The following is a 449,692-nucleotide window of genomic DNA, read 5'->3' as shown; positions in this document are numbered from 1 at the left end:
CCATGCTTGCCGCGCTCGGCAGCTTTGTTGGCACTCTGATCGCACTGGGTTTTGTCCTGATGTTTCTGGGTGCGACAGGAGCCCTTCTTGGAGCCGCGGCATCACTGGCCCGTGCCGGGGATTCCGCGCGCTGAAAACCGCAATAAGCAACTTCATCTGACGCTTTAACCGCAGATTCATCTGTTTGCCCCGAAACTGTGTCAAAACACCTGTTCCGGACACACGGGAATCTGCGCCTATGGGAAACAAAAAGCTCACCAATCTTCCCGAAGGGTTGGACACCCCTTTGAATGCAGCAGTGTCAACACGGGATCGTTCGGTGGTTCAGATGGCAACCGATGCTGTGAAGCACAAGCAATGTCGGTTGGCCTTTCAGCCGGTTGTTCAGGCGCACCCGCCGCATGACATCGCGTTTTACGAAGGCTTCATTCGTGTATTGGATGAAACAGGGCGCGTTATCCCCGCGCGCGAGTTCATGCCACAGGTTGAAAACACTCCGATCGGACGTGATCTCGACTGCGTCGCATTGGAACTTGGTCTGCGCACGTTGGTGAAGAACCCCCAGATCCGCCTGTCGATCAACATGTCCGCCCGCTCAATCGGTTACTCCAACTGGTCCGGTGTACTGGACCGGTTTCTGAAACGGGATCCGCAGCTGGGCGAACGTCTGATCCTAGAAATCTCCGAAAGTTCTGCCATGCAGGTGCCGGAATTGGTGGTCGACTTCATGGACCGCCTACAGGATCGCGGCATCGCGTTTGCGCTGGACGACTATGGTGCCAGCAACTTCAGTTTCCGCCACTTTCGCGAGTTTCTGTTCGACGCCGCCAAGATCGATGGTCAGTTTATCAGGGGCATCAGCAACAGCCCCGACAACCAGGCTTTGGTGCGGGCCCTGATTGCCGTAGCGCGTGAGTTTGAAATTCTGGTCACTGCCGAATCGGTCGAAACTCAGAAGGATGCGGCATTTTTGCTTGAAAGTGGCGTGGATTGCATGCAGGGCTTTTTGTTTGGCGCGCCCAGTGTTTCGCCCCCGTGGAAACAGGAAAAAATTTCAAAAACAGCAAGTTGACCCGTGGGTGATCGACATTTTTCCGCCATTTCCCAAGCTGAGACAAGCTGCCCGTTGCTGCAAGTGCAGCATTACGCTATTGCAGAAGTACTTGAGCGGGGGATAACGGGGCGCTCTTGTTTCGAGAGGGAAACTCTCGGCCTGCGCCGTCAGACATTCCGCCAGACAATGACGGTAAAGGACTGATCATATGACCAACGTAGTAATCGCATCCGCCGCACGAACAGGTGTCGGCAGCTTTAGTGGTTCGTTTGCGAACACCCCCGCACATGATCTGGGCGCGGCCGTCCTGGAAGCAGTTGTTGAGCGCGCCGGGATTGAAAAAGGCGAAGTCAGCGAAACCATCTTGGGTCAGGTGCTGACTGCGGCTCAGGGCCAGAACCCGGCTCGGCAGGCGCATATCAACGCCGGTTTGCCGCAGGAAAGTGCCGCCTGGGGAATCAACCAGGTTTGCGGCTCGGGCCTGCGTGCGGTCGCATTGGGCGCTCAGCACATCCAACTCGGCGATGCCGACATCGTCGCCGCTGGTGGCCAAGAGAACATGACCCTGTCGCCCCACGCAGCTGCCCTGCGCGCCGGTCACAAGATGGGTGATATGAAATATATCGACACCATGATCCGCGATGGTCTGTGGGATGCCTTCAACGGCTATCACATGGGCCAAACGGCGGAAAATGTTGCCGAAAAATGGCAGATCAGCCGCGACATGCAGGATGAATTCGCTGTCGCCTCGCAGAACAAGGCTGAGGCGGCGCAAAAAGCTGGCAAGTTTGTCGACGAAATCGTGCCCTTCACCATCAAGACCCGCAAGGGTGACATCGTGATGGACAAGGACGAATACATCCGCCACGGCGCTACAATGGAAGCCATGGCAAAGCTGCGCCCCGCCTTCACCAAGGACGGATCGGTCACAGCTGCAAACGCTTCGGGCCTGAACGACGGCGCGGCCGCAACCCTGCTGATGTCAGCTCAAAACGCAGAGAAGCGCGGAATCGAACCTTTGGCGCGCATCGCGTCCTACGCAACTGCCGGGCTGGACCCGTCGATCATGGGCGTTGGCCCGATCTACGCTTCGCGCAAGGCATTGGAAAAGGCGGGTTGGTCCGTCGACGATCTGGACCTTGTTGAAGCCAACGAAGCCTTTGCCGCGCAGGCCTGCGCAGTGAACAAAGATATGGGCTGGGATCCGTCGATTGTGAACGTGAACGGCGGCGCAATTGCCATCGGCCACCCAATCGGCGCATCAGGTTGCCGCGTTCTGAACACGCTGCTGTTCGAAATGAAGCGCCGCGACGCAAAGAAAGGTCTGGCCACCTTGTGCATCGGCGGCGGCATGGGTGTCGCCCTGTGTGTGGAGCGCGACTAAGTGCGCCAATAACCAAATAGAAAAGGGCGTCCATGGGACGCCCTTTTTTGTTACACTGGGGTCGTACCCCTTAGATGCGACGATATTGCCATCCGAAATAAACACCTTAAAGACGAAACAATATTGCGCACAAACATCTCTCAAAGTAACAGCATTACCAAGGCGACTAAAATTGGAGGAGTCCTAAATGGCACGTACAGCACTCGTTACCGGCGGTTCCCGCGGCATTGGCGCAGCAATTTCCAAGGCGCTCAAAGCCGAAGGATACAACGTTGCGGCCACCTATGCAGGGAATGACGAAGCCGCCGCGAAATTCACCGAAGAAACCGGCATCAAGACCTACAAGTGGAACGTCGCCGATTATGACGAATCCAAAGCGGGCATCGAAAAGGTCGAGGCCGAGGTTGGCCCCATCGACATCGTTGTCGCCAACGCAGGCATCACCCGTGATGCACCTTTCCACAAAATGACACCCGATCAGTGGAAAGACGTGATCGACACCAACCTGACCGGCGTGTTCAACACTGTGCACCCTGTCTGGCCCGGCATGCGCGAGCGCAAATTTGGCCGTGTCATCGTCATCAGCTCGATCAACGGCCAGAAAGGTCAGTTCGCTCAGGTGAACTATGCTGCGACCAAGGCGGGCGATCTGGGCATCGTGAAATCTCTGGCGCAGGAAGGCGCGCGGGCAGGCATCACGGCCAACGCGATCTGCCCCGGTTATATTGCAACCGAGATGGTGATGGCGGTGCCCGAAAAGGTACGCGAATCGATTATTGGACAGATCCCCGCCGGTCGTCTGGGCGAGCCCGAAGAGATTGCACGCTGTGTGACCTTCCTGGCCTCGGACGAATCTCAGTTCATCAACGGCTCGACCATCTCGGCCAATGGTGCCCAGTTCTTCGTCTGATCTGCAATCAGAATTGTGAAAACGGGCCGGTCCATCAGGGCCGGCCCATCCTTATCCCGTAAGATCGCGCGCGCTGCGATCAGCGGGAACCCAATACCCAATTCCACAACTGCCGGACCACCTTGCCACGCTCTTCATGCGCGCGCAGGATCGCCACTTGGGCGGCGGGATTTATTGTCATCTCGATCATGGCAGCCGCCTTTCAATTCAGTTTTGCTTGACCTGATGTGAATATGAAGGTCACCTAGGATCATGACAAACGAAGTTTCCTGAACCTTCAGTTAAGAATTTCTTGACCATGAGTGATTATCTGCCCCCACTTACCGCGCTTCGGGCTTTTGATGCCGCGGCCCGGCACATGTCGTTCGCGAAAGCGGCGGAAGAGCTGCACGTGACGCCAGCGGCCCTGTCCTTTCAGATCAAATCGCTTGAGGAGCATCTGGGTCGCCCTCTGTTCCGCCGTCTGAACCGTGCTGTGGAACTGACTGATGCGGGCCGCGCCCTGGCCCCCGGCGCGGCAGAGGGCTTTGCCACATTGCAAAGCGCGTGGCGTGCTGTACGCAGGCAGGAGGATGACACCGGATTGACCGTCACCGCAGGTCCGGCACTGACTGCAAAGTGGCTCGCACCTCGCCTTTACGAATTCGCCCGTGCACATCCGGAAATCGACCTGAAATTCTCGGCCACATTGCGCAACATGGATCTGGAGCGAGATGATGTGGATGTTGCCATCCGGTTTGGCAATTCCGCCGATGAGGGGCTGTATTCCGTACCTGTAAGAAAAGAGTGGCTGACCCCGGTCATGACCCCGGAGCTAGCGGAGCAATTCACCACGCCAGACAGCCTGCGCGACGCACCGTTGATCCACGACGATTCGATCAATTTTCTGACCCCGCCCTGCGACTGGCCTGCCTGGTTCCGCGCTGTGGGTATCGATTTTATCCCCACTCATGGGGCGCATTTTTCCAACGCAGATCACGCGATTGACGCCGCTGTCGCCGGCGTTGGTGTCGCCCTTGGACGGCGCGCCATGATCCTCAAGGACTTGACCGAGGGTCGGCTGGTTGCCCCCTTCAAGGTCGCGCTGGAAACGCAGGGCCGGTTCCGGTTCCTGTGCCTTCCGGGGGCCGAAAAACGTCCTCAGATCTCAGCATTTCGGGATTGGTTCCTGACCGAGATTGAAAAGACCGCGCATATTTCGGATGAATTCGACATTATTCCGATCGAAGAGGTTTCCGGATCATGACCAAAACGCGCGCAACAGCCATCGGCTTTGGGGCCGTACTATTATGGGCTTTGCTGGCGCTTTTGACCGTCGGCTCTGCACCCACACCGCCATTGCTGTTGAACACGATCTGCTTTTCGATTGGTGGGGCACTTGGGTTGATTTGGACAGCCGCAACCGGTGGGTTTAGCGGGTTGAAACAGGTCCCCTGGACGACCTACCTGTTCGGTTCATTGGGTCTGTTCGGGTATCACGCATTGTATTTTTCAGCCCTGCGTATGGCCCCCGCGGCCGAGGCCGGGTTGATTGCCTATCTCTGGCCCCTTCTTATCGTTCTGTTTTCCGGCCTGCTGCCGGGCGAGCAGCTTCGCACTGGTCACTTGATCGGGGCATGCCTTGGCTTTGTTGGGGCTGCTTTGATCATCACCGGAGGCGGGAGCGCCGGTTTTCAGGCACAACACCTGCCGGGATATGCATTGGCCCTGCTTTGCGCCCTGACATGGTCAGGCTATTCGGTTTTGTCGCGCAAATTGGGGGGTACACCGACCAGTTCGGTTGCGGTCTTTTGTCTGATGGCTGCGATGGCTTCGGGTCTGCTGCATCTGGCCATAGAAGACACCGTGCTGCCCGACACGACACTGGGGTGGTTATCGGTATTGGCACTTGGCCTCGGGCCCGTTGGACTGGCCTTTTATGTATGGGATATCGGGGTAAAGCAGGGTGATATTCAAATGCTCGGGACCTCATCTTATGCGGCCCCGCTTTTGTCGACACTTGCTTTGGTGATGGCCGGGATCGCTGCCCCATCCTGGGGGCTGGCGATCGCGGCCTTTCTGATTACCGGCGGGGCCTTGATCGCGGCCCGTTCCAGTTTGAAATCTTAAGCAGACAGTCGCTCGATCTCTTCCTTCAGCTTGAGCTTCTGTTTCTTCAGCTGGGCTATGTGGAGATCATCGATGCCTGGCGAGCGTTGGGCTTGTTCTACTTCTAGACCGAGAGATTCGTGCTTTTTCTTCAGTTCTGTCAGATGTGCGCTCACGCTCATTGCGATCCTCCTTTTATACGTGTCTGAATGTCACGTAAGAAGTTGATCACATCGTTTCCACCCTGTCACGCTGCAGACGCACAGAATCTGAAACAAATCCGACAAAATCGGCTGGACATTGCCGGTCGTCGTCAAAACCCGGGCAGGGCAGCGGCCTTCCGGAGCACGGCCGAAACTGCATCCGTATAGCTTTCGCCGTCTTTTTCGTGACGTTCACCCGCGTGCACAATCAAAGGTGGGTGGAGGCGAAATGCCGCACGCCCTCCTTTGCGGGCGCGCAGAATGATCAGCTCAGCCTCTCGCCCTGTCCGTGGGCTTAGCGGCAACAACTCTACCGATCCCAGCAACCCCTGGCACGCTGCCAGCATGTCGGGCAGTCGATCGGCTTTCTGGATCATGTGCAGGTACCCTTTTGGCGCAAGGCGTTTGGCAGCCACTGCAATCCAGTCGGCCAACTGGGTGTCTTCGCTCAGGGCCACACTTCGTCCAGCATCCTTTGCAGGGCTATGCGCCCCCGCCCGATAATAGGGCGGATTCGCAATTACGTGATCGAACTGGCGCTGCCGAAACGCCTCGGGCAAAGCGGTCAGATCAGCTTGGACAACTTCCATCTCTATCCGGTTGATTTCCGCATTTCTGCGGGCCAATTCCGCATAGGCAGGCTGTAGCTCGATACCTGTCAGGTGCAGACCGGGCACCCGGGAGGACAAGCAAAGAATGGCAGCCCCTGCGCCGCACCCCAGCTCCAACACGGACTGACCTGCGCTGGCCGGAACGGATGCGGCAAGCAATACCGGGTCGACCCCGGCACGATAACCCGACTGAGGTTGCAGCAATCGAACCCTGCCCCCCAAGAAATCATTGCAGCTGAGTTCACTATCGGAAAACCGGGTCATCGGCCCAGCGGAATTTCATTGTCGCGCATCACACGTTCGGCACGGGTCAGGTCTTCGGCGCGAACCATCAGTCGGCGGGGAAAGATTCCGATCCCACCTTCGAGGATGCTCATATTTACGTCCATCTGAAAGCAGTCTATATCCTCGCCTTCAAGGAGAGCGGATGCAAAGGCCAGGATCGTCGGATCGGTACTGCGCAATAGTTCTTTCATGGGGATGGATGTAAGGGCAAGGCGGGGCGGAAGTCGAGCCTTGTATCAGGAGAATGATGACCGTCGGCATGATCTCAAAACCGCATGAGCGCCTCGCTGATATATTGGCGGGTGAAATGGAGGCTGTGAATACGTTGATCCGCACCCGGATGGCGTCGGACCATGCCCCACGTATCCCCGAAGTGACCCAGCATCTGGTCGAGGCGGGCGGAAAGCGCCTGCGGCCGATGCTGACATTGGCAGCCGCGCGGCTGTTTGGCTATTCGGGCGAGCACCATGTACGCCTTGCTGCCACGGTCGAGTTCATCCATACCGCTACCCTTCTGCACGACGACGTTGTGGATGAGAGCGCGCAGCGGCGCGGACGCCCGACCGCAAATCTACTTTGGGACAATAAATCCAGTGTGCTGGTCGGTGATTACCTGTTTTCTCGCAGCTTCCAATTGATGGTCGAAACGGGTTCGCTGCGGGTTCTGGATATCTTGGCCAATGCCTCAGCAACCATCGCCGAAGGCGAGGTGCTGCAAATGACCGCAGCAACCGACCTGCGGACAGATGAAAGCGTTTACCTACAGGTCGTGCGCGGCAAGACGGCAGCTTTGTTTTCAGCTGCGACCGAGGTGGGCGGCGTGATCGCCGGTGCATCGGAAGAACAGATCAAGGCCCTGTTCGATTATGGTGACGCATTGGGGATCGCATTCCAGATTGCAGACGATCTGCTGGACTATCAAGGGGACAGCAAGACAACCGGCAAAAATGTGGGCGATGATTTCCGTGAACGAAAGCTGACCCTGCCCGTCATCAAGGCTGTTGCACAGGCCACGCCCGAAGAACGCGCTTTCTGGGAGCGTACGATCGAAAAAGGCCGCCAACAGGATGGCGATCTGGATCATGCGCTGGGTTTGATGGACAAATACGCAACGCTGGAAAAAACCCGGCAGGACGCTTTGGGCTGGGCGAACAAGGCAAAGGCATCTTTGGATGTTCTGCCCGATCATGAAATTCGCAGCCTGCTGCGCGAACTGGCCGATTACGTGGTCTCGCGCCTTAGTTAAGCTGCGTCGCGCGGCACCACCAGTCAGGATGCGCCGCACCGATCTCATAGGCCGCGAAATGCGCGTCTTTCATTGTGGGATATAGGGCAAAACAGGTTGATCCTGACCCCGACATGCGCGTCACAAGGGCACTACTGGTCATGTTCAACTCGTCCAAAACCTGTTCGATCTCACGTGCAACGCCCATGGCAGGTACCTGCAAATCATTGCGTTGATCACGCAACCACAGGGCACAGGCTTCAGCGTCTTCAAAATCTGGAACCAGCTCAGGCATCGGCGGATTGTCTCGGGACGCCAGCGCGTTGAAAACGGCTCCTGTCGGCACCGGCACATTCGGGTTGACCAACAGGGCGGGTAGGTTCGGAAAGTTCACCGCCGCCAAACGATCGCCAATGCCTTGCATTCTGATCGCCCGGCTTTCCAGACAAACGGGCACATCTGCCCCCAGTGACAACGGCAGGTCAGGCGGGATGTCACGGCCCAGACCGCCCAGCATATTCAGCGTGGCGGCCGCATCCGATGACCCACCCCCAATACCTGCGCCGTGGGGCAGAGATTTGGTCAGGTCGATATGCCCGGTCCAACCGACACCTTCGGCCGCTTTCCAGACCAGGTTACGGCTGTCCGTGGGCACGCCTTCAGCAAACTCCCCACTCACGTCCATAGTCAGCTCGGGGCCGGGTGTGAATGTCAACTGATCGCCGAGATCAGCAAAAACCACTAACGAATCCAACAGGTGATAACCGTCCTTACGACGTCCGGTCACATGCAGGGTCAGGTTGATCTTGGCGGGCGCAAACGCCTTAATTTCCATTTGCGACTTTCAAAGGTTCCGCACCTTCTTCGGCCAGAACGGCACTTAGTCCGACCTCGATCTTGCGTCGAATGCGATCTGGGTCAGCCTCGCCATCTGTGTCTTCGGGGTCAACAAAGGACAGCGCCCGCTTCCATTGGAACTCGGCCTCGCGCGCACGTCCAACAGCCCAATAGACATCCCCCAGATGATCATTGACGACCGGATCAACAGGCATCAACTCGACCGCGCGCTCCATATGCTCGACCGCTTCTTCGTAACGACCCAGACGGAACAGAACCCAACCCAGACTATCCACGATGTAGCCGCTATCCGGGCGGGCTTCGACCGCGCGTTGGATCATGTCCAGCGCTTCATCCAGCTTTTCTTTCCGTTCTACCAAAGAATAGCCCAAGTAGTTCAGCACCTGCGGCTGATCCGGATTCAACTCCAGCGCCCGGCGGAAATCGGTTTCAGCCTGATCCCACTGCTTCAGCCGCTCGTGGCTTATGCCGCGCGCGTAGTGCAGGAACCAATTCCCACCTGCCTGACTGTCCGTCAGAGCAATCGCAGTGTCATAAGAGGCAACCGCAGCTGCATAGTTTTCCTGACGACGCTGAAGATCTGCCAGAGAAACATGCACGCTGGGCAAATCAGGATTTTGCAACGCCAGATTTTGAAGAACTTCAATGGCTGCATCGGTTTTTCCGGATTTGTCCAGGATTTCGGCCCGCCCAAGTTCTGCGGCATGGTGGTCATTGCTGCTTGCCGGGACCATGCGATAGGCGGCAACGGCCAGATCATACTGTTGCAGCTTGTCCAGCAATTCCGCGCTCAGCAGAATGGCGTCCACGTGGTCAGGGCGCAGAAAGCTCGCCAGTCGTGCGTAAAGCAGGACGTAGTCAGCCGAAGCCTCGCTGTTCAATGCGGCACCAACGGTAAAGAAAATTTCCGCCATTCCATCCAGCGCAGAGCCCGCGTGGGTGAACGGAAGCGTCTCGCCCGCGGTCAATTGGCCGGTGTAGGCTTCAATGGTCGGATCGCTACCGGAAACAAACACATCGTCCAGAAACTGTATGGCGTCTTCGTTGCGATCCAGCTGTGACAGCACCTCTGTACGGGCCAGCGCGGCCCGGCGCGAGAACCGCGCAACCGCGCCGTTGTTATCCGCAAATATCACCTCGGCACCTTCGAAATCGCCGATAGAGGCCAGTGCCATGGCTTTGTGATACAGCGCAAACTCCCTGAGGCCTTCCTGCGTGGCCACGGCATCGAACTGCTCCATGGCCTTTGTCATTTCACCTTGCCCCAGGTGGGCCCATGCAATCATCAGCCCATCAACCAAAGGACCGATCCCCTGCGTTTCAGGGTCACGCGCCAAAAGTTCGTCAAACTTGCCGTCTGCAATCAAATTAGCCGAAATCGCCATACGCGCGGCCTGACTGGGAAGGTTGGCTTCCTCGATCTGCTTTGCAACAGGCAAAGCACGGGCAATTTCCCCCAGCGCAAGGCGGGCGACGACAACGCTTTCCAAGAGCAGCGCGTTTTCCGGATCAAACCTGAGAGCCTGGGCGTAGTATCTTTCCGCCGCAGAATAGTCGCTTTCGTAGATCGCCTGACGCCCGGCCAGATATGAACCGGCACCCGAATCCGAATAGGCCGGAACTGCGACCGACGACATGAGCAGCACGGACAATGCCGCGCGACGAACCAGGGAAACCACCGAAATCCTGCCTTACTATCGTTGACTGACGGTTAAGCTAGGGCTTCGGTCGGCAAGAGGCAATGGCAGAGCCTTCACGACCCTGCCATTGCCGGTTTTTTGCTTACATGTTCGGATAGTTTGGTCCGTCGCCCCCCTGCGGTGTGGTCCAAGTGATATTCTGGCTTGGATCCTTGATGTCGCAGGTTTTGCAGTGAACGCAGTTCTGGAAGTTGATGACGAATCGCGGACCGTTGTCATCCTCGACCATTTCGTACACGCCTGCCGGGCAATAGCGCTGCGCCGGTTCGTCGAACTTGGGCAGGTTGACCTTGACCGGGATATCCGGGTCCGTCAGGCGCAGGTGGCAGGGCTGGCTTTCCTCGTGATTGGTTGCCGCAAAGGACACGTTGGTCAGACGGTCAAAGGACAGCGTGCCATCGGGCTTGGGATAATTGATCGGCTTGTGCTTGCTGGCTTCCTCGGTCGACTGGGCATCGTTCTTGCCATGTCCCAGCGTACCAAAGAGCGAAAAGCCCAATGTGTTGGTCCACATGTCCAGACCACCCAGCACCAGCGAAGGGATCATGCCCCACTTGGACCACATCGGCTTGACGTTGCGCACCTTCTTCAGGTCCTTGCCAATTGCGCCATTGCGGACATCGGCCTCGTAAGCGGTCAGCTCATCGCCTGAACGGTCAGCCTTGATCGCGTCATAAGCAGCCTCAGCCGCGGCCTTGCCCGACAGCATCGCGTTGTGGTTGCCCTTGATGCGCGGCACGTTGACCATGCCCGCAGAACAGCCCAGCAGCGCCACGCCCGGTGCCACCAGCTTGGGCATCGATTGAAGGCCGCCTTCGGTGATCGCACGGGCACCGTAAGCCACGCGCTTGCCGCCTTTCAGCAGCTCGGCCACCATCGGGTGATGCTTGAAGCGCTGGAATTCCATGTAGGGGTACAGGTGCGGGTTTTTGTAGTTCAGGTGAACCACAAAGCCGACATAGACCTGATTGTTTTCAAGATGATAGATGAACGACCCGCCGCCTGCGTTGCCGCCCAGAGGCCAGCCCATTGTGTGCGTGACCGTACCTTCCTTGTGCTTTGCCGGATCGATCTCCCAGATCTCTTTCATGCCGACGCCGTATTTCTGCGGCTCTTTGCCGGCAGACAAGTCGTATTTGGCGATGACTTCCTTGGACAGTGAGCCGCGCACACCTTCCGACAGGAAGACGTATTTGCCGTGCAATTCCATACCCGGCTCGGTGTTGGGGCCATAAGAGCCGTCCGCTTCCAGACCAAAGACACCGGCCACTACGCCTTTGACTTCACCGTTATCGCCGTAAACCAGTTCGGAACAGGCCATGCCGGGGAAGATTTCCACGCCCAGTTCCTCGGCCTGCTCGGCCATCCAGCGGCAAACATTGCCCATCGAAACGATGTAGTTGCCATGGTTGTTCATCAGCGGCGGCATCGGGAAGTTGGGGATGCGGATCTTGCCTGCCTCGCCCAGCATGTAGAAATTGTCTTCATGCACCGGCACGTTCAGCGGAGCACCCTTAGCCTTCCAATCCGGGATCAAAGCATCCAGCCCGCAGGGATCGAGAACTGCGCCAGACAGGATATGAGCGCCCACTTCCGAGCCCTTTTCCAGAACGACAACGTTCAGATCCGCATCCAGCTGTTTCAGACGAATGGCCGCCGACAGGCCCGCAGGACCTGCGCCTACGATCACCACGTCATATTCCATTGCTTCGCGTTCAATCTCGGCCATCGCGGGCTCCCTAGCTTACTTTCCGAATTGGCGCTGTCACTGCAGGATCTGCGCAATTTTGTTTCACGGCTGATTACATGGTCAGTAAGACTTTGGTCAATCGAAACACGGCGTAACAAGGGCGCTATTCGACACATCAGTCCTCTGGTGCATCACCCATCAGGTATCTGGGACCGCTACCATGGGATTTTGCCCTGTCATCGGGGTTATAAAGCTTGCATTTCGGCAAGCTGAGGCACCCACACCCGATGCAGCCGTCCAGATTGTCGCGCAATCGCATCAGGGTATCGATTCGCTGATCCAGATGAGTGCGCAACCGCACGCTTATGGCTTTCCAATCCTGTGGTGTCGGTGTTCGCTTTCCCGGCAAGCCCGACAAGACCTCGCGAATTTCAGGCAAGGTCAGGCCGAACTGCTGTGCGATCATGACAAAGCTCAGCCGCCGGATATCTGCCCGCTGGTAACGTCGCTGCCCACCTGCATTGCGCCAGGGCGCGATCAAACCCTGTGCTTCGTAATACCGGATCGCCGAAACGGCCAACCCCGTACGTCGGGCCAATGCCCCGATTGCCAACCCTTCTGAAACAGCCATGTCGCCCTCGAAGAAATACCTTGACCTAAAGTTAGGTTTAGAAATTACGGTGAGTCGAAACAAGCCAAAAAAGGAGATCCCATGATGGCAACGCTTGAACATACCAATTTCACTGTCAGCGACCCACAGGCCTCGGCCGCCTGGATGCAGCAGGTCTTTGGCTGGAAAACACGGTGGGAAGGACCCGCAATATCAGGCGGATACACGGTGCATGTCGGATCGGCCCACACCTATCTTGCGCTTTACAAACCAGATGCGCCGAAACCATTGGTCGAAAGCAGCTACGATATCGTCGGCGGGCTGAATCATGTTGGTGTTCTGGTCGAAGATATCGATGCAACCGAGGCCAAGGTGCGCAAGGCCGGGTTCGAACCCCATAATCATGCCGATTACGAACCGGGTCGTCGGTTCTATTTCAGGGATGACAACGGCATCGAGTTTGAAGTGGTTCAATATGATTGAGATGCTGTGGCTCTGCACGCCTTCAAAGCGATGGTGCAAGGGTGGGCAACCGGACCATCGCCATAGGCCACACCCGAAACAATCCCGCCGGCGCAATGTTGCAAATTGATCGCTGCACCTGCTGACACCCCTTGCAATTCACGTGGTATTTGGGTCAGGTAATCGTCAACCTAGGACTCGCCCCGACGCTTCTGTGCGGCGGGGCGAGTCAGTTTATGCGTGGACGTAGAGAGTATGGAAAAGATCCCGATGACGCCTGCGGGCAATGCCGCACTCGCAGCTGAGCTGAAGAACCTCAAATCCGTCGAACGCCCTGCGATCATCGAAGCCATCGCATCGGCGCGAGAACTTGGCGACCTGAAAGAAAACGCCGAATATCATTCAGCCCGCGAAAAGCAGGGGTTTATCGAAGGTCGCATCAAGGAACTGGAAGGTATCCTGTCACTGGCGGATGTAATTGACCCTGCAAAACTGTCTGGCGCGATCAAGTTTGGCGCAAAGGTTACATTGGTTGACGAGGATACCGACGAAGAAAAGACGTGGCAGATCGTCGGTGAATATGAAGCCAATATCGAAGCTGGCCTTTTGAATATCAAATCCCCCATCGCCCGCGCCCTGATCGGCAAGGACGAAGGTGACAGTGTCGAGGTGCGCACCCCTGGCGGCGTGCGCTCTTATGAAATTCTGAGTATCAAGTACGCCTGACCGGAGCGCATGTAATGTCGGGGCCCAAACCTGACCCGGAAACTGAAAGACCGACTTCGCTGGGCATCTATGACCGCCCAAAGGCGCCGTCTGTCACCGAGATTGAGATTGCCGCACTGGTGCTCAGCCTGATTTGGCTGGTGGTGTCGGTTGTTTTTCTGGTGTTGCCAGATAAGGCGCAGAGCGGTGGTTTTGTTGTCACCTTTCTGGCCGTTTTCATGCCTGTGGCGATGATCTGGGTCGCGGCCACTGCCATGCGTGCCAGCCGCGTGATGCGCGAGGAAAGCGCGCGGCTGCAAACTGCGATTGATGCGATCCGCCAGGCTTATGTGGCGCAGCAGCAGCGCGCATCCAGCACCTACGAACCTGCGGTAGCAAAGAAACTGGATGAGATCGCAGCCGCGACGCGAAAAACCGAAAGCGCGCTGGCAACATTTTCGACCAAGCGCACAACGCCCCCTTATGCCCCTGCAAAACCACTCGTTGCGGGTGCTCAAACCTCGCTTGAACTGGGCACGTCTGCGGAAGAAATTGCGCCTCCGCTGAGCACCGATATCTTTATCCGCGCCTTGAACTTCCCGGAAACTCAGAATGACACCGAAGGGTTCAACGCCCTGCGCGTGGCGCTGAAAGACCGCAAGACGGCGCAGATCGTGCAAGCCTCGCAGGATGTTCTTACACTGCTCAGCCAGGAAGGCATCTATATGGACGACCTGCGCCCTGACATGGCCCGGCCCGAAATCTGGCGTCAGTTCGCGCAGGGCACGCGGGGTCGCGCCGTTGCCGCGCTGGGGGGTGTACGCGACAGGTCTTCGCTGGCGCTGACAGCTGCGCGGATGAAACAGGATCCCATTTTCCGCGACGCCGCCCACCATTTTCTTCGCCGCTTCGACAAGATGATGGCCGAGTTCGAGCCCACCGCAAGCGATGCAGAACTGAGCGCTTTGGGTGAGACCCGCACCGCGCGGGCGTTCATGTTGCTGGGGCGCGTGGCCGGGACGTTTGATTAATCAGGCAAAACGATCCAAGACATCTTGGTCGCGCTGCTGAAACCAAACAAGTAACTTAAAGGCCCGGTTTTTTCTTCACCCACAGGCCGAAATCCTTCGCGCTTGTATAAAGCGCGGGCGCGGGGATTTGTGTCGATAACGTCAAGCTGAACCACTGACATGTTTTGTTTCCGCGCCTCACGCTTAACGGCATCCAGCAAGGCCGTACCAACGCCTTTTCCACGCGAGCCCGCGGCCACAAATATGCCATCCATCTGAAACACACCGGGTTTCAGTTCGCGTTCCAAAATGCTGAGGATGAGGGCCCGCCAAATGGCCCCAAACCAGCCATAGACCTTTGCTAGGTCTGACATTCTGCCTCCGGCCAATGCACCATCGCGTGTCTTGAAACCTGCAAGCCCCAAAATCCGGTCTTCCTTGTCCCGTGCAACAAGCGCGAAATCCGGGTTCAACGAAGTTTCGAAGAAAGCCAGCCCCTTTTCATCCGGACCCATGACTTTGTTCAGTTTCGCCGAAAATGCCTGCCAGAACAGGGTCGCCACCAGTGGGCGTTCCGCATCAGAAAAACCGCGTGAGACCGTGATTTTCACAACCCAAAACTGCCATACGGGATAAACCGAACCATATCCCCGGGTTGGATATGCCGGGCACCATCTTCTATTTCGACCAGCCCTTCGGCCCAGCTGAGCCCGCTGATCCGGCCTGATCCTTCTGACTTGAAGACTACAACCCGGCCTTCCCGTATGCGCGCGCGCAGGTATTCGCGGCGGCCCGGTTTCTTGCGCTTTTCAAAGGCAGCGGGCACTTCGAACCCTTGCGGCTTGATCCAGCCTTCGCCAGACATCAGGCCCAGCGCCGGTCGCGCAAAGATCAAGGTGCAGACCAAGGCGGCAACGGGATTGCCGGGCAGTCCAAAGACCGGAGTTCCGGACCACAACCCCAAAGCCAGAGGGCGACCGGGTTTCAAGGCGATCCGCCAATGTTGCATCGCCCCCGCCTGGCGCAGCAAGGCAGATACGTGGTCTTCGTCACCAGCAGATGCGCCACCACTCGTCAGTATCACATCTGCCTGTTCCGCAGCCTGGTCCAGCCGTTCCCGCAGGGCATCCCGATCATCTGACACACGCCCCATATCCACAGGTACAAACCCCAATCTCTCGACCAGAGACAGAAGCATCGGGCGGTTGGCGTCGAATATCTGACCCGGTCCGGCGCACTCTCCGGCGTCGACCAGTTCATCACCGGTCGATACCACGGCGACACGCAGCGGTTTGCGCACCTTCACCTCGGCAATGCCCAAAGCGGTGAGCAGCGCAAGATCAGCCGGTGTCAATCGGCGCCCTGTAGGCAGGGCCAGATCGCCCGCGGCCACATCCTCGCCCACTTGCCTGGTATTCGCCCCCTGTTTCAGCGGACCATGGAATGCGATATGCCCGTCTTTTACTGTGACATCCTCTTCCAGAATAACCGTATCCACTCCGTCAGGCAGCGCGGCACCCGTCAGAACGCGCACTGCCTGACCCTCGGGAACATCACCGTCGAACGGGATACCGGCTGCAGCACGCCCATCGACCAGCGGCAGGACCTGTGGCCCATCTGAAACCGGACCAGCGAACCCGAACCCATCCACGGCTGTATTCGGCTGCGGCGGGTTGGAACGTTGGGCTATCACATCCTCTGCCAGAATGCGCCCACTCGCCTTGTTCAGCGCGACCACCTCGACCGAGGTAATCGGATGCAACCTGTCGCGCAAACAGGCCAAGGCGTCATCAACCGGCGTCCACTCCACACCCGCTGGCAGCGCAAAACAGTCGTTGCGCAACGGTGGCGGGGCTATGTTCGGCTTGTTCTGTGTAACACCCAAAATCCAGCCTTCCTCTGCCGCTGAAACATCTAATTGCGCATTCAACTCCTGCTCTGTCAAACGCGACAGAGTCAAGGCGACCTGTTCGACCTGCCAGGCATCCTTGATCCGCCCGTCCGGTGGCGCACCCAAGGTGAGCGACGGCCAGATTTCCACAAAGGCGACGGGTTTATCCAACGGCTCGAACGGCCAGACCGCGACTTGTCCGGCAAAGCGATGGCGGAGCCTGCTCAGAACTGGAAGCCCCATCATCACCTGCCCACCGACCACGCCGGCACCCGCCATCTGCCAGCAGGTGAAACTGCCTTTTGCCAAGGCTTCAACCGCACGTCGGTCGGAAAACGGATTGGAATAGCCCGTTTTGGTTCTCGGCAAACCATCAATGTCACGCCCGAGGCCATTCATCCAAAATGGGCCTCTTCCTCCGAATTGTCGATTGATCCGGCCTGCCAAGTCGAAACGATTGTTCGTTTTCGAACTGTCCTCGACATGCTGTTTGAACCAGTCCCACAAGGTCAAGGGGTCATCCGTACCGGTCATCGCGCGGGCAAAACCCTTCGGGTATCCAAAAGGGAAATCAAACCCCAGAAACAGGCGGCGACCTGCCTTCAGTTCGGTGCAGATCAGGGCATCCAGCCACGCTTCGGCAAGCGCCCGGTTGCGCAGGTATTCGGGTTCCTGTGCCTGCCCTTCACGCACAATACAGACCCAGATCGCGTCTTTGCGCGGCGTTGGTCCTGTGTCATTTCCACCAGACCAGTCCACCATGGCAAAGGTCTGGAACAGGGTCACAAACCGACCTCATCTAATATGAAGTCCGCGATCCTGACTGTGTCGTTCAGGTCGAAAACCGGGCGATCCAGTTCCAGCGCCGTGTCGCTGGCAACGGCTCGAACGGTATCGTTTTCAATCGCGATCAGAGGGTTTCCTGCCTCGGCGCGAAACGCCTCGATCTTTGGGTGGCCTTCCCGTTTGAAGCCTTCAACCAGCACCAGATCAACCGGAGAAAGCCGCGCCAGCAGTTCGCCCAATGGCGGCTCGGGTGCGCCGCGCAGCTCCTGCATCAAAGCGATGCGCTGCCCCGACGCAAGCAACACCTCGCTCGCGCCAGCAACGCGGTGACGATGACTGTCCGTGCCCGGCTGGTCCACATCGACGCCGTGATGCGCGTGTTTGACGGTTGAGACGGTAAAGCCCCGCCCCATGATCTCGGCCACCAGCCGTTCCATCAGCCCTGTTTTGCCTGCGTTTTTCCAGCCAGTGACGCCGTAGACTCTCATACCTGCTCCAACAATGTCCGGGCGCGGTCCAGATCGTCAGGCGTATTTACATTGAAGAACGGATCAAACGGGTCAGCCTGAAACAAAGCCTCGCGCCCGTCATGTTTATCAGTCCACAGCACGACCTTGCGCAACCCGTCCGTCAGAGCCGCCCGCAGATCATCGCGCAACGCCACAGGCCAGAGCCCAAAGGTCGGGTGCCGGTTGACCCGCCTGCCCCCACCGGATTTCAGCGCCTCGTCGCCCGTTCGCGGAGTAGTGGCCAAGACCAGAGGATGCACCTGCCCCGCTGCCGCCTCTTGCAGGCGCGCCACCAGATCACGTGGGAAGAACGGTGTATCTGCGGCAGCCGTTACGATGCTGTCGGCCCCCTGGTCTGCCGCCCAATCGAGCCCCGCCAGAACACCGGCCAAAGGGCCAGCGAAGCCTTCGATCGAGTCAGGCAGAACGGGTAGCGTCAGATCGCTGAAACGCTCGGGGTCGCCATTTGCGTTCAGGGCCAAACCATCGACTTGCGGAGACAGCCGGTCAACGACATGGGACAGCAAGCTCTGCCCACCAATCTGCAATAGACCTTTGTCACCGCCGCCCATCCGGGTGGCCTGCCCGCCTGCGAGGATGACGCCGAGGGGTTTCCTGTTTTCATCACTCATTGGCTGCTCTTCCGCCGGTGTTTCCTGTCTTCGGCCACAACCGTCGACGGGTCCACATCACGAACCAACCGTTCCTCACCAGAAAGACAAACAAAGCGCTGTCCTCGCATCCGACCGATCAGCGTAAGGCCTACCTCACGCGCGATCTCAACACCCCAGGCGGTGAAGCCGGAACGGGACGCCAATACGGGAATGCCCATCATCGCCGTTTTGATCACCATCTCGGATGTCAGGCGACCGGTGGTATAAAGGATTTTGTCCTCTGCCGTCGCCCCCTCGGACAGCATCCAGCCTGCGATCTTGTCGACAGCGTTATGGCGACCCACGTCTTCCATATAAACCAGCGGGCGGTTTTCCCGGCACAAGACAGTCCCATGAATTGCCCCGGCTTCAAGATACAGCGACGGGGTGCGGTTGATCTTGGCCACCAGTTCGTAAAGCCACGAGGTCCGCACCTGCACTTGCGGCAGCTGAACGCCCTCAAGGCCCTCCATCATGTCCCCAAACACCGTTCCGACAGCGCAGCCACTGGTGCGTGTCTTTTTCTTCAACTTGTCTTCGTACGAAGTCGCGCGTGCGGTGCGGACAACTACGGTTTCAAGATCATCATCGTAATCGACACGGGTAATCTCATCACTAGCCAGCAGCATGCCCTGATTTCGCAGAAAACCCAGCGCCAGATATTCGGGATAGTCGCCAATGGTCATCGCCGTCACAATTTCCTGCGCGTTGAGGAAGATCGTCAGTGGGCGCTCTTCAACCACTGAAATCTGACTGACCTCGCCATTCTGGTCCACCCCCTCGACCGCACGGGTCAGGCGGGCCGCGCCCGGATCAGGAGCGATTACATAGTCTGACACGTCGGTTTCGGTGACCAATTGCAACCCCTCCACAAGACCGATACTGCTGCTGGCGTCACCATAGGATTTAGCCATGGCCTCTGCCACATCCAAGTCATACTTCTGGAAAGGTTTTCGCGACGGCACACCGTTTGTCTTCGTGGCTGTGCCTTTTGGTCTGTTGTTCGGTGTCTTCTCGACAGAAGCCGGGTTGAATATCGTGCAGACCATCGCCTTTTCCATCACCGTTTTTGCAGGCGCTGCGCAGTTTACAGCTCTGCAACTTCTGCAGGATGAAACGCCGACAATCATCGTTTTGATCTCAGCCCTGGCAGTGAACCTGCGGGTTGCGATGTATTCCGCATCACTGACGCCGTTTCTGGGTGCCGCGCCCTTGTGGCAGAGAGCATGTGCGGCTTACCTGATCGTTGATCAGTCTTACGCCTGTTCAATCGCGCAGTTCGAAAAAGAGCCTGATCTGACGATCCCCCAGCGAATGGCCTATTTCCTGGGTTCGGTCACTCCGATCACACCGCTGTGGGTTTTGGGAACCTGTCTGGGTGCCGTGCTGGGTGCTCAAATACCGGAAAGTTGGGCGCTGGACTTTGCCCTGCCGATCACCTTTCTGGCGATGATTGGGCCAATGATGCGTACGCTGGCCCATGTCATCGCCGCCCTGGTCGCCATTGTTGTTGCCCTGCTGACCGTGAGTGTGCCGTTCAATCTGGGCCTGCTGATCGCGGGCGCAGCAGGGATGATGGCCGGTGCGCAGGCGGAATTGATGCTAAAGCGGAACACGCTATGAACCAGATCGATCAGACAACAATATGGATCATCATCGCGGGTCTTGCGGTGGGCAGCTATGCTTTGCGCTTTACCTTCATCGGTCTCGTCGGTGATCGCCCGATGCCGCCCTGGTTGTTACGTCACCTTCGATATACAGCCGTGGCCATCCTGCCCGCACTGATCGCGCCGCTGGTGGTTTGGCCTGCAGCCACCGAAGGACAACCGGATATACCCCGTATGTCGGCCGCAGCGGTTGCACTGTCTGTGGGCATTCTAACCAAGAATGTGCTGGCCGCCATCTTTACCGGGGCGGCAACACTTTACATATTGCTGTATTTAGTTGGATGAAGCCGCGTCCAGCTGGTTCAGGCGCGCATTGTTGAACGCCAGTCCCTTTTGCAGGTCCGCGTCGTCGTTTTCACGGTACTCCGCCGTTTGAACGCCTTGCAGCGCTCCAAACTGATCCGACAGTTTGACCGGATAGAATGTGGTCGTGATCTGTTCGAACCCCGGAACCTGCTGCAACAGCTGCGAGGTAGAGTTCGCACAGAATGCACCAGCCACTGGGCCCATCTGCTTGGCCAGTTGCAATGCAATTTCGGCCTGTTGCGGAGTGACCTCGATCGTCTGGATGCGCGCATAATGTGTTTCGCGGGCGTGGCTGCTGCGATACGCACGTTCGACATTCGGGGTAATACCGTACAGCACATCGTTCCTGATCGGTACAACATCCGCCCGGAACGACCCTGCCGGGTCGAAAATAACCCGCTCACTGCCGCTGATCATCAACGACGTATGCGCGCCCGAACCGGTCCGGGTGCTGATCATCGTGTACAAGGTCAGGGTCGATGGCCCCGGATCGCGATAGGAACGGGACGTTATTTCAGTCTGATCCGCTTGCGGGCGCTGTGATGCAGCGCAACCAGCCAGCGTTGCGGCCACAAGGCACGCAGTCAATATCCTGAGCAAAGCCGCCCCCGAATTGCTTACGAGGCGAAAACTGCCAGGAACAGGCACAACAAGGCGATCGCGACCACACACCAGGTGGTGGCTTTGATGAAACCGTTGAAAGTTTTGGTTTGAACGTCGATGTTCATTTCGCCGTGCTTGTATTCAGCCATGAGTCTCAGAATCCCAATTCGCGTGTTTGATTTGTTGGATAATGGAAAACAAAACGCCTGTCACCACGTCATTCGCGCGCAGGGCGCGCTTACTTGAGGACCGAGCATCCGGGATAACCGAACCCCCATCGCCAGGGCAGGCCGCTGCACGGCCCGCCACCGAAACGAACCGCCCCATACATGGCATCCGCGGTGATCGCGTGAATGGTGCGGATCTGGTCAGGTTCCATATCATAGCGATCCGCGTATTCGTCGGCATACAGATCTCCATGCGCCTTAACACAGGCATGCAGGGCATCATCCGCCGCCAAACGCGCGTCATAGCTTTCCTCGGCCGAATCCGCGCCGCCGGCATTGTGATATGCCCGGTCGTGGATCACACAACAGTTTTCCCAAGGCGGATGTTCTTCAAAAAGCTCGCCAACCTGCGGGAACTGCTTTGCCACCCAGCGCCAGCTTGCGGACAACCCACCCGAACACCCGTCTGTTTCGAATGGTTGCAGCTCGGCGCTTTCGCTCTGGTCCATCAAGGCGCGATGGGCAGGCATTTCGAACCGGCGCATCAAGTCCTGTGCCAAGGCGGCGTGCGGAATAACGAGCAACAGCAGCGAAAGATTAAGGGCTTTCATCGCGCATCGCCTTGGTGTCGACCTGCAATCCGAAAGTCGTGGCCAACCACAACATCAGCCGCTCTGCTGGTCCCATTTCGGCACGCACGCGCAGAACCTCATTGGCCATGGCCGGGCGGTCGGTGATCAGACCATCAACGCCCATAGACGCCATTTTGGACATTTGCAGCGGATCGTTCACTGTCCAGACATAGATATCCTTACCGGCATCGTGAACCTTTCGGATCAGGCCCGGAGTTGCCATCCCTGCATTGATTGCGACAAACTCGCCCTCCAACCCCGACAGATCACCAATGGCTGTGGCCGCCAATACACCCGAACGCCAGTCCGGGCGCAGTTTCTTCATCTTTTGGACGGCCGGATATTTCAACGACATGGTGGCGACCTCGTCCTGCATCTCCAACTCTTCCACCAGATTGATCACCCGGTTTTCCAGATCAATATCATGGCCATAGTATTTCAGTTCGATAAGAACCCTGGACTTGCCTTTGGCCGCCTCCAGCACATCACGCAGAGTTGGCGTTCGTTCCGAGGCGTATTCCGGATCAAACCAGCTGCCGATGTCGATATCTGCCACATCCGCCATCGTTGCATCCCAGACCTTCAGGTTAACACCCGCCAGCTTCATGAAATCGCTGTCATGGGCCACGATGATCACATCATCCGCAGATTCCTGAACGTCGATTTCAACCCAATCCGCGCCGTCCTCGATGGCTTTCAGAACCGAGGCCATCGTGTTTTCCGGCCGCAAGGCCGCTGCACCCCGGTGGCCAATGACCTCGGCATGATCCGGGGCCTGCACACGTTCCAGCAGACTTTGACCTGACCAAAGGCCAATAACCAACGCGGCAAGGGATGCGCCCACTGTCACAAATACAGGCGCCCGAATTTTCCGGGGTTCTGGGTGGGCGATCTTTTTTGCGTCAATATCGAAAAACCCGTCCAACAAGACGGCCAACGCGCCCAGCGCCGTTGCCGCCAGAACCAGCCCCGCCAATGACCACAGCCCTGCGACGACAAAACTGAAGGTCAGGGCCAGCTTGAGGTTGCTGCCGTCCTGCACGGGTACGAAAGTAAACAAAAGGCTGGCCACTGCGGCAATCAAAGCGGCGATGACAAGGCGCATCCCCAGCCAAAGGGCAAGTTCGATCTTCAACCGCCCGCGCCTGCCTTCGATCTTCTGCGCACTTTGGGCAAACGCCGTTCGGGGCGCAGTTCGTTCGAAAAGGACCAAATGCAGGGCCAGCGCCCAGGCGGACAGGCGACGGATCAAAAGCCACGCCAGTACAAGAACAACCACTCCGATCAGAAGAACCGCCACCTTGAAGGCGGGGGGGCGGAAGGTCAGGTAATAGTTGATGTCGTATTCAGTCAGCGTCCACCAAGCGATCAAGCCAGCGACAGCCACGAATGGCAGGGCAAGCAACAGGACACGCAGGATGAAACGCACGGCAAATCCGAACAACGCAGGGAAACGGGACAGGATCAATGCGAGCGCCGCACTGCCAGCACGCCAGGGATCTTGTTCGCCCATACGCAGCGACCCGGCCATAACCGAGAACACAAAGACCTCGGCCAGTAGAAACAGGCTCAAAACTACAACTGACGAGATAAATCCGACCGGAGACAGCAGGAACATGGCAATGTCCTGATCGGTCAAGGCCGTCTGGTCAGACAGGGAAACTGCCAGATTGACCGCCAGCGCCACCCCTGGCGCGATCAGCGCAACAAGCAGCAATCGCACAGCGAAATAGATTGGCACAAAAACCCGACGCCGGGCCCAAGCCCCCGCGTAGGCATGTGTTACGGCATGGAAATATCTGCTCACGCGGTCGCCTCCGAACTGATACAGTCATTCAAAGGCGCGCAAACGTGAATTGCAAGTCAGCTGTCTTTCAGGTCCGCAGCCAGGCGGAACCCGATGCGGTTGGCTGGCTTGTCCTCAACCGATTTGGGAAGCGCACGCAACATCACGTTCAACTGGCTGACATGTTGCACCAGTTGCGTGCGGGCTCCGGTCCCATCTGACCCGTAAAAGGTTATCATGTCAGGGTCGAAATAACCCATCCCCTCGATCCGCATCACGCCTGCATCGCCGCCGGTGAACCCCATGGCGACCTCATGATCACCGTCCAGCGTCTGTTCGAAATTCTGGATATACAGGATTAACCGCTCGTAGGCCCATTGTGCAGGGCTTTTGCTGGCCACCGGTTTTTTCAGCGTCTCGGGCAGTTTTTTGCTTCCGGATTCGGCTTTTGGATCGGCGTGCACCTCGTAACACCTTGGCAACGCTGCAGCTTCTGCGGCCTCGGCCGAGGTTTCGATCTGGTCCTGCATTCGTCTACCCTTTGCGCTGATATAACCATGCCCCATCCGCGCGTTGCGTCCGGGTTACTGCACCAATGTGGTAGAGGTGATTTACATGTGCAACCGCCTCAACCAGCGCAAGGCCATACTCACCCTCTTGGATTGTACGTTTGAACAGCGGCATAAAGCAGTCAGCGGCAGATTTGGGCTGATCCAGATGATCCAGCAACCGTTCCAGCGCGCCATGGTGGTTGTCAATCAACTGCTTCATGCGCAACGGCAGACCGGTGAAGGGCAATTTGTGCCCGCCTAAAACCAGATGATCGGGACGGGCGAGTACCTGAAGCCTCTCACAGGCCTCCATCCATCCTGACACCGGATCTGCCATGGGTTCGGTCGCATAGACACCCAGATTGGGACTGATTGAACTGAGGATCTGATCACCGCTGAGTACCAGATTGTCATCGCGGCTCCAGAAGGTGGCGTGTTCCGGCGCATGGCCATTGCCCATATGAACGTCCCAGTCACGTCCACCCATACGGATCACGTCACCCTGCTTGATCCCGGTAAAACCCAGCGGCATGGGATAGACCGTGTCGGCAAAATTAAAGGGCCGGTCCGCCATCCGTTTGTTCAAAACTTCGGATGCCATGCCCGCGCTGCGATAGAAACCCAGCGTTTCTTGCGGCCAGGTTTCCTGCACATCCAGCGTCAGCATCCGCGCAAACAGCCACGAGGTGCGGCTTGTCACCAGCTCGGCGCCGTGTTCCGTCTGAAACCATCCGGCATTGCCAACATGGTCGGGATGGTGGTGAGTCACCACCACCCGCCTGATCGGCTTGCCTGCAAGAGGTCCGGCCATCAACGCTTCCCAGATGCGCCGCGTCTTGTTCGAGGACAGCCCTGTATCGATCACGGTCCAGCTGTCGCCATCGTCCAGTGCATAGATATTTACATGGTCCAGCGCCATAGGCAGGGGCAGGCGCATCCAGAGAACACCTTGGGCAATCTCGGTGGCTTCGCCCTGCGCGGGCGGTTCAGACCACGGATATCTGATCCCCAATACGTGATCCCCGTCCATCAAACTGCAAACTCGTCCGTGCTCAGCGCGAAAAGGTCATCCGCCCCGTTCTGTGCCCGTGCCAAAAGGCCCGTATGTTCGGGCAACAGGGCGTTGATATAATACCGCGCCAGTTTCGCCCGCGGCCCCTCTGGGTCGGCAAGGGCTGCGGTCAGGTGATAGTGTCCGCCCAGCACTCGGGCAAAAGCCTGCAGATAAGCAACTGCGCCTGCAAAGCGGTTATTCATATCGTCCTGTGCCACCAGCCATTCTGTCGCCTCGCGCAGCGTTTCGGTGGCTTCCCAAACAGGACCCGCCAGATCAGGCAGTGTTGCACGGGCGCGTTCAGCCTGGTCTTCAATCTCATCCAGCAGGTTCGAAGCAGCCTCGCCCCCGTCCATCATCTTCCGCGCAACAAGGTCCATCGCCTGAATGCCGTTGGTGCCCTCGTAGATCGCAGTGACACGCGCATCGCGATAGAACTGAGCTGCGCCGGTTTCCTCAATATATCCCATGCCACCATGCACCTGGACCCCGGTTTCAGCCACACGCATCCCGGTCTGAGTACCAAACGCCTTGCTGATCGGCGTCAACAGCGCGGCCCGCGCAGCCCAATCGGCGTCACCAGTGGCCTCTGCCATATCGATCGCAACCGCATTGGCCAACAGGATCGCGCGTGCTGCATAAACATCAGCACGCATATCCAAAAGCATACGGCGCACATCCGCATGATCGATGATCGTCCCGGACGGCGTTTTGCCTTGTTTCCGTTCCAGCGCATAGGCCACCGCGTGCTGATATGCACCTTCGGCCACGCCCACGCCCTGTCCGCCCACGCCGAGGCGCGCATTGTTCATCATGGTAAACATGGCCGCCATACCGCCATGTTCGGCACCCACCAGCCAGCCTTTGGCTTTGTCATATTGCATCACGCAGGTGGGCGACCCGTGCAAGCCCATCTTGTGTTCCAGCGAAACCACTTTCAGATCATTGGCCGCGCCAGGATCACCATTTTCATCAGGCAAGAATTTGGGGACAAGGAATAACGAGATCCCTTTGGTGCCGGGCACCCCATCGGGAAGGCGGGCCAGTACCAGATGGCAGACATTCTCGGTGAAATCGGTATCGCCCCACGAGATGAAGATCTTTTGACCGGTGATCGAATATGTCCCGTCACCGTTCGGCTCAGCCTTCGCAGACAGCGCGCCAACATCCGATCCAGCCTGAGCTTCGGTCAGGTTCATGGTGCCCGACCATTCCCCCGTCATCATCTTAGGCAGATACAGCGCTTTCAATTCGTCGCTGGCGTGATGCTCCAACGCCTCGATCTGGCCCTGAGACATAAGCGGCGCAAGTTGCAGCGACAGGCAGGCGGCACTCATCATCTCGTTGACCGCCGTGGTGATGGTCATAGGCAGCCCCATCCCCCCGTATTCAGGATTACCACTGATCCCGATCCAGCCACCTTCGGCAATTGCCTTCCAGCCGTCTGCATATCCCGGAGAAGTTCGCAGCACTCCATTTTCAAGCCGTGCAGGTTCCAGATCACCGGGGCGCTGCAGAGGGGCCATCACCTCTTCGCACATCTTTCCAGCTTCGGTCAGGATCGCATTGACCACATCCCCGCTGGCATCAGCAAATTTATCCGTCGCAGCGACCTGGTCGAACCCGACCACTTGGTCCAGCAGGAACTGGTAATCTGAAATTGGGGTGCGGTAGGGCATGATCACTCTCGAAGGCTAACAATTCAGAACATATCGGCAGGCTTGGAATTGTGGGCAAGCGCCGGTAAGCGTATGAGCTTGGATCAATTACCTACTGTCCCTTATGTTTCAAGCAACCAAAACGCGGCGTCACCAGTTATGATCTCAACCGGCACTCAGGAATTGACGGCGGATCCCGGCGGTATCGCGCGGGCTGCAGATATGTTGCGACAGGGCCTTCTGGTCGCTTTCCCGACCGAGACGGTCTATGGCCTGGGCGGCGATGCCCGCAACGGGCAGGCGGTGGCATCGATCTACGAGGCCAAGGGGCGGCCCAGCTTCAATCCGCTGATCGCACATGTCGCTTCGGTCGCCGCGGCGCAACGGTATGTGCAATGGTCAGATCAGGCCGAGCATCTGGCGCAGGCCTTTTGGCCCGGTCCGCTTACCTTGGTTTTGCCCTTGCGCGAAGGGCACGGGATTTCATCGCTGGTGACGGCAGGTTTGGATACGTTGGCCGTGCGCGTTCCGGCACATCCGACAGCGCGCGCGCTGCTGGCCGAATTTGATGGCCCGGTTGCAGCGCCTTCGGCAAACCCGTCGGGTCAGATCAGTCCGACCACGGCAAATCATGTCTGGTCGGGTCTTGGCGGCAAGATTGCGGCTGTTCTGGATGACGGGCCGTGCGATGTCGGGCTTGAGTCCACCATCATCGGCCTGGCTGGGGAACCTGCACTTTTGCGTCCAGGTGGCATCGCGCTGGAGCAGGTCGAAGAGACGCTGAAAACGCGACTGCATTTGCATCAATCCGGTGATCTTCTGACCGCCCCCGGCCAGTTGCAATCACACTATGCGCCGGACGCTCCGGTCCGTTTGAATGCCAAAACCCGTCAGGGTGACGAGGTGTTTCTGGGATTTGGGCAGGTAGAGTGCGACCTGAACTTGTCCGCCACTGGCAACTTGACCGAAGCGGCGGCAAATCTGTTTGCGTTTCTGCATCAGCTGAACGAAACCGGGCGACCGATTGCCGTTTCTCCGATCCCTGACACGGGTTTGGGGGCGGCAATCAATGACCGGCTGCGGCGCGCGGCGGCACCCCGTGACAGCTGATCACGCCCGCCCCGCGCTGGCAGAAAGGGTCAGCGGGTCCACGCCCAAAGAAGCCAACGCTGCCTCCCATTTCGCATCATCGGGCACATCGAAAACAAGTTTCGACGTTGCTTCGGTGGTTAGCCAGCCGTTCATGGCAATTTCATCCTCAAGCTGACCGGGCCCCCAGCCGGAATAACCCAGCGCCAGCATCGAGTTCAGCGGCCCAGTGCCTGACGCCAAATCCTCGAGCACATCAAGTGTCGCCGTCATGCTGAAATCCTCGGAAATCTGCATTGAATGCAGGTTGGCCTCGTAATCGGCGCTGTGAAGGACAAAGCCGCGTGACATCTCGACCGGCCCACCGAAATGCACAAGGCGTTCGCCGACAATCGGAACACGGCAGGCGATGTTCAGTTGACCCAGCAAAGTCTTGATCCGCAGGTCCGAGGGCTTGTTCACAATCAAACCCATGGCACCGTCGTCACCATGACTGCACACATACACCACCGAATGGTCGAATCGCGGATCTCCCATACCGGGCATCGCAATCAACAGTTTTCCGGTCAGGTCCATGGGCCGCCATCTCTTTCTCAGAACACCTCAACAATGGCCCCGCAGCATGTCTATTGGCAAGAGAACAACAGGTATTTTAGCGGATTTCATCCCAGTGAACAGAACGTGACTTGGAATCCGGGTCAACGCCGCGCATTTAAGAGGGATGAAGATGTCGATGAAACACACTGCTGTCGCCGCACTCGTTTGCCTGCATCTATCCGCCCCGGTTGCCGCTCAGGGTCTGGACGGCGTGGTTCAGCTGGATGTTCTGGATGGCGGACGGACTGCAAACGGCACTTATCTTACCGCCTTGAAGCTGACGCTTGAGGATGGTTGGAAAACCTACTGGCGCGCGCCTGGAGATGCTGGCATCCCGCCGGAAATCAACTGGAAACGCTCAAGCAATGTCGGGCGTGTTGAAATCACATGGCCTGCCCCCGATGTCTTCGATCAGAACGGGTTGCAGTCGATCGGTTACAAGAACCAACTGGTCCTTCCGATTGAGATTACGCCGCGCAACCCTGCCAAGCCGGTCCGATTGCAGGGCGAAATGGATCTGGGCGTTTGCAAAGACGTTTGTATTCCGGAACGTCTGGGCTTTGACCACACACTCGACGCCAATGCCGGGCGCCATCCCGCGATTGCCGCCGCACTGGCGCAACGCCCTTATTCCGCGCAAGAAGCTCGCGTGTCCAGTGCCACCTGTCGTCTGACGCCGACTAAAGATGGTATGCGTATCGAAGCACGAGTGACCATGCCATCGGCAGGTGGTCATGAAGTGGCTGTGATCGAACCCGGCAATCCCTCCCTCTGGGCGTCGCAGCCGGTTGCGCAACGGCAAGGTGATACGTTGGTGGCCGAGGCCGAGATTATCAATGCATCGGGCACACCCTTTGCACTGGATCGGTCTGAAATCCGGATTACAGTTCTGGGCGCCAATCACGCAGTTGATATTCAGGGCTGCAGCGCAGGCTGAATTCATGACCCAATCACCAAAAATCGGTGCCCTGGCCGTTGTTCTGCATCAGGATCAGGTTCTTCTGGTTCAGCGCAGCAAGCAGCCCGACGCCGGGCTGTGGGGGTTTCCCGGTGGCCATGTCGAATGGGGTGAAACCGTATTGGAAGCGGCACAACGCGAATTGCTGGAAGAAACCTCGGTGATCGCGCAGTCGTCACATTATCTGAAAAATCTGGACCTTGTGCGCCGAACCCCAGATGGGCTGATCGTGTCCCATTACCTGCTGGTCGGGGTCGCCTGCCAGTATCGCTCGGGCACGCCAAAGGCCGGTGACGACGCATTGGATGCCCGGTGGTTTCCCGTCGATCAGATACGCCAGGGCAACCTGCCCATGAGCGCGCGGGTCATTGAGCTTATGGAATATGCCTTGCGTACGGTTTAAGCATCTGCCGATTTCGTGAGGCGACCATAAAGCATGCCTGAGGCAGCAATGCTCAGAATCACAATCGGCACAGCTCCGGCAACAAACGCGCCCAGCCCCATTTTCAATGCGGCAATGCCATCATCACCGGGATAAAGACCTTGTAATATGGCAAGCGGTGCACCGTTGATGGCAGGCCAGATCATCGTCAAGGCAAACCAGACCCCAAGCATCGCGCCGGTTCCGGCCAACGCGCCACGAACAACCTTGTCAGGGGCCCGCGCCGCGCGGCGCATGGCTGTCATCGGACGTGCCACGTCATTGAGAACTCCCAGCAAGGCAGGCACAAGTACCAACACCAGCAACATTCCGAAACCAAGCCCGTAGACCAGTGTGATTACTGTCGGTTTCAGGAACTGCGCCTGTTGAGAGCCTTCATATAGTAAGGGCGCAAGGCCAAGAACCGTGGTCAGCGTGGTCAGCATGACAGGTCGCAACCTGTCCGCCGTGCCATCCAGAATAGACGGAATCAATCCGCGATCCTGCTGGTATGCGTCAATCGTGGTCACCAAAACGATCGAGTCGTTGATGATGATGCCTGTCATGCCCAGCAACCCGACCACCGTGAACATGCTAAGCGGCACCTCCCAGATGTAATGGCCCCAGATTGCCCCTACCAGGCCAAAGGGAATAATCGCCATAACCACAAGGGGCCGTGTCCAGCTGGCAAAAACCCAGGCCAGTACAAGGTAAATACCAGTCAGGCACAGGATCAGACCATTGCGGGCCTCGGACAGGAACTCGTTTTCCTGTTCGCTCAGACCCGACATGCGCCACTCAACCTGCCTTTCGGCCGCGATATTGGGCAGGATCTCGTCCTGCATCACGCGTTCAATTTCGGCGGCCCGTGCCGGATCGTCCTCCGAGATGTCACCTGTTACCGAAACCACCCTCAGGCCGTTTTCACGCCGAACCGTCGAAAACCCGGACTTGCGTTCGACCGAAACGATATCAGCCAGCGGTACATAGACCCCGTCAGGAGAACGCATCAGAGTTCGTTCCAGAAAATCTGCCGTCAGTTCACCTTCGGGCAGTTCGACACGGATCTCGGCACTGCGCGGCCCGTCGGGGAAGGTTGCGGCCTCAATCCCGTTTAAACGGTTGCGCAAAGCCCGCCCCAGCGTTTCGATCCGAAAGCCCAGCGCCTGACCCTGTGCCGTCAGATCAAGAAGAAACTCTTCCTTGTCATATGCCAAAGTGTCCTCAAGCGCCGAGACTTCAGGAAACCTCGACAGCGCGGTATGCAAATCTTCTGATGCGGCTTTCAGGACATTTACGTCCGAGCCATAGAATTGCACGTCGATGGCGTCGCCGCCGGGGCCGGACCGCCAACCGCGGAAGCTGATCACTTCGACCTTGGGGTGGCGCGGTACGAAATCCTGTAGCTCGCCCACAAACTCAAAACTCGAATAGGGGCGCAGATCGGCGTCGATCAATTCAATCGAAATACCACCCAGCACACTGCCGTCCTTGCCGTCAGCCGCAGCAAGCGCACGCCCGGCATTGCCCCCAACTTCGGCCAGGACATAGTCAATTGGATTTCGGCCATGACGCTCTTCGTAGATCCGGCCCAGTTCGTTGGTTGCGTCCTGTAGAATGCGCATCATTTCAAGCGTATCTGACCGGGTCGACCCCTCGCGCATAATAAACCCGCCGCTGACTGAACTGCGTTCAGGTGCGTTGAAGAACCGCCAGTTCACGTCGCCACGAATGAACAATGCGACCTGACTGGCCAGGATGGCGATCATCAGCGCGGCGACCACATAACGCGCCCAGATCACCCAGGCGATCAACGGGCGGAACAAGTGATCCCGAACCCAACGAAAACCACGATTGACGACACGGTTCGGCAGATCGTACCAGTGTTCCTTGGCCGAATGCGCAATTGCGTGCGCCATGTGATTGGGCAGGATCAGGAAGCATTCCACCAGCGATGCAACCAGAACTGCGATCACCGTGAAGGGGATATCGCGGATCAGTTCTCCGAAACGTCCTCCAACCAACGTCAGGCCGAAAAACGCAATCACGGTCGTTACCGTGGCGGCCAGAACCGGCATTGCCATTCGACGGGCGGCACGCTCAGCGGCTTCCACAGGTGTCTCACCCAATCGACGGGCACGAAAATCGGCGTGCTCACCCACGACAATGGCGTCATCTACGACGATCCCCAAGGTGATGATCAGACCGAACAGGGAAACCATGTTCAGCGACAGACCGCCCAGATACATCAGCGCGATCGCCGCCGACATCGCCACCGGGATACCCGCCGCGACCCAAAACGCAATGCGCGCATTCAGAAACAGGAACAACAGGATGACAACCAGCCCCAGCCCCATCAGCCCGTTATCCACGAGGATGTTCAGCCGGTCGGTAATCGCTTGCGCCCGGGTACGGATCAGATCAATTCTCACACCTTCAGGCAGGCTGGCCTGCATCTCGCGGGCTACGTCCTCGACCGTGTGCTGAATGCCTATCGCATCGCCCAGGTTCGACCGGTCCACTCTGATGGACATGGCGGGATTGTCGCCCACATAATAGCTGCGGTGCCGGGTGACGTCTTCGATCCGAAGTGTTGCTATGTCACCAACCTTCAGCTTCGACCCATCTTCGTTCACCCGCAGCGCGATGCCTTCGATCTGTTCGGGCGTGCGTTTCTCAGTCCCTGCCCGGATACGAGCCCCAGCGCCTTCCACATCACCCGCAGGATCCGTGGTGACTTCAGCCCCGATCGCCGCCGCGATTTCCGCCATTGAGATATCATTGGCAATCAATTGCGCTGTGGTGACTTCGACAACAATGCGCGGTGCGGCAATACCTCGGATTGTCGTGCGGGTCACACCAGATGCGAATAAACGATTGATAAGCTCATCCGTCAGCTTCGCCAGTTGAGCAGTATCGGTCGGCCCCGTGATCACTACATCCGTCACCCGATCACGCCACGCCCCGCGTTGAATCTTGGGCTCCTCAGCGTCTTCCGGCAGATCTGTGACAGCGTCTACGGCGGTCCTAACATCCTCGACAGCGCGGGACACATCCCAGTTGGGTTCGAATTCCAGCCTGATCCGGGTCCATTCATGATGCGAGGAAGCCTCGGTGCTGATCACCCCTTCGACGGCCAGCAGCGCAGGTTCCAGCAACTGCACGATTCCGGCGTCCATGTCCTCGGGCCCGGCGCCTTCCCAGGTCACGGATACATCGACGCGTTCCAGAATGACGTCCGGAAAGAACTGCGCCCGCATGTTCGGGATTGCCGCCGCGCCAAGAACCAGCATGACAAGCAACAGCAGGTTGGCAACTGTCCGATGCCGCGTGAAGTAACTGAGAATGCCGCCCGCCGCGCCAGGTATCTCGCGCATCATGGCGTTTATCCCCCAGCCCTGGTTTCAATACTGCGCACCAAAGACGTCGGCACACGAGCTTCGCGCAGCCGGGTTAGAACCTGCGTCTTTTCCTTCGGAGGCATCGCACTGTTCGCCTCGACTTGCGCCACAAGTTCGGCGCGCTTCTCGTCCGTCAGCTCGACCATTCCGGGGTCTGCACCCGCCTCAAACCGCAGGGGCCGCACCCGCACGCCCGACCCAAGCAGGGGGGTTCGCCCGACGACGACCTCTCGCCCTTCCAAACCGTCGCCCCGCAGCAGAACCTCGTCCCCCTGGCGGCGGATGAGTTGAACCGGCAGGCTTTCCAAACGGTCATCAGGGCCAAGCACCAGAACTGTTCCGGATGCATCAAGGGCCGAGGACGGCAACCGGTAAACTCCGACAAGCGGTTGTTCCTGAACTGAAACCGTAACGAAATCCCCGGGTTTAAACCCCGATGCCTCTTGCAGACGGGCATAGATCAACCGCCCGGTCTGGCCTTCACCGGCAGACCCGCTGTCGCGACTAATCTGGCCAATTGCGGTCAGATCGGTCCCTGTCACTTCGAGCGATATGGTGACCGGCGCGTTGATCAGACGATCACCGCCATCCAGAAGCCGCACATATTGCGCAGTTGACACCCGAAATGCCACCTCAAGGTCGTTGGGATCAACCAGTTCCGCCAGCTTTTCATTTGCCGATACCAGCCGCCCTTCCACAAGCGTCACATCCGTTAAAGTACCGCCAAAGCCTGCCCGGATTGTCATGTCGCCCAGATCACGTTCCGCAGCTTCCAGTGCTATCATGGCGCGGGCCAACAGGGTTGATGCCTGATCCACACGGGATTCAGCCTGTGCCAGCGCAATACGCCGCGCCAGTACGGCCTGTTGCGCCGCTGCGGCAGCCAGTTCGGCCTCTTCCACGCTGGCGGCGGCCCCTACGCCCCGTGATTCCAGATCCCGTTGGCGTTGCAACGCCCTTTGCCGCAGTTCCGCCTGAGCCTCGGCCGATTTCAGCTCGTCCTGCGCCAGCAGCAATGAGCGTTCTGCATCGCGCTCTTCAAACTGAGCGTCCAAGAGATCAGACTTGGCCCGATCCAGCGCGGATTGTGCATCTGCCGGATCCAGTTCAACCAGCACTTCGCCTGCCTCAACAATTCCACCATCTTCAAAATCTTCTGCCAGCGCGACAACGCGACCACCAAGCGCCGCGCGCAACTCCAGTCTGCGGCGGCTTTGAACCTCTCCGAAAGCTTCAAGATATGGAGTGACGGTTTCCGCCTCGGCAGGCTGAACCGAAACAGCAAAGATCCTTTCTCGAGCGGGAGGTGTCGCGTTATCGTGCGTCAAAGCCTCCTGAACGGCCCCAACGATCATCTGTGCAGCAACGAACAACAAAGCCAGCGCCAGAAACGCCAGAAAAATACCGACAAGACTATGCCGCAGAAATCGCATCAATCAGTTACCCCGGTTGCACCACGCTGCCGTCCACAACATGTAGCTGGATCAGGAAATATGCCAAGCCACAAGGCGGTTATACGGAATGGAACGTATGACCAGTCTACTTCCGTCGCAGATGTTCGTCCAATCTGGGCATTATTTCCACAAAATTGCACGGGCGATGGCGATAATCGAACTGTTTTTCCAAAATACCGTCCCACGCGTCCTTGCAGGCCCCCGGGCTGCCGGGCAAGGCGAACAGGTATGTCCCCCCCGCAACGCCCCCCGTCGCCCGCGACTGCACCGCCGAAGTTCCGATCTTCTCCATCGAGATGATCGTGAAGACAGTGCCAAAGGCTTCGATCTCTTTTTCATAGACATCGCGATGCGCCTCGACGGTGACATCGCGCCCAGTCAGACCCGTGCCGCCGGTCGAAATCACGACGTCGATCTGTTTGTCCGCCACCCACGCGCGTAACTGCTCTGCGATCTGTTTGCGCTCGTCCCGAATTATTCTCCGATCCGCGACGACATGGCCAGCCTTTTCAATCCGGTCCACCAATGTCTGACCCGAGCGGTCCTCTTCCATCGATCTGGTATCCGAAACAGTCAGTACGGCGATCTTAACCGGGATGAACTCCATGGTTTCGTCAATGCGCGACATGTGGTGTCAGGCCCTTTCCAGAATGGCAAGCCGGACCGCAAGGGCCGCAAAAATGCCCCCTGTAATCCAGCCCAGAATACGTGAGGCGCGCGGATTCGAGACCAGATGGCGCCCCGCGCTTCCGGCGAAAACACCAACCAGCCCGTTCACGACGAACCCACCGATGCCGATGATTGTGCCGAAGATCAAAAACTGCATCAGGACCGACCCCTGCGACGGGTCCACAAATTGCGGGATAAAGGCCAGAACGAACAGAATAACCTTGGGGTTCGTCAGATTGACAAGCATCCCATCCCGAAAGGACAACCGGGCCGGTTTGACGGGGGTCTCGGCCGACACTGCGCCATTTCGAACAGCACCCCAGGCAAGATACAACAGGTATGCAACACCAACCCAGCGAATGACATCGAACAGCCATGGCAAGGCCGCAACCGCCGCGCCGAGGCCCAGCCCAGCCAGAAGGACCTGTATCATTCCACCCGCGGATATCCCGGCACTTGCGGCAATTGCGGCGCGCGGACCTGATCGCAGGCCCTGACCGAAACAGAACATCATATCCGCGCCCGGTGTCAGGTTCAGCGCCAGCGCGGCGGGAATGAAGGCAAGCAGCGTTACCAACTCAATCATACAGCGACCTCGAACCAGTTTACCTTGGGACCAAGGTTGGCGATCCGGGTGCGGCCGATCGAGCCGCGATATCCCCAGCTGTCGTGAATATGGCCGCAAAACGTGAAACGGGGCTGTATCCGCTCGATCGCGTCCCGAACAGCGATCGAGCCCACAGCCATGCCTTGCGAGGTCACATCCCCATGGCCCTTGGGCGGTGAGTGCGAAATCAAGATATCTGCTCCGCTGCAGCGCGCCAGCAGTTCGGCGGCCTCACCCTCGGTCAGATCACAGGACCAATCACCAAACGGTGTGGGTGGAACACCGTAGCCAAGCCCGAACAGGCGCAATCCATCCACCGTCATTCCCGTTCCATGCAGAACATGCACACCCTCGGGCACAGCTTTGCCCAGATCCTCTGCGCTTTCTGCATTCCCGGGTATCAGGACCAGCGGCGCTGAAACGCCCGAAAGCATTTGCATCGCCTCGTCCAGACCCTGCCGCATATTGCAATAATCCCCTGCGCCGATAACCAGGTCGGCATCAGCGCTGGCCGCCACCAGATCAGCAGCGCGGTTGCGCGCCATATGAAGATCGGAAAACGCCAAGATCTTCATGACTCACCTCGCAGCCGGGCTTGTAACTCCAGCAGATCAGCCCAGGCCTGTCGCTTCATTTGCGGCTGGCGCAGCAAATAAGCTGGATGAAACATTGGGATCACAGGCAGGTCCATCGCCTGATCCCATTGGCCGCGCAATCGGGTAATCCCGCGCTTGCCCAGAACGGCCTGACAGCTGATATTGCCCATCACCACCAGAACCTCGGGCCGGGCCAACGCCACGTGACGTTCCAGGAAGGGCTTCATCATCCCGATTTCTTCGGGCTTTGGGTCACGGTTCTGTGGGGGCCGCCATGGCAGCACGTTTGTGATATAGACGTTCTGCCTGCGATCCAGATCAATCGCGGCCAACATGCGATCCAGCAACTGGCCCGCGCGCCCGACAAAGGGCTTGCCCTCGCGGTCTTCGTCGCGGCCCGGCGCCTCACCGATGATCATCACCCGCGCACCGGGCGTTCCATCAGCAAAAACCAACTGCCGCGCCCCGCGCTTCAGCTCGCAGTGATCAAAAGCTTCCATCGCATCGCGCAGCTGATCCAGTGACCCCGCCCCCTTGGCCGCTGCTTGCGCAACCGTTACCGGGTCGGTCTGTCCGGGCTTTGACGGGATGGCTGCCGCAACCTCTGCCTTCTTGGGTTTTGGTGAAGTGTCCGGCACCGAATATCGATCAACCGGAGTATCCCCGATTGCCTCAGTCACGCCCAGTTCGACCTGCCATTCCAGCAGGGCCCGCGCAGAATAATAGTCCAAGCCCGATTCCATATGGATAATTTACCCGCCTGAGGGCTGATGGAAAGCGAATTGGGCTTGATCGGTCGCTCTGTCGCGCCGACCATCAGGGCACGATGCTCAGAACCTTGCGAATCCTCCTGATCGGGCTTGGGCTGGTGCTTACCGGCAATCCGGCATTGGCGACGTTCCACAACGCACAGGGTCAGTGCCGTGCGGGCCAGTTCAAATGCGGCACCACCTGCTGTTCCGGCGGTCAAAGATGCAGCTTTGATGGGCACTGCATACCGCTGGGCGGTACCTATTGCGGTGGCGGGCGCAGCTGCGGCCCGTTTGAACGCTGCGTAGCGGGAGGAGCGCGTTGTGCACCCGCAGGCGTGAACAAATGCACATCGCGTCTGGATTGCCCCGGTGACAGTTTTTGCAATGGGCGCGGCGAATGTGAACGGATCACACCAGATCCGGGTACAGCCCCTCCTACGATATGCGAGGATGGCCGCACTTGTGCGCGCGGCTCGTCCTGTCTGCCGGGTGGGGGGTGTTCCCGTCCGGGATGGTTCCTGTGCGAAGAAACAGACTCGCAGTGCCGTCCGGGATTCAAATGCTCGGACCATCAGGGTTGCGTGCCGATCAAAGCCATCGACTGCGGATACGGCAAATGGTGCAAACCAGGTGAACAATGTCTGCCCGAAGGCGGCTGCGAAAAACTGTCAGAGGGTTCTGATCCTTAGGTTGCTTTGCACCGCGTGGCTTTCTATAAGCGGCCCGATTGTCAGACAGGAGCCCGCCCATGCGTTTCGCCCATCGTCACCTTCTTGGCATCGAGCATCTGTCGCAATCCGATATCACCGAAATTCTCGATCTGGCCGAAACCTATGTCGACATGAACCGCCAGTCGACCAAGCATTCGGATGTGTTGTCGGGGCTCACCCAGATCAACATGTTCTTTGAAAACTCGACCCGAACGCAAGCAAGCTTCGAACTGGCTGGCAAGCGTCTGGGTGCAGATGTGATGAACATGGCGATGCAGGCCAGTTCGATCAAAAAGGGCGAGACGCTGATCGACACTGCGCTGACCCTGAACGCGATGCATCCCGACCTTTTGGTGGTGCGTCACCCGCATTCGGGCGCGGTCGACCTGCTGGCGCAAAAGGTCAACTGCGCTGTTCTGAACGCAGGCGACGGGCGGCATGAACATCCGACACAAGCTTTGCTGGACGCGCTGACGATCCGCCGCGCCAAAGGTCGCCTGCACCGTCTGAACATCGCCATTTGCGGCGATGTCGCGCACTCTCGTGTTGCTCGATCCAATTTGATCCTGCTGGGCAAGATGGAAAACCGCATTCGTCTGATCGGCCCGCCCACACTCGTGCCGTCGCAATTCGCCGAGTTTGGGGCCGAGGTATATGACGACATGAACGAAGGCCTCAAAGACGTCGATGTGGTCATGATGCTGCGCCTTCAGAAAGAACGAATGGATGGGGGCTTCATCCCGTCAGAACGCGAATACTACCACCGTTATGGCCTGAATGTGGAAAAGCTGGCGCTGGCCAAGCCCGATGCCATCGTCATGCACCCCGGCCCGATGAACCGGGGGGTTGAGATCGACGGAACCCTGGCTGATGACATCAATCGATCCGTCATACAGGAGCAGGTGGAGATGGGGGTCGCTGTCCGCATGGCCGCCATGGACCTTCTGGCCCGAAACCTGCGCGAGGTTGCATGAGCAATCTGACCGTCGCCCCTCATGAACGCGGCGTCCTGCGCCTGTTGACGCTGGACATGCGCCCGGAAGAGGCGAAGTTCCTGCGCGAACCGGGGGCTGCCGAACAGGTGCTTGGCGTCGACGGGCTGGACCCCGAGCACATCGACATCTTTCCGGTATCCGACCTCGAAGAACTTGGGCTTTACGGCTATCTGAACGAAGGGTGCGGCGTGTCAGAAGATCAGTTGGACCGTGCCGCGCTGGCGCAGATCGGCGGATGGGTCATGGTTCTGCGCAGCGCGGCGTTCAAGAACCGGGCCACGACCCTTGAACCCGATCCCCGGCTTCACATGATCGGTCTTTTCACGGAAGAGGCGACCAATTGGACCGGCGGAACGATTGAGACCGAAAGCGCCAAGCCTTTCTCGGCCCCGCAAACCGCGCCGGTTGACAACAAACCGCTCCGCATAGGCTCGGCTGTTATGGCATTGGTAGTACTTTTGATCACCGGAGGGATTCTATGGCTGATCCTGTAGTCTTTGCCCCGGACAAGGGCGCGTATATCCGCACCAATGCATGGCTTGCGGCGGCTGCCATGGCCGGTGCAATGGCTGTGTTGTGGTTGACCGGCAACTCTTATGTCTGGACCGGAGCACCTGCCGGCCTCGCCGCAATTGGCATCCGCGCGTGGTATCTGGCATCGGAAGAACTGGCCGCTAACTGGGAGATGACCGAAACTTTGTTGACCGGTCCCGGCCCACGCAAAGTACCGTTGAATCAGGTCGAGGCGGTTAAAACCATGGGCAGTTTCGTACAAGTCGTTACCAAGGGTGGCGATAAACACCTGATCAAGTATCAGGCCGATCCCGCCGCCACGAAGGCCGCCATCGAAAGGGCCGTTGGATGACTGGTGAGTGGTGGCGGGAAAAAATACCAGAGGGTGAGGAGGTATTATGGTATCAGCGCCCGGAGCAAGGGTTTTTCCCTTTGCGATATGGTTGGTTCTACAAGATAGCAGCCGGTCTGATTGCATTGATTTGGCTGGCAAGCCCTTGGATGATTGAGACGGCTGGAGATTTTTTGAAGATTTTTGTCTGTTCGGTTGGATTTGTCTTCTTCGTTTGGGCTGATCGATTCATTCGCGCACAACGTGTCTATGTTGTGACCTCGCAAAAAGCGTGGGAGATAAACAAAGACCTGAAGTCGAAATATCTGAAAATCGACCGATTTCTGAACTTCTCTTGCCACCGACGACGAGTGACTTTTGACCGCCACCCGTTTTTTTCGTTCGATCATCTATCTGACCCGGATGCCGCATTGATGGCGCTGAAGCAAGCCCGAAAGACCGCACAATGACTTCTGTTCTTTTCACCAACGCACGCCTGATCGATCCCGAAGCCGGAACAGAGTCTACTGGCTGGTTGCAGGTGAACGATGGCCGGATTAGCGCCCGAGGCGAAGGAAGCGCGCCGAGTACTGAGGGGCATATCGTAGATTGCAACGGCAAGTGCCTCGCCCCTGGCATCATCGATATTGGCGTCAAAGTCTGTGAACCCGGTGAACGTCATAAGGAAAGCTATCGGTCAGCAGGACTTGCTGCCGCGGCTGGTGGTGTCACGACGATTGTCACCCGACCGGATACTCTGCCAGCAGTCGACACACCGGAAACGCTGGAATTCGCGACACGCCGGGCGCAGGCCGATGCGCCGGTCAATGTTCTGCCGATGGCTGCCCTGACCAAAGGACGCGAAGGGCGCGAGATGACCGAGATCGGGTTTCTGATGGACGCGGGCGCGATCGCCTTCACCGATTGCGATCACGTCATCACCAATACCAAGGTGTTTTCCCGCGCCCTGACCTATGCGAAGTCCTGTGGCGCGCTTGTGATAGCCCACCCGCAAGAACCAGGGCTGAGCGCCGGGGCCGCAGCGACCAGCGGCAAGTTTGCGGCATTGCGCGGCCTGCCCGCAGTATCACCGACGGCAGAGCGGATGGGGCTGGACCGCGACATTGCCCTGCTGGAGATGACCGGCGCCACCTATCACGCCGACCAGATCACGACGGCCCGCGCGCTGCCTGCATTGGAACGCGCCAAGCGCAATGGGCTGGATATAACCGCAGGGACGTCGATCCACCACCTGACGTTGAACGAGCTTGACGTGGCCGACTATCGCACCTTCTTTAAGGTCAAGCCGCCGCTGCGATCAGAAGATGACAGGCAGGCGGTTATCGAAGCCGTTCGCACCGGGCTGATCGATATCATCAGCTCGATGCACACCCCTCAGGACGAAGAAAGCAAACGCCTGCCGTTTGAAGAAGCGGCCTCGGGTGCAGTCGCGCTGGAAACGCTTCTGCCCGCGGCCTTGCGCCTGTACCACGCAGGCCAGCTGGATCTGCCGACGCTGTTTCGGGCCATGGCCCTCAACCCGGCCAAACGGCTTGGCCTGGACACCGGTCGCCTGTCGCAAGGCGCACCAGCGGATCTGGTTCTGTTCGACCCGGATGTGCCTTTTGTGCTTGATCGGTTTGCACTAAAATCAAAATCTCAGAACACTCCATTTGACGGCCAGCGGATGCAAGGTAAGGTCATTTCGACTTATGTGGCAGGTAATGAAGTGTTCCGGAGACCCTGATGCCCCCAATCGACAACTCGACTAGCGAACTGCTCCAATGGGCGGTCGTTGGATACCTGATGGGCTCCATTCCCTTCGGCTTGTTGCTTGCCAAGATCATGGGGCTGGGAAATCTGCGCGAGATCGGGTCCGGGAATATCGGGGCGACAAATGTCCTGCGCACCGGCAACAAGGCCGCTGCGGCACTGACCTTGCTGTTTGACGCAGGCAAGGGGGCGGCGGCCGTTCTGATCGCACGCGCATATGCGGGTGAAGATGCAGCCCAGGTTGCCGCTCTTATGGCGTTTCTAGGCCATTGCTTTCCGGTTTGGCTGAGCTTCAAGGGTGGCAAGGGCGTGGCAACCTTTCTGGGGCTTTGGCTGGCACTGGACTGGCGCATCGGTGTTGCCTGCTGCCTGACCTGGCTGGTCGCGGCGGCAATCTGGCGGATATCCTCGGTTGGCGCATTGGCTGCGGCCGCGCTGTCAACGACTTGGGTGTTGTTGCTGTCAAACGGGACTACATTTATCCTTGGGATAATTCTGACACTTCTTGTCTACTGGCGGCACAGCTCGAACGTCGCGCGGATCAAGGCCGGAACGGAACCCAGAATCGGAAAGCCGTGATCGCGCCAGACGGGTTTCTGTATGCCCTTTTTGCACTGCCCTTGGGCAGTTTCACCGGAACCTCCGGCGGTCGGCGCTATGTTGTTGTGCGTCAACGAATGGCGGGTGGTAAATCCCACAAGCTGGTTGCGCACGAACTGGGCGGAGCCGACTATATCAGCCTGAACCTGTATCAGACCATGGGCAGCGGCGCGTTGCTAAGACCCTGTGAAATGTCCGCATGCAAAGTCATCGCATTTGTCCTGAACCTAAGGCCGGATGCCTGAGGCGAGATCGGCAAAAAAGAACAGTGGCTCTATCACCTGCGCACAATCACAAATCATTGTTTTGAACGTGATCAGCCCGCTTCCCAAATCGCTATCGTGACGGTCAATTACGGGCCGCACAGGACAACAATCTGGGCCTTACGGCGGCAATTTTCGCGGTGTCGAACGGGCTCTTTTCACGAAAGGTGAAGCAATGAACAAGTTTAGATCTCTGATCAGTGGCGTGGCACTGTCTGTCACATTGGCAACCTCCGCGCTGGCGGCTGGCGTTGAAATCAACGCAAGCTCGACCGGTCTGGCCATGCAGGGTTATGACCCGGTGGCGTACTTCACCGCTGGCGAGGCAACCAAAGGCGACTACCGCATCACTGCGTTGCACGATGAGGCACTGTACCGGTTCTCGTCGGAAGAAAACAAAGTAGCCTTTGAAGCCAACCCCGAAGCATACCTGCCCGCATATGGTGGCTATTGTGCCTTCGGCGCGGCCATGGGCTTTAAATTCGACGGCGACCCGAACCACTGGAAGATCGTCGACAACAAACTGTACCTGAACCTGTCCAAAGACATTCAGGAGCGCTGGGAAGGCGACATCCCGGGTTTCATCGAAAGCGCGAGCGCAAACTGGGAAACGATTGCTGAAAAATCTCCCGCAGAGCTGCAATCGCAGTAAAACCTGATTTTTTTCAGGCACAGCGGCGGCGGTTTTTCCGCCGCCGTATGTCATTGAAGACCTCTTGTCCTTCCCATCCGGCGCATCAAGTATCCCAATTCTAAGGGCAATGGCGTTTCGGTACTGCGTTACAGGTCCAGAATTGTGCTGCCGGTCGTTTGCCGCGCCTCAAGCGCGCGATGCGCATCAGCAACCTGATCCAAGGCAAAGCGCTGATCGACATGGATTTTGACCTCACCCCCCTCGACTTTGCCAAACAGGCGACGCGACATTGCCTGACACACCGCATGGTCCGCGATATGTGTAAACAACGTGGGCCGGGTGATCTTGAGCGAACCTTTCTGGCCCAGAATCCCAAGGTTGAACGGTGGAACCGGGCCCGAGGCGTTGCCGAAGGAAATCATCATGCCCAGCGGTTTCAGGCAATCCAGTGATCCTTCGAACGTGTCCGCCCCAACCGAATCCATCACCACGTCTACGCCCTGACCCTTTGTAATCTCAGCCACACGTTCGGCGAAATTCTCGGACCTGTAATTGATGCAATGCGCGGCCCCGTTAAACCGGGCAAGGCTGCATTTTTCGTCACTCCCCGCCGTTCCGATCAAGGTGATGCCTTCGGATTTAGCCCATTGGCATGCAATCAACCCGACCCCGCCAGCTGCCGCATGGAACAGAACCGTATCGCCCCGCTTCAATGGTGTGGTCCGGTGAAACAGGTATTCAACTGTCAGACCTTTCAGCATCATCGCTGCGCCGGCTTCGAATGTGATGCCATCCGGTAGCGGGCAAACCTGCGCTGCGGGCATCACACGCGCCTCGCAATATGCACCGGGCGGGGCTGCGGCGTAAGCGGCCCGCTGCCCCGGCTGAAGATGCGTTACCCCTTCCCCAACCGCTTCAACGGTACCCGCCGCTTCCATGCCTAAAGCATGTGGAAGATCAAGGGGATACAGGCCGGTGCGTTGATATACATCGATGAAGTTCAACCCGCAGGCCTGATGCCGAATACGTATCTCACCCGGACCGGGGTCGCCCACTGGCCTGTCTTCGATCCGCAGAACCTCAGGCCCACCAAATTCATGAATCACAACCGTTTTCGCTGTTTGCTGCATCCTGACCTCCTCTTGCCTGCCATCAAGCTAACATGACTGTGACACAGGGCAATCCGTCCGATGCCGGAGTATTGATCCAGATTTCGTAAATTTATGTTATACTGAGGTATGGCGTTGCCGGTTGGACCGGCCACGGGCAACTGAATGCCGGATCCGTTCCGCGGCGCAAGTCTCGCCAGGGAAGGGTGAAGAAATGGCTAAGACAATCGGAAATCCGATCAGCTGGGCAGCCCAGGCACTGGGCGCCACAAGTGACCACGTCACCGAAAGCGTCTCGCAACTTGGCAGTGCAGATCCAACGCAAGTGCCAATGGTGCAGACCTTGACCCTGCAAGACCTACGGGCCTGCCTGAGGGCGGGGTATCAGGATTTTCTCGAAACCCGGGCGGATGTCGTATTCATTGTCCTGGTTTATCCGATCGCCGGGCTTTTGATGTTCGGCTTTGCCCTGAATGCCAATCTGGTTCCGCTTCTGGCCCCTCTGGTCGCAGGCTTCGCGCTGATCGGGCCTGTTGCGGCCGTGGGCCTCTATGAGATCAGCCGTAAGCGTGAACAGGGCAGCGAGGTTCACTGGCTGGACGCATTTGGTGTATTCCGCTCGCCGTCATTTGGAGCAATTCTGGTTTTGGGGTTTTACCTTGTGATGCTGCTGCTGCTTTGGCTGATGGTCGCGCAAAGCATTCACACCTACACGATGGGCCCCGAGGTTCCTGCGTCGCTCAGCGTATTTGCCACGCAGGTGTTTACGACCTCTGCGGGCTGGACGATGGTCATTGTCGGAACCGCAGTTGGGTTTGTTTTTGCCCTTTGCGCTTTGGCGATTAGCGTCGTCAGTTTTCCCTTGCTGCTGGACCGCAAAGTGGGCCTGCCGGTTGCCGTTGTGACATCATTCAGGGTGCTGCGTCACAACCCCGGAGTCACTCTAACCTGGGGGTTAATTGTAGCGGTGCTTTTGTTTCTGGGGGCTTTGCCACTGCTGCTAGGTCTTATCGTGGTGATGCCCGTTCTGGGTCATGCCACGTGGCATCTGTATCGCCGCGCCGTTGCGTGAACGCGCGGGACACGCCCGCGCATTCTAAACTCAACCCGCAATCTTCAGAACAATCTTGCCAATATGGCCCGAGCTTTCCATGCGCGCGTGGGCTGCGGCGGCCTCGGTCAGATCAAACTCGCTGTCCATCACGGGCGCAACTTTTCCGGCATCCAACAGAGGCCAGACAGCTTCGCGCAGGTCCTGCGCGATTTGCGCCTTGGCCAGATCACTTTGTGGGCGCAAGGTGCTGCCGGTCAGGGTCAGGCGCTTGACCATCATCAGGGCAAAGTTCAGCTCGACCACCGGGCCTTGCAGAAACGCGATTTGCACCAGCCGCCCATCTTCGGCCAGAGCCTTGACGTTGCGGGGGATGTAATCACCGCCAACCATATCAAGGATCAGGTTTGCCCCACCTTCGGCGCGCATGGCTGCTACGAAATCCTCGTTTCGATAGTTGATCGCCTTTTCCGCGCCCAGCTTGACGCAAGCCTCACATTTCTCATCCGACCCAGCCGTGGCAAAAACGCGCGCGCCAAAGGCATTGGCCAGTTGGATTGCCGTCGTACCAATCCCACTGGACCCACCGTGAACCAAAAAGCGTTCACCTGCCTTCAACCCGCCACGCATGAACACGTTGGACCAGACTGTAAAGAATGTCTCGGGCAGACACGCTGCCTCTTTCATTCCCATACCTGCAGGCACTGGCAAACAATGGGCCGCTGGGGTCGAAACGTATTCCGCATATCCTCCGCCCGGCAGCAGTGCGCAGACCCGATCGCCGACAGACAGTCCTTCAACCCCCGCACCAACTGAAACCACTTCGCCCGAAGCCTCAAGCCCCGGCAGGTCGCTGGCACCCGGCGGAGGATCGTAAGCGCCCGCGCGTTGCAAAGCGTCGGGGCGGTTCACCCCGGCATAGGCCACTTTCAATACAACCTGTCCGGCCCCCGGCTTAGGGATATGGCGTTCGGTCAGCTGCAAAACATCGGGACCACCCGGTTGAGTGATCTCAACAGCACGCATCATTTGGGTCATAGGCACCTCCTTTGCCCAATGCCTAACAGGCATCAGAGGCAAGGCCCAGCACCAAGACGCGTTACTTTCTGGGGTTCAACATGCCTGGCAGATCACCCCGCATCTTGGACGGTGCCCTCACCTGACCCGCCAGCCAGTTCGGAACTGCAAGAAAGGGTTTCAACACCGGGTTGTCACGCACCTGAGCCTTGAGCTTTTCGAACTCCATGACATTTGCGATCCGGCGATCCAGAAACTCCCACGTGCGCTGATGGTTCGGGCTGTCATCGCCCAGCCAGAACAGCAAGGTCGAGGAATAGACCCCCGACAAGGTTGCCCGTTTGGTGTACCAGTTCACATCTTCTGACGTATCGCCCAGCGTGTCCCAGATCAGATCGCAGGTCTGCCATAACGCCTTGGCCCCATCGGCCGCATATGCTGGCAGGGAAAACAGCGTCATGCCCCGGCGCACCAGCTCTTTGTCTTCAACAGCCTGCAACCGGAACCTGACCGCAGCGGCAATCTTATCGCGGAATTTTAGACCGCTCATGTCCTCGGACCTGAGGCGGTCCAGCATCACCTGATCGCCGCGCGCATGAAAGGCCAGTGCCAGATCAACCGCCCCGCGCGGGCAAATTGCACGTGCCAAACCGTCATCCAGACCACAATCGGAAACCGAGGCGCGAAAGCTGGTTTCCGACCAGCCGTCGAAAGGAACATGATTCAGCATCGCGTCCAAAAGCTGCCGTTTTGCATCTTCATATGTTGTGGTCATGACGGTTCTCCGGTTGTCAGGTCCAGTACTAGACAAGTTAGGGCGGCTTTGCTATACGGCCAACTCCTGCAATTTCCTTGCAACTCTATCTAGAAAGGTGGTGACAACCACATGCAGGTTAGTGTTCGCGACAATAACGTCGATCAGGCGCTTCGTGCCCTGAAGAAAAAGCTGCAGCGCGAAGGCGTGTTCCGTGAAATGAAGCTCAAGCAACATTTCGAGAAACCGTCCGAGAAGAAAGCGCGCGAGAAAGCTGAAGCGATTCGCCGTGCCCGTAAACTGGCGCGCAAGAAAGCCCAGCGCGAAGGTCTGCTCTGAGATCTTTGATTTCGTCCAGCTTTGGATGACACTATTTGACGACCCCCGAGGCATGGCCCGGGGGTTTGTCGTTTCAGGGCTCGGATACAATCCGCCGACTCGTGGTTCAGGTTGTGCGGCAAGCTGCCATTTCCGTACAGGCAGTGTTTTGCCCGGCGCTTTGCAGCGCAGCGAATCTCGTCTCGGTAGCATCGGGCCGCCAAAACTCGCCTGAATTGCGCCGCCCTCTATCACCCGCGACGTCCCCGCCTCTAAGTGAGCCCGTCCGCAAGGACACAAACACAAACGGAGGCAAATATGTCGACTGCAAGTACAAACGAACGCGAGATGCTGGCGCTGATAAACCAGGAGCGCACGTCCCGCGGTCTCAACCCGCTGCAACTTGAAACGCAGCTGAACGACTCGTCCGAAGATCACAGCACCTGGATGCTGAATACAGACACCTTCAGCCACACCGGTTCAGGCGGTTCCAGCGCAACCCAGCGGATGCAAAACGCGGGGTTCGATCTTGAAGGAAGCTGGCGCACCGGGGAAAACATCGCATGGCAGTCCGAACGCGGCGCGCCGGGTATCAGCGACGATGTCGCCCAGTTGCATCAAAACCTGATGAACAGTCCGGGTCACCGCGCCAATATCCTAAACCCGGATTTCAAATATATCGGGATCGGGATCGAAGCCGGTGACATGCAGGGCTTCGATGCGGTGATGGTTACGCAAAACTTTGCCGCAACCGACGCGGCTGTCATGCTGGACAACGGCAATACAAACGCGCCGCCCGTTCCCCCGACAACACCGGATGAAGTTGCAGAGCCCGAGGAACCGGAAACCGAAACCCCAGATACTGACGTCACCGAGACCGAGGAGCCTGGGACTGAGACCCCCGAAACCGAGGAGCCGACACCCGAGACACCGGACACCGACGTCACAGAGACGGAAGAACCGGACCCCGAAACGCCTGATACCGACGTCACTGAGACCGAAGAACCGGAACCTGAAACCCCCGGTACCGAGGAACCAACACCCGAAACACCGGACACTGACGTAACCGAAGCTGAAGAACCGGAACCTGAAGCGCCCGATACTGACGTAACCGAAACCGGGGAACCGCAACCTGAAACACCCGATACCGAAGTCGTGGATGGCGGTGAGCCGGAAGCCTTCTGCTTTGACATTCAGGCCTTTCTGGATGAAATCGCCAGCTTCCTTGAAAACCTGCAAGCGCAGTTAGACGAGTTTGATTGGGCCGACGACATGAATGACGGCACTGATGTGGCAGATGTCGACGACGTCGATATCATGCCGACCCTAGATACCACCCCGGAGACCGAGATTGAGCCTGTCGACACCGAAACAGCCGAAGACGATGGCTGCGATGTCTTCATGATCAATATCTTCACCCATGACTGCATGATGGATGCAGCCTGATCACTTGAAATTGTGCGAGGTCGGCCCTGCCGGCCTCGCATGCGTTACTCAGTAAATCTTTGGGACGTAAAGCTCGTCTGGCAAAACCCGCCGCTCGTATTCAGGATTGTACCGACGGTCCGGCAAATTGACCTTTTCCTGTGGCACGTCTTCGTAGGGGATTCTGGTCAACAGATGCTCAATACAATTCAGACGTTCGCGTTTCTTGTCATTGCCCTCAACGATATACCACGGCGCTTCGGGTATGTTGGTTCGGAACAACATGTCTTCCTTGGCCTTCGTATACGCCTCCCAGCGAATACGGGATTCAAGATCCATCGGTGACAGTTTCCACTGTTTCATCGGGTCGTGAATACGCATGAGGAACCGCAGTTGCTGCTCTTCATCCGTGATCGAAAACCAGTATTTCAGCAGAATGATCCCTGACCGCACCAGCATCCGTTCAAATTCGGGAACGTCCTGAAAGAACTGTTCGACCTGATCCTCGGACGCAAAGCCCATCACCCGTTCAACCCCCGCCCTGTTGTACCACGAGCGGTCGAACAACACGATTTCACCAGCCGCAGGCAGATGCGGCACGTAGCGTTGAAAGTACCATTGGCTCTGCTCGCGGCGACTGGGGGCAGGCAGAGCGACCACACGGGCGACACGGGGGTTCAGGCGCTGCGTGATCCGTTTGATCACGCCCCCCTTGCCCGCACTATCACGGCCTTCAAACAGGATACAAACCTTGGCGCCAGTGTGCTGAACCCAATCCTGCACCTTGATCAACTCGGCCTGCAACCGCAGCAGGTTTCGGAAATAGACTTTGCGATCCAGCATTTCAGGGTGCTGGTCCCGATAGATTTTGCGGACTTCCATCGACAGCATAGGCTCGCTGAACTCGATTTCGAAATCTTCATCCAGCGTGTCTTCCAATTCGGCCTCAAGCCAGTTCTTGGTGCCCCCATCGTTCTCGTAAGCCAAGATCAGCTCCTTCTCAGTCATCGGGTTCGAACCATATCGGGCCTGTGTAACCGCCTGATGTCATCAGATAAATCGAAGCCGATCCGTTGCAGCAGTCTCTATCGGAAATCAGGGTCTGGACGGGTATATGGTCTTTTACCCGAATGTGTACGTCTGGCCCAAAGGATACAAGCACAAGAATTGACACAAGGCGCCAATCGCGCGCTTTCAGGTTGCTTGCATTGCCTTGTTTTTGTGCGGCATGACTGGGTCCACAATTCAGACGAGAACGCCGTGACGTATTTCTTTTCGACATTGCCGGTCACATGGCCCTGGCTGATCTTGATCACAGCGCAAGTCGCGGCGATGGGGCGACGATCCGGACTTGCGTTTGCCCTGCTGATTCTGTTCGTCAGTGTCGCCTCGGTTACCGGGCTGATGTCACCGACAGCAATCGTGGCGGTGGCGCTTGGTCTGATCGTGGCCTTCTTCCTCCCACGCCAGACAGGTCTGCTGGCTATTGCGGGGCATACGCTGTTGATCCTGTGGTGCCTGGCATTGGGGGCACATCTGTTGCCAGGATTCAACAATTTGAAACTGCTGGATCAGGTGCAGGCAAGTGTCTCCAGCGCAAGCTTCACACTGCATCTGAACTTGGACAAACCCATGGTCTTCTTTGCCGTTCTTCTGGCTTGGCCCGGAATGCTGAACAGCGCAATCCAGACCAGAATAAGACCTTTGCTAACGGGTTTGCTGATTTTACCCGGCCTGTTTCTGCTGGGTCTATCGCTGGGCGCGGTGCGCGTGGACCTCTCAGCCCCTTATTGGTGGTTGGTTTTTTGCCTGTCCAACCTGTTTCTGACTTGTCTTACGGAAGAGGCGTTCTTTCGCGGCTACTTGCAGTCGGCCATTACCTTGCGCCTTGGGGCAACAGGCGGTCTGGTCGCTGCCAGCCTGCTCTTTGGATTGGCGCATATCGGCGGAGGACCCGCGCTTGTGGTATTCGCATCCCTTCTCGGGCTGGGGTGCGGGTTGGGATATTTTGCAACCGGTCGGCTTTGGGTGCCTGTTGCGATGCATTTCGGGTTCAATCTGACCCACCTGCTGCTGTTCACCTATCCCGGCCCGTTATGACGGTCAGACCGGCAAGGCCGTGGTCTTGAACACGGTACGCAGCGCAAATGAACTTTGCATCTGCGCCACCCCAGGCAAGCGCGACAAGTATTGCCGGTGGATACGCGCGAAATCTTCTGTGTTTTCCGCCACGACCTTCAGAATGTAGTCTGCGGTTCCGGCCATCAGATGGCACTCCAGCACATCTGGTATTCGGGCCACCGCCTTTTCGAACACATCCAGAACCTCTTCGGCCTGGCCTTGTAGCGTGATCTCGACAAAGACGGTGGTAGGCACGTTCATTTTCCGCGCATCCAGCAGAGCCACGTAGTTGCGGATATAGCCGTCAACCTCCAACCGTTGAACGCGGCGGTGGCACGCAGACGGAGACAGGTTGACCTGTTCAGACAGTTCCGAATTCGACATCCGGCCATTCTTCTGAAGTGCGGCCAGAATCTTTCGATCAGTCGTGTCTAGGCTCATTCCTGCAATTCCTTTGCGAGTTTTCCGGATAGTACGGGAAATTCTTCCAAAGAAAAGTCCGTTGGCACGTTTTCTTTCACAGAAATTGCGCGGCAAAATGCACATAATTTAAGCAGCTTGTGAACGGAGAGCCCAATGAAAATCGGTTGCCCCAAGGAAATCAAACCTCAGGAATTTCGCGTCGGGATGACGCCCAATGCCGCTCAGGAAGCGGTCGCACGCGGACACCAAGTCCTGATCGAATCCGGTGCAGGCATCGGCGCAGGTTTCGACAACGACGCCTATGTCGCCGCTGGTGCGCAAATTATTGACACCGCGGAAGAGGTGTTTGCCACCGCTGACATGATCGTCAAGGTCAAGGAACCGCAGGCTGTGGAACGCAAGATGCTGCGTGAAGGACAGTTGCTGTTCACCTATCTGCACCTGGCTCCGGACCCGGATCAGACGCATGACCTGCTGGAGTCGGGCTGTACCGCAATCGCCTATGAGACCGTAACGGATGCCAACGGCGGTCTGCCGCTGCTGGCACCTATGTCCGAGGTCGCGGGTCGTCTGGCCCCTCAGGTCGGATCCTGGACCCTGCAGAAGGCCAATGGCGGCCGTGGGGTTCTGATGGGTGGCGTTCCCGGCGTCGGCCCGGCCAAAGTGGTTGTGATTGGCGGCGGTGTCGTAGGGACACACGCGGCCAAGATTGCCGCCGGAATGGGGGCTGATGTCACCGTTCTGGATCGGTCGCTGCCGCGTCTGCGCTACTTGGACGATGTCTTTGGCGGAACTTTCAAGAACCAGTATTCGACAGCAGGTGCGACCGCTGAACTGATCCAGGACGCCGATATGGTCATCGGTGCTGTTCTGATCCCCGGCGCAGCCGCACCAAAACTGGTGTCGCGTGCTCAGCTGTCGACGATGAAACCCGGCGCAGTACTGGTGGATGTCGCCATCGACCAAGGCGGTTGCTTTGAGACGTCAAAAGCCACCACCCATGCCGACCCCATCTACGATGTCGATGGCATCATGCATTACTGCGTTGCCAACATGCCGGGTGCTGTCGCGCGCACTTCGACCATCGCACTGGGCAATGCCACAATGCCGTTCATGTTGTCGTTGGCCGACAAAGGATGGAAACAGGCATGTCAGGACGATCCGCACCTGATGGAAGGTCTGAACGTTCATGCTGGCAAACTGACATACTATGCCGTTGGCAAGGCCCTTGGCATCGATGTTGTTTCGCCAAATGTGGTGGTCAAATCGTAAGTACCTCCACTCCTGAAGTTGCCTGTTGATGGCAATTTTCAAGATGGCGCGGTCGGTATCGAACCGACGGCTTTCACAAAAAAGGGCACCGCGTTTCTGCGCGGTGCCCTTTTCAACACGCGGAAGGGATGAATGCTCGCCCACACAATGAGCGCCAGCTGTCACCCCTGTTTTTGAATTTCGACCGAATGCGGATACGGAATCGAAACACCTTTGGCGTCAAACGCCTCTTTAACCGCCTTCGTAAGCTCGAACTTGACGTCCCAGTAATCGGCTGCCGCACACCATAGCCGCGCAGTCAGATCGACTGAGCTGTCGCCCAGATTCGTGACCCGCACCCAGGGTTCAGGATCGCTGTGAATGCGCTGGTCGGCCTTGGCCACATCCAGAATGATCTGCATGGCGGTATCTGCGCTGTCCCCGTAATCAATTCCAAACACCAGATCGACACGACGTGTGTCGTGGGCTGAATAATTGGTTATGATCGACCCCCATGCCTGACCGTTTGGAACAATGATCTGCACGTTGTCGGGAGTCACAAGCTCGGTCGTGAACAGGCTCAGATCCATAACGGTTCCTGCCGTGCCACCGATATCCACATACTGTCCAAGCTTGTAGGGTCGGAAAACCACCAACATCACACCGGCCGCAAGATCACTCAGTGTACCCTGAAGTGCCAACCCAACAGCCAGTGACGCAGCGCCCAGAATGGCGACGATACTGGTGGCTTCTATCCCGAAGATCCCCAGAACTGCGACCAGAACTATGGCCAGAATTGCCCACTTGATCACACTGGCGGCAAAATTTCCGAGTGTCGGGTCGATCTGCGGCGTTCTGTTGATCCGGCGGCGTACAACACCCGCGATCATTCGGGCGGCGATCCAACCCAGAACAAGAACGATCAGAGCCTTCGCTGCATTCAAGGCAATGGGCAAGTATTGATTGGCCATACCAATCGCCTGCTCAGCCAAGTCGGCGGTTTGTTCCATCTCGAATTTCCTCGTGTTTTCTGTTCGTCAATTCTAATAAAACAGGCTCCGCGATTGGTGCGGAGCCCGATGTCGCAACGAAACGACAGATCTACTTCTTCAAAGCGTCCCGGATTTCCATCAGGATGTCCAGTTCGCTGGGACCTGCGGGTGCCTCTTCAACCGCTTCTTCCTCTGCTTCGGCAGCGTCTTTGACCTTGTTCACCATTTTTACCAACATGAAGACGACCCAGGCGATGATCAGGAAATTGATGATCGCCATAATAAAGGCACCATAGGCAAAGACGGATGCGCCTGCTTCACGTGCCGCTTCAAGGCTGGCACCTTCGGCCACGTCGCCTGCAAGAACGGCGTAATTGTTCGTAAAGTCGATACCCCCTGTGAACAATCCAATAAGCGGATTGATCAGATCGCCCACCAACGAGGTAACAATTGCGGTAAACGCGGCACCGATAATGATACCAACCGCCATGTCCATGACATTGCCCTTGGCAATGAATGTCTTGAATTCTTCCAGCATAGCATCCCTCTTGTTTTCTAAGACCACGCTTCTGTTCACGCATGAGCGCATAGGAATTGTGCGTTAAACGCATGAATAAGGGTATGTTTTTTAGGGGAAAGCCACCCTATTTTTCCCCAAATGGCATTTCTCAGGAGTTACCATGTCTCAACTTGCGCCTTTTTTCGTAACCGACAGATGGCCTGCAAAAGATCCCAAGGTCCTTCAACTCTACTCCTATCCAACGCCAAACGGCGTCAAAGCCTCGATCATGCTTGAGGAAACCGGCCTGCCCTATGAGGCGCATCTGGTGACCCTGGCAGACTCGGATGTCAAAAGTCCCGAGTTCCTGTCGCTGAACCCGAACAACAAGATCCCGGCGATAATCGACCCCAACGGACCCGACGGTGCACCGCTGGCCCTGTTCGAAAGCGGTGCAATCCTGCTGTATCTGGCCGAGAAAACGGGCAAGTTCCTTGGCCAAACCGCAGCAGACAAGCACCGGATCACCCAATGGCTGATGTTTCAGATGGGCGGCATCGGGCCAATGTTTGGCCAGCTCGGGTTTTTCTACAAATTCGCTGGCAGCGCGATAGAAGATCCGCGCCCGCGCGAGCGTTACATCAACGAAGCCAAGCGCCTGCTGAACGTGGTGAATACGCAACTGGAAGGACAAGACTGGATCGCGGGCGAATATTCCATCGCGGATATCGCGCTTGCCCCGTGGCTGAATGCACTGGATTTCTATGGCGCGAAGGATGTGGTTGATTGGGACGGCTATTCCAATGTCGTCGCTTACGTTGATCGTTTCTTCCAACGCCCAGCGGTTCAGCGCGGCAAAGCCATACCGGCACGAGACTGATAACAGTTGAAAGAAAGGGGGCGCCAAACCGGCGCCCCTTTTATCGATCAGCCGGGCAGAGCGCCTGTCAGCACGTAACGCAGAATTTCGACCACCTGAGCGGGTTCTTCCGCCACGGCCAGTGCGGCGGCATCAACTTCTTTCAGCGCGTGCTGGTGATCCGGGCCGTGCAGAACGATGATAGACTTGCCCAGTGCTGCAGCGTAACCCGCGTCAAAGGCAGCGTTCCACTGTTTGTACTTGTCACCAAACCTGACGACGACAACATCCGCATCCGCAATCCCCTTGCGTGTTCGGATCGCATTGACCATCGCTCCCTTGTGGTCGTGCCAATACTTGTTCGGCTCGGCCCCCAGAATGGCCACACCACAATCATCACTGGCCGTGTGATCGGTAACGGGGCTGTTGAAGGTCACGTCCAACCCTTGCGCTCCATCGATGATCTGTTCACGCCAGTCGGTGTGGATTTCTCCGGAAAGATAAACGTTCAGGCCCATGGCAAACTCCGATGTTGTTCCCGCCCAATTTAAGGGTTCCACACCCAAAGCCCAACGCGGATTTCGGAAAAACCTTACATTTTACGAGCCACTAGGAATCGGCGGGCGTCACGTATTGGGAAACTGTCGCTCTCGATGATGCTGAACCCGGCGCGTTCAAGGGCCGCATCAAGATCCGCCTCAGACAGGAATTGCACAAACGGAGCCTTACCAAAGAACTGCATGATCGGAAGCGCGAGACGAATAGCGTAATACTTCAGGCTCGCCGCGCTGGACGGCCGGCAAAAAGTTTTCGAAATAAACAGTCCGCCGGGTTTAAGGACCGAATGTATTTGGCTCAAAGTCAGATCCAGATCTTCGACCAGATGCAAAAGGTTGAATGCCAGCGCCGCATCAAATGAACCCTCAGGCGGTCGATTTGCATCAGCCTCGGCAAAGGTGACGTTTTCGATGCTTTGCGAAGCGGCGTTTCGACGTCCAACGGCCAACATACCGGGGGACACGTCGGTTGCAGTGATAGATCCTACATATCCGGACAGCTTCAGAGCAGTCATGCCTGTGCCGCACCCAAGTTCCAGAACATCATCGGATTTCTTCAGGTAAGACGCTGTCCGTTCCAGCGTGTGCTCGTACGAAGCCATGTCTTTGATGGGCGAGCGGGCATATTTCTCGGCCACTCCATCCCAGAATTTCGCAGTGGTGGTCATTGAGGAGTCTCCTTTCGGCGAGAATTTATTCATGCGCAGACCGAATATAAATTGCCGAAATTTGCAGGTTTACTATACATTTTTGTATGAATGAGTTTGGCGATTTTGATTGGAACCACATCCGGTCCTTTCTGGCGACGGCTGAAACCGGGTCATTTTCCGCAGCGGCACGGCAGCTACGGCAAACCCAGCCTACGCTGAGTCGTCAGATAGCGGCGCTTGAACAGGACTTGGGCGTGATGCTGTTTGAACGGGCTGGCAGAACTCTTGAGATCACTCAGGCCGGATTGGAGCTGCTGGATCATACTCGCAAAATGGGGGACGCCGCCAACCGCATCGCGCTGACGGCGTCCGGACAGGCACAATCCATTGAAGGCCGGGTTCGCATCACCGCCAGTGACGTGATGTCGGCCTATGTCTTGCCCGACCTGCTGCGCGAAATCCGGGCGCAAGCCCCGCGCCTGCGGATTGACGTGATTGCCTCAAACGATATTCAGGATCTTATGCGGCGCGAGGCAGATATCGCGATCCGCCATGTCCGTCCTGATCAACCCGACCTAATCGCGAAGCTGGTACAGGAGGCGTCGGGGCATTTCTATGCAACCACAGAGTATCTCAACCGTGCGGGACGCCCGAAATCAAAGCAGGACCTTTCACGGCATGAGTTCATCAGCTTTGGCGACAACAATCAGATGATCGCCTATCTGAAGCCGCTTGGCATTCACCTGACCAACGAGAATTTCCGGCTTGGGTCTCAGAACGGAATAGTGGCTTGGGAATACGCCAAACAAGGCTTTGGCATAGCGCCCATGTCGCAGACCGTCGGTGATGCGGCACCAGGTATGGAGCGTGTGTGCCCCGGGATGGAGGCTATCACATTTCCGATCTGGTTGACCACGCATCGCGAGTTGCACACCAGCCGCCGCATCCGGCTGGTCTATGACTTACTGACCAAGTTCCTGTCCAAATAAAAAACGCGCCCGAAGGCGCGCTTTCCATTGGAGCCTCAGAGCTCTAACCGCGAAGGACCCCACCCGTCGCCTTGGCAACCTTGGCAATGATCTTCTCGGCCACAGCTTCGATGTCTTTTTCCTTCAGAGTCGCCTCGGTCGGTTGCAGGCGCACTGTAATGGCAAGGGACTTTTTGCCTTCGCCAAGGCTGCCGCCGATGAATTCGTCAAAGACACGCACGCCCTCAATCAGTGCCTTGTCAGCGCCTGCGGCTGCGTTTACCAGCGTCAGCGCTTCGACATCGGCATCGACGACAAAAGCAAAATCACGCTCGACCGCCTGCAAGTCGCGCAGTTCCAGCGCAGCGCGGGTGGCACCGGATTTGCGGGGCAAAGGCACTTCGTCCGGCCAGATGGTGAATGCCATTGCCGGACCTTTTATGTCCATGGCCTGCAAAATGCGTGGGTGCAGCTCTCCGAAGACACCCAGTACTTTTTTCGGGCCCAGACAGATTTTGCCATGACGACCCGGATGCCACCATGGATCGCCGTCGCGCAGAATCTGAACCTTTTCGGGCGCGCCAATGGCGGCCAGAACAGCCTCGACGTCTGCCTTGGCGTCGAACACGTCCACTGGGCGCGCAGCACCGTGCACATCCTTGGGGCCAGAACGTCCTACCAGCAGGCCGGTGATCTGGGTTTTCTGATCACCCGGCTCGCCATTGTGAAAGACCGGACCGACCTCGAACAGGGCGACGTCCGCGAATCCGCGCGCCTGATTGCGGGCGGCAGCCTGCAACAGGCCGGGCAGCAGATCGGGGCGCATATGGCTCATCTCGGATGAGATCGGGTTTTCCAGCATGGTCGTAGTATCGCCACCACCGAACAAAGCCGCCGAAGCCTGATCAATGAACGTATAACTGACGCATTCGTTATAACCCAGCGCCGCGCAGGTACGGCGCGCCATGGACTGACGGCGCTGCGCCGGGGTCATCACCGGTTTCGGTATCCCCTCGGTCACGCGCGGCAACGGCCGGCCTTGCAGCTTGGTCAAGGAAGCAATCCGCGCGACCTCTTCCACCAGATCAGCCTCGCCCAGGATATCCGGGCGCCAGCTGGGGACATGGGCCATCTCGCCTTCCAGACGAAAGCCCAGACGGGTCAGGGTCTGTCGCTGTTCGCTTTCGGGAATATCCATCCCGACCAGAGACTGCACCCTTTCCGCATTCAGCTTGTAGGCGCGCGCATGGTTCGGCGCTTTGCCAGCCTCAACCACGTTGGAGGCTTCTCCGCCGCAGATATCCAGAATCATCTGGGTCGCGTGTTCCAGCCCCTCGCGGGTGTATTCCGGGTCAACACCGCGCTCGAACCGATAGCGCGCGTCGGAATTGATCTTGAGCGCACGGCCTGTGAGCGCGATTTGCACATGATCCCAGAACGCGCTTTCGAGGAAAACGTTTACCGTTTCCTCGGTACATCCGGTTTCCTCACCGCCCATGATGCCCGCAATCGATTCCGGGCCTTTGTCATCCGAAATCACCAACATTCCGGGTTGCAGCGTGTATTCTTTTTCATCCAGCGCGACCAGCGTCTCTCCGCCTTTGGCGCGGTGCACCCGCAGGTTGCCCTGCACCTTGTCGGCGTCGAACACGTGCAACGGGCGGTTGTGATCGTAGGTCATGTAATTGGTGATATCCACCAGCGCCGAGATCGGACGCAGACCTATGGCCTTCAACTGATCCTGCAGCCATTGCGGGCTGGGGCCATTCTTCACGCCACGGATCAGACGACCGGTGAAATGCGGCGCTCCGTCCAGCGTGTCTTCTTCGATTGACACCTTGATCGGACACTCGAAATCACCCGGAACAGGCGTATAATCACGCTGCTTCAACGTGCCAATTCCACGCGCGGCCAGATCGCGCGCAATCCCTTCAACCCCCAGCGCATCCGGACGGTTCGGAGTGATCGCGATTTCGATCATCGGGTCGACTTTGGATGGGTCGTTTTCTGCAAGCCAGTCCACGAATGTATCACCCACTTCGCCCGAGGGCAGTTCGATGATGCCGTCATGTTCATCCGACAGCTCCAGCTCACGCTCGGACGCCATCATGCCAAAGCTCTCGATACCGCGGATCTTGCCGACGCTGATGGTCAGGTCCAGGCCAGGGATGTACATGCCCGGTTTGCAGACCACGACGGTGATCCCTTCACGCGCATTGGGCGCACCGCAGATGATCTGTAGCTCGCCCTCGTCCGTATCGACCTTGCAAACGCGCAGCTTGTCTGCGTCGGGGTGTTTTTCGGCGTGTTTCACATAGCCCAGTGTAAAACCTGCCAGCCGTTCGGCCGGGTTCACGATCTCTTCGACCTCAAGCCCGAGATCGGTCAGCGCCTCGGCGATTTCATCAACCGAAGCATCAGTGTCGAGGTGGTCTTTCAGCCAGGACAGAGTGAATTTCATTGCACGGGGCCTTTTTTGGCAAACATCCAGTCGGCACAGGCAATGGCAAAGAATGCGCCGGGGTGCAAGCTCTGCGCGTCACGGATACGTGGGGGTGCGGCCCAAAAGCTCATCCAGCTGCCATCCGATCCAGCCATGGGGGATGAAATGTCCACCGGGATGCGTGTCCAGCATCACCTGCCCCTGCGTGCAATCGGTCCATTCCACTCGGCTAAGGGTCAGGAACGGTTCCACACTCCAATCACCCCGCGGGGTGGCTGCATCGCAGCCGTATTTCTCACGCCACAGCGCCACCGGATACGTTGTATCGCCACCCGGACCAAACGGGAAATCCATCACCGTGTCATCTGTCCCATGGACATGCCGCACCTCTTGCGGGGCTTGCGGGCAGGTCTCGGTCTGGCGGAGTGTTCCGGCCACACCCAGCAGTGCTGCGATATCATCGCCGGTTTCGCAGACAAAGCGCCACGCCATCGCACTTCCAAAGGAATAGCCTGATACATAGATGCGGGTCGCGTCGATCGGATAGCGCCGGGCGACATCCTCAAGCACCCGGTCGGCAAAAGGCACATCATCCGAGCTTGCGGACCAGAAATCCCAGCTTTTGCCCAGACCGTTCGGGGCCACCAGCAGCACACCCCGACGTTTCGTGGCCCCGGCAATCCGTTCGTGGTTCACCACCACGGTCCCCTGCCGGGACCAGCCATGGAAATGCAGCAGCACCGGCAGAGGTGTTTCACCATCCCAGCCATCAGGTTCTAAAACGTGATACGAGCGGTCACCGAGATCACAGACAATATCGCCGTGGCATTCGGTTTTCCAGGGCCCCATGGCAAAGGCGGGCCCGGTCATCAGCAGAAGAAGGCAGAGCAATCGACAGATCATGCGCCCGACCCTAACGAGGCATTCCGCCCTGTCACTTAACATATCGGTGTGGTCCGAACGTAGGCCGGGCTTCAGCTCGGCACCCACCCATCGCACATGGCGGGCTGAAGCCCGCCCTACGTCAGGTCAAAGCATCAAGCCGCGCTTAGCAGCCAAACCAACTGCTCACCACCACTTCCAAAACCCGCAATTGCGTTTGTAAATGAGGTCCTGAGTTTTTTCTCTCTGAATTCTATCGCGCATCTGAAACACAGCAGGCCGCAAAAACTCGAAACCAGCAATTAGAATTCCGGGCAAGAACAGAAGTGCCGATGCAACAAAAGCAATCAGAACTGCAACCGGCTGGCTTTTCCAAACCCACAGCACAAAAGTTGGCGTCACAAACATCGCGAGGAACAAACACAAACACCAAAGCAGTGGATGCCTAGAAGCCTTTTGCTTCCACCAATCCTTATATGCGGTCAGCCAGTCGTCCGATGTGCTCTCTACCGCGACAAACCACCATGCAGGTTTGGCATATCCAGCGCTGCAAACCCGTAGTGGCGCAGCCAGCGCAGGTCGCTATCAAAGAACGCCCGCAAATCCGGAATGCCGTATTTCAGCATCGCCAGACGGTCGATGCCAATCCCGAACGCAAAACCCTGATAGACCTCGGGGTCGATCCCTCCAGCGGCGATCACCTTGGGGTGAACCATGCCGGAACCCAGAATCTCCATCCAGTCGTCGCCCTCGCCGATCTTCAGCTGGCCGTTATCCCACGAACAGCGGATATCGACCTCGGCCGACGGCTCGGTGAAGGGGAAGTGCGAGGCGCGGAAGCGCAGTTCGACATCATCGACCTCGAAGAATGCTTTCACGAACTCTTCCAGAACCCATTTCAGGTTCGCCATCGAGATGTCCTTGTCGATGGCCAGCCCCTCGACCTGATGGAACATCGGCGTGTGGGTCTGGTCGTAATCGGCGCGGTACACGCCGCCCGGACAGATTACGCGGATCGGTGCACCCTGTTTCTCCATCGAGCGAATCTGGACAGGCGAGGTATGGGTGCGCAGCACATGCGGCGGGCGGTCATCACCCTCGGCGCGGTGCATATAGAACGTGTCCATCTCGGCCCGTGCGGGGTGGTGACCGGGGATGTTCAGCGCGTCGAAATTGTACCAGTCGTCTTCAACACGCGGCCCTTCGGCCACCGAGAAGCCCAGTTCAGCAAAGATCGCGGTCAGTTCCTCGGTCGCCTGGCTGATCGGGTGGATTGACCCCTGACGGCGCGGGCGGGTCGGCAGGGTGACGTCCAGCCATTCGGTCCGCAGGCGCTCATCCAGTGCAACATCGGCCAGCGCGGCTTTCTTGGCGGACAGCGCCGAGTTAATCTCATCCTTCAGGGCATTCAGCGCCGGGCCTGCGACCTGACGTTCCTCGGGCGTCATCTTGCCCAGCTCGCGCATCTTCAGCGCGACCTCGCCTTTTTTGCCAACAGCCGCGACGCGGATCGCCTCAAGCGCGTTTTCGTCGCCTGCTTCGGCGATTTGGCCCAGATACTTTGCCTTAAGATCGTCCATGACGGCCCTCTGAATTTGGTCGAGAACCTGCTATCGGCCCCGCCCCGCGAATGCAAGCGGGACGGTGCGCATCAATAGCTGTATTCGGGATAAATCCGGGTCAGGTCGCCATTCCAGTCGCCATTGTAGTGTTCCAGCAACTCATCTGCCGGAACCTTGCCGGTGTCGATGCTTTCCTTCAACGCGTTCAGGAAATGCGTCTCATCCGGGACCAAACCACCAGCACCAGGGCGCGCACGGGCTTTCAGGCCCGCCTCGGAGATTGCCACAACTTCACGCGCCAGATCATGCATGTTGACGTTGCCAACCTGCGCTTGAAGCCCGTCTTTGGCCGCCGCAACACGCAGCGCCTCGCGCGTTTCAGCATCCCAGCCTTTGACCAGATCCCACGCCGCATCCAGCGCGGTTTGGTCATAGGTCAGCCCGACCCAGAAGGCGGGCAAGGCGCAAAGCCGTCGCCAAGGGCCACCATCCGCGCCGCGCATCTCCATGAACTTCTTGATCCGCGCTTCGGGAAAGGCCGTTGTCAGGTGATCGGCCCAATCCGACAGGGTCGGCGTTTCACCCGGCAATGCAGGCAACTCACCCTTGAGGAAATCTCGGAACGACATGCCCAGCGCATTAATGTACTGCCCGTCGCGGTAGACGAAATACATCGGCACATCGAGCGCGTATTGGACATAGCGTTCGAATCCAAAGCCATCCTCGAACACGAAGGGCAACATGCCCGTGCGCGCATCGTCCAGATGTCGCCAGATATGGCTGCGCCAGCTTTTCTGACCGTTCACTTTACCTTCGAAGAACGGAGAATTGGCAAACAGCGCCGTCGCTACCGGCTGCAATGCCAGCGCCACGCGCAGTTTCTGTACCATGTCGGCTTCGGACCCGAAGTCGATATTAACCTGAACGGTACACGTCCGCCGCATCATGGCGCGGCCCATGGTGCCGACTTTTTCCATATAATCGTTCATCAGCCGATACCGCCCCTTGGGCATCAGCGGCATCTGGTCATGCGTCCAGATCGGCGCCGCGCCCAGACCGATGAATCCCACACCGATCTCATCGGCGATATCCTTCACCTCGCGCAGGTGAGTGTTCACCTCATCGCAGGTTTCATGGATCGTCTCCAGAGGGGCACCCGACAGCTCCAGCGCGCCACCCGGTTCAAGGCTGACATTTGCGCCGTCCTTTTCAAGACCGATCAGATGACCGGATTCACGGACCTCTCCCCAGCCGTGGCGATCCCGCAACCCCTCCAACACGGCGACAATGGATCGCTTTCCTTCAAAAGGCAGAGGTTTCAGCGTGTCCTTGCAATAGCCGAATTTCTCATGCTCGGTGCCGATGCGCCAATCTTGCTTGGGTTTGCAACCCGATTCCAGATATTCGGCCAGTTGTTCATGGCGTTCGATCGGACCGCCGCCGGACTGAGGGATGGACATGAACCGTGCTCCGATCCTGCTGTGTCTGTTTTGAAGGTCAAGTGGTGGTCGTAAATGGCGCCAGTGTCAATGCAACGGCAGATGCGCCGGGCGCGACGGTGTACGTTCCCAGATAACGACCGGATGCTGCGATTTGCCGTTGAGTTCCGATAGCATTTGCTCGGTTTTGAGGCCCGGCAGGTTTGAGAATACGTCGAACAATGCCTCGGCTCCTTCTGCATTCACAGGAATGTGAAGCGCTGGCTGGCCCGGCTGATCCAGAACCCAATGTGCAGGGTCGGAGGTCGGGTCAAGGGCCAGACGCTCAATTTCGCGGGACGCGACGATGCCGCCATCCAAGGGGCCCAGATAAGTGATCTGACCTTCATCAATCGTCACGACACCTTGCCCCCCCACACCTGTTCTGAAGCGCGCGCGCTGTATGCCGATCACAGTCAAAGCCGCTGACATGACAATCAGAAACCAGCCTACCCAAGCCAGCAGCCCACCCGGCCCGCTGATCCAGCTCAGACCAAGGATCAGGACAAAAGCCGCAACCAGAACCTCGCGCCAACGCCAAAGCGCCAGTTTTGCCTCGGGTCGGATGAAACTCATGAGAGCACCCTTTGCGGTTCCTGCAGCAAAGCGACCTTGTACCAACCCACCTGTTGGAACCCAATCGCCTCATAGGCACGGGCGGCAGGTGCGTTGTTCGCAAATAGGATCGCGGCCGCCGCACCCTCGGATTTTGCTTTCTGCATCAATGCGGTCGTAACCCGTCGACCCAGGCCACGATTTCTGTTTTTACGTGGAACAAAAACACCACCGACCTGAACTTGGTCGTGAACCCTGGCATTCACGGATGCCATGGCAACCGGCGCGTCGCCTTCCATCAGGACAATCGCCCTGCCTGCGGTCATTTCCGCCTCGACGCGCTCTGCGGCAAGCTCACGCGCCTCTTCGCCTGCGGCCTGTCCGGTATCCTCGATGTAATCCGCGAACCAAGTGTGCAGTCTTGACCGATCCTCGGCGCGCAAATCGCGATAAGGAACAGGTGCCTCAGTCAGACCTCGCAGGTCACGTCGATAAAGCGGTTCATCGTGATTCAACCGGTACTTCGCCTTCCCCAATCCCAGAGCGCCCAACGTCAGCTCGACCTGAGGTGCATCTCCCGTCATACCCAAAACGGTTTCGCCTTCGATCATCCGCGCGAAACACTCGACAGCTTCGGTTTCGGCGTTGGGCAATTGAACCATCAGATAGCCCTTCTTGCCGAGCCCGAAGACACCCCGGACCTGATCCTCACCCCAGATGAAGTAGCGGCTGGAATATTCATTCGCATTCAACCCCACCCCGTGGGCCGCCAAATTGCTGCGCAAAAACATTGAACTGTCAGGGTAGCGGGACAGAAACCTCTCAAGCGCCGGGGCATCCGATTGAACCGCCTCGCGAATCACGACCAATCCCCCAATGCCTGCTGCCACATGGTCAATGCGGCCACCGCCGCTGTATCCGCCCGCAGAATACGCGGGCCAAGACTGACCACATGCGCATAGGGTAAAGCCGACAGCCGCGCACGCTCAGCGTTGGAAAACCCGCCTTCCGGGCCGATGAGAATGGCCCAGGGGCGCCCTTTTTCATTCGCTGCCAGCCGCAGGGCCGAGCCGACCTCGGCCTCGTTGCAGAACATCAACTGCCGACCTTCAGGCCAGGTCTTCAGCACGCGGTCCAGCCGCTGAAGGTCTGCCACTTCGGGCACGTAGGTTCCACCGCATTGTTCAGCGGCTTCGATTGCATGAGCCTGAAGCCGGTCTTGCCGGATACGGTCTGCGTTGGTGAATTCGGTCTGAACTGGCAGGATGCGAGCCGCGCCCATTTCAGCGGCTTTTTCTACAATGAAGTCGGTGCGCGCCTTTTTGATCGGCGCAAACAGGAACCACAGATCGGGGGGCAGATGCAAAGGTTTGGTCTGCCTGACACAGGTCAGAGCGCCACCGCGTTTTCCGGACTCGGCCACCTCGGCCAGCCACTCTCCATCTTTGCCGTTAAACAGCGCCACTGCTCCGCCAACCGGCAGTCGCATGACGCCAAACAGATAGTGCGCCTGATCGCGCGTCAAAGGAACCGATTGCCCCTGACCCAAGGGCTGCTCTACATACAGTCTGATTTTCGCACTCATGAGACCTACATATGCAAGGCAATGCCCCAACACCAGATGGTCAAGTCGCCGATGCCGTCACCGGCAACTGGGTCGACACATATGCCCCAGCCTTTGCCCGACCGTATCTGCGCCTCAGCCGCGCGGACCGGCCCATCGGCACATGGCTGTTGCTGCTTCCATGTTGGTGGGGGCTGGCGCTGGCCATCCTGCATGACGGTCAACCGCGTTGGGAAGATCTGTGGATTGCCCTAGGCTGCGCATTCGGAGCTTTTTTGATGCGAGGTGCCGGTTGCACGTGGAATGACATTACAGACCGGGAATTCGACGCACAGGTTGAACGCACACGCTCGCGCCCGATACCGTCGGGGCAAGTCAGTGTCCGGCAAGCTGCGGCCTGGATGATACTGCAAAGCCTTCTGGCGCTCGGCGTTCTTCTCAGCTTCAATCAGGCGGCGATTGCCATGGGTGTGTTATCTTTACTGCCGGTGACCGTTTATCCGTTTGCCAAGCGGTTTACCTGGTGGCCTCAGGTTTTTCTGGGGCTGGCCTTCAACTGGGGCGCATTACTGGCCTGGACGGCGCATAGCGGGTCGCTCGGCTGGCCTGCTGGCACGCTGTACCTGTCCGGCATCGCCTGGACCCTGTTCTATGACACGATCTATGCACATCAGGATACCGAGGACGATGAACTGGTCGGCATCAAATCCACCGCGCGCCTGTTTGGCACCGACACGGCGAAATGGCTGAAGTATTTTCTGGTTGCAACGGTATCGCTGATGGGGCTGGCCATTATTGATGCCGGGGTGCCTGACGCGTCAATTCTGGCGTTGGGGGTCGCGCTTTGCGGCCCCTGGGCCATGGGCTGGCACATGATGTGGCAATTGCGCGGGCTTGATACCGAAGACAACGCCAAGCTGCTGCTGCTGTTTCGTGCCAACCGCGATACCGGCTTTATTCCGCTGATCTTCCTTTGCGTCGCCTTGTTGCTCTGATTGCACCCGCTGAACGGGGCCTGTAAAGATCGGCGCAAACGCCTGAGGAGTGCCAAACCCAAACATGCGTCTGCCGTATTTTATCGCTGTTTCCCTGATCTTTCTTGTATCAGCTGGCCTGTCACTTCTGGCGGCCAGCTATGCTGTTACCGAGATCGAAGAATCATCGGAACTCGCTGTACGGCGCTCGCTGGACCTGAAAGGACACGATTGGGCCGAGGTCGAAGCCGATGGTTTGCGGGTGGTCCTGACCGGTACAGCGCCAGATGAAGCGACCCGCTTTAACGCGCTGACCGCTGCGGGAACCGAAGTTGATACATCCCGCGTAATCGACGAAATGGAGGTTATCGCAACTTCCGCCCTCGCAGCACCGCGCTTTTCGGTAGAAATCCTGCGAAATGACAGTGGAATTTCGGTGATAGGTCTGATCCCGGCCAGTGAGAACAGGGACAAGCTGATCCAACGGCTTGGCAATCTGGACAGATCTGTTGCCATTTCGGACCTGATGGAAACAGCAGATTACCCAAAGCCCAAAGGGTGGGATGCCGCAATATCTTACGCGTTGGAGGCCCTGACCCACCTGCCCCGCGCCAAAATTTCCGCCAGCCCGGATCTGGTCAGGATCACGGCAATTGCCAACAGTCAGCAAGAAAAACAAAAACTGGAACGCGACCTGACGCGTACGGCACCGCCCAGCCTGCGGGTTGGGCTGGCAATTTCAGCACCTCGCCCGGTCGTCACTCCATTTACTTTGCGTTACCTGATCGACGAAGAAGGCGGGCATTTTGACGCCTGCTCGGCGCAGGATGAGAAGGCACGTGACCGAATCGTGGCCGCCGCGAAAAACGCCGGGTTAACGGGGCCTTATTCCTGCACCATCGCCTTGGGCGAACCATCGCCACGCTGGCCAGAAGCAGCCGAGAAAAGCATTCAGGCGCTGTTCCGGATAGGCCAGGGTTCGGTCACCATGTCAGACGCGGACATTACCCTGATCGCAGCGGAGGGAACCGATCCTGCGTTGTTCGACCGGGTTGTGGGCGAGCTTGAAACCGAGCTGCCTGCGGTCTTCGCCTTGCACGCCGTATTGCCCGAGCCTGAGACAACGAACCCAAATGGCCCGGTCGAGTTCTCGGCCACCCGCAGCCCTGAAGGGCTGGTGCAATTGCGCGGACGGCTGGGTGATGAAACTCTGCGCGACATGGTCGACAGCTACGCGCGCGCGGCCTTTGGATCCGATCAGGTATATACTGCCACCCGCATCGTTTCGGATCTCCCGACGGACTGGCCTGTACGTGTTCTGGCCGGTCTGGAGGCTTTGGGTCAGCTCCACAACGGCGTATTGACCGTAACACCCGATACGGTCGAACTGATCGGCCTCAGCCACGAAGAAGACGCCAAGGCCCGCATCGCAGGTCAATTGTCCGACAAGTTGGGCGAGGGGCAGGAATACACCCTGACCATCACCTATCAGCCCCCACCGGAACCCGAGGACGCCCTGCCCGACCCGGAAGTCTGCGAGGCCCAAATTGCTGAAATTCAGGCCACCAGCAAAATCGCCTTTGAGCCCGGATCGGCCACGATTGCATCAGACTCGCGCGATGTGGTGAACCAGATTGCGGATATCCTGCGCGACTGCGGTCCGATCCGTATGGAGATTCAGGGCCACACAGACAGTCAGGGCCGTGAAGAGATGAACCAACAACTCAGCCAGGCGCGGGCGCAATCCATTCTGAACGAGCTGCGCGGGCGGCGCATTCCTACCAGCAGCTACACCGCCGTGGGGTATGGGGAAACGCAACCCATCGCTGACAACGACACCGAAGAGGGTCGGGAAGAAAACCGCCGGATCGAGTTCCGTCTGATCCGCCCTGAGCCTGTTGAGGGTAGAGAAACAGGCCTTGAAGCGCTTGAGGCCGAGGCTGCGACTTCCGCAGAGGACCAAACCGACACGACCGCACCAGATGCGGATGCAGGGGACCAGTAAGTTGAACAGAACAGAATTCGTCATTGTAACTGCCATTATCCTGTTCGCCGCCTTCTGCATGGGCTGGTTTGCCAACTGGTTGGCGCACCGCCTGTCCCGAGTAAGTCAAAGCGACGTTGCCGATCTGGATCGGATGAGTCAGGAGTTGCACGAGGCCGAGGAAACCCGCGATCAGGCCATCACCTATTTGCAGCAACGTGAGGCCGAATTGACAAACCAGCTAACCCAGACAGAGGCCGAGCTGGCAGCTGCTATGGATGGCCTGCGGGCCGCGCGTCAGGAGGCCGAAGAACTGCGCGGACGGATCAACAACGCGGATTAAGCATACGACCTTGCGCCGCCGCCCAAGTTTGCAAGAATAAACGGTCGCTAAATCACTACCACCGGGTCAGCGCGTCTTCGTCTTCGTCTTTAGCTGCGACCCATTCCGCACCAGAGTGGGTGATTTCCTTCTTCCAGAAGGGTGCGCGAGACTTCAGATAATCCATCAGATATTCCGCTGCCTCAAACGCATCTTTACGATGCGGTGCAGCGGTCGCCACCATCATGATCCTGTCTCCCGGGGACAGGCGGCCATGACGATGGATCACCAGGACGTCACCCAATGACCACCGCTCCTTGGCTTCCTGGGCAATCTTGCTCAGCGCCCGTTCCGTCATACCCGGATAGTGTTCAATCTCCATCACATCCAGATCACCGCTTGCCAGGTCGCGCACAACGCCAGTGAAGGTGACAATGGCTCCGTTGGCATCATCCCCGGCGGCAAAAGCATTGGCCTCGGCGCCCAGATCGAATGCTTCCTGCTGAACAGTGATCCGCATCACTCAGCCGCCCGTCATTGGTGGAAAAAACGCCACTTCCCGAACGCCCGACAGCGAGGCGTCAAAATCCGACAATTCCTGATCCAGTGCAACGCGCAGGGCGGACAAATCGGCAAATGCCGCGGCATAGCGTTCTTCCCGCGCGCTCAACTCGGCCACCAGATCATTGACAGTGACTGCCTGCGTTTCGACCTTTTCCTTTGGCAAACCGATACGTTCGCGTACCCATGCAAAATACAGCACATCCATCCCTTAGATCTCCTTCAGATGTGGCATGGCTTTACGTAGGTAATCATAGCCGGTGATCAACGTCAGTGTCGCCGCAATCCACAGCAACCACAGCCCGATCTGGCCTGCCCAGAACATACCATGGATGTTCCAGCGCAGGTGATTCACATCTTCAACCTGGCCCGCGATAATCTGTTCTACCAGCGCGGCGTCCATGCCGAAACTCGCCATCACGGCATAGTGTTCAAAGATGCCCTGCGAGAACAGCACGGCGATGGCGATCATCTGCGCTGTAGTTTTCCACTTGGCAAGCTTTGTAACCTTCAGCGTCCCCGCCACATCGCCCAGATATTCGCGCAGGCCCGAGACAAAAACCTCGCGGAACAGGATCACGGTGGCGGGTAGCACCAGCCATGGCGTCCAGTGTTCGGTCGAATAGCCAACCAGAATCATCAGCGCGATCACCACCATTGCCTTGTCGGCAATCGGATCCAGCATCGCGCCCATCTTGGTTTCCTGTTTCCACGCACGGGCCAGATAGCCATCAAACCAATCGGTGATCGCCGCCGACAGGAACAGGATCAAAGCGAACCAGTCCGCATAGGGCCGGGTGAAGTACAAAAACATAACGGCCAGACCGGGCGCAGCCAGCAGGCGTAGAACCGTCAGGATATTGGGCAAATTCCACTTCATGGCTTGGACCCTATATCGCCGGTTCAAGACAGAAAAGACAAACCGGTAAAAAACTACATCACTCACAACAGCTTGGTCAAAGCGCCGCAGGTCCGACCCTTTGGACCTCGTGCACTTGGCGTTTCACGTCTTTGCAGTCAGATTGCCCGTCGACTGCAAAGCGGAACGTACAGGATGACAGCGCATATTCAAACCGACGCCCGGTCGAACATGATCGGCAGCCTGTGGATGGTGGCCGCAATGGCGGGCTTTGCGCTGGAGGATGCGTTGCTGAAAGCAGCATCGACCGCGCTTCCGATCTGGCAGGTACTGGTGCTGTTCGGGACCGGCGGGTCCATAATATTTGCCGCGCTGGCGTCAGCTCGTGGGAAACGCCTGACACACCCGGACGTTCTTTCCCGCCCGATGAAAGTTCGGGTGCTGTTCGAAGTCTTTGGTCGGCTATTCTATGTGCTCGCCATTGCGTTGACGCCCTTGTCCTCGGCCACCGTGATCTTGCAAGCAACGCCTTTGGTTGTGGTCGCAGGCGCGGCATTATTCTTTGGTGAAGCGGTTGGTTGGCGGCGATGGAGCGCGATTTTTGTCGGTATGATCGGAGTCGTCATTATTCTGCAACCGACCGGGGACAGTTTTTCACTGCTGTCGATGCTGGCCGTGCTGGGTATGTTAGGGTTCGCAGGGCGTGATCTGGCCAGCCGCGCGGCCCCTGCGACCCTTGGAACCGAAGTACTGGGGTTTTATGGTTTCCTCAGCATTATCGTCGCGGGCCTTGCCTATCGGGTGTGGGAAGGCGCACCCATGACACCGGTTAGCACGCACACCAGCCTGCATCTGACGGGCGCGGTTCTGATGGGCGTCATGGCCTATGCCGCGCTCATGAACGCAATGCGCACGGGTGAAGTGTCAGCCGTGACCCCGTTCCGCTATACGCGACTGCTGTTCGGTATCGGGTTGGGTATCGCCCTGTTCGGCGAAAGCCTGGACCGTACTATGTGGGTCGGCAGCGCGCTTATTGTGGCCTCGGGCCTCTATATCCTGTGGCGGGGGCGACAGGTCTAACCCTTGTCGTGGAAGAAATCATAGACTTTCTGAGCCAACCCGGCCGAGATTCCCTCGACCGCTTTCAGGTCTGCCAGATTGGCCCGGCTTACCGCTTTGGCGCTGCCGAAGTGAGTCAGCAATGCGCGCTTGCGTGCAGCCCCGACGCCCGGAATTTCATCCAGCGGCGTGGCACCAACGGCCTTGGCGCGTTTCGCGCGATGGGTGCCAATGGCAAAACGGTGCGCCTCGTCCCTTAACCGTTGAATAAAGTACAAGACCGGATTGTTGCGTTTTAGGGCAAAGGGGCGCTGGCCGATCCGGTGAAACTCTTCCTTGCCGTGGTCACGGTCGACCCCTTTGGCAACACCGACCATCGGAATGTCTTCGACCCCGTGGGCCTGCATGATCTCGTGCACGGCGCTGACCTGTCCGGCACCGCCATCGATCAACAGCAGGTCGGGCCAAAGCCCTTTATCCCGATCCGGGTCTTCTTTTTGCAGGCGGGTGAAGCGACGGTTCAGAACCTCTTTCATCATGCCGAAATCATCACCCGGCGTCAGGTCGTCGCCGCGAATGTTGAACTTGCGATAGGCGTTTTTCATGAACCCGTCGGGCCCTGCCACGATCATACCACCCACCGCGTTAGTGCCTTGGATATGAGAGTTATCGTAGACCTCAATCCGTCCCGGTGGACTATCCAGATCAAACGCCTCTGCCACCCCGCGCAGCAACTTGGCCTGCGTGGCGCTTTCCGACATGCGCCTGGCCAGAGACTCTCGCGCATTGCGCAAGGCACCTGCAACCAGTTCCTGTTTCTCACCACGCAGCGGGACAAGGATTTCGACTTTGCGCCCGGCTTTCTCGGACAAAGCCTCCTGCATTAAATCGGCGTTTTCGATCCCGTCCGACAAGATCAACTGCCGTGGTGGTTCCTTGTTGTCGTAGAACTGGCCAAGGAAAGCCTCCATCACTTCGGCATGTGATACATCCGGGCCAACACGCGGATAAAAGTCCTTGTTGCCCCAGTTCTGGTTGGCCCGGATGAAGAATACCTGAACACAGGCTTGCCCGCTGTCCATATAAAGGCCGATCACATCCGCCTCGGTCACGCCACGAGGGTTGATGCCTTGCGCGGTCTGTACCTGCGTCAGCGCCCGGATGCGGTCGCGCAGACCGGCGGCGCGTTCGAACTCCATAGCCTCGGACGCCGCCATCATCTGTTCAGCCAGTTCCTCCTGCACCTTGGTCGAGCGCCCCGACAGGAAACGTTCTGCATCCTTGACGCTTTCACTGTAATCTTGCGCCGAAATCAAACCGACACACGGCCCGGAACACCGTTTGATCTGATAAAGCAGACAGGGCCGCGTGCGGCTGTCGAACATGGAATCCGAACAGTTACGCAGCAGGAATGCCTTTTGCAGCTGGTTCAATGTGCGGTTTACAGCACCCGCGCTGGCAAATGGTCCGAAATAGGCGCCTTTTTCCTTCTTCGCCCCACGGTGTTTTTTGATCTGCGGAAAGTCATGATCCTTGGCGACCAGGATGTTCGGAAAGCTTTTGTCGTCCCGCAGCAGCACATTGTATTTCGGTTTAAGCTGCTTGATCAGGTTCTGCTCCAGCAGCAGCGCTTCGGTTTCCGTTCTTGTGGTTAGAAACATCATCGAAGCGGTCGAGGAAATCATCTTCTCGATCCGGCCCGAGTGACCCGGCCTTGTATAGTTCGACACCCGCGCCTTCAGGTTTCGCGCCTTGCCCACGTATAAAACCCGACTGTCGGCATCCAGCATCCGGTACACCCCGGGTGAGCTGTCCAGCGTCTTTGCGTAGCGCTGAATGCAGGCATAACCGGTCAGGGACGATTCACTGTGGGTAGTCATGGGATTCCGATATGATTCTCTTATACTGGCTGCAATCTTGCGGGCTTCAGATCAAGAGAAAACAAATCCACGATTCCTGTGGATAAGTGTGAAGATAAGTTTTCACAGCCTTAGAATTTCCCTTGTTTCATTACCACTTCATTAACATGCACAAAAAATAGGCACATTATCAAGATGCTGATTTTTAACGATATTTTTTCACACATTTAGCAAGTGTATGAAAAAAAAGACATTTTTGTAACACGCAGGTAACACAAACGTGCGCGGTGCAAAACTTGCAGCGATATTGCTTATTCAACTCCCAGAACGTCCGGTGTTTTCCACCCCAGGTGTTGGCCGCCATCCACGCATATCAGTTGCCCCGTTACTGCGTGTGCATCCAGAAAATATCCCAAGGCGGCGGTGATATCCGACGGATTTGACCCACGTTCCAGAACAGTATTCGTTCGTTGCGCCTGGAAATGCTCAGCGCTTTGACGATGCCCCTGTACCGTCGGTCCGGGTCCGATGGCATTGACCCGGATTGCAGGGGACAGCGCCTGTGCCGAGGTACGGGTCAGCGTCCATAGCCCCATTTTGGCGATGGTGTAAGACATGAACTCGGGTGTCAGCTTGCGTACACGCATGTCCACCATGTTGATGATCAGACCGGTCGCAACTGGTTCGCCATTTTCGTCCGTGTTCGGGGCCAGCCCCTGCCCGGCCATGGCTTGGGTCAAAACGAACGGTGCCCGCAGATTGCTGTCGAGATGGCGGTCCCAGCTTTGGCGGGTCGCGGTGTGAACGCTGTCATACTCAAAGATCGAGGCGTTGTTCACCAGACAGGTGATCGGCCCGCCCAGAGCCTCGGCTGCTTTGGGCAGCAGATCCTGCACCTCTGCCTCATCCAGCAGATCAGCCTGCAATGCCACTGACCGTCGGCCCATAGCCTGTACCTCCGCCACAGTCTCGTGCGCGGGGCGTTCTGAGGACGCATAATGAACGGCGACATCATATCCACGACCCGCCAGATAAAGCGCCATGGCCCGACCCAGACGAATACCGGCACCGGTCACTAAAGCTCGGGTCATGCTTCACCTCGTTTTGTCAGATCACACCAGCAATACAGTGACATAAAGCGCATAAAGGAAGGTCAGCACCAGCCCCCAACCGCGAGAGATATCCTGCTTGAAAACAACAAAGGGAACCAGAAGCAGCGATGCGCCCAGCATGACCCAAAGGTCAAAATGCAGGAAACCGGGATCGACCGGGATACGCCCGAACCAGGTTGCAATCCCGATAATGGCCAGAAGATTGAACATGTTCGAGCCAATCACGTTGCCAAGGGCCACATCGGCCTGTCGGCGCAAAGCGGCCATCACGGTTGTCGCCAGTTCGGGTAAAGACGTTCCAACCGCAATTAGGGTCAGACCGATAACCGTTTCACTGACACCATATGTCCGGGCGATGACCGTCGCATTTTCCACCAGCAGGTGCGCCCCCATAGGAAGGCCCACAAGGCCGAGGATCAGGTAAACCGATACCTTCCAGTAAGGCATGTCAGGATCAGCTTCTTCCAGACCTTCAAGGTCGTCGTCATCGGCACAGGCTTCCCCACAGGCCTTGCGGTGCGCCTTTGCTTCACGAAACGCATTCATCAGAACCAGGCCCAAAGCCGCCAGCAGGATCAGGCCGCTGACGACGGTGAATGTTCCACAAAACGCCAACCCTATGAACAGGGCCGTCGCCATCAGCATGAATGCATAGTTCCTACGGCTGTCGCATTCGCTGGTATGGATCGTTGCCAGCATCGCAGGAAGACCAAGAACCAACAGGATGTTGGCCGTGTTTGATCCGACAACATTGCCCAGCGCAATACCCGGTGCGTGTTCCTTGACGGCACTGATAGCAATCAGCAACTCGGGCGCGGACGTGCCGAAGGCCACAATCGTAAGGCTGACGATCAAGGCCGGAACACCTAAACGCAGGCTCAGGTTCACTGCGCCACGCACCAAGGCATCGCCTGCCAGCAACAGGATCAACAGGCCAAGACCAGACAGCAGCCACGTGGTGATCAAGCCCGGCCTCCTTTTCCACAGGCACAGGGGCCTTTTCCGATGCGATAGCGACCGCATCGCGGACATTTCGCCGAACTTAGCTTCTTTTGCCCAGGAAACCGCAGCTTGCCGAACATTGCCAATACGCCCATTGCGATCAGAAATAGAGTGACAGCCTTTACGATCACGTCACAAACCGAAACGCGCGTAGGCTGCCCGCTCCTCTAACCCTGCGATAGCATCCTGCGCCAGGCTGGCACCAAACCGGGTCCAGATCGGTTTTTTCACGCCATAGCGGCGAAATTTGACCTTGTCACCGAAACGGTCCTGCACCTTTGGCTTCAGATGGGCGATGCCGTCGATAAGCCCCAGTTCCTGCGCGCGACGCGCCAGCCAGACCTCGCCCGTGAACAGGTCAGCTTCCTGATTCAGCTTGTCCCCGCGCCGATCTTTGACGTGCGCAATGAAATTCTCGTGGATATCGCCCAATAACCCTTGCAGGCGGGCTACATCCTCTTTCTTTTCCGGTGAAAACGGGTCGAGCATGGACTTCGATTTCCCGGCGGTATGGACCCGCCGCTCAAATCCCTGCCGCGCCAGAAAGACATGCGCGCCAAATCCAGCCGAGATCACACCGATCGATCCCAGTACGGAACTGTCATCGGCCCAGATCTCATCCGCTGCGGCGGCCAGCCAATACCCACCGGATGCAGCGACGTCTTCGACAAAAGCGATGACCGGCACGTCCAGTTCTTCGGACAAACGCCGAATGCGCGCACCGATCATTGAACTTTGGACAGGGGATCCGCCCGGTGAATTGATCTCAAGCGCCACGGCCGCAGGTTTTCCCTTGCGAAAGGCTTTCTCGAGAACCGGCGCAAGCGTGGCGTCGTTCAAGGACCCGCGCCCGGCCATTCCAATGGCGCCGGACAGGCGGACAACGGCCACACAGGGGTGTTTTTTGACGAACGGCAGGCTGAGCTTCATGGGTGCCGATGTAGAGTGCCACCAACCCGTAAACAAGGGACTCTTCGAACCTTGAACGCGACGTGAACCAGATTCACACACTCGATGGGCAAAAATGCAACGCACCGGCGTGGGTTAGCTGCGAATGCGCCAGCCAGTTTTGAAGATCCAGCCAATGACCGCCAGACACACCCCAGTAAAGGCTATGATGGCCAGCAAACTCATGGCGATGGGCACATCCGCAAGCCCGAAAAACGACCAGCGAAACCCCGAAATCAGATAGACGACCGGATTGAACAACGTGATCGTCTGCCACAGAGGCGGCAGCATCGAGATTGAATAAAACGTACCGCCAAGGAAGATAAGCGGCGTGACCACAAGCTGCGGCACCAATGACATCTGTTCAAAATTACTGGCCCATATCCCGATGATAAAACCCAGCAACGAGAAGCTGAGACATGACAGGATCAAGAACGCCGCCATGGCAAAGGGATGTTCGATCCGTATGTCGACGAAAAAGGTCGACGTGGCCAGAATGACCAACCCCACGAACAGCGCTTTGGTGGCCGCCGCACCGACATACCCAATCACGATTTCGATAAAATTCACCGGCGCCGACAACAGCTCGTAGATGGTGCCCAGAAACTTTGGGAAATAAATTCCGAATGACGCGTTCGAGATCGAAAGCATCACCACAGACAGCATGATCAAGCCCGGGACGATGAACGCGCCGTAGGATACACCCTCGACCTCCTGAATTCGACTGCCGATGGCGGTGCCAAATACCACGAAATACAGCGAAGTGGAAAGAACCGGTGACAGGAAGCTTTGCGCCAGGGTGCGAAAGAAGCGGGCCATTTCGAACCGGTAGATTGCAGCGATTGCGGTCCAGTTCATGCCGCCTCTCCGGATACCAGGTTTACAAATATCTCTTCCAGGCTCGATTGCCGTGTCTGCACATCGCGCAACACCAGCCCGGCCTGCGACACGTCATTCAACAGGGTCGTTATCCCCGTGCGATCCGCATGGGTATCGTAGGTATAGATCAGGCTATCCCCCGCGCCGTTGAGGGTCAGATTGTGGCTGGCCAAATCATCGGGAATCCTGGCGATTGGCTCAGTCAGCATGACGACAATCTGCTTTTTGCCCATCTGCGCCATAAGCGTGTCTTTATCCTGCACCAAAAGCAACTCACCCTTGTCAATAACGCCGACGCGATCCGCGATGGCTTCGGCCTCTTCGATATAGTGGGTGGTCAGAATGATGGTGACACCGTCCCGTTTTAGCTCGGCCACGATTTCCCACATATCCTTGCGCAGCTCGACATCCACACCCGCCGTCGGTTCATCCAGAAACAAAACACGTGGTTCATGCGCCAAGGCCTTGGCGATCAGCACGCGGCGTTTCATGCCACCCGACAACTCCTTGATTGCGTTCTTGCGCTTTTCCCACAGCGAAAGCTTGCGCAGAATGTCCTCGATCCGGGCGTTGTCTTTGCCCAGACCAAACAATCCGCGTGACAGCCGAACTGTGTTCCAGACCTTTTCAAACGGTTCCAGCGCGATTTCTTGCGGGACAAGCCCGATCATTCTGCGCGCTGCGCGATAGTCCGATTGAATGTCGTGCCCGCCGACTGAAACCGTGCCGGATGTTGGCGTGGTTATACCGCAGATCGTCGAGATCAGAGTGGTTTTTCCCGCCCCATTCGGCCCCAGAAGCGCAAGAATTTCGCCTTCTTCAATGTCCAGAGACACACCTTTCAGCGCCTCGAACCCATCGGCGTAGGATTTGCGCAGATTTCTGATGGATAAAATGGTCGTCATATCCGCTCCCCGTTCTGGCCCAGACCCTATCGCCCCGAACACAGGGATAACAGGCCCATTCCGCACCATGTGATGAACAACTGCCAAAAGGAAGACCGCCCGCGCCAGCAATCATCCGGCTTGCAATCCCGACACCAGCCAGCAAACTCTGCCGGAAACGGAGGGCCCTGATGCTGAACGGAATACGTGTTGTCGAACTCGAAGGTCTGGGCCCCGGCCCGTTTAGTGCCATGTTACTGGCAGATCTGGGCGCTGACGTGATTACAATCCACCGCAAAGGGGGCGCCGCAACACCGGGTATGCCGGAACGTTCCCTGTTGGACCGGGGCAAAAGATCCATCGCACTTGATCTGAAGACCGCCAATGATCTGGATACCGCGCTTCGCCTGATCGACACAGCCGATGCGCTGATCGAAGGATTCCGCCCCGGTGTGATGGAAAAACTGGGGCTCGGCCCGGATACCTGCCTGACCCGCAATCCAAAACTGGTCTATGGGCGCATGACGGGCTGGGGGCAGGATAGCCCGCTGGCCGACACGGCTGGGCATGACCTGAATTACATCGCCCTGTCCGGGGCGCTCTGGTATGCATCACGTCCCGGCCAAGAACCGCAGACCCCGCCAACTTTGGTGGGTGATATCGGCGGTGGGGCCATGTATCTTGTGGCAGGCGTTCTGGCAGGGCTCATCAATGCGCAACGCACCGGTGTAGGTACCGTCGTTGACGCGGCAATCTATGACGGCTCGGCCCATATGATGAACCTATTGATGACAATGCGCCAAACCGGCAACCTGTCTGAAACCCGGGGTCAAAGCCTGTTGGACGGTCCCCACTGGAGCAGCACCTACGCCTGCGCCTGCGGTGGTTTTATTTCCGTTCAATGCCTCGAACCAAAATTCTACATGCAATTTCTGAACTTACTGGGCCTCACAAACGATACCGAGTTTCAGCGGCAATACGACCGAGATCTGTGGCCTTCGCTTTCACGCCGTCTAACCGACATCTTCGCCAGTCAACCGCGCGACCATTGGGAGGCCCTGTTTCGCGGAACAGATGCCTGCGTTGCTCCTGTTCTCAGCCCGGACGAAGCCCGCTCACACCCGATGAACACCCATCGCAACTGCTGGCAGGATTTTGACGGCGCATTTCAGGCCGCCGCCGCCCCACGGTTTTCAGGTCATGACTGGACCCCGAAACCCAGTCCCATACGCGGCGAGCATACCAAGGACATCCTCGCAGAGCTCGACAGCCTGAGCTGATCCGCACTTCATCTGGCGCAAAATATCCCGGGGGATGAATTGGCCGCAGGCCAAGAAGGGGGCTGGCCCCCTTTAATCTGACTACCGCCCGCGCACCGTATCGATCATCAACTGAACATTCTCAGGATCGGCATCCGGCGTGATCCCATGACCCAGGTTGAAGATGTGTGGCCCGTTCGAGAACGCCTCGACAATCCGCCGCGTCTCTTCCACCAGAGCCTGTCCACCGGTCACCATATGCGACGAGGCCAGGTTTCCCTGTACACAACCATCAATCTGTACATGTCTGGCGGCCCAATCGGGCGACACCGAGTTGTCCAGCGCGACGCAATCCACGCCAGTCGTCTTGGCAAATCCAATATACCCCTCCCCCGCCTCGCGCGGGAAACCAATCACCGGAATGCCGGGATGACGCTCCTTGATGGCCTGCGTAATCACACGGCATGGTTCCACAGCGTATCTGCGAAACGCCTCACCTTTCAGGGAACCCGCCCAGCTGTCGAAAATCTTGACCACCTCAGCCCCGGCGTCGATCTGAGCCGACAGATACTCGATTGTTGCGGCCGTGATGCGATCCAGCAGCGCCTCGAATAAAACAGTATCGCTTTCTCGCAGAGCGTGAGCTGGTCCCTGATCGGGTGTTCCACGCCCGGCGATCATGTAGGTCGCGACTGTCCAGGGCGCGCCGGCAAACCCGATCAACGCGGTCTCAGACGGCAATTCTCGCGACAGGATCCGAACCGTTTCATAAACGGGCGACAATGTCTCATGAATCGCGTCAACCGGTTTCAGCGCATCAAACTCCGCTTGCCGCGTGATGGTCGATAAACGTGGGCCTTCACCGGTCACGAACCATAAATCCGCACCCAGCGCCTGCGGTACCAGCAGGATATCGGCAAACAGGATCGCAGCATCAAACCCATAGCGCCGGATTGGCTGCAATGTGACTTCGGCGGCCAGTTCCGGGTTATAGCATAATGACAGAAAATCCCCAGCCTGGGCACGGGTAGCCCGGTATTCCGGCAGATACCGACCCGCCTGGCGCATCATCCAGATTGGCGGCACATCCTGTACTTCGCCCGCCAGCGCCCTCAGCAGTTTCTTTGTCTCGGCCATATTCGCCCCCAGTCTTCCGGTTTTGGCAACGGGTCGTCCTTCGGCGGCAATTTGTCAAGCTCAGCCCCCATTGTCAGGGCAATGTGACGCGACTAAAGCTGTGCACATGACTTTGACCCTGCCCACCCCCGCATCGCCCCTCAGAATCGGCACTCGTGGTTCGCCGCTGGCTCTGGCTCAGGCCTATGAAACGCGCCAACGTCTGAGCGATGCCTTCGATCTACCCGAAGCGGCCTTTGAAATCGTCGTGATCAAGACAACTGGCGACAATCGCGCTATGATCGATGCAGATCGTCCCCTGAAGGAAATCGGCAACAAGGGCCTGTTCACCAAGGAAATCGAAGAGGCGATGTTGCGCGCCGAAATCGATATCGCCGTGCATTCAACGAAAGACATGCCTGTTGAGCAGCCCGAAGGGCTGGTTCTGGACACATTCCTTCCGCGCGAGGATGTGCGTGACGCTTTCATCTCGCCGCGCCTTAACTCGATCCACGATCTGCCTGAAGGGGCCGTCGTGGGCACCTCGTCTTTGCGGCGCCGGGCACAGCTGCTGAACCGGCGGCCGGATCTGAAAGTGGTCGAGTTTCGCGGGAACGTGCAGACGCGGCTGAAAAAGCTGGAAGCCAGGGTCGCGGATTGCACTTTTCTGGCCATGGCTGGCATTCGCCGTCTGGGCATGGACGAGATTCCAGCCAGCGCCATTTCTCCGGATGACATGCTGCCCGCGATTGCACAGGGTACCATTGGCATCGAACGGCGTAGCAACGATATACGCGCGGCTGAAATGCTTGAAGCGATTCATCACGCGGAAACAGGATGGCGGCTGGCCGCCGAACGCACCTTGCTGGCCGCGCTGGACGGGTCTTGCGAAACTCCGATCGCTGGCCTGGCGGAACTGGACGGAGACAACTTAAGGCTGCGCGGCGAAGTCCTGCGCCCAGATGGGTCGGACACCGTGAACAGAGAAGTGACCGGTTCTGTCAAAGACGGGCCAGAAATGGCCCGCACGATGGCAGCGGAACTGTTGGAACAGGCGGGTCCAGGTTTTTTTGATTGGAAAAATTCAAATTAATTTAAGGCAGTGTGAACTTGATCACTGTGACCGCCGAGATTCTCGGGCATTAAAGTGACATACCGATGAGGAAGTCGGGTCAGTCTCGAAAGTATCGAAAAGTTTTCAGATTGCCGGTGATTTAATCAGTATTCGAGGGGGCGAGGCTGACCCCCGACTTCCAAAGGTAGCGGGTCGCTGTTGAACTCAACAGCGACCCGTTTACGTTGTATACATCCAACCTTCAGGAAATGGCATCAACCGCGTGACGGACGGCGATGCGTGTCTGTTCCAGATCCGCATCGGTGATCGCCAGCGACGGATAAAGCTTGCCCGGAGACTTGAAGATTCCATGGGCGCGCAGCACCGCATTATAAGTGGCGTTACGCTGTGGATCATCATGGTTTGCGCTGCGATAGTCACGACATTCGGCGTTGGTGAAATAGATGTCAAACAAAGTCTCGTCACCGCATATCCGATGCGCAATACCCGCTTCATTCAAGGCGTCCGTCTGAATCTGCTGCAAGTGTTTTCCAATTGCGCGCAAACGCTCGTACGCGCTATCACGCCGCAGAATCTCCATCGTCTTCAGCCCAGCGGCCGAGGCGACCGGATTCCCTGATAGGGTCCCCAACTGCATCAGCCAACCTTCTTCCCCGACCTTCGATTTATCGAAATGCTTCATGATCTCGACGCTGGCACCGAGCGCAGCCAGAGGGAAGCCACCGCCCGTGATCTTACCCAGAGTGCAGATATCCGGTGTGACCCCGTATCGTTCCTGCGCCCCGCCATAAGCCAGCCGAAATCCGGTGACGATCTCATCAAAGATCAGCAACACACCACGTTGATCACACAGGGTTCGAAGGCCCTGCAAATATCCCGGCATTGGCGGAATGATCCGTTGCAAAGGCTCGACCATAATCGCGGCAACATCGTCATTTTCCTCCAGCAAAGCAGCGACGGCTTCCAGATCGTTAAAGGGCGCGATCAGCATCTGCTCGGCCACGCTGTCGGGGATACCGGCGCTGTCGGGAACAGCCTGCGGGAAATTAACTCTGCGGCTTGGGGCAAGGCTCATCTGCGCCTCGGCGCTCATACCGTGGTAACCGCCTTCAAACTTCAGGATCTTGCTGCGCCCGGTATAAGCCCGCGCCAGGCGAATCGCATACATGTCGGCTTCGCCTCCCGACGCGACAAAGCGCACCTGCTCGCAGCAGGGAACGGCGTCGATGATGGCCTCGGCCAATTCGATGCCCTTGCTGTTGTTTGCAAAAAACGTCATCCCTTTTGGCAACTGTTCCAATACGGCTTCCATCACCTCGGGGTGGCCATGGCCCAGCAGCATCGGACCCGACCCTATCAGGTAATCGACATATTCGTTGCCGTCCTCGTCCCAGACACGGCTGCCTTCACCACGGGCGATGATGATGCCCGGATCGAAGTTGCCGAAACCGCCAGCTGGAAGAACCTCTTTTGCGCGTGCTATCCACTCGGACTGTGTCTGGATCTTCAGCATCTCAATCAATCTCCAAAATCGGGGTGCCAAGAATTTCGAGGTCAGGGGTCACACCTAATCCCGGACCTTCGGGCGGAGCAATCCGGCCGTTTTCACGGTTTGGTGCATCAGGACACAGACGCGGGGCCACGTACGACGACAAGTCACACGTGTTCATCAGGGAGCTCTTCGGCGTCGACGCCGCAAAGTGGAGTGAAGCCGCGGTAATAATATCAGACCCCCATGTGCATTCCGCGCAAATCTCGGCGCCCAGATGCACGGTCAGGTCCCGCGCACGACGCATTGCCGACAATCCGCCGAATTTTGAAAGTTTAAGCGCCACCGCATCCATGCACCCGAGGTCATGCGCACGCATCAGCGAGGCAAGATCAAAGGCACTCTCGTCGATTTTCATCGGAAGACCGGTAGCCTGACGGACAGCGGCACAGTCCTCCAGCGTTTTGCAGGGCTGTTCCAACATCACGTCCAGATGTGCCACCGCACGCCCGGTACGGGTCGCCTGCAATCGCGATGCTCCACAATTCCAGTCACCGTAAACCAATGGCCCGGTTCCCACGGCTTCGCGCACTTTGATCAACCGTTCGGCATCCGCCTGCCAATCGCCCTCGACGCCCAGCTTAACCTGAAACTGGCGGATACCAGTTTGAAAAGCGGATTTAGCAATGCGCGCCATCTCGTCCGGCGCAATGCAAGTGATTGAATGATAGAGCGGCATATCCGCCTGCGCTCGCCCACCCAACACCGCATAAACCGGCATCCCTGCCGCCTGACCGAACAGGTCCCAAAGCGCGATATCGACGATCGATTTCGCGTATTGATGCCCTTGCAGAAACCCGTCCAGCTTGCGCATGGGGGCGTCTGCACCAAATGGGGTAATCCCGAGGATTTCAGGCGCCATCTCAGCAATGGCACCCGGCACCCCATCCGCATAGGCCGGCAGGTAATGCGGGATCGGGCAAACCTCACCCCACCCCCTGTGACCGGTGTCCGTTTCAAGGCTCAGGACATGGGATTTCACAGTGGCGCAGGTCTTACCTTCAGCCATATGGTACGTTTCGTGACTTGTCAGATCAACAGACCAGAGCGTTATCTTGTTGATTTTCATTCATATACCCCCACCGGATCGCCCAGCGCGCTTTCATCTGGGTGCACTCCAAGCCCCGGCATTTCGGGTAAATGCAGGTGACCATCAACATTCCGGGGCCCACGCCCCCCGGCAATATCGACCGTGATCATGTCCTGACAGGCCCATACGGCAAGGCAGTTGTCATCCGGGATGGTCGCGGCCAGATGCAATGCTTCGGTATCGGCCAGAACCGTACCGCCTGTGGCCATTACAAACATGTCTATCCTATGGGCCAGCGCGATATCCCGCATGCGTGCAGCCTTGGTCAGCCCGCCGACGCGGTTCAACTTGATCCCGAAAATCTGAGCCAGACCATCGCGGGCAATACGGGCCGCATCCTGCAAAGTCACGAGGCTTTCGTCCACTGAAACGGGTGACGGGTGAAGCCCCGAGATTGCAGCAATGTCATCCAGCGTCTCACAAGGTTGTTCGAACATGACATTCAGGTCCGCGCAGGTGCTCATCACACGCAACGCTTGCTGACGCGTCCAGCCACGATTGACATCATAAAGAACGATCTCGCCGGGTCGCCGAATACTCTCGACATCGCGAACACGCGCGATGTCCCGTTCAACGTCACCACCGATCTTCACGGAATGGGCGATGTAGCCCCGCTGGCGGTACCGCTCTATGACCGCGCGCGTTTCGTCGACGGATTTCGCCCCGACCGAGGACGCTATCGGGCGCGGTGTCCGCGATCCACCCCCCATCAGATCGGCAATCGGCACACCCGCCGCCTGACCCGCGATATCCCAGCAGGCCATATCAATTGGGCTTTTGGCATAAAGGTGCCCGGGCAAGGCAAGATCCATCACCCGTTCCACATCCAGAACCCGCCGCGGATCCAGGCCCAGAATGAACGGCGCTATCGTTTCAATTCCGGCGCGGATACCCGGACCATGCGCGGGCACATAGGTATGGCCCCATGGGGTCCCTTCACCCCAGCCAACAAACCCCGCATCGGTTTCGATTTTCACGACTGTCGCGTCAAGCGTTTCGAATTTCAGCCGCCCGCCCGACAACCAATATGGATGCTCCAGTGGGAGGTCGACGTGAAATACTGTGATAGATTTGATCTTCATGCGATATCCATCCGGGGCAGATCACCCATGCCTTCACCGCGCCACAGAACATAAGTCAGGATCTGCTGATCTGTGGTGACCATGGCATGACTTTGCCAGCTTGCGTGCAAGCGTGTTTGATTGGCTCCAAGATATGTTTCGTCCCCATCGACCTTGAACAACGCACCTCCGCCAAGAACGAGGTAGAGTTCTTCGGCCTGATGGCTGTGCCAATCGTAATTCAGGCCAGCCCCCCAATATGCGATGTAGCCACGCAGCAGGGTCGAGTGAAAATGTCCGGTAGGACCGAACAGCTCATAATAGCCGTATCGATTCAGGAAATCCGCACCAACTTCGTCTTCGGTGTAGGTATGTTTCCAATGTGCCAGATGCGCCGTCGCTTTGACCGCCGCGATCAAGTCACGGGTTGGCGTGTCTTCAACAAGATCGAAGGCTGCCACCAGCCTCGTTGCGGGAATGGGTGCGGCATCCAACCCCGTCGGGGTCAGATCACCCGGCCAAGGCGCGAACGCAGCAAGGCCCGGATGCGCATGGTGCATTTGCCGGGCAGCTTCGAGAACATCGTCAAGCGTCATGGCATCACCACGATGTTGCCGGTGTGCTCTTTCGCGATGAACGCGGCTTGTGCTTCTCGGAGATCCTCCAGCGCGTATGTCGCGGCAAGCGCTGGCTTGATCTCACCAGCCTCGATGTATGTTACGAGGTTCTTCATGACCTGAGGGTCAATGACGGTCGAACCGGTGAAGGTCAGGTCGCGCAGGTAGAATGTGCGCAGATCAAGTTCGACGATCGGGCCTGCAATTGCGCCCGAACAGGTATAGCGGCCACCCCGTTCCAATATGTCGATCAGGTTCGGCCAGTATGGTCCGCCCACGACATCTGCGACCACACTGATCTTTTCCACGCCCAGCGCCTCGCGCAGGTTCGCAGGAGCGCGTGGCAGAATGACGTTAGGGCCAAGTCTGGCCACGTCCGCGTGTTTGGATTCGGATGCCATCGCGATCACCCGTGCGCCGCGCCGTTTGGCCAGTTGCACAAGCGCGCCGCCCACACCGCCGGAAGCACCTGGAACCAAAACCGTATCCTCGCCGGTCACATTGGCACGGGTCAACATGCCTTCGGCGGTGGAGTAAGAGCAGGAAAAAGTTGCCAGTTCAGCATCCGTCAGGTCCGAGGTGATTGCCACAGCATTCACCGCCAGAGTTGTCGCGTATTCGGCAAAACCGCCATCCCGTTCCGAGCCGAAATAGCCAGTCTTGTCCATATTGTCGGGTTCCACCGGATCGCGCAACCAGCCATCCGTGATGACACGCTCGCCGATACGCCCACGATCAACACCTTCGCCGACGGCAACGATATATCCGCAGATATCGGCCCCTTGAATTCGCGGGAAGGTGATCGGATTACCGCCCCAGGTGGGATCATCTTCACCAACCTGTTCAAACGCGCCACCGGTCGTCGCGGCCGTGACCGTCTTGGAGTACCAACCCGACCGCGTATTGACGTCTGTATTGTTCAGCCCACATGCCGCAACCTTGATCAGCACTTCGCCCTTCGCAGGTTCAGGGCGCGGCCAGTTATCGTGCCGAACTATCTGCTCTAACCCTCCATGGCCCATCGTGACCATGGCTTTCATTGTGGCGGGCAGGCTCATCAGGCGGTCTCCACTAATGCGTCTGTGCGGGGCAGCAGGCTGTCTGGATCGTAGGCGGGCTTATCCAGTACTCGGGCCGAACGCGGCTTGCCGTGAATCACGACCTCCAACTCGGTTCCCGCTTTTGCTGCTTCGGATTTGATGTATGCAAAGGCCAATATCTTACCTACCGTGTGGCCGAATACGACCGAAGCTGTCGAGCCTATGACACGCCCGTCCAGCGTCACCGCCTCGCCTCCATGGCCATCAATTTCGCCATCCGGCTCGACTTGCAGATAGGCACATACCCATGGCAGATCGGTGTTCAACGTCTTGTCCTTGCCCAGGTAGCCCTTGTCCGTACGGGCAAAGCGCAGCACATCAGCTTCTGCCAGCGTGACTTCGTTTGTCAGCTCGCCTGCCCCTTTGAAGCCCTTCTCCATCCGCATCACGTTCATGGCGAAACTGCCATAGTCCGCGATGCCATACACCTCGCCCGCAGCCCATAGCGCATTGTAGACATCAAGGCAGGCAGCGTTAGGCATATGCAGTTCCCAACCCAGTTCGCCCGCATAAGATATGCGAAACGCCCAGAGTTTATGACCGGCAATGGTGACCTCTTGCGCCGACAGCCAGCGGAACCCGGCATTGCTCAGATCGGTATCCGTACAGCGCGCCAGAACTTCGCGTGATCTGGGGCCGTTCAGCGACAAGGCCGACCATTCTGACGACAGCGCGTTGATCTGCACATCTTCACCCTTGCGATGATGCGCCAGATGATCAAGCAAGCGCTGTTCGAAGAACGCTGCACAGACCAGATAGAAGCGGTCTTCGGCCATGCGGACAATCGTTGTCTCCAACTCGATCCGGCCACGGCGGTTCAACATATGGGTCAGCGTGATCGAGCCAACCTTTTGCGGCATCCTGTTAGCAGTCAACCGATCCAGCAGAGTATAAGCATCGGGCCCCGATACTTCGACTTTGGTGAAGGCGGTGACATCCATGATGCCGACACGTTCGCGCACTGCCTTGACCTCGGCCGCAACCATGTCGTCGGCAGGGGTGCGGCGGAAGGAATAGTGATCGCGTTGTTCCACGCCGTCCCGGGCGAACCAGCGGGGGCGTTCGAAGCCATAGACCTCTTCATGTACCGCGCCCTTGGATTTCAGCAATTCGTACAGTGGCGACGGCTTGATCGGACGCCCTGCAAGCCGATTGAAGTGTGGAAACGGGATTTCGTGCCGCAAGCAGTAATCTTCTTCCGCCTTGATCACTTGCCAGTCTTTGGTGGCATAGCTGCCAAAGCGGCGCGGATCGAAATCCCGCATCGAGATATCGGCAGCCCCATGCACCATCCAGCGCGCCAGTTCTCGGGTCAGACCCGGGCCCCAGCCGATCCCGATCTGCGTCCCGCAACAGCACCAGTAATTCCGCACACCCGGCGCAGGACCGATCAGGGGGTTGCCGTCCGGCGGGTGCGAAATCGCCCCATGCACATCGCGTTGAATACCCAGTTCCGCAAAGATCGGCATCCGGTTCAGGCTTTCCTCAAGCCATGGCATTACCCGGTCATAATCCGCGTCGAACAACCAGTTCTCATACTCCCAAGGGCAGTGATCATGCCAGACCGAGTTCGGATTCTCTTTCTCGTATATTCCGATCAGGCCGCGCTGCTGCTCCATCCGGATATAGCCCGAGACTTTGCGGTCATCGCGGATCACCGGCAGTTCCTTGTCCAAGTTCTGGAATTCGGGCACTGGCTCAGTCACGAAATAATGGTGCGTCATTGACGTCATGGGCAGTTGCAGCCCGGACCATTCGCCCATCTGGCGCGCGTAGGTGCCGCCCGCGTTCACCACATGCTCACAGATGATGGTGCCCTGTTCGGTCTCAACAATCCATTCGCCGTTTGCGCCCTGCGTGATGTTCGTCGCCCGGCAGCTGCGGAAGATGCGCACGCCCTTCTGGCGTGCCCCGGCGGCCATCGCCATGGTCACATTGGTCGGGTCCACATGCCCGTCATCCGGTGTATGCAGCGCGCCCAGAACACCTTCGAGGTTATAAAACGGATGCAGTTCAGCCACCTTCTCGGGACCGACAAGTTCGATATTGAAACCCAGCGACCGGCCCACCGACAGGGTATGGCGCAGCCAATCCATCTCATCCTCGGTATATGCGAGACGGAACGAGCCGCAGCCATGCCATGTGACAGGCTGACCTGTCTCGGCCTCAAGCAGGCCGGAATACAAACTGATGTTGTAATCGACGCATTTGCCCAGACCAAAGCTTGAGGTTGAATGCGTAATCTGCCCTGCCGCATGCCATGTACTGCCGCTGGTCAGCTCGGCCTTTTCCAGCAGAACAGTCTCTTCGCCCCAGCCTTCATGGGCCAGATGGTAGGCCAGACCAACGCCCATGACGCCGCCTCCGACGATGACCACGCGTGCGTGTGACGGCAGTTCATTCCCGGACATGATTTTTCCTCTTCCCGAGTCGCTTTTCTGCTCGACAGGCTAATTCCACATTTGTACCATCGTCAATCATGAATGACACAAATGTATCATCAACTGTTCTGGACCGCCTGACCGAAGAGTGGGACGCCCTGACCCCTGAGGCGCAGAAAGCCGCGCGTTACGTTCTGGAGAACCCTACGGATGTAGGGGTCTCAACCGTGCGCGAAATTGCCGAGGCGGCAAAGGTCAAACCCAACACATTCGTGCGCATGGCACGGCAAGTGGGGTTTGAAGGGTACGAAGATTTTCGCGAACCCTTTCGCGACGCGATCCGAAAAGGGCGCGTGTCGTTTCCAGACCGCGCCAGATGGCTTCAGGACATCGGCAAGTCCGGTGAATTGGGCGGGCTGTATGCCGATATGATCGGCGCCGCGATCCGGAATATCGAGGAAACATTTGCAGGGATCGACGCGAACCGCCTGAAATCTGCTGCCGAAGCCATCTGGAATTCTCGCCAGATTTTCACACTCGGCGTAGGCGTCAACAACTCCAACGCACGCAACTTTACCTATCTGGCTTCGACCGGGATGAAGCAGTTTCATGCAATCCCCCGCCCCGGTTCAACCCCAATGGACGATCTGGCCTGGGCCGATGAGCAGGACGTGCTGATTGCGATCACCTGTCATCCCTACCGCACCGAAGTGATCGAGGCGGTCAAACAGGCACGTCAGCAGGGCCTGACTGTCATAGGTATCTCGGACAGTCCGGCCAGCCCTGTAATCCGGAACGCCAATCACGGGTTTGTCGTCGCAGCAGATACCCCACAGTTTTTCCCGTCATCCGTTTCGACCATCGCGCTGCTGGAAACGCTGCTGTCTTTCGTGATCGCGGTATCCAGCGACGAGATCGTCGAACGGGTCGAACGTTTCCATCGTCGTCGCCATCAGCTTGGCATCTATGCGGAGGAACCCGAATGAACGCACCGCTGACCCACTCACTGGACGCGCGATATTATACCGACCCCGCCATTTTCGAGAAGGAGATGCAGGGGCTTTTGGCCCGAACATGGCAGTTCGCAGGCCATGTCGCGCAGGTTCGGGAAACAGGAGATTACTTTGCCTTCGAGATTGCCGGGCAAAGCCTGTTTTGCATTCGCGGGCGCGATGGCGAAATTCGCACTTTCTATAACGTCTGCCAGCACCGTGCGCATGAAATGGTCTCGGGCGCAGGAAACACCCGCGTTGTCGTCTGTCCCTATCACGCGTGGACCTATGAATTGTCAGGTCAGTTGCGCGCGGGTCCAAATATCAAATCCGTCCCCGGATTTGACCGCAGTGCGATCTGCCTGACGGCGGTCCGGACCGAAATCTTCAATGGGTTTATCTTCGTCAATCTCGACGACAAGGCAGCGCCGATGGATGACTGGTATCCCGGAGTACGGCAGGAAATCCGTGCATTCGTCCCGCATATCGACGAACTCGAGCCGCTGGAGTGGGTCGAGATTCCGGAACACTGCAACTGGAAGGTCAGCGTCGAGAATTATTCGGAATGCTATCACTGTCCGAGCAACCACCCGACTTTCGCTGAAGGTGTCGTCAAGCCCGAAACCTACGACATCCAACCCGATGCAGGCGGCGGTTTCGTGCTGCGCCACACGACCGAATGTCAGAGCCTCGACAAGATGACTTACCCAATCGACCTGTCGGTGCCTCATGCGGGCGATTACCAGTCTTGGTTCCTGTGGCCTATGTTTTCGTTCCAGTGCTACCCGGGCAATGTGCTGAACACATATCACTGGCACGCAAGTGACACGGATCACTGCACCGTCTGGCGCGGTTGGTACACTGAAGGTGGTTCGGAAAGCGCGGTGATCCGGCAACTGGCCGTTCAGGACAGGGAAACAACGGTCGAAGAAGACATCCGGCTTGTGGAATCCGTCCATCGCGGCCTCAGATCTCGCGGTTACCGCCCCGGCCCGCTGGTGCTGGATCCGGGTTGCGGTGTGATGTCCGAACACTCAATCGCCAAGTTGCAACAATGGATGCGCGAGGCCGTGGAATGAAACCCGCCCTTGGCAGACATAACCTGTTTGCCCTGCCCTTGAGCGGATAGATCAACCACGCTGATGCTCAAGGAATGGCACCCTTGCGAAATCGACCGGCCCTGGCCTAAAGCCACGCAGGTATAACGACATAGTGGACCAGCCACACCGGTTAAAACAGATGCACCAGTTGATAATTTCGCACTACGATCCTGCATACAAACACCGCCTGACACGCTGACAAACCGGAGACCCACAATGGCCGACTTATTTGACGAAGACCTGTTCCTGAAAGGGTTGGAACAACGGAAGAATACACTGGGCGCGGACTATGTGGAAAAGAACCTTGCAGCAGCAGATGATTTCACCCGCCCGTTTCAGGAAGCCATGACCGCCTGGTGCTGGGGTTTTGGCTGGGGGGATGACGTGATCGACGCAAAAACGCGGTCGATGATGAACCTGTCCATGATCGGAGCACTGGGAAAGATGCATGAATGGGAAATCCACTGCCGGGGTGCCATCACCAACGGGGTGACCAAAGAAGAAATACGCGCCATCATCCACGTGGTCGGGATTTATTGCGGCGTTCCGCAGGCGTTGGAGTGTTTCCGCGTCGCCCGCAAAGTGCTGGACGACAATTAGACGCCATCACAGACCTGCTTCGGCCAACAGTCGTGCACCTTCGTCATAGTATTTTCTGTTTTTGAAACAGCCCGGCCAGGCCCAGCGCTCTGCCGTGAAACCGGGCTGCAATTCCAGGATGCGACGGGCGTGCCGGCGTGCCAGTGACTGGTTGCCAGCGGCGGCGGACAACATGCATAACACAACCCGCGCCCGCACGCTGCCGGGGTCCACTCGCAAGACATTATGCGCGTGCTGCCATGCTGCCTTGTCTCCGGAGAGGGCAAGGGTCATGGACAGGTTCGCCTCGATCCAGATCGGCGGGTGCGGCGTTAACGCGAGGGCCTGCCGATACGTGGCTATTCCGTCCTCAAGCCGGTCATCATACATCAACAAGACACCATAATAGCCCAGCAATTCGGGGCTGCTGTGGAACCTCTCAAGTACCTTGCGCATCAGCTGGCAAGCCTCGGCAGTATGGCCAGCAACACTGTGGGTAAACGCTTCGAGTGCGGCGCAATAAGGATCCGCCGGGTGTTTTTCACGCATGACGGCGCAGTCGGCCTCGACCAGAGCCAGCGTTTTTTCCGGCGAATCTTCCATGCCCAACCGGATCAGATCCAGGCGGCAGAATCCGACAGCGATCCGCGCAGGCAGATAGTCCGGATCGCGCTGCAAACAGACCTCATACTGGCGGATGGCACGAAACAGGCCGTCCTTGGTCGTAAGGCTCTCCTGAATGCGACCATTCTGAAATGCCGTCCAAACTTCGGTGGATGTGGCGCGTGCTGACCAGATGTCGGACCAGTGACCATCCCGCAGCCGTAGTTGAAGCGCTTCGACAACTTTCATTGCGATTTCTTCAACGGCGTCAAACGTATCCTTTTCCCGAAACCGGAAACGTTCGGTCCATAGGCACACCTGATCCACGGTTGATGTTAATTGTGCCGCCACCCGCAGTCCTTCGGCCGCTACCACGCTGCCGCTTAGCATATAGCCGTCGACAGGCCCTTCTTGCCTGCGCGCATCACGCAATTCGATGACATCCGACAACGTACCCAAGAGGAAAAGCAATTCGTCCCGTATCGACGCCGCCGCAACGTTGATATTGTTATCGTCACCAATTACTTCAAACGGCTCGACTACAATTGCAGGTCTCTGATGCCCCCAATGGGATGGAAAGCGCGCGCCAACCGGGACAGGCGCATTTTCATCAAAACCAACGTCCCAATACGCTTGCCGTTCAACTGCCAACCAGTCTTCAAATTCCGGGTCTGCAACATCCAACCCTTCCAGAAGCTCGGCGCGATCCGGTTGAAGCGGTTCATCAAACAAATCAATTTCAAGCGCTTTCAGGTCGATGGAGACATTCTCGCGCCCGATGTCCAAAAACCCCAGACCGAACCCGGCCAGATGCTTGGTCAGGACACTAAGTTCCTTGCGCAACGAGGCCGCACCCTGTGCAGGTGAGCTTTTGCTCCAAAGCTTGTCTTGCAGCCAGGCCCTGCTGCGAACAGCATTCTTAGACAACAACACCAAGGCGAGAAGCGCTTTCGCCTTGGTGCCGCGTGGTGTTGCATCCTGGCCGTCGTTGCAAATCACCTGAAACGGACCGGTCAGGAATATCTTGGTTTTTGCCTTACTCAAATAAACTCCTCAGGCAAGTTCAGATACTGCGATCAGGAACCACAGCCATAAACGACAATGCCACCCATCGCTTCATAGGCCAGCTTGCAGCACCATGACTCGTGATCGGGATTTGGGTCTGGCTCTTTATCGCTCAGATCAGGGATTACGATATGAACCTTGTTCTTGGAATCATAAACAAACTCCACTGCAGGATTACCGACATCAGCAAGGATTTCATGAATCTGTCGCTCAGCCGCGTCGCGACCCTCTTGTGATCCCAGCGCGTTGCTCCGGGCGGCGTTCAGAACTTCACACCCAAGATCCTTAAGTGTGTATTTCGGATTAATAGTCAAACGAGCCATACTAAAAGTCCTTTCTTAACAACCACAACCATTTGTATAACCCGTTACATACCTATCCGGAAACAAAAATGACCGACGCGCTGATTGAACTGGCCGAAAACGCAGGGATTATTTCCGGACCTTCTTTTGCTGAATTTCCCAAAAGTGCTCCGATCCACACCGCCTTTCGCATGATCAATTTGCGAAACGGAACAGTGCCACCCGCTGGCGCAATGAAACATCGCGTGTCCTTTGGCACAGCGCGTAACCGGAACGAAGCCGCGCGGCTTTCGGGATTCGAGGCGATCGAACGTTATGCGCTGCAATACAGCGCGGATTCGCCTGAAACCCGCGAAAGCCTGATTTCATCGGATGGTGCCACGCATGTTCTGCCAAATGATGCCCTTGCTCTGGGTGCGCAGGGCAGCAACGGACAGATCACGTCGAAGGGGGCCGCAGCGGGACCAACGCATGAGGCCGCTGCGCTGTGGGCGGTGCTTGAATGTCTGGAACACGCGCTTGGACCACACGGGTTCGACCAGGTGTTGCCCGAAACAGCGTTGCCGCGCGACGTGACCAGCTGGCTGAACACCTACCTGCGTCATCTGAGCGTTCACGTTCGGATGGTTTCGGGCGTCGGCCTGCTATTGCGTGCGGTCTGCGCCGATGCGGATGGCGGGCGACCAACCTATGGAACGGCTTTTTCCGCCGATCTGACGACAGGTGTCTGGCACGCGGCATGCGAAGCGGTTGTGTCCTGGCGCAACATGGTGACCCTTGACCACACCGGCGTGACAGATGACGCGATGAATGAGGAACAGGCGCGCTTGTTCCGACTGTATCGCGGCGCGCGAACCGATCGCCCGACAACTCCGGCATCCTTTTTCGATGTGGACGCCTGGCAGAGTCCCGACCCGACGCTGATGACTGTATTGACAGCGGCGGCCAACGCTGCCGGTCGCCCGATTGCCATATTCGATATGACCGCGCCGGAAATACCTTTGCCCGTTGTCAAAGCCGTGCCGGTTTGAAACCTTTGTCAGTGACTGAATTGGCGAGTTAGCGCCAGTTTGCCAGAGACCTCGGTTTCAGTCCGGTCCGCAAATTCAGAAATCTGTTTGCATCGTTGGGTTTCCGGCAGTCCACAAACGATGTCGCTTGGATCAACTGGCGGGACTTCAACAAATTCGACCCTTGTGATCGCGCGTGGATTGGCCGCCACTGTTATCAAAGGGCCAACCTCGATCAGGCCGGCAAGCGCATAACCCGACGCAGGCCGTGCGGTCGACCCTGTTCCCATGGTGATATCGTCCAGAAACCGCGGATCATCGTCGCCCGGCCCGAACTCAAGGCGCATGGGCATTCCCGCTTCACCGCGCGGATAACGCACCCAATCTGTCGGCACATTCACCGCATCCACGAAGAGTTCGGACATGTGAAACGCCCGAATATAAAGCCCCAGAGGATTCGCGAACGCCATCGCGCGCCCTGTCGGTGTCGCTGTGCCCCTGGAGAAGGCCAGATCAAGGGCTTCACCCGCCAACCCAGATCCCGCATGGCGACAATACAAATCCTTCCGGTCGGCAAAATGTAACACTTCATCAAGCCGCGCGGGCCTTCTGTTTTCACCATTGCCGACAACATATGGGAATGAGGAAAGATGCATTGTAGCGATCAGGTCGCTCAGGCTGTTCGTTTCTCTGATCATGAACAAAGCATGTTCGATATTCAACGGATGCTCTGGTGGGTGGGCAAAATCTGTTCCCACCAGTCTTTTGTGAAAACGAGCAATGCGTTGAGGCACATCCAATGCGCACCAGTCTGCTCGCGAAACCCCGAACAACTCTTCGCAGGAATATGAACATCTGGATACGGTTTCAACGACCGAAAGGAAGTGATCCAGATCGAACACTGCCATGGTTCTCCACCACTCCATCAGTTCGGTCGTAGCGACAAAGCGCTTCGGCCGCATTTTGCCGTCGGAACCGGGCCGTAAAATCAGCGCATATTCCAGAAATTCATTGTGCAGCTCAGCCCTGCTTGCCCAACCCTGATCCGAAAGACTGGCGGCCAGATCCTCGCCCAGACAATCCCGGGGCTCGCGCGGGTTGGCAGACCATTTGAACCCCGTCGATATCTGACCATCGACGATGTCGTCTGGGTCCATGACCAGGAACGGGCTCACTCCATTGCCATCAAAGAACCCTTCAATTCTCGAGTTCCAGTCCGACAGGGCGGCTTCACTCACCCCCCTATCGGCGCAACCTGGAGATTGAAAAACAGCCATCACCGAACACCGATCTGTATCTGAAACGCAGGGCTGATCTGCCATCAATACTTGCCACGGCAGTTCCAGCCTGGTTCGAGAGATCATCATCGTTGACGGGTACGTAAGCATCATGAAAAATCTCCCTCCGAAAAAATCTGAAACCTCATCCGCCCCAACCTGCCTGCTCTGGCAGGTGGCGGGTCCACCACAATTCAGGCGAACTATTGGCTACGTGGATTTCACTGCCAGAAGACCGTTTTCCCGAGATGCTGAGATGATCGCCGTCAAAAGTCTCCAGCGACACTTTCGATGACGTCGGTGATTTTGCCATATGCTCTGCCAGTATTCCGACCGCGATACGCTCACCCATCCGGATACTGTCGAAATAATCGCTATAGAAATGAACCCCTGCCAGATTGCGCCCAAGTGCAATATTCGCAGCCAGCTTGTTCAGCTCGCCATTCAGCGTCAGGCAGTCTGCACTGTCTTCCGGTCGGGTCGAGTCGATCAGGGTCTTACCCCCCGCAGCTGGCACAAGGACCCGAGGCAGACCAGCCGCAGCCAAAGAAACCCGTAATCCATCCAAAGCGTGCGTTCTGAAGAAAGCCTTGAGCACTGTGACGCATGCCCCGGCAACGGCACCATGAGCCGCCCCATAAGACGGGTGCATTGGCGACCCTTCGGGGTAAGCAACCGGAAGCAGCAAGTTACGGTCATTTCGCGGCAAGCCCTTATGGGAAATGGCGTTATGCGCAAACCGCTTCACCGAAGGCGAAGCGGCGATTGCATCCATAAGGCTGAAACCTTCGCTTGTCGCCGCTTCGAGTTTTCCCAGATGGGTCGCGGCAAAAGGCTCGGCCGCGCCAAGGGTTGCGCCGTGACCGTTCGCCATCAAACTCGTAACACTGCCCAGCTTTTCAGGCCGGGCACGATTGTGCACCTGAAACGTCTGGCGTTTCGCGGCCCTCAGGGCCCGTGCCCCGGCTTCCGTCAACAGGGACAGTACGTGCGCGCCGCCCCAGGCAGAGCCTGGATCACGCACACCGGCATATCCATCCTCGGGCAAACCTTCATCTGTCGGCGTGCCCTGTCCCAGCATCAGCAGGCAGGCATTGAAAAAAGCCTGATAAATTCTGTCAAAATGCACGTAAGAGGCAAGGTCGCGCGGTGTTTCAATGAATTTCGTTCCCTCGCTCTCAAAGGCTTGTTCAGCCGTCGTGTCCGCCCCGTTTTGAACGTCCAGCCACTCAGCCCAATCCCGCAGATAGTCCACGCCCGCCGCCTGCGGCTGGATTTTCTGGTCGATCCTCAAAGCGCCGAAGGGAACAGCCCCGACGGCCATTGCCTGCGTCAGCTTTTGCTTTTGTCGGCGCGCTTGATCTGCTGTCAGTGGATCGTGGCCTTGTACCAGGAACTGCGACAGATACGGTCCCTGTGCACAGCCCTGTGAGCAACCGCGAAACAGGGTTTGAGGGGTCAGGCCGCCACCGTCCCGAACCCGCCGCGCCGCCGAAACCTTTCCAATCTCTGCGCCATCAGCGTCCCGAGGGCTGCCATCGCGACGGAACCATTCCATCTGACAAAGGGCACCCGCCACGTTGGCCGCATCACCGGCACCATCCCTGATGGATTCGAACGGCACATCCCGCAGATAGGCCATCGCGTAAATCTCGGCCATCTCCGCCGCCAACTCATCCGATCCAAGCCGGGGCGCGGGTGCAATTCCCACCCCCCCCGCGTCACATCCGTTGAGACCAAGCCGATGGCCCAGGATTGGCCCTTCCCACGCACGCCACCTAAATTCACCACCCTCTGATGGCGCGGTGCGGAAGGGCCCGGAATAGGCTGGCGTGTCGAACAACGCCAACCGATTGCCATGATTGTCGGTGCAGGTCGGATCCGCCACTTCTTCCAGAAACTCGGTATAGACCTGCGCGTCGACAATTCCGTTCACGTCATGACGCAAACCCTTCGAGAAATTCGTGGGCCATGTCCCTTCAAAAAGGTCCGATTCACCGTTGTGATCCTTGAAAACCTCCTGAGTGGAACGCGCCAACACACTCAAACGGCGTCGACCCCGGCCTACCTTTTGATTGGCTTCGTCAGGGTTCTGCCATGGTTCAGACGGAACGGTATGTTGCGACATGATGTTCTCCTCAACGACGAAAGAACGATTCGCATCACGGCGTTACCGGATCGTGACTTCCAAAAAGAGAATGTGTTTTCTATGCTTTTTCAATAAGTTGTTGGGTTCGCACTGGCGCACGGAACGCAATCACGCAAAAACTCGTGACCCGGTTCCACGTTGCAAAGCCAACCGAGCACTTGAACTCCGCTGTAGACTTGCCACGTTCAAATTCTCGTACATCAGGCCAGATGCCACAGGCAAGGCCCGCGATTCTAAGGATATTACGAACTGCATCGGGCCTGAAGAAAGTGAACCCGTACTTACAAATGGTGTATGCAAACCGGTGCGATTCCGTTCTATTTCAAAGAGTTCGGACAGATCTGCAAAAAAAACCAAACTTTGCGGAATTGACCTTGTATTTCCGTTGCTTGCACGGATATACCCGTCGGCGGAGACGTGGCCGAGTGGTCGAAGGCGCTCCCCTGCTAAGGGAGTAGGCCCGGAAGGGTCTCGAGGGTTCGAATCCCTTCGTCTCCGCCATTTACCAAAGTAAAAAATAATCATAAAAAGCAAAAGCTTATTTGAAATCAGACAGTGCGTTTCTGGACTATCGAGCGACGACAGCCCTTAGAAACAACCGCGTTCAGCCGCTGTTGCAACATAGGTTAGTATCAGGGATGCGCCTGACGTTGTCTTCAGAACCTGTACGTTGCGCCCAGCAGCGGGCCGGACTGGTCAAACCTGAAATCATTGCCGTTGATCTCATGATCGAAGGAAATATACCGGTAGCCGCCGCGGATCAGCCATCTGTCATTGATTTCATAATCTGCAGTCAGCAAAACTTGCCAGGTTTCGCTACCGCTCCGAAACCCGCCATAATCCACGAACCCGCTCCCTGACCATTTGTCAGATATCCGAACTCTTGCACGGGCAGCGACGACCGGATCAGTCCAGTTGTCGTCGGTCGTCACACTTCGCCCAGCAGCGACCCCAGGTTGCAATCGGAACGTGGTTTCCGTGCTGAACCACCTGAACCCGCCTGCTAAGGCCACGCTGATCGCGGGTGTCTCATAAACATGGTAACCGACATAGCCGCTGAGAAACTGCGTGGTGGCAGAGGTATCCAAACTCGAAAACGCCGGGCCGGGAGTTGAGTTACTAAACGCCAAATCGGTGTAGTTGTAATCCGCAAGCAACAACCAGCGCCCGTTAGACGCGGAAATACTGCCCATAAACGCAAAATCCAGGTTTTCGAGAGCGTCTGAAAAACTCAACGTGCCGTCGATTGTTCCACTTGGTGTTGCAAGGGAAATATCCGTTTCAGCCATGAACAGATAAGCTGTGCCCGAAAAAGACCAATCAGATTGCTGGGCTGAAACAGGTGGCGCGATCAGTAACGCAACCGCAATCGCCAAGTTTTGCACCTTGCTTTTCATCAGTGACCTCGTTGCTAAAATTTATATTGCATTTCCTGCATGCTTCACGGTTACACAATTTGTAAACGTTTCCAATATCTCGATCGCTGTAGTGTTGTCGCGTTCCCTATCGAAATAGGGATGAATCCACACCAGAAATGCCAAAGGATCCTATTGTCTGACCCCCGAATTAATCGTGTGAAGGACAAACCCCAGATTGAATGAACATTCGTTATTGGTTCGGAGCAACAGACGCGGTCAACAATTGCTTGGAATACTCGTGGCTTGGGTTCCCCAAACGCAAAGTTTCCGAGGACATGACCTCAACAATTTCACCATTCCTCATAACCGCCAACTGCTCGCACATATGTGCGATAACCGGAAGATCGTGAGACACCATCAGATAGGTCAATCCGCGCTGTTTGCGCAGGTCAGTCAACAGGTTGAGAACCTCGGCCTGAACGCTGACATCCAAAGCTGACGTGGGTTCGTCTAAAAGCAAGATATCCGGCTCACCTGCCAAGGCCCTTGCGATTGCCACGCGTTGTCGTTGACCACCGGAAAGCTGGTGTGGATACCGGAACCGGAATCTTTGCCCAAGTCCGACGTCGTTGAGCAAATCGCTCACGCGTTTATCGATATCCCCAAACCCATGCAGATGAATAGTTTCACTGAGGACCTGATCAACAGTGTGCCGCGGATGCAAAGAGGCGTAGGGGTCTTGAAACACCATTTGGACGGTTCGAAAGAATGATCGATCCCGCCGGGACCCGGATATCGCGTGGCCTTCTACGCGGATTGTGCCCGACCATTGCGGTGCAAGTCCGGTTATTGCCCTCAGAATTGTCGACTTGCCGGACCCGCTTTCGCCCACAAGGCCAAAACTCTCGCCTTGAGCGACTTCAAGGTTTGCGTCTTTCACCGCATCGACCCGGTCGTGTGCATGACCAAACCAGACATTCAGATGGTTGATTTCCAGTGCCTTCATTTCAGCCCCTCACGCTCGGGGCTTCGGACCACGACGGATCGCGTGTGAGAACACTCAGGTGAGTGCATTTTTCGTCAAGGCGCGGCAGCGAGTTCAGCAAGCCCTGGGTATAGGGATGTTGGGCCTGATGCAGCTTGTCAGCCTCGCAAACCTCGACGATGCGACCCGAATACATGATGAGAACACGGTCGCAGAATTCAGACACCAGATTCAGGTCGTGGCTGATGAATATCAGGCCCATCCCCCGTTCCTTGACCAATCCGTCCATGATATTCAGCACCTGCCGCTGAACGCTGACATCAAGTGCCGAAGTTGGTTCGTCGGCAATCAGTATCTTGGGGTTGGGAATCAACATCATCGCAATCATAATCCGCTGCCCCATGCCTCCGGACACCTCATGCGGGTATGCCCGCATCACCCGCTCAGGATCACGGATTGAGACATTGTCCAACATCTCAATAGCCATCTTTTTCGCATGGGCCTTAGAGCCGGAATTGTGTTGAAGGTATGCTTCCATGAGTTGCTCGCCAACGGTGACCACCGGGTTCAGAGAAAACTTGGGGTCCTGCATCACCATGGAGATCTGCTTGCCTCGCACCTCACGCATCTCGCGCTCGCTGAGCTTCATCAGGTCTCGGCCTTCCAAATTGATGTGTTTGGCCTCCACGATACCCGGATTTCGGATCAGGCGCAGAATGGCCCGTCCCGTCATCGACTTGCCCGAGCCGCTTTCGCCGACGATCCCCAGACGCTCGCGCCCCAGCGAAAACGACACGCCCCGCACGGCGTCAAACACGCCCTGACGGGTTGGGAAACGAACCCACAGATCTTCGATGTCGAGTAAGTTCATTGCCCACCGTCCTTTGGATCAAGCGCGTCCCGCAGCCCGTCACCCAACAGGTTGAAGGCCAGCGAAACCGTGAAAATTGCGAGCCCCGGCACCGTGGCCACCCACCAGTGGTCAAGGATGAACCTTCGACCCTCGGATATCATGGCACCCCATTCCGGGCTTGGAGGTTGTGCCCCCAACCCCAGAAAACCAAGGCCGGCGGCAGCCAAAATGATCCCGGCCATATCCAGCGTGACACGCACGATCAAAGATGAAATGCAAAGCGGCCAGATATGCCGGGTGATGATGCGCAGCGGCCCGGCACCCTGAAGGCGTATCGCGTTGATATAGTCGGTTGACCGGATGGTCAGGGTTTCTGCACGCGCCATACGTGCATAGGGCGGCCACGCCGTGAGTGAGATTGCCAGAACCGCGTTTTCAATCCCTGCCCCAAGCGCTGCGACAAATGCCAGCGCCAGAACAAGTCGTGGAAAAGCGAGGAAAATATCCGTGATGCGCATGAGGATCACATCCGTCCATCCCCCCACATATCCCGCAACCGTCCCGACCAGAAGCCCCGCAATCGGTGCGATGAGCGCCACCAGCGCCACGATGTACAGTGTAATTCGGGCCCCATAGATCAGGCGTGACAGAATATCCCGCCCCAGGCTGTCGGTTCCCAGCAAGTGGCCTTCAGCCCCGATGGGAAGAAGACGGCTGGACAGGCTCTGAACAAAGGGATCATGCGGCGCGAGAAAAGGCGCAAAGACCGCTGTCAGAACAAGGATGACAAGGATCGCAAACCCGACCATTGCCATCGAGTTTGATCGCAAAGTCAGCCAGCCTTTGTAGAAGCTGGCCAATCTGGCATGGCGGCGCGAAGTCGGCTCGTCGGTCAGCAGCCACTGGCGCAAGGTCATGTCGCTCATTTCGACCTCGGATCAAAGAAACGGTAAAGAAGATCCGAGAATATGTTCAGGCAGATAAAGATCAGCCCGACCACAACGGTTCCTCCAAGAACGGCATTCATATCGGCGCTCAGCAAAGCCGTCGTGATATAGCTGCCGATCCCCGGCCAGCTAAAGATGATCTCGGTCAGAACTGACCCTTCCAACAAGTTGGCATAGCTTAGTGCGATCACTGTGATCAGCTGCACCCGGATATTCTTGAAGGCGTGGCGCCAGATAACTTGTCTTTCAGACAGCCCTTTGACGCGGGCGGTGATGACATACTCGGCTGACAACTGTTCCAGCATGAAGGATCGGGTCATCCGGCTGATATAGGCAAGCGAGTAGTACCCCAGCAATGCCGCGGGCAGGATGATATGGGACAACGCATTGCGGAAGACATCCCAATCCTGGGCCAAGGCACTGTCTACCAAAATCAGCCCAGTGCGTGAGGGCACTATGTCCTCGTAGAAGATATCCAGGCGGCCCGGGCCACCGACCCAGCCGAGTATCCCGTAGAAGACCAGAAGCCCCATGAGCCCCAGCCAGAAGATTGGCATTGAATACCCGACAAGCGCGACCACACGGGCGATCTGATCGATCCACGATCCGCGCTTGACTGCGGCGATCACACCAAGCGGAACACCCAGAAAGATTCCAATCAGAACGCCCAAAGTCGCCAATTCCAGCGTGGCTGGGAAGACGCGGGCAATATCCTGAGAAACCGGGCGGGCATTCAGAAGTGAATCGCCAAAATCGCCGTGCAGAACATCCCAAATATAATATCCAAACTGAACCAACAGCGGTTTATCAAGGCCAAGCTGTTGATAGACCGCATCATAAGTCGATTGCGATGCGCGTTCGCCTACGATCGCCAGCACCGGGTCGATCGGCATCACGCGACCGATGATGAAGGTCACGAAAAGCAGACCCAGCATCGTAATTGCGATAGTGCCAAGAGTTTTCAGGACACTCTTGATCCAATGGATAAGAGGCGCCGAGCGGCGCCCCTCAGTTGGTCTTTCGGCCAGTGCCATTTACTTGGTCACCTGCCAATACGACGCCGAAGTGATCGCCTGACCGGTTGAGAAATTCGTCACGTTTTCACGCAGGGCCGATTGCTCAATCTGCTGGAACATGATGACAAACGGCGAAGTCTCGCGGAACTCGGCCTGGATTTCCTTGTACATGTCAGCCCGTTTCGCGGTGTCGTTCTCGACAACAGCCGCGTCCGTTTTGTCGGTCAACCCGCCGGTATCCCAAGAATTCCGCCAAGCCAGCAATCCTGTGGCATTGGCTTCGTCCGAATTATCCGGGTTATAGGCAAAGGTACCTGCGTTCGTCTGCGGGTCGGGATAGTCCGGCCCCCATGCGCCAAGGTAAACATCCAGTTCCCGCGCACGATACCGCGCCAAAATTTGTTTGGCGGTCCCCACGGTGATGTTCATCGTGATGCCAACCTGACTCAGCGCATTCTGTAGCGACTGGGCGATTTCGATCCGTTCCTGCGCTTCACGCACACCAACTTCGATCTCAAGCCCGCTTACACCTGCTTCATCCAGCAGGGCCTTGGCCTTTTCCACATCAAAGCTAAACGGCGTCTCGTCAGAGGCACCGAGATAGGTTTGGGGCAGGAAATTCTGGTGGATCGTGTATTGCCCTTTCAGGAAGCTGTCGCGCATCCCTTCATAGTCAACCAGATACTTGAACGCCTGCCGAACCTGAGGCTTGCTCAGCTCAGGGTGTTTCTGGCTCAGCGAAACATACATCAGGCGGCCCTTAAGCTCGTCTGCAATCTTTACGCCGGCAACAGATGAAGCGCCGGCAACATCTTCTGGATTCAGGTTGCGCGCGACATCGATATCACCACGTTCCAGCAACAGGCGCTGGCTGGCGCTTTCCTGAACGTGACGGACAACCACGCGCTCCATGGCCGGAGCACCCAAATAGAAATCGGGGTTCGACTTCAGTGTTACGCTTTCATTGGGCTTCCAACTGACCAGGCTATAAGCCCCAGATCCAGCAGTATTGGTCTTGAGCCATTCGTTGCCCAGATCGCCATCCTTGTCGTGTTCCATCACCGTCTTCTTATCAACAATGCCGCCGATGGTAGCGGTCAGACAGTTCAGAACGAAGGATGTCGCATAGGGTTTGTCCGTTGTGATTGTCAGAGTGTTGCCATCCGCGACAATCGTTTGTTCGACATTTTCCGGCGTGAACCCAAACTGGGTCAGGATAAATGCCGGGGTCTTGTTTAGAATGATCGCACGACGCAGTGAAAATTCAACATCTTCGGCCGTCACCGGATTCCCGGAATGAAAGGTCAGTCCTTCCCTGATATTGAAGGTAATCGATTTGCCGTCTTCAGACACATCCCAACTTTCAGCGATGTCGGGCTGATAGCCGGCATCCAGATTGAGCGGGTCGAAGTTCACCAGCTTCTGATAGACATTCCGGCTGACATCCGAACCCGCAAACTCAAAGCTTTCGGCCGGATCCAGCGTCGTGATATCGTCGATACGATGCGCAATAACCAGCATGTTCGGCGGCGTTTCGGCCATTGCCGAAGTCGAGGTCACGGCCAGCGCTAATCCCAGCGCCGCACCGGTAAGCAATCTGTTAAATGCGTTCATTTTGTCCTCTCTGTCATCAAGTCTTCACTAACGGTTACGATCCCCAGGTCTTCTCAAGAACACGCAACCAGTTTTCGTGGCAGAGCTTCTTGATGAGCTCTTCGCCGTATCCATGGGTCACCATGGCATCCCTCAATCGAGGCAGCATCGAGACGTCCTTCACGTCGTCCGGCACGACTGCCCCGTCATAATCGGACCCAAGCCCGACCCGGTCTTCACCCATTATCCCGATCAGGTGGTCAAGGTGCTTCAGAACCTGCGTCAACGGCACATCGGAAAGCATCCGACCATCCTCGCGCAGAAACGCAGTGGCAAAATTCAACCCGACCATCCCGTCGCTTTCCGCGATGGTGCGAAGCTGGTCATCGGTCAGATTCCGCGCGTGCGGACAGATGGCATGGGCATTCGAATGCGTGGCGACCAAAGGCGCATCCGAATACCGCGCTACATCCCAGAAACCATTTTCATTGAGATGCGACAAATCCAGCATGATCCCCAGCGCGTTGCAACGCTGCACAAGCCGCAGTCCATGATCTGTCAATCCAGGGCCAGTATCCGGCCCCGATGGATATCTAAACGGCACACCATGGCCGAAAATGTTGGGTCGGCTCCACACTGGCCCAAGCGATCGCAACCCCGCTGCATGAAACACGTCAAGCGAATGCAGATCGGCATCAATCGCCTCGGCGCCCTCAATGTGAAAAATGGCCGCCATCTGGCCTTGTGCCAAGCTGTTCCGGATATCCGAAACCGATCGAACCACTTTCAACGCCCCCAAACGTTCCAGTTCCAGCAGGATCGCAATCTGCCCCAGCGCTGAGGGCAGAGCATCTTCAGCGTCAATATGATTGGGAAGCGGCAGATCATAGCTGGGCTGGACCATTTCTTCCATTTTTGCATCGGCATCGATAGGCGAAGGCACCCAAACGGCAAAGAAGCCTCCGCCAAATCCACCGGCCTTGGATTTAACAGAGTCAATCGCACCTTCGAGCCCGGTCAGGAAACGGCCCGCTTCGGGCAGACCACCTGACGAGGCCAGTTTTGACAGAACATCATTGTGCCCATCAATGATAAGAGGGGAGGTGCTCAAACTCACTTTACCCAGGTTAGTGTCATTTCGACACACGCTAACAGACGTAATCATCATAATTGTAAAAAATCTTGATGAGTTTTACTCATAGAGCTAGTCGGAATCATGCGGGTGCCCAGCAATGAAGAAACCTCGCAACTGGCATTCTTTGCCGGAATACCAGGCGCTCCGTGCGCTCATGCAGTCTGGAACAACAGCAGCCGCCGCACGACAGCTCGGCTTGTCTCAGTCTGCGGTCAGTCGCTCGGTCAGCAGCCTAGAGGATCGGTTGGGTAGAACACTGTTCGAACGGGATGCAGGCAGATTGCGACCGACGCAAGAAGCCGTAAGGCTGAATATGCGATTGGATCCTTTGTTCGAGGCTTTGGACAGGATCGATGGCCCGGGCGAAACAGTGCAAGAAACACTGCGTCTCGTTGCACCACCCAGCTACGCTCATCGATACATCGTTTCCCTCATCGCCAGTTTCATTCGCGGGAATCCCGGTTTTTTCGTAAACCTTGAGGTGACAACATCAGATATGGTCACGCTAGGCGTGCTTGAGAATCGATTTGATCTTGCCGTGACCGGGATTGAACAAAGCCGCGCTGGCATCAAACTTATTCCATTTCGCGAGTCACCTGCCGTTTGCGTCATGCGCCCTGAACATCCTCTGTCTGAACGCACCGTTCTGACGCCTTCAGACCTGCATGAGCAAGAGTTGATCGCACTGACATATCGACACGGGCGGCGCGGGCAGCTGGACCGGTTGCTTCAACAGGTGCGGGCCAAACCGAGGATCGTTGCCGAAGTTTCAACCTCATTTGCCGCTGCCGACATGGCGCGCGAAGGATTGGGGCTGTCTGTTATCAATCCCTTTCCCGTCTACCATTACCGATCTCCCGACCTGGCATTTGTCCGATTTGAATCTCTTATGCGGTACCGGGGCCATTTTGTGGTCTCTGATCAAAAACCGGTTCCAAGGATCGCACGGGCATTCATGCGGCATCTGCGATTGAATACCCCTCCGGACCCTTTCTCTGACCCGAGGTAATGAAATCTTTCCAAAGGTCTTCAATGGCAATACGCCATGTGACCGCCCAACAGGGAAGATTTTGGAGGAGGGTCGAGGTACGGACCTGTCATGGCTACGTGCACAGTTTGGTATGAGTAACGTCCGCAAACGTGGGTTTCTTCGTCCTTATGTATCTCAGGCCGTATCACCCGGTATGCGGTTCGTTCATAAGGCTCGTTAGAATCTCCGCCCAAAACCCGCTTCTGATTTCCCTACGTTTCCAGGCGAAGCTGGCGTATCATTCTCTCGCTCAAATCTTAGGAAGGAATACCTAGATGGCGGATTGTGCGAAACTGCACCCCGGCGAAACCTATTCCGGGAAACAGGGGTTCGATTACTTCGAAGGCATCGCCAGACAGACGGTAGGAAGCCAAGCTATCTGCATGCATCTGCTCACGGTCCCGCCCGGAGGGCGCGCCAGGGCGCATAAACATGAGACACATGAAACCGCGATTTATGTGATTTCCGGGTCTGCTAAGATGTATTGGGGCGACAGGCTAGAACACGTTATGGAAACGCAAGCAGGAGACCTGATCTATATACCATCAAACACTCCGCACCTTCCGTTCAACGATGGGAATGAACCCGCAGTTGCAGTTATCGCACGCACGGACCCGAACGAACAGGAAAGCGTTGTTCTGATGCCGGAACTTGAAGACCTTGTACCAGGGTGACGCAAAATACCGTTGGGGACCAGCAGCGTATTTTTTAGTCCCTAATGCTTCCAGAGAGCTTCCAGTTGTGCAGTGGCCCTGAACGCAGAAAGCGCCCCTTGGGGCGCTAAGTGTTTGATATCTAACTAGGAAGTATTGGTTGCGGGAGCAGGATTTGGCCTTTGCCGAACGTCTGTGGAACTAAGAATCTAGTAGGCCAATTTTACACATGCCCTAGCTGCTTAAATTAATGACCGCGTTGGGAGGGATGGCAGACCCAGAGTTGAAAAGCGCTGAAGATGTCTTGCGGATTTTCCCGCAATTGGCACGCTTGTGCCGGAAGGCTGCAGACAGCCAGAAGCAGACATGCCTAAATTGAAGTCTGGGCGGGAAGCTGACTTTCGCTGCATATGCGAGAGCAACTCTACCAATCTGTGAAAGCGGTCATTTACAGTCAGATATGCGATACACGCCCGATCCAGGTACGGATGAAGTCCTTTGTGGCGCGGGATCAGAGCGACCTGGCAAGGTCGCCAATATCCCAAAAAAGCCCGGCCATTGCGCGCAATGCATCACGCGAAACTGACTTTAACACGTGCTCGTTTGGCGCGTGCTGCGAACAGCCGCGATAGGAGTGCGGCACCCAAACCGTTGGGAGACCGAGCAAATCGGAAAAGACCTCGTTGGGCAAGGAACCGGCGAGATTTGGCAGGACATGGGGTGGCTTCCCACACGTTTTTTCAAGCGAACGCGCGACAAAAGACACCCACGGATGGTTGGGCGACGTTCGCGTTGCATCAAAGAAGCTGCGGTCATGAGGCTTGATCTGAACGATCTCAAAACCTCTCGCATCAAGGTGGCGTCGAAGGGCGGGCAGGATATCGGATTGGTTAGTGCCAACAACGAAGCGGAGCTGGCAGGCGGCTATGGCAAATCCCGAGATCGCGTTGACCGGTGCCTCGGGGACACCGCTTTTCATTGCGAGGACCGCAAAACTGTTCCAGCCGAAGACGCGTTCGGCCGGTGTCAGGCCTTCCTCTCCCCAATTCTCGTCAATCTTCGGACCACCATCCCCGCCAACCGGCAAGTTGCGCAGGGTGTCCCGGATGTCTTCAGTCAGGCTGGTCGGCCGCCATTCTGGTATTTGGATTTGGCCCCGCACATCGGTGATCGTCGAGAGGGCTTGTGCAAGGATCATCGCGGGGTCGGCAAGCAAACCGCCCCAGTTACCCGAATGGTGCGCGCCGTCTCTTAGATCAACGATGAGGTCGAACGAATTGCCGCCCCTTGCCCCCATGAACAACGTGGGCGTGTCGGACTGAAGGCGCGGCCCGTCCGATGCGATCAGGACGTCTGCGGCTAGGTTGTCCTTGTGCTTGGCGCAAAACTCCGACAACCCCGGTGATCCCATTTCTTCGCCCATTTCAATGAGAATGCGCATGTTGAAGCCGAGCGCTCCACGGGCCTCAATGACAGCGCTCAGCGCCGCCAAATTGATGAGATGCTGCCCCTTATTGTCGGCTGTTCCGCGTCCATAGAGGCGGTCGCACTCATCAACCAGTCGAAATGGGTGAAGCCCGTCGCGCCATTGATCCGTTTGCGCGCGGATCACGTCGCCATGCCCGTAGGACAGGATTGTCGGACGCGTGTCGTCCTCGATGCGCTCTGCAACCAAGATCGGTCCGGCATCGTGCACAGGGTTCGGGTAGATTTCACAGGAGAACCCGAGTCTGCTCAGGCGCGGAACGAGGGCTTCCTCAAGATAGCGCGGAAGCTCCGCGGCTTTTTCTTGTGTCTGGCTCTCCGTCTCATGGGCAACCAGTTCGCTAAGTTCTGTTGCAAATTGACCGGTGTCGAAAAACTGGGCGGCGTTGTCTATTGCAGAGGCGCGGGTCACGGTTGTTTTGCCTCAGACAGGTGGACGCACGTCGTCCGGGATCGGACATGTGTAAGGTGTTTGGCCCAGATGGTCTTGATGCGTCGCGCATGCAGCTTCGATGCGCGAGGGATCCTCAACCAGTCGACAAGCTGTCGCGGCCATTGCTTTTGCCGCGTAGACCATGCCTTTGTGAGCCGCGGGCGCCTTGCCTTGTGCCACTGTTTGCCACGTATGAAACGGCGTTCCTATAGCACAGGTGGCAACTCGTGCCTGAACGGTTGGGACTGCCCAACTCACGTCGCCAACATCTGTCGAGCCTTCGCCGCCATCGCTGTGGCGATCAAGAGGTGCGATGAAGTCGCAGAGTGCGAGATTTTTTTTGGGCTTAGCACCGATCCGCTTGAAGGTCGTATTGATGTCAGCGGCGGTTAATGTGGTCTGAATGTCGCGGGCAAAACTGAGATCTGCCTCGTCAAAGGCGACGGGTCCAAGTTTCTCTAGCTCGTGCTGCATGGTTTCTTCCAAAGGACGGTTGCCAAGCAGGTTTGAAACGCCGGAAAAGACCTGGCTGGTAACTTGCGTTCCTGTCATCAGCGCCGCGCCGTCCGCAATCTTTCGGACGCGCGTAACCAAATCGGCGAGGTCCGGTAGCGAGCTGGCGCGGACGAGTTGGCGCACTGTGGCCTTGGCCTGCACCACGTTCGGCGCAACACCACCTGCATCGAGATAGGCGTAGTGAACCCGGGCGCTGTCGGGCATGTGCTCGCGCAGGTAATTTACACCGATGTTCATCAGTTCAACCGCATCAAGCGCCGACCTACCCAATTCCGGTGCACCCGCCGCATGGGCAGCTTTTCCATGAAAAGTGAAATCGATCCGGGTGTTCGCGAGCGATCTGGCCTCATTCACGCCTGTGAAGGTCGCTGGATGCCACGAGATGGCTGCGTCGACATCATCGAACAGTCCTTCGCGCACCATGTATGTCTTGGCCGCGCCCCCTTCTTCAGCGGGGCAGCCATAGTATCGCACACGGCCCTTGATGCCGTTTTCGGCCAGCCAGTCTTTCACCGCCGTCGCGGCCAAGAGTGCGGCGGCCCCTAAAAGATTGTGACCACACCCATGCCCGTTGCCGCCCTCTTCAAGCGGCTGATGTTCAGCCACACCTGGCGCCTGGCTCAGATATGGCAGCGCATCGAACTCGCCGAGGATGGCAATCACCGGACCCTCGTCTCCTGCTTCGCCAATCACGGCCGTAGGAATGCCAGCTGCGTTCTCTGTTATCTTGAAGCCCTGAGCGCGTAACATCTGCACATGTTCGGCGACGGACTTGTACTCGGCATAAAGCGTCTCGGGCGTGTCAAAGACTCGATCTGACAAGGCGATAAAATCATCACGATGGCGGTCGACGTGGTCCCAGATCGGATCGGCGTTTTTCAAGGGGCTCTCCAGCTTCTCGTTCAAACGGTTTCGGCGTGTTCCAGCAGGCAAGCCGTTTCGCGCCCGCCGCGCCCCGCTTTCAGTTCAGGAACAGTGGTGCGGCACTCAGCGGTCGCCACCGGGCAACGCGGGTGGAAGGTACATCCAGATGGCGGATCGAGCGGCGACGGAATTTCCCCCTCAATCGGGGCAAACTCACGCCGGCGCTGATCAAGGCGCGGAGCCTCTGCAAGCAGCGCTTTCGTGTAGGGATGGCGTGGGTTCGAAAAAATTTCCTCAGTCGATGCGCTCTCGACAATGCGGCCCAGATACATGATCGCCACGCGGTCGGCGATGTGTTCGACGACGCTCAGGTCATGGCTGATGAACAGATAGGTCAGGCCCAGCTCTTCGCGCAGATCCATGAACAAGTTGATAACCTGCGCCTGGATCGACACGTCCAGCGCAGCGATGGCTTCGTCGCAGACAAGGAACTTCGGCTTCACGGCGAGCGCACGTGCAATTCCAATCCGTTGCCTTTGACCGCCGGAAAACTGATGCGCGTAACGCCGCTTGAGCGACGGGTCGAGGCCGACCTTGCGCATCACGTCGTCCACGTATTCCGCACTCTCTGCCTTGCGGACGATCCCATGCATACGCGGTGCTTCGCCGATGATATCTTCGACGCGCATTCGCGGATTTAGGCTGGCAAAGGGGTCCTGGAAGATCATCTGAATTGCGAGGGTCGCCGCGCGTTTGTCGGTGCCGTTCAACGTCGCAACATCTTTGCCTCCGTAGAACATCTGTCCGTCACTTGCAGGGTGAATGCCGGCAACAACACGTCCCAAAGTGGACTTGCCGCAGCCGGATTCGCCGACCAATCCCAGAACCTCACCCTTTTGAATCGACAGGTTCACGTTATCGACAGCATGGACCGTTTCTTCCCGGATGTTTGCGCCAAGTCGCTGTGCGATTTTCCCCGCGACGTCCAAACGTTTGGTGAAGCGCTTCGAAACGCCTCGGATTTCAACGAGCGGCTCACTCAAAGCGTCGTCTCCTTGGTGCGTTGCGGATTGAAACAGCGAAGGCTGCGGCCATCCACGTCCTTAATCGGGGGGCGCTTGGAACACGCTGCCGTTCGGGCCTGACAACGCGGTCCAAAGGCGCATCCTTCAGGCAGGGCGAGCATGTTTGGCGTCATCCCTTCGATCTGGAACAAACGCTGCCCGCGCCGGTTCGCCGTCGGAACCGATCCGAGAAGCCCGACCGTATAGGGATGCAACGGACGGTCGATAACATCGTCGATACTGCCTTGCTCAACGATCCGTCCTGCGTACATCACCGAAATCCGGTCCGCGAGCCCTGCCACAACGGCAAGGTCATGCGTGATCCAGATCATCGCGGTTCCCGTGCGTTTCGTCAGCTTCTGTGCCTCGTGGATGATCTGCGCCTGAATTGTCACGTCGAGCGCTGTCGTCGGCTCGTCGGCAATAATGAGGTCCGGCTGGTTCAAGAAGGCTGTCGCAATCGCCACGCGCTGCCGCATCCCACCGGAAAGCTGATGCGGATAGGCTTGCAATCGCTCTTCCGGCGATGGGATGCCAACCAAACCAAGCGCATCACGGCTTCTTTCCCAGGCGGTTTGGCGGCTTACGTTTTCATGGGCGAGAATGGCCTCGATCATCTGCGTATCGACGCGCAGGACCGGGTTGAGAGTCATCATCGGATCCTGAAAGATCATCGAGATTCGGTTGCCACGCAAGGTCTTGAGTCGCTCTTCCGGTGCGTTCGCGATCTCGTCACCATTAAAACGGATTGACCCATCGACGATGCGCCCGGGAGGATCGATCAGCCCAAGGATGGAAAACCCGGTGATCGACTTGCCCGACCCGGACTCACCCACCAGACCCATTACCTCGCCCTTGGAGACGGTGAAATCCACACCATCTACGGCCTTGACCACACCCGCGTGCGTGAAGAAGTGGGTCTTTAGCCCGCTGACTTCGAGTACTGCCGTCATTTCTTCAACCTCGGGTTCAAAACATCGCGCAAATGGTCGCCCACAAGGTTGATGGACACGACCGTCAGCAAGAGCGCGATGCCGGGGAAAACGGATATCCAGTAGCGCCCGGACAGCATGTACTCGAAGCCATTTGCGATCAGCACCCCAATCGACGGTTCAGTCTGTGGAAGGCCTACGCCAAGAAACGAAAGCGTCGCTTCCAATGAGATTGCGCTGGCGGTTTGCACCGTGCCAACGACGATCAGAGGCGCCATGCAATTCGGAAGGATATGGCGAAAGACGATCCGGGGTCGCGATATTCCAAGGCATTGCGCGGCTTCGACATATTCCTTGCCACGCTCGACAAGCGCGGTCGCGCGAACCGTGCGGGCGTAATAAGCCCATTGCGCGATCACGAGGGCGAGGATGATCTTGTCGACACCCTTACCAAGTGCCGCAACCATCATCAGCGCAACAAGCGATGCCGGGAACGACAGTTGAAGATCCACGATGCGCATGATGAACGCTTCGGTCCGGCCTCCGGCGTAGGCCGCGACCAGACCGATCGCCATACCGATCAGAAGGGCAATCACCCCAGATGCAAGCCCAACGGTCAGAGAAATACGCAAGCCATAGAGAATTGCCGAGTAGAGATCGCGTCCAGACCCGTCCGAACCGAGCCACATCGTGTATCCGTCGAATGCTTCGGAACCTGGAGGCAAGCGCCCATCCATGACGCTGACCTGGCCAAGATCGTAGGGGTTCTGCGGCGTGATCCAGGGTGCCAGGATGGCCAGCAGAACGATGATCAGGAATATGCCGAGCGCCGCTGTTGCGATCCTGCTTTCGAAGAACTCGGCCCGAAATCGCTGGAACGGCGTCTCGACTTTAGGGGACTTGGCGGGGGTCAGAGAATGATCTGTGACGGTGTCGGTCATGCGCCCTGATCCTGCAAACGAACCCTCGGATCGAGGATCGAGTAGAGTATGTCGACGATCAGATTGATCAGCACGAAGAACAGTACGATGATCATCAGATAGGCGACGACGACAGGCCGATCCAATTGCAGTATTGCGTCGATCAGCAGTTTGCCCATTCCCGGCCACGCGAAGATTGATTCAGTCACCACCGAGAACCCGATCAAACTACCGAATTCGAGGCCCATGACGGTCACTACCGGGATCATGATGTTTTTCATTACATGCACCAGAATGATGCGTCGGGTCGAAAGCCCTTTGGCCCGGGCATACTTCACGTAATCCTGTCCCATCGCTTCCCGGACACCCGCTCGGGTAAGGCGGATTGCCAGTGAAATCTTAAGAAGCGCTAGGTTGAGAGCAGGCAGGAAGATGTGGCTCAACCCATCGAGCGTAAAAAGGCTGCTGTGAATCCCAAGAAACGAGCCGATATCGCCGCGCCCTGTCGCTGGGAGCCATCTAAGTTCTACGGCAAACAGCATGATGAGCATAAGCCCGACCCAGAAGGTCGGCAGCGAAAACCCAAGGATTGAGCCAGCCATAATGCCCTTGGACAGCGGGCTGTCGGGATAGAGCCCGGCATAAAGACCCAATGGAATACCGATCACGATAGCAAGAAAGAGTGCACTGAAGGCCAGTTCCATCGTGGCAGGCATATGGTGCAGGATCAGTTTGAGCGCGGGCTCACCGAAGACGAAACTGTCGCCGAGGTCACCCTGTGCAGCACCTTTGAGGAACAACCAGTACTGTTCCCAAATAGGCCGATCCAATCCAAGCCGTCGAATTGCAGCTTCGATGTCAGCCTGATCCGCGTCGGGGCTGACCAGCATGTAGACCGGGTCACCAACGATATTGACGCCGAAAAAGACAATCACCGACATCAGGAAGACAACAAGCATTGCTTGCTGCAATCGGCGAATGACAAAAACGGTCATGAGGACATTCCCTGGGCAAAGGCTCCGGGCCGCTGCGAAGGCGGCCCGGATGCATTGCGATTACTCTTTCACGACGCCTGTCGCGAGAGTGTATTCGTCGGTCCGAGGGATGTAGCTCAGACCTTTTTTGGCCGCCCAGGTGTTGACCTGGAAGTGCGTCGGAATGATCGCCACGTTCTCGATCGCGCGCTCTGTCGCCGCGGCGAGTAGTTCCTGCCGCTTTGCGTCATCGACTGTTCGCAGGGCTTCTTCGATCAACGCGTCGGTTTCAGCATCCGAGTGCCGGCCACGGTTCGATGATCCAAAGCCCGCATCCTTGTCATGGGTGTGGATCAGCGATTTGAGAGGCGAGGACGCTTCGCCGGACCCCGCGCCCCATCCGACGAGGATAAAGCTGAACTCCGGCAGACCCTCCGGGCTGCCTTTGGACGCGCGTCCAAAGTATACCGAACGCGGCATTGTTTCGACTGCTGTCTTGATGCCCACACGGGTCAACATTTGCGCAATTGCCTCGGCAATTTTGGCGTCGTTGATGTAGCGGTCATTTGGCCCATGGATTGTCATTTCAAATCCATCGGGATAACCGGCTTCAGCCAGAAGTGCTTTAGCACCGTCCGGGTCATAAGCCACGACGTCCAGATTGTCGGACACGCCAAAGAATCCCTCGGGCAGAAGCTGGCCAGCGGGCAGCGCAACCCCCTCCATGACACGCTCAACGATCGCGTCGCGATTGATCGCCATGCTGATCGCCTTCCGGACTCGGACGTCCATGAGCGGGTTCTTTATATCGCCACCACCGTTGGCCTTCACAAAGGGTGAATCCTCACGGAATTGGTCCATGTGAAGATAGATCACTCGGTTGGACACGCCCTGGCTCAGCTGGATACCATCGTTGCCCTTAAGTGTTGTGATATCGGTCGTCGGAACGCCCGATATCATGTCGACGTCACCGGCAAGAAGCGATGCAACACGGCTCGGACCGGACGTGATTGGGCGGAATTCCACCTCGGACCAGATCGGTGCATCACCCCAGTATTCGTCGTTCCGTACCAGCACGATGCTTTCACCCGGCGTGTAACTTTGGAACTTGAACGGCCCTGTGCCGATGGCGGCCGTACCCGCGTTGAAGTCTTCCGTCGTTGCTTCGCAGCCCACTTCTGAGATCACAGGGATCGTGGAAATGTCGTTGCCCATCAACGGATAAGGTGCGGCCGTTTTGAAGTGCACCGTGTAGTCATCGATCTTGACGACTTCCTTACCCTTAAGATAGGTGCCGTATCCCGATGGAGAGTTCGGTACGTCCGGCGCGCGCGCCATGGTGCAGACTACATCGTCCGCCGTAAAGTCACTTCCGTCGTGAAACTTTACGCCCTCACGCAGCTTGAACTCCCAAGTCAATTCATCAATCGGCTCCCATGACACGGCAAGACCCGGCGATAGGCGCTGCTTCTCATCCTGCGCGATCAGCCGGTCAAAGATGTGCACGGACATCGCGTTGTTCGGACCCAGGTTGTGAAAATGCGGATCGAGTGACGTCGGCTCCGAAGCGAGGCCGATCGTTAGTTTTTCGGCCGAAACAGCACCGGCGCCGAAAGCCAAAATGCTGACAGCGACGGCTGTCGCAGATGTGAGTTTCCTCATCAAAAAGACTCCCTGTTTGTTTGGCGCTTGTGAATGGGCGAATCTTTGGCCGATCCCGCGCCCTATAAAAAAAACTAGCTACCGCAAAAATCATTGCCAATACTTATTGCTATGCGACTTTGCATAGACCAATCCAAGAGTTTGGATGTTCAGCCGCTCGTACCGGGGGAGTAATGTAGCATGACGGAACACAGACACAGACTGCGCGAGTTCGAGTCGCTAAGAGCCGTGATCACGACTGGGACAACCATCGGCGCCGCGCGGCGTCTCGGGATTTCGCAGTCTGCCGTGAGCCGGTCCTTGTCACAACTCGAGGCCCGTGTTGGGCGATCGCTCTTTCTCCGGCGATCGGGACGTATCGACCCAACAGACGAAGCCTTGCGTCTCAACGAAAAACTGGACCCAATTTTCGAGACGCTGGCGGACATTGAGGGCGCAGAATGGGCTACTCCGGATAACGAGCCGTTACGCCTGATCGTGCCGCCGACTCTGGCACATCACTTTGTCATCTCCAGGGTGGCCAGTTTTCTCAAGAAGAATGAAGGAAAGCAGCTTCAATTGGATATTCAGGCCACGGACGTGCTGGTCGCCGGCATTCTCGACCTCCGCTATGATCTTGGTTTGACGAGTGCGATGATCCAACGAACGGGTGTTCATCTCATGCCTTGGCGCCGCAGTCAGGTGGTCTGCGCCATGCCGAGCAACCATCCGCTATCGGAAAAACGAGTGGTGACGCCGCACGACCTTGAAGGCGTCGCGCTGATCGAGTTTCTGCGAAGGCTGGGGACGCGAGCGATCACCGAAAAGATCTTTGCGCGCGCTGGAATTCGGCCGAAACAAGTCGCAGAAACGGCAACGAACATGGCCGCACTGGAGCTCGTCCGCGAGGGTTTGGGCGTGACGCTGATCAATCCCTTCCCGTTGTTGTCGTCAGGGATGGAAGGTGTCGTCGTCAGGCCATTTGACGCCGCCATTTTTTATGACACGAGCTTTGTACTTCCATCAGGCAGGCCACCTTCTCAGCTTGCCCGCCAGTTCATGCAATTTGTCAAGTTGACGACGCCGCAGGACAAATACTCAGAGCCCGTCTAGCGCAGCATCTTAGCCGACCACGAGGTGTCGACGTCCATCGGAAAGTTCGGTCGTGGCAAATTCGCAAACGGCCAGCGGTCGTGAACTGGCGACGTAAGCCCGCCCGTGTCGACCTCAAATACCTGGTTTGGCCCAAACCAGTTGGAAAACCCGGCCCGAAAGTGGCCTCGGGATTTCACAACAACAGTCCGGGCAGACGCAATATCCAGCCCGAACATATGAAAGAACACGGGGTCGGCAGTCTGTGTGCGATCGGTGATCACCACCACGGTGATACCACCAATACGAAGCGCAGCGGATGGCCCTAGGGCCAATCTCCGACCAGCCGTCATGCCCAGTTCACCTACCACATCTCCATTATGGAGACCCAAGACCTCTGCATCCACCTCAAAAGGCACATCCCATTGCGCCCAGAAAGCGCTGGAATCGGAAGACCGGTTGAATCGTGCCCTGAATTTGCCGCCGACACCGATGCCATGGGCTTCGTTCGCAAGTTCCGGATCACAAAAGGAACCGAATAGGCATTCTTCGACTTTTGCCGCATGAAGAGCGGCTAACAGTTCCGTCGTCCTGCCACTGCCGCCGCCACCAGGATTGTCACCGGCATCGGAGAAAATCACAGGCGTGCGCGCTTGGTCAGCGGAAATTGAGATCGCTTCCGTCACGGATGTCAGTTTCCGAACGAAATCCTTCCTCAATGACCAGGCCATGTCTGCCAATTCTTCCGCCAGTGCATTGGCCGCCTTCTGGTCCTCACGCGCGGTGACAACGATGCTCAGACCGTTGTCGGGCGTGTCGGAGAAAAGAAAATTACCGAAGATCGATACGTTTAGAATCTCACCTCGACCTTCGGCTTGTCGTCGCTGACCATGGTCGATCAGCGCGCCATACGGGTGCTCGGCACTTAGCAGGGTCACGGATGCCGGAACAAGAGGCAGTTTAACATGCGCGGTTTGGGGCCGGACGCCCGACGCCAAAACCCGGCGCAACGAAAAGGCGGCTTCCTCGCCACGTTCTATTTGATCGACGTGAGGATTGGTCCGATAGCCGACGATCAGGTCACAGGCATCGACCATCCGTTGTGAGATATTTGCATGCAAATCGAGTGTCGCGATGACAGGTACGTCCGGTCCGACAACTCTCCGAATGCGTGACATCAACAAACCGTCGGGGTCGTGGTCGTGCTCGGCAACCATCGCGCCGTGATTGCAGATGTAGACTGCGTCGACAGGGCCAGCTGAGCGAAGCATGTCTTCCGAAGTCACCATGATCTCTTCGATCACGGTTTTTCGTACTGGACCTGCGGGATGGCTGGCTGCCAAGATACAGGGTACCGGCGTCCAGTCGCCCGTAGCATCCATCGCCCGGACAAAGGCCGCAAATTCTATTGCCAGCTTTGGTGTCGCGGATCTGGCTTCAGATATCAAAGCATCGCTTGTAAGCCATGTCAGAGACTTAAAGTCTGACAAATCAGCCGGGGGTGCAAAGCGATTTGACTCGAGAATTGCGCCAAGGAGGGCGATCTTTGGAGCCGTCATGCGAGAGGCCTTTGGAAATGCAACACAGTGCGAGGAAACATGAGTAAGTGATTTCAATCAAGATATCATGCGTCTTCTCTGTTCTAGGAAAACCACTGCCGCCTTGCGTCTTTCCTATAACGCGACGCGCAAACGATCAGTGCCACCCGTTATGCTGACAGAAGTTTCCGGAGAATTCGTAAAGATTGTTTGGGCCGATGACCCAGACGTTCACCTCATGCGCGGCGCACCGGATCGCCCACCCGCCCGGTTCAATCGCCGGGGGCAGGACGCTTTGTATCTGAGCCCTGATGTCGAAAGCGCAAAAGTCGCTATTGGTCAGGACGTTAGGAAGGATGATCGCCCGCGGGTTGTGCTGACCTTCGAGGTGGAACGATGTGCGTTATTCGATCTGCGCAGCCCCGAAGCCGCGGATATCTATGCACTCGCCAGTCAGCCCTGGCGCAAACTCTTAGCTGCGGGCGGAGAGCCGTCTTCATGGCTCGCTGCTGATCGGCTCAGAACAGATCGGCATATCGGGTTGATTGACCCTTCGCGAAGGCGTCCGGGTCTTTGGCACATAACTTTATTTCGATGGAGCGAGCCAGGCGCACCTGGCGTGTTTCGGCGTAGTGAAGTGAAGCCGGTTTCCGTCCTGCCGGATTATCGGTGACGTTTAAGGTGCGACCAACTATCATTTCGCAATTATGGTCATCGCGAAAATTGGCTGTGTGGAGGACATTGTCATGAGTTCTCTTCTGGCACGCCAATGACATTTTTTTGCATGTTGTTTGAGCGCTCGTGACAGTCTGCTTTCAGTGCCAAAATGTAGCTTCGCTTTGGGTAACGAAAGGCGGCTTTGGGCCGCCCGTTTCAAAAAGAATTTGTGTTCAAGATGCTGGCGGGCACATGACTTCGATCAAGGAAGGGCCGTCACGTGATAGCCCCGCGGAAAGGGCTTTTGCAAAGCTATCGGTGTCTTCAATTCGTATTCCGGGAACCCCATGCCCTTTAGCGAGCGCAACCCAATCAAGCGTTGGGTTTTCCACATCAAACATTGCCTCCGCATTCTTGCCAAAACTCTCAACACCGACATTTGCCAGCTCATCTCGAAGGATTTGATAGCCGCGGTTTGCAAAAACAATCACCGTAACGTCCAGGCTTTCGCGTGCCATCGTCCACAAAGATTGCAACGTATACATGGCTGATCCATCGCCTGTTAGAGCAATTACTTTTCTATCTGGACATGCATTTGCTGCGCCGGTTGCGCACGGTAGGCAAAGCCCTATCGCACCACCGGTTCCCCCAAGCAAGTCATGTGGTCGCGCGGTTGCAGTCGGAGGAATGACGTGAAACCCGGACGTCACGGATTCATTGCAAACGATAGCATTCTCGGGAATGAGGGCCGCTAACGCTTGGCCGACTTTCGCTAGGGTGAGATCTCCGGTTGGGATTGGAGGCAGGTCGAGAGCGTATGTGTTCAGCTGTGTCTTGCTCGAAACACCAACCGCATCTGCCAGTGTTTGAAGAGTCCAGGCAATATCATCCGTCGGAGCACACAGGCTTGAAACCGTGCAACCGGCGGGCTCGGGTGTGCTCGGTTTGCCCGGGTATGCAAAGAAGGCAACGGGTTGGTCGGCGCCGATCAAAGTGATTGACGATGTCTGTTCAAGCTGAGCGATCTTGGGTGCAATTGGATACACAAGTTGATCCAATTTGGCAGCCCCGGCCCCCTTCGAAATTCGAGGGATTAGAGTATCCGCCAACAGGCGGCATCCGGTTTTGACGGAAATTTTTCCAGCCAGTACACGAAGTGGACCAAAAAGCGCGGAACCACCTATCATCAAAGCCGCGTTTGCAGTCTTCAGACGCATGGCTGCGGCCTCGATGCCTTCCAAGGACGGGCGATGAAGTGGTTGGGCCAGAATGCTATTCGTCGCAGGGCCAGTCGCTGCATCCCAAGCAGTATCGGCGGGAAGAACAAGAGTGGCGATCTGGCCGTTTTGAGATCGGGCGGCCTGGATGGCTGCGGCCCCGTCCGATGCGACGCTTGTGGCCTGATCAGAAACTCGTGTCCAATGGCTTATGGCCTGACTTACGCCAATAATGTCGCCTCTGAGTGGGCTTTCATAGCGCAGGTGATGTGTTGCGTGATCTCCCACCACATTCACGATCCCGGACCCTGATTTTCGGGCGTTGTGTAGATTGGCAAATGCGTTGCCTAGCCCCGGTGCAAGATGCAGCAGAGTGCCGGCGACGTCCCGTTTCATGCGGTAATAGCCATCAGCGGCGCCCGTCGTTCCACCTTCGAACAGGCACAGAACACAGTTCATCTCGGGATGTCTATCAAGAGCCGCAACAAAGTGCATTTCAGACGTGCCTGGATTGGCGAAAACCGTATCCACACCATTGTGAAGAAAGGTTTTGACTAACGATTCTGCGCCATTCATTCGATCACCGCCAACTCTGATTTCAACGAACTTTATGGGAGAGACAATCTAAAAGTAACTGAAAAAGCTTTCGATGATGTGCAGGCCGTCAATCGTCATCGATGCCCTCGCCCGTAAGACATGCCATGTTGAACAACGCGAAATCGCGGTGGTTTTCGGCCAGTTCAAGTCGAACTCGGGTCGCCCAGACATGCTTGGGTTTTGGCGGCCGCTTCTGACCGACGATACGTCCTTTGTTCCAGGTTGGGCGAAGCGCGCGAACGGCAGGTATGTTTGGGTTTCCATGACTGATCCTCCGATCCGCCATGCCCTCCCACAACGACAACCCGACATTGACGAGAAACAATATTACAGGATGCTGCGTCGCCTCAGAGGCCTGCTGGGAGCTCGACGTAGCCATCCATCGTTGCTTGAGCAGGACAATAAATTGCGCATTTGACAACAAGTATTTGCGGCCCACATGCTGAAACGTGAAAATCGAGGTGTAACGACCAAAGGTAATTTCATGTTTAGATCATCAACCCGAAGTGAAGCAGAAAGTTTGTTAAGCGGACTTGCTCTTGGATTTTCTGCGGACCCGTTCATGCGTTGGCTGTATCCTGAACCTGCCGATTTCCTTACCCACTTCCCGCGAGTAATGGATTTCTTTGGCGGGCGTGCATTTGAACAGGGTAGCGCGTTTCGGAACGATGATTTCACTGCTGGCGCACTTTGGCTTCCGCCAAGCATTCACCCTGACGAAGAACGGCTTGTCGCCTGTTTTGAGCAGACGGTCTCACCAGAAAAGCATGATGCGTTGTTCGAAACCTTCGGGCAGATGGACAATTATCATCCCGATGAGGATTGCTGGCATTTAGCATTTATTGCGGTCGATCCAATTCGCCAAGGAAAAGGATTGGGGTCCGCGTTGCTTGAATGCTGCCTCAAACGTTGTGATGAAGATGGAAGACCTGCTTACTTAGAGTCGACAAACCCTACAAATCTATCGCTGTATAAGCGCTATGGTTTCCAAGAGATGGGTCTAATCAAAGCCGACCAAGCCCCACCCCTGTTTCCGATGTTTCGAGCCGCCCAATAGCGGTAGATCAAACGGCTGCATTGTCTGCAATCTGTGAGTTCGGCAGTTTCAGGATATTTATGTCCGTAGCGAATGGCCGGTCTGGTGAAGCCGCACTGCGGCACCAGTGACTGCGATGAATGTCTCTTATGGGCCGTTCTCCAAGTTTCCTTTCGACGTTGAGTTACTTGAGGCCGGTACCGCTTTGGAGGTTGGAGGGCATCCTTTGTGCGTATTTCGGAAGCCGCTTCCCGGTCAGGGCCCAAAATCGATACAATCCGCTATTACGAGGCGGCGGTGGTAGTTCCAAACGTGGCCCATGGTACGGACGGGCAACGTAGTTTTTACGACCCGGTCGGGCTTTGCGGTGCTGGCGCTTTGCCGGTTTCGGGGTGCAGTGAACCATGCGGGGCAGGCCCTAGCCGGAATCTCGGCCCTTGCCTCCACCCTGGTTTGCCGACGCCCCGAGGGGGCAACCTGATACCGGAGGCATGAATTCTCTTCACATTCCTGTGCCAGCCCTTTGCAGACAGGTGTCCAGCCGTCAGGATTGCGCATCCCCCGACCGGAGATTCCAATGCGCCGTCCTGTCCTGTTCGTCTTTCTCTTCGTCGCCGGTACAGCGCTCGCCAGCCCCGACCGCTGGGAACTTGAGTGGCCGCAGACCAATTTCAGCCGCAGTGCGGTCACGGATTGGTCCGAGATTCAGTCCGGCGGTCCGCCCAAGGACGGAATCCCTGCGATCAGCGATCCCAATTTCCTGCGCGTTTCTGACGAAACGAGACTGGGTAAACGCGAGCCAGTAATCACGCTTGAGATCGACGGGGCCGAGCCTCGAGCCTATCCGATACGCTATCTGGTATGGCACGAGATCGTGAATGACAGCGTCGGCGGTATCCCGGTGGCCGTCACCTTTTGCCCATTGTGCAATTCCGGCATGAGCTTCGATCGGCGCACCGCTGCGGGCACGCTCACATTCGGCGTCTCAGGTAAGCTGCGCCATTCCGACATGTTGATGTATGACCGCGAAACTGAAAGCTGGTGGCAGCAGGCCATCGGCCGGGCCATCGTCGGCGATCTGACAGGCACCGAATTGAAGACCCTGCCCACTTGGATGGAAAGCTGGGAGGAGTTCAGCAGCCGTAACCCGGATGGGCTGGTGATGAACGAACCGGCCTATATTCGCGACTATGGGCGCAACCCTTATCGCGGCTATGACACCCTGTCGCGGCCCTTTCTCTATTCCGGTGAAAACCCGCCCCATGGCATCAACCCACTGGCGCGCGTGATCCGCGTCGGCGACAAAGCCTGGACTCTGGAGAGGCTGAGAGCAGAGGGCGAGATCTCTGAGGCCGGGATAACGCTCTCCTGGCGCGCGGGGCAGGCCTCGGCCCTCGACACCGGGCGCATCGCCAAGGGGCGCGATGTAGGCTCAGTCCGGGTGCGTAACGCATCGGGACAGGATATCGCCCATGATGTCATGTTCGCCTTTGCATTCCACGCCTTCTGGCCGGAAGGCAGATGGATGCTGGCCGACGGGGGTGAACGTACGCTCTCGAAATGACCGCTTGACGGACGCGGGCCAGACAGCCATCAGCCGCGTGCAATCAAGTTAGCAATGCCCCTGCCGTTCCGACGAAGAGAACGCACCATGCAACGTTTCAAGCGTATGCGAAGTTTGCTGAAATTCGCCTCCGTCCACTCCTCCGTCTAAAACCATTTCAACCAGGAAAGATCGCTCACCAGCCGAGACACCCTCAAGCTGACACGGTCCGCCGCTCTTGCCGAGTTGCGCAAACTTGGTGCTGTATATTGGTGCTGTATAAAGGACAGTTCTTTTGGCCTAACGGAGACAGGTTCGAATTTGTCTGACAGCACCTTTGTCTGACAGCACCGGTCAAGCACCCGCGGCCAGTGATACTAGCGATTCGGGTTCCATGCCGTTGACGCCGGCGTCGGAGACTAAGTTGCTTGCAAGCAAGTTTTTGAAAACGCTTCCGTTCCACTGCTTTCCCTGGCGTAAACTTATCTCCTTGCATTGCTGTGTCGCAGAAAGGATAAAATCTCAATTGGAGATAATGCGGGGTGGGCCCGCAAGACACTAGGACTTAAGACAATGGAAAAAATCCAGAACTTCACAGCGATTTGGAAAGATGCGATGGGCGAATTTCCCCTCAAAGCCGCAGTCTTCGAAAATGCGTTCAGAACTTCCACATCGCTGAGCGAAAAACTGTCGCGCATTTCATTAGAAGCGGCTGAAAAATCAACGGATATTTCCAGCGTGTGGACCAAAGATACCATTGTCAAGCTGACCGAAGTGTCAAAAGCCAAGGCGGAGCCAACTGAGTACGCAAAAGCTGCCACAGATTTTTTGTCGGGCGCTACCGAAGACGCCACTGAAATGATGTTTGCTTTTGCCGAGATCGCCAAGAAAGCCCAGATAGACACTGTCGAGTTGCTGATGACCGCCGGCAGAGACATCACCAAAGAATCCGCCGCTGCAAAGAAAGCCTTAGCAGCCTAATTCGGAACAAGAGAACAGAATTGCGCCGTTTCTTATTAATTGGTGCAATAGAGAAGGGCAGATTGAAGAATCTGCCCTTTATGCGCGTGTGTAAGAGGATCGAAACGTTATGTATGATATGCTCCGGTGCGCACCTATGTAACGTAGCCCTATGTAAAGGCGGCGTGAATATCGCTTATTTACAAGCCTCCGATGGGGGAAACCATTGATCGCCGTCGAAAAAGATATCCGTATCCTGTCATCCTTTTGGGAATTTTTTGGTCAAGAAGCGGTTGCTCGTTCCACAGGGATAAATGATTGGTTAACCCGTAGACTATTAGTTTATGACAACCCAAACTTTGGCGGTGCAGCGAATGTCGGCAATGCGGGCTGCGCTGCAGCGTTCCGAAGGTACAACGCAGGTCTGGTTTGGGCCGTCCTTGCCGAGGCGGAAAGGATCTGTCGGTTGGATGCTGCGCTGCCTCCGAGGTCTGCACTGGAGCCCACTTCTACCGATGCTGCGCGTTGCTCGAACGTCAGCTTTGCGTTGAGCATTCTAGGTGCGTTGTCAGGCTCATAGATTAAATCCAGAAACTGGTTCTAATGGTTCTGACCCACTGGAGTCCCAGTACTAGCTGCCATTTCGAAAGCGTTGCAGTGTCTGCGGATAATTCGATGGAAAACTCCAGACAGCTTCGCCCGGAGCACGCACAAGCCCGCGCGCTTGAGGATCTCGGTCTGTAAGCAGAGAAATGAACAGGTCACTGCTGGCCCAGGGCGAAGACCGAAAGTACCAATGCCCGTTTCCTGTATCGGCTGCTTCGGCCTCGGTCACATCGATGATATGTAGGGTTTTCATCTCAGACAGTCGGCGCTGGAACAGAGACCCATTTATTGCTTCATCGGAAACCTGACCCAGACGGTCGCGGCCGAAGACCAACCGTGACATCGCCAGCGCTGAATCGGTCTGCGATTGATAGAGTGTCACACCCATAACGGCATCCAGAAGGCCGTCTTCAATTGATTGCAAGAAATAGCTTCGATCAAGATCGCTGCTGATCAGGATCAACTGCCCCAGCCGCGGCTTTGGCCCAGGCCGCAAAGCAATCTGATAGGCGGCTTCAAATGCGAGCCTTGAGCCTGCGCTGTATCCTATAAGGTGAATGCGCCGGGCGTTGGTGTTTGCCGACAAGTATTCGACAAGAGAACGCAAATTGCGGCGCGTCGCCAATGCAGATTCCTGATCCCGAAAATACGCCAAGCGATTGGGTGTAGCGGGCCAGTTGTAGCTGATGAAGGCGCCCTGATAGCCCAGAAAGTGTTGCAACTCTTTGGAGACAAGGGTCGAGTAATCAAAATCGACATTGTAGCCATGGACATAGATGAAAATGTCTTTGTTGCGAGAGGCTGCAAGGTGATCGTCAATCCATTGGGCAAACCGAAGTCCGGCTGCCTTCATCTCCTTTTGCGAAGGTGGATCGTTCATGTAGCGCGTGACACTGAACGGCATGACACCAATCTCTTGTACGTCAGACAAGCTGAGCGTGTAGTCCTTAGCGCGGTCGCGCGTCATGGTAACGTGGCGAAGCTTTTTCAACGTCGCCAATGGGGGGTTGCTTTGCACTTCGGCAATGCCGGTACGCAGAATGTGACCGCGCTCATTGTTGTAATAGGCTTGTGGGTCGCCGGGAACCGCGGGCAGCCGATCTGTAGCGTAGAATAGCTGCGAACGCTGCACGAAATTGTCTTCCGTGATGTCCTTGTAAGGGTCAAAAGCAGCCTCGGCATAGACCGTTGGGGAGGGCATCAGTTCAATTTCGTCATAGATGTTTGGCCCGCAGGCAGCGAGGACACAGAACGAACACACGGTTGCCGCAGGCAAAGCTCTGGCAATCAGTCGCCTCGTCGTTCCTTTTCTGAATTGCCTTTGTCCGACTGTTCGCATCCGGCTGCAATTGTCGGTCCCAAGCATGTCGGCACCGCTGCTCGCGCCTTGGCGCAACTTCGATACTACAGACCTGTTTGTGTTCGGCATGGCCGCCTTTCGCATAATGCCCTTACTCAGAAGCTGTAGGTCACACCCAACACGGGTCCGAATTGTGAGAGCTTGAACCTGCTGTCAACTTCACCTTTGTCGACCATGATGTAGCGATAACCTGCGCGCAAATTCCACTTTGGAGCGATCGCATAACCTACCGTTGCCAAAAACTGTGCGGTTTCGCGATCTGAGCGAAATCCACCATAGTCGGCCAAGGCAACGGCCGACCATCGGTCATTGATCTGATACCGGATACGGGCCGCAATCAGAGGGTCTATCCAATCGTCGCTGGCACTGGAACTTGGTGCCGGGGTGGGGCCGCCGACCAGAGTGATCGTGCTGCTCGTCTCAAACCAGCGAAACCCGCCACCGAGATCGACGGCCAGGTTTTGGTCTTGATAGGCCGTGTAAGCGGCATATCCACTTAAAAACTGCGTCTTCAGACTGGTTTCAGCGCCACTGAACACCGGGCCGGGAGTGTCATTGTCAAAGGACAGGTCTGTGCGCATGTAGTCCGCGATCAGCGACCACCGGCCACTTCGCGCTTCAAGTGTACCCATGAATGCCAGATCAAGGTTTTCAACCGCTTCACTGAAGCTGAGTTCCGACTCCAGCGATCCAATGGTTGTCTTGGTGTCCGCCGCGTAGATGTAGAAGCTGCCGGAAAAACTCCAGTCGGAGTCCTGTGCCACTGCTGTTGATCCGCCGGGCAGCATCGTCGCCGCAACCAGAAAACTGCTTGCGATACACCGTATTTTTAAGCACGCCATGGCCCGCTCCCCCCTTTGCCTATCCCGAGTTCGAGGCGCGGCAAAAGATGGGCCGCGCCGTTGTCCTGTTACGTTTCACAATCGCATTCGACCGGGTCGAGTATCGGAACAGATGCCTTAACGCTATTCATTTCACGGGCGCGAAACTCTGACGGTGTTTGACCCGTCCATTTCTTGAAGGCCCGTGTCATGGCCGTCGCGTCAGAGTATCCCAAATGATCAGCGATATCGCCCACCGACAATTCAGACTTGGAAAGCAGATGTTTCGCCTGGTCACATTTGGCTTCGATGACGATGCGCGACAGTGATGTCCCATAGACAGCAAGCCGTCGGTTGAGAACCGCGCCTCGAAAACCGCATGCCTTGGCGAGCGCCGTAGCCGACAAGTCCGTGCGCCTGACCCTTGAGTTGGCAACGCTTTGGATCGAACTCAACAAGTCTGTAGGTACAGGGTTTTTTTCGTCCTGAGTGGTCAACACGTACTCGGTCGCGGTTCGGTTAACCAGTTCAAACAAAAGCCAGGCACTTGGGAAGCGGATGGAATACCCGTCTGAGCCCGCACCTACCGCCCGGATACCGTAGAAGTAAGACGGGAGCAGATCAGGACGGTTCACACGCACAAGAACCTTATTTGCTTCCCAACGCTGACCTGCGGTTTCATGCAGCAACGTAGCCCATCGGCTGATCTGAAACGCATCCATATAGGCGGGCGAACAGCATGGCGTGAACCTGCGTTTGGCGGACAGCACGGCGAACTCTCCAGAGACATCGAGTGTCATGGTGACCGCGTTTGTGTTGTTTCCCGCATGAACGCAAAACCTGGCAATGAAATCGGCCAGCGACTTTGCTACGCGAAAGGCCTGTCCGAATGGGGATGCAACGGTCGGATCTGAAGTTTGACCAACAAGTGCTGGAAAGTCTGGGGATGTCTTTTGTGCGACGGCTTCAAACACGGCATAGACAGTGTCGTGCGGAATGAAACAACTCGGAGCGTTCAATTCCGAGAAGGATAGATCGAATTCCGCTAGGAGACTTTCTACAGATTGACCGGATTCTTGAAACGCAAGCAAAAGCGGCACGATAACCCGCCCGCGTGTAAGCGGCGGTGTTCTGTGTTGAGCATGTGCGTCATGCCCTGTCATCATAGCTCCTTAAGACCCCGCAATTGAAAGGTCGGGCACGTCAAGCATAGACCAGCGCGGCTCTGTGTCCCTGACCTGCGTCAAAGCGGAAGTCACTTTTTGAGGTAAAAAAGTCAGGTGCCTGCTGGTAGGGGCTCAATCGAATTGAACCACGCTACCCGCAGAAAGTGCGCTCTAAGAGATTGACATCACCACACGCATAATAGGACCGCCGTCGGGTCAATATGCAAAGAGAGTTTCTAGTTGTTGGCCGAAACGCTATCGCTACCTGTCATTTTTAACCAGTTTTCGGAAGCGGTCGCTCCAATCTGTCAGGGCATACATTCGAACTTTGTGGTTTGTTGGAGAGAGATGGCCAAGGCTCCAATTGTAGCATTTTAAAAAACAACAAAATGAGAGGCGTGAGAATGCGCTTTTGATCAGGTGCCGGGACCATCAAGCAATGCATTTCTGTAATTGGCTAGTGGAGCGGGCAAACTATGAATCTCACGCACAAACGCTGGAAACTTGCTGCTTTAGCTGTCTTGATTGGAAGCACAGCGACCGCTCAGAGCTTTGATACCACGGTCGATGCACTTGCTGAGACATACGAAGTGCCCATTACCATAAACAACTTTGTTCGGGCTGCTACAGACAATGAACTGAAGACGTACAATGGCCTGGCCGGAGGCGTAAATCAGTTCTTTCACTTCAAAGAACCCACCCCCATCGACAATCAGCCCACCATTCGGATGAATCGCGACACACTCTACAGCGTTGCGGTTATTGATATCAGCCAAGGCGTAACCTTGACTCTGCCCGATGTGGGCGACCGATACATGACGACGATGGTGGTCAATCAGGATCATTTCATCAATGAAGTGTTCGACGGTGGCGGTGTGTTCCAGCTTGACATGGGTACATTCCATACCCCCTACGTACTTGTTTTCATGAGAATACTGGTGGATGCCGAGAGCCCCAAGGATGTTGCGGCGGTCAATGCAATTCAGGACGGGTTCACCATTGATGCTGCCTCCGCAACGCCCTTCGAAATGCCCAATTACGACGCGGAGAGCTTTGAGGCGCTGCGCCAAGCCGCAATTGAGCTGGGCAGGTTCGCCACAGACAGCGTCCGGACTTTTGGTAAGGCAGATCATGTAGACCCATTACGCCATTTCCTTGGCACAGCAGTCGGCTTTGGTGGGCTGCCAGAAGACGAGGCCTTTTATCTTAATATCGAGCCCGGCCTGCCGCTTGGGGAATACAAAATCCAGGTCCCGGCGGATGTGCCAGTGAACGCATTCTGGTCCGTGAGCCTTTATAATGCAGACGGGTTTTTTGAACTCAATTCCCTCGACACGTATGTGGTCAACTCGGTCTCAGGCACCAAGAATGACGATGGCAGTGTGACCGTGCACTTCGGCGGTTGCAACGACGGACGTGTGAACTGTCTCCCGATCATGGATGGCTGGAACTATGCCGTGCGCCTTTATCAGCCGGGCCCAGAGGTCATCGACGGAAGCTGGGTCTTCCCCTCCGTAGAACCCGCAAACTGAACAACAGGATGCTTACGATGAAAAAGCTTCTTCTGACAGTCGCGCTTACACTCCCGACAGGCGTTTGGGCCGAAGACATGGTCGATGTGACCGTCGACACCCTTGTGCGCGCCGAGACAGATCACATGTTTCGGACCAACATGGCCAATCTCGGCCTCGCTGTTGGCGAATTGGGGCATATGCGCGAAGCCACCACACCGGATAACCAGCCCGTCATCCGCATGAACCAGGACACGCTCTACTCCGGCGTTCTGCTGGATTTGAGCGAACCCGTCGAAGTGACACTGCCTAAAGCGGATGGCCGCTATATCTCGATGCATGTCATCAATCAGGACCACTTCATGTATGCCGAGGCAGAGCCCGGCACGTATCAAATCACACAGGAAGACCTTGGTACGCGCTTTGGTTTCATCGCGTTTCGCACATTCGTCGATGTGACTGACCCGGATGATATTGCCGCCGCGCAAGCGGCACAGGATGGAATTGTCGTCAGCGGCGGTGGAACGGGCCCGTTTGACGCGCCCAACTGGAACACCGAACAACTTGCCACTGCGCGTCAGGCGATAAACGATTTATCCTTGCTGGGCACCGATTCAGCCCGCGCCTTTGGCAGAACAAAGGACGAGATTGATCCGGTTCAGTTTCTGGTCGGTGCGTTCTCGGGTTGGGGCGGTCTTCCGCCTGAGGCCGCGATCTATCTGTTGGACGCGGTCGATCAGAATGACGGCGAAACACCGCATGCGGTAACCGTCAAGGATGTGCCGGTTCGGGCGTTCTGGTCGGTGACTGTCTATAACGGTGACGGCTTTCTGGAAGCCAATGATCTGGGCGTAAACAGCTACAACGGTTACACAGCCGAAGCAGCAGAAGACGGCTCGGTCACGTTGCATTTCGGTGGGTGCGACGATGGCCGCGTGAACTGTCTGCCGATCACTTCGGGCTGGAACTATGCGATCCGCCTTTATGAGCCGGAGGATGCAATCCTGAACGGCAATTGGACCTTCCCGAAGTTGGAGCCGATCAACTAGGCCACTCGCCCAACCTGCATTTCAAAAGGAGTACACGGCTATGCGTCGATCCCATACTCTTATGGGGCTGCTTTTTGCAGCCAGTGCCGGAACCACAACCGTTGCAGACGAGGCATCCGATCTGGCCCAGGAACTGGCCAACCCGCTTGCGGCAATCGTCTCGGTTCCGTTTCAATTGAACCAAGATGAAAATCTGGGCGTCTCTGATCAGGGCTCGCGCACCACGCTGAACTTTCAACCAGTCGTGCCCTTTCAACTGAACGATGACCTTAACCTGATCACCCGAACTATCATTCCTTACATCTGGCAGGAAGACGTTGTGCCGGGCACACGCCAGGAGGGGTTCGGAGATATCCTTTTCTCTGCGTGGTTCTCGCCAATCGGAACCGGGGACATAACGTGGGGCGTGGGTCCCGTTGTGCGCTTTCCAACCTTTAGCGACGTATCGAGTGATACATGGGCTGCTGGGATCACCGGCATTGCACTGCGACAGACCGGTCCGTGGACCTATGGTGCGCTGGCCAATCATCTGTGGGATCTAGAAAGCAACCCCGACACCCCCACGAATGTGAGTTTTGTCCAGCCCTTTCTTGCTTATTCCACCGAAGGCGCGTGGACCTATTCGCTGCAAAGCGAAAGCGCCTATGACTGGGAAACTGATGCCTGGGCTGTGCCTATAAACGCTTCGGTCTCCAAGCTGGTCCAATGGGGGGCGCTGCCGGTCAATCTGCAAGCGGGGGCGGGCTATTGGCTCGAAGCGCCCGAAGTGGGTGCCGAAGGCGTTCGCTTGCGTTTGCAGGCTCAGGTCGTCTTGCCCAGAGGGCGCTGACGTTTGGCTGAAGAACTTTTTATGAAACGTCGAAAATAGGGAGGTCTTGATGGCCGATCAGATGCAACGCAATGCGCAAGCGCATGTCGAGCTTGACCCTGACCATTAGGATCTGATTGTCAGAAGCTGCAATCGGCTCATTCGACACGCCGTTCGGGTGATGTCTTTGTTCATGGTCGTTGTGATCGGATTTGCCGTCATCGACGCCGGTTACTCGTTCTACATCAAGCTTGTAAGTCCACCGGCCCTGATTCTTGACGTCAGTGTTCTGTTGGAGGTTTTTGCGGCCGCGCTTGTTGTGCTGATCGCTATCGAGATTTACACGAATGTCACGCTCTACCTGACGGCCGATGTCATACATGTGAAGCTGGTAGTTGCAACTGCCCTGATGGCCGTTGCCAGAAAGGTCATTACACTCGATACGACGGACCTGGAGCCGCTTTATTTCGTTGGGTATTCTGGACTCGGTCTGGCGTTTGGTGTCACGTATTGGTTGCTGTGGCGTGGCAAGTAGATGTTTCAAAGGACGCCTGTATCGACGCTGGCATAAGCGAGATCGCCGACATTAGTGTTTTTTTGAAGCCGCAATCGCCTCCTTATTCAGCCAAAGAAGAAACGCTCGAAAATCTTAAAGAAATCCGGAAGCAGACCTTGGCACCTGCCCGGTGAAAGTTCCCTTTGTCCGCGGACTGTGAGTTCCGATACTTGGAGATTTTGCACTTGCAGCGAATGGCGGCTCTGACGAACCGCACCGCAGCATTCGCATCAAATGGCCAACGGCAGGAACGGGCCGAAACAGGGACACGATCACTTTTCTGTGCGCTTCGAAGTAAGAGTTGAAGCGTTTCGTTTTTGTCGTTTTTCCAAACGTTTCCAGTCTGGAAAACTCCTTTTTGTTGTAGAACTCCGTCCTTCATCGCAGGGTTGCTTGTAGTGGCAAAAACACCTTTTCCCTCTGCAGGTTCCAACACGATGTCGACAAGTTTTCGCCCTATGCCGCGCTTCCCATGATCAGGTGAGACAGAAACATAACCCAACTCATACGGATAGTCTTCGTGCGATAGCGAGTGCCCTGCCTTGACGCCGCTTTCAAGACCGGAACGATATTGGTCCGAAGGTATCTTTGAAGCTGCCACACCAATCGCCTGTGCATCAGACTCAGCAAAAAACCAGCTTTGCGCCAGGACGCTGTACTCCCTGACGAACGAAGTGTTCATCAAAAGCAGCACCTGACCGAACCAGTTCAACGAAGATACGGGTTCCTCGTTCTCGGCATGAAAAACACTATCCTTCATCAGTGAAAAAGTGTCCATCAAGCCGGGGGAACTCCAACTCCAAGGCACCGAGGAGAGTAGGCTGACTTACAGCGAAGTAAGTTTGTATTTCTGAATGCCGGTGGCAATTGTTGCTCGAATCCGGATACCGAATTTCTAGTTTGGACCACCCCACGTCTGGGATGGCAGTACGCCAAAAAACAGTCTGTAGTCCCTCGCGAACTGACCCATGTGCCAAAATCCGCACCGGTTGGCAGCGTCAGCTATTTTACCATCGAAAGTCCCTGCAAGAAGGTCCTCTCGAACGCGGTTCAGCCGAAGTCGCATATAGTATGACTTGGGGCCTTGTCCGAACTGCTCCTTGAACGCGCGATCCAGGGTTCGCCAGGACGCCCCGCTTTCTTTGCAAATCTCTTCTATCGAAATTGGTTCTTCAAGATTGGCGAGCATACGGTCGATTGCTCGGTGGAGGGCACGTCGTCTGGTATGCGCCTGACTTCTGTCAAAATGTGCTTCGTTGTCAGTCAGGATGCTCAGGGCCTCAAGCATCAGAGTTTCCTCTGCCTCTTGAGACCATAGCGCATCAGAGTTGCTAAGCAGTTGGGATACGTGGCGCTCCAATTGCGCCAGGCAGACCAACCCTGCTTTGGAACTAAATTTGCGGGCATCCGGTCTGTGGCCATTCAGATGAAACCCACAGGCGTCAGCCAGCTTCTCCAGTCGTTGGGTTTCAAAGGATATGACGTTACCTGTAAATCCGGCCGTCGAAACTCCGTCAAATCCATCGCTGTCTCCAAAAGACAGAAATGCACCATCGGTTACGTCCTTTGCTTGCCATTTGTCGACTGCGCCCTTTGATGGGATGCCAAAGGTCATCCATCCCTTCGGTGAAACACCGCGCTGGTGAACGCGTTGGTTCATCGCGATGTTCAGAGCGGACACCGCGTGTCCTGAGCGCACTGTTATTCTCGTAGACAAACGCCCCGCATCGAGCTGCCGAAAGTCGATCTCCCAGGGTGTAAAGTCACCAATCATGTTGGGATGGTCAAAATTCAGCGCGATTGCGGGTGCCACTCCGTCCGATCCGGGAGGAGAAGCATTCTGCAAATTTGGCGAATTTTTGATGTGGTCCATTCCCAGAGCCTGACAGTTTACCGGTAATCTAGCTAATTCGATAGGCGGGGTGTCAAGTGACTGGGGGGTCCTCAAACGATACAACTATGGGTCGCCCGCGGCTTCCTGAAGCCGATGCGCGGTCAGAACGGGTTGTGACGTTTCTTACGCCACCTGAGCACGAACGCCTTTTGGCATTGGCGCAGAGATCAAAACAATCGCTCTCGGCCACGTGCCACGAACTGATTGTTCAGGCCATGGAATCTGCGAGTACTCAAGGAGGATCAAAGAGTGACTAGTGTTACAAAGAAGACTGGTGTCGCGGCCTGTATGTTTGCAGTGTTGTGCGCCATGCCAGCGGTCGCACAACAAGACGCGATTGTGTACGACGGTGAGTTTGAATTTTTGCGCGCTCAGTTCGGAGAGCAATGGGATGCGCAGGATGTTGAGATTGAAGCGAGGTTGGCAGAAATCCGGGGCGCCAACGGCGGTAAGCCACCGAATTTTCTATACATCCTTATCGATGACATCAGCTTCGGCCAGATGGGCGAGCGAAAGATGAACTACGTGATGGGCATTGAAACCCCGAACATCAATGACTTTGCCAGCGAGGGCATGTCGTTGATGCGGATGTACACTGAGCCCTCATGCACGCCGACGCGAACGGCTATGCTGACCGGACGCCATCCGATCCGGGCCGGGGTAGAGGAAGTAAAGGTTGCTTTGGTGGGTGAAGGTCTGCCGGCGAGTGAAGTGACGTTGCCTGAGATCCTGAAACATGCGGGGTACAATACCTCCCATGTTGGCAAATGGCATCAGGGCGACATAGAGGAAGCGTATCCACACAATCAGGGCTTCGATTGGGCGGCTTTCCCGCTGCATCAACAGGTTCAGCTGAGCCTGATGACCCGCGAAGCCATGCAGGCCAACAATATGCTAGGATACCATGCATCAGGCCAGAATAATGAGTTCCTGCTGGATGAGCGGTTCAAGCCCTATGGTTTGGTGACCGGTGTCGAAGGTGAGGCAGGTGGGCCCGCCCGCGAGGTCGAAATGGTTGCGGGCGAAGAATGGACGCAGGCCAAGTATGAAGAGATGAATGAACGCTATCAAGCGCAGGCGATTGAACAGCTAGAACGCGTCGCGGCTATGGATGAGCCCTTCTTTCTTCAGTATTGGCCGCTCTACCCGCTGAACTTTGTCTATCCCGATCAGGCGCTTTCGCGAAACGGCGGGTTCCATGCGGACAAGTTGCAGCTTTTGGACAGGTGGATCGGAGACTTGCTGGCAAAGTTGGAAGAAACCGGTGAGGCAGACAATACCATCGTCATGATCATGGCGGATAACGGGTTGATGCACCAATACGAGGGGACGTCGGGGCTGAACCAACTGATCTATCGCGGCGGCAAAACCCAACACCTCGAAGGTGGCGTACGTACGGATGCCTTCATCCGCTGGCCCGGAGTGATCGAAGCAGACAGCGCCGCTGGTGACATCTTTCACGTCTCGGACATCTACACCACGATGGCACGCATCGCTGGCGCAACGGATTTCATTCCGCGTGATCGGGTGATCGACGGGATCGATCAGACCGCCCTGCTGCTTGAAGGTGAGGGCAACGGCCGCCGCGACTACGTGTATGTCTATGAGGGACCGGTTCTGCGTTCAGTCGTCAAGCAAGAGTTCAAAATGCACCTGCCTGCGCCAGGTCAGCCCGGAGCGGCAGCACCCGTCTTCAACATCTACCGCGACCCGCGGGAAGAGAACGCTCTGATCGGAAACGCGCTGTGGTCCGGTGCCTCCTTCCAGGACATGGTCAAGCGCCATCAGAAGATGATCGCCAAGTATCCGAACTCTGAGATCGGCAAGGACGTTCCGTATGGCGGCATAGAAAACCTGCGTCCCGAAAGCGAAGAAGCGCGGCAGGTCTTCATGAGCTGGCAAGAATAAAAGCCCAATGGCGCGCAGAGCCTGTCTGCGCGCCCACCTCGAAGTTGAAGAAAGTGCGTCGCACTGAATAGCCAGCCCATCAACAGGTCAATGTCATGTTTAAAAAAACCACGTCAGCTCAAAGGCAACTCCTGGCCACTCTAAGCGTTGCTTTGTCTTTGGGCTGGGCAACGAATGGAAATGCGCAAGATGCGAGTTGGGATTTCACCGGCTATCTGTATCTCTGGGGCCCGGCGCTGAGCGGAGAAACAACAACCGGTGGCAGCATCGACATCAGCTTCAGCGACATTCTCGACAATCTCGATTTTGCATTGATGGGCGCGGTTGAGGCGCGGCGTGGCAGGTTCTCGATTTTTGCGGACGCCTTGTACCTGGATCTGAGTGATGACCAGGACGCCGCCGTGGGCCCAGGCATTCCAGCCAGCGCGGATGCCGACGTGCGCGGTACGGTATTTTCCGGCTCCGTGGGCTATGATCTTGTCGACAACGCCGACACGCGGGTCGCTGTTCTGGGCGGGTTTCGGGGCATGGATCTCGACACCAGTGCCAGTATCTCCATTGGCTTAGGATCACAGCGAATCTCAGGCGGGATCAACAACTGGGACGCAATAGTCGGCGTCCGTGGGACGACCCGGATCGCAGATCGGTGGGGTCTTTCTTACTACGCGGACATCGGGGCAGGCGAAAGTGATCTGACTGCGCAACTCAGTGCCGCCGTCAATTACCGGATCAACAATTGGGACTTGGTGTTTGGTTACCGGTATCTGACCTGGGATCTCGGTAACTCCCAGGTGCTGTCTGATCTGACTTTTCAGGGACCGTTCATTGGCGCAAGGTTCGGGTTTTGAGCCGACAAATGTCAGACCCCCTCGGCCGGCTCGGAGCAAAGAACATCAAGACGTAAGTCCGACAAAGCAATGGAGAGAGATATGAACCTGATTAGATCAATTGGCGCGACCCTCCTTCTTGTCCGTCATCGAATGATTTGGAACACGAGCGTTTGATTGGCTTAGGAGGATCAGGCTCGCCGCAGTTTCAATCTACGCCGCGTTCTGATGATGCAGCAAGCGGCGTTTCTGGATTGTCTGGTGTTTGATTTCCTTTCTGCGTCTGAGGATTGTTTCGGCTCGACCGAAATAGACATCGGCGGGTGTCAGATTGCTGATGCTCTCGTGGTATCGGTTGTGGTTGTAGTGATTGATGAAGTCGCCGTTGGCCTGTTCGAGCGCTCCTGGCAGATAGTAGTTTTCCAGCAGGACACGGTTCTTCATCGTCTGATGCCATCGCTCAATCTTGCCCTGGGTCTGCGGATGGTTGGGCGCTCCCCGAACATGATCCATACCCTGCTCATCCAGCCATTTCGCCAACTCGCCAGAGATGTAACTGCTGCCGTTGTCGCTGAGCAGCCGGGGCTTGTGGGCAACGGTGACACTGTCACAACCTGATGCAGCCAAAGCGTCTTCCAGCGTTCCTGTGACATCGTCAGCTTTCATCGTGGTGCAAAGGCGCCAAGAGACAACGTAACGGCTGTAATCATCCAGGATCGTAGACAGGTAGAACCAGCCCCAACCGATGACTTTGAGATAGGTGAAGTCGGTCTGCCAAAGCTGGTTCGGCCGCACAGTCTTCTCATGGAATTCATCCGCCGCTTTGATGGTGATGCAGGCTGGGCTAGTGATCAGATCTTGTGCCTTCAGAAGCCTGTAAACACTGGCCTCAGAAACGAAGTAGCGCCTGGTGTCGGTGAACCGCACCGCAAGCTCGCGGGGCGATAACTCGGGTTCTTCCAGAGCCAGTTCCACGATCTGCTTGCGCACCTTGTCGGGGATGCGGTTCCAAACCCTACCTGGCCGGGAATGGCGATCCTCAAGCCCGGCCTCGCCGAAAGACAGATACCTGTCGTACCAGCGGTAGAAGGTCGTTCTGGGAATGCCGAGCTTTTCCAGTGTGCGTTTGATCGGCAGGTGCGAACCGTCAACCAGCCGGATGATCTCAAGCTTTTCGGATGCGGGATATCTCATTCGTCGTCTCCCCCATCCTCGAACATGCTTTTTTTGAGCAGCCGGTTCTCAAGGGTCAGGTCGGCGACTACCTCTTTCAGCGCCGACGATTCCGCTCTCAAATCCTTCACCTCAGAGCTGGTAGCCTGGCGTGCGGTATCGCCAGCCAACCGCTTCTTACCGGCCTCAAGGAACTCTTTCGACCAGCTGTAATACAGGCTCGTAGCTATTCCTTCACGGCGACACAGCTCCGCTATGCTGTCTTCACCACGAAGCCCATCCAACACAATACGGATCTTCTCCTCTGCCGAATGCTGGCGCCGTGTCTTCCTGCGGATGTCTTTGACAACTCTCTCTGCTGACGCTTTCTGTTTCCCGGATTTCATTCTCATCTCCACTCTCTGATGGTTACGATGAGCCTGAAATCCTCCGCTACGCAATCAACCTAGTCTGTTCCATGGGTGCTGATGGCGGACAGTTTGCGATTGGGCAGAGCCGGATTGAGAGGACCGAGGTAGCCATTCGCATCGGCGGTTTAACCGTATCCGCTGAGCCGACGGCTAAAGATCGCGCGTAAAGGGTGGATTCGACCTTATGCGGACAGCTTTGGCTGGACCAAGAACAGTTTGTTTGCGCTGACAGCAAGAGGCGCTTGCCCGGTTCTTCGCGTGGCTTTGGTTTCGGGTTCGCAAATCCGCGAAATGGCGCTTAACCATCTTGAGGGAGTTTTATTCTCGCCCCCTCACCGTGGCGACATGCTATTCATGTCCCCTTCAATGAGTCCTTTTGAGTTCGTGTTTACCGCAAACGCCCACGATAGTGGGCCTGATTGAGCGGCCCAGTGCCATTGCCAGCGACATCGGCACTAAGCTGATTAATATGATGGGCTTGGATGTTGGCAGCGAACCCTGAGACAGCGGCGCCAAGTAAAGTCTCTAATCAGCCGCTGAAGCGTATGAGTTCAACGGCAACTTGCTGTCCCCAGTTGGCTCTTCCGTCAGTTTTTTTTGGCCGTGGTGGACGTCCGATCTCGGTCGCGCCCGCTTCAGAGATTGGAAGCCCGAGAAACTTTAAGCCTACGCCGTGGAGGAGTGGATCAATCTGTCAACATTATCAATAAGTTGAGCATTCCCAACGTGCACCTTGCGAGCAATTCGCCTCGAAAGCCTGCAAACTGCGGTGAAGCTGACTTGCATATCGGCGATCCAAACGGCGGTTTTGTCCGCAATCTGTGAGTTCGACGAGGCCCGGAGTTCGCGCTTGCGGCGAATGTCCGGAAAGCGGGCTGCAACCGCAGAATTCAGGACTAAGGTCGAACGGCAGGATTGGGCCGTCCACGAGGGCCGAAATATAGTAGGCATTCGATCTGATGTTTAACCACCTCCAACTGCGGTTGTGAGCGGTCTTTGTAGCAGCGCCGTGATATCCCGCCATCGAACCATCTTCCATACGTGAGCGATCATTCAAGACAAAGGGCGACAGTGAAAGCTCGGTCAGGCCTCAGCTATGATGGTTTCATCTGCGAATGCTGCAACTCTCTCAGCAGCCTCCAGCGCGCCTTCAAGAAATCCGCCAAACCCGCGTGCGGTTTCGGTCGAGCAGAAATGCACACCCCGTTCCGCCAAGCTGCCGAGGATTGAAGGCAAGCCGTAGCTTGGGTGGAAGCGCACCGGAACGCGATCCTGCGTGCGGGAGATTTCCGGGATTGTGGCCCAGTCCTGCAGTTCCAGATCGAGGGGCTGCGCCATCTTGGGGCCAAACATCGCCGTAAGTTGCGCCAGGGCATCGTCCATCATGGCGTCCTTGTGTGCCTCGCGCGTGTCGGCGGGATAGCCGACGAAACCGAACAGCGCGTAGGGACCGCCCTTCATGGGAGAGGCGTCGTGGATTTCGACCATAGGGCCGCGATGGCTCATGGCGTCACCCGAAAGCCCGGCATTGCGCCAGTGGGGCTCATCGTAAACCGCGAGGATCTTGGCCTGCCCCGCCATCCAGGTCGGGACGTTTTTCAAGGCCTGGATCTGTGCTGCATCCAGCGCCGGCTCGAATTTGACGGTTTCCGCAATCACCCGCGGCGGGATCGCCAGCATGATTTGCCGGGCTTCAACGGAAAGGGCCGTGCCGTCATGGTCGAGAGATGCAGTGATCATGCCCGGAGAATGATTGACCGATTTGAGGCTCGCCTGTGTCAAGACGTGACCGGCATCCAGAGATCCGGCAAGCGCGTCGATCATGGCGCCCATGCCCCCGGCAAGCCGGTAGGAGCCCTGCATCGAGGCATAGCCGCGGGCACGTTGGACGGCGCCGGACTGGTCCTGATACATCTGATCGCCGGTGGCAAACTGTTCGAACACCGGGATTCGGAAACGCCGGGCCAAGGCGGCCATTCGCGGCTGGCCGGGCCAGAACCAGGCCGGGCCAAGGTCGAACTTTCCGCCCGACAGGTCTTTGGTCAGGATGCGCCCGCCCAGGCGGTCCTGCGCTTCGATCAGAAGGAAATCCGTGCCGTTTCGTGTCAGCTGATCGGCAAGGGCAAGGCCGGAGAGACCTCCGCCAACAATCAGAGTATCGGTTTGCATCAGAATGCCTCCCCTTTGGGTCTGAGATCCAATTCGTGGGTCCAGGTGGATTGCGGTTGGTTGGCCAGCGCCAGATAGGTCTGAGCGATGTCCACAGGTTTCATCATCCGCGCCGGATCCATCTTGTGCAGATCCCGGCTGGCCCTGGTGTCGACGATCCCGTCCAGAATCACATGCACCACATGCACGCCTTGCGGCCCGTATTCGCGGGCCAGGGATTGGGTCAATGCCCGCAGACCCGCCTTGGCCGAAGCGAAGGCTGCAAAGTTCCTGCCACCGCGCAGGCTGGCTGTGGCACCAGAGACGATAAAGGTGCCGCCCCCGGTATCAACCATTGCGGGCAAAATTCGGTGTGCCAGGTTGACCGTTGACAGGACCATGGCCCGCCAGGTCGCTTCGAAATCCTCGATGCTTGTTTCCTCGAACGGCGCGATCACGAGTTTCGCGGTGTTCTGAACAACAAGCTTCGGCGCGCCATGGGTGCAGATGATGTTGCGCAGCTTGGCCTTTGTGTGTTTCGGATCCGCCAGGTCGACTTGCAGAATTTGGTCGGCACCCGACGGGATCGTCCGGTTGAGACCAAATGCCGTATAGCCATTCTGACCAAATGCCGAAACCAGCGTCTGCCCAAGCCCCGGACCAGCACCAGCGACAATTGCAAGGGGTTTGCCCATGATCCTATCCTTTGCCCGGGATGACCGGCGGTTCTGCCAGGTGGTCGGTTTTGACCCACAGGCGCGCGCCTTTGGGCCCGGCCGTGGCATCGAGCGCCATACCCGGCGGCAGACGCAGCCATGAATTCTTCTCGAAGATCTCTCCGTGCTCAGAGAAGCTGCCTTCGATCACCAGTGCCTCGAACCCCTTGTGGTCGGTCACGGTCACATTGGCCGATGCATCCCAAAGCTCGATCCGGACCCGTTCACGGGAATCCTCGAAAAGCGGGATTTCGGATATGCCATCTGCAACCGGGCGCGGGTCCTGCGCGTTTGTGTCGATTGTCAGCTGTGTGCGGTCCTCCGGGTCGAACTGCCAAAGCTTGACCAGGATCGTTGCCCCGTCCGCCGCGCTTGGCGTATGCGACGTGGTCGGCGGGTTGCGCACATAGGTGCCGACGGGAAAATCCCCGTGCTCGTCCTGAAAGACGCCGTCAAGCACCAGAAACTCTTCGCCACCGGTATGGGTATGGGCCGAAAAGGCGCTGCCTGGTGCATAGCGGACAATCGTTGTTGCCCGTGCAACCTCGTCGCCGATCCGGTCGAGCATGCGACGGTCGACACCCTTCATTGGCGAGGGGACCCAGGGCTCGTTCTCCGAGTGGACGACAGCGCGTTCATCAAAGTTTGCATTGATTTCCATGGCTCATTCCCTTTCTCAAAGGTTGATCTTCATGCCGACGGCAATCGGCACAACCCGTTCGCCGTATTGGCGTTCCAGCGCGTTTGTCGCACGCCAACCTGTGCAGTGGCCGGGCATGATCAGGTCGATGTCGAACTGCGCAAAGTCGGCGACGGTCCGGTCGATGATCTTTTCGTTGCCACCGGCAAGGTGAAAGCCGCCGGTTAGGCCATGGATCGGCACTCCGGGGATATCCCTTTGAGCGGCATGAAGGACATTGACGATACCCGCATGGCTACAGGCCGAAAACACCACCAGCCCTTTGCCCGCGATGTTCACCGCCACATAGCGTTCGTCCATGAGCAACGGGTCGTCTTCCCAACCCGCGCCGTCTTCGGTGCGGCGGACATGACCCGGAAATCCGACCTCGTAATCCGTGACACGGGGAATTTCGCCCGAAATATAGAACATATCGTCCAGCACGCTGACCGGTTGATCCGTAACAACGGGTGTAGCCCCCTGCGCAGCCAGGGCTTCGGGCGTGGCGATTTCGCGAATTTCGATCAGTTCCCCCGATGAAAGCGGAAAGGCGCGTTTGCGGAACATCCCGGGATGCAGATAAACCGGTAACTCGCCGGTCTGGCCATCCTTGCGGATCAGGTCGATTGCCGCTGGAATGCCGCCTGCATGGTCCCAATGCCCATGCGACAGGGCGATCGCCTCGATGGCTGCAAAGGATTTGCCAAGGCGTGATGCGTTGAACTCGACGGCAAAATCCACCGGCCCGGCGTCAAAGAGCAATGTATGTTCCGTCACACCGCGCCGGGCTGTGATGATCAACGCCAAGCCGTGATTGGCACAACACTGACCGGCGCCCGAGATTTGCTTCATCCCGACGTTGTGGAGGTTGATCCACTCATGGGTGAACCCCTCGGGCACGCTGGACAGGCTGTCCGTCCGGTTGTCGATGAGAACGAGAATCTCGACACTGTCGATGGGTAGCAGATCGGCGGACATGGGACTTCTCCATTTCGAATTGCCGGGGCGGACAGGTGCCCGCCCCGACGTAAGGCGTCAGGCAGCCAGGCGCTGCTTGAGCGCTTCCGCGAGTGGTGGTGCCGACGCCGGGCTTTGGCCGGTCATCAGGGCGCCATCTTCGACCACGTTGGCCTCCCAGTTGGCCTTGCTGACGTAGGTGGCGCCACGGCGTTTCAGTTCATCTTCGAGAGAGAACAGAAGGTGATGCAGAAGCTCGATCTCACTGTCTTCGTCGTTCTTGAAACCGGTCAGGCTGAGGCCCTCAACCAGGTAGCTGCCGTCTGACTTCTTGATATCCCGCAGTATGGCCGGCGCGTGGCAGACCATCGCGACAGGCCGTTCGGATTCGTAGAACTCCCGGATCATCTTGATAGCATGGCTGTCCGACGCCAGATCCCAGATCAATCCATAACCGCCGGGTACGAAAAGCGCATCGAAGGTCGAATAGTCGATCTCGCGCAGTTTGCGGGTATTCTGTACCGCGAACATGGCCACCGGATCGTTGAAGAAGCGGTCAGTGTTTTCGGTAGTGAACGGAGCCTTCATCGACAGCAGGTCAATCGGCGCGTTGCCGCCTTTGGGCGAGGCAAAGACAACCTCATAGCCCGCTTCCGTCAGGACGTAATACGGGGTTGCGACCTCTTCGAACCAGGTGCCGGTTTGCTTGCCCGAGATGCCCATTTCGTCAACGGACGACATGACCAGCAAGACGCGTTTTTGTTTGTTTCCAGTAGCCATCAGCGTGATCCTTTCATCAATATCTATCTATCACTAGGTAGATAACAGTTAGAAGTTGATTCCTGGGCTGTCAACGTTTATCTATCAATCGGTAGATTGGAGGTAGTCATGCCACTGACAATGAAAGAAAAAATTCTTATCGCCGCCGAGAAACGCGTGCGCAGCGCGGGCTTTTCGGAGATGAGTTTCCGTGACCTGGCGAACGATGTGGGAATCAAAAGTGCCAGCGTACACTACCATTTCCCCACCAAACCGGATCTCGGGGAGGCTCTCGTCACCCGCTACGCCGAGCAATTCAAGGCAGAACTGGACAAGATTGACCTGAACGATCTGCAAACCGCTCTGGACTGCTTCGTTTCGCTCTACTCCAAAGCGCTTGTGCTGAACGAATCGATATGCCTTTGCGCCGTCATGGGCGCCGAGGCCATTGGACTGCCGGAAAACATCAACCAACGCACAAAAGCCTTCTTCGAGATGAACAAGGCATGGCTCCAAAATCTGCTCGTCAAGCATGGGGTCAAGGATGCCGCTGACAAGGCAAACCTCATCGTCGCCGCCCTTGAAGGGGGCATGATCGTCGCATCAGCGTCAAACGATCGATCGATGTTTGAACAGGTTGCCAAAGCTGCAATTCGCGGCGTTGGTACGATTTAGGAACAGAAGCTAGCAGTGCGTCCCATGCGCAGGGGCGGGGATCTGTTGCAAACCTTTGACTGTTGACGCTCACAAGTGCTTCGAGTGAATGGATATCGGAATATTGAAGTCGAAAATTTGCAACAGATCCCAGCGGGGTCTACACCTTCAGAACCGGGGAATACAGATCGCAAGTTTAAGTCCGAGAGGCTTCAAACGCCGCCCATGCTTTTTCGAAGGCATCGAAATCGAACCCGGTTGCGCGGGCGGGATCCAGAATCAGTTTTTCGGTTTCAAGCAATTTGATGATCGCCCGTTCAAGCTTGCCCACGACTTCGGGCGGGATAACCAGCGCACCATGACGGTCCGCGTGCACAAGATCGCCGTTCTGGATCTTCAGACCAAAGATAGAAACCGAGGTGCCGATTTTGCGCACATGTACGAACCCGTGACTGGGCCCGATTGACCCGGCAACAACCGGGAAGTTACCGGGTAGATCGCCCAGGTCGCGCATTACCCCGTTGGTCAGCGCACCACTGATGCCGAAGCCCTTGTGGATCGTCGTATTGATCTCACCCCAAAAGGCGCCGATGCAATCTGGATAATCCAAATCCTCAACCACGGTGACAGCCGGGCCGCTCCCAGTTGCCATATGCCTGTAATAATCCATCCGACGTTGGCGGATCTCCTCAGGCGGTTCTGACGGCGGGTTCACGGCGGCAATCTTCGCGGTACGGGCATATCCAACCATCGCGCCCGCATCGGGATCAGAACATAACATCGTGCCCCGGGTGAATTCACTGAATCCGCGCTTGCCCTGCGCCACTTCGATTGCGTTACAAACAGTCGGCGTGTCGATCTTTTTCAGCAGGTCCAGCAAGGATTGGTTCATATCAACTCCAGCCAGCGGATCAAAGCCGCCGTTGTTTGTCGCGGTTGTTCCAGTGTCGGCAGGTGGCCGGCGTTTTCTATGATTTCCAACCGGCTCTGTGGCATCAGATCGTGCATCAATTCATGCCTTGAAACAGGGCACAGGGCATCGTCGCGCCCGCAGAGAATGAGTGCTGCGTCGGTGAAGTTGCGCAGAGTGTTGCTCTGGTCAGGGCGATCACGCAGAGCTTTAGATTGATTGACAAAAACGTCCGGGCCAAGATCCATGGCCATATCCATGCACAGGTCCAGAATGGCGGCGCGGCGCGGACCTTCAGTCAGGTAGTTCGGTTTCATCTCTTCGGCCATGACCTTGCGCAGGTTGCCACGTCCGACCGCATCGATCTGAGGGCCGCGCCTGGCTTTGACCTCGTCCAATTCAGCAAGCGGGTTCGTGTCCATCAACGCCAAACCAGCCACACGGTCCGGTGCCTGACGCAGGATTTCCATCCCCACAATGCCACCCATCGAGAGTCCTGCCAGAGCAAAGCGTTCGGGCGCATAGGCTAACACATCGGAGGCCAGCGCCCGCATCGTTTCATGGCCTCCGATTGGTGCGCACAGGATCGGGTACTTGCCTGACAAAGCGTCGATCTGCGGGGTGAACAACCGCGCATCGCACATCATTCCGGGCAGGAGGATAAGCGGCGTCATTTGACCAGGGCAGCCCCTTCGGCAAGTGCGCCCAGCTTGGCGTAGGCGATATCCGGATCTACCGCACCAAAGCCCGCAAAGGTGCCAAAGCCGCAATCTGATCCGGCGATTACACGCTCATTTCCAACTATGTTCGTAAACCGCTCGGTACGCTGAGCAATCAGTTCCGGGTGTTCGACAAAATTCGTCGTGGTGTCCACCACACCGGGCACAAGAACCTTGTCACCCGGAATTTCACCCTTGCGGTCACGGAACACCGTCCATTCATGCGCGTGTCGCGGGTTAGAGGTTTCGAACAGCACATAGCGCGATTTGGTCGACATCAGCGTCGAAAACACCTTGCCCATGCCGATGTCGCAGCAATGCGGCCCCTCGTAGTTGCCCCAGCAGATATGGACACGCACTTTGTCAGATGGGACATTCTGCAATGCGTGGTTCAATGCCTCAACATGCATGTTGGCGATTTTCACGAACTCGTCGTCGGACAGATCGGTGAACAGCATATGGCGCGACAGGGCCAGATCGGGGCAGTCCAATTGCAGATCCAGACCCGCACCAACGATGGTCTCATATTCTTCCTTCATCGCATCGGCCAGCGCGGCCAGATAGGCCTCGCGCGTCGGATAGAAATCATTTTGCAGAAACAGGGAAATAACTCCGGGGCTGGCGGCGTTCATAAAACCGCGCTCGACCCCGTGCTCGGCCATCGCGGCTTTGAGATTGTCGATGTCCTTCTGCAGCTCACCCTGCCCTTTTGAGCGCACCTCGCCCACACACATGGGTCGAGCATACTGGGGCGTTCCACCGTCATCGGCCAATCGTTGCAGAAAGCCCGGAAACATCTTGAGGTCAGCCGGCGCATTGCGCGCGCTGTCACCTGCAAAGCCGGTATAGCGGTCCTTGACGTAAGTGGCGTAAGAGATCTTTGAGGTCTCACCGTCCGAGACGATATCAACCCCAGCCTTGACTTGTTTCCGCACGGTCTCGGACACGGCCGCTGTCATGCAGGCGTCAAATGCAGCCTGATCGAACGGTTCCTCTCGCTCGCGTGCAAAGATGAAGTCAACGACCTCCTGATTTCGTGGCAGACTTCCCACATGGGTGGTTGAAACGCGGGTCATGTTAGGATCTCCATTCAAATCTAGGTCCATCGCCGGGCCGGAAAGCCGGCGATGGATGTGCTGCGCGCGCCCCGATTGAAACCGGGACGTGTAATTTCGGCGTTATTCTCCTGTCCAGGTCGCCCCAGCAGGGTCGTCGGTTGCGGTGATCCGGTACAGACCCGCTTGCCCGGTCATAGACGGTTCAGCGCTGTAGCTTTCACCGGGCAGAACCAGAGCGGTATCACCGTTGGACAGGGTAACCTCGACCTCATTGATCTTGATGTGCCAATGGCCACTCGCCGGCATCAGAACCACGGGTTTGTCCGCCTTGACCAGTTCAGCCACAGCCGAACCGCGCGTCAAAAAATCAACCTCGAAACCGGGCTTGTCTTTGATCAGGCCATTTTCACCGATCACAACCGCAGGTTTGTCCGCTGCCAGCGCCATCAGGTCCCAGTAGCGAGCGACGTATTTGCCGATCACCGCATCAACGGGAACCTCAGGGTAGGCTTTCAGTTCTTCCTCGGTCAGTAGCGGCATCGGCTGCACATTGTGTGGCAGTTCCTCACCCTTTTTGCTATCGTAAAGGACGCCGTTATTGCCCAACATCAGGCCATGGGCCTGCGCATCCTGAATGACTTGCGGAGCCCAGGTCACGCCGCCACCGGCATCGTCGCCACCAAGCATCGACATGATCATCCCATAGTCCTGGCCGACATTCTCGAAGCCGCGGAAGATCCCGGTCGGGATGTTGAAGATGTCGCCTTCTTCGGCGATGAACTCGCCAGCCGTGCCATAACGACCCCAGAAGAACCGCCATCGACCTTTAGCAACAAAGAACACCTCGGCGGTGGTGTGGCTGTGCAGCGAGTTGCGGCATTTCGGCGGTTGCCCCGCTGCGCCGATGTTGAACCCGATCTTGTCGGTGATGTGGACGTGCTGATCCGGGCTTTCGCTGACGCCGCCGCCAATGATTGTAAAGTTCTCTTTCTGGTCTGAACCTGGCGTGTGGGCGTCGATGAACGCGGTTTTACAAGGCTTCAGTTCGCCATAACGGACGATGCGGCTTTCGATGGTACTCATATCTTTTCTCCTTTTGATTTGGGTTTGATGAAATCAATCCAAACCACCCGGCGGGCGATTGTTCAGCCGCCGGGCGCGCAGGCTGGCGCGATGGGCGTGGTACCGCCGCAACGCCTGCCCGGAATCCAGATTTGAGATACGGTGCGACATTCTAGAGATCACCGGTCTTCAGCAGAATCTGTTTCCAGATCGAGGTTTCGTCAAACAAGGTGTATTCTTTGCGCAGACCCCACGGACCGAACTCGGCGTGGCTGATGCCCAGCACAAAGACCTCGGCCCCTGTGGGCACGCCGAACACGCCCCAGCCGTCATGCTTGCCGTGCAAAGACCAGCGGATCGCGGCGCGCGGCGGCATCATCGGGTCGTCACGGCCGATCTGATGGTGGATCTTGAATTCGGCACGTGGGAACGCTGCGCGCAGACCCATCCAGAACCTATCAACCGGCCCCCAACTGTGGCCGGTCGTGCCGCCGGGATATTCTGACAGAACAGCGCGGTCGTATTCAGCCTCGATCACCCTCATATCGGCATTCATGATCCGGGTCAGGATATCCGCGTATTTCTGGCCCCATTCACTGTCATTGCCACGGCCTTTATAGGGGCCGGGCCTATCGTTCGCGGGCGTGAGGGGCTGCACGCAGGCGTCTGGCCCACCCTCGCGCGCGATCAGATCGCGGGCGTATTCCTTGGGATCCCAGCCCATCTGCTGCACGATCGCGCTCTGGTCGCGGATGAGCCACTCATCGTTGATCTGGTTGTTTATTGCGTGGCAGTCGGCAAGAATGCGGTAGATCAGTTTCTTGCCAGTCGCCTTGCCATAAACACCGTCACCGAGATGGCTCGCGGTGGATAAAAGGCGATGCGACGACAGCATGCCCTCTTCTGGCGTTCCCGACCAGATCACATCCTCGCCCAACAGTGTACGATCAGGGAACTCTGCAAGGGTCGCCATAGTGGCAGCAATGACATTCTGATTTCCGACAACCACCGACCCAGGCGAACGCACGACGATGTCCGGGGCATAATAGTCGTGCAGCGTCGCAATGCCGCGATCTTCCCAGATTTCTTTGGTGATTCCTATTATGTAATCGGGAAAGTCTTTGAATTTGGGATTAAATCCCTTCATGTCTTCCATCCTTCAGGTATGCGGGCGGAGCCTCGAACAATCAGCGGCCCGTCAATCTCGACCCGACGCGGGCCGGCATCGGGGTCCTCGATCTTGCCGAGCAGAATATCGACAGTTTCGGTGACCATGCGATTGGCGGGCTGTCGAATGGTGGTCAGGTTGTAGGCTGGCCATGAGGCGACAGTGACATCGTCATACCCGATGACCGAAACGTCCCCCGGAACATTCAGCCCCAATTCGAACCGCAGCGTGTCCATCACGGAAACGGCCATGTGATCGTTGGCGACAAACACCGCATCAGGCGGATCGGCTTCGAACATCCGCAGCGTGGCTTGCCGGGCTTCTTCCGTCGAAAAGTTTCCTACTTCGCGGGCGTGCAGCGTAACCCCGGCTTTCTGCAAGGTCGCAACAAACCCTGTTTCGCGGTCACGCTGGGTCGAAGCTCCTTCCCACCCGGCGATATATCCGATCTTTTGGTGCCCAGCTGCCAACAGGAACTCGGCAGCCTTTCGACCACCGGCAACGTTGTCAGATGTAACTGACGACATTGCCGTGTCGTCTTGTGCCCGATTGAACAACACCATCGGTATACCGGCCGTTCGGCAGCGGTCTGACAAATCTGAGGACAAAGCCACCGAAGCGGCGATAATCCCTTCGACCTGAAAGTCGAGTATTTCCTCGACCACATTGTCGATGTTTCCTGATTCATGCGAGGCCATGAATATCAGCACGTGGTATCCACGTTCCTGTAACGTGTTTGTCAGCTTCTCCAGCGCCTCGGGATAGAACTGGTTGTTCAGATAGGCCACGACAAGCCCGATGATCCGGCTTTTCCCGGACACTACAGCGCGGGCCAGAACGTTCGGGCGATAGCCCAGTTCCTTGGCCGCCTTGCGCACCTTTTCAACGGTTTTTTTCGACGCAGACGCGCCGGGGGTGAACACACGGCTGACCGCAGATTGGCTGACCCCGGCGAGACGGGCAACTTCCAGTGATGTAACTTTTTGTGTCGCCATCAGTCTGCCGTCCAACCTCCGTCAACCATCAATGCCGTGCCCGTCACCAGCGCCGACGCATCCGATGCCAGATAAACCACCGCCCCCATGATGTCTTCAACCTCTCCGGGGCGACCCAGTTTTATCTTGTCCAGAATCCAGGCCCGCTTGTCCGGATCGTCAAAAGTCGACTTTGTCAGATCCGTCAGAATGAAGGTGGGGCAAATCGTGTTAACCCGGATCTTTGCCGGTCCGAACTCAAGCGCCATCGCCTTGGTGAAGCCTTCGACCGCGAATTTCGACGCACAATAAACCGCGCGTTCGCGACCACCAACATGGCCCATCTGGCTAGAGATATTGATCAGCGAACCGGGGCGGCCAGCGTCGAGCAGGCCTTTGGCAACAGCCTGGGTCAGGAAATAAGCACCTTTGACATTGACGCCTATCACCGCATCGAAATCTTCCGGCTGTGTTTCCACGGCCTTGCTGTGTCGGGCAAGCCCGGCTGAGTTCAGCAGAATATCGAACGGCCCATTTTGCGCTACGGCTTCAGCGGTTGCCGCCACGTCCGAAACATCCAGTTCCAGAACTCTGGCAGACCATCCCTGCGCCGACATATCTTTTGCAATATCCTGAAGCGCACCAGCACGGCGCGCCGCCAAAGTGACCTCAGCACCATGTTCCGCCAGCGCCACAGCGCAGGCCATGCCTATGCCCGACGAGGCTCCGGCGACCAAAGCTCGCTTGCCGCTCAGGTCGAAACTGGGGGTGCTGGGAAAATGTGGCATATCAGACCTCGCCGACCGGGAATGGGATGGTGCCGGGTACACGTGCCTTATTGAACTCACGCAGTCGGGCAAAAACATCTACGCCCAATTGCCGATACACATCCAGCAGATCGACCAACACCCAATTCTCGCGGATCAGCCCACCTTCCAGACGCCAGAAATCAAGTGACTTCAAAGTGATCCGTTTGCCCGAAGGCGCAATCCCCATCCAGCCGTCATGGGTGACGGTCTGGATCATGTTCGGCCAGCCGGTCACAGCGGCGTAGTCGCCATCACCAAAAAAGTGAAAGGTGATCTCGTCGGCATACTGACCACGATCGGGCATTCCGTTGAGGAAGGGAATCTGGTGCCAGTTGCGGAATCCCGCGATACCGCGCGCTGTCCCGATCCCTGCGGGACCGTACCAGTTCATGCGCGGATGCCAGAACCGCTCCATCTCCATCACTTCGGGCCCACCCTGGCTGGGGTGTTTCTCAAGATGTTTCAGCATGTCGACGATATGATTGCACGAGGCCAGAGATTTCACCTCATCCCACGGTCCGGACACAACGCCATCCAGAGTCGCCGGGCCGGGAATGCAGAACTCCAGCCCCAGAGACGGGGCCATTGGCCAGGCATTCGCCTGCATCATGACTTCGGGAACGTCCCAGAGTGCCTGAATCTCGACAACCTTGCCATTTTCAAAGCGGTAGAATTCGTGGAACCGCATGTGGGTCAGATGCCCGGTCGGCGGGATGTCCAGCCAGGGGGCGACGAAGGTGCCGAAGTAGTGGCCGCCGCAGCCAACCCAGTCGTTGCCCTGTTCTGTCCGACCACCCATGACGATCCAATCGCGACGCTCAAGATCGGGCATGGATTTCAGAAGTGGCGCGTAACAGGTGTCATAGAGTTCCTGCGGGCCGGTCAGATCTCCGAATGGATACAACATGTGGATGGCAGCATCGGGCGCGATCACCGCCTCCAGCGCCGCTCGTACTCCGGCTTCGTCGAATTTATACATTGCCTCGCGCAGGGGCGCGATCAGGACCTTGTGGGTAGAGTGAGTATCCATTGCGAAATCTCGCATTATTTTAACTTCTTATCCAAAAAATTCTGTAGGGCCCCGGTCGAATCCCTGCGCAAGATTCGTCACACTTACGAAGTCGCATCGGCCGTCTCGCGGTATGGTGCGCCTTCACCATAGGGCACGTTGATGCCCCCATAACGCCGGACACGGATGTTGCATTGTTCGGCATGGCCGACAAAGCCTTCCAGCATACACAGACGTGAGCCGTATTCGCCGATCATCGCTGCGGCCTCATCAGTGACGACCTTCTGATAGCTGTGGGTTTTCATGAATTTGCCGACCCAGAGCCCGCCGGTATAGCGCCCGGCCTTTTTGGTCGGCAGTGTATGGTTGGTACCGATCACCTTGTCGCCGTTGGCCACGTTGGTGCGTGGACCAAGGAACAGCGCACCGTAACAAGTCATGTTTTCCAGGAACCAGTCGTCGCGATCTGTCATGACCTGAACGTGCTCGGACGCGATGTCATCGGCCACTTGAAGCATCTCGTCATAGGTGTCGCAGACGATGACCTCGCCGTATTCCTCCCAACTGACCTTGGCAGTGCCGGCGGTGGGTAGGATCCCGAGGATACGGTCGATCTCGCTCAGTGTCTCTTCGGCCAGTTTGCGCGAGTTGGTGACCAGAACGCAGGGGCTGTTATATCCATGCTCGGCCTGTCCCAGCAAATCGGTCGCACAAAGCTCGGCGTCCGCAGCAGTTTCATCGGCGATGACCATCGTCTCGGTCGGACCCGCGAACAGGTCGATGCCCACCCGGCCAAACAGTTGGCGCTTGGCTTCGGCCACAAAGGCGTTGCCGGGGCCAACCAGCATGTGAACCGGATCAATGGTCTCAGTCCCTATCGCCATGGCACCGACGGCCTGGATCCCGCCCATGACATAGATCTCATGCGCGCCTCCTAGATGCATCGCTGCGATCACGGCCGCATTGGGTTTGCCCTGGAAGGGCGGGGTACACGCTATGATGCGCGGAACACCGGCGACCTTGGCAGTTGCCACTGACATATGCGCCGAAGCCACCATCGGGAATTTGCCACCGGGGACATAGCATCCCACTGACTGAACAGGGATGTTCTTGTGACCAAGGATCACTCCTGGCAGAGTTTCAACCTCGATATCCAGCATCGAGTCGCGTTGTGCCTGCGCAAAGTTCATCACCTGTTTCTGAGCAAACTTGATATCGGCCAATTCGCGCTCGGACAGCGAAGCGATCAACTCGTCGATCTGATCCTGGCTCAAGCGGAAGCTTTCCGGCGAGTAATTGTCGAACTTCTCAGACAGCTCGCGCACTGCGGTATCGCCGCGGGTTTCGATATCCGCCAGCGTTTCTTCGACAACAGCTCGGGTTTTGGCATCGTCTTCCGCCCGGTCAGCTTCAGGTTTGCCGCGTTTCAGGTATTCAATAGCCATTGTCTCTATCCTCAGTTTTCGGGCCGGGGTGGAGTTTTTTCTCCCCGGTCAAATGCTTCCCAGCCTTCGCCGTTGAACAGATCAACGCCAAGCTGCGCGGCGACGTGGGCGAAATCGACGTTCACCCAGTTGTCAACGATCTTGCCATCGACGACTTTCCAGAAATCCATGTATCGGATCTCGACCCGCTTGCCGGTGGGCGCGATGCCCAGAAACTCGCCCGAGTGGGTTGCCTCCTGGCGGCCAAAGGCCGCAGCCCATTCGCCCATATAAAGCCGGGCCTCATCAATGCAGGTCTTGTCCGAGAACGCCGCCTGAAACGGGCGTTGCCAGTTTTCCTGAAACTCCTTGAGCCCAGTTTTGGTGCCGCAGCCCCGGTTGCCGATCCAGCGGAACCCTTCTGCGAAGAATTCGCCGATATCGTCGATGCGGTGATCGTTCAAACCATCGACCATCCCCTCGATCACGGCGCGGGTCTCGTCGGTTTTTCTCATGTCCGTGTCACGTGTCAGCACGGCCTGTTCGGGGCGGGAGCCCTTCATGTGTCTTTTCCTTTTATGGATACCAAGGGGTTTTCTGTCTGGACGGGGACAGTTGGTCGGCCGTCAGAAAATCCCTTGGCATCCGGTTGAGCGCCGGGTGGCGCGCAATGGCGTTATGTCTGGCGGAACAGCTCATCGGGTCTGTTCAGAAATTTGGGCAAAAAGGTCGTAACCCAGTTGCAACAGCAGATGTGGAATATCGAGCATGCACCAGTTCTCGATGATCTTGCCGTCTGCGCAGCGCCACCAGTCGCAGTCACGCATAAAAACGCGCTTTCCCGTTGGCTCCAGGCCCAGGAAGGATTTGACGTGGACGCCGGTGATCTGCGGCCAGCCGCACAGGAATGCATAGTCGCCATCCCCGGCCTTGCAATTCGAGCCGACCCCGGTGACGCCTGCGTCCCTGCCGTCACCCCAGCCTTCGAACGTGTCCTCGAAGGGGGATTGGAAATCGGCGAAGGCATCGACCGTGGCATAGGATCCCAGCCCGCCGGGACCGTACCACACCATTCGGTCATCCCAATAAGGCCGCCAGCTTTGGTCCTCGGTCGTCAGCTGTACTAGCATGTCCTCGACCAGATCTGCTGTGGCGCGTGACTGCGCTGGGTCTGATGGCCCAATGACGATGCCGTCATGAGTTGCCGGACCCGGCACGACACCTTCATAGCCCTGCAGTTCCAGCGGCCAGAGGCCAAGCGCGATGATCAACTCGGCAAAGCCGAGAAAGACATAGGATTCGACGATCTTGCCATCTTCCATTCGGTGGAATTCACCAAAGCGCAGAAATGCCAGTTTGCCGCTGGGTGGAATACCACAAAGCGGTCGCTTGAAATGACCGTGGAAATACCCGGTTGAGGTGACCCACTCGCTTCCCAGGTATTCGCCACCTGTGACCACATAGTTCTGACGGGTGAGCCCCTCGAACGCCTCTGAAATCGGCAAGATGACAGAGCTGACGTAGCCGTTGCCATCAGGGGCTGCATTGATCGGATGGCTCGCTTCGGTAGTGGCCGTTGCGGCGAAGATCTCGCTAGCGGCCGTCTCCATGGTTTCGCAGAGGCCCTTATCAAAGCTTTCGAGAAACTGACGATAAAGCTGTTTGTTTTCAAACGTGGTTCCGGTAGCAATACCCATCGCTGGGCGATTTGCGCGCTTGTTCATGGCGCTTTCCTTTTTAGGACGTTTTCCTATTCGCGGTGGCGGTGTGCAGGCACGAGGACCCGCGCGCATCAAGGCAAATGGAATTCGTCCCGGCCGTCGGGCCCGGCGCGCAGCCAAGTTCAGGCTGGCTGCGTGCGCATGGGCAGATACGGACTGAGGATGAGTGCGCCCCATTTATGTCAGCCTTTCACAGCCCCGGCGGTCAGGCCGCCCACGATCTGACGCTGGAAGAACATCACCAGGATGAACAGTGGAACAGTGGCAGAAACCACGGCTGCAACAGCGAACATCACGTTGCCCTCGGTTTGCGTTGTACCGAGAAACGCGGCAATGGCAGGCACCATAGTACGGTTGCTTTCAGACAGCAGCATCGCCCCCACGGCAAAGTCGTTATAGGCCAGAAGGAACGAGAACAGCCCGGTCGTGATGACGCCTGGCCACATCACCGGAATGATCACACGTCGGAAAGCCTGAAACTGGTTGCATCCGTCGACCTTGGCACTTTCATCCAACTCGCTCGGGATGTTCTTGAAGAAGGAATGCAACATCCAAAGAGTGAACGGCTGGTTGATCGCCACAAGCACGATAATGGTGGTTGGAAGAATTCCCCAAACATTCCATTCAAAGAAGGGTAACAGATAACCTGAGACCAGAGTGATTGGCGGCATTGCACGGAAAATCAACGCTGTGATCAAAAGCCAGAATGTGTAGTTGTAAGTAGACCGCGAAAGGGCATAGCCCCCTAAAGTCCCGATAGTCAGTGAGATGGTAACAACAAAGAAACAGACGATCCCGGTGTTCAGAACATTTCGCCAGAACTCTTCCTGAATCCAAGCACCCTCATATCCGGTGGTGGTGAACGGCGAGCCATAAACCGCTTCGGTTCGGGCACCAGTCAGGGCGTTGGTCCAGTCAGCGATCGAGAAGAAATCCAGTTCGACCTTGAACGAGCCCCAAACCGTCCAGAGGAACGGAAAGGCGGCCAGGATAAACCATAGGAGCACAAACAGGGATGAGGCGATCCGAAGGCTTGTAGGCATTCTTTGCGCGCGGCTGGCCATATTATCTTGCTCCTTTGAAATCGCGCCAGGTGCGGACAAGCACGGGCGACAGAAGAATTGCGACCCCGAAAATCGTCATCACAGAGGTAGCAGCAGCGGAAGACAGTTGCCGAGTCTCGCCACCGAGATCGTAGAAGATGAAGGTGCTGAGTGATTGCGCATGCGCTTGTGCACTGAAGCCGATGATAGGTTCAAACACCTTGAAATTGTCCATCAACTGGATCAGTGCTACAAATGTGACCAGGGGCATGAGATGGGGAACAACCACGAATTTGACCTGCTGCCAGCGCGTCGCCCCGTCTATCTGGGCGGCCTCAATCTGGTCTTGGGGCAAGGTTTGCAGGCCAGCATAGAACACGACAAAGGCAAAAGGCGCAGCGTGCCAAACACCATAGACCATCAGCGCTACCCACATCAGCCCTGTTGATGCTTTCAGGCTGAAATCCGGATCTCCAGCAAGATATACGAGGGCGTTGCCGATCACCCCGCGACTGTCAATCATCCAAAACAGGATGAGCGAGCCGATCAGCGGGGTCACGATCATGGGCAGAAGAGAGAAAAAGATCATCAGACCTTTGAGTTGCCTGTGCAGGGAGTTTACTGCCAGCGCAATCACCAGCCCCAAAATAATTGTGAGCGGTGTCACGACAGCAACGAAGGTCAGCGTGAATGCCATCGCCCGGTAAAAGGGCAAATTGCCGAGTTCCGAGAAAAAGCCGCCCCATGTTTCATTCGCGGCCCAGATTTGACCAATTTCCTGTATCGCCAGATGGCCTCGGTTAAAGTAAATGTCCAATCCCACAAACCGGCCCAGAGGTTGCTCGGCGCGAAGCGCCGCGGTGGCCTCTTGATCAACAGTGGTCTCAGTTGTGCATCCGATAAGCGGGGTGCAGTTTTCGACCTCTAACAGAACAGCCGGATGGGGTGCGAAGATCGATTGAGTCACCACCGAGACAATTGGCATTGCAATGAACAGAAGCATCGCGAGTCCTGTGGGCAGGAAGAACCAAAGGAATGTCTTATGGCGCATGTTGCAATCCTCGTGTCAGTGGGATTGCGCGGGCGGTTATCAAAGGCACCCGCGCAATAGGCTTCTTATTGCAGATAGCCTTGCTCGATGGCGGCGGCACGATAGGCGGCTTCTACATCAGCCAACGCTTGTTCCGCGCTTTCCTTGCCCTGCATGAAATCAGCAAGTTCGTTGCCAAGTGCGCTGTGCATGAGCCCCATGTACGGTAGCATCGGATAGGGTGGTGTGCCCATTTTGGCCGCAGCAAACACACCCTCGGCATCTTTTCCCGGCTGGTAGCCTTCAATCAGCCAGACCGCCAACGGCGTGGTTTCATCGTTCAGCATGTCAGGACGGATGCCATGTTTCATTGCAATGAATGTGGCCTCGGCCTCTTCATCTGAGATGTTCTTTCCGACAGTCCAACCGTCCCACCACAGGGTCGTTGCAGGGATATCTCCGCCACCAACTGTCAGCGGCGCGCCAATCGCATGGCCGTCGATTACCTCCTGCAACACACCTTCGGTGGTGGTTTGCTGCGATGCGCGCGAACCCCACATATTCATGATTGCAACGTTGCCAGCACGGTATTCGGCATTGGTGGCGTTGGAGTCATGAGTCAGGAAGTCGGGGTTCATGTATTCCGACAAAGCCTTCATCATATTCAGGGCGTTGACACCGGCCTCAGAATTCACGTTGGGTTCGGCCGTACCGGGTTTAAAATGGCTGCCGCCATAACCAAGGAACATATTGTTGAATTCCTGCGCCAGGTTCCAACCCGATGCATAGGCTCCACCAACCGGGTTTTGCATAATACCCTGCGCACGAATGGCCTCGGCCACCTCGAGCATTTCCTCATAGGTAGTCGGGACTTCCACACCGGCTTGCTCAAGGATATCCTTGCGGTACATCAGATGCTGCGCGTTCGCCATGAAGGCGATAGCCATGATGTTGTCGCCAATCTTGATCAGCTGCCCAGGCTGCAGGTCCTGACCATACTTTTCCACCAGATCATTGAGCGGACGAATAACGTCTTCGTTCATCAGTGCCACAACCGAACTATTGGCGATGATTGCGGTCGTGTATTCCGACGGATTGCCCGACAGGCCAGCCACGTTGATGGTCTGGTGCTCGGATGTCAGGTTGGATTCTACCGACGCCCCGGTGCATTCCTTTGCTCCGGCTGCGACGGCCTGGATGGCCGCAAATTCATTACCGACTATGTTGACACGTGCGCCGATTTCGCAGGCATATCCTGCGCTTGCGGCAAAGGCGGCTACCGAGCCGGCCAATGCAATTTTCTTCAGAAACATCAATATTCCTCCCTAGATGGATGGTGCATCTTCGAAGTCTGCACCCTGGTTACCACGTCCCAACGGGTGTCGTTTGCGGTTCTCAGCCTTCCAGGCGAGCCCCAGTTTGCGCATCAAACAGATGGCAGTGGTCGGTATGGATATGAATCGAGACCTGATCGTCGATTTCGGCCCGATAGGTTTTGTCGGCCTTGACCGAGACCAGCGCACCACCGATCCGAACCGAGACCATGGTGCTGTCGCCCAACAGCTCTTGTGTATAGATCGGTGCATTGATCTCGCCGCCGCTTTCCACAACATTGGCGTCCTCGGCGCGAAACCCCAGCGTGATAGGACCGTCGGGCGCGTTCAACCCGTGTACCTCAGTGCTTTTGGCGCGAAACACGCCACCCTGAACCTCGCCATCGACAAGGTTCATTGCCGGGTTGCCGATAAAGCTGGCGACAAAGGTGTTGGCGGGGGTGTCATATATATCGACCGGAGTACCGACCTGTTGCACGACACCCTGTTTCATGATCACCACCCGATCAGCCAGTGTCATAGCCTCGATCTGGTCGTGGGTGACATAGATCGTGGTGACCGCCAATTCGTGGCTGAGGTTCTTGATCTGTGCGCGGGTGGAAACGCGCAGTTTTGCGTCAAGGTTGGATAGTGGCTCGTCCATAAGGAACACGTTCGGCTCGCGCACTATGGCACGAGCCAAGGCAACCCTCTGACGCTGACCACCAGACAATTCCGCTGGCTTGCGGTGCAGGAAGTCATCCAACTCAACCATGGCCGAAGCGCGCCGCACTTTTTCGTCATGGGTAGCAGGGTCAATACCGCGAACTTTTAGCGGGAAGCGAATGTTCTCATATACATTCATATTCGGATAGAGCGCGTATGACTGGAACACCATCGCAACATCGCGGTCTTTGGGCTCCATGTCATTTACTCGGGCACCATCGATCAGAATATCGCCCTCAGATGCGTCCTCGAGGCCAGCAATCATGCGCATTGTCGTGGTCTTTCCGCAACCTGACGGCCCAAGAAGTACCAGAAATTCCTTGTCGGCTATTGTCAGGTCAAAATTGTCAACTCCGACAAACGATCCCCAACGCTTTCCAACATTGCGAAGTTGAATTTCGGCCATTCTGCCCTCCCTGTTGCACTCGTAGTGCATACGCTTGCAAAACCATAGACAACAAAAGAAACATCTGGCAAGCTTTTTTTGCATGCGTGTGCAAAAGCCGACTTCATCTTCCTCGCAATTCGCCCCTTGGCAGCGACTAAAGAACTGAAAGAAAATAATAATGTCCTATGAAATCCAAAAATCGATCATCTTGGATTACTACACGGCGCTCAGCAGCGTAAAAGAATCGGATATCGCCAACACGTTGTCTGAGTTCTGCACAGAAGACTACCTGTGGCGCGGTTTCCACCCGTTTGATGAGCTTCGGGGCACCCATGACGTAGCACAGGCATTCTGGCGTCCCCTGAAGCAAAGTCTAAGGAAAATGCAGCGCCGGATGGACGTGTTCATGGCCGGAAAAAACGAGATGGACGGATTCACCTCGGTCTGGGTTGTTTCAATGGGGCATCTGATGGGCCTGTTCGACAATGCGTGGCTGGGCATCGCCCCCACGGGCAAGATGGCGTTTTTGCGCTATTGTGAGTTCAACAAGATCGAGAATGGCAAGATCGCCGAAACGGCGATGTATTTCGACATCCCGCATTTCATGATGCAGGTCGGGTTGCAGCCCTTCCCGCCTCAAACTGCAGCCCATCTGGTTCAACCCGGACCGATGACGCATGACGGGTTGATGTTCAGCCCGCAGCCTGCCGAAGAAGGCGAGAAAACTCTCGACACGATCAATGCCATGATTTCCGATCTCGGCCAATGGAACAGCGGCTTGAGCCTTGAGGAAGAATTGCGCCAGACATGGAGCGAAGACATGATTTGGTGGGGGCCCGCCGGGATCGGTGCGACCTATACGATTGAGCGTTATGCAAAGCAGCACTCAGGCCCGTTCCGCGCATCCTTAACGGACCGCTCGAAGACCAAGCACATTTGCCGCTTGGCTGAGGGTCACTATGGCGGCTTTTTCGGCTGGCCGAATTTCACGGCGCGGCCCACCGGCGGGTTCATGGGTATGCCCGCCACAGACAAGGCCGGTGAATTCCGTGTGATCGACATCTATCGTCGCGCGGGTGACAAGCTGGCCGAGAACTGGGTTTTCATTGACCTGCTGCACTTCTGGAAACAACAGGGTGTCGATATTTTGGGGCGCATGTCGAAAGTACCGCGAACATGACCGGCTGGATCGATGCCCATCACCACCTTTGGGACCTTGAAGCTGTAAACTACCCCTGGCTGATGGCGCGCGGGGTGGAAAGGTTCTTTGGCGACCCGACGCCGATTCAACGGAATTATCTACTGCGCGAGTTCCGGTCCGAAGCCGCGCCCTGCGGAGTCGGTGCCTCGATCCATATCCAGGTGGGAGCCAAAAACGGTCTGGACGAAGCCCGGTGGGTTCAAGCTGTCGCCGAAACCAATCCAGACTGGCCAATGGCGCAGGTTGTGTTCTGTGACCTGACCTCGGCTGACCTACACGCCCAGCTTGATACGTTTCAGGCTCTTCCAACTGTACGCGGTGTGCGCCAGATCGTCGGGCGCGCACCCGGAGAGGACGCGCAGACGGGAACCAATTTCCTGTTGGACGATCCGCGGTTTCTGGACGGACTGAAGGAGGCTGGACGGCGTGACCTCAGCTTTGATCTGCAGCTCATTCCTGATTTGATCGGAAAAACCACCCGAGTTCTCGCGCAAGCCTCGAATACACGAGTCGCTCTATGCCATGCCGGATCACCATATGACCGCACTCCGGCGGGCCTGAAAAGCTGGGCTCAAAGATTGCGCGCTCTGTCCGATCTGCCGCACGTCTCATGCAAGCTCTCAGGTCTGGGCATGTTCGATCACAACTGGGCGCCTGAGAGTATTCGCCCGATCGTGGAGATTTGCCTTGAACAATTCGGACCAAAGAGGGTCATGTTTGGCTCGAATTTCCCGGTCGACAAACTCTATGGCAATTACACATCGCTGGTACAGGCTTACCGTGATCTGGTTCCGGCTGAGGCCCAATCGGCTGTGTTCAGAGAAACCGCAGAACACTTCTATGATCTCGAGGTGCCCTGAGAGTGATATTCAATGACTCGGCCCCTTGATCCGGGCCGATCGGATGTAGAATCCGTTCCCGTTTCTTTCTCGTGATTAGGTTGCGGTCAAGGCCTGCTGAGCGGAACCGTTGCGCAGCTCAAGCGAAGCAGGCCGGGCGGTACGGTTAAGATTAGCGTAAACGGCTGGTGCCAGTCCGCCGAGAGAAATGTGCGGTCGCTGTGTATCGTAGTCAATCCTCCAGTTTTTGATGATCTTTCGGGCTTCAGCCAGGTTGCCGAAGATATGTTCGTTTGAGCGCTAGCAGAAATGCGCTCGAACTGACAGGTAGGGGCGAAGTTTGCGACAGAACCTGGAACGGTTGTGTTGCAAATTTTTGGAACGATCAAAGTAAGCGTCTTACCAGGCACACTTATCCTACGATCTCAGCAAACACCCGAAAGCCAGAGGTGGCTGCGCTGAAGAATTGCTGTTTCCGGATCATGTTGACGACTTTGATGCCATCCAACGTAGCGGACGCGGATGCGAATGATTTGAACCCACACATATGTCGAACACGCCGTTTTATGAACCGATGATCCTGCTCGATCATATTGTTCAAAAATTTGGACCTGATTGTCTGCACCTTGGCTTGGCAACCAAACCGCTTCAGAATCCTGTTCACTTCTCGAATGCCGGCTGCGTTGGCTCCGCTCTTATCGATGACGACTTTGTCTGGGATTCCGTTTGATGACAGCGCTTTGGTAAAGAACCTGGTTGCTGCGGGACCGTTTCTTCGCTCAGACAGCATAAAATCAAGGGTGTTCCCTGCTTTGTCGACGGCCCGATAGAGATACACCCACTTACCGCGCACACGGAGGTAGGTTTCGTCCATTCTCCAAGATTTCTGTGTTGGACGCTTTTTCGATTGCGCCCGCGCAGCGATCATCGGCAAATATTTTACAACCCATCTATTCAACGTGGCGTGATCGACGGAAACGCCCCGTTCAGCCATAATTTCTTCAAGGTCGCGATAGGAAACAGTGTGGCGCAAATAGAAAAACACAGCGTACAAAACCACATCCTTCGGGAAGTGGCAGCTTTTCAAAGAAACCATTCTGAAACCTGCTCGCGATTGATTTGAAAGCAACAAGCACCAGGGCACGCGATTTCGTCAACCTCGGTCAAAATTCGCGACACAACCAAATTTCCTATCGACAACTGCGTTCCGGAAAGACATCCCAAATTTGAGCTCTGCAAGGTCTCTACCCGGCTCTCCAGTTTCAAAAAACCAATCCAAGGGGATTGCTAGGCGCTTTCCAAACATGAGCTAAAAGCTCGGCCCTGGGCACCGAAGTTCCGGCCAAGTATCGGCTCATTTGCGTACGGTTCACACCTGCAACATCAGTCAAGAATTTCACTGACCCAACCTGTTTGGCGAGGTGGTTTAGTCGTGCTGCCAGCGCGTCCCGCATATCTGATTGGCTGGCCGTACCCCTTGTCATTTTCAACCTCTTTTCCAGCGAGAGCAGGGGAAAAGTTTACTCATCAACACGCTGTGTGTCTCCTATAATCTGAAACCAGTTTCAAACGCTTGCCCGGCATCGCAGGCCTAGTGGTTCAGAATCTTGCTCAGAAAATCCTGCGCTCGATCACTTTCCGGGTTGCCAAAAAACTGCTCGGTGGGACGGTCTTCAATTACCAGACCGGCATCCATGAACACCACCCGATCCGCCACCTTGCGTGCAAAGCCCATCTCGTGCGTGACAACCATCATTGTCATACCGTCCTTTGCCAGTTCGACCATCACATCCAGAACCTCATTGATCATTTCCGGATCAAGGGCCGAAGTCGGTTCATCAAACAGCATCGCAATCGGGTCCATAGCCAGCGCCCGGCTGATGGCGACCCTCTGCTGCTGTCCACCTGAAAGCTGCCCGGGAAATTTTTCGATATGTGGCAGGAGCCCAACCCGATTGATCAGAGCTTCAGCTTTGGCGTTGGCCTCGTCACGTGACCGGCCCAGGACTTTCTGCTGACCCAGACAAAGGTTCTCGCGCACGCTCATATGTGGGTAAAGCTCAAAGTGCTGGAACACCATACCAATGCGCGAGCGCAGCTTGGTAAGATTGGTGCCTTTTGCGGTGACATCCACGTCTTCAACCTGAATGCGGCCCTGCTGCACCGGCTCCAACCCGTTAACGCATTTGATAAGGGTGGACTTTCCTGATCCGGACGGACCGCAGACCACTACAACCTCGCCTTTTTTGACGTTGGTGGTGCAATCGGTCAGCACCTGAAAGTTGCCGTACCATTTAGAGATGTTTTCAATGCTGATCATGCTGTTTTGGCCTTCTGAAGGTGCCGGACAACAAGTGAACCGGCGAAGCAAATGCTGAAGTAGACAAGGGCGGCGAAGATATACATCTCAGCAAGCCGGCCCTCGGTTCGGGCGACAATAGATGAGGCGGTCATGAAGTCGCGCAAGCTGACAACAAAGACAAGGCTGGTATCCTGGAACAGAATGATGCCCTGCGTCACAAGGATCGGGATCATGTTCCGGAACGCCTGTGGCAGGACCACATAGCGCTGGATCTGCCAGTAGCTGAGGCCAGTGGCCTGTCCGGCATGCACCTGTCCTTTGCGGACTGACTGAATGCCTGCCCGGATAATTTCTGAATAGTAGGCCGCCTCGAACATGACAAAGGCGATCAGCGCCGAATAGAAGCCGCCAATCGGCCGACCCAAAGCAAGAGGCACCAGGAAGTAGAACCAGAAGATCACCAAGATCAGCGGCACCGAGCGGATCAGGTTCACATAACCTGCGGCGAGGAGAGCCAATGGCGCGATACCAGATAGCCGCATCAAGGCAAGGCCGGTCCCCAAAATGATACCGCCGATCACAGCAAGAAAGGTAAGCCATAGCGAGAGCTGCAAGCCCTGCCACAGAAATGGAAGATTGTTCCAGATGACGGAAAGATCAAAATCACCCATAATTCAGCCTTTTCCGACAAAACCCGGGATGCGGGTGTATTTTTCAAGAGTCTGCGCGATGACTGTCGCACCAAGAGCGATGACGACGTAGATGACCGTCGCTGCGGTAAAGGCCTCAAATCCCTGAAAAGTGTATTCCGCGATCTGCTGGCTTTGCGCCGTCAGTTCAAGAAGGCCGATGGTCAGCGCCAGTGAGGAATTCTTGAAGATAGTCAGGAATTCAGAGGTCATCGGCGGCACGATCAACCGGAAGGAAATCGGCAACAACACGTAGCGATATGTCTGCGCAGTCGAGAAGCCATTGGCATAGGCTGCGCTGGTCAACCCGTGACCGACGGCATTGATCCCGGCACGAACCTGTTCGGCAACGCGGCTTGCGGTGTAAAGTCCTAGACCGATAACAGCCGTAACATACTCGGGATTTGGCATGTCCCGCTTCATCCAACGACCCAGATCGTCCGGAACGATCTCAGGCATGACGAAGTACCACAGGAACAGTTGTACAAGAAGCGGCACATTACGAAAAAGTTCAACGTAGGTGGTGCAAAGTAAGGCAACAGGCCGCGATGGCAGTGTGCGCCCGACGCCAATTAGAACACCGACGGCCAGCGCAAGAACCCAGGCCACAAGCGCGACCGCAAAGGTCCACCCCAGCCCCGATATCAGCCAGCCAAGGTATTCCTCTTCAAAGAGGACACCCCAGTTCCAGTTGTAGTTCATGCTTTCTACCCTGATAAGAATGGTGCCGGGCCTCCCGCGCACGGTGCAGGCCCGACAGTGTTGCTACAGGAGGAGGTTATTCCGGCAGCGCATTAAGCTGGAACGCAGCCTTCAGCAGGTCTGTCTGACCGACACCCAGCGGATCGAACCACTTGGCATAGATGTCGTTGATCTCACCCGAGCGGAACACATCTGCCATAGCCTTCTTGCCGATCAGTTCAAAGGCGCTGTCGTCGCGGCGCACCATCAACGCATAGGGATCGAAAGACAGGAAATCACCGACCACCGCGAAATCTTCGGGGGTCTTGGATTTTGCAATGAGCCCGAACAGAAGGATGTGATCCGTGGCATAGACATCCACACGATCAGTTTCCAAAGACAACATGCCCTCGGCATGATCCCGCACCGGAAGAACCTTCACGTCCAGCCCCAGCTCTTCAATTGCCGCCTTGACGGCACGCTCGTTGGTGGTGCCCTGCGCCAACGCAACGGCCTTGCCGCCCAGATCTGCAACCGAATTGATGCCGGAGTCTTTACGGACCATCAGTTTGGTACCGGTGATGAAGGTCGTGGGCAGATATTCGACCTGCTCCTGACGGGTCAGGTTGTTCGTGGTCGAGCCGCATTCAAGGTCAATCGTGCCATTGGCCATCAGTGCAATCCGGGTCTTGGGGTTCACCGGCACATATTTGATCGTCAGTTCCTTACCCAGCTCGGCGGAAACCGCTTCGACCACCTTCATGCAAAGGTCGATCGAATACCCAACCGGATTTTGGTTCTCGTCCAGATAGGCAAACGGAACAGAGCTTTCCCGGTGTCCAATGACAATTTCGCCCGAGGCGTCAATCTTGGCCAAAGTTCCCGTGCGATCCTCAGCCACAGCCGGAGCAGAAAAGGCCAAGGCAAAAGCCAATACGGCCGCTGGTTTCATATATTTCATGGTTTTCTCCCTTAGTTTCTGTTGCTTTTGTTAGTCCTGATAGCCCGGCAGATCGAAAATGCCGGAATATCCAAATAACGCTGCACTTCCACCGGTGTGCAGAAACACAACATTATCCATTCCTTCGAAGTAGCCTTTGCGAACTTGATCAATCAGGCCATCGAGCCCTTTGCCCGAATAGACCGGGTCAAACAAAAGCCCTTCGAGTTGAGCCAGTTTCAGAAGCGCCGCACGCATGCCGTCGGTCGGCAGGCCGTAGCCTGGGCCAACATAATCACAGTTCGCGCGCACCGAGGTACGTTCAATCACGGCCCCCATTCCAAGGTAATCCATGGTCTTGCAGGCCAGGTCATAGACCATGCCTTCCTGTTTCCCCTGAGGTGCCCGAACACCGATCCCAAGCAAGTGAATGTTGCTGCCAAGGGCAGCAAGTCCCGCCACCAGCCCTGCTTGGGTTCCCGCACTGCCGGTGGCATGGACCAAGGCGTCAATCTTGAGACCGATGTTTCCGGCTTGCTCTTCCAACTCGGCGGCACAATTCACATAACCCAACGCCCCAACGCGATTGGAGCCGCCGCCCGGGATGATGTAGATCTTGCGGCCCTGATCTTGCAGCGTGCTGGCCAAGGCTTCCATTTCAGCGTTCATGTCGGCACCACCTGCTCGTTTGGAAACGGTTGCGCCATGTAGCTGATCCAGCAGAACATTACCGTTGAAGTTATAAGTCTCGTCATTCGACCCGGTGCGATCCTCAAGCAGGATATGGCAGTTCAGCCCCAACCGGGCTGCTGCGGCTGCTGTCTGTCGTGCATGATTGGACTGGGTGGCGCCTTGCGTGATCACTGTGTCAGCACCCAGCTTCATGGCGTCGGCCATCAGAAATTCCAGTTTGCGAGTCTTGTTGCCGCCCGACGAAAGGCCCGTGCAGTCATCGCGCTTGACCCAGATGCGCGGCCCGCCCAGCTCGTCACTCAACCTTTCCAGCGGCTCCAACGGGGTCGGAAAATGACCAAAACGCACACGTGGAAAGTTCTCAAGCGCGCGCCTTACAAGCGCGAGGTTGCCGCCCACTGCCATAGCACTTTCTGCCGCTGCGGTTTGCATTGTGTACATTCCCTTTACGTATTCTAAGTAAGGCTAAACGCAAAAAATCGTGTTGGATAATGCCAATATTGCAGTGTACCCGTACATAAGGTATGGGTAAGCATGGATACACGCCTTCTAGAAGACGCTCTGATCCTGTTGGAAGAGCGCAGCTTGACCGCCGCTGCCGCGCGTAGGAATGTAACACAACCCGCCTTTTCACGGCGCATTAGATCACTGGAACATTGGATCGGAAAAAGCTTGCTGGTCCGTGAGGCCAACCGGGTAGAGCTGTCTCCGACGCTACTACAAAGCGAACCTCAAATCCGGTCGCTGCTCGCGCATTTGCGGCAATTGCATGGGCATCTTAATAACCCGGAAGGCATCGGAGAACCGCTGGTGATGGCGACGCAGCACTCGCTTTCGGTGTCCGTCGTTCCAGAGATTCTTCGCAAACTCCGCGCACGCAGCGGATTGCCGCAAATCCGATTGCGCACGCAGAACCAGGTGACAGCAATGTCCACATTCCTGCGCCATGAATGCGACATTCTGGTGAGCTATGAATTCCGTGAGCTGCCCCAGGTGCCTTTCGATGACACCGTTGATCGTTACATTTGGCGGCGGGACACTTTGCTTCCGGTCGTCGGAGGCGCACTAAAATATGAGCTGCTGGAAGGTCAGATCCTACCACCGGAAGCCCCCTGCATTGATTTCCCCGCAGACAGCTTTTTTGGGCAGATTGTGTTACTGCATCAAGCTAAAGCGGACCGTGCCTGGACGGGAAGATCGGCTGTGGAAAGCGCGTTTTCGGTGGGGATCTCCCAGATGGTTTTGGAAGGAAGCGGCGCTGCCTGGGTTCCTCACTCGCTTATCCAGAATCACATAATTACTGGCGATGCTGTCATCCTCTCTCCGGAATACGGCCGCCTGCCGCTGGATATTGTTCTATACACCCACGTTTCCAACCCGCGCGGTACGAACTTCAGAAAGATGGTCGCCGAAACAGAGTAAGGGCCAGGAAACCCGCCGTAAGCATCACCCTTCTCCATTACAGACTTGCGATGTGCCTTACAGGTTTTGAGCCATCATCCAAAAGCGTTCCAACTCTGCTCGGGACCTCTCGATCGAACGGTAGAGTTTGATGTCGATTGAAAGCTCGAATTCTGGTTGGCTGATCTTCTGCAAACTCCCGTCTTTCAACTCTCGATCCGCCGCGCTTTCGGGAAGGAATGCAACGCCAATTCCCGCAAGACAAGCGGACTTAAGCGCCTCGGCAACGGAGTTTTCATAGATGGGGCTCACAATGTGACTCAGACCTCCGCGATCCAGACAAACCTGGGACACGCGGCCCAGAAAACTGTCAGGAGTGTATGACAGGAACGGAACCGGGTTTTTCCCTTCGAGGCTGTATTTGGCACGCCCATCAGCATTGACAACGCTGACGGCTATGATCCGGTCTTTTGCAATGGTCGAAGACGGGTATCGGTTTTCATCTGAAATAGTGGGCACTGTCGGATGGGAATAGCACAACATAAAGTCTGCGCTTCCGGATAAAATTGCCTCGGCGCAGCCGGAGAAGTTTTCCGCAACCAGCCTGGTTTTGGTGGGACCAAGATGGCTGGACATTCGTGTCAGCCAGTTCGGGAAGAAGGAAATTGCCAAAGAATGAAGCGCGACGAAATCAAGCACCGATGCTTCCTGGCGAGATAAGCCACGGATATCGCTTTTGGATTGTTTTAATGCGGCAACCGTGTCGATTGCGGTTTGCTTGAATGCATGACCTGCTGACGTAAGCTCAACCGGGTGTACGCTCCTGTCAAACAATGGGGTACCGGTCCAGTTTTCCAAGTTTTTGATCCGCCGCGTGAAAGCCGACTGGCTTATGTTTCGCGCATCCGCCGCGCGGGCAAATACCCCAGCAGTTGAAAGTGCCAAGAAGTCTTCCAGCCAATCGATCTCCATCAAAATTCTCCAATTGCAGAAACTTCACACGGTAGAAGCATGTTGCAAAATTCGCAACACCTTTGCGAAAGTTGTCATGGGTGGACGGACTTGATGGCGGTACGGTCAGACCAACACACTCACAGAGTCTCGGCCCCTCGCGTTTGATGCAGGCCGCAAGACCACAAAAAGGTCTCAGATCATGAAACAACACAGAACAGAATCCGACAGCCTTGGCCCGGTAAAGATCCCGCTGGCAGCGACCTGGGGCAGCCAGACCCAGCGGGCACTGGAAAATTTCCCGATTACGGGGGTGGCGATCAGCCACTATCCGGAATTGATTGTCGGACTGGCGTCGGTCAAAAAGGCCTGTGCTATGGCCAACAAGGACCTGGGCGTCCTGCCCCACCGGAAAGCGTCGGCCATTACGGATGTCTGTGACAAGATCATTGCCGGGGGCCATCACGATCAGTTTGTTGTTGATGTCATGCAGGGTGGTGCTGGCACATCGACCAACATGAATGCCAATGAAGTCATTGCAAATCTTGGGCTGGAAAAGCTTGGGGCAGATCATGGCGATTACAGCCAGCTTCATCCGAATGATGATGTGAACCGGTCACAATCCACAAATGACGTTTACCCCACAGCAATCCGTCTGGCTGTTCTGTCCAGGATCGCGCCTATGATTGAAGCAATGCATCTTCTAACCAAATCCTTCGACCAAAAGGCATGTGAGTTTCAGCATATTATGAAGGTCGGGCGTACCCAACTTCAGGACGCTGTACCCATGCCACTTGGTGCGGAGTTCCGGGGGTTTGCCACAACAATCAACGAGGATGCCGACCGGTTGAGGGACCTGTCGCGCCTTCTGACAGAAGTGAACCTTGGAGGCACGGCCATTGGCACCGGCATCAATGCCCCCGAAAGGTTTGGCGAAGTCGCTTTGGCGCATTTGCGCGACATTACCGGCGAGCCACTTAAACTGGCCCCGGACCTGATTGAGGCTTCATCTGATCTGGGTGCCTTTGTGATGTTCTCAAGCACGCTCAAGCGGGTTGGCATCAAACTGTCTAAGATCTGTAATGATTTACGCCTAATGTCCTCTGGGCCGCGGGCTGGGCTTGGAGAAATCATTCTGCCCGCGGTTCAGGCAGGATCGTCCATTATGCCCGGCAAGATAAACCCGGTTATTCCCGAAGTTGTAAATCAGGTTTGCTATCAGGCAATCGGAAATGACCTAACCGTCACAATGGCCGCCGAGGCCGGCCAGTTCCAGCTCAACGCGATGGAGCCGGTCATCATCCATAAAGTGTTGGAAACCATGGGGTCTCTGACCAATGCAATGAATGTGCTGCGCACCCGCTGCGTGGACGGTATCGTTGCGGATGAGAAAAGATGCGAGATGTTGCTGAGCAACAGCCTTGTACATGTCACCGCACTGGCCCCGGTGATCGGATATGAGGCTGCCACCAAACTTGCAAAATATGCACAGGCGCATGGCTTGAACCTGCAAGAGGCCGCAAAACCCGCTTTGCCAGGAGAACTTGCCGAGACTGCATTGCAGCACATGCACGGCAGGGCTCCGGAGATTGCCCAATGAACAAAAACCAATCTTTACGCATAGGAATCGTTGGCGGCCTGGGCGCCCTTGCCGGAGCCGACCTGCTGAACAGAATTGTTCAAAGGACACCGGTCAGGTCGGAAGAAGACCACAGGGAATTGATATTTCACCAGAAACCGCTGCGCGAACCAGCCTCCCCCAAAGAGCTGAGCTACAGCCCAACACACCGAAAACTCTATGTTTTTGACACACTGTCCCGCATGGAACGGGATGGATGTGACGTGGCGCTGCTTCCATGTTTTGTCACCCATAGCTTTCTGCATGAACTGCAGGACGAGCTTGAACTTAAGCTGATCAGCATGACAGAGGCGATCGCCGCCGCCGTTAACAGACTGCGTCCCGAGCCGACAAAGATTGGTGTCATCACGACGCCTTTTGTCAGAAAAACTGGTTTGTTCGAGAACCTGTTTGGCAGGGAAATACAGATCCTCCATCCCCGGGAAGATCTGGAAAGTGCCGTCATGGAGGCCGTATATGGACGCATCGGGTTCAAAGCGGGACACTGCAATGAAGACGTTCTGAGACCCATAAATGCCGCCCTGATCAACCTATTCGAACAAGGCGCGACCGTGTTTGTGCCCGGTCTTTCTGAACTGCCCTTGTTGCTCAACCAGCTTGACCTGCCAGACAACATGACGGCCATAAACACGGCGGCGGTTTACGCGGATTACGCCCTGCAAGAGACCCAGTCAGGCCGCCGTCACCGGTTCAAAGTTGGAGTGGTCGGCGGTGTCGGACCTGCCGCAACCGTAGATTTCCTTGCCAAACTGGTCAAAGGGACCGAGGCGACCCGCGATCAGGATCACATAAAAGTCTTGGTTGAACAGAACCCGCAAATTCCTGACCGCACCGAAAATCTGGTCCGCGCAGGCACCGATCCAACTGTCGCCCTCTATTCTACCTGCAAAAAACTGGAACGCGGTGGTGCTGACATGCTGGTCATCCCTTGCAACACCGCCCACGCGTATGTCGATCGGATTCAGCGCCACCTTGATATTCCGATCATCAGTATCCTTGCCGCGACCACTGAACACATTAAAGAAACCACCCCAGAGACGCGTGTGGTCGGGATTCTCGGCACGGATGGAACAATACAAAGTGGCTTGTATCAGACAGCACTTGATGAGGCAGGCCTTGCCCACATCATTCCCGATGGCGATCATCAAAACCTGGTCATGGATTCAATTTATGGCCCGTTTGGCGTCAAAGCTGGATGTACCGACGGCCTCTGCAAAGAACAGATTAGCCGGGCCTTTTCCCATCTGGTTGCGCGCGGAGCCGAGGCAATCATTCTCGGCTGTACGGAATTGCCGCTCATCGTGACCGAAAGCGCAGACGCATTGGGGGCGCTTCCTGTCGACCCGACCGATGTGCTCGCCCGCAAATGTGTACAGCTCGCAAAATTCTAGGCGTCACCGGCACTTTATCCGACAAAAGAAACGGCATTGCAAATATTGCAACGCCGTTTCTCTATTTGCGCGACCATGACCAGCACGACAGTGTTACCTTGCGGCGACTGCTGGCAGCTCATTCCAACTGACTGCCATGGAAAGGGAGGACCTATTGATGAATACCAGTCGCAAAACAGGGTTTATGGCACCTTGGAGGAACATGCTTCTTTGGAAGCAAATCGTGATCGCGCTAGTTCTTGGTGTGGTTGCGGGCGTGTTGCTGAACGCAACCGGAAACGCAGCAATTGCGGGCATGATCAAGAACATTGGAACCCTGTTCCTGTCGCTTATCAAAATGCTGATTGTCCCGTTGATCTTCGTATCGCTCGTTTGCGGTATGACATCGGTCAGCGACATGGCCCGCATGGGGCGAATTGGCCTGATGTCGATTGTATTCTATCTGGGCACAACTGCATTCGCGATCACGATAGGACTCGCTTTGGGCCTGCTGTTGCAACCCGGCGCAGGAATTGATCTGAGCACCGCAGCCGCAATGGAACCCAAAGCGTCTCCGCCTTTCATCCAGCAACTTATCGGGATCGTTCCCAAAAACCCAATCGCCGCGGCCGCGGATGGCAACGTGCTTCAGATCATTTTCTTTGCGATTATGTTCGGTCTGGCCATCAACCTGGTGGGTGGCGCTGGAAAGCCGGTCAGGGATTTCTTTGAAGCCCTAAATTCCGTCATCTTGAAGCTGACTGAGATTGTGATCAGTTTTGCACCATACGGTGTGTTTGCACTAATGGCCTGGGTCGCTGGAGCCTATGGTCTGGATCTCCTGTTGCCTTTGGGAACCGTGATTGCTGCGCTCTATATTGGTTGCGTTCTGCATGCCGTCATTGTTTATGGCGGGCTTGTTTCGATCTTTGCGCGCTTGAACCCAATCCGCTTCTTCCAAGGCATCATCGAGCCGCAGATCGTGGCCTTCACCAGCACGTCCTCTTCGGGGACACTGCCGGTCACGATGACGGCGGTTCAGCAGAACCTTGGCGTGAACCGGTCGGTTGCAAGCTTTACGCTGCCGCTTGGCGCGACAATCAACATGGACGGAACCGCCATGTACCAAGGCGTTGCGGCTCTTTTCGTGGCACAGGCCTTTGGGATAGAGCTGGGCATGTCGGAATATGTCACAATTATTCTGACGTCGACACTTGCCTCCATCGGCACCGCTGGTGTGCCGGGTGCCGGGCTGGTGATGCTGTCGCTTGTTCTGAGCTCGGTCGGCCTGCCTTTGGAAGGTGTAGCCATCATCGCAGGCATCGACCGCATTCTCGACATGGCACGTACATCGCTCAACGTTACCGGCGACGCTGCCTGCACCGTCATTATTGCGAAATCCGAAGATCAACTGGATCTGGATGCCTACGATACGCCCCATGTGCTAAAATCACCCGACGTTTCGCGGGCGTAAGTGACAAAGCACATCACTGCGGCCGCCCCGAAAAGGGCGGTCGTTTTCTGCTCAGGACGTCGCCTGGTTAATGCCGTCACCCTCCGCCCTTATCCCAACGCGTAAATTCAATTAAGTTGATCCCCGGTAATGACACAGGTTGGCGGGGAAAATTGGCCGGCCACGCTGACCCTGTCCTTGTTCTGCTCGCTTGAGCGTCTGGACAAAACCGGCGAGCAGGTCTGGAACGCACTATAGTCCCACGGACGGTTCGGGAATATTTGTCAGATCAGACCAGATTTGCGCGGTCCCCTCGCCCTGTTGATCAGAGAGGCGGATCAGCATGATGCCCAGATCCTGATGCGGCAGGTCATGTAACCGCCGCAGCCGCCCTTCGGTTAAATGCCGCTTGACCAGGGTCAGCGGCAACCACGCCACCCCAATGCCATCCAGCGCGTATTCACAGGCGGCAAGCGTCAGTGCAGTTTCCGCCTTTGGGGACAGCATCACGCCTTCGGGCAACAGGGGCAGAATGCTTTGGCTGAACAGGCGCCCCAGGAAAACATCTGGGGGATATGAGATGAACGGGATCTCGGGGTCATCAACGTGGAGCGCAAGATCGGGTGACGCCACCGGCACCAATGTATCGCCGCCCAGCCGACGCATTTCAAACGCCTGTGGCACCGCAGGGCCGGGGGCCTCCGGGCGTTCATATGTCATTGCGAAATCGGCCTCGCCGGACAAAAGCAGCATCAGGCAATTGTCCCGATTTCCGGATCGCACCCGCACGGAAATGTCCTGCGATTGGGTCAGTTGCCGCACCACCCACGGCGAGATTGTGGTGGTGATGGCGTGCTGGCACACAAAAGTCACATCCCGCTTTGCGCCCTCTGCGGCCGCTTTCAAGTCGTGTTGCAGGCGACGCAGCCGCGCGCCAAGCTCTCGCAGTTCTGGTTCCGTCGCCTGCACGCCGGGCAGGATGGTGACCGGCTTGCAGGACCGGTCAAACAGGGGTGCACCGATGCGCTCTTCGATCAATCGCACGCGCCGCGTGAACGCCGATTGGGTCAGAAACCGCCGCTCTGCCGCCCGTGTCAGGGACCCCGTGTCGATCACCGCCAGGATGTCATCAATCCAATCCAACTGCATGATGTCACCATAGCGGCACACTGATATTATGCAAGATGTGCATTTTATAGCGCATATTTCGAATTAGAATAGTGGGAATGACCTCCATAAAATGCGAGAAAACCAATTTAGGAGTTTTCCGATGCATCTCTCCCGTTACCCACGCCGCTTCATCGCCCACCTGCCCACCCCGCTTGAGCGCCTGGACCGTCTGACCGCAGAGCTCGGCGGCCCGGAAATCTGGATCAAACGTGACGATTGCACCGGCCTGTCCACCGGCGGCAACAAGACCCGCAAGCTGGAATTCCTGATGGCCGAGGCCGAGTTGCAGGGCGCAGAGATGGTGATGACCCAGGGGGCAACCCAATCAAACCACGCGCGCCAAACGGCTGCTTTTGCGGCGAAACTGGGCATGGAGTGCCACATCCTTTTGGAGGATCGCACCGGCTCCACCAACCACAACTACAATTACAACGGCAATGTTCTGCTGGACCATCTGCATGGCGCCACCACCGAAAAGCGCCCCGGTGGTCTGGACATGAATGCCGAGATGGAAGCGGCTGCCGACAAGCTGCGCGCAGATGGCAAAAAAGTGTACACCATCCCCGGGGGCGGGTCGAACCCGACCGGTGCGCTGGGCTATGTGAACTGCGCGTTTGAGATGCTGGCGCAAGCCAATGATCGCGGGTTGAAGCTCGACCACATCGTTCACGCCACCGGCAGCGCAGGCACGCAGGCCGGTCTGATTGTGGGTTTGAAAGCAATGAACGCACAGATTCCTCTTCTGGGCATCGGCGTACGTGCGCCCAAACCGAAACAGGAAGAAAACGTCTATAACCTCGCCTGTGCCACCGCCGAAAAGCTGGGCTGTGCCGGTGTCGTGCAGCGCGAAGATGTGGTCGCCAACACCGATTACGTCGGCGAAGGTTATGGCATCCCGACCGACAGCGGCATCGAGGCGATCCAGATGTTTGCCGAGCTGGAATCGATCCTTCTCGACCCGGTCTATTCCGCCAAGGGGGCCGCGGGTTTCATTGATCTGATCCGCAAAGGTCACTTCAAGAAAGGCGAACGTGTCGTCTTCCTGCACACTGGCGGGTCGGTCGCGCTCTTTGGTTACGACGCGGCCTTTGATCACAGCAATCGCTGGGTCGGCTGACGCCAGACAGTACCAGGTGTGTGCGGCCTGACACAGGCTGCGCGCGCCAATTTCACATTCCCGCAGTCAGGAGCGAACCATGGTGTCGCTGATCAGGTCCCGCTGGGACACCCACTTTGGTGGCATTCTTCTGGTGTGCGTGATTGCCGCCGCCGCGACCTTTCTGTCCGAACATTACGGCGCGCCTGCGATGCTGTTTGCACTGCTGATCGGCATGGCGTTCCACTTTCTTTATGACGATCAGAAATTCACCCCGGGGCTGGAGTTTTCCGCCAAAACGCTGTTGCGATTCGGGGTCGGCCTGTTGGGCCTGCATCTAAGCATTGGGGATGTGGAAAGTGTCGGGCTGGGCGCGGTGGGCGCGGTTGTCGGCTTTGTCATGGCAACACTGGCCTGCGGGGCAATCCTGTCCTTTCTCTTCGGTCGCAAACTGGCCTTTGGCCTGTTGGCGGGCGGGTCTGTGGCGATCTGCGGGGCCTCGGCCGCCCTTGCCATCACTTCGGTTCTGCCCGCGAAAGATGACCGCGAACAGGATACGCTGTTTGTTGTGATCGGCGTCACCGCCCTGTCGACCATCGCAATGATTGCCTATCCGGTCTTGTTTGCGGCCCTGGGGATGAGCGATCTGGAAAGCGGATTTCTGATCGGGGCGACCATTCACGATGTGGCCCAGGTTGTTGGTGCCGGATATTCGATCAGTGACGAGGCGGGGGTGATTGCGACCTTCGTCAAGATGGTGCGCGTGGCCTTGTTGCCGGTGGTGATGATTGTGGTCATGGCGAGCTTTCGCGGCGCACAATCCCAGAAGATCATCCTGCCGTGGTTCCTTGTCATGTTTGTCGCGCTGGCGATTTTGACAAATACCGGGCTGGTGCCGCAGGTGATCACCGATGCAATCGCCACCCTGTCCGGCTGGTGTCTGGTCATCGCGATTTCTGCCCTTGGGGTGAAAACCAGCCTTGCCACCATTCTGCGCGTCAAGCCCAGCTATGGCCTTATTCTTGTCGTCGAAACCCTCTTCCTTCTTGCGATTGCCGTGGCATTTGTCATGGGCTTTGGCTTTTAAGACTGTGTTGCACGAATAGCGGCTGGGCCGCATTTGCCCCTTTCCCCGGTTCGTTATGCGACACGTTCATAGGTCGCACGACCGAGATGGGTCATGCGGTTGAGAGCTTTGACAGCGATCTTGGTTTCGGTTGTCTGACTCTCCATTTTGCGACTGCGCAGCTCCGGTCCGATGACCTGTTTGTAGCGCCCGATCTGGGCCTCGCCGCGTGATCTTTGGCCATAGCCAGTGGCCTTCTTCCAGGCCATACGACCTCCCTTGGCGATCATGTCGATATGGGCGTTGCGTGTTTTGCAATCACCTGGGACGGCATTCTTCGGCGGCGGTACGATCAGTTCGACATCCGATCCCAACGCCTGCCGGATCGTCGCTGTGGTCGGCGCACCATCATAGGCGCCGTCGCCGATGATACGATGAACAGGACCTGCCACATCAGCCAGCAATTCGGGCAGTGCGCCGGCGTCTCCGATGTGCTCGGTTGTCAGGCAGGAGGCCAAAAGCTCCGCGCTCTCGGGAACGAAGCCGATGTGCAGTTTGCACCATGTTTTACGGGCCTTCGGTAACCCGTGTTTCTTCTGCATCCAGTCTCGACCGCTGTGAACGCGAAGCCCTGTGCTGTCTACGATCAGCGTCACTGGGCCGTTCGTGGGCCGGGTGTTCGGTGTGATCCGAAGCAATTGTGCGCGCCGGCAGAGCGTGGAAAAATCCGAAACGGGAACGTCGATCTGCATGAGCCGTAGTAGGCTTCGTACAAACCCTTGCGTTTGCCGAAGCGGCAGGCCGAAGACGGCGCGCAGGGTCAGGCAGGTCTCAATCGCCAGGTCAGAATACTGCCGCTGACCACCACGTTTCCCCGACCTTGGGGCGCACCACCCGGATACCGCATCCTCGCTGAACCAGACCGTAACATCACCACGCTGGCGAAGCGCCTCGTTGTACTCAGGCCAGTTCGTGACCCGGTACTTGGCCTTCTCAAACTTGTCCCGCCGCGTCGCGTTGTGCTTGAAAGGCATCCCGCCATCCCGTCATCAAATCAAGCAACTGGCTACGCCGATGAAACGATCCGTGCAACACGGTCGGATGAACCGCAGGCATCCATGCCTACGACGCAGGGCGGAAGCGTCTCAAAAAAGGCCAGTAGCTTCGCGCGCTTGATCGGCTTGTTGAAAATAACCCGGCCGCTCTCAGAAATGCCGTGCACTTGAAAAACGTCCTTGGCCAAATCGAGGCCGACGGTCTTTACTGTCATTGGGTGGCTCCTTTCCTAGCAGTCGTTGATAACTGCACTTTGGCACATTCGATGCCGGTGGAGCAGGAGCCACCCACCTCATCCGCTTTGGTGGGCGCACTGCAGCATCTGTTAGGAATGGTGAAGGTCAGCAATGGGTCGTCCCCGATGTATCATCTCGCCGTGCGACAGCTAATACTGCGTTGCCTCTGATGTCGGCACGGATGAATGAAAAGCCCAAAGGGTGGAGCATTCAGGTCAACGGAACTGACTTCTCACTCTCGCCGCGGCGAACGATTTGCATATCATCCGCCCTGCGGGACGACGACGAAAAGGGCCTTCGCAGCAGTCGCTCCAAAGTCCGCTGCCTGGAAGCACGTCAAAACCACATGTCCTTTACAGTTCGGCTGTCACGAGGAAGTTCTCGAAAGCTGTCGTGCCCCTCGAAGTGACGGATTGGAATCTCACTGATTGGTGAAGGATCAGACATTCGAACATTAACCGCGGACAGTTTGCGGCCGTTTTCGTCCGAGAAATACGCAACGTAGTGCGTCACACACCCGCAATTGGCGCAGAAGTGGAAATGGATATCCCCGCTATCGCGACGCAGATATGTACTTGTTTTCCCGGTAGTTTGAATGTCATAGCCAATGTGCCCGTAGGCCCAAAGGGCACCGTAACGCCGACAGATTGTGCAATTGCAGGCCGTGACCGACTTTGGCACAGCATCGAGAGTCCAGCCAACTTCGCCGCAGTGGCAAGTTCCTTTCAGCATGTATCAATCTCCGCTCTCGGCACTGACGGCATCATGACGACCGACTCAAGTGCTTTGGCCCAGGCGCGGATCGCCGCTTGGGTCAAGCTGCACTTGTGGCCTTCCCTTGAACAGCAGTTAGCCGATTTACATTCACGGCGATACACAGCTGGGTCACAGGACCACTGGGCGGAGATGCGTGACTGGCTGGTTCGGAATGACGTTCCTGCTCCAAAAAATCTGCCGGGGTGGCCAGAAAAGGAATAAGGGCTGGCTGAGGGGGTCGAGGCCAGCCCCTATCTTCGTCACGAGGGGGTAAGTGGTTATTCTGATCCCAATCTATCCAACTCAAGCAAAGCCCGAAATTGGGGGATTCCCGTAACATTGCAAACTTCACCGAAAAAGTTTGTTTCCTAAAGGCGAACAGTGAGTTTCAAAACGAGATGTGGACACAATTTCGCCACAATGCGATCCTCTATCCGTGGATGGCGCGTGTTGATTTTAGAGCGTTCCAGTTTTTCCATCTGGATTTGGGGGGTTGTTGAGTTCGGCGCGCCGCCCCACGAGTACTTCATCGAACCGCCAGAGTATTGAACTGCACTTTCCGAGTGCCGGAGCGCCAACGCACTTTTCATCTCATGAACGCAATTTGAACACTCTCCGCAAATATCAGTGCGGAGCGGCGCGTCTTGATGGGGATTATGATTTCAATGAGGGGGTACGAGTTCGGCGCGTCGTACCACCACCGCCGGACATACTCGTTGTCCTTTGATTTGTTTAAATACTATCTTTTGATCCGGTTTGCGATTTTTGTGAATGGGTGATTAGTGGAAGAGAATGAAGGCGTCTGGTTTAGCCAGGTCATGTATGACACAACGTTGATGAAGCCCATTACCTCCGAGCAGGCTTTAAGCAACTTGCCGACTGCTGGTGCAGTAGACAACAAAAACAGGGCTGGATCGTTCAATCCCGTGAAGCCTATCCTAAATTAGTTTTTGGAATGTATCCGAACAAAAAGCTTCAGGCGCTGCCCGAAATTTTCAATGGGCCATATGGTCCAGTCGTATCTCGCGCGGTAGCGAATGTACTTCGCGAAGCAGAACTGGGAAAAACGAAAATCTATCCTTTGAACGTTTGCCAACACGACCGTGTGACACCAGTTGAAGGCGAGTATTTTACACTCGCCCTTGGTGAACAAAAAACGGCGTTTGTTCCGGATCGGTCGAATATGGTCAAACCTATGGGGAATAAACCAGATACTTGGATGAAGCGGGGCATGAAACCCAAAGACTTCGACATTGTTGTTTCAGGTATAGCCTTGGAGGGACCCGATTTGTGGGTTGATCCGCGCTTGTACTGGAGCCTGTTTTTTAGCGCCCGCTTGGTAAAAGCGCTGAAGGCAGCGAAGCTCACACGCCGCTTCGGACTGAGTAAATGTAAGGTTGTTTCCATTCACTAAAGGGGTACGAGTTTGGGGGTGACGCATTATCGATACCGGCCAAGTCATGGGAAAATCTGGCTGGTTGTTAGGGTCCTATTGGAGGCGGTTTGAAATCTATTTCAGTGCAGAGTAGCGGCCCGGATTTTTGGCTCATCGCCGGAATACTTCTGGGCGTCATCCTACTGTATTTGACCTTGCGATTGATGCTCCGCGTATTCGGGGCAAACAAAGAGAAAGTCTCGTGCCGCTGGAAGAGAGAAACCGCGCAGGACAAGGAAACTCTGTGCGCTTGGAATTGTCGGGCATGCGGTGTTACAGCATATTCTGGAAACGGACGGAAACCCACAGGCTGTCGCAAGTCCGCCAAACCACAGAGCTTATAGTCAGGATGGCACGGACATGAATGTAGATGAACCGAAGCTGGTGATGTCAGACAGGTGCAAGGCTGTGCTTTTAGACGGGTATCGGTTTGAAATCGAAATCTACCGCTTGGACAACCAGGACAAATGGACGTTGGAAGTGGTGGACCATGAAGACGCCAGTTATGTCTGGGACGACAAGTTCAATTCGGACCAAGCGGCCCTTGATACAGCAATTGAGGTTTTGAACAACGAAGGCGCGTTGGGCTTCATGGGGAATGAGTAGAAACCTTAGGTAATCTTAGTGTGGCTAGTGCCGAAACCAAGCCAGATATCCAGTGGATCTTTACACTTCCTGAGTTCTTTTCCTGACTTTCCTGCGTGCCCTCGCTGACCGTTTTCTACACCCCTCAGAGCAATACCGCGCATCAGTCCTGCGATAGTCGGGCAGGTCATCCCCACACCACCGACAAACCCAAATGCCTTGCTTCACACAGCATAGCATCGCCTTTGCCCGCTTTAAAACCGGAAAGCGGTCCATCTCTGCTACCGCGAACCTGTCAGCGCGAAAAGCTGGAAGCGGATGAGGTGGGTGGCTCCTGCTCCACCGGCATCGAATGTGCCAAAGTGCAGTTATCAACGACTGCTAGGAAAGGAGCCACCCAATGACAGTAAAGACCGTCGGCCTCGATTTGGCCAAGGACGTTTTTCAAGTGCACGGCATTTCTGAGAGCGGCCGGGTTATTTTCAACAAGCCGATCAAGCGCGCGAAGCTACTGGCCTTTTTTGAGACGCTTCCGCCCTGCGTCGTAGGCATGGAAGCCTGCGGTTCATCCCATCATTGGGGCCGTCAGCTGCGCACGCTCGGCCATGATGTGAAGCTCATGCCCGCTGGTTACGTCAAACCGTATGTGAAGCGAGGCAAGAACGACGCGGTTGATGCGGAAGCAATATGCGAGGCAGTTCGACGCCCGACCATGCGCTTCGTCGAGATCAAGACGGAGGACCAGCAAGCTATCCTCTCGATCCATCGCACGCGCGACCTGGCCGTCCGGCAGCCGCACCCAGCTGGCCAATATGATCCGCAGCCTGCTGCGCGAGTTCGGCCATATTCTGCCCATTGGGATCGAAGCGGTGACGGCTTTTGCGAAGCGTCACTTGGCTGGGGATCACCCGGACATGCCGGAGATCGCGACCGGCATGCTCGGCATTCAGTGCTATCAGTTCATCGGCCTGAACGAGCGCATCGACGGATACTCCAAGATGATCGAGCAACATGCCCTGTTGAACGCAGATGCGCGCAGGTTGATGCGCATGCCGGGGATCGGGCCGATCACGGCTTCAGCGATTGTCGCCACTATCGGCGATGCGCATCAGTTCCGAACAGGACGAGATCTGGCCGCCTGGCTGGGCCTCACCCCGCTCAACAAGTCGAGCGGCGGCAAAGAGAAACTGGGCAAGATCACCAAGCAAGGGGATCGCTACATTCGAAAGCTGCTGGTTGTGGGTATGACATCGCGCGCGGTCATGGCAAAACGGTCGCCAGAGAAAGTCGATCTCTGGACAGCCAAGATCATTGCCGACAAACCGTTTCGGCTGGCAACAATCGCGATGGCAAACAAGGCAGCGCGTTCAATCTGGGCAATGCTGACAAAGAAACAGGAATACCGGCAGCCAGCGTTCTGACCGCGCAGACTGCCCACGAGATGCAAGACGTTAAAGTGATGATGCGGAAGTAAGTCAACCAAGAGCAAGGACACTCCGGGAATGGCAGCGGCCCTCTGAGGTCGATAAGCCGATTGGAACCTCGCTCGCGGAATTCATCAGGGCCAGTGGAGGCAATGCCAAAACACAAACAGGCCGGACAGACGACAGTACTGACGAAACGACCGCGAAAATCGCTAAAAAACTCTTGCAATGCAGGAGCCACCCACAGATGCCGTTCAATCCGACCCAGTTACTGTCTCCGCTTTGCATTACCGCGAGGCGCCTAGTACCCGACGACTTCCCCCAACACTTCTCCTGCGCCGCCGTCGGGTGGGCGCGTATCTGCGACCGCGGCAAGCGTCAGCGCCAGATCGACTGTATGCACTCGACGCGAGACCCGCTGTGGCGCGAGGCTGAAACCGGCAAAAGCTATGGGCACGTGGGTGTCATAACGCCAGGGCGAGCCGTGGGTGACTGTGACCGAGAGACCGTCGAAATCGTTGATGAACCAGCCGGGGCTGGCCACCAGATAGATGTCGCCCGAGCGGTCGGGGTTGTAGTTGTTGGCCACGGCGCGCATCAGCGCATTGTCGGGCAGGGCGCCCGTACGAATGCGGGACGAAGGCACAGCGAAGGCGATACCTTCGAAGGTCGACAGTTCTTCGGCGATGGCGGTTTCCAGCGCGACAAGGTCGATGTCGTCGCGACTGTGCACCTCTTCCGAGAGGGTGAGGTAGGGGTGGTCATAGCCGGCTATCAGCGGATCGCTAAGGCCAAAGCGCGCGCGGATGCGATCGGCGGCGGGCTGGGTCGCCCAGTGCTCGGGGTTGACGTAGCCGCCCATCTCTCCCAGCTCGGCCAGGTATCCCGGCGCCTCGGGCGTACCGTGATCGGCGGACAGCGCGATCAGGGTGTTCTCGAGCCCGATCTCGGCGTCGATAAAGGCGAAGAGATCGGTCAGGGTGCGGTCGAGCCGGAGCAGGTTTTCCTCGGCCTCGAGGCTGGAGGGGCCGAAGCCGTGGCCAATGTAATCGGTCGCCGAGAAGCTGACGGAGAGGTAATCGGTGACATCATCCTGCCCCAGGCCCTCGGCTGTGATCAGGGTCTTGGCGAAATCGGCGGTGATCTCGTCCCCGGCAGGGCTGAAGGTGAGCAGCGTGGGGAAATAGGGATCGTTCTTCCACGAAAGCGGATCGACGGTCGAATAGGGGTGCGGGAAGGTGCGCCCGAACCCGGCAAGATCGGTTTCCCAATCCTGATCGTCGCGATCGCCAAAAAGATAGCTATCGATGGGATGGGTCAGCTGCCACGAGGTGCCGAGATAGTTTTGCAGGAAATCCTTAGCGTTCCAATCGGTCACCCAATCCGGGTAGCTGTCGTAATAATAGCTGGAGGTGACGAATTCCCCGGCGGATTTGGAGAACCAGAACGCCTTGCCGGTGTGGCCCGCCATCGAGACGGCACCACGATCCTTGACCGAGACGCCAAAGACCTTGGCGCGGCCCTGGGTGGCGATGGACAGCTCGTCGGAAAAGGTGGTGGTCAGGATGGCGCGGGGCGAACGGCCATCGGAACTGGCGGCAAGCTGGGTGGGGTCGACCTCGGTGTCGGGGTTCACGTCCGCGCCCCGAGTGAGGAGTGGATAGTCGGCGTCCTCGACATTGTAGATAGTGCGCCCCGTGGCGCGGTCGTACCAGAGGTTGCCTACCATGCCATGGGCCGACGGATGCGCGCCGGTGGCCAGCGTGGTATGGCCGACGACAGTTTCAGTATTGGCGTGGGCGTGGTGGGCGTTGTCGTAGTAGACGCCCTGATCCATCAGATAGCGGAATCCGCCCGAGCCAAATTGGTCGTAGTGGCGGAAAGGCAGGTCGCCCCGCAGCTGATCCACAGTGATCTGGAGGATGAGGCGCGGCTTATCCTCGGCTAATGCACCGTTCGCCAAGGAAAACGCCAGGAAGACGGCGCAACTGGCCGTTTGGACAGGTGGCTTTTTCAACATCGAAGGCTCCTTCCTCTCGTCGATCGGCCCACGCGGTGCGCGGGCCGTCGCGTCATCAGTTTAGGGGCAGGACATCCGGGAAGGTCCAGCTGCCATCGAGGATTTCGGCGCGTGGCTGGTATAGCCGGACCGTGTAGTTCCAGCCCGGCGTAAGAGGGATGCAGTTGATCCGGCCATCCTCGCAGCCACCGAAATGGATGGTGAAGGAACCATCCTTATTCGGGGTGGCCGAGGTGTTGTTATAGCTGTTCCGCCCCAAATCGTTTGGCGCGAGGAAGCCGTCAGCGTCGTAGACGGTGATCGACCAGAACGCGTCCACCGGCACGTCTTGCAGCGTCACGGCATGGGGGGTCGCGCCGTCATTCCTATCGACGGCGTCGACAAAGGCGCTGGCCGTCGTGGCCGGCTGCCCCGCCCAGCCCGCCATTCCGATCAGATGGCCCAGCGGGTCCACCTCGTCGCGGCGGCCAAAGGCGATGCTGGCATCAAGGCCGACGGCAGCGGCGAGGTCACTGACCGCCTTCCGCGCAGCGGCAAGGGTGTCAAGATCCCAGTTCGGAGCCTCGAAGGGGCCGGTTCCGCCGCCTTCGAGGCGAATTCCGTCCTGCACCGCATGGGCGCGCGCCGTATCGTCGGGATCGCCCGCGTCGATGAAGGTGCGGAACAGGAGCATCGCGAAGCGGGTCCCGACCTCGTCCTCGGTCAGCTCGTATGCACCGGGTTCGGCATAGGCAAAGTTGTAGTGGTCCTGGCTGATCACCAGCACCGACTGGAACCGTCCGTCGCCCTCCGGCAGCGTCACCGTCACCGGCTGGGACAGATCGATGAGGGCGGACGAATACAAGGTGTCCTGGTTGGGCCGGATGACCGGCTGCGGCTTGTCGGCGGAGGTTACCTCGCGCTCATGGGCGATCTCGCCGACACCTGTTCCGTTGTTCTTCATAGTGAGCCGGAACATCGTATCGCTCTCGGCGCGCATGAGGTTCCGGATCGTGATATCTTCGGCGAGAACTGGTGCGGGTGCGTAGAGGGCAGCGGCAAGGAGAAGGTGTTTCATTTTCTGTCCTTTCTGTCAGTTCGCGGGCTCGACACCCGGGAAGACCCAGCTTCCATCCAGCACTTCCGGCGCTGCACGATAGAGCCGCACGGTGTATTGCCACCCCTCGACAAGCGGCAGGCAATTCACGCGCCCGTCCTCGCAGCCGCCCAGATGCACGGTCATCGAGCCGTCCTCATTGTACGTCCCGCTGACGGAGTTGATGACATAGGCGTCCATCGCGTTCGGCGCGAAATAACGGTTTGCATCATAGAGGCTGACCGACCAGAAATCCTTGACGGGCACGTCGGCCGGCACTTCGATCTTGTATTTCCCGACCGGCAGGTTCGGCGAGATTCCGAGATAAAGTGCCTCATCCTCGGGCAACCCACCCCAGCCACCGGCCGTCCCAATGAAATGCCGCACTGGATCGACATCCTCCTTCTTGCCGAACATGTGGAAACTGTCCGGAAGGTAGGCGCCGACACCGACGGCGGCCCTTACGAGCCCTAAATAGCCCTCTTCATCATAGGGCGGGACGATGAAAGGTTTGGACGAGGCAGCGTCGATCGACATCTGGTCCTGGATTGCGTGCACGGCGGCCAGGTCCGCGGAATCGGTCGCATCCAGCAGGACGCGCAGATAGACGGCGACATATGGCGTGTCAAACGTGTCCATATCGAGTGTATAGGCGCCGCCACCGTGCAAGACCTTGTTCAGGTAGTGGTCCTGGTTGATGACCATCGCCGACATGTAGCGGTCGCCGACATCCGGAAGGGTGACCGTCGCGCCCTTGCTGATATTGATGATCGCGGCGCTATAGAGAGTGTCCCGGTTCGCGCTGATGGTGGTCTGAGCATGGACGGGCATCATTTCGCGGAAGTGGTAGAACTTGTTTACCCCTCCAGCGAGGGCAACATATTTGCCGAACTCGATATCTGTCGCGGCACGGATAAAGTTGTCTACCGTGACTGGGATTTCCCTGCTGTCGGCAAGTTGGTCCACTGTGGTGTCGAAGTTTTGGGCATGAGCGGGACCAGAGACGATCGCGGCCAGGAATGCAAGAAACAAAAATATGCGGTTTGCCAACTGTTTACCTTTCATGAGTCGCCCCTCAAGTCTTCGCTTTCCTGGCGTTTTATCATAGTGCGACCGGTCATTTTGTGACAAAGAGACGCTATGAGACAGAAGTTGGTCAACATCATCGAACTGGCGCACGTCGTGGACATTCTTGACAGCTTCGTCCCGAAACACGTCGTCGAGAGTGCGCTCCGAACGGCTGGTCTCGACCGTAAGATGCTGTCAGAAGGAACCGGGTTTGTTTCCTACGCTGCTGAGGCCGTCATTCTGGAGTCCGTCGCCCGCATGATAAGCGATCGCCATCTGGGTGCCAGGGTTGGCTGGGCCTTCGACTACTTGGCTTACGGAGCTTATGCGAACTACGTGCTGGGCGCACCGGATCTGCGATCTGCGCTTGACCGCGGGCGACGCGCGCTGTCGCTGACGCATCCTGGCTCTGAAATCGTGATCCGACAGACTGACACGCACGTTGTCGTCGGACGAGACTCGAAAGGCTTCTCGGTCGTCGGCCACCGACACCTCGACGAAGGGGCGCTGTTCGTTATTTCCAAGGTGGTCAGGCATTTCCTCGGCACGGACTGGCAGCCCGATTGGTTTGAACTTCCCGATGGCAATGGTGACGACAAGTCAAAGCTTGCAGATCTGTTCGGCGCACCTGTTAGGACGGGAGCCCAGTCACCGTCCGTCGCGCTTCGGCTTTGCGACCTTGACACGCGAAACCCGCACCCCTTGCAGTCTCGGAAGACTATTACATTGGGGGACCTGGGTGCGCTCATGGGGGTTGAGCCGGTTCAGTCCATTGAAGGCGCGGTTTTGCAAATCATGCGCGCTCATCTTCCGACAAGTGTGCTTTCCGAGAGCAAAGTTGCGGCCCATCTTGCGATCGGCCCCAGGTCACTTCAGAGGGCCCTTAGGGCGGAAGGGACGGCATACAGGACAATCCGCTCCATGCTCATCGAGGAGCAGGCGCGCGAAATGCTTCAGAAATCGGACATTCCGGTCGAACGGATCGCCGAAATGCTGGGATACAAAGAGCCGAGAAGCTTTCGCCGTGCGTTCAGGGAGTGGACCGGCTCTTCACCAAAGAGCTTCCGGGGAAACCGAAACACAAACACTTGAGTCGTTGCCGCTGATCACATTCGCATATACACGATGGATTTTCTGGAAACCCAAGGCGTCCTGAAGTCTGCCAAAAAATTTTGAATTCCCCAGACCTGCGCTTCGTCCGCTCTGCCGGCATTTGCCGTTCTTGAGAATGTGCGGCCGCAGCGAATGGCAGGTCCGGCGACGCCGCACTGCGGAGACTGCAAGCGGGGAGAAGGGCCGCAAAGGGCCGGATTTCCCACCGTGGGAGGCGAATGCAAAATGAAACGTCGCTGATGGCTGAGAACCATTCTAACTGCAAAGCGACCGGTCACTCGGCAGGCCATGTATCCACTACAGTGCGGTGTGCAGTCTGCTACCGAAATAGCGTTAAAACCGCCTTGGACGATCAAGCATTAGCTGGAGCACAAGCTGTTCCCTTCCTGTTCTATTGTTTATGTGCAACTTTTGGAGGGGTCGACTTGCTTCAACCGGCAAGCTTCCTCAGCAATCGGTACTGCCTTGATGCACGTAAGCTTTTGGACCTGCGGCCAGACCCTAGAATGTGGCAAACGGAGAACAACATGAGCGCTAACGCGGACAGCGATCTGAAGGGCAACCAAGACGTTGCAGATATTGAAGGTGACTATTCGGTCTATCCGCATATGGATGGAATCAAATGCTCGATGTCCTGGAAACTCGGAAGCTATGGGGAACGCGGCGCGCTTTCCGAGGACATGATCGAGAGCTTGAGCGAACAGTTTGACCTCCCGACAACGCTCGTGCGCGACCTATCCGTAATTCTCGGTGACTGCCTCAACAACGATGACGACATCGCGATCAATCTGACCGAGGTCAGTCGTTCACAGGCGATTGAACGAGGTCAAAAATACCTCAAAAAGCTATTGCGGGAAGCCAAGCGGGACGCCATTGGTCCCCAAGAACTCCGGAACGCATTGGGCACGCTTTCGACCTATTTCGCGTCGCTCCCGGAAGACGCAGAACTTTAGCCGCAATTCCTCCAAAAGCTTGAGACCGCAAAAACGCTTTCTCAGGACGTGGTGGATGACATTCGACGCATCATCGAGACACCCGGCGCGGTTGCAGAGATGTCGCCACGAGACAAGCGGTTCTCGCGCGACAAACGCCGTCAGTACATCGTCGAGAGTTGCTGCTATTTCTGGAAAGATGCCGGTCGCCCCCTGACCTACACGACATATTCAGACGGTCGCCCCGGAGGACAACGGCAAGGCCCGCTCGTAAACTTTATCCAGGCTGCCGTGAAGATTGTCCGTCATCGAATGATTTGGAACACGAGCGTTTGATTGGCTTAGGAGGATCAGGCTCGCCGCAGTTTCAATCTACGCCGCGTTCTGATGATGCAGCAAGCGGCGTTTCTGGATTGTCTGGTGTTTGATTTCCTTTCTGCGTCTGAGGATTGTTTCGGCTCGACCGAAATAGACATCGGCGGGTGTCAGATTGCTGATGCTCTCGTGGTATCGGTTGTGGTTGTAGTGATTGATGAAGTCGCCGATGGCCTGTTCGAGCGCTCCTGGCAGATAGTAGTTTTCCAGCAGGACACGGTTCTTCATCGTCTGATGCCATCGCTCAATCTTGCCCTGGGTCTGCGGATGGTTGGGCGCTCCCGAACATGATCCATACCCTGCTCATCCAGCCATTTCGCCAACTCGCCAGAGATGTAACTGCTGCCGTTGTCGCTGAGCAGCCGGGGCTTGTGGGCAACGGTGACACTGTCACAACCTGATGCAGCCAAAGCGTCTTCCAGCGTTCCTGTGACATCGTCAGCTTTCATCGTGGTGCAAAGGCGCCAAGAGACAACGTAACGGCTGTAATCATCCAGGATCGTAGACAGGTAGAACCAGCCCCAACCGATGACTTTGAGATAGGTGAAGTCGGTCTGCCAAAGCTGGTTCGGCCGCACAGTCTTCTCATGGAATTCATCCGCCGCTTTGATGGTGATGCAGGCTGGGCTAGTGATCAGATCTTGTGCCTTCAGAAGCCTGTAAACACTGGCCTCAGAAACGAAGTAGCGCCTGGTGTCGGTGAACCGCACCGCAAGCTCGCGGGGCGATAACTCGGGTTCTTCCAGAGCCAGTTCCACGATCTGCTTGCGCACCTTGTCGGGGATGCGGTTCCAAACCCTACCTGGCCGGGAATGGCGATCCTCAAGCCCGGCCTCGCCGAAAGACAGATACCTGTCGTACCAGCGGTAGAAGGTCGTTCTGGGAATGCCGAGCTTTTCCAGTGTGCGTTTGATCGGCAGGTGCGAACCGTCAACCAGCCGGATGATCTCAAGCTTTTCGGATGTTGCCCTCTCATCGCTGCAAGCAGCGACTGTTGGGTGACAGATATCTCATTCGTCGTCTCCCCATCCTCGAACATGCTTTTTGAGCAGCCGGTTCTCAAGGGTCAGGTCGGCGACTACCTCTTTCAGCGCCGACGATTCCGCTCTCAAATCCTTCACCTCAGAGCTGGTAGCCTGGCGTGCGGTATCGCCAGCCAACCGCTTCTTACCGGCCTCAAGGAACTCTTTCGACCAGCTGTAATACAGGCTCGTAGCTATTCCTTCACGGCGACACAGCTCCGCTATGCTGTCTTCACCACGAAGCCCATCCAACACAATACGGATCTTCTCCTCTGCCGAATGCTGGCGCCGTGTCTTCCTGCGGATGTCTTTGACAACTCTCTCTGCTGACGCTTTCTGTTTCCCGGATTTCATTCTCATCTCCACTCTCTGATGGTTACGATGAGCCTGAAATCCTCCGCTACGCAATCAACCTAGTCTGTTCCATGGGTGCTGATGGCGGACATTCTGATCGTGCGGTCTCCGGCGCCTCCATGTTGCGCCCCGGTCTACAAGAGCTGTTCCATGCCACTCAGGAAGGACGGGTTGATCTGATTTTGGCGGAAGCGCTGGACCGGTTGAACCGGGATCAGGCAGACATCGCCGCGAATTTCAAACGTCTGAACTTTGCAGGTGTTGGCATCGTGACACTGGCCGAAGGTGAGATCAGCGAACTGCGCGTAGGTCTCAAGGGCACCATGAACCAACTGTTCCTAAAAGACCTGGCCGACAAAACGCGGCGTGGCCTGCGCGGAAGGGTCGAGCTTGGGCGCTCCGGCGGCGGAAACAGCTACGGCTATGACGTCGTCCGGCGTCTTGGGTCCGATGGCCAACCCGTCACGGGAGAACGAATGATCAACGCGGCGGAAGCTGAGATTATCCGGCGGGTATTACATGACTTCACCGAAGGACTCTCCCCAAAAGCCATTGCGCGCCGCTTGAACGCCGAGGGTGTCCCCGGTCCCCGTGGCAAGTTATGGCGTGACACCGCCATTCGAGGGCACCGAGTGCGTGGGACGGGCCTTCTCAACAATGAGCTTTATATCGGCCGCCTGGTTTGGAACCGGCTGCGCTACATCAAGGACCCAAAGACCGGCAGACGTGTTTCCCGTCTCAACGATCCGTCCAAATGGATCATCGCGAAGGTCCCTGAGTTGCGGATCGTCGGGGATGAACTTTGGGAGGCGGTCAAGCAGCGGCAAGGCGAGATCGAGGCTGATCCCCGTGTCAAAGCCATCAAGGAAACCAAGTTTTGGGAGAAGCGTCGCAAGAAGCACCTTCTGACAGGTCTTGCATTCTGCGGCACCTGCGGAGGGCCACTCGCCACTGTCGGGCGCGACTACCTCGCCTGCTCTGCCGCTCGCAAACTCGGTACTTGTTCCCATAAGCAATCCATTCGCCGCAACGTTCTGGAAGACGCCGTTCTGGATTTGCTTCGTCGTCGCCTGATGCAGCCCGACGCAGTTGCCGCTTTTATCAAATCCTTCAGCGAGGCCGCCAACGCAGAAGCAGGCACAGTAGAGGAAGCCCGGACCCGTCTACAATCCGAGCGGGACAAAACCGTACGCAAATTGAATGGGTTCTATGATGCAATCGCGGAGGGCATTCGTACCCCCGGCCTTCAAACGCGGCTCGAAGAACTCGAAGCGCAGATCGCCAATCTGGATGCCAAGCTCTCCGGACCAAAGCCTTCACCGGTGCGACTGCACCCAAATCTGTCGGAACTTTATCGCTCCAAGGTCGCAGATCTGGCACAGGCGCTATCGGATCCGTCGATCCGCACCGGGGCCTTGGAGATTATCCGGGGCCTGATTGAACGTGTTACGATCAAACATGAACGGGATGGCGTCCAGATCGAACTGGAGGGTGTCCTGGCAGCGATGATTGGGTTGGCCCAGAATGAACAAAGCCGCCCTGAGGCGGCTTGTTCGAGACTCTGTTCGACCGAAGTGGTTGCGGGAGTAGGATTTGAACCTACGACCTTCAGGTTATGAGCCTGACGAGCTACCGGGCTGCTCCATCCCGCGTCAGAGTCAGATTTGTTTTCATCGTTTTAGAGAGATTTGGGGATTTTGCTAGGTTTGGCGGTGACCTACTCTCCCGGGGCTTAAGCCCAAGTACCATTGGCGCGGCAGTGCTTAACTTCCGGGTTCGGGATGGGACCGGGTGTTTCACTTGCGCTATGACCACCAAACCGAGGAAAATCCCCACGTCGCTGTTTTTGCGGAGCAAAAAAGCGACGGGCAGGAGGCAGCGTATTCGCGAAGCGGATGCGCGGTCCTGCACGGTTGTGTTAATCAGATCAACGTTGTCCAACTCAGGGTGTGTATGTCTTTGATTTGTCTTTCCATTACTGGATCAAATCAAGCCTATCGGGCGATTAGTACCGGTCAACTGAACGCATTACTGCGCTTACATCTCCGGCCTATTGACGTGGTGGTCTTCCACGGCCCTCAGGGAGACCTTGTTTTGAGGGGGGCTTCCCGCTTAGATGCCTTCAGCGGTTATCCTGTCCGATCATAGCTACCCAGCACTGCCGTTGGCACGACAACTGGTCCACCAGTGGATCGTTCACCCCGGTCCTCTCGTACTAGGGGCAACTCCTCTCAAGTCTCCTACACCCACGGCAGATAGGGACCGAACTGTCTCACGACGTTCTAAACCCAGCTCACGTACCTCTTTAAACGGCGAACAGCCGTACCCTTGGGACCTGCTCCAGCCCCAGGATGAGATGAGCCGACATCGAGGTGCCAAACACTGCCGTCGATATGGACTCTTGGGCAGTATCAGCCTGTTATCCCCGGCGTACCTTTTATCCGTTGAGCGATGGCCCTTCCACTCGGGACCACCGGATCACTATGGCCGTCTTTCGACTCTGCTCGACTTGTCAGTCTTGCAGTCAGGCTGGCTTCTGCCATTGCACTCAACGAGCGATTTCCGACCGCTCTGAGCCAACCTTCGCGCGCCTCCGTTACGCTTTAGGAGGCGACCGCCCCAGTCAAACTACCCGCCACGCAGGGTCCCGGATCCGGATAACGGACCGCGGTTAGACATCAAGAGTGCGAAGGGTGGTATCTCAAGGGAGGCTCCACGGATACTTGCGTTTCCGCTTCAAAGCCTACCACCTATCCTGCACATCACAATCCTGATGCCAGTGCGAAGCTGTAGTAAAGGTGCACGGGGTCTTTCCGTCTAACCGCGGGAAGCCTGCATCTTGACAGGCAATTCAATTTCGCTGAGTCGATGTTGGAGACAGCGGGGAAGTCGTTACGCCATTCGTGCAGGTCGGAACTTACCCGACAAGGAATTTCGCTACCTTAGGACCGTTATAGTTACGGCCGCCGTTTACCTGGGCTTCAATTCAAGGCTCTCACCTCTCCTTTTAACCTTCAGGCACCGGGCAGGCGTCAGACCCTATACGTCGTCTTGCGACTTCGCAGAGCCCTGTGTTTTTAATAAACAGTCGCCACCCCCTGGTTTGTGCCCCCAGCCCCTAGTTGCCTAGGAACCGGGCCTCCTTCTCGCGAACTTACGGAGGTATTTTGCCGAGTTCCTTCAACATCGTTCTCTCAAGCGCCTTGGTATGCTCTACCAGTCCACCTGTGTCGGTTTAGGGTACGGTCTGATGGAGGGCTATTTCCAGGAACCACTCAGCAGCCCAATCAATCCGATAAGATTGAACTACACCTGTGATCCGTCACATCCTCCTGGCCTAGGAATATTAACCTAGTTCCCATCGCCTACGCCTTTCGGCCTCGGCTTAGGGGCCGGCTTACCCTGCTCAGATTAGCTTTAAGCAGGAACCCTTGGACTTTCGGCGAGAGTGTCTCTCACACTCTTTGTCGCTACTCATGTCATCATTCTCACTAGTGATCTCTCCACCGGATCCCTCACAGGCCGGCTTCATCGAAAGAACTCGATCCGTCATTACATCCCGCTGCTGTTACACAACACAGATGCAAATACGGATGAGTTCTATGTCACACTACGCTCTGCTACCATGCCTTACGGCATCCTAAGCTTCGGCTCATGGCTTGAGCCCCGTTACATCTTCGCCGCAGGACAACTTATTTAGACCAGTGAGCTGTTACGCTATCTTTAAAGGATGGCTGCTTCTAAGCCAACCTCCTGGTTGTTTTGGTCGTCCCACCTGCTTTCCCACTTAGCCATGAATTGGGGGCCTTAGCTGTAGGTCAGGGTTGTTTCCCTCTCCACTACGGACGTTAGCATCCGCAGTGTGTCTGCCATCTAGTACTCCCGGGTATTCGGAGTTTGGTTAGGATCAGTAAGCCTGTGGGGCCCCATTACCCATCCAGTGCTCTACCCCGGGGTATTCGGATGACGCTCTACCTAAATAGATTTCGCAGAGAACCAGCTATCTCCGAGTTTGATTGGCCTTTCACCCCTAGGCACAGCTCATCCCGATCCTTTTCAACGGATGTGGGTTCGGTCCTCCAGTAAGTGTTACCTTACCTTCAACCTGGCCATGCCTAGATCACTCGGTTTCGGGTCTGATCCCACGAACTCATTCGCCCTATTAAGACTCGCTTTCGCTACGCCTACACCTAACGGCTTAAGCTTGCTCGTGAGACCAAGTCGATGACCCATTATACAAAAGGTACGCCGTCACCCCGCAAGGAGGCTCCGACTGATTGTAGGCGTTCGGTTTCAGGTACTGTTTCACTCCCCTCGTCGGGGTGCTTTTCACCTTTCCCTCACGGTACTGGTTCGCTATCGGTCAGCAAGGAGTACTTAGCCTTCGAAGGTGGTCCTCCGATCTTCAGACAGAATTTCACGTGTTCCGCCCTACTTAATACGTCCGATCATGCTTCATATACGGGACTGTCACCCTCTATGGTCCTGCTTCCCAACAGGTTCTATTCACACTCACGGCTCGGCTGGTCCCCGTTCGCTCGCCACTACTAGGGGAGTATCAATTGATTTCCTTTCCTCCGGGTACTTAGATGTTTCAGTTCCCCGGGTTTGCTCTTAAAACCCTATGTATTCAGGTCTTAAGTACCTGGTCATGCTCATTATTGATCAGCTGTGCCAACAATAACAAACATTCAGGTGGGTTGCCCCATTCAGAAATCCATGGATCAAAGCTTATTCTCAGCTCCCCATGGCTTATCGCAGAGTATCACGTCTTTCATCGCCTCTTGCTGCCAAGGCATTCACCAAACGCCCTTCTCGCGCTTGATTTGATCCAGAAAAAAGAAAGACATAACATGTTGCGCTACCGCCTGTTCGGCTACTTGAGCGCGTGAAGCCTTTCGGCCTTTCGGCCTGCAGGCTTCGACTATGTCGATCGTGATCACCCAGCTGGTAACTAAAGGCGATCGTTCTTCTGAACCAAAACATACATTTCCCGCCCCGCCACTTGGACGAGGACAATTGAGCAACCCCATATGGTCTCCCAGCCGTGCAGCTGATCAACGCAGGTCGCTCGGGTTAGTATATTTGACTTGGACAACTCTGTTCTTTCAGTCGCGATACACGAGACAGGGCCGGCTAGACCAAACCGTGCCGTCCATCAGATGATGGAAACGACCGAGATCAGCGCCACACTCGGCGCGATCAAACAGTGTTGATTGATTTCTCTATACGATGTAAAGACGAACAGCTCACGCTGTTCTGCCGTCCAATCGGACGGTTAAGAACCCGAAGGTGCTTAACGATCTGATCGAAAGGAAAGTGGTGGGTCGAGGAGGACTTGAACCTCCGACCTCACGCTTATCAGGCGTGCGCTCTAACCACCTGAGCTACCGACCCACTTTGTTCGGGGCCGACTGCAGGTCGCTCTCATTGCTTTTGTCACCAAAAGCAACTGCCGCGACAACGCCCTTTGCTTTGCAAAGGCTTGGTGGAGCCTAGGAGGATCGAACTCCTGACCTCCTGAATGCAAATCAGGCGCTCTCCCAGCTGAGCTAAGGCCCCTTGCCGGACCTCGCGCCTATCCGCAAGATCCTGATTTCCTGAAGAGATATGAGGACGGCTCGGTCCATTACAGTGCGCTACCGCCTTGCGGCTACTTGAGCGCCTGCTGAGTTTGACCAACTTTGTTTGTTGATCTTCTGCTAAGTGTATCACGAGATTTGAGATCAATTAAGATCAGGCAAATCTAACCAGATACATCCTTAGAAAGGAGGTGATCCAGCCGCAGGTTCCCCTACGGCTACCTTGTTACGACTTCACCCCAGTCGCTGATCCTACCGTGGTCCGCTGCCTCCAAAAGGTTAGCGCACGGCCGTCGGGTAGAACCAACTCCCATGGTGTGACGGGCGGTGTGTACAAGGCCGGGAACGTATTCACCGCGTCATGCTGTTACGCGATTACTAGCGATTCCGACTTCATGGGGTCGAGTTGCAGACCCCAATCCGAACTGAGATAGCTTTTGGGATTAACCCATTGTCACTACCATTGTAGCACGTGTAGCCCAACCCGTAAGGGCCATGAGGACTTGACGTCATCCACACCTTCCTCCCGCTTATCACGGGCAGTTTCCATAGAGTGCCCAGCCGAACTGCTGGCAACTAGGGATGTGGGTTGCGCTCGTTGCCGGACTTAACCGAACATCTCACGACACGAGCTGACGACAGCCATGCAGCACCTGTCACCAGGTCACCGAAGTGAAAGACCCATCTCTGGGCCGGTCCTGGATGTCAAGGGTTGGTAAGGTTCTGCGCGTTGCTTCGAATTAAACCACATGCTCCACCGCTTGTGCGGGCCCCCGTCAATTCCTTTGAGTTTTAATCTTGCGACCGTACTCCCCAGGCGGAATGCTTAATCCGTTAGGTGTGTCACCGAATAGTATACTATCCGACGACTGGCATTCATCGTTTACGGTGTGGACTACCAGGGTATCTAATCCTGTTTGCTCCCCACACTTTCGCACCTCAGCGTCAGTATCGAGCCAGTGAGCCGCCTTCGCCACTGGTGTTCCTCCGAATATCTACGAATTTCACCTCTACACTCGGAATTCCACTCACCTCTCTCGAACTCTAGACCGATAGTTTTGGAGGCCGTTCCGGGGTTGAGCCCCGGGATTTCACCCCCAACTTTCCGATCCGCCTACGTGCGCTTTACGCCCAGTAATTCCGAACAACGCTAACCCCCTCCGTATTACCGCGGCTGCTGGCACGGAGTTAGCCGGGGTTTCTTTACCTGCTACCGTCATTATCTTCACAGGCGAAAGAGCTTTACGACCCTAAGGCCTTCATCACTCACGCGGCATGGCTGGATCAGGGTTGCCCCCATTGTCCAAGATTCCCCACTGCTGCCTCCCGTAGGAGTCTGGGCCGTGTCTCAGTCCCAGTGTTGCTGATCATCCTCTAAAACCAGCTATAGATCGTAGGCTTGGTAGGCCATTACCCCACCAACTACCTAATCTAACGCGGGCTAATCCTTTGGCGATAAATCTTTCCCCCGAAGGGCTCATACGGTATTACTCTCCGTTTCCAGAGGCTATTCCGTACCAAAGGGCATATTCCCACGCGTTACTAACCCGTCCGCCGCTCACCCCGAAAGGCGCGCTCGACTTGCATGTGTTAGGCCTGCCGCCAGCGTTCGTTCTGAGCCAGGATCAAACTCTCAAGTTGAAAAGCAGTTACCTGCTTATCCTTGACGTTCGAACCTCTGCACATCTTTGGTTGTGCTACCGCCTATTCGGCTACTTGAGCACGTATAAGCGACACCCTCAGCCGGCTAGCCGAGAGTACAACCAAAAGTCATCTGTTTGTTGTGCTTCAGGTCTCCTAAGAAACCGAAAGCCGTACAAACAGTGAAGCTGACACTCCATCATCGGCATTCCGAAAAATACCTAAGAGCGCGATATACAGACATCCAATCCGTCGAAACGAACCAAACCGCCCACATATCTCTTCAGTTATCCATCAATGTCAAAGAACAAAACACCCAGAGCCAAAAACCAGACCGTAACGCCAATCCCTTAGCGCAACCGCCTAAACCTCAACCTCAGATGCCCACCGTCTCTCCGGCGCGTCTCAACCGTCTTTCCAGTCCGTCAGGCCAACCTCAGTTGCGCCGGTGAAGGGGGTTCTAAGTATTACTCTCAAAACCCGCAAGCGGAAAATGCACGAAAACAAAAGAAAATGCCGATTTCAAAAATAATTATTTATTTTCAACGCGTTAACTATTCACGATCAGGCGGAAGCGCGCCGGAATCGTCGGAAACACAGATGGGGTTCCGCACTTTATCGCCTTGTTTACAATGTTACTCACAGACTCGCTTCCGAGTCAGGCAGAATCTGCTGTGTTGGACTGGAGTGACGGGCTTGGAATCGGCAACCTAAGGGCAAGAAGAATGACGATAGCTGCCAAATAGATCAGCGGCTCGATCTGAAACCCTTTTGCCAGCATCACATAATGCAGGCCGCCCAGCAAAGCGGCCGGGTACACCAGCCAATGCAGCCTGCGCCAACGCGGCCCCAGTCGGCGCACCGACCAGTTGTTGGATGTTGCCGTCAGAGGCAACAGCAAAAGAAACGCCCCCATTCCAACGGTAATATAAGGACGCTTGAGGATATCCGCCCAAATCTGGCTGGGAAGCTGAACGTCCAGAACCAGCCAGACAAGGAGATGCAGGCTGACATATACAAAAGTCAGCACCCCAATGGCCCGACGGAACTTCATCAGGTTCAAGCCCACAAATCGGCGCAAGGATGTGATGGCCAGCCCGGCAATCAGCAACTGTAAAGCCAGTTCGCCATAGCGGTGTTCCAGCGCCTCAATCGGTTCGATTCCCAAACCGCCAGTCAGGCCAAGATAGAACAGCCAGGGCGCGGGCAGCGCGCCCATCAGATAAACGGCCCATACCGGAATACGCCGGAGTGTCTGATTGATGGCCTGCATGATTCTAGTAATTCCTGGCCAGATCCATACCTTCATAAAGGCTGGCGACCTCTTCTTCATAACCGTTGAACATCAGCGTCGGTTTGCGCGAGGCAAACAGGCCGCCGCCGATTTCACGTTCGGAGGCTTGCGACCAGCGCGGATGATCCACGTTCGGGTTTACATTACTATAAAACCCGTATTCTCGCGAATTGGCCATATTCCAACTGGTGGGCGGCTCTTCTTCAGTAAGCGTGATCCGGACAATCGACTTGATCGATTTGAACCCGTATTTCCACGGTACGACCAGACGCAAAGGCGCGCCGTTCTGATTTGGAATCGGCTTGTCATAGATACCAGTGGCCATGATCGTCAGCGGATGCATCGCCTCGTCCAGGCGCAAACCCTCGCGATAGGGCCATTCCAGAATGGGATAGCGCGTTCCCGGCATCTCATCCGGGCGGTGGGCCGTTTCGAACGCTACGTATTTCGCGCCGTCTTTCACCCCCGCCATTTTCAGAAGATCGGCCAGTTCGAACCCGTTCCATGGTACGACCATCGACCAGGCTTCAACGCAACGGAAGCGATAGATGCGTTCTTCGATCGTCATCTCGGACAGGATGTCCTTGAAATCATACTCACCAGGACGATCGACCAGACCGTCAATCTTTACGCTCCAGGGTTCGGTCACCAGCGTATGCGCATGTTTCGCCGGGTCATCTTTTCCGGTCCCGAACTCATAATAATTGTTGTAACTCGTGATCTCATCCCAGGTGTTCGGCTCCAGCGCATCCTGCGCCGCAGCTGGTTGGCCCATTGCCGCCACACCAACACCCGCCATCCCGGCCATGACCTGCCGACGGTTCAGGAAGGACGCCCGTGGGGTGACGTCGGCATGTGTTAATGTATTGGTCCAGCGATGCGCCATCTAGGTCTCCGTCGTATTTGTTTGTCATTACAGACTTAGGGTGCTGATAGCACAGACCCATGGAAACAGGCGTCACGTTTGAGCGACGTGATTGTAACGTTCCGAGTGGCGACAGGCCCAGACAGGCGGATTGTGCCGCGCTCTGCCCGCTTTCAGCGGTTGTCACGACCTGAGCCAACTCTCAGTGCTCGAACATTTCGTTGGGGATATACGATTCACTCAGAGCTGGCTCTGAACGGAGGGCAACAGCCGGGTTGTCTGCCTGCAGTCTTTACAACTGCGGGTCCAAAACTGCACTCTGTCAGACAGGCACCATACGCGATCAACAGTGTGGCGGGCCTGTTTTTGCAGCCGCGTGGCCGCAATGGGAGGACGAAAAATGTGTGATATCTGTGTAATGAACGCCGTAAAAGACAGGATGCTGTCCCGGCGCGGGTTCTTCAAAGCCGCGGCGGCATCGGGTGTTGCGGCTGCCGCAACCGGGGCTATGGCACCGGCCGCACTGGCCGCGGGGCATGGCGGTGTCCAAGACATGACCCACACGCTCAGCCCGGAGTTCCCGACCTGGGGCGGAGAGCCGGGTATCTCGGCCGAACAGGCATTCAATTTCGCGGAGCACGGATTCAATCTGTTCAATTTGTCAATCAATGAGCATACGGGCACGCATATAGATGCCCCGCTGCACTTTTCTGCGGATGGGGCTTCGGTCGATGAAATCCCGGTTTCAGATCTGGTCGCACCACTTTGCGTGGTCGATATCGCTGCCCGCGCAGCAGAAGACGCCGATACGCGTTTAACCCCTGATGACCTGAAAGCCTGGATAGCCACCAATGGCGATATACCAGACGGCGCTTGTGTCGCCATGCACTCTGGGTGGGCTGGCAAAACGGCAACGGACGCGTTCCGCAATTTCGACGGTGAAGCGCAGCATTACCCGGGCTTTCACGTTGAAGCTGCGCAGATGCTGATGGAGGAAACCGGAGCCCGGTCTATTGCCGTTGACACCTTGTCACTGGATCACGGCATGTCTGCGGATTTCGCCACCCATTATGCCTGGTTGCCATCCGGCCGGTTCGGGATCGAATGCCTGGCCAATCTGGATCAGGTACCCGCGTCAGGCGCAACACTTGTTATTGGCGCACCGAAACACGCAGGCGGCACCGGAGGTCCGGCGCGGATATTTGCGCTGATCTGACTTAACTGACGTACGGCGAAACTGGCCCGCTTTCTTCAGTGGGTCAGTTTCCATCTGCCCATTCCATGAGGGTAGGCACTGAGAGCAAGCCAATGGGCAAGACCAAGTCTGACACCACACGGCGCTATGATACCGCTGCACCAAAATGGCGGGATAAGATGCGTGCCCTTGGTTATTACGATGCGTATCTTGGTTTTCTGTCAGCAAGTCAGCGCGCGACAGAGCAAAACAGTCGGGTTGTTGATATCGGTGCCGGGACGGCCTCGTTTGCAGAAGCCTGGGTTGCTACTCATGGATCATCTGCCGAAGTAACCCTTCTCGAACCTAGTCAAGCCATGTTGAAACACGGTCAAAGCGCGTTACAGGCGCGGGGTATCGAGCCAAGACTTGTGCAGGGCATGTTAGGCTCTGTCGTTCTGGAACCCGCTGATGTGGCACTGGCTGCGCATGTCATCGAACACTGCCCCGATCCGTTGCGCGCACTTGAGCAGATTCACGATTTGATGCACCCTGATGGTCGATTGTATCTGGTGGTGTCCAAGCCGCATTGGTGCAATGCGATTATCTGGCTGCAATGGCGACATCGCACATTCGCCAGAGAAGAGATTCTGGGACTACTGGACAAAGCTGGATTCGAATGTGAAGGCGAGCACTCATTTCCCGCAGGCCCACCGTCCCGGACAAGCCAGGGAATTTTAGCGCGTCGAAGAGCGTAGATTCAGACGAAGAAGACCCGCCAATGCGGCGGGTCTTCCGTTCGTTCCTAAATCAATGCACCACTGCATCATCGGGGCGGGGCCGTTCCGACGTCCCCAACCGGTCACCGATGATCAGACCATCAGTTCCGGCAGTGACCGGAACGACCTCACCATCCTTGATCTCACCGGCCAGCAGCGCTTCGGCCAGCGGGTTCTGCAGGGCGCGTTGAATCACGCGTTTCAGCGGGCGGGCACCGAAGACAGGGTCATAGCCTTCATTGGCCAGCCATTCCTTGGCGCCATCGTCCAGGGCCAGTTCGATTTTGCGGGCCGCCAGGCGTTTTTGCAGACGCGCCATCTGGATATCGACGATGCCATCCATATCGGCCCGCTTGAGGCGGTCAAAGATGATCGTTTCGTCCAGACGGTTCAGGAACTCGGGCCGGAAATGTGCCCGCACCGCATCCATCACGTCACGGCGGGCCTGCCCGCTGTCCGCGCCTTCGGGCAATTGGCTGAGCGCCTGAGAGCCTAGGTTCGACGTCAGAATGATCAGCGTCTGCTTGAAGTCCACGGTGCGGCCCTGACCATCGGTCAGCACACCGTCATCCAGAACCTGCAACAGCACGTTGAACACGTCCGGGTGTGCCTTTTCAACCTCGTCAAACAGCACGACCTGATAAGGCCTGCGCCGCACGGCTTCGGTCAGCACACCACCTTCGTCGTAACCGACATAGCCCGGAGGAGCCCCGATCAAACGAGCAACAGCGTGTTTCTCCATGAACTCAGACATATCGATACGCACCATGGCGTTATCGTCGTCGAACAGGAAATTCGCCACGGCCTTGGTCAGCTCGGTCTTACCCACGCCGGTTGGTCCAAGGAACAGGAACGATCCCAGCGGACGGCCTTCGTCATTCAGACCCGCACGTGCACGGCGCACGGCGTTGGCGACAGCAGTCACCGCTGCATCCTGACCGATCACGCGGGAATGCAGAGCGTCTTCCATCCGCAGCAGCTTCTCGCGCTCACCTTCCAGCATTTTCGAGGTCGGGATACCGGTCCAACGCTCGACCACCGAAGCGATCTGTTCCGGGCGCACCGTTTCCTCAGCCATCATGGCGTTGCTTTCGGCGTTTTCGGCCTCGGTCAGCTTTTTCTCAAGTTCGGGGATGACGCCGTAAGACAGCTCACCTGCCTTCGCCAGATTGCCTTCACGCTTGGCGATCTCCAGATCAGCCCGCGCTTTGTCGAGCTGTTCCTTCAGGTCACGGGCACCCGCCAGTTTATCGCGTTCGGCCTGCCACTGAGCGGTCATCTCGGCGGATCGTTCCTGCAAATCGGCCAGGTCCTTTTGCAAGGTTTCCAGACGGTCCTTCGAGGCCGCGTCATCTTCAAGCTTCAGCGCCTCTTCCTCGATCTGCATCTGCAGGATGTTCCGGTCGAGTTGATCGAGTTCCTCGGGCTTGCTGTCGACCTCCATCCGCAGACGCGATGCCGCCTCGTCGACAAGGTCGATGGCTTTGTCGGGCAGAAAGCGGTCAGTGATATAGCGGTGCGATAGGGTCGCCGCTGAAACAAGCGCTGAATCCGAGATACGCACACCGTGGTGCAGTTCGTACTTTTCCTTGATGCCGCGCAGGATGCTGATCGTATCTTCGACCGTCGGCTCCTGTACCATTACAGGCTGGAACCGGCGCGCAAGGGCAGCGTCTTTTTCCACGTATTTGCGGTACTCGTCCAGCGTGGTCGCACCAATACAATGCAACTCGCCCCGGGCAAGCGCAGGCTTGATCAGGTTGGCCGCATCCATTGCACCATCAGACTTCCCGGCACCGACCAACGTGTGCATCTCGTCGATGAACAGGATGATTTCACCCGCAGCTTCAGTCACTTCGGTCAGAACGGCCTTGAGGCGTTCTTCGAACTCACCACGGTATTTCGCACCAGCAATCAACGCGCCCATGTCGAGCGCCAGCAGCTTCTTGTCCTTCAGCGATTCCGGCACATCGCCGTTAACGATGCGCAGGGCCATGCCCTCGGCAATCGCGGTCTTACCGACGCCGGGTTCACCGATCAGAACCGGGTTGTTCTTGGTGCGACGCGACAGAACCTGCATCGAGCGGCGGATTTCTTCATCCCGACCGATGATCGGATCAATTTTGCCTTCGGCCGCAGCCTCGGTCAGGTCACGTGCGTATTTCTTGAGCGCGTCATAACCTTCTTCCGCCGACGCGCTGTCAGCGGTGCGACCCTTGCGAATGTCGTTGATCGCCTCATTCAGCTTTTGCGCTGATACGGCTCCGGCGTCCAATGCATCCTTGGCCTTGGACTTCACCATGCACAGCGCCATCAACACGCGTTCGACCGGCACGAAACTGTCGCCCGCCTTTGATGCCAACTTTGCAGCCTCGTCCAGTACTTTGGCGGTCTGGCCGTCCATGTAGATCTGGCTCGCGTCGCCGCTGACCTTGGGGATTTTCCCCATCGCGGTGTCCAGCGCTTCAACCACGCGGTTCGGGGCCCCACCCGCGCGCGTGATCAGGTTGCTGGCCAACCCCTGATCGTCATCCATCAGTGCTTTGAGTATATGCGTAGGCTCCAGCCTCTGGTGCCCCTCGCGCAGCGCAATGGTTTGCGCTGCCTGCACGAATCCCCGTGCCCGCTCGGTGAACTTGTTCAAGTCCATGATATTCTCCTTTTCCAAGCGCCCCGTTTTGACATGCCCGCCTGGCAGCACATGTCGGTCGAAGCCTCACATTCAATCTGGGAAATATCTTCGGTGGTTCAAGAGGCTAAAACACAGAAATCGACCTATTCGCGCTGGATGGTATAGACTGAATAACCACCGGTCTCGGCGACCTGAACGGCACCCAGATCATTCACCAAAGATTGGGCTGCCGCACTTCCCGTCGGGCAAGAAACCAGATCTGCCGTATGGTCCAGGAAATTGCCGGTAAACGCCGTTTCACCAGTAAGTTGACACCAATCATCCTCGGACCTGTAACCACCAACCAAACGCAAATCGTCATTGGTCGGCACAGGTGCAGCCCCTGTATCCGTCTCCTCGGGCGGCGTTTCATTACATGCGGCCAGTGCAATCAACGCGCCCAACAAAACCAGCTTTTTCATTTGTCGCCCCTTATTTTGAATTCGAGTTTTCAATACAGAGCACGATAACACGATTTGAAGCTGCCTGCGCGGCTTAGCAGATGGACAGAGCGGCCCGAAGCCGCTAGGACGCAGACGTTTGCCAAAAAGGAGCGCCCCCCATGTCTGATGACCGCCTGATCGTAGCCCTTGATGTTCCCAACGCTCTGCAAGGGTTGGCCATGGCAGAACGTTTGGGGGACAGTGTTTCTTTCTATAAGATCGGGCTGGGTATGCTGACCGGTGGCGGGCTGGCATTGGCCAACGAACTGAAACAAGATCACGGCAAGCGCATCTTCCTGGACATGAAGTTGTTCGACATTGGCAATACAGTTGAGAATGCCGTGCGGGGATTGGCGCAATTCGATCTGGATTTTCTGACCGTGCATGGTGACCCTCATGTGGTGCGCGCCGCCAAAGAAGGTGCTGCGGGTAAAGACCTGAAGATCCTCGCCGTAACCATCCTGACCTCGCTGAACCGCGACGATCTGGACGCAAGTCTTTTGAAACCTGGTGATGTGCAGGATTTGGTTGTCGAACGCGCGGCCAAGGCCTTTGAAGCCGGGGCTGATGGCGTTATCGCCAGCCCGCAAGAGGCCGCCCTGATCCGGGCTCTGCCACAGGCTGAAGGGCGTCTGATCGTAACCCCTGGTGTGCGCCCGGCTGGCGCAGCGCTTGGTGACCAGAAACGTGTAGCATCCCCTGCAAGCGCTATTCAGGATGGCGCTGATCATATCGTTGTCGGCCGCCCGATTTATCAGGCAATAGACCCAAAAGCCGCTGCTGAGACCGTTCTTTCCGAACTAAATTCTCTCAAGGTGTGCTAAGACCACTTGGCCTTTTCAGGTGGGTTTTGCGTTGGGTTTTCCGCGCAACAAGTTGACCTTAGGTCACTTTTTGACAAAACCGCGCCAAATCGTCTCTGTGCCAGAAAACACACATTCAAAACCCGAGTTTTCTCGGCACAACCTTCATCCTATCGAAACCAAGGATTTTCAGAGATTCTGAAGGGGAAATACTCCCCAACGAACCGCTTCTTCCTGAGGTTCGTTACTTCCCCCCGCGATGTGCGGGGGGTCTTCTTTCCAAATCACCCCATGTCAGCAGGGCCTTTGATCCAGGATCACAGGTGATATAAAGAACGTCCAAGCCAACTGCGGAACGCATGAGGACGCAGATGCCCGGTCTTTGCCGAGATTGCCTGACCACATTGTCAAACGAACAACGCTGTACTGCCTGTGGCAGTCCGCGGGTAAAGACACACCCGGAACTGTTTGACTTGTCGATTGCCCATATGGATTGTGACGCCTTCTATGCCTCGGTTGAAAAACGTGACAACCCGGAACTGGCGGACAAACCGGTTATCATTGGCGGCGGCAAGCGCGGCGTTGTTTCAACTGCCTGCTACGTTGCCCGTATTCGCGGCGTCCGGTCGGCTATGCCCATGTTCAAGGCCCTGCAACTCTGCCCCGAAGCCGTCGTGATCAAGCCCCGCATGTCCGTCTACGCTGAGGTGTCGCGCGACATCCGCGCGATGATGGATGAATTGACACCCGTGGTCGAACCCCTGTCGCTGGACGAAGCCTTCATGGACCTGTCGGGAACCGAACGTCTGCATGGCGCGCCGCCGGCCGTCATGCTGGCGCGTCTGGTCAAGCGCATGAAGGATGAAATCGGTGTCACCGGCTCTATCGGATTAAGTCACAACAAATTTTTGGCCAAGGTCGCTTCGGATCTCGACAAACCGCGCGGATTTTCAGTGATTGGCAAGGCGGAAACGGCAGAGTTTCTGAATGACAAACCCGTACGGTTGATCTGGGGCATTGGCCCGGCTGCGCAAGAAGCGCTGGACAAGGCAGGGATCAGAACTTTCAGTGATTTGCTGCGTTGGGATCAGGAAGCGCTGACCGCGCGGTTCGGCTCAATGGGATATCGCCTGTGGCACTTGGCTCGGGGTCAGGACAAGCGACGCGTATCGGCGCATGAGCCGATGAAATCCATCAGCAACGAGACGACATTTTTCGAAGATACGTCGAGCCTTGATATTCTGGACGGTCATTTGTGGCGGATGGCCTTGAAAGTGTCGGACCGCGCCAAGGCAAAGGATCTGGCTGGTCGGGTTGTCACGTTGAAACTGAAGAAAGCCAATCACAAGATCCTGACGCGGCGCGTAGCCTTGCGGGATGCGACACAGATTGCCGACCGGATTTACCGCACGGCCCGGGGCCTGTTCGATCAGGTTGGCGATCAGGGGCCATATCGATTGTTGGGCTGTGGTTTGTCCGACCTTTGCCCGGCTGATCAGGCGGATATTTCCGGCGACTTGCTGGATCCGGATGCTGCCCGCAGATCCAAGGCCGAACGGGCCACGGACGAGATTCGCCAGCGGTTCGGGGCCGAAGCAATCATGAAGGGCCGTGCGCTGCGCTGAAGCTACTCCGCCGCCAGACGCTCTGGGCTCGCACCCAGGCTGGAAATCTCGCGAACCACCTGCCTGAGCAGCTTCGAGAACGCCATGAAATTGGCATTGGGCGCGATTTTTTCTTCGTCCATGTACAAAGCGCGATCGATCTCGATCTGTACAGCGTGCTGCTGGCGACCGGGACGACCATAGGTTTGCGTCACATATGCTCCGGCAAAAGGCGCATTGCGTGCCACGTTGAGACCCGCTGCCGCGAAAGCGGCTTCAATGATATCGACGACCTCTGACGACGCGGACGCGCCAAACCGGTCGCCCAGCACGATCTCGGGCCGCCTTCCGCGCGCAGTGCCCGCCATGGCCACCGCCTCGTGCGGCATCGAGTGGCAGTCCACCAGAATTGCCTGTCCGAACATCTCGTGTGATTCGGCCAGCAGGGATTTCAACCGCGCATGATAAGGGCGCCAATAGGTGTCGATGCGCAGCCGCGCTTCGTCCATGGTAAGTTTGCCGCGATAGATTGCCCGACCGTTGGCAACTACGCGGGGAATCACCCCCAGCCCTGACGCGACCCTTGGATTATGCCCGTGCCTGCGGGCACCGCTGATCAAGGCCGGGTCAAGCTCATCCAGACTGCGGTTCAAATCCAGATAGGCGCGTGGCATGGCCGCCTTGATCAAAGGGGCACCGTTTTCCGCAGCCGGCGCGAACAACTGATCAACAAAGGCGTCTTCTGAGGATCGAATCACGCTCCGGTTCAACACGGACCGGTTCAGAAATGCCTCAGGATACTCCCGCCCGCTGTGTGGCGATGAAAAAACCACGCACGAGGTGCGGTTTTCGGGCATATCCAATACATAGGCTGCGCTTTGCATGATCCCTCCGTGTTCGTAATCAACATAGACCGGAAAAATTGTTCTTCCAAACCCCTTGAACCCTTTTGCGACTCCTTTTATAGACCCCGCTACCGGCGCGGGGATCCGCGCCCCATTTCGTTATGGGGCAAGGCACGCAAAGGGAAAGTGGGCGGTTAGCTCAGCGGTAGAGCACTTCGTTGACATCGAAGGGGTCACAAGTTCGATCCTTGTACCGCCCACCATCGTTTCACTGTTCCGGTTTTCCGGGGCACCCGAGTAACCCAGGCGCTGGCCACGTCCTTGATGAAGGCGCCGCAGATTGGAGACAGACCATGAAGGTCAAGAACTCGCTCCGCTCGCTCAAGAACCGGCACCGCGACTGCCGGATTGTGCGTCGCAAAGGCCGCGTCTACGTGATCAACAAGACGCAGCGCAAGTTCAAAGCTCGTCAGGGCTAAGAACGGCACATCACTGCTTAAAGAAACCGCACCTTCGAGTGCGGTTTTTTTTGTTCCACCCGCGCCTAAAATGTAATCCCTGCATGGATCAGAATGCCAACGACCATAAGAAAGTTCAGAACCATCGAAATCCCGTTGCCGACATAGATTGGAAGCTTTCCAACAACCAAGCCGTAAGCAAACCAAAGCAGGGACAAGGCGGTATATAGCGACCAAGACAACAAGGATTGTCCCGAGGCATGGTGCGAATGCGTCAAATACAGCTTCACGAGCTGTGGCAGTGTGGCAAAAGGACCAACCACGCCAACAAAAACCATGAACCCTTCAAAGCGCGACATCCAATGGCCAAGGTTAGATTTCTCCAATTTTTCAGCCAGTGTTTCGGGCATATCTCACGTTCTTCCTTTAAGTGAATAAGACGGCATGTTCTTTTTCTCGGACAATCTGTCTTGCCAAAATATCCGCTAGAAGCGCTTGGACCAAGTCCCTCGACCACGTTACCACCAACCTTCCCCCCTCGTATGCCTTCAGAGCATCGCATATTGAACGTCACAGCGACCTTTTGACCAAGTAAATCAGTCGGATTTACTTGCATCCCGCCCAGAATCGTATAATTGAGAAAATCAGTCGGATTAATGACCGACCCGAAATTCAATTGTTGAGGCACACAATGCTGAAATCCACGACCTGCCTGGCCGCCGCACTGTCGGCTCTGATCGCAACCTCTGCCGCCGCCGAGGGCGAACTGAACCTCTATTCGTCGCGCCACTATGACACCGACGAACGGCTGTATACCGACTTTGAAGACGCAACCGGCATCAAGATCAACAGGATCGAAGGCAAAGCGGATGAACTGATTGCCCGGATGGAAGCGGAAGGCGCGAACTCACCTGCCGACGTGATGCTGACCGTGGACACGTCGCGTCTGGCGCGGGCCAAGAATGCAGGTGTCCTGCAATCAATCGACAGCGCTACACTGGAAGAGCGCATTCCAGCCAATCTGCAGGACAGCGACAATCAGTGGTTTGGTTTCTCGCAACGCGGTCGGATCATCTTTTTCGACAAGGAAAACGTGACCAACCCGCCGGCCACCTACGCTGATCTGGCAAAACCGGAATACAAGGGAATGGTCTGTATCCGGTCTTCGACCAACACCTACAACCAGACCCTGCTGGCATCGATCATCACACATGAAGGCACTGAGGCCGCCAAGTCCTGGGCCGAGGGTGTTGTCGCCAACATGGCGCGTGACCCGCAGGGCGGTGACACCGACCAGTTGCGCGGCATCGTTTCGGGCGAGTGTGACATCGCGGTTTCGAACACCTACTATTTCGCGCGCTCCATTCGCACAGACGTCAAAGGCTTGTCCGCAGACCGCGATATGATCGGCTGGGTCTTCCCGAACCAGGACAGCTATGGCGCGCATATGAATCTATCCGGTGGTGGGGTCGCCGCGCATGCACCCAACAAGGAAAACGCGATCCTGTTCCTTGAATATCTGGCCAGCGATCAGGCGCAGAAATACTTCTCGGCGGGAAATGACGAGTTCCCGGCAGTTCCAAATGTCGAACTGGCCGAGTCGGTCAAGGCGCTGGGTGAATTCAAGGCAGACGACGTGAACCTTTCAGACGTTGCAAAGAACATCCCCGAAGCGCAGAAGATCTTTAACGAAGTTGGCTGGAAGTAATCCTTCTTGGCTCTGACTTCTTGAATAGGATGCGGATTGTCCGCATCCTTTTTCGTTGATATGTGATGTTTATTTGTATATTTTCTCGTATATGAGAAAATTTTTCAATATGATGTAATGCCTGACACCCTGTCAAACCGCCTCGCCAATCGCCTGAGCGAACTGCGCCGCGGGCGTGGTTGGTCTTTGGATTACCTTGCCGAACACAGCAGGATCAGCCGCGCCACCTTGTCCCGTATGGAAAAAGGGGATGTCAGCCCAACAGCCGACAATCTAGGCCGTCTGTGCGCTGTATACGATCTGCCGATCTCACGCCTGCTGATGATGGTTGAAGACAGCTTTGACCCCAAGGTTCCATTCGAACGCCAGACCGAGTGGCGCGACCCCGAAACCGGCTTCACCCGCCGTGCTGTTTCACCACTTGCAAATGGATTGAACGCCGAGGTTCTGGAATGCCACCTGCCCCGGGACACGGTCATTACCTACGAAGTGCCACCTAAATCGGGGCAAGAGCATCATCTGATCTTAATGGACGGCGCGCTTACTCTGACGGTTGATGGAACTCCCCACGCGCTGAACGCCGGGGATTGCCTGCGCTACCATCTGTCGGGACCGACCCGGTTTGAAACAGGGGCGTCGCGTGGCGCACGTTACCTGCTGGTGCTTATATGATCACGCGCCTGACCGAGAACGATTTTGACGCCGCGCTGGATGACCTGGCTGAAATCCTGCATGCCTGTGTTCATGATGGGGCCAGCATAGGTTTCATACTTCCGTTTACCCTGAACGATGCGCGTGCGTACTGGCAACAAAACGTACAGCCCAGTCTCAGGTCTGGTAAGCTGGACTTGTTCGTTTCGTATGACGGTCCCCGCATTGCAGGCACCGTTCAACTAATCCCGGCCGCAATGCCCAACCAACCCCACCGCGCCGACGTGGCGAAACTTCTGGTCCACCTCAACGCCAGACGGCGGGGATTAGGCCGATCCCTGATGAATGCGCTTGTTCTTCGGGCGCGAGAGGTGGGGCGCACGATGCTCGTACTTGATACGCGCAGCACCGATCCCTCGCGGCTGCTTTATCAAAGCCTCGGGTTTCAAATCGCGGGGGAAATACCGAATTACTGCCGGAACCCATTTGAACCAAAATTCGAGTCCACAACCTATATGTACAAAAACCTTGACGCTTGAAAAGACGCGGCCCCTGCTACTCGGCGGCGGTTACCTTTTCGGGAAACTTGTTCGGCAACAGCCCAAGGCGGCGCGCACAACGAACATCTGCCAGCAGGTTCCGTTCGGCGGCCTCAAACAACTCTTCAGGGTCATCCAGAACAAAATACCCCATCTGATGCATATCGATCCGGTAGGGTGTTCGTAGAATCGTCAGAACGTCAAACGGGTCACGATCGGGTATGTCGCTGGTCACGGCATAGACCAGTTCTGTCGGCGACGACGCCAACCCTGAACCCAACGCCTTGATCTGACCGTTCTGGCGGCGCAGGCCAAACTCGATCGAAAACCAGTAGAGCCTGATCAACCAGGCATAATCCGCGTCATCTGCCTGCTTTCCGGCTAGCCCGATGGCGTGGCTGAACGCGGCAAAACGTGGATCACTTAACAACGGTGTATGTCCGAATATCTCATGAAAGATATCCGGCTCTTCGATATAGTCGAAATCTTCCCGGGAGCGGATGAAAGAGGCGGCCGGAAAAACCCGATCCGCAAGCATCCCGAAAAATGTCTTGAACCCGATCAGCGCCGGAACCGGCTGCACCCGCCAGCCGGTCAGGTCCAGCAACCGTTTCGAAATTTCCGCACAAGATGGCACTTTGGTCTTCGGCAGGTCCAGCCGCACCAAACCGCTTAGGTATTCCGGTGCCATATAGCGCCGAACATTTTCTTCCTGTGCCGCGTAAAGATCAGCCCAGACCGCATTCTCTTCGTCTGTGTAGGTAATGTGGCCATGTTCATCCGCCAGTTTGGCGACATACTTCGTCGATTTGGGCATCAGCATCCTCCTGCATGAGATCAGGATACCTCAACTCACATGGAGAATTTGTTTTGATATTCTGAGTATCGCCCGTATTATGAACGAAACATTCCGAGATATTGCCATTTGCGGGTCAAATGCTTCACCCTGCCGACATTGATATTTTGCGAGAGCTTCAGGCCAGTGGACGCCTGTCTATGCAGGAACTGGCCGACCGGACCGGGTTGTCGACCTCGCAATGTTGGCGCCGCGTCCGTGACCTTGAATCGTCCGGGGTGGTTTCAGGGTATCGCGCGCAGGTTTCTGCCAAGGCTGTTGGCCTGAATGCCATTGCCTATGTCCACGTCGCGCTGAAGGACCATCAGGAGAACAGCATCTCGGCGTTTCTTCGTCTGGTCGAGACCGAGCCGCAAATCGTCGAGTGCGCCTCGATCACCGGGGATCACGACTTTATCCTGAAGGTTTACGCCAAAACCCCCGAGGATCTTGAAGTCTTTATCATGCAGCGCCTGTTGAAATCAGGGCTGGTCCGCGACACCCGCAGCAACTTTGTGCTTCGCCAGACCAAGACCCGCGGCCCTTTACCCATTCTTTGACAGGGTCCGACGAAACGGAACCTGAGCGGATGTGTCAGGTGCATAACCCATCCTTGCTAAGACGAGGTGTCGAAAGGCTGGGAGTGTCGTTCAATTGGAAAAGCCCGGCCACCGCTTATTGGCGACCGGGCCTACAAGTTACAAAACGTCTTCAGAAGTGAGCCGATTTCGCGGTCGCGGGCTTTTCCATCGGCGGCGCGAACTTGGTCAAGTCGATCCCCTTTACCGCCGACTTGTATTCCTCGGCGGTTGGGGTCCGGCCCAATATGGCCGAGAGTACGACAACCGGTGTCGACGCAAGCAGGGACTCACCCTTTTTCTCATCCGAGTCTTCAACAACACGACCCTGGAACAGGCGCGTGGATGTCGCCAGAACGGTATCGCCTTTTGCAGCCTTTTCTTGGTTCCCCATGCAAAGGTTACAGCCGGGCCGCTCAAGGTACAGGATATTTTCGTATTCCGTGCGTGCCTTGTTTTTCGGAAACAGATCGTCGAATTCAAAGCCCGAGTATTTCTGAAGAATGCTCCACTCGCCTTCTTCTTTCAGCTCATCGATGATGTTGTAGGTCGGTGCTGCGACAACCAGCGGGGCCTTGAATTCGACAGTGCCCTGTTCCTCTTCAAGGTTCTTAAGCATCTGCGAGACGATAATCAGATCGCCTTTGTGCACCATGCACGACCCGACAAAGCCCAGATCGACCTTCTTTTCACCCTTGTAGTAGGAAACCGGGCGGATAGTGTCGTGGGTGTAACGCTTTGATACGTCAGCGTTGTTCACATCCGGGTCGGCTATCATCGGTTCGTCGATCTCATCCAGATCAACGACGAGCTCGGCAAAATACTTGGCGTTTTCATCGGGTTTCAGGGCCGGCTTTTCACCCGACCTGATCTCCGCTATCCGCGCATTCGCCTTGTCGATCAGACCTTGCAGCGTCTGGGCTTCGTTTTCCATACCCTTGTCGATCATGATCTGGATGCGGCCTTTGGCGATTTCCAGAGATTCAATCAGCGTGTCATCTTCGGAAATACAGATCGACGCCTTGGCCTTCATCTCGGCCGTCCAGTCGGTAAAGGTAAACGCCTGATCCGCCAGCAAGGTGCCGATATGAACTTCGATGATCCGGCCCTGGAAGACATTGTCACCGAATGTCTTTAACATCTGCGACTGGGTGGCGTGAACCACATCGCGGAAATCCATATGGCCTGCCATCTGGCCTTTGAAGGTCACCTTAACCGATTCAGGGATCGGCATCGTGGCTTCACCGGTGGCCAGCGCCAGCGCAACGGTGCCCGAATCCGCGCCAAACGCTACGCCCTTGGACATGCGGGTGTGCGAGTCGCCGCCAATGATGATGGCCCAGTCGTCCACGGTGATGTCGTTCAGCACCTTGTGGATTACGTCTGTCATCGAATGGTAAACACCCTTGGGATCACGCGCAGTGATCAGGCCAAAGTTGTTCATGAATTTCATCAGTTTAGGAATGTTCGCCTGCGCCTTTGCGTCCCAAACCGACGCTGTGTGGCACCCGGACTGATATGCGCCATCAACGATGGGCGAGATCACGGTCGCCGCCATAGCTTCCAGCTCCTGCGCGGTCATCAGGCCAGTGGTGTCTTGCGACCCAACGATATTGACCTTAACCCGAGCATCCGAACCCGCGTGCAGAACCTTTCCGTCAGCCACGCCAACCGCGTTTTTGTTGAAGATCTTCTCGACAGCTGTCAGGCCCTGACCCTCGTGCGAGATTTCCTTGGACGGAGCAAATGCAGATTCCAGCGCAACGCCAAGGGTTTCTGCCGCAAATGTCTGCAGCTTCTTCCCAAAGACAATCGCGTAAGAGCCGCCAGCCTTGATGAATTCGACCTTTTGCGGCGTGAAGGACGACGATACATCGACAAGCTCTTTATCGCCTGCTTCGTTGTAAAGCTTCTTGTCCTTTGTGTTGATGGTCAGAACGGTTCCGGTTTCGACCGAGTATTTCTGTTCAAGGACAGGACTTTCGTCGTTGTTCAGAATCGGGTTGCCGTCGTCATCCAGCTTTTTGACCCAGTTCTTCAGGTCAATGCCGATACCTCCGGTCACGCCAACGGTGGTCAGAAAGATCGGTGAGATTCCGTTTGTTCCCGCGACAACTGGTGCGATGTTCACAAAGGGAACATAAGGGCTGGCTTGCGTTCCGGTCCACAAGGCGACGTTGTTGACGCCGGACATGCGCGACGACCCGACGCCCATGGTCCCTTTTTCGGCGACCAGCATGACACGTTTGTCCGGGTGTTGTTTCTGCAAATCCTGAATCTCGGCCTGTGCCGCCGGTGTGATCATGCATTTGCCATGCAGTTCCCGATCCGCACGAGAATGCGCCTGATTACCGGGCGACAGAAGGTCGGTGGAAATGTCTCCTTCGGCCGCGACATAGGTCACAACCTTGATTTCCTCTTCAATGTCAGGCAGCCGGGTAAAGAACTCGGCCTTGGCATAGCTTTCCAGAATGTCCTTTGCGATCGCGTTTCCGGCCTCAAAAGCAGACTTGAGGCGCTGGGTATCCGCATCGTACAGGAACACCTGCGTTTTCAGCACCTCTGCCGCCTGATTTGCGATCGACGCATCATCGCCCAGCGCCAGATCCAGCAGAACCTCGACCGAGGGGCCGCCTTTCATATGTGACAGCAGCTCGAACGCGAAGGCCTGCGAGATTTCTTCGACCGAGGCTTCACCCAATATGATCTCTTTCAGGAACTGTGCCTTTTCACCAGCTGCGCTGGTTGTCCCCGGCAGCGTGTTATAGATGAAATAGGTCAAAGACTCGGCGCGGTGAACGTTTTCAACATCCTTGATTTGCTCGATGATTTCCTGAAGCAGCACACCGTCTTCAATGGGTTTGGGGTGCAAACCTTGCTCTTTGCGCGTCTCAATCTCGTTCAGGTATTCTGTATATAGGCTCATGACGGTTCCGACCATTTAGCTGGTGCGCTGGCGGGTAACAAACCAGCGCCTTAATTTTGTATGCCGCGGTATACTAAATGCCTACAACTTGCAAGACACTCTCCTGCGACCCTGTGTCCTGATCGAGGATGTATTTGTCGAAATACTTGCCAGTCAGGCGTGATCTGTCTGTCGCGGCCAACAGGTTTTTGCACCCTGGCACGCTAGCTTCCAGATGCGGAAATCAGTTCCTTGGCCAGCGGCAAGGATGAGTAACCCAGCCGGGACGGCGTCAATCCCAATCGCACAATCACCATATCATGAGAGGGGAAAATACCGATGGACTGACCATCATGCCCCTGCAACCAGACGGCATCTTCAAAAGGTGGCAAATCTCCGGGTGCTTCCAGCCAAAGGTGGCCCTTGGCGTATTTGCCATCCGAAGCATCAACCGGCTCGAACATCCAGTTCACATAACCTTCTGGTAATATCCGAGAGCCCTTCCAAACCCCTTTTTGCAGCAAAAGCTGCCCGTACCGGGCCCAGTCACGCGCCGTCGCATACATATAACTGGACCCGATGAAGGTATCGCTGACATCCGTCTCGATAACCGCCGATGTCATGCCAATCGGCGCAAATAGCGCGTTGTGCGGATAGCTCAGCCCACCGTCGCCCAACTTGTCCTGCCAAACCCGAGACAGCATCGTGGACGTGCCCGAGGAATAGTTGAAGTCCGTTCCAATACTGGATTCAGCAACGCGCCCGGCAGCAAATTCGGCCATACCGTCACGAAGATACAGCATGCGTGTTACGTCTGAAACGTCGCCGTATTCTTCATCCCATTGCAGCCCGCTTGTCATCGCCAGCATATCAGCCACGGTAATGTTGCGCCTTGCGTCGTCGGCCCAATCGGGAAAGCTGTCGACAAACGTATCTGACAATCTCATTTGACCCGCTTCAATCAAGGTGCCGATCAATCCGGCCGTAACTGTCTTGGTCATGGACCAGCCCAGTAACGGGGTATCCGCATCAAACCCAGCTGCGTACCGTTCAGCAATGATGCGCCCGTTTCGAACCACCACAACTGCGCGAAATCCTTCGCCCACCAAACTGTCATTCGACAGTACAATCTGAAGCTTCGGGTCTTGGGACAAGGCAACGTCATTCCCGTTTGGCCATAGTCCTGCTGGCAGCGGATCAGGCGCGGAAAGTGTCTGGTTGCTCAGATCAGCCTCATGAACATTTGTGCAGCCAAGCCCCTGACGAAACTGCGATCTCGCGGGTGCAAAAAACCGGAAGATCCGCGCTTTCACAGTCTGCGCTTCCCGATCCACCTCTATTGAGATTTGCCCCAGCAGAGGGTGGCCGGGTGCTTGCACGTCCACAGCCAGAACTTCGTCAGGATCCCGTCCAGCAATGAAAACGTTCGAACAGACAATCTTGGCAGAGTAGTTGGTTCCCACCTTCAAAAGATCCGGGGGTGCGAACCAAAGGTAGCCAATCAAAGCTACCCCGCCCAGAACCACCGCACTGCCGGTCATTTTTAGTACTTTGCTGAACATCCGCCGCAACCATTCCTGCCGCTACCTCGCCCGGCAAAGGTTAGAAGCAACCGAGCAGGCTTTACCACAGTTTCGTTACGTCGACTGATAGGTCAGAGCCCGCACGCTGAAGCATGGCCAGTGCCATCCAAGATGCACATCGCTCGATCAGCAATTGCACAGATCGACTTCAGCCCCAAACAGGTAGCACGTTGGTCTTTACACCGTCAGAAATCCAGATTCTCGACGCTCAAAGCGTTTTTCTGGATAAATTCCCGACGAGGTTCGACAACATCACCCATTAGCTTGGTGAACAGATCGTCGGCTTCCACCATATCGTCTACGCGCACCTGAAGCAGCGTGCGTGCATCCGGGTCCAAAGTTGTTTCCCAAAGCTGGTCGGGGTTCATCTCTCCCAGACCTTTGTAGCGCTGCAGGGACAGGCCCTTTTCCCCTTCTTCCAGAATGGCGCGCAACAGGTCCAGCGGACCGTGGATCAATTGGCTACGATCACGGCGGATCAACGTGGCCGATGTGTTGTAGACCTCTTGCAGGCTTTGCGTGAAGCTGCCTGTTTTGCGGGCCTCCCCCGACCGCAGCATCGGGCCGTCCAAGGTGCGAACCTCTTCGACACCACGCAGAATGCGGGCCAGGCGAATTCCGTGATCCTGCGTGATCCGGCCCTGCCAGCCACGCTCATACTCCAACGCGATCAGATCAAGACGGGCGGCAACCTTGTCAGCCACCCCTTGCAGGTCGGCGTCCACCGCACCCGGCACAAAGGCACCGGCAACGGCTGCCTGTTCCAGAATGTGGCGCGGGTAGTGCGTCGGGAAGGCGTCCAGAACGCGTTTCAACTGGCGCGCTTCGTCCACCACTCGGGCCAGGTCCTGCCCGGTGATCTCTTCACCCGAACCCAGTTTCAGCACGGCGCCCTCGATCCCCTGATTGACGAGATAATCGTCCAGTGCCGCCTGATCTTTCAGATAAACCTCTGATTTACCGCGCGAAACCTTATAAAGCGGCGGTTGCGCAATATAGAGATACCCACCTTCGATCAGTTCAGGCATTTGCCGGTAGAAGAACGTCAGCAACAGGGTCCGGATGTGCGCACCGTCCACATCCGCGTCAGTCATGATGACAATCTTGTGGTAACGCAGCTTTTCGATGTTGAACTCATCGCGGCCAATACCCGTGCCCAGCGCCATGACAAGATTGCCAATCTCTTGCGAGGACAACATCCGGTCAAACCGCGCGCGTTCCACGTTCAGAATCTTACCGCGCAGCGGCAGAACCGCCTGAGTCAGCCGGTCACGGCCCGTTTGCGCCGACCCTCCGGCTGAATCCCCCTCAACAAGGAAGACTTCGGTTTTGGAGGGGTCTTTTTCGGAACAATCCTTCAGCTTGCCCGCCAGATAGTTCACATCCATCGCCGTTTTGCGGCGGGTCAGTTCACGCGCCTTTCGCGCGGCCTCGCGTGCCAGCGCGGCCTCGATGATCTTGCCGACGATCGCCTTGGCCTCGGTCGGGTTTTCTTCAAACCACTCGGCAAGTTTTTCGTTCATCAGACCTTCGACCGCCGGACGAACCTCGGAACTGACCAGCTTGTCTTTCGTCTGTGACGAGAATTTCGGATCAGGCACTTTGACTGACAGCACACAGGTCAGACCTTCGCGCGCGTCATCACCGGTAAAGCTGACCTTTTCCTTTTTCGCGATCCCGCTGGACTGCGCGTAGTTGTTGATCGTCCGGGTCAGGGCACCTCGGAAACCCGCCACATGGGTACCGCCATCGCGCTGAGGTATATTGTTGGTAAAGGGCAGGACAGATTCGTGATAGCTGTCATTCCACCACATTGCGATTTCCACGCCGATATCGTCGCGCTCGCCCTTGATATAGATCGGCTCGGACATGGCGGGGGTTTTGGACCGGTCGAGGTACTTGACGAATTCCTTGACCCCACCTTCATAGAACAACTCGGTTTCCAGCCGCTCCGCCGGACGCTCGTCAATCAGGATGATCCGCACGCCCGAATTCAGGAAAGCCAGTTCGCGCAGGCGTTTTTCCAATGTCTCGAATGAGTATTCGAGGTTCGAGAATGTATCGGTCGAAGCCAGAAACCGCACTTCTGTTCCTGTCCGGTCTCCGCATTCACCGACAACCTTCAGGTGCTCAGCGGTTTCGCCACCTTCAAACCGCGCGACATGCTCTTTGCCATTGCGCCAGACACGCAGTTCCAACCAATCCGAAAGCGCGTTCACCACGGAAACACCCACACCGTGCAGGCCGCCTGACACCTTGTACGAGTTGCTGTCGAATTTTCCGCCGGCATGCAGTTGGGTCATGATGACCTCGGCCGCCGACACGCCTTCTTCCGGGTGGATGTCCACCGGAATACCACGCCCATTGTCGCTGACCGAAACACTGGAATCGGCGTGAATTTTCACCGTCACATGGTCAGCATGACCCGCCAGAGCCTCGTCAATCCCGTTGTCGACAACCTCATACACCATATGGTGCAGACCCGAGCCATCATCCGTGTCCCCGATATACATGCCGGGGCGTTTGCGAACTGCCTCCAAGCCTTTGAGAACCTTGATAGAATCTGCGCCGTATTCTTGAGGGGCCTGTGCGTCTTCGGACATTCAGTCAGTACCTATATTATTTTGGTAACTTATACGTTTTCTGGTAGGGATTGTCACGCCATCCCCCAATATTTTGTGGTTTTCCGGATCGTTTTTTGCCGCCCCGAGAGGGGCTCACAAACGATCGATATCAGACGCGATATCCGCTGCAATTTGCGCCGCATCAACGTCTGTGCGTTCAGCGGACAAGCGCAGCCCCAGAATGTCTGACTGATACCTGGCCGCCAAACGATCCGGATCATGTCCCGCCCCGATTTCACCGGCATCCTGAGCCCTGCGAAACAGATCAGCGAAACAGCCTTTCATTTCCGCCATGTGATGCGCCGCCTGATCCGCAAGGTCATGATCCTTCGCCTTCAACTCGGCATATGTCTTTGCCAACATGCAGGCCTTTGCCGGGGTCTCGACCGCTTCGATCACCAATCGGGGCTGCGCTTTCAGCGCCTCCTTCGGACCCAGTCTCTCTGCCAGGGCCTTTAAGCGCGCCACACCTTCTTGCGTATAACTCTCCAGCGTCAGCGCATAGAGCGCATTTTTCGACCCGAACGCCGCATAAAAACTGCCAGGCTTCAGCTTCAGTTCCCGCTCCAGATCCTTCAGCGATGTACCAGCCCAGCCCTGACGCCAGAAGATATCCTTCGCCTTCGCGATCAACACGTCACGATCGTATGCGGGTTTGCGGGGCATCAGCATTACCAATTTTTGAACGTTCACTCAAGTATATACTTGAGCGTTCACTCAAGAAACCCTAAATACGACCCATCGCGCCAGAAACAGGAGTTCCGACATGGCCAATTTCCCGTCTCACGACCTCGAAACCGCGCCTGAAGCGTCCAAACCGCTGCTGCAAAAGTCTCAGGCCGCTTTTGGTCGCTTGCCCGGCCTGCATAAGGTCATGGCCGAAAGCCCTCAGCATCTGGAAGGCTATCAGGTTCTGCACGGCCTGTTCCTGCAAACTGATTTCGACAATGATGAGAAAACCGTCGTCTGGCAGACCATCAATGTGGAAAACGAATGCCACTACTGCGTGCCCGCCCACACCGGGATCGCCAAGATGATGAAGATCTCGGACGAGATATCGGACGCCCTGCGTAACGAAACTCCGTTGCCTTCAGCCAAACTCGAAGCACTGCGCACCTTCACCCTGCAAGTGATGGAAACCCGCGGCAACCCGACCGAAGACCAGCTTCAGGCGTTCTTTGACGCGGGCTATTCACACCGCGCGGTTCTGGATGTCGTGCTGGGTCTGGCCCAGAAAACCATGTCGAACTACGTCAACCACATGGCCAAAACCCCGGTGGACGAGGTTATGCGCGGCTTTCTGTGGGAACGCTAAGTCAGCGAACCGGCCTAAGCGGTCACGACCGAGCCCTGATCGCTGTCGGTAACGATCAGCGTCTGGGCCCGGTCGCCCATTTCCGCAAACAGCTCAGGCCCGGTACCCGTCATCCAGGCCTGAGCGCCCAGCGCGCAAATCTCGTCATAAAGCGCTGCACGCCGCCCAGCATCCAGATGCGCGGCCACCTCATCCAGCAGAACGATCGGAGGTGCGCCCAGCATCGCCGCCAGCGCCCGCGCATTGGACAGGATCAGCGACACCAAGAGCGCTTTCTGCTCACCAGTGGAACACTCCCGTGCCGGCACGCCCTTGGCCGCGAACACACCGTACAGGTCGGACCGATGCGGCCCCACCAGGGTTCGGCCCGCTGCCAGATCCCTGAACCGGCTCTCGCTCAACGCGTCTCGCAAATCTTCCGCTGTCTCGGGCATTGCGCCTTCGGTTTGCACCAACTCCAGTTCGGCCGAAGGAAAGACCGTTTCCGCCCGGTCCTGCGCCGCCCGTAGAAGATCCAGCGACCTCAACCGCGCGGTATGGATGCGGTGCCCCGTCTCGGCCAACTGCCCTTCAAGCGCGGCGTACCAATGCGCGTCCCTGATCTGCTCTTTCAGCAGACGGTTACGTTCGCGCATCGCTTTTTCATAAATCAGCGATGTTTCGGCGTGGGCCGGGTCAAAACTCAGCGCGATACGGTCCAGAAACCGACGGCGTCCCTCAGCCCCTTCAATCCACAGTCGGTCCATGGACGGGGTCAGCCAGACAACCCGCGCAAGTTTCCCCAGATCGATCTGGGTCGCCGACTTGCCATCAATTCTCACCTGTCGCGCTGCGCCGCCCTCGGACCAGGTTTCAATTTCAAACCGCTGCCCCTGAGCGTCCAGCAACCCGGACAGTTTCCAACCCAACGCCTCGGGCCGACGGGTCATCACGGCCGCGCTCGCCCGCCGCATCCCGCGACCGGGCGAAAACAACGACACCGCTTCAAGAATATTGGTCTTCCCGGCCCCGTTCGGCCCGTGAATGGCAACCGGCCGGCCGTCCAGAGTCAACCGCGCCAGCTTATGAGATCGAAAATGCGAGACCGTTAGCTCGGTCAGGGCCAATCCCATGACCCCTCCCTTCATCTTTTCAAAAATACTCCCGCCGGAGGCATCGCGCGTCCGCGCGATCAGACGCGCATCGGCATGACGACGTATACAGCGCTCAGGTCGTTGCCTTCACGCATCAATGTCGGGTCACCAGCCGAGTTGAACAGGAAAACTGCATTCTCACGATCCACCTGAGACGCAATCTCCAACAGGTATTTGGCGTTGAAACCGATCTCCAACCGCTCATCCCCGTAAGCGACGGCCAATTCCTCCTCGGCCGCGCCGCTGTCAGGAGCATTCACCGACAAGATCAGCTTGTCGCCTTCCAATTGCAACTTCACTGCCCGCGACCGTTCCGACGAAACAGTCGCCACGCGATCTACGGCCTGCGCGAATTCAGCAGCATCCACTTCAAGCTTGCGGGTATTTCCTTGTGGGATAACACGTGTGTAGTCGGGGAAGGTGCCGTCAATAACCTTCGACGTCAGCGTGATATCCGGCGTGGCAAAGCGTACCTTGGTTTCACTGACCGAAACGGCGATATCCATCTCGTCGTCATCCAACAGCTTGCGCAACTCGCCCACTGTTTTGCGAGGCACGATCACGCCCGGCATATCCGCCGCGCCATCCGGCAAATCTGCGTCAATTCTCGCTAGCCGGTGGCCATCGGTGGCCACACAACGCAACACTTTTCCACCCTCGGACCCATCCGCCACATGCATGTACACACCGTTCAGATAGTACCGGGTCTCTTCGGTCGAGATGGCGAATTTGGACTTGTCGAACAACCGGCGCAGCAATGCTGCCGACGCGCTGAAATTCGATTGATATTCCGAGGACGCCATCACCGGAAAATCTTCTTTTGGCAGTGTCGCCAGCGAAAAATTCGACCGACCCGCTTCAACTGTCAGCCGTCCTGCGGCGCTGTCAGCAGTCAATGTCACCAGCGCACCGTCCGGCAGTTTGCGCACAATCTCATGCAGGGTTGTTGCCGCGACGGTCGTCGCGCCCGCCTTTTCGACCTGTGCGGGTGCCTTATCGACCACTTCGATATCCAGATCGGTGGCACGGAACTGGACCTGATCGCCTTCGGCCTCGATCAGGACATTGGCAAGTATAGGAATGGTATTGCGACGTTCTACAACGGACTGGGCCTGCGAAACGGCTTTAAGAAGGGTGCCGCGTTCAATGCTGATCTTCATACCCTCAATTCCTCTGACTTGCGTACCGACATGGGCGGGACTGGCACGTTAGCGGTTCCACCCCGAGGCACAAGGATTTTTTACGGATTTCTGGGTTGGAATGCACCAACCGTCAAGTGCGGCGTGCCCCACACGCCTCAGTTCTGGTGCAACCGTGGATTCTTACGCACAAAAAACGCCCCGGCACAGAAGTCCGGAGCGTTCCTTAGCACTACTGGCCCGGTTCAGGCTTCGAGAGAACGGCGCAGCATTTCCACGTCTTCAGCGATCTGACCATCGGTCAGTTTCAGCTCTTCAATGCGCTTGACGCCATGCATGACCGTGGTGTGGTCGCGCCCGCCGAACCGACGACCGATCTCTGGCAGCGACCGGCTGGTCAGCTGCTTGCACAGATACATCGCCACCTGACGGGGGCGCGCGTAGGATCGCAGGCGCTTGGGACCGATGATATCGGACATGCGGATGTTGTAGTATTCGGATACTTTCCGCTGAATCTCCTCAACCGTGATCTTACGCTCGGATGCGCGCAGGACATCTGCCAGACAATCCTGCGTCAACTCCATGTCGATCTCGCGTCCAACCAACGAGGCAAAGGCAAACAGACGTGTCAGAGCACCTTCCAGCACGCGGACATTGGTCGAGATACGATGAGCCAAAAATTCAAGGACGCCATCTGCAATCGTCAGGTCGGGATAGGAACTGCTATATTGCTGGACCTTGTTCTGAAGAATGCCCAGACGCAATTCATAGTCGGTCGGATGCAGGTCAACGACCAGACCACATTGAAGGCGGGACTTTACACGATCTTCCAGATCCTTGATTTCGCCCGGGGCGCGGTCGGCCGAGATGATGATCTGCTTGTTCTGATCCACCAGCGCATTGAACGTATGAAAAAACTCTTCCTGAGTAGAATCCTTTCCGGCAATGAACTGTACGTCATCGACCATCAGCACATCGACCGAACGGAACAAATGTTTGAAATCCATCATCCGGCGTTCCCGCAGAGCCTGCACGAAGCGATACATGAACTGTTCGGCTGACAGGTACAGGACATTCAGTTCCGGATGCTTGGTTTTCAGCTCCCAGGCAATTGCGTGCATCAGGTGGGTCTTACCCAGACCCACTCCACCATACAGAACAAGCGGGTTGAATGTTACCGGGCCGCCTTCGGACACACGGCGCGCGGCAGCATGGGCCAGCTCGTTGGGTTTACCCACCACAAAACTATCAAAGGTGAAACGCGAATCCAGCGGTGCGGCCTGCAACGACTCCAAAGCGTTCTGCGCACTATCCGTCGCCGCTAAGGGTACCGGCTCTGGCTGAGTTTCGGTGACCACCTTGGCTGCGGGCTTGGGACGCGCGGGCGAGTTGGCAGCAACACGGAAGTCCAGACGCTGAACGGTTTCCCCAGCCGTATTCAGCTCGTACAAGATGAGGTCCGCAAAATTCTGGCTGACGTAGTTCCCCATAAAGTTCGTTGGCACGGAAAAAACCGCCACACCATCCTGCAGCTCTTTAAATTCCAGAGGCTCGATCCATGTGGTGAAATTATTCCGACCGACAGCCTTCAGCAATTTGTTACGCAGTAGTCCCCATTTCTCTTGTGTCATTCAGCGCCTCACGCATCCCATTCTTATTGGCCTGTCGGCCTTATCATACGAAGCCGGTTGCCCGGTCTTGTATTCACACGCCCAAAGGGAACCTATCGCCAAACCCAATGGTTTGGCGGGATTGCCCCTGAAAGTTCGGTGCACCCGGATTTTCGACGCTCAACAATAAATGAGCGTCCCGAAACTCGGGCTGCACGTCACAATCTCAATTTTCAGACAGGGCCGAGAATCCCGGATAACCCGGACTTCGCGGCAAATCGGCAGCCCAGCTTGCGCCAGTCGTCGACGAATGTTTCCTGATCGATCTGATGCCCGTCAGTCCGATCGAGTAAACAGCCTGTCCCCCCAAGCGAGTGAATCGCTGACATCAGTGGTAGCAACTTGAAATGGGGCGCGGCAACGAAACTCTGATATTGACTCGGGTCTTTGGTCGAAAGAATCTCTCGGTTTCGTGAAGGCGCGGTATTCCGGCAACACGAAAAAAGGCGCCGCAATGCGCAGCGCCTTTGACATTAGTTCAGCCTTGCTGACTTGACCTAAGGTAACCCTCAGGCTTTAGCCCAGAGCTTTGACCCGGGCCGACAGGCGCGACATTTTACGCGCGGCAGTGTTCTTGTGGAACACGCCTTTGGTGACGCCGCGCATCAGCTCAGGCTGGGCGGCGCGCAGTGCTGCGGTTGCCGCATCTTTGTCACCGGATGCAATCGCTTCTTCGACTTTACGCAGATAGGTGCGGATGCGCGAACGACGCGCTTTGTTAACAGCGAAACGCTTTTCGTTCTGACGGGCGCGTTTCTTTGCCTGGGGCGAATTTGCCATGTGTCTCTGACCTTCGTTCGGTACGGTTATCAAGGGTTGCGCGCCACGGATATATCCGCACCGGATCAGAAATCACGAGTGTGAGTCGGGCCAAGCGGGCCGCACGCGCATGTATTGCGGCGCTCAATACCGAACATTTCAAGGATTGCCAAGCCGATTCTTGGGGCTCACAAATCGGGTAAAGAAAAGGCGGGCATAGCCCGCCTTTCATTAGTCTCTTGCGTTTTACTTGTCGCGAAACTGCGCAGCCCGCTTTTCAAGAAACGCCGCCATGCCCTCTTTCTGGTCCTCGGTGGCAAACATGGAATGGAAGACGCGACGCTCAAACAGCATTCCTTCACTCAGCGGAAGCTCGTAACTGCGATTGACCGCTTCTTTTGCCGCCGCTGCCGTCAGTGCCGATTTCTCGGCTATTTTTTGCGCCGCACCGACGGCTTCCTCGATCAGCTTCTTGGCCGGTACGACCCGGCTGACCAAACCAGCGCGCTCGGCTTCGTCCGCGTCCATAAACCGACCAGTCAGGTTCATGTCCATCGCCTTGGACTTGCCGACAAAGCGCGTCAAACGCTGGGTGCCGCCCAACCCGGCTATGACGCCAAGGTTGATTTCAGGCTGGCCGAATTTTGCAGTGTCCGCCGCAATGATGAAATCGCAAAGCATTGCCAACTCGCATCCCCCACCCAGAGCATAGCCCGCAACCGCGGCGATGATCGGTTTGCGAATCGCCAAAACCCGGTTGTTTGCATCAGCAAAAAGGTTGGTGGTGTAGACATCGACAAAGCTCATCTCGGACATTTCCCTGATGTCCGCGCCTGCGGCAAAGGCCTTGTCCGATCCGGTGATGACGATGCAACGCACCTTGTCGTTGCTGTCCGCCTCTTCCAGCGCGGTACACAACTCACCCAGCAACTGGGAGTTCAGCGCATTCAACGCATCCGGTCTGTCGAGTTTGATTAAGGCGACGTGGTCTTCGATTTCGACGATGATCGTCTCAAAAGCCATGAGAAAAAAGCTTCCGGTTGTTCCGTTCAGTTACGAGTCCTTACCACGCGAATTCTCTGGATCAAGCTATCTTTGGCATTGCGCACAGTAGAAGGATGAGCGACCGGACTGGGTGATTCTCTGGATCAGACCAGTGCAACCTTCGGTGCGGCAGGGCTTTCCTTCGCGACCGTAGACATCAAAGCTGTGCTGAAAATATCCAAGTTCTCCATCAGCTTGGCGGAAATCCCGCAGGGATGATCCGCCTGCTTCGATCGCGTCCTGCAACACCCTCCGAATGATGGGAACCAGCGATGCGACACGTGCCGCAGATATTTGCCCTGCTTTGCGACGTGGCGACACCTTGCCGCGATAAAGTGCCTCGCAAACATAGATATTCCCCAATCCGGCAACGATTCCCTGATCCAGCAGAGCTGATTTGACAGGGGTATTCCTGCCTTTGAATGCTTCAATCAGGTGTTGCTCATGGAAATCATTACCCAAGGGCTCTGGTCCCAGAACCGCCAGAAGCTTGTGATCTTCGGCCGTGGCTGTGGGCAGTAGGTCCATCGCCCCGAACCGGCGTGGGTCGTTAAAGGTGATACGCGCCCCGTTGGCCATGTGAATAACAACATGGTCATGTTTCTCAGCGGCAGGATGTTCGCGCAGGAAATGACTCAGTGGGTCCCCTGACACCGTCATTCGCCCCGACATCCCCAGATGTATCAACAAGGTCTCGCCACTGCTGAGATCGGCCAGGATGTATTTCGATCGCCGCCTTAACCGATCCACCCGCTGCCCGGTCAGCCGTTCTGCCATGCGTTCGGGGAATGGCCAGCGCAGATCGGGGCGGTTCACATCGGCGCGTTCTATCACCATGCCCTCCATCGCGGGAGCAAGACCCCGTCTTACTGTCTCGACCTCGGGCAATTCTGGCATTACAGGGCTCCTATTCCAAAGGGCCGCATTGTGCCCCGCTTCCAGAGCCCTATAACAGAAGCGAAATTCGACAAACGGCAAGGCTTATGTCCGACAACAGCGACAACACCACTCATTTCGGGTTCGAAACCGTACGCGAGGCTGACAAGGCCGGGCGCGTGCAGGGCGTGTTCAACTCGGTCGCCTCGAAATATGACGTGATGAACGACGTCATGTCGATGGGTATCCACCGGGTCTGGAAAGACGCGATGATGGACTGGCTGGCACCACGTCCCGGTCAGCGTTTGCTGGATGTTGCAGGCGGAACCGGTGACATTTCCTTTCGCTTTCTGAAACGTGCAGGCTATGGCCATGCCACGGTTCTTGATCTGACAGAACCTATGCTGGTCGAAGGCCGGCAACGCGCCGAAGCCGACCAGATGGCCGATAGCCTGAACTGGGTGGTGGGCGATGCCATGGCCCTGCCATTCGAGGACAACACCTTTGACGTCTACACGATTTCTTTCGGCATCCGGAACGTGACCCGCCCGCAAGAGGCCCTGAACGAAGCCTTTCGCGTGCTGAAACCCGGTGGCCGCCTGATGGTACTGGAGTTCAGTCAGCTTCCCAATGACGGGCTGCAGAAGCTCTATGACCTCTACAGCTTCAATGTCATTCCACGCATGGGAAAGCTGATCGCGAATGATTACGACAGCTATCAGTATCTGGTGGAGTCGATCCGCAAGTTCCCCGATCAGGAAACCTTCCTGAACATGGTCCGAACTGCTGGCTTCGAAAACGCCAAATACCGCAATCTCAGCATGGGTATCGCCGCGCTGCATTCCGGCTGGAAGATCTGACGCATGCGTGGTCCCCACAACTTCATCCGCCTGATCCGTACAGGCGCAACGCTTGAGCGCACCGGTGCCATGAACGTGGTCCTCGACGCGTTCGAGGCGCCAAGGGCTATCCGGTTTCTTGCCCACGCTCTAGGCAAACCGTTTTGGTGGCTGGGGTACAAGGGCGACCCGGAAATGCCGCCTGCAACACGTGCACTCACCGCTTTGGGCCCGGCCTACATCAAGTTTGGTCAGGTGCTTTCGACACGCCCGGATGTAGTAGGCGATGAACTGGCTGTGCAACTTCGTGTTTTGCAGGACAAGCTGCCGCCGTTCTCGAAAGCCGTGGCTTTGGCCGAAGTGGAAAAGGAACTGGGGCAGCCTGTTGCCGAGATATTCTGCGATTTCAGTGAACCCATTGCAGCCGCGTCCATTGCTCAGGTCCACAAAGCCAAACTTGTTAGCACGGGCGAGGATGTCGCCGTCAAAGTTCTGCGCCCAGGGATTGAGCGCGCATTTCGCAAGGACGTGGACGCGTTTTATTTCGCCGCTCGCATAGTCGATTTGTTTGCGCCCGGTGCTCGCCGATTGCGTCCGATGGAGGTCATTGAACATTTCGATGGCGTTGTACGGGGTGAACTGGATCTGCGTCTGGAAAGCGCTGCTGCCTCGGAATATGCGGCCAACACAAAAGACGACAAAGGGTTCTGGCTGCCGCCTATATTGTGGTCACTGTCGGCACGGCGCGTGATGACACTCAGCTGGGCCGACGGTGTTCCATTGGGTGAAAATGACGCACTGGACGCCGCTGGCCACGATCGCCGCGATCTGGCTGAACGTGTGCTGCGCCTGTTCCTTCTTCACGCCCTGCGCGACGGCTATTTCCACGCCGATATGCATCAGGGCAACCTCAAGGTCGCCGCCAACGGTGATATCATCGCTTATGATTACGGTATCATGGGCCATATCGACGAATACACGCGCCGGGTCTACGCCGAGATTCTGTTCGGTTTCATCCGCCGCGACTACAAGCGCGTAGCCGAAGTGCATTTCGAAGCCGGTTACGTTCCTGCACACCAGGACGTCGATGAATTCGCCCGCGCCCTGCGTGCGGTTGGTGAGCCCATCTTCGGTATGGATGCCTCGCATATTTCGATGGGCCGTTTGCTAAGCTATCTGTTCGAAGTGACAGAGCGTTTTGGCATGGAAACCCGAACCGAGCTGATCCTTCTACAGCGCACGATGGTCGTGGTTGAAGGCGTTGCCCGGTCACTGGACGACCACATCAATATCTGGGAAGTTGCCCGCCCCGTGGTCGAAGATTACATCAAACAATCCATCGGCCCGCGCGCCGCGCTTCGTGACTTTGCCAAAACCGCTATGGTTCTGGCACGCTTTGGTCCGCGCCTGCCGACATTGGTCGAAAACGCGTTGATTGCACAGACGCACAAAGAAGAACCGGAAAACTCGGGTCTGTTGCCAAAAATCCTACCCGCCGCTCTCGGTGCGGTTGCCGGCGCAGCCATAGTTCTGTTGATCACTACACTCGGCTGATTGTGATCCGCAGGTTCATCTGGCTAAAAATATCCTCGGGGGGAATCGCGCCTTGCGCGATGGGGGGCAGACAGCCCCCCTTTGCCCAGACCCGGATCAGAGCCGCTCGATGGCAATGGCGATCCCCTGACCGCCACCAATACACATGGTGATCAACCCTTTTGATCCGCCTGTGCGCTCCAACTCATAAAGCGTCTTCATGGTAATGATGGCGCCCGTCGCACCGACAGGATGCCCCAGCGCAATCGCACCTCCATTCGGGTTCACCTTCGCTGCATTCAACCCAAGCTCCTGGTTGACTGCCAGCGCCTGCGCGGCAAATGCTTCGTTGCTTTCGATCACATCAAAGTCTTCCGCCGACAAACCCGTCTTCCTGAGCAGGTTTTGCACGGCCGGTACCGGGCCAATACCCATGACTTCGGGGCGCACGCCAGCATGTGCATATCCGATCACGCGCGCTTTTGGCTTCAACCCGGCCTTTTCCGCCGCTTCCGCCGTTGCCAGCACCATCGCCGCCGCGCCATCGTTGATGCCCGAGGCATTGCCCGCCGTCACACGCCCATCTTTCTTGAACACTGGTCGCAACCCGGCCAGCGCATCTGCGGTTGTCGCTTTGGGATGCTCATCAACTTTGAAATCCACCATGTCGCGCTTAACCTTCACCTGAACGGGCACGATCTGGCTTTCGAAATATCCGGCTTCAATTGCGGCTGCCGCGCGGGTCTGGCTGGTCAGGGCGAAGTCATCCATCTGTTCACGGCTGATCTGGTGTTCATCGGCAACGTTCTCGGCCGTCACACCCATGTGCCCTGTGCCAAAGGGGCAGTTCAACGCACCCAGCATCATGTCCAGCGAAGTGACATCACCCATTTTCGCGCCCCAGCGCGCCTGTGGAACAATGTAAGGGCTGCGCGACATGCTTTCTGCGCCACCTGCCACAGCGAAATCGGCATCGCCAAGCATCAAGGACTGCATCGCCGACACGATCGCCTGTGCGCCCGAGCCACACAGACGGTTTACATTCATCGCAGGGGTGCTGTTCGGAATCCCGGCCTGCATCGCGGCAACACGCGACAGGTACATGTCCCGAGGCTCGGTATTGATGACGTGGCCAAACACAACATGCCCGATTTGCGCACCTTCTACCCCTGACCGTTCCAAGGCCGCTTCGGTGACCACCGTCGCCAGATCAATGGGGGCGGTTGACGCAAGCGCGCCACCGAAAGTTCCAATCGCGGTGCGCGCACCATCCAGCAATACGATGTCTGTCATGTCTTTCTCCTCTTGGAATCGTCGTCAGTATGCACATGCAGCATGATCCTGTCCTATAGGACGTGCCGTCACGGATGGAATTGACAAGCCGGGTCCCAACACGCATGGATTCCGTCATGACGGAGAACACAGACGATATCCTGAACCTTTTGCCTGCTCGCCTGAAAGAAGCACGCCGGGCCAAAGGACTGTCGCTGGAAGCAGTCGCAAACCTGAGCGGCGTATCCAGGTCCATGGTAAGCCAGATCGAACGCGGTGAAAGCAGCCCGACGATCTCGACCCTCTGGAACCTGACCCGTGCATTACAGGTGGATTTTGCCGGTCTTCTGGAAGGATCAAAAGCCAGTGATCAGATCGAGGTGCTGCGCGCGTCCGAAGTGCCCAGCATCGACAATATGGGGCAGAACTGCCGCATTCGCATCCTGTCCCCACCGGAAGAGGCCGGTGGTCATGAGGTTTATGATATCGAGTTCGACAAAGGCGGGGCCTTGAACAGCCAGCCGCATGCGCGCGGCGCGCGTGAGCAGCTGACCGTGCTGGAAGGCGCCGTCAAAGTTAAATCGGGCAGTGCCGCGTCGGATCTGAGCCAAGGGGACACCGCCCGCTATGCCGCGGATATCGTGCATTCCATCTCAGCCAAAGAACCAGCGCGGGTGTTTTTGATCGTAAAGAACGCCTGACGTCAGCAAATTTCCGCCTTCACGGAAAATTTTCCTGTATATTGAAATTCCCCTATTTGGGAAATTCATCCGCTATGTTAGATGTGCGACTCAGTTGAACGGAGGTCGCCATGGCAGATGCATTCCTGTCCCACATCACGGACACACTCGCACAGATCGAATCCGAGGGGCTGTATAAACGCGAACGAATGATCACCTCGCCTCAGGGCGGTGAGATTACGGTGGGCGGCAAACGGGTGATCAACCTGTGCGCCAACAACTATCTGGGTCTTGCGGATCACCCCGCGCTGATCGAGGCCGCAACAAATGCGATGGGTCCGAAAGGATTCGGCATGGCCTCGGTCCGGTTCATTTGCGGAACGCAGGATATTCACCGTGAACTGGAACAGCGGTTGGCGATATTCCTGAACAAGGATGATGCGATCCTGTTCGCGGCCTGTTTTGATGCCAATGGCGGGTTGTTCGAACCGTTGCTGGGGCCTGAAGATGCCATCATTTCGGACAGTCTGAACCACGCCTCTATCATTGACGGGGTGCGGCTGTGCAAGGCCAAGCGCTATCGCTATCTGAACAATGACATGAACGACCTGGAAGCGTGGCTGAAGCAGGCGCGCGAGGATGGCGCGCGTCATATCATGATCGCAACCGATGGCGTGTTCTCGATGGATGGCTATTTGGCCAACTTGCCGAAAATTCGCGAACTGGCTGATAAATACGATGCCATCGTCATGGTCGATGATTGCCATGCAACCGGCTTCATGGGCCCGCGCGGCGCCGGAACACCGGATCACTTTGGTGTTGATGTCGACATTCTGACAGGAACTTTGGGCAAGGCACTTGGGGGGGCAATCGGCGGCTACATCGCCGGGCCGCAGCCAGTGATCGACCTGCTGCGGCAGCGGGCGCGGCCCTATCTGTTCTCGAACTCGCTGCCGCCATCCATCGTCGCCGCAGGACTTGAGGCAATCCGCCTGGTCGAAGAAGGCGACATTCTACGCGCGCAGTTATTCGGAAACGCAAAGTACTGGCGTGCCGGTCTGGAAAAGCTTGGCTTTGACCTTTTGCCCGGTGAACATCCGATTATCCCTGTCATGCTGGGCGATGCAACGCTGGCACAAGAGATGGCCGCCAAGCTGTTTGACGAGGGCGTGTATGTCTCGGGCTTCTTCTTTCCTGTTGTTCCCCGCGGACAGGCGCGGATCAGAACGCAGATGAACGCCGCCCTGACACGAGACGAACTGGACCGCGCGCTGGCGGCCTTTGGCAAGGTTGGCAAGGAACTGGGGGTGATCTGATGCGACCCAACACGATGAAAGCGCTGGAAAAGTCGAAACCTGAAGAAGGGTTGTGGATGGTACAGGCCCCGGTCCCTGAAATCGGGCCTGATGAGGTACTGATCAAGATCAACAAGACCGGAATTTGCGGTACCGACATTCACATCTGGAACTGGGATGAGTGGGCCTCTCACACCGTTCCGGTTCCGATGATCACTGGTCATGAGTTCGCCGGGGAAATCGTCGAGATTGGGCGCAACGTCACCGGTCTGGATGTTGGGCAGCGCTGTTCCGGCGAAGGGCATCTGATCGGCACTGAAAGCCGTCAAAGCCGAGCCGGCAAGTTTCACCTCGACCCCGGCACGCGCGGGATCGGGGTGAACGAACAGGGCGCGTTTGCGCAATACCTGAAACTGCCTGCTTTCAACGTTGTTCCCCTGCCGGACGATATCCCGGATGAGATCGGGGCAATCCTTGATCCGCTGGGCAATGCTGTACACACCGCGCTAAGCTTTGACCTTCTGGGCGAGGACGTCCTGATCACCGGCGCAGGACCCATCGGCATCATGGCGGCCGCCGTTGCCCGCCATGCAGGTGCCCGCAATGTTGTGATTACGGACATTAACGCTGAACGATTGAAACTGGCTGAACATGTGGTGCCGTCGGTGCGGACCGTTGATGTTTCCAAACAAGATTTGCACGACATCATCGCACAGCTTGGAATGAAAGAAGGCTTTGATGTGGGGCTTGAAATGTCCGGCTCACAAGCCGCGCTGGACCAGATGGTCGAAGCGCTTGTGATGGGTGGGAAAATCGCCTTGCTGGGGATACCGCCGGGGAAATCTCCGGTCGACTGGTCGCGCATCGTTTTCAAGGCGATCACAATCAAGGGCGTCTATGGTCGCGAGATGTTCGAGACCTGGTACAAGATGATCGCCATGCTGCAAAACGGTTTGGATGTGTCCCGCGTGATCACGCATCGCTTTGCGGTTGATGATTTCTCGGATGGTTTCGCCGCGATGAAATCCGGCCTCTCTGGCAAGGTTGTCCTTGACTGGACCTAACCCGCTGGAAAGTTACGAACTCAACGCCTAGACAGGTGCAAGGATCGCACAAGGGAGGCATGAGATGGGCGCGAACAAAGACGATCGTCTGTTGCAAAGAGGTGTCGAAGACACTCTGGTCACTGATTTCGCCGAGACACATCGCAAAAGCTATGGAGATTTTCTGCAACTCAAAACACTGCTGAACCTGCAAAAGACCTTTCAGGACCCCGCGCAGCCGGACGAGATGCTGTTCATTATCATCCATCAGGTTAGCGAACTGTGGCTGAAACTGATGCATCACCAACTGGTCGAGGTGCGCCGTTTTTTGCAACAGGATGAATTTGGCCCAGCGATGAAAAACCTCGATCGCATCAAGGCCATTCAGCGGCAGCTGATTGCGGCCTGGGAAACCCTTCTGACCATGACGCCTGCCGACTATTTAACGTTTCGGCAGGCACTGGGCAGCTCGTCAGGGTTTCAGAGCTACGGGTATCGGCAGATTGAGTTCATTCTTGGCAACAAGGATGCGTCAACACTGAAGGTCCATGCGCATGACCCAGAGGTGATGGAGATGCTGAATGCCGCTCTGACCAAACCGTCGCTTTATGACGAAGTGTTGCACATGCTGGCCCGTCAAGGGTTCGACGTGCCCAAGGATCTGATCGAACGCGATTACGCCCAACCCTATTGCGGCGATTCGCGCGTGGTACAAATCTGGGTCGAGGTATTCCGCAACACTGAAAAATACTGGGATCTTTATGCTTTGGCCGAAAAACTGATGGATGTGGAAAGCCTGTTTCAACGCTGGCGCTTTGATCATGCCACCGCAGTTGAGCGCGTGATCGGGATGCAACCCGGCACTGGTGGCTCAAGCGGCGTGGCCTTTTTGCGAAAGGCGCTAGAGCTGCGGTTTTTCCACGACCTTTACGACGTGCGCACCGAATTGATGTACAGCGGGCAGACCTAAGACATGTTGTATCGAGGATTTTCGCAATCCGAGCTGGAGCGGGAGTACTCCCCCAGCACAATGATCGGCGGCGACCTAAGCCCGTATCTTGCCAGCTATAAGGCGCTAAGCGCTCAGGCGCGGGCCGACTATCCGGTACGGGAAAACCTGGCTTATGGTGACAGCCCCGTACAAGTCCTTGATTTCTTTCCCGCTCGCGATGACAAGGCACCCCTGCACGTCTTCATTCACGGCGGGTACTGGCAGGCGCTCAGCCAGAATGAATCGTCTCTGATGGCACCAGGTCTGGTAGAACACGGGCAAGCTTTTGCGACTGTAAACTACACGCTGGCACCCGATGCCCGGGTTGGCGACATGATCGACGAATGCCGTGACGCGTTGTTGTGGCTGGCGGCCAAGGCGGGGGAGTTGGGGTTCGATCCGTCGCGGATCACCCTGTCAGGTCACAGTGCAGGCGCGCATCTGGCGGCGATGGTGATGGCAACCTCATCAGATGCCCTTGCCAAAGCGGGGCTCCGGGTGCGGGATGTGATTCTGATCAGCGGAATATACGACCTGGAACCGATCAGCCTGATGTCGGTGAACGATCCACTGCAATTGACGCCGGTCGAGGTCAACGATCTGTCACCCATCCGCAATCTGCCCCGGCCCGGTCCTCGATATCATGTTTCGGTAGCCGAACGTGATACGGGTGAGTTCATTCGCCAAAGCCGCGACTATGCCGAAAGGCTGCGAAAGGCCGGACACCCGGTTAGTTTTACGCTCGCGCAAGGAATGCATCATTTCGATATAATCATGCATTCAGCTACATTTCTGCGTCGGACAAAATAAGAGCTTCGTCAAAAGAAAACAGCGGCCTGAGGGGGCCGCTGTTTTTCGTTTTCATCTTTTGCCGGGTTAGTCCAGCGTGCGGGTGACTTCTTCGCGCTCGAAGATTTCGATCACGTCGCCTGCGCGAATGTCATCGTAGTTCTCGAATGCCATACCACATTCCTGACCCGACTGAACCTCGGCCACTTCATCCTTGAAACGCTTCAGCGTCTTTAGCGTTCCTTCGTGAATCACCACGTTGTCGCGCAGCAAGCGGACACCGGCGGAACGACGCGCCACGCCTTCGGTGACCAGACAGCCAGCAACCTTGCCAACGCCGGTAACCTTGAAGACTTCGCGAATCTCGGCGTAGCCAATGAACTTCTCGCGAATTTCGGCGCTCAACAGGCCGGATGCGGCTGCTTTCACGTCGTCTACGAGGTCATAGATCACCGAGTAATAGCGAATCTCGACGCCCTTCTGGTTTGCGGTATTCCGCGCTGAGGCATTGGCCCGCACGTTGAAGCCAAAGATTGGAGCGCCCGACGCTTCGGCCAGACCGACATCCGTTTCAGTAATGGCACCAACACCCGAATGCAGAACGCGCACGCGTACTTCTTCGTTGCCGATCTTCTCCATTGCCTGAACGATGGCTTCCGCCGAACCCTGAACGTCTGCTTTCATCAGAATGGGCAACTCGGTGACGTTTTCGTCTTCCTTGGCCTTCTGCATCAACTGTTCAAGGGTCGTTGCGGCACCAGCGGCAGCGCGTTTGTCCTTGGCAGCCTGTTCACGGTAGGCGGCGATTTCACGGGCTTGTGCTTCGGTCTCGGTCACGTTCAGAACATCGCCTGCTTCAGGCGTACCGTTCAGACCAAGAACCTCAACGGGAACCGACGGTCCAGCTTCCTTGACGCGCTCACCCTTGTCGTTGATCAGAGCACGGACCTTACCATACTGCTCACCCACGACAAAGATATCGCCCTGACGCAATGTACCGTTCTGAACCAGAACCGTAGCGACCGGGCCGCGGCCCACGTCCAGCTGTGCCTCGATCACGGCACCTTGGGCAGCGCGATCAGGGTTGGCTTTCAGTTCCAGAATCTCGGCCTGCAATGCGATGGCTTCCAGCAACTCGTCCAGACCTTGACCGGTGATGGCAGACACTTCTACGTCCTGAACCTCACCCGACATTTTCTCGACGATCACTTCGTGTTGCAGCAGATCGGTGCGCACCTTGTCCGGATTTGCATCATGTTTGTCGATCTTGTTGATCGCCACGATCATCGGCACCTTGGCTGCCTTCGCGTGATTGATCGCCTCAATTGTCTGCGGCATGACCGCGTCATCGGCAGCGACGACCAGAACCACGATGTCGGTCACCTGGGCACCACGCGAGCGCATCGAGGTGAAGGCCGCGTGTCCGGGTGTATCCAGGAAGGTCAGCGTCGAGCCGCCATCGGTTTTCACCTGATAGGCGCCGATATGCTGGGTGATGCCACCGGCCTCACCAGCCACAACACGCGCATCGCGGATTGCATCCAGCAGCGATGTTTTCCCGTGGTCGACGTGACCCATGATGGTGATGACGGGCGGACGAGGCTTCAGATCGGCTTCGCTGTCTTCGACCTCTTTGATGACGTCCTCAACATCCGAATCAGAGACGCGGGTGACCTTATGGCCAAACTCTTCGATAATCAGCTCGGCAGTATCAGCGTCGATGGTCTGGTTCTGCGTGACCATCATGCCCATCTGCATAAGTGATTTGACCACGTCAGCCACGCGCTCGGCCATACGGTTGGCCAGTTCCGAGACCATGATCGCCTCAGGCAGTTGTACGTCGCGGATCACCTTTTCCCGCTCGACCGAACCGCCCATGGCTTTCTGACGGGCGCGTTCCTGCTTGCGCTTCATCGCTGCCATCGACCGCTGGCGGCTGCCTTCGTCACCGGTGGCCTGACCCAGTGTCAGTTTGCCCGAACGACGGTTGTCTTCACGACCCTTGCCACGACCGCGCTGTTCGCGTTCGCGATCCTGCTTGCGAGGTGCGGCAACAGGCGCAGGTTTGCTGGCCGGGCTGCGTGCAGCTTTGGCTTCTTCAGGGGCCGGCGAAGCGGCAGCAGCAACAGCGGCACGCTTGGCTTCTTCTTCAGCCTCCACGCGCTTGCGCTCTTCATCTTCGGCTTTCTGACGCGCGCGCTCTTCCGCTTCACGCTGCTCGCGTTCTTTCGCTTCCTGTTCCGCGCGGCGGCGCACGCGCTCTTCTTCGCGTGCCTTTTCAGCGGCTTCGCGTTCAGCGGCCTCTTCGACCTCGCGGGCCTTGGCAGCCTGCAAAGCCTTCATACGGCGCGCCATTTCCGCGTCCGAAATACCTGCGGGACGACGCGACGGATCACCCGAAGGGGCGGCACCGCCACCCGGCTTTGCCGCGCCCGGCTTGGGGACCACCACGCGCTTGCGTTTGGTTTCCACCACGACATTCTTGGTGCGTCCGTGGCTGAAACTCTGTTTCACATTTCCGGGGCGTGCCCCGCCACGAAGACCCAATGTCTTTTTGCCGTCACTATCGCTCATAAAGCTTCTTACCCTTCCGCGCGGCCCTTGCCGCCGTCATCCGTTTCGCGCAAGCCACGCAGGCGCTGCGCTTCCTCTACAACACGTTTGGCGAGTCCGCCAGAGGCCAAGGCCGCATGAATCACCGTTTGGCGCCCAAATGCCTGCCCTAATTCGTCTGCCGTCAGCCAACCGATGTATTTTCCGAAGTGCGGCGTACTGAGCTTCGACTTGCCGCGCCCCGATCCATCAGTGGCCTGAATCAGCACCTGAGCCTCTTCCCGGTCCAGCCACGACTTGACCTTTTCATACCCGGCAACCGCGTCGCCGGACTTGCGCGCCAGACTGAGCAACTCAATCACACGGCGCGCGATCTGCTTTTCAACTTCTGTCGCGAGGTTCTGAGGCACAGTCACCTGTGCCTTGAACCCCCGCGCAAACAGTTTCTTACCAATGGCCTTGTCCAGCGCAGCACGATCCGCCGCCACATAAACGCCCCGTCCCGGCAACTTTGCCGCGACATCCGGAAAGACCTGACCGTCCGGGCCCGTCACAAAGCGGATCAAGCCATATCTAGGCTGAACCTCGCCTGTGGCGATGCACTTGCGTTCGGGTCCGTCAGACCGATCCTTATGGACGCCACCGCGACCCATACGCGCCACCCGAGACCTGAGATCAGGCCTCGACCTCCTCGTCTGCTGCGTCGCCGTCGATGTCTTCTTCCGCCTGCTCCAACTCGGCCGGATCAACCCAACCCAACAGGATACGCGCAGTCATGACCATGTCTTGTGCTTCTTCGAGCGTGACGCCAAAGGGCTCCAGCACGCCATCATCCTTGACGCGTTCACCGTCGACCGTGGTCCAGCCACCGGCCAGTTCCCAGTCTGCACAGGTTGCGAAATCTTCCAGCGTCTTCACATCGTCCTTGGCCAGCGCCTCTACCATCTGGGGGGTCAGGCCTTCGAATTCAATGAGGCTGTCCTCGGCACCCAGTGCGCGCGCCGCATCCAGAGCGGCTTTGGCCTGGGCTTCCAGGAACTCGCGCGCCCGGGTCTGAAGTTCCTGCGCAGTGCCTTCGTCGACGCCGTCAATGACCAGAAGTTCATCAATCTCGACATAGGCAACTTCTTCGAGGTTGGTGAAGCCTTCGGAAACCAGCAGTTGCGCAAAGAACTCGTCCAGATCCAGACTGTCCATGAACAGTTTGGTACGAGATTCGAATTCCTTCTGACGACGCGCCGATTCTTCAGCTTCGGTCATGATGTCGATATCCAGCCCGGTCAGTTGGCTTGCCAGACGCACGTTCTGACCGCGACGACCGATTGCAAGAGACAACTGCTCTTCCGGAACGACAACCTCGATCTTGCCTGCTTCTTCGTCCAGAACAACCTTCGAAACCTCGGCAGGTTGCAGCGCGTTCACCAGGAAGGTCGGTTGGTCTTCGTTCCACGGGATGATGTCAATCTTCTCACCCTGCAGTTCGTTCACAACGGCCTGCACGCGGCTGCCGCGCATACCAACGCAGGCGCCAACAGGGTCGATCGAGCCGTCATACGAGATCACGGCGATTTTGGCGCGAGAACCGGGGTCACGGGCCACGGCCTTGACCTCGATGATACCGTCATAGATTTCCGGCACTTCCATCTTGAACAGCTCGGCCATGAACTCTGGCGCGGTACGCGACAGGAAGATCTGGTGGCCACGCACTTCGCGGCGGACTTCCTTGATATACGCGCGCACACGATCATTCGGGCGATAGCTTTCGCGACCGATCTTGTCATTGCGGCGCAGAACAGCCTCGGCACCGCCGAGATCGACGATGACATTGCCGAATTCTTCGCGCTTGACGGCACCGTTGATGATGGTGCCCGCACGATCCTTGAATTCCTCATACTGACGATCACGCTCGGCTTCGCGGACCTTTTGCAGGATCACTTGCTTGGCGGACTGCGCCGCAATCCGGCCCATTTCGACCGGCGGCACTTCTTCAACAAAAACGTCACCGACCTGCGGGTCTTCCATGTACTGCTTGGCTTGTTCGACGGTGAATTCGGCCTGATAGTTCTCAAGCTCGTCATCCTCGACCACGGTGCGCACACGGGTGAATGTCGCCTTGCCGGTCTTGCGGTCGATCGACACGCGAATGTCCATCTCGGCGCCGTAGCGGCTCTTGGCAGCGCGGGCGAGCGATTCCTCCATCGCTTCGACAACCAGACCGGGGTCGATCATCTTTTCGCGGGCCACGGCCTCGGCAGTCTGCAGCAGCTCCAGCTGGTTGGCTGAGGTAATTGCCATCAGTTCGTCTCCTCTTCGGACCCTTCGGTCTCAATCTCGTCGAAAGCTTTTTCGTTCAGGGCGCCCGCATCTTTGCGCTGGCGCAGCATTTCTTTGATCAGATCATCGGTCAGGACCAGCTTGGCATCACTCAGCCAGTCGAATTGCAGGCCGATTGTGATCGTCTCGGACCCTTCGGGAATATTGATCAGAACCTCTTCTCCTTCGATCCCGGCCAGTTCCCCTTTGAACCGGCGGCGGCCATCGATCAGTTCAGAGGTTTCGATCTTGGCCTCATACCCCTCAAAAGTCTCAAAATCCTTGAGGCGCGTCAGGGGGCGGTCGATACCGGGGCTGGACACCTCAAGCGTATAGGCGTCGAGGATCGGGTCCTCCACATCCAGGGTGGCGCTGACCGCATTCGAAATCTCGGCGCAGTCATCCACTTCGATGCCGCCTTCGGGTTTGTCAGCCATGATTTGCAGCGTGGTCTGCTTGCCACTCATCAGCCGGACACGGACCAGCTCATACCCCAGGTCTTCGATCACCGGGGTGATGATCTCGGCAAGTCGCCGGTCGATGGCAGCTTTGGCTATCAGGTCGTTTGTCATCAGGTTCTCTACCCTGTCAATCGGGCACAAAAAAACGGGCGCGCGGCCCGTCGAATTTTCCGGTGGAGCCTTGGACCGGAAGTCCAACGCGCCGCTGTTGAAACTGCATATACGCAGGATGATCCGAGTCTGCAACCCCCGACAGAAGTATCACCCGGAATTACGCGATCCACCACCGTTCAGCGATACGACCGTCGTCCAGAACCGTGCGTCCGGCAATCTGCCGCGGCAATCCCACTGCCCCTGAAACGGCCAGTGCCATATCGGTCTCGGAAGGATGGAAGCGAAAACCGCGCGTACTGCGGATCTCGGACGGATCTGGGAAAGCCGCAATATCGACGTAGCCATCGCGCAATGCCTCGGCGCGGACACGGGCATCGGGAATAACGATCACTTCGAATGCATCGACCCAACCGGCCTGACCGTCCTTGTAATGTCCCGAAACACGGCGACCCAGGAAATGTCGCCCGTCTTCGGCGCGCTCGACACGGTAGCAACCCGTACCGTTGGCCCTGTGTAGCGGCGTGACTCCTTCGCCATAGCGGGCAATGACAAAACGACTTTCCGCCAAAAGGAATGGAAGGCCCGGATTTGCCTCGGCCAGTTCCAGCCGCAAACGGTTGGCGGTCAATGCCTCGGTATACCCGACTTCGGCCAATACGGTCGCAACGTCTGAGATGTCCAAAGGCGCGCCGTCGTGGAACACCGCATCATTGCGCAGATCAAAGCTCCAGACCTTCGCATCGGCGTCGGTTTGCCAGCCGGTCGCAAGCTCGCCCCGCAAAGTGCCATCCGGGGCGATCTCGGTCAGCGTGTCGAAAACCGCACCGCGTGCCACCTGCTCAAGACTGTCGTCGCGCGGCACGGCCAATCGCAGCGTGCCGCCTTTCTCGGGTCTGTCCGCCAGGGACGCGCCTGTCGCAGCAAGCAGCGCGGCCGCGGCACCCGAAGCAAACAAGGCACGGCGGTCGATGCGTGTCATGCCAAACCCTCCGCCACGCGATCCATGATCCGGATCAGTTCTGCGCTGATCCCGGGTTCAGAAAGCGCATGACCGGCCTGACGTACCATCTTAATCTCGGCATTCGGCCAGCGTTCGCTCAGCGACCAGGCGGCCTGCGGCGGGCAAATCATGTCGTATCGCCCCTGCACGATGTGTCCCGGGATATGAGCGATCCGGTCCATTTGATCTAGGATCTGCCCATCCTTTTCCAGAAAAACCTTATTGTAGAAATAATGATTCTCGAGCCGGGCAAATGTACGTGCGTATTCACCGGGGCTTTCGCCCACTGATCCGTTCGTGTGGATCGATGCCAGCGCATTTTCCCAGTGCGACCATGCCCGCGCATACAGGGTCTCGGTCGCGCGGTCCCCCGAGAACAGGCGTTTGTTATAGGCGGTGATGGTGTCCTTCAGCTCGGCCTCGGGCAAAAGCGCGGTGAACTTCTGCCACTGCTCCGGCCAGAAACGCCCCACTCCGCCGCCATAAAACCAGTCAAGTTCAGCCTGAGTTGCCAGAAACACACCCCGCAGCACCAAACGGCTGACCCTGTCGGGATGCGACTGCGCGTAGATCAGCGCCAGCGTCGCGCCCCAGCTGCCGCCAAAAGCTATCCATTCATCAATCTCGAACAGGTCGCGCAACCGTTCAATGTCGGCCACCAAATGCCAAGTCGTGTTGTTCTCAACCGAAGCCGTGGGGCGAGACCGGCCACACCCACGCTGATCAAATAGAATCACCCTGTACGCATGCGGATCAAAGTAGCGACGCATTGCAGGGCTGCAGCCGCCACCCGGACCGCCATGCAGGATCACGACGGGTATGCCTTCGGGATTACCGCATTGTTCCACATAGATACGGTGCCCGTCGCCCATATCGACCATACGCTGGTCGAACGGATCGATCGGCGGGTACAGATATTGAACTGCGCGCTTTTGGTCCGGGTACTTGTCCATTATGGCCCTATATAGTCCTTAAGCGTAAAAGAGCATACGGAGACAGGAATGCAAGCGCATCTGAACACGGTGGATCCGTCCGAGATCGCAAAATTCGAAGCGATGGCGGCAGAATGGTGGGATCCTCATGGGAAATTCAAACCCTTGCACATGCTGAATCCTTGCCGTTTGGATTATATCACACAGCAGATCGCCGGAGAATTCGATCGCGACCTAAAGTCGCCTATGCCGTTCGAAGGCCTGCGCCTGCTGGATATCGGTTGTGGCGGTGGTCTGCTGAGCGAACCCATGGCGCGTCTGGGGGCCGAGGTCGTTGGGGCCGATGCCGCCGGAGGCAACCTGCCTGTTGCGCGCATCCATGCCGAACAGTCCGGTTTGCAGATCGACTATCGCCTCACCACAGCCGAAGACATGGCCGCTGCAGGTGAGCAGTTCGACGTGGTGCTGAACATGGAAGTGGTCGAGCATGTGGCCGACCCGGCGGGTTTCCTGACCGCCTCGCAGCAGTTGCTCAGGCCCGGCGGGCTGCTGATCTGCTCAACCATCAATCGCAACCCGAAATCTTATGCGATGGCCATTTTCGGGGCTGAAGTGGTGATGCGCTGGCTGCCGCGCGGCACGCATGAATGGAACAAGTTCATCACGCCGGAGGAGCTGTTTGACCTGCTGCGTCAGGCCGGGCTGGACCCGGTGGACCGCAAGGGGTTTGTCTTCAACCCGATCCTGTGGAACTGGTCGATCTCGGATCGGGACTTGAGCGTGAATTACGTGACGGCGAGTGTGAAGCCGGGCTGAGGGTTATTCCCCTTCCAACTGCTTTCTCAGATCGCGCAACACTGGCAATGTTGAACGAACACGGTCATCCCCCAACTCTCCGACCACGCGGTTGATCAACGGGGCAATCGAAGAAATCGCCTGATCGCGTGCGCGGCGCCCTGCGGGGCTGATCGCCACCATCTTGCGGCGGGCATCGTCCCAATCGGGTCGGATGTGGATGTATCCGGCCCACTCCAGCTTGGCCAAGGTGTTGGTCATCGCGCCGCGGGTGACGTGGAACGTGTTGGCCAGCTGTGCCGGGCTGCGCTCATCCGCGACAAAAGCCAAGTGGTTAAGAACCGAGAAATGCGAGATTTCCATGCCCTTGGGCAGCACACGGCTAAGCCGGTTCCGCAATAGCTGATCGGCGGTCAGGATCTCGCTGAACAGCGTGACCGCAAGGGCATTGGTGTCGTCTGTCATTGTTCCGTTCTGTCAGGGTCCGTCGAAGGAACGGCGGTGGTGCAGTGAAGGGACACGTCGGCGTGCCTCAGTCACAGAACTATCATCCAAATCGAAAATGTGAATGCCTGGATCGGTCCCTGCGTCGATCAGCACCTTTCCCCACGGGTCGACGACCATGCTGTGACCGTGGGTATAACGGGTCTTGCCGCTGGTTTTCGGGTGTTCCCCCGTCTGGGCCGGGGCCAGCACCCAACACCCGGTTTCGATTGCGCGTGCGCGCAGCAAGGCTTCCCAATGCGCGGCGCCCGTGACCGGTGAGAACGCAGCCGGGACGGTCAGAATGCGCGCGCCCGCCTGCGCCAGCGCCGCGTGCAAGTATGGAAAGCGGATATCGTAACAGATTGTCAGACCAACCTTGCCGAAATCCGTTTCGGCGATGACCGCTTTTTCGCCAGGGCGGTAGTTTTTTGATTCGCGGAACGTCTCGGTCTCGGTGACCTGCACATCGAACATATGGATCTTGTCATACCGCGCCACGATCTGACCTTGCGGTCCGATCATAAAGCAGCGGTTGGCAAAACGACCGTCATTGTCATGAGTCTTGAGCCCCAACGAGCCGATCAGAAGCCATACACCCAGATCAGCAGCCTGTTCGCGCAGGCCCGCCAAGGTGATGTCATCTTCTTCATGTTGTAAAACCGCGCGCTGCCGTGTGGTGCTTGTTGAAACGCAATTCGTAACCTCTGGCGTCAGAACAAAGCGGGCGCCCTGTTCTGCCGCTTCGGCCATCATACCTCGGACCATCCCGAGGTTTTCTACCGGATCGTCCGACGAGGTGATTTGCAGCAGCGCGGTTTTCATCAGGCCGCAAGCAGACGGTCAAGCTTGCCCTGACGCTCCAACTCGTACAAATCATCGCAACCGCCGACATGCGTGGCGCCGATGAAAATCTGGGGGACCGTGCGTTTGCCTCCGGCACGTTGAATCATTTCAGGTTTGCGTTTGGGGTGCATCAGCACGTCGATTTCCTTGAACTCGACACCTTTCTGCTTCAGCAGGCGTTTGGCTGCATGACAATACCCGCACAGTGGCGATGTATAGATCTCTACCGACTTCATTTTCCGTTCCCTTCGGATTTCGCGCAATCTTGGGCGAATTAGGCATCCTTGGCAACGCGCGCCAGAGCCAACACGAAAATATGATTTGCCCCCGCCGCCTGACAGGCACGAGTGCATGCGGCCAGTGTTGCCCCGGACGTCATCACATCGTCCACCAGCAAAATGTCCCGGCCAGTAAGATGGCGGGCTTTTCGGGGGTGAAGGCATATCGCGTCGCCCAAAATCTGTGCCCGCTCGGCTGCTGTTTTGCCGTCCAGCACCGGCGTCTTTTTTTTGCGAATCAACAAATCGGGCACGCATTTCAATCCTGTCTCACGCGCCAGGTTCTGCGCCAAGAGAGCTGACTGGTTGTATCGCCTTTTGAGCAAGCGTGACCAATGCAGAGGAACCGGAGCAATCACCATACCCGCTCGCAGCAATGGGCGCCCTGCCTGCACCATCCACTGCGCGGCAGGGCGGGCCAGTTCGGGCCGATCACCATGTTTCAACGCCAGGATCAGTGACCGCGCCTTGCCGTCATACAAAAGCGCTGCGCGGCCTGCCCTCCAGGGGCGCGCGGTCTTCAGGCAATCATCGCACTCGGTCCGAAACTCGTCCTGCCCCCCGATCAGGGGCAGACCGCAACTTTCACAGACCGTGCCGCCAATGAATGGCGTTTCCCGCCAGCATGGGCCACACAGGCCAAAATCGGACTCGGTCAGGTCGCCGCACCCCATGCAACGTGGTGGATAAATCAGCGCAAGTGCGGTTTGAATCCGTTGCGCGATGCGATACTTGCCAGCTATGAAACTGCCCGAACCCACTGCACCCTCACTTTTTGACCGTGCCGCCATTCTGCGTCATCGCAGCCGCGTGCAGGATGACGCCCTTTTTCTGCACCGCGCCGCGATGGACGAGGTTCAGGATCGGCTCTCCATGGTTAACAAAACCTTTACGGCGGCAGCGATCGTGACCGCATACCCGCAGCTTTGGACGGACGCGTTTCCCGAAGCCTCGATCATTGCGGATGACGACGTGCTGGCACTGCAACCCGGCGTACATGACCTTGTTATCCACGCCATGACACTGCACTGCGCAAACGATCCGGTGGGCCAGTTGATCCAATGCCACCGCGCGCTGAAACCCGACGGGTTGTTGCTGGTTGTTTGTCTGGGCGGCGAAACGCTGCACGAATTGCGCGCGGCGTTGGGTCAGGCCGAGATTGACGTTACCGGTGGCCTCAGCCCCCGCATCGCTCCAATGGCCGAGCTGCGGGACATGGGCGGTTTGTTGCAGCGGGCAGGTCTGGCCTTGCCAGTCGCAGACTCGGTGCCGCTCACGGCTGAGTACCGTGACATCTGGCACCTGATGCACGATCTGCGGCATATGGGTGAGGCCAATGCGTTATCCGGGCGACTGAAACACCCGACCAAACGCGCAGTATTTGAGGCCGCGCAAAACATCTACGCGTCTCATTTCACCACAGTATCGGGACGTCTGGCAGCCACGTTCGAACTGATCTGCCTGACCGGATGGTCCCCCCACGACAGTCAACCCAAACCACTGCGTCCTGGGTCGGCGCAAGCACGTTTGGCTGACGCCTTGCGCACGGACGAGGGCAAACTGCCCGATTGACGCGCGACCAAATCCCCTTATTTCAGGCCCTAACGCAAGAAATTCAGGAAGCCTCATATGTTTGATGCCACGCGACCCGCTCACGCTCCTACGGATCACCCCAAGATCAGGATGGGGCGCGTCGGCATATTGCTGGCCAATCTGGGCACGCCGGACGACTACACATATTGGCCGATGCGCCGATATCTGAATGAGTTTTTGTCGGACCAGCGTGTCATCGATTATCCAAAGTGGAAATGGCAACCGATTCTACAGGCGATCATCCTGACCAAGCGACCTTTCAGTTCCGGCGAGGCTTACAAATCGATCTGGAACCAGGAAAAGGGCGAAAGCCCGCTGATGACCATCACCAAGGACCAGACCGCCAAGCTAAGCCAGACGATGCACGCACGATACGGTGATCAGGTCATGGTCGATTTCTGTATGCGTTACGGCAACCCGTCGACCAAATCCAAAGTGCGCGCGATGGTAGCCGCAGGGTGCGATCGCATCTTGTTTTTTCCGCTTTACCCTCAATACGCTGGCGCAACGACGGCCACCGCCAACGACCAGTTCTTTCGCGCACTGATGGACGAAGCCTGGCAGCCCGCGACGCGAACCGTTCCGGCCTATTTCGATGAACCCGTCTATATCGATGCGCTGGCACAGTCTGTTGAACGCGCATACGAGGCTATGGAGACAAAGCCCGACATTCTTGTCTGCTCATATCACGGGATGCCCGAGCGGTATCTTCAGCAGGGCGATCCCTATCACTGCCAATGCGCTAAAACGACGAGGCTGTTAAAGGAGCGGCTGGGCTGGACAGATGATCAAATGGTATCGACCTTCCAGTCGCGCTTCGGCCCCGAAGAATGGTTGAAACCTTACACGGTGGATCACGTGGCCGACCTGGCGAAGCAAGGCAAAAAGAACATTGCAGTTATTGCCCCGGCGTTTTCTGCGGACTGCATCGAAACGCTTGAAGAGATTAACGAAGAAATAAAAGAAAGCTTCGAAGAAGCAGGCGGGGAGACGTTTACCTATATTCCATGCCTTAACGATGACGACGCCCATATCGCGGCACTTGGAAAGGTGATCGAAGATAATTTGTGCGGGTGGCTGGCGTAAAGCGTTTCTAGAACGCAACCCGCATTTCCTATGAGAACGTCAAGCTCGGCTTGATACTGGCCTGTCAGTATCCCCCCGGCGCGCAACAGGCTTGAAGACCTGTTGGAATTAAAAAAGGCGGTGGATTGCTCCACCGCCTTTTTCATGAATTCCGTGTCGGATTAGCTTGCAGCAACAGCAGCAGCAACAACGACCAGCAGGATCAGCGGCAGCAGAATGCCCTGCGACGAACCCTGAGTTTCTTCAACAACAACTGGTGCTTCAACAACCGGCTCTTCCAGGTTGCCAGCATATGCAGTCGAAGCTGCTGCAGTCAGAGCTGCGGCGAGAACGAGTTTCTTCATATTAACCTCCAGAATTTGCACGGCTCCAATATCCAGAGCCGCACATCTAAGACTTACCTCGTAGTTTTTTCTAATCAGCATTAGAGCGGGAATGCAATTGCAACTTGACCGGTGAGCGGGTTCGTACACGAAAATGTCGTCAAATTAGCAACACTTGCGTGCCAACCTTCGCCATCGAAAACAGCTCGGCGATGTCTTCGTTGAAAAGGCCGATGCAGCCGTTCGAAGATCTGCGGCCGATTTTGCGTGTATCGTGCGTCCCGTGAATGCGATAATACTTCCAGCTCAGGTATAAAGCGTGTGTTCCCAATGGGTTATCAGGACCCGGAGGAATGTAGTCCGGCCATTCCGGATTTCTCTTCTTCATCGACGGCGTCGGAGACCAGCTTGGGCCTTCGACCTTGCGGATCACACTGGTGCGCCCGCGCCGGGTGAGTTCTTCGGTCAGCGGAACCGACGACGGGTACAATTTATAGACTGTTTGGTCATCCGACCAGTAATGCAGCGCTCTTGAGACGGTGTCGACCAATATGGCGCCATTTCTGGTGTTCGAGAAATACGGTTGCCAATCCAATGCCCGGAACCCGGATACGTTGCGGCGAACCGCCGGTTCGGTTTCGGGTGCAGGGCGCAGCGGGTCGCCCGGGATATATTGCGCCAGTGCCGGTGTAGCCAGAGTGGCGGTAGCCCCTGCCAGAAACCCCCTGCGGGTGGGCGAATGAATGCGCTTCTTGACCATGACGACGGGTCCTGTGTTTAGGTGAGGTCTGAAATCAGAGGCATTCTATTGCCAGAATGCTTCAGTCGCAAACCAAACCGGCAGAATCACGCAAGTTGTGGCCATTGCGCGTTTGCTCAGAACAAGCAGGCGCGCTATGCCCTGTTGAGATACAATAATCAGGTCGAACATGACGCGCATCGTTTCTTTACTGTTGATTTGCTTTGTCGCACTTGCGGCATGTACCAACACTGGCTCAACCACTCTGGGATCTGATGGTCGCCCATTGCCGACCGTGTACAAGATCCGCGGCAATCCGGAAAAGCTGCAGTTCCGCATGCTTGATTCGGTCAATGCTTTGCGTCAGGCTCAGGGGTTGCAGCCCGTACAGCTGAACGCGCAGCTGAACGCAGCGGCAGCGACACATTCGAAGGATATGTCGCGGCAGAACCGGCCCTGGCATTTTGGGTCAGACGGTTCATCACCAATCGACCGGGCAGCGCGTGTCGGCTATTTCGGAACGTTCCTTGGGGAAGCCATTTCCGAAACCTACGAGACCGAGACGGAAACACTTGCCGCATGGATGCAGGAACCTGGACCAAGGTCTGTCATCATGGACGCCAAAGCCACCCAAATGGGATTCGCCTGGCATCAGGAAGGCGGTGGTAAAATCTGGTGGACGCTGGAAATGGGAACCGGTGGTTGATCCGGTCAAATGAAAAGAAAAAAGCCCCCGGTTTTCGGGGGCTTTTTTTGTTAATCAGGCGGCTTGCATAGACTGCGCCTCAGTCAGGATCGCATAGAGCTTTACCGGATCAGGGTTCGCCCGGAGCTTGGTGCAAACCGAAGTATCCCGCAATGTGCGAGACACCAGCGCCAGAGCTTTGAGGTGATCAACACCCGCCTCTTCCGGTGCAAACAGCGCGAAGGCGATGTCCACAGGCTGGCGATCAACTGAACCGAAATCGATGGGCTTCTCAAGCATGACAAAAACACCTGAAACCGAATCAAGATCGGGCAGGCGCGCATGCGGCAGCGCCACACCATGGCCGACACCGGTCGGTCCAAGGCTTTCCCGCTCCAGCAGGAAATCAACTGCTTCCTGAGGATCGATGCCCAGCGTCGCCGCGGCGACGTCACCGATTTCCTGAAACAGCCGCTTCTTGCTGGAAGCCGCGGACAATACACGCACCGCTTCAGGCTTCAGTATGCTCGAAAGCTCCATGATCACGCTCCATGGCACGCACCCGCATCAGCGGGTGCAGCCCCGTATCCTTGCCTGTTACGGATCAATCCAGCCGATATTACCGTCTTCGCGACGATAAACGACATTCAATCCGTCCTTGTTTTCATTTCTGAACACCAGTACTGGCGCACCGGCAAGTTCCATTTGCATAACGGCCTCTCCAACGCTCAAAGATGGGATTTTTGTTTCCATCTCAGCCACAATCATTGGCTGAAGCGATTCGGGTTCTTCGACCGACTCCGATTCATTAGAAGCGAGGATATAAGAGGACGCCCCAAAGAGTTCAACCGGTTCGGCCCGATCCTTGTGGTGGTCCTTCAGGCGGCGCTTGTAACGACGCAACTGTTTTTCCATTTTATCACAGCATGCCTCAAATGCCGCGTAGATCTCGGTTGCATGGGCCTTGGCCTGCGCCGTCAGGCCAGTGGACAGGTGCACCGTTGTTTCGCATACATATTCATGCGCCGAACGGGAAAAGACGACGTTGGCATCCGTAGGCCGCTGCGCATACTTGCCCACGACCTCATTCAGTTCGGTCTGCACGTGTGTCTGCAACGCCGCACCGATGTCGATCTGTTTTCCGCTGATTTGGTAACGCATGTGATCTCCTTCACAATTCACACCCATTCTGACGCCGCGAAACGCGGCGAGCTTGTTTTTATCGGGTGGGGGGTAGAGACATTTTCCGCGGTTGCCTTGTTTCCAGCCCTTCGAAGAAGGGACATCGAGATCCAGACTGGAACCGGGTAAATGCCATAAGCCAATTGAGGCAAGAGACGAGGGAAGAGTCAATCAAAACAGATGTGTATATACGCGATTTCCGCCATGCAATTGGCACAACTCCGCGTAAGGTTATGAAATGCGGAAATTCTCGCCCAGATAGACGCGGCGCACATTCTCGTTTTCGACAACCTCATCAGGTGTGCCGGACATCAAAACCTGACCGTCATGCAGGATATAGGCCCGGTCGACAATTTCCAGCGTTTCCCGGACGTTGTGATCGGTGATCAGCACACCAATACCGCGTTTTTTCAAATCCGCGACCAGATGGCGAATATCCCCAACACTGATCGGGTCAACGCCTGCAAACGGTTCATCCAGCAGCAGGTATTTGGGGTCTGCGGCCAAACAGCGCGCGATCTCAACACGGCGGCGCTCGCCGCCTGACAACGCCAGAGCCGGGGCCCGGCGCAAGTGTTCGATCGAGAAGTCAGACAACAGCTCTTCCAAACGCTCTTTGCGCTTATGCGCATGAGAGACCGTGATATCCAGAACGGCAGCAATGTTGTCCTCGACGCTCATGCCGCGAAAGATCGACATCTCCTGCGGCAAATAGCCGATCCCCATCCGTGCCCGCCGGTACATCGGCAACGTAGTCACATTCTGGCCGTCTATCGTGACTTTTCCCGCCTCTGGGAACACAAGGCCCGCAACTGAATAGAACGTTGTGGTTTTACCAGACCCGTTCGGCCCCAGCAGCGCCACCACTTCGGACCGGCCCAACGTCATCGAAACATCGCGGATCACCGTCTTTTTTTTGTAGGACTTCCGCAGCTTCTCGATGCGCAGCCCGGAACTGCCCTCGGTCAGTTTCAGGTCGGGACGCGCCATCAGTTGTTTCCCTGCTGCAAGATCGTTTTGACCCGCCCGGTCATTGTCGCAGTGCCCGATGTCAGGTTGGCGTTCATCTGATCGCCACTGATGATGCTGGGGCCCTGTGTCAGCAGGACATTGCCCTTCATGACAATCTCACCCGAGCCGATCTTGTATTCAGCCCAGTCGCCTTCCGCTGCATCCGGCGGGCTGACCAGAACCACATTCTCGGTCGCCTCCATTCGCTCGATCGCCGAGCGTTCCTGATTGTAGATAACCAGCACGCGTTCGGCTGTCAGGCGCATTTCACCCTGTACGACGATGACATTCCCGATGAACTCGGCCGATCCGTCCTCTTGATTGACGTTCAGGGTTTCCGATGTCACCTCGACCGGCAGGCTCGGATCGGCATTCGCGGACCCAAAAGCCACCTGCGCCTCTTGCGCAGTCACGGGCGCGGCGCCCGCGATCAAGGCGAGGCACAAAGGAACAAATCGAAAATCGAACACAAGTTATCTTTCTGCTTTTTCAGGCTCGTATACCAGCTTCACACCATCTGTAAAAACAATATGGACCGGCCCGTCCGTTTTTTCAGTGCCAAAGGTCATACGCCCCGCGGAAAAGTTACCGATCGGACCGGTTCCGTTCACCTGCCCCGGCGTATCGCCCCGGACTTCGTCCAACGAGGTATTGAGCAGATCCGTCGTAACCTTGAGCCCATCCGCCGTGGTGATGACCACGTCACCAACAAAGGTAGCTGTTCCACTATCCGGACGGATCAGGCCGGAATTCGAATCCAGCGTAATTGTGCCGCCATTGAGCAGCCCAAATCGGCCGCGAAACTCGGACGCGGTCGGAACCGACGCCTCGGTGCCCTGCGTCGCTTGCACCGCCTCGATATGCACGGTCTCTCCCTTGCGGGTCGTTCCGCGGTAATCCGGCCGCGTTACCACCTGTTGTGCCAGTCTCTCATCAATGTCTTTCTGCGCGAAAGGCACGGAAACGTTTGTTTCGATGCTGCGGGACAGCAGGAATACCGTGGACAACATCACAATAGCCGCAAGCGGCAACAGCACCTTCAGGAACTGCACCATGCGGGAATATCTGTCCACTTCAGCCTCCCTCAGCCCAGACCGACGCGCAGGCAATCGTGGATGTGAAGCAGCCCCAAAGCCTGACCTGATGTCGCCTCGTCAACCACGAAGAGCGAGGTGATCTTACGGTCATTCATGATTGCTACCGCTTCTTCCGCCAACGCACCCGGGGATATGGTTGTGGGGTTGGGGGTCATGACCTGCTCGGTCGTTTTGTTCAGCAGCCCATCCATGTGGCGCCGCAAGTCACCGTCTGTAATGATCCCTGCCAATTGACCCTGCGGGTCTGTTACGCCAGCAACACCAAACCCCTTCTGGCTGATTTCGATCAGCGCATCGCTCATCGGAGTATGTGCCGCAACCAGAGGCAGGGCCTCTCCGACATGCATCAGATCCTGTACTGTGCTCAGCCGAGCGCCCAGTTTGCCACCGGGATGGAAGGCACGGAAATCCTCGGGCCGGAAATCGCGGTATTTCATGAGGGCAATCGCCAGTGCATCCCCCATGGCAAGGGTCAGCGTTGTGGAGATCGACGGCACCATACCAAAACCGCAGGCCTCGCCCATCGACGGGATCAGAAGATGTACGTCGGCCTGTTTCATCAATGTGCTGTCAGGTTTGCTGGACAATCCAATCAGCCGAATGCCAAAGCGGCGCGTAAAGGCCAGCAGATTGGCAAGTTCCGGTGCCTCGCCCGAATTCGAAATCGCCAGAACCACATCACCCTTGGAGACCATGCCAAGATCACCATGGCTGGCCTCGGCCGGATGCACGAAATAGGCAGGCGTTCCGGTGCTGGCCAGCGTGGCCGCAATCTTGTGACCTATGTGGCCTGACTTGCCGATGCCGCTGATTATGATGCGCCCGGTGGCCTGAAGGATCAGCTGCACGGCTTCAGCAAAATGCGCGTCCAGACTGTCGGCAAGTACGTCCAGCGCGCGGGCTTCGTCAGTCACCACCTGACGGGCGGTTTTCAGGAATGCTTCGGTATCGGTCATGAGTGCGCAAAGATATCCGTTTCGGGCCAACCGGCGAGGTCCAGTTTCGCACGCATCGGCAGGAAGTCAAAACAGGCCTGCGCCATTTCAGTCCGGTCCTCGCGAGCCAGCCGAATGTTTAGCGCATCGCGCAGCTGATGCAGATAAAGAACGTCAGACGCAGCATAATCCAATTGAGCGTCCGTAAGTGAGACTGCGCCCCAGTCGCTCATTTGTTGCTGTTTGGAAATATCGACACTGATGAGTTCCTGGCACAGGTTCTTGAGCCCATGCCGGTCCGTATAGGTCCGCACCAGGCGGCTGGCGATCTTGGTGCAATAGACCGGCGCGGCCAGAGCACCAAATGTATGGTACATGGCGGCGATGTCGAAGCGCCCGAAATGGAACAGCTTCAGAATGTCAGGGTTTTCCAGCAAGGCACATAGGTTCGGCGCCTCAGTCTGGCCTTTTTCCACCTGCACGATATGGCTGTTGCCGTCACCACCCGACATCTGAACCACGCACAAGCGGTCCCGATGTGGGTTCAGACCCATGGTTTCACAGTCAATGGCCACAACAGGGCCCAGATCCAGCCCGTCCGGCAGGTCGTTTTTGTACAAATGGTTCGCCACCCGACTATTCCTTTGTGCGGTATCGCCTCCGAGATAGGCGGTTTGGTCCATAAACTCAACGCCGTCCAAAAGTCACGGGCAAATCCCCGCAACAAGATTGACAATATCCTCATGGGGGGGATAGGGATACGTCATGACAAATTTACCCCGCGAGTCGCATCCGCATATCACGGCAAGGCTGAAACGGGCCCACGGGCATCTGGCAAAGGTCATTGCCATGCTTGAAGGTCAGGCGCCCTGTTCTGACATCGCCCAACAGCTGTTTGCCGTTGAAAAAGCGGTCACCAACGCCAAGCGCGCCTTGATCCATGATCACATCGACCATTGCCTGTCTTCCGATGGCGATAGCGGCGGGATCGAGGATTTCAAAGCCATTACGAAATACCTCTGAACCATGCTGAGCATTCTAAAAAACCGGACCTACCGCCACCTGTTTGCTGCCCAGATCGTCGCCCTGACCGGAACCGGGCTGGCCACAGTCGCGCTTGGGCTGCTGGCCTTTGATCTGGCCGGAGACGCTGCTGGCCTTGTGCTGGGCACCGCGCTAACGATCAAGATGGTGGCCTATGTCACCGTGGCCCCCCTGGCCGCTGCATTTGCCGAGCGGCTGGACCGTCGGAAAATGCTGGTTCTTCTGGACCTGATCCGCGCCGCAGTCGCTGTATGCCTGCCTTTCGTGACCGAGGTCTGGCAAATCTATGTGCTGATCTTCGTGCTACAATCCGCTTCGGCAGGCTTTACGCCTGCTTTTCAGGCAACGATCCCGGACGTCTTGCCGAACGAAAACGAGTATACCCGCGCTTTGTCACTGTCACGTCTTGCCTACGACATGGAAAGCCTGCTGAGCCCGATGTTTGCCGCGGCACTTCTGTTGCTGGTCAGCTTCAACAGCCTGTTCTGGGGCACAGCGCTGGGGTTTGTTGCCTCGGCATTGCTGGTGGTCTCGGTCGTCCTGCCCTCGCCCAAGCCCAGCAAACCACGCGGGATTTATGACCGCACGACACGCGGAATTCGCATCTACCTGAAAACGCCCCGGCTGAGGGGGCTGCTTGCGCTTAATTGGAGCGCCGCAGCGCTGAGTTCGATGGTAATCGTCAACACAGTGGTCATCGTGCGGGCCACCCTTGGCCTGTCAGAAAGCGCCGTGGCCATTGCACTGGCCGGATTTGGCGGCGGGTCGATGCTGGCGGCGTTTACTCTGCCCCGACTGCTGGATCGGATCGAGGATCGCAAGGTTATGCTGTCCGGAGCCATTCTTGCGTCGGGCGCTATGGCCGTCGCCTCGGTTCTGACCGCGACGATCCCGCTTACGCTGGGTGTCCTTGCCGTTTTTTGGGCTTTTACTGGCTTTGGGTATTCTACAACCCTTACGCCTTCGGGTCGTTTGTTGACCCGTTCGGCCCATCCCGAAGACCGCCCAGCTGTCTTTGCCGCACAGTTTACTCTGTCACACGGTTGCTGGTTGGTGCTGTATCCGCTGGCTGGATGGATAATGACCGTCTATGGGCCGACTGTTGCGCTCGGCAGTATGTCCATTCTGTCCGTGGCAGGCGTGATTGTGGCAGTCAGCCTTTGGCCGCGTGACGATCAGGAACCGGTTGTTCACACTCACCCCGATCTGCCAGCCGATCATCCGCATCTGGCCGGGGCGGGCCCGCACGCGCACCCGATCATAATCGACGACCTGCACCCACGCATACCGCGTGAGCCTTGAGAAAGGGCGTCAATCTGATCTAAACCCGGACTTACCGCAAACCGGAGCCCCAATGGACCAGCTAGACCGCCGTATCATCGCCGCCCTGCAAGCCAATGCGCGTGCCTCGACCACGCAGATCGCGGCCTCGCTGGGTGTGGCCCGCACAACTGTGCATGAACGGATCAGTCGGCTGGAGCATCGCGGCGTAATCACGGGATACACCGTGCGCCTTGGGTCCACAGAAGACACGCCCAAAGTGCAGGTCATCGTCATGCTGGAAGTGCAGCAGAAGGAAACCAACCGGATCCTTAAACGGCTCGAGGCCTATCCCGAGGTCAAACTGTGCCTGTCGATCAACGGCGAATTCGATCTGATGCTGACCGCAGATGCCCCGAGGCTGGAGGATCTGGACATTCTGGTGGACGATCTGGCGAAGATCCCCGGCGTCCTGCGCACCAATACAAGCGTTGTTTTCGGGCGCAGGATCGACCGAAACTGAGGCTGCGATAACCCTCTGTAAACCGATCGGCGGCTAGCTTGGCCGGGAACACCAGAATCCCGGACCGGCAGAATGCCAATTCGCAGAATACCGATTGCTTTCATGATACTGCTTGTGCTGTTGGCGCAGGCGGGTTCTGCTACGCACGCAGCACCGACAGGCGGGCTTTGTGATCAGGCCGCGCACCGTGCGGCACTGTCCGAAGATGTTCCGCTGGACGTGCTGCGCGCCATAACTCGCGTCGAAACCGGCCGACAGATAGACGGGCAGTTGCAGCCCTGGCCTTGGGCCATAAATGCCGAAGGTCAGGGGTATTGGTTCAAGTCCGAGGCCGAGGCCAAGGCCTATGTTTTCAAAATTTTCAAAGCAGGCTCTCGCAGCTTTGACGTCGGGTGTTTCCAGGTCAATTATCGCTGGCATGGCAAGGCCTTCCGCTCGATCGATGCGATGTTTGATCCGGATGCGAACGCAACCTACGCCGCCCGCTTCCTGAAAGACCTTTATTTCGAGCTTGGTTCGTGGCCGGCTGCGGCCGGGGCGTATCATTCCCGAACGAATGCTCTGGCCGAAGCTTATCGTGGTCGGTTCCAGACAGTGATGGCTCAATTGGACAACCCGCCCTCGCACGGGTTTTCTGGCAAGTCACCCGATCCGTTCACAAGGGCCGGAACGCCCTTGATTCCGATGCTAGTGGCCGCACCCGCCACCACTGCCCTGGGCTCTCTGGTGCCGACCAACGACACAGTTACTGCCTTCATCCCTTTCAATTAGGAAACCTTCGTGCCCCAGTTTGACATCCGGTCCCTGTTTTCACCCACTGTCCTGCTGGCGCTGGCGCTGATGACCGTCATCGTCATGATGATCCTGCCCATGCCTGCCTGGGTGCTGGATGTGGGGCTAGCCGCCTCTTTCGCGCTGGCCATCCTGATTTTCACTCTGACGCTGTTCATCGAACGTCCGCTGGATTTCTCGTCCTTCCCAACGATCCTGCTGGCATCGCTGATGCTGCGCCTGTCGCTGAACGTCTCGTCGACCAAACTGATCATCGGTCAGGGGCATACTGGACCCAACGCAGCTGGTGACGTGATTGAAGGGTTCGCCAATTTCGTCATGGGCGGCAGCATCTTTCTGGGTCTTGTGGTTTTCGGCGTACTGCTGATCGTGAATTTCATGGTCATCACCAAAGGGGCCGCCCGTATGGCCGAGGTCGGCGCGCGCTTTGCCTTGGACGGGATGCCGGGCAAGCAGCTTGCCATCGACAGCGACATGTCAGCCGGGGCCATCGACCATCAGCAAGCCAAGGAACGGCGAGAACGCGAACAGCAGGAAACGACATTCTTCGGCTCGCTCGACGGTGCGTCGAAATTTGTCAAAGGTGATGCCGTTGCCGGCCTTCTGATCACTCTTTTGAACCTTGTTATGGGTTTGGTCATGGGGGTGATCGTGCACGGAATGCCGGTGGCTTTCGCGTTCGAGACTTATGCAATCCTGACCGTCGGTGATGGTCTGGTCTCGCAAATCCCTGCGGTTATCATCTCGATTGCCTCTGCATTGCTGCTGGCGCGCGGCGGAACACAGGGTGCCACCGACAATGCCATTTTCTCCCAACTCGGGCGGCATCCGGCTGCGCTGTCTACCGTGGCGGTTCTTATGGTTCTGTTTGCGCTGGTGCCCGGCCTGCCTTTCCTGCCGTTCATCCTCGGTGCAGCTGTACTTGGTTATGCGGCCTACAGAGTTCGGAAAAAGCAGAAAGAAACAGACCCGTCATTGCATTCGCAGGCGACCGAAACCGAGGTGTCGGTCTCGCAGGCTATTGGTGATATTCTGGACTTGGATGACGTGCACCTTGAATTCGCACCCGATCTGGTAAGCTTGGTTTTGAATCCCGGAACCGGGTTGGATGCCCGCATCGCCAATATGCGCAACTACGTGGCGTCTACCTTCGGATTGATCCTGCCCGAAATTCGCCTGACTGATCGAGCCGACCTGCCAACCGGAACCTATGTGATCAAGGTTCAGGGGGTCGAACAGGCGCGCGGCGTTCTGAACCCCGATCTGGTTCTGGCTCTGGTTCAGGACGGGTTCGATCTGTTGCCCGAAGGCAATGACGTGACCGAGCCGGTTTACGGCGCGCCTGCCCGCTGGATCCTGCCCAAACATCAGGAGGACGCAGCGCTGAACGGGGCCACTATCGTCTCACCGCCCGAGATCCTGGCCACGCATCTGCTAGAGATTATCAAGCAGAACTTCTCGCGCTTGCTGACGTTGAAATCCCTGCGCCGCCTGCTGACCGAAATGACCCGCCTGAGCGACCCAGTTCGGGCTGAGGCAAACCGCAAGTTGCTGGATGAATTGATCCCCGACAAAGTGCCAATGGACACATTGCACGCCGTTCTGCGACTGCTTCTGGAGGAACGGGTTTCGATCCGGAACATGGCCCTGATCCTTGAAAGCGTTGCCGAAGCACGGCTGACAACCACCCAGCCTGAAGGCATCTGCGAATTGGTACGCCAGCGTCTCGGATTTCAACTGGTCGCCGATATGAAGCGTGAGGATGGCTCGATCCCGCTGATCCAACTGGCCCCCGAGTGGGAGGAAACGTTCACCACCTATCAGGTCGACGCGCCCAGCGCCGGACTGGATGTCGCGCTACCGCCGAACCTGTTTAACAAGCTGGCCGACGGCATGGTCAGCTGTATCGCCAGATCTGCTGATAACGGTTTGTTTCCTGCTGTCGTGACCTCGACCCGGCGACGCCGGTTGTTGCGTACGATCATGCATGCGCGCGGTGTTCCAAACCCGGTCCTTTCTTTTGAGGAAATCGGGTTGGAAGCCAAACCCGCGCTGGTAGGAACTGTTCCCGCGTGATCGCTCTGCCGCCAGAATTGTTGACGCAGCTGGTCGAACCGCTCTGGCAGGCCTTCGCGGTTTTTCTGCGCGTCTCTGCTTTGGTTTCGCTGCTGCCTGCTTTCGGCGAGCGCAGCATTCCAACACGGATGAAACTGGGGATATCCGTCGCCTTTACCCTGATCATTTTTCCGGCAACCCAACCTTTGGACCTGTCTCTCAACCTGTGGACGCTGGGGCGGTTGGTTGGGACAGAAATCCTGATTGGGCTGGCGCTTGGAACCGGGCTGCGGCTGTTTGTTTTGGCGCTGCAAACCGCCGGATCCATTGCCGCGCAATCCACGTCATTGTCGCAATTGCTGGGTGCGGCGGCCACTGATCCTGTTCCGGCAATGGGATACCTGCTAACGATCGCGGGGCTAACGCTTGCCGTCATCATGGGCTTGCACGTACGGGCCGCGCAATTCCTGATCCAGAGTTATGCCCTATTCCCCATGGGGTTGGTGCCAAGCTCGGCAGATTTGTCCCATTGGGGAGTGCGACAAATCTCACGCAGCTTTGGGTTGGCCTTCTCGCTGGCAACGCCATTCGTCATCGCCTCGTTGATCTACAATCTTGCACTTGGGGTTATCAACCGGGCCATGCCGCAATTGATGGTCGCCTTCGTGGGCGCGCCAGCAATAACGTTTGCCGGGCTGTTTCTGCTGTTTACGGGCGCACCATTGATCCTCTCTGTTTGGTCTGACGCGCTGATTGCCTTCTTCATGAACCCGATCGGAGGCCAGCGATGAGCGGTGCCGATGACGACAGCGACAAGTCATACGAGCCGACGCCGCAAAAGCTCCAAAAAGCCCGTGAAAAGGGTGAAGTTCCCAAGTCCAACGACTTGTCGGTTGTTGCGGCATATACCGGACTGCTGATCGCATTGTTGGCGGCAGGGCAGTACGCGGTCGCGCAATTGGGAACTCTGTTCATGGTCCTGATCGACCAATCCGACCAGATCGCGAACCTTCTGAACATGGGACCTGCGACAGCGACGGTTGCCGGAATTCTGAGTGGCGCGTTACCACCCATTGCCGTGCTTTTCTGCCTGCCCGCGGTGGCCGTTCTGCTAAACCTGATTGCCCAACGCACGCTGGTGTTCGCCCCCAGCAAACTGAAACCAAAGCTTTCGCGGATTTCCTTTGTTTCGAATGCCAAAAACAAGTTCGGGCGCGGTGGCTTGTTCGAGTTCGCCAAGAGTGCAACCAAACTGGCGATTTACAGCCTGTGCCTCGCACTTTTCATCAAGTCGAATCTGGCCGAAATTCTGTCTGCCAGCGCGGCCCCGGCAAAGTCATCCATACTGCTGATGATGAACCTGTTGTTTCGCTTCCTGTTCATTGTGGTTGCCATCGCACTCGGCATCGGCGTTATCGACTTTCTGTGGCAATACGCCGAGCACATGCGCAAGAACCGCATGTCGCGCAAAGAGATCCAGGATGAAACTAAGGACGCCGAAGGCGACCCGTATGTAAAGCAACACCGCCGTCAACGTGCACAGGAGATCGCCTCGAGCCAGATGATGGCAGATGTTCCGGGCGCGGATGTTGTTATCGTAAACCCCACCCATTTTGCTGTTGCACTGAAATGGACCAGGGCTACTGGCAGCGCACCTGTTTGTGTTGCCAAAGGTGTGGATGCAGTAGCCGCTTCCATCCGTTCTGCTGCGGCTCAGGCCGGCGTTCCGATCCGCTCGGATCCTCCGACGGCGCGTGCGCTTCACGCAACTGTCGACATCGGGCAGGAGATCTCCGAAGAACATTTTCGCCCCGTTGCCGCTGCAATCAGGTTCGCCGAAGCGATGCGGAAACGTGCAAAGGAGCAGATCCGATGAAGGACACTCAGTTAAGCGGGCTGGACAAAATAGCCGACGTCGCTTTCCAGAAGCAATTTCAGACACTCCGCCCAATCCTCGAGGCCGAGGCCAGAATTCAGAACCAATTGGCGAAACTGGATCATCAGCTTGACCAGGTGCGCAAAGCCAGCGGTTGGACAGAAGGATATCAGATATCGGGGGCCGACATTCTTTGGAATGGCTGGGAATCTGCCACGCGCCGCGCGTTGAACATGCGACTTGCCCAAACGCGCGCTCAGAAACTGGCCGGTCTGGAGGCGCTCAGAATTGCATTTGGCCGCAAACAAGCCGTCGCAACCCTGCGGGAGCAGCAGCTGAAAAGCCATCGGCAGGCCGTTGCCCGAAAGCAAACCCGTTAATGCTGACCGGATCCGTACCGTGAAGCGACCTTCGTCAGGTATCTTGACGGTTCACGCTCATGATCAGCACTTTTGAAACATCTTCACCCAGCTCTTTTTTCGCCACTTCCAACAAGGACTTACGCAAGACATCCAGATTCCGGGATTCTGTGAACGTCCCATCAAATCCCCCGGTGTTTGCGTGATCAAACAGAACCTGAAGAAAGCCATCCCGCAACTTGGGCTCAATGGAATAAAAAGTTTCTTCAATTGCTGTGTTCGCCTCAAGGCTGAGGGACAAAGTGACCATCGCTTCGATTTCGTCATCCCCAACCACCGGAACGACAAAATGCTTGGTCAACTTTAGATACCCATAGGCTGGCTTTTTTTCCTTGGACTTTTCAGACTTCTCGTGACCGGCCTTCTCTTCTTTTGCCACTTCTTTTTCGGCGGCTGTTTTGTCGGGCTTGCCCGAAGGTGACAGAAACAGCCCGGCACCGACACCCGCACCCAGGCCGACAATCAGGAGAACGACTGGAACCAGTTTTGCAATCACGGTCGCACCTCAGAATGGCAAGAGTGAATCAAGAACTTGCTGGCCGTATCGGGGTTGCTGGACATCTGTAATCTGACCTCTTCCACCATAAGACACCCGCGCCGAGGCGATCTTGTCGTAGGTGACTTCGTTTTGTCGCGAGATATCCTGAGGGCGGACATACCCGGCCACCAAAAGCTCGCGCAGCTCAAAGTTGACCCGCAACTCCTGCGAGCCGGAAATCGAAAGAACCCCGTTCGGCAGAACATCCAGAACCGTCGCGGCGACACGCAGGGTTAGTTTCTCGTTTCGCCTCACAGATCCCCGCCCGGAACTTGTGGAATCCGCTTCGATGGACACGGCTTCATCCAGCGATGCCCCGTCAGGTAAGTGTTTTTGCACGCGCTGGGGCAAACCAAAGAGGCCAGGAACCTCAAGGTTTTCCGAGCCTGATCTGGACCGTCTGGTGTTGTTTGATATCTCAGCTTTTTCATCCAGCTCGATGACAACTGTTAGTATGTCACCTTTCTTGATCGCCCGCTGGTCGCCCAGCAAGGATTGCTGCCCTCCGCTCCAAAGAGATGAGCGGTCAACGGTGCGTTGTGGTTGCGTGTGCAAGGGCAGACCCGGCCACAGCATGGCAACCTGCTCGGGAGATTCTTCGTTTGGTGTAAAACTCGGGGGCTTGCCAAGATGATCCAGACGACCACACGCGGCCAAGGACAAAGCTATAAGAAGGAGAGTTTTCGACAGTCCGGTCATTACTTAACCTCGACTTGGCCATCCGCGCGGATTTGGCCGGTTACAGTTGTTCTGGACGACAGGTTCATGACCCGGATGCGATCCCCAGCAGCGCCACGCCCCAAGGCGCGGCCTTCCGCGGTTATCGACAAGGCTTGGCGGTCGAATATCAGGACGACCAGATCGTTGCGGTCAACGATGGCGGGGGGGCCTACATCAACTTCTCGGACCGGCCTGCCGGGATACAGTGCCACCCGCGCCTCTTGCCCGATCAGAAAATCAGGGTCAGTCACCGCGCCTAAGACATCCGTCGGGCTTGTTTTCAAGTCAGTTGCAGAAATGATTTCCTTGGCCCGGATCGTGCGGGTTGGAACCACAATGTCAGCCTGTGCTGTTATTGGAGCCAGTAGTGCCAAACATATGCCGATCCCTCGCATCATCGCACCTGCGTTGTCGCGCTCATCATTTGATCCACAGCCGAGATGACTTTGGCATTCATCTCATAGCCGCGCTGCGCCTCGATAAGTTCGGTTACCTCGCGCACTGCATCGACCGAGCTGTCTTCCAGATAACCCTGCCGCAATGTGCCCAGCCCATCACTTCCCGGAGTTCCCAGCACCGGGGCACCCGACGCCTCGGTCTCCTTGAACAGATTGCTGCCAATGGCTTCCAGCCCCTTGGCGTTCGAAAAGCTGGCAAGGACAAACTCACCCAGCAACTGCCCCTCGGGAGAGTCGTCGAAATAAGCATAGACCTCACCCGCGGCATTGATCGAAATTGACCGTGCGTCGTCGGGAACGGTGAGTTCCGGCGAAACCGCATAACCATCGGAGGTTACAATCAGACCCTCTGCCGACCGCTTGAGGCTGCCGTCACGCGTATACGCCGACTGACCGCTGGGCAGCGTGACTTCCAGATATCCGCGCCCCTCGATCGCCACGTCCAGATCACTGCCGGTGGCTGACAAAGCACCTTGTTCCAGTTGCACGGTAACAGCTGCGGGCCGCACGCCCAGACCAAGTTGAATACCCGTCGGCAATACTGTTCCGTCCGAGGCGTTTACGGTTCCGGCGCGCGCCATCTGTTGATAATGCAAATCGGCAAATTCGGCCCGGCGGGCGTTGTAGCCGGTGGTGTTCATGTTTGCCAGGTTGTTCGAAATCGTTTCGACCCGCATCTGTTGCGCGGTCATTCCGGTGGCGGCAATTTTCAGGGCTCTCATGTCAAACTCTCCTTTTACCGTTCAGCGCATCAGCGCCTTGAGCGCCCCGCGCACGCGTTCGTCTTCGCTGTCAAGAAAGCTTTGTCCCAGCTCATAGGCGCGCTGGATTTCCACCAAGCGGGTCACCTGCTGCATAGCGTTGACGTTCGAACCTTCGAGAAAGCGATGCAAAACAACGGGTTCATCAACCGGGTCTATCGCACCATTGGCACGAAACCGCGTATTTCCTTCGCGGACCAGCTCCTGCGGATCAGCGACATTGAAAACGCCCAACTGGCCCAGAAACTGGCCGTTGACACTCAACGTCCCATCACTGCCGACATCAATCGAAGCTGCATCGGGCGGGATAAAGACCGGGGCACCGTTGGCATCCAGAACACGCGCACCATCCATCGCAACCAGATCGCCTTCGGCATTTGGCGAGAAACTGCCCGCACGCGTCAGCCGGTTGCCATCCGGGGTTTCAACCATGAAAAACCCGTCCCCTTCGATGGCGAAATCAAACTGCCCTCCGGTTTTCGTAAGCACACCTTGTTGCAACGATGTGTTGCGCGCCTCGGCCCGGCTCATGGAGAGGGACGGATTGTTCGGAATGTCCCGCACGTATTCCGAAAACACCAGCCCCTGCTGGCGATATCCGGTCGTGTTGGCATTTGCGATGTTATTCGCCACCAGTCGCATTTCATTCATTAGCCCGGACTGGCGGGACAGGGTGACGTAAGCCGTGTCCATCAGCGGCCTCCTGCAATCAAGGGAACAAGCGTTCCGGTAAAAAACGTAACAAGGGTCTGAGTCATGAACCCCATCGAAATCCAGAACACGATGACAATGGCGATCAATTTGGGAATGAAGGTCAGGGTCATCTCTTGTATCGAGGTCAGCGCCTGGAACAGACCGACAATCAGGCCAGAAACCAGAGCCACGGCAAGGATCGGGACGGATGTAATGACCGCAACCCACAACGCCTGACGAACGATGTCATAAAAAAGCCCTTCGCTGAGCATCGGGTCAGACCGGCATTCTCAGGATTTCCTGATAGGCTTCGACCACTTTGTTGCGGACGATCACTGCGGTTTCTACCGCCAGTTCGGTCTGGGCCAGCGCCTGAACCAGTGCATGGGGATCAGCCTGACCGACCATCGCAGACTGAGACATCTGTTCGCTGTGTCTGAGCGTGGCTGCAAAGTCCTGAAAGGTCGCCCTCAATCCTTGTGCCGCCCCGCCATGATCGGGATCGGCCTGTGTGGCAGAGCGTGCGCCGGCATAATTCTGCGCGGCGTTGAGTGATCGGATATCCATTCTGGCAGTCCTTATTTTCTGAGCAATTCCATCAGCGACGACGACATCTGCCGCGTCTGATCAAACATCTTTAGGTTGGCCTCATAACTGCGCTGGGCTTCCCGGGCGTCCGCGATTTCAATCATCAAATCGACGTTTGAGCCCTGGTAGTGACCACTTTCATCTGCCAACGGATGACCGGGGTCGTAGATGCGGCTCAGCGAACGCTGGTCAAGCGTCACTCGGCCAGCCTGCACCATGTCCCCACCGTTTTTCTGCACGGTTTCAAACGGTACGGTTTTGCGTCGATAGCCGGGCGTGTCCGCGTTCGAGATGTTTTCGGACACATGCCGCAACCGCGCGGATTGCGCGCGCAAAGCACTGGCTGACGCAACAAGGGAATGGGAAAAATCGCTCATACCTGCCGCCCCTTATCCGCGACCCAAACTGGTGCGCAGAATGTCCATTGAGGATTTGTAGATCGCCAGCGCTCGGTCGTGCTGTCGTTTGACCTCGACCGATTTAAGCATCTCTTCCTCAAGCGACACACCATTGCCATTGGGATCACCTGATGGGACAGCTTCAACCTCAGCCCAGGTTTGCGCACCGATACTGCCATGCAGATGGCCCGGCCGCGTGGCGTCCATGGTCACGTCATGCCCGGTGGTTTCGAAAGCTTTCTGAAAGGCCTCGATATCGCGCGGCTGATAGCCCGGCGTATCCGCATTGGCCATGTTGCGTGCAATGACCGCTTGCCGTTGCCCGGCATGGGTTGCCATTGCGTACGCTGTCTTAAAGACGTTCAGGTCATAGAACATCGGGGCTTCTCCCTCGATCAATTTCAATCAAGGCTTAACCCTGATTCCTTTAGAAACCGTTTTCAGAACTCAGTTGGAGACTCCACGATGTCTGATCTCGACCCGGTACTTCTGAAACACGAACTCGACAGGATGACCGCAGTCCGTCACGTGGGGCTGGTTACCGGCGTCGCACAGGGTCTGATCGAAATCGGTGGTTTGAACACGCATGCCCGGGTCGGGGATTTGCTGACATTGCGGCGGCGCGTCGGGTCCGATCTTGCGGGCGAGGTGCTTCATGTCAGTGCTGGCCATATCAAAATGCTTCCCAATGCGGCGCCCGACGGCGTGAGCCTGGGGGATCGCGTCTACCTTGACCCATCACCAGATTTTGCACCAGGATTGCACTGGCTTGGACGGGTAATCGACCCCTTTGGCAGACCCTTGGATGGAAAACCGTTGCTGAGCGGATCGCAGACGCGCGATATCATGCAGGCCCCTCCACCAGCCGTGGCACGCAAACCTTTGGGGCAGAGGATGGCCACCGGCTTGTCGGTTCTCAACACTGTGTTGCCCGTCGTACGCGGGCAGCGGGTGGGGTTGTTTGCCGGGTCGGGTGTCGGTAAGTCGACCCTGCTTTCCACACTGGCCCGGTCCATGCAGGCCGATGTCGTCGTAGTCGCTCTGATTGGCGAGCGCGGACGCGAGGTGAATGAATTTGTCGCGCAGGCCATTGGCCCCGAAGCCATGAAACGCACAATCGTGGTGGCCGCCACCTCTGACCAGTCGGCATTGGCGCGCAGGCGGTGTGCCTGGTCGGCCATGTCGACAGCCGAGTATCTGCGGGATCTGGGTTTGAACGTTCTTTTTCTGGCTGATTCCGTGACCCGCTTCGCCGAGGCGCATCGTGAAATCGCTGTTTCTATGGGGGAATCCCCGTCTTTGCGGGGATATCCACCCTCTGTCACCCCCCTGATCGCCAGTCTTTGCGAACGCGCAGGTCCCGGAACGCAGGAACAGGGGGATATTACCGCGGTATTCAGCGTTTTGGTGGCCGGCTCGGACATGGATGAACCCATCGCTGACATTCTGCGCGGCGTTTTGGACGGGCACATTGTACTCAGCCGCGACATCGCCGAACGGGGGCGTTTCCCGGCCATTGACGTCAGCAGATCTGTGTCGCGGTGCCTGCCGGGAGCCGCATCCGAGGCCGAGAACCAGATGATCACAGAAACCCGAAAACTCGTGGGCTGTTACGAGCAGTCCGAAGTGATGATCAAGGCCGGGCTATACGCCGAAGGGTCTGATCCGCTGCTGGATCAGGCCGTTCGCGTTCACGAGGAATTGGACGCCTTTTTTGCCAAACCGGAAGCTGAGGGAATCGAAAACAGCTTTAACCGCTTGTCATTGATACTGCGTCGTGCATCGATCAGCTTGCCACGCTAGGCAGAATTCCAAACAGTTTTAAGTATTAAGGCCACCTTAAGACCTGCGCTGCTAGGCAAAAAGTCGGGTGATAATATAGGTGGTGGAGATGGGTGCGCAGACCAATGCGGCGCCAATCATCATCAAGAAGAAGCGTGTGTCGGGTGGTGATGGTCACCACGGCGGTGCGTGGAAAGTTGCATATGCCGACTTTGTCACGGCCATGATGGCCTTCTTCATGTTGATGTGGCTGCTGAACGCGACAACTGAACAGCAACGCAAAGGGTTGGCGGATTACTTCGCCCCGACAATCCCCCTGAGCCCCGAATCCGGCGGCGGAGACGGTGCTTTTGGCGGCGACAGCATGTTGTCGGAAAAGACATTGCTGCGGGATGGTGCCGGGGCCAGCACCAAACACGCAACTGAATCCCGTCAGGCACGCGGGTCAACCGGTTTGGATGCCATCGGTGGTGGCAAAGGTGACACCGAAGACTTCTCGACGCTTGAAGCTCAGCTTTTGGGGCGAACCGGTGAAAGCGAGGTGTCGGACAAGCTTCTCAGGCATATCGTGACACGTGTCACCGACGAAGGATTCGTTGTTGAGCTATTCGATACGGACACCCAGCCACTGTTCGACCCCGGTTCAGGGAAACCAACCGGGATCTTGCGGGCGCTTGCTTTGATCATAGCGCGTTCTTCGGATCTCGTGACCAACCCGATTGCTGTCACAGGCCATGTCAGCGCATCTCCTGTTGTGCAGGTTCGCAATACCGCCTGGGAACTGTCCACTGCCCGGGCGCAATCAGTCCGCCAGCTGTTACAGGACAAAGGCGTAGCGGCAAGCCGGATGGATCGCGTCACAGGTCATGCTGACCGAAAACTCTTCACCGACAATCCGATGGCGGTTCGGAACAACAGAATCGAAGTGATATTTCTGCGGCGACCCTAAAGGATAGAACGCATTTTACCTGTTAGCGCGCTGTTAAGGGGCAGCGCGTTACCTGTTGCATCGAAGCTTGACGCAACAGAAGGGCGCGCCAATGACAATTTCCTCTTCGCTGAATGCCGGTGTGGCGGCGTTGAAGGCCAACGCCAACAGGTTGGCAACGATTTCCGACAACATCGCAAACTCTTCGACCTACGGATACAAACGAGTGGAAACTGACTTTCATTCGATGGTCACGTCTGGCCAGGGTGGCAGTTACTCGGCAGGGGGCGTGCGCACGACCAGCCAGCGCATGATTGATCAGCGCGGATCACTGGTGACCACCAGCAACTCTACCGATCTTGCAGTGCGCGGACGCGGCATGTTGCCGGTACGATCCAGCTCGCAGGTCGGCGCAAATTCGAACGAGATGTTGCTGACGACCACAGGTTCCTTCCGGACTAACGACGAAGGATATCTGGTGACCGAATCCGGCCTTGTTCTTTTGGGATGGCGTGCTGCGGCAGACGGGTCCATCCCGCCCGTTCCACGCGACACGCCCGCCGCGCTTGAACCAATTCAGTTGAGCGTCAACCAGTTGTCCGGTGCCCCGACAACAAAGATGAACCTGCGTATGAACCTTCCCGCAACGGCAACAGATGCGGGTGCGCCGGGCGACACACAGCCTTTATCGGTCGAGTATTTCGACAATCTCGGGAAATCCGAAAGTATTGATATTCAGCTGATCCCGACCGTTCCCGCAACTGGCAGCAGCAATGAATGGACCATGGTTCTGCGCGATTCAGCATCCGGTGGCGCGATTATCGGGGAGTACACTTTGACCTTTACCGATAATCGAACGGCTGGTGGTACGCTGGCCAGCGTCACTCCTGTATCCGGTGGCGCTTACGATCCAGTAACCGGCAGTGTCATGGTCAATGTCGCTGGCGGCCCGATGGAGGTCAATATCGGACTGATCGGCGATTCCGATGGCATTACTCAGCTATCCGATACATTTGCTCCGGTTTCAATCACGCGCGATGGATCTGCCGTTGGTACGATGACCAGCGTTCAGGTCGATGAAAGTGGCTATGTCTATGCATTCTACGATACCGGTGTCAGCCGCCGAATGTTCCAGATCCCGCTGGCCGATGTTCCCAATCCCAACGGCCTGACAGCGCTGGACAGTCAAACCTACGCGCCTTCCCGCGAAAGCGGCACGTTCTTTCTGTGGAACGCGGGCGAAGGCCCAACCGGTGATATCGTTTCCTTCGCACGCGAAGAATCCACCACGGATGTGGCAACCGAGCTGACATCTCTGATCCAGACACAACGCGCCTATTCATCCAGTGCCACGGTGATCCAGACGGTGGACGAGATGCTTCAGGAAACGACCAACTTGAAGCGCTGATCCAGGCGCTGACCAAAGGAAAGGAGCGGCCTCATGAATATGTCGACGGCACTCAATAACGCATTGGGTGGGCTGACAGCGGCCAGTCGCGGGGCGGCTGTGGTCTCGGGGAATATCGCGAATGCCCTGACACCGGGCTATGCGCGCAGGTCCCTTGAACTGGCGACAAGTCCCATATCTGGCAATGGCGTGCGTGCGGTTGGGGTAATCCGGCATCAGGACCCGGTTCTGACGGCCAACAGACGGTCGTCAGACGCCGAGCTTGCCTTTCAATCCTCCATTTCGGATTTCCGCTCACGGTTCGAAAACCTTGTAGGAACAGCAGACAGCACGCCATCCCTTGCCAGCCGTATGTCTGCCTTGGAAAACAGCTTCATCACCGCAGCCAGTCTACCCGACTCGATCGAAAGACTTGATCAAGTGGCGCGCGCGGCGCGCGACCTTACGGCAGAGCTTAACGCGGCTTCTGAGGGTGTGCGACAGGCACGCTCGGACGCGGACCGCAAGATAGGCGATCAGATCGAAAGCCTGAACCTGGTTCTGAAAGACATCGAAGTTCTGAACGCAAAGATTCCGGCCATTCAAAATTCCGGCGGCGATATCGGGGCCTTGCTGGATCAACGGCAAGTCCTGATCGATCAGGTCAATACTTTGATCCCGGTCAACGTTGTGCCACGTGCCAACGATCAGGTATCGCTCTATTCAGACGGCGGGTTGATACTTCTTGAAGGTAAGGCGTCCGAGTTCACCTTTTCCACGACCGGTGAGACGAAACCCCACATGACGGTTGCAAATGGTCTCCTGTCCGGATTGGCTATGAACGGCAACCCGGTACGCACCAGCGGGGACACTGCGCAAATCCGTGGCGGCGCGTTGATGGCCCAGTTTTCAATTCGCGATGAATTGGCGGTTGAGGCGCAGCTGCAGCTTGATACCGTTGCCCGCGATCTTATCGAACGATTTGAAACGCCGGGCTTGGATCCCACGGCACTTGCGACAGATCCCGGTCTGTTCACAGACAACGGAAATCGGTTCGACCCGACAACCTTTGTCGGGCTGTCATCGCGCATTTCGATGAATTCGGTTGCGGACCCCGACAACGGCGGGAACAGCTGGAAGCTCCGCGCCGGGCTGGGTGCCGCAACGCCGGGCGATCCCGGACAAGCGTCGCAACTGCGTGCTTTCGGTGCCATTCTGAATGATGCGCGCACCGTACCTGGCGGGCTGTTTGGCACTGGAAACATGCGCGCCGCCGAGTTGACCGAGGCGCTTATGTCGAAAGCCGGGGCGCAATCCCACGCTGCAGAGCAGCGGAAGGTTTTTGCCAGCAACAGCCAACAACAAATGTCACAGATTGAGGCCGAACAAGGCGTCGATACGGATCAGGAATTACAGCGCCTCATGCAGATCGAACAGACATACGCAGCAAACGCGCGTGTCATTTCGGTCGTCGATGAGCTTATGGAAACGCTTCTGAGGTTATGAGCATGAACTTGACTGCTATCGGCGATCTGGCGCGCGGTATGACCCTTCGCACCCGCGCCACTGAAATCAAAACACAGATTGAAACTCTCTCTTACGAGATGTCCACCGGCAAAGTGCAGGACATATCCGGCCGACTTGGCGGAGATTACTCTCAGATCCTGGACCTGGACCGTTCGCTTGCCAGACTCGACGCCTTTGGCATCGCCACAGCCGAAGCGGCCCTGTTCACGGATGCCATGCAGTTGAGCCTGAAGACATTTGGAGATTCGGTTGGCGAAATAACCGCGTCTCTGTTGGCCTACGGAACGGCCAATCAGCCGGTAAATCATGCGCAGGCGTCAGATCATGCCAGGAATGAGCTCGACACGATGGTATCGGCGCTCAACACGCGAGTTGGTGGGCGCAGTCTGTTTTCGGGTACAGCCACGGATGTCTCGCCACTGCCCTCGACTGACACGCTGTTGGCTGCGTTGAAGACACAACTGACGGGGGCTGTGACCGTCGCCGACATACGCTTGGCTGCCGACACATGGTTCAATAGCCCTGCCGGGTTTGACGCCATGATTTATCAGGGTGCGAGCACCACACTCTCTCCTATGCAGATCTCGGAAAATGAAAGCGTTACGCTGCCACTCACGGCAACCGACCCGGCATTCAAGGCGGCCCTAAGGGATGTTGCAACAGCGGCATTAGCCACCGACAATACGTTGGCTCTTTCTTCCGACCAGCGCACCGCCCTGTTCACCCAGCTGGGCGTCGATCTGGCCAACGCACAGGATGCCACAGTAAACTTGCGGGCCCAGGTCGGCAGCGCCGAGGGCCGCATCGAACAGGCCGCCACGCGAAATTCGATGGCCCGAACCAGTCTGGAATTCAGCCGGAACGAGCTGATCGCAGCAGATCCTTATGAAACAGCGGCGAAATTGCAAACGGTGCAGTTTCAGTTGGAAAGCCTCTATTCGGTAACCGTTCGCAATGCGAACCTTTCGCTGGTGAATTTCCTGAGATGAGGGCGCTGATACTTCTCCTGATCCTTGTTCCCGGTATAGCCTGGGCGGGGGCAATCCGCCTCAAGGACCTTGTCGATTTCGACGGTGTACGGGGTAATGATCTTGTGGGTTATGGCCTGGTTGTCGGTTTGAACGGAACCGGCGACGGATTGCGCAACTCTCCTTTCACCGAAGAGATCATGTCCAACATCTTGGAGCGTTTGGGTGTCAACGTAACGGGCGAGGATTTCCGGCCCAAGAATGTGGCAGCGGTTTTGGTGACAGCCAGTCTGCCGCCTTTCGCCAGAGTCGGCGGCCAAATTGATGTAACGGTTTCGGCGATAGGCGATTCAAACAGTCTGTTGGGTGGGACACTGGTTATGACCCCACTAAACGCAGCAGACGGGCAAATCTATGCGGTTGCACAAGGCACAATCCTTGCAGGTGGCGTTTCCGCTGAAGGAGAGGCTGCGTCGGTCGTGCGTGGGGTGCCAACCTCGGGTGTAATCCCGTCCGGCGCGCGTGTTGAGCGTGAAATTGAGTTCGACTTGTCAACTTTAACCCAAATGCGCCTTGCGTTGAGAGAACCCGATTTCACCACGGCCGCGCGTATCGAATTCGCCATAAACACCGAGTTCAACAGAGCTGTAGCAATCATGCGCGATTCAGGCACGGTTGAACTCAACATTGCTGCAACTCAGGCAGTGTCGACGGCCCATGCCATTGGGCGTATCGAGAATATTCTGGTCGAGCCGGAAGCAAAGGCGCGTGTGGTGGTCGATCAGCGCTCTGGCACCATCGTAATGGGGCAGGAAGTCCGGATATCGCGTGTGGCTGTCTCTCAGGGTAATCTGACCCTGACAGTTCAGGAAGCACCGATTGCCGTGCAACCCAATCCGTTTGCCAGGGGCGAAACAGTGGTCGTTCCGCGCACTATTGCAGGGATCGAAGAGGAAGAAGGAACCGGCCTTGCCGAAATCCCCGAAGCTACGACCCTGTCCGAGGTTGTCGCAGGTCTAAATGCGCTGGGGGTATCGCCCCAGGATATGATCGATATCTTGAAAACCATCAAAGCGGCGGGCGCCTTGCACGCAGAATTTGTTGTCAGGTAGCCGATATCTTTGGTCCAACGGGTGTGCCACAAACACGCCCGTGACGTTAAGGCCTATTTCGATTTCCAGCTGTCCAGCCAGCGCTGAAATCTGTTTCGGCGTTCTTCAATCGCGTCACCGGCCGCATAAAAGCCGTCTTCCACATTCTCGATCATCGGATCAATTCGGGCCTTTCGGAACCTGCGCCAGCGCACCCAAACCGCCCAGACCAGCGCGGCGAAAATTGTCAGGAAAATGATGTTGAACCAGGGAATAACCTGCACATCCGGCCCGTCCACATGTTTGATGAAAATGGCGTTGGGAAAGATCGACATGAACTCGTTGCGCCACCCGTAATGGGTCACGACCACCCATTTCGGGTTTTCCTTGGTCGATTTCGCATCATTGGCTTCGGTGTAAAGGTTCGCCGTGTCGAACTTGAAGTAGGGTGGCCACCCCCACCCGGTGTCTTCGTTTCGGTACACGATCGGCTTGCCATTTTCGCGCACAGCCTGAATGAATTGCACATCCCGGTTGGACAGGCTGGTGGATTGGTCTTCGGGTTCGGACCAGAAAATCCGTGTCCAGTCGTTCAGATCCTGCCGCTCTTCGTAGGTGTTTACGATACGCACAACATCATGTTGCGGCAGCGAGTATTGCAGGATCACGGCGATCGTTCCCCAGAAGATGATGATGAACGCCCATTTCACATAGGCCATGCCTAAACCCTCACATGTAATTCACGATGTAGATCAGTGCGCCAATCGCCACCCATGGCACAATATAGACACCCAGGATCAGTTTGCGCCGGAACGAATTGTCATACACATGCAATCCGCGTTCGACAAAAGCGTCCTTGTTGCCTGTCTTGCCCTTCTCATCCCACCAGCTTTCCAGTTTGCGACGGCGTATCCCGCGCGAGTAGAAAGACAGCGCGACATAGGCGATCGACTGGATCACCAACAAGATCAGCAAAAGGCGCAATAACCCGAACATTTCAGCCTTTCCTTACCGAACCCCACGGACCAACACGCGCGATTATGTCATCGCTGACCCGGTCTTCTCCGCTCATATCCGGCTCATGGCCGAACAGCGCGGCACGGGCCCCTTGCTTGTCCACCTGATACTCGCGCGCGAGGAAGTCGGCAACATAGGCTTTCTTGCTCTCGGGCCATCTGGAATAGGTGCTATAGAACAGCTCTTTGTGGCAAATGAACATCTGGCGCGGGTCCAGCGGGGCCAGTTCGGCCAGCAGCATGTTCACCAGATCACGGTTCGGCGTGTCAGCGGCGCGCAAAGTGTAGAAATAAGCCGGATGATCCGACGTGATACGCGGCCACGGCCCCCCGTCGCTTGCCCAGCGCAACAGTTGCGCAAGGCCGTGATAGGCTTCGGGCAAGCCATCCGAGTGAGTGCGCGCCAACCGCCGCATATCGCTTCGGTCCAGCCCGGTCAGGTCGACATCCGCATCCGCCGCCGCATCGACAGTCAGGAAATCCATCTTCTGCTGCAGGATTGCGGCGGCGTCTACACCGCGCGCCTTGACGATGGGTTCGACCAGATCATTGTAATCCAGAAACTTGGCAATCTGGTTCCGCTGCAACGGGTCAAAAACGTATTTGATCGGCAAATCGCCAGGTTTTTCACCCATGCAGATCGCCGCCGGGTGATCCAGGTCCGGGAACAAGTACAGCCCGCCGAAATGCGCCGTCCAGAAGTTGCGTTGCTCAAAATCCGTGTGGCGCAGATGGACGGGGTTGCGCGTGACGTCGCCGGTCTCCTTGGCGGTCTCGATCATCCTGGCGATCAGCACATCGTCGAACCAGGCGTCCTCGGCGGTTTTGAAGCGTTCGACCATACCCGCCAATTGCTGCGCCTTGCGCAAGGTGCCGCCTGCGGTGTCGGCCTCAATCTCGATCTTGCGCAGATTAAACAAATCACGGGGACTGCTGAGCTTGAAGACCGAGTTCACCAGCTCTCCGGCCACCGCATCAGTGGCGGTCAGGGCAAACAACTGCGCCTCATTCATCTCGATGAATTCGCGCAGGATATCGCGCGAGGTCGAGAATTTGACGTTCAGCAAAGGCGCGCGTTTCTGCTCGGTCGTCAGCAGGATGAACTGCCGGTTGACCCCGTTGGGGTTGAGGTAGAGCTCATCCTCCAACTCAATCCCCACCTCCGGCGAATAGCCCGAGATATCGACATGAAAATCCGAAAGCTGAGTGGTCTTGCCCGCCAGATGCTGCAGCGCGCGGTTATACCGCTCGACTAAGGCCGGGCTGGAGATGTGGATGAGGTTGCCAAACATCAGGCCTTTTTTGATGAGGCGGATCATGGCGTGAGCTTACTGTTGTTCTTAAGGCGTGCGGTTTCCGACTTGCAATGACCCATTACGAGGCACTCCTATTATCGCGGAAAGCTCTTCTTAGCCTAATTGTCAAGGCGATGAAAAACACAGGAAGCCATAGAACTATCGCCCAACCAAACTGTTCGTACTCATCGAAAACTGGGCAAGGCAATCCACTCGTAAATGGATCGCCGCAAGGCCCTCTAGCGAACACGGTTGCATAGACGTAAGCGAAGAATGTCAATATTGTCATGACCAAAGTTGTGAGCACAACGTCGGTTACTACCGCCAAAACAATGTGCACTTTTTCGAGTGACTTGAACCAAAAAAGCGCCGCAAAAGCGAAACTCAAAAGCGAGAGAAGTACTAAGGCGAAAAAATAAGGTTGGAAGACGGTCCAAAAAGTCACCCCTTCCCCTCCAGATACCGCCGCTTGGCCTCTTCCATCCGGCCCATCTCACGCACCGCGTAGTCGATGGCGACCTCGTCGCTCTTGTCGGCATAGCGGAACTCGCTGTCGGCGTAGCGATTGATCTCCTGTATCACCATTTCCACCGTGATAGGCTGGCGTAGATCTTCGATCATCGCCTTCTTGGTGTCGTAGTCGCGGAACAGGAACAGGTCGGGGTTTTCCATCCATTCGTCGGGCAGTTCGAAATCCATCGCGCGCACCTTGACTGCGTCGGTGATGTTCTTGATCGCGCGACCGGTAAAGCGCTCATCCGCCTGCTGGATCGCCTTGAGGTAGGTGCCCAGCTTGGCGATTGTGTCCATCTGACCGATCACGCCCGAGACCCGGTCATAGACCTGCAACAAAGCATCCTCATGCGGGCGGGAATGGCTTTCGAAACTGGCGGCGACGGCCTTTTTGATTTCCTGCGCGGCGTAAGCCTCGTGTTCGCCCAGCGGGATGTCGTGGTTGCGACCCATCAGCAGGTGCAGGATGTCGATGTAATCCTCGCGCGTCTGCGGCCCGTCCACCAGAAACCGGGCGCCCGCCCGCTGGCGCAGGGCGTCGTCCACATTCTCGGGGTAGTTCGAGAACATGCCAAAGGTACAGTTGCCGCGCACGACGGTATTGGCACCGGCAAAGCTCTCCATTAGCACGGCGGTAATCTCCAGCTGCCCGGCTGACGACTGCCGGTCGCCGCGCTTGCCCGCGAGCTGGTCGATATCGTCGATGGTGCCGAACCCGATGACCGAGGGGTCGATGATCGTGTTGATAAAGGCCTTGGCGTTCTGGCCGGATTTGCCCTGATAACTGTCGATATTGTCGGTGCTCAGGTTCTGATAGCGGAACGGATAGCCTGCGTTCTGGCAATACTCGTTGATCAGCCCGGCCATCATCTGGATCAGCGTGGTCTTACCGGTGCCCGGCTTTCCGTCACCCATGAAGGTAAAGATGAACCCGCCAAGTTCCGCAAACGGGTTCAGGCGGCGGTCGAAATCATAGGCCATCACCATCTTGGCCAGCTTCATCGCCTGATATTTGGCGATATGGTTGCCGACCACTTCGTTCGGCTTCTTGAACGTCATGGTCAAGGTGGTGGATTTGGCCTTGGAGGCCGGCTCGAACCCCCGGATCGTCAGATCGTCGGCCTCGATATGCCAGGCTGCGTTCTGGAACGGGGCCAGGTAACCTGCGGACCCTGCGCGCAGGGCTGACTTCTCCATCAGTTGCTCGGCATAGGCACTGGTGGCGGCGATCAGGTGGGCATCGTCCGAGGCGTATTTGGCCAGCGTCTGGTCCAGTTCCCACAACGCGCCGTGCAGGGCAAGTTGGCCGTTGTCTGTCAGGACCTCTTCGATCTCACCAATATCAACCGTGGTCTCACCCAGATGCGAGGACAACAGATAGGCCAGCGCATTGCCGAACGTGTGCATCGTGATCAGCGCTTCGGCTGTCAGAACCTCTGAAAACTCGGTCTTCCGCGCGGTAGGCAGATCCCCGGCAAGGTTCGCGCGTTTCAGATCGGCAAGCGGGGTCTGTTCCGCATAAGTATCGGCCACGGCCAAAGCGATTGCGATGGCGCGGCGGATCGCCTGTTGTGCAGTTGCCTGCGGCGGCGAAACCAAGGCGTCACCATCGTCCGAGGCTTCGATCCTCTCAACCAGATGCACCCCGTCTGCGCGCACGGTCCGGCGTGTCACCAACCCCGGTGTCGTCGAGCGAAACCGCCGACCAGTCGATACGCCTGGTGAGCGTTCAACGGTGGTTTCCACGGCTTTGGCAATCCGCGGCGCGTGTTCGAACCCGTTCAGCAAAGCGGTTGCTGCCGGATAATGCTTGCGAATGTCGTCTTCGCGCAATTCCATCTGATCTGACGTCAAACTCATCTCAAAAACCGCCCTTGCTTCATCTTTTCTAAAATACTCTCGCCGAAGGCGAAAATTAGTACCTCAAAACCTGCCCCGCATTGCTGACGACGAACTTGCGCACATCTGCAAACCCCGGCGGGTTGCGTTCAGCCAGCACCTGAAACGGGCGCTGTGGCAGGATGATCGAGCGTTGGGTGCGGGTGGCGCCGGTTTCGGCCCCCTGCCCGCCGAAAGGATCCAGCGCAAAGACCTCGCGCTCGACAGTTGAAAACCAGCCCGCGCGCTCCTCGATGACCTCTTCGCTGTGCAGCTCTTCGGTGGTCCAGGCCAGCGCCCAATCCTGCCCTTGCGGAGATTGCGCATCCTCCAACACCTGCCGCAAAGGGCCGGATTGTTCGGTATAGGCCGAGGAATACATCGGCCCCACATGGATGCGACGCAGGTGTTTGGGGTGCAGGTCGTCGAAATCCTGATCAAAGCCCTTGGCGATCGTCACCAGTTTCAGCCCGCCCAAGGATTGCGCCATCAGATGGGCCTGCACTTCGGGCCAGCGGCGTTGGTCCTTGGGCAGGGCGGTTTTGCCTGTGTCCTCCAGCTGCATCAGATAGATGACGGGCAGGTTGACCTGACTGTCATAGACCGCCCAGTGGATCATGAACTTGCGCCGCTCGCCCTCATTCCCGATCCAGTGACATTCGGGATCGTTGCGCGCCCAGAACAACTGACCCTTAAGCAACTCTTCGTAATAGAGCCTTTGCGACAGCGCAAACTGCAGCTTGGTTGGAATTTCCCGGTCGCCAATGATCGTGCGGACCATGTCGGTTTTCAGGTCATCTTCCGAGGGCATATTCGCCAGATGCACCTGCGCCTGCTGCGCGTCATTGGCCATGGTCAGCAACTCGGCAGCCACCGGAAACCCGCTGTCGCGCTTGTCCATGGCGAGGCTGCCAAAGAACCGCCCCGTATCGCGCCCAACCAGAAGGTACTTCATGCTAAGCGCGCGAAAGGTGTAGAGCAGCCCAGAGAGGTAGCGCGACACGATCCGCACCTCTTGCTTGCTGATCGCACCTTCGGCCTCCATCGTCGCGGCCACGCGCAGCAGGTGGACAGTGATCACCTCGAATTTGCGGAAATAGCGGCGCGAGGCGAACGTGTCGGTCAGGCCAACATGGTCTTTGTTGGGGTCAGCTACCAATTGCTTTCTCCCACAGTCTAAGAAAGTCCGCAGACGCTACCTGGCGCTGTTTGCGAACAGAACCAAGCAAATCCGCTGGAGAGAAATGGTGAGCGCGCTGCCAGATAATTCCACATTTCTGAATTATGCCAACATAAGCAGGGCCCACAAACCTCGCTACTTGCCAAACGAGAAACGCCAAAGAAATTGGCGACAGCAATATTAGTGAAATTCCCATGGCAGTTTCGTTGCCACCGGTAATCCAAAACGTAACCGCAAAGCTAATGGCAAATGCCACCATCAAAGGTAGCGCAAAGAGAAAGTACCACCCCCCGATATATGCCATCGCAAGCACTGCACCGAAGATACCATTAACCCAACGAAGGGGCGACCAACCAAACTGCTCTGACCGGCTTTTTTTCAATCGGCCCAAGCTCAACCCCCATACAAATTCTTATCATGCTTCTCGACAATCGAGGCAAACCGGCGGGCAAAGCGTTCATCCGCCTTGGCCTTTTTCTCAAGCACGTCGCGGGCAAACACCATGTGGTCCTCGTGCGCCTCAAGCATGTCGGCCATTTTCTGGTTGGTCGCGGTGCCGATGGCGGCCATCGCCGTCTGCGCCTCTTGATCCGTCTGCACACCGATCTCGTTGATGCGGTGGGCCACGTCCTGCTGCTGCGCGGTTTTCAGCGATTTGGTCAGGGCGTCATACAGCACCACGCGCTGCTGCGTGTCCGTCTGCAGCTTGTTGATCAGCACCATCTGCGTCGCCGCCTGGTTCTGGAGTGAATCGACCCAAGTCTTACCCTTTTCGATATAACGCTCCAGCGTCTGAGACTTGGCCAACTTGACCTGCTCTTCCTGAACCTTGGCGTTGTATTGCTTGTTCAGCTCGGCCAGCTGAGTTTCCAGCTGGGTGCGCGCGGCGGCGTCCTGTTCGACACTGATCTTGTTTTCCAGCGTGATAATCGCCGGGTCCATGCCCTGGATCTCGGCCCGCAGTGCTTCCAGTTCGGCCACGGTTGCCTCGCGATCGTCCAGCGTGCCTGTCAGGTTATCCTCGACCTTTACGCGTTGCTCTTCCAGCACAGTCAGCTGCCCTTGCAACAGCTTCACGATCACATCGGATTTGGCGATCAGGTCCTGCAATTTGTCGTCGATATTGGCCGTTCGCATCCGCTCTTGCCGGAGCGACTCGGATTTTCCCTTGGAAAAGATGCCGACAAACGACTCCCACCCGGTTTTCGAGCGCATCTCGTCGAAATCCTTGGAAAACGCGTTGGTAACATCGTCCAGACCCATGATCAGCTCGGCGATGTTGGCGTTCATCACCTCGGTGTGGGCGTGAACATCCTCAAGCGTGGCATTTTCGATGTCGATATCGGCCTCGGCCGTTCCAATCTTGGCCCGCGCCGCTTCGATCCGCGAGGTCAGCCCCTCAATCTGCGACTGGCTTTCGCGCACTTTCGCTTGCGTTTCTTTGATAAGCGCTTCGAATTGCTGGTTCGACATCTCTACTGTCCTTTTTTTCTTTAATTACCCAATAAGATAGGGAATGTTACGGTCATTTACATCCCCTTGAGTCCAAAAATCACGCAAACTCTGGCAAACTTGGGGTGGAAAGGAAAGCCACGTGATCGCAACCTGACGTAGAACTCAACGCTGCGACTATGCTGCAACGATTGGGCCTGAAAATAATTTGATCAAATCTGGGCTGATCGACCCGCATCGGTGGACATAGACAAAGCCCTCAACACCTGATTGGGTGCGGCAACTCAACTTCTGCGCGGAGAATGACATGCTGGACGCAACGACCGATCTGAAATCAATTCTGAAGAATCCTGACTTGCTTGTAACCAAAGCCTATATCGGTGGTCAGTGGGTGGACGGTGACAACGGAACTTTCGACGTGACCAACCCGGCCCGGGGCGATGTGGTGGCCAAAGTGGCCGATGTCAGCCGAGCGCAAGTCGCCGGAGCAATTGCACAGGCCGAAGCCGCGCAAAAGGAATGGGCCAAGTTGACCGGCAAGGAACGAGCGGTGATCCTGCGGCGCTGGTTCGACCTGATGATGGAGAACGCCGAAGATCTGGGCAAGATCCTGACCGCGGAGCAGGGCAAACCACTGGCTGAGGCCATCGGCGAAGTCGGCTATGGTGCCTCCTTCATCGAATTTTTCGGGGAAGAGGCCAAGCGCGTGTATGGCGAGACCATCCCGGGGCATCAGCGCGACAAACGGATCATGGTGCTGAAACAGCCCATTGGTGTAGCGGCCTCGATCACACCCTGGAACTTTCCCAACGCCATGATCACTCGCAAAGCAGGACCTGCGCTGGCGGCGGGGTGTGCTTTTGTTGCCCGCCCGGCGGCAGAAACGCCACTTTCCGCGCTGGTTCTGGCGCGTCTGGCGGAACAAGCCGGCGTGCCAGCTGGCGTGTTCAACGTAGTGCCTTCTTCCCAGGCCAGCGAGATCGGCAAGGAGTTCTGCGAAAACCCCGGTGTACGCAAGCTGACCTTTACCGGCTCGACCGAGGTGGGGCGCATCCTGCTGCGGCAAGCTGCTGATCAGGTCATGAAATGTTCGATGGAACTGGGCGGCAATGCACCCTTTATCGTGTTTGATGACGCGGATCTGGATGCTGCGGTCGAAGGCGCGATGCTGTGCAAATTCCGCAATAACGGCCAGACCTGTGTCTGTGCCAACCGCATCTATGTACAGGCCGGTGTTTACGACGCGTTCGCTGCCAAACTGAAAGCGGCGGTCGAAGCCCTGAAAATCGGCGACGGTCTGGCCGAGGGCACCACAACCGGTCCGCTGATCAATGCCGATGCGGTCGCCAAGGTGGAAGAGCATATCAAGGATGTTACGGACAAGGGCGGCGCCGTTCTGACCGGCGGCTTGCCTCACGATCTGGGCGGTACGTTCTTTCAGCCGACCATCGTGACCGGAGTGACTCAGGACATGATGGTGGCGCAGGACGAAACCTTTGGCCCGCTGGCCCCGCTGTTCAAGTTCGAGGATGAAGATGACGTGATCGCAATGGCGAATGACACAATCTTTGGCCTGGCCTCGTATTTCTATGCAAAAGATCTGAGCCGCGTCTACAAAGTGGCCGAAGCGCTGGAATATGGCATTGTCGGCGTGAACACCGGCATCATCTCGACCGAGTTGGGCCCGTTCGGCGGCGTCAAGCAATCCGGTCTGGGTCGCGAAGGCAGCCACCACGGCATGGAAGACTATCTTGAGATGAAATACGTCTGCATGTCGGTCTGATCTGGCGGCCATCGCCTTGGGGCGGTGGCCATTCTGCCCACAGGCGAAGCGTTGTTCCGGTCAAACGGGCCGGTGACGGCTGGGCAATGACCTTATTTCACCAAGCATGAATTCCCTGCGGGCAAGCTTCGTGGGGACTTTTCTATAGGCCCGATCCGATCCCAAACTTACGTCTTCTCCTCTTTGGCTATCACGGTCGTTACGGTGCGCGTCACCCGACTTCTGGTGATTGCAATCGCTCCTAAAACCAAAGCACAGGCTATGGCTTGCGCAGTAGTGATTGCTTCTCCAAACGCAAAGAACCCGACTGCAAACATCGTGGGCAATTCAATGCTTCCGACAACTGCAGTTTGAGAAGCGCCGATCAGCGGCGAACAGATCGTGTAGACAAGCTGCGGCACAAGCGCCGTGACCAATCCAATTCCAATGATCAGAACCCAATCGGACTGACCGTCAGGAAGCAGCGTGGAAACGTCTGCACTCAGCATCAAAGGCAAAAGCCCAAGAACCGATCCCAGCGACACCGAGGCGATACGTGCAAGTGGCGCAATTCGGGACAACCTGTGGACCAAAACAGAAATCCCGAAGCCAAAACCAAATGGCGCAGCCAGCGAGATTAAAAGCGTAGGAATGTGCTCGAACGGAACGGATGCTGGCGAGCCTGCTATGATGGCAGCCAGAATGATGAGGCCAGACGCAAGAAACGCGCGCCTTGTGGGAGTGTCTGCGAACAAAGCCCACGCAATGATCAACGTGAAAACCGGATATGTCATATAGAGCACGCCCACCGTCGATGCGGGCAGTGTCTTTAAGGCTGTGACATATCCAATCCAGCCAAGCCCCATCACCACTCCGACCGCAAGACCCCAACAAATCTCGCGCCAGGCTTTTCGGTGTACGATGAGCACTGGCAGTAACAAAACCGCTGGAACGATGTAGCGATAGAATGCGACCGCGAAAGGTGCAACGCCCTGCTCAGTCAGCCCCCTGCTGAAATAGGGAACAAGCCCGAAACAGATTGAAGCAAAAAGAACGCCAACAACCGCAAGCGGTTGCGGAATAGCCGGTCTGGTCTGCGTGGATGTCGTCGACATCTGCAAGTTCTAGCACAGGTTCGCGATGAGTGTAGCCGAGTTTACCGGGCCGACGCATTGATGAGCATAGGCGCTGACATCAAAAAACAACGCCCCGCGTCTGGAGGAACGCGGGGCGCGGGTGTTGCGGCAGTCCGGGAGGAGGAGACTGCCGCCAGGCTTTCAAAGCCTCAGTTCACGGCCTTGGCGTCAACCACGTCTTTTTCGATGGCTTTAGCCGAGGTAATTTCGATCCGGCGCGGTTTCAGGGCCTCGGGCACTTCTCGCTTCAGGTCGATGTTCAGCATTCCGTTTTCATGGCTTGCGCCGGTGACACGGACATGATCGGCCAGAGCAAAGCGACGCTCGAACGCGCGGGTTGCGATGCCGCGATGCAGATAGCTGCGGCTCTTGTCCTCGGATGCCTTCTTACCGGCAACAACCAGCGAGTTTTCTTTCACTTCAACGGACAGGTCGCTTTCCGAAAAACCAGCGACGGCCACCGAGATACGGTACGTGTCGACATCGGTTTTTTCGATGTTGTAGGGCGGATAGCTTGGCTGTGCCACATCATTGGTCAGAACGCGATCCATCATGTCGGCGATCTGGTCAAAGCCAATGGTGGCGCGGTGCAGCGGTGCAAAATCAAATGTACGCATGTGTCATATCCTCAGTCTTGAGCGATTCACGATCTGGCCCTCCGGCTGGACGGACCAATGTTAATGACGGACCCCGTTGTGGCGATCCGATATCAGTGACATGGGAAGCGATTTGACCGAGTTCAACCCCCGCCGGAGCTGATGAATTTCGCACCAGACCCGGACGTGCCGGACCCAGCCTGTAACCGGCGGATCGTAGCCGTTGGTTTTGGCGCATCGCGCCGCATGATAGACTTGAGTTCGGCCACTATCTCGTCAAGCTCCATGCCGAACCCCACCTTTCTGCGACCGTTCGTGCCTACCGCTGAAACCACGGACAAAACCTGCCAGCGCGAGCCGTTTTTTGCCAGAATGGCGGATCCGGAAGACCCGAAGGTGACGTCGCAATCAAAAGTGATCAGGCCCTGCCTGCGATCCAATACGCGGCACGACCTTTCCCGCGTGATCGCCTCGGATCGTCCGCGCCCATACGAGGCTATGCTGATCTCGTTTCCCGAAACTCGCCCGCTGTGCAACACGAAAGGATCGGCAATCGAATACGGGATGGGCTCATTCAGCCGCATCAGGGCGACATCCATCCGAACGCCTTCGTGCGAAAGCGGGTTATTTGAAGCGTAGCCGGGCAGAACGGCAATTTGCGTAATCTGACGCTCGGCCAACGCGCTGCCGTTGCTCAGACCCGCACGAAACGTGATGTCTTCGGGCGCGTATGTTTCCCCGGTACGGCGGTCGACAGCACAATGGGCAGCGGTCAGCACCATGTCCTGCGCGATCAGAGTACCTGTGCAATAGGACTCTTCGCGCACATCCAGCCGCCCGATTGCTTCCCAACCGTAAAGGTCGTCCCGGTCTGTCAGCTTGCGTTTGTTGGCTTGCGCATGGGATGCGGTCGCCAGAACACTCAGGCCCAAAAGCAGACTTAGAAAGACCTTGGTCATGGCCGGATAAACCTTGCACCGACGTTCTTGCCCGTCCCCGAACCGGAGGTCGACAATCCAAATCCGTGCCCGGCAGACAGCTCGTCTCGCAGCAATTGCAGCGAATGTTCAACCGCAGTTCCGATCGCAACGCTCTGGCCATCCATGCTGGCCTTTGCCGCCACAACCGACACGATCTGAGGGCGCGCGCCTGTAAAAGAAAAAACCGGTGCTCCTGAAGACCCGAAGTCGACGTCGCAAGACATGATCATAACGCCTGCCTGCCGGTTCATGACCGAACAAACCTGTTGCAACGAAGGCGCTTCTGACCGGTCATGTGCATATGACACCACGCCTACTTCCGCACCCCGGCGCGGCTGATCTCCTGATTCAAACGGAATGACCGATGTGTTGCGGATCGGCTGCCAAAGCTCGATCAGGGCGACATCTGCGCCGACACGGTCCGTCGACGACTCAGCACTGAATTGATAATCCGGGTGAATTACAGCTTGTCTTGCCGTTCGATAAGCCAAAGCGCGGCCCAGCCGCCACCCGGCCAGAAATTCGATATCGGACGGGTTCACCCGCTGCCCGGACACCTTGTCGAACAGGCAGTGCGCCGCTGTCAGCACAAGGGTCGGCGACACAAGCGTTCCGGTGCAGAACCCTTTTCCGGCAATATCCAGACGACCGACAGCCATCCATTCGCGCCCGGAATCCGAGGTCTCCAGGCTTTCCAGCCTGGTGTCCTGTGCTGTAGCCGCCATCGGCAAAGCACAAAGAACAATCGCCTTAATCCATTTGCGCACTCGGGTCTCCGGGGACTCACTCTGAAGCTTTTGTCCTACGTGTCACGTTGGGCAAAAATAGGGCGATCGGTGTTCAGGTGAATTTCCTGAGGAAATGATGCGGGGCGGCATCAGAGTGGCTTATCGCAAAATTGGAACAGAATCTCCTGCCCGTTGCAACGCGGGTGGTTTCGGCCCCCCTGTTGCCCAATCCAGCAACTCGACCGTATGAACGACTGGCACTTGGGTGCCGGACCCGATTTGCATCATGCAACCGATATTGCCTGCGGCGATGATATCGGGCTTCTTCGCCTCAAGTGTTTTGATTTTGCGCTGCTTCAACTGACCCGAGATTTCCGGCTGCATCAGGTTGTAAGTCCCCGCGCTGCCGCAACACAAATGGCTGTCGGCGGGCTCGACCACTTGGAACCCGGCACGTTTCAGCAGGTCTTTGGGATAGGTCTTGATCTTCTGCCCATGCTGCAGCGAACACGCTGCGTGATACGCAACTGTGAGGTCCTGATCACGCCCTTCGGGCAAATTCAGTTGCATAACCAGCTCACTGATATCCATCGCGATACCCGAGACCCGTGCAGCATCATCCGATAGCGTGTCGTTCCGGAACATATGCCCGTAATCCTTGACCGTCGTCCCACAACCCGAGGTGTTGATCACGATGGCGTCCAATCCGTCGCCGTCCATCTCGCGAACCCAGGCTCTGATATTAGCGATTGCGGCTGCATGGCTGTCTTTCACCTTTCCCATGTGATGGGTCAGTGCTCCACAACATCCAGCACCCTCAGCCACCACAACCTCACATCCCAGCCGGGTCAGCAGACGGATCGTGGCGTCATTTATGTCGGTATTCAGCGCTTTCTGCGCGCAGCCCGTCATCAGGGTCACCCGCTTTTTCCGCTCGCCTTCGGGCGCAAAGCTTTGTGGATCATCATTACGGCTGACCGACGGAATGTTCTTGGGCGCCATGTCCAGCATGGCACGCAACCGGGCATCTGGCATGAGAAACCGAAACGGGCGACCCAGTTTCGCCCCGATCAGGGCCCAGCGAAAGCGCATCGGATAGGGCAGGATCTGCGCAAGAATCCAACGCAAAATGCGATCCGTCAAAGGGCGTTTGTAATTCGCCTCGATATATTCCCGCGCGTGATCGACCAGATGCATATAGTGCACACCTGACGGGCAAGTGGTCATGCAAGCCAGACAGGACAGGCACCGGTCGATATGTTTGACCGTCTTTTCGTCGGGCTGCCGCTCGTTTTCGAGCATATCCTTGATCAGATAGATGCGCCCGCGCGGACTGTCCAACTCGTCGCCAAGAACCTGATAAGTCGGGCAAGTCGCCGTGCAGAATCCGCAATGGACGCAATTTCGCAGAATTTCGTTTGCGCGCTTGGTTGCCGGGTCTTGCAGCTGCCGTTCAGTGAATGATGTCTGCATAAACCTATCCCATCAGCCCTGGATTGAACAAACCACGTGGGTCAAACTTCGCGCGCAATCCCTTTGTCAGGGTCGAGACGGCCGCGGTCTCCGGTTGAAAGCGCCCCAGTCGCGCGACTGTTTCTGCATCCGCTCGTACAAGTGTCGCGTGGCCAGAAAACACACCTAGGCGCGCGCGCAGATCCGTGCCCTTAGGGACGCGCAGCCAGACAAGTCCGCCGCCCCAGTCAAACAGTAACTGATCCGCTTCAGCACGCGCAGAAACTTCGGCCGCATCTCCGGGTTTTACGGAAAGCCGCCAGACATCCCCGTCCTGCCTCTGAAACGGATGAGCATCGCGGATACCAGCCCAAAGCGTGTCTGCACCTGCTTCTTCTGAAATCTCACCAAACCGGGACAGTTCAGCCGTCAATCTGCCTGTGCGATATGCAACCGCGTCCGTGAAACCTTCGAGCCTAAGCAGGGCTTTCCCGGCGTCAGGATCATACGCAGCCCCCGTTACCTCGAACGGAGATCTCAGCGCGGCGGACAGAACCCGAACCGCAGTACCAGCATCCCGGACCCCAACAGATAATGTTGCCACCCGTTCTGGTTTTGGAAGCACCTTCAGCGAAACTTCGGTCAAAACTCCTAAAGTACCCCAGGACCCACCCATCAATTTGACCAGATCGTACCCGGTGACGTTCTTCATCACGCGGCCACCGTTCTTGATCACCTGCCCGCACCCATCGACATAGCGTACCCCAAGCAGAAAATCCCGGCAGGCCCCGGCCTGAGTCCGTCGCGGGCCCGAAATATTGGCCGCGACGACGCCGCCAATGGTCGGTTCACCCTGAGTCCCCAGCAATCCGCGATGATCCATCGGCTCAAATGCGAGGTGCTGGCCCTCTGCTTCCAGCACTGCCGTGATCTCGGCCAAGGGCGTCCCTGCCCGTGCAACAAGGGTCAGCGCCCCGGGTTCATAAAGCGTGATACCGCGCAAAGCTCCGGTTTCGATTTCCGCGTGCGGGCCGGCAATTCCACGCGTCCCGCCTCCGACAATGCGTACAGGGTTTTCCAACCCGGCCACCAGCTTTGCCAGATCGGCCTCAGTCTCAGGTCTCATTGGCTTCATCTTTTCCAAAATACTCCGGGGGCAAGGGGGCAGCGCCCCCTTATTCTGCAGCCATACGCCGCGGCTCCGACACGTCGAGCGGAAACACTTTGGCCGCGTTCAGCAGCCATTTAGGATCGAAAACGTCCTTAACCGCCATCTGCGCCTCAAGGTCGGCAGGTGAATATTGATGAGACATCAGATCCCGCTTTTCGATCCCCACACCATGTTCCCCAGTCAGACAGCCACCCTCGTCAACACACAGCTTCAGAATCTCTGCCCCAAAAGCTTCGCATTTTTCCAGATCGCCGGGTTTGTTGGCATCGAACAAGATCAGCGGATGCATATTTCCGTCGCCCGCGTGGAACACATTTCCGACCAGCAACCCAAACTCCTCACTCAATTCTCCGATACGACGCAGAACGGTTGGTAGGGCTGACACCGGGATCGTGCCATCCAGACACATATAATCGTTCAATTGTCCCATGGCACCGAATGCAGATTTCCGACCCAACCAGATCTTAGCGCTTTCCTCAGCCGACTGGCTTTCGCGCAATTCAACCGGGTCATGGCGTTTTGCTATCTCGATGATTTTCGAAAGCTGAAAATCTATTTCAGCGTCAGACCCCTCCACTTCGACGATCAGCAGCGCGTTGCAATCGGGATACCCGGCATGGGCAAAGTTTTCGCAGGCCCTGATGCACAATGTATCCATGAACTCGATCGCGACCGGCAATATGCCCGATTGGATGATGTCCGAGACACACTGCCCCGCAACCTCATTGTCATTAAAACCCATCAGGACCGGTCGTGCGCCCTCGGGCTTGCGAAGAATACGCAGCGTGGCCTCGGTCACCACACCCAGTTGACCTTCGGACCCACAGATGACGCCCAACAGATCCAGACCTGGTGCATCCAGATGCGCACCACCGATTTCGACAACGCTGCCGTCCATCATGACCATGGTCACGCCCAACAGGTTGTTTGTTGTTACCCCATATTTGAGGCAATGCGCTCCGCCCGAGTTCATCGCAATATTGCCAGCAATGGCACAGGCCAGCTGCGAAGACGGATCGGGGGCGTAGAAGAAATCCTCCTCCTCGACCGCGCCGGTAACGCTCAGATTGGTGCGACCCGTCTGTACTCTGATGAAGCGGTTGTCGTAGTCGATTTCCAACACCTCATTCATCCGTGCGACGCCCAGAATGACGCAATCCGCCGTGGGCAAGGCTCCACCGGCCAGTGAAGTGCCCGCGCCGCGCGGCACCACAGGCACGTTTTCGTCATGACAAATGCGCAGAACATCCGAAACCTGCTGTGTGCTTGACGGCAGCACGGCCAGCATTGGCGGGCATCTATAAGCCGTCAAGGCGTCACACTCGTAAGCGCGGGTTTCGGCGGGGTCGTGGATGATCGCCTCTTCGGGCAGAACCCGCGACAGCCGCGCAACAAGCGCAGATTTCCGGCTCAGAACATCCGGGCTTGGCTTTGGCATCTCCATGGCGTTCCTCTTTTTGGTAAAATAATATTACCAATTTATCGCGCTGGCAAGTTCCCATGCCCGGCCTTACTGTCGCGGTCATGACCTGGATCGAACGTGCCGCTCTTTTTGCCCCTCTGGACTATGCATCGCTGCTTCTACTGCTGGTTGCTTGGCTGTGGATTGGGTGGAAAATTGAACATCCGTCACCGCAGAGGCAATCCGTAGCCCTTATGATGGACGATTACCGGCGCGACTGGATGCGCGAGATGGTGACCCGCCAACCGCGCATGTTTGACGCACAGGTCGTGGCGGCCATGCGGCAGGGCAGTACATTCTTCGCGTCGACCACGATGATTGCCATCGGGGGCGGGCTGGCCTTGCTGGGCAACACCGAAAGGCTGGCAGGCGTCGCAATCGACCTCGCCATCGGCAGTGTCCCGGCAATGGTCTGGGAGATCAAAATCCTTTTCGTCGTATTGCTACTGGCCAACGCATTTCTGAAATATGTCTGGGCGCACCGCCTTTTCGGATACTGCGCCGTGTTGATGGCTGCAGTTCCCAATGACCCCGAAGACCCGCAAACCTATCCCCGCGCCGGTCAGGCGGCTGAGATCTGTGTCACCGCCGCGCGCAGCTTCAACCGTGGTCTGCGCGCCACTTATTTTGCACTGGCGTCGTTGGCATGGTTTCTTGGACCTGTCGCGCTCATTTTGGGTACAGCGGTCACGTTTGGCGTCTTGTATCGGCGCGAGTTCACCTCACACTCGCGGGAAATACTGATGGCCCGAGCGGCCAGCACGGATACGTGATACCGACACACCGCCACACTGGTTACACTGGTGCGATGCGATACTTGATTCTCTGCGCCATGTTGGCGAGCCCTGCCCTTGCCGACCCGCCAACAATCGAACAGGTCCTCACCAGTGCAAACGGTGATACATGGCGGTTCGATGTGACGATCCGGCATCCCGATACGGGTTGGGATCATTACGCCGACGGCTGGCGTGTTCTGGATATGGATGGAAACGAGTTGGGAATGCGCGTCCTGCTCCATCCACACGAAACCGAACAACCCTTTACCCGCTCTCTGGGCGGGGTGGTCATTCCCGAAGGCATGACTCAGGTGCAAATTCAGGCACGGTGCATCGTCGATGGATGGAATGAAGGCACCACAGTGGTCAAACTGGATTGATCCTCAGAAAATACCCATGGCCAGACCCGCACCCAAAGCGGCTCCTGTCTCGCGGCATTGATCCAGCTGGTCTTGCGGGATTGTCTTTTCGGCCAAGATGGCCTCGGGCGTTTGTACATGAGTGCAGATGATCAGCGGAGGCTGAACAGCTTTCAATCGCCAACCGGTGGCTATCCGTGCGATCTGACGGGCGGCATTCTCGCCATCCGATCCTGCGCAAATCATCTGCGCATAGGGTCGGCCTTCTAGCTTTCCCAGCACCGGGTAGTAGCAACGGTCGAAGAATTCCTTCATCAGACCCGAGATTGCCGCCAGATTTTCTGGCGCGCAAAAGATGTAGCCATCGGCAGCCAATAGATCTTCCGGCCCGGCTTGATCGGCAGGCATAAGCTTTGTGTCAGCCTCACCTCGCGCAGCTTCGGCCGCGGCTTCGGCCATCTGCCGGGCACCGCCTGTGCGGGAGTGATAAACGATCAGAAGCTGCGCCATGTCAGACCCGGTGGTAGGGGCCACCTGACAGAATGGTCGCGGCCCGGTAAAGTTGCTCGGCCAGCATCACACGGACCAGCATATGGGGCCAGACCATCGACCCGAATGAAATGGAAAAATCCGCCTCGGTCCGCAGAACTGGGTCAATTCCGTCCGCACCACCGATCACAAACGCCAGGTCCTGCCGACCCGCGTCGCGCCAATCACCCAGCTTTTTCGCGAAATCGGGCGAGGACATGACCCGCCCCCGTTCATCCAGCGTGCACAACACCGCCCCTTTGGGCAGGGCCCTGCGCAGCACCGTGGCCTCGGCTGCCATGCCTGCGTTTTTTTTGTCTTCAACCTCGATCACCTGCGCAGGCCCAAGGCCCAGCGCACGGCCGGTCCGGTCAAATCGGGTCAGGTAATCGTCAAGCAGTGTCTTCTCGGGTCCGGCGCGCAATCGCCCGACCGCAACTATGCTGATACGCATGTCTCTCTCGCCTCCGGCCTGTTAATGCAGGCCGGGATAGCGCCTCAGTTCGCCGAGGCGCTGCCGCTCTGAGGCAGCCACATCTTTTCCAGCTGATAGAATTCACGCACTTCGGGGCGGAAGATATGGACGATCACGTCGCCCGTATCGATCAGCACCCAGTCGCCGGTGTCCTTGCCTTCGACCTTCGAGGTGAAACCGAATTCCTGCTTGATGCGATCCGTCAGCTTTTCCGCCATGGCCGAAACCTGACGGGTCGACCGACCCGAGGCAATCACCATGTGATCCGCAACCGATGATTTGCCCTGCAGGTTGATCTGCACGACGTCTTCGGCCTTGTCATCGGAAAGTGAGGAAAGGATTCGTTCAAGCAGCTTGTCGCTGATTGACTGAGAGTGGGCCATTATGTTGACCCCATCATCGGCGGGCAAACCCGCCTGTGTATGTAGAGACAGGACATAGTCCTCCTTTGCTGCGCGCCGCGAAACCCCGGCGCCGGGGTACTAATAAGGTAGCAAGGGGAATGCAACATTTCAATGAATGCACGCTGCAGGGCGTCCACAGACGCTTACTCTGTGATGATCTGTTGCGCAGTTGCGCCGTCCGGTAACAGTCGGATTTCGCGCTGTGGGAAGGGGATCGAGATGCCTTCTTCCTTGAATGCGTCCCAGAGCGCCAGATAGACATTGCCCCGGATATTGGTCAGCCCCTTTGTCGGGTCGCTGATCCAGAACCTCAGCACATAATCCACGCTGCTGTCACCAAAACCGGTGATGTGGCAAACCGGTTCATGTTTGCCGCCGCTCAGGACCCGGGCAACCGCCTTTACCGCCCTGATTGCGGTTGCGCGCACTTTATGCGGATCGTCGTCATAGCTGGTACCAAAATCCAGATCCAATCTCACGAACCGGTCGGAATGAGACCAGTTCACCACCTGGTTGGTAATCAGATCTTCGTTTGGGATCAGGTACTCGCGCCCGTCCCGTGTTACGACCGACACATATCGCGCGCCAAGTGCATTGATCCAACCGAACGTATCCCCCAACGAGATCACATCGCCCGGCTTGATCGAGCGGTCCATCAGGATGATGATCCCCGATATCAGGTTCGACACTACTTTTTGCAAACCGAACCCGATACCCACGCCGATGGCGCCAGACAAAAGCGCGATGCCGGTCAGATCGAACCCCAACGTTCGGATCGCAGCCATAAAGACTGCCCCGTAAAGCAGAACCTGTATGCCTTTTGACAGCAGCACCTGCATGGACGGAGTTATGTCGTCATTGCTTTGCAATGCGCGTTCGGCTGCGCGCGTGCCGATACGGGCCAGTGTCAGCAGGATGCCAATCAGCAAAGTTGCCTTGAGAATCCCAAGAGCCGAAATATGCAGGTCCCCAATGGAAATCGCGACACCGTCAAGAAAACCCGCGACATCATCCGTCAGATTCAGCGCGACAAGCGTTGCGTAGATCCACATTGCCCACTTGAAAATCCGGCGAAGTGTGCGGTTTTGGACCAGTCTCGCGACCAGTGCTATCGCCAGCCACGCCGCCGCCAACGTAGCTATCACCCCTATGATATAGCTTCGCGACGGCCAAGTGAGTTGCTGCATGGTCAGATACAATGCCCACGAAAGCAGGATGAAGTAGACCAGCGCCAACCGTCGCATCAGCTGCACCAGAACCCGCAGCCGCCATTTCGGCCATCCCGTGCGCGAACGAGCCCAGGCATCCCATCTAGACTGGGTCAGGAATTTCAGCAGCAAAGCCAGCGCCCACAGCAACAGGATGATGAGCAGTTGATATTGTCGCCAGCCCGGCGTGACGATCAGATCAAGCAGCCTCTCGAATTGCGCGGAAAAAGCCGCAACCATGTTGTTATAGAGGTCGGTCAGCGTACTTGGGATCAGGTCTTGGTTCATGCACGTCTCCTGCGGGGTCAGCTTGAACAGCAATGCAGGGCGATGCAAGCCTGACACTGGTTTTGAACCTTGATTGCCGGAAGGGCGCGGTATATCTGAACCGCATGAGACTCAATGTGGCCCAACTTCAGAATCTGGAAGATCGCGCGCGCTTGCGTGAACGGTTCTTTGGCGCTGCCCGCACGGTTCTGGCGCGCCTATCCGTCGCCTGAGCCAACTCGCCAGCTATTTCTCATTACATACGGGAGAGGACCGATGTCCCCCAAGACACTCTATGACAAGATCTGGGATGCCCATGTCGCGCACGAAGCCGATGATGGAACCTGCCTGCTTTATATCGACCGCCATTTGGTGCACGAAGTCACCAGCCCGCAGGCATTTGAAGGGCTGCGCATGGCAGGCCGTAAAGTGCGCGCGCCGGAAAAAACCATCGCTGTACCGGACCACAACGTGCCGACCACACCGGACCGCGTGAATGGGATCGAAAACCCGGAATCACGCATTCAGGTCGAGGCGCTGGACAAGAACGCCAAGGATTTCGGCATTCACTACTACCCGGTGAATGACGTGCGCCAGGGCATTGTCCACATCGTTGGACCGGAACAGGGTTGGACCCTGCCGGGTATGACCGTTGTCTGCGGCGACAGCCACACAGCGACCCACGGTGCATTCGGCGCGCTGGCCCACGGCATCGGTACGTCCGAGGTTGAGCATGTTCTGGCCACGCAAACGCTGATCCAGAAGAAGTCCAAAAACATGAAGGTGGAAATCACCGGCAAGTTGCAACCGGGCGTGACCGCCAAGGACATCACTCTGGCTGTGATCGGTGAGACCGGCACTGCTGGCGGTACCGGCTATGTCATCGAGTATTGCGGCGAAGCGATCCGTGATCTGTCGATGGAAGGTCGCATGACCGTCTGCAACATGGCGATTGAAGGCGGGGCTCGTGCCGGCCTGATCGCGCCGGATGAAACAACGTTCGACTATGTCAAAGGCCGCCCGCACGCGCCGAAAGGGGCGCAGTGGGAAGCGGCTCTGACATGGTGGAAAACGCTTTACACCGACGAAGACGCGCATTTCGACAAGGTCATCACTCTGCGCGGCGAAGACATCGCGCCGGTCGTGACCTGGGGCACCAGCCCCGAGGACGTTCTGCCGATCACCGCAACCGTCCCGAACCCCGAGGATTTCGAAGGCGGCAAAGTCGATGCAGCCCGCCGCTCCATAGAGTATATGGGACTGAAAGTCGGCCAGAAGCTGAGCGAAGTTGAGATCGACACCGTCTTTATCGGCTCGTGCACCAACGGCAGGATCGAGGACCTGCGAGCCGCCGCCGAGATTCTGAAAGGCAAAAAGATCAAGGACGGCATGCGCGCCATGGTCGTTCCGGGCTCGGGCCTCGTCCGCGCGCAGGCCGAAGAAGAAGGTCTGGCGGATATCTTCAAAGAAGCCGGTTTCGAGTGGCGTCTGGCAGGATGTTCGATGTGTCTGGCGATGAATCCCGACCAGTTGCAACCGGGTGAACGCTGCGCCGCGACTTCAAACCGCAACTTCGAAGGCCGTCAGGGCCGGGGCGGGCGTACCCACCTGCTGAGCCCGGCAATGGCCGCCGCAGCGGCAATCACAGGACGGCTGACAGACGTTCGTGAAATGATGTAAGCTACCCTCATAACTGGATATTTGAGGGATTGAAGACATGAGTGACTGGACAAAATGGCTATTGCTTGGACTTCTGTCCATCGTGTTCGGCATCTTTGTGCTGGGCGCACCGGTCGTGGCATCAATTACCGTGACGGTGTTCACAGGTGTATTGCTGTTGATTTCGGGCGCATTGCAGGTTGTTGGCGGCTTCACAGTCGAAGGGACCGGCAACAAGATACTGTCACTTATCATGGGTGTCGTGATGCTGTTTCTGGGCTGGTCCTTTCTGGATCACCCACTGCAAGGAACGCTGACACTGGCAACCGTCTGCCTGATCCTGTTCATGGCTGGCGGCATTGCCCGCGTGATCCTGTCGTTCCAGATGCGTGGAACACAGTATTTCTGGGCGACGCTGGTCTCGGGCATCATGTCGATTGTTCTTGCAATCCTGATCTGGCGCTTTGCTGCAATGGACCCTTCAGTGCTGCTGCAATTGCTGGGCATCCTGCTGGGGATCGAGATGATCTTTAACGGGCTCGGCCTTGTCTTCATGGCGTTCTTCGTCAAGGACGCACCAAAAGAAACGAAACAAGCTTAACGCGGGGTCTGGGCGCGGCCCTCTCCCGCAGGAGTGTGAACATGGATAAGTTTGAAAAAGTCCACGGGGTGGCCGCCCCAATGCCGCTGATCAATATCGACACCGATATGATCATCCCTAAAGTGCACCTGAAAACCATCAAACGGTCGGGCCTGGGTGTCGTTCTGTTCGACGAGATGCGTTATCACGATGACGGTCAGGAGAATGAAGAATTCGTCCTGAACAAGCCCGCCTATCGCGAGGCCGAGATTCTGGTTGCTGGCGACAACTTCGGCTGTGGGTCCTCACGCGAACACGCGCCCTGGGCGATCAAGGATTTCGGCATCAAGGTCGTGATCTCGACCAGTTTTGCCGACATCTTCTTCAACAACTGTTTCAAGAACGGCATTCTGCCGATTGTTGTCGGGGCAGAACACCACGCGATCCTGATGGATGATGCGCATAAAGGCGAAAACGCCCGCATGACCGTACATCTGGAAGACCAGCAGATCACCACATCGGACGGCGTCGTGATCGATTTCGAAATCGATCCTCACCGCAAGCACTGCCTGCTGAATGGTCTGGATGATATCGGGCTGACGATGGAAAAAGATCATCACATCGACAAGTTCGAGGATCACGCCAGTCAGGCCCGCCCCTGGGTGTGATTCTGGGGACGAATCTGTGGATACTCAACCTGACGGGGTCGCCAAGGCGGCCCCGCTCGCATTCTTGGGGTTGATTTTTCGAAAACCACAACATGTGGATATCAATTTGAGATACACGTCGGATTTGCGTCGAAAATGATGCAATACCGCACCAGTTGCGCCATCTTTTTGCCCGAAATCCCGTGTTTTCTGCACCTCGGCTTGAGCAAAATGCCGCTTATCGTTCATGTTGACGCTGAAGAGGCATCCGTCAACGTCAGACGAAGCGACGGGCACAAGTTGGAAACAAGTCGACAAAGATCGGCTGATCCGGTTTGAAAAAGGGTTCGGATAGTGATTGCGCGCACAACAGGGGCGGCGATACGCGGTATACTTGTTGCACTTATGGTGCTGACACCTGCGTTGTACCTGCCTGTCTCATCTACGAACGGGACCGAGATACTGGTCTTTCTCGCGATCCTCGCGTTTATCCTGACCTTTGCCGAATACAATTCCGCCTTTCCCAGCTTCATCGAATTCCGCGACGCGCCCCCGGTCAATCGCCTTCGGTTTGTCGGCCTGATGTCGATGGTCACCTTTCTGACGCTGATCTGCAAAAACGCCTTTGAACCAACGCAGTTGACCACATTCTCTTATTCGGTTGGTTTGGCTGTCGCAAATGTGGTGGACTTCCCCTATTCTCCGGTGCGCCTCATCGTGTTGATGTTGCCCCCGGATGCCAGCCACGCCTTGATTGAACTGGTCCGCATCACGGCCAGCGTGGCTTATGTCGCGGCATTGGTCACGATTGTCAGCTTTGCCTATGCGGTCAGGGTTCGGGGATGGCCAACCGGAAATGGCGCCTTCAATGTTTGGACAAACCTGCCGCTGTTTGACCCGACCAAAGGGGGCGATGTCGTTACGCGCCTTCAACGGGATGGCCGCCTGAACATCTGTATCGGCATTCTGCTGCCATTCCTCATTCCGGCGATAATCAAGTTGATGAGCAGTGTGATCGCCCCGATCTCTCTCGGGAACCCACAGACCTTGATCTGGACCATGAGCGCATGGGCCTTCCTGCCCGCCAGCATGATCATGCGCGGCATGGCGACCCTTAGGATCGCGGGCTTGATCATGGAAAAACGCCGCGCTTATTCGACCAGCGAGTCAACACAGGCCGCATGATCCGCACCCTATGTCTGCTATTGCTGCCCTTTGCGGCACAGGCAGAGGTCGTGCGTATCGCCACCTATAATACCGAGCTCAGCGAAAAAGGTCCTGGCCTACTGCTTCGCGACATTCAACGCGATGACGCGCAGGTTCTGGCCGTTGTTGACGTTATTGCATCGGCACGCCCTGACATAATCGCCCTTCAGGGTATCGATTGGGACCTGAACAATACTGCTGTAATCGCCCTGACCGGGAAGCTGCGCAACGCGGGGCTTGATTACGGATATTACCTTGCCGCACAACCCAATGCCGGGCTGGAAACCTCGCTTGATCTGGACGGTGATGGCAAGACCCAAGGCCCCGGCGACGCCCAAGGCTGGGGGCAGTTCACAGGTCAAGGTGGGCTGGCGGTGTTGTCGCGATACGAAATCATCACCGCTGAGGTTCAGGATTATTCCGAGCTGTTGTGGCGGAGTTTACCGGGCGCCATCCTGCCTAGAGCAAACGGGCACCCCTTCCCGTCTGACGCGGCACATCAGATACAACGCCTGTCTTCGACCGCACATTGGGTTGTACCGATCGAAACCCCTTATGGGCGGCTCAATCTCATGACCTTTCATGCCGCGCCACCCGTTTTCGATGGGCCCGAGGATCGAAACGGATTGCGCAACCAGGATGAGATCAGGCTCTGGTCCGTTTTACTGAACGGTGAACTGAGGCCAGTTCCCAAAGGTCCCTTCGTAATCGCCGGCGATGCCAACCTTGACCCAACGCGTGGAAAGGGCCGTAAACAGGCCATTCAGTCCCTTCTGGCCCATCCGCGTTTGCAAGACCCGCTGCCGAAAGACCCGTCAGGTTCGACCTCAACGGTCGCGTGGAAGGCCACGGGTGAAATGCGCGTGGATTATGTGTTGCCGTCGGCCGACCTGCGCATTTCGGATGCCGGTGTAACGTGGCCGGAAGAAGGCACCAAGCTATACGAATCCGCCCTGCGCGCCAGCAGGCACCGATTGGTCTGGATTGACGTCACCCTGCCCTAAGGCGTGACCGACTCTCCGTTCGCATAGGGCAAAGACACAAGGCTGGGTGAGATCGCAGAACGCAATGCATCATCCAGATCTGTCTGATGCACGGAACCCAGCAACTCGGTCAGGTACGATCCGTCCAACTGATGTGGCACCTGCCACAGGTACCGCATTTCAATCAGGTGTGAGGACATGCGCCAGAATGGTCGCGCCAGCTGCAATGGCCACCATTGCATAGGCTTCACGGATATGTCCCGCCCGGTCACTCTCGTCAGAGACTGCGCGATCTCAGCTCCGGTCAGGGTGTAGCCAGCAAAAGGAACATCGCAGAACCGCGGCAGATCCTTTCGGATTTCACATAGCGCGACGGCAGCTTGGGCCAGATCAGGCAGATAGGCCCAGGCGTGCGGGGCCTCCGGATCTCCGGGATACACGAATTGATTGCGCGACAGATGCTTGATCATGACCTGATCGAACCAGTTTCCAGATGCCTCAGTGTCAATGAAATCGCCTGCTCGCAGAAGGATCGTTCTGACGGTTGAAGCGCGATACGCCTCCTCCATTTCAATCCGGATACGGCCAAGCGGATTGGTGGCCAAGTGCGGTGTAAGGCCGGACCATGGGCCTTGCGTGTCCACTCCAAACACATAGACGTTGCCGGGAACCAATACGGTGGCTCCGGTCTCGGACGCGGCGTCTATCACGCGTCTGGTCAGGTCGGGCATTTCACGCGACCAATCAGGATAGAGCGGGTTCCACCCATTTACGATGACATCCACCCCTTTTGCCGCCTGGGAAAGAGAACCGGACCCGCGACGGAATGTCTGCACGGTCCAACCCGCATTCCGAAACGCCTTTGCAGCATTGCGCCCAAACCGGCCCGACGCGCCGAGTATCAGAGCAGTTTGTGTCATTGATGCCTCCTGTTTCAGACCAATCTATCCATTCAATGCACGTATGGAATTGCCGGGAAATGTAGAATGTGTATTCAATTATGAATGGATAAAGCACTGACACATGCGGATTGGTCTCTGATCCAAAGCTTTCTGGCCGTGGCCGAAACAGGATCCCTGTCTGCCGCTGCTCGGCACCTTGATCGCAGCCAACCCACATTGGGGCGGCAAGTACAAAGCCTTGAGACCGAACTGGGCGTATCCTTGTTCGACCGGCACGCGCGTGGCCTAAAACTGAGCGTGGCAGGTTCCCAACTCTTGCCAATGGCGCAGCAAATGCACAGCGCCATGACTGCCTTCAGCCTTGCCGCCGCAGGGCAGTCGCAGCAGCTTGAAGGCTCGGTCCGCATCACCGCTTCGGTCTTCGCGTCGCATCACTTGCTGCCACCGATTCTGGCGAATATCCGAAGGCAGGAACCCGCCATTCAACTTGAGCTGGTCGCCACCGATACCACGGAAAACCTGTTGTACCGCGAGGCAGATATTGCCGTTCGCATGTATCGCCCCGCGCAAATGGATATCATTTCGCGTTATCTGGGTGAGGTGCCGTTATGCTTCTGCGCGGCCAGGTCCTATCTCGACCGTAAGGGACGCCCCAAGACACCCGAGGAACTTTTTTCCCACGACCTTGTGGGGTTTGACGCCAATCAGGAAATCATCAAGGCCATGCGCGAAAAAGGATGGCCCGCAAGCCGCAACAGTTTTGCGACCCGCTGCGACCTGCAAAGCGCCTATTGGGAACTGATCCGCGCGGGATGCGGCATTGGCTTCAGTCAGGTCCAGATGGCAGAAGCCGACCCGGATGTCGAAATCTTGCCGCTGGATGTTGAAATCCCGGTTCTGCCCGTGTGGTTGGCTGCGCCGCAGGCCATGCGCCAGACCCCACGTATCCGCAGGGTCTGGGATTTGCTGGCAGAAGGGCTCAAGGCCAGCCTCTGAGGATCAAAGTGGGCCCGTATACGTTCCGCACGCCGGGTAGTTATTGCCCAAAGTGAACTTCAGACCACCCGCGATATCCGACATCGACGGACGTCCAAAAGGCGTGGTCTGCTGCCACCCAAAATAAAGCGTCCGGTCAAGTGCGATGTAAAAATGTCCGGGTTCCGCAAACAGGTCTGGTTCGGCACTGCCTTCGCGCCTGGTCGAGATGTTCAGCCCCCAACCCTCCCGTGCCTCAGACAGGGGCAGGCTGTGGCCTACACGCAGGCGGGAAACATTGGCTTTTGCTGCGGTTTCAGCGGCACGTTCGGCGGTATCGGTGGTGATCATGATAACCTCGACACCCAGCGCCGCGAAATCGTCCAGCGCCGCCTCGGCCTCGGTCATCTGCCTGATGCAGATCGGGCAATGCAATCCGCGATATTGAATCACCAGCGTTCCGTTTTCGCCCTTGTTGGTCTCGAGGTCGAAACTGCCATGGGCGACAGTTTCAATTTTCAGCGCAGGAACCAGATTTCCGGGTGTCAGCATGTGTTTTCCTTGTGTTTTGACAGGTCTGTCTCATTGACCCGATGCTGCGCAGACGCTAGGGCCTGTGCAACAAAACGCAAGGAGACCCTTCATGCCCAACCCCTCGCTCCTCATCCTGCCCGGAGACGGAATTGGCCCAGAAGTTATGGCCGAAGTGCGCAGAATCATCGATTGGTTCGGTGCCAATCGTGGTCTTCAATTTGACGTGAGCGAGGACCTGGTGGGTGGTGCCGCCTATGACGCCCACGGCAAGCCTCTGTCCGATGAGACCATGGCAAAGGCGCAAGAGGTTGACGCGGTTCTGCTGGGCGCCGTCGGCGGTCCGAAATACGACGATCTGGATTTCAGCCTGAAACCCGAACGTGGCCTGCTGCGCCTGCGTAAGGAAATGGACCTGTATTCGAACCTGCGCCCCGCGCAGTGTTTTGACGCGCTTGCCGATTTCTCTTCGCTGAAGAAAGACATCGTTGCCGGTCTGGATATCATGATCGTGCGCGAACTGACGTCGGGCGTCTATTTCGGTGAGCCGCGCGGCATCTTCGAGGAAGGCAACGAACGCGTCGGCATCAACACCCAGCGTTACACCGAATCCGAGATCGAACGCGCCGCGCGCTCGGCTTTTGAACTGGCAATGCGCCGCAACAAAAAGCTGTGCTCGATGGAAAAAGCCAACGTCATGGAATCGGGCATCCTGTGGCGCGAAGTCGTCACCCGCGTCGCAGCGGACTACCCCGAAGTTGAGCTGAGCCATATGTACGCTGACAACGGCGCGATGCAGCTTGTGCGCGCACCGAAACAGTTTGATGTGATCCTGACCGACAACCTGTTCGGTGACATCCTGTCCGACTGCGCCGCGATGCTGACCGGGTCGCTGGGCATGTTGCCTTCGGCCTCTCTGGGCGCGCCGATGGCTAATGGTCGGCCCAAGGCAATGTATGAACCCGTCCATGGCTCGGCCCCGGATATCGCCGGTCAGGGCAAAGCCAACCCGATCGCCTGTATCCTCAGCTTTGCTATGGCCCTGCGCTACAGCTTTGATCAGGGCGAAGAAGCGGATCGTCTGGAGGCCGCGATCGAGAAAGTACTGGCCGATGGTGTACGCACCGGCGACCTGCTTGCAGATGAGGGCGTTCAGCCCGTATCAACCACTGAAATGGGCGACGCGATCCTTGCGGCCTTGGATGCCAGCGTCTGAAACACGAAACAGCGAAATGACAAAAGGCGGTGCCCGATGCACCGCCTTTTTCGTTTTTTCCCTCAGAGAAGGCTCTAGTTTCCACCGAAAATATTCTTCAGAAGATTGTTGATATCATCGGCAAAGCCTCCGCGCTTTCGGCGCGGTTGTGGCTGTGCGACCTGAACCGGCGGCGCTGGTGCCATCATCGGCAAGGGTGTCGGTGTCATCCCTTCGGTGACTCGCAGCATGGTTTCTCTCCAGATTTCCGCGGGCAAACCTCCACCGGTCACACCAGATAGGGGCGTGTTGTCGTCGTAGCCCATCCAAACGCCGGTTACGTAATCCGCAGTAAACCCGATGAACCATGCATCCCGCGCCGCCTGGGTTGTGCCCGTTTTGCCCGCCACCTGCCAGCCGGGCAACTTGGCCCGTCCACCTGTGCCCTCGGACACCACACGTTCCATCATCCATGTCAGCTGTTTGGCAGCCGCGTCGTTAATCACCCGTTCACCGATACCGGTTGTCGTAACCATGACAGGTGCTTCATCACCCAGTAGCTTCAACTCGGTCAGGCCATAAGGTTCAACGGCAGAGCCGCCGTTCAGAATACCTGCATAAGCCCCCGTCATCTCAATCAGCGTGCTTTCCGACGCGCCCAGCGCCAAGGCCGGACCTTGCGCCAGATCGCTGGCAATGCCAAAACCACTGGCCACGGTGCGGACGTTATCCAAACCCGAAATCTCGGCAACTTTCACCGCCGGAATATTCAGCGAGTTCTTCAACGCATCCGCCAGTGACACGCGCCCGTAGTACTTGTTGGTATAGTTCTTGGGGCACCATTGACCGGACCCGGGAATGTCCACGCAGTAAGGTTCATCCATCACCGTATCCAGCGGCGAATAGCCGAGTTCCAGCGCGGTGGCGTAGACAAAAGGTTTGAAGGACGAACCGGTTTGGCGCTTGGCGATGGTGGCCCGGTTGAACACCCCGGCAACCCGTGTTTCTCGGCCGCCGACCATGGCTCTTACCGCTCCGTCCGCGGACATAACCACGATGGCCGCCTGCGCCTTGGAGCCTTCGCGCACCTTTTCCTGAAAGATGAATTGCAAAGCCTCTTCCGCCGATCGCTGAATCCGCTGATCCAAAGTCGTCTGAATCACAACATCTTCGGTTGTGTTGTCGCCAAAATAACTGGGAAGTTCCGAAACAACCCAATCTGCGAAATAGCCGCCCGCTCGGGCAGCAGCCGCTTCAGACAGTTGCGCCGGGCGCGTACGCGCTTCGCTGGCTTGTGCGGCGGTCAGATATCCCTGATCCTCCATCAGACCGATAACCAGCCGCGCCCGATCCTGAGACCGTTGCAGGTTGTTGGTCGGCGCATAGCGTGTAGGCGCAACCAGCAGACCAGCCAGCATCGCGGCCTCTGCGGGCGAAACCTCGGCGGCAGATTTTCCAAAGTAGCGCTGGCTTGCGGCTTCGAACCCACGCGCGCCTGCGCCAAGAAAGGCGCGGTTCAGGTAGATCGTCAGGACCTCGTCCTTGGAGTATTTCACCTCCATTGCCAGCGCATAGACAGCCTCCTTGGCCTTGCGCCACAAGGAACCCTGACGGCAGTCGGCCTCATACGCGGCCTCGGAATCCCAATCGCTGGGATCATAGGGAACACCCAGACACAGCAGTTTCGCGGTCTGTTGCGTGATCGTCGATCCGCCATGCCCGGACAAAGGCCCGCGGCCTTCTTTCAGGTTGATGCTGACCGCGCTGGCGACACCACGCGGGCTGACCCCGAAATGCCGGTAAAATCGTTTGTCTTCGGTTGCGACAACCGCGTTTTTCAGATGCGGAGACACGGTATCGGCCGTGATCACGCCACCAAACTGATCACCACGCCAGGCAAAGACCTTGCCGTCACGATCCAGCAAGGTCACGGACCCCCGCGCACGCCCATCCAGCAAGGCATCCACATCCGGCAACGTGGCGTAGACGATACCCACCGCCAGCGCGAGCAGCATGGCCGAAATCGCACCGACACGCCAGGTCAGGCCCCAGATCAGCCGCCAGATCCACCGGAACAAACGGCGAAAGATACCACCGCCTTTGCCCCCTGATGACTTGCGGGTTTTCCTGCGTGTGGTTTTGCGCGTGGCCGTTTTGCGCGCCGTCGATTTCTTGCCCGCCGCGCATTTGGTCGCCGCCGGTTTTCGGCCCTTTGAAGGGTACCGTCTATCCGCGACCAATGTCGGCTTGCGGCGCTTGGACTCAGTCATGCTCAAACTCTGCCCGGTTATACTTTTTGGTCACCATACCTCGACAACCGCAGTATGTAGAGGTCCGAATTTCCGGAATTTCCCCTCTCTATAGTGCTCAATTATTAGTCGCAACGGCTGTGTTGTGCAAAAATTGTGCAACTTCGCATTATTTTCCGACAGGTTTTGGCCCCGAAAGCGTTTCTTACTGCGCCGCGGCGCGCTTTTTTTCTGCAGGTGCAAACAAGCCGGTCCCACCGGACAATCAGAGGGGAAAGACGTGAAACTGATCATTGCGACAATCAAGCCGTTCAAGCTGGAGGAGGTGCGCGAAGCACTGACCGAGGCTGGCGTGCGCGGCATGATGGTAACCGAGATCAAGGGCTTCGGCTCACAGTCCGGTCACACCGAAATCTATCGTGGTGCCGAATATGCGGTGAACTTCGTGCCCAAGATCAAGCTTGAGATCGTGGTGCCTGCGACAATGGCCGACCAGATCGTCGAGACCATCACCAAAACCGCCAAAACCGGCAAGATCGGTGACGGCAAGATTTTTGTCCTCGATGTCGAACAGGCGATGCGTGTGCGTACCGGGGAAACCAACGAGGACGCGCTGTAAGTGCGCCCACTCACAATCATTCGAGGACTGACAATGAACCTGATGAAATCTCTCATCCCTGCCGCCGCCATTGTTGCGCTGCCGCAGATGGGTCTTGCGCAAGAGGCCGCCGCAACCGGCGAAGCGGCACAGCACACCCAGTATATCTTTACCACGCTTCTGTTTCTGATGGCGGGCTTTCTTGTTTTCTTCATGGCTGCAGGTTTTGCCATGCTGGAAGGCGGTCTGGTGCGATCCAAGAACGTTGCCATGCAGATGATCAAGAACGTGGCATTGTTTTCATTTGCCGCAATCATGTATTGGCTGATCGGATTCAACCTGATGTATCCAGGCGACGGCTGGTCCATCACGGGCTGGCTTGGCCCGTTCTTTTCGACCACAACGCTTGATGCGGTTGGTGTTGCGCCGGCGGATGCGGCACTGGACTATGCTTCGGTCGGTTCAGACTTCTTCTTCCAGCTTGTGTTCGTGGCCGCGACCGCATCCATCGTTTCCGGCGCCGTGGCGGAACGGATCAAGCTTTGGCCTTTCCTGATCTTCGTCATCGTGCTGACAGGCATCATGTACCCGATTTCCGGTTCATGGAAATGGGGCGGCGGCTGGCTGGATGCCAAGGGCTTCTCAGACTTTGCCGGTTCGACCATCGTACACTCGGTCGGTGGCTGGGCTGCGCTGGCAGGGGCCCTTATCCTAGGCCCGCGGATCGGCAAGTACAAAGATGGCAAAGTTCACCCGATGCCCGGCTCTAACCTGGCACTGGCGACCCTGGGAACGTTCATCCTGTGGCTGGGTTGGTTCGGATTCAACGGCGGCTCGCAGCTGGCGATGGGAACCGTGGGCGATGTATCGGACGTGTCACGCATCTTTGCCAACACCAACATGGCCGCGGCTTCGGGCTCGGTTGCAGCGCTGATCCTGACCCAGGTTCTGTACAGGAAGCCTGACCTGACGATGGTGCTGAACGGCGCACTGGCCGGTCTGGTCTCGATCACGGCCGAGCCGCTGGCCCCGACCCTGTTCGGTGCCCTGTGGATCGGCGCCGTGGGTGGTATCATCGTGGTCTTCGCGGTCCCGATGCTGGACAAGCTCAAGATCGATGATGTTGTCGGTGCCATCCCGGTTCACCTGTTCTGTGGCATCTGGGGCACCATCGCCGTCATTTTCTACGGTGACGCGAGCCTGGGCTCGCAGCTTCTGGGCATCGTCGCATACGGCGTTTTCACCTTTGTCGGCGCACTGATCCTGTGGGCGATCCTGAAATCCACCGTCGGCATCCGTGTCAGCGAAGAGGATGAGATCAACGGCCTCGACATGGCTGAACTGGGAATGGAAGCATACCCCGAATTCTCGAAAGGCTAAGCCTTGCCTTCACCTGACAAAAAACCCGGGCGTTCGCGCCCGGGTTTTCGTTTCAAATGTCGCGTCTGCGTCTACACCCCGACATCCACTATTGCTTTGGCCAAAATCGGCACAGTCGCTGCGTTCAGCCCGGCAATGTTCAGGCGACTGTCGCCGACCATGTAGATACCGTGTTCAACGCGCAGTTTCTCGACCAGTTCCGGGGCCGCACCCAAGCGCGAGAACATGCCGCGGTGCTGGGCGATGAACCCAAACCGGTCGGATCCGGCCAGACGCTGCAACTCGTCAGCCAATTGCTGGCGCAGGCCCAGCATGGACAGGCGAACCTCTTCCAGCTCAGTTGCCCAGTCTGCCCGCAACGCCTCATCCATAAGAATGGTCGTCACCACGCGCGCGCCGTGATCCGGCGGGAAGGAGTAGTTCTGGCGATTCAAAAACGCCAGCGTGGCCTGATTCAACGCCGTTTCAGCCGCGTTGTCACTGACGGCCATCAGCAACCCGGTGCGCTCACGATAGACGCCGAAGTTTTTCGAACATGACGCCGCAATCAGACATTCCTTTACCGATGACGCCACCAGTCGCACGCCTTGCGCATCCTCTTCCAGACCGTCACCAAAGCCCTGATAGGCAATGTCGATCATCGCAACGAGGCCCAGCGCATTGATCAGGTTCACGACCTCCTGCCATTGCACCATGTTCAGATTGGCACCGGTCGGATTGTGGCAGCAGCCATGCAGCAAAACCACGTCACCCGCTTTGGCGGTTTTCAGGTCTGCGATCATCCCATCGAAATCGACGCCCCGGGTCTCTTCATCGAAGTAACGATACTGAACCGTTTCCATCCCAAGGTAATTCAGGATCGACAGATGGTTGGGCCAGGTCGGGTTCGACACAAACACACGTGCCGAAGGGTTCGCCATCCGGATCAACTCGAACGCCTGACGGCAGGCACCGGTGCCTCCCGGTGTCGCCACTGCGGCGATGTTGCCGCGTGGCACAGAAGTACCCAAAATCAAACCGATCATCACATCCGCATAGGCCGGATCACCGGCCAGACCGGTATAGGCCTTGGTTTCCTGTTCTTTCCAGATGCGCTGTTCGGCGGCTTTCACCGCGCGCATTACCGGCGTCACGCCTTCGGCATTCTTGTAGACACCAACACCCAGATCGATCTTCTGATCGCGCGGGTCTTCGCGGTACATCTGCATCAGCGCCAGAATCTTGTCGGCGGGCTGCGGTTTCAGGTTCTCGAACATCAGTTCTCTCCGGTTGCGACGGGCAGGGTCGGGAAGGCACCCCATTCAGCCCAGGAGCCGTCATAAAGCGAGTGGTCTTTCTTGCCCATGCGTTCCAACGCAAGGCTGAGAATCGCGGCCGTGACGCCAGACCCGCAAGAGGTGATCACCGGTTTCGACAGATCGACACCTGCAGCCTCGAATATGGCGCGGCAGTCCTCGGGCGACTTCATTGTTCCGTTGGCGTTCAACAACTGCCCAAAGGGCACATTCCGCGAGCCGGGAATATGGCCCGAACGCAGCCCTTCGCGCGGCTCGGGTGCGGTTCCGGCAAACCGGTCGGCCGAGCGGGCATCGATGATCTCGTGATCTGCCAGCTTGGCGGCGGCGGAAACTTGCGTGACGTCCCGGACAAGCTGGTTTTGCACGCGAACAGTCATGTGGCGGTCGCGAATGACCGGAGGCAGATCCTCGATCTCGCGCCCCTCGGCCTGCCATTTTGGCAACCCCCCATCCAGAACCGCGATGTTTTCCTGCCCCATAAGACGGAACAGCCACCAAACGCGCGCTGCGGACATCAGCCCGGCACCATCATAAACCACAACCTGATGACCATCACCGACACCCATGGCCCGCAGGCGTGACATGAATTTTTCGACCGGTGGTGCCATATGAGGCAGGTCGGAACGGTGATCTGATATCTCATCAATATCGAAGAACCGTGCTCCGGGGATATGCCCGGCATCATATTCGGCCTTGGCATCACGGTTTTGCGCGGGCAAATACCACGACCCGTCCAGAATCCGCAGATCCGGGTCTTTCATATGCGCGGCCAGCCATTCGGTGGATACGAGGGTTTTTGGATCGTCCTGCATCAAAGCCTCCCCTAAGCGAGCTTGGGGTTTCCCTATACCCCGTGGCATGGGCGTTCAAGGCTGGATAGCGCTAGCGCTTGTTGACCTCAGGAATTATCGCGCCTTGCGCAGGCGGAAATGCTGGATGATGCCGATGACACTGATCACAATCCAAAACCCTTCGATCAGCATCGAGGCCAGATTGAAATTCTCAAGCAGCGAAAAGACGATCAGGACAGACCCCAGCAGGTTGATCACCGGAAAGGCCAGGTCATCGGAATTCATCATCCGCATCTGCGTCGCGAAATACGCCGCCACCACGATCAGCGCCCCGAATGAGCCGATGGCATCCACGATGGTAAGTGTGTCAAAGATAGCCGTCATATCTGGGCCGTGCCATTTTCAGGAGATTCAGTGTGTTGCGCATAGTGATGCATGTTTAGAAACGCGGCTCCTTGCGAACCGGCGCGATACCCGTGCGGCAGGTCCGCAGCAAAGCGCAACCCCTGCCCGGCCTGTAAGGGCACCCATTCCTCGCCACGCAGAATTTCCAAAGTACCGCTGAGGACAAATACTTCCTCGGTCACCCCGGCGGCATGAGCCGGGGATTCGTGGCTTTGGTTCGCGGCAAGGTTCACGTGAAAAGTCTCGGCTCCCAGTGCGGGATCGAAGGGAAAGACGATCTTGACCTCGATACTGCCGGGAAAGGTTACAGTCTGAAAGACCGATGGATCGCCCAGCGTTGTGTCGATCAACCCGCTGAGCGGTATCTGAAAGCCTTTGGCGATTTTCCAAAGCGTGGCGATCGTTGGGCTCGATTCGCCGCGCTCAATCTGGCCAAGCATGGCTTTGCTGACCCCGGTCATCTCGGCGACTTTGGACAGGCTCAACCCCGAAGCTGTCCGCACATCCCGTAATTTCAGCGTAATGTCGTCCATAGCCATACCCGCGCCCTGCGATTTACCTTGTACGTTATAACGCACATGTGCTACGTGCGCTATAACGTACGAACCCCGAATTATGCAACCCGAGGCAACAGGGAAAACAGCATCATGCCAATGTACCGATCCAGAACCTCTACCCATGGCCGCAACATGGCTGGCGCACGTGGCCTTTGGCGGGCCACAGGTATGGGTGACGACGATTTCGGCAAACCGATCATCGCCATCGTCAACTCATTCACCCAGTTTGTGCCGGGTCACGTGCATCTGAAGGACCTGGGCCAGATGGTCGCGCGCGAGGTCGAAGCCGCAGGTGGCGTGGCGAAAGAGTTCAACACGATCGCCGTGGATGACGGTATCGCCATGGGCCATGACGGGATGCTGTATTCGCTGCCCTCACGCGAAGTGATCGCGGATTCGGTCGAATATATGGTCAACGCCCATTGTGCGGACGCTATGGTCTGCATTTCGAACTGCGACAAGATCACTCCCGGCATGCTGATGGCCGCCATGCGTCTGAACATCCCGGCCATTTTCGTCTCAGGCGGTCCGATGGAAGCGGGCAAGATCGACATCGCCGATCTGGAAGCCAAGAAGATTGACCTTGTGGACGCTATGGTGGCCGCTGCGAACGACAAGTTCACCGACGAACAGGTTCAGCACATCGAAGAAAACGCCTGCCCCACATGTGGTTCATGTTCGGGCATGTTCACCGCGAATTCGATGAATTGTCTGGCTGAGGCGCTGGGTCTGGCCCTGCCGGGTAACGGCTCGACTCTGGCGACGCACGCAGACCGCAAAGAACTGTTCCTTGAAGCCGGCCGCAGGATCGTCGAGATTACCAAGCGCCATTACGATCTGGATGAAAAAGGCTTTCTGCCCCGTGAGATTGCCACCTTTGATGCGTTCGAAAATGCCATGAGCCTTGATATCGCCATGGGTGGATCGACCAACACGGTGCTGCACCTGCTGGCCATCGCGCATGAGGGTGAAGTTGACTTCACCATGGCCGATATGGACCGCCTCAGCCGTCGTGTTCCCTGCCTCTGCAAAGTCGCGCCCAACACCGAAAATGTGCATATGGAAGACGTCCACCGTGCCGGTGGTATCTTCTCGATCCTGGGTGAGCTCAGCCGTGCGGGCCTGCTGCACAACGAATGCAGCACCGTGCATTCGGCCACGATGGGAGAGGCGATTGCCAACTGGGACATCACCATCGCCAACAACCCCAAGGCACAGGAACTGTTCAAGGCCGCCCCCGGCGGTGTGCGCACCACACAGGCGTTCAGCCAGTCGAACCGGTTCAAGGAACTGGACACTGATCGCAAGGGCGGCGTGATCCGGTCCAAGGAACACGCGTTCAGTCAGGACGGTGGTCTGGCGGTTCTGTTCGGTAACATCGCCCGCGACGGCTGCATCGTGAAAACCGCTGGTGTGGATGCCAATATCCTGCAATTCACTGGCTCGGCTTACGTGTGCGAAAGCCAGGATCAGGCAGTCAGCGATATTCTCACTGGCAAGGTGAAAGAGGGCGACGTGGTGGTGATCCGCTATGAAGGCCCGCGTGGCGGTCCGGGGATGCAGGAAATGCTGTACCCGACATCCTATCTGAAATCGAAGGGTCTGGGCAAAGCCTGCGCCCTGCTAACCGACGGGCGGTTTTCGGGCGGAACATCCGGTCTGTCGATCGGCCATGTCTCGCCCGAGGCGGCTGAAGGCGGAGAGATTGGCCTGGTCCAGAATGGCGACACGATTGAAATCGACATCCCCAACCGCTCGATCCATCTGGCCGTGTCAGATGAAGAGCTTGCCGCCCGGCGCGAAGCACAGGACGTAAAAGGCTGGGTGCCTGCTGCGCCGCGCAAACGCAAGGTGTCTACCGCGCTGAAGGCCTATGCCAAGCTGACCACCAGCGCGGCAAAAGGTGCCGTACGCCAAGTCTAAACTGACACATTACCGGTCTGCTGACGCGGCAGACCGGTAAGCCGATCATGCACAGGCGCTCTCGGGCCAACCAGAGCAGATGTTTCGCAAGAAACGTTGACAGAGGACGAGGCATCCAGCCTTAAGATCAATCGCCCAGCTTGGCGTGAATTTCGTCCAGATCGATTTCGCCGATCGGCATCTTGTTGGCCGGGTTTTCGAAATCGTATTTGAACAACTCGAAATCCTGCTTGTAGATCTCATAGACCAGATGCATCGACAGGTCGTCGAAATAATCCTCGACCGGATGTGCGCGCTTGGGGCCATGGCCTTCGGATTCGTTGAACCGGGGTATTTCGGACAGCGAAACTGAATGCTTCAGCTTGGTATTGTCCAAGACACCCTGCATCCCGTCGTTGAACGCTTCGGTCCAGAAGATCCGATCATAACGGCCACCGTTCACGATGAAGGTCGACACGTGACCAGACATGGCCGACCAGTGAATGTCCGGGTCCATCGGGCGTCGCCAGCGGATGGTATCCCGCGCAAACAGCAGGAACCGGCGAAAGCTGGCGATTTGGTCAAACTCTCCCTTGCCATCGTCACCGCCCACCTCGATCCCGTAATTGTAGATCAGCGTTGGCACCAGATTGCCACGATACCGTTTGCCGTTGCGCTGGATCCCGCAGATCTTGTCGAAAAACGAGCTCAGAATACGCGTGTATGGGTTGCGCACACAGGTAAAGGAATACGAGGCATGATCGCGCACATTTTTGGAAATCAGATCCTGGCTCTGATCAAAGGCCCATTTGTGCATACCATCCTCGGCGTCATGGATGTCACCGTCAAAGAACTGGCCGTGATCCGAATAATACATGATCTGCCCAATGGTCGAGCAGGCGCATTTGGGCACGACGCGGTACACCATGCTTTCGCTCTCGGTCATCCAGGTACCGGGAAAACCCATCTGCTGTGCCTCCTACGCTGGTCTGGTCTCAAACCGATATGCCAGCTTTTGATAACAAGGAACCAAAATTATTCTGTTTATTCAATCGCTCATCCTCAGTATCACGGTTGAAACCGGGCAGAAACGGAAATTACCTAACCTCGATGGCGAAGATTGCCTATATATTGTTGTGCCATAAGGACCCTGATGCAATCATTGCACAGGCTGAACAGCTGACTGCTGCGGGCGATTGCATGGCGATCCACTTTGACGCCAGCGCCAGCCCCGAAGCTTACGGGCGCATCCGTTCCGCGCTGGCTCAAAATCCGAACGTGACCTTTGCAAAAAGGCGCATCAAATGCGGCTGGGGAGAGTGGTCGCTGGTGCAGGCCACGCTGAACGCCTTGCAGGCCGCCGTCGAAACCTTCCCCCGCGCCACGCATTTTTACATGCTGTCCGGTGATTGCATGGCGATCAAAACGGCAGAATACACCCATCGATTTCTGGATGATCACGACAAGGATTTCATCGAAAGCCACGACTTTTTCGAAAGCGACTGGATCAAGACCGGCATGAAAGAAGACCGGCTGATCTATCGCCATTATTTCAATGAACGCACCCAGCCGAAACTGTTCTACGCTGCCTATGAAACGCAGAAGCGTTTCGGGCTGACGCGGCGAATTCCCGAAGACGTTCAAGTGATGATCGGCAGCCAATGGTGGTGTCTGCGCCGCCGAACGGTCGAAATGATTCTGGACTTCCTGCGACAGCGCAGGGACGTGATCCGGTTTTTTGCGACCACCTGGATACCCGATGAAACCTTCTTTCAAACGCTGGTACGCCATCTGATCCCGAAGGGTGAGATCGAAAACCGTACTCCGACATTTCTGATGTTTTCGGATTATGGAATGCCCGTCACGTTCTACAACGATCACTATGACATGCTTCTGGGTCAGGACTATTTGTTTGCCCGCAAGATCAGCCCAGAGGCGCATGAGCTGAAAGAGCGTCTCGGCTCACTTTACGCGAGTGAGGGCATCGACTTTTCCATCTCGAACGAGGGGCGCAGTCTGTATGCGTTTCTGGCCGGCCGGGGGCGCATCGGGCGCCGGTTCGGGCAACGTTTCTGGGAGGCCGGAAGTGTTCTGGGCCCCGACCGAGAGCTGTTTGTGATCGTGTGCAAGAAGTGGCATGTCGCCAAAAGGCTGGTCGATCAGATCGCGTCTGAAACAGATATCCCCTGCGTCGAATACCTGTTTAACGAAGAGGAAACTCAACTGCCTGATCTGGGTGGTATTGAAACGACGCTGACCAAGCGCTCGCGCCATCGGCGGGCTGTTGTACGAATGCTTTTCGAAAGTTTCGGATCAGACCAGTTGGTTCTGTGCCTCGACCCGGCCAATCTGGACGTTGTTCAGGATTTCAGCGGTGATCAGGCCAAAACCCATGTGCTTGAGGTCGAATGCGAATACTCGGACGAATACCTGATTGGCCACGCGCGGCGCGTCGGATTGGCGGGTGACAACAGCCCGGTTGAGACTGTTTCCCATCTGCTGCCGACACTTCGCAACGACCTGAGTTACGAGTCCCAACAAATCCGCGCCGCCGGTTTGGACAATTACCTGCGACTGCGGGAAACCGCCCAGCGCGCCGAAAACATAGCTGTCATATCCGAATTTCTTGGGGTGGACAAAGAAAAGGCCGACGCGGTGATGCGGCTGGACTACCTGTTCGCCGACTAAACGGAAAGTCAGCCTGACATCCGACAGCTTTTCGGCCCCCTTTGCTGCATTGGGTGCACCGCATATTTGCCTGTCGGAAAGGACAGCCTAAAACCCAACATCACTGCCATCGTGATTTTTATTCAAAAATCGGATACTGTGCAGCCAATTGGGCCAATTTGCTTATACTTTTTCTCTTTGGCAGGCCGGCCCTGGCCAGTGAAAGGCAAAAACAGACGCGTCCTTAATTCTGAATGACGGGTATCTGCGCATCGAAAACCCGAAAGCCCCTGCTGGCCGCAATTAGACATTTGAAACGCAACTCCGGGGGGAACAGTTGTGCTTATAGATCAAATTGAAACATCCAGATCATATATCCCAAATGACGCAGACTGGAACCTGATATACAAGGTTCTGCCGGGCGAGGCCAAGATTGCCGACCCGTCAGTCATCAACCGTCATTTCGAATGTATCGAGGTGACCGACAACACGGTTCTGCCAGCAAGCGGCATGTATGTTGTTCTGCGCGGTGTGGTTCAGCTGCGGCAGAACGGTAATCCTTTGGCCAGCGCGGATGTCGGTGACTATTTCTATGAAGAGCACCTTCAGATATCAGACATTCCCGTCAGCCTCGAAGCGCTCGCGCTGGACGGATCGCGGGTGGCTTTTCTGTCCAGCGAGAACTGGCGTCAGATACCAGAGGAAATCCGGCAACCCTGCTTCGCCACGATGTTCGGCGATCTGGTCAGTGTTCAATTGCAGAACTTCCAGCAGCCGATCAATTGTTGCAGCGTGACGGCTGCCGCCCTCAGCATGTCCGCGTTGGGCTTCAGTTGCGAAGTGAACGACATTTTCCGTGAATGCGCGCTGCCTTCGTCTTTCGTCGTCAATGACGGTATCTCACTGGGTGAGCTGTTTGACGTCGCGTGTACCTACATTCATTCGCAGGGCCTGCGGGACAGGGTTCAGGTTCAGGCCTATTTCATGGACGAGGACACGACAAACGTGCAGCTGTTGCTGGATGCGATTGACGAATCCAACCGGCTGGGTGGTGACAACGATATTCTGGTGGCGAATTTTCAGGTCGGCGTCGCCCATGGCAAAGCGAATATGCCGGGCGGGCATTTTGCCGTAATCGCCAAGTGCAACCCAAGCACTGGGCTGGTGCACATGATGGACGTACATCCTGAGAAATACGGCAAGCTTTGGGTTACAACCGCAGACCGGCTTTGGAAGGCGATGTCGGACCGTGACGGAACCTCGATGCGGTCGCGTGGCATTTTGCGCTTCTCGGCGCGTGCCGCGGTCAAGACGCATCTGAAGACATTCAAGCAACGATGCAACTATGTCGACAGCACGCTCTATCTGGCAAAAGACCCCAAGAAACGGCGCAACCTGTTCCGCCGCGCCACTCCGAACATGAACTCCTTGGGGGTGTTGGTGGAAAGCCTGGCCATTCACGGCGATGACAAGGTGGACGAAGACGAGCTGCTGCGGGCCACCGAAGCCTCTTTCACGGATGTTGTCTCACGGGTGGCCACGGCCGCGGACATGCACGACATGGCCCAGAAATACCTGAACGGGTCCGAAAACGTGCACCTGAGCAGTTCACTTCGCAGTTTCGGAACGCGCGAGGACACATCGATCGATACCCCCGAAGACTGGTTCAAGATGCAACTTCAGGGCCTGGACGCCATTGCGGACCGTCACCTGATGATCAATATCGACTTTAATCGGGTCACCGGGATCGAAGCCATCCGCCCACCAGTAAACGTTTACCGGGAAACCGCGTTGCTCGAAGAATTCTGGTGCCTCTGTATCGCATATGATGAAGCAACCGACCTTGTGACGATCGTCGACATGAGCCCCGCAACGTCACAGGTCTGGCAAGCCCCTCGCGGCAACATCTTCCGCGGGCTGCGCGATCTGGAAAACCCGGCGTTGCTGGTGATCGAAACGGTTGAGCCGCCCGAAGACCCCGGAGATGTCACCAGCATTATCCGGAACAACCCCATGGTTCTGTTTTATGAAGATGAAGACCCATGGTCCTACATGCTCAGAAGTGTTCTTTCGAACATCGGTGCGACCAGCGTAAAGCAGGTAGATGTGGGCGGTCGCGACCCCAACGCGATAAAGATGCGACGTCAGCTGATATCTTTAGGTGAAAAACCCAAAGTTCCCTACCTGTTTTTCCAAGGCCAATGCATCAGCAAAGGCGAAAAGCTGGAAGACATTGTGGACATGATCAAGGCGGGTCACCTTCAGGACCGCATGATCGAAGCGGGTCTTCCCGTTTCCAAGCTTGAAGAGACGCCCAGCCTGAACAAGAACATGTTCGGCTATCCCAAAGGTGTGATGAACCAGGTAAGCAGCGGCAAACGCAACGTGCTGCTTTGTGCCTGCGGATCATCAGCGGCAGACAAGATCCCCGAACTGGTTGAGCGCATCGTCGACGCCGGACACAATGTCAAACTGATCCCTTCCACTTCGGCCGAGAAGTTCTTTCGGGACTTCGGCGCTGAACGGATCGACGCCAAGATCACCCATAACGACTACTACCGCGACGATGATGAATGGAACTTCCGTTACATGGAATTCGACATGCCGGTGCGAGCGTCTCATCTGGCGCTATGCGACTGGGCCGATTGCGTGATCGTCGCTCCTATCACCTGCAACACCATGGGCAAAGTGGCAAACGGGATCGCCGATAACCTTCTGACCTCGGTCTTTGTGGCGTGGCAGTACCAGAAGAAGCCCGTGATCCTGTGCCCGGCCTGTAACACGAATATGTGGAACAACATCACCACCCAGAACAATGTCGCAAGACTGAAGACGCTGGGCATTGATTTCATAGGTCCCCGGGAAGGCCGGCTGTCAAACGGTCGGATGGGGATTGGCATGATGGCCACACCTGACCAGATCATGGAAGCATTGGGCGAAGCGTTCGAAGAACTGGACGACCAAAAATACCGCGTGTGCAAATGGGCCCGAGAGGCTGCCGCCGCTGATGATATCAATGAATGGAAACGTGTGTTCCGCGCCATCGATGAAGGTGTCGTGGGCATCAATATTGTGGACGAAGCCCACGGCGATTCATTGCTACATTATGCGGCCGGTGGCGAAGGAGAATTGAACGAAGGTGGTCACGATCTGGGCAAGCCAGATTATGAAGCGGCACAGGATTTGATTGACCGCGATATCGACGTCAATATCGTCAACGACCACGGTTTCACGGCATTGCATGTGGCTGTGATGAACAAAGCCCCAAGGATGGTCGACATCCTGTTGCGCGCCAAAGGCATGGATGCAACCTCGTGCATTAAATTTGTTCAGGGCATGGATATCACACCCGAAATCCAGACCATGCTGGATGCTTGGGCGCGAGACCACAACCTTAAGATAAAAGACGCAGAACAGGGCCGTGACGAAACCTTTGTTGCCGTTCAGGAACCCACCTATCTGTATTTCACATACGGCTCCCTGAAACAGGGGTTCCCGAACCATGAGGCTCTCAGCCGGGTCTTGAATGACTTTGTCGGGCCTGCCCGCACGCGGCAACCAATGCCACTGATCGTTCCAAACGAACCTTTCTGCGACAATCCGAACTGTGGCTTCCTGCACCGAATGGCGACCCTTGTCGATCAGCAGGGCATGGGCAAACAAGTAAGCGGAGAGGTTTACCGGGTGACGGAATCGGGCCTGCACGAACTGGACAAACTGGAAGGTTATCATGGTCCGGGCTCACCCAAGAACGTCTATATCCGCAAAAAGATCAACGTGATCGTGGATGGGGTGATGAAACCCGCCTACGCCTATGTGATCGCCGATCCTGAAAAGTACATGCAAAACTGGCGTGACGGAAAATCAGATGTTATCAGCGACTACACGCTGGATATGGCGCAGGGTGAACCCAAGCCCGGATTCGAGCCGGCTATCTAGTTTTCCGCTGTGCTGACTGGTGGCGGTTTCGGGCTTTCCTTGGAACTGAGATTATAAGCCGTGATCACCACCATACACAGCAGCACGAACGGCCAGAACCCGGCCTTGGGAATAAGGTTGTCCCGATAGTGGATGATCCGCAACGATGTCTCAACGTCGGACGCAAACAGGTATGTATTGACCGAAACTGCCAGCAGCATGAAGTACATAAGGAAAAAGAACGACTCCATGTAGATCACGGGAGAGCCCGCGAACCCTTCGCGCAACTGCACATGGGCCAGCAGGATCACGAAAAACAGAACCGAGCATGTTCCGATCACGCTGGAGGTGCTGAAATCGTGCCGATCGGCCAGCCCCTCGCGGCGCGTGACGGTCATCAGCGCCCCGAACAGCAGCATTGTCACGACAAGCAGCGGGACCATGTGCACGATAAACGCGTTTGCGAAATTGCGTTTGATGACAAAGTTATAATGCAGTTCGGGCATGTTGGTTTGATAGGTGTTCTGAGCGATGCCCAACGTCGTATCCAGGTTTGACAGCTTATAGTCGAAATAGGTGTTCTCGCGTTCCCACGTGCCCATCACGATCTGACTGTCGATGCCGAAAATATCATCCGGCCCGGTCGCGGTATAAGCCTCAAAGTCGGGAACCAGCGCAATATTGACGTCAAAAGATGCGGGCCAAACGCGCACCCAGACCGTTTTGTGATCAAAGGGGTAACGGGTGTAGTCAAAGCTCTGACGAAGGGTTTGTTCAAAGTACCACCCGATCAGTAGGCCATCCTGTTGCGGTAGCCGATAGGCCTCTTCGATCAGGCCATTTGCTGTATCGACCGCTTCGGGCAGAAGGAAACCGATCTCGCCCTCGGCTGGACGGATCTTGTCATGTTCACCTTCGACGTAATGCTGCCAGATGTAGCCGGTGACCTGAACGTCGCTGGCACCAAGAAAGCTGAACGATTTGATGAATATCCCCGTTTTGACGCGGTAATCTGGTGCTGAGTCCAGCTCATCCAGAAAGGCATCCACCGATGCCTGATCCGGAAGCTGCGTTGGATCCCCCTCAAAATGGTTCAAGTCGATCCAAAGCCTGAGCAACAGACCGGCGAGCCCAAGGGTCAGCAAGCCAGAAATCAGCCACACCTTTCTTTCTACACTCATTCAGCCTCCTGCGGTGTCGCCTAATCAGCCAGAAACCCCACTGAACCCACAAGGGATTGCGTGACGCCCATCGTTGCAAATTGCGTTTTCAGGTCAGCATATTCCGCGTGCTGTTTGGGCAGAGTGTTCTGCTGTCCGCTTTCAGCCAGCAGTCGTGTTTGGCGAATGGACAGATCGACCATCGGCAAAGGCTCGGTGGTGGTGAAGGCTGCAAGCCCATCTGCATATTCAATTGCTGCGTCCCAATCGCCGCGCGCCAGCATGACGGCGCTGGCATCCGAGTAAAAGTGCAGGTGACTGTGCCCCACACATCCCTCGGCAATGATTTCAGACCCCAGGTTCAACAAGCGCGTTTGCTCATCAGGGTTGGTCTCGGCCATTGCCAGAGCCGACAAGGCCTTGGGCCCTACAAAGTTCCGCCCATGTTCAAGCGCGATTTCAACCGCGCGACGACCTGTTTCCCGACCGTGGTCCAACTTTCCGGCATAAACCTGCGTTCGCGCCAGATGTTCAAGGGCCTGCGCCTCAAGGCGTTTTGCACCGACGCGTTCCGCAATTTCAGCTGAAACACTGAACGCTTCCAGTGCCTGATCAAGGTTGCCCAAAAAGGTCTCGGCCACGCCAAGGCAGGTCTGTGCAACGCATTCCGGAACAAAGGCAAAATACGTTTGCGAGACTTCGATGGCCTCAATGGCGTCCGCCTTGCCCTGTGCTACGTCCCCGGTGTAACTGCGCGCGACGCTGAGATTGTGCAGATTGGCGGCCAGATCGCGGACCAGCCCTTTTTCGCGCGCCCGCTCAACAGCCTGCGTATAAAAGCCTGTCGCTGTCTTCATGGTGGCTTTCATGAAGTTTGCATCACCAAATCCGCTTAGCGCCCCTACCTCAAGGCGGGCAGAGCCAAGTTTGCGGGCAAGCGTCAGGGCGCGTTCATTGGCGCTCAGCGCTTCCTTGTCCCGGCCCAGAGGGAAATAAACATTACCGCGCACGTAGCTGATCTGAGCCACATCCCGCTCTGACCCGCAACGCTCGGCGGCGGATTCAGCCATATCGAGTGCCTCCAGGGCATCCTGATACAAGCTGGCTTGCCGTGCGGCCTGCGCCAGCCCGATATGCGCGCGGCTGATTTGCTCATCGGTTTCGGCAACCCGGGCAGCTTCCCGAAATTCACGCAGTGCGTCGCCGGACAGACCCTGAAGCCTGTGCGTCTCAGCACGAGCGCACAGCAGGTCGAACCGGACACCTGCAGGGGACGGCAGTTCCAGGGCGCGTTCGATCAATGGGCTGGCATCGTCGAATCTGAAGGCCTGGATCAGTTTGTCCGCCGCCTCCAGATACGCCTGCGCGGCGTTATTCGCTCCGGCCCGGTCCAGATGCTGTGCGCACAGGGTCGCATCGCGATCCTCGAACCACTTGGCGGCCTGCCTGTGCAGGCGCGCGCGCTCGGATTTGACCAACGTCGCATAGGATCCATCCCGGATCAGCGCGTGGGCGAACATAAGGTCAGGCCCTGCCTCTCGGACCAGCGCGGATCGGATCAGGCTGGTCGTATCCAGATGCCCTTCACCCAGAATGAAGTTCAGAACTTCTGGCGAGAACCGCTGTCCCAATACCGATGCGGCCTGAATGGCGGCGCGGCTGGTTCGATCCAGTGCATCCAGTCGGGACTGAACGATCCCCTGAATACTGCCGGGCACGCCTTGCTGGGTAAGTACATCCGTATTGCGCAACAACTGTTCAAGAAACAGCGGATTGCCCCCGGCGCGTTTGACACAGGTGTCCAGCAACTCGGGGTCGATGGCCGTGAATTCTTCGACCAACAGTCTGGCCTGTTCCTCCCCCATCGGCGCCAGTTCCATCTTGGACACCAGCGCGCCATCGGTTGCCATTTGCCAATCCCGGTCAATCGGATCGCCTTCGGCCCGGCTTGTCATCATCAACACGCAAGGGATATTCCGCGTCGCCGCCGCTATATGAGAGCAGGTCATCAGGATCTCGGGCGAGGCCCAGTGGATGTCCTCGATCTGGATCAGCAAGGGGGCTTCCTGGCTGCTGGCCGACAGCAACTCTTCAATGACCTGCCGCCGTCCGCGCAGGCGGGTTTTATTGTCCATCACCGCAAACACCTCAGCCAGACCCGAATCCTGCTCCAGCTCGAGCAGCGCATTGAGGTGTGCGGCATTCGGGGGGCTGACCCAGCCCCTGGCGATTGCGTCCCTAGCCGCTGCGGCACCTGTTTCCGCGCCATCTGCCGGGTCAAGACCCAAGATACTGCGGGCGACCATCTGAATGGCCGAATGCCCTTCGCGCGCGCCGAAATCCATCACGACACCGTTGTGGATCGTGTAGGACTGGCCGGATGCCAGCTCAGCAACCTGCTCGGACAAATGGGTTTTCCCGATCCCGGGCTCACCCAGGATCACATGGACTTCGCCCTTGCCGTGACGCTTGCATCGGTCAAATGTGGCAGAGAACACCGACAATTCCCGCTCGCGCCCGATGAATTTGTGACGCCGTGTGCGAATGTTCCGGGCCAATCGATCCAGACGCCAGACTTCAACGGGATCATTCAGCCCTTTGATGGCCTTCACACCAATGGATTCGCCCACGAATAGCGGCCCCAACGCGCGCTGAATGTCGTGTGAAACCAGAGTCTCACCCCCCGCGGAAATATCCGTCAGGCGGGACGCCAGATTCACCCCGTCTCCTGTAACGGTGTATTCCGTATGCGACTGACTTCCGGTCGTACTGGCAATGACTTGACCCGAGGAAATACCGATGTGGCAGGAAAGCGGCGGTGACAAGGTCGGCAGAGCTGCATGTATCTCGGCAGCAGCACGCGCGGCCCTTTCGGTATCATTGGTGTGTGAAATCGGCGCTCCGAAGACGGCCATGACCGCATCGCCGATATGCTTGTCTATACGACCACCGTATTTTTCGACGACATTGTCCACTTTGCTAAAGAATTGATTCAGCAGCGCATGCAGATCTTCAGCATCCAGCTCGCTGGATAGTTTCGTGAATGCGGTCAGATCGGCAAACATCACAGTAACCTGTCGCCGCGCGGGCTCGAGCTGTGCAGGAGATTCAGGTTCTGCTGAGGTTTGGCTGGCATCAATCTGTTCGATGGCGCGCAGCAGCCGCCGCCGATCACCGACGGCCGTCACCCCAATTTCGATCAAATCCTCGGCCGTCAAATCAGGCAGGATGGAGAAATCGATTTTGTTGTCTGCGAAGGCCTGCGCGTACTCGTTTAATCCAATTGCGCTCAGCCAGCCCCTCAGGTCCTGAGACATGTTGCCCCTCTGAAGTCCCCCACTTCATTCAGGAACCTAGCATGTGCGCCGCTTCGAGTCTGCTAGAACCTATTTAATTTATGCTTTTGAGCAGGGTTAATCCAAAACTGGCTCCTGCACCAAGCCAGCGTTTCCAAAACCGCTCGACAGGATATACGAACAGCAGGCCTGGGTGATCTCGCGGAAGCGGGCTCTTTCCCGACGGTAAATATATACCTCTCGCTTGTCTGGCAAATCTGAAATCGGGCGAAAGGCGACCGCATCCGGGATGAACTGTGCGACGGTCTGCGGCAGGACCGTGATCCACTGGCCTGCCCTGACAGTCGTGATCAGGGAATGCGTGTTGTGAATGGTAACCTCGGCCCTGTCCAGGATCTCTCGGAAAGGCGCGGACTCGATAAAGTCGCACAAGGCGTTTCGCACGAAGGGCGCCGCCATCAGGTCACAGATTTCAGGCGGTTTGGCCCGTGTCATAAGCGGATGATCAGAAGCTGCGACCAGTCCGAACCGATCCTGAAACAGCGGCTCGGCACTGACCCCGTTCAGGGGATGATGACCGGATGCAATGCCGATGTCCGCCTTATCCCCGGCAACGGCGTCCAGAACCTGTTGCGAATCCCCGTCTCGCAACTCGATCTTCAACCCGGGAAAGCGTGATGTCATATGTCCCAGCAAGGCGGGAAAGACCAAGGCCCCCACCGACGGCACGGATACGATGCGGATCAACCCTTGTTCCGCCTGCGCCGCCATTTCTATGTTCTGAACAGTCTGATCAAAATCGCGCACTTGTTTGAGAGCAAGGTCCAGAACTTGCTGACCCAGTGGCGACAGGTGGTTTTTTCGTTCACCTTCAAACAGTTTCTTACCCAGATGATCTTCAAACTGCTTCAGCATCATTGAGACGGCGGATTGCGTCCGACCCAGACGGCTGGCAGCCTCGGCAAGGTTTCCGGTTTGGGCCACGGTACAAAAACACCGCAGCATCTCGACTTTCATCGCCATACTTCAAACTTTCTGAAGTTTTCTAAAGTTATTTGAGTTTGACTGATGTTGATCGAAAGTTCCATCCTGACCCAAATCGAAATTTGCGAATTTGGGGCATGACGTGACCAAACTGAACCTGATTGCCGGCGAATGGCTGGCCGGCGAAAGCGAAATTGAAAACCGCAATCCTTCGGATTTAAGCGATCTGGTTGGCATGTTCACACAAGCCAGCGCCGATCAGCTTGAGGCGACTCTGGATCAGGCGCGCGTCGCGCAGGCCGAATGGGCCGCCTACGGGCTGGAGCGAAAACAGGCCGTCCTGAACGCCATCGGCAACGAGTTGATGGCCCGCGCCGAGGAACTCGGCACTCTGCTCAGCCGCGAAGAAGGCAAGCCGCTGGCCGAAGGCAAGGGCGAGGTTTACCGCGCCGGTCAGTTCTTCACGTATTACGCCGCCGAGTGTCTGCGCCAGATCGGTGAAAACGCCGATTCCGTGCGCCCCGATATCGAAGTGGATGTGCGCCGCGAAGCTGTTGGCGTAGTTGCGATCATCAGTCCGTGGAACTTCCCCACTGCAACCGCCTCGTGGAAGATTGCCCCGGCGCTGTGCTATGGCAACGCGGTGGTGTGGAAACCCGCCAACATCACACCCGCCTCGGCTGTGGCCCTGACTGAAATCATCGAACGGCAGGATATTCCGAAAGGTCTGTTCAGCCTTGTGATGGGCTCGGGCCGTTCGGTCGGTCAGCGCCTTGTGGAAAGCCCCAAGGTCAATGCGATTTCCTTCACCGGGTCTGTACCCGTGGGCAAAGGCATCGCCGCCGCAGCAATCCAGAACCTGACCAAGGTGCAGATGGAAATGGGGTCCAAAAACGCGCTGGCCGTGATGGACGACGCCGATCTGGATCTGGCGGTGACACTGGCACTGGGCGGGGCCTTTGGCGGGACCGGTCAGAAATGCACCGCCTCGTCGCGGCTGGTGGTTCATGCGGGCATCCACGATGCCTTTGTCGAGAAACTGGTTGCCGGTGCGCAGGCAATGAAAGTGGGTCACGCGCTGGAAGCAGGCGTGCAGATGGGCCCCGTCGTCAGCCAGCAGCAGTTGAATGAAAACCTCGCCTATGTCGATCTGGGCAAATCCGAAGGGGCCGAGCTGGCCTGTGGCGGTCAGCGCCTGGAGATGCCTCATGACGGGTTCTACATGTCGCCGGGCGTGTTCCTGAACACCATCAACGACATGCGCATCAACCGCGAAGAAATGTTTGCGCCCCTGACATCCGTCATCAAGGTCAGCAGCTATGACGAGGCGCTGAGTGTGGTCAACGACACCAATTTCGGCCTGACCTCGGGCATCGTGACCAAATCGCTGGCTCGCGCCACCCATTTCCGCCGCAACGCGCGCACCGGTGTTGTGACGGTTAACCTGCCCACCGCTGGCACCGATTACCACGTGCCTTTCGGTGGCCGGGGCGACAGCTCGTACGGGCCGCGCGAACAGGGTAAGGCAGCGGCTGAATTCTATACAACGGTCAAAACCGCCTATATCAGCGCAGGCCCGGTCTGATGCGGATCGACGGCCTGCAATATGCCAATTGGTCGGAGAAGATATTTCGCCAATTGCGCGAAGGGCGCGTGGACGCGATCCACGTCACCATCTCCTATCATGAGAATTTCCGAGAAACGGTTCTGAATTTCGAGAAATGGAACCGTTGGTTCGAGCAATATCCGGATCTGATCATGAAAGGGCGGTGGGCCGGCGATATCGACACGGCCCGTGAAACAGGCCGGACCGCCGTGTTTTTCGGGTTTCAGAACCCATCGCCCATCGAAGACGACATCGGGCTGGTTGAAATCCTGCACGATTTGGGCGCGCGGTTCATGCAACTGACCTATAACAACCAATCCCTGCTGGCGACCGGTTGTTATGAGGCCGAAGACACCGGCATCACCCGAATGGGCAAGCAGGTGATCAAAGAGATGAACCGCGTGGGCCTTGTGGTGGACATGAGCCATTCGGCTGACCGGTCCACAATCGAGGCGGCTGAACTCTCAGACAGGCCCATCGCAATCACGCATGCCAATCCGCACGATTGGTCCCCGGCCCTGCGCAACAAGCGAGATGATGTCATCCGCGCCGTGACTGAAAACGGTGGGATGCTGGGTTTTTCGGTCTACCCTCACCACCTGAAGGACAAGTCTGACTGCACGCTGGAAAGCTTTTGCGAGATGATCGCCCGCACTGCGGACAAATACGGGGCCAGTCATCTGGGGATCGGCACTGACCTGTGCCAGGATCAGCCTGACAGTATCGTTGAATGGATGCGTGTGGGGCGGTGGACAAAAGAAATCGACTATGGCGAAGGCTCGGCCTCTGCTCCGGGGTTTCCACCAATGCCGGGCTGGTTTCAGGACAACCGAGACTTTGGAAACATCGAACAAGGGTTACGCGCGACCGGCCTGAACGATGACGAAGTGGCCGGGATCATGGGCAGGAACTGGTATCGGTTCTTTGCCGAGAACTTCGTCCCACAAAGGTAGCCAAATGGAACCACACGCGCAGACAGAGATCGCCAGACGTGACACCGCTACGGTCATGCGGCTGTCACGGCTGGGATCATTGCATCAATGCCGGCTCAGCTTTATGCGGCAACTGACACGCCGCATGGCCGATGAAAACTGGAGCTTCTCGCGACCTGCATTCGAAATTGACGACAAAGGTGTCGGCCATGCGGTCTATACCGCGCAAGGCCCCGATCGCGCCTATTCGCTGGTAGCATTTGCCCATGACCTGCCTGCCGATCAACGGTCAGACCGGGTTATTGCCGAAGCCTGGGACGCCACCTTTGCGCTGTTCGACGGTATCCCGACGCTAGAAGACATTGATCGGCTGTCGCGGAACGTACCGCTGCAAGAGGCAGGGCGTGTCAGCGAAACCGAATTGTCACTGTCACGCGCCAACCGTTCCGTGCGACTCTGGGCTCATGTGGTGGATCGTCTGGCTGCGGGCCAACAACCGGACCTGGAACAGATTTATCAGGTCGGCTATCTGATGAGGACCACGGCTGTTTACGGGTCGGGCAAATTCGGCGCTGCGGATCGTGAGAAAACGGCGGACCGGGATGAGGTCAGCGGTCCCTTCCAGATCGAAATGCTGTCGGTGTACCTGACCCGGATTTTTGTACGCGATCTGGTGCAATATATGGCGCAGGTCAAAGGTGGGGATCAAACCGCCGAGCTTGATCCTGAAATCGCACGCTGGCTGGGCATCGGAAATTCCACAGGACTGGGAATGGCGCCGTTCATCGTGAACCATCCCGTTCTGTTCAACAACTGGATCATGGCGCGGGAAGAGGCCATCTCGCGCGTGCGGTCAATTAAGACAGCGACCGAAAAAGACGCGTGCGTCTTTCGCGACGTATTCGCGCGCAGCAAACAGTCAATCGCGTGGTGGCAATCCGAACATCCGATACAGGTGGAAAAACTGGCGGCACTGAAGGACGACCTGAATTCGATCGACGTATTTCTGGCTACAGACGACCTGACACGAGACCATCCGTGGGATCGCATGATCCGATGGTCGGAAACCGCGCTCAGCGAAGAAGGCCAGGAGTTGCTGGCCTCGCTGATCCTTGAGCCTTACGGAGATGTCGTGGATGGGCTGTCCAGCTGCATGGCGGACACAAACACGGCTGCACAGGTTATTGATGGAACAATGCCGGTGTCAGGGGTGCGTACCTTGATCCGGAACAGTTTTGACTGGGCGCTGGATCTTGATTGGAGTGATCCGAAAAACTGCGCGCGCGCCTGGTACGTTTCCGAAGAGAAACTTGAACCCCGACTGGGTGAACGGTTTGAAGAACCAATTGCGGACTATGAACAACCGCTCGCGCCCGCGCGTGATGCGGCGATGGCTTTCAGGGCTCTGCAAGACTGGCCGGATGATGCGCCGATAGCAGAATTTCTTTTGCGCCACCCCGAGCACCGCCACACCGTGCGCCGCGCCCAAATCAGCCGTATCGCGCCATATGGTGAGATTCATGACAACACAATCGGCGCGAAAGTGATGCCCATCGATATGTTGCGCGCAAAGCTGTCCTTCTTTGGCGCGACGCATTTCGACCCTCGTTCAGATCGCTGGGTCCGCATCTGCATGTATGCCGGCGCCCCCTACCCTGATGAGCTAAATACCGCAAACTCAGATTTGTGGGTTTATCCGGAGGTTGCACAATGACTTTTTCATTGAACGAAGTCGAAGCAACCGCCAAACGTGCAACCCGCGGGGCCGGATATGCCTGGGGCGTGGCGGAAGAGGCTGCAAAGGCCACCCGTTGGCTAAGCGCCCAAGGGTTCGACGGGCCCGCTATTCTGGCCCAACTGCTCAAACGTGAATATGCGCCCTGTCTGGAACGCCACATTCCTGTGCTTCCGAACGGAGTATGGGTTGGCGAACAAGACCTGTGCCCCCTGATGACCGGAGCTGTGATATCGGATTCCCCGACCGTCCTGTCCCAAGGCACCATTGCGATTTCAAACCTCGCAGCACCGCTGCTGTTGCTGCCCTTTGTCGCTGCGGGGGCCAAAAAGCTGGGAAAGACAGTAAAAGTCACCTTCGACGGGTATTCTGCGACAACTGATGGTGTTCATCTAAGCTGTGCAGACAGCAATTTGGACCGCGCTGATCATGTTGAGATAACCGAGGGCGACCACATTCAATACGGTCGCCCCCTGCTAAGCCGTGCCGCCCCAAATGCAGAGGCGTGGCAGATCCTCAACTCCATGGCGCACCGTACATATGCCCCTGCAACTGAAGAATCCCGACTGCTTGGCGCTGGTTCCGGCCTGTCGGACAATGACTGAAGGATCATCAGATGACCGAGACCCAAACCCTGTCGCTTGCCGAAATCGAAAAGCTGTCCTTCACCGCGTTGGTTGCCGCTGGCACAAGTGAAGAAAGCGCGCGCCCTCTGGCCGTGGCCACTGCGGCAACCGAAGCGGATGGGGTGGCCAGTCATGGTCTGGCTTATATCCCGATCTACTGTGAACACGTACAATGCGGGAAGGTTGACGGTCAGGCAGTACCGACGCTGGAAACGCCGCGCCCCGGCCTTATCCGCGTAGACGCTGCGACCGGGTTCGCACATGCAGCCATTGAAATGGGCTTTGATGCATTGATCCCGGCGGCTCGTGAACAGGGCATCGCGGCCCTTGCGATCACCAACAGCTACAATTGCGGTGTGTTGGGTTATCACACGTATCGACTGGCGCAGGCGGGTCTGGTTGGTCTTGGATTCACCAATGCACCAGCATCCATTGCACCTTCGGGTGGATCGAAGCCCGTTGTCGGCACCAACCCGTTCTCTGTTGCGGTACCGGGTCCAGACGGGCAACCCGCGTTGCTGATTGACCAGAGCGCCAGCACCATCGCCAAAAGCGAAGTGATGAAACACGCCAGAGAAGGCAAGGCCATCCCGGTCGGCTGGGCACTGGACCCGGACGGAAACCCGACAACAGACCCGAATGTCGGTCTGAAAGGAAGCATGGCCCCATCCGGCGGGTACAAAGGTGTGGGTATCGCTTTGCTGACTGAAATCATGGCGGCCGCTTTGACAGGATCTACTCTTGGGCTGCATGCCTCTCCGTTCTCGGGAACGGTCGGGGGTCCACCGAAAACCGGGCAGTTCTTCATCGCTATTGACCCTGCGGTTTCGTCAAATGGACTGTTTTCAACCGCAATATCGGATCTGGTCGTGTCGATCAGAGATCAGGACGGCGCGCACCTGCCCGGAGATGGGCGCCGTGCATGTCGCCTTGCCGCAGGTCAAAAAGGTGTCGCCGTCAACACTGCTACATTGGCCAGGATTGACGCGATAATTCAGGAAAACAGTTAAGAGCAGCCACCAGACCGGGCGGATGTGGTGGCCGCTTGCGCCTAGTTCACGAAATGCAGCGTGTCGAATTCACTGCGCCAGGCAGAGACTTCCGAAGCGACAGGCGCGTCGTCCAGTCCTCGCGTGATCAAATCGGCGAGGCGATCAGCATCTCGAGAGGTCATGCCCCAGCGAACCAATTCAGGAGTGCCAATCCGCAACCCATTCAAGTCCCCTTCAACCGGCTTGACAGGTAATCCGATGCCGCATGCAAGAAACCCGCTTTCGCGAAGCTTCTTCGATGCCGCCTGCCCTCCGCCATAGGGCTCTGCCAGAACCGCGAACTGATGCGAATTGGTGAAGCCTTCCGCACCCTCAAAGACGCGAACACCCTGCGCATCCAACGCTGCGGCCAGTGCTTTTGACAGTGCGATCATCTCGTTCGCGTACGCCTGACCAAAGTCTTTCCAATCCAGCATGGTAACCGCAAGAGCGGCCGTTTTGGCGGCATCGAAATTGGCTGTCATCCCGGGAAAAGCAATAGCATCCAATGATTTGGCAATGTCGACATCATTCGACACGATCAATCCACCTGCTGGTCCACCAAGGCTTTTATAGGTGCTCATGGTCATGAAATGCGCGCCCTCGTTCAACGGGTTCGACCAGGCACGCCCCGCGATTATCCCGCACTGATGCGCGGCGTCGAACATGACTTTCGCGTCAACTTCGTCCGCAATGGCCCGCACCTCGGCAACAGGGTGTTCAAAAAGGTTCAGACTTCCGCCGATCGTGATCAGCTTGGGGCGCTCAGCCCGCGCCAGGTCGCGCAGTTGGTCCAGATCGACTGTGTAGCCATTTGTGTTAACCGGTGCCTCGATCGTGCGCAGCCCGAACAGCCCTGCACAGCCCGCAGTATGATGGGTCACATGGCCGCCGATCATTGCGGGTGGCGCAATGATTGTATCACCCGGCTTACAGGTCGCCATGAAGCCATAAAGATTTGCAATTGCGCCCGACGGCACACGAACCTCTGCAAATCGGGCATCAAAGACCTCTGCACAAAGCTCGGCCGCGATGACTTCGATTTCTTCGATTGCTTCCAGCCCCATTTCATATTTGTCACCGGGATAGCCCAGCGAAGGCCGCGACCCGATGCCCGACGACAAAAGCGCCTCGGCCTTGGGGTTCATGACATTGGTCGCGGGGTTGAGGTTGAAACACTCTTCCTCGTGAATACGGCGGTTTTCCTCTGCCAGATGCACGATCCGGTCCAATAGGTCGCCAGACGATGCCGATGCTGTCTTTGTCGCGATATTCTGAACCAATGTTTCGCTTGCGGTGGGCACCCAGTCTCTATGTGCAAGTGTCATCTGACATCCTCCTGTTTCGTGCACTGTGACTGCTGCTGCGTGACTTCGCAAAGCAGATTTGTTATTTCTTGGCGTAGAAAAACTAAGGCTAAGGTGATGAGCGTTTCCCCAAAGCGTCCCAAAGGGCCCCCACTGAACGCAATGCGCGCTTTTGAGGCAGCGGCGCGCCACATCAGCTTTGTCGCCGCGGCTGAAGAGTTGAACGTCACACCGGGTGCAATCTCGCAACACGTCAAAACGCTGGAAGGCTGGGCCGGTGCAGCACTTTTCCGGCGCAACGCGCAAGGCGTAGAACTCACGCCCGAGGGGCAGTCGCTTGTCGCTGAATTTACCAGGGCTTTTGACCAATTGGCCGACGCGGCCCGTGCGCTGCGCAACCTTAAACCCAATGCAGATTTTCATATCGCTGCTTTACCGGCCATTGCTCAGCTCTGGCTTCCCAAAAGGCTGCGCCAGATCCGATCTCAATTTCCTGACATCAGTTTTTCAGTCACTGCGCTGGAAGCGCCGCCGAGCCTGGGGCGCGAACTGTTCGACCTGTCAATCTTCTTCGCTCCACCGGACGACACGGCCAATCAGGTGGTCGTTTGCCCGGACGAGATCGTGCCGGTTTGCGCCCCGGCGCTTAAGGACCAAGTTTGCCGCGCAAACGGTTTTCTGGGCGTACCGTTGCTGCACGATCTGGTGTGGAACGAAGATTGGACCAAATGGGCCCAACACTCTGGCTATGACCTGCATAGTGCCAAGGGCGGTGCTCAATTCTCCCTCTACAGTCTGGCCGTAGAGGAAGCGAAGGCGGGCGCAGGAATACTGATGGGACACCTGTGCCTGATCGAAGACGCCTTGGCCACAGGCGAGCTGACAGCTGCGCACACCAAATTGTTCCGCACCGACCGATCTCTGGTTATCCAAATGCCACAACGAACCCGCAGGAGACCGGAAACGGACCAGATTATCGCATGTTTGTCCCGTTGACCCAAATTGTCCCAGACCTCAGCGCGGGATAGATGGGAACTGAAAGGAGGGCGAAAGATTGCCCAAAACACCGGGCACTTATCTTCGTCAAACTCGAACGCTTGGTCCCAACTTTGCATGTTCAATCATGTTTGGGTACACACGAAAAACTGTCAGAGCGCTTCCGCAATCGTGGCCGCTCGGTTTGGCCAGCGACACGTGGAGGGTTACAGTGCACCGCGCCCGTCGAAGAAAGGCTGCGTCAAACGGGTTTAGTCGGTCTCAGCTTTTGGCTTTGCCTGCGACCTTGGAGGCAGCTTCCATGTTTTCGCCGATGATGTCTGCTTCTGTTTCGCTTACGTATTTTGCACAGCGCGACACCATTTCGAACCATTCACGTGCGTCTTCCACCATTCGTTCCATGGAATGGCGTTGCCATTCGGCGACGGCTTGCATCGTTTTGCTTGGATCTGGGCTGTCGCCAAACGTAGCTTCCCGGGCAGTTTGCAGCGCGGTGCGTGCAGCCTCATGGCGGCGCTTGAACCAGAGGCGGGAGTATTCCTCCGCCTCGCTCAGCAGGTGGTCCTGCGCTTTCCAAAACTGCTCGATCTGCGGCGTCACCGCGGAGTTCATGGACATCATGCCCTGCATGGATTTCAACACGTCGGTAAGGGCTTCCTGTGTCTCGATTTCGGCTGATTTTGTGGGCATTTGAACTCTCCCTGGAAAAGAAGACGGTGATTAATTTTACCACACCCAGAGGTGCACTCACATTAACCGAGATCAAATTCACTGGGTAATTCGCGCCGTCGTTTCACAATACGCCCGTCCACAACATACACGGTCGGTTGATATCAACTCATCTGGGCGACTGACCGTCTGAACATAACCAGACTTGTCATCAACAGGGCCAGACCCAACACAGCCATCCAAACGAATTCCGGCCAGACCGTTTCGATTCCAGCACCTTTGAAAACAATTGCTTGGCTGGCTGACATATAGTGGCGCGATGGCAGAAACAGCGTTCCGGCTTGCAACCAGCCTGGTTGCCCTTCGACTGGTGTTTCCCCTCCGGACAGCATCAGCATTGGCAGGACAATCAGCATGACCAGAAGCGCAAATTGCGCCATTGAGCGCGCGATCGTCGCCAGAAATACCCCAAGCGCCGTAGCTGTAAACAGAAAAAGTGCGGTTCCAAATAGGAACAGTGTCTTTGATCCGGCAATGCGAATGTCCAACGAACCCTGCATGACAAAAGTCAGCGATAACCCCGCAGCGATCAGAACAACGGCCGCATTGGCCCAGATTTTTGCCATCGCAATGTCGAGCGGAGTTAGAGGCATGGCGAGCAGATGCTCAATTGTTCCATGCTCTCTCTCCCGGATCATGGCAGCGCCGGTCAGGATGGTCGTGAGCCACATGATCTGACCGATCAGCGCAACGATGCCCGCAAAACGCACCGTATCTCTGTTTGGGTTGAAGGCACTTCTCAGAATGACATTGATTGCGGGAGGATCTACGAGGTCAACACCAACTGCAAAGCGATGGATTTCAGCGCTCAATATACTGGTGATGTAATTGGCGCCGATACCTGCCTGCTCCATAGCCGTGGCGTCTATCAGAACCTGTATCTCTGGTGTGCTTCTGGCGCGCAGGTCTTTTTCAAAACCTGGAGGAATGGCAACGATGAAGATAAACCGCCCGGCATCCATGTGCGCTGGACCGGTCCCCGGTTCAATTTGCACGACCGGTTGAAACTCCGGTGGGAAAAACGCAGTGGCAAGGGTGCGCGATAGTGGAGAGTTATCCTCATCTGCAAATGCGATTGAGGCGTTATTCACCGAGCTTGCAACGCCTGTTGCTTCCATGATCGGAGCCAGCGTGAATGACCAGACCAGCAAGGCCATCATCACCCAATCGCGGCGCAGGCTCATCATTTCCTTCAATCCCAGCCAGAATATGCAAAAAAGGCGCTGCATTCACTTCTCCTGCGCGCGCAGGCAAAGGGCGGCGGCGAGTGTCAGCACTGGACCGAAACAGGCAAGCGCAAGAATGTCCGGGGCAAGTGATTCCCACCCTAAGCCCTTGGTGAACGCGCCGACGTTCAGGTGCAGAAAATAGGAAGATGGCCAAAGCGAGCCGATGAACTGAGCCCCCCCTTCCAAAGTGGAGACGGGCTGCAACAGGCCCGAGAACTGGATGGTCGGCACAACCGAGGCGATGGCTGTCGCAAATGTCGCTGCCACCTGGCTGGATGTCATTGTGGCAATCAGCAATCCATAGGACGTCGTTGCCCAGATATACAAAAACGCACCAACCGCTAGCGGAATGGGATCGCCTTTGAGCGGCACACCGAAGACGAAAATGGTCATCGCTGCCAGCAACAGAAAGTTTGCAAAAGCAATTGCAATATAGGGAATTTGCTTACCAATCAGGAATTCGAGCCGGGTTGTCGGTGTTACGTAGAAATTCACCACAGATCCCAGCTCACGCTCACGCGCGACACTGACCGCCGTCAAGACGGCCGGCAACATGATAAGCAAAATCGCCGGCATGGCCGGGGCCATTGCTGCAATGCTTTCAAAACTCTGATTGTAGCGAAATCGCGGTTCTATCCGGGCAATCTCGAAGTCCCGTTGCCCCGTCTTTCGGGCGTGTTCGTCCAGAAAGGACTGATGCAGTCCCGCGACATATCCTTCAACGGTCTCGCCTTTGAACGGAATGGCACCATCGACTGTCGCGAGGACCTGTGTTGGCTCGCCTGTGCGCAGCTTACGACCGAAGTTCGGTGGCAACTCTAAGACCAGTGAAACGTCTCCTGCCTGGAGCCGGTTGTGGCCTTCCATAGCGCTTTCCAATGGCGGCGTGGGTTTGAAATAGGACGACCCCGCGAACTCAGTTGCATAGGCACGGCTCTCAGGACCCTGAGAAAGGTCTAGAACGGCAAAGTCCAGTTCATCAATGTCAAGCGTGATGCCAAAGCAGAAAACCAACATCAAAATGGCTGACCCAAGAAACGCAAAGGCAAGGCGCACAGGATCGCGCGCCACCTCGACGGCCTCGCGTCGCGTATAGGCCAGTGCGCGCCCGACACTGCCACCGATGTGTTTGGAATTGGTGGCCAAATCAACTCTCGGTGCTTCAACCGGCGCCGGTCTTTCTGCCGCCTCCAGAATTGAGATGAACGCAGCCTCAAGGCTGTCGGCGCTTTCAGCGGCGATCAATTCGGCTGGTGTGCCTTCTGCCAAGACCTGGCCTGCGTGCATAAACGAAACACGGTCACATCGTTCTGCTTCTGCCATGAAATGGGTGGAGACAAAGATCGTTACCGCGTCTTGTCGGGACAACTCGACGAGCAAGGCCCAAAACGTATCTCGCGCCTCTGGGTCCACTCCGGATGTCGGCTCATCCAATATCAGCACACGCGGGCGATGGATGATCGCAACCGCCAGCGACAGGCGCTGTTTGATCCCAAGGGGCAGGGCGGCCGCAAGGGTATCACGATGCGTGCCGAGTCCGAATCGTTCCGTCAGTTCCGAAATGCGCGCGTCGCGGTCAGGGATTGCGAAAATCCGGGCGTGCAACTGAAGGTTCTGATACACTGACAATTCACCGTACAATGAAAACGCCTGACTCATGTACCCAATCTCGCGGCGCACCTTTCGATCCCTGGCGTCAACGGGTTTGCCGAATAACAATGCCTCGCCTGAGCTTGCAGGCAGCAAACCGGTCAGCATTTTCATCGTCGTGGATTTTCCGCATCCGTTTGATCCCAGAAACCCGAAAATCTCTCCGCGATTGATCGAGAAATCAACGTTGTTCACGGCGATGAAATCGCCAAAGCGCCGTGTCAGCCCGCGTGCAGTAATCACGGGATCCGATTTGATCTGTCGAACGATTGATTGACCCGGCGCTGAACCAGATGCCTCGTCTGCCCGCAAGCGTCGGTACGCAGTTTCGAAGTCCTTATCGGCACGCTTCAATTCGGCGGGTTTACCCTGAAAGATGACGCGACCTGCGTCCATCGCGACGATCCAGTCAAAGCCTTCGGCCTCCTCCATATAGGCTGTAGACACAAGGACAGAGAGCTTGGGGTTTTCCGTTCGGATAGCGTCGATCAATGCCCAAAACTGTCGACGCGACAACGGATCAACCCCGGTTGTTGGCTCATCCAGAACCAGGAGTTTGGGGTCATGAATCAACGCACAGCACAGGCCAAGCTTCTGTTTCATTCCACCAGAAAGCCTGCCCATCAGGCGATCCTCAAATGGTGCAAGCGCGGTCGCTGTCAGCAATGCGGTGATCCGGGCGTCACGCTCGTCGTGTCCCTGTCCGAAAAGGCCCGAGAAGAACTCCAAATTTTCGCGTACCGACAGTTCTGAATAGAGATTCCGACCCAAACCTTGCGGCATGAATGCGATCGCAGGGCATATTCGTCTACGATGAGTGGGCTCATCAATCGCTCCGCCCAGAACGTCGATTGATCCGGATTGAAGCTTTTTTGCACCGGTGATCAACCCAAGCAATGTGGACTTGCCCACCCCGTCTGGGCCAATGAAGCCGACAAGCTGTCCGGTTGGAAGGTCCAAGGTTACAGAGTTCAACGCGATGTGTTTTCGATACCTGTGTGTAACACCGGCAATTCGAAACTCTGACGAGGCGACTGTGGCATTCATTCGAACAGCTCTTGCGGGATGGGCTGTTCAAGCGCCTCGGGCCATGCGCTGGTGGGATCGATCCGTATCACGGCAATGCCGCGCAGGCCCGTTTTTACGTGTTCAATCCGGCTTTCAACCAGGTCCTGGGGGATACGAACGCGGACACGAAAGACCAGTTGCTCGCGTTCATCCAGAGTCTCGACTTGTTTGGGCGTGAATTGCGCCTCGGGAGAAACAAAGCTGACATATGCAGGTGTGGCGTATTCGGGTAAAGCATCAAGCACGATGCGAGCTTCGGCTCCAATCGGCAACAGCCCGGCTTCCCGCGCAGGAAGGAAAACTTCCATATACACGTTCTCGAGACTGAGAAGGGTCAGGATCGGTTCACCCGCTCCGACGACCTCGCCCGGCTCGGCCAATCGATAAAGAACGCGACCCGGCATTGGTGCCAGCAAGGAACTGTCTTCGATTTGCGCCTCAATCCTGCGCACCTCGGCTTCTGCAGCGGCAATCCGGCTTTCTGCGGTTGCAACTCGGGCTTTGGCGGCACCCAACACAGCAGACGCAACTTGGTGGATGGTTTCACGTTCCTCAAAAACTGTCTTAGAGATATTGTTCCCGGTCAGTAGCGCTGTAGCACGTTCAAGTTCCTGCGCCGCCCGACGTTGCTCACTTTGGCGTTGCAGAACCAAGGCTTCAGCTTCTGCTTTTGTCTGGCGCGCCAAGGCGACCTCGGCTTTTGCCCGGTCCAGCGCTGCAGACAATTCGTCTATATCCATCCTGGCAAGTACATCACCGGCGGCGACCATGCCGCCTTCAGGTGCCAGAACTTTGGCAACACGCCCGGCGATCGTTGGCGCAATTTCAACCTGCTCTGCCTCAATCCTTCCATTACCCTGTACGAAGCCACTCGGCAATTGATCGCCGTCTTGGGAGATGACGGAGTAAACAACCGCGCCAGCAACCACGATGACTACCAGAGCAAAAAAGATGGGCGAACTCTTCTTCATAGCTTTTGCCAGATCGTTGAATGCGACGGTCAGTCTAGTGCCTGGCAGGATTGGGGACTTTGCGATGGATCAAGCGTTTCCAAAGCATGCTTGGGGGAACAACATATCCTGTCTGTCGGAATGGACGTGTCCTGTTTTCGTGCCGCCCCAGGTGCTCGTTCAGCCTCTGTTGCGCATTCATCACAGGGTGAATTGCGTCCCCTGTTGCTTCCAGAGTGCTTTGAGTTGTGCAGTGGCCCTGAACGCAGAAAGCGCCCCTTGGGGCGCTAAGTGTTTGATATCTGACTTGAAGTATTGGTTGCGGGAGCAGGATTTGAACCTGCGACCTTCAGGTTATGAGCCTGACGAGCTACCGGGCTGCTCCATCCCGCGTCAGAGTCAGATTTGTTTTCATCGTTTTAGAGAGATTTGGGGATTTTGCTAGGTTTGGCGGTGACCTACTCTCCCGGGGCTTAAGCCCAAGTACCATTGGCGCGGCAGTGCTTAACTTCCGGGTTCGGGATGGGACCGGGTGTTTCACTTGCGCTATGACCACCAAACCGAGGAAAATCCCCACGTCGCTGTTTTTGCGGAGCAAAAAAGCGACGGGCAGGAGGCAGCGTATTCGCGAAGCGGATGCGCGGTCCTGCACGGTTGTGTTAATCAGATCAACGTTGTCCAACTCAGGGTGTGTATGTCTTTGATTTGTCTTTCCATTACTGGATCAAATCAAGCCTATCGGGCGATTAGTACCGGTCAACTGAACGCATTACTGCGCTTACATCTCCGGCCTATTGACGTGGTGGTCTTCCACGGCCCTCAGGGAGACCTTGTTTTGAGGGGGGCTTCCCGCTTAGATGCCTTCAGCGGTTATCCTGTCCGATCATAGCTACCCAGCACTGCCGTTGGCACGACAACTGGTCCACCAGTGGATCGTTCACCCCGGTCCTCTCGTACTAGGGGCAACTCCTCTCAAGTCTCCTACACCCACGGCAGATAGGGACCGAACTGTCTCACGACGTTCTAAACCCAGCTCACGTACCTCTTTAAACGGCGAACAGCCGTACCCTTGGGACCTGCTCCAGCCCCAGGATGAGATGAGCCGACATCGAGGTGCCAAACACTGCCGTCGATATGGACTCTTGGGCAGTATCAGCCTGTTATCCCCGGCGTACCTTTTATCCGTTGAGCGATGGCCCTTCCACTCGGGACCACCGGATCACTATGGCCGTCTTTCGACTCTGCTCGACTTGTCAGTCTTGCAGTCAGGCTGGCTTCTGCCATTGCACTCAACGAGCGATTTCCGACCGCTCTGAGCCAACCTTCGCGCGCCTCCGTTACGCTTTAGGAGGCGACCGCCCCAGTCAAACTACCCGCCACGCAGGGTCCCGGATCCGGATAACGGACCGCGGTTAGACATCAAGAGTGCGAAGGGTGGTATCTCAAGGGAGGCTCCACGGATACTTGCGTTTCCGCTTCAAAGCCTACCACCTATCCTGCACATCACAATCCTGATGCCAGTGCGAAGCTGTAGTAAAGGTGCACGGGGTCTTTCCGTCTAACCGCGGGAAGCCTGCATCTTGACAGGCAATTCAATTTCGCTGAGTCGATGTTGGAGACAGCGGGGAAGTCGTTACGCCATTCGTGCAGGTCGGAACTTACCCGACAAGGAATTTCGCTACCTTAGGACCGTTATAGTTACGGCCGCCGTTTACCTGGGCTTCAATTCAAGGCTCTCACCTCTCCTTTTAACCTTCAGGCACCGGGCAGGCGTCAGACCCTATACGTCGTCTTGCGACTTCGCAGAGCCCTGTGTTTTTAATAAACAGTCGCCACCCCCCTGGTTTGTGCCCCCAGCCCCTAGTTGCCTAGGAACCGGGCCTCCTTCTCGCGAACTTACGGAGGTATTTTGCCGAGTTCCTTCAACATCGTTCTCTCAAGCGCCTTGGTATGCTCTACCAGTCCACCTGTGTCGGTTTAGGGTACGGTCTGATGGAGGGCTATTTCGGGAACCACTCAGCAGCCCAATCAATCCGATAAGATTGAACTACACCTGTGATCCGTCACATCCTCCTGGCCTAGGAATATTAACCTAGTTCCCATCGCCTACGCCTTTCGGCCTCGGCTTAGGGGCCGGCTTACCCTGCTCAGATTAGCTTTAAGCAGGAACCCTTGGACTTTCGGCGAGTGTGTCTCACACTCTTTGTCGCTACTCATGTCATCATTCTCACTAGTGATCTCTCCACCGGATCCCTCACAGGCCGGCTTCATCGAAAGAACTCGATCCGTCATTACATCCCGCTGCTGTTACACAACACAGATGCAAATACGGATGAGTTCTATGTCACACTACGCTCTGCTACCATGCCTTACGGCATCCTAAGCTTCGGCTCATGGCTTGAGCCCCGTTACATCTTCGCCGCAGGACAACTTATTTAGACCAGTGAGCTGTTACGCTATCTTTAAAGGATGGCTGCTTCTAAGCCAACCTCCGGTTGTTTTGGTCGTCCCACCTGCTTTCCCACTTAGCCATGAATTGGGGGCCTTAGCTGTAGGTCAGGGTTGTTTCCCTCTCCACTACGGACGTTAGCATCCGCAGTGTGTCTGCCATCTAGTACTCCCGGGTATTCGGAGTTTGGTTAGGATCAGTAAGCCTGTGGGGCCCCATTACCCATCCAGTGCTCTACCCCGGGGTATTCGGATGACGCTCTACCTAAATAGATTTCGCAGAGAACCAGCTATCTCCGAGTTTGATTGGCCTTTCACCCCTAGGCACAGCTCATCCCGATCCTTTTCAACGGATGTGGGTTCGGTCCTCCAGTAAGTGTTACCTTACCTTCAACCTGGCCATGCCTAGATCACTCGGTTTCGGGTCTGATCCCACGAACTCATTCGCCCTATTAAGACTCGCTTTCGCTACGCCTACACCTAACGGCTTAAGCTTGCTCGTGAGACCAAGTCGATGACCCATTATACAAAAGGTACGCCGTCACCCCGCAAGGAGGCTCCGACTGATTGTAGGCGTTCGGTTTCAGGTACTGTTTCACTCCCCTCGTCGGGGTGCTTTTCACCTTTCCTCACGGTACTGGTTCGCTATCGGTCAGCAAGGAGTACTTAGCCTTCGAAGGTGGTCCTCCGATCTTCAGACAGAATTTCACGTGTTCCGCCCTACTTAATACGTCCGATCATGCTTCATATACGGGACTGTCACCCTCTATGGTCCTGCTTCCCAACAGGTTCTATTCACACTCACGGCTCGGCTGGTCCCCGTTCGCTCGCCACTACTAGGGGAGTATCAATTGATTTCCTTTCCTCCGGGTACTTAGATGTTTCAGTTCCCCGGGTTTGCTCTTAAAACCCTATGTATTCAGGTCTTAAGTACCTGGTCATGCTCATTATTGATCAGCTGTGCCAACAATAACAAACATTCAGGTGGGTTGCCCCATTCAGAAATCCATGGATCAAAGCTTATTCTCAGCTCCCCATGGCTTATCGCAGAGTATCACGTCTTTCATCGCCTCTTGCTGCCAAGGCATTCACCAAACGCCCTTCTCGCGCTTGATTTGATCCAGAAAAAGAAAGACATAACATGTTGCGCTACCGCCTGTTCGGCTACTTGAGCGCGTGAAGCCTTTCGGCCTTTCGGCCTGCAGGCTTCGACTATGTCGATCGTGATCACCCAGCTGGTAACTAAAGGCGATCGTTCTTCTGAACCAAAAACATACATTTCCCGCCCCCGCCACTTGGACGAGGACAATTGAGCAACCCCATATGGTCTCCCAGCCGTGCAGCTGATCAACGCAGGTCGCTCGGGTTAGTATATTTGACTTGGACAACTCTGTTCTTTCAGTCGCGATACACGAGACAGGGCCGGCTAGACCCAAACCGTGCCGTCCATCAGATGATGGAAACGACCGAGATCAGCGCCACACTCGGCGCGATCAAACAGTGTTGATTGATTTCTCTCATACGATGTAAAGACGAACAGCTCACGCTGTTCTGCCGTCCAATCGGACGGTTAAGAACCCGAAGGTGCTTAACGATCTGATCGAAAGGAAAGTGGTGGGTCGAGGAGGACTTGAACCTCCGACCTCACGCTTATCAGGCGTGCGCTCTAACCACCTGAGCTACCGACCCACTTTGTTCGGGGCCGACTGCAGGTCGCTCTCATTGCTTTTGTCACCAAAAGCAACTGCCGCGACAACGCCCTTTGCTTTGCAAAGGCTTGGTGGAGCCTAGGAGGATCGAACTCCTGACCTCCTGAATGCAAATCAGGCGCTCTCCCAGCTGAGCTAAGGCCCCTTGCCGGACCTCGCGCCTATCCGCAAGATCCTGATTTCCTGAAGAGATATGAGGACGGCTCGGTCCATTACAGTGCGCTACCGCCTTGCGGCTACTTGAGCGCCTGCTGAGTTTGACCAACTTTGTTTGTTGATCTTCTGCTAAGTGTATCACGAGATTTGAGATCAATTAAGATCAGGCAAATCTAACCAGATACATCCTTAGAAAGGAGGTGATCCAGCCGCAGGTTCCCCTACGGCTACCTTGTTACGACTTCACCCCAGTCGCTGATCCTACCGTGGTCCGCTGCCTCCAAAAGGTTAGCGCACGGCCGTCGGGTAGAACCAACTCCCATGGTGTGACGGGCGGTGTGTACAAGGCCCGGGAACGTATTCACCGCGTCATGCTGTTACGCGATTACTAGCGATTCCGACTTCATGGGGTCGAGTTGCAGACCCCAATCCGAACTGAGATAGCTTTTTGGGATTAACCCATTGTCACTACCATTGTAGCACGTGTGTAGCCCAACCCGTAAGGGCCATGAGGACTTGACGTCATCCACACCTTCCTCCCGCTTATCACGGGCAGTTTCCATAGAGTGCCCAGCCGAACTGCTGGCAACTAGGGATGTGGGTTGCGCTCGTTGCCGGACTTAACCGAACATCTCACGACACGAGCTGACGACAGCCATGCAGCACCTGTCACCAGGTCACCGAAGTGAAAGACCCATCTCTGGGCCGGTCCTGGGATGTCAAGGGTTGGTAAGGTTCTGCGCGTTGCTTCGAATTAAACCACATGCTCCACCGCTTGTGCGGGCCCCCGTCAATTCCTTTGAGTTTTAATCTTGCGACCGTACTCCCCAGGCGGAATGCTTAATCCGTTAGGTGTGTCACCGAATAGTATACTATCCGACGACTGGCATTCATCGTTTACGGTGTGGACTACCAGGGTATCTAATCCTGTTTGCTCCCCACACTTTCGCACCTCAGCGTCAGTATCGAGCCAGTGAGCCGCCTTCGCCACTGGTGTTCCTCCGAATATCTACGAATTTCACCTCTACACTCGGAATTCCACTCACCTCTCTCGAACTCTAGACCGATAGTTTTGGAGGCCGTTCCGGGGTTGAGCCCCGGGATTTCACCCCCAACTTTCCGATCCGCCTACGTGCGCTTTACGCCCAGTAATTCCGAACAACGCTAACCCCCTCCGTATTACCGCGGCTGCTGGCACGGAGTTAGCCGGGGTTTCTTTACCTGCTACCGTCATTATCTTCACAGGCGAAAGAGCTTTACGACCCTAAGGCCTTCATCACTCACGCGGCATGGCTGGATCAGGGTTGCCCCATTGTCCAAGATTCCCACTGCTGCCTCCCGTAGAGTCTGGGCCGTGTCTCAGTCCCAGTGTTGCTGATCATCCTCTAAAACCAGCTATAGATCGTAGGCTTGGTAGGCCATTACCCCACCAACTACCTAATCTAACGCGGGCTAATCCTTTGGCGATAAATCTTTCCCCCGAAGGGCTCATACGGTATTACTCTCCGTTTCCAGAGGCTATTCCGTACCAAAGGGCATATTCCACGCGTTACTAACCCGTCCGCCGCTCACCCCGAAGGCGCGCTCGACTTGCATGTGTTAGGCCTGCCGCCAGCGTTCGTTCTGAGCCAGGATCAAACTCTCAAGTTGAAAAGCAGTTACCTGCTTATCCTTGACGTTCGAACCTCTGCACATCTTTGATTGCGCTACCGCCTATTCGGCTACTTGAGCACGTATAAGCGACACCCTCAGCCGGCTAGCCGAGAGTACAACCAAAAGTCATCTGTTTGTTGTGCTTCAGGTCTCCTAAGAAACCGAAAGCCGTACAAACAGTGAAGCTGACACTCCATCATCGGCATTCCGAAAAATACCTAAGAGCGCGATATACAGACATCCAATCCGTCGAAACGAACCAAACCGCCCACATATCTCTTCAGTTATCCATCAATGTCAAAGAACAAAACACCCAGAGCCAAAAACCAGACCGTAACGCCAATCCCTTAGCGCAACCGCCTAAACCTCAACCTCAGATGCCCACCGTCTCTCCGGCGCGTCTCAACCGTCTTTCCAGTCCGTCAGGCCAACCTCAGTTGCGCCGGTGAAGGGGTATTTACGGATTAGGCTTCCGACCTGCAACCCCCATTTTGAAAAAACTTCACATTTCTCACAACGAATTTAATTAAATAAAATAAATCAGTTACTTAGTGGTTGTTTCGCGATTTTCGTCGGCCATTTCAGGTGAGGGCTCATCAGAAGAAGAGGGTGAAATCTGCACTTTGGCTGGAATCGTCGACCCCGACAGCAAACGACGACATCGATATCTATCTTGAGTCTTTCGATCGGCGCGGGCGCACCCTTTCGCTGAATGTCGAAGATCACATGAAAACTGACTTCAGGTCACAATTGTTTTTTCACTCAATTGACGCAGTCTCAGGAAAGCCTGGCTCGGATGGCGAACAGCGGACCGGCGCAAAATGGTTCTGATAGTAGGAAAGCCAGCATGCAGTTCGACTATATCATCGTGGGCGGCGGGTCGGCAGGATCCGTTCTTGCAAACCGCCTTACCGAGAACCCGGCTTCACGCGTTTGCCTGCTCGAAGCTGGTGGGAACGGAAACGGTCTGACTGTCAGGGTGCCGGCAGCTGTCGTGGCAGCCCTTCCGGGACGACCCAAAATAAACAACTGGGCTTTTGAAACCATACCGCAACGCGGGTTGAACGGACGCCGGGGGTATCAACCCCGCGGCAAAGCACTGGGTGGTTCGAGCGCGATCAACGCGATGCTTTATGTCCGGGGTCAGCGGCAGGATTACGATGGGTGGGCCGATCAGGGCTGCGACGGTTGGGATTGGGACAGCGTATTGCCGTATTTCAAACGGTCCGAGAACAATGAGCTTGGCGCAGACAGCTGGCATGGTGACAAGGGCCCGTTACAGGTGTCACAGCAAAAGGAACCTCGCCCGATCACCCGCGCGTTCATTGAAGCCGCGCGGCAACTCCAACACCGTCATACTGATGATTTCAACCGAGGCGATAACGAAGGTGTCGGGCTGTATCAGGTAACGCAGTTTCATGACCCGACAAAGAATGGAGAGCGGTGCTCGGCGGCTGCGGGTTACCTGTTCCCGATTGCCAACCGTCCGAACCTGACGATCATTACACATGCCCATGCGAAAGGGCTGGTATTTCAGGGTAAGCGCGCAACTGGCGTTGTTTTCAGGGTCAAAGGCAAAGAGGCAGACACCACCGTTACCGCCACTCGCGAAGTTCTGCTGTGCGCGGGAGCATTAAAAACACCGCAGCTGCTGCAAATCTCTGGGATTGGAGCAAGCGCTGATCTAGAACCGCACGGGATCGCTGTTCTCAACGAACTACCGGGTGTAGGGCGGAACCTGCAGGACCACCTCGACTTTACTCTGACCTACCGGACCAAAGACACGAACAACTTTGGGATCGGCGCAACAGCGGCAGTGCGACTGCTGAAGCACATCCATCAGTGGCGCAAGACCGGTGTGTCAATGGCGGCCACTCCGTTTGCCGAAGGCGCGGCGTTTCTGAAAACCTCACCCGAGCTGGAGCGCCCGGATATCCAGCTGCATTTCACCATCGCAATGGTCGATGATCACGCCCGCAAACTGCATTACGGTTACGGGTACAGCTGTCATATCTGCAAGCTTCGCCCGGAAAGCCGGGGAACCGTTGGCCTGAGCAGCGCCGACCCAATGGCAATGCCTGTCATCGACCCGGGATTTCTTGCAGATGCACGCGATCTGGACACCATGATCAAAGGCGCGCGAATGACGCGAGACATCCTGCAAGCGCCAGCTTTGGCCAAATATCGGCATAAAGAGATGTTCGGAACCGATACGGCCAAATCTGACGCCGATTGGGAGGGGCATATCCGCGCCCGCGCCGATACGATCTATCACCCGGTCGGCACCTGCAAGATGGGTACCGACGATCTGGCGGTTGTGGATCCCGAACTTCGGGTGCGGGGGATTGAGGGGCTGCGTGTAGTTGATGCGTCGGTGATGCCAACGCTGGTGTCGGGAAACACAAACGCGCCAACAATAATGATCGCGGAAAAAGCCTCGGACATGATTAAGGCAGCCGCGCAGTAAAGAACCTACCGGTCCTTCATCAGCGCCTCCAACCCCACCCGGTAGTTCGGGTAGATCAATTCGACACCCAACTCATCCTTGATCCGGTCGTTTCGGACGCGTTTGTTCTCGTTATAAAAACTGCGCGCCATCGGTGTCAGATCGGCCTCGTCAAATGAAACCGCCGGCGGCAGAGGAAGCCCCTGCAACTCGGCGGCATACCCGATGACATCCTGTGGCGGGACAGGCTCATCGTCGCAGACATTGTAAACACTGCCCGGATTCGGCCTTGTCATCGAGGCTTGCAGAACCTGCGCAATGTCATCCACGTGGATACGCGAAAACACTTGCCCCGGCTTGATGATACGCCGCAGCCCACCGCGTGTGAGCTTAGAGAACGGCCCACGGCCCGGGCCGTAAATCCCTGCCAGACGGAAGATGTGAACAGGCAGGCCCGGCACAGCCGCCCATTGCTCTTCAGCCAGCATGCGCCACTTTCCACGCTTGGCGGTCGGTGTTGGCGGGGTGTCTTCGTCAACCCAGGCGCCCTGGTGATCGCCATAAACAGCCGTTGTCGATAAATAACCCACCCAAGTGAACTGACTTGCTCGTTTTCGGATCTCGTCGCCCAGCGCCGCCAGTACCGGATCGCCCGCCTCGCCCGGTGCCGTTGAGATCAGCAAATGCGTCACCCGATCCAGATTTGGAACCTCACCGGGCCAGATCAGCGGGTCCGCGCCAGAGGCACGTATCGCATCTGTGCCTTCGCCATCTCGTGTGGTGCCAAAAATCTGCCAGCCTTTCGGGGCAAGAATTCGGGAAAGGGCCTGCGCAGAATAGCCGTGGCCAAATGAGAAGAGTGTCTTGGTCATGCACCGTTGATGGGCTTCAGCGCATCGGGATGCAAGCGCCGCATGGACGCACTTGAATCGAATCTTCTGATGCGCCTTTCTGTGGATATGAGCAAAAAGAAACCAGACCTGCATTCTGCCTACGCGCTGAGCTCTCCGGACGATAACAAACGCCTTTATGCGGAATGGGCCGGGGACTATGACGACAGCTTTGCCGCGCGTGAGGATTATCAGCTTCATACCCATACCGCGCGGGCGTTTGTGGGCGCGGGCGGTCAGGGGCCGGTTCTGGATGTCGGAGCGGGAACGGGCCTGTGCGGCGCGGTGTTGTCTGGGCTTGGTGTTGGCCCGATTGATGCCACGGATATCAGTTCAGAGATGCTGGAACAGGCTATGCGCAAGGATATCTACCGGGACGCGATCGAGGCTGACCTGACCCATGGCATCCCGGTTCCGCCAGACAGCTATTCCGGCATCGTGTCATCTGGCACGTTCACGCATGGCCATCTGGGTCCCGAAGTGTTGCCTGCGCTGCTTCGCGTCGCACGATCAGGCGCTACGTTCGCCCTGTCAATAAACGCCCGCCATTTCGAAAAGATGGGCTTCAAGGGCAAGCTGCACGAACTGGAACAGGACCAGATCCACAACCTGACCCTGCCCGAGGTTCGCATCTATGGCGATCTTGCTGCAGGACCCAATAAGGATGACACGGCCTTCATTGCATTGTTCGAACGGGTTTAGTCCCCGGACAGAACCAGCCGCGTCAGGTATACATCTGCTTTTTGTAGGCCCTCGTGCGTGTCGTCGCCTCGGCTGAGCCATCGTGATAGGTGCCAAACCACTTGTCGAACGGAATTTCGGATGTGCCGTAGTTGCACTCGAAATACCTGTGGTGGAGCTGATGAAAAAAGTCGCCCGCCCGCGCGGCTTCGGTCTCACCGGCCTTTAGCTTCTCGAACCCAGAATGGGACAGTATCGGGCTGACCTGCTGGAACGAGCTGTGAAACAACACATGCAGCGGATGGGAAGGCACGATCAGGTGGATGAAATACGTCGTGAAATACAGCATGTTTTCATACCAGTGATTCGAAATCCCTGACCATGGCCCGGTATTGACATTGCGGTGATGGACCGCGTGCACATGTTTATAAAGCCTGGGATGATGTTCCAGCCGGTGCACCCAGTAAAAATGCAGACCGGACCACATGGGAATAAACAACATCCAAACCACGAACCACACCGGCGAGCTGGCCCAGGTAATCGTCGGAACCCAGCCATTTGCCATCGCCCAGAAGATGACCCACTGGTAAATGGTCGCCACCGTCATGGCGCTGCCCAGCGTCCACCAGATGTTATCCCAGACCTGATTGCGGAATGTGAATGTTCCGTTGTCCCGTGTCAGGTCCCTGCGATCAAACTTTTTGTACATCCCCTGCCCTTTGCGCATGTACAGCCACCAGTGCAGGCTTCCTGCCACCAGAGTTTGCGGTACCATGTTCAGCAACCAGATCCGAAACATCCATCCGGGCGCAAAGCTTTTCATCGTCTCTAACGCAGGAAAAAAGAACGCATAGGCGATGACGGCCAAGGTCATGCACAGGGTCAGGGCGGTGATTTGCAACCACGCTCCGCTGTACCATTTCAGCACGGCCGCCGGACGTGGTGGCCAACTGAACAGCGGGTTGAGACCCACTGGCCCGTCGGGGTGGTAATGCCAGCGGGCAGCTTCGGGGTCCTGCGTGGACTCTCGCATGTCGGTCACTCTGTCTTGCATTCAGGTTGCGTAATCCGAGCCTTCTGCATCGAGTATTGCCTTGATCTCTCGCAGATGCGCTTCGGCTTGACCGGGGTAGTCGTCCAGTTCCTGTGCTGTTTTCTCGGCAATTTCATCCGACAGCACCCGCAGGGGCAGGCCTGTTTGCAGTGCCCGGATGTATGTTTCGGCAGCGCGCTCGAAATAGTAGAGCCTGTTAAAGGTATCTGCAGGGTCGCTGCCGGTGATCAGAACCCCGTGGTTGCCCATGATCATGACTTTCTTCTTCGGATCAGCCAACATCCCGGCGCACCGCTCGCCTTCGCTTTCAAAAGCCAATCCGCCAAATTCTTCGTCAACAACGTAGCGGTTGTAGAAGGTCGCGGTGTTCTGGTCGATTGGCGGAAGTGTACTGTCGGCCAGTGACGCCAGAACAGTTGCGAAAATCGAATGCACATGCATGACGCAACGCGCGTGCGGGCAGTGGCGATGGATCGAGCCGTGCAGGCCCCAGGCCGTGGGATCAGGTGCGCCGGGCTGTGACATCACATCCGGATCGTTGGCGTTCAACAGCAACAGATCAGACGCGCGAATACGCGAGAAATGCGCCTGATTGGGGTTCATCAGGAACTGCGTCCCGTCTTCGTTCACAGCAAGGCTGAAGTGGTTGGCGACGGCTTCGTGCATGTTCAGCCGGGCCGTCCAGCGAAAGGTTGCGGCCATGTCCACACGTTCTGACCAATGATCGATATTGGGACGAAGGTTGGTGAGACTCATGTGACGCGTCCTTTGGTATCTGCGAATGACCAAAGCCTGCATTTGGTCCGGCAATTTGACCAACGAAAAAAACGCAACTATCCCATTAGCTAAACTTATGCCGGAGTTATGTCGATGCAAAACAGGCTTCCCCCGCTTGGCTGGCTGCGCACATTCGAAGCCGCAGCCCGCCATCTGTCATTCACCGGTGCGGCGCGGGATCTGAACATGACGCAAAGTGCGGTCAGTCAGCAGATCAAATCGCTGGAAGGTCACCTGGGTCAGCCACTGTTCCTGCGACGCCCGAAGGCGCTTGAGCTGACAGAGGCCGGAATCACCTATTTGCCGGTGGTGCGCGAGGCGTTTCGGACACTGATACGGGGCACTCAGGCGGTAACTGGCGCGCAACAGAATGCGGTCCAGGTGCAGTGCAACATCAGTTTCGCCGTGAACTGGCTGGCCCCGCGTCTGCCATTATTTCAGGCTGAACACCCGGATGTTCAGCTGAACATCTTCACCGAGCTGTGGGAACCCCGCGAGATGGCCGAAGGCGCAGCAGTCGAGATCCGGTATTCCCTTCGACCCTCAGATACAACCCGGACAGAGGTGCTGCGCTCTGAATATTACTATCCCGTCTGCGCGCCGGGATATCAGGTGTGCCTGCAAGACCTTCAGGAAAAACCTCTGTTCGACTGTTCCAACCTGTTGACCAACTGGACGACGTGGGTTGAAGATCAGGCTCTGAATTGGCAGAATCCGCCTATTACCTACGCGACAACCTATCTGGTTTGTTTGTCAGCTGCGATGGCCGGAGGTGGCCTGTGCCTGGCCCATGACACCATCGCAGGTCATTTGATCGATCAGGGACGACTAGTCGCACCATTTGAGCATCGCGCCCCGATGCCTGAGGCGTATTATCTGCTGCTCTCCCCTCAGGCCGAGGACACGCCCGGAGCGGTTACCTTTGCGAACTGGATACGACGAGAATTCGGGTCCGAAACGTAAACTCGGACGGGTTCCTGCGCGCTATCGGCGCCTATGTCAGCTTTCGATGACCGGGTCGGGCAGATTTGCAGAATTGTGATCCGTCGGCAGTAGTAAAGAACCGGGGTTGCACCCGCGCGCGCATTCGTGAAAGTTGAGCCATGGAAAACACACCCTTCCCAACTTGGCCCGATGTCGCCCCCCGATTGATCGCAGTTGCTGCCGGACGTGAGGCAGCAGATACGGTAATAAAGGGTGGGACTTGGGTAAATGTGCACAGCCGCGAACTGCTGCCGAACCATTCAGTTGCAATCGCTGCAGGCCGTATTGCATTTGTCGGTCCCGACGCCTCGCATTGTATCGGACCAGAGACACAGGTTATCGACGCGCAAGGCCGCTTTATCCTGCCCGGCTTATGCGACGCGCATATGCACATCGAATCGGGGATGCTGACCCCTGCCGAGTTTGCCCGCGCAGTTATCCCCCATGGCACAACCAGTATGTTCACCGACCCGCACGAGATCGCCAATGTGTTGGGGCTGGACGGTGTGCGCATGATGCATGACGAAGCAATGATGCAGCCGGTCAACATCTTCACTCAGATGCCGTCCTGCGCGCCCTCTGCACCGGGGTTAGAGACGACAGGCTATGAAATCACCCCCGAAGACGTGGCCGAGGCGATGAATTGGCCCGGGATCATCGGCTTGGGGGAAATGATGAACTTCCCCGGCGTGATTCACGGAGACCCCAAAATGCTGGCCGAGATTGCGGCCACGCAGCGGGCAGGCAAGGTCGTCGGCGGACATTACGCATCCCCTGATTTAGGGCCTGATTTCGCGGCTTATGTGGCTGGTGGACCTGCCGATGACCACGAAGGCACCTGCGAAGCGGATGCCATCGCACGGGTCCGTCAGGGAATGCGGTCGATGATGCGGTTGGGCTCGGCCTGGTATGACATTGAAAGCCAGATTACCGCAGTCACCGAAAAAGGTCTGGATGCGCGCAATTTCATCCTGTGCACGGATGACTGCCACTCTGCCACGCTGGTCAACGATGGGCATATGAACCGCGTCGTGCGCCACGCGATTGACTGTGGTTGTGACCCGCTTGTGGCCCTGCAGATGGCGACGATCAACACCGCCACGCATTTCGGTCTAGAACGCGAGATCGGATCGGTCACGCCGGGACGACGGGCGGACATCATCCTCAGCTCTGACCTGACCGAATTGCCGGTCGAACTGGTCATAGCGCGCGGGAAGGTTGTTGCGGAAAATGGGGTGATCAAGGTTGATTGCCCCCATCTGAACTGGCCCGACAAGGCACGTCGCACCGTTCATCTGAAGCAGGAACTGGCCGCGTCCGATTTTGAGATCGCGGCGCCGAAGGGTGCAAACAAGGTAAGGGCCAACGTCATTGGCGTGGTAGAAAACCAGGCCCCCACTAAAGCCCTGAAAGCCGAATTGCCGATAATCGGCGGGCTTGTTGAAGGTGAGGGTGACGTATGCCAGATATCACTGGTCGAACGACACCGGGCGACAGGGGGCGTCACCAACGCCTTTGTCTCGGGGTTTGGATATCAGGGAAAAATGGCCATGGCCTCGACCGTGGCGCATGACAGTCACCACATGATCGTCGTCGGCACCGACCGTGAACAGATGGCGCTGGCCGCGAATCGACTGGCCGAAGTAGGTGGCGGCATCACGATCTTTAGGGACGGCCAGGAACTGGCGATGGTCGAACTTCCCATTGCCGGTCTGATGTCCGACAGCCCGGCCGCTGAAGTTGCGGCCAAGGCGGACAGGATGGTTCAGGCTATGCAGGAATGTGGCTGCAATCTGAACAACGCGTATATGCAACATTCGCTACTGGCGTTGGTCGTCATACCGGAACTCAGGATCTCTGATCTCGGGCTGGTTGACGTGCGCACATTCGAAAAAATTGATCTTCTGGAACCCTTGGCATGACGACACTCCTGACACCTGAAGCCCTTTCACCAGAACAGTTCACCGATCCCGCAGCCGCAGTTGCGCGACTGGAGGAGCTTTACACTCAAGCAACGGAATTTCTGTGCGACAGCTTCTCGAAGGTACTGCAAGATGGTGCGCCAACTGCCAGATACAGAGCCTATTACCCAGAGATTCGCATAAAGACATCGACCTATGCACAAGTCGACAGCCGCCTGAGTTTTGGGCATGTGTCAGAGCCCGGCGTTCACGCTACAACCGTGACGCGCCCGGATTTGTTCCGATCCTACCTGACCCAGCAGATTGCCCTTTTGATCAAGAATCACGACCAACCGGTGACGATTGCAGCGTCGGATACACCGATTCCGGTGCACTTTGCCGTGGCAAATACGTCGGATCTGGTTGTGCCGCATCAGGGTGCGGCTGCTTTCACCCTGCGTGACGTGTTTGACGTGCCGGATCTGACCACCACGAATGACGACATCGTCAACGGTGTCCATGAAAATGAAGACGCCGTCGGGCCTTTGTCATTGTTTACTGCCCAGCGGGTCGATTATTCACTTGCGCGGCTGGCACATTACACAGCGACGGATGCCCGGCATTTTCAGAATCACGTTCTGTTCACGAACTATCAGTTCTATGTTTCGGAATTCGAAAACTACGCCCGCGAACAGTTGGCTGATCCCAGCAGCGGGTATACCTGTTTTATCTCGACCGGGAATGTCGAGATCACGCAGCCGGACGCAGAAATCGAGCAACCGCTGAAACTGCCGCAAATGCCAACCTATCATCTGAAGCGTGAAGATGGTTCGGGTCTTACTTTGGTGAACATCGGTGTCGGCCCGTCGAATGCGAAAACAGCGACCGACCATATCGCGGTTCTGCGCCCGCACGCGTGGCTGATGGTTGGCCATTGCGCCGGGTTGCGCAACACGCAGGCATTGGGTGATTTCGTTCTGGCCCATGCATATCTACGGGATGACAAGGTTCTGGATGATGACCTGCCGGTCTGGGTGCCCATCCCGCCCCTGGCCGAGGTTCAGGTCGCGCTGGAACGCGCCGTGGCCGAAGTGACCGAGCTGGAAGGGTATGAACTGAAACGGATCATGCGGACGGGAACAGTTGCATCGGTCGACAATCGCAACTGGGAACTGCGCGATCAATCCGGACCGGTTCAGCGCCTCAGCCAGTCGCGGGCCATCGCGCTGGATATGGAAAGCGCCACCATCGCCGCGAACGGCTATCGCTTTCGCGTTCCTTACGGCACTTTGCTGTGCGTGTCGGACAAGCCCCTGCACGGCGAACTGAAACTACCGGGCATGGCGTCTTCCTTTTATACCACTCAGGTCGGGCGTCATTTGATGATCGGGATACGCGCTATGGAGCACCTGCGCGGCATGCCGTTGGAGCGTCTGCACAGCCGGAAATTGCGTTCCTTCGACGAAACTGCCTTCCTCTGACGCAAAAAAGCAACGTTTTCCCCATATTTTTAGGGGTTTCTGCGCTACTATTCGTTGTGTTTGGCCACAATATCCCGTTACAGTTACGCGGTGAGGCCCTATAGATCGGGCACGTTAAGGAGACCAAGAAATGGCAAAACCTATGACAAAGACTCAGCTGGTTGCTGCTCTCGCTGAGGAAATGGGAACCGATAAGAAATCCGCGAACTCTGCGCTTGAGGCCATAACCGGCCTGATCACACGCGAAGTTTCCGCAGGTGGTGCAGTGACCCTGCCTGGCGTCGGCAAAATCTACTGCCGCGAGCGCCCCGAGCGTCAGGTCCGCAACCCGGCAACCGGTGAAACCTTCACCAAAGAAGCCGACAAGGTTGTGAAAATGACCATCGCGAAAGCACTGAAAGACAGCGTGAACGGCTGATCTCAAGCGCTTGGAACCATGAAAAGGGGTGGCGGTTACGCGGCCCCTTTTTTGTGCCTGAGCTTCACATTTTAAAGCCTGCGCACATGTGTCCTAAGGCATCAGAGTTCTTATTCAGACTGTAAATATGGGCTACAATCCAACACCGGTTGTCCTTGGCACGTTTTTTACGGACAACCCTTTGATTTCCTGCTTGGCCCGCTAAATCCCAGTTCTATGGAACAGGATATAACCTTCACGCGACTGCCCCTCGTCTCAGCACCTGAGATACTGGCGCATATGAGAAATCCAATTCTTGCCGAACACATGCCTCTCCTGACGCAGGATTGGGATGAGGAAACAGTCGCCGGTTTCATTCACGCGAAAGAGTCGTGTTGGGCGCGGGACGGCCTAGGTCATTGGGCAATTCTGCACCGCGGACATTATGTGGGATGGGGCGGATTTCAAAAAGAAGGTGAAGAGTGGGATTTCGGGTTGGTCTTGAAGCCCGGTGCATTTGGACTGGGTGCAAAGATAGCACGTCAGGCCATCGCATTCGCAAAGCAGGACAATCGTATTCCGTTCGTGACATTCTTGCTGCCGCCTTCACGCACGAAACTACGCGCAATGACCAAACTCGGCGCTTATTTTGTTGGGCAAGTAGACTACGCTGGCCACAGTTTCCTCAAATATCGTCTCGACACGAACTGAAGTGAACGACAAGGAATGAGGGCCGGATCGGGCAGTGCCCAAAAACGGCTGCGGGCCCCAATGTCGAGGCCCGCTTTTGGTTTGGTAGGTTCGAAACAATCAGTGAATCGTCTCAACCTTGTGGAAGTCCAGATCGCGATCTTCCGGCATGGCATCGATACTCATCACCTCTTTGCGCTTGGTGACCAGGATATAGACCACGCAAGCCAGGTAAAGACCGACTACGACGGCTCCGATCCACTGGATTTGCAACCACTGACTCTGGAACAGCAGCGTTAGCACAAACAGCAGCGCGACGTTACCAGCGACATAGGTCGCCTTGCCAAACCGCTCGGCGGTCATGTTCAGGTTGTCTGTATAGAGCCTAATCAGCGAGTCCAGCGAGTTGATCACAAAGGTCACGCCCACGATTACCATCGCGATATTGGTGATGCCTGCGGTGCTGATGCCGTTCAGGTGATAGTAGTAGAGAACGGTGAACCAGATCCCCAGCGGGATCGACGGGAAGATCAACAACGCCGCCAGCAGCTGCCAGGTTTTCAAACCGCCCACAAAGCGCGAAGTAAACTGGCCAATCATGATTGACCACGCAAACCACCAGAACAAGTAGAAGGCATGATAATCGGTCAGCGGCAGGACAAATTTGTGCACATTGGTGAAATAGGCACCAATGTTACTGCCGGTTTCGATAAACCCGGTCATTCCCATGCCAGCGGCCGCCCACATACCCAGAATCAGTGCAAGGAACAGAAAGGTCGAACCGACCGACAGGATGCGCACATATTTCAAATCGGTCGACGAGTATGCTGCCGCCAGAATGACCACAAACACGATGACGTAGAAGGTGGTAACGACAGATTCTCCATCTCCGACCTCTGGCAGGTAGCCAGGCAGGTAGATCAGGAACAGGCTGGCGGTAAAGGCGCAGGTGCCGATGATGACGACGTTGTTGATCAGCTTGACCAGCGGAATCTCAAAGAAGTTCACGCGCGGTTCGATCACGCAGAAATAGAAGGCTGTCAGGAAGTAAAACGCCCAGATCAGAAACCCCCAGAATCCAAATTCGATCGCCAGCGGGTTGGCAAAGGCATAGGCCGGATCTTCGGCATACCCACCAAATTCTGTCAGCGGGAACATGATCAGGCCAACATCCAGACCAGACGTAAACAGGATCGCGATGAACGTGAAAAGGTGAACAGGTGTCACGCCAACGCATCGCAGGTTCCACCATTTCACGACGAAGAACGCGACCAAGCCCAATGCCAGCAGGACGCCAAAAGATAGAATGTACTCCAGAAGCACCGACAACCCTCCCTTGATATGTCAGATCCCGGAGCCGATAACTTTAATTGTTCAGTCAATCAATAAAAACATCCTCGTGACTTTCGTTGCATCACGGATGTGTCTTTTTTAACGCGCAGCGCTTGCGACCCATCACAAAATCGGGGACAGTCCGCGCAAAGTGACAGGGGGTCTCCATGGATCTGCGCGCCATAGCCATGGGGCTGACATTTGCCCTGATCTGGTCGTCTGCCTTTACCTCGGCGCGGATCATCGTGGCAGACGCCTCTCCTTTGTTTTCGCTAGCCCTGCGGTTTTTGATCTCAGGGGTTTTGGGGGTTCTGATTGCCCGGGCGATGGGGCAAAGCTGGCACCTGACCCGGAACCAGTGGCGGGCGACAATTCTTTTCGGTATCTGCCAAAATGCCCTGTATTTGGGTCTGAATTTTTACGCGATGCAAACGGTCGAGGCTTCGGTTGCGGCGATTATCGCGTCCACAATGCCCTTGCTGGTGGCGCTGGCAGGGTGGCTTATTTTTGGCGAGAAACTGCGCCCTCTCGGAGTTTTGGGGTTGTTTGCTGGATTCACCGGCGTCGCCCTGATCATGAGCAGCCGGATCAGTGCTGGTGTCGACATGTTCGGCGTCGCACTATGCGGCATCGGAGCTTTGGCGCTGACCTTTGCCACCCTCGCGGTTCGCGGCGCGACTTCGGGCGGTAACTTCATGATGGTCGTGGGTCTGCAGATGCTTGTAGGCTCAGCGACGTTGTTCGTGGCCGCGCCGATCTTTGAGACCATTTACATCCACCCGACGCTGCCACTGGCATTGGCGTTCACCTACACAACCCTGTTTCCTGGGCTGCTGGCCACGCTGATCTGGTTCCTTCTTCTGGATCGCATCGGCGCGATCCGCGCAGCCACGTTCCACTTTTTGAACCCGGTATTCGGTGTCACGATAGCGGCCATATTGCTGGGCGAGAAACTGGGCGCGATGGATGCAATTGGCGTTACAGTCACGACACTGGGTATTCTTGCTGTTCAACTGTCACGCCAACCTGCCGGCAAAACGACTTCGGCCTAACACAAGGGCCTATCTGTTTGCGTCAGACCGACCGCACGACTGTGAGAGCGCTTTGAAATATCGCTTTGCTTTCTGTACGGCAGCCCCCAGATAATGGCACAAACGTCAAATCAGCCGGAGGATCCATGACACGCTACACCAAAGACCCCACGGTTATTGCGGCGCTTTCGCCCGAAGAATTTCACGTCACCCAACGCAACGGCACCGAACGGCCGGGGACAGGCAAGTATTTGGGGAACAAGGAACCGGGTATCTACGTGGACATTGTGTCAGGCGAACCGCTGTTTGCTTCGACCCACAAATACGAATCCGGATGTGGCTGGCCCAGCTTTACCAAGCCGATCATCCATGAGCATGTGGAAGAGTTTCGCGACACGACACATGGTATGATCCGGACCGAGGTTCGCTCGAAACACGGCGACAGCCATCTGGGGCATGTCTTCCCCGACGGCCCGCGAGAACATGGCGGCCTGCGATATTGCATCAACTCGGCCTCGCTCAGGTTCATCCATCGGGATGAGATGGAGGCTGAAGGTTACGCCGAATTCCTGATCCACGTGGAGGAAATCCAATGACTGAACACCGTGCTGTACTGGCCGGAGGCTGCTTTTGGGGTATGCAGGACCTGATCCGCAAGCTGCCTGGCGTCTTGCGTACCCGGGTGGGCTACACCGGAGGCGATGTGCCCAACGCCACCTATCGCAACCACGGCACCCACGCCGAAGGGATCGAGATCTGGTTTGACCCATCGCAGATCAGTTACCGCGACCTGCTGGAATTCTTCTTCCAGATTCACGACCCGACCACGGTGAATCGACAAGGCAACGACCGAGGCATGAGCTATCGTTCCGCGATTTACCACGTCGATGAAGCCCAAAGAGCAACCGCCCTGGATACAATCGCAGACGTGAATGCCAGCGGCTTGTGGCCGGGAAAAGTCGTAACCGAAGTCGAACCCGTCGGCGATTTTTGGGAGGCCGAACCCGAGCATCAGGATTATCTTGAGCGTATCCCGAACGGATATACCTGCCACTTCCCGCGCCAGGACTGGGTTCTTCCCAAACGTGCCAGCGCCGCAGAATAATGCACCACCTGCCCGGCCCCTCTGAACGAGTCAGAGGGGCTAGCCCGCCGCAACCCGCGGTCGCCCGCTAGCCTCGACCGTAATCATTGCTTCGACAAACACATCATTGGCCTCGACCCGCGCGGTTTTGATATCGCGATCCACGATCACCCGGATATCTTCTGCACCGGCTTCGCGCACCGCGCCTTCCGCTTCCGACCTCAGAACATTTTCCAGCAAAGCCAGCGCATCTTCTGATGCGGAAAAATCCTTGGGCCCGTCCTCGAGATGTACACGATACCGCCCTTCGGCAGGACTTGTCACCGTGCCTGTTCGCCGTAAGGTCAACCGCCCCACGACAGCGCCAATCGCATTGGCTACGCCCGCATGTTCCGGCAGTATCATCCGGCAGCGAAGCCGTTCACCAACCGCCGGGTAATAGCTGGGGGCAGATGCCCCAAGTCCCACAACATCAACGTTCAGGGCTGCGGTCAGCGACAACAAACCGCGATGCTGCGCCAATCCGCGCTGTGTCAGGATATGCCGCGCCAGCTCCTGCGGCGAATGCCCGAAACTGTCTGGCTCCTCATCAAAAGCAGCCTCTAACAAGGTCAAACTGGTCTGTTCTGTCAACTGGTCCACGATCATCTGCGCCAGCGCTTCGGCGGAATTTGCCAACATATCTCCGGACCCGACCCGTTTGCGCGCGACCAGTTCAAGTGCCTTACGGGCGGCGTCCGCATCCCAGGCATCCACCCGCCCCAGTACATGGCTGGCATCCGACGGCGTCACGCCCGAGATCTGAATGATCCCGCGGTCCACCAACCGGGTCAATGCGCCGCTCTCCATTCGGGACCGAAGCAAGGAACCGATCGGCAGAACCTGATCTCCCAACCGCTCCAACAGGGCTTCTTCTCGCGCATCTATACCGTCGTCACGTATTCCCGGAACGCGACGGGCAAAGCGCGTATCGTGCTCACCCACCGTCGTGGCCCGCAATTGCTCGTCCAGAACGGCATGGACGATCTCGGGCGCTTCCGAGGCGATCAGGGACACCGGAAGAACGCGGCGCGGCCCCAGAAAAACACCGCCCTGCAACCCCTCGGTCACGACATGCACCTGACTGTCACCTCCAAGGCCATGGGTGCGCATCGCAACTGCCTCGACCATTGTGCGGAACCCGCCCACCTGTGCCCCGGCCGAGTCTATCGCGGGCTTACCGTCACGGATCAACGCCACGTCAGTTGTCGTGCCGCCAATATCCGACACCAACGCATTCTCTGCGCCGGTCAACCAGCGCGCGCCTACAATTGACGCGGCTGGTCCGCTCAGGATCGTTTCAATGGGGCGTTCACGCGCCTGTTCAGCACTCATCAACGCCCCATCACCGCGCACGACCATCATCGGGGCCATTATCCCCAACTCGCGCAGCTGGTCCTGCGCACGCCCGATCAAACGATCGATCATCCCGATCAGCCGCGCATTCAACACGGCCGTCACGGCGCGTTTCGGCCCATTCAGCTTTGCCGACAAGTGATGCGAACATGTTACCGGAGCCCCGGTTCTTTCCGTAACGATCCGTGCGGCTTCCAGTTCATGCGCGGGATTACGGGTGGCAAACTGAGCGGCTATGGCAAAGCCAGAAATCCCTTTATGAGAGTCTAAAAACTGCTCCAGCGCGGCAACGTCCAATGGCGCAGCTTCGCTGCCAGAATGAGAATGCCCACCAGACATAACCAGGGACGGGTCCCCTTTTAACGCGTCCTTCAAACCGTGCTTTTCAAGGTCGCTGTCTTTGAATCCGATATAGATCAACGCAACGCGCCCGCCCTGCCCTTCGACCAAGGCATTAGTCGCCAATGTTGTGGACAAAGACGCCATTGAAATCTGATCCGGCGCAACTTTCGCCTGCTCCAGAACGGCAGAAATCGCCTTGCCCACACCAATTGCCAAATCCGCGCGTGTGGTCAGGGACTTGGCCGAGGCTATGACCTCTTTTTCATCCCGGATCAGTACCGCATCGGTATAGGTTCCACCCGTATCCACCCCCAAAGCCAGCGCCATCGGGTTCTCCTTACTGTTCGCTGCAGATTGGTGTAGCGATTGGGGCCGACACGTCCAGCCTGTTTGCGGCAATTATGAAAGTTGTTCCACCGCCCAACGCGCTGCGTCGGCCACGGTTTCATCCGGGTCATCTGTCAATCTCTGGGCCGCAGCCTTCAAACTCGGGCGCCCCGAGTTTCCAATGGCATAAAGCACGTTGCGCACAAACCGGTCGCGCCCAATCCGTTTGATGGGTGAGCCAGAGAACTTCGCTCGGAACGAAGTATCATCAAGCGCCACCAGCTCTTCCAGCGCAGGCGCTGCCAGATCTTCACGCGCGGCATAGCGTATGTCACTTGCGGCAACCGCAAACTTGTTCCACGGGCAAGCTGCCAGGCAATCATCACAGCCGTAGATTCGATTGCCCAGCTTTCCGCGAAGTTCAGGCTCTACAGGGCCTTTATGTTCGATGGTCAGATAGGAGATGCACCGCCGTGCATCCAATTGATACGGGCCTGGAAAGGCGTCCGTGGGGCAGCTGTCCAAACAGGCCCGACAAGACCCGCAGCGATCAATCTCAGCAGAATCAGCGGGTATATCCAATGTTGAAAAAACAGACCCTATAAAGGCCCAATTACCCCATTCCCGACTGACAAGATTTGTGTGTTTCCCCTGCCAGCCCAACCCGGCGGCCTGCCCCAAGGCTTTCTCTGGCACGGGTGCAGTGTCAACAAACACCTTAACCTCGCCGCCCGCCTCGGCAATCAGCCACCGCGCCAGACGCTTCAGTCGCTTTTTGACCAGATCATGATAGTCTTTGTTCTGCGCATAGACAGAAATCGCCCCGTGGCCGCGTTGCTTCAAGACGTCTGTCGGGTCATGTTCCGGCGTGTAACTCTCGGCCAGCATGATCACTGATCGCGCCTCGGGCCAAAGGGCTGCAGGATCACCGCGCCAATGCGTTCGTTCGGCCATCCATCCCATCTGCCCATGATACCCGGCACCCAGGTACGCGGCCAAACGCTCGGGAACTTCTGGAACATCCCACGGGCGGCAGACACGGCACGCAACAAACCCTTCTTCAAGGGCCTGTTGTACCAGCTTTTCCTTCAAATCAGATCCGATCTTCATCTGGCCAAAAATATCCTCGGGGGGAATCGCGCATCTGCGCGATGGGGGGCAGACAGCCCCCCTGGCGCACCCTATCAGAAATCCAGATCAGCGTAATGGGGCGGCGGCCGGAAACCCGGCACCTGATCCGCCAGAATAGAGCGAAACGCAGGGCGTGATTTGATTTTCGCATACCAATCCTTGACCACCTGACTGCGGTTCCAATCCACGTCCGAGATATAGTCCAGCGAAGACAGATGCGCCGCTGCTGCGAAATCAGCCAATGTCATCTGGTCACCGGCCAACCACCGGCGGTGATCCAGCAGCCATGCCATATAATCCAGGTGGTACTTGATGGCCTTGGCACCCTGTTTGACGTTCTTGCTGTCCGGATAGCCCTGACCCGTCACTTTTTTGTTTACCCGTTCGTACAGCAGCTTCGACGTCACCTCATGGTGGAATTTGTCGTCAAACCAACCAACAAGGCGCCGCACTTCGTATCGGGCTTCGGGGCTTTTTGGCATCAATGGCGGTTCGGGACGGGTTTCTTCGATGTATTCGCAGATCGCTGCGCTTTCCGACATCATTTGTCCGTCCAGACGCAATACTGGTACTTTACCCGCGGGGTTACGGCGCAAAAAGTCGGGGTCCTGTTCCCAGTATCGCTCTTCGACAAGCTCAACCTCGATCTTCTTTTCCGCCAGAGACAGCCGAACCTTGCGGCAATATGGAGAGAGGGGAACATGAAACAGACGCGCCATGGGCTTCCAATCGAACCAGTGAGTACCCGACAGATTTAGCCTTGGCAGGCGACGGGTTTCAATCCTCGAAACAATCTGCGCGACCATCTGCGCGGATGGTGGCCGCCCCATCCAGAATAGATGCCGCCCGCCTGCGCGTTTGCGCCGTCGGGTCAGTGACCGATCTGTTGCGCGGTGACGGCAGAATGGCGGCAATCCGCGCCGCCTGAACTGGGGTCAGTTTTGAGGCGCTGGTGTTGAAATACCGTTGCGCGGCAGCCTCGACCCCAAAAACACCATTCCCGGTTTCGGCAACGTTCAGATAGACCTCGAGAATTCGCTGCTTGCTCCAGAAAATCTCGACCACAGGTGTGATCGAAGTTTCCAACACCTTGCGTATCCAACTGCGCCCTTGCCAAAGAAATACGTTCTTCACAACTTGCTGTGTAATCGTCGAGGCGCCGCGATTCCCGCCATCCTCAAGCGCATCGCGAATGGCCTCTACGTCAAATCCCCAGTGCAGGCAGAAATTTGCATCCTCTGCTGCCACGACCGAACGCGCCATGATCGGAGCCATGTCCTCGATCGGCACCCATTCGCGCTCAACCTTTCCCAAACGGCGCCATTCCGACCAGATCGTATGGGTTACGGGTGGGTTCACAACCGAATACAACAGGATTATCGCAAGCAAAGCTCCGGCAATTGCCGCAACCGCACGAGTCAGCCAACGGCGAATCTGACGCACCGTAGGTGTTTTTCTGCTGGATGCCTTGTTTTTCTTACCGCTTGATTTGCGGGCTGCTTTCTTCGCCATGCCTCAGCTATACGACGCGCGGTCCGGGTTTGAAACGGCCTAAATCGCGAAAGCGCGCGCTTCGCGCGGGTGAACAACCGGTCGTGCGGTTTCTACCGACATCGGATCATGACCTGCCAGTTCAGGGAACAAGTGCAGGACCTCGCTCTGCGTTTCGCGGTCCGAGGCCGACAACGCGTGCCCCGGATAATAGCTTTCGCTTTTGGCGCCATTGGCGATGACGATCTCGTGCTGCTTGAACAAAAGGTGGAAATACTCCACCTCGCCGCCTTCCACCCGGGTCACCGTTTTTCCATTGACCAGAGCATGTGCCGGAATCAGCGCTTCAGCGTGCCCAGACAAGTACGAGGCCCGCCAGTCTTCAACCAGCATCCGATGCTGAGGCGAAACAAGCAGCGGACGATCCAGGTCAAACACTCCGGCCTCAAACCGGATCGGGGCCAGCTTTCCTTCGGCCGCCACCACTGTACGCCCAACCCAGATCAAAGGCTGGGGGCCATGATCCACGGTCGTGACCAGATCGCCGACTTCAAGATCTTCAACCGCACGTTCGCCTTCCGGGGTCGCTATCATGGTGCCCGGCGTGAAACAGGGCGGACCCAGATTGCCGACATTCAGCGGCCCCTGTGTGTTGACGAAGGTGGCTGAAACAAATGTTCCCGGCTGCAGGACCTGACCGTCTGTCGGTGTGAATACCCGAGATCCGTCAGCCAGATAAAACGTGGTGCCTGTATAGGTTACGTTCCCGACGCCCGCCACGTTGATGGTAACAGTGTCCCCTGGCCAGGAATTCGTGACGTCCTGACCGTTGACGGTGTCACCACTTGGCGCATCGATTTCGTTGTCATCATCAGCATCGACTAAAGTGAAACTGCTAACAGCGACTGCCGTTCCCGCAGGCGGCGGGTTTGCTGGATCGAAAGTATAAAACTGATCCTGATACGGTGTTGGCATCCGGTTGCCCCTGTCTGCTTATCATCTGGTGCCTAGTTCGGCCCATGATTGTCGCCTGAGTGTGAAGAAAGATTGGCGATTTTCGGATAAACGGGCAAGACCTGCACTGAAACGTCGTTAACATACGAACCCCGCGTGGTGCAAATGACACGCGGGGCCTTGAGAGACAAAAGGTTTCGGCTTACTCCGCCGGAACTGCTTTGGCTTCAACACTCAGCGGGTGACTGAGTTTGTTCAGCATCTCCTTTGGGCAAACCTGCAGGAAGTTGCCTTTTTCCACATCCCAATGCTGAAGAATATCAGCAGCCTTGCGGCTTTGCGATTCAGCAGCATGGCGCATGATGAGCGTTTTCAATTGCTCTTCCCAGTGGTCCACAGTGACCGGGCAAGTGACCAGCGTTTCCCTGTTCATCAGCGCCTCGGCCTTGCCTTCGGGATCATACAGATAGGCCATTCCGCCTGTCATGCCTGCACCAAAGTTGGCTCCGATCGCTCCAAGGATAACGGCGACACCGCCGGTCATGTATTCACACCCGTTGGAACCGCACCCCTCGACAACAACCTTGGCGCCAGAGTTCCGGACCGCGAACCGTTCACCGGCGCGACCGGCCGCGAACAGGTACCCGTCGGTGGCCCCATAAAGAACCGTATTGCCAATGATCGTATTGTCATCTGCTTTCAGCGGGCTGACCTGTGGTGGGCGTACGACGATCATGCCGCCGGACAGGCCCTTACCAACATAGTCATTGGCATCGCCCGACACTTCCAACTTCAGACCCGGGGCCGCAAAAGCTCCCAGAGATTGCCCGGCCGAGCCTTGCAGCTTCACATGCAGATGGTCGTCCTGAAAGGTGTTCCGCATCCCGAAATTCTGCACAATATGACTGGACACACGGGTTCCAACGGTCCGGTGTGTGTTCTGCACCGCATAAGACAGTTGCATCTTTTCACCATCCTTCAGGAACCGGGCAGCATCGCGAACGATTTCGGCGTCCAGCGTATCCGGCACCGCGTTGCGCTCTTTGTCGCGGTTGTAGATGATGTTATGTGCCCCATCGACAGTGATCAGCAGCGGGTTCAGATCGAGATCATCCAGATGAGCGGACCCACGGCTGACCTGAGCCAGCAGATCGGCCCGACCGATGATTTCATCAATCGAACGCGCGCCGAGGCTGGCCAGCAGCTCGCGCACTTCCTGCGCGTAGAAGGTGATCAGATTGACGACCTTATCCGCATTGCCGGTGAATTTGGCGCGCAGGGATTCATCCTGCGTACACACGCCCACCGGGCAAGTGTTCGACTGACACTGACGCACCATGATACAGCCCATTGCGATCAGCGCGGCGGTACCGATGCCGTATTCCTCGGCCCCCATCATCGCGGCCATGACAATGTCGCGCCCGGTGCGCAGGCCACCATCGGTCCGCAGGGTGACGCGATCCCGCAGGTTGTTCATTGCCAGAACCTGATGCGCCTCGGTCAGGCCCATCTCCCACGGCAGGCCGGCATATTTGATCGAGGTCGCAGGCGACGCGCCTGTACCGCCATTGTGACCCGAAATAAGGATAATATCCGCTTTCGCCTTGGCCACACCGGCAGCAATTGTGCCAACGCCCGAGGACGCAACCAGCTTGACCGTCACCTTGCAGCGCGGGTTGATCTGCTTCAGGTCGTAGATCAGCTGCGCCAGATCCTCGATCGAATAGATATCGTGGTGCGGCGGCGGCGAGATCAGTGTCACTCCCTTGGTCGAATGGCGCAGGCGCGCGATCAGGTCGGTAACCTTCATACCCGGCAACTGACCACCTTCGCCGGGTTTTGCACCCTGAGCGACCTTGATCTCAAGCTCCTCACACTGGTTGAGGTATTCCGCAGTCACACCAAACCGGCCCGAAGCCACCTGTTTGATCTTGGCCGAAGGGTTGTCGCCGTTGGGTTCAGGCACGAAATGTGCCGGGTCTTCGCCACCTTCGCCACTGTCGGACTTCGCACCGATCCGGTTCATCGCCACGTTCAGTGTTTTATGCGCTTCTGGCGACAATGCACCCAGCGACATACCTGGCGTGACAAAGCGTTTGCGGATCGAGGTGATCGATTCCACCTCTTCGATCGGCACCGGCTTGCCCAGCGGTTTGAAATCCATCAGATCGCGCAGATGAATTGGCGGGTTCGACTGCATCTTGGCCGAATACTGCTTCCACAGCTCATACGAAGCCTTGTTGCAGGCCATCTGCATCATATGCATCGAGGTCGCTTCCCACGCGTGTGTCTCACCTGACTTACGCGCCTTATAGAAACCACCGATGGGCAGCACATCCAGACCGCTGTTCCAGCCCTTGGCATGAATTTCCTCGGCCTTGGCCTGAATACCTTTGATACCTATGCCCGAGATACGGCTGGTCATACCGGGGAAATACTCAGCCACCATGGCACGGCTGAGGCCAACGGCCTCAAAGTTCAGACCACCGCGATAGGATGAAATGACCGAGATACCCATCTTGGCCATGATCTTCAGCAAGCCCTGATCGATCGCCTCGCGATAGCGCGCGACGTTTTCGGTCAGGCTTCCGTCCAGCAAACCGCGGTCGATACGGTCAGCCAAAGAATCCTCGGCCAGATAGGCGTTCACCACAGTCGCGCCACAGCCGATCAGAACGGCAAAGTAATGCGGGTCTACACATTCAGCCGAACGGACGTTCAACGAACAGAAGGTCCGCAAACCCTGACGCGTCAAATGGGAATGCACAGCGCTGGTCGCGAGGATCATTGGTATCGCAATCCGATCCTCGCCCGACCGCATATCAGACAAGACGATATGCCCGGCACCGGATCGCACCGCCTCTTCGGATTCGGCTCTGATACGGGTCAAAGCCGCGCTTAATGCGCCTTGACCAGCCTCGAAGCTACAGTCGATTTCCGCCAGCGGCGCATCGAAGTTCTCAACCAGCTTGTCCCATTGCGCGTTACCGACAAAGGGGCTTTCCAGAACCACGATCTCGGTCTGGCTGCTGTCTTCATCCAACACGTTCTTGAGGTTGGCAAACCGGGTTTTCAGCGACATCACGCGGTATTCACGCAGGCTGTCGATCGGCGGGTTGGTCACCTGGCTGAAGTTCTGACGGAAGAAATGGCTGAGCGGGCGGTATTGTTTTGACAAAACAGCCGAGGGCGTATCATCACCCATCGATGCCAAGGCTTCCTTGCCGTCTTCCGCCATCGGAGCAAGGATTTGTTCCAGCTCTTCCACCGAGTATCCCGCAGCAATCTGGCGCTTGCGCAACTCGCCACCCGCAAAGATCGGCGCTTCGGCCACACCCGCAAGCGTTTCGTCCAGATCGTTTATCTTGCCAACCCATTCGCCAAATGGCAGCGCGCGGGCCAGTTTGTTCTTGATTTGGGTATCGCGGTACAGCTTGCCCTTTTTCATATCGACCGCCAGCATCTGACCCGGCCCCAACGCGCCTTTTTCGGTCACTGTGGCTTCGTTGATCGGCACCATTCCGGCCTCGGATCCTGCGATGACAAGGCCATCGCCAGTCACAACGTACCGCATGGGGCGCAGTCCGTTCCGGTCCAGGCCGGCGCAAACCCAGCGTCCATCGGTCATCGCCAGCGCGGCCGGGCCATCCCATGGCTCCATCACCGAGTTGCAGTAGGAATACATGTCGCGCCACGCTTGCGGCAGCTCGACCGCCTGCTTGGACCAGCTTTCCGGAACCAGCATGGTTTTCGCCATCGGGGCCGACCGCCCTGCGCGCACCAGCACCTCGAAAACCGAGTCTAATGCAGCAGAATCTGACGAACCACCCGCGATGATCGGCTTGATATCTTCGGCATAGTCACCAAAAGTGCCGCTGGCCATCCGGATTTCATGGCTTTTCATCCAGTTGATGTTGCCCTTGAGGGTGTTGATCTCGCCGTTGTGGGCCAGCATGCGGAACGGCTGCGCCAGCCACCATTGCGGAAACGTGTTGGTCGAATATCGCTGGTGGTAAATCGCGAATGCCGATTCAAAGCGTTCGTCCATCAGATCGGGATAGAATACAGCGACCTGTTCGGCCAGCATCATACCCTTGTAGATGATCGACCGGCAGGACAGCGACGCAAGATAAAGACCAGAGATACCCGACACCAAAGCCGCTTTTTCGATGCGGCGACGGATGACATAGAGCTCGCGCTCGAAAGTTTCTTCGTCCACACCCTTGGAGTTCGAGATCAGGATCTGCTCAATCTCGGGGCGGGTTGCGTTGGCCTTTTCCCCAAGGCAAGTCACATCGACCGGCACGTGTCGCCAGCCATAGATGTAGTAACCCATACGCAGAACTTCGCTTTCGACGATGGTCCGGCACCGCTCCTGCGCGCCGAAATCGGTGCGGGGCAGGAAAACCTGACCAACAGCAATCAGTTCATTCAGCTTGGGTTCATGACCCGTGCGGCGGACCTGATCATAGAAGAAGGGAACCGGAATCTGCACATGGATGCCTGCGCCATCGCCGGTCTTGCCATCCGCGTCCACGGCTCCACGATGCCAGATCGCTTTCAAGGCATCGATCCCGGCATCCACCACCTTGCGCGACCGTTTGCCATCCACGGACACAACAAGGCCCACACCGCACGAAGAATGCTCCTCTGCCTCGGAATAGAGACCATTTTCGGCCATCCACTTGCGTTTTGCTTCTTCTGCCCGCACCCAATCGGCATCATATTTGGTCATTGGCTGTCTCCTTCGTCAGAGGAGGAATACATGGCTTCGACCTCGGCTTTGGTCATTTGCCGACGTTCACCTGCGAACGCGTATCCCTCGGGCTTTTTGTCGATATAAAGTTCAAGTTTCAGCGGGTTACCTGTCGCATTTTCAAACAGGCCAGCCGCCATTTGTGTCTGTCCGTGCATCTCACCCGGCAGCGTGATCCGATACCAGAGCGAGGATCCGCAATCGCCGCAAAAAGCACGTTCTGCCCAGTCGGACGAGGTAAATGTCTTGACCGGGCCCAGCGCGGCATAGCCTTCTTTCGCCTGAAAGGTCACCAGCATCGAACTGGTCCACCGACGGCATTGATCACAGTGACACGCCCCCAGAGCATCCCGTACAGGGGTGGCGGTGACTGTGACCGCACCACACATGCATTGGCCTTGAAGTTCCGACATTTCGAACCCTCCTGAAAACTGGGGTTATTCCGCCGCCACGGCAGTTTTGGCGTTGAACCGGTCGATGATCGCGTCAGCGCAGTCGCGCCCGTCACGGATCGCCCATACGACCAGTGAGGCACCGCGCACGATGTCCCCGATCGCGTACACACCTTCCATTTCGGTTTCCCCGGTCTGGAATGCTGCCCTGACCGTTCCCCATCGGGTGACAGGCAAGTCGGGCTGCCCGAACAAGGTGGGCAGGTCTTCAGGTTCAAAACCCAATGCCTTGATCACCAGATCGGCGTCCTCGACATAATCCGCGCCTTCGATCACTTCGGGGGCCTGGCGACCAGATGCATCGGGCTGACCCAGACGCATCTTCTGCACCATCACGCCGGAAACCTTGTCGTCGCCCGTGAATCCCTTCGGTGCACTGAGCCATTCGAATACCACGCCTTCTTCCTCGGCGTTCTGTGTCTCGCGCTGCGAACCCGGCATGTTTGTCCGGTCACGACGGTACAGGCATTTGACCGATGTCGCGCCCTGACGGATCGACGTACGCACACAATCCATCGCGGTGTCACCACCACCGATCACGACAACCTTTTTGCCCTCGGCATTCAGCCGTCCGTTGTCGAAATCCTCAACAGTGTCACCAAAGCTTTTACGGTTTGATGCGGTCAGGAAATCGATTGCCTTCTCGATCCCGGCAAGACCACTGCCCGGCATGGACAGATCCCTCGACTTGTAAACGCCCGTTGCGATGATGATGGCGTCATGCTTTGCGTGAATTTCAGCGAATTTTGCGGCGTCCACGTCGCAGTTCAATACGAACTCGACACCGCCGTCCGCCAACAGGTCGTTACGCCGCTGGACGATTTCTTTTTCCAGCTTGAAGCCCGGAATGCCATACATCAGCAGACCACCCGCACGGTCGTAGCGGTCATAGACCGTGACCTGAACACCGGCCCGACGCAGCATGTCCGCCGCGGCAAGACCACCCGGCCCGCCACCGATAATGCCGACGCTTTCACGGCGCTCTGTCGCAGGGACCACTGGTTTGACCCAGCCTTTGTCCCACGCCGTGTCGGTAATGTACTTTTCGATCGTGCCGATGGTGACCGTTCCGTGGCCGGATTGTTCGATCACGCAATTTCCTTCGCACAAACGGTCTTGCGGGCAGATGCGGCCGCAAATCTCGGGGAAGGTGTTTGTCGCCTGGCTGGTTTCGTAAGCCTCTTCCAGCCGTCCGGTTGCAGTCAGCCGCAACCAGTCGGGAATGTTGTTATGCAGCGGGCAGTGCGATTGACAGTAGGGCACACCGCATTGACTGCAACGGCTGGCCTGTTCTGCTGCTTTCTCGGCAGCGAACTCGGCATAAATTTCGTTAAAGTCTTCTCTGCGGTCATTGGCGGCACGCTTTTCCGGCATGACGCGGTCGATCTGCACAAATTTCAGCATCGGTTGCTTGGCCACGGGTCAGACTCCATGAATTGGCTTGGTTGGATTTCTTTATGCGATGCGCAAACGGATGAAAAGTCATATATGCTGACCTATTGTGAGAATTTTCCACCCACCCACTCGAAATCTGTGAATTCTTAAAGGAATTTTAGGTACGATTCGGACCTATATGAAGACTTTCCTTTTCCCCACCACCCTTATAGCCATACACCACATAAAAAACGTGGCGGCAGCACGGCAGGGCAGATGAGTCTTTTCCACCTGATTCTCGTGGCAATCATTCAGGGAATAACTGAGTTTTTGCCCATTTCGTCTTCGGGTCACCTGATCCTGCTGCCGAACTTGTCGGGCCTTCAGGATCAGGGTCAGGCCATAGACATCGCGGTGCACGTGGGAACTCTTGGTGCGGTCGTTCTGTATTTCTGGGCGGATGTGAAGCAGGCTCTTGCCGGGGTGCCGCGCGCCCTGACCGGCCGGACAGATACACCGCAGGCCCGTTTGGCTCTTGGTCTGATCATTGCGACACTTCCAACCGTGATTGCAGGTCTGATCCTGCATCTGACCGGGTTAAGCGAGGCCATGCGTTCGATCACTGTAATCGGGTGGACAATGCTGGGCTTTGGCCTGCTGCTTTATTGGATCGACCAGAAAGGTCCCCAGACGAAAGAGGCGAACGACTGGGGTATTCGCGATGCTTTCGTCATGGGACTGTGGCAGGTTCTTGCGCTGATCCCCGGAACATCGCGGTCCGGGATCACCATTACAGGGGCCCGTCAACTGGGTTATACCCGAGCAGACGGCGCTCGGATCGCGATGTTGATGTCGATCCCGACAATCCTAGCGTCGGGCACACTGCTGGCATTGGATGCCGTGCGCGACGCCGATATGCAACTGGCCCGGGATGGGGCTATTGCGGCGCTGTTTGCCTTTCTTTCGGCGCTGCTGGCGCTCAGCCTGATGATGCGGCTTCTGCGCAGCGTCAGTTTCACGCCCTACGTCATCTACCGCGTCATTCTTGGCGTGATCCTTTTGATCATGGCCTACAGCTAATCAGATACGCAGGTTTTTGGCCGAGTTCTGAATGTCGTCATACTGACCCGAGGGGCGGAATTTCCACAGGTATTCCGGCAGGACCGATTCCAGAGTGGTCGGCGCAATGCCAAGATCCGCAAAGGACTTGGCCCCGTCAGATACCACATTGTCATGGTGCAGATTCCTGACCTGATCGCGGGTCAGAATGTTGTTCGGGAACAGTTGGAAGCTGACGAATTTCGCAATATCCAGCACGCCCGCCATAATCCGGGCAGCAAAGAACGGCAGACCGACAACGATGCGCCGACGGTGGATCACTTCAAGCATCTGCTGCATCAGGGCGCGGAAGGTTTTCACCTCCGGCCCGCCAAGCTCGTACACGCCCGGCTCAGCCTGCCCCAGAATGCCTTTGACCGCTGCCTGGGCCACGTCATCCACGTAAACGGGCTGGAATTTGGTCTCGGCACCAACCACTGGCAGGAACGGACCCATGCGGGTCATCCCGGCGAAACGGTTGAAGAACTGATCCTCGGTTCCGAAGATAACCGAGGGGCGCAGGATCATGGCATTGGGCATATGCTTCAAAACACCTGCTTCGCCTTGCGCTTTGGTTTGAGAGTACTCGCTGGCTGAACCTGCATCTACACCAATCGCCGAGATGTGAACCATCCGTTCGATACCCTGCTCGGCTGCAAGCCGCGCGATACGTTCGGCTCCTTCGGCTTGAACGGCATCAAACGCGTTCTTGCCCAGTTCATTCAGCACACCCACACAGTTCACCACGACATCGGCGCTCTGCATCGCCAGCGCGACCGAGGCGTCATCGCGGATATTGCACAGCACAGGCTCAACCTGTCCGACGGCGCCGTAGGGTTTCACGAACATGGCTTCGTTCGGGCGTCGTACAGCCACCCGCACACGCCACCCCTCACTCGCCATGCGTCGCGCGATGTAGCGACCGACAAATCCCGATCCGCCATAAATCGTCACCAGTTTCGACATGAGAGGGCTCCTGCTGAGAAATTGCGCTCTAGAACTAACGCTCGCAGGCCAGCCAAACAAGGCACTAATTCGCCGCGCCGGTCATGAAATACTCAGGCCAAAATCTCAGTTCGAAAACCGAATTCAAAAAACTTTCAAAATTCATTCAGAATCCGGTTGACGCCCCCCGCCAGTCAGCTTAAACGCCGCTCCACGACACCTGCCCAGGTGGCGGAATTGGTAGACGCGCTAGCTTCAGGTGCTAGTGTCCGTATGGACGTGGAGGTTCGAGTCCTCTCCTGGGCACCATCTTTTCCTCAAAAATATATAAATCACAAGAGCTTAGCGGAAAGTTCAAACCTGTAAAGGTGACACAAGAGGTGACGCAATGCCTCTAATCATCTTTGCAGCAGAAGCGATTCTGATCATGGCTAGATACATTGAACAAAAGAACTCCAATGGTGTTTGGTAATTTCGTAGGCGTGTTCCCCAAGACGTTCGAAAGCACTACCCCAAGCTAAGCAATCGAAACGAACTCGATTTTCTCTCCAAACGAAAGACCCCAAGGAAGCGACTGTTCTGGCTCAGAGAAAAGTCACCGAACAAGATGGGTTCTGGAAAAGTGTCAGAAGGGCCGAAAGAGTATTTCAGGTTGATGGGAAAAGACCCAGAAAGCAGGCAGGAAATGGTCGCGCTCGAATAGTCTGTCTGACGTCAGACAGAGGTTGAAAACGCCCAGTCCGAGAACAAAAGGAGGCACCATCATGGCGATGGCGGCGGGATTATCGATAAGGGCGGATATATCTTTGGCGGCAAAAAGCGGAAACTTTCTTCTCCGTTGTTTTGCGACGGAAAAGTGTGCTCCTCAGCAACAGGTACTTTTGAGCACTGTCGTTGGAATGAATGCATACCCGGCAACATTGCAGATCGTTCAGACCTGAGTGGGTAACGCAGAGGTTCGAAATCTGGCAGGCGGTTGCCCGATCTCTTTCTTGAACGCGCGACTGAACGCTGCTTCCGAGGAATACCCACTCAGATCCGCGGCCTCGGCAACACTGACACCTTTCTCTACCAACGCGCTGCGGGCAATCTGCATACGCCATGCAGTCACATATTGCATCGGTGTGATCCCAAGCTTCTCGGAAAACCGCATTGCGAAACTTGTCCGAGACAATGCCGCCCTGTTGGCCAAAGAATCGACACTCCACTGCGCAGTCGGGTCATTGTGGAACGCCGTCAATGCGCGGGTAAGATGAACATCGGCGAAACCTGCGAGTTTTCCCCCTGTTCTGGCGGTATCTTCGATATGGCACCGGATAGCCTGCGCAAAAATCGCCTCTGACATCTTCAGCGCTATCAAATCACCTCCAAAACGGCCGAACCCTGCCTCGGACCCTATCACGCGCAACGTCGCTTCCAGCCAATCGCTGGCCTCGGCGCCATAATCCCGGATGACAATGCTTGGCGGCAATCGGTCAAGCAACAGATGCCTTGATCCTTCGGCTAGTGAAAAATGACCACAAATCAGCTGGTTCTCCATGTTGGGGTCGTTGCCGCCATACACCAGAACACCCTTACCATCATAGCCGGACCTTTCCAGCACGTCATCCAGCGGCAAGGCGTCTTCCGGGCCCGAAACACGACAATTCAACGTATGTGCCGCCCCGTGTGGAACCAGGATAAGATCGCCTTTGGTAAGGCGTAGCGCCCGATCTTCTCCTGCGACGCGCACTACGCACTCACCGCGATGTACATAGTGGAACCGGGCCACGTTCTGAAACGCCGGCACCTGGATCCCCCAGGGCTGTTCGCTAAGGCTGGTGCGGAAATACAGTGTCCCCTTGAGCGACAGGCGGGTCAGAATATCACTTAGCAGATCAAGCATGGTTGCTGATATTACCAAGAGTTCGATATCTGTCTACATGTTCGAACGATAGGGCATGTCTTCTGGACGGCAGGTAATTCAAAGACAAGGCAAACTGTACGCATATCAGGGCTTCAATCAACTTTGGAGATTCCAGATGAAAACCGTTTTCCTTTCTGCTGCTCTTGTCGTCGTCGGCTATGCTGCTGTTGCAGATGAGAACAAGATGAACGATCTTGAAATCGCGCATACAGCGTATACTGCCGGTGAAATCGACATCCGCTATGCGCATCTTGCTCTTGCTGTGTCCGACAATAACGACGTTCGGGATTTTGCGAACACAATGATCCGTGATCATGCGGCCGTGAACCAAGCTGCAGGGGCGTTGATCCAACAACTGAATGTAACGCCCCAGGACAACGCCCTCAGCCAGGCCCTGGTTAAAGGTTCGGTCGAGAAACGCGATGAGCTGAGCGGGCTGCGCGGTAAAGCCTTTGATTGCGCCTACGCTCAGAATGAGCTCGCTTATCATCAGATCGTGAACAAAACGGTTGAGGACGAGTTCATCCCCAACACCACCGTTGAGCCGCTCACCAACCTGCTGCAGGATGCTCTTGCCACATTCAAACAGCATGAAGGCCACGCCGAACAGATGGTGTCTGGGCTGGATTGCGGCTGATGGCTGTACTGTCACGCAGAAAGTTTGGTGCCGTACTGGGTGCGGCACCGCTTACTCTTCTGGCTGGCGCATTGGGTGCGTCCGCCGGGGCAACCAGCCATCAGATTTCTATTCGCAAATTCAAGTTCGCGCCTGAGAAACTCGAAGTTTCGGTCGGTGATGAGGTGATCTGGACCAATCTGGACATCGCGCCTCACACCGCAACGGAACAAGAGATGCAAGATTGGGACACCGGGCCGCTAGAGCGGAACGAAAAGGCAGCCGTGGTATTCGACAAACCCGGGGTTTATGCCTATTTCTGCGTGTTTCACCCGCATATGAAGGGGGCTATCGTAGTGAAAGATTAATCAGCGGCTACACGCGGGGAGCTGAGCGTCGCCGTGCTTTGATTTCTTCATCAGAGTCACCTCATTCATCCGTAAAAACCTACTTCTAAACGCCCCAAATTTTCGGTGAGATTACCACCCGGCGCGTCTGTTCAACCCGCGGCCGAAGAATACGAAAATCACACCTGCAAGAACGAGGGAGTGTCGGAGGCAGAGTATACGTGCGAAGTTGCCGTGATATTCGGCGGCGGACCAATTCCATTCCTAAAATCCTGCTGTTTTGTCACGTTTTCCTTTTGGATTGAAATAACGCGTCGCACCCGAAGAATTCGCACGCCATTGCCGTCGCATGCTTTGCCTTAATATGCTCCGTCCAACGTGTAACATTCGGTGCATTCTCAAGTGAAAGGCAGAGATGGTTGTGGTCATTAATCCAAGGGAACAAGGCAATATCTGCAACACTGTAAGAATTGCCGCAAAGGTTCTGCTGGTCATCCAATATGCTGTCCAGATACGCGATAGAACGATTAGCAATTGAGTTATACAACGCAAGCGCCTCTGGGTTGGGGTTTTCTGCAAGACCAGACCAATACTCAACCTGACCAAAGTAGGGCCCTTGAGACGAAGACTGGTAGAACAACCAAGAATTAATCTCGTCCAAACCCGTCGGCGTTTCGACAAGTCCCCATCCGGTTTTTCGAGCGAGATACAAAAGAATGGCGTTGGATTCAGTGAGTACAAATCCACCGTCATCTATGACCGGCGTTCTACCGGCCGGGTTCAACCTCAGGAACTCAGGCCGGTGCTGTTCTCCTTTTCTGATATCGATTGGAACAAACTCGTATTCGAGCTTTGTTTCCAATAGCATCATCAGAACCTTCAGAGCATTTACAGTGTTGTATCCATAGAATTTAATCATCAGAATTCGAGACCTTCTTCCGACAACCCTTCAAGATGAGGCATCAGAAAAAGCAGTTCCTCTGTGTATGAGGTCTGGGGATTGGTAAACAACTCTGCGGTTTCCTGTACTTCAAGAATACGGCCAGATTGCATAACTGCGACGCGGTCACACATCTGGCGCACAACAGGAAGGTCGTGGCTGATAAACAGCATTGTCAGGCCAAGGTGCTGCTGCAGATCTTTCAGGATATTGAGGATCTGTGCTTGAATAGAAACATCCAGCGCAGAAGTAGGTTCGTCGCAGATCAAAAAGCGTGGCTGTGTCGCCAGTGCCCGCGCTATCGAAATCCGCTGGCGTTGTCCCCCTGAAAACTCGTGAGGGAATTTTCCGGCCGCTGCGGCGCCAAGTCCAACTTGATCCAAGAGTTCATGCACACGTTTCGTCAACTCATCGCCTCCCAGAATTTTGTGGTGACGGATGGGTTCAGCAATGAGATCCAACACTTTCATACGCGGATTAAGAGATGAGTAAGGGTCTTGAAAAATCATCTGAATGTCGCGACGAAAATTCGCTTGTGCAGTCTTGTCCAACGGATTGCTCACGACTGTACCGGCGAACTCAACTTCTCCGCCATCTAACGCGTAAAGTCCGCTGATTAACCGCGCGACCGTTGACTTCCCTGAGCCGCTTTCACCGACAACACCAAATTGTCCGTCATCGTTTGCCTTGAACCCGGCTAATGTCGGGGGAATTTGTCTCAAACTTCTTTGAAAAATGAAGGGGAGTGGCAGGTTCAGTGCTTGGTCGCCGAACTTCGAAAACTGGTTGAATGGGCATATTCCGACTCCCTACTCGCCCATCCTGATCATCTGCGCGACTTGAATGCCATCCAGCGTTGCGGATGCAAAGGATTTGAAGCCGAGCATTGGGTGATCCATATCTTGATGATCCTATGGTCTTTTCAATCACGTTTCCGGGGAACTTGCCCCTGATAGCCTTCTGGAATGAAAAACCTTGCGCGCGCTCGGGTGACGGCGTGACCGTCCTGAACGGAGGCGCGCGCATCGACGTGCCGGTCAAGAGGATCGTCCCCGTAGACGCAACCGGTGCCGGAGACCAATTCGCCGCGGGGTTCCTGTATGGAATGGCCACAGGGCGCGATTACGAGACCTGTGCCAGGATCGGCAACGTCTGCGCCCGCGAGGTCATCCCCGGGCGGATAGCCGGCCTGAATCTGACCGTGCGCGCCTTTCCCAGCAGGGCTAGGAGTCAGCTTTCTACTCGCCTGAGATGCGCGTGATCGCCCTCTTGGCACGAAGCCCTATTATGGGCTCCTCAATGACGGCCTCCAGCGCTGGCAAAGCTGCACTGGCTGGCGCGCCGATCTTTCCGAGCGTGATTACGACCTCGCGGCGCGCGCGCTTACCGCCAGTTTCAAGAACACCGAGCAGATCAGAGACCGCGCTGGCCGCCTGGGGACCGAACCAGCCCAACATCCGCAGCGTTTCGATTTGCGCTGGTCCTTCCTGCGTCTTGAGGTCTTCCAGTAGGGATGTCACGGTAGTGGTTGGCCTGAGCGCTGCGAGTTTCAACCCGTCGGCCATCTTGCGGTTTAGTTCCTCGTGATCACCGTCCCACTGCATCGGCAGCAGATAGTTTTAGGCAAGCGCCAGCCGATCCTTGTCGCGCGCCCAGGCATACATCAGGTCGTCGGCTTTCCGGCGGTCGCCCAACTGCGCGTGAATCGACGCCGCGGTGATGATCAGGTTCAGCGACTTTTTCGTTCTGGCAGTCGCCTCGTCCAGAATTTCGGCTGCCCTGTGCAACTGCCCTAACGCATAATACGCAGCTGCCTCGACAATAACGACATTGGCGGGCACACTGGGGTCAAGCCGCTTGGCAATCGCAATCTCGTCTAGACCCTGCTCGGGATTGCCCGAAGCGATTAGCGCCCAGGCCATAGTGACATGCGCCTCGGGGTCATTTGGGCCAAGCTCGATCGCCCTGGCCGCTTCTTCGATGGCCTTTGCCGAGCGCGCGGCGCCAGTTTCGCCAGTGTTCTGGTCACGGAAGTTAAGCTGCCGCATGGCGCGAATAATGTGCACCATCGACCCGCCTCTGTCGCCGGCTTTTTCAAGATGATCGGGGATCAGAACGGTATAGAGGTGGGCGCGGGAGTTACCGCGAATTTTCTGGTTCCACCGGAACACGCCATCTCGTTGAAAGGCCAGCGCCAGTGCGGCATGGGCACGGCCATAGTCGGGATCAATTTCAATCGCCCTTTCGAAATGATCCACAGCTCGGGCATTGTCGCGTTCGTTGAAGTTCGACATCAACTCCCAGCCACGTTGAAATGCCTCGCGGGCGGCGACGACTTTAGTATCGGCCCGGTTCACCTCCTCGAGTTCGTCGTCGGTCAGTTCAACCTTCAGCGCGTTGATGATCTTCAGTACAAACGCGTCCTGTGCCGCAAAAACATCCGAGGCGTCGCCGTCGAAGCGGTCAGCCCAGACGTGGTTGCCGGTGGTGGCGTCAATCAACTGAGCGTTGACGCGCAATGTGGTGCCCGAGCGCCGCACGCTGCCTTCGAGCACGTATTGCACGCCCAGGGTTTCGGCGACGTCTTTGATGCTCACCGACTTGCGCTTGTAAATGAAGGTCGAATTGCGCGCGATGACGAACAAGCCCGAAACTTTCGACAGGTCGGTGATCAGATCCTCGGTTATCCCGTCGGCCAGAGGTTCCTGTTCGGACTCGCCGCTGAGATTGTCAAACGGCAGAACCGCAACCGAGGCCTTGTCGGGTAACGGCAATGCCATCGCTTCGATCGAGGCCGCTTCGACCTTCACCGGACGGGATTGAAGCCAGTACGCCGCTCCAGCACTGATGGCCAGAAGGCCAAAAAGCGCGGCTATGACCGCGCTTGCTTTACCGTAGCGCCCGCGGGATGGCCGAACGACGGTTGGTTCGGTGCGTCTTGTGGCACGATAAACACGGACAGGCTCGGGGATGTTTTTCAACGTCTTGTCGCCCAGATCGCCGAACGCCGCCTCAAGCTTGCCGCTGGCATGATCGACGACCGTGCGCGATACCAGCACCGAACCCGGCTCAGCGATGGATTCCAGCCGCGCGGCTACGTTGATGCCATCTCCGAAAATATCGTCGTCCCTGACAACGATATCACCCAGGTTTATCCCGATCCGAAATTGCAGGGCGTCCGGCTCGTCCGCGCGAGGCCTTATCCGGTCCTGCCAGTCCAAAGCGCAGTTCACCGCATCTACGACGCTGGCAAACTCGATCAGATAGCCGTCGCCCATCCGCTTGACGATCCGTCCCCCGTGGCGTTCGACCAATGGCGTGATGATACCTGTGTCGAGCGCCTCGAGCCGGGCAAGAATGCCAGCCTCGTCCTCGTGCATGAGGCGCGAAAAATCGACCAGGTCGGCAACAAGAATGGCTGCTAGGCGCCGCTCCATCCAGAATTCCGCTGTGGTACAAGCTATGCCTTTAAGGTTGCCCTAGCTGTTCGCGTCGTTCAATCCCTTTCGAATATTCGCAAACATCCCAGTCGCGAGCTGCAAACACAAGTCATGGGTAAGCGAAGGCCGAACTGCTGGCTTCGTCTCGCTTAGCGGAACAACCTGAAAAGCATCCCTAGCGATCAGAGTTCGTTTAGATAGTCGGAAAAAGCCTCGACCACGCGCTCATACACATCGCGCTTGAAGGGCACGATTTCGGCGATCAGCCGGTCGGGCTTCTGCCATTTCCAGCGGGTAAATTCCGGGTGATCGGTTTCGATGTTGATCTGATCATCGGCGCCGGTGAAGCGCAGCAGGAACCATTTCTGCTCCTGCCCGCGATAGCGGCCTTTCCAGATGTGGGGCACGATGTCATGGGGCAGGTCATAGGGCAGCCAGCCCGCGGTCTCGGCGATGATTTCGACCAGATCAGCCGTGACCCCGGTTTCTTCCCATAGCTCGCGCAGGGCTGCGTCGCGGGGATCTTCGCCCTTGTCCACACCGCCCTGCGGCATTTGCCAGGCGTCTTGTGGGCCGTCGTTTCGCATGCCCACAAAAACCCTCCCCTCGGTATTCATCAGCATCAGCCCGACGCAGGGGCGATAGGGCAGTTTGGCGATTTCTTCGGGGGTCATGCGCGGCCTCATCGGGTTGTTCCGCCCACCTCTAGCAATCACCGGCGCTACAGCAAAGAGGGTGACGTGGGGTTTCGCGTGACAAAGTTGACGCGAACGTCAATCTAGCGGGCAAATTCAGGAGGGAGAGTTCCGCCATGACTGCGTACCCGAATATGCTGGCCCCGCTGGATCTGGGCTTTACCACGTTGAAAAACCGCGTGCTGATGGGCTCGATGCATACGGGGCTTGAGGAGACCGGAGACTGGAACCGGGTGGCCGAGTTCTATGCCGACCGGGCGCGGGGCGGCGTGGCCCTGATGGTGACGGGCGGGATTGGTCCGAACCTTGAAGGCTCGGTCCTGCCGGGGGCTTCGATGATGGTGAGCGACAAGGATGTGGCGCACCATTCCATCGTGACGCAGCGCGTCCATGAAGCGGGCGGCAAGATCGCAATGCAGATCCTGCATGCGGGGCGCTATGCCTATGGGCCGAAATGCGTGGCCCCCAGCCCGGTGAAATCGCCGATCTCTCCGTTCCCGCCCACTGAGCTGGATGAAGAGGGCATCGAGAAGCAGATCAGCGATATCGTCAACGCCGCCGTACTGGCGCAAAAGGCGGGTTATGACGGGGTCGAGATTATGGGGTCGGAAGGGTACTTCCTGAACCAGTTCCTTGTGACCCATACCAACAAGCGCACCGACCGCTGGGGCGGGTCTTATGAGAACCGGATGCGTCTGCCGATCGAAGTTGTACGCCGCACGCGCGAGGCGGTGGGCACCGACTTCATCATCATCTACCGGCTGTCGATGATCGATCTGGTCCCCAACGGCTCGACCCATGACGAGGTGGTGCAACTGGCGCAGGAGATCGAAAAGGCCGGGGCCACGATCATCAATACCGGCATTGGCTGGCACGAGGCGCGGATCCCTACCATCGCCACCAGCGTGCCGCGCGCGGCCTTTGCCTGGGTGACCAAGAAGCTGATGGGCAAGGTGGGGATACCGGTGATCACATCGAACCGGATCAACACGCCCGAGGTGGCCGAAGAGGTTCTTTCGACCGGCTGCGCCGACATGGTCTCGCTGGCCCGCCCGATGCTGGCGGATGCAGATTTCGTCAACAAGGCGATGGCAGATCAGGCGGCAAAGATCGCGCCTTGCATTGCCTGCAATCAGGCCTGTCTGGATCACACGTTCAGTGGCAAGCTGACCTCATGCCTCGTGAACCCGCGCGCCTGTCATGAGACGGAGCTGGTGATTGAACCGGCAAAAACGCGCAAATCCATTGCCATTGTGGGTGCAGGCCCTGCCGGTCTGTCGACCGCAATGATCGCGGCCCAGCGCGGTCACGATGTTACCCTGTTCGACCGCGCTGATGAGGTCGGCGGGCAGCTGAACATGGCCAAGCAGGTGCCGGGGAAAGAAGAATTCTGGGGTCTTGTCGACTGGTACCGTACCATGATGGATGATCTGGGCGTGACTGTCGAACTGAACCGCGAGGTAGGCGCAGATGACCTGACCGGCTTTGACGAGGTGGTCATCGCCACCGGTGTCAGCCCGCGTGATCCGCAGATACCGGGGCAGGATCGGGACAACGTGCTAAGTTACATCGACGTGCTGCGCGGCAAGGCCGAGGTTGGCAAGTCTGCTGCCGTGATCGGGGCCGGTGGCATCGGCTTTGATGTGTCCGAGTTCCTGCTGGAAGAGGGCCACAGCGCCACGACCGACCTGCCAATGTGGATGAAGGAATGGGGCGTGACGGACCCGGCTGAGCACCGTGCAGGGTTGGCGCCCGAGGGGCCGCAACCCAGCGCCCCCGCACGTCAGGTCACCCTGTTGCAGCGCAAGAAACAGGCGCATGGCAAGGGTTTGGGCAAAACCACTGGCTGGATTCACCGGGCAACGCTGAAGATGAAGAACGTCAATTTCGTGGGTAGCGTGAATTATGAACGCATCGACGATGACGGCCTGCATGTCAGCTTTGGCGAAGAGCGCGCAGACCCGACGGTGATCGCGGCCGATACCATTGTGTTATGTGCCGGTCAGGTGTCCGAACGGTCACTGGCGGACGCGCTGATCGAGCGGGGCATCACCCCCCATGTGATCGGGGGTGCGGATGTCGCCGCCGAGCTGGACGCCAAGCGCGCGATCAATCAGGGCACGCGGCTGGCGGCGAAGTTCTGATCGCCCCGGTTTAGCGTTTCCTAGTCGGACAGCGCGAGTTTTGCACCCAGTGCGCCAAAGGCCGTTGCAAAACTCCGCCTGATCCACTTCATCACCGTTGGACGGCGGATCACATAGTCGCGGGCCAGTGCTGCGCAGCCCCCGTATCCGACGAAGACAACAAAGGTCATGGCCATAAAGGCCAGGGCCAGCTGGATCAGCGCACCCCCTGCGTTCGCCGTGTCGGCTGGCAGGAACTGCGGCAGAAACGCCAGAAAGAACAGCGACAGCTTAGGGTTCAGCACGTTGATGAGCGTTCCCGTGATGGCAATCTTGAAACTGCTTTTCGCGGTCTTGTCGGCGGTGACATCCAAGGCGCCGCCACTCCTGAGGATGCCCCACGCCATGTAGAAAAGGTAAATGACACCAAGGTATTTCACGAGCTGAAACGCCACGGCACTGGTGTGCAGCAATGCGGCAAGCCCGACGATACTGGCCACGGCAGCGGGAACGATTCCCACTGTGCATCCGACCGCGGCGGCAACGCTGGCCCGGAAACCGCGGCCAAGGCCAACGGCCAGTGTGTAGATGACACCGGTGCCTGGCAGCAGCACGACGATCATGGATGTGATGAAGAATTCCAGTGACATTCAAACCCCCTGCAAATGCGCGCAGGGTCGCGAACATCCGCGAAGATGTAAATAGCGATCGGTCCGGGAACAGGGGTTGCGGCCCGGTGTCGCCGCTGGGCGTGGTGGTGAAACTTGGCTTTGAAAAGGGTTTTCGGGGTACCGTGCCCCCGGCCAAAAGACCGACAAGGACGGAGACGGAGAAAACGGATTTCCTGACCCCCTCTGTCGTCACAAAAATGCCATTCTAAGATGAACAGAAACGAAGGATTGCGCGGAAAATGCAGTATCGCAGGGTTCGGGGCCGGTTTGGAAACCACTGTTTCTGCGTTTCTCATACGCAAACGATCCGATTCAAATCCCTGATATTATCCCATGTATGCCCCGATTCCGCCCAGATTCAGAGCGATAGTCGGGTTGGAAATCAAGATCTGGGGAACGAGAATGGACCGACTGACCGAAATGGAAGCCTTCGCCAACGTGGTGGACCAGGGTGGCTTCACCGATGCGGCCAAGAAGATGGGCATCTCCAAATCGGCCGTGTCCAAACACGTCTCGAGCCTCGAAGCGCGTCTGGGAGCCCGGCTGCTGAACCGCACCACGCGCCGGGTGTCGCCGACAGAAATCGGCCTGGCCTATTATGACCGCGCGCGTCGCGTTCTGAATGATGCGGGTGAAGCGGATTCGCTGGTCACATCGATGCAATCGGCCCCGTCCGGACTGCTGCGCATCAGTGTTGCCACGGATTTCGGCGTCAATCACCTGTCGCCTGTCCTGTCCGATTTCCTGGCCGTCTACCCCGACATCACCGTGAACATGGTTCTGAACAACCGCTATGTCGAACTGATTTCCGAAGGATTTGATGTGGCCGTGCGCATCGGTGAGCTGGAAGACAGCACGTTGCGCGCCCGCAAGCTGACCGAAACGGTCAAACGCATGGTCGCCGCGCCCAGCTATATCGAACGGTTCGGGCGCCCGCAGAAGATCGACGATCTGAACGAACACAAGTTGCTGCACTATTCCAGCCAGTCGTCAGGCAATGTCTGGAAACTGACCGCACCGTCTGGCGAGAAGCGTCAGGTGCGCACCGCGGGTTGGCTGAGCGTGAATGACGGCCAGTCGCTGCTGAACGCGGCCATCTCGGGGCTGGGGATCGCGTATCTGCCCAGCTACCTTTATGCCGAAGCGTTGAAATCGGGGCGGGTTGTCGATGCCATGCCGTCCCTGCCGGACGAGGTACAGGGCATTTACGCCGTTTATCCGCCCGGCCGCTTCACACAACCCAAAGTACGGGCCTTCATCGATTTTCTGGTCGATGCATTCGAAGACAAAAGCCCGATGGATTGGTAGTTTCTCCCTGAAGACCAACCTCTGGCCCGCATGTCAAAGTGCGGGCCTTTTTTTATGAACCGATCACCGTCAGTCCGATGGATCGCGCGGAAGAGCGTAGGCTTTCCATCAATACGTTCTGGCCCGGCGGCGGCGTTTCGGCATTGCGCGCCAGCAATGCGATATCGCGATTGGCATTGGGAATGGACAGCGGGCGCAGCCGTACTTCGTCGCGGTAAATGCCCTGTCTGCGGGCAAACAGATCCGGCAGTACCGCAACCCCAACCCCCGAGGCCGCCATCAAGACAATGGAATCAAGCGTTGTGCCTTCATATTCGTCCGAAACCACGCCACCGCACTCGGCTGCCAGCGCATAGACGATACGCGACAGGCGGTGGCTTTGGTCAAGGGTCAGGAACAGCCGGTTCTGCAAGTCGGCCGCTCTGACGCCCTGTGGGTCTTGTGCCAGAACGTCGTCAACGGCCACCGCGACCCAGAGGGGTTCGTTGAACAAACGGTGCTGCACGGTATTGGGGTGATCTTCGGGCGTTGACAGGATCAGATCAAACCGACCGGATTTCAGACCCTGTTCCAGATCGCGGGTGTTTTCCTCGCGCACGACAATGCGCAACCCCGGGCGCAGGCGGTGCACCTCTTTGATGGCTTGCGGCAGCAGGTACGGCCCGATCGAAGGCAAAACGCCCAGTCGCAACCTTCCTCCGACAGGCATATCGTTGGTCATGGCGTGGCGCAGATCCTTGACCTCGGCAAGGATCTTTTGCGCGCGCGAGATGAACTCTTCCCCCTTTGTGGTCACCTGAATTCCACCACGGTTGCGGTCAAAGATCCGAACGCCAAGCTCTTGTTCTACGGTTGCAATTTGCGCCGACAGGCTGGGTTGACTGACATTCAGCACCTCGGCGGCCAAACTGAACCGCCCGAGGCGGCTGACCGTGACGATGTATTCCAATTGGCGCAGGGTTGGACGCATTTCATAGCCTGAAACTATATTAAACTTATAAAGATAGTATTTGGCGAAATCAATTTTGCAAGGCACCTAGCCCTGAAACGAGGGATCAGGAGACAAGTATGCCCGGAGTGATCGAGACGCTGTCCAGCAACCTGCTGGTGCCCACCATATTGTTTTTTGCCCTAGGGCTTCTGGCCGCTTTTGTGCGCAGCGATTTGTCTATCCCGGGGGGCGCGGCCAAGTTCATGTCGCTTTACCTGCTGCTGGCCATCGGGTTCAAAGGCGGTGCCAGCCTTGCCGCGCATGGCATCCACCTGCAACTGTTCCTGACCCTGCTGGGCGGCGTGGCCCTGTCCTTTACCATCCCCTTCGTGGCCTTTGCCCTGCTGAGGGTTATGACACGGCTGGATGCGTTGAATGCAGCGGCGGTCGCGGGGCATTACGGCTCGATTTCGATTGTCACCTTTGTCACCGCCACCAGCCTGCTGGATCTGGTGGGATTGACCCATGACGGGTACATGGTGGCGGTTGCGGCAGCGATGGAGGTGCCGGCCATTCTGTCGGCGCTGTGGCTGGCGCACAAGACCGGCGGCAATGGCGTCAAGGATGACAAGCTGTGGCGTGATCTACTGGCCAATGGGTCAATCGTGCTGCTGACCGGGGCGTTCCTGATCGGGGCCATTACCGGGGGTGAAGGCATGCAGATGATCGCGCCTTTCATCGTCACGCCCTTCACTGGCATCCTGTGCCTGTTCCTGCTGGATATGGGGCTTTCGGCGGGGCGCAGCCTGATCAGCAATCGCGACAAACTGTCGGTTGGCCTGTTCGCATTTGGCGTATTGATGCCCCTGATCGGCGCGCTGATGGCCTGGGCCGTCGGTGCGGTGATCGGATTGCCGCAAGGCAGCCTGTTCCTATTCATGGTGCTGTCGGCCTCGGCGTCTTATATCGCGGTTCCGGCCGCCATGAAAATTGCACTGCCAAAGGCCGAGGCCGGGATTTATCTGACCCTGTCGCTGGGTGTGTCGTTTCCGTTCAACATCACGGTCGGATTGCCGCTGTACCTGTGGTGGGTCAATTGACGAGCAAGACCGCCTCGACCCGGCGGTTCAGCTCGCGCCCTTCGGGGGTTGCGTTCGAGGTAAGCGGGGACAGATAGCCGACGCCCTGCGCCTCGATCCGGTCAGCGGCCACGCCATGCGCATCAATCAGACGGGTGCGGACCGACTCGGCCCGACCTTTGCTGACCGCGATATTGGCCTGCAACGCGCCGGTGTCATCGGTATGCCCCACCAGCGCCAGTCGCATCTTGGGATTTTCGGCCAGATACCCTGCTAGCAGGGTCAGAGAGGCGTATGTCCCCTCGTCCAGCGCAACCTCACCGGTTGGAAAATGCAGATCGTCCAGTATCACGTGACCCGATGTTGCCAGCGCCTCAAGCAGTCCGCCCGACCCCTCGACAGCCTGTTCGATCACGACCGGAACAGGGTCTGGTGCATTCTGGGGTGTCACACGGATCATCTGGACATACCCGTCCGGGGGGTTGCGGCTGACCAGCAGGCTGAGGGCAACAGGCCCCTTGGTGGCCGACAGGAAACGGTAATCCTGAATGGCGACATACATGTCCGGGGTCGGAACGACCTCGGTGCCAAAGCGGAAATCGAAGCCGCCACAGGCGCGGGCATCACATTCGAACAGAATCTTGTAGCCCTGTGCCTCGATCTGGTCGCGCAGCGGGGTCAGAAGCTGAAGGGTTGTGCTTGAGCCCGCCTGAAGCCGCCACGTGTAGCGTTCAACCCGGCCTTCGAGGGTGTCAGCAGGCACCGCGCCATTCGCATAAGGCCCCGTTGGCAGGTCATAGCTGTCCAGTGGCGAGGTACGGTCGCTGATCTGGCGGGCGCTGGCTGGCAAGGTCAGGTCCTGCGCCAGAACCGGCCCCGCCAGCAGCGTGGCAATGAGGGCGGCTGATCGGATCATCGAAACTGCGCGTGATACTCGGGGTTGGGTACCATTGCCGTGGCACTGGCCACCCGGTTGGACATGTTGAAGAACCCGGCAACATTGGCGATGTCCCAGATGTCGCGGTCGGAAAAGCCTGCGTCGCGCAGACGCTGGCGGTCGGGCTCTTCGATCTCGGCGCTGGCGGTTGTCATTTTGGCGGCAAAGTCCAGCATTGCGCGCTGCCGGGGCTCGATCGGGGCAACACGGTAGTTCATCACCAGCATCTCGCCCAGTTGCGGGTTGCCCGAAAGCTGCCGGACCGCCGCGCCGTGTGCGACCAGACAGTAGAAGCACTTGTTGATCGACGATACGACCACGGCAATCATCTCGCGCTCCAGCTTGGACAGGCCGCTGTTGGCCAGCATCAGATCATTATACATCGCCGTGAACGTGTTCAGCTTGTCGATATCGAAGGCGTTTGCCTTTAGCACATTTGGCACCATGCCCAGCTTTTCGACACAGATATCGAAATATTTCTGCGTTTCCGGCGGCAGTGGATCGACCATGGGCAGGTTCAGCGCGGTGGGCATGTCTTTCTGTGTCATGGCGACCCCTTTTGTTCAGACAAGGTGACGGTAATGGTATTCACTGGCGATCTCCATCCCGAGGGCGCAATAGAGACCGTTGGCACCTTCATTGGCCTTGGTGCAGATCACACTGAAGGTTTGAGCACCGTTGTCACCTGCCCAAATCGCCGCGGCGCGCATGGTCCACTGACCCAGCCCCTGACGGCGGTGCGCGGGCAGGATTTCAAGCGCATGCAGCATCGCGACATCGCCATGCATCGCCACGAAGGCTGCCCCGCTGGGTTGGTCGTTGTGGCGCAGCAGCAGACCGGTTTTGGGACCCTTCGCGCGCTCCATCACCGCCAGACGTTCGGGCCCGATCCCACCAGCCGCCCAGATTTCGCGCATGATTTCAAGCGGCTCCCAGACCGAAAACACCATGACCGGAGGGATCGGCTGATCGGTGAGGTGAGAGACGGGGCACGTATAGATGTTGACCGGATCAAGGATGTCATATCCCCGTTGCGCCAGCTTTGCATCCAGCGCCTCATCCCCCGGACGCAGGCAGAAGATGGATTTCTGCCCCATGGCCTGCATCGCGGCCTCGGCCGCGTCGATATCGGCATCACTGGCCGGGGCCAGCGCATTGGCTGCAGAAACACGCGAGCCGCCGCCCTGCCCTTCGCGCAGCTGAAACGGCCCCAGCCTGCGATACCGCGCGGCAGGCCATGTGCCGTCGACGATGTCCGCCCAGTCGCCGCTCAAAGCGCAAGCTCTTTCGCCAGACGGGTCATGGCCGCGTCAATCCGACTGCCATCGGTGCCGCGCACCACCACGTTGGCCCCGAAGGCCCCGTTGATCTGAAACGGATAGCAACCGATGGACAGATCGCTGAAATCCTCGGCCAGCGCGGACAGGTTTGCGGCGATATCGCCTTCGCCCCGGTCCACGCGCAGGGTTTGCGACAACAAGGGGCTGCCACCGGTCAGTGTGGGCAGGACGCTGGCGACCATGGCCTGAAACACCAGCGGCACCCCGGCCATCACATGCACGTTCTTCAGGGTGAAACCCGGCGCTGTCGAGACCGGATTGTCGATCAATGTCGCACCATCCGGGATACGCGCCATGCGCAGGCGGGCGGCGTTCAGTTCCAGCCCGGATTTGTCGTAATGCGCCTGCAACAGCGCGCGCGCGTCGTCGCGAATGTCAATCGGGGTGTCAAAGGCGCGCGCAATACAATCGGCGGTGATATCGTCGTGGGTCGGGCCGATGCCACCGCTGGTAAAGACGGTGTCGTGGCTGTCAGACAGCGCTTTGACCGCCGCTTCGATGGCGGGGGCGTCATCGCTGACGATGCGGACCTCTTTCAAATCGATGCCGTGTTTTGCCAGCTCCTGCGCCAGATAATGCATGTTTGCATCGCGGGTGCGGCCCGACAGGATTTCATCCCCGATCACCAGCATTGCTGCGGTTGGATTGGCCATGGCGCGGACTCCTCTTGATCGTCTTCAGGGGCAGGTATAGGCCCTGAGGCATGCGTTTTGGAACCCCTCTTGTCCCCGCCCGCCTGATCCGTCGCTACAAACGCTTTCTGGCCGATTGCCGTTTGGAAGATGGGCGCGAAGTGACCGCCCATTGCGCCAATCCGGGATCCATGATGGGGCTGGCCGAACCGGGCCAGTTGATCTGGCTTGAGCCCAATGACGACCCGAAGAAAAAGTTGAAATTCGGATGGCGGCTGGTGGATCATGAAAACGGGCATTTTACCGGCGTCGATACCTCGGTTCCGAACCGGGCGCTGCGGGCGGCGCTTGCGGCGCGCGAGATCCCCGAGTTGGCCGCTTATGACACTGTCCGGCCCGAGGTGAAATACGGGCAAAACAGCCGTATCGATTTCCTGCTGAGCGGCCCCGGCCTGCCAGATGCCTATATCGAGGTCAAAAGCGTGACGCTGTCCCGCCAGCCCGGTCTGGCCGAGTTCCCCGACAGCGTCACCGCGCGCGGCACCAAACATCTGGGCGAGCTGGCACAGATGGCGGCGCAGGGGCACCGGGCGATCATGCTGTACCTGGTGCAACGCACCGATTGCGACCGGTTCGCGCTGGCCGCGGATATCGACCCGGCCTATGCGGCGACGTTTGAGGTCGCGCAGGCGCAAGGGGTAGAGCGGATGATTTGCGGGACGCGGATTGCGCCGGATGGGGTTTGGGTTGACGTCAGTACCTTTCCAGTAATCAACCAGCATGACCCTGGCCTGCTGACGTAGCCCAAAATGCGCGCGATTGACTAAGGAGCACTGATTGAGACTGTTTGGCGCGCGTCTAAGACGCAGCAACCGCTTGTGCCATGAGTTTCAAATGCCTCATATCTGTACCGCAGCACCCTCCTATCACTGAAATTGACGGGTTGTTATGCACGACGTCCGCAATCTCTTGCCCAAGCACATGGGGGTCACCTTCGTCTAATTCCTCGGCCTCATCCAGTTCCGCATGAGAGCAACTTGATGCGTTTGCGACAACGCCTCTTAGTCTTGGATGGCGATTTAGCGCATCGGAAAAGTGGGTCGGATGGGCACAATTGACCATGAAGAACTGCGCAGCCGCATCCGTGGCGACATCGATTTGATCCAGCGCGTCTACAAGCTTTGTTCCATCAGCCAGACACCCGTCGGTTTCAACTACCAATGACATCACTATCGGTAGTCCCAAATCCTGCGCAGCCAGAATGCAGCCCGCTGCTTCGCTAGGTCTGTTGAACGTATAAGCTGTCACCAAGTCGACGCTGGTTTGTTTCAAAACGGCAAGCTGCGCACTGTGATACTGACGGGCATCATCGATCGACATGGCCGGAACGTCCGCATAGGGATCGTGGCGTGGGCCGACGCAGGCAGAAACCAAAACGTCATCTCGACCAGCGCTCTGACGCACGTCTTCCATTAACGCGACAGCATCCCGGTTTATTTCATCCAGTTGTTCGGCATCGTAACCCAGAGGAGCAGCCCGATCAGCATTGGCCATCCAAGTCGGTGCATCAAGTATACAACCCACTTCCATCTCGCCCGCCAACTGAACAAGCGCGTGCATCTGACCTGCCAGGACAGAACGGGTTTCTGGGTTCTCTAGCAATGGAAATGAGGCAAATCCCGGCAAATCTATGCCGTGGTTAAAGATCAGATCCGTGCCAGTTCCGGCAAAAACCAAATACTTTTTGTCTGTCTCGTACGGGAGCTGTCGTGGCACTTCAGTGCGCTCCTTTAGTTGTTGGAGTTCATCGCAACAATAACAGGGCAGAGGCTGTCTGTGAAATTTGCTGTGTAAACTGAACAAACGCCAATCCGTTATGCGTCAACGCAATGGTCGATGGGTCAAACCGGATTTGAAACCTAACTTCAGTTCAAGTTCTTGAACTCTCGTGGTTCTGCCCCATGTGCCGCCTGATACACTGCGCCCTCTGGTACTTTCTGCACAAGCAGCGTAAAAGAAGTGCCGCGCGTAACATTTGGAGCTTTGCGTCGATGAAAGAGCATCGTGGCCGCCTGACCAAGGACGGTATCCGCATCTATGAACAGGGTGATTTTGCCGGGATGCACGCGGCGGGCGCTCTGGCGGCGCGGATATTGGATGATATCGCCGCGCATGTCTTTCCCGGTCAGACCACGGGTGCGCTTGACGGGCTGATCACGCAGATGGTCGAGGATGCGGGCGCGACCTCGGCCACGATCGGCTATAAAGGATATGAGCACGCCAGCTGCATCAGTGTGAACCATGTGGTTTGCCACGGTATTCCCAGTGACAAGAAGCTGAAGGATGGCGATATCCTGAACATCGATGTGACCGTCATCGTGGATGGCTGGTTCGGTGACACCTCGCGCATGTATGTGGCGGGCAAACTGCCGCGCAAGGCCGAGCGTCTGATCCAGGTAACCCATGACGCACTGTTCAAGGGCATCGAGATGGTCAAGCCGGGCAACACGTTCGGCGATATCGGCCATGCCATTCAGGCCTATGTCGAAGCGCACCGGATGAGTGTTGTTCGCGACTTTTGCGGGCACGGTCTGGGCCGCGTGTTCCACGCGCCGCCGAATGTGCTGCATTATGGCCGCCCCGGCACAGGCGCGGTTCTTGAGGAAGGCATGTTCTTTACCATCGAGCCGATGGTCAATCTGGGCCGTCCCGAAACCAAGACACTGGCCGATGACTGGACCGCCGTGACCCGCGACAAGTCGCTGTCGGCACAGTTCGAGCATTCGGTGGGCGTAACGGCGGATGGGGTCGATATCTTTACCCTGTCGCCAGGCGGCAAGTTTCACCCGACCTATTCGTCCTGATCGGCGGCCTGTTCGCGCAGGAGTTTCAGCAGCATCGTCTCAGCCCCCCAAGGGGTAACCGCATCGTGGATGAACACCGGCGCGCGCAGGGGCTTGGGGTCAGGTTTCGCCATGACCTCGGCGTCGCGGGAGACTGTCCAGACAAAGGGTGTCAGAGCATGATCCATGGCTGCACCCTAGCACAGTTGGGAGTCAGAGTCCCAACAGCGGGTGCGCCTGTGACATATCCGTGATCACCTCGGCCCCAAGATCGGCCAGCCTGTCACCACCGCCATGCGGCGCGTAGGCCAGACAGCGCATATTGGCCCGGATTGCGGCCGTAACGCCATTGTGGCTGTCTTCGATGACCACAGGGGCCTGTGCGCCAAAATTCTCGGCCGCCAGTTGGAACATCTTTGGATCAGGCTTGCCGGTGCCAAGCACATGGGCCGAGAACATCACATCTTTGAACCGGTCCCAAAGCCCATTCTGGCCCAGCGTGATCTGCATCTTGTCCGGGCTGCCGTTTGAGGCCACGCAACAGGGGATGCCCCGCTGATCCAGCGCCGCAAGCAGGTCCTCGACACCCGGCACCAAAGGCACACCGGCGCGCAGGCGGTCGTAGGTTTCGGCATAGACCTGATCAATCCAGTCTTCGGGAAGATCAGCGCCCATCGCACGCGCCTTGTCGCGCACCCCGACCATGGTTCCGCCCACAAACAGGGACATGCATTCGGGCAAGGTCAGGTGCAGGCCATAGCCCGCCAGATTGTCCGCCAGCACCTGGTTCGAGATCACCTCGCTGTCGACCAGAACGCCATCGCAATCGAAAATGACCAGATCATGCACTTTGATCACCGTTCCGCATCAATGAAATATACGTGTCGCCATATTTGCGGCTGTCGTGCAACGTGAACCCGGCCGGAGCCTGCATCCGTGAGTTTTCTTCCCAAACCAGCAGCGCATCATCCGCGATCCAGCCATTGGACAGCGCGGCAATGGCTTTCTGACCCATGGCCTTGCCATAGGGCGGGTCCAGAAAGATCAGATCGTAGGGTGCGCCCGGATTTTCGCCCAACCGGGTTGCATCGCGGCGGATCAGGTCGGTGCGCCCGGCACTGCGGGTCAGGTCGATATTCTTGCGGATCAAACCCTGCGCCACGCGCCCGTCATCGACGAAGGTGACATGCGCCGCGCCGCGTGACAGTGCTTCGAGCCCGAGCGCCCCGGTGCCAGCAAACAGGTCCAACACGCGCAGGCCGTCGAAATCGATCTGATGGACCAGCACGTTGAACAGGCTTTCGCGCACCCGGTCGGTGGTCGGGCGCAGATGTGCGCCCGCATCGCCCTTGCCGATGGGGGTCAGGGCGCGACCGCGGAACTCTCCGGCGATGATCCTCATGCCTTGAGCAGCGGTTTAAGGTCTGCATCCGGGTCAGCCACGACGGCCGGGTCTGCCGTTTTTCCCATCTCGATCAGGCGCTTGCCAACCATATAGGCGCGCGGATCGTTCATCGCGTCGACCGCAATCAGCTTGTCGCCGTTGTAATACCAGAAGGATACGGTCTGCCCTTCGCCCTGCCGCGTCACCACGCGGTCATAGCCGGTGTTCAGGCCCGCGATCTGAAGCTTGACGTCATATTGATCCGACCAGAACCACGGGGTTGCCACATAGTCCTTGGCCGCGCCCAGCATGTTCTGGGCCACGATCTCGGCCTGATCAATGGCGTTGGGGACGCTTTCCAGACGGATGCGGCCTTCGCCATGGGGAAAGGAGGCGCAATCGCCAGCCGCCCAGATCGACGGGTCGGACGTGCGGCCATGGGCGTCGGTCCTGATGCCGTTATCCAATTCCAGCCCGGCCATCTCGGCCAGCTGGGTCGCGGGTGCAATGCCGACGCCAACCACTACAAAATCAACGTCCAACTTTGTGCCGTCGGTCAGAACCGCGCCGGTGACCTTGCCGTTTTCGCCGATCAGACGATCCAGCCCGACACCCTCGCGGATGTCAGCGCCGTATGCACTGTGCAACGCGCGGAAATAATCGCTGGTCTCGGGCGCTGCGACCCGTTGCAGGATACGGTCGGCCATTTCAATCAGAGTGACCTTGACGCCGCGCTTGGCGCAGACAGCGGCAGCTTCGAGCCCGATATACCCGCCGCCCACGATCAGCGCGCGGGCGCCTTCGGTCACTTTGGGCTCCATCTCGTCGATATGGGCCAGATCGCGCACCACATGCACACCGTCCAGATCGCCACCAATCGCGGCAGGCAGGCGGCGCGGGTCCGATCCGGTGGTCAGCGCCAGTTCGTCGTAAGAGATAACCTCATCCCCCAGGGTGACCGTTTTGGCCTTGGGGTCGATACCGGTGACGCGCTGACCCAAACGCAGGGTGATGTTGTTTTCCGTGTAAAAACTTTCGGGCCGCAGGAACAGACGCTCAAGCTCCATCTCGCCCAGCAGATAGGCTTTGGACAGGGGTGGGCGTTGATAGGGCAGATGCGGCTCGGCCCCGATCAGAGTGATCTCACCCGCAAACCCGTCCTTGCGCAGACGAGCCACCAAAGAGGCGCCTGCCTGCCCCGCGCCGATCACGACAATATGGTTCATGCTTTGCCTACCCCGTAGTTTTCAAGTGGTCACCGTGTTCAGACCACCTATATTGCGGCTAAGCACATTTCTGCAAATCCAAACGACAGGAGCTGAATAATGATTTCAACAGGAGATACCCTGCCCGAAGCAACGCTGATTCAGATGGGCGCGAACGGGCCGGAAGAGGTGCGGATTTCAGACAAGACCAAAGGCCGCAAGGTGGTGATCTTTGCCGTGCCGGGGGCTTATACCGGCACCTGCACGACCGCCCATGTGCCCAGTTTCATCCGCACGAAGAAACAGTTTGACGCCAAGGGCGTGGACGAGATCCTGTGCCTTTCGGTCAATGATCCGTTTGTGATGCAGGCGTGGGGGCAATCCACGGGCGCGACCGAGGCGGGGCTGACCATGGTGTCGGACGCAGCGGCAGAGTTCACCAAGGCCATCGGCATGGATTTCGACGCGCCGCCCGTGGGGCTTTTCGCGCGGTCCAAGCGGTACGCAATGCTGGTCGAGGATGGCACGGTCACGGTGCTGAATATGGAAGAAAACCCCGGCGCCTGCGAGATTTCCGCCGGTGAAGGCCTGTTGGATGTGATCTGATTTTGATCGGCCCTGGTCCGACCGGGGCCTTTCGCCGCCAATTTAACTTGAAGCACCGCCCCAGAGCGCGAATACTTGGCCTATTCATACGGGGAGTTTTTTCATGAAACTTAACGCGTTCTACCTATTACTGTCCGGCGCAGCCCTTTTGGCGGCCTGTGGACCGGCCCCAACCCCGCAACAGCAAGCTGCACGCCAGCACGAAATTGCCTGTCTGGGCGGAACGTTGGGCGGGGCGCTTATCGGGGGCGCGATCGGCAACCAGTTCGGTGGCGGATCGGGCAAGACGATCCTGACCGCAGCGGGCGCTGCCGCTGGCGGCATCGAAGGTCAGAGATTCGCGTGCTGAGGAGGTCGATATGAAACAGTTAAGCCTGGTGGTATTCATGGTGGCTTTGGCCGGTTCGGGTCACGCCGAAAGCGTGGCTGAACTGCACGAAAACGAGTTGAAGGCCATCGACGCCAACAATGACGGGTTCCTGTCCAAAGACGAGTTCGATGCTTTCTCGGATTATGCCTTTCAGGCAATAGACGAAGACAGGAACGGCACTTTGGGTCAGGCCGAGGCCAAACCGTTCATGGACATCAAACTGTTCCGCAACGCTGACCGAAACGGCGACAACGTAATCTCAAGACCTGAATTTGACACCCAGATGGGCGCGGATTTCCAGTCTGCGGATCAGGACGGGAATGGTCGGCTTGACTAACGACAGGAGCATGGGATGAACAAATGGCTTGGGGTGACAGCGCTGGCGCTGGTTGCGGCCTGTGACGTGCCGCAGGCCCCGTTGGTGGCAGGCCCAGACGGGCAGGCCCGCATTCAGATAAACCTGTCTGGCCTGACCTGCTATGAAAACAAGTGTCTGGATATCAACCCGGCCGCGCGCAGCGTGCGTCAGATCGGAAACAAGACCACGGGCATTCCAAGGGCGATTGACGTCAGCGACGGCACTGTCACGCCTGCCGAGTTCCGGCAGATGGGCACTGCCGCATCGCTGGCAGGCGGTGAAGGGTCAGGCCGCAACGATCGCTAGCACAGACTGTCCATCTTGCGGGCCAGCTTGGCATCCAGCGACGACAGGCCGCCCACGTCATGGGTGGACAAGACAACCTCGACCGTGCGGTAGACATTGAACCATTCGGGGTGATGGTTCCACTTCTCGGCCCAGATTGCCACCTGTGTCATCCAGCCGAAGGCATGGACAAAATTGTCGAAAATGAAGGTCTTGGTGATCGCATCGCGGCCTTCAACCATGGTCCAACCGTTTTTGAACAGCGGATCCAGCAGCGGGCCACGGGTTTCGGTCGACAAGAGTTCGGTCATTGCTGTTCCTCCGGGTTCGATTTCCTGAACGGGCCGTAATCCGTCAGAATCTCGATCTCTTCTTCCACTGCGTGGCCTTCGGCGTCCAGATATTTCTTGACCGCATCGGCAAAACCCGGATCGCCTACCCAATGCAAGCTATGCGTGCGTGTTGGCAGGTACCCTCGCGCCAGCTTGTGTTCACCCTGTGCGCCTGCCTCGACCCGGGCCAGACCTTGGGCAATGGCAAAGTCGATTGCCCTATAATAGCACAGTTCGAAATGCAGGCAGGCATGATGTTCGATGCAACCCCAATAACGCCCAAAAAGGGTTTCACGGCCGATATAGTTCAACGCACCCGCAATGGGAAATCCATTCCGTTCGGCCAGCACAAGGGCCATGTCATCTGCCATCGTATCCTGTGCAATATCAAAGAACCGCCGCGTCAGGTAGGGTGAGCCCCATTTGCGCGATCCGGTGTCCTGGTAGAACCGCCAGAACGCGTCCCAATGTTCGGGGCGCAGCTGGTCACCGGTCAGAGTGCGGATCTCACCACCAAAACCACAGGCCTGCGCACGTTCTTTCCGGATAGTCTTGCGCTTGCGCGACGACAGCGCGCTCAGAAAGCCGTCGAAATCCGAATAGTTATCGTTCAGCCAGTGAAACTGCTGCGATCGGCGCAGCATCAGACCCATCTGTTCGCCAGCCAATGCTTCATCCTCGGTACAGAAGGTCGCGTGAAGGGACGAAACCCGGTTGTCAGCCGCAAGCTGCACCGCCCCCTGAACCAGCGCCGACATACCGATCCGTTCATAGCCCGGACGCACCAGAAACCGCCGCCCGGTTGCCGGGGTGAACGGCACCGCGATTTGCAGTTTGGGGTAATACCGCCCGCCCGCGCTTTCATAGGCATGGGCCCAGCTGTGATCGAAGATGTATTCGCCCTGGCTGTGCGACTTGGCATACATCGGGGCCGCCGCGATCAGCATCCCGTCATGATAGGCCGTCAGGTATTGCGGCTGCCAGCCGGTGCCACGCCCTACCGAGCCGCTGTCTTCCAGCGCCAGCAAAAAGCGATGTGTGGTAAAGGGATCAAGCGGCCGCCCGCCATCGGCAGCTTCGGGGCAGGCGCAGGCATCCCACTCTGCCGCTGCAATCTGCGACAGAGCGCCCAGTACCTGAACCTCGATCTGTGCCTGATCCATATGTCCTCCGCGCCTGTCTTTTATCTGTGACCGCACGAAGGGGGTTCAAGTCGAATGCGCAGCCAAATAGCTTTCGAAGGTCACATTGTCGGCAACCTTGCGGGCTTCTGCCTCTTGTTCGGGCGACCGGATCGTCCAGCACAGGATCGGCACGCCCCGCGCCTTGAGTTCCGCGACGCGGGGGCGCGACAGGTCTGCGGCTTCGTGGCTGATGAAACTGGCGCCGACACGGTCGAAATCCGGGATATCGCGCAAGTGATCGCAGACGCTTTGCGGCAAAAGCTCGACACTGGGCTCATACGCGCAGGTCGTGATCCCGCGCGGCAGATGCGGGGCCAGCCGCGCCAGTTCAGCGACCGAGTTGGGATTGAAGGACATCAGGGCCACCGGGCCTTTGTAGCCCTGCAACGCGCGTACGGTGTCGCGTTCAAGCGCGCCCACTTTCGTGCCCATCGCCCCGTCCTGATCCTTTAATTCGATCAGCAACGGCACCCGGCCCGCGACAATTTCCAGCACATCATCCAGTGTCGGAATGCCATCATCCCCATGCAGAAGCGGCGTACCAGAGGCGGCCAGTGCCGTGACCTGCTGAATGGGCCCCGACCGCCCGGTCAGGCGGGTCATGTCATAATCGTGAAAGACCATTGCCTGGTCATCCGATGTCAGTTGAAGATCGATCTCGATCCCGTAGCCAGCTTCAATCGCGGCACGAATGGCCGCCCGGCTGTTTTCCGGGCGGTTCTTGGTAATGTCGTGCAGCGCCCGATGCGCAAACGGGGCCTGCAAAAACACATCTGGTAGGGGCGGCGTCATTCGATTTCGAAAATGCCTTCGATCTCGACCGCGACACCCAGCGGAAGCGACGCCGCGCTGACGGCGGAACGCGAATGGCGACCGGCATCGCCCAGCACCTCGACCAGAAAATCGGACGCGCCGTTGATCACCTGCGGCTGTGCCGTGAATTCAGCGGTCGAGTTCACGAATCCGGTCAGCTTGATCACGCGGACCAGCTTTTCGATATCGCCGCCGCAAGCCGCCTTGACCTGTGCCAGCAGGTTGATCGCGCAGACACGCGCCGCCGCAGCCCCGGCTTCGACATCCAAGTCATCGCCCAGTTTTCCGGTGATCAGCTTATCAGTCTTCGAGATCTGGCCAGATACATAAAGGATGTTGCCGACACGCACGAAAGGCACATAGTTGGCCGCAGGCGCGGGCGCGTCTTCCAGCGTTACACCGAGGCTTTCCAGTTTGGCAGCGATGCTCATTGCGAGGGTCCTTCCCTAAATTCAACTCTGCGGGACGCTAACCGGGAAGCACGGATTGGGAAAGACGGAAACCGGTAAATTTCGGCCTTCCTGCGATCTGAGCGTATCTTTACTGAAAATTCACTGTTGATCGACGGTCACTTTACCCCACCGTGATGAACAGGTTACACGCAAGGTGTTTCATTTAAGACCTGAAACGACTATGTGACTGCAACTTGTGCCGCTCCGGCACGTGGATTTTGGTGGATTATTGATTGAATGTCCGGCAGGCGCATATGCCGGGCCATTTAGGAGAGACAAAGATCGTGTCGAGCAGATTTCGCCTGAAACACCTTGTTTTACTGTCGCTCATGGCCGTTGTGTCCGCCTGTGCAACCACGCCGCCCGAGGGTGCCTCGCGCAGTGACGTGTTTGACCCGTATGAAAATGCGAACCGGGGAATTCACAAGTTCAATCTGGGTGTTGACCGGTTTCTGTTCCGGCCGGCCTCGAAAGGCTATGTCAAAATCGTTCCTGACCCGATGGTCACCAGTTTCAGCACTTTTGCCGAAAACATCTCGCTGCCCGGTCAGGCTGTTGACTACCTGCTTCAGGGCAACCCGAAACAGATGGGCAACGCCCTGCTGCGCTTTGTGATCAACATGACCGTTGGTGGCTTTGGCCTGTCTTCGCCCGCTGATGAGCTGAACCTGCCACCGGTGGACACGGATTTCGGTGAGACCCTGCATGTCTGGGGAGTGGGTGAAGGCGCTTATATCGAGCTGCCATTCTATGGCCCGTCGACCCAAAGGGATGCGATTGGGGTTGTGGTCAACCTGTTCTCGAACCCGATCAATTTCAGCCCGACCCGCCCCACCGACAACCTTGGCGTCTACGCCGAGATCGTACGGCGCATGGGAGATCGGGGCCGGTTCTCGGACACTGTCGATTCCATTCTTTACGAAAGTGCTGACAGCTATGCGCAGGCCCGCCTGATCTATTTGCAAAACCGCCGCTTCGAACTGGCAAGAGATGACGAAGACGCCTATCTGGACTTGTATTCTGACCCCTATGCCGAAACCGGAACGGACCCGGTCAGGGACCCCTATCTTGACCCCTACGAGGACCCCTATGCCGAATAACGCGTTGAACCGCCGTCATTTTATCGCAGCCGGGCTGGCGCTGGCAGTGCTACCCGTACCTGCCTTTTCCCAGACCGAGGCCGCCGCCAAGGCGCTTGTGACCAGCGTGGTTACCGACATCAACCGGGTGATCGAGTCGGGCAAGTCCGAAAAAGCGATGCTGCGCGATTTCGAAAAGATCTTCGCTCAATATGCCGACGTGCCGATCATGGCGCGCTATGCGCTGGGTGCGGATGCCCGCTCAGCCAGCCCGACCCAGCTGAAACAGTTCACCGCTGCATTTCAGGGTTATATCTCGCGCAAATACGGCCGCCGTTTCCGCGAGTTCATCGGCGGTGAGGTCGATGTTCGCAATGCCCGCAGGATCAAGGCCGGGTTCGAGGTTCGCACGATGGTCAAGCTGCGCGGATCAGCCCCGTTCGATGTGACGTTCCTTGTTTCCGACAAATCCGGCCGCGACAAGTTCTACAACATGTTCATCGAAGGCGTGAATCTGTTGCTGACCGAACGCACCGAGATTGGCGCAATGCTGGATGCCCGCAAAGGCAACCTGAACCAACTGATCACGGATCTGAAAAAGACGGGTTAAGCCGTTTCCGGCACAAAAGTGTGCCGGACAGCTCGTGTTTTTGGAAGTTCAAGAGGGTCGGGTCTGCCTGACCCTTTCTCATGATGCGCGTGCCTGACAGATTTACGGCATGTAGCTGCGAACCAACGCGCCTGCGATCAAAGCCCACCCGTCGGCGATTACGAAAAACGCCAGCTTGAACGGCAAAGACACGATGGCAGGTGGCACCATCATCATGCCCATCGACATAAGCACCGCCGCAACCACAAGATCGATGATCAGAAAGGGCAGGAAGATCAGGAACCCGATCTGAAAGGCACGCGCGATCTCGGACAGCATGAAAGAGGGCATCAACACCGATAACGGGGCCTGGGCAGACAGCTCGACCGCGTCACCGCCGGGGCGCAGGGCCGCCATTGCATAAAACGTATCTGAATCCAGCCGGTTCGCCATGAAGGTGCGAAACGGCTCTAACGCGCGTTCCAGCGCGGGCTCGACCGCCATGGTTTCTTCCATCATCGGGCGTATTCCCGCGGTCCAGGCCTCGGTGAACACCGGGTCCATGATGAAATAGGTCAGAAACAGCGCAAGACTGACCAAAAGCATATTCGGCGGCGATTGCTGCAGGCCGACACCCTGCCGCAGGATCGACAGAACGGTGATGAGAAACGGGAAACAGGTGATCATGATCGCCAGACCCGGAGCAACGCTGAGCACCGTGATCAACAGGATCAGCTGGATGGTGCGGGCCGAGATCGAACCGCCTTCGCCCAGCGACAGGGTTACATCCTGAGCCGCCGCCATCGACGGCAGGGACACCACTACAGCCAGACCCAGCCAGATCACATAGCGCATCAGACGATTCCGTTTTGCAGATCCGCAATCTCGGTCAGGCGCACGGCCAGTTGCCCAGCCTGATCGCCCTCCATCTCCTCAAGCACCCCGCGTGCCACCAGCTGATCCCCGACATAAAGGTCGACCGGGTCCTCGATCCGCTTGTCCAGGGTCAGCACCGCGTTCTCACCCATGTTCAGCAAGTCCCGGATCAACGGGCGGGCGCGGCCAACCGAAACGGTCACTTCAATCGGAACCGTTTCGAAAGGATTGGGTTTTTCGGTTTTCGGGAACTGGGTGTCATTCATTGGACAAAGCCTTTCTTGCCTCAAAGACGTATGCGTCAAATGCCTGTGCAATGGTGGACAGCAGGGCCGCGCAATCAATCTCGCGCCGGCTTGTGCCGACCTGCAATCGCGCCTGTCCGGGGGCCAGGCCAGGGTCTTCGATGACGCGCGGTGCGGAGTGCAAGGTCTGCGGCAGCAGGGATTGAACGGCTTGCGCGCACCCTTCCGGCACCATGATCTGCATCGGTTGTTCGATTTCCATGCGCGCCATCTCGCAAAGCTGTTCGACGATCCGGGCGGCCAGCCCGCGTTCGACCATGTCAGGCAATACGGTCTGAACCAGGCTTTCGAACATCGGTTCCAGAGACAATGTCATCCGGTTAAGCGCCTCGTGATAGGTGAAGGACATATCCTCGAGCGAACCCGCCAGTTCATCCGAAACGCGGCCGCGGTTCTGTTCCTGCGCCTGCGCGGCATCCTCCCAACCGGCGCCGTACCCGCTTTCGAACGCGGCAAGGCGTTGTTCCTCAAGCGTTTCCTCGTCCAGATACAGAACGGCTCCGGCGCTGGTCCGGGTGGTGAAATCCTCAAGCAGATGTGCGATGGACATCACACGCGCTCCTCACCTTCTTCAAGCCAACTGCGCAGGATCTCGACCGTTTCTTCCTGCTTGTCGCCAATCATTGCGCGCAACCGATCAACCGGATCCCCGGTGGCACTGACCCCAAGCGCGGGAACGGTCCCTTGTTGGGGCAGCGGCGTGAACTCTGCCGTTCCGTCGGCTGCAATTTCACCGGTCAGGACCGACGGGGCCGGTGCCCGTCCCTCCGCAGCTGGCAACAGCGCCGGGACCATCGCAGGTTTCATCAGGATCGGACGGATCACGAACAACGCCAGCACCAGCGACACCAGCGCCAGCGCGGCCATCTGGATCAGTGACATGGCGTCCAGATGGATGTTTTGCCAAAGCGACGAGGAAACCAGCGTGCCTTGCGGCGTGACCACTGGTAAATCCAATGATTTCAGCGTGATGACGTCCCCGCGCGCGGCGTCAAATCCCACAGCCGAGGCCACCAGCTCCTCAAGTGCGTCAAGTTCTGTTTGCGGCAGCGGCGTGAAGGATTCAGCGCCCGAAGCATCCAGCGCCCGCGTCCCGTTGACCAGAACGGCAACCGTCAGGCGTTTGATCGCACCGGGGGCGGTGTGCACTTCCAGCTCGGTTTCGGAAACCTCGTAATTCACCCGCTCACGTGTCTGGGTCGCGGTCGAATTCGATTCGTCCCCCCCCGCACCATCGCCGTCGGGCAGGTTTGAGGCCACCGTGACATCGGCTGACTGGTTGCGCGCGCTGTCGGAGCGTTCCTCGACATCCGTGCTGATCGCCACCCTGCCTTTGGGGTCAAAGCGCCGCTCACGCAGGGATTCTGTCCTGGTTTCAGTATCGACGCTGACCTCGACCACGGTATTTCCCGTGCCAACTCGCGCTTCGACCAGACGCAGAACCCGTTCCCGCAGCTGCCGCGCCTTGTCATCTGCCGTGTCGGCGGCCACGGCGGTGTCCTGCCCACCAATCACGGACCCGTTCGAATCGATCACTGTCACGCTTTCAGGCGACAGACCACTAACGGCAGAGGCGACAAGAAACCGGATGGCCTTGGCCTGATCGCTAGTGATATCGCCCCCCGAGGGCACCAGATAAACCGAAGCCGTCGGTGCGACGCTGCGCTGAAACGGATTGGCAGAGCCGTTGGCAATATGAACGCGGGCCTGGCTGACATGCGGGCTGCCCACGATTGTGCGCGCCAGTTCCCCCTCTTTCGCGCGCCAGTAGGCAGCATCGAACATTTGGGATGTGGTGCCGAAGCCGTTTAGCGAATCCAGCAGTTCATAGCCCTTGTTGCCGTTGGCCGGCAGACCTTCACTGGCCAAAGTCATCCGCAGCTCGTCCCGCTGTGCGCCCGAGACGTAAATTGATCCGCCCCGAATCTCGTAGGCCACGCCACGCTGGTCCAGCGCGCGCACGATATCCCCGGCGGCCCCGCTTTCCAGACCCGCGTAAAGCAGGGTCATCGACGGCGCTGTCGCAAGGCGCGACATTCCGAGGATCCCGAGAAACACCAGCACAACCGCACCGGCAACGACGATTTGTTTACGCCTGTCCAAACTTGCCCAGACAGTTCCGATCTGCTGCACGCTCACCTCCGACTCGCCGACATTCTGCCCGGCGCATCCTCTGTTTGGACGATTGCCCTTAACAATCGGTTAGTCCCTGCGAGGTTATGACAGGACAGATCACAGGAATGAGGACGTCATGACCGACGCAACGGCTGAACAGGCGGAAACCCCGGAAAAGAAGGGGAAAAAAGGAATGATCGTCGGGGTGATTCTGGCCATCGCCGGTGCCGCCGGTGGGTATTTCCTGACCTCGTCCGGGCTGCTGCCGCTGGGGAACAAGGCCGAGAAGGCGGAAAGCCATGACTTGGAAAAGGAAGAACCGGCCAAGGCATTGGCGGGTGTTGCCTTTCTCGATTTGCCGCCGGTGATCGTTTCGGTGAATTCCGGCGGCGCGCGGCATCTGAAGTTTCACGCACAGCTTGAGGTTAACGCCCCGTACATGACTGACGTGGAAAAAATGCGACCGCGAATCATGGATGTCCTGAACGGGTATCTGCGGGCCGTCGAATTAATGGATCTTGAGGATTCACTGGCGTTGATGCGCATCCGGGGCCACCTGCTACGCCGCATCGAGATTGTCGTTGGCGAAGGTCGCGTGCGCGACGTGCTGGTGATGGAATTTGTTCTGAACTAGGAGGCGAAATTGGAGCTGATTGCGGATATTTTGCTGGTCGCCGGCGCCATGGGTGCGGGTCTGTATTGTTTTGTGCTGTCGCGCCGTCTCAAGCGTTTTGCCGATCTTGAAAAGGGCGTCGGCGGCGCGGTAGCGGTGTTGTCAACCCAAGCGGAAGAGCTGCGGAAATCACTGGATGATGCGCGAAACGCCTCTGATCAGTCAGGCGACCAGCTTAAGGCGCTGACGGGGCGCGCCGAAACGGTGGCACAGCGGCTGGAACTCATGATGGCGTCAATGCACGACGTCGTGCCCGAAAAAGACGCTGATCCCCAACCCGAGGCAGAGATTTCAGCGACAAGCACCATCACCGAAGTTCCGGAGAGCGTGAAGCACGAAGGCAAACCCGAGCCGCAGGCCAGCGAAGCCGCTGCGCCCCAAGAACAGGCACGCGCACCTGAGGGGCTGATGTTCTTCCGGCATGACCGCAAGCAAGGCGAGGCGCAGGCATGAGCCGCCCGCGGATCAACACTCCCAACGCGCGGCCCCGCGGAGGGGTGCTTGCCGTGATCTCATTGCTGATGATCGGCTCGGCCGCTATCCGCATCGGGCTGGAAGCCGGACCCGCCTTTGCCAAACCAGCCAAACCTGAGGCGGAACACGATGAACCCGTCCCGTCCGACACCCGTGACATGCAGGTTTTGCTGACAGAGCTTTTGCGCCGGGAAGAGCGTGTCAAACAAAAGGAAGACATGCTGCGCGAGCGGGAAAACGCTCTGGAAATCGCGGGTCAGGCTATCGAGATGCGCATGGCCGCGCTTGAGGAGGCCGAGGAGTCGTTGCGCACCACTCTGGCGCTGGCGGACAGGGCGGCGGAAAACGACCTGACGCGCCTGACCGATGTCTATCAGAACATGAAGCCGAAAGACGCGGCTGCGCTGTTCGAAACCATGGACCCGACCTTTGCCGCCGGGTTTCTGTCACGCATGTCACCGGATGCGGCAGCCGGGGTTCTGGCGGGGCTCAGCCCCGAAGCGGCCTATACGATCAGCGTTGTCATGGCGGGCCGAAACGCCTCGGCCCCTCAGGAATAGTCGCCCGTGTTCCCCGCAGTTGCAACACACATAGCCGGAGATCTCAGATGATTGGAATAGTTGGAATTGTCGTCATTTTCGTGATGGTCTTCGGCGGCTATCTGGCCGCTGGCGGCAAGATGACCATCATTCTAAAGTCGCTTCCGTTTGAGATGATGATGATCGGTGGTGCCGCGGTTGGTGCCTTTTTGATCAGCAACGACATCGGCGGCGTGAAACACACGATCAAGGACATGGGGAAGGTCTTTAAAGGCCCGAAATGGAAGCCCGAGGATTACCGCGACCTGTTGTGCCTGCTGTTTTCCCTCATCCGCATTGCCCGCGCCAATCCGGTAGAGGTGGAACAGCATATCGAAGACCCCGGCAGCTCGGACCTGTTTTCGTCCTACCCCAGAATTCAGGCCGACAAGGAAGCGGTTGATCTGATTTGCGACACGATGCGGTCCGCGGCGATGAATTACGACGATCCGCATCAGGTCGAAGAGGTTCTTGAGAAACGGATGGAAGCGAATTTCCACCATGCCCTGCATTCGAGCCACGCCTTGCAAACCGTGGCCGACGGCCTGCCCGCGCTTGGAATTGTCGCCGCCGTTCTGGGGGTAATCAAGACAATGGGGTCCATTGATCAGCCACCGGAAGTTCTGGGAAAACTGATCGGCGGCGCCCTTGTGGGTACGTTTCTGGGTGTCTTTCTGGCCTACGGTCTGGTTGGTCCCTTTGCGGCCAAGCTGAAATCCGTTGTCGAGGAAGACAACCACTTCTATCAGTTGATCAAGGAAGTTTTGGTTGCAAACTTGCACAACCACAATGCTGCTATGTGCATTGAGGTCGGACGCCAGAACACACCAACGCATAACCGCCCTGATTTCTCTGAGCTTGAGGATGCGTTGAAAGAGCTCAAACGGGCCGCGGCATGAGGCAAACCGCGATACTGGTTGCAGCATTGATCACACTTGCAACGGCCGCAACCTCTGAAGAGGTGACTGTGCGGTCCGGTGAACATGACGGCTACACCCGGCTGGTTTTCACCGTTCCACCGGATACGGGCTGGGTTCTGAGCCAACGCAAGAACGGCGCCAAGCTGGCAATTGACCTGAAGGATGTCACATTTCGGGCGGGTTCGGTGTTCGGGCGGTTGACATCAGATCGGCTGGCCGCGCTGTCGCAGGCGCAACCCGGTAGTGCGCTTGAGCTGGAATTCGGGTGCGACTGCACGGCGTCGGCGTTCCTGTTTCGAAACTCGATGATCGTTTTGGACATTGCACCAGCAATAGCTCTGCCGCCCTTGCTTGCGGAAATCCCTCCGCCGACCCGAAAAAAACCGGCAGCGCCGAAAGCTTCTCCCGCGGAACACAAGCTTCTTTCCCAGCTGGACCTGCCGCTTCTGACCGGGAAGACGCACGGGATCAGGGATCAGTTGTCGACCCGTCTGGTGCAAGGGGCGGATCGTGAGCTGCTGGACCTGAATTTGGCACCTGTCGGACCGCGCCGTTCTGCCTCGTCCGAGTCCGTGACGCTGTTACCCGGATTGACATCGAACATCCGCGTGACCTCGGTTCTGGATGATCTGCAGGACATTCTGAACTCTGGTTTGCAGCAGATCGATAACAACCCGGTTTGTATCTCAACGGCTGAACTCGGGTTCACGACATGGTCCGGGACGCGCCCGTTTCCAGAGCAGGTGTCCGCCTTGCGCACCGCCCTATACAAAGAGTTCGACCGTCTTGACGCGGAAAGCGCGCTGAAGCTGGCAAAGCTCTATGCCTATAACGGCTTTGGGGCCGAGGCGCTGAAGGTTTTGCAGTTATTGCCCCCCCCACCTGATGAGGCTGGACGTGTTGAAGGGATTGCACGGCTGGTGGATGAGCGGCCAGCACAGGTTTCAAATCCATTCAGGGGCCAGCAACGGTGCAACAGCGACGTCGCACTTTGGGCCGTGCTATCTGAGGGAAAGCTGGCACCTGATGCACATCTTGAAGCCATCGAACACAGCTTTGCAAAGCTGCCAGAGCATCTTCGCCGCCACCTTGGCGCGCGACTTTCGGATATCCTGACAGACGCGCAGGAACTGGAGGCCGCGCGAAGAATCATGCGTTCGGTCGACCGGGTTGAACAGAAGCCGTCCCCGAACACCACGCTGGCCCGTGCTGGCGTCGCCGAAGCCGAAGGCGACAGCGCCCTTGAAGAGGCGCTGTTGACCGAAGTCGCGACCTCGGCCGGGGCCAAGAGCGAAGCGCCTTTGGCTTTGGCGCGGCTGGTGGAAAAGCGGTGGTCCGACCGCAAGACTGTGTCTTCAAGGGAACTTGAACTGGCCGCGTCTTACGCGATCGAGTTCCGGCGATCTGAACTGGGCCCGATGATGAACCGCACCCATGCGATTGCCCTGGGTCTGAGCCAGGATTTCGACAGCGCATTCGATGTGATCCAGTCTTTGCCAGACGGTTCGGACAGCAACAGCGCTTTCAACCGTCACCTGCAACTGCTGGCAGAACGCTCAGACGACCTTACCTTTTTGCGTCAGGTCTCATTGGTGCAGCAGTCGGGTCGGGCGGCGGCGCTATCCACGGATACCGTGATTACACTGGCCGAACGCCTGGCCGTGCTTGGCTTTGCCGATCAGGCCGTTGCGCTGGCAAACAGGCCTGAAGATCAGGCCCGGCGGTCAGAGCGTGCCCGTCTGCGCGCCCGTGCGGCGTTGTTGTCGGACCGCCCGCAACAGGCCATGCTTGAGCTGGCCAATGATACCTCGGACGAGGCGCTCGTCCTGCAGGCGCAGGCGTTGGACAAGGTGCAGGACTATGCGGCGGTGGCCGAACTCATGCAGAACCGCGGGCAACAGGAAGAAGCAAACCGATACCTATGGCTGGCCGGGTTACCGGAGGAAAGGATTGGGCCCTCTGACGGAAAGTACGCAAGCCTCAACCAAACCTCCGAGGCCCTTTTGGCCACGCCGGTTCGCGTGTCAGGCAAGCCGTTGGCGGATGCGGGAAGCCTGCTGGAGGACAGTCTGGCAACGCGGCAGAGGATCGTCGAAATGCTGAACACGGTCAGGGTGGAGTGAGGTTTCCCAGCCAACCGGTCCAGTTGCCCGGATCGTTGCAGGCGGGACGGGGCGCGGTTCACGGTTCTGGTGGATCAAAAATCAGCGGTGTCAGGTCTGCATACCGCGCGCTTTTGTCCGGCCAACTAAGTATCACTTGACGGATGCGGTCGGCACGATCTTGTCCAAGCACGGGGGCCGCAAACTGCGTATACTTGGCGATGACATCGTCCCGTGACATGGGGGCCTCGGGGCCGCCGCGGGCATGAATATCCCCGGATTTCAGAACACGGCCATCCGTTGCCGTGATCGTGACGTCTGCCCAGCGCCCTTCGGGAAACCGGACGCTGTGGTGTTCGCTTTCCGCGACCGTGATGCGGGACATCAGATTGGCGACCGCAGGATCAGACAGGCCAGACCCTGAGATTTGTTCAACGCCGATGCGCCCGTAAACGGCCTGAACTGCCACGGCAAATGGCAGGGAATACTGCGCTTGCGAAGTTGTTTCGGGCAGTCCCGCAAAAAGGCAGGCCGCCTGATGAAAGCTGCTGATATGCAAAGTTTCGATCTGCGTGCTGGTCAGGTCATGCGCGATCATGACAGCGCGCACGCCATCAATCGCGGCATGGGCCCAGCGACAGATCGGATAGGGTTTCACGTATTGATGTTCGACCTGCCAAAAGGTTCCCAGATCCTCCCAGTAGGGTGTGACCTCTTCCGCCTCGATTGTGATGGCGGGCGCGCCGGTAAAGCCGCGTTCGGCCAGAACAGCGGCGGACAGCCCCACCATCGCGCCCCAACCCGACCCGTCATGCAGCATTGTGGGGTTGGCAATCTCGCGCATCATCTGGCTGCGTGGACCGTGATATTCGGCAATTCCCATCGCCTGCCGCATCTGGTCGACAGAAAATCCGCGCAGGCGCGCCGCCATCGCAACCACGCCAAGCGCGTTCCAGGCACCGGATGTGTGGTAATCGCTGACACTTGCGTGCAGCGACAGGCCCGCGCGCCCGGCCACCTCGTACCCGGCAACGACCGCCGCCAAAGCCTCGGGTCCGGTCAGATTCGGGCAATGTTCGGCCAGTGCGGCCAGCGCTGGCAACACGACCACCCCGATATGGCCCTTGGTGGGGTTATATCCGTCGTGACCGTCCAGATTGTCGGTTTGCGTGGCGGCAGCATAGGCAGCACCCGCCATGCTGACGGTGCGGCCATCGAACAACATCCGTGCGCCATATGCAGGATCGGTACTGGCATAAAGCAATGCCGCCGTGTCCCGCGCGATCACGCCTGCCTGCATCGGGCCGGATGCGATCAGGATCCCCATCGTGTCGAGCATCATCAGCGCCGCAGCCTCTAGTGCGCTTTCAGGCATGTCCGAGGCCGCGCGGGTCAGCGTGAAATCGGCAACCCTGGAAAATGTATTTGTCTGCGGGTTATGCGTCATGAGAGCTCTCCTGTCGGGCGGGGCCGGTACAGGAAAGTCAGCCACAGGTAAGGGCGGGCTTGTACTCTGTTCCCGACGCCAAATGTCGGGAACAGAGGAAAACGAACGAAGAAAAGACCCTAGTAAGGGGCTTCGACGTCATTCATGGAAACGTAGACTGTTTTCATTTCCGAAAAATGGTTGATCGCCAGCTTCGAGTTCTCACGTCCGACACCCGACATCTTCGATCCCCCAAACGGGGCTTCGACCGGGGCAAGGTTATAGGTGTTGATATAACAGGTTCCCGCCTCGAACCCGGCCACAACACGGTGCGCGCGGGTCAGGTCATTGGTGAAGACGCCTGCGGCCAGACCAAATTCGGTGTCATTGGCACGGGCCATGACCTCGGATTCCGTGTCGAAATCCAGCACCGACATGACGGGGCCAAAGATTTCCTCGCGCGCGATGGTCATGTCATCGGTCACATCAGCAAAAACGGTCGGCTGCATGTAGAAACCGCCGCCTTCGATCCGGTTGCCGCCAAAGACCAGCCTTGCGCCCTCGGCCCTGGCTTTGTCGACGTAGCTCAGCGCGATGTTCAACTGGTTTTCGCTGACCATCGGACCAAAGCTGACGTTCTCGTCCATCGGATCGCCGATTTTGGCGTTGGCCAGACGTTCGGACAGGCGTTTCAGGAAGGCATCCTTGATCCCTTTTTGCACAAAGACGCGGGTGCCGTTGGAACAGACCTGGCCCGATGAATAGAAGTTGCCAAGGATCGCGCCGGACACCGCGTTTTCGATGTCGGCATCGTCAAAGACGATCATCGGAGATTTGCCGCCCAGTTCCATGGTCACGTGCTTCATACCGTCAGCCGCCGCGGCATAAACCTTGCGGCCTGTCGGCACCGATCCGGTCAGCGAGACCTTGGCCACACGCGGATCGGTGACCAGCGCGGCCCCCACGTCGCCATAGCCCTGAATCACGTTGTAGACACCTTTGGGTGCGCCGGCCTCGACCAGAATCTCGGCCACTTTCAACGCCGAAAGAGGCGTCGTTTCCGAGGGCTTGAAGACCATCGTGTTGCCGCAGGCCAGCGCCGGGGCACCTTTCCAGCAGGCAATCTGCGTGGGATAGTTCCACGCCCCGATGCCGACGCAAACGCCCAGCGCCTGACGGATGGTGTAGACGAAATCGCCACCGCCCAGCGGAATATGCTCGCCGGTCAGAGAGGCGGCCAACCCGCCGAAATACTCCAGCGCGTCCGCACCCGATGTGGCGTCTGCCACCGTAGTTTCCTGAATCGGTTTGCCGGTGTCATGGGTTTCCAGAACCGACAGGTCATAATTGTGGTCGCGCATGATGTCGGCCGCGCGGCGCAGAATGCGGCCGCGTTCCGTTCCAGTCAGTGCGGCCCAGGCTGCCTGAGCCGTTTTCGCGCTGTTCAAAGCCTTTTCCACAATCGCCGGTGTCGCCGAATGCAGACGGGCAATCACCTCGCCGGTAGCGGGGTAGATCACGTCAATGGCCGCGCCATCGGTATCCTCGACATAGGCGCCGTCGATGAAATGGCTGGCCTTGGGCTGAAACTTCATACCGTGTCCTTTTCGCTCGACCCCGTCCGGGCGGGGCATTTGGTCATTTTGAATCGGCCCTAATGGTTATTGACTGGCCAGTCAATAAAATCATCCAAGCGGCAAGGTCACGCCTGCCACCGCGCACAAGTCTTGAAATTCTTTGGTTAATGTTCTATATATGTTCCACATAGTCAGAGGACAAACCGATGACCCAGCACATGCGCCACGCCGCCCTGAACGGGCCAAACAATGACTACCACCTGCTTCCGGTAACAGACCGGCAGATGCGATATGCGCGCGCCATTGCCGAGAAATCAGCGCTTGAGATTCCGGTCGAGGCGCAGCGCGACAGGCGGTTGTTGTCCGACTGGATTTCCGCCCACAAACCGCGCGACACCTCGCAGTTCGACAATTACCCGACGGGCAAGCAGGTGGCGTTCGCCGAACGGATCTCACGCAGCAAGCGCCGCCCGATCCCGTCCGAGTGTTTTCGGGACAAGAAAATGATGTCCCGCTGGATCGATCACAACAGATAACCCTTATTTAGGGTCTTCTGGTGCGTGATTGCGGGTATAAAGCGCAACCGCAGCCGCAACAAACATACCCAGCAGAATGTAACCGGTCACAGCCTCGGACACGGCAAGCCCGCGGCACAGGCCGGTCGGGGACATGTCGCCATAGCCGACCGTGGTGAAGGTGACATATGAAAAATACAGGACATCCCCTGGACCCTGCGCCCCGACCACACAATTATCGCTGTACCCAAAAGCTCCGTAAACGGCGGCAAACAGGAACGGGACGACCTGGATGAATGACACGCCCATCAGAAACAAAAGCCGTCGCGGCGATTTCACCTGCGTCATGTAGTACCAGGATTGCGACACCAGCCAGATCAGCAGGCCAATCGACGCGATTGTTCCGATCATGTCACCCGCAGCGGTTTCGTTAAGACGCGATAACCCGAACCAGGCAAGAAAACTTGTCAGAACCAGCCCCAATGCGGCAATCAGGGTCGATTTCCATTCTTCCAGAGTTGTGGGTTTGCGGTGCATGAACGCCCTCTCAGCCTAGTCTGAGGGTGATCATCCGATCTAAAGCAAGGGCCTGCAACCCGCTTTCAGTCCTGCCGCAAATGCGGCTCGCCCCGCTTGCGCGCAAGCACTATCTGTTTTTGCCGTTCACGAAAGCGCATCTTGTCGGCCTCGGAGGTCTCGTCGATGCATTGGTGACAGGACACGCCATGTTCGTATTCGGGGCGTTTCATATCCTCGGGCAGGATCGGACGACGGCAGCCATGGCACAGCTTGTGCGGCCCTTCTACAAGGCCGTGGCCAACCGAGACACGGTTGTCGAACACAAAGCATTCACCCTGCCACGAACTGTCTTCGGATGGCATCTCTTCAAGATAGCGCAGGATGCCACCTTTGAGGTGATAGACATCCTCGACCCCCTGCCCCAGCAGGTAATTGGTGGATTTCTCGCACCGGATACCGCCGGTGCAGAACATGGCAACGCGCTTGTTGTGAAAGCGATCTTTGTTCGCCTCCCACCAGGCCGGAAATTCGCGGAAACTGGCTGTTTCAGGGTCTATTGCGCCTTCAAACGTGCCGATCGCCACCTCGTAGTCATTGCGGGTGTCGATCACCACGACATCGTCCGAACGGATCAGATCGTTCCAGTCCTGCGGGTCGACATAGTTGCCGACACGGGCGCGCGGATCGACATCCGACTGACCCATGGTCACGATTTCTTTCTTCAGCCGCACCTTCATCTTGCCGAAAGGCGGATGGTCCGAGGTCGCCTCTTTCCACTCCAGATCCGAGCAACCGGGCAAGGCTCGGATATGTGCCAATACCGCATCGATTCCGGCGCGTGGACCTGCGATGGTGCCGTTGATACCTTCCTGCGCCAGCAACAACGTCCCGGTGACAGACTGCGCGCGGCACAGGTCAAGCAACGGTTCGCGCAGTGTGACGGGGTCTGGGAATCGGGTAAAGTGATAGAGGGCAGCGATCGTGTACATATGCGCGATCTACCCCCGCAAACCCGGAGTCGCAAGGGATTGCATTGACGCCCCGGCCCCGGCCCCCTACCGATAAGGCAGTTATACGGAGGCCGCCATGACCCATGCCCTGCTTGTCATCGATGTCCAGAACGATTTCTGTCCGGGCGGTGCCTTGGCAGTGGCCGGAGGAGACGAAATCGTCGCGCCGATCAATGCCATGATGGATGAGTTCGACGCCGTGATCCTGACGCAGGACTGGCATCCGGCGCGGCATTCTTCCTTTGCCAGCTCGCACAAAGGCAAAAGCCCGTTCGAGTTGATCGACATGCCTTATGGCCCGCAGGTGCTGTGGCCGGACCATTGCGTTCAGGGCTCAAACGGTGCTGCGTTTCACCCTGAACTGCGCACTGATGGTGATTTGATCCTGCGCAAGGGGTTCCGCAGTGGCATCGACAGCTACTCCGCGTTCTTCGAAAATGACCATCAGACGCCAACAGGCCTGAAAGGCTATCTTGAGACCCGAGGCATCACCCGTTTGACACTGGTTGGATTGGCGACCGATTTCTGCGTTCACTATTCGGCTGTAGACGCTGCCCGGTTGGGATTCGATGTCACAGTCCGGATGGATGCCTGCCGCGCGATTGACATGGACGGATCACTGGCTGCCGCCGAGCAGGCCATGCGCGACGCCGGTGTTACGCTGACCTAAGGGGTCGCCCCGGCAGCCGCCAGCAGTTTGATCGTCACAAACAAAACAACGGCCAGCCCAAACGCCAGCCCGATACGCCCCGAAATAGAACGCCGACGGTCCGAAACAGGCTGCTGTGGCTGTGGCGGTGGTTTGCGCACCTGACGCGTGCGCACGATCCCGGCCATGGGCTGCGCCATCCGAATGTAATTCAGAAAATCCCACAGGTTGAACTCGCCGCAATATTCCCCCTGAACGCCGCGCGATTTTATGTTCTCAAACAGAGAACGCAGAATCCTGACCCGGTCCACCTGATCTTCGGCCGGAAATACGCCGGGCACGATGCCGCTGTTCCGCGACTCGAGGCTGAACCCGGCATCCAGGAAAATCTTGCGGATTTTCGGCGATGTTCCCCGTAGCGCATCCGCTGTTCTGATGTCGCGAAACACCGCACACACCTGGCGTTCCACATCAGAGTCTGACCCCAGCTTCTCCGGGTCAATTTCGTTCAGTGCTACATTAACAATATCAAAATCGTACTCGAGACCCATTCACAAACTCAGTTTCGTCTTTCCATCCCCTTCTCTCACTAACCGGCGAAAACAATGCACAATATGCCCGTATTGTGACGTCATGCTGGCATTGTAACCAAATCAGCGACTCTTGCCATTCCCGTTGTCGATTGATCTAACTACGGAAATCGCAGGAGTTCCCCATGGTCGACATCGCGACCCGCGTCTACAATCATAAATGGAAGATTGACCCGATTGTCCGGTCTTTAATCGACACAGACTTCTACAAACTGCTGATGTGCCAGTCAGTGTTTCGAAACAAGCCCCAAACAAATGTGGTGTTTTCCCTGATCAACCGGTCGAATCACGTGCCTTTGGCCCGTTTGATCGACGAAGGTGAGCTGCGGGAACAGCTGGATCATATCCGCTCGCTTAGTCTCAGCCGGGGGGAAAGCACCTGGCTGCGGGGCAACATGTTCTATGGAAAACGCCAGATGTTCCGTTCCGATTTCATGGAATGGTTCGAGAATATGCGCCTGCCGCCCTACCACCTTGAACGCAAAGGCGATCAGTATGAACTGACCTTCGAAGGCAAATGGCACGAGGTCATGTTGTGGGAAATTCCGGCGCTGGCGGTGCTGATGGAACTGCGCTCGCGCGCGGTGTTGAACGACATGCGCCGGTTTGCGCTACAGGTGCTATATGCCCGCGCGATGACCCGCGTATGGGAAAAGATCGAAAAGCTGAGCACGATCAACGGTCTGGGGATTGCCGATTTCGGCACGCGGCGACGGCATTCCTTCCTGTGGCAGGATTGGTGCGTGCAGGCGATGATCGAAGGGCTTGGCCCCGCGTTTACCGGAACCTCAAACTGCCTGATCGCGATGCGGCGTGAGGTTGAGGCCATCGGCACCAACGCGCATGAGCTGCCGATGGTCTATTCCGCGCTGGCCGACACCGATGCCGAACTGGCACAGGCCCCTTATGACGTTCTCAGCGATTGGCATGACGAACATGACGGCAATCTGCGCATCATTCTGCCCGATACCTACGGCACCAAGGGCTTTCTGGACAACGCACCCGACTGGCTGGCGGGCTGGACCGGTATTCGCATCGACAGCGGTGATCCGGCCACCGCCGCCGAGGTGGCCATCGACTGGTGGAAAGCGCGCGGTGAAGACCCGACCCAGAAACGGATCATTTTCTCGGACGGGTTGGATGTGGACAAAATCCAGGAATTGCATGCGCAGTTTGCTGACCGCACCAAAGTATCCTTTGGCTGGGGTACCTTGCTGACCAACGATTTCCGCGGTCTGGTTCCAAATGACTCGCTGGCACCGTTCTCATTGGTCTGCAAAGCCGTATCCGCCAATGGACGCCCGACGGTAAAGCTGTCGGACAACCCGGAAAAGGCGATGGGCCCGAAGGACCAGATCGAACGCTATAAGCGGGTGTTTGGCGTTGGCGCTCAGGAGGCGATCGAGGTGATTGTCTAAGCCAAGGCACAATATCAAACACTTATCCTCAATTCATATGATGCCGGGACTAAACGACTACAGATTGGCGTCGGCAGGATCGGCGATATGGTTTTCGAGGTATTGCAGCACGATGTTCTCGGTGATGGCGCCGTCGGTGGTTGAGAAATACCCCCAGCCCCAGAACCGGCGTCCACAGTAGCGGCTGCGCAGCGCGGGAAACTCCCGTTGCACCTTGTGAGACGAACGGCCCTTCATCTTGCGCACCAGACCCGAGATGGCAATATTCTGCTGCACCGACACGCACAAATGTACGGGATCGCTCGACAACACCCCGCGCAAGATGTCGACCTCGTTCTCGTGGCAGACCTGACGGACGATGGCGCGCACCCGCAGTCACACCGCATCGGTCAGCACCTTATAGCGATACTTGGTCGACCAGACGATATGGTACGGTGATAGAAAACGCAGTGCTTGCCAATATCATAACACGATTCTCCGCACTGAACCGGCCCGACCGGAAGTCGAAGGGTTTGCGTCAAAGCGTGGATACTGAAACTTGTGGTGCCGCTGAAGGGACTCGAACCCCCGACCCCATCATTACGAATTTTGACGTCGAGATTTTGCACTGCACCAGACAGAACCGCAGACAACCTCATAAGACCTTACAATTGCATGACTAATTCCGACTTCACCTTTGGACGTAATCGCACGGCGTTTCAGAACTTTTGACGAACGCGCCCTACTAATGCCCTACTAACCTAACTAGTAGGGCCCTACTAATTGACCCCACCCCATCGACGGTCCTCCTACGAGACACCTTCTGGGCAATCCCGGTCTGATGGAATTGGAGAGCATTGCGGGGATTACGACATCTTTGAGGGCAGCTTGAGGTTCAGCCAGTCAAAATGAGTTTCTCGAAGCACAGGGAGGCCGAAAATCGACTTAGGCAATTCAATTGGGCCTAAGCGGAAAGAAGAAGGCCTACAAAAAGCTTCAACCCGCTGAGCGTTCTTGTGACTAGGATTTTAGGTGCTCCTCAGCGAGTGGTCATATTGCGGAACAGAATCCTGCATATTATTCAGTTACATACGCAAGATAAACAACCATTTAGAGATTGCTACATGAGCGTTAAACTTTTAGATGCAGGCGGCACTGCAAAGAAGCTGAAAAAACTGATTGATCAACATGACGAGATTTTTCTTGCTGTTGCTTGGGGCTCAAACGGGCCGATTTCGAAACGCATACTAATGAACAAGCATAAGTTCCGATCAGTCACTTTTGGATTGGCTTTTTGCCAAACAGACCCCGACCTTATCGATGCGTTGGTTGATACAAAAAATGCATATGTCGCTGACGGTGGAGCCAACACGTTTCATCCGAAGCTTTACTATTTTCAGTCTGGCGACACCGCAGAAGCCATAATTGGTAGTTCGAACTTTACGGCGGGTGGGCTCGACCGAAATTGGGAAGCAAATGCCCACATTAAAGGGCCAAAATCTGCAGGCGTATTCACACAAGTTCGAAAATGTCTGGAAGACTATGCCGAATTGCGAAAGCCAATTACAAAGCAGATCGCGATAAGCTACAGACTTCAGTACAACGCAGCCAAACCACTACGAAAACCCAAAAATCCAATTCTCCCTGGTGATGGATTGTCAGCCGACCAATTGAACTCACCGCTCGTTCGCATGAACTGGAGGGAATATGTCAAAGCGGTAAAATCCAGCCCATATCACAACTATGATGCCCGTTTGAGTTTACTTCGCGAGTTTCAAACTATGTTCGCAAGAGTGAACTCGTTTGGCACGCTCTCAAGTGCAGAATGGAAGGCTATTGCCGGTGTAATTGGATCTAAACAGAAACGTGAACAAGGTTTAGACAAGCACGATTGGAAATGGTTCGGTGCGATGGGCGGAATGGGAGATTTTGCCAATCGCATCGCAGCAAAGGACATCTTCCTCACTCAAGCTGTGGATAGCATCCCACGCTACGGCGATGTCACTCGAAACCAATATGAAGACTTCTGTAGTAAATTCATAAAAGCGTTTGAGCACAGCACTCGAGTCGGCGGTGTACCAACCGCGACCAGACTATTGGCGATGAAGAGGCCCGACACATTTGTATGCATAAGCAACCCAAATCGTGACGGCCTCTCCGACGCGCTAGCATTTCCAAAATCGACACTCGGTCTCGAGAATTATTGGGATAGGGTGGTTGAGCCGCTACGAACATCCGTATGGTATACCTCGCCTCGCCCAACAGGGACACTTGCAGAACTTTGGGACTGCCGCGCTGCAATGCTCGACGCTATCTATTACAAACCGTAGTGACGTCTTGTGAGAAGAGCTTGGGCGCCCGAGACTAAGGAGTTTCGGGCAATTTTTGCGAGGCAAGTAAGGTCCATTTTGTTGAGCTCCAAAAACGAAGCGCGGAGTGCTCAGAAATTCGACCTTTTTTGCAACTACTGGTTTGGCTTCATTACTATACGAGTACCACCTAGATCCTTCATAGCAGCAAGCATCATTTCACGATTAACCCCTTGAAGGTGTTCAATGTCGTCGTCTAGCAAAAGGTCCTTTGCTCTCTCTTTGGCCCGTTCTGGGTCCATTAGATTAAATAGAGATATGGTATTGGCCCCCTTAGCAGAACCATGCCTCGGCTTAACCAATATAGATTTTTCAGCGATTTCGAAATCCAAATGCTCTGCTGGATCATCCAAGAATGGGTGCACGATAGTGAAGACTGTTCTGCGATAGCTCTTTGAAATTACAGCAACGGTGTCAATTTCGCCTTTGCAATCAACGTTGCAGCAGTAACAGGCCAGCACAAGATTAATGGGCCAAAAGGTCCACTGAAAGTGTGGGCTTTTGGGCGCTATGTGATCCCTGTGAGGCCGCTTTTCATGAAGCCTTGTGCCGCAATATGCGCACCGATCAGATTGCTCGGCCTTCATCGCATCCGTAACTTGTTCTTTGAACGCTTTATATTTGCCGTAGCCACGCTTCCAGTGCTTCTGCGCGGTTTCAATATCGTCGACTTTAGTGCGTAACTCTCTCACAACAGCCCAGTCGAAAGCCGGAATATTCAGTCTCTTCATCCGAGTTTTTCCCGATACTGTCTGATGGATTCCACCACCTCTTTCAAAGCATCGAGGCCTTCAAAGTTTAACCGGTCTGACTTTTCTAAGAAGTCATCAAGAAGCTTCTTACTCTGCCCATCGCCTTGAATGTGCAAGAGAATTGAGGCGAGCTCCCTTTGAAACTTGAAACTCGAAGCAGACGGAATATCGAGAACTTGGTAAAGGACTGCTTCTGCACCCCAGCCTTCAAACTCAGCATCGACGGTTGATGTTTTTAGACCTTCGCTTTGTTTCTCGATTAGAATGACACTCGCTTCACCGGAAGGGAGGCTCGCAATAAGATGAGGAGAATGAGTCGCGATCAGAACATGGCTTCCCGGTGCTTCGGAAAGAGATTGTGCAACAAGGTCTGTGTAATGCTGTTGCCAGGATGTATTAAGACTCACTTCTGGTTCATCAATTGCAATTAAGCAGCTAGGTTCAGCATGAGATACCAGTTTGGCACCGGTAGACAATATATTCTGTTCCCCGGAGCTTAGTTGCCCGAAGTCCGTCCATCCCGATTCTGCATTGCCTTCTATTGAAACAGTTGGCCAAGAAAACAAGCCAAACCGTACTGCCTCTGTGAATACAGAACTAAACTCGGCAAGTTCTTTCAAAGCGCGTTTAGGCAGCGCATCAAGGCGCAAGACTAGGCTTCTTCGGCCTGTTTTTCTCTCAGAGGTGAATTCGATATCTTCCGCTCTGCCAAGCAAAAATTCAAAAAGATGTATCAAATTAGGCACAGCTTCGCGAATGCTTTGAAGGTATTTTGGGTCGTTTACGCGAGCTCTGCCCCGTCTTCGTATTACGCGCTCAACAATGCGCTCTTCTCGCTCAGGATCGGAAATATATTTTTCAAGTTCGAAACGGGAAACGCGATCGAAAACAAGTGCAACCTCTCGACTCCCACCAAATACCAACTCTAACCACTTTTGAAACAACTGATGTTTGGCGTTATCCTGATATAGGTTCATTACAGCTTCGGAAACCGACCGTTGCATCGAACCAGTTGTGGTTAGGTTACTTGCCTGCCTAACTCCCAAGTACTGATAGAACTGGTCCTCACTAGGCGAACTTTGAACAAAACGAAACCGATCCATCACAAGGTTTGAAAGAACTAGAACCTTAGATGGAAGTTGAACCAGTTTGTCACCTTGATTCTGGTTGCGATCTGTTTGCCCACGAATGCTAATTTGATCACAGACGAGCCCATGGTTCCCGCCTGCCCCAACCCGTTTAGCGCTTCTTTGATCTGAAATCCCATCGTTAATCTCGCAAATACGATCAACAAGACACGCTAGAATTCGACTCTTACTAGTCCCATTGGCCCCAGCTATTAGAGTGATGTGCGTCTTTTCTGGGTCAGCTCCTGGACCCAGAAACGATATTTCTTGTGGAAGGCCATCGTCCATCACGAAACGAGCCGATTGCAGCTGAAAGGGTCCGGATTCCGCCAAAGTCTCGCCTCTCTACAGCATTGAATCTTAAGTGTTTTCGGTTTTTTTGCACTTCACAGTATCTGCTCCAGGTTGTAAAGAGCTTGTCTTGCTTTAAAGATATGCAAGAGCGTAGCCATCTCACCAGGCGCAGTGTTGACGCCCAGCTGGGGCCCCTTTTGTTCCACTCTAGGCTGTCTGCAAATCTCATCTTTGTTTGACGGCCCTTCAGTTTAGGGGATTCTACACAAATTTGGAGGAGTTTTAGGGATTCAGATCAAAGGTTGCTTTGCCAAACTTGCACTTCTACCAAATGATATATTGAAGGGCTGGAGCTTCCACTACAGCCCGTGCTGGCTACTTACAGTTGGACTAGGCAGCCCTCCCCTCGGCAAGCTCCACCTGCCACTATGGAAAACCTGTTACAACAGGCGGTGGAATTGGCAGTTACGAACGCGACAGGCGGTCTAGCATACGATCGGTAAGACTCTTTGCTGCAATTTGGTTTGCCGAGCATTCGTATATCAGACTAAAAACTTCCTTGTAGATTTCCCTTTTCTCTTCTGGGATGCTTTCAAGTATCTCACCTTCGACTTTGGCCGCTTGTACGTTAACCGCTTCCTCAATTTGAAGCTGTCGTCCGCGTAGCGCCTTCCGGTCTTCATCCTCGAAGAGATCAAATTCAATCGCTTTCCTCATATCCGAAAGCAACATACCAATCTCTGCCTTTAGTGATTTTGCAAGACGCTCGGAGACTGCGCCCTGCTTGAGAACATCCAGCTTCTCGTACACCTTGCCAGCACCAAACTCGAACACCTTTAGCCGATTGCGTTTTTGGGAAGAAACACGGCATTCTCGGGCCACTTCGGCGCCGATAGGGCGAAGGTGAGCTATGATATTGTCTAAATGAGCATTGCTTTCAAACTCATCTCGCCGTCCGTTTGGTACAACCCGTGCATCCAGAACATGAACCTCACCAATTGACCATGAGCAAAAACGATCTTCTGGAAAGACTTCTAGAAACAGCCGATCGTGCCCAACCTGTATGTTACCAACCCGCGCTCGCAGCCCGCGAACACCCTGCGAAACTGGGATTGCCCCTTGATAGTCATGGTGGATGAGCCAGCCTACTGCCGCAGTCTCTCCCTCAATACCCTCGATTTTAAATGACTTTAGATTGCGTAGCGCTGCCGATTTGGTATCGGAGTAAGCCACTTCATTTCGATAGGGACGATATACAGGTGTTTCAGAACCGTTGATATGGATGTTATAGTATTTCCCAGCCCTACCATATGGAGCGAGAAGCCCGGCGATTTCTTCGCCAAATGCAAACTCCGGTGAGAATGGACAAGGGCAGACTTGGCCAACAAAGGCGCCGATTTCAATCTCGTTCAAAAGCCGATCGTTTGCAATCCGACGCGGTTTCACTAGCTCCACTTCAAAAAAGTGTTCAGGATAGCTTTCAGGGTCAAGTAGTTTCAGCGAGACCGCTTCTTTCACAATCGTACGGAGTTCAGTTTCGGTGTCGGTTGACGCGAGCATGCGCTTGATAGCTCGACCATCCCATGTCGCCTCGACCACCTTGGTGTCTCCTTTGGAGCGTGAGCGGAAAATTAGCTGTTGCACGTACCCAAGCGCTGATAGTCGTCCAACACCCCGGAAGCCACGAGCATCAGTGCCGCGTTTCTCACTTGCGCCAAAAGAGAGCATGCGTTTAGCAAAGTCGCTGTTCGCAATACCGACACCATTATCTCGAATGATAACGCGGCGGTCGATGTGATCTAGGTTGATCTCAACTAGCCCAGCGTCAATGGATGGAATAACACCAAGAATGACCGCCTCGTCGATAGCGTCGGTCGCGTTCTGCACATATTCCCGAAAGATCGATAGCGGGTTAACATACATAGAGCTACTTAGCAGCTCCAATATGTCCTTCCCGACAAAAACTTCCGGCTCGTTTGAACCCACATAATCAATACGTTCTGCTTCCATCATGGCCTCGTGCTCTTACGTGCCTTACGCATAAACCTGCGTAATCTTTTTTATCTGTTCTTTTGTCCTTGCGCCGGGCTGCACATCATCATCAGTCAACGCCGCATCTTCCACGCGCTCATCTTCTGGCACAAGATAGCTGTTGATATCTTCTACACGCCTGCGCTTTTGGGCCGCCCAAATTCGCGCTTCGTCTACCTTTGACATTGGCACAAAGAACCGCGCCGCATCGCGCAAATGTCCGGCAGCAAGTTCGTTTAAGTCATGTTCGTAGTCGTTCTTTTCGCGGCTGCAGAGATATTCGAGAAGCTCGGTGCGCTCATCCGCCGACAGGGAACCCATCGTTGATTGGAAGGCATCAAACTCGTCGCGGCCATCAAACTGCTCATACCAATAACGGTTGAAGATGAAGTGATGTGGACGCAGTAAGATTCCTTCGAATTCTTCATAGGTATCGCCGAAGGCCTTCCGAAAGAAATCGGGGGCACCACTTACAATGCCATGCGTTGCCTGCAGAATGACCTGCATCGAACGCAAATAATACGTATTCCATTTTTCTCCAACGTGCCCTCTGTCTTGACGGTTCACAGGCTGATAGCGCATCGGAAACGAAAAGATGCGGATGTCGAGTTCTTCATTCAGATCAACGTTTAGGCGCATCCGTTCAAACAGGTCTTGCGGGCTGTCCTTGAAATTATAAAGCATGTAATTTGACAGTTCAGTAATTCCCGCATCTGCCGAATAACGGATCGCTTGAGAGTACGGTTTTCTTACGCCCAAGTGATCAAACGCGATGCGCAAAGGCTTAAGCGCAATTCGAGACAACTGCTGCAAATACATTGGATCCTTACAAAGGATACGGGCATCCACACCCTGATTGAAATCAACGCGCCTCTGCAGCTCATAACGCCCGCGTTTCAATTTCGCTCCACGCTCAAATCCCAGATCAATAATCTCCGCTATGATCTCTTTGAAGTTTGCCGAAGCGACGACATTATTGTCCATCAGGATCAAGTCGCGCTTTTCACCATAGAGCGTACTCACTCCTTCAACCACCGAGGTTAGAGAGTTTGTATCGCGCTGCATGCCTTCAAGCGTTGGTACTCCACAAAAGGCGCATTTTCTAACGCAGCCACGCGATGCATACGTAAAATACGCATCGAAGACGGGGTACTCGTATTCGATTTGCTTAAGGATGCTATAATCTGGAACAAGGTCTTCGATGGGCTTTCCGTTCACATCATCCGCGTAAAGCTCGTCGTCAAATGGGTCGAGTTCCAGGGAAATGGCAGGGGCGTCACCAAGCAGTCCTTTGATGAATCGAACGCCTCGCCACTTGGGTTCCGATATGTACTTGCCATGCATGAGTGAAGCGGCAATGCCACCGACAAACACTCGATGAGCTTGACCGCCCACCAAATCAAGAGCGTAGTCTATACTCCGCGCTGTCCGCTCCCATTCAAATGAAAAAAGAGTTGTAATGTACACGCGGTCCCAAGCGCACTCGTAAGCGGAAGGGTCTTCACCCTTCACAAAACGAACATGGTCCTTTTTACCCTGAGGGCCATGATATTGTGCAATTTTCATCAGGCCCAGAGGTGGATACTTGTTCCGGTGTCCGTCATCGAATGATTTGGAACACGAGCGTTTGATTGGCTTAGGAGGATCAGGCTCGCCGCAGTTTCAATCTACGCCGCGTTCTGATGATGCAGCAAGCGGCGTTTCTGGATTGTCTGGTGTTTGATTTCCTTTCTGCGTCTGAGGATTGTTTCGGCTCGACCGAAATAGACATCGGCGGGTGTCAGATTGCTGATGCTCTCGTGGTATCGGTTGTGGTTGTAGTGATTGATGAAGTCGCCGATGGCCTGTTCGAGCGCTCCTGGCAGATAGTAGTTTTCCAGCAGGACACGGTTCTTCATCGTCTGATGCCATCGCTCAATCTTGCCACTGGTCTGCGGATGGTTGGGCGCTCCCGAACATGATCCATACCCTGCTCATCCAGCCATTTCGCCAACTCGCCAGAGATGTAACTGCTGCCGTTGTCGCTGAGCAGCCGGGGCTTGTGGGCAACGGTGACACTGTCACAACCTGATGCAGCCAAAGCGTCTTCCAGCGTTCCTGTGACATCGTCAGCTTTCATCGTGGTGCAAAGGCGCCAAGAGACAACGTAACGGCTGTAATCATCCAGGATCGTAGACAGGTAGAACCAGCCCCAACCGATGACTTTGAGATAGGTGAAGTCGGTCTGCCAAAGCTGGTTCGGCCGCACAGTCTTCTCATGGAATTCATCCGCCGCTTTGATGGTGATGCAGGCTGGGCTAGTGATCAGATCTTGTGCCTTCAGAAGCCTGTAAACACTGGCCTCAGAAACGAAGTAGCGCCTGGTGTCGGTGAACCGCACCGCAAGCTCGCGGGGCGATAACTCGGGTTCTTCCAGAGCCAGTTCCACGATCTGCTTGCGCACCTTGTCGGGGATGCGGTTCCAAACCCTACCTGGCCGGGAATGGCGATCCTCAAGCCCGGCCTCGCCGAAAGACAGATACCTGTCGTACCAGCGGTAGAAGGTCGTTCTGGGAATGCCGAGCTTTTCCAGTGTGCGTTTGATCGGCAGGTGCGAACCGTCAACCAGCCGGATGATCTCAAGCTTTTCGGATGCGGGATATCTCATTCGTCGTCTCCCCCATCCTCGAACATGCTTTTTTTGAGCAGCCGGTTCTCAAGGGTCAGGTCGGCGACTACCTCTTTCAGCGCCGACGATTCCGCTCTCAAATCCTTCACCTCAGAGCTGGTAGCCTGGCGTGCGGTATCGCCAGCCAACCGCTTCTTACCGGCCTCAAGGAACTCTTTCGACCAGCTGTAATACAGGCTCGTAGCTATTCCTTCACGGCGACACAGCTCCGCTATGCTGTCTTCACCACGAAGCCCATCCAACACAATACGGATCTTCTCCTCTGCCGAATGCTGGCGCCGTGTCTTCCTGCGGATGTCTTTGACAACTCTCTCTGCTGACGCTTTCTGTTTCCCGGATTTCATTCTCATCTCCACTCTCTGATGGTTACGATGAGCCTGAAATCCTCCGCTACGCAATCAACCTAGTCTGTTCCATGGGTGCTGATGGCGGACAACTGGGGGGTCTACTACCCCCCATTTTTTTTGCCCTAGTTCGACCAAAGTTACAGTTACCGGTTACATCGTTGCCAATGCTATGGCGCTGCGCTGAGCGCATGCTGAGTGTTGGGCTGGGCAACCTCCGCCACGGGCCTTAAAGGGCCTAAACAGACGCCTACCTGTGGTAAATGGCTAAGCGACCTTAGCGGACGCCACAGCCACGCTGTGGGTTTATAGGCGGTTGCCAGCCACCGCCCTGAACAAACCCGCCTTGGCGGGCGGCAGAGGACGCGCTGGGCACCTCTGCGCCGCAGGTGGCCAGCATTGCAAAACTATCTTATTTGCTTCTCACCCGATACTCTCAGTGATGTTAGTCTCAATTAACGTAGAGCCATCGAACAAGCATTCGATCCGGTATTTCAGTTCCAAATTTAGCGCGTTCTTCGCTGTGAATGAGGAAATGACACGAGCCCGCCCTGAAACGTGCGGCATATACGCCAAGTCCCAAAGTCGAGAGAACTCAACTGTCGAAGGATGCACTGCGGCTTGTTTTGCTACGGCCTCACAACTGTTTACGGCTACACTCTTTGCCAGTGGTTCCGTTGCCCTAAATTGCTGTCCTGTTTCGGCATCTGTGGGCCGGAACCAAACATTGAAAGCGCTTTCCAGCGAGCCGCAGGTGACAAAAAATACGGGATCTCCTGCCTTGCTCTTTGAGGACGACTTCGCGACAGACGAAGGATCGAGTTTCCTGCAGTTCCGGTTTTCACTAGCGATCTTGTTCACCACGGCGATGATCTGCGGCTTGAACTTCGAGGTATCATCGTCCCAGTAGAAATCACCTTCTACATAGACGCGTCCGCTGCTTGCTGTGCGCTCAATCTCGCGCAAATTATCGCTGGGAACCCAACCTCGCACATGCGTCAGCCAGTCTGGGCTGACGATCTGTACTTTCGTCCAATCTGCTTGCGCGCACAATCGCCTCACGGTCGTCGAACTGTCGATGCGATGGAAAACGTCCTCGCCGATTGCCCGAGATGCTTTTCGATTCTTGACCTTGGACGCCGTCGTTGTTGGTTCGACGCGGATTTCATGATTGCCCGAGACAGCGACAACATCGTTAAGCACGAGACCGCCGTTGCCGCAAGGATCCGGTATTTCTCCGCTTGCTGAAATGCTCACCTGCAAAGCGGCTTGTTCGCCATCTGGTTTTGTCGGTGTCGAATTGCTGGCCGCTGAAGCAGTCTTTTGAGATTCGTGCTCTCGCCTTGTGATTTCCGCCTTAAATTCCTCTGGCCTTAGCTCCTCTAGCTCCGCAAGCCAGCGTTTCTCATCGACCTCTGCCAGTTCGGACAAGTAACTATCTGGGTCGGTCAGACGTAGGGCTGCCAACCGCTCTTCTTGCTGTTGATTGGACACCTGTGCGCCTTGCACACAAATGATCACAGCGAACAAAAAGAGCAGCGCTTTGCCGCGATGTTGGAAATGCGGAAAGCCCTTGCCAGTGACTACGGTGAAGGCAAAGACAAAGAACAGCAGTGCAGCAACGACTAATAGTGCGCCAAAGCTCACCTTCTGTAACACGAACATCGCCAAGATAAAGAAGACGAGTTCCAACATAACAATCAGAAAACGGACGAATGACTTTACAGATGAAATTCCCAAATTCTTCAATTTTTTACTGCTCATAGTGGTTCCTCTACTAACGAAATCGGCCACCAGAGTTTCCTCTGGCAGCCGGGGAGTTAGTAAGCCGCCCGTAGACAACCGCGCTGGCCTTTAGGCCGAAGCCCTGGACATACGCCAGTGCCTCCCCGACCATAAGGTTCGAGGAGGTGCATTACGGTCTGCACCGACCGCTACGGGAGGGGTTACTACGCCCCGAGACTGGCTCTATCTGCCAATCCTGAACGCAGCCTAGCCCGTATGTCTGAAAATCGAAAGCGCAAACGTCACCTTACGAACTTGCCGAAGGTGTTGATTCCAGTGTTAAAATCGGAGTGCATTCGGAGAAGGGTGGTGCCGCTGATAGGACTCGAACCTACGACCCCATCATTACGAATGACGTGCTCTACCAGCTGAGCTACAGCGGCATCCTTCTTTTTCCGCAGCCCTACTATGGCCCTACTAGTTACTGTGCGCCTTCTCTAACCTACTGGCCGCGAACGTCAATTGCGGATGGACCCGCTACTTACGAAGCGATTGCTCTACCAGCTGAGCTAATGCGGCAGCGACACGTCGTTTAAACGCGCCTTTCTTCGTTGTCCAGTGCCCTGACGGACTGATTGCGCCCTGCATAACATGGGTTGTGAATTCCGCTTAGGAAGCGAGTTCACATTCAGCCCGAAGCAAACCGCCAAAACCGAACTGCGTAACTCCAGCTTCGGGCAACGACACACCAGTTCACTAAAGATGGCCGACCGGCCGCTTCCTATGACTTGTTTAATACCTTTCGAAGTCTCGCTACATCAATGATCCTATGGATTTATGCCATCCTTGGCTGCAAGCTGCCATCAGTTCGAGATAAATTTTGGATTCCGGCGCATGGAAAAAGAACCGACCCGAGTGGAAAGAATTTTGGGATCAATAACAGAAAGGCGTTTCATCGCGCGCATCGTTGTTGTCGGCGTTATTATAGTCGCATTGGCGGAGTTTCTGGGCGCGATAAATGCGCTTGGGAACGCAATAGATCGAGTAGCTTCGCCGCAATCAGCGGTAAATAGGCTTGACGCAGAAAGGCAAGATACTGCCTTCGAGCTTTCACGAAACCTAAACAAAGTATTCGCCCGTATTAGAACAGCCGGTCCGGAGGGTATAGTTTACGAAAAATCGCGTGACGATTGGGTCGTGGTTTTGGGGCTGTCGGATCACCTAAAAACGCTCTATGCGATTGAAGCGGATTGGGCGATGGGTTCAGAAAAATTCTTTTTTGCAAAAAAACTTGCCGATATTTTGCACACTCAAATTAGCCGTGCAGAAGAGATACATCGACTTTCGGACGCAGAAGTCGACTGGCTGCTTTATGGCCAAATTCAGGAACTCATGGTGGAAGGACTCGCGATGCAATTGGCAGCTTCAGAACCCGGCCTCAAAACACAAAGCCCAATAGATAGGGTTTGGCATCGGTTGCAGACGCTATTTTCCCGACCAGACACTATCGAACCAGTGACGGTGCCCGTGCAAATCAGCGATGAATGATCCACTTCGACGCTTACCGAAACCTGTTTTTCTCGGATAAAACCACTTCTCAGCGCCTACATTTTAGTTGTTACAACTCGATCGCAGGCTGACTTTCGCCTTGGAAAAGAATGCAGCCAGTTTGGTTCAGGGCAGCAGTGCAACGCGTTTCGCGTTAGTAGCTTACCTTTGCCTAAAGCAAACATATGCAGCTTGTCGCGGCGGCTGAGAACAGCCGCTCAACGCTTGTGGCGACCTGCGGATGTGCAGTTCATTGCGAATGCACAGAGTTCGCCTTATGAGGGTTTTCTGGGGCCCGTACTGCTGAGTGTGCGCTTTGCTACGGTTTGAGCGGCTTTCAAAATAAGGAAAAATCGGCGTGTCGAATTTGAACGGAATTAGCTCTGAGATAGCTACCATTTTGGCCGAAAAACCAGCGGCACCGTTCCTTTTTCTGGGATCAGGTTTTTCTAGGCGGTACATTGGTCTGGAGACTTGGGGTGATCTTTTGTCTACCTTCTCAAGTGGCGTGAGACCATTTGACTACTATTCCGGCTCAGCAAATGAGAGTTTGCCACATGCCGCCAAACTTTTGGCAGAAGACTACTTTGAATACTGGTGGCAAGATGAACAGTTCGAGCAAACCCGCCAATCGCAGGGTAGCAAGATGGGGAAAAAAGCATCTCCCCTGAAATTAGAAATTTCAAAGTACCTCAGGCAGAAGTCAAAAACCGTACCAGCCAGTGAACACCTGCGTAGCGAACTAGCGTTGCTATCCAAATTGGATATTGATGGCGTAATCACCACCAATTGGGACACTTTGGCTGAGGCAGTCTTTCCTCTCTATAAAGTGTTTGTTGGGCAAGAAGAACTCATCTTCTCCAATCCGCAGTCTATCGCGGAAATATACAAAATTCATGGGTGTTGCACGAAGCCTGAAAGCTTGGTTCTGACATCAGATGACTATGACGCGTTTGAAAAGAAGTACTCTTATCTGGTAGCGAAGCTGATTACGATTTTTATTGAACACCCAGTGTTTTTCATTGGGTACAGTCTAAATGACAAAAACATCCAAGAAATGCTCGGAAGCATCGTTGGTTGCTTGACTGAGCAACAACTAAAAGTCTTTTCAGAAAACTTGTTTTTTGTGAAACGAGCGGGCGAAGCCGCACCCGCTAAAATCTACCCATCGACCATGCAGTTTGGCGAATACGCACTGACTTTGCAGGTGATCGAAACCTCCGATTTCTCAGAAGTCTATGCAGGGATTGAGACGGTAAGGCGCAAGATTCCAGCCAGAGTCTTGAGGGCGTGTAAGGAACAGATGTACGAGCTTGTGAAGTCCACTTCTCCTGAGACAAAGCTCGCAGTTGCCAATCTAGACGACCTTGAAGATGGAGCCGATATTGAGTTCGTTGTAGGTGTTGGCGTGGCACAAGCCGAGCAAGAGGAAAGTGATCTAGCGCAGCAAGGCTATAAAGGCATTTCACCACGGAACCTGTTCGAAGATATTGTCTTGGACAATCACGACTATGATCCGAAGAGAGTATTGTCGGAAGTCTTTCCTGATATGCCAGCTAAGCACGGCACATTTTTTCCAGGCTATAAATATCTACACGGTGTCGGCATCACTTCGATAGCGGAATTGAAAAATTCAGAATTTGAAAGCGCACTGCCGTTCTTCAACAAGTACTCGAGTAACAACTTTAGAAGCGGCTCTTTCACCCGGCCATTCATCCAGCATGCAAAGGGAATGTCAGCGGAGGAGATTGTCGAAAACTTCCCGGAAGATAGGGCTGCGGCGTACTTACCGTTCTTAGACGAAAAATCGTTTGATTTAGCGGTCGTTCAAAAGTTCCTGTCCGACAATTTTGAGAAGATTTTTGACAAAAAGAACTCGTATCACACGTACTACAAAAAGCTTGCTGTTCACTATGATAGGGTCAGGTTCGGTTTTCACAAATTCTAAACAGGGAGTATGCGACGGGCAACCAACGGGTCGCCTGTATGTCGTTTCGCCACGGAGTCGAAAAGCGCGTCACACAGCGACGTTTTCGGTCACGCAGGTATGAGCGTGGGCAAAACCACGCCGTTTTCTCAACTGCGAGCGTCTGAATAGCCGTGTCCGTGAACTTGATCTGAGGCATGTGACGATCCTTGTAATGGCGAATTTTTACAAGGCCGGCGTTACGATCCAACGCGTACCAAACACAACCAAGTGTTGCCGATTGATTTTATTGGGTTTTACCGATCTAAAATGTATAAATGTTGCTACAGTTTGATCATTACGAATGACGTGCTCTACCAGCTGAGCTACAGCGGCGCCTTGAGTCATCCGGAACTGGCCTCGACCGGATGAGATGGCCCATTTAAACCGTCAGCCTAAAGCCTGCAAGACCAGTTATGTCCGTTCGGGCCTTTCCCCCTTTTCACCAGTGGTTGTCGTCGACGTATTGGGCCAATGATCAATCCAATGGGGCGAGCTTCCAGTTTGTGAAATTTTTGTAACGACGCATGAGTAGTTTTGACTCTAAACTTATTATTCTATATTTCATGAAATATGATAGAAGAGATAACCGACCAGCTGGCCATCCTTGGCCACCCACAACGTATCACCGTATTTCGCATGTTGATGCGACGGTATCCTGACACTGTTCCAGCGGGGGAACTGGCGTCGGAACTGGGGATCAAGTCCAGCACCTTGTCGAACTATCTCAACGCGTTGCAGCGATCCGGGCTGGTCAAGCAGGAACGATCCGGGACGTCACTGCTCTATTCGATTGAGATGAAGAACGTGCAGCACATGTTCGATTTCCTGCTCGTGGATTGCTGCCGTGGCCGACCCGATCTTTGCATGCCCTTGGCCAAAGGGCGCGAAACCATGGCTGACCGAAAGTTCAATGTGTTGTTCATTTGCGTGGGTAATTCTGCCCGGTCGATCTTTGCCGAATCCCTTTTGCGGGATATCGGCGGGGATCGGTTCAATGTGTATTCGGCCGGCATACGACCGTTTTCCGAACTCAACCCGTTTGCAATTCGGGTTCTGCAAGACAAGGGGCATGATACATCGGCGCTCCGCTCCAAGAATGTATCCGAGTTCTCGCGACCGGGCGCGCCTGAAATGGATTTCGTCTTTACGGTCTGCAATCAGGCTGCGAACGAAGAATGCCCCGCCTGGGAAGGCCAGCCGATCAGCGGTCACTGGGGCATGGCGGATCCAGTCAAGGCAGAAGGCACCGATGCCGAGAAAAGCCTGGCCTTTCAAAACGCGTACGGCGCGCTGATGCGTCGGATTCAAGCCTTTACATCGCTGCCGATTGAAAGCCTGGACCGGATCGCACTGCAATCCGCCGTTGATGAAATCGCGCGGTCGCCACTTGAGGATGCACCATGACGACTTACGCTTTGAACGGCCTTGGCCGAATGGGGAAACTGGCCCTGAAGCCACTCTTGGAACAGGGGGCAAAGATTGCCTGGATCAACGATGCCGTCGGCGACCCCCAGATGCACGCGCATCTGTTGGAGTTCGACACCGTGCATGGGCGATGGGAAGCAGAATTCAGCTTTGATGCCGACAGCATCACTGTGAATGGAACCCGCCTGCCGTTCATCGGCACGAAAGACCTGAACACCCTACCGCTGGATGGCGTCGACGTCGTGATCGACTGTACGGGCGTGTTCAAGACCGAGGCCAAGCTGGCCCCGTATTTTGATGCCGGGGTGAAGAAGGTCGTCGTCTCGGCCCCGGTCAAAGACGGCCCGACGGCCAATATCGTTGTCGGTGTGAATGACGGCACATACGACCCCGCGACTCATAAAATTGTGACAGCGGCCTCGTGCACAACGAATTGCCTGGCGCCGGTGGTCAAGGTGATCCACGAGAATCTGGGAATCCGCCACGGGTCGATGACCACGATCCATGACGTGACCAACACGCAAACGATTGTTGATCGGCCCGCAAAAGACTTGCGGCGCGCACGGTCGGCCCTCAACTCACTGATCCCGACGACCACCGGTTCGGCCACCGCCATCACGCTGATCTATCCCGAACTCAAGGGGCGTCTGAATGGTCACGCCGTCAGGGTGCCGCTTTTGAACGCCTCGCTGACCGATTGCGTATTCGAAGTTGAGCGGGCCACCACGGTTGACGAGGTCAACGCCCTCTTCAAAGCGGCGGCTGAGGGTGATCTGAAGGGTATTCTGGGTTATGAGACCCGCCCACTGGTATCCACCGATTACACCAATGACAAACGCTCCTCGATCGTCGATGCGCCCTCGACCATGGTGATAAACGGGACACAGGTGAAAATCTATGCGTGGTACGACAATGAGATGGGCTATGCGCACCGCTTGGTGGATGTGGCGCTGATGGTCGGGTCCTCGCTGTGACCCAGCGGCCCGAAGGACTGTCGGCTTATGTCGCGGTCACGGCGGCTTATTGGGCCTTCATGCTGACTGACGGGGCGCTCAGGATGTTGGTGCTGCTGCACTTTCACACCATGGGATTCTCACCGGTTCAGCTGGCCTATCTGTTTGTGCTTTACGAGATTGCTGGGATCGTCACCAACCTGGCCGCAGGCTGGATTGCCGCCCGGTTCGGGTTGACGTCCACCCTTTATGCAGGATTGGGGCTGCAGGTGGTGGCGTTGCTTGCCATGACGCAGCTTGATCCGCACTGGACCGTTACCGCCTCGGTCAGCTTTGCGATGATGGTGCAGGGGGCAAGCGGAGTGGCCAAGGATCTGGCCAAGATGTCGTCGAAATCATCAGTCAAATTACTGGCCCCGGCCGAGGGCGGAGGGCTGTTTCGGTGGGTCGCGGTGCTGACCGGATCAAAAAACGCCGTCAAAGGGCTGGGTTTCCTGTTGGGCGCGGCCATGCTGGCCACGTTGGGATTCATGACGGCAATTCTGGCCATGGCGGCGGTTCTGGCACTGATCCTGTTCGCAGTTATTCTGTTCATGCCAGCGGGCCTGCCGAAGGGGCGAAAAGGGGCGAAATTCTCGGAAATATTGTCAAAATCCGCCAATGTGAACTGGCTATCCGCAGCGCGGGTCTTTCTGTTCGGTGCCCGCGATGTCTGGTTCGTGGTCGGCATCCCGATCTATTTCTATGCCGCCCTGTCGGACGGCACCGACGACGGCAACCGTTCCGCGTTCTTCATGATCGGAACATTCATGGCGCTGTGGGTCATCCTCTATGGCGCAGTGCAGGCCTACGCGCCAAAGATCCTTCGTGCGGCGGATCGAACCGAAGGCGATTTGATCCGCGCGGCACGTAATTGGGCGATTGTCCTTTTCTGCGTTCCTGCGGCTCTAACATTCGCCGTATCGCTGTCAAATGGGCCTGAAACCTGGCTGACCACAACGCTTGTGGTTGGGTTGCTGATCTTCGGAGCGATATTTGCGGTGAATTCATCGCTGCATTCCTATCTGATCCTGGCCTTCACCCGGTCCGAACGCGTGACAATGGACGTCGGATTTTATTACATGGCAAATGCAACAGGCCGGCTGATCGGCACGGTTCTGTCCGGCCTGACCTATCAGATCGGAGGATTGCCAATGGTCCTCGGCACCGCGTCCGTGATGTTGGCCCTTGCTGCGCTGACTTCATGCAAACTGACAGACCAAACCTCCGACGCACTGACGTGACCGTTTTTGAACGAAACCTCATTGACTGAATCGCCCTCGCCATGATTGGTAGCGATCTGATCGGCGGGGCTGCGCAAGGTTATAGAAAATCGAATGGCGCGAATTTTACATGTTTCGGCATATGCCTTCGCAATGTTCAGTAAACCATGACGACTCCGCTGGCCGCTGAATCCCGGTATCCGACATATTATCCTGTATTTTTGGTGACCCCGGCAGGATTCGTACCTGCAACCTGCCCCTTAGGAGGGAGTTATTCATCTTTGATTTCCTTCTTTGTTTTCCGTTTCTTAAGTGATTTTGGCTTTGCCGCTTGTACAGGCTTCGTACGAAAACGCGCCCTGATGGCGGCTTCGTCGGTCTCTGCATGGGCATAGATACGCATCGGCAGATTGGGATCTTACCACCGCCCTGCCCTGGCTGCTGTCACTGGGTCAACGCCCTGCCGGACCACCAGTTCTGTGAAAAACCCATGCCTCCCGGCGGGGTGCGCCGAAAGGTATGGAATGCCCGCACGCTTGCAGATCGTCTTCCAGCGGTTGTTAGAGCCGGTCGAGCTGCCGTAACCAAAAACACGGGGAGACAGGAGCTGTCCGGTTTTCAGGTTCTTGGGCCGCTTCGGCTGCAAGGCCTCAAGCTCAGCCATCATTTCGGGAGAAACTGCAATCCAGCTTTCGGCATGGCCTTTCTGAGCCTTGATACGAACCTCGCAGGTTTCGGGTCTCAGATCGTCCGGCTCAATTGAAATCGCCTGGTCAATGCGCGCTGCCGTCTCAAACATGAAGCGCGCCATCGCGGCATTGTAGGGATCGGCCGCCGCGCAAAACGCCTCGATCCATTCGCGCGTTGCCGGGATGCGCTCAACTCGGCTGGTTTTCTGCCTGCGCTGATCTTGGGCAATCCGCTCGAACTTGTCATACCGTTTAACCCGCAGGAGTGGCGTCCCCTTGAATTCGTGCGCGTTGTTGATGACCGCGCGCGCCGGAGTCACGATCTCGCGCCACCAAGTATCTGTGCAAGCCTTCGGTTTCAGTTTGGGTCCAAGGCTCTTGAGTAGCGCCCCCGTGATCGCACCGAGAGGCAAGTCCCCGATTTCTTCCAGTATCGGCAGGAGCTGCTTCGCCGTTTGGGGCGACGGGAGATAAATCTCAACGGCGTCAGCAAATCGCAAGGTGTGTTCTTCGCCGATGACATGCTTACGGATCTGAAGTTCCGTTTCATCCCTTATCCAGTCCCTTGCGCAGCCTCAGTAGTCGCTCGCGTGCTTTTGCGATATGGACCGGCGATCGGTCGACCGTTGTATTCGATCCAGCCCTTGACCCAGTAGACCGATCCGCGTTGGTAGGGTTCGAGCGGCATCCTTGGCTCTACATCAAAATTCTGTCGAGTTGCGATGGGGTGATAATCATCGCATTTCCAATCTTGAATCGTGCACCCAGCCGATTTGCCTTCTCTCGAACCGTTCGTTCGGTAATCCGGATCCCACGGCTGACCAACACCTCGACCCACTGGTCCGGTGTCTTGCCCGTTGCCAGAATTTCCGAACCGAAAGAGGAGCCGGGCGCACCATTCATCTTTATTGGCCCATCGCTTTCTGTGACGACTTGATCAGCGCTTCGAGGTGCTCGGGTGTCAGCTACATCAAACGACCGATATTGTAGAAGTTCCCGGTCCTGTGCGCCTTTTCCCGGATAAGCCGGGGCGAAACATGCACGCCGTGTTCGCGCAAGCTCACGCTCCACGCCTCTGGTGTCTGACTCTGCGTTAGAAGCTCCGACATTTCTCCACCTGCAATCTTCGTAAACTCTTGCAAGAAGTTGCAGGCCATAGGTAAGAAGTCACGCGACAGTACAAATATTCTACATTTTCGGAACATATGTTCCGAAATCAGGAGTGCCATGCCGTTTGTTCCGCAGAAACCGCCTACACCTGAAGAAGAAGAGCAGGCCAAACGCGAGCGAATGAAGCAAGATTTGCTCGATTACAGGCGGGCATATCATTCCCCTGTGTCGCCTCTGCATGAAAACTTGCGAACCCTTCGAATCAACCGACAGCTAAAGAAACAGGATATGGCTGATCTGATGGGGATCACGCCGCGCACATATTATACCTATGAAAGTGGCGCGCGGCCTGTTCCTTCAGACTCACTTGCTAGGCTCGCAACCATGATCGACGTCGATCTGGATATGCTCCTAATGGGACGTTCTCTCAAGCCGACACCACAGATCATTGAGAGTGCAATCGACGACCTCATGAAAATCCTTGAGTTTCTGGATCGCGAGTATCCAACCATGGATTGGAAGACCCGGATGAAAGTTGCTCGACATGCCGTCATGGCTGATACAGGTGACTGGCCCCGCGTGGATCCCGAGATGATCCGTGGATCAGTTAAAGTCCTTACCAGGTACAAATTTCATCCGGAAAATCTCCCCCAACCACCTAATCCTGACGACTACGGCGATGATGATCGACCGCACGGTTATGAACGGGACATGGCTGCCTGGCAGGCCATTGTTGATCAAGATCTTGGAGACGACACCTAAGGCTTCAGCAGCGTCCAAGCCTCAACGCCGAACCCCTCGGCCACCCGATACAGGTTGTCGATCGAGATGTTCTGTTCCGAGCGCTCGACCGCGCTGAGATAGGTTCGGTTCAGCCCGGCCTCGTTCGCCAGATACTCCTGCGACCAGCCACGCTCGGCGCGCAGCTTGCGCATATTGCGCGCGACGATGTCTCGCAGGGGGCTCTTGGGCGTCGTTTTCATGCACAATGCTATTGTGCTTTGACGCTTTTAAATCTACCTGTTTTAACATACATTCGACGAGTTGGAGAGTACCCATGCCCCAATGCCCCACTGTATGACCGAGATCCACGAAGAGGCACGGGTTTGCCCGTCCTGCGGCGCAAAGAAGGGCGTTCTGGGCGCGGGGTTCACTGGGCGCTACCTGAAGGTTCGGGCTGGTATCGTGGCGGCGATTGGCCTGCTGCCGCTCCTCGTCGGGCTTGGCTTTCTTGTCACAGGCGACGTCATTGGCTTCATGCTGCTGGGTGGGCTTGCCGCCATACCTTTCGCCATCGCTGCCGGAATCTTTGTCGCATCGGAGGGGCGCGAAAAATGGTATCGCTGAACCTTCACGATCCGGACGGCGTGCAGCGCCGCTTGCAGGCCTTTCTTGTCCAGTTCACCGTGCCGCATTGGGTTACGCAGACCCAGACCAACGCCACGATTGAGGATCAGGAACGCGCCGCAGGGGGGCTGGACCTCGTTCTGGATATCCTGCTCGATGCGCAGCTCGGGCTGGAGGCCGATCTGGTTCCTGCCGATCAAGAGCAATTCTGGCACAGCCCGCGCTGTTTGCACGCGCCGGAAACGGGGGCGCAATTCGATATCCGCGTGGGTGCGCGCGGCGGCTATGGTCTGCGCGTCACGGCGGGCAACGCTGTGTTCACCGATAACGCAATAAGCTTTGAGGCCCTGACCATGGCACTGCGCAGCTTCGCTGCCCTGCACCGCGAGGCCACCGCATGAGCGAGCAGAAGCACACCTCTTTCTACATCAGCGCCGAGGGCCACAAGGCTCTGCGGCTGGAGGTGATCAAACGCGGCCTGTCGATGAGCCAACTCATCGCCCGCGCGCTGGCCGATGCGGGGGTCGATATTCCGGCAGAGGATTTGAAGAAATGAAAACGCTGTTCACCGCCGCGCTGATCGCGCTCGCCAGCCCTGTCATGGCCGGGGGCTGATATTTCGAGGCATCACTGGAAGGCGGGGCCGAATTCTGGACCTTCACCAATGCGACGGGCGATGTCAGCCCGCGCCGCCAGACGGGGGATGAAATCTGGCTCATACGCTCGGACGAGGTGAGCGAGCTGGGGCCGGACGGGGCCTGCACCTTTGACAACTGCGCCGTGAAGGTGCTGCCAGGCGGGCAAGTTCCAGAAGCGCGGGAACGGGTGCAGCTCACCTTCTCGAACGGCGAGATGCTGGACTTCGAGGCGCGCGGCGGCGAGATTCTGTTCGACAACTATTCCGCCGCAGGCATGGGCGCGACCGCGCTGTTCGTCGAAAACATCCGCGCGGCGGAATGGGCCGAAGTCGGCTTTGGCGGGCTGGCGCACAGGTTCAGCCTTGCCGGATCGGCTAAGGCGCTGGATGCAATCAGGGTGTATCTGCAATAGGCGTGCGATGGAGATATAGGGCGATAGCACTATCACACGATCAAATGAGGGCGCGGTATGGCGCGGTTTCTGGTCTGGAGCGACCTGCTTGACGAATTCTGGGGCGGCTTCGACCTGCCCGATCTGTCCGCTCCGCTGGACGGGATTCTGATAGCGGGCGATACGCACACGCGAGGGCGGCATCTGGAGATTCCGGCGTATGCCGCGCACAAATATAGCTGCCCGGTCGTGGTGATCTGGGGCAATCATGAACCCTATGGCTCGGTCTGGGCGGAACTGTTGACCGAGGAGGAGCGCCAGCTTACCGAACTGCGCGCCGAAGGCCTCGACGTCCGCGTTCTGCATGGGGCCGAGACCGAAATCGCGGGCGTCCGTATCATCGGCGCGACGCTCTGGACGAATCTGCAACTCTATCCAGAGTTCGACGACCTCGCGCGGATCATGGTCTCGGCCTACATGCAGGACTACCATGCCATTCACACCGCGCCCGATACCCGCTTTACCATCGACGACATGCTGGAACGTCATGCGCAGGACAAAGCTGCGATCCCCGCCGCCCTGCGTGCCCCATATGATGGCCCGACCGTAGTTATGACCCACCACCTGCCGCTGCGCGAACTGATCGCCCTGTGCGCATCATCGGCGGCCACGTGAAGCGCGCGATGAACAACGGGTTTGCCTGCGACCTCTGGGACGAGATCCGGGGCTTCGACATCGACACATGGATTTGGGGGCACAGCCACGAGGGAGAGAGCCGGACATTCGAAAGCGACCACGGACCGATCCGCTTTGTCACGAACCAGCGGGGATATCCAGGTGAGGAGGTGTCGTTCGATCCGGCCTTTGTGCTGGAGGTCTGAGAGTGTCAGGATAGGGCGATAGCGCTATCCCGCTGCCGCATGATCGCTTCGAGCCTATTTTGTCGGATGCTGCGTCGTGCATGAATGTCTGGCTCCAATTCAAGCAGGATGCGTTGCTCTCCGCAAAAAAGTTGCAAACGGTAGTCTTGGGCTTTCTTTACCAATTGTGAATAGAACATTTCCGGCACGCTTTCGGAGATTCCATGCAACACAGTTTCAGCCACTTCTTAAGGCACGGCGGTGACGGCAAGTACGAGATCGCGCAGCGACACGGTCATCTGATTGGCCGCCGCGTAGGATTATCGCTCAAGTCGACATTTCCTAACTACACAGCTCTACGGGCCGATTTCAGCGAACGCCTCGACCAGGTGATCTCCGAAAACACTCGGATGCTTCTGAACGCGCTGACCCCGCCTGACACAGTGCCAATTGTCTCCGAAGCTGAATTGCGGGATGTGTCAGATGCAAAGTCAGAAGCGCTCGACGCCTGGGACGCGCGCCTTGAGAGAATATTCGGCGAATACCAAAACCATCCGCAACGGTTGCGGCCACTGCGCACAGACATGGAAGAACGTCTCGTTCGGGCTTTTGCGGGAGTAATAAATCGGCTTCGGCAGGAAAGCTTGGGGATTCAGCAATACATCTGGCGCTCGCGAGATGATGCCAAGGTGCGCGACAGCCATGCGGCCTATGACGACCGCGTTTTCCGCTGGAACAATCCACCGGAGGGCGGGCATCCCGGCGAGGCACACAATTGCAGGTGCTATGCCGAGCCAGTGTTGCCGGGCGTTCAGAGCAATGTGGTACTCGCTGACTTTGCACCCACGGCAAATGGTGTCCCCGCTCTCGATCTGACGGAGGCGATGCGTGGCTTGCGCGCTCTGACGGGCGTCGGCGCGGCGCTTCTTGCGTCTGATGCGCTGCAAAACTGGACGCAAGCCATGCGTGATAGGCGCGTGGACGATGCTGGCGCGCGACTGGGGGTCGATGTAACAACTGTAGAAGGTCGCCTGGCGGCGACAGCCTATGCCCTCGTGCAGGAAGGGATTAGCACCGGCGAGTATCCGGTCCTGCCCAAGACCCCCGAATTCGCACGAATAGGGGCCGAAGCGGCAGCGCTTTATGAGTTGCTAAATCCCGGCACCATTCTTGATACGGGCGTTGGCGGTGATCCCGCGAAACAGCGCGCTTTGCAGGATTTCATCGCAGCCGCCGGGGCAGCGTTCGCGCGCGGTGAACTGCGGCTTCAGGATGGGGAACTGGCGCAAGGCTGGGTCGAAGTCTTTCCTGAGCTTGCGGAGGATGAACGCCGCTTGGGGCAACTGCCGGGCTTCACTCCGGAACGGGTCGAGCAATGGCTTGAAACCTATCCGATTGAAGAGCTTGGCCTGCCGAACCACACCGGATCGCCAATTCCTGATGATCCGACCGACAACATTGTCTCAACGCCGATCCCGGAAGGGGCGGGGCCGAATATTGTCGAAGCCCGACCTGGGGCCACAACGACACCTGGCGGCAACAGAATTCTGCCCCACGGTGGCAAAGGGGGCGGGCGAGAATATATTGGCCTCAAAGGCCACGATGTTGAGCAAATTGACGAGATCATCGCCAATCCTCGTCCAGATCTGAGTGGTATCGTTGAAGGGCGCGGCAGATACAAAGGGCAGGATATGACCCTGTTGACAGGCCAGGATGGCCATTGGGTTCTTCTTGACCCCGATGGTAACGTCTTCGCTGTAAGCAATCGTAATCTGCCGCTTGGGCACAAAGAGAACCAACCGGACGACATCATCCGTCCTCTGGAGGAGCAATGAATACACGGTTTGAAGACCTGATAGAGCAGGCACAAACAGGGGCAGGCACTGAATGGATTTCCGAAGCCGAGCTTCTGGACTTCAACGAATATCTTGCCACGCGCGGCTTTGGCATTTCAAGAATGGAGGTCGCACAGGCAGCCGGTGGGACCGTCAAGCGAAATTTCGGCTACGGCATCTTGCCTGCCCCAATCGGCGACGACCCCGAACACTGGCTCAATCATTTCGATCCCCAACGTTCCGCCGCATATGTTCGCGAAACTGTTCAGTTTGCCAAAGAAGACGGCGCCCTGTTCGACTACAAGGTTTGGGCCGAGCTGCCTTAAATCACCGAGAAGCTTGGTCAAAAAACATACGTTTCTGCCCTGCCAACCCTGAGCCGCCATTGGTGCGATCGCAGAGAAACGAGGCTTTGTCTGCATTTCTGCCGTCTAACACTTCTAGCTGGGCTGATCTTTGAAGCTGCGCTTCCGCCAACTGAACTGCCACTATGATGCTTTTGGGGACAAGCGCTGACGCCCGCCAGAAACCCCACAATCGCTCGATCCTTGGCGTCTCGCTCATGTAGATTTTCCGGCTCCCGTTGCACACACCGGCCCTGCCTGACATCGCCCCCCACATGGCAGGGATAGCGACTGCCGCCCCGTAGGGGTATGGGCTTAAGCGGAGCACTCAAGTTCGCCTGTCCGCAAACAAAGCCACCTGATTTCGTCGTTTGTTCTTGATTAAGGTGACTCATGTAGACATTGTGTCAGAAAAATTCCCAGAGGGGCGATGACACATGCAGGCTGACTTTTCGACTCTACTGGCGCAGGCCGGATACACTGTGCCAGAGGCCGCGCGCGTGCTTGGCTATTCTGAAGGCCACATCTATCGCTGGAAGCGCGGTGAGGAAATCCCCCGTGAAAGCGTGATCCGCCTGCTGAACATGGAGATCGAGCGGCGGCGCGATACGGGCGATGCGGAAAAGACCTTTACCTTCATTGATCTCTTCGCCGGGATCGGCGGGCTGCGGCGGGCTATGGAGAGTGCGGGCGGGCGCTGCATCTTCACCTCTGAATGGGACAAGTACGCCCAGCAGACCTATATGGCGAACTTTCCCGACAACCGGCTTCCGGTGGGCGATATCCGGGAAGTCGACGCCGAAGACATCCCCCGGCATGACGTTCTGGTTGCGGGCTTTCCCTGCCAGCCCTTCTCGATCGCCGGTGTGTCCAAAAAGAATGCCCTCGGCCGCGCGCATGGCTTTGAGGATGAAACCCAGGGAACGCTCTTCTTCGATGTGCTGCGCATCCTGATGCATCACCGCCCTGCGGGTTTCATGCTGGAAAACGTCAAGAACCTGAAAAGCCACGACAAGGGCCGGACCTTCGAGGTGATCCGCCGCAAGCTGACTGAGGAGCTGGGTTACACGCTGGAGACCCGGATCATTGATGCCGGGCATTTCGTGCCGCAGCACCGCGAGCGGATTGTGATGGTCGGCTTCCGTGAAGCGACCGGGTTCAGCTTTGATGACGTGCAACTTCCGACTTACGGCACCAAACGGATGCGCCATATTCTGCATCCCGAGAATGGCACGGAACAGCCAGAGGGCCATTTCACCGTTGGGTCGGATGCGGTGGTCAGCGACAAATACACCCTGACCGACAAGCTCTGGGCCTATCTGCAAGGCTATGCCGCAAAGCATAAGGCCAAGGGAAACGGTTTCGGCTTTGGCATGGTGGACGGGGACAGCATCTCGCGTACGCTTTCGGCCCGCTATTACAAGGACGGCTCTGAAATTTTGGTCAGCCGGGGTGAAGGCAACAACCCGCGCCGCCTGACGCCACGCGAATGTGCGCGCCTGATGGGCTACCCGGATGACTTCCGGATCCCGGTCTCGGATACGCAGGCCTACAAACAGTTCGGCAACTCGGTCGCGGTGCCTGTCTTTGCCGAGGTGGCAAAGGTGATGGCTCCGCACATCCTCGCGCTGACGAGAGCTGAACCGCTCAAAAAAGTTGGCTGACGTTCACGACAACAAGACCCGCAGCCGGAATATGGCGGCGATCCGTGGCGCTGATACCAAGCCTGAAATGCTGATTAGGCGCGGGCTTTATGCCCGTGGTTTTCGTTATCGGCTCCATGATCGAAAACTGCCGGGTAAGCCGGACATCGTGCTGCCAAAGCACCGTGCCCTGATCTTTGTGAATGGCTGCTTCTGGCATGGCCACGACTGCCCGCTCTTTCGATGGCCCGCAACGCGGAAGGAGTTCTGGCGCACGAAGATCACCGGCAACATCGAGCGGGACGCCCGGAATATCGACATGCTGATCGCGTCAGGCTGGCGTATCGCGATTGTCTGGGAATGTGCGCTGAAGGGACGTGGCAGGTTGTCGCCGGAGGTGGTGATTGACTCCCTGGCCCGATGGATATGTTCTGGTGACCAAAGGCTGACTCTTGAAGGCCTGAACACGAAAACAGGCGATTTGAGTTGAGCGAGCAAGGTATTTTCGATTTTGAGGGTGAAGGCGGCGGGCAGGCTGGGCTTCTGACGGACCTTCTGAGCCGGGCCGAACGGGTTCTGGTCAAGAAGCTTTCGAACAATGACCGGGACTGGGCGCGCTATGCCAACAAGCACCAGGCTGGGGTCTATATCCCGGCGGAACAGCGCGAGGGCGGGTTCTTTCCGCCGCTGGAGGTCAAGGCGCGCAAAGACCCGGATGCGGCCCCGATCCGGGAGGCCTGGTTCGAAACGCTCTGGCCGCAGGCTTCGGGCGATGCGCAGGCCAAACGCACCCGGATTGTGCATTACACGAGCAAGGGCCCTGAGACGCATATGACGCGCCTGCCGAAAGAGTGCTTTGAGCAGCTTTCGCCAGCCTCTTTCCTCGTGATGGGGCGGTATCGGCAGGGTGAAAACACCGTCTATGAATGCCTGACCATCGATTCCGCCAGCGATGAAGCCGACCTGCTACTGATGCATCTCGATATCACGCCGGATTTTCTGATCGGTGAGTTTGAGCCCGCCGTGATCCGGGCACGGGAACAAGACCGCGTTCTGGACTTCGCGGAAGAGCTGATCGCGGCCTGGAAGGCCGGTACGATCGTCGAATTCGGCCGCTCTCGTGCGGCCATGCCTAAACCCCTGGAACTGGCCGGGCTGGCGCGCGCCCGTTACCTGGAAATCCACGGTCTGGACTGCCTAGATCCTTTTGCCATCGAGCGCCCCGGTGATGCGCTCCGTGAAATCAGCCGCAGCATCGAGTGGGATATGTTCCGCGACTTCCAGCGCCGCGAGCGGGCTGTCGAGCTGGTGCGCATCGTCTTGGGTGACAAGCCACGCGACATGACCGTCGCAGAGATCATCCGGCAGCTGATCAATGAACTGCCCCGGATTGACGCGCTGATGCTGTCTGCCAGCCAGCAGCGGAAATCACGGGCGGGCTATTCCTATGAACACCATATCGAGGCGATGCTGAGCGGCGGGAAGATCCCCTTCGAAAAGCAGGTGGTCATCGAAGCGAAGAAGCGCCCCGACTTCATTCTTCCCTCGCTGGCCTTCATCAGCAGCGGTGAAGTCCTCGCCGCGACAGGCCTGATACTGAGCGCCAAAACCACCCTGCGCGAACGCTGGAAACAGGTCGAGCGTGAGAAGGGTGAACGCAGGCTGTATCTCACCACGGTCGATGAGAATATCGCGGGCAACGCCATTCAGGACATGGCGGGCATCGGCGTCCAGCTCGTAATCCCCGAGAGCCTGATGGACGCCAAAGAAACCGAATATGCCGGGCACGCGAATGTGCTGACCTTCCGGCGGTTCTGCGATGAAGTGGTGCAGCCGAACTTGGCGGTTTGGGCGTAGTGCGATGGCCGGTTGTTTAGGCATGAAGGGCGGGAAGACGTCAATCGCTGCAAACGCATGAGAGCCGGTAGGCATCCAAGGGCACGGCACTCTGGAGGACGGGCCAGGATCAAAACTAGGCACCAAGGCCTCCGAGGTTGCATCTCAAGGCAAGTGAACGGCCCACCACCCACTATTTAATTTCCAACGCCCACTGTGAATTCATAAAGCGAATAGTCAGACATGTGAAGACTGACAGGGCCCTTGGCGGTTGAGCGCGGCTACCCACCCGCATGACAAGCATATATACAGACACCAGCGCAGCAATTCCTGCGCGGGAGAAACCGATATAATGAAACTTACACGCATTGAAATCTTCAATTTTCGCAAGTTGCGGCGCGCCCGTCTGGACCTTTCGGACAAGCAGACGCTGCTCGTCGGGGCCAACAACAGCGGCAAGACATCGGCCATGAAGGCGCTGCGCAAATTCCTCAAGGATTGCGGCGGTATCGACTCGCGTGATGTTACAGCCTCCAACTGGGCCGCGATCGAACAAACCGCTAGCGCCTGGACACAGGAGGCTGAGGCGGATCTCAGCCCGCTCCTGGCTCAGCTTCCGTTCCTCGACGTCTGGCTCCATGCTGACACGTCAGAGTTGCACCATGTCGCGCATTTGATCCCAACACTTACCTGGACTGGCGGTCTGCTGGGCGTGCGCCTGCGCATGGAGCCAAAGAAGGGGGCGGACATCAAGGCGCAGTACCTGGCTGCGCGAGAGGCCGCT

General features: G+C 56.9%; 429 protein-coding genes, 10 tRNA genes, 6 rRNA genes and 8 pseudogenes (2 of these 453 cut by a window edge). 186 read left to right on the top strand and 267 right to left on the bottom strand.

Annotated features, from left to right (window positions below; all coding sequences use genetic code 11):
• From ACR3E2_RS15585 to yddG, 6 genes are all read left to right on the top strand, one after another.
• A protein-coding gene (locus ACR3E2_RS15585) for a hypothetical protein (RefSeq protein WP_480483107.1) crosses the window boundary here: on the top strand, positions 1–134 show its 3' portion. 55 nt of this gene lie to the left of the window's left edge; only the last 134 of its 189 coding nucleotides appear in the window; its start codon lies beyond the left edge, outside the window; the stop codon is at positions 132–134.
• Between the two features lie 104 nt (positions 135–238).
• Entirely contained in the window at positions 239–1,072 is an 834-nt protein-coding gene (locus ACR3E2_RS15580; protein ID WP_480483105.1) for an EAL domain-containing protein, read from the top strand.
• A gap of 190 nt (positions 1,073–1,262) precedes the next feature.
• The gene (locus ACR3E2_RS15575; protein ID WP_209598663.1) at positions 1,263–2,438 is read left to right on the top strand and encodes an acetyl-CoA C-acetyltransferase; all 1,176 of its coding nucleotides are present in this window, start codon (positions 1,263–1,265) and stop codon (positions 2,436–2,438) included.
• Positions 2,439–2,625: 187 nt separating this feature from the next.
• Positions 2,626–3,348, top strand: a complete 723-nt coding sequence (phbB, locus tag ACR3E2_RS15570; RefSeq protein ID WP_209506587.1) for an acetoacetyl-CoA reductase — start codon at positions 2,626–2,628, stop codon at positions 3,346–3,348.
• Between the two features lie 298 nt (positions 3,349–3,646).
• Positions 3,647–4,594: a transcriptional regulator GcvA gene (locus ACR3E2_RS15565; protein ID WP_480483103.1), complete on the top strand. Its 948-nt coding sequence runs from the start codon at positions 3,647–3,649 to the stop codon at positions 4,592–4,594.
• Complete coding sequence (gene yddG / locus ACR3E2_RS15560) at positions 4,591–5,457, top strand: aromatic amino acid exporter YddG (RefSeq protein ID WP_480483101.1); 867 nt, start codon at positions 4,591–4,593, stop codon at positions 5,455–5,457. The genes ACR3E2_RS15565 and yddG overlap by 4 nt, the downstream gene beginning before the upstream one ends.
• On the opposite strand, the gene ACR3E2_RS15555 is transcribed toward yddG, so the two are convergent.
• The 3 genes from ACR3E2_RS15555 to ACR3E2_RS15545 all read right to left on the bottom strand — a co-directional run bounded on the left by ACR3E2_RS15555 (position 5,454) and on the right by ACR3E2_RS15545 (position 6,726).
• Positions 5,454–5,618 (bottom strand): YdcH family protein, encoded by a 165-nt coding sequence (locus ACR3E2_RS15555; RefSeq protein ID WP_083445267.1) that lies wholly within the window; start codon positions 5,616–5,618, stop codon positions 5,454–5,456. The two genes, yddG and ACR3E2_RS15555, sit on opposite strands and share 4 nt — an antisense overlap.
• A 131-nt stretch (positions 5,619–5,749) precedes the next feature.
• Complete coding sequence (locus tag ACR3E2_RS15550; RefSeq protein ID WP_480483099.1) at positions 5,750–6,514, bottom strand: tRNA1(Val) (adenine(37)-N6)-methyltransferase; 765 nt, start codon at positions 6,512–6,514, stop codon at positions 5,750–5,752.
• Positions 6,511–6,726 (bottom strand): putative signal transducing protein, encoded by a 216-nt coding sequence (locus tag ACR3E2_RS15545; RefSeq protein ID WP_050604033.1) that lies wholly within the window; start codon positions 6,724–6,726, stop codon positions 6,511–6,513. The genes ACR3E2_RS15550 and ACR3E2_RS15545 overlap by 4 nt, the downstream gene beginning before the upstream one ends.
• 56 nt (positions 6,727–6,782) lie before the next feature.
• Between ACR3E2_RS15545 and ACR3E2_RS15540 the strand changes: the two genes are divergently transcribed.
• Positions 6,783–7,781 carry a polyprenyl synthetase family protein gene (locus tag ACR3E2_RS15540; protein ID WP_267363260.1) on the top strand — a complete coding sequence of 333 codons (999 nt, stop codon included), beginning with the start codon at positions 6,783–6,785 and terminating at the stop codon, positions 7,779–7,781.
• Here ACR3E2_RS15540 and ACR3E2_RS15535 read toward each other — a convergent pair.
• The 4 genes from ACR3E2_RS15535 to soxR form a co-directional block, all read right to left on the bottom strand.
• A complete protein-coding gene (locus ACR3E2_RS15535; RefSeq protein WP_480483097.1) occupies positions 7,774–8,595 on the bottom strand; it encodes a 4-(cytidine 5'-diphospho)-2-C-methyl-D-erythritol kinase in 822 nt (273 codons plus the stop codon). The two genes, ACR3E2_RS15540 and ACR3E2_RS15535, sit on opposite strands and share 8 nt — an antisense overlap.
• Positions 8,585–10,255 (bottom strand): tetratricopeptide repeat protein, encoded by a 1,671-nt coding sequence (locus ACR3E2_RS15530; RefSeq protein WP_480483364.1) that lies wholly within the window; start codon positions 10,253–10,255, stop codon positions 8,585–8,587. Before ACR3E2_RS15530 ends, ACR3E2_RS15535 begins: the two co-directional genes overlap by 11 nt.
• A gap of 145 nt (positions 10,256–10,400) precedes the next feature.
• Complete coding sequence (locus ACR3E2_RS15525) at positions 10,401–12,047, bottom strand: electron transfer flavoprotein-ubiquinone oxidoreductase (RefSeq protein ID WP_480483095.1); 1,647 nt, start codon at positions 12,045–12,047, stop codon at positions 10,401–10,403.
• 136 nt (positions 12,048–12,183) lie between these two features.
• Positions 12,184–12,639, bottom strand: a complete 456-nt coding sequence (soxR, locus tag ACR3E2_RS15520) for a redox-sensitive transcriptional activator SoxR (RefSeq protein ID WP_209598669.1) — start codon at positions 12,637–12,639, stop codon at positions 12,184–12,186.
• A gap of 81 nt (positions 12,640–12,720) precedes the next feature.
• Here soxR and ACR3E2_RS15515 point away from each other — a divergent pair, with 81 nt between their 5' ends.
• From ACR3E2_RS15515 to ACR3E2_RS15505, 3 genes are all read left to right on the top strand, one after another.
• Positions 12,721–13,101, top strand: coding sequence for a VOC family protein (locus tag ACR3E2_RS15515; protein WP_209598670.1), 381 nt, complete (start codon positions 12,721–12,723; stop codon positions 13,099–13,101).
• Between the two features lie 234 nt (positions 13,102–13,335).
• Positions 13,336–13,806, top strand: a complete 471-nt coding sequence (gene greA / locus ACR3E2_RS15510) for a transcription elongation factor GreA (protein ID WP_209506599.1) — start codon at positions 13,336–13,338, stop codon at positions 13,804–13,806.
• Between the two features lie 14 nt (positions 13,807–13,820).
• Complete coding sequence (locus ACR3E2_RS15505; RefSeq protein ID WP_480483093.1) at positions 13,821–14,816, top strand: hypothetical protein; 996 nt, start codon at positions 13,821–13,823, stop codon at positions 14,814–14,816.
• Here the strand turns inward: ACR3E2_RS15505 and ACR3E2_RS15500 are convergent.
• Genes ACR3E2_RS15500 through fdhD form a run of 5 tightly spaced genes read right to left on the bottom strand, consistent with a single transcriptional unit; the run spans position 14,813 to position 19,548 of the window.
• Positions 14,813–15,406, bottom strand: a complete 594-nt coding sequence (locus tag ACR3E2_RS15500) for a GNAT family N-acetyltransferase (RefSeq protein WP_480483091.1) — start codon at positions 15,404–15,406, stop codon at positions 14,813–14,815. The genes ACR3E2_RS15505 and ACR3E2_RS15500 overlap by 4 nt on opposite strands.
• The gene (locus ACR3E2_RS15495) at positions 15,403–17,472 is read right to left on the bottom strand and encodes a molybdenum cofactor synthesis domain-containing protein (protein WP_480483089.1); all 2,070 of its coding nucleotides are present in this window, start codon (positions 17,470–17,472) and stop codon (positions 15,403–15,405) included. The genes ACR3E2_RS15500 and ACR3E2_RS15495 overlap by 4 nt, the downstream gene beginning before the upstream one ends.
• Entirely contained in the window at positions 17,469–17,960 is a 492-nt protein-coding gene (mobB, locus tag ACR3E2_RS15490; protein WP_480483087.1) for a molybdopterin-guanine dinucleotide biosynthesis protein B, read from the bottom strand. Before mobB ends, ACR3E2_RS15495 begins: the two co-directional genes overlap by 4 nt.
• Entirely contained in the window at positions 17,957–18,613 is a 657-nt protein-coding gene (mobA, locus tag ACR3E2_RS15485; protein ID WP_209506605.1) for a molybdenum cofactor guanylyltransferase MobA, read from the bottom strand. The genes mobB and mobA overlap by 4 nt, the downstream gene beginning before the upstream one ends.
• The gene (gene fdhD, locus ACR3E2_RS15480) at positions 18,610–19,548 is read right to left on the bottom strand and encodes a formate dehydrogenase accessory sulfurtransferase FdhD (RefSeq protein WP_480483085.1); all 939 of its coding nucleotides are present in this window, start codon (positions 19,546–19,548) and stop codon (positions 18,610–18,612) included. Before fdhD ends, mobA begins: the two co-directional genes overlap by 4 nt.
• Here fdhD and ACR3E2_RS15475 point away from each other — a divergent pair.
• Positions 19,547–20,257, top strand: a complete 711-nt coding sequence (locus tag ACR3E2_RS15475) for an AzlC family ABC transporter permease (RefSeq protein WP_480483082.1) — start codon at positions 19,547–19,549, stop codon at positions 20,255–20,257. The genes fdhD and ACR3E2_RS15475 overlap by 2 nt on opposite strands.
• On the top strand, positions 20,254–20,586 hold the full coding sequence (locus ACR3E2_RS15470) for an AzlD domain-containing protein (protein ID WP_267364537.1): 333 nt from the start codon (positions 20,254–20,256) through the stop codon (positions 20,584–20,586). Before ACR3E2_RS15475 ends, ACR3E2_RS15470 begins: the two co-directional genes overlap by 4 nt.
• Here the strand turns inward: ACR3E2_RS15470 and ACR3E2_RS15465 are convergent.
• The 7 genes from ACR3E2_RS15465 to ACR3E2_RS15435 form a co-directional block, all read right to left on the bottom strand.
• Positions 20,575–21,207 carry a hypothetical protein gene (locus ACR3E2_RS15465; RefSeq protein WP_480475007.1) on the bottom strand — a complete coding sequence of 211 codons (633 nt, stop codon included), beginning with the start codon at positions 21,205–21,207 and terminating at the stop codon, positions 20,575–20,577. The genes ACR3E2_RS15470 and ACR3E2_RS15465 overlap by 12 nt on opposite strands.
• A 17-nt stretch (positions 21,208–21,224) precedes the next feature.
• Positions 21,225–21,359: an aa3-type cytochrome c oxidase subunit IV gene (locus tag ACR3E2_RS15460; RefSeq protein WP_267364539.1), complete on the bottom strand. Its 135-nt coding sequence runs from the start codon at positions 21,357–21,359 to the stop codon at positions 21,225–21,227.
• An 89-nt stretch (positions 21,360–21,448) separates the two neighbouring features.
• On the bottom strand, positions 21,449–21,988 hold the full coding sequence (locus ACR3E2_RS15455) for a hypothetical protein (protein WP_480483080.1): 540 nt from the start codon (positions 21,986–21,988) through the stop codon (positions 21,449–21,451).
• Positions 21,975–23,816, bottom strand: coding sequence for a glycerophosphodiester phosphodiesterase (locus ACR3E2_RS15450; RefSeq protein ID WP_480483078.1), 1,842 nt, complete (start codon positions 23,814–23,816; stop codon positions 21,975–21,977). Before ACR3E2_RS15450 ends, ACR3E2_RS15455 begins: the two co-directional genes overlap by 14 nt.
• Positions 23,817–23,872: 56 nt before the next feature.
• On the bottom strand, positions 23,873–24,325 hold the full coding sequence (locus ACR3E2_RS15445) for a DUF6173 family protein (RefSeq protein WP_209598676.1): 453 nt from the start codon (positions 24,323–24,325) through the stop codon (positions 23,873–23,875).
• Between the two features lie 4 nt (positions 24,326–24,329).
• Positions 24,330–25,376, bottom strand: coding sequence for an MBL fold metallo-hydrolase (locus tag ACR3E2_RS15440; RefSeq protein WP_480483075.1), 1,047 nt, complete (start codon positions 25,374–25,376; stop codon positions 24,330–24,332).
• Complete coding sequence (locus tag ACR3E2_RS15435) at positions 25,376–27,079, bottom strand: acyl-CoA dehydrogenase (RefSeq protein ID WP_480483073.1); 1,704 nt, start codon at positions 27,077–27,079, stop codon at positions 25,376–25,378. Before ACR3E2_RS15435 ends, ACR3E2_RS15440 begins: the two co-directional genes overlap by 1 nt.
• A gap of 138 nt (positions 27,080–27,217) precedes the next feature.
• Between ACR3E2_RS15435 and ACR3E2_RS15430 the strand changes: the two genes are divergently transcribed.
• The gene (locus tag ACR3E2_RS15430; RefSeq protein ID WP_480483071.1) at positions 27,218–28,168 is read left to right on the top strand and encodes an L-threonylcarbamoyladenylate synthase; all 951 of its coding nucleotides are present in this window, start codon (positions 27,218–27,220) and stop codon (positions 28,166–28,168) included.
• On the opposite strand, the gene ACR3E2_RS15425 is transcribed toward ACR3E2_RS15430, so the two are convergent.
• Complete coding sequence (locus tag ACR3E2_RS15425) at positions 28,169–28,723, bottom strand: YqgE/AlgH family protein (RefSeq protein WP_480483069.1); 555 nt, start codon at positions 28,721–28,723, stop codon at positions 28,169–28,171.
• Positions 28,724–28,880: 157 nt separating this feature from the next.
• Here ACR3E2_RS15425 and ACR3E2_RS15420 point away from each other — a divergent pair, with 157 nt between their 5' ends.
• Positions 28,881–29,681, top strand: a complete 801-nt coding sequence (locus ACR3E2_RS15420) for a protein-disulfide reductase DsbD domain-containing protein (protein WP_480483067.1) — start codon at positions 28,881–28,883, stop codon at positions 29,679–29,681.
• Positions 29,682–29,685: 4 nt separating this feature from the next.
• Positions 29,686–30,105 carry an NUDIX hydrolase gene (locus tag ACR3E2_RS15415; RefSeq protein ID WP_480483065.1) on the top strand — a complete coding sequence of 140 codons (420 nt, stop codon included), beginning with the start codon at positions 29,686–29,688 and terminating at the stop codon, positions 30,103–30,105.
• Here ACR3E2_RS15415 and ACR3E2_RS15410 read toward each other — a convergent pair.
• The 6 genes from ACR3E2_RS15410 to ACR3E2_RS15385 all read right to left on the bottom strand — a co-directional run bounded on the left by ACR3E2_RS15410 (position 30,102) and on the right by ACR3E2_RS15385 (position 37,593).
• Positions 30,102–33,503 carry an efflux RND transporter permease subunit gene (locus tag ACR3E2_RS15410; protein WP_480483063.1) on the bottom strand — a complete coding sequence of 1,134 codons (3,402 nt, stop codon included), beginning with the start codon at positions 33,501–33,503 and terminating at the stop codon, positions 30,102–30,104. The genes ACR3E2_RS15415 and ACR3E2_RS15410 overlap by 4 nt on opposite strands.
• A 5-nt stretch (positions 33,504–33,508) precedes the next feature.
• On the bottom strand, positions 33,509–34,957 hold the full coding sequence (locus tag ACR3E2_RS15405; protein WP_480483362.1) for an efflux RND transporter periplasmic adaptor subunit: 1,449 nt from the start codon (positions 34,955–34,957) through the stop codon (positions 33,509–33,511).
• Positions 34,958–35,063: 106 nt separating this feature from the next.
• Positions 35,064–35,606 carry a molybdenum cofactor biosynthesis protein B gene (gene moaB / locus ACR3E2_RS15400; RefSeq protein ID WP_480483061.1) on the bottom strand — a complete coding sequence of 181 codons (543 nt, stop codon included), beginning with the start codon at positions 35,604–35,606 and terminating at the stop codon, positions 35,064–35,066.
• Between the two features lie 6 nt (positions 35,607–35,612).
• Positions 35,613–36,233: a LysE family translocator gene (locus ACR3E2_RS15395; protein ID WP_480483059.1), complete on the bottom strand. Its 621-nt coding sequence runs from the start codon at positions 36,231–36,233 to the stop codon at positions 35,613–35,615.
• Positions 36,230–36,829 (bottom strand): metallophosphoesterase family protein, encoded by a 600-nt coding sequence (locus tag ACR3E2_RS15390; RefSeq protein WP_480483057.1) that lies wholly within the window; start codon positions 36,827–36,829, stop codon positions 36,230–36,232. The genes ACR3E2_RS15395 and ACR3E2_RS15390 overlap by 4 nt, the downstream gene beginning before the upstream one ends.
• Complete coding sequence (locus ACR3E2_RS15385) at positions 36,826–37,593, bottom strand: uracil-DNA glycosylase (RefSeq protein WP_480483055.1); 768 nt, start codon at positions 37,591–37,593, stop codon at positions 36,826–36,828. The genes ACR3E2_RS15390 and ACR3E2_RS15385 overlap by 4 nt, the downstream gene beginning before the upstream one ends.
• 95 nt (positions 37,594–37,688) lie before the next feature.
• On the opposite strand from ACR3E2_RS15385, the gene ACR3E2_RS15380 reads away from it, so the two are divergent.
• From ACR3E2_RS15380 to ACR3E2_RS15340, 9 genes are all read left to right on the top strand, one after another.
• Complete coding sequence (locus ACR3E2_RS15380) at positions 37,689–38,291, top strand: scavenger receptor class F, member 2 (protein WP_480492794.1); 603 nt, start codon at positions 37,689–37,691, stop codon at positions 38,289–38,291.
• Between the two features lie 59 nt (positions 38,292–38,350).
• The gene (locus tag ACR3E2_RS15375; RefSeq protein ID WP_209598687.1) at positions 38,351–39,286 is read left to right on the top strand and encodes an aspartate carbamoyltransferase catalytic subunit; all 936 of its coding nucleotides are present in this window, start codon (positions 38,351–38,353) and stop codon (positions 39,284–39,286) included.
• Positions 39,283–39,801, top strand: a complete 519-nt coding sequence (locus ACR3E2_RS15370) for a hypothetical protein (RefSeq protein WP_480483051.1) — start codon at positions 39,283–39,285, stop codon at positions 39,799–39,801. Before ACR3E2_RS15375 ends, ACR3E2_RS15370 begins: the two co-directional genes overlap by 4 nt.
• Positions 39,786–40,172, top strand: a complete 387-nt coding sequence (locus tag ACR3E2_RS15365; protein WP_480483049.1) for a hypothetical protein — start codon at positions 39,786–39,788, stop codon at positions 40,170–40,172. Before ACR3E2_RS15370 ends, ACR3E2_RS15365 begins: the two co-directional genes overlap by 16 nt.
• A complete protein-coding gene (locus ACR3E2_RS15360) occupies positions 40,169–40,621 on the top strand; it encodes a hypothetical protein (protein ID WP_480483047.1) in 453 nt (150 codons plus the stop codon). The genes ACR3E2_RS15365 and ACR3E2_RS15360 overlap by 4 nt, the downstream gene beginning before the upstream one ends.
• Positions 40,618–41,898 (top strand): dihydroorotase, encoded by a 1,281-nt coding sequence (pyrC, locus tag ACR3E2_RS15355; RefSeq protein ID WP_480483045.1) that lies wholly within the window; start codon positions 40,618–40,620, stop codon positions 41,896–41,898. Before ACR3E2_RS15360 ends, pyrC begins: the two co-directional genes overlap by 4 nt.
• The gene (gene plsY / locus ACR3E2_RS15350) at positions 41,898–42,503 is read left to right on the top strand and encodes a glycerol-3-phosphate 1-O-acyltransferase PlsY (protein ID WP_267365533.1); all 606 of its coding nucleotides are present in this window, start codon (positions 41,898–41,900) and stop codon (positions 42,501–42,503) included. The genes pyrC and plsY overlap by 1 nt, the downstream gene beginning before the upstream one ends.
• Complete coding sequence (locus ACR3E2_RS15345; RefSeq protein WP_480483043.1) at positions 42,500–42,769, top strand: hypothetical protein; 270 nt, start codon at positions 42,500–42,502, stop codon at positions 42,767–42,769. Before plsY ends, ACR3E2_RS15345 begins: the two co-directional genes overlap by 4 nt.
• A gap of 193 nt (positions 42,770–42,962) precedes the next feature.
• Positions 42,963–43,439, top strand: coding sequence for a YHS domain-containing (seleno)protein (locus tag ACR3E2_RS15340; RefSeq protein ID WP_480483041.1), 477 nt, complete (start codon positions 42,963–42,965; stop codon positions 43,437–43,439).
• Between the two features lie 128 nt (positions 43,440–43,567).
• On the opposite strand, the gene ACR3E2_RS15335 is transcribed toward ACR3E2_RS15340, so the two are convergent.
• Positions 43,568–44,551, bottom strand: a complete 984-nt coding sequence (locus tag ACR3E2_RS15335) for a quinone oxidoreductase family protein (protein WP_480483039.1) — start codon at positions 44,549–44,551, stop codon at positions 43,568–43,570.
• A 193-nt stretch (positions 44,552–44,744) separates the two neighbouring features.
• Here ACR3E2_RS15335 and ACR3E2_RS15330 point away from each other — a divergent pair, with 193 nt between their 5' ends.
• Entirely contained in the window at positions 44,745–45,602 is an 858-nt protein-coding gene (locus ACR3E2_RS15330; RefSeq protein WP_480483037.1) for a DUF2189 domain-containing protein, read from the top strand.
• 30 nt (positions 45,603–45,632) lie between these two features.
• Here ACR3E2_RS15330 and ACR3E2_RS15325 read toward each other — a convergent pair whose 3' ends face one another.
• Complete coding sequence (locus ACR3E2_RS15325) at positions 45,633–46,619, bottom strand: NAD(P)H-quinone oxidoreductase (RefSeq protein ID WP_480483035.1); 987 nt, start codon at positions 46,617–46,619, stop codon at positions 45,633–45,635.
• A 61-nt stretch (positions 46,620–46,680) separates the two neighbouring features.
• Entirely contained in the window at positions 46,681–47,373 is a 693-nt protein-coding gene (locus ACR3E2_RS15320; RefSeq protein ID WP_480483033.1) for a COQ9 family protein, read from the bottom strand.
• Between the two features lie 111 nt (positions 47,374–47,484).
• Between ACR3E2_RS15320 and rpsU the strand changes: the two genes are divergently transcribed.
• Together rpsU and ACR3E2_RS15310 are read left to right on the top strand one after the other, a co-directional pair.
• Complete coding sequence (rpsU, locus tag ACR3E2_RS15315; RefSeq protein WP_005614280.1) at positions 47,485–47,691, top strand: 30S ribosomal protein S21; 207 nt, start codon at positions 47,485–47,487, stop codon at positions 47,689–47,691.
• A gap of 297 nt (positions 47,692–47,988) precedes the next feature.
• Positions 47,989–49,116 carry a CAP domain-containing protein gene (locus ACR3E2_RS15310; RefSeq protein ID WP_480483031.1) on the top strand — a complete coding sequence of 376 codons (1,128 nt, stop codon included), beginning with the start codon at positions 47,989–47,991 and terminating at the stop codon, positions 49,114–49,116.
• A 48-nt stretch (positions 49,117–49,164) separates the two neighbouring features.
• Here ACR3E2_RS15310 and ppk2 read toward each other — a convergent pair whose 3' ends face one another.
• Positions 49,165–50,103: a polyphosphate kinase 2 gene (ppk2, locus tag ACR3E2_RS15305; protein ID WP_267365547.1), complete on the bottom strand. Its 939-nt coding sequence runs from the start codon at positions 50,101–50,103 to the stop codon at positions 49,165–49,167.
• Positions 50,104–50,355: 252 nt separating this feature from the next.
• On the opposite strand from ppk2, the gene ACR3E2_RS15300 reads away from it, so the two are divergent.
• On the top strand, positions 50,356–51,195 hold the full coding sequence (locus tag ACR3E2_RS15300) for a CPBP family intramembrane glutamic endopeptidase (protein ID WP_480483029.1): 840 nt from the start codon (positions 50,356–50,358) through the stop codon (positions 51,193–51,195).
• 3 nt (positions 51,196–51,198) lie between these two features.
• Here ACR3E2_RS15300 and ACR3E2_RS15295 read toward each other — a convergent pair whose 3' ends face one another.
• Positions 51,199–51,657: an Lrp/AsnC family transcriptional regulator gene (locus tag ACR3E2_RS15295; RefSeq protein ID WP_209506641.1), complete on the bottom strand. Its 459-nt coding sequence runs from the start codon at positions 51,655–51,657 to the stop codon at positions 51,199–51,201.
• A 135-nt stretch (positions 51,658–51,792) separates the two neighbouring features.
• Here ACR3E2_RS15295 and ald point away from each other — a divergent pair, with 135 nt between their 5' ends.
• On the top strand, positions 51,793–52,911 hold the full coding sequence (ald, locus tag ACR3E2_RS15290) for an alanine dehydrogenase (protein ID WP_209506642.1): 1,119 nt from the start codon (positions 51,793–51,795) through the stop codon (positions 52,909–52,911).
• A 161-nt stretch (positions 52,912–53,072) separates the two neighbouring features.
• Here ald and ACR3E2_RS15285 read toward each other — a convergent pair whose 3' ends face one another.
• Positions 53,073–53,861, bottom strand: a complete 789-nt coding sequence (locus tag ACR3E2_RS15285; RefSeq protein WP_480483360.1) for a mechanosensitive ion channel family protein — start codon at positions 53,859–53,861, stop codon at positions 53,073–53,075.
• A 130-nt stretch (positions 53,862–53,991) separates the two neighbouring features.
• Positions 53,992–54,420 (bottom strand): large conductance mechanosensitive channel protein MscL, encoded by a 429-nt coding sequence (mscL, locus tag ACR3E2_RS15280; RefSeq protein ID WP_480483027.1) that lies wholly within the window; start codon positions 54,418–54,420, stop codon positions 53,992–53,994.
• Positions 54,421–54,562: 142 nt separating this feature from the next.
• On the opposite strand from mscL, the gene ACR3E2_RS15275 reads away from it, so the two are divergent.
• A complete protein-coding gene (locus ACR3E2_RS15275) occupies positions 54,563–55,261 on the top strand; it encodes a glutathione S-transferase family protein (RefSeq protein ID WP_480483025.1) in 699 nt (232 codons plus the stop codon).
• Positions 55,262–55,308: 47 nt separating this feature from the next.
• Here ACR3E2_RS15275 and ACR3E2_RS15270 read toward each other — a convergent pair whose 3' ends face one another.
• Positions 55,309–55,758: a YtoQ family protein gene (locus tag ACR3E2_RS15270; RefSeq protein ID WP_480483023.1), complete on the bottom strand. Its 450-nt coding sequence runs from the start codon at positions 55,756–55,758 to the stop codon at positions 55,309–55,311.
• Between the two features lie 74 nt (positions 55,759–55,832).
• Positions 55,833–56,465 carry a methyltransferase domain-containing protein gene (locus ACR3E2_RS15265; protein ID WP_480483021.1) on the bottom strand — a complete coding sequence of 211 codons (633 nt, stop codon included), beginning with the start codon at positions 56,463–56,465 and terminating at the stop codon, positions 55,833–55,835.
• Positions 56,466–56,551: 86 nt separating this feature from the next.
• On the opposite strand from ACR3E2_RS15265, the gene ACR3E2_RS15260 reads away from it, so the two are divergent.
• Positions 56,552–57,436, top strand: coding sequence for a LysR family transcriptional regulator (locus ACR3E2_RS15260; protein ID WP_480483019.1), 885 nt, complete (start codon positions 56,552–56,554; stop codon positions 57,434–57,436).
• Positions 57,437–57,479: 43 nt separating this feature from the next.
• Here the strand turns inward: ACR3E2_RS15260 and pheT are convergent, their stop codons facing one another.
• From pheT to ACR3E2_RS15225, 7 genes are all read right to left on the bottom strand, one after another.
• Positions 57,480–59,876 carry a phenylalanine--tRNA ligase subunit beta gene (pheT, locus tag ACR3E2_RS15255; RefSeq protein WP_480483017.1) on the bottom strand — a complete coding sequence of 799 codons (2,397 nt, stop codon included), beginning with the start codon at positions 59,874–59,876 and terminating at the stop codon, positions 57,480–57,482.
• Positions 59,877–59,954: 78 nt separating this feature from the next.
• Positions 59,955–60,761 carry a CE1 family esterase gene (locus ACR3E2_RS15250; protein WP_480483015.1) on the bottom strand — a complete coding sequence of 269 codons (807 nt, stop codon included), beginning with the start codon at positions 60,759–60,761 and terminating at the stop codon, positions 59,955–59,957.
• A 485-nt stretch (positions 60,762–61,246) separates the two neighbouring features.
• Positions 61,247–62,320: a phenylalanine--tRNA ligase subunit alpha gene (gene pheS, locus ACR3E2_RS15245; protein WP_480483013.1), complete on the bottom strand. Its 1,074-nt coding sequence runs from the start codon at positions 62,318–62,320 to the stop codon at positions 61,247–61,249.
• A gap of 71 nt (positions 62,321–62,391) precedes the next feature.
• Positions 62,392–63,762 carry a glutamate--cysteine ligase gene (locus ACR3E2_RS15240; protein ID WP_480483011.1) on the bottom strand — a complete coding sequence of 457 codons (1,371 nt, stop codon included), beginning with the start codon at positions 63,760–63,762 and terminating at the stop codon, positions 62,392–62,394.
• A gap of 66 nt (positions 63,763–63,828) precedes the next feature.
• On the bottom strand, positions 63,829–64,356 hold the full coding sequence (locus tag ACR3E2_RS15235; protein WP_480483009.1) for a hypothetical protein: 528 nt from the start codon (positions 64,354–64,356) through the stop codon (positions 63,829–63,831).
• Entirely contained in the window at positions 64,353–65,198 is an 846-nt protein-coding gene (locus tag ACR3E2_RS15230; protein WP_480483007.1) for a GNAT family N-acetyltransferase, read from the bottom strand. The genes ACR3E2_RS15235 and ACR3E2_RS15230 overlap by 4 nt, the downstream gene beginning before the upstream one ends.
• Complete coding sequence (locus ACR3E2_RS15225; RefSeq protein ID WP_480483005.1) at positions 65,195–65,920, bottom strand: 16S rRNA (uracil(1498)-N(3))-methyltransferase; 726 nt, start codon at positions 65,918–65,920, stop codon at positions 65,195–65,197. Before ACR3E2_RS15225 ends, ACR3E2_RS15230 begins: the two co-directional genes overlap by 4 nt.
• A gap of 11 nt (positions 65,921–65,931) precedes the next feature.
• On the opposite strand from ACR3E2_RS15225, the gene ubiA reads away from it, so the two are divergent.
• The 3 genes from ubiA to ACR3E2_RS15210 all read left to right on the top strand — a co-directional run bounded on the left by ubiA (position 65,932) and on the right by ACR3E2_RS15210 (position 69,200).
• Positions 65,932–66,894, top strand: a complete 963-nt coding sequence (ubiA, locus tag ACR3E2_RS15220; protein WP_480483003.1) for a 4-hydroxybenzoate octaprenyltransferase — start codon at positions 65,932–65,934, stop codon at positions 66,892–66,894.
• A 64-nt stretch (positions 66,895–66,958) separates the two neighbouring features.
• Positions 66,959–68,878, top strand: a complete 1,920-nt coding sequence (locus ACR3E2_RS15215) for an OmpA family protein (RefSeq protein WP_480483002.1) — start codon at positions 66,959–66,961, stop codon at positions 68,876–68,878.
• 1 nt (position 68,879) lies between these two features.
• Positions 68,880–69,200, top strand: coding sequence for a hypothetical protein (locus ACR3E2_RS15210; protein ID WP_267365430.1), 321 nt, complete (start codon positions 68,880–68,882; stop codon positions 69,198–69,200).
• Between the two features lie 55 nt (positions 69,201–69,255).
• Here ACR3E2_RS15210 and ACR3E2_RS15205 read toward each other — a convergent pair whose 3' ends face one another.
• Genes ACR3E2_RS15205 through pgsA form a run of 3 tightly spaced genes read right to left on the bottom strand, consistent with a single transcriptional unit; the run spans position 69,256 to position 70,620 of the window.
• On the bottom strand, positions 69,256–69,699 hold the full coding sequence (locus ACR3E2_RS15205) for a molybdenum cofactor biosynthesis protein MoaE (protein ID WP_480482999.1): 444 nt from the start codon (positions 69,697–69,699) through the stop codon (positions 69,256–69,258).
• A 3-nt stretch (positions 69,700–69,702) separates the two neighbouring features.
• Positions 69,703–69,948: a molybdopterin converting factor subunit 1 gene (gene moaD / locus ACR3E2_RS15200; RefSeq protein WP_209506660.1), complete on the bottom strand. Its 246-nt coding sequence runs from the start codon at positions 69,946–69,948 to the stop codon at positions 69,703–69,705.
• 3 nt (positions 69,949–69,951) lie between these two features.
• Positions 69,952–70,620, bottom strand: a complete 669-nt coding sequence (gene pgsA / locus ACR3E2_RS15195; RefSeq protein ID WP_480482997.1) for a CDP-diacylglycerol--glycerol-3-phosphate 3-phosphatidyltransferase — start codon at positions 70,618–70,620, stop codon at positions 69,952–69,954.
• Between the two features lie 174 nt (positions 70,621–70,794).
• Here pgsA and ACR3E2_RS15190 point away from each other — a divergent pair, with 174 nt between their 5' ends.
• Positions 70,795–71,679, top strand: coding sequence for a DMT family transporter (locus ACR3E2_RS15190; RefSeq protein ID WP_480482995.1), 885 nt, complete (start codon positions 70,795–70,797; stop codon positions 71,677–71,679).
• Here ACR3E2_RS15190 and uvrC read toward each other — a convergent pair.
• The 6 genes from uvrC to ACR3E2_RS15160 form a co-directional block, all read right to left on the bottom strand.
• Positions 71,676–73,538 carry an excinuclease ABC subunit UvrC gene (gene uvrC, locus ACR3E2_RS15185; RefSeq protein WP_480482993.1) on the bottom strand — a complete coding sequence of 621 codons (1,863 nt, stop codon included), beginning with the start codon at positions 73,536–73,538 and terminating at the stop codon, positions 71,676–71,678. The genes ACR3E2_RS15190 and uvrC overlap by 4 nt on opposite strands.
• A gap of 290 nt (positions 73,539–73,828) precedes the next feature.
• Positions 73,829–74,608: an SDR family oxidoreductase gene (locus ACR3E2_RS15180; RefSeq protein ID WP_480482991.1), complete on the bottom strand. Its 780-nt coding sequence runs from the start codon at positions 74,606–74,608 to the stop codon at positions 73,829–73,831.
• Positions 74,609–74,629: 21 nt separating this feature from the next.
• Positions 74,630–75,592 (bottom strand): calcium/sodium antiporter, encoded by a 963-nt coding sequence (locus tag ACR3E2_RS15175; protein ID WP_267365434.1) that lies wholly within the window; start codon positions 75,590–75,592, stop codon positions 74,630–74,632.
• 171 nt (positions 75,593–75,763) lie between these two features.
• Positions 75,764–76,561, bottom strand: a complete 798-nt coding sequence (locus ACR3E2_RS15170; protein ID WP_480482989.1) for a S49 family peptidase — start codon at positions 76,559–76,561, stop codon at positions 75,764–75,766.
• 114 nt (positions 76,562–76,675) lie between these two features.
• Positions 76,676–77,437, bottom strand: a complete 762-nt coding sequence (locus ACR3E2_RS15165; protein ID WP_480482987.1) for an ABC transporter permease — start codon at positions 77,435–77,437, stop codon at positions 76,676–76,678.
• Positions 77,434–78,363 (bottom strand): ABC transporter ATP-binding protein, encoded by a 930-nt coding sequence (locus ACR3E2_RS15160; RefSeq protein WP_480482986.1) that lies wholly within the window; start codon positions 78,361–78,363, stop codon positions 77,434–77,436. Before ACR3E2_RS15160 ends, ACR3E2_RS15165 begins: the two co-directional genes overlap by 4 nt.
• A gap of 170 nt (positions 78,364–78,533) precedes the next feature.
• Here ACR3E2_RS15160 and ACR3E2_RS15155 point away from each other — a divergent pair, with 170 nt between their 5' ends.
• A complete protein-coding gene (locus ACR3E2_RS15155; protein WP_480482984.1) occupies positions 78,534–79,622 on the top strand; it encodes a CaiB/BaiF CoA transferase family protein in 1,089 nt (362 codons plus the stop codon).
• Positions 79,623–79,703: 81 nt separating this feature from the next.
• On the opposite strand, the gene hemE is transcribed toward ACR3E2_RS15155, so the two are convergent.
• Positions 79,704–80,738: a uroporphyrinogen decarboxylase gene (gene hemE, locus ACR3E2_RS15150; RefSeq protein ID WP_480482982.1), complete on the bottom strand. Its 1,035-nt coding sequence runs from the start codon at positions 80,736–80,738 to the stop codon at positions 79,704–79,706.
• Between the two features lie 106 nt (positions 80,739–80,844).
• On the opposite strand from hemE, the gene hemC reads away from it, so the two are divergent.
• A complete protein-coding gene (hemC, locus tag ACR3E2_RS15145; RefSeq protein WP_480482980.1) occupies positions 80,845–81,810 on the top strand; it encodes a hydroxymethylbilane synthase in 966 nt (321 codons plus the stop codon).
• A 223-nt stretch (positions 81,811–82,033) separates the two neighbouring features.
• Here the strand turns inward: hemC and ACR3E2_RS15140 are convergent, their stop codons facing one another.
• Genes ACR3E2_RS15140 through ACR3E2_RS15115 form a run of 6 tightly spaced genes read right to left on the bottom strand, consistent with a single transcriptional unit; the run spans position 82,034 to position 89,620 of the window.
• Positions 82,034–83,305, bottom strand: a complete 1,272-nt coding sequence (locus ACR3E2_RS15140; RefSeq protein WP_480482978.1) for an aspartate aminotransferase family protein — start codon at positions 83,303–83,305, stop codon at positions 82,034–82,036.
• Position 83,306: 1 nt separating this feature from the next.
• Complete coding sequence (locus ACR3E2_RS15135; protein ID WP_480482976.1) at positions 83,307–84,410, bottom strand: mandelate racemase/muconate lactonizing enzyme family protein; 1,104 nt, start codon at positions 84,408–84,410, stop codon at positions 83,307–83,309.
• Positions 84,407–85,513 carry a mandelate racemase/muconate lactonizing enzyme family protein gene (locus ACR3E2_RS15130; RefSeq protein ID WP_480482974.1) on the bottom strand — a complete coding sequence of 369 codons (1,107 nt, stop codon included), beginning with the start codon at positions 85,511–85,513 and terminating at the stop codon, positions 84,407–84,409. The genes ACR3E2_RS15135 and ACR3E2_RS15130 overlap by 4 nt, the downstream gene beginning before the upstream one ends.
• The gene (locus ACR3E2_RS15125; RefSeq protein ID WP_480482972.1) at positions 85,510–86,088 is read right to left on the bottom strand and encodes a dimethylsulfonioproprionate lyase family protein; all 579 of its coding nucleotides are present in this window, start codon (positions 86,086–86,088) and stop codon (positions 85,510–85,512) included. The genes ACR3E2_RS15130 and ACR3E2_RS15125 overlap by 4 nt, the downstream gene beginning before the upstream one ends.
• Positions 86,085–87,167, bottom strand: a complete 1,083-nt coding sequence (locus ACR3E2_RS15120) for an alcohol dehydrogenase family protein (RefSeq protein ID WP_480482970.1) — start codon at positions 87,165–87,167, stop codon at positions 86,085–86,087. The genes ACR3E2_RS15125 and ACR3E2_RS15120 overlap by 4 nt, the downstream gene beginning before the upstream one ends.
• On the bottom strand, positions 87,167–89,620 hold the full coding sequence (locus ACR3E2_RS15115; protein WP_480482968.1) for an FAD-dependent oxidoreductase: 2,454 nt from the start codon (positions 89,618–89,620) through the stop codon (positions 87,167–87,169). Before ACR3E2_RS15115 ends, ACR3E2_RS15120 begins: the two co-directional genes overlap by 1 nt.
• Before the next feature lie 68 nt (positions 89,621–89,688).
• Between ACR3E2_RS15115 and ACR3E2_RS15110 the strand changes: the two genes are divergently transcribed.
• The 3 genes from ACR3E2_RS15110 (at position 89,689) to ACR3E2_RS15100 (ending at position 92,282) form a co-directional block, all read left to right on the top strand.
• A complete protein-coding gene (locus ACR3E2_RS15110; RefSeq protein ID WP_480482966.1) occupies positions 89,689–90,576 on the top strand; it encodes a MurR/RpiR family transcriptional regulator in 888 nt (295 codons plus the stop codon).
• On the top strand, positions 90,573–91,661 hold the full coding sequence (locus ACR3E2_RS15105; RefSeq protein ID WP_480482964.1) for an aromatic ring-hydroxylating oxygenase subunit alpha: 1,089 nt from the start codon (positions 90,573–90,575) through the stop codon (positions 91,659–91,661). The genes ACR3E2_RS15110 and ACR3E2_RS15105 overlap by 4 nt, the downstream gene beginning before the upstream one ends.
• Positions 91,662–91,898: 237 nt before the next feature.
• A complete protein-coding gene (locus ACR3E2_RS15100; protein ID WP_480482962.1) occupies positions 91,899–92,282 on the top strand; it encodes a carboxymuconolactone decarboxylase family protein in 384 nt (127 codons plus the stop codon).
• 6 nt (positions 92,283–92,288) lie between these two features.
• On the opposite strand, the gene ACR3E2_RS15095 is transcribed toward ACR3E2_RS15100, so the two are convergent.
• Both ACR3E2_RS15095 and ACR3E2_RS15090 read right to left on the bottom strand, forming a co-directional pair.
• Positions 92,289–93,908, bottom strand: a complete 1,620-nt coding sequence (locus tag ACR3E2_RS15095; protein WP_480482960.1) for a hypothetical protein — start codon at positions 93,906–93,908, stop codon at positions 92,289–92,291.
• Between the two features lie 32 nt (positions 93,909–93,940).
• Entirely contained in the window at positions 93,941–94,252 is a 312-nt protein-coding gene (locus tag ACR3E2_RS15090) for a hypothetical protein (RefSeq protein WP_480482958.1), read from the bottom strand.
• A gap of 68 nt (positions 94,253–94,320) precedes the next feature.
• Here ACR3E2_RS15090 and ACR3E2_RS15085 point away from each other — a divergent pair, with 68 nt between their 5' ends.
• Positions 94,321–95,262, top strand: a complete 942-nt coding sequence (locus ACR3E2_RS15085) for a YcaO-like family protein (RefSeq protein WP_480482956.1) — start codon at positions 94,321–94,323, stop codon at positions 95,260–95,262.
• A gap of 8 nt (positions 95,263–95,270) precedes the next feature.
• Here ACR3E2_RS15085 and ACR3E2_RS15080 read toward each other — a convergent pair whose 3' ends face one another.
• Positions 95,271–96,479 (bottom strand): hypothetical protein, encoded by a 1,209-nt coding sequence (locus ACR3E2_RS15080; RefSeq protein ID WP_480492793.1) that lies wholly within the window; start codon positions 96,477–96,479, stop codon positions 95,271–95,273.
• A gap of 184 nt (positions 96,480–96,663) precedes the next feature.
• Positions 96,664–98,646 carry a phosphatase PAP2 family protein gene (locus ACR3E2_RS15075; protein WP_480482952.1) on the bottom strand — a complete coding sequence of 661 codons (1,983 nt, stop codon included), beginning with the start codon at positions 98,644–98,646 and terminating at the stop codon, positions 96,664–96,666.
• A 432-nt stretch (positions 98,647–99,078) separates the two neighbouring features.
• On the opposite strand from ACR3E2_RS15075, the gene ACR3E2_RS15070 reads away from it, so the two are divergent.
• A tRNA-Ser gene (locus ACR3E2_RS15070) sits at positions 99,079–99,168 on the top strand.
• A 155-nt stretch (positions 99,169–99,323) separates the two neighbouring features.
• Here the strand turns inward: ACR3E2_RS15070 and ACR3E2_RS15065 are convergent.
• The 7 genes from ACR3E2_RS15065 to ACR3E2_RS15035 form a co-directional block, all read right to left on the bottom strand.
• A complete protein-coding gene (locus ACR3E2_RS15065) occupies positions 99,324–99,956 on the bottom strand; it encodes an outer membrane protein (protein ID WP_480492792.1) in 633 nt (210 codons plus the stop codon).
• Between the two features lie 319 nt (positions 99,957–100,275).
• Positions 100,276–101,031 carry an ABC transporter ATP-binding protein gene (locus ACR3E2_RS15060; protein WP_209598733.1) on the bottom strand — a complete coding sequence of 252 codons (756 nt, stop codon included), beginning with the start codon at positions 101,029–101,031 and terminating at the stop codon, positions 100,276–100,278.
• Position 101,032: 1 nt separating this feature from the next.
• Positions 101,033–101,881 (bottom strand): ABC transporter ATP-binding protein, encoded by an 849-nt coding sequence (locus ACR3E2_RS15055; RefSeq protein WP_209506685.1) that lies wholly within the window; start codon positions 101,879–101,881, stop codon positions 101,033–101,035.
• A complete protein-coding gene (locus tag ACR3E2_RS15050; protein WP_480474889.1) occupies positions 101,878–102,789 on the bottom strand; it encodes an ABC transporter permease in 912 nt (303 codons plus the stop codon). Before ACR3E2_RS15050 ends, ACR3E2_RS15055 begins: the two co-directional genes overlap by 4 nt.
• Positions 102,786–103,844, bottom strand: a complete 1,059-nt coding sequence (locus ACR3E2_RS15045) for an ABC transporter permease (RefSeq protein ID WP_480482948.1) — start codon at positions 103,842–103,844, stop codon at positions 102,786–102,788. The genes ACR3E2_RS15050 and ACR3E2_RS15045 overlap by 4 nt, the downstream gene beginning before the upstream one ends.
• Positions 103,845–105,440: an ABC transporter substrate-binding protein gene (locus tag ACR3E2_RS15040; protein ID WP_480474887.1), complete on the bottom strand. Its 1,596-nt coding sequence runs from the start codon at positions 105,438–105,440 to the stop codon at positions 103,845–103,847.
• Positions 105,441–105,474: 34 nt separating this feature from the next.
• Positions 105,475–106,530 carry a dipeptidase gene (locus ACR3E2_RS15035; protein WP_480482946.1) on the bottom strand — a complete coding sequence of 352 codons (1,056 nt, stop codon included), beginning with the start codon at positions 106,528–106,530 and terminating at the stop codon, positions 105,475–105,477.
• Between the two features lie 121 nt (positions 106,531–106,651).
• Here ACR3E2_RS15035 and ACR3E2_RS15030 point away from each other — a divergent pair, with 121 nt between their 5' ends.
• The gene (locus ACR3E2_RS15030; RefSeq protein ID WP_480482944.1) at positions 106,652–107,563 is read left to right on the top strand and encodes a LysR family transcriptional regulator; all 912 of its coding nucleotides are present in this window, start codon (positions 106,652–106,654) and stop codon (positions 107,561–107,563) included.
• Between the two features lie 296 nt (positions 107,564–107,859).
• Positions 107,860–108,258, top strand: a complete 399-nt coding sequence (locus ACR3E2_RS15025) for a cupin domain-containing protein (RefSeq protein ID WP_480482942.1) — start codon at positions 107,860–107,862, stop codon at positions 108,256–108,258.
• Positions 108,259–108,748: 490 nt separating this feature from the next.
• Here ACR3E2_RS15025 and ACR3E2_RS15020 read toward each other — a convergent pair whose 3' ends face one another.
• Genes ACR3E2_RS15020 through ACR3E2_RS14990 form a run of 7 tightly spaced genes read right to left on the bottom strand, consistent with a single transcriptional unit; the run spans position 108,749 to position 117,087 of the window.
• Positions 108,749–110,134 carry a M20 family metallopeptidase gene (locus ACR3E2_RS15020; protein ID WP_480472952.1) on the bottom strand — a complete coding sequence of 462 codons (1,386 nt, stop codon included), beginning with the start codon at positions 110,132–110,134 and terminating at the stop codon, positions 108,749–108,751.
• 12 nt (positions 110,135–110,146) lie between these two features.
• Positions 110,147–111,577, bottom strand: coding sequence for an amidohydrolase (locus tag ACR3E2_RS15015; RefSeq protein WP_480492791.1), 1,431 nt, complete (start codon positions 111,575–111,577; stop codon positions 110,147–110,149).
• Positions 111,574–112,578, bottom strand: coding sequence for an ABC transporter ATP-binding protein (locus ACR3E2_RS15010; protein WP_480482939.1), 1,005 nt, complete (start codon positions 112,576–112,578; stop codon positions 111,574–111,576). Before ACR3E2_RS15010 ends, ACR3E2_RS15015 begins: the two co-directional genes overlap by 4 nt.
• A complete protein-coding gene (locus ACR3E2_RS15005) occupies positions 112,575–113,552 on the bottom strand; it encodes an ABC transporter ATP-binding protein (RefSeq protein WP_480472948.1) in 978 nt (325 codons plus the stop codon). The genes ACR3E2_RS15010 and ACR3E2_RS15005 overlap by 4 nt, the downstream gene beginning before the upstream one ends.
• Positions 113,549–114,472, bottom strand: a complete 924-nt coding sequence (locus ACR3E2_RS15000) for an ABC transporter permease (protein ID WP_480472946.1) — start codon at positions 114,470–114,472, stop codon at positions 113,549–113,551. Before ACR3E2_RS15000 ends, ACR3E2_RS15005 begins: the two co-directional genes overlap by 4 nt.
• Positions 114,469–115,446, bottom strand: coding sequence for an ABC transporter permease (locus ACR3E2_RS14995; RefSeq protein ID WP_480473304.1), 978 nt, complete (start codon positions 115,444–115,446; stop codon positions 114,469–114,471). The genes ACR3E2_RS15000 and ACR3E2_RS14995 overlap by 4 nt, the downstream gene beginning before the upstream one ends.
• A gap of 60 nt (positions 115,447–115,506) precedes the next feature.
• A complete protein-coding gene (locus ACR3E2_RS14990; protein WP_480482936.1) occupies positions 115,507–117,087 on the bottom strand; it encodes an ABC transporter substrate-binding protein in 1,581 nt (526 codons plus the stop codon).
• A gap of 180 nt (positions 117,088–117,267) precedes the next feature.
• Between ACR3E2_RS14990 and ACR3E2_RS14985 the strand changes: the two genes are divergently transcribed.
• The gene (locus ACR3E2_RS14985) at positions 117,268–118,179 is read left to right on the top strand and encodes a LysR family transcriptional regulator (protein ID WP_170387145.1); all 912 of its coding nucleotides are present in this window, start codon (positions 117,268–117,270) and stop codon (positions 118,177–118,179) included.
• Here ACR3E2_RS14985 and ACR3E2_RS14980 read toward each other — a convergent pair.
• Positions 118,176–119,717 carry a M81 family metallopeptidase gene (locus ACR3E2_RS14980; RefSeq protein ID WP_480482934.1) on the bottom strand — a complete coding sequence of 514 codons (1,542 nt, stop codon included), beginning with the start codon at positions 119,715–119,717 and terminating at the stop codon, positions 118,176–118,178. The genes ACR3E2_RS14985 and ACR3E2_RS14980 overlap by 4 nt on opposite strands.
• 67 nt (positions 119,718–119,784) lie before the next feature.
• Between ACR3E2_RS14980 and ACR3E2_RS14975 the strand changes: the two genes are divergently transcribed.
• On the top strand, positions 119,785–120,369 hold the full coding sequence (locus ACR3E2_RS14975; RefSeq protein WP_480492790.1) for an RES family NAD+ phosphorylase: 585 nt from the start codon (positions 119,785–119,787) through the stop codon (positions 120,367–120,369).
• A gap of 217 nt (positions 120,370–120,586) precedes the next feature.
• Here ACR3E2_RS14975 and ACR3E2_RS14970 read toward each other — a convergent pair whose 3' ends face one another.
• Together ACR3E2_RS14970 and ACR3E2_RS14965 are read right to left on the bottom strand one after the other, a co-directional pair.
• On the bottom strand, positions 120,587–122,146 hold the full coding sequence (locus tag ACR3E2_RS14970) for an acetolactate synthase large subunit (protein ID WP_480482931.1): 1,560 nt from the start codon (positions 122,144–122,146) through the stop codon (positions 120,587–120,589).
• A 121-nt stretch (positions 122,147–122,267) separates the two neighbouring features.
• Positions 122,268–122,453: pseudogene (locus ACR3E2_RS14965) on the bottom strand (hypothetical protein); the annotation flags it as partial.
• Positions 122,454–122,606: 153 nt separating this feature from the next.
• Here ACR3E2_RS14965 and ACR3E2_RS14960 point away from each other — a divergent pair.
• The 5 genes and pseudogenes from ACR3E2_RS14960 to ACR3E2_RS14940 all read left to right on the top strand — a co-directional run bounded on the left by ACR3E2_RS14960 (position 122,607) and on the right by ACR3E2_RS14940 (position 126,286).
• Positions 122,607–123,224, top strand: coding sequence for a GNAT family N-acetyltransferase (locus tag ACR3E2_RS14960; RefSeq protein ID WP_480473296.1), 618 nt, complete (start codon positions 122,607–122,609; stop codon positions 123,222–123,224).
• Between the two features lie 556 nt (positions 123,225–123,780).
• A complete protein-coding gene (locus tag ACR3E2_RS14955) occupies positions 123,781–124,767 on the top strand; it encodes a DUF3179 domain-containing protein (RefSeq protein ID WP_480482929.1) in 987 nt (328 codons plus the stop codon).
• A gap of 60 nt (positions 124,768–124,827) precedes the next feature.
• Positions 124,828–125,010, top strand: a pseudogene (locus ACR3E2_RS14950) (IS6 family transposase); the annotation flags it as partial.
• A gap of 309 nt (positions 125,011–125,319) precedes the next feature.
• Positions 125,320–125,727 (top strand): phasin, PhaP, encoded by a 408-nt coding sequence (locus tag ACR3E2_RS14945; RefSeq protein ID WP_480482927.1) that lies wholly within the window; start codon positions 125,320–125,322, stop codon positions 125,725–125,727.
• A 205-nt stretch (positions 125,728–125,932) separates the two neighbouring features.
• Positions 125,933–126,286, top strand: a complete 354-nt coding sequence (locus tag ACR3E2_RS14940) for a hypothetical protein (RefSeq protein WP_480492789.1) — start codon at positions 125,933–125,935, stop codon at positions 126,284–126,286.
• A gap of 51 nt (positions 126,287–126,337) precedes the next feature.
• On the opposite strand, the gene ACR3E2_RS14935 is transcribed toward ACR3E2_RS14940, so the two are convergent.
• From ACR3E2_RS14935 to ACR3E2_RS14925, 3 genes are all read right to left on the bottom strand, one after another.
• The gene (locus ACR3E2_RS14935; RefSeq protein ID WP_480482925.1) at positions 126,338–127,513 is read right to left on the bottom strand and encodes an alpha/beta hydrolase; all 1,176 of its coding nucleotides are present in this window, start codon (positions 127,511–127,513) and stop codon (positions 126,338–126,340) included.
• A gap of 254 nt (positions 127,514–127,767) precedes the next feature.
• Positions 127,768–128,514, bottom strand: a complete 747-nt coding sequence (locus ACR3E2_RS14930) for an outer membrane protein (RefSeq protein ID WP_253282656.1) — start codon at positions 128,512–128,514, stop codon at positions 127,768–127,770.
• Between the two features lie 68 nt (positions 128,515–128,582).
• A complete protein-coding gene (locus ACR3E2_RS14925) occupies positions 128,583–129,656 on the bottom strand; it encodes an AraC family transcriptional regulator (RefSeq protein WP_480482922.1) in 1,074 nt (357 codons plus the stop codon).
• A 479-nt stretch (positions 129,657–130,135) separates the two neighbouring features.
• On the opposite strand from ACR3E2_RS14925, the gene ACR3E2_RS14920 reads away from it, so the two are divergent.
• From ACR3E2_RS14920 to ACR3E2_RS14905, 4 genes are all read left to right on the top strand, one after another.
• The gene (locus ACR3E2_RS14920; RefSeq protein WP_480482920.1) at positions 130,136–131,191 is read left to right on the top strand and encodes a DUF1214 domain-containing protein; all 1,056 of its coding nucleotides are present in this window, start codon (positions 130,136–130,138) and stop codon (positions 131,189–131,191) included.
• 17 nt (positions 131,192–131,208) lie between these two features.
• Positions 131,209–132,219, top strand: a complete 1,011-nt coding sequence (locus tag ACR3E2_RS14915; RefSeq protein ID WP_170717655.1) for a DUF1254 domain-containing protein — start codon at positions 131,209–131,211, stop codon at positions 132,217–132,219.
• A 40-nt stretch (positions 132,220–132,259) separates the two neighbouring features.
• On the top strand, positions 132,260–133,048 hold the full coding sequence (locus tag ACR3E2_RS14910) for a transporter (RefSeq protein WP_480482918.1): 789 nt from the start codon (positions 132,260–132,262) through the stop codon (positions 133,046–133,048).
• Positions 133,049–133,208: 160 nt separating this feature from the next.
• Positions 133,209–133,562 (top strand): phosphate-starvation-inducible PsiE family protein, encoded by a 354-nt coding sequence (locus ACR3E2_RS14905; RefSeq protein WP_170738391.1) that lies wholly within the window; start codon positions 133,209–133,211, stop codon positions 133,560–133,562.
• 82 nt (positions 133,563–133,644) lie between these two features.
• On the opposite strand, the gene ACR3E2_RS14900 is transcribed toward ACR3E2_RS14905, so the two are convergent.
• Positions 133,645–134,343 (bottom strand): GNAT family N-acetyltransferase, encoded by a 699-nt coding sequence (locus ACR3E2_RS14900; RefSeq protein WP_480492788.1) that lies wholly within the window; start codon positions 134,341–134,343, stop codon positions 133,645–133,647.
• Positions 134,344–134,478: 135 nt separating this feature from the next.
• The gene (locus ACR3E2_RS14895) at positions 134,479–135,456 is read right to left on the bottom strand and encodes a helix-turn-helix domain-containing protein (RefSeq protein ID WP_480482914.1); all 978 of its coding nucleotides are present in this window, start codon (positions 135,454–135,456) and stop codon (positions 134,479–134,481) included.
• Between the two features lie 270 nt (positions 135,457–135,726).
• Here ACR3E2_RS14895 and ACR3E2_RS14890 point away from each other — a divergent pair, with 270 nt between their 5' ends.
• Both ACR3E2_RS14890 and ACR3E2_RS14885 read left to right on the top strand, forming a co-directional pair.
• Positions 135,727–137,385, top strand: coding sequence for a sulfatase-like hydrolase/transferase (locus tag ACR3E2_RS14890; RefSeq protein WP_480482912.1), 1,659 nt, complete (start codon positions 135,727–135,729; stop codon positions 137,383–137,385).
• A gap of 95 nt (positions 137,386–137,480) precedes the next feature.
• Complete coding sequence (locus ACR3E2_RS14885; protein ID WP_480482910.1) at positions 137,481–138,233, top strand: hypothetical protein; 753 nt, start codon at positions 137,481–137,483, stop codon at positions 138,231–138,233.
• A gap of 192 nt (positions 138,234–138,425) precedes the next feature.
• On the opposite strand, the gene ACR3E2_RS14880 is transcribed toward ACR3E2_RS14885, so the two are convergent.
• The 6 genes from ACR3E2_RS14880 to ACR3E2_RS14855 all read right to left on the bottom strand — a co-directional run bounded on the left by ACR3E2_RS14880 (position 138,426) and on the right by ACR3E2_RS14855 (position 145,075).
• A protein-coding gene (locus ACR3E2_RS14880) for an IS3 family transposase (RefSeq protein WP_480492787.1) occupies positions 138,426–139,777 on the bottom strand; the annotation gives its coding sequence in 2 pieces (ribosomal slippage) (positions 138,426–139,441 and positions 139,441–139,777; 1,353 coding nt in all).
• Positions 139,778–140,878: 1,101 nt separating this feature from the next.
• Positions 140,879–141,964: a flavin monoamine oxidase family protein gene (locus ACR3E2_RS14875; RefSeq protein WP_480484707.1), complete on the bottom strand. Its 1,086-nt coding sequence runs from the start codon at positions 141,962–141,964 to the stop codon at positions 140,879–140,881.
• A complete protein-coding gene (locus tag ACR3E2_RS14870) occupies positions 141,964–142,638 on the bottom strand; it encodes an SDR family NAD(P)-dependent oxidoreductase (RefSeq protein ID WP_480474284.1) in 675 nt (224 codons plus the stop codon). Before ACR3E2_RS14870 ends, ACR3E2_RS14875 begins: the two co-directional genes overlap by 1 nt.
• 4 nt (positions 142,639–142,642) lie before the next feature.
• Positions 142,643–143,320, bottom strand: coding sequence for a cupin domain-containing protein (locus ACR3E2_RS14865; RefSeq protein WP_480484708.1), 678 nt, complete (start codon positions 143,318–143,320; stop codon positions 142,643–142,645).
• A 15-nt stretch (positions 143,321–143,335) separates the two neighbouring features.
• Positions 143,336–144,316: an MBL fold metallo-hydrolase gene (locus ACR3E2_RS14860; protein ID WP_480484709.1), complete on the bottom strand. Its 981-nt coding sequence runs from the start codon at positions 144,314–144,316 to the stop codon at positions 143,336–143,338.
• Between the two features lie 57 nt (positions 144,317–144,373).
• Positions 144,374–145,075 (bottom strand): type 1 glutamine amidotransferase domain-containing protein, encoded by a 702-nt coding sequence (locus ACR3E2_RS14855; protein ID WP_480474287.1) that lies wholly within the window; start codon positions 145,073–145,075, stop codon positions 144,374–144,376.
• Positions 145,076–145,183: 108 nt separating this feature from the next.
• Between ACR3E2_RS14855 and ACR3E2_RS14850 the strand changes: the two genes are divergently transcribed.
• Positions 145,184–145,729: a TetR/AcrR family transcriptional regulator gene (locus ACR3E2_RS14850; RefSeq protein WP_480484710.1), complete on the top strand. Its 546-nt coding sequence runs from the start codon at positions 145,184–145,186 to the stop codon at positions 145,727–145,729.
• A gap of 175 nt (positions 145,730–145,904) precedes the next feature.
• Here the strand turns inward: ACR3E2_RS14850 and ACR3E2_RS14845 are convergent, their stop codons facing one another.
• The 15 genes from ACR3E2_RS14845 to ACR3E2_RS14775 form a co-directional block, all read right to left on the bottom strand.
• Complete coding sequence (locus tag ACR3E2_RS14845; RefSeq protein ID WP_480484711.1) at positions 145,905–146,600, bottom strand: RraA family protein; 696 nt, start codon at positions 146,598–146,600, stop codon at positions 145,905–145,907.
• On the bottom strand, positions 146,597–147,292 hold the full coding sequence (locus tag ACR3E2_RS14840; protein ID WP_480484712.1) for an alpha/beta fold hydrolase: 696 nt from the start codon (positions 147,290–147,292) through the stop codon (positions 146,597–146,599). Before ACR3E2_RS14840 ends, ACR3E2_RS14845 begins: the two co-directional genes overlap by 4 nt.
• Positions 147,289–148,413: a cobalamin-independent methionine synthase II family protein gene (locus tag ACR3E2_RS14835; protein WP_480484713.1), complete on the bottom strand. Its 1,125-nt coding sequence runs from the start codon at positions 148,411–148,413 to the stop codon at positions 147,289–147,291. The genes ACR3E2_RS14840 and ACR3E2_RS14835 overlap by 4 nt, the downstream gene beginning before the upstream one ends.
• Before the next feature lie 102 nt (positions 148,414–148,515).
• Entirely contained in the window at positions 148,516–149,478 is a 963-nt protein-coding gene (locus tag ACR3E2_RS14830) for a cupin domain-containing protein (protein ID WP_480484714.1), read from the bottom strand.
• Between the two features lie 151 nt (positions 149,479–149,629).
• Positions 149,630–150,604: a nuclear transport factor 2 family protein gene (locus ACR3E2_RS14825; RefSeq protein ID WP_480484715.1), complete on the bottom strand. Its 975-nt coding sequence runs from the start codon at positions 150,602–150,604 to the stop codon at positions 149,630–149,632.
• Positions 150,601–151,620 (bottom strand): LacI family DNA-binding transcriptional regulator, encoded by a 1,020-nt coding sequence (locus tag ACR3E2_RS14820; RefSeq protein ID WP_209599322.1) that lies wholly within the window; start codon positions 151,618–151,620, stop codon positions 150,601–150,603. Before ACR3E2_RS14820 ends, ACR3E2_RS14825 begins: the two co-directional genes overlap by 4 nt.
• Complete coding sequence (locus ACR3E2_RS14815; RefSeq protein WP_480484716.1) at positions 151,620–152,387, bottom strand: SDR family NAD(P)-dependent oxidoreductase; 768 nt, start codon at positions 152,385–152,387, stop codon at positions 151,620–151,622. The genes ACR3E2_RS14820 and ACR3E2_RS14815 overlap by 1 nt, the downstream gene beginning before the upstream one ends.
• Position 152,388: 1 nt before the next feature.
• Positions 152,389–153,438, bottom strand: a complete 1,050-nt coding sequence (locus ACR3E2_RS14810; protein ID WP_480484717.1) for an ester cyclase — start codon at positions 153,436–153,438, stop codon at positions 152,389–152,391.
• An 83-nt stretch (positions 153,439–153,521) separates the two neighbouring features.
• Complete coding sequence (hisD, locus tag ACR3E2_RS14805) at positions 153,522–154,862, bottom strand: histidinol dehydrogenase (protein WP_480484718.1); 1,341 nt, start codon at positions 154,860–154,862, stop codon at positions 153,522–153,524.
• An 11-nt stretch (positions 154,863–154,873) separates the two neighbouring features.
• Complete coding sequence (locus tag ACR3E2_RS14800) at positions 154,874–155,404, bottom strand: ester cyclase (protein ID WP_209507348.1); 531 nt, start codon at positions 155,402–155,404, stop codon at positions 154,874–154,876.
• 132 nt (positions 155,405–155,536) lie between these two features.
• Positions 155,537–156,565 carry an ester cyclase gene (locus tag ACR3E2_RS14795; protein WP_480484719.1) on the bottom strand — a complete coding sequence of 343 codons (1,029 nt, stop codon included), beginning with the start codon at positions 156,563–156,565 and terminating at the stop codon, positions 155,537–155,539.
• Between the two features lie 179 nt (positions 156,566–156,744).
• The gene (locus ACR3E2_RS14790) at positions 156,745–157,626 is read right to left on the bottom strand and encodes a carbohydrate ABC transporter permease (protein ID WP_209507350.1); all 882 of its coding nucleotides are present in this window, start codon (positions 157,624–157,626) and stop codon (positions 156,745–156,747) included.
• Position 157,627: 1 nt separating this feature from the next.
• The gene (locus ACR3E2_RS14785) at positions 157,628–158,656 is read right to left on the bottom strand and encodes a carbohydrate ABC transporter permease (protein WP_480484720.1); all 1,029 of its coding nucleotides are present in this window, start codon (positions 158,654–158,656) and stop codon (positions 157,628–157,630) included.
• Between the two features lie 65 nt (positions 158,657–158,721).
• Positions 158,722–159,948: an ABC transporter substrate-binding protein gene (locus tag ACR3E2_RS14780; RefSeq protein ID WP_209507352.1), complete on the bottom strand. Its 1,227-nt coding sequence runs from the start codon at positions 159,946–159,948 to the stop codon at positions 158,722–158,724.
• Positions 159,949–160,030: 82 nt separating this feature from the next.
• The gene (locus ACR3E2_RS14775) at positions 160,031–161,080 is read right to left on the bottom strand and encodes an ABC transporter ATP-binding protein (RefSeq protein WP_480484721.1); all 1,050 of its coding nucleotides are present in this window, start codon (positions 161,078–161,080) and stop codon (positions 160,031–160,033) included.
• Between the two features lie 160 nt (positions 161,081–161,240).
• Between ACR3E2_RS14775 and ACR3E2_RS14770 the strand changes: the two genes are divergently transcribed.
• On the top strand, positions 161,241–162,242 hold the full coding sequence (locus tag ACR3E2_RS14770; protein ID WP_480484722.1) for a nuclear transport factor 2 family protein: 1,002 nt from the start codon (positions 161,241–161,243) through the stop codon (positions 162,240–162,242).
• Entirely contained in the window at positions 162,239–163,123 is an 885-nt protein-coding gene (locus ACR3E2_RS14765) for an amidohydrolase family protein (protein ID WP_480484723.1), read from the top strand. The genes ACR3E2_RS14770 and ACR3E2_RS14765 overlap by 4 nt, the downstream gene beginning before the upstream one ends.
• 75 nt (positions 163,124–163,198) lie before the next feature.
• Here ACR3E2_RS14765 and ACR3E2_RS14760 read toward each other — a convergent pair whose 3' ends face one another.
• From ACR3E2_RS14760 to cuyA (ACR3E2_RS14730), 7 genes are all read right to left on the bottom strand, one after another.
• Positions 163,199–163,387, bottom strand: a complete 189-nt coding sequence (locus tag ACR3E2_RS14760) for an integrase core domain-containing protein (protein ID WP_480484748.1) — start codon at positions 163,385–163,387, stop codon at positions 163,199–163,201.
• Between the two features lie 127 nt (positions 163,388–163,514).
• Positions 163,515–164,198, bottom strand: coding sequence for an IS6 family transposase (locus ACR3E2_RS14755; protein WP_480484724.1), 684 nt, complete (start codon positions 164,196–164,198; stop codon positions 163,515–163,517).
• Between the two features lie 495 nt (positions 164,199–164,693).
• The gene (locus tag ACR3E2_RS14750) at positions 164,694–165,422 is read right to left on the bottom strand and encodes an amino acid ABC transporter ATP-binding protein (RefSeq protein WP_480484725.1); all 729 of its coding nucleotides are present in this window, start codon (positions 165,420–165,422) and stop codon (positions 164,694–164,696) included.
• Positions 165,419–166,075: an amino acid ABC transporter permease gene (locus ACR3E2_RS14745; protein WP_480484726.1), complete on the bottom strand. Its 657-nt coding sequence runs from the start codon at positions 166,073–166,075 to the stop codon at positions 165,419–165,421. The genes ACR3E2_RS14750 and ACR3E2_RS14745 overlap by 4 nt, the downstream gene beginning before the upstream one ends.
• Positions 166,076–166,078: 3 nt before the next feature.
• Entirely contained in the window at positions 166,079–166,795 is a 717-nt protein-coding gene (locus tag ACR3E2_RS14740) for an amino acid ABC transporter permease (RefSeq protein WP_480484727.1), read from the bottom strand.
• 76 nt (positions 166,796–166,871) lie between these two features.
• Positions 166,872–167,735, bottom strand: a complete 864-nt coding sequence (locus ACR3E2_RS14735) for an amino acid ABC transporter substrate-binding protein (RefSeq protein ID WP_480484728.1) — start codon at positions 167,733–167,735, stop codon at positions 166,872–166,874.
• A gap of 30 nt (positions 167,736–167,765) precedes the next feature.
• Positions 167,766–168,812 carry a D-cysteate sulfo-lyase gene (gene cuyA, locus ACR3E2_RS14730; RefSeq protein ID WP_480484749.1) on the bottom strand — a complete coding sequence of 349 codons (1,047 nt, stop codon included), beginning with the start codon at positions 168,810–168,812 and terminating at the stop codon, positions 167,766–167,768.
• A 129-nt stretch (positions 168,813–168,941) separates the two neighbouring features.
• Between cuyA (ACR3E2_RS14730) and ACR3E2_RS14725 the strand changes: the two genes are divergently transcribed.
• Positions 168,942–169,829, top strand: coding sequence for a LysR family transcriptional regulator (locus tag ACR3E2_RS14725; protein ID WP_480484729.1), 888 nt, complete (start codon positions 168,942–168,944; stop codon positions 169,827–169,829).
• Positions 169,830–169,886: 57 nt separating this feature from the next.
• On the opposite strand, the gene ACR3E2_RS14720 is transcribed toward ACR3E2_RS14725, so the two are convergent.
• Positions 169,887–170,780, bottom strand: coding sequence for a LysR family transcriptional regulator (locus tag ACR3E2_RS14720; RefSeq protein WP_480484730.1), 894 nt, complete (start codon positions 170,778–170,780; stop codon positions 169,887–169,889).
• A gap of 181 nt (positions 170,781–170,961) precedes the next feature.
• Between ACR3E2_RS14720 and ACR3E2_RS14715 the strand changes: the two genes are divergently transcribed.
• The 3 genes from ACR3E2_RS14715 to ACR3E2_RS14705 all read left to right on the top strand — a co-directional run bounded on the left by ACR3E2_RS14715 (position 170,962) and on the right by ACR3E2_RS14705 (position 175,242).
• Complete coding sequence (locus ACR3E2_RS14715; RefSeq protein WP_480484731.1) at positions 170,962–172,359, top strand: aspartate ammonia-lyase; 1,398 nt, start codon at positions 170,962–170,964, stop codon at positions 172,357–172,359.
• Positions 172,356–173,789 (top strand): cysteate racemase, encoded by a 1,434-nt coding sequence (gene cuyB / locus ACR3E2_RS14710; RefSeq protein WP_480484732.1) that lies wholly within the window; start codon positions 172,356–172,358, stop codon positions 173,787–173,789. The genes ACR3E2_RS14715 and cuyB overlap by 4 nt, the downstream gene beginning before the upstream one ends.
• Positions 173,790–173,925: 136 nt before the next feature.
• Entirely contained in the window at positions 173,926–175,242 is a 1,317-nt protein-coding gene (locus ACR3E2_RS14705; protein ID WP_480492786.1) for a dicarboxylate/amino acid:cation symporter, read from the top strand.
• Positions 175,243–175,473: 231 nt separating this feature from the next.
• On the opposite strand, the gene ACR3E2_RS14700 is transcribed toward ACR3E2_RS14705, so the two are convergent.
• Positions 175,474–176,370 carry a LysR family transcriptional regulator gene (locus ACR3E2_RS14700; RefSeq protein ID WP_480484734.1) on the bottom strand — a complete coding sequence of 299 codons (897 nt, stop codon included), beginning with the start codon at positions 176,368–176,370 and terminating at the stop codon, positions 175,474–175,476.
• A gap of 121 nt (positions 176,371–176,491) precedes the next feature.
• On the opposite strand from ACR3E2_RS14700, the gene cuyA (ACR3E2_RS14695) reads away from it, so the two are divergent.
• Positions 176,492–177,508: a D-cysteate sulfo-lyase gene (gene cuyA, locus ACR3E2_RS14695; protein WP_480484735.1), complete on the top strand. Its 1,017-nt coding sequence runs from the start codon at positions 176,492–176,494 to the stop codon at positions 177,506–177,508.
• Positions 177,509–177,587: 79 nt separating this feature from the next.
• On the top strand, positions 177,588–178,574 hold the full coding sequence (locus ACR3E2_RS14690) for a YeiH family protein (RefSeq protein WP_480484736.1): 987 nt from the start codon (positions 177,588–177,590) through the stop codon (positions 178,572–178,574).
• 53 nt (positions 178,575–178,627) lie between these two features.
• Here the strand turns inward: ACR3E2_RS14690 and ACR3E2_RS14685 are convergent, their stop codons facing one another.
• From ACR3E2_RS14685 to ACR3E2_RS14675, 3 genes are all read right to left on the bottom strand, one after another.
• On the bottom strand, positions 178,628–179,587 hold the full coding sequence (locus ACR3E2_RS14685) for an IS5 family transposase (protein WP_480484737.1): 960 nt from the start codon (positions 179,585–179,587) through the stop codon (positions 178,628–178,630).
• A 32-nt stretch (positions 179,588–179,619) separates the two neighbouring features.
• Complete coding sequence (locus tag ACR3E2_RS14680) at positions 179,620–179,823, bottom strand: hypothetical protein (RefSeq protein WP_480484738.1); 204 nt, start codon at positions 179,821–179,823, stop codon at positions 179,620–179,622.
• A 358-nt stretch (positions 179,824–180,181) separates the two neighbouring features.
• On the bottom strand, positions 180,182–180,577 hold the full coding sequence (locus tag ACR3E2_RS14675) for a GFA family protein (RefSeq protein WP_480484739.1): 396 nt from the start codon (positions 180,575–180,577) through the stop codon (positions 180,182–180,184).
• A 979-nt stretch (positions 180,578–181,556) separates the two neighbouring features.
• Here ACR3E2_RS14675 and ACR3E2_RS14670 point away from each other — a divergent pair.
• The 3 genes and pseudogenes from ACR3E2_RS14670 (at position 181,557) to ACR3E2_RS14660 (ending at position 184,042) form a co-directional block, all read left to right on the top strand.
• Positions 181,557–182,015, top strand: a complete 459-nt coding sequence (locus ACR3E2_RS14670) for a hypothetical protein (RefSeq protein WP_480484740.1) — start codon at positions 181,557–181,559, stop codon at positions 182,013–182,015.
• Between the two features lie 381 nt (positions 182,016–182,396).
• On the top strand, positions 182,397–182,642 hold the full coding sequence (locus ACR3E2_RS14665; RefSeq protein WP_480484741.1) for a hypothetical protein: 246 nt from the start codon (positions 182,397–182,399) through the stop codon (positions 182,640–182,642).
• Positions 182,643–183,021: 379 nt separating this feature from the next.
• Positions 183,022–184,042: pseudogene (locus ACR3E2_RS14660) on the top strand (IS110 family RNA-guided transposase).
• 304 nt (positions 184,043–184,346) lie between these two features.
• Here ACR3E2_RS14660 and ACR3E2_RS14655 read toward each other — a convergent pair.
• The 3 genes from ACR3E2_RS14655 to ACR3E2_RS14645 are packed head-to-tail and all read right to left on the bottom strand — an operon-like array spanning position 184,347 to position 188,205.
• The gene (locus ACR3E2_RS14655; protein ID WP_480484742.1) at positions 184,347–186,065 is read right to left on the bottom strand and encodes an alkaline phosphatase family protein; all 1,719 of its coding nucleotides are present in this window, start codon (positions 186,063–186,065) and stop codon (positions 184,347–184,349) included.
• Positions 186,066–186,120: 55 nt separating this feature from the next.
• Positions 186,121–187,122, bottom strand: coding sequence for a DUF1214 domain-containing protein (locus ACR3E2_RS14650; RefSeq protein WP_480484743.1), 1,002 nt, complete (start codon positions 187,120–187,122; stop codon positions 186,121–186,123).
• A 15-nt stretch (positions 187,123–187,137) separates the two neighbouring features.
• Positions 187,138–188,205, bottom strand: a complete 1,068-nt coding sequence (locus ACR3E2_RS14645) for a DUF1214 domain-containing protein (protein WP_480484744.1) — start codon at positions 188,203–188,205, stop codon at positions 187,138–187,140.
• 87 nt (positions 188,206–188,292) lie between these two features.
• Here ACR3E2_RS14645 and ACR3E2_RS14640 point away from each other — a divergent pair, with 87 nt between their 5' ends.
• The 3 genes from ACR3E2_RS14640 (at position 188,293) to ACR3E2_RS14630 (ending at position 190,589) form a co-directional block, all read left to right on the top strand.
• The gene (locus ACR3E2_RS14640; RefSeq protein ID WP_480484745.1) at positions 188,293–189,300 is read left to right on the top strand and encodes a helix-turn-helix transcriptional regulator; all 1,008 of its coding nucleotides are present in this window, start codon (positions 188,293–188,295) and stop codon (positions 189,298–189,300) included.
• A gap of 548 nt (positions 189,301–189,848) precedes the next feature.
• Positions 189,849–190,274 (top strand): hypothetical protein, encoded by a 426-nt coding sequence (locus ACR3E2_RS14635; protein WP_480484746.1) that lies wholly within the window; start codon positions 189,849–189,851, stop codon positions 190,272–190,274.
• Between the two features lie 51 nt (positions 190,275–190,325).
• On the top strand, positions 190,326–190,589 hold the full coding sequence (locus tag ACR3E2_RS14630) for a hypothetical protein (RefSeq protein ID WP_480484747.1): 264 nt from the start codon (positions 190,326–190,328) through the stop codon (positions 190,587–190,589).
• Between the two features lie 36 nt (positions 190,590–190,625).
• On the opposite strand, the pseudogene ACR3E2_RS14625 reads toward ACR3E2_RS14630, so the two are convergent.
• Positions 190,626–192,010 (bottom strand): annotated as a pseudogene (locus tag ACR3E2_RS14625) (IS3 family transposase).
• A gap of 65 nt (positions 192,011–192,075) precedes the next feature.
• Here ACR3E2_RS14625 and ACR3E2_RS14620 point away from each other — a divergent pair.
• Positions 192,076–193,623 (top strand): recombinase family protein, encoded by a 1,548-nt coding sequence (locus tag ACR3E2_RS14620; RefSeq protein WP_480492813.1) that lies wholly within the window; start codon positions 192,076–192,078, stop codon positions 193,621–193,623.
• Here ACR3E2_RS14620 and ACR3E2_RS14615 read toward each other — a convergent pair.
• From ACR3E2_RS14615 to msrP, 8 genes are all read right to left on the bottom strand, one after another.
• Positions 193,580–193,656, bottom strand: a tRNA-Met gene (locus tag ACR3E2_RS14615). The genes ACR3E2_RS14620 and ACR3E2_RS14615 overlap by 44 nt on opposite strands.
• A gap of 52 nt (positions 193,657–193,708) precedes the next feature.
• Positions 193,709–193,823: ribosomal RNA gene (rrf, locus tag ACR3E2_RS14610) — 5S ribosomal RNA — on the bottom strand.
• A 165-nt stretch (positions 193,824–193,988) separates the two neighbouring features.
• Positions 193,989–196,831 (bottom strand): 23S ribosomal RNA (locus ACR3E2_RS14605).
• A 493-nt stretch (positions 196,832–197,324) separates the two neighbouring features.
• Positions 197,325–197,401 (bottom strand) — tRNA-Ile (locus ACR3E2_RS14600).
• An 89-nt stretch (positions 197,402–197,490) separates the two neighbouring features.
• Positions 197,491–197,566, bottom strand: a tRNA-Ala gene (locus ACR3E2_RS14595).
• A gap of 204 nt (positions 197,567–197,770) precedes the next feature.
• A 16S ribosomal RNA gene (locus ACR3E2_RS14590) occupies positions 197,771–199,227 on the bottom strand.
• Together the 16S, 23S and 5S rRNA genes with 3 tRNA genes alongside form the textbook arrangement of a ribosomal RNA operon.
• 658 nt (positions 199,228–199,885) lie before the next feature.
• Complete coding sequence (gene msrQ, locus ACR3E2_RS14585; protein ID WP_480483962.1) at positions 199,886–200,500, bottom strand: protein-methionine-sulfoxide reductase heme-binding subunit MsrQ; 615 nt, start codon at positions 200,498–200,500, stop codon at positions 199,886–199,888.
• 4 nt (positions 200,501–200,504) lie between these two features.
• Complete coding sequence (msrP, locus tag ACR3E2_RS14580; RefSeq protein WP_480483961.1) at positions 200,505–201,407, bottom strand: protein-methionine-sulfoxide reductase catalytic subunit MsrP; 903 nt, start codon at positions 201,405–201,407, stop codon at positions 200,505–200,507.
• Positions 201,408–201,786: 379 nt separating this feature from the next.
• On the opposite strand from msrP, the gene ACR3E2_RS14575 reads away from it, so the two are divergent.
• On the top strand, positions 201,787–202,602 hold the full coding sequence (locus tag ACR3E2_RS14575; protein ID WP_480483960.1) for a cyclase family protein: 816 nt from the start codon (positions 201,787–201,789) through the stop codon (positions 202,600–202,602).
• A 92-nt stretch (positions 202,603–202,694) separates the two neighbouring features.
• Entirely contained in the window at positions 202,695–203,318 is a 624-nt protein-coding gene (locus ACR3E2_RS14570; protein ID WP_480483959.1) for a class I SAM-dependent methyltransferase, read from the top strand.
• A 52-nt stretch (positions 203,319–203,370) separates the two neighbouring features.
• On the opposite strand, the gene clpB is transcribed toward ACR3E2_RS14570, so the two are convergent.
• Positions 203,371–205,989, bottom strand: coding sequence for an ATP-dependent chaperone ClpB (gene clpB, locus ACR3E2_RS14565; RefSeq protein ID WP_480483958.1), 2,619 nt, complete (start codon positions 205,987–205,989; stop codon positions 203,371–203,373).
• A gap of 125 nt (positions 205,990–206,114) precedes the next feature.
• Positions 206,115–206,432 carry a hypothetical protein gene (locus ACR3E2_RS14560; protein ID WP_209599181.1) on the bottom strand — a complete coding sequence of 106 codons (318 nt, stop codon included), beginning with the start codon at positions 206,430–206,432 and terminating at the stop codon, positions 206,115–206,117.
• A gap of 140 nt (positions 206,433–206,572) precedes the next feature.
• Between ACR3E2_RS14560 and pyrF the strand changes: the two genes are divergently transcribed.
• Positions 206,573–207,277: an orotidine-5'-phosphate decarboxylase gene (gene pyrF / locus ACR3E2_RS14555; protein ID WP_480483957.1), complete on the top strand. Its 705-nt coding sequence runs from the start codon at positions 206,573–206,575 to the stop codon at positions 207,275–207,277.
• Positions 207,278–207,627: 350 nt separating this feature from the next.
• Positions 207,628–208,881, top strand: coding sequence for a DNA polymerase IV (locus tag ACR3E2_RS14550; RefSeq protein ID WP_480483956.1), 1,254 nt, complete (start codon positions 207,628–207,630; stop codon positions 208,879–208,881).
• A gap of 2 nt (positions 208,882–208,883) precedes the next feature.
• On the opposite strand, the gene ACR3E2_RS14545 is transcribed toward ACR3E2_RS14550, so the two are convergent.
• Positions 208,884–209,744 carry an N-formylglutamate amidohydrolase gene (locus tag ACR3E2_RS14545; RefSeq protein ID WP_267365028.1) on the bottom strand — a complete coding sequence of 287 codons (861 nt, stop codon included), beginning with the start codon at positions 209,742–209,744 and terminating at the stop codon, positions 208,884–208,886.
• A gap of 149 nt (positions 209,745–209,893) precedes the next feature.
• Here ACR3E2_RS14545 and ACR3E2_RS14540 point away from each other — a divergent pair.
• Positions 209,894–209,968 (top strand) — tRNA-Val (locus tag ACR3E2_RS14540).
• A gap of 90 nt (positions 209,969–210,058) precedes the next feature.
• A complete protein-coding gene (gene ykgO / locus ACR3E2_RS14535) occupies positions 210,059–210,184 on the top strand; it encodes a type B 50S ribosomal protein L36 (RefSeq protein ID WP_008755722.1) in 126 nt (41 codons plus the stop codon).
• A gap of 65 nt (positions 210,185–210,249) precedes the next feature.
• On the opposite strand, the gene ACR3E2_RS14530 is transcribed toward ykgO, so the two are convergent.
• Complete coding sequence (locus tag ACR3E2_RS14530; protein WP_480474865.1) at positions 210,250–210,573, bottom strand: SemiSWEET transporter; 324 nt, start codon at positions 210,571–210,573, stop codon at positions 210,250–210,252.
• A 281-nt stretch (positions 210,574–210,854) separates the two neighbouring features.
• On the opposite strand from ACR3E2_RS14530, the gene ACR3E2_RS14525 reads away from it, so the two are divergent.
• The 3 genes from ACR3E2_RS14525 to ACR3E2_RS14515 all read left to right on the top strand — a co-directional run bounded on the left by ACR3E2_RS14525 (position 210,855) and on the right by ACR3E2_RS14515 (position 213,061).
• Positions 210,855–211,871: a Fe(3+) ABC transporter substrate-binding protein gene (locus ACR3E2_RS14525; RefSeq protein ID WP_480483955.1), complete on the top strand. Its 1,017-nt coding sequence runs from the start codon at positions 210,855–210,857 to the stop codon at positions 211,869–211,871.
• A gap of 117 nt (positions 211,872–211,988) precedes the next feature.
• On the top strand, positions 211,989–212,543 hold the full coding sequence (locus ACR3E2_RS14520; RefSeq protein ID WP_480483954.1) for a helix-turn-helix domain-containing protein: 555 nt from the start codon (positions 211,989–211,991) through the stop codon (positions 212,541–212,543).
• The gene (locus tag ACR3E2_RS14515) at positions 212,540–213,061 is read left to right on the top strand and encodes an N-acetyltransferase family protein (protein ID WP_480483953.1); all 522 of its coding nucleotides are present in this window, start codon (positions 212,540–212,542) and stop codon (positions 213,059–213,061) included. The genes ACR3E2_RS14520 and ACR3E2_RS14515 overlap by 4 nt, the downstream gene beginning before the upstream one ends.
• Before the next feature lie 16 nt (positions 213,062–213,077).
• Here ACR3E2_RS14515 and ACR3E2_RS14510 read toward each other — a convergent pair whose 3' ends face one another.
• Positions 213,078–213,878 carry a phenylalanine 4-monooxygenase gene (locus ACR3E2_RS14510; protein ID WP_480483952.1) on the bottom strand — a complete coding sequence of 267 codons (801 nt, stop codon included), beginning with the start codon at positions 213,876–213,878 and terminating at the stop codon, positions 213,078–213,080.
• 119 nt (positions 213,879–213,997) lie between these two features.
• On the opposite strand from ACR3E2_RS14510, the gene ACR3E2_RS14505 reads away from it, so the two are divergent.
• Positions 213,998–214,456 (top strand): Lrp/AsnC family transcriptional regulator, encoded by a 459-nt coding sequence (locus tag ACR3E2_RS14505; protein ID WP_480483951.1) that lies wholly within the window; start codon positions 213,998–214,000, stop codon positions 214,454–214,456.
• Positions 214,457–214,607: 151 nt separating this feature from the next.
• On the opposite strand, the gene ACR3E2_RS14500 is transcribed toward ACR3E2_RS14505, so the two are convergent.
• From ACR3E2_RS14500 to ACR3E2_RS14485, 4 genes are all read right to left on the bottom strand, one after another.
• A complete protein-coding gene (locus ACR3E2_RS14500; protein ID WP_480483950.1) occupies positions 214,608–217,400 on the bottom strand; it encodes a bifunctional aconitate hydratase 2/2-methylisocitrate dehydratase in 2,793 nt (930 codons plus the stop codon).
• 203 nt (positions 217,401–217,603) lie between these two features.
• On the bottom strand, positions 217,604–218,920 hold the full coding sequence (locus tag ACR3E2_RS14495; RefSeq protein ID WP_480483949.1) for a serine hydrolase domain-containing protein: 1,317 nt from the start codon (positions 218,918–218,920) through the stop codon (positions 217,604–217,606).
• Positions 218,921–219,147: 227 nt separating this feature from the next.
• Positions 219,148–221,565 carry a DNA topoisomerase (ATP-hydrolyzing) subunit B gene (gene gyrB / locus ACR3E2_RS14490; RefSeq protein WP_480483948.1) on the bottom strand — a complete coding sequence of 806 codons (2,418 nt, stop codon included), beginning with the start codon at positions 221,563–221,565 and terminating at the stop codon, positions 219,148–219,150.
• A 114-nt stretch (positions 221,566–221,679) separates the two neighbouring features.
• Positions 221,680–222,252 carry a TetR/AcrR family transcriptional regulator gene (locus ACR3E2_RS14485; protein ID WP_480483947.1) on the bottom strand — a complete coding sequence of 191 codons (573 nt, stop codon included), beginning with the start codon at positions 222,250–222,252 and terminating at the stop codon, positions 221,680–221,682.
• 100 nt (positions 222,253–222,352) lie between these two features.
• Between ACR3E2_RS14485 and ACR3E2_RS14480 the strand changes: the two genes are divergently transcribed.
• A complete protein-coding gene (locus ACR3E2_RS14480) occupies positions 222,353–222,901 on the top strand; it encodes a carboxymuconolactone decarboxylase family protein (protein WP_480483946.1) in 549 nt (182 codons plus the stop codon).
• 14 nt (positions 222,902–222,915) lie between these two features.
• Here the strand turns inward: ACR3E2_RS14480 and recF are convergent, their stop codons facing one another.
• From recF to mutM, 6 genes are all read right to left on the bottom strand, one after another.
• Positions 222,916–224,013 carry a DNA replication/repair protein RecF gene (gene recF, locus ACR3E2_RS14475; protein WP_480483966.1) on the bottom strand — a complete coding sequence of 366 codons (1,098 nt, stop codon included), beginning with the start codon at positions 224,011–224,013 and terminating at the stop codon, positions 222,916–222,918.
• A gap of 59 nt (positions 224,014–224,072) precedes the next feature.
• On the bottom strand, positions 224,073–225,194 hold the full coding sequence (dnaN, locus tag ACR3E2_RS14470; protein ID WP_480483945.1) for a DNA polymerase III subunit beta: 1,122 nt from the start codon (positions 225,192–225,194) through the stop codon (positions 224,073–224,075).
• 224 nt (positions 225,195–225,418) lie between these two features.
• Positions 225,419–226,804, bottom strand: coding sequence for a chromosomal replication initiator protein DnaA (gene dnaA / locus ACR3E2_RS14465; RefSeq protein WP_480483944.1), 1,386 nt, complete (start codon positions 226,802–226,804; stop codon positions 225,419–225,421).
• A gap of 555 nt (positions 226,805–227,359) precedes the next feature.
• Positions 227,360–227,623, bottom strand: coding sequence for a 30S ribosomal protein S20 (gene rpsT, locus ACR3E2_RS14460; RefSeq protein ID WP_039541017.1), 264 nt, complete (start codon positions 227,621–227,623; stop codon positions 227,360–227,362).
• 225 nt (positions 227,624–227,848) lie between these two features.
• A complete protein-coding gene (locus tag ACR3E2_RS14455) occupies positions 227,849–228,625 on the bottom strand; it encodes an enoyl-CoA hydratase (protein ID WP_267363125.1) in 777 nt (258 codons plus the stop codon).
• Between the two features lie 66 nt (positions 228,626–228,691).
• Positions 228,692–229,543, bottom strand: a complete 852-nt coding sequence (gene mutM, locus ACR3E2_RS14450; RefSeq protein ID WP_480483943.1) for a bifunctional DNA-formamidopyrimidine glycosylase/DNA-(apurinic or apyrimidinic site) lyase — start codon at positions 229,541–229,543, stop codon at positions 228,692–228,694.
• An 86-nt stretch (positions 229,544–229,629) separates the two neighbouring features.
• Between mutM and ubiE the strand changes: the two genes are divergently transcribed.
• Together ubiE and ubiB are read left to right on the top strand one after the other, a co-directional pair.
• Positions 229,630–230,382: a bifunctional demethylmenaquinone methyltransferase/2-methoxy-6-polyprenyl-1,4-benzoquinol methylase UbiE gene (gene ubiE, locus ACR3E2_RS14445; protein ID WP_480474807.1), complete on the top strand. Its 753-nt coding sequence runs from the start codon at positions 229,630–229,632 to the stop codon at positions 230,380–230,382.
• Between the two features lie 3 nt (positions 230,383–230,385).
• Entirely contained in the window at positions 230,386–231,915 is a 1,530-nt protein-coding gene (gene ubiB, locus ACR3E2_RS14440) for a 2-polyprenylphenol 6-hydroxylase (protein ID WP_480483942.1), read from the top strand.
• Positions 231,916–232,011: 96 nt separating this feature from the next.
• Here ubiB and ACR3E2_RS14435 read toward each other — a convergent pair whose 3' ends face one another.
• The gene (locus tag ACR3E2_RS14435) at positions 232,012–233,187 is read right to left on the bottom strand and encodes an acetyl-CoA C-acyltransferase family protein (RefSeq protein WP_480483941.1); all 1,176 of its coding nucleotides are present in this window, start codon (positions 233,185–233,187) and stop codon (positions 232,012–232,014) included.
• Between the two features lie 116 nt (positions 233,188–233,303).
• Between ACR3E2_RS14435 and ACR3E2_RS14430 the strand changes: the two genes are divergently transcribed.
• The 5 genes from ACR3E2_RS14430 to ACR3E2_RS14410 all read left to right on the top strand — a co-directional run bounded on the left by ACR3E2_RS14430 (position 233,304) and on the right by ACR3E2_RS14410 (position 237,985).
• A complete protein-coding gene (locus ACR3E2_RS14430; RefSeq protein WP_480483940.1) occupies positions 233,304–233,867 on the top strand; it encodes a helix-turn-helix domain-containing protein in 564 nt (187 codons plus the stop codon).
• 110 nt (positions 233,868–233,977) lie between these two features.
• Complete coding sequence (locus tag ACR3E2_RS14425; RefSeq protein ID WP_480483939.1) at positions 233,978–235,162, top strand: glycine C-acetyltransferase; 1,185 nt, start codon at positions 233,978–233,980, stop codon at positions 235,160–235,162.
• 14 nt (positions 235,163–235,176) lie between these two features.
• On the top strand, positions 235,177–236,205 hold the full coding sequence (gene tdh / locus ACR3E2_RS14420) for an L-threonine 3-dehydrogenase (protein WP_209507272.1): 1,029 nt from the start codon (positions 235,177–235,179) through the stop codon (positions 236,203–236,205).
• A gap of 64 nt (positions 236,206–236,269) precedes the next feature.
• A complete protein-coding gene (locus ACR3E2_RS14415; RefSeq protein ID WP_480483938.1) occupies positions 236,270–237,154 on the top strand; it encodes a tryptophan 2,3-dioxygenase in 885 nt (294 codons plus the stop codon).
• Positions 237,155–237,157: 3 nt separating this feature from the next.
• A complete protein-coding gene (locus tag ACR3E2_RS14410; protein ID WP_480483937.1) occupies positions 237,158–237,985 on the top strand; it encodes an alpha/beta hydrolase in 828 nt (275 codons plus the stop codon).
• A gap of 66 nt (positions 237,986–238,051) precedes the next feature.
• On the opposite strand, the gene infB is transcribed toward ACR3E2_RS14410, so the two are convergent.
• The 6 genes from infB to pip form a co-directional block, all read right to left on the bottom strand.
• Positions 238,052–240,538 carry a translation initiation factor IF-2 gene (infB, locus tag ACR3E2_RS14405; protein WP_480483936.1) on the bottom strand — a complete coding sequence of 829 codons (2,487 nt, stop codon included), beginning with the start codon at positions 240,536–240,538 and terminating at the stop codon, positions 238,052–238,054.
• Positions 240,539–240,546: 8 nt separating this feature from the next.
• A complete protein-coding gene (locus ACR3E2_RS14400; RefSeq protein ID WP_480483935.1) occupies positions 240,547–241,170 on the bottom strand; it encodes an RNA-binding protein in 624 nt (207 codons plus the stop codon).
• Between the two features lie 22 nt (positions 241,171–241,192).
• Complete coding sequence (gene nusA / locus ACR3E2_RS14395) at positions 241,193–242,812, bottom strand: transcription termination factor NusA (RefSeq protein WP_480474797.1); 1,620 nt, start codon at positions 242,810–242,812, stop codon at positions 241,193–241,195.
• Positions 242,812–243,402: a ribosome maturation factor RimP gene (gene rimP, locus ACR3E2_RS14390; RefSeq protein WP_480474795.1), complete on the bottom strand. Its 591-nt coding sequence runs from the start codon at positions 243,400–243,402 to the stop codon at positions 242,812–242,814. The genes nusA and rimP overlap by 1 nt, the downstream gene beginning before the upstream one ends.
• A 160-nt stretch (positions 243,403–243,562) precedes the next feature.
• Positions 243,563–244,384 carry an ABC transporter substrate-binding protein gene (locus tag ACR3E2_RS14385; RefSeq protein ID WP_480483934.1) on the bottom strand — a complete coding sequence of 274 codons (822 nt, stop codon included), beginning with the start codon at positions 244,382–244,384 and terminating at the stop codon, positions 243,563–243,565.
• Positions 244,381–245,358 (bottom strand): prolyl aminopeptidase, encoded by a 978-nt coding sequence (gene pip / locus ACR3E2_RS14380; RefSeq protein ID WP_480483933.1) that lies wholly within the window; start codon positions 245,356–245,358, stop codon positions 244,381–244,383. The genes ACR3E2_RS14385 and pip overlap by 4 nt, the downstream gene beginning before the upstream one ends.
• Positions 245,359–245,406: 48 nt before the next feature.
• Between pip and ubiG the strand changes: the two genes are divergently transcribed.
• Positions 245,407–246,153: a bifunctional 2-polyprenyl-6-hydroxyphenol methylase/3-demethylubiquinol 3-O-methyltransferase UbiG gene (ubiG, locus tag ACR3E2_RS14375; protein WP_480483932.1), complete on the top strand. Its 747-nt coding sequence runs from the start codon at positions 245,407–245,409 to the stop codon at positions 246,151–246,153.
• Positions 246,154–246,156: 3 nt separating this feature from the next.
• On the opposite strand, the gene ACR3E2_RS14370 is transcribed toward ubiG, so the two are convergent.
• From ACR3E2_RS14370 to ACR3E2_RS14355, 4 genes are read right to left on the bottom strand one after another with little or no spacing between them, the layout of a single operon-like run.
• Positions 246,157–246,597: a MarR family winged helix-turn-helix transcriptional regulator gene (locus tag ACR3E2_RS14370; protein WP_209507198.1), complete on the bottom strand. Its 441-nt coding sequence runs from the start codon at positions 246,595–246,597 to the stop codon at positions 246,157–246,159.
• A gap of 12 nt (positions 246,598–246,609) precedes the next feature.
• Positions 246,610–247,440 (bottom strand): carbon-nitrogen hydrolase family protein, encoded by an 831-nt coding sequence (locus ACR3E2_RS14365; protein ID WP_480483931.1) that lies wholly within the window; start codon positions 247,438–247,440, stop codon positions 246,610–246,612.
• Positions 247,440–247,697, bottom strand: a complete 258-nt coding sequence (gene grxC / locus ACR3E2_RS14360) for a glutaredoxin 3 (protein ID WP_480483930.1) — start codon at positions 247,695–247,697, stop codon at positions 247,440–247,442. The genes ACR3E2_RS14365 and grxC overlap by 1 nt, the downstream gene beginning before the upstream one ends.
• A gap of 38 nt (positions 247,698–247,735) precedes the next feature.
• Positions 247,736–248,500, bottom strand: a complete 765-nt coding sequence (locus ACR3E2_RS14355; RefSeq protein WP_480483929.1) for a double zinc ribbon domain-containing protein — start codon at positions 248,498–248,500, stop codon at positions 247,736–247,738.
• Here ACR3E2_RS14355 and ACR3E2_RS14350 point away from each other — a divergent pair.
• On the top strand, positions 248,481–249,311 hold the full coding sequence (locus ACR3E2_RS14350; protein ID WP_480483928.1) for a methyltransferase domain-containing protein: 831 nt from the start codon (positions 248,481–248,483) through the stop codon (positions 249,309–249,311). The genes ACR3E2_RS14355 and ACR3E2_RS14350 overlap by 20 nt on opposite strands.
• Before the next feature lie 57 nt (positions 249,312–249,368).
• Positions 249,369–250,418, top strand: coding sequence for a ferrochelatase (gene hemH / locus ACR3E2_RS14345; protein WP_480483927.1), 1,050 nt, complete (start codon positions 249,369–249,371; stop codon positions 250,416–250,418).
• 161 nt (positions 250,419–250,579) lie between these two features.
• Here hemH and ACR3E2_RS14340 read toward each other — a convergent pair whose 3' ends face one another.
• Together ACR3E2_RS14340 and ACR3E2_RS14335 are read right to left on the bottom strand one after the other, a co-directional pair.
• Positions 250,580–250,762 (bottom strand): hypothetical protein, encoded by a 183-nt coding sequence (locus ACR3E2_RS14340; protein WP_117870963.1) that lies wholly within the window; start codon positions 250,760–250,762, stop codon positions 250,580–250,582.
• A gap of 139 nt (positions 250,763–250,901) precedes the next feature.
• Entirely contained in the window at positions 250,902–251,501 is a 600-nt protein-coding gene (locus ACR3E2_RS14335; protein ID WP_267363097.1) for a L,D-transpeptidase, read from the bottom strand.
• A gap of 169 nt (positions 251,502–251,670) precedes the next feature.
• Here ACR3E2_RS14335 and dalA point away from each other — a divergent pair, with 169 nt between their 5' ends.
• The gene (gene dalA / locus ACR3E2_RS14330) at positions 251,671–252,186 is read left to right on the top strand and encodes a divisome-associated lipoprotein DalA (RefSeq protein ID WP_267363096.1); all 516 of its coding nucleotides are present in this window, start codon (positions 251,671–251,673) and stop codon (positions 252,184–252,186) included.
• Positions 252,187–252,240: 54 nt separating this feature from the next.
• Here the strand turns inward: dalA and ACR3E2_RS14325 are convergent, their stop codons facing one another.
• The 7 genes from ACR3E2_RS14325 to ACR3E2_RS14295 form a co-directional block, all read right to left on the bottom strand.
• A complete protein-coding gene (locus ACR3E2_RS14325; RefSeq protein WP_267363095.1) occupies positions 252,241–252,705 on the bottom strand; it encodes a PTS sugar transporter subunit IIA in 465 nt (154 codons plus the stop codon).
• Between the two features lie 57 nt (positions 252,706–252,762).
• The gene (gene hpf / locus ACR3E2_RS14320) at positions 252,763–253,326 is read right to left on the bottom strand and encodes a ribosome hibernation-promoting factor, HPF/YfiA family (protein WP_480483926.1); all 564 of its coding nucleotides are present in this window, start codon (positions 253,324–253,326) and stop codon (positions 252,763–252,765) included.
• A gap of 252 nt (positions 253,327–253,578) precedes the next feature.
• Positions 253,579–254,337, bottom strand: coding sequence for an LPS export ABC transporter ATP-binding protein (gene lptB, locus ACR3E2_RS14315; RefSeq protein ID WP_480474775.1), 759 nt, complete (start codon positions 254,335–254,337; stop codon positions 253,579–253,581).
• Positions 254,337–254,828: an LptA/OstA family protein gene (locus tag ACR3E2_RS14310; RefSeq protein ID WP_480483925.1), complete on the bottom strand. Its 492-nt coding sequence runs from the start codon at positions 254,826–254,828 to the stop codon at positions 254,337–254,339. The genes lptB and ACR3E2_RS14310 overlap by 1 nt, the downstream gene beginning before the upstream one ends.
• Positions 254,829–254,831: 3 nt before the next feature.
• On the bottom strand, positions 254,832–255,431 hold the full coding sequence (lptC, locus tag ACR3E2_RS14305) for an LPS export ABC transporter periplasmic protein LptC (protein WP_267363092.1): 600 nt from the start codon (positions 255,429–255,431) through the stop codon (positions 254,832–254,834).
• Positions 255,432–255,442: 11 nt separating this feature from the next.
• Positions 255,443–256,411, bottom strand: coding sequence for a KpsF/GutQ family sugar-phosphate isomerase (locus tag ACR3E2_RS14300; RefSeq protein ID WP_480483924.1), 969 nt, complete (start codon positions 256,409–256,411; stop codon positions 255,443–255,445).
• Positions 256,408–257,022, bottom strand: coding sequence for a ribonuclease D (locus ACR3E2_RS14295; protein ID WP_480483923.1), 615 nt, complete (start codon positions 257,020–257,022; stop codon positions 256,408–256,410). The genes ACR3E2_RS14300 and ACR3E2_RS14295 overlap by 4 nt, the downstream gene beginning before the upstream one ends.
• Positions 257,023–257,155: 133 nt before the next feature.
• Here ACR3E2_RS14295 and ACR3E2_RS14290 point away from each other — a divergent pair, with 133 nt between their 5' ends.
• The 8 genes from ACR3E2_RS14290 (at position 257,156) to ACR3E2_RS14255 (ending at position 264,320) form a co-directional block, all read left to right on the top strand.
• A complete protein-coding gene (locus tag ACR3E2_RS14290; RefSeq protein ID WP_480474768.1) occupies positions 257,156–257,413 on the top strand; it encodes a metal-sensing transcriptional repressor in 258 nt (85 codons plus the stop codon).
• 3 nt (positions 257,414–257,416) lie between these two features.
• Positions 257,417–258,736, top strand: a complete 1,320-nt coding sequence (locus ACR3E2_RS14285; RefSeq protein ID WP_480483922.1) for an MFS transporter — start codon at positions 257,417–257,419, stop codon at positions 258,734–258,736.
• Between the two features lie 52 nt (positions 258,737–258,788).
• Positions 258,789–259,217 (top strand): Lrp/AsnC family transcriptional regulator, encoded by a 429-nt coding sequence (locus ACR3E2_RS14280; RefSeq protein WP_480474766.1) that lies wholly within the window; start codon positions 258,789–258,791, stop codon positions 259,215–259,217.
• Positions 259,218–259,289: 72 nt separating this feature from the next.
• A complete protein-coding gene (locus tag ACR3E2_RS14275; protein ID WP_480483921.1) occupies positions 259,290–259,988 on the top strand; it encodes a transglycosylase SLT domain-containing protein in 699 nt (232 codons plus the stop codon).
• A 69-nt stretch (positions 259,989–260,057) separates the two neighbouring features.
• Positions 260,058–262,085, top strand: a complete 2,028-nt coding sequence (gene flhA / locus ACR3E2_RS14270) for a flagellar biosynthesis protein FlhA (protein ID WP_480483965.1) — start codon at positions 260,058–260,060, stop codon at positions 262,083–262,085.
• Positions 262,082–262,855 carry a flagellar biosynthetic protein FliR gene (locus tag ACR3E2_RS14265; RefSeq protein WP_480483920.1) on the top strand — a complete coding sequence of 258 codons (774 nt, stop codon included), beginning with the start codon at positions 262,082–262,084 and terminating at the stop codon, positions 262,853–262,855. The genes flhA and ACR3E2_RS14265 overlap by 4 nt, the downstream gene beginning before the upstream one ends.
• Complete coding sequence (locus tag ACR3E2_RS14260) at positions 262,852–263,940, top strand: EscU/YscU/HrcU family type III secretion system export apparatus switch protein (protein WP_480483919.1); 1,089 nt, start codon at positions 262,852–262,854, stop codon at positions 263,938–263,940. Before ACR3E2_RS14265 ends, ACR3E2_RS14260 begins: the two co-directional genes overlap by 4 nt.
• Positions 263,937–264,320 (top strand): hypothetical protein, encoded by a 384-nt coding sequence (locus tag ACR3E2_RS14255; protein WP_480483918.1) that lies wholly within the window; start codon positions 263,937–263,939, stop codon positions 264,318–264,320. The genes ACR3E2_RS14260 and ACR3E2_RS14255 overlap by 4 nt, the downstream gene beginning before the upstream one ends.
• A gap of 34 nt (positions 264,321–264,354) precedes the next feature.
• Here the strand turns inward: ACR3E2_RS14255 and ACR3E2_RS14250 are convergent, their stop codons facing one another.
• The 9 genes from ACR3E2_RS14250 to ACR3E2_RS14210 are packed head-to-tail and all read right to left on the bottom strand — an operon-like array spanning position 264,355 to position 268,893.
• Positions 264,355–264,855, bottom strand: a complete 501-nt coding sequence (locus tag ACR3E2_RS14250) for a flagellar basal body-associated protein FliL (RefSeq protein WP_480483917.1) — start codon at positions 264,853–264,855, stop codon at positions 264,355–264,357.
• Between the two features lie 9 nt (positions 264,856–264,864).
• Positions 264,865–265,596, bottom strand: coding sequence for a flagellar basal body L-ring protein FlgH (flgH, locus tag ACR3E2_RS14245; RefSeq protein ID WP_480483916.1), 732 nt, complete (start codon positions 265,594–265,596; stop codon positions 264,865–264,867).
• Positions 265,596–266,012 (bottom strand): flagellar basal body P-ring formation chaperone FlgA, encoded by a 417-nt coding sequence (flgA, locus tag ACR3E2_RS14240; RefSeq protein ID WP_480483964.1) that lies wholly within the window; start codon positions 266,010–266,012, stop codon positions 265,596–265,598. Before flgA ends, flgH begins: the two co-directional genes overlap by 1 nt.
• Positions 266,012–266,797: a flagellar basal-body rod protein FlgG gene (gene flgG, locus ACR3E2_RS14235; RefSeq protein WP_480483915.1), complete on the bottom strand. Its 786-nt coding sequence runs from the start codon at positions 266,795–266,797 to the stop codon at positions 266,012–266,014. The genes flgA and flgG overlap by 1 nt, the downstream gene beginning before the upstream one ends.
• Positions 266,798–266,818: 21 nt before the next feature.
• Positions 266,819–267,529 carry a flagellar hook-basal body complex protein gene (locus ACR3E2_RS14230; protein WP_480483914.1) on the bottom strand — a complete coding sequence of 237 codons (711 nt, stop codon included), beginning with the start codon at positions 267,527–267,529 and terminating at the stop codon, positions 266,819–266,821.
• Positions 267,529–267,801, bottom strand: coding sequence for a flagellar biosynthetic protein FliQ (locus tag ACR3E2_RS14225; protein WP_480483913.1), 273 nt, complete (start codon positions 267,799–267,801; stop codon positions 267,529–267,531). Before ACR3E2_RS14225 ends, ACR3E2_RS14230 begins: the two co-directional genes overlap by 1 nt.
• A gap of 4 nt (positions 267,802–267,805) precedes the next feature.
• Positions 267,806–268,096 carry a flagellar hook-basal body complex protein FliE gene (gene fliE / locus ACR3E2_RS14220; protein WP_480483912.1) on the bottom strand — a complete coding sequence of 97 codons (291 nt, stop codon included), beginning with the start codon at positions 268,094–268,096 and terminating at the stop codon, positions 267,806–267,808.
• Between the two features lie 11 nt (positions 268,097–268,107).
• The gene (gene flgC, locus ACR3E2_RS14215) at positions 268,108–268,494 is read right to left on the bottom strand and encodes a flagellar basal body rod protein FlgC (protein ID WP_480483911.1); all 387 of its coding nucleotides are present in this window, start codon (positions 268,492–268,494) and stop codon (positions 268,108–268,110) included.
• Between the two features lie 12 nt (positions 268,495–268,506).
• A complete protein-coding gene (locus tag ACR3E2_RS14210) occupies positions 268,507–268,893 on the bottom strand; it encodes a FlgB family protein (protein ID WP_480483910.1) in 387 nt (128 codons plus the stop codon).
• A gap of 87 nt (positions 268,894–268,980) precedes the next feature.
• Here ACR3E2_RS14210 and ACR3E2_RS14205 point away from each other — a divergent pair, with 87 nt between their 5' ends.
• The 6 genes from ACR3E2_RS14205 (at position 268,981) to ACR3E2_RS14180 (ending at position 276,219) form a co-directional block, all read left to right on the top strand.
• Positions 268,981–270,318 carry a FliI/YscN family ATPase gene (locus ACR3E2_RS14205; RefSeq protein ID WP_480483909.1) on the top strand — a complete coding sequence of 446 codons (1,338 nt, stop codon included), beginning with the start codon at positions 268,981–268,983 and terminating at the stop codon, positions 270,316–270,318.
• An 88-nt stretch (positions 270,319–270,406) separates the two neighbouring features.
• Positions 270,407–271,246 carry a flagellar motor protein MotB gene (locus ACR3E2_RS14200; RefSeq protein ID WP_480483908.1) on the top strand — a complete coding sequence of 280 codons (840 nt, stop codon included), beginning with the start codon at positions 270,407–270,409 and terminating at the stop codon, positions 271,244–271,246.
• A gap of 91 nt (positions 271,247–271,337) precedes the next feature.
• Positions 271,338–272,633, top strand: a complete 1,296-nt coding sequence (locus ACR3E2_RS14195) for a flagellar hook protein FlgE (RefSeq protein WP_267366907.1) — start codon at positions 271,338–271,340, stop codon at positions 272,631–272,633.
• 33 nt (positions 272,634–272,666) lie between these two features.
• Positions 272,667–274,118, top strand: coding sequence for a flagellar hook-associated protein FlgK (flgK, locus tag ACR3E2_RS14190; RefSeq protein ID WP_480483907.1), 1,452 nt, complete (start codon positions 272,667–272,669; stop codon positions 274,116–274,118).
• Between the two features lie 2 nt (positions 274,119–274,120).
• Positions 274,121–275,128, top strand: a complete 1,008-nt coding sequence (locus tag ACR3E2_RS14185; RefSeq protein WP_480483906.1) for a flagellin — start codon at positions 274,121–274,123, stop codon at positions 275,126–275,128.
• Positions 275,125–276,219 (top strand): flagellar basal body P-ring protein FlgI, encoded by a 1,095-nt coding sequence (locus tag ACR3E2_RS14180; RefSeq protein WP_480483905.1) that lies wholly within the window; start codon positions 275,125–275,127, stop codon positions 276,217–276,219. Before ACR3E2_RS14185 ends, ACR3E2_RS14180 begins: the two co-directional genes overlap by 4 nt.
• Positions 276,220–276,272: 53 nt before the next feature.
• On the opposite strand, the gene ACR3E2_RS14175 is transcribed toward ACR3E2_RS14180, so the two are convergent.
• The 7 genes from ACR3E2_RS14175 to ACR3E2_RS14145 form a co-directional block, all read right to left on the bottom strand.
• On the bottom strand, positions 276,273–276,917 hold the full coding sequence (locus tag ACR3E2_RS14175; RefSeq protein ID WP_480483904.1) for a DUF1523 family protein: 645 nt from the start codon (positions 276,915–276,917) through the stop codon (positions 276,273–276,275).
• Between the two features lie 10 nt (positions 276,918–276,927).
• The gene (locus ACR3E2_RS14170; protein ID WP_480483903.1) at positions 276,928–277,194 is read right to left on the bottom strand and encodes a hypothetical protein; all 267 of its coding nucleotides are present in this window, start codon (positions 277,192–277,194) and stop codon (positions 276,928–276,930) included.
• Position 277,195: 1 nt separating this feature from the next.
• Complete coding sequence (locus ACR3E2_RS14165; RefSeq protein ID WP_480483902.1) at positions 277,196–278,533, bottom strand: DUF6638 family protein; 1,338 nt, start codon at positions 278,531–278,533, stop codon at positions 277,196–277,198.
• Between the two features lie 417 nt (positions 278,534–278,950).
• Positions 278,951–280,882 carry an AAA family ATPase gene (locus ACR3E2_RS14160; protein ID WP_480483901.1) on the bottom strand — a complete coding sequence of 644 codons (1,932 nt, stop codon included), beginning with the start codon at positions 280,880–280,882 and terminating at the stop codon, positions 278,951–278,953.
• Between the two features lie 55 nt (positions 280,883–280,937).
• Positions 280,938–282,059, bottom strand: a complete 1,122-nt coding sequence (locus ACR3E2_RS14155; protein WP_480483900.1) for a hypothetical protein — start codon at positions 282,057–282,059, stop codon at positions 280,938–280,940.
• Positions 282,049–282,471: a hypothetical protein gene (locus ACR3E2_RS14150; protein WP_480483899.1), complete on the bottom strand. Its 423-nt coding sequence runs from the start codon at positions 282,469–282,471 to the stop codon at positions 282,049–282,051. The genes ACR3E2_RS14155 and ACR3E2_RS14150 overlap by 11 nt, the downstream gene beginning before the upstream one ends.
• Before the next feature lie 2 nt (positions 282,472–282,473).
• Entirely contained in the window at positions 282,474–283,553 is a 1,080-nt protein-coding gene (locus ACR3E2_RS14145) for a hypothetical protein (RefSeq protein ID WP_480483898.1), read from the bottom strand.
• Between the two features lie 286 nt (positions 283,554–283,839).
• Between ACR3E2_RS14145 and ACR3E2_RS14140 the strand changes: the two genes are divergently transcribed.
• Positions 283,840–285,315, top strand: coding sequence for an NAD-dependent succinate-semialdehyde dehydrogenase (locus tag ACR3E2_RS14140; protein WP_480483897.1), 1,476 nt, complete (start codon positions 283,840–283,842; stop codon positions 285,313–285,315).
• Positions 285,316–285,482: 167 nt separating this feature from the next.
• Here ACR3E2_RS14140 and ACR3E2_RS14135 read toward each other — a convergent pair whose 3' ends face one another.
• The 7 genes from ACR3E2_RS14135 to ACR3E2_RS14105 all read right to left on the bottom strand — a co-directional run bounded on the left by ACR3E2_RS14135 (position 285,483) and on the right by ACR3E2_RS14105 (position 292,801).
• Positions 285,483–286,409, bottom strand: a complete 927-nt coding sequence (locus ACR3E2_RS14135; RefSeq protein ID WP_209507228.1) for a DMT family transporter — start codon at positions 286,407–286,409, stop codon at positions 285,483–285,485.
• A gap of 170 nt (positions 286,410–286,579) precedes the next feature.
• Positions 286,580–287,047 (bottom strand): Hsp20 family protein, encoded by a 468-nt coding sequence (locus ACR3E2_RS14130; protein WP_209599221.1) that lies wholly within the window; start codon positions 287,045–287,047, stop codon positions 286,580–286,582.
• 122 nt (positions 287,048–287,169) lie between these two features.
• Positions 287,170–287,985, bottom strand: coding sequence for a trypsin-like serine peptidase (locus ACR3E2_RS14125; RefSeq protein WP_480483896.1), 816 nt, complete (start codon positions 287,983–287,985; stop codon positions 287,170–287,172).
• Positions 287,982–288,773 (bottom strand): trypsin-like serine peptidase, encoded by a 792-nt coding sequence (locus ACR3E2_RS14120; protein ID WP_480483895.1) that lies wholly within the window; start codon positions 288,771–288,773, stop codon positions 287,982–287,984. The genes ACR3E2_RS14125 and ACR3E2_RS14120 overlap by 4 nt, the downstream gene beginning before the upstream one ends.
• 120 nt (positions 288,774–288,893) lie before the next feature.
• Positions 288,894–290,207, bottom strand: a complete 1,314-nt coding sequence (gene glcF, locus ACR3E2_RS14115) for a glycolate oxidase subunit GlcF (RefSeq protein ID WP_480483894.1) — start codon at positions 290,205–290,207, stop codon at positions 288,894–288,896.
• Between the two features lie 4 nt (positions 290,208–290,211).
• Positions 290,212–291,312 carry a glycolate oxidase subunit GlcE gene (gene glcE / locus ACR3E2_RS14110; protein WP_480483893.1) on the bottom strand — a complete coding sequence of 367 codons (1,101 nt, stop codon included), beginning with the start codon at positions 291,310–291,312 and terminating at the stop codon, positions 290,212–290,214.
• 49 nt (positions 291,313–291,361) lie between these two features.
• A complete protein-coding gene (locus tag ACR3E2_RS14105; protein WP_480483892.1) occupies positions 291,362–292,801 on the bottom strand; it encodes an FAD-linked oxidase C-terminal domain-containing protein in 1,440 nt (479 codons plus the stop codon).
• Between the two features lie 80 nt (positions 292,802–292,881).
• Here ACR3E2_RS14105 and ACR3E2_RS14100 point away from each other — a divergent pair, with 80 nt between their 5' ends.
• Both ACR3E2_RS14100 and ACR3E2_RS14095 read left to right on the top strand, forming a co-directional pair.
• Positions 292,882–293,592, top strand: a complete 711-nt coding sequence (locus tag ACR3E2_RS14100) for a DUF599 domain-containing protein (RefSeq protein WP_480483963.1) — start codon at positions 292,882–292,884, stop codon at positions 293,590–293,592.
• A gap of 35 nt (positions 293,593–293,627) precedes the next feature.
• A complete protein-coding gene (locus tag ACR3E2_RS14095; RefSeq protein WP_480483891.1) occupies positions 293,628–293,975 on the top strand; it encodes a hypothetical protein in 348 nt (115 codons plus the stop codon).
• A gap of 3 nt (positions 293,976–293,978) precedes the next feature.
• Here the strand turns inward: ACR3E2_RS14095 and ACR3E2_RS14090 are convergent, their stop codons facing one another.
• The 4 genes from ACR3E2_RS14090 to ACR3E2_RS14075 all read right to left on the bottom strand — a co-directional run bounded on the left by ACR3E2_RS14090 (position 293,979) and on the right by ACR3E2_RS14075 (position 296,857).
• Positions 293,979–294,464: a flavodoxin family protein gene (locus tag ACR3E2_RS14090; protein ID WP_480483890.1), complete on the bottom strand. Its 486-nt coding sequence runs from the start codon at positions 294,462–294,464 to the stop codon at positions 293,979–293,981.
• A gap of 1 nt (position 294,465) precedes the next feature.
• Positions 294,466–294,936, bottom strand: a complete 471-nt coding sequence (gene rlmH, locus ACR3E2_RS14085) for a 23S rRNA (pseudouridine(1915)-N(3))-methyltransferase RlmH (protein ID WP_480483889.1) — start codon at positions 294,934–294,936, stop codon at positions 294,466–294,468.
• Between the two features lie 44 nt (positions 294,937–294,980).
• A complete protein-coding gene (rsfS, locus tag ACR3E2_RS14080) occupies positions 294,981–295,340 on the bottom strand; it encodes a ribosome silencing factor (RefSeq protein ID WP_480483888.1) in 360 nt (119 codons plus the stop codon).
• A 164-nt stretch (positions 295,341–295,504) separates the two neighbouring features.
• Positions 295,505–296,857, bottom strand: a complete 1,353-nt coding sequence (locus tag ACR3E2_RS14075; RefSeq protein WP_267365897.1) for a mechanosensitive ion channel family protein — start codon at positions 296,855–296,857, stop codon at positions 295,505–295,507.
• A gap of 116 nt (positions 296,858–296,973) precedes the next feature.
• Between ACR3E2_RS14075 and ACR3E2_RS14070 the strand changes: the two genes are divergently transcribed.
• From ACR3E2_RS14070 to leuD, 4 genes are read left to right on the top strand one after another with little or no spacing between them, the layout of a single operon-like run.
• Entirely contained in the window at positions 296,974–297,069 is a 96-nt protein-coding gene (locus ACR3E2_RS14070; RefSeq protein WP_245220657.1) for an isopropylmalate isomerase, read from the top strand.
• A gap of 43 nt (positions 297,070–297,112) precedes the next feature.
• Positions 297,113–298,516, top strand: a complete 1,404-nt coding sequence (leuC, locus tag ACR3E2_RS14065; RefSeq protein ID WP_480483887.1) for a 3-isopropylmalate dehydratase large subunit — start codon at positions 297,113–297,115, stop codon at positions 298,514–298,516.
• Positions 298,517–298,553: 37 nt separating this feature from the next.
• Entirely contained in the window at positions 298,554–299,096 is a 543-nt protein-coding gene (locus ACR3E2_RS14060) for an HdeD family acid-resistance protein (RefSeq protein ID WP_480483886.1), read from the top strand.
• A gap of 41 nt (positions 299,097–299,137) precedes the next feature.
• A complete protein-coding gene (leuD, locus tag ACR3E2_RS14055) occupies positions 299,138–299,743 on the top strand; it encodes a 3-isopropylmalate dehydratase small subunit (RefSeq protein ID WP_480483885.1) in 606 nt (201 codons plus the stop codon).
• A gap of 24 nt (positions 299,744–299,767) precedes the next feature.
• Here leuD and ACR3E2_RS14050 read toward each other — a convergent pair whose 3' ends face one another.
• Positions 299,768–299,971, bottom strand: coding sequence for a hypothetical protein (locus ACR3E2_RS14050; RefSeq protein WP_480492785.1), 204 nt, complete (start codon positions 299,969–299,971; stop codon positions 299,768–299,770).
• 105 nt (positions 299,972–300,076) lie between these two features.
• Here ACR3E2_RS14050 and ACR3E2_RS14045 point away from each other — a divergent pair, with 105 nt between their 5' ends.
• Positions 300,077–300,907 (top strand): hypothetical protein, encoded by an 831-nt coding sequence (locus tag ACR3E2_RS14045; protein ID WP_480483884.1) that lies wholly within the window; start codon positions 300,077–300,079, stop codon positions 300,905–300,907.
• Entirely contained in the window at positions 300,904–301,932 is a 1,029-nt protein-coding gene (locus ACR3E2_RS14040) for an endonuclease/exonuclease/phosphatase family protein (protein ID WP_480483883.1), read from the top strand. Before ACR3E2_RS14045 ends, ACR3E2_RS14040 begins: the two co-directional genes overlap by 4 nt.
• On the opposite strand, the gene ACR3E2_RS14035 is transcribed toward ACR3E2_RS14040, so the two are convergent.
• Entirely contained in the window at positions 301,929–302,831 is a 903-nt protein-coding gene (locus ACR3E2_RS14035) for a Rossmann-fold NAD(P)-binding domain-containing protein (protein WP_480483882.1), read from the bottom strand. The genes ACR3E2_RS14040 and ACR3E2_RS14035 overlap by 4 nt on opposite strands.
• An 84-nt stretch (positions 302,832–302,915) precedes the next feature.
• Here ACR3E2_RS14035 and ACR3E2_RS14030 point away from each other — a divergent pair, with 84 nt between their 5' ends.
• Positions 302,916–303,809 carry a LysR family transcriptional regulator gene (locus tag ACR3E2_RS14030; RefSeq protein ID WP_209599231.1) on the top strand — a complete coding sequence of 298 codons (894 nt, stop codon included), beginning with the start codon at positions 302,916–302,918 and terminating at the stop codon, positions 303,807–303,809.
• A 3-nt stretch (positions 303,810–303,812) separates the two neighbouring features.
• Here the strand turns inward: ACR3E2_RS14030 and ACR3E2_RS14025 are convergent, their stop codons facing one another.
• A complete protein-coding gene (locus ACR3E2_RS14025; protein ID WP_480483881.1) occupies positions 303,813–304,340 on the bottom strand; it encodes a redoxin domain-containing protein in 528 nt (175 codons plus the stop codon).
• Positions 304,341–304,431: 91 nt separating this feature from the next.
• On the opposite strand from ACR3E2_RS14025, the gene leuB reads away from it, so the two are divergent.
• Complete coding sequence (gene leuB / locus ACR3E2_RS14020; RefSeq protein ID WP_209507247.1) at positions 304,432–305,535, top strand: 3-isopropylmalate dehydrogenase; 1,104 nt, start codon at positions 304,432–304,434, stop codon at positions 305,533–305,535.
• Positions 305,536–305,609: 74 nt separating this feature from the next.
• Here leuB and ACR3E2_RS14015 read toward each other — a convergent pair whose 3' ends face one another.
• Positions 305,610–307,784, bottom strand: a complete 2,175-nt coding sequence (locus tag ACR3E2_RS14015; protein ID WP_480483880.1) for a transglycosylase domain-containing protein — start codon at positions 307,782–307,784, stop codon at positions 305,610–305,612.
• Positions 307,785–308,043: 259 nt separating this feature from the next.
• On the opposite strand from ACR3E2_RS14015, the gene ACR3E2_RS14010 reads away from it, so the two are divergent.
• Both ACR3E2_RS14010 and ACR3E2_RS14005 read left to right on the top strand, forming a co-directional pair.
• Complete coding sequence (locus ACR3E2_RS14010) at positions 308,044–308,382, top strand: P-II family nitrogen regulator (RefSeq protein ID WP_209507249.1); 339 nt, start codon at positions 308,044–308,046, stop codon at positions 308,380–308,382.
• A 33-nt stretch (positions 308,383–308,415) separates the two neighbouring features.
• Positions 308,416–309,741 carry an ammonium transporter gene (locus ACR3E2_RS14005; protein WP_480483879.1) on the top strand — a complete coding sequence of 442 codons (1,326 nt, stop codon included), beginning with the start codon at positions 308,416–308,418 and terminating at the stop codon, positions 309,739–309,741.
• Between the two features lie 71 nt (positions 309,742–309,812).
• On the opposite strand, the gene ACR3E2_RS14000 is transcribed toward ACR3E2_RS14005, so the two are convergent.
• From ACR3E2_RS14000 to ACR3E2_RS13985, 4 genes are all read right to left on the bottom strand, one after another.
• Positions 309,813–310,997: an amino acid aminotransferase gene (locus tag ACR3E2_RS14000; protein ID WP_480483878.1), complete on the bottom strand. Its 1,185-nt coding sequence runs from the start codon at positions 310,995–310,997 to the stop codon at positions 309,813–309,815.
• Positions 310,997–311,851 carry a 3-mercaptopyruvate sulfurtransferase gene (gene sseA, locus ACR3E2_RS13995; protein ID WP_480483877.1) on the bottom strand — a complete coding sequence of 285 codons (855 nt, stop codon included), beginning with the start codon at positions 311,849–311,851 and terminating at the stop codon, positions 310,997–310,999. Before sseA ends, ACR3E2_RS14000 begins: the two co-directional genes overlap by 1 nt.
• Before the next feature lie 93 nt (positions 311,852–311,944).
• Positions 311,945–312,214 (bottom strand): CBU_0592 family membrane protein, encoded by a 270-nt coding sequence (locus ACR3E2_RS13990; RefSeq protein ID WP_480483876.1) that lies wholly within the window; start codon positions 312,212–312,214, stop codon positions 311,945–311,947.
• The gene (locus ACR3E2_RS13985) at positions 312,211–312,774 is read right to left on the bottom strand and encodes a helix-turn-helix domain-containing protein (RefSeq protein ID WP_480483875.1); all 564 of its coding nucleotides are present in this window, start codon (positions 312,772–312,774) and stop codon (positions 312,211–312,213) included. The genes ACR3E2_RS13990 and ACR3E2_RS13985 overlap by 4 nt, the downstream gene beginning before the upstream one ends.
• Positions 312,775–312,882: 108 nt before the next feature.
• Here ACR3E2_RS13985 and ilvD point away from each other — a divergent pair, with 108 nt between their 5' ends.
• Entirely contained in the window at positions 312,883–314,715 is a 1,833-nt protein-coding gene (ilvD, locus tag ACR3E2_RS13980) for a dihydroxy-acid dehydratase (protein WP_480483874.1), read from the top strand.
• Between the two features lie 127 nt (positions 314,716–314,842).
• On the opposite strand, the gene ACR3E2_RS13975 is transcribed toward ilvD, so the two are convergent.
• Positions 314,843–315,661, bottom strand: coding sequence for a sulfotransferase family protein (locus tag ACR3E2_RS13975; protein WP_480483873.1), 819 nt, complete (start codon positions 315,659–315,661; stop codon positions 314,843–314,845).
• Between the two features lie 143 nt (positions 315,662–315,804).
• Between ACR3E2_RS13975 and ACR3E2_RS13970 the strand changes: the two genes are divergently transcribed.
• Complete coding sequence (locus ACR3E2_RS13970; protein WP_480483872.1) at positions 315,805–317,382, top strand: DUF5928 domain-containing protein; 1,578 nt, start codon at positions 315,805–315,807, stop codon at positions 317,380–317,382.
• Between the two features lie 318 nt (positions 317,383–317,700).
• Positions 317,701–321,300, top strand: a complete 3,600-nt coding sequence (locus ACR3E2_RS13965) for a flavoprotein (protein ID WP_480483871.1) — start codon at positions 317,701–317,703, stop codon at positions 321,298–321,300.
• Here the strand turns inward: ACR3E2_RS13965 and ACR3E2_RS13960 are convergent.
• The 3 genes from ACR3E2_RS13960 to ACR3E2_RS13950 all read right to left on the bottom strand — a co-directional run bounded on the left by ACR3E2_RS13960 (position 321,297) and on the right by ACR3E2_RS13950 (position 326,758).
• On the bottom strand, positions 321,297–322,460 hold the full coding sequence (locus ACR3E2_RS13960; protein WP_480483870.1) for a hypothetical protein: 1,164 nt from the start codon (positions 322,458–322,460) through the stop codon (positions 321,297–321,299). The two genes, ACR3E2_RS13965 and ACR3E2_RS13960, sit on opposite strands and share 4 nt — an antisense overlap.
• Positions 322,461–322,480: 20 nt before the next feature.
• Complete coding sequence (locus ACR3E2_RS13955; RefSeq protein WP_480483869.1) at positions 322,481–325,756, bottom strand: ATP-binding protein; 3,276 nt, start codon at positions 325,754–325,756, stop codon at positions 322,481–322,483.
• Between the two features lie 96 nt (positions 325,757–325,852).
• Complete coding sequence (locus ACR3E2_RS13950) at positions 325,853–326,758, bottom strand: LysR family transcriptional regulator (RefSeq protein WP_480483868.1); 906 nt, start codon at positions 326,756–326,758, stop codon at positions 325,853–325,855.
• Between the two features lie 103 nt (positions 326,759–326,861).
• Between ACR3E2_RS13950 and ACR3E2_RS13945 the strand changes: the two genes are divergently transcribed.
• The 5 genes from ACR3E2_RS13945 to ACR3E2_RS13925 are packed head-to-tail and all read left to right on the top strand — an operon-like array spanning position 326,862 to position 332,628.
• Complete coding sequence (locus ACR3E2_RS13945; protein ID WP_480483867.1) at positions 326,862–328,304, top strand: aldehyde dehydrogenase family protein; 1,443 nt, start codon at positions 326,862–326,864, stop codon at positions 328,302–328,304.
• On the top strand, positions 328,304–329,278 hold the full coding sequence (locus tag ACR3E2_RS13940) for a membrane dipeptidase (protein ID WP_480483866.1): 975 nt from the start codon (positions 328,304–328,306) through the stop codon (positions 329,276–329,278). The genes ACR3E2_RS13945 and ACR3E2_RS13940 overlap by 1 nt, the downstream gene beginning before the upstream one ends.
• Positions 329,279–329,282: 4 nt before the next feature.
• Positions 329,283–330,971 carry a hypothetical protein gene (locus ACR3E2_RS13935; RefSeq protein WP_480483865.1) on the top strand — a complete coding sequence of 563 codons (1,689 nt, stop codon included), beginning with the start codon at positions 329,283–329,285 and terminating at the stop codon, positions 330,969–330,971.
• Positions 330,968–331,597 carry a DUF3726 domain-containing protein gene (locus ACR3E2_RS13930; RefSeq protein ID WP_480483864.1) on the top strand — a complete coding sequence of 210 codons (630 nt, stop codon included), beginning with the start codon at positions 330,968–330,970 and terminating at the stop codon, positions 331,595–331,597. The genes ACR3E2_RS13935 and ACR3E2_RS13930 overlap by 4 nt, the downstream gene beginning before the upstream one ends.
• An 11-nt stretch (positions 331,598–331,608) precedes the next feature.
• Entirely contained in the window at positions 331,609–332,628 is a 1,020-nt protein-coding gene (locus tag ACR3E2_RS13925; RefSeq protein ID WP_480483863.1) for an Ldh family oxidoreductase, read from the top strand.
• A 41-nt stretch (positions 332,629–332,669) separates the two neighbouring features.
• Here the strand turns inward: ACR3E2_RS13925 and ACR3E2_RS13920 are convergent, their stop codons facing one another.
• Positions 332,670–333,977, bottom strand: coding sequence for an aminotransferase class I/II-fold pyridoxal phosphate-dependent enzyme (locus tag ACR3E2_RS13920; protein WP_480483862.1), 1,308 nt, complete (start codon positions 333,975–333,977; stop codon positions 332,670–332,672).
• Between the two features lie 96 nt (positions 333,978–334,073).
• On the opposite strand from ACR3E2_RS13920, the gene ACR3E2_RS13915 reads away from it, so the two are divergent.
• Positions 334,074–334,952 (top strand): LysR family transcriptional regulator, encoded by an 879-nt coding sequence (locus tag ACR3E2_RS13915; protein WP_480483861.1) that lies wholly within the window; start codon positions 334,074–334,076, stop codon positions 334,950–334,952.
• A 261-nt stretch (positions 334,953–335,213) separates the two neighbouring features.
• Here ACR3E2_RS13915 and ACR3E2_RS13910 read toward each other — a convergent pair whose 3' ends face one another.
• The 10 genes from ACR3E2_RS13910 to ACR3E2_RS13865 form a co-directional block, all read right to left on the bottom strand.
• On the bottom strand, positions 335,214–335,642 hold the full coding sequence (locus tag ACR3E2_RS13910) for a phasin family protein (protein WP_480483860.1): 429 nt from the start codon (positions 335,640–335,642) through the stop codon (positions 335,214–335,216).
• A gap of 143 nt (positions 335,643–335,785) precedes the next feature.
• A complete protein-coding gene (locus ACR3E2_RS13905; protein ID WP_480483859.1) occupies positions 335,786–336,910 on the bottom strand; it encodes an ABC transporter permease in 1,125 nt (374 codons plus the stop codon).
• Complete coding sequence (gene rbbA, locus ACR3E2_RS13900; RefSeq protein WP_480483858.1) at positions 336,911–339,607, bottom strand: ribosome-associated ATPase/putative transporter RbbA; 2,697 nt, start codon at positions 339,605–339,607, stop codon at positions 336,911–336,913.
• The gene (locus ACR3E2_RS13895; RefSeq protein ID WP_480483857.1) at positions 339,604–340,599 is read right to left on the bottom strand and encodes an HlyD family secretion protein; all 996 of its coding nucleotides are present in this window, start codon (positions 340,597–340,599) and stop codon (positions 339,604–339,606) included. Before ACR3E2_RS13895 ends, rbbA begins: the two co-directional genes overlap by 4 nt.
• Positions 340,600–340,894: 295 nt before the next feature.
• Positions 340,895–340,971: transfer RNA gene (locus ACR3E2_RS13890), tRNA-Met, on the bottom strand.
• Positions 340,972–341,023: 52 nt separating this feature from the next.
• A 5S ribosomal RNA gene (gene rrf / locus ACR3E2_RS13885) occupies positions 341,024–341,138 on the bottom strand.
• A gap of 165 nt (positions 341,139–341,303) precedes the next feature.
• Positions 341,304–344,142 (bottom strand): 23S ribosomal RNA (locus ACR3E2_RS13880).
• 496 nt (positions 344,143–344,638) lie between these two features.
• Positions 344,639–344,715: transfer RNA gene (locus tag ACR3E2_RS13875), tRNA-Ile, on the bottom strand.
• Between the two features lie 89 nt (positions 344,716–344,804).
• Positions 344,805–344,880 (bottom strand) — tRNA-Ala (locus tag ACR3E2_RS13870).
• 204 nt (positions 344,881–345,084) lie between these two features.
• A 16S ribosomal RNA gene (locus ACR3E2_RS13865) occupies positions 345,085–346,541 on the bottom strand.
• A 612-nt stretch (positions 346,542–347,153) separates the two neighbouring features.
• Here ACR3E2_RS13865 and ACR3E2_RS13860 point away from each other — a divergent pair.
• Together ACR3E2_RS13860 and ACR3E2_RS13855 are read left to right on the top strand one after the other, a co-directional pair.
• The gene (locus tag ACR3E2_RS13860) at positions 347,154–347,375 is read left to right on the top strand and encodes a hypothetical protein (RefSeq protein WP_480492784.1); all 222 of its coding nucleotides are present in this window, start codon (positions 347,154–347,156) and stop codon (positions 347,373–347,375) included.
• 16 nt (positions 347,376–347,391) lie between these two features.
• Positions 347,392–349,011 (top strand): GMC family oxidoreductase, encoded by a 1,620-nt coding sequence (locus tag ACR3E2_RS13855; protein WP_480484605.1) that lies wholly within the window; start codon positions 347,392–347,394, stop codon positions 349,009–349,011.
• A gap of 5 nt (positions 349,012–349,016) precedes the next feature.
• Here the strand turns inward: ACR3E2_RS13855 and ACR3E2_RS13850 are convergent, their stop codons facing one another.
• Positions 349,017–349,862 carry an SDR family oxidoreductase gene (locus ACR3E2_RS13850; RefSeq protein ID WP_480484604.1) on the bottom strand — a complete coding sequence of 282 codons (846 nt, stop codon included), beginning with the start codon at positions 349,860–349,862 and terminating at the stop codon, positions 349,017–349,019.
• A gap of 87 nt (positions 349,863–349,949) precedes the next feature.
• Between ACR3E2_RS13850 and ACR3E2_RS13845 the strand changes: the two genes are divergently transcribed.
• Positions 349,950–350,582 (top strand): class I SAM-dependent DNA methyltransferase, encoded by a 633-nt coding sequence (locus ACR3E2_RS13845; protein ID WP_480484608.1) that lies wholly within the window; start codon positions 349,950–349,952, stop codon positions 350,580–350,582.
• 22 nt (positions 350,583–350,604) lie between these two features.
• Here ACR3E2_RS13845 and ACR3E2_RS13840 read toward each other — a convergent pair whose 3' ends face one another.
• Both ACR3E2_RS13840 and ACR3E2_RS13835 read right to left on the bottom strand, forming a co-directional pair.
• A complete protein-coding gene (locus ACR3E2_RS13840) occupies positions 350,605–351,594 on the bottom strand; it encodes a sterol desaturase family protein (RefSeq protein WP_480484603.1) in 990 nt (329 codons plus the stop codon).
• 21 nt (positions 351,595–351,615) lie between these two features.
• Positions 351,616–352,371, bottom strand: a complete 756-nt coding sequence (locus ACR3E2_RS13835) for a class II aldolase and adducin N-terminal domain-containing protein (protein ID WP_480484602.1) — start codon at positions 352,369–352,371, stop codon at positions 351,616–351,618.
• A 114-nt stretch (positions 352,372–352,485) separates the two neighbouring features.
• On the opposite strand from ACR3E2_RS13835, the gene ACR3E2_RS13830 reads away from it, so the two are divergent.
• From ACR3E2_RS13830 to ACR3E2_RS13810, 5 genes are all read left to right on the top strand, one after another.
• On the top strand, positions 352,486–353,355 hold the full coding sequence (locus tag ACR3E2_RS13830) for a LysR family transcriptional regulator (protein WP_480484601.1): 870 nt from the start codon (positions 352,486–352,488) through the stop codon (positions 353,353–353,355).
• A gap of 140 nt (positions 353,356–353,495) precedes the next feature.
• Complete coding sequence (ade, locus tag ACR3E2_RS13825; RefSeq protein ID WP_480484600.1) at positions 353,496–355,298, top strand: adenine deaminase; 1,803 nt, start codon at positions 353,496–353,498, stop codon at positions 355,296–355,298.
• A complete protein-coding gene (locus ACR3E2_RS13820; RefSeq protein WP_480484599.1) occupies positions 355,295–356,758 on the top strand; it encodes an AMP nucleosidase in 1,464 nt (487 codons plus the stop codon). Before ade ends, ACR3E2_RS13820 begins: the two co-directional genes overlap by 4 nt.
• A gap of 130 nt (positions 356,759–356,888) precedes the next feature.
• The gene (locus ACR3E2_RS13815; protein ID WP_117871130.1) at positions 356,889–357,176 is read left to right on the top strand and encodes an HU family DNA-binding protein; all 288 of its coding nucleotides are present in this window, start codon (positions 356,889–356,891) and stop codon (positions 357,174–357,176) included.
• Positions 357,177–357,392: 216 nt separating this feature from the next.
• Complete coding sequence (locus ACR3E2_RS13810) at positions 357,393–357,866, top strand: GNAT family N-acetyltransferase (RefSeq protein WP_480487088.1); 474 nt, start codon at positions 357,393–357,395, stop codon at positions 357,864–357,866.
• Positions 357,867–357,965: 99 nt separating this feature from the next.
• Here the strand turns inward: ACR3E2_RS13810 and ACR3E2_RS13805 are convergent, their stop codons facing one another.
• Positions 357,966–359,162, bottom strand: coding sequence for a BCCT family transporter (locus ACR3E2_RS13805; protein WP_480484607.1), 1,197 nt, complete (start codon positions 359,160–359,162; stop codon positions 357,966–357,968).
• Positions 359,163–359,344: 182 nt separating this feature from the next.
• Between ACR3E2_RS13805 and ACR3E2_RS13800 the strand changes: the two genes are divergently transcribed.
• The 3 genes from ACR3E2_RS13800 (at position 359,345) to msrA (ending at position 361,313) form a co-directional block, all read left to right on the top strand.
• Positions 359,345–360,229, top strand: a complete 885-nt coding sequence (locus ACR3E2_RS13800; RefSeq protein WP_209506999.1) for a DMT family transporter — start codon at positions 359,345–359,347, stop codon at positions 360,227–360,229.
• A 125-nt stretch (positions 360,230–360,354) separates the two neighbouring features.
• On the top strand, positions 360,355–360,804 hold the full coding sequence (msrB, locus tag ACR3E2_RS13795; RefSeq protein ID WP_267363147.1) for a peptide-methionine (R)-S-oxide reductase MsrB: 450 nt from the start codon (positions 360,355–360,357) through the stop codon (positions 360,802–360,804).
• A complete protein-coding gene (msrA, locus tag ACR3E2_RS13790; protein WP_480484597.1) occupies positions 360,801–361,313 on the top strand; it encodes a peptide-methionine (S)-S-oxide reductase MsrA in 513 nt (170 codons plus the stop codon). Before msrB ends, msrA begins: the two co-directional genes overlap by 4 nt.
• A gap of 39 nt (positions 361,314–361,352) precedes the next feature.
• Here msrA and ACR3E2_RS13785 read toward each other — a convergent pair whose 3' ends face one another.
• The 8 genes from ACR3E2_RS13785 to ACR3E2_RS13750 form a co-directional block, all read right to left on the bottom strand.
• Complete coding sequence (locus tag ACR3E2_RS13785; RefSeq protein WP_480484596.1) at positions 361,353–363,356, bottom strand: hydantoinase/oxoprolinase family protein; 2,004 nt, start codon at positions 363,354–363,356, stop codon at positions 361,353–361,355.
• 72 nt (positions 363,357–363,428) lie between these two features.
• Positions 363,429–364,466: a tRNA epoxyqueuosine(34) reductase QueG gene (queG, locus tag ACR3E2_RS13780; RefSeq protein ID WP_480484595.1), complete on the bottom strand. Its 1,038-nt coding sequence runs from the start codon at positions 364,464–364,466 to the stop codon at positions 363,429–363,431.
• A 74-nt stretch (positions 364,467–364,540) separates the two neighbouring features.
• Entirely contained in the window at positions 364,541–365,206 is a 666-nt protein-coding gene (gene fzlA, locus ACR3E2_RS13775; protein ID WP_267363152.1) for an FtsZ-binding protein FzlA, read from the bottom strand.
• A gap of 58 nt (positions 365,207–365,264) precedes the next feature.
• Entirely contained in the window at positions 365,265–365,999 is a 735-nt protein-coding gene (gene mtgA, locus ACR3E2_RS13770; RefSeq protein ID WP_480484594.1) for a monofunctional biosynthetic peptidoglycan transglycosylase, read from the bottom strand.
• 39 nt (positions 366,000–366,038) lie between these two features.
• On the bottom strand, positions 366,039–366,953 hold the full coding sequence (locus ACR3E2_RS13765) for a Hint domain-containing protein (protein WP_480484593.1): 915 nt from the start codon (positions 366,951–366,953) through the stop codon (positions 366,039–366,041).
• Positions 366,954–367,134: 181 nt separating this feature from the next.
• The gene (gltB, locus tag ACR3E2_RS13760) at positions 367,135–371,667 is read right to left on the bottom strand and encodes a glutamate synthase large subunit (protein WP_480484592.1); all 4,533 of its coding nucleotides are present in this window, start codon (positions 371,665–371,667) and stop codon (positions 367,135–367,137) included.
• On the bottom strand, positions 371,664–372,101 hold the full coding sequence (locus tag ACR3E2_RS13755) for a GFA family protein (protein WP_480484591.1): 438 nt from the start codon (positions 372,099–372,101) through the stop codon (positions 371,664–371,666). Before ACR3E2_RS13755 ends, gltB begins: the two co-directional genes overlap by 4 nt.
• Positions 372,102–372,125: 24 nt before the next feature.
• Entirely contained in the window at positions 372,126–373,559 is a 1,434-nt protein-coding gene (locus ACR3E2_RS13750) for an NAD(P)-dependent oxidoreductase (RefSeq protein WP_480484590.1), read from the bottom strand.
• Between the two features lie 231 nt (positions 373,560–373,790).
• Between ACR3E2_RS13750 and ACR3E2_RS13745 the strand changes: the two genes are divergently transcribed.
• Complete coding sequence (locus ACR3E2_RS13745; protein ID WP_480484589.1) at positions 373,791–374,594, top strand: undecaprenyl-diphosphate phosphatase; 804 nt, start codon at positions 373,791–373,793, stop codon at positions 374,592–374,594.
• On the opposite strand, the gene ACR3E2_RS13740 is transcribed toward ACR3E2_RS13745, so the two are convergent.
• Positions 374,595–375,578 carry a complex I NDUFA9 subunit family protein gene (locus ACR3E2_RS13740; protein WP_480484588.1) on the bottom strand — a complete coding sequence of 328 codons (984 nt, stop codon included), beginning with the start codon at positions 375,576–375,578 and terminating at the stop codon, positions 374,595–374,597.
• A 201-nt stretch (positions 375,579–375,779) separates the two neighbouring features.
• Here ACR3E2_RS13740 and ACR3E2_RS13735 point away from each other — a divergent pair.
• Positions 375,780–375,866: transfer RNA gene (locus ACR3E2_RS13735), tRNA-Leu, on the top strand.
• A 222-nt stretch (positions 375,867–376,088) separates the two neighbouring features.
• Positions 376,089–376,286, top strand: a pseudogene (locus ACR3E2_RS13730) (hypothetical protein); the annotation flags it as partial.
• Positions 376,287–376,488: 202 nt separating this feature from the next.
• Here ACR3E2_RS13730 and ACR3E2_RS13725 read toward each other — a convergent pair.
• Positions 376,489–377,442: an AraC family transcriptional regulator gene (locus tag ACR3E2_RS13725; protein WP_480484587.1), complete on the bottom strand. Its 954-nt coding sequence runs from the start codon at positions 377,440–377,442 to the stop codon at positions 376,489–376,491.
• Between the two features lie 136 nt (positions 377,443–377,578).
• Here ACR3E2_RS13725 and ACR3E2_RS13720 point away from each other — a divergent pair, with 136 nt between their 5' ends.
• The gene (locus tag ACR3E2_RS13720) at positions 377,579–378,100 is read left to right on the top strand and encodes a DUF4142 domain-containing protein (protein ID WP_480484586.1); all 522 of its coding nucleotides are present in this window, start codon (positions 377,579–377,581) and stop codon (positions 378,098–378,100) included.
• Positions 378,100–378,447, top strand: a complete 348-nt coding sequence (locus tag ACR3E2_RS13715) for a cupredoxin domain-containing protein (RefSeq protein WP_480484585.1) — start codon at positions 378,100–378,102, stop codon at positions 378,445–378,447. Before ACR3E2_RS13720 ends, ACR3E2_RS13715 begins: the two co-directional genes overlap by 1 nt.
• Positions 378,448–378,709: 262 nt before the next feature.
• Here the strand turns inward: ACR3E2_RS13715 and ACR3E2_RS13710 are convergent, their stop codons facing one another.
• Both ACR3E2_RS13710 and ACR3E2_RS13705 read right to left on the bottom strand, forming a co-directional pair.
• Entirely contained in the window at positions 378,710–379,345 is a 636-nt protein-coding gene (locus ACR3E2_RS13710) for a glutathione S-transferase family protein (RefSeq protein ID WP_480484584.1), read from the bottom strand.
• Entirely contained in the window at positions 379,345–380,088 is a 744-nt protein-coding gene (locus ACR3E2_RS13705) for an ATP-binding cassette domain-containing protein (protein WP_480484583.1), read from the bottom strand. The genes ACR3E2_RS13710 and ACR3E2_RS13705 overlap by 1 nt, the downstream gene beginning before the upstream one ends.
• 254 nt (positions 380,089–380,342) lie before the next feature.
• On the opposite strand from ACR3E2_RS13705, the pseudogene ACR3E2_RS13700 reads away from it, so the two are divergent.
• Positions 380,343–380,537: pseudogene (locus ACR3E2_RS13700) on the top strand (PfkB family carbohydrate kinase); the annotation flags it as partial.
• 67 nt (positions 380,538–380,604) lie between these two features.
• Here ACR3E2_RS13700 and ACR3E2_RS13695 read toward each other — a convergent pair.
• From ACR3E2_RS13695 to ACR3E2_RS13685, 3 genes are all read right to left on the bottom strand, one after another.
• Positions 380,605–380,970, bottom strand: coding sequence for a HEAT repeat domain-containing protein (locus tag ACR3E2_RS13695; protein WP_480484582.1), 366 nt, complete (start codon positions 380,968–380,970; stop codon positions 380,605–380,607).
• A 15-nt stretch (positions 380,971–380,985) separates the two neighbouring features.
• Positions 380,986–382,803, bottom strand: a complete 1,818-nt coding sequence (locus ACR3E2_RS13690) for an adenylate/guanylate cyclase domain-containing protein (RefSeq protein ID WP_480484581.1) — start codon at positions 382,801–382,803, stop codon at positions 380,986–380,988.
• Between the two features lie 185 nt (positions 382,804–382,988).
• Complete coding sequence (locus ACR3E2_RS13685; RefSeq protein WP_480484580.1) at positions 382,989–383,480, bottom strand: RNA pyrophosphohydrolase; 492 nt, start codon at positions 383,478–383,480, stop codon at positions 382,989–382,991.
• Positions 383,481–383,617: 137 nt separating this feature from the next.
• Here ACR3E2_RS13685 and ACR3E2_RS13680 point away from each other — a divergent pair, with 137 nt between their 5' ends.
• Positions 383,618–385,645 carry an FAD-dependent oxidoreductase gene (locus ACR3E2_RS13680; protein ID WP_480484579.1) on the top strand — a complete coding sequence of 676 codons (2,028 nt, stop codon included), beginning with the start codon at positions 383,618–383,620 and terminating at the stop codon, positions 385,643–385,645.
• 20 nt (positions 385,646–385,665) lie between these two features.
• Here ACR3E2_RS13680 and ACR3E2_RS13675 read toward each other — a convergent pair whose 3' ends face one another.
• Positions 385,666–386,274, bottom strand: a complete 609-nt coding sequence (locus tag ACR3E2_RS13675; protein WP_480484578.1) for a LysE family translocator — start codon at positions 386,272–386,274, stop codon at positions 385,666–385,668.
• A 423-nt stretch (positions 386,275–386,697) separates the two neighbouring features.
• On the opposite strand from ACR3E2_RS13675, the gene ACR3E2_RS13670 reads away from it, so the two are divergent.
• Positions 386,698–387,603, top strand: a complete 906-nt coding sequence (locus ACR3E2_RS13670; RefSeq protein WP_209505110.1) for a LysR family transcriptional regulator — start codon at positions 386,698–386,700, stop codon at positions 387,601–387,603.
• 52 nt (positions 387,604–387,655) lie between these two features.
• Here ACR3E2_RS13670 and ACR3E2_RS13665 read toward each other — a convergent pair whose 3' ends face one another.
• The gene (locus ACR3E2_RS13665) at positions 387,656–388,573 is read right to left on the bottom strand and encodes a LysR family transcriptional regulator (protein ID WP_480484577.1); all 918 of its coding nucleotides are present in this window, start codon (positions 388,571–388,573) and stop codon (positions 387,656–387,658) included.
• Positions 388,574–388,671: 98 nt separating this feature from the next.
• Between ACR3E2_RS13665 and ACR3E2_RS13660 the strand changes: the two genes are divergently transcribed.
• Entirely contained in the window at positions 388,672–389,634 is a 963-nt protein-coding gene (locus ACR3E2_RS13660) for a sodium-dependent bicarbonate transport family permease (protein ID WP_480484576.1), read from the top strand.
• Here the strand turns inward: ACR3E2_RS13660 and ACR3E2_RS13655 are convergent.
• Genes ACR3E2_RS13655 through ACR3E2_RS13640 form a run of 4 tightly spaced genes read right to left on the bottom strand, consistent with a single transcriptional unit; the run spans position 389,627 to position 392,543 of the window.
• Positions 389,627–390,529, bottom strand: a complete 903-nt coding sequence (locus ACR3E2_RS13655; protein ID WP_480484575.1) for an OmpA family protein — start codon at positions 390,527–390,529, stop codon at positions 389,627–389,629. The two genes, ACR3E2_RS13660 and ACR3E2_RS13655, sit on opposite strands and share 8 nt — an antisense overlap.
• The gene (locus ACR3E2_RS13650; RefSeq protein ID WP_480484574.1) at positions 390,526–391,098 is read right to left on the bottom strand and encodes a peroxidase-related enzyme; all 573 of its coding nucleotides are present in this window, start codon (positions 391,096–391,098) and stop codon (positions 390,526–390,528) included. The genes ACR3E2_RS13655 and ACR3E2_RS13650 overlap by 4 nt, the downstream gene beginning before the upstream one ends.
• Before the next feature lie 15 nt (positions 391,099–391,113).
• Positions 391,114–391,824, bottom strand: coding sequence for a GNAT family N-acetyltransferase (locus tag ACR3E2_RS13645; protein WP_480484573.1), 711 nt, complete (start codon positions 391,822–391,824; stop codon positions 391,114–391,116).
• The gene (locus ACR3E2_RS13640) at positions 391,821–392,543 is read right to left on the bottom strand and encodes a competence/damage-inducible protein A (protein ID WP_209598437.1); all 723 of its coding nucleotides are present in this window, start codon (positions 392,541–392,543) and stop codon (positions 391,821–391,823) included. The genes ACR3E2_RS13645 and ACR3E2_RS13640 overlap by 4 nt, the downstream gene beginning before the upstream one ends.
• A 50-nt stretch (positions 392,544–392,593) precedes the next feature.
• Between ACR3E2_RS13640 and sfsA the strand changes: the two genes are divergently transcribed.
• Entirely contained in the window at positions 392,594–393,325 is a 732-nt protein-coding gene (gene sfsA / locus ACR3E2_RS13635) for a DNA/RNA nuclease SfsA (RefSeq protein ID WP_480484572.1), read from the top strand.
• A gap of 55 nt (positions 393,326–393,380) precedes the next feature.
• Here the strand turns inward: sfsA and ACR3E2_RS13630 are convergent, their stop codons facing one another.
• On the bottom strand, positions 393,381–394,298 hold the full coding sequence (locus tag ACR3E2_RS13630; protein ID WP_480484571.1) for a homocysteine S-methyltransferase family protein: 918 nt from the start codon (positions 394,296–394,298) through the stop codon (positions 393,381–393,383).
• Between the two features lie 275 nt (positions 394,299–394,573).
• On the opposite strand from ACR3E2_RS13630, the gene map reads away from it, so the two are divergent.
• The gene (gene map / locus ACR3E2_RS13625; protein WP_480484570.1) at positions 394,574–395,386 is read left to right on the top strand and encodes a type I methionyl aminopeptidase; all 813 of its coding nucleotides are present in this window, start codon (positions 394,574–394,576) and stop codon (positions 395,384–395,386) included.
• On the opposite strand, the gene ACR3E2_RS13620 is transcribed toward map, so the two are convergent.
• From ACR3E2_RS13620 to ACR3E2_RS13605, 4 genes are read right to left on the bottom strand one after another with little or no spacing between them, the layout of a single operon-like run.
• Positions 395,374–395,553, bottom strand: a complete 180-nt coding sequence (locus ACR3E2_RS13620) for a hypothetical protein (RefSeq protein ID WP_267364635.1) — start codon at positions 395,551–395,553, stop codon at positions 395,374–395,376. The two genes, map and ACR3E2_RS13620, sit on opposite strands and share 13 nt — an antisense overlap.
• 25 nt (positions 395,554–395,578) lie before the next feature.
• Entirely contained in the window at positions 395,579–396,214 is a 636-nt protein-coding gene (locus tag ACR3E2_RS13615) for an HAD family hydrolase (protein ID WP_480484569.1), read from the bottom strand.
• Positions 396,207–396,767 (bottom strand): 16S rRNA (guanine(966)-N(2))-methyltransferase RsmD, encoded by a 561-nt coding sequence (gene rsmD / locus ACR3E2_RS13610; protein WP_480484568.1) that lies wholly within the window; start codon positions 396,765–396,767, stop codon positions 396,207–396,209. The genes ACR3E2_RS13615 and rsmD overlap by 8 nt, the downstream gene beginning before the upstream one ends.
• Entirely contained in the window at positions 396,764–397,975 is a 1,212-nt protein-coding gene (locus ACR3E2_RS13605; RefSeq protein ID WP_480484567.1) for an NAD(P)/FAD-dependent oxidoreductase, read from the bottom strand. Before ACR3E2_RS13605 ends, rsmD begins: the two co-directional genes overlap by 4 nt.
• Positions 397,976–398,074: 99 nt before the next feature.
• Between ACR3E2_RS13605 and ACR3E2_RS13600 the strand changes: the two genes are divergently transcribed.
• From ACR3E2_RS13600 to ACR3E2_RS13585, 4 genes are all read left to right on the top strand, one after another.
• The gene (locus ACR3E2_RS13600) at positions 398,075–398,560 is read left to right on the top strand and encodes a redoxin family protein (RefSeq protein ID WP_480474293.1); all 486 of its coding nucleotides are present in this window, start codon (positions 398,075–398,077) and stop codon (positions 398,558–398,560) included.
• A 103-nt stretch (positions 398,561–398,663) separates the two neighbouring features.
• Positions 398,664–398,909, top strand: coding sequence for a glycine zipper 2TM domain-containing protein (locus ACR3E2_RS13595; protein WP_209598444.1), 246 nt, complete (start codon positions 398,664–398,666; stop codon positions 398,907–398,909).
• 10 nt (positions 398,910–398,919) lie between these two features.
• Positions 398,920–399,267: an EF-hand domain-containing protein gene (locus ACR3E2_RS13590; protein ID WP_480484566.1), complete on the top strand. Its 348-nt coding sequence runs from the start codon at positions 398,920–398,922 to the stop codon at positions 399,265–399,267.
• Between the two features lie 15 nt (positions 399,268–399,282).
• Entirely contained in the window at positions 399,283–399,594 is a 312-nt protein-coding gene (locus tag ACR3E2_RS13585; RefSeq protein ID WP_209505127.1) for a hypothetical protein, read from the top strand.
• Here ACR3E2_RS13585 and ACR3E2_RS13580 read toward each other — a convergent pair.
• The 4 genes from ACR3E2_RS13580 to ACR3E2_RS13565 are packed head-to-tail and all read right to left on the bottom strand — an operon-like array spanning position 399,591 to position 402,333.
• Positions 399,591–399,884, bottom strand: coding sequence for a 4a-hydroxytetrahydrobiopterin dehydratase (locus ACR3E2_RS13580; protein WP_209505128.1), 294 nt, complete (start codon positions 399,882–399,884; stop codon positions 399,591–399,593). The two genes, ACR3E2_RS13585 and ACR3E2_RS13580, sit on opposite strands and share 4 nt — an antisense overlap.
• Entirely contained in the window at positions 399,881–401,068 is a 1,188-nt protein-coding gene (locus ACR3E2_RS13575; protein ID WP_480484565.1) for a GNAT family N-acetyltransferase, read from the bottom strand. The genes ACR3E2_RS13580 and ACR3E2_RS13575 overlap by 4 nt, the downstream gene beginning before the upstream one ends.
• Before the next feature lie 45 nt (positions 401,069–401,113).
• A complete protein-coding gene (locus tag ACR3E2_RS13570) occupies positions 401,114–401,881 on the bottom strand; it encodes a glycerophosphodiester phosphodiesterase family protein (RefSeq protein WP_480484564.1) in 768 nt (255 codons plus the stop codon).
• Positions 401,878–402,333: a RidA family protein gene (locus ACR3E2_RS13565; RefSeq protein ID WP_480474299.1), complete on the bottom strand. Its 456-nt coding sequence runs from the start codon at positions 402,331–402,333 to the stop codon at positions 401,878–401,880. Before ACR3E2_RS13565 ends, ACR3E2_RS13570 begins: the two co-directional genes overlap by 4 nt.
• Before the next feature lie 350 nt (positions 402,334–402,683).
• Here ACR3E2_RS13565 and ACR3E2_RS13560 point away from each other — a divergent pair, with 350 nt between their 5' ends.
• Positions 402,684–403,454 carry an MlaA family lipoprotein gene (locus tag ACR3E2_RS13560; protein WP_480484606.1) on the top strand — a complete coding sequence of 257 codons (771 nt, stop codon included), beginning with the start codon at positions 402,684–402,686 and terminating at the stop codon, positions 403,452–403,454.
• Positions 403,444–404,043 carry an MlaC/ttg2D family ABC transporter substrate-binding protein gene (locus ACR3E2_RS13555; protein WP_480484563.1) on the top strand — a complete coding sequence of 200 codons (600 nt, stop codon included), beginning with the start codon at positions 403,444–403,446 and terminating at the stop codon, positions 404,041–404,043. The genes ACR3E2_RS13560 and ACR3E2_RS13555 overlap by 11 nt, the downstream gene beginning before the upstream one ends.
• Positions 404,044–404,145: 102 nt before the next feature.
• Here ACR3E2_RS13555 and fliP read toward each other — a convergent pair whose 3' ends face one another.
• From fliP to fliF, 4 genes are read right to left on the bottom strand one after another with little or no spacing between them, the layout of a single operon-like run.
• Complete coding sequence (gene fliP, locus ACR3E2_RS13550) at positions 404,146–404,877, bottom strand: flagellar type III secretion system pore protein FliP (protein ID WP_480484562.1); 732 nt, start codon at positions 404,875–404,877, stop codon at positions 404,146–404,148.
• Positions 404,877–405,164 (bottom strand): FliM/FliN family flagellar motor switch protein, encoded by a 288-nt coding sequence (locus ACR3E2_RS13545; RefSeq protein WP_480484561.1) that lies wholly within the window; start codon positions 405,162–405,164, stop codon positions 404,877–404,879. The genes fliP and ACR3E2_RS13545 overlap by 1 nt, the downstream gene beginning before the upstream one ends.
• On the bottom strand, positions 405,157–405,753 hold the full coding sequence (locus ACR3E2_RS13540; RefSeq protein ID WP_480484560.1) for a FliH/SctL family protein: 597 nt from the start codon (positions 405,751–405,753) through the stop codon (positions 405,157–405,159). The genes ACR3E2_RS13545 and ACR3E2_RS13540 overlap by 8 nt, the downstream gene beginning before the upstream one ends.
• Positions 405,753–407,336 carry a flagellar basal-body MS-ring/collar protein FliF gene (gene fliF, locus ACR3E2_RS13535; RefSeq protein ID WP_480484559.1) on the bottom strand — a complete coding sequence of 528 codons (1,584 nt, stop codon included), beginning with the start codon at positions 407,334–407,336 and terminating at the stop codon, positions 405,753–405,755. The genes ACR3E2_RS13540 and fliF overlap by 1 nt, the downstream gene beginning before the upstream one ends.
• Positions 407,337–407,454: 118 nt before the next feature.
• Between fliF and ACR3E2_RS13530 the strand changes: the two genes are divergently transcribed.
• From ACR3E2_RS13530 to ACR3E2_RS13510, 5 genes are read left to right on the top strand one after another with little or no spacing between them, the layout of a single operon-like run.
• On the top strand, positions 407,455–407,952 hold the full coding sequence (locus ACR3E2_RS13530; RefSeq protein WP_480484558.1) for a flagellar basal body-associated FliL family protein: 498 nt from the start codon (positions 407,455–407,457) through the stop codon (positions 407,950–407,952).
• A gap of 9 nt (positions 407,953–407,961) precedes the next feature.
• Positions 407,962–408,444, top strand: coding sequence for a hypothetical protein (locus ACR3E2_RS13525; RefSeq protein ID WP_480484557.1), 483 nt, complete (start codon positions 407,962–407,964; stop codon positions 408,442–408,444).
• Positions 408,441–409,025: a MotE family protein gene (locus tag ACR3E2_RS13520; RefSeq protein WP_480484556.1), complete on the top strand. Its 585-nt coding sequence runs from the start codon at positions 408,441–408,443 to the stop codon at positions 409,023–409,025. The genes ACR3E2_RS13525 and ACR3E2_RS13520 overlap by 4 nt, the downstream gene beginning before the upstream one ends.
• A 47-nt stretch (positions 409,026–409,072) precedes the next feature.
• Entirely contained in the window at positions 409,073–409,942 is an 870-nt protein-coding gene (gene motA / locus ACR3E2_RS13515; protein WP_480484555.1) for a flagellar motor stator protein MotA, read from the top strand.
• The gene (locus ACR3E2_RS13510; RefSeq protein WP_480484554.1) at positions 409,939–412,086 is read left to right on the top strand and encodes a hypothetical protein; all 2,148 of its coding nucleotides are present in this window, start codon (positions 409,939–409,941) and stop codon (positions 412,084–412,086) included. The genes motA and ACR3E2_RS13510 overlap by 4 nt, the downstream gene beginning before the upstream one ends.
• 58 nt (positions 412,087–412,144) lie before the next feature.
• Here ACR3E2_RS13510 and ACR3E2_RS13505 read toward each other — a convergent pair whose 3' ends face one another.
• Together ACR3E2_RS13505 and betB are read right to left on the bottom strand one after the other, a co-directional pair.
• The gene (locus ACR3E2_RS13505) at positions 412,145–413,512 is read right to left on the bottom strand and encodes an MmgE/PrpD family protein (protein WP_480484553.1); all 1,368 of its coding nucleotides are present in this window, start codon (positions 413,510–413,512) and stop codon (positions 412,145–412,147) included.
• Between the two features lie 119 nt (positions 413,513–413,631).
• Complete coding sequence (gene betB / locus ACR3E2_RS13500; RefSeq protein WP_480484552.1) at positions 413,632–415,086, bottom strand: betaine-aldehyde dehydrogenase; 1,455 nt, start codon at positions 415,084–415,086, stop codon at positions 413,632–413,634.
• A gap of 188 nt (positions 415,087–415,274) precedes the next feature.
• Here betB and ACR3E2_RS13495 point away from each other — a divergent pair, with 188 nt between their 5' ends.
• Complete coding sequence (locus tag ACR3E2_RS13495; protein ID WP_480484551.1) at positions 415,275–415,604, top strand: hypothetical protein; 330 nt, start codon at positions 415,275–415,277, stop codon at positions 415,602–415,604.
• 3 nt (positions 415,605–415,607) lie between these two features.
• Here the strand turns inward: ACR3E2_RS13495 and ACR3E2_RS13490 are convergent, their stop codons facing one another.
• Entirely contained in the window at positions 415,608–416,120 is a 513-nt protein-coding gene (locus tag ACR3E2_RS13490; protein ID WP_480484550.1) for a potassium channel family protein, read from the bottom strand.
• A 65-nt stretch (positions 416,121–416,185) separates the two neighbouring features.
• Positions 416,186–417,091 (bottom strand): oxygen-dependent tRNA uridine(34) hydroxylase TrhO, encoded by a 906-nt coding sequence (gene trhO / locus ACR3E2_RS13485; RefSeq protein WP_480484549.1) that lies wholly within the window; start codon positions 417,089–417,091, stop codon positions 416,186–416,188.
• Positions 417,092–417,188: 97 nt separating this feature from the next.
• Here trhO and pncA point away from each other — a divergent pair, with 97 nt between their 5' ends.
• Positions 417,189–417,782, top strand: a complete 594-nt coding sequence (gene pncA / locus ACR3E2_RS13480; RefSeq protein ID WP_480484548.1) for a bifunctional nicotinamidase/pyrazinamidase — start codon at positions 417,189–417,191, stop codon at positions 417,780–417,782.
• On the opposite strand, the gene ACR3E2_RS13475 is transcribed toward pncA, so the two are convergent.
• Positions 417,779–418,312: a hypothetical protein gene (locus ACR3E2_RS13475; protein ID WP_480484547.1), complete on the bottom strand. Its 534-nt coding sequence runs from the start codon at positions 418,310–418,312 to the stop codon at positions 417,779–417,781. The two genes, pncA and ACR3E2_RS13475, sit on opposite strands and share 4 nt — an antisense overlap.
• A 164-nt stretch (positions 418,313–418,476) precedes the next feature.
• On the opposite strand from ACR3E2_RS13475, the gene pncB reads away from it, so the two are divergent.
• The gene (gene pncB / locus ACR3E2_RS13470; protein ID WP_480484546.1) at positions 418,477–419,769 is read left to right on the top strand and encodes a nicotinate phosphoribosyltransferase; all 1,293 of its coding nucleotides are present in this window, start codon (positions 418,477–418,479) and stop codon (positions 419,767–419,769) included.
• Between the two features lie 57 nt (positions 419,770–419,826).
• On the opposite strand, the pseudogene tnpA reads toward pncB, so the two are convergent.
• Positions 419,827–420,290, bottom strand: a pseudogene (tnpA, locus tag ACR3E2_RS13465) (IS200/IS605 family transposase).
• A gap of 582 nt (positions 420,291–420,872) precedes the next feature.
• Here tnpA and ACR3E2_RS13460 point away from each other — a divergent pair.
• Positions 420,873–422,078 (top strand): phospholipase D family protein, encoded by a 1,206-nt coding sequence (locus ACR3E2_RS13460; protein WP_480484545.1) that lies wholly within the window; start codon positions 420,873–420,875, stop codon positions 422,076–422,078.
• A 134-nt stretch (positions 422,079–422,212) separates the two neighbouring features.
• Here ACR3E2_RS13460 and ACR3E2_RS13455 read toward each other — a convergent pair whose 3' ends face one another.
• The 7 genes and pseudogenes from ACR3E2_RS13455 to ACR3E2_RS13425 all read right to left on the bottom strand — a co-directional run bounded on the left by ACR3E2_RS13455 (position 422,213) and on the right by ACR3E2_RS13425 (position 431,501).
• Positions 422,213–422,848: an HNH endonuclease family protein gene (locus ACR3E2_RS13455; protein WP_480484544.1), complete on the bottom strand. Its 636-nt coding sequence runs from the start codon at positions 422,846–422,848 to the stop codon at positions 422,213–422,215.
• Positions 422,845–424,284, bottom strand: coding sequence for an AAA family ATPase (locus ACR3E2_RS13450; RefSeq protein WP_480484543.1), 1,440 nt, complete (start codon positions 424,282–424,284; stop codon positions 422,845–422,847). Before ACR3E2_RS13450 ends, ACR3E2_RS13455 begins: the two co-directional genes overlap by 4 nt.
• A 471-nt stretch (positions 424,285–424,755) precedes the next feature.
• Positions 424,756–426,303 (bottom strand): ATP-binding protein, encoded by a 1,548-nt coding sequence (locus tag ACR3E2_RS13445; protein WP_480484542.1) that lies wholly within the window; start codon positions 426,301–426,303, stop codon positions 424,756–424,758.
• A 21-nt stretch (positions 426,304–426,324) separates the two neighbouring features.
• The gene (locus ACR3E2_RS13440) at positions 426,325–427,887 is read right to left on the bottom strand and encodes a radical SAM protein (RefSeq protein ID WP_480484541.1); all 1,563 of its coding nucleotides are present in this window, start codon (positions 427,885–427,887) and stop codon (positions 426,325–426,327) included.
• A 101-nt stretch (positions 427,888–427,988) separates the two neighbouring features.
• Positions 427,989–429,339 (bottom strand): annotated as a pseudogene (locus ACR3E2_RS13435) (IS3 family transposase).
• 417 nt (positions 429,340–429,756) lie between these two features.
• The gene (locus tag ACR3E2_RS13430) at positions 429,757–431,097 is read right to left on the bottom strand and encodes a hypothetical protein (protein ID WP_480482360.1); all 1,341 of its coding nucleotides are present in this window, start codon (positions 431,095–431,097) and stop codon (positions 429,757–429,759) included.
• Positions 431,098–431,425: 328 nt separating this feature from the next.
• Positions 431,426–431,501 (bottom strand) — tRNA-Thr (locus tag ACR3E2_RS13425).
• 451 nt (positions 431,502–431,952) lie between these two features.
• Between ACR3E2_RS13425 and ACR3E2_RS13420 the strand changes: the two genes are divergently transcribed.
• From ACR3E2_RS13420 to arsJ, 5 genes are all read left to right on the top strand, one after another.
• Positions 431,953–432,606, top strand: a complete 654-nt coding sequence (locus ACR3E2_RS13420; protein ID WP_480482362.1) for a hypothetical protein — start codon at positions 431,953–431,955, stop codon at positions 432,604–432,606.
• Between the two features lie 358 nt (positions 432,607–432,964).
• Positions 432,965–434,554 carry an SIR2 family protein gene (locus ACR3E2_RS13415; protein ID WP_480482364.1) on the top strand — a complete coding sequence of 530 codons (1,590 nt, stop codon included), beginning with the start codon at positions 432,965–432,967 and terminating at the stop codon, positions 434,552–434,554.
• Positions 434,555–435,145: 591 nt separating this feature from the next.
• Positions 435,146–435,979: an arsenate reductase/protein-tyrosine-phosphatase family protein gene (locus ACR3E2_RS13410; RefSeq protein WP_480482366.1), complete on the top strand. Its 834-nt coding sequence runs from the start codon at positions 435,146–435,148 to the stop codon at positions 435,977–435,979.
• Positions 435,976–436,974 carry an ArsJ-associated glyceraldehyde-3-phosphate dehydrogenase gene (locus ACR3E2_RS13405; RefSeq protein WP_480482368.1) on the top strand — a complete coding sequence of 333 codons (999 nt, stop codon included), beginning with the start codon at positions 435,976–435,978 and terminating at the stop codon, positions 436,972–436,974. Before ACR3E2_RS13410 ends, ACR3E2_RS13405 begins: the two co-directional genes overlap by 4 nt.
• On the top strand, positions 436,971–438,236 hold the full coding sequence (arsJ, locus tag ACR3E2_RS13400) for an organoarsenical effux MFS transporter ArsJ (RefSeq protein ID WP_480482370.1): 1,266 nt from the start codon (positions 436,971–436,973) through the stop codon (positions 438,234–438,236). The genes ACR3E2_RS13405 and arsJ overlap by 4 nt, the downstream gene beginning before the upstream one ends.
• A 397-nt stretch (positions 438,237–438,633) precedes the next feature.
• Here the strand turns inward: arsJ and ACR3E2_RS13395 are convergent, their stop codons facing one another.
• The gene (locus ACR3E2_RS13395; RefSeq protein ID WP_480482372.1) at positions 438,634–439,224 is read right to left on the bottom strand and encodes a tyrosine-type recombinase/integrase; all 591 of its coding nucleotides are present in this window, start codon (positions 439,222–439,224) and stop codon (positions 438,634–438,636) included.
• A gap of 907 nt (positions 439,225–440,131) precedes the next feature.
• Between ACR3E2_RS13395 and ACR3E2_RS13390 the strand changes: the two genes are divergently transcribed.
• Entirely contained in the window at positions 440,132–440,776 is a 645-nt protein-coding gene (locus ACR3E2_RS13390) for a helix-turn-helix domain-containing protein (protein ID WP_480482374.1), read from the top strand.
• Here ACR3E2_RS13390 and ACR3E2_RS13385 read toward each other — a convergent pair.
• Entirely contained in the window at positions 440,773–440,997 is a 225-nt protein-coding gene (locus ACR3E2_RS13385) for a helix-turn-helix domain-containing protein (protein ID WP_456036516.1), read from the bottom strand. The genes ACR3E2_RS13390 and ACR3E2_RS13385 overlap by 4 nt on opposite strands.
• A 94-nt stretch (positions 440,998–441,091) precedes the next feature.
• Here ACR3E2_RS13385 and ACR3E2_RS13380 point away from each other — a divergent pair, with 94 nt between their 5' ends.
• The 12 genes from ACR3E2_RS13380 to ACR3E2_RS13325 all read left to right on the top strand — a co-directional run.
• The gene (locus ACR3E2_RS13380; protein ID WP_480482376.1) at positions 441,092–441,361 is read left to right on the top strand and encodes a hypothetical protein; all 270 of its coding nucleotides are present in this window, start codon (positions 441,092–441,094) and stop codon (positions 441,359–441,361) included.
• Positions 441,349–441,762, top strand: a complete 414-nt coding sequence (locus ACR3E2_RS13375) for a hypothetical protein (protein ID WP_480482378.1) — start codon at positions 441,349–441,351, stop codon at positions 441,760–441,762. The genes ACR3E2_RS13380 and ACR3E2_RS13375 overlap by 13 nt, the downstream gene beginning before the upstream one ends.
• A complete protein-coding gene (locus tag ACR3E2_RS13370) occupies positions 441,759–441,917 on the top strand; it encodes a hypothetical protein (RefSeq protein WP_480482380.1) in 159 nt (52 codons plus the stop codon). The genes ACR3E2_RS13375 and ACR3E2_RS13370 overlap by 4 nt, the downstream gene beginning before the upstream one ends.
• A gap of 176 nt (positions 441,918–442,093) precedes the next feature.
• Positions 442,094–442,411, top strand: a complete 318-nt coding sequence (locus ACR3E2_RS13365; protein WP_480482382.1) for a hypothetical protein — start codon at positions 442,094–442,096, stop codon at positions 442,409–442,411.
• A 57-nt stretch (positions 442,412–442,468) separates the two neighbouring features.
• Positions 442,469–443,065, top strand: a complete 597-nt coding sequence (locus ACR3E2_RS13360; RefSeq protein WP_480482384.1) for a metallophosphoesterase family protein — start codon at positions 442,469–442,471, stop codon at positions 443,063–443,065.
• Positions 443,066–443,073: 8 nt separating this feature from the next.
• Complete coding sequence (locus tag ACR3E2_RS13355; protein WP_480482386.1) at positions 443,074–443,271, top strand: hypothetical protein; 198 nt, start codon at positions 443,074–443,076, stop codon at positions 443,269–443,271.
• A gap of 203 nt (positions 443,272–443,474) precedes the next feature.
• Positions 443,475–445,085: a phage minor head protein gene (locus ACR3E2_RS13350; protein ID WP_480482388.1), complete on the top strand. Its 1,611-nt coding sequence runs from the start codon at positions 443,475–443,477 to the stop codon at positions 445,083–445,085.
• On the top strand, positions 445,082–445,411 hold the full coding sequence (locus ACR3E2_RS13345) for a hypothetical protein (protein ID WP_480482390.1): 330 nt from the start codon (positions 445,082–445,084) through the stop codon (positions 445,409–445,411). The genes ACR3E2_RS13350 and ACR3E2_RS13345 overlap by 4 nt, the downstream gene beginning before the upstream one ends.
• Before the next feature lie 455 nt (positions 445,412–445,866).
• On the top strand, positions 445,867–447,093 hold the full coding sequence (gene dcm / locus ACR3E2_RS13340) for a DNA (cytosine-5-)-methyltransferase (RefSeq protein WP_480482392.1): 1,227 nt from the start codon (positions 445,867–445,869) through the stop codon (positions 447,091–447,093).
• The gene (locus ACR3E2_RS13335) at positions 447,086–447,562 is read left to right on the top strand and encodes a very short patch repair endonuclease (RefSeq protein WP_480492783.1); all 477 of its coding nucleotides are present in this window, start codon (positions 447,086–447,088) and stop codon (positions 447,560–447,562) included. Before dcm ends, ACR3E2_RS13335 begins: the two co-directional genes overlap by 8 nt.
• Positions 447,559–448,929, top strand: coding sequence for a type II restriction endonuclease (locus ACR3E2_RS13330; protein ID WP_480482396.1), 1,371 nt, complete (start codon positions 447,559–447,561; stop codon positions 448,927–448,929). Before ACR3E2_RS13335 ends, ACR3E2_RS13330 begins: the two co-directional genes overlap by 4 nt.
• Before the next feature lie 331 nt (positions 448,930–449,260).
• Positions 449,261–449,692, top strand: partial view of an ATP-dependent nuclease gene (locus ACR3E2_RS13325; protein WP_480482398.1) — the 5' end (the start) only. Its footprint extends 1,803 nt past the window's final position; only the first 432 of its 2,235 coding nucleotides appear in the window; the start codon lies at positions 449,261–449,263; the stop codon falls past the right edge of the window.

This window comes from Ruegeria sp. AL7 (assembly GCF_056536105.1).
The sequence above is the reverse complement of the archived record's forward strand: the minus strand, read 5'-3'. Positions and strand labels throughout refer to the sequence as shown.

What these genes read in the sequence shown, in the direction of transcription:
- ACR3E2_RS15545 (WP_050604033.1), bottom strand. Translation starts at nt 6,726, where the DNA reads ATGAAAGAACTATTGCGCAGTACCGATCCGACGATCCTGGCCTTTGCA.
- ACR3E2_RS14545 (WP_267365028.1), bottom strand. Translation starts at nt 209,744, where the DNA reads ATGCAAAGCGCAGCCTATGTATTGGATATGCCCGAAAACCGCACCTCG.
- ACR3E2_RS13570 (WP_480484564.1), bottom strand. Translation starts at nt 401,881, where the DNA reads ATGACGCCGCCCCTACCAGATGTGTTTTTGCAGGCCCCGTTTGCGCAT.
- ACR3E2_RS14875 (WP_480484707.1), bottom strand. Translation starts at nt 141,964, where the DNA reads ATGCAAACCGATACTCTGATTGTTGGCGGAGGTCTCTCCGGCCTTGCC.
- ACR3E2_RS14430 (WP_480483940.1), top strand. Translation starts at nt 233,304, where the DNA reads ATGACGGAGAACACAGACGATATCCTGAACCTTTTGCCTGCTCGCCTG.
- ACR3E2_RS15135 (WP_480482976.1), bottom strand. Translation starts at nt 84,410, where the DNA reads ATGAAAATCAACAAGATAACGCTCTGGTCTGTTGATCTGACAAGTCAC.
- ACR3E2_RS14935 (WP_480482925.1), bottom strand. Translation starts at nt 127,513, where the DNA reads ATGCCCTCCCCAACGGTCTATGCCGAGGCTGCTTTTGACCCTTACAAG.
- ACR3E2_RS15090 (WP_480482958.1), bottom strand. Translation starts at nt 94,252, where the DNA reads ATGGCTCGTTTGACTATTAATCCGAAATACACACTTAAGGATCTTGGG.
- fliP (WP_480484562.1), bottom strand. Translation starts at nt 404,877, where the DNA reads ATGCGCTATGTGATCTGGCTGGGTCTGGCTGTAGTGGTGTCCCTGCCG.
- mscL (WP_480483027.1), bottom strand. Translation starts at nt 54,420, where the DNA reads ATGCTGGAAGAATTCAAGACATTCATTGCCAAGGGCAATGTCATGGAC.
- grxC (WP_480483930.1), bottom strand. Translation starts at nt 247,697, where the DNA reads ATGAAGTCGGTAGAGATCTATACATCGCCACTGTGCGGGTATTGTCAT.
- ACR3E2_RS13430 (WP_480482360.1), bottom strand. Translation starts at nt 431,097, where the DNA reads ATGAGCAGTAAAAAATTGAAGAATTTGGGAATTTCATCTGTAAAGTCA.
- flhA (WP_480483965.1), top strand. Translation starts at nt 260,058, where the DNA reads ATGACCGTCATCGTCATGATGATCCTGCCCATGCCTGCCTGGGTGCTG.
- ACR3E2_RS15225 (WP_480483005.1), bottom strand. Translation starts at nt 65,920, where the DNA reads ATGAGTGCGAAAATCAGACTGTATGTAGAGCAGCCCTTGGGTCAGGGG.
- leuD (WP_480483885.1), top strand. Translation starts at nt 299,138, where the DNA reads ATGGATAAGTTTGAAAAAGTCCACGGGGTGGCCGCCCCAATGCCGCTG.
- ACR3E2_RS14165 (WP_480483902.1), bottom strand. Translation starts at nt 278,533, where the DNA reads ATGATCCGCCTCATCAAAAAAGGCCTGATGTTTGGCAACCTCATCCAC.
- ACR3E2_RS14650 (WP_480484743.1), bottom strand. Translation starts at nt 187,122, where the DNA reads ATGAAACACCTTCTCCTTGCCGCTGCCCTCTACGCACCCGCACCAGTT.
- ACR3E2_RS14005 (WP_480483879.1), top strand. Translation starts at nt 308,416, where the DNA reads ATGAACCTGATGAAATCTCTCATCCCTGCCGCCGCCATTGTTGCGCTG.
- rsfS (WP_480483888.1), bottom strand. Translation starts at nt 295,340, where the DNA reads ATGGCCCACTCTCAGTCAATCAGCGACAAGCTGCTTGAACGAATCCTT.
- ACR3E2_RS15100 (WP_480482962.1), top strand. Translation starts at nt 91,899, where the DNA reads ATGGCCGACTTATTTGACGAAGACCTGTTCCTGAAAGGGTTGGAACAA.
- ACR3E2_RS14180 (WP_480483905.1), top strand. Translation starts at nt 275,125, where the DNA reads ATGAGGGCGCTGATACTTCTCCTGATCCTTGTTCCCGGTATAGCCTGG.
- ACR3E2_RS14870 (WP_480474284.1), bottom strand. Translation starts at nt 142,638, where the DNA reads ATGGGCAAACCCCTTGCAATTGTCGCTGGTGCTGGTCCGGGGCTTGGG.
- ACR3E2_RS15190 (WP_480482995.1), top strand. Translation starts at nt 70,795, where the DNA reads ATGACAGCGCATATTCAAACCGACGCCCGGTCGAACATGATCGGCAGC.
- ACR3E2_RS14485 (WP_480483947.1), bottom strand. Translation starts at nt 222,252, where the DNA reads ATGCCCCGCAAACCCGCATACGATCGTGACGTGTTGATCGCGAAGGCG.
- clpB (WP_480483958.1), bottom strand. Translation starts at nt 205,989, where the DNA reads ATGGACTTGAACAAGTTCACCGAGCGGGCACGGGGATTCGTGCAGGCA.
- ACR3E2_RS14745 (WP_480484726.1), bottom strand. Translation starts at nt 166,075, where the DNA reads ATGGGTGATTTTGATCTTTCCGTCATCTGGAACAATCTTCCATTTCTG.
- trhO (WP_480484549.1), bottom strand. Translation starts at nt 417,091, where the DNA reads ATGTACACGATCGCTGCCCTCTATCACTTTACCCGATTCCCAGACCCC.
- ACR3E2_RS14520 (WP_480483954.1), top strand. Translation starts at nt 211,989, where the DNA reads ATGCCTGACACCCTGTCAAACCGCCTCGCCAATCGCCTGAGCGAACTG.
- ACR3E2_RS13345 (WP_480482390.1), top strand. Translation starts at nt 445,082, where the DNA reads ATGAATACACGGTTTGAAGACCTGATAGAGCAGGCACAAACAGGGGCA.
- ACR3E2_RS13670 (WP_209505110.1), top strand. Translation starts at nt 386,698, where the DNA reads ATGGACCGACTGACCGAAATGGAAGCCTTCGCCAACGTGGTGGACCAG.
- ACR3E2_RS14785 (WP_480484720.1), bottom strand. Translation starts at nt 158,656, where the DNA reads ATGCGCCATAAGACATTCCTTTGGTTCTTCCTGCCCACAGGACTCGCG.
- ACR3E2_RS14230 (WP_480483914.1), bottom strand. Translation starts at nt 267,529, where the DNA reads ATGGACACGGCTTACGTCACCCTGTCCCGCCAGTCCGGGCTAATGAAT.
- ACR3E2_RS14160 (WP_480483901.1), bottom strand. Translation starts at nt 280,882, where the DNA reads ATGAGTTTGACGTCAGATCAGATGGAATTGCGCGAAGACGACATTCGC.
- ACR3E2_RS13595 (WP_209598444.1), top strand. Translation starts at nt 398,664, where the DNA reads ATGAAACTTAACGCGTTCTACCTATTACTGTCCGGCGCAGCCCTTTTG.
- ACR3E2_RS15415 (WP_480483065.1), top strand. Translation starts at nt 29,686, where the DNA reads ATGACCCAATCACCAAAAATCGGTGCCCTGGCCGTTGTTCTGCATCAG.
- ACR3E2_RS13925 (WP_480483863.1), top strand. Translation starts at nt 331,609, where the DNA reads ATGACCGAGACCCAAACCCTGTCGCTTGCCGAAATCGAAAAGCTGTCC.
- ACR3E2_RS15375 (WP_209598687.1), top strand. Translation starts at nt 38,351, where the DNA reads ATGCGTTTCGCCCATCGTCACCTTCTTGGCATCGAGCATCTGTCGCAA.
- ACR3E2_RS14865 (WP_480484708.1), bottom strand. Translation starts at nt 143,320, where the DNA reads ATGGAAATCAATGCAAACTTTGATGAACGCGCTGTCGTCCACTCGGAG.
- ACR3E2_RS14995 (WP_480473304.1), bottom strand. Translation starts at nt 115,446, where the DNA reads ATGACCGTTTTTGTCATTCGCCGATTGCAGCAAGCAATGCTTGTTGTC.
- ACR3E2_RS13930 (WP_480483864.1), top strand. Translation starts at nt 330,968, where the DNA reads ATGACTTTTTCATTGAACGAAGTCGAAGCAACCGCCAAACGTGCAACC.
- dnaN (WP_480483945.1), bottom strand. Translation starts at nt 225,194, where the DNA reads ATGAAGATCAGCATTGAACGCGGCACCCTTCTTAAAGCCGTTTCGCAG.
- ACR3E2_RS15055 (WP_209506685.1), bottom strand. Translation starts at nt 101,881, where the DNA reads ATGAACTTACTCGACATCGAAGATCTGTGGGTTCGTTTCCCAACCCGT.
- ACR3E2_RS13855 (WP_480484605.1), top strand. Translation starts at nt 347,392, where the DNA reads ATGCAGTTCGACTATATCATCGTGGGCGGCGGGTCGGCAGGATCCGTT.
- ACR3E2_RS13845 (WP_480484608.1), top strand. Translation starts at nt 349,950, where the DNA reads ATGAGCAAAAAGAAACCAGACCTGCATTCTGCCTACGCGCTGAGCTCT.
- ubiA (WP_480483003.1), top strand. Translation starts at nt 65,932, where the DNA reads ATGCAAGGCAATGCCCCAACACCAGATGGTCAAGTCGCCGATGCCGTC.
- ACR3E2_RS14800 (WP_209507348.1), bottom strand. Translation starts at nt 155,404, where the DNA reads ATGAAGGGCTCCCGCCCCGAACAGGCCGTGCTGACACGTGACACGGAC.
- ACR3E2_RS15340 (WP_480483041.1), top strand. Translation starts at nt 42,963, where the DNA reads ATGAACAAGTTTAGATCTCTGATCAGTGGCGTGGCACTGTCTGTCACA.
- ACR3E2_RS15420 (WP_480483067.1), top strand. Translation starts at nt 28,881, where the DNA reads ATGAAACACACTGCTGTCGCCGCACTCGTTTGCCTGCATCTATCCGCC.
- ACR3E2_RS13530 (WP_480484558.1), top strand. Translation starts at nt 407,455, where the DNA reads ATGACCGACGCAACGGCTGAACAGGCGGAAACCCCGGAAAAGAAGGGG.
- ACR3E2_RS13565 (WP_480474299.1), bottom strand. Translation starts at nt 402,333, where the DNA reads ATGAGCATCGCTGCCAAACTGGAAAGCCTCGGTGTAACGCTGGAAGAC.
- ACR3E2_RS13935 (WP_480483865.1), top strand. Translation starts at nt 329,283, where the DNA reads ATGGAACCACACGCGCAGACAGAGATCGCCAGACGTGACACCGCTACG.
- queG (WP_480484595.1), bottom strand. Translation starts at nt 364,466, where the DNA reads ATGAAGATCGGATCTGATTTGAAGGAAAAGCTGGTACAACAGGCCCTT.
- ACR3E2_RS14895 (WP_480482914.1), bottom strand. Translation starts at nt 135,456, where the DNA reads ATGGACCACATCAAAAATTCGCCAAATTTGCAGAATGCTTCTCCTCCC.
- ACR3E2_RS13985 (WP_480483875.1), bottom strand. Translation starts at nt 312,774, where the DNA reads ATGGCTATGGACGACATTACGCTGAAATTACGGGATGTGCGGACAGCT.
- ACR3E2_RS13690 (WP_480484581.1), bottom strand. Translation starts at nt 382,803, where the DNA reads ATGGAGCGGCGCCTAGCAGCCATTCTTGTTGCCGACCTGGTCGATTTT.
- ACR3E2_RS14900 (WP_480492788.1), bottom strand. Translation starts at nt 134,343, where the DNA reads ATGAAGGATAGTGTTTTTCATGCCGAGAACGAGGAACCCGTATCTTCG.
- ACR3E2_RS15250 (WP_480483015.1), bottom strand. Translation starts at nt 60,761, where the DNA reads ATGATCTGTCGATTGCTCTGCCTTCTTCTGCTGATGACCGGGCCCGCC.
- ACR3E2_RS15235 (WP_480483009.1), bottom strand. Translation starts at nt 64,356, where the DNA reads ATGAGTTTCATCCGACCCGAGGCAAAACTGGCGCTTTGGCGTTGGCGC.
- ACR3E2_RS13940 (WP_480483866.1), top strand. Translation starts at nt 328,304, where the DNA reads ATGCGGATCGACGGCCTGCAATATGCCAATTGGTCGGAGAAGATATTT.
- ACR3E2_RS14025 (WP_480483881.1), bottom strand. Translation starts at nt 304,340, where the DNA reads ATGCTGACACCCGGAAATCTGGTTCCTGCGCTGAAAATTGAAACTGTC.
- ACR3E2_RS14125 (WP_480483896.1), bottom strand. Translation starts at nt 287,985, where the DNA reads ATGACCAAGGTCTTTCTAAGTCTGCTTTTGGGCCTGAGTGTTCTGGCG.
- ACR3E2_RS14645 (WP_480484744.1), bottom strand. Translation starts at nt 188,205, where the DNA reads ATGAAAGGTAAACAGTTGGCAAACCGCATATTTTTGTTTCTTGCATTC.
- ACR3E2_RS14720 (WP_480484730.1), bottom strand. Translation starts at nt 170,780, where the DNA reads ATGGAGATCGATTGGCTGGAAGACTTCTTGGCACTTTCAACTGCTGGG.
- ACR3E2_RS14145 (WP_480483898.1), bottom strand. Translation starts at nt 283,553, where the DNA reads ATGTCGAACCAGCAATTCGAAGCGCTTATCAAAGAAACGCAAGCGAAA.
- ACR3E2_RS13455 (WP_480484544.1), bottom strand. Translation starts at nt 422,848, where the DNA reads ATGAAGAGACTGAATATTCCGGCTTTCGACTGGGCTGTTGTGAGAGAG.
- ykgO (WP_008755722.1), top strand. Translation starts at nt 210,059, where the DNA reads ATGAAGGTCAAGAACTCGCTCCGCTCGCTCAAGAACCGGCACCGCGAC.
- ilvD (WP_480483874.1), top strand. Translation starts at nt 312,883, where the DNA reads ATGCCAATGTACCGATCCAGAACCTCTACCCATGGCCGCAACATGGCT.
- ACR3E2_RS14410 (WP_480483937.1), top strand. Translation starts at nt 237,158, where the DNA reads ATGTTGTATCGAGGATTTTCGCAATCCGAGCTGGAGCGGGAGTACTCC.
- dnaA (WP_480483944.1), bottom strand. Translation starts at nt 226,804, where the DNA reads ATGACACAAGAGAAATGGGGACTACTGCGTAACAAATTGCTGAAGGCT.
- hemH (WP_480483927.1), top strand. Translation starts at nt 249,369, where the DNA reads ATGTTTGATGCCACGCGACCCGCTCACGCTCCTACGGATCACCCCAAG.
- pheS (WP_480483013.1), bottom strand. Translation starts at nt 62,320, where the DNA reads ATGGACGATCTTAAGGCAAAGTATCTGGGCCAAATCGCCGAAGCAGGC.
- ACR3E2_RS13540 (WP_480484560.1), bottom strand. Translation starts at nt 405,753, where the DNA reads ATGTCCATCGCACATCTGCTTGAGGATTTCACCACCCGGACCAGCGCC.
- ACR3E2_RS14275 (WP_480483921.1), top strand. Translation starts at nt 259,290, where the DNA reads ATGCCAATTCGCAGAATACCGATTGCTTTCATGATACTGCTTGTGCTG.
- ACR3E2_RS15430 (WP_480483071.1), top strand. Translation starts at nt 27,218, where the DNA reads ATGATCTCAACCGGCACTCAGGAATTGACGGCGGATCCCGGCGGTATC.
- ACR3E2_RS15580 (WP_480483105.1), top strand. Translation starts at nt 239, where the DNA reads ATGGGAAACAAAAAGCTCACCAATCTTCCCGAAGGGTTGGACACCCCT.
- ACR3E2_RS14370 (WP_209507198.1), bottom strand. Translation starts at nt 246,597, where the DNA reads ATGACAGACGACACCAATGCCCTTGCGGTCACGCTGTTCAGCGAGATC.
- ACR3E2_RS13810 (WP_480487088.1), top strand. Translation starts at nt 357,393, where the DNA reads ATGGAACAGGATATAACCTTCACGCGACTGCCCCTCGTCTCAGCACCT.
- ACR3E2_RS15405 (WP_480483362.1), bottom strand. Translation starts at nt 34,957, where the DNA reads ATGCGATTTCTGCGGCATAGTCTTGTCGGTATTTTTCTGGCGTTTCTG.
- ACR3E2_RS15455 (WP_480483080.1), bottom strand. Translation starts at nt 21,988, where the DNA reads ATGAAAGCCCTTAATCTTTCGCTGCTGTTGCTCGTTATTCCGCACGCC.
- ubiB (WP_480483942.1), top strand. Translation starts at nt 230,386, where the DNA reads ATGCGTGGTCCCCACAACTTCATCCGCCTGATCCGTACAGGCGCAACG.
- ACR3E2_RS14980 (WP_480482934.1), bottom strand. Translation starts at nt 119,717, where the DNA reads ATGACGGCTCCAAAGATCGCCCTCCTTGGCGCAATTCTCGAGTCAAAT.
- rbbA (WP_480483858.1), bottom strand. Translation starts at nt 339,607, where the DNA reads ATGAATGCCACAGTCGCCTCGTCAGAGTTTCGAATTGCCGGTGTTACA.
- ACR3E2_RS13510 (WP_480484554.1), top strand. Translation starts at nt 409,939, where the DNA reads ATGAGGCAAACCGCGATACTGGTTGCAGCATTGATCACACTTGCAACG.
- ACR3E2_RS14095 (WP_480483891.1), top strand. Translation starts at nt 293,628, where the DNA reads ATGCGATACTTGATTCTCTGCGCCATGTTGGCGAGCCCTGCCCTTGCC.
- ACR3E2_RS14920 (WP_480482920.1), top strand. Translation starts at nt 130,136, where the DNA reads ATGAATCTCACGCACAAACGCTGGAAACTTGCTGCTTTAGCTGTCTTG.
- ACR3E2_RS14335 (WP_267363097.1), bottom strand. Translation starts at nt 251,501, where the DNA reads ATGGTCAAGAAGCGCATTCATTCGCCCACCCGCAGGGGGTTTCTGGCA.
- ACR3E2_RS15110 (WP_480482966.1), top strand. Translation starts at nt 89,689, where the DNA reads ATGAATGACACAAATGTATCATCAACTGTTCTGGACCGCCTGACCGAA.
- ACR3E2_RS13660 (WP_480484576.1), top strand. Translation starts at nt 388,672, where the DNA reads ATGCCCGGAGTGATCGAGACGCTGTCCAGCAACCTGCTGGTGCCCACC.
- flgH (WP_480483916.1), bottom strand. Translation starts at nt 265,596, where the DNA reads ATGACCGGACTGTCGAAAACTCTCCTTCTTATAGCTTTGTCCTTGGCC.
- ACR3E2_RS15270 (WP_480483023.1), bottom strand. Translation starts at nt 55,758, where the DNA reads ATGGGCCTGAACGTTTATCTTTCCGGAGAAATCCACACCGACTGGCGT.
- rpsT (WP_039541017.1), bottom strand. Translation starts at nt 227,623, where the DNA reads ATGGCAAATTCGCCCCAGGCAAAGAAACGCGCCCGTCAGAACGAAAAG.
- ACR3E2_RS15460 (WP_267364539.1), bottom strand. Translation starts at nt 21,359, where the DNA reads ATGGCTGAATACAAGCACGGCGAAATGAACATCGACGTTCAAACCAAA.
- uvrC (WP_480482993.1), bottom strand. Translation starts at nt 73,538, where the DNA reads ATGACTACCCACAGTGAATCGTCCCTGACCGGTTATGCCTGCATTCAG.
- ACR3E2_RS14100 (WP_480483963.1), top strand. Translation starts at nt 292,882, where the DNA reads ATGACCTGGATCGAACGTGCCGCTCTTTTTGCCCCTCTGGACTATGCA.
- ACR3E2_RS15045 (WP_480482948.1), bottom strand. Translation starts at nt 103,844, where the DNA reads ATGGCACTGGCCGAAAGACCAACTGAGGGGCGCCGCTCGGCGCCTCTT.
- ACR3E2_RS15285 (WP_480483360.1), bottom strand. Translation starts at nt 53,861, where the DNA reads ATGGCCAATCAATACTTGCCCATTGCCTTGAATGCAGCGAAGGCTCTG.
- ald (WP_209506642.1), top strand. Translation starts at nt 51,793, where the DNA reads ATGAAAATCGGTTGCCCCAAGGAAATCAAACCTCAGGAATTTCGCGTC.
- msrQ (WP_480483962.1), bottom strand. Translation starts at nt 200,500, where the DNA reads ATGCAGGCCATCAATCAGACACTCCGGCGTATTCCGGTATGGGCCGTT.
- ACR3E2_RS14260 (WP_480483919.1), top strand. Translation starts at nt 262,852, where the DNA reads ATGAGCGGTGCCGATGACGACAGCGACAAGTCATACGAGCCGACGCCG.
- ACR3E2_RS15120 (WP_480482970.1), bottom strand. Translation starts at nt 87,167, where the DNA reads ATGAGCCTGCCCGCCACAATGAAAGCCATGGTCACGATGGGCCATGGA.
- ACR3E2_RS15025 (WP_480482942.1), top strand. Translation starts at nt 107,860, where the DNA reads ATGGCGGATTGTGCGAAACTGCACCCCGGCGAAACCTATTCCGGGAAA.
- ACR3E2_RS15325 (WP_480483035.1), bottom strand. Translation starts at nt 46,619, where the DNA reads ATGACCCAAATGATGCGTGCTGTTGAGATCACTCAACCGGGTGGTCCC.
- ACR3E2_RS14350 (WP_480483928.1), top strand. Translation starts at nt 248,481, where the DNA reads ATGAAACTGCCCGAACCCACTGCACCCTCACTTTTTGACCGTGCCGCC.
- moaD (WP_209506660.1), bottom strand. Translation starts at nt 69,948, where the DNA reads ATGGATGTGCTGTATTTTGCATGGGTACGCGAACGTATCGGTTTGCCA.
- ACR3E2_RS13545 (WP_480484561.1), bottom strand. Translation starts at nt 405,164, where the DNA reads ATGAATGACACCCAGTTCCCGAAAACCGAAAAACCCAATCCTTTCGAA.
- ACR3E2_RS14815 (WP_480484716.1), bottom strand. Translation starts at nt 152,387, where the DNA reads ATGCCACATTTTCCCAGCACCCCCAGTTTCGACCTGAGCGGCAAGCGA.
- ACR3E2_RS14255 (WP_480483918.1), top strand. Translation starts at nt 263,937, where the DNA reads ATGAAGGACACTCAGTTAAGCGGGCTGGACAAAATAGCCGACGTCGCT.
- ACR3E2_RS13710 (WP_480484584.1), bottom strand. Translation starts at nt 379,345, where the DNA reads ATGATTAAATTCTATGGATACAACACTGTAAATGCTCTGAAGGTTCTG.
- lptB (WP_480474775.1), bottom strand. Translation starts at nt 254,337, where the DNA reads ATGGCGCGTCCCGACCTGAAACTGACCGAGGGCAGTTCCGGGCTGCGC.
- ACR3E2_RS14820 (WP_209599322.1), bottom strand. Translation starts at nt 151,620, where the DNA reads ATGGCGACACAAAAAGTTACATCACTGGAAGTTGCCCGTCTCGCCGGG.
- fdhD (WP_480483085.1), bottom strand. Translation starts at nt 19,548, where the DNA reads ATGGCTAAATCCTATGGTGACGCCAGCAGCAGTATCGGTCTTGTGGAG.
- ACR3E2_RS13955 (WP_480483869.1), bottom strand. Translation starts at nt 325,756, where the DNA reads ATGTCTCAGGACCTGAGGGGCTGGCTGAGCGCAATTGGATTAAACGAG.
- ACR3E2_RS15215 (WP_480483002.1), top strand. Translation starts at nt 66,959, where the DNA reads ATGCGTCTGCCGTATTTTATCGCTGTTTCCCTGATCTTTCTTGTATCA.
- hpf (WP_480483926.1), bottom strand. Translation starts at nt 253,326, where the DNA reads ATGCGTTACCAAATCAGCGGAAAACAGATCGACATCGGTGCGGCGTTG.
- ACR3E2_RS15370 (WP_480483051.1), top strand. Translation starts at nt 39,283, where the DNA reads ATGAGCAATCTGACCGTCGCCCCTCATGAACGCGGCGTCCTGCGCCTG.
- motA (WP_480484555.1), top strand. Translation starts at nt 409,073, where the DNA reads ATGATTGGAATAGTTGGAATTGTCGTCATTTTCGTGATGGTCTTCGGC.
- ACR3E2_RS13835 (WP_480484602.1), bottom strand. Translation starts at nt 352,371, where the DNA reads ATGAGTCTCACCAACCTTCGTCCCAATATCGATCATTGGTCAGAACGT.
- ACR3E2_RS14955 (WP_480482929.1), top strand. Translation starts at nt 123,781, where the DNA reads ATGCGCCGTCCTGTCCTGTTCGTCTTTCTCTTCGTCGCCGGTACAGCG.
- ACR3E2_RS13745 (WP_480484589.1), top strand. Translation starts at nt 373,791, where the DNA reads ATGAGTCTTTTCCACCTGATTCTCGTGGCAATCATTCAGGGAATAACT.
- glcE (WP_480483893.1), bottom strand. Translation starts at nt 291,312, where the DNA reads ATGAGACCTGAGACTGAGGCCGATCTGGCAAAGCTGGTGGCCGGGTTG.
- ACR3E2_RS13695 (WP_480484582.1), bottom strand. Translation starts at nt 380,970, where the DNA reads ATGCAGTGGGACGGTGATCACGAGGAACTAAACCGCAAGATGGCCGAC.
- pncB (WP_480484546.1), top strand. Translation starts at nt 418,477, where the DNA reads ATGGTCGACATCGCGACCCGCGTCTACAATCATAAATGGAAGATTGAC.
- ACR3E2_RS15075 (WP_480482952.1), bottom strand. Translation starts at nt 98,646, where the DNA reads ATGTCGCAACATACCGTTCCGTCTGAACCATGGCAGAACCCTGACGAA.
- ACR3E2_RS14775 (WP_480484721.1), bottom strand. Translation starts at nt 161,080, where the DNA reads ATGGCCGAAATTCAACTTCGCAATGTTGGAAAGCGTTGGGGATCGTTT.
- ACR3E2_RS15000 (WP_480472946.1), bottom strand. Translation starts at nt 114,472, where the DNA reads ATGACCGACACCGTCACAGATCATTCTCTGACCCCCGCCAAGTCCCCT.
- pgsA (WP_480482997.1), bottom strand. Translation starts at nt 70,620, where the DNA reads ATGAAGTGGAATTTGCCCAATATCCTGACGGTTCTACGCCTGCTGGCT.
- hemC (WP_480482980.1), top strand. Translation starts at nt 80,845, where the DNA reads ATGACTTTGACCCTGCCCACCCCCGCATCGCCCCTCAGAATCGGCACT.
- ACR3E2_RS15505 (WP_480483093.1), top strand. Translation starts at nt 13,821, where the DNA reads ATGTCGGGGCCCAAACCTGACCCGGAAACTGAAAGACCGACTTCGCTG.
- ACR3E2_RS13975 (WP_480483873.1), bottom strand. Translation starts at nt 315,661, where the DNA reads ATGGGTTTTCCCGGTACCTGGATGACCGAGAGCGAAAGCATGGTGTAC.
- ACR3E2_RS14130 (WP_209599221.1), bottom strand. Translation starts at nt 287,047, where the DNA reads ATGCGTACATTTGATTTTGCACCGCTGCACCGCGCCACCATTGGCTTT.
- infB (WP_480483936.1), bottom strand. Translation starts at nt 240,538, where the DNA reads ATGAGCGATAGTGACGGCAAAAAGACATTGGGTCTTCGTGGCGGGGCA.
- ACR3E2_RS13380 (WP_480482376.1), top strand. Translation starts at nt 441,092, where the DNA reads ATGACCGAGATCCACGAAGAGGCACGGGTTTGCCCGTCCTGCGGCGCA.
- ACR3E2_RS15065 (WP_480492792.1), bottom strand. Translation starts at nt 99,956, where the DNA reads ATGGCTGAAACGGATATTTCCCTTGCAACACCAAGTGGAACAATCGAC.
- tdh (WP_209507272.1), top strand. Translation starts at nt 235,177, where the DNA reads ATGAAAGCGCTGGAAAAGTCGAAACCTGAAGAAGGGTTGTGGATGGTA.
- ACR3E2_RS14515 (WP_480483953.1), top strand. Translation starts at nt 212,540, where the DNA reads ATGATCACGCGCCTGACCGAGAACGATTTTGACGCCGCGCTGGATGAC.
- ACR3E2_RS14280 (WP_480474766.1), top strand. Translation starts at nt 258,789, where the DNA reads ATGGACCAGCTAGACCGCCGTATCATCGCCGCCCTGCAAGCCAATGCG.
- ACR3E2_RS14550 (WP_480483956.1), top strand. Translation starts at nt 207,628, where the DNA reads ATGCCCGGTCTTTGCCGAGATTGCCTGACCACATTGTCAAACGAACAA.
- ACR3E2_RS14665 (WP_480484741.1), top strand. Translation starts at nt 182,397, where the DNA reads ATGAATGTAGATGAACCGAAGCTGGTGATGTCAGACAGGTGCAAGGCT.
- flgC (WP_480483911.1), bottom strand. Translation starts at nt 268,494, where the DNA reads ATGAGCGATTTTTCCCATTCCCTTGTTGCGTCAGCCAGTGCTTTGCGC.
- ACR3E2_RS13410 (WP_480482366.1), top strand. Translation starts at nt 435,146, where the DNA reads ATGATAGAAGAGATAACCGACCAGCTGGCCATCCTTGGCCACCCACAA.
- ACR3E2_RS13390 (WP_480482374.1), top strand. Translation starts at nt 440,132, where the DNA reads ATGCCGTTTGTTCCGCAGAAACCGCCTACACCTGAAGAAGAAGAGCAG.
- ACR3E2_RS13840 (WP_480484603.1), bottom strand. Translation starts at nt 351,594, where the DNA reads ATGCGAGAGTCCACGCAGGACCCCGAAGCTGCCCGCTGGCATTACCAC.
- ACR3E2_RS13555 (WP_480484563.1), top strand. Translation starts at nt 403,444, where the DNA reads ATGCCGAATAACGCGTTGAACCGCCGTCATTTTATCGCAGCCGGGCTG.
- ACR3E2_RS14105 (WP_480483892.1), bottom strand. Translation starts at nt 292,801, where the DNA reads ATGGAGATGCCAAAGCCAAGCCCGGATGTTCTGAGCCGGAAATCTGCG.
- ACR3E2_RS13895 (WP_480483857.1), bottom strand. Translation starts at nt 340,599, where the DNA reads ATGAAGAAGAGTTCGCCCATCTTTTTTGCTCTGGTAGTCATCGTGGTT.
- sfsA (WP_480484572.1), top strand. Translation starts at nt 392,594, where the DNA reads ATGCGTTTTGGAACCCCTCTTGTCCCCGCCCGCCTGATCCGTCGCTAC.
- ACR3E2_RS14845 (WP_480484711.1), bottom strand. Translation starts at nt 146,600, where the DNA reads ATGAACCAATCCTTGCTGGACCTGCTGAAAAAGATCGACACGCCGACT.
- ACR3E2_RS13665 (WP_480484577.1), bottom strand. Translation starts at nt 388,573, where the DNA reads ATGCGTCCAACCCTGCGCCAATTGGAATACATCGTCACGGTCAGCCGC.
- ACR3E2_RS14780 (WP_209507352.1), bottom strand. Translation starts at nt 159,948, where the DNA reads ATGTTTCTGAAGAAAATTGCATTGGCCGGCTCGGTAGCCGCCTTTGCC.
- ACR3E2_RS15360 (WP_480483047.1), top strand. Translation starts at nt 40,169, where the DNA reads ATGACTGGTGAGTGGTGGCGGGAAAAAATACCAGAGGGTGAGGAGGTA.
- ACR3E2_RS14435 (WP_480483941.1), bottom strand. Translation starts at nt 233,187, where the DNA reads ATGACAGACATCGTATTGCTGGATGGTGCGCGCACCGCGATTGGAACT.
- recF (WP_480483966.1), bottom strand. Translation starts at nt 224,013, where the DNA reads ATGGGATTGGCCCTGACCGAGCTAACGGTCTCGCATTTTCGATCTCAT.
- ACR3E2_RS13820 (WP_480484599.1), top strand. Translation starts at nt 355,295, where the DNA reads ATGACGACACTCCTGACACCTGAAGCCCTTTCACCAGAACAGTTCACC.
- ACR3E2_RS14575 (WP_480483960.1), top strand. Translation starts at nt 201,787, where the DNA reads ATGTGTGATATCTGTGTAATGAACGCCGTAAAAGACAGGATGCTGTCC.
- glcF (WP_480483894.1), bottom strand. Translation starts at nt 290,207, where the DNA reads ATGCAGACATCATTCACTGAACGGCAGCTGCAAGACCCGGCAACCAAG.
- ACR3E2_RS13355 (WP_480482386.1), top strand. Translation starts at nt 443,074, where the DNA reads ATGAACAACGGGTTTGCCTGCGACCTCTGGGACGAGATCCGGGGCTTC.
- ACR3E2_RS15525 (WP_480483095.1), bottom strand. Translation starts at nt 12,047, where the DNA reads ATGGCCGAGATTGAACGCGAAGCAATGGAATATGACGTGGTGATCGTA.
- ACR3E2_RS14510 (WP_480483952.1), bottom strand. Translation starts at nt 213,878, where the DNA reads ATGCCCAAATCGACGAAGTATGTCGCCAAACTGGCGGATGAACATGGC.
- ACR3E2_RS14970 (WP_480482931.1), bottom strand. Translation starts at nt 122,146, where the DNA reads ATGAATGGCGCAGAATCGTTAGTCAAAACCTTTCTTCACAATGGTGTG.
- ACR3E2_RS14810 (WP_480484717.1), bottom strand. Translation starts at nt 153,438, where the DNA reads ATGGATACTCACTCTACCCACAAGGTCCTGATCGCGCCCCTGCGCGAG.
- ACR3E2_RS13405 (WP_480482368.1), top strand. Translation starts at nt 435,976, where the DNA reads ATGACGACTTACGCTTTGAACGGCCTTGGCCGAATGGGGAAACTGGCC.
- ACR3E2_RS14975 (WP_480492790.1), top strand. Translation starts at nt 119,785, where the DNA reads ATGCGTCTTCTCTGTTCTAGGAAAACCACTGCCGCCTTGCGTCTTTCC.
- ACR3E2_RS14740 (WP_480484727.1), bottom strand. Translation starts at nt 166,795, where the DNA reads ATGAACTACAACTGGAACTGGGGTGTCCTCTTTGAAGAGGAATACCTT.
- ACR3E2_RS13460 (WP_480484545.1), top strand. Translation starts at nt 420,873, where the DNA reads ATGAGCGTTAAACTTTTAGATGCAGGCGGCACTGCAAAGAAGCTGAAA.
- ACR3E2_RS15310 (WP_480483031.1), top strand. Translation starts at nt 47,989, where the DNA reads ATGTCGACTGCAAGTACAAACGAACGCGAGATGCTGGCGCTGATAAAC.
- mutM (WP_480483943.1), bottom strand. Translation starts at nt 229,543, where the DNA reads ATGCCAGAATTGCCCGAGGTCGAGACAGTAAGACGGGGTCTTGCTCCC.
- ACR3E2_RS14700 (WP_480484734.1), bottom strand. Translation starts at nt 176,370, where the DNA reads ATGCAGTTGGATTGGATTGATGACATCCTGGCGGTGATCGACACGGGG.
- ACR3E2_RS14680 (WP_480484738.1), bottom strand. Translation starts at nt 179,823, where the DNA reads ATGACAGTAAAGACCGTCGGCCTCGATTTGGCCAAGGACGTTTTTCAA.
- ACR3E2_RS15410 (WP_480483063.1), bottom strand. Translation starts at nt 33,503, where the DNA reads ATGATGCGCGAGATACCTGGCGCGGCGGGCGGCATTCTCAGTTACTTC.
- ACR3E2_RS14000 (WP_480483878.1), bottom strand. Translation starts at nt 310,997, where the DNA reads ATGTTCGAGAACCTGAAACCGCAGCCCGCCGACAAGATTCTGGCGCTG.
- ACR3E2_RS15130 (WP_480482974.1), bottom strand. Translation starts at nt 85,513, where the DNA reads ATGAAGATCAAATCTATCACAGTATTTCACGTCGACCTCCCACTGGAG.
- ACR3E2_RS14560 (WP_209599181.1), bottom strand. Translation starts at nt 206,432, where the DNA reads ATGAAAAAGCTGGTTTTGTTGGGCGCGTTGATTGCACTGGCCGCATGT.
- ACR3E2_RS15540 (WP_267363260.1), top strand. Translation starts at nt 6,783, where the DNA reads ATGACCGTCGGCATGATCTCAAAACCGCATGAGCGCCTCGCTGATATA.
- ACR3E2_RS13360 (WP_480482384.1), top strand. Translation starts at nt 442,469, where the DNA reads ATGGCGCGGTTTCTGGTCTGGAGCGACCTGCTTGACGAATTCTGGGGC.
- ACR3E2_RS14290 (WP_480474768.1), top strand. Translation starts at nt 257,156, where the DNA reads ATGACAAATTTACCCCGCGAGTCGCATCCGCATATCACGGCAAGGCTG.
- ACR3E2_RS15155 (WP_480482984.1), top strand. Translation starts at nt 78,534, where the DNA reads ATGCTGAACGGAATACGTGTTGTCGAACTCGAAGGTCTGGGCCCCGGC.
- ACR3E2_RS14685 (WP_480484737.1), bottom strand. Translation starts at nt 179,587, where the DNA reads ATGCCTTTCAAGCACAACGCGACGCGGCGGGACAAGTTTGAGAAGGCC.
- ACR3E2_RS14325 (WP_267363095.1), bottom strand. Translation starts at nt 252,705, where the DNA reads ATGGAGCTTTCGAGCATACTGAAGCCTGAAGCGGTGCGTGTATTGTCC.
- ACR3E2_RS15265 (WP_480483021.1), bottom strand. Translation starts at nt 56,465, where the DNA reads ATGACCACCACTGCGAAATTCTGGGATGGAGTGGCCGAGAAATATGCC.
- flgG (WP_480483915.1), bottom strand. Translation starts at nt 266,797, where the DNA reads ATGAGAGCCCTGAAAATTGCCGCCACCGGAATGACCGCGCAACAGATG.
- ubiE (WP_480474807.1), top strand. Translation starts at nt 229,630, where the DNA reads ATGTCCGACAACAGCGACAACACCACTCATTTCGGGTTCGAAACCGTA.
- ACR3E2_RS13440 (WP_480484541.1), bottom strand. Translation starts at nt 427,887, where the DNA reads ATGAAAATTGCACAATATCATGGCCCTCAGGGTAAAAAGGACCATGTT.
- ACR3E2_RS14855 (WP_480474287.1), bottom strand. Translation starts at nt 145,075, where the DNA reads ATGGCTACTGGAAACAAACAAAAACGCGTCTTGCTGGTCATGTCGTCC.
- leuC (WP_480483887.1), top strand. Translation starts at nt 297,113, where the DNA reads ATGTCCCCCAAGACACTCTATGACAAGATCTGGGATGCCCATGTCGCG.
- ACR3E2_RS14840 (WP_480484712.1), bottom strand. Translation starts at nt 147,292, where the DNA reads ATGACGCCGCTTATCCTCCTGCCCGGAATGATGTGCGATGCGCGGTTG.
- ACR3E2_RS13905 (WP_480483859.1), bottom strand. Translation starts at nt 336,910, where the DNA reads ATGCAGCGCCTTTTTTGCATATTCTGGCTGGGATTGAAGGAAATGATG.
- ACR3E2_RS13815 (WP_117871130.1), top strand. Translation starts at nt 356,889, where the DNA reads ATGGCAAAACCTATGACAAAGACTCAGCTGGTTGCTGCTCTCGCTGAG.
- ACR3E2_RS15565 (WP_480483103.1), top strand. Translation starts at nt 3,647, where the DNA reads ATGAGTGATTATCTGCCCCCACTTACCGCGCTTCGGGCTTTTGATGCC.
- dcm (WP_480482392.1), top strand. Translation starts at nt 445,867, where the DNA reads ATGCAGGCTGACTTTTCGACTCTACTGGCGCAGGCCGGATACACTGTG.
- ACR3E2_RS14525 (WP_480483955.1), top strand. Translation starts at nt 210,855, where the DNA reads ATGCTGAAATCCACGACCTGCCTGGCCGCCGCACTGTCGGCTCTGATC.
- ACR3E2_RS13575 (WP_480484565.1), bottom strand. Translation starts at nt 401,068, where the DNA reads ATGGATCAGGCACAGATCGAGGTTCAGGTACTGGGCGCTCTGTCGCAG.
- pip (WP_480483933.1), bottom strand. Translation starts at nt 245,358, where the DNA reads ATGGACAAGTACCCGGACCAAAAGCGCGCAGTTCAATATCTGTACCCG.
- ACR3E2_RS15030 (WP_480482944.1), top strand. Translation starts at nt 106,652, where the DNA reads ATGAAGAAACCTCGCAACTGGCATTCTTTGCCGGAATACCAGGCGCTC.
- ACR3E2_RS15160 (WP_480482986.1), bottom strand. Translation starts at nt 78,363, where the DNA reads ATGACGACCATTTTATCCATCAGAAATCTGCGCAAATCCTACGCCGAT.
- ACR3E2_RS14500 (WP_480483950.1), bottom strand. Translation starts at nt 217,400, where the DNA reads ATGAGCCTATATACAGAATACCTGAACGAGATTGAGACGCGCAAAGAG.
- ACR3E2_RS14050 (WP_480492785.1), bottom strand. Translation starts at nt 299,971, where the DNA reads ATGAACGATAAGCGGCATTTTGCTCAAGCCGAGGTGCAGAAAACACGG.
- ACR3E2_RS14075 (WP_267365897.1), bottom strand. Translation starts at nt 296,857, where the DNA reads ATGAACCAAGACCTGATCCCAAGTACGCTGACCGACCTCTATAACAAC.
- ACR3E2_RS14960 (WP_480473296.1), top strand. Translation starts at nt 122,607, where the DNA reads ATGCTGAAACGTGAAAATCGAGGTGTAACGACCAAAGGTAATTTCATG.
- ACR3E2_RS14945 (WP_480482927.1), top strand. Translation starts at nt 125,320, where the DNA reads ATGGAAAAAATCCAGAACTTCACAGCGATTTGGAAAGATGCGATGGGC.
- mobA (WP_209506605.1), bottom strand. Translation starts at nt 18,613, where the DNA reads ATGAGTGATGAAAACAGGAAACCCCTCGGCGTCATCCTCGCAGGCGGG.
- ACR3E2_RS14910 (WP_480482918.1), top strand. Translation starts at nt 132,260, where the DNA reads ATGCGTCGATCCCATACTCTTATGGGGCTGCTTTTTGCAGCCAGTGCC.
- ppk2 (WP_267365547.1), bottom strand. Translation starts at nt 50,103, where the DNA reads ATGACTGAGAAGGAGCTGATCTTGGCTTACGAGAACGATGGGGGCACC.
- ACR3E2_RS14670 (WP_480484740.1), top strand. Translation starts at nt 181,557, where the DNA reads ATGTATCCGAACAAAAAGCTTCAGGCGCTGCCCGAAATTTTCAATGGG.
- ACR3E2_RS15170 (WP_480482989.1), bottom strand. Translation starts at nt 76,561, where the DNA reads ATGAAGCTCAGCCTGCCGTTCGTCAAAAAACACCCCTGTGTGGCCGTT.
- ACR3E2_RS14675 (WP_480484739.1), bottom strand. Translation starts at nt 180,577, where the DNA reads ATGCTGAAAGGAACTTGCCACTGCGGCGAAGTTGGCTGGACTCTCGAT.
- plsY (WP_267365533.1), top strand. Translation starts at nt 41,898, where the DNA reads ATGCCCCCAATCGACAACTCGACTAGCGAACTGCTCCAATGGGCGGTC.
- ACR3E2_RS13520 (WP_480484556.1), top strand. Translation starts at nt 408,441, where the DNA reads ATGAGCCGCCCGCGGATCAACACTCCCAACGCGCGGCCCCGCGGAGGG.
- ACR3E2_RS14690 (WP_480484736.1), top strand. Translation starts at nt 177,588, where the DNA reads ATGGTGTCGCTGATCAGGTCCCGCTGGGACACCCACTTTGGTGGCATT.
- ACR3E2_RS15180 (WP_480482991.1), bottom strand. Translation starts at nt 74,608, where the DNA reads ATGACCCGAGCTTTAGTGACCGGTGCCGGTATTCGTCTGGGTCGGGCC.
- ACR3E2_RS14035 (WP_480483882.1), bottom strand. Translation starts at nt 302,831, where the DNA reads ATGACACAAACTGCTCTGATACTCGGCGCGTCGGGCCGGTTTGGGCGC.
- ACR3E2_RS15275 (WP_480483025.1), top strand. Translation starts at nt 54,563, where the DNA reads ATGTCTCAACTTGCGCCTTTTTTCGTAACCGACAGATGGCCTGCAAAA.
- flgA (WP_480483964.1), bottom strand. Translation starts at nt 266,012, where the DNA reads ATGCGAGGGATCGGCATATGTTTGGCACTACTGGCTCCAATAACAGCA.
- ACR3E2_RS14400 (WP_480483935.1), bottom strand. Translation starts at nt 241,170, where the DNA reads ATGGGTCGCGGTGGCGTCCATAAGGATCGGTCTGACGGACCCGAACGC.
- ACR3E2_RS14830 (WP_480484714.1), bottom strand. Translation starts at nt 149,478, where the DNA reads ATGAGTACCATCGAAAGCCGCATCGTCCGTTATGGCGAACTGAAGCCT.
- ACR3E2_RS13370 (WP_480482380.1), top strand. Translation starts at nt 441,759, where the DNA reads ATGAGCGAGCAGAAGCACACCTCTTTCTACATCAGCGCCGAGGGCCAC.
- ACR3E2_RS13950 (WP_480483868.1), bottom strand. Translation starts at nt 326,758, where the DNA reads ATGGCGATGAAAGTCGAGATGCTGCGGTGTTTTTGTACCGTGGCCCAA.
- ACR3E2_RS13785 (WP_480484596.1), bottom strand. Translation starts at nt 363,356, where the DNA reads ATGGCGCTGGCTTTGGGGGTGGATACGGGTGGAACCTATACCGATGCG.
- ACR3E2_RS14140 (WP_480483897.1), top strand. Translation starts at nt 283,840, where the DNA reads ATGCTGGACGCAACGACCGATCTGAAATCAATTCTGAAGAATCCTGAC.
- ACR3E2_RS14905 (WP_170738391.1), top strand. Translation starts at nt 133,209, where the DNA reads ATGTCTTTGTTCATGGTCGTTGTGATCGGATTTGCCGTCATCGACGCC.
- ACR3E2_RS14990 (WP_480482936.1), bottom strand. Translation starts at nt 117,087, where the DNA reads ATGAGGAAACTCACATCTGCGACAGCCGTCGCTGTCAGCATTTTGGCT.
- ACR3E2_RS13605 (WP_480484567.1), bottom strand. Translation starts at nt 397,975, where the DNA reads ATGAACCATATTGTCGTGATCGGCGCGGGGCAGGCAGGCGCCTCTTTG.
- ACR3E2_RS13350 (WP_480482388.1), top strand. Translation starts at nt 443,475, where the DNA reads ATGCAACACAGTTTCAGCCACTTCTTAAGGCACGGCGGTGACGGCAAG.
- ACR3E2_RS14185 (WP_480483906.1), top strand. Translation starts at nt 274,121, where the DNA reads ATGAACTTGACTGCTATCGGCGATCTGGCGCGCGGTATGACCCTTCGC.
- ACR3E2_RS14040 (WP_480483883.1), top strand. Translation starts at nt 300,904, where the DNA reads ATGATCCGCACCCTATGTCTGCTATTGCTGCCCTTTGCGGCACAGGCA.
- ACR3E2_RS14620 (WP_480492813.1), top strand. Translation starts at nt 192,076, where the DNA reads ATGGGTGCTGATGGCGGACATTCTGATCGTGCGGTCTCCGGCGCCTCC.
- cuyA (WP_480484735.1), top strand. Translation starts at nt 176,492, where the DNA reads ATGCATCTCTCCCGTTACCCACGCCGCTTCATCGCCCACCTGCCCACC.
- ACR3E2_RS15530 (WP_480483364.1), bottom strand. Translation starts at nt 10,255, where the DNA reads ATGTCGTCGGTCGCAGTTCCGGCCTATTCGGATTCGGGTGCCGGTTCA.
- msrB (WP_267363147.1), top strand. Translation starts at nt 360,355, where the DNA reads ATGACACGCTACACCAAAGACCCCACGGTTATTGCGGCGCTTTCGCCC.
- ACR3E2_RS13655 (WP_480484575.1), bottom strand. Translation starts at nt 390,529, where the DNA reads ATGATCCGATCAGCCGCCCTCATTGCCACGCTGCTGGCGGGGCCGGTT.
- ACR3E2_RS15475 (WP_480483082.1), top strand. Translation starts at nt 19,547, where the DNA reads ATGGCCTCTGCCACATCCAAGTCATACTTCTGGAAAGGTTTTCGCGAC.
- ACR3E2_RS13620 (WP_267364635.1), bottom strand. Translation starts at nt 395,553, where the DNA reads ATGGATCATGCTCTGACACCCTTTGTCTGGACAGTCTCCCGCGACGCC.
- ACR3E2_RS13800 (WP_209506999.1), top strand. Translation starts at nt 359,345, where the DNA reads ATGGATCTGCGCGCCATAGCCATGGGGCTGACATTTGCCCTGATCTGG.
- ACR3E2_RS14090 (WP_480483890.1), bottom strand. Translation starts at nt 294,464, where the DNA reads ATGGCGCAGCTTCTGATCGTTTATCACTCCCGCACAGGCGGTGCCCGG.
- ACR3E2_RS15425 (WP_480483069.1), bottom strand. Translation starts at nt 28,723, where the DNA reads ATGGACCTGACCGGAAAACTGTTGATTGCGATGCCCGGTATGGGAGAT.
- ACR3E2_RS15470 (WP_267364537.1), top strand. Translation starts at nt 20,254, where the DNA reads ATGAACCAGATCGATCAGACAACAATATGGATCATCATCGCGGGTCTT.
- pheT (WP_480483017.1), bottom strand. Translation starts at nt 59,876, where the DNA reads ATGAAATTCACTCTGTCCTGGCTGAAAGACCACCTCGACACTGATGCT.
- rlmH (WP_480483889.1), bottom strand. Translation starts at nt 294,936, where the DNA reads ATGCGTATCAGCATAGTTGCGGTCGGGCGATTGCGCGCCGGACCCGAG.
- ACR3E2_RS13640 (WP_209598437.1), bottom strand. Translation starts at nt 392,543, where the DNA reads ATGGCCAATCCAACCGCAGCAATGCTGGTGATCGGGGATGAAATCCTG.
- ACR3E2_RS13765 (WP_480484593.1), bottom strand. Translation starts at nt 366,953, where the DNA reads ATGCCAACACCGTATCAGGATCAGTTTTATACTTTCGATCCAGCAAAC.
- ACR3E2_RS14705 (WP_480492786.1), top strand. Translation starts at nt 173,926, where the DNA reads ATGGAAAGGGAGGACCTATTGATGAATACCAGTCGCAAAACAGGGTTT.
- ACR3E2_RS15330 (WP_480483037.1), top strand. Translation starts at nt 44,745, where the DNA reads ATGGCTAAGACAATCGGAAATCCGATCAGCTGGGCAGCCCAGGCACTG.
- ACR3E2_RS14825 (WP_480484715.1), bottom strand. Translation starts at nt 150,604, where the DNA reads ATGAAGGGATTTAATCCCAAATTCAAAGACTTTCCCGATTACATAATA.
- ACR3E2_RS14015 (WP_480483880.1), bottom strand. Translation starts at nt 307,784, where the DNA reads ATGACTGAGTCCAAGCGCCGCAAGCCGACATTGGTCGCGGATAGACGG.
- ACR3E2_RS13740 (WP_480484588.1), bottom strand. Translation starts at nt 375,578, where the DNA reads ATGTCGAAACTGGTGACGATTTATGGCGGATCGGGATTTGTCGGTCGC.
- phbB (WP_209506587.1), top strand. Translation starts at nt 2,626, where the DNA reads ATGGCACGTACAGCACTCGTTACCGGCGGTTCCCGCGGCATTGGCGCA.
- ACR3E2_RS13725 (WP_480484587.1), bottom strand. Translation starts at nt 377,442, where the DNA reads ATGCTTGATCTGCTAAGTGATATTCTGACCCGCCTGTCGCTCAAGGGG.
- yddG (WP_480483101.1), top strand. Translation starts at nt 4,591, where the DNA reads ATGACCAAAACGCGCGCAACAGCCATCGGCTTTGGGGCCGTACTATTA.
- ACR3E2_RS14765 (WP_480484723.1), top strand. Translation starts at nt 162,239, where the DNA reads ATGACCGGCTGGATCGATGCCCATCACCACCTTTGGGACCTTGAAGCT.
- ACR3E2_RS15295 (WP_209506641.1), bottom strand. Translation starts at nt 51,657, where the DNA reads ATGAGCCTAGACACGACTGATCGAAAGATTCTGGCCGCACTTCAGAAG.
- hemE (WP_480482982.1), bottom strand. Translation starts at nt 80,738, where the DNA reads ATGGCCGAGACAAAGAAACTGCTGAGGGCGCTGGCGGGCGAAGTACAG.
- ACR3E2_RS14925 (WP_480482922.1), bottom strand. Translation starts at nt 129,656, where the DNA reads ATGACAGGGCATGACGCACATGCTCAACACAGAACACCGCCGCTTACA.
- ACR3E2_RS15555 (WP_083445267.1), bottom strand. Translation starts at nt 5,618, where the DNA reads ATGAGCGTGAGCGCACATCTGACAGAACTGAAGAAAAAGCACGAATCT.
- ACR3E2_RS14505 (WP_480483951.1), top strand. Translation starts at nt 213,998, where the DNA reads ATGCTTCACCCTGCCGACATTGATATTTTGCGAGAGCTTCAGGCCAGT.
- mtgA (WP_480484594.1), bottom strand. Translation starts at nt 365,999, where the DNA reads ATGGCGAAGAAAGCAGCCCGCAAATCAAGCGGTAAGAAAAACAAGGCA.
- ACR3E2_RS13685 (WP_480484580.1), bottom strand. Translation starts at nt 383,480, where the DNA reads ATGACCCCCGAAGAAATCGCCAAACTGCCCTATCGCCCCTGCGTCGGG.
- ACR3E2_RS15260 (WP_480483019.1), top strand. Translation starts at nt 56,552, where the DNA reads ATGAATGAGTTTGGCGATTTTGATTGGAACCACATCCGGTCCTTTCTG.
- ACR3E2_RS15550 (WP_480483099.1), bottom strand. Translation starts at nt 6,514, where the DNA reads ATGACCCGGTTTTCCGATAGTGAACTCAGCTGCAATGATTTCTTGGGG.
- ACR3E2_RS14790 (WP_209507350.1), bottom strand. Translation starts at nt 157,626, where the DNA reads ATGGCCAGCCGCGCGCAAAGAATGCCTACAAGCCTTCGGATCGCCTCA.
- ACR3E2_RS13580 (WP_209505128.1), bottom strand. Translation starts at nt 399,884, where the DNA reads ATGACCGAACTCTTGTCGACCGAAACCCGTGGCCCGCTGCTGGATCCG.
- ACR3E2_RS15395 (WP_480483059.1), bottom strand. Translation starts at nt 36,233, where the DNA reads ATGATTGAGTTGGTAACGCTGCTTGCCTTCATTCCCGCCGCGCTGGCG.
- greA (WP_209506599.1), top strand. Translation starts at nt 13,336, where the DNA reads ATGGAAAAGATCCCGATGACGCCTGCGGGCAATGCCGCACTCGCAGCT.
- ACR3E2_RS13475 (WP_480484547.1), bottom strand. Translation starts at nt 418,312, where the DNA reads ATGGGTCTCGAGTACGATTTTGATATTGTTAATGTAGCACTGAACGAA.
- gyrB (WP_480483948.1), bottom strand. Translation starts at nt 221,565, where the DNA reads ATGTCCGAAGACGCACAGGCCCCTCAAGAATACGGCGCAGATTCTATC.
- ACR3E2_RS14365 (WP_480483931.1), bottom strand. Translation starts at nt 247,440, where the DNA reads ATGAAAACCGCGCTGCTGCAAATCACCTCGTCGGACGATCCGGTAGAA.
- rsmD (WP_480484568.1), bottom strand. Translation starts at nt 396,767, where the DNA reads ATGAGGATCATCGCCGGAGAGTTCCGCGGTCGCGCCCTGACCCCCATC.
- ACR3E2_RS13910 (WP_480483860.1), bottom strand. Translation starts at nt 335,642, where the DNA reads ATGCCCACAAAATCAGCCGAAATCGAGACACAGGAAGCCCTTACCGAC.
- ACR3E2_RS15085 (WP_480482956.1), top strand. Translation starts at nt 94,321, where the DNA reads ATGACCGACGCGCTGATTGAACTGGCCGAAAACGCAGGGATTATTTCC.
- ACR3E2_RS14415 (WP_480483938.1), top strand. Translation starts at nt 236,270, where the DNA reads ATGGGCGCGAACAAAGACGATCGTCTGTTGCAAAGAGGTGTCGAAGAC.
- ACR3E2_RS14300 (WP_480483924.1), bottom strand. Translation starts at nt 256,411, where the DNA reads ATGACCGATACCGAAGCATTCCTGAAAACCGCCCGTCAGGTGGTGACT.
- ACR3E2_RS13755 (WP_480484591.1), bottom strand. Translation starts at nt 372,101, where the DNA reads ATGTCGGAACTTCAAGGCCAATGCATGTGTGGTGCGGTCACAGTCACC.
- ACR3E2_RS13505 (WP_480484553.1), bottom strand. Translation starts at nt 413,512, where the DNA reads ATGACGCATAACCCGCAGACAAATACATTTTCCAGGGTTGCCGATTTC.
- ACR3E2_RS13675 (WP_480484578.1), bottom strand. Translation starts at nt 386,274, where the DNA reads ATGTCACTGGAATTCTTCATCACATCCATGATCGTCGTGCTGCTGCCA.
- ACR3E2_RS14755 (WP_480484724.1), bottom strand. Translation starts at nt 164,198, where the DNA reads ATGGTTTCTTTGAAAAGCTGCCACTTCCCGAAGGATGTGGTTTTGTAC.
- ACR3E2_RS13585 (WP_209505127.1), top strand. Translation starts at nt 399,283, where the DNA reads ATGAACAAATGGCTTGGGGTGACAGCGCTGGCGCTGGTTGCGGCCTGT.
- ACR3E2_RS15050 (WP_480474889.1), bottom strand. Translation starts at nt 102,789, where the DNA reads ATGAGCGACATGACCTTGCGCCAGTGGCTGCTGACCGACGAGCCGACT.
- ACR3E2_RS15125 (WP_480482972.1), bottom strand. Translation starts at nt 86,088, where the DNA reads ATGACGCTTGACGATGTTCTCGAAGCTGCCCGGCAAATGCACCATGCG.
- ACR3E2_RS14060 (WP_480483886.1), top strand. Translation starts at nt 298,554, where the DNA reads ATGAGTGACTGGACAAAATGGCTATTGCTTGGACTTCTGTCCATCGTG.
- ACR3E2_RS13715 (WP_480484585.1), top strand. Translation starts at nt 378,100, where the DNA reads ATGGCTGTACTGTCACGCAGAAAGTTTGGTGCCGTACTGGGTGCGGCA.
- ACR3E2_RS14635 (WP_480484746.1), top strand. Translation starts at nt 189,849, where the DNA reads ATGAGCGCTAACGCGGACAGCGATCTGAAGGGCAACCAAGACGTTGCA.
- ACR3E2_RS14455 (WP_267363125.1), bottom strand. Translation starts at nt 228,625, where the DNA reads ATGGCTTTTGAGACGATCATCGTCGAAATCGAAGACCACGTCGCCTTA.
- ACR3E2_RS14225 (WP_480483913.1), bottom strand. Translation starts at nt 267,801, where the DNA reads ATGCTCAGCGAAGGGCTTTTTTATGACATCGTTCGTCAGGCGTTGTGG.
- ACR3E2_RS13650 (WP_480484574.1), bottom strand. Translation starts at nt 391,098, where the DNA reads ATGACACAGAAAGACATGCCCACCGCGCTGAACCTGCCCATGGTCGAT.
- ACR3E2_RS14850 (WP_480484710.1), top strand. Translation starts at nt 145,184, where the DNA reads ATGCCACTGACAATGAAAGAAAAAATTCTTATCGCCGCCGAGAAACGC.
- ACR3E2_RS13970 (WP_480483872.1), top strand. Translation starts at nt 315,805, where the DNA reads ATGGCGAAGATTGCCTATATATTGTTGTGCCATAAGGACCCTGATGCA.
- ACR3E2_RS15365 (WP_480483049.1), top strand. Translation starts at nt 39,786, where the DNA reads ATGGCTGATCCTGTAGTCTTTGCCCCGGACAAGGGCGCGTATATCCGC.
- ACR3E2_RS15320 (WP_480483033.1), bottom strand. Translation starts at nt 47,373, where the DNA reads ATGACCACAACATATGAAGATGCAAAACGGCAGCTTTTGGACGCGATG.
- hisD (WP_480484718.1), bottom strand. Translation starts at nt 154,862, where the DNA reads ATGGCTATTGAATACCTGAAACGCGGCAAACCTGAAGCTGACCGGGCG.
- pyrF (WP_480483957.1), top strand. Translation starts at nt 206,573, where the DNA reads ATGTCTGATGACCGCCTGATCGTAGCCCTTGATGTTCCCAACGCTCTG.
- ACR3E2_RS14175 (WP_480483904.1), bottom strand. Translation starts at nt 276,917, where the DNA reads ATGGCCTATGTGAAATGGGCGTTCATCATCATCTTCTGGGGAACGATC.
- ACR3E2_RS15575 (WP_209598663.1), top strand. Translation starts at nt 1,263, where the DNA reads ATGACCAACGTAGTAATCGCATCCGCCGCACGAACAGGTGTCGGCAGC.
- ACR3E2_RS14195 (WP_267366907.1), top strand. Translation starts at nt 271,338, where the DNA reads ATGACAATTTCCTCTTCGCTGAATGCCGGTGTGGCGGCGTTGAAGGCC.
- moaB (WP_480483061.1), bottom strand. Translation starts at nt 35,606, where the DNA reads ATGTCGCGCATTGACGAAACCATGGAGTTCATCCCGGTTAAGATCGCC.
- pyrC (WP_480483045.1), top strand. Translation starts at nt 40,618, where the DNA reads ATGACTTCTGTTCTTTTCACCAACGCACGCCTGATCGATCCCGAAGCC.
- ACR3E2_RS15060 (WP_209598733.1), bottom strand. Translation starts at nt 101,031, where the DNA reads ATGAAGGCACTGGAAATCAACCATCTGAATGTCTGGTTTGGTCATGCA.
- fliE (WP_480483912.1), bottom strand. Translation starts at nt 268,096, where the DNA reads ATGGATATCCGATCACTCAACGCCGCGCAGAATTATGCCGGCGCACGC.
- ACR3E2_RS14530 (WP_480474865.1), bottom strand. Translation starts at nt 210,573, where the DNA reads ATGCCCGAAACACTGGCTGAAAAATTGGAGAAATCTAACCTTGGCCAT.
- ACR3E2_RS15385 (WP_480483055.1), bottom strand. Translation starts at nt 37,593, where the DNA reads ATGGAATCGGGCTTGGACTATTATTCTGCGCGGGCCCTGCTGGAATGG.
- ACR3E2_RS15105 (WP_480482964.1), top strand. Translation starts at nt 90,573, where the DNA reads ATGAACGCACCGCTGACCCACTCACTGGACGCGCGATATTATACCGAC.
- ACR3E2_RS15115 (WP_480482968.1), bottom strand. Translation starts at nt 89,620, where the DNA reads ATGTCCGGGAATGAACTGCCGTCACACGCACGCGTGGTCATCGTCGGA.
- ACR3E2_RS14340 (WP_117870963.1), bottom strand. Translation starts at nt 250,762, where the DNA reads ATGAAGAAACTCGTTCTCGCCGCAGCTCTGACTGCAGCAGCTTCGACT.
- ACR3E2_RS15140 (WP_480482978.1), bottom strand. Translation starts at nt 83,305, where the DNA reads ATGCTGAAGATCCAGACACAGTCCGAGTGGATAGCACGCGCAAAAGAG.
- ACR3E2_RS13850 (WP_480484604.1), bottom strand. Translation starts at nt 349,862, where the DNA reads ATGACCAAGACACTCTTCTCATTTGGCCACGGCTATTCTGCGCAGGCC.
- flgK (WP_480483907.1), top strand. Translation starts at nt 272,667, where the DNA reads ATGAATATGTCGACGGCACTCAATAACGCATTGGGTGGGCTGACAGCG.
- ACR3E2_RS13385 (WP_456036516.1), bottom strand. Translation starts at nt 440,997, where the DNA reads ATGAAAACGACGCCCAAGAGCCCCCTGCGAGACATCGTCGCGCGCAAT.
- ACR3E2_RS13490 (WP_480484550.1), bottom strand. Translation starts at nt 416,120, where the DNA reads ATGCACCGCAAACCCACAACTCTGGAAGAATGGAAATCGACCCTGATT.
- ACR3E2_RS14480 (WP_480483946.1), top strand. Translation starts at nt 222,353, where the DNA reads ATGGCCAATTTCCCGTCTCACGACCTCGAAACCGCGCCTGAAGCGTCC.
- ACR3E2_RS14200 (WP_480483908.1), top strand. Translation starts at nt 270,407, where the DNA reads ATGGGTGCGCAGACCAATGCGGCGCCAATCATCATCAAGAAGAAGCGT.
- ACR3E2_RS14170 (WP_480483903.1), bottom strand. Translation starts at nt 277,194, where the DNA reads ATGTTCGGGTTATTGCGCCTTTTGCTGATCTTGTTGGTGATCCAGTCG.
- ACR3E2_RS14385 (WP_480483934.1), bottom strand. Translation starts at nt 244,384, where the DNA reads ATGACACGCATCGACCGCCGTGCCTTGTTTGCTTCGGGTGCCGCGGCC.
- ACR3E2_RS13495 (WP_480484551.1), top strand. Translation starts at nt 415,275, where the DNA reads ATGACCCAGCACATGCGCCACGCCGCCCTGAACGGGCCAAACAATGAC.
- ACR3E2_RS14285 (WP_480483922.1), top strand. Translation starts at nt 257,417, where the DNA reads ATGCTGAGCATTCTAAAAAACCGGACCTACCGCCACCTGTTTGCTGCC.
- ACR3E2_RS13920 (WP_480483862.1), bottom strand. Translation starts at nt 333,977, where the DNA reads ATGACACTTGCACATAGAGACTGGGTGCCCACCGCAAGCGAAACATTG.
- gltB (WP_480484592.1), bottom strand. Translation starts at nt 371,667, where the DNA reads ATGACCAAATATGATGCCGATTGGGTGCGGGCAGAAGAAGCAAAACGC.
- ACR3E2_RS13590 (WP_480484566.1), top strand. Translation starts at nt 398,920, where the DNA reads ATGAAACAGTTAAGCCTGGTGGTATTCATGGTGGCTTTGGCCGGTTCG.
- ACR3E2_RS14885 (WP_480482910.1), top strand. Translation starts at nt 137,481, where the DNA reads ATGTTTAAAAAAACCACGTCAGCTCAAAGGCAACTCCTGGCCACTCTA.
- ACR3E2_RS13375 (WP_480482378.1), top strand. Translation starts at nt 441,349, where the DNA reads ATGGTATCGCTGAACCTTCACGATCCGGACGGCGTGCAGCGCCGCTTG.
- nusA (WP_480474797.1), bottom strand. Translation starts at nt 242,812, where the DNA reads ATGGCAATTACCTCAGCCAACCAGCTGGAGCTGCTGCAGACTGCCGAG.
- ACR3E2_RS13450 (WP_480484543.1), bottom strand. Translation starts at nt 424,284, where the DNA reads ATGGACGATGGCCTTCCACAAGAAATATCGTTTCTGGGTCCAGGAGCT.
- ACR3E2_RS15040 (WP_480474887.1), bottom strand. Translation starts at nt 105,440, where the DNA reads ATGAACGCATTTAACAGATTGCTTACCGGTGCGGCGCTGGGATTAGCG.
- rimP (WP_480474795.1), bottom strand. Translation starts at nt 243,402, where the DNA reads ATGACAAACGACCTGATAGCCAAAGCTGCCATCGACCGGCGACTTGCC.
- msrP (WP_480483961.1), bottom strand. Translation starts at nt 201,407, where the DNA reads ATGGCGCATCGCTGGACCAATACATTAACACATGCCGACGTCACCCCA.
- ACR3E2_RS13960 (WP_480483870.1), bottom strand. Translation starts at nt 322,460, where the DNA reads ATGAGTGTAGAAAGAAAGGTGTGGCTGATTTCTGGCTTGCTGACCCTT.
- ACR3E2_RS14570 (WP_480483959.1), top strand. Translation starts at nt 202,695, where the DNA reads ATGGGCAAGACCAAGTCTGACACCACACGGCGCTATGATACCGCTGCA.
- ACR3E2_RS15205 (WP_480482999.1), bottom strand. Translation starts at nt 69,699, where the DNA reads ATGCGGATCACTGTTCAGCAGGAAGCATTCGATCTGGGCGCCGAGGCC.
- ACR3E2_RS15005 (WP_480472948.1), bottom strand. Translation starts at nt 113,552, where the DNA reads ATGACGGCAGTACTCGAAGTCAGCGGGCTAAAGACCCACTTCTTCACG.
- ACR3E2_RS14735 (WP_480484728.1), bottom strand. Translation starts at nt 167,735, where the DNA reads ATGAAATATATGAAACCAGCGGCCGTATTGGCTTTTGCCTTGGCCTTT.
- ACR3E2_RS14750 (WP_480484725.1), bottom strand. Translation starts at nt 165,422, where the DNA reads ATGATCAGCATTGAAAACATCTCTAAATGGTACGGCAACTTTCAGGTG.
- sseA (WP_480483877.1), bottom strand. Translation starts at nt 311,851, where the DNA reads ATGCAGGACGATCCAAAAACCCTCGTATCCACCGAATGGCTGGCCGCG.
- ACR3E2_RS14715 (WP_480484731.1), top strand. Translation starts at nt 170,962, where the DNA reads ATGAAACAACACAGAACAGAATCCGACAGCCTTGGCCCGGTAAAGATC.
- map (WP_480484570.1), top strand. Translation starts at nt 394,574, where the DNA reads ATGAAAGAGCATCGTGGCCGCCTGACCAAGGACGGTATCCGCATCTAT.
- ACR3E2_RS13560 (WP_480484606.1), top strand. Translation starts at nt 402,684, where the DNA reads ATGGCCGTTGTGTCCGCCTGTGCAACCACGCCGCCCGAGGGTGCCTCG.
- ACR3E2_RS15435 (WP_480483073.1), bottom strand. Translation starts at nt 27,079, where the DNA reads ATGCCCTACCGCACCCCAATTTCAGATTACCAGTTCCTGCTGGACCAA.
- ACR3E2_RS14930 (WP_253282656.1), bottom strand. Translation starts at nt 128,514, where the DNA reads ATGGCGTGCTTAAAAATACGGTGTATCGCAAGCAGTTTTCTGGTTGCG.
- ACR3E2_RS14860 (WP_480484709.1), bottom strand. Translation starts at nt 144,316, where the DNA reads ATGTCCGCCGATCTGCTACCCATCGACAGTGTCGAGATTCTCGTTCTC.
- ACR3E2_RS14210 (WP_480483910.1), bottom strand. Translation starts at nt 268,893, where the DNA reads ATGTTCTATGACCTGAACGTCTTTAAGACAGCGTACGCAATGGCAACC.
- leuB (WP_209507247.1), top strand. Translation starts at nt 304,432, where the DNA reads ATGCCCAACCCCTCGCTCCTCATCCTGCCCGGAGACGGAATTGGCCCA.
- ACR3E2_RS14770 (WP_480484722.1), top strand. Translation starts at nt 161,241, where the DNA reads ATGTCCTATGAAATCCAAAAATCGATCATCTTGGATTACTACACGGCG.
- ACR3E2_RS15445 (WP_209598676.1), bottom strand. Translation starts at nt 24,325, where the DNA reads ATGCAGGACCAGATCGAAACCTCGGCCGAGGCCGCAGAAGCTGCAGCG.
- ACR3E2_RS13420 (WP_480482362.1), top strand. Translation starts at nt 431,953, where the DNA reads ATGGAAAAAGAACCGACCCGAGTGGAAAGAATTTTGGGATCAATAACA.
- fzlA (WP_267363152.1), bottom strand. Translation starts at nt 365,206, where the DNA reads ATGGCGCGTCTGTTTCATGTTCCCCTCTCTCCATATTGCCGCAAGGTT.
- ACR3E2_RS15390 (WP_480483057.1), bottom strand. Translation starts at nt 36,829, where the DNA reads ATGAAGATCTTGGCGTTTTCCGATCTTCATATGGCGCGCAACCGCGCT.
- dalA (WP_267363096.1), top strand. Translation starts at nt 251,671, where the DNA reads ATGACGCGCATCGTTTCTTTACTGTTGATTTGCTTTGTCGCACTTGCG.
- ade (WP_480484600.1), top strand. Translation starts at nt 353,496, where the DNA reads ATGGAAAACACACCCTTCCCAACTTGGCCCGATGTCGCCCCCCGATTG.
- ACR3E2_RS15335 (WP_480483039.1), bottom strand. Translation starts at nt 44,551, where the DNA reads ATGCAGCAAACAGCGAAAACGGTTGTGATTCATGAATTTGGTGGGCCT.
- ACR3E2_RS13445 (WP_480484542.1), bottom strand. Translation starts at nt 426,303, where the DNA reads ATGATGGAAGCAGAACGTATTGATTATGTGGGTTCAAACGAGCCGGAA.
- ACR3E2_RS14425 (WP_480483939.1), top strand. Translation starts at nt 233,978, where the DNA reads ATGGCAGATGCATTCCTGTCCCACATCACGGACACACTCGCACAGATC.
- ACR3E2_RS14795 (WP_480484719.1), bottom strand. Translation starts at nt 156,565, where the DNA reads ATGAACAAGCGCGCAAATCGCCCAGCGATGGGTATTGCTACCGGAACC.
- ubiG (WP_480483932.1), top strand. Translation starts at nt 245,407, where the DNA reads ATGCAAGCGCATCTGAACACGGTGGATCCGTCCGAGATCGCAAAATTC.
- rpsU (WP_005614280.1), top strand. Translation starts at nt 47,485, where the DNA reads ATGCAGGTTAGTGTTCGCGACAATAACGTCGATCAGGCGCTTCGTGCC.
- betB (WP_480484552.1), bottom strand. Translation starts at nt 415,086, where the DNA reads ATGAAGTTTCAGCCCAAGGCCAGCCATTTCATCGACGGCGCCTATGTC.
- ACR3E2_RS15165 (WP_480482987.1), bottom strand. Translation starts at nt 77,437, where the DNA reads ATGAACTGGACCGCAATCGCTGCAATCTACCGGTTCGAAATGGCCCGC.
- ACR3E2_RS14135 (WP_209507228.1), bottom strand. Translation starts at nt 286,409, where the DNA reads ATGTCGACGACATCCACGCAGACCAGACCGGCTATTCCGCAACCGCTT.
- ACR3E2_RS13915 (WP_480483861.1), top strand. Translation starts at nt 334,074, where the DNA reads ATGAGCGTTTCCCCAAAGCGTCCCAAAGGGCCCCCACTGAACGCAATG.
- ACR3E2_RS14835 (WP_480484713.1), bottom strand. Translation starts at nt 148,413, where the DNA reads ATGACCCGCGTTTCAACCACCCATGTGGGAAGTCTGCCACGAAATCAG.
- ACR3E2_RS14030 (WP_209599231.1), top strand. Translation starts at nt 302,916, where the DNA reads ATGGATAAAGCACTGACACATGCGGATTGGTCTCTGATCCAAAGCTTT.
- ACR3E2_RS14655 (WP_480484742.1), bottom strand. Translation starts at nt 186,065, where the DNA reads ATGTTGAAAAAGCCACCTGTCCAAACGGCCAGTTGCGCCGTCTTCCTG.
- ACR3E2_RS14205 (WP_480483909.1), top strand. Translation starts at nt 268,981, where the DNA reads ATGTCTGATCTCGACCCGGTACTTCTGAAACACGAACTCGACAGGATG.
- soxR (WP_209598669.1), bottom strand. Translation starts at nt 12,639, where the DNA reads ATGGCTGTTTCAGAAGGGTTGGCAATCGGGGCATTGGCCCGACGTACG.
- cuyB (WP_480484732.1), top strand. Translation starts at nt 172,356, where the DNA reads ATGAACAAAAACCAATCTTTACGCATAGGAATCGTTGGCGGCCTGGGC.
- cuyA (WP_480484749.1), bottom strand. Translation starts at nt 168,812, where the DNA reads ATGGCAGTGGGCGGCAACCTCGCGCTTGTAAGGCGCGCGCTTGAGAAC.
- ACR3E2_RS15535 (WP_480483097.1), bottom strand. Translation starts at nt 8,595, where the DNA reads ATGGAAATTAAGGCGTTTGCGCCCGCCAAGATCAACCTGACCCTGCAT.
- ACR3E2_RS13680 (WP_480484579.1), top strand. Translation starts at nt 383,618, where the DNA reads ATGACTGCGTACCCGAATATGCTGGCCCCGCTGGATCTGGGCTTTACC.
- mobB (WP_480483087.1), bottom strand. Translation starts at nt 17,960, where the DNA reads ATGAGAGTCTACGGCGTCACTGGCTGGAAAAACGCAGGCAAAACAGGG.
- msrA (WP_480484597.1), top strand. Translation starts at nt 360,801, where the DNA reads ATGACTGAACACCGTGCTGTACTGGCCGGAGGCTGCTTTTGGGGTATG.
- ACR3E2_RS15440 (WP_480483075.1), bottom strand. Translation starts at nt 25,376, where the DNA reads ATGGACGGGGATCACGTATTGGGGATCAGATATCCGTGGTCTGAACCG.
- ACR3E2_RS14725 (WP_480484729.1), top strand. Translation starts at nt 168,942, where the DNA reads ATGGATACACGCCTTCTAGAAGACGCTCTGATCCTGTTGGAAGAGCGC.
- ACR3E2_RS13830 (WP_480484601.1), top strand. Translation starts at nt 352,486, where the DNA reads ATGCAAAACAGGCTTCCCCCGCTTGGCTGGCTGCGCACATTCGAAGCC.
- ACR3E2_RS15515 (WP_209598670.1), top strand. Translation starts at nt 12,721, where the DNA reads ATGATGGCAACGCTTGAACATACCAATTTCACTGTCAGCGACCCACAG.
- ACR3E2_RS13990 (WP_480483876.1), bottom strand. Translation starts at nt 312,214, where the DNA reads ATGACGGCTATCTTTGACACACTTACCATCGTGGATGCCATCGGCTCA.
- ACR3E2_RS14495 (WP_480483949.1), bottom strand. Translation starts at nt 218,920, where the DNA reads ATGACCGGCAGTGCGGTGGTTCTGGGCGGGGTAGCTTTGATTGGCTAC.
- ACR3E2_RS14985 (WP_170387145.1), top strand. Translation starts at nt 117,268, where the DNA reads ATGACGGAACACAGACACAGACTGCGCGAGTTCGAGTCGCTAAGAGCC.
- ACR3E2_RS13600 (WP_480474293.1), top strand. Translation starts at nt 398,075, where the DNA reads ATGATTTCAACAGGAGATACCCTGCCCGAAGCAACGCTGATTCAGATG.
- ACR3E2_RS15240 (WP_480483011.1), bottom strand. Translation starts at nt 63,762, where the DNA reads ATGTCCATCCCTCAGTCCGGCGGCGGTCCGATCGAACGCCATGAACAA.
- ACR3E2_RS13720 (WP_480484586.1), top strand. Translation starts at nt 377,579, where the DNA reads ATGAAAACCGTTTTCCTTTCTGCTGCTCTTGTCGTCGTCGGCTATGCT.
- ACR3E2_RS14915 (WP_170717655.1), top strand. Translation starts at nt 131,209, where the DNA reads ATGAAAAAGCTTCTTCTGACAGTCGCGCTTACACTCCCGACAGGCGTT.
- pncA (WP_480484548.1), top strand. Translation starts at nt 417,189, where the DNA reads ATGACCCATGCCCTGCTTGTCATCGATGTCCAGAACGATTTCTGTCCG.